At 37.3% G+C, this 461,373-nt stretch carries 427 protein-coding genes, 11 tRNA genes, 3 rRNA genes, 4 pseudogenes and 2 riboswitches (2 of these 447 cut by a window edge); of the genes and pseudogenes, 238 read left to right on the top strand and 207 right to left on the bottom strand.

Translation table 11 applies throughout. The annotated features are described in order from the left end of the window. The 9 genes from ACP3T3_RS15190 to ACP3T3_RS15150 form a co-directional block, all read right to left on the bottom strand. Positions 1 to 156 carry the 5' end (the start) of a T9SS type A sorting domain-containing protein gene (locus tag ACP3T3_RS15190; protein WP_426476664.1) on the bottom strand. It extends 807 nt beyond the left edge of the window, so the window shows 156 of its 963 coding nt (coding positions 1-156); the start codon lies at positions 154 to 156; its stop codon lies beyond the left edge, outside the window. Between the two features lie 41 nt (positions 157 to 197). Then, complete coding sequence (locus tag ACP3T3_RS15185) at positions 198 to 1,580, bottom strand: porin family protein (protein WP_426476663.1); 1,383 nt, start codon at positions 1,578 to 1,580, stop codon at positions 198 to 200. Then, on the bottom strand, positions 1,573 to 2,139 hold the full coding sequence (locus tag ACP3T3_RS15180; RefSeq protein WP_426476662.1) for an RNA polymerase sigma factor: 567 nt from the start codon (positions 2,137 to 2,139) through the stop codon (positions 1,573 to 1,575). The genes ACP3T3_RS15185 and ACP3T3_RS15180 overlap by 8 nt, the downstream gene beginning before the upstream one ends. A 99-nt stretch (positions 2,140 to 2,238) precedes the next feature. Beyond that, positions 2,239 to 2,817 (bottom strand): DUF4840 domain-containing protein, encoded by a 579-nt coding sequence (locus ACP3T3_RS15175; RefSeq protein WP_426476661.1) that lies wholly within the window; start codon positions 2,815 to 2,817, stop codon positions 2,239 to 2,241. A 243-nt stretch (positions 2,818 to 3,060) separates the two neighbouring features. After that, positions 3,061 to 4,476, bottom strand: coding sequence for an efflux transporter outer membrane subunit (locus tag ACP3T3_RS15170; protein ID WP_426476660.1), 1,416 nt, complete (start codon positions 4,474 to 4,476; stop codon positions 3,061 to 3,063). Continuing rightward, positions 4,463 to 7,621 (bottom strand): efflux RND transporter permease subunit, encoded by a 3,159-nt coding sequence (locus ACP3T3_RS15165; RefSeq protein ID WP_426476659.1) that lies wholly within the window; start codon positions 7,619 to 7,621, stop codon positions 4,463 to 4,465. Before ACP3T3_RS15165 ends, ACP3T3_RS15170 begins: the two co-directional genes overlap by 14 nt. A 29-nt stretch (positions 7,622 to 7,650) precedes the next feature. Beyond that, positions 7,651 to 8,772, bottom strand: coding sequence for an efflux RND transporter periplasmic adaptor subunit (locus tag ACP3T3_RS15160; protein WP_426476658.1), 1,122 nt, complete (start codon positions 8,770 to 8,772; stop codon positions 7,651 to 7,653). A 398-nt stretch (positions 8,773 to 9,170) separates the two neighbouring features. Then, positions 9,171 to 9,935 (bottom strand): LytR/AlgR family response regulator transcription factor, encoded by a 765-nt coding sequence (locus ACP3T3_RS15155; RefSeq protein WP_426476657.1) that lies wholly within the window; start codon positions 9,933 to 9,935, stop codon positions 9,171 to 9,173. Then, positions 9,932 to 11,176, bottom strand: a complete 1,245-nt coding sequence (locus tag ACP3T3_RS15150; protein WP_426476656.1) for a sensor histidine kinase — start codon at positions 11,174 to 11,176, stop codon at positions 9,932 to 9,934. Before ACP3T3_RS15150 ends, ACP3T3_RS15155 begins: the two co-directional genes overlap by 4 nt. A 1,094-nt stretch (positions 11,177 to 12,270) precedes the next feature. Here ACP3T3_RS15150 and ACP3T3_RS15145 point away from each other — a divergent pair. After that, entirely contained in the window at positions 12,271 to 12,462 is a 192-nt protein-coding gene (locus ACP3T3_RS15145) for a hypothetical protein (RefSeq protein ID WP_426476655.1), read from the top strand. Positions 12,463 to 12,715: 253 nt separating this feature from the next. On the opposite strand, the gene ACP3T3_RS15140 is transcribed toward ACP3T3_RS15145, so the two are convergent. The 8 genes from ACP3T3_RS15140 to ACP3T3_RS15105 all read right to left on the bottom strand — a co-directional run bounded on the left by ACP3T3_RS15140 (position 12,716) and on the right by ACP3T3_RS15105 (position 21,739). Further along, a complete protein-coding gene (locus tag ACP3T3_RS15140) occupies positions 12,716 to 12,982 on the bottom strand; it encodes a hypothetical protein (RefSeq protein ID WP_426476654.1) in 267 nt (88 codons plus the stop codon). Further along, positions 12,972 to 13,229 carry a hypothetical protein gene (locus tag ACP3T3_RS15135; protein ID WP_426476653.1) on the bottom strand — a complete coding sequence of 86 codons (258 nt, stop codon included), beginning with the start codon at positions 13,227 to 13,229 and terminating at the stop codon, positions 12,972 to 12,974. Before ACP3T3_RS15135 ends, ACP3T3_RS15140 begins: the two co-directional genes overlap by 11 nt. 10 nt (positions 13,230 to 13,239) lie before the next feature. Further along, positions 13,240 to 13,491 carry a hypothetical protein gene (locus tag ACP3T3_RS15130; protein WP_426476652.1) on the bottom strand — a complete coding sequence of 84 codons (252 nt, stop codon included), beginning with the start codon at positions 13,489 to 13,491 and terminating at the stop codon, positions 13,240 to 13,242. Between the two features lie 114 nt (positions 13,492 to 13,605). Beyond that, positions 13,606 to 13,884, bottom strand: coding sequence for a hypothetical protein (locus ACP3T3_RS15125; RefSeq protein WP_426476651.1), 279 nt, complete (start codon positions 13,882 to 13,884; stop codon positions 13,606 to 13,608). Further along, positions 13,885 to 16,014, bottom strand: a complete 2,130-nt coding sequence (locus ACP3T3_RS15120) for a hypothetical protein (protein WP_426476650.1) — start codon at positions 16,012 to 16,014, stop codon at positions 13,885 to 13,887. It abuts the gene before it with no gap. 63 nt (positions 16,015 to 16,077) lie between these two features. Next, on the bottom strand, positions 16,078 to 16,557 hold the full coding sequence (locus ACP3T3_RS15115; protein ID WP_426476649.1) for a hypothetical protein: 480 nt from the start codon (positions 16,555 to 16,557) through the stop codon (positions 16,078 to 16,080). An 11-nt stretch (positions 16,558 to 16,568) separates the two neighbouring features. Then, the gene (locus tag ACP3T3_RS15110) at positions 16,569 to 18,065 is read right to left on the bottom strand and encodes a hypothetical protein (protein WP_426476648.1); all 1,497 of its coding nucleotides are present in this window, start codon (positions 18,063 to 18,065) and stop codon (positions 16,569 to 16,571) included. A gap of 29 nt (positions 18,066 to 18,094) precedes the next feature. Next, the gene (locus tag ACP3T3_RS15105; protein WP_426476647.1) at positions 18,095 to 21,739 is read right to left on the bottom strand and encodes a hypothetical protein; all 3,645 of its coding nucleotides are present in this window, start codon (positions 21,737 to 21,739) and stop codon (positions 18,095 to 18,097) included. A 287-nt stretch (positions 21,740 to 22,026) separates the two neighbouring features. Between ACP3T3_RS15105 and ACP3T3_RS15100 the strand changes: the two are divergent. Next, positions 22,027 to 22,535, top strand: a pseudogene (locus tag ACP3T3_RS15100) (hypothetical protein). Further along, entirely contained in the window at positions 22,532 to 22,879 is a 348-nt protein-coding gene (locus tag ACP3T3_RS15095) for a tRNA-binding protein (RefSeq protein ID WP_426476646.1), read from the top strand. Before ACP3T3_RS15100 ends, ACP3T3_RS15095 begins: the two are co-directional and overlap by 4 nt. 65 nt (positions 22,880 to 22,944) lie before the next feature. Here ACP3T3_RS15095 and ACP3T3_RS15090 read toward each other — a convergent pair whose 3' ends face one another. Next, a complete protein-coding gene (locus tag ACP3T3_RS15090) occupies positions 22,945 to 23,715 on the bottom strand; it encodes a DUF4382 domain-containing protein (protein ID WP_426476645.1) in 771 nt (256 codons plus the stop codon). A 79-nt stretch (positions 23,716 to 23,794) separates the two neighbouring features. Between ACP3T3_RS15090 and ACP3T3_RS15085 the strand changes: the two genes are divergently transcribed. Both ACP3T3_RS15085 and ACP3T3_RS15080 read left to right on the top strand, forming a co-directional pair. Further along, positions 23,795 to 24,496 carry a 3'-5' exonuclease gene (locus ACP3T3_RS15085; RefSeq protein WP_426476644.1) on the top strand — a complete coding sequence of 234 codons (702 nt, stop codon included), beginning with the start codon at positions 23,795 to 23,797 and terminating at the stop codon, positions 24,494 to 24,496. A 3-nt stretch (positions 24,497 to 24,499) separates the two neighbouring features. Beyond that, a complete protein-coding gene (locus tag ACP3T3_RS15080; protein WP_034691980.1) occupies positions 24,500 to 24,826 on the top strand; it encodes an SUF system Fe-S cluster assembly protein in 327 nt (108 codons plus the stop codon). A 58-nt stretch (positions 24,827 to 24,884) separates the two neighbouring features. Here ACP3T3_RS15080 and ACP3T3_RS15075 read toward each other — a convergent pair whose 3' ends face one another. The 4 genes from ACP3T3_RS15075 to ACP3T3_RS15060 form a co-directional block, all read right to left on the bottom strand. After that, the gene (locus tag ACP3T3_RS15075; RefSeq protein WP_426476643.1) at positions 24,885 to 25,727 is read right to left on the bottom strand and encodes an IS3 family transposase; all 843 of its coding nucleotides are present in this window, start codon (positions 25,725 to 25,727) and stop codon (positions 24,885 to 24,887) included. Between the two features lie 23 nt (positions 25,728 to 25,750). Then, positions 25,751 to 26,185, bottom strand: a complete 435-nt coding sequence (locus ACP3T3_RS15070; protein WP_426476642.1) for a transposase — start codon at positions 26,183 to 26,185, stop codon at positions 25,751 to 25,753. Positions 26,186 to 26,274: 89 nt separating this feature from the next. Continuing rightward, complete coding sequence (locus tag ACP3T3_RS15065) at positions 26,275 to 27,111, bottom strand: sulfurtransferase (protein ID WP_426476641.1); 837 nt, start codon at positions 27,109 to 27,111, stop codon at positions 26,275 to 26,277. 112 nt (positions 27,112 to 27,223) lie between these two features. After that, positions 27,224 to 28,072: a hydroxymethylglutaryl-CoA lyase gene (locus tag ACP3T3_RS15060; protein ID WP_426476640.1), complete on the bottom strand. Its 849-nt coding sequence runs from the start codon at positions 28,070 to 28,072 to the stop codon at positions 27,224 to 27,226. Between the two features lie 187 nt (positions 28,073 to 28,259). Between ACP3T3_RS15060 and pepT the strand changes: the two genes are divergently transcribed. The 4 genes from pepT (at position 28,260) to ACP3T3_RS15040 (ending at position 32,372) form a co-directional block, all read left to right on the top strand. Next, positions 28,260 to 29,507, top strand: coding sequence for a peptidase T (gene pepT, locus ACP3T3_RS15055; protein WP_426476639.1), 1,248 nt, complete (start codon positions 28,260 to 28,262; stop codon positions 29,505 to 29,507). Positions 29,508 to 29,513: 6 nt separating this feature from the next. Next, positions 29,514 to 30,080 carry a hypothetical protein gene (locus tag ACP3T3_RS15050; RefSeq protein ID WP_426476638.1) on the top strand — a complete coding sequence of 189 codons (567 nt, stop codon included), beginning with the start codon at positions 29,514 to 29,516 and terminating at the stop codon, positions 30,078 to 30,080. A 311-nt stretch (positions 30,081 to 30,391) separates the two neighbouring features. After that, positions 30,392 to 31,978, top strand: a complete 1,587-nt coding sequence (locus tag ACP3T3_RS15045; protein WP_426476637.1) for a DUF3472 domain-containing protein — start codon at positions 30,392 to 30,394, stop codon at positions 31,976 to 31,978. 151 nt (positions 31,979 to 32,129) lie between these two features. Further along, positions 32,130 to 32,372 carry a hypothetical protein gene (locus ACP3T3_RS15040; protein WP_426476636.1) on the top strand — a complete coding sequence of 81 codons (243 nt, stop codon included), beginning with the start codon at positions 32,130 to 32,132 and terminating at the stop codon, positions 32,370 to 32,372. Here the strand turns inward: ACP3T3_RS15040 and ACP3T3_RS15035 are convergent. Beyond that, positions 32,347 to 32,499 (bottom strand): hypothetical protein, encoded by a 153-nt coding sequence (locus tag ACP3T3_RS15035; RefSeq protein ID WP_426476635.1) that lies wholly within the window; start codon positions 32,497 to 32,499, stop codon positions 32,347 to 32,349. The genes ACP3T3_RS15040 and ACP3T3_RS15035 overlap by 26 nt on opposite strands. Before the next feature lie 23 nt (positions 32,500 to 32,522). Between ACP3T3_RS15035 and ACP3T3_RS15030 the strand changes: the two genes are divergently transcribed. The 3 genes from ACP3T3_RS15030 to ACP3T3_RS15020 all read left to right on the top strand — a co-directional run bounded on the left by ACP3T3_RS15030 (position 32,523) and on the right by ACP3T3_RS15020 (position 34,984). Beyond that, the gene (locus ACP3T3_RS15030) at positions 32,523 to 33,119 is read left to right on the top strand and encodes a porin family protein (RefSeq protein ID WP_426476634.1); all 597 of its coding nucleotides are present in this window, start codon (positions 32,523 to 32,525) and stop codon (positions 33,117 to 33,119) included. Positions 33,120 to 33,288: 169 nt separating this feature from the next. After that, positions 33,289 to 34,260, top strand: coding sequence for a sensor histidine kinase (locus ACP3T3_RS15025; protein ID WP_426476633.1), 972 nt, complete (start codon positions 33,289 to 33,291; stop codon positions 34,258 to 34,260). Further along, entirely contained in the window at positions 34,250 to 34,984 is a 735-nt protein-coding gene (locus ACP3T3_RS15020) for a LytR/AlgR family response regulator transcription factor (RefSeq protein WP_426476632.1), read from the top strand. The genes ACP3T3_RS15025 and ACP3T3_RS15020 overlap by 11 nt, the downstream gene beginning before the upstream one ends. A 91-nt stretch (positions 34,985 to 35,075) precedes the next feature. Here ACP3T3_RS15020 and ACP3T3_RS15015 read toward each other — a convergent pair whose 3' ends face one another. From ACP3T3_RS15015 to ACP3T3_RS14995, 5 genes are all read right to left on the bottom strand, one after another. Then, on the bottom strand, positions 35,076 to 35,984 hold the full coding sequence (locus ACP3T3_RS15015) for a DUF6268 family outer membrane beta-barrel protein (RefSeq protein ID WP_426476631.1): 909 nt from the start codon (positions 35,982 to 35,984) through the stop codon (positions 35,076 to 35,078). A gap of 85 nt (positions 35,985 to 36,069) precedes the next feature. Further along, positions 36,070 to 37,305, bottom strand: a complete 1,236-nt coding sequence (locus ACP3T3_RS15010; RefSeq protein WP_426476630.1) for a multidrug effflux MFS transporter — start codon at positions 37,303 to 37,305, stop codon at positions 36,070 to 36,072. 168 nt (positions 37,306 to 37,473) lie between these two features. After that, positions 37,474 to 38,295, bottom strand: coding sequence for a helix-turn-helix domain-containing protein (locus ACP3T3_RS15005; RefSeq protein WP_426476629.1), 822 nt, complete (start codon positions 38,293 to 38,295; stop codon positions 37,474 to 37,476). A gap of 300 nt (positions 38,296 to 38,595) precedes the next feature. Next, entirely contained in the window at positions 38,596 to 39,648 is a 1,053-nt protein-coding gene (thiL, locus tag ACP3T3_RS15000; protein WP_426476628.1) for a thiamine-phosphate kinase, read from the bottom strand. Between the two features lie 79 nt (positions 39,649 to 39,727). Continuing rightward, positions 39,728 to 40,222, bottom strand: a complete 495-nt coding sequence (locus ACP3T3_RS14995; protein WP_426476627.1) for an acyl-CoA thioesterase — start codon at positions 40,220 to 40,222, stop codon at positions 39,728 to 39,730. A gap of 114 nt (positions 40,223 to 40,336) precedes the next feature. On the opposite strand from ACP3T3_RS14995, the gene ACP3T3_RS14990 reads away from it, so the two are divergent. From ACP3T3_RS14990 to ACP3T3_RS14970, 5 genes are all read left to right on the top strand, one after another. Next, positions 40,337 to 41,539, top strand: coding sequence for an NAD(P)/FAD-dependent oxidoreductase (locus ACP3T3_RS14990; protein ID WP_426476626.1), 1,203 nt, complete (start codon positions 40,337 to 40,339; stop codon positions 41,537 to 41,539). Between the two features lie 91 nt (positions 41,540 to 41,630). Beyond that, on the top strand, positions 41,631 to 42,869 hold the full coding sequence (locus ACP3T3_RS14985; RefSeq protein ID WP_426476625.1) for an alpha/beta fold hydrolase: 1,239 nt from the start codon (positions 41,631 to 41,633) through the stop codon (positions 42,867 to 42,869). 25 nt (positions 42,870 to 42,894) lie between these two features. Continuing rightward, a complete protein-coding gene (locus tag ACP3T3_RS14980) occupies positions 42,895 to 43,314 on the top strand; it encodes an energy transducer TonB (RefSeq protein ID WP_426476624.1) in 420 nt (139 codons plus the stop codon). Position 43,315: 1 nt separating this feature from the next. Continuing rightward, entirely contained in the window at positions 43,316 to 43,954 is a 639-nt protein-coding gene (locus tag ACP3T3_RS14975) for a DUF2306 domain-containing protein (protein WP_426476623.1), read from the top strand. Continuing rightward, a complete protein-coding gene (locus ACP3T3_RS14970; RefSeq protein WP_426476622.1) occupies positions 43,951 to 44,871 on the top strand; it encodes a YARHG domain-containing protein in 921 nt (306 codons plus the stop codon). Before ACP3T3_RS14975 ends, ACP3T3_RS14970 begins: the two co-directional genes overlap by 4 nt. A 24-nt stretch (positions 44,872 to 44,895) precedes the next feature. On the opposite strand, the gene ACP3T3_RS14965 is transcribed toward ACP3T3_RS14970, so the two are convergent. Beyond that, entirely contained in the window at positions 44,896 to 45,348 is a 453-nt protein-coding gene (locus ACP3T3_RS14965; protein ID WP_426476621.1) for a DUF2809 domain-containing protein, read from the bottom strand. Positions 45,349 to 45,472: 124 nt separating this feature from the next. On the opposite strand from ACP3T3_RS14965, the gene ACP3T3_RS14960 reads away from it, so the two are divergent. From ACP3T3_RS14960 to ACP3T3_RS14945, 4 genes are all read left to right on the top strand, one after another. Continuing rightward, a complete protein-coding gene (locus ACP3T3_RS14960) occupies positions 45,473 to 46,303 on the top strand; it encodes a hypothetical protein (protein ID WP_426476620.1) in 831 nt (276 codons plus the stop codon). Between the two features lie 112 nt (positions 46,304 to 46,415). Then, positions 46,416 to 46,577 (top strand): hypothetical protein, encoded by a 162-nt coding sequence (locus tag ACP3T3_RS14955; RefSeq protein ID WP_426476619.1) that lies wholly within the window; start codon positions 46,416 to 46,418, stop codon positions 46,575 to 46,577. A 45-nt stretch (positions 46,578 to 46,622) separates the two neighbouring features. Further along, positions 46,623 to 46,778, top strand: a complete 156-nt coding sequence (locus tag ACP3T3_RS14950; protein ID WP_426476618.1) for a bacteriocin — start codon at positions 46,623 to 46,625, stop codon at positions 46,776 to 46,778. A gap of 158 nt (positions 46,779 to 46,936) precedes the next feature. Then, entirely contained in the window at positions 46,937 to 47,104 is a 168-nt protein-coding gene (locus ACP3T3_RS14945; protein WP_426476617.1) for a bacteriocin, read from the top strand. A gap of 218 nt (positions 47,105 to 47,322) precedes the next feature. Here ACP3T3_RS14945 and mutS read toward each other — a convergent pair whose 3' ends face one another. After that, positions 47,323 to 49,914, bottom strand: coding sequence for a DNA mismatch repair protein MutS (mutS, locus tag ACP3T3_RS14940; protein WP_426476616.1), 2,592 nt, complete (start codon positions 49,912 to 49,914; stop codon positions 47,323 to 47,325). Positions 49,915 to 50,039: 125 nt separating this feature from the next. Between mutS and ACP3T3_RS14935 the strand changes: the two genes are divergently transcribed. Further along, positions 50,040 to 50,570: a GNAT family N-acetyltransferase gene (locus tag ACP3T3_RS14935; RefSeq protein ID WP_426476615.1), complete on the top strand. Its 531-nt coding sequence runs from the start codon at positions 50,040 to 50,042 to the stop codon at positions 50,568 to 50,570. 137 nt (positions 50,571 to 50,707) lie between these two features. Here ACP3T3_RS14935 and ACP3T3_RS14930 read toward each other — a convergent pair whose 3' ends face one another. Further along, on the bottom strand, positions 50,708 to 51,586 hold the full coding sequence (locus tag ACP3T3_RS14930) for a cupin-like domain-containing protein (protein ID WP_426476614.1): 879 nt from the start codon (positions 51,584 to 51,586) through the stop codon (positions 50,708 to 50,710). A gap of 265 nt (positions 51,587 to 51,851) precedes the next feature. Between ACP3T3_RS14930 and ACP3T3_RS14925 the strand changes: the two genes are divergently transcribed. From ACP3T3_RS14925 to ACP3T3_RS14880, 10 genes are all read left to right on the top strand, one after another. Then, on the top strand, positions 51,852 to 52,730 hold the full coding sequence (locus ACP3T3_RS14925) for a bestrophin family protein (RefSeq protein ID WP_426476613.1): 879 nt from the start codon (positions 51,852 to 51,854) through the stop codon (positions 52,728 to 52,730). A 151-nt stretch (positions 52,731 to 52,881) separates the two neighbouring features. Beyond that, a complete protein-coding gene (locus tag ACP3T3_RS14920; RefSeq protein ID WP_426476612.1) occupies positions 52,882 to 53,412 on the top strand; it encodes an RNA methyltransferase in 531 nt (176 codons plus the stop codon). Positions 53,413 to 53,599: 187 nt separating this feature from the next. Beyond that, the gene (locus ACP3T3_RS14915; RefSeq protein WP_426476611.1) at positions 53,600 to 54,253 is read left to right on the top strand and encodes a CBS domain-containing protein; all 654 of its coding nucleotides are present in this window, start codon (positions 53,600 to 53,602) and stop codon (positions 54,251 to 54,253) included. Position 54,254: 1 nt separating this feature from the next. Further along, on the top strand, positions 54,255 to 55,121 hold the full coding sequence (locus tag ACP3T3_RS14910; RefSeq protein ID WP_426476610.1) for an NAD kinase: 867 nt from the start codon (positions 54,255 to 54,257) through the stop codon (positions 55,119 to 55,121). A 70-nt stretch (positions 55,122 to 55,191) separates the two neighbouring features. Then, positions 55,192 to 56,262 (top strand): class II fructose-bisphosphate aldolase, encoded by a 1,071-nt coding sequence (fbaA, locus tag ACP3T3_RS14905; RefSeq protein ID WP_426476609.1) that lies wholly within the window; start codon positions 55,192 to 55,194, stop codon positions 56,260 to 56,262. Positions 56,263 to 56,350: 88 nt separating this feature from the next. Continuing rightward, positions 56,351 to 57,205 (top strand): acetyl-CoA carboxylase, carboxyltransferase subunit beta, encoded by an 855-nt coding sequence (gene accD, locus ACP3T3_RS14900; protein WP_121486672.1) that lies wholly within the window; start codon positions 56,351 to 56,353, stop codon positions 57,203 to 57,205. A 54-nt stretch (positions 57,206 to 57,259) separates the two neighbouring features. Continuing rightward, positions 57,260 to 57,769 carry a DUF6973 domain-containing protein gene (locus ACP3T3_RS14895; protein WP_426476608.1) on the top strand — a complete coding sequence of 170 codons (510 nt, stop codon included), beginning with the start codon at positions 57,260 to 57,262 and terminating at the stop codon, positions 57,767 to 57,769. 306 nt (positions 57,770 to 58,075) lie between these two features. Then, on the top strand, positions 58,076 to 59,479 hold the full coding sequence (locus tag ACP3T3_RS14890; RefSeq protein ID WP_426476607.1) for a nucleoside recognition domain-containing protein: 1,404 nt from the start codon (positions 58,076 to 58,078) through the stop codon (positions 59,477 to 59,479). A gap of 54 nt (positions 59,480 to 59,533) precedes the next feature. After that, complete coding sequence (locus ACP3T3_RS14885; RefSeq protein ID WP_426476606.1) at positions 59,534 to 59,698, top strand: four helix bundle protein; 165 nt, start codon at positions 59,534 to 59,536, stop codon at positions 59,696 to 59,698. Between the two features lie 197 nt (positions 59,699 to 59,895). Next, positions 59,896 to 60,288, top strand: coding sequence for a hypothetical protein (locus ACP3T3_RS14880; protein ID WP_426476605.1), 393 nt, complete (start codon positions 59,896 to 59,898; stop codon positions 60,286 to 60,288). A gap of 15 nt (positions 60,289 to 60,303) precedes the next feature. Here ACP3T3_RS14880 and ACP3T3_RS14875 read toward each other — a convergent pair whose 3' ends face one another. The 4 genes from ACP3T3_RS14875 to ACP3T3_RS14860 all read right to left on the bottom strand — a co-directional run bounded on the left by ACP3T3_RS14875 (position 60,304) and on the right by ACP3T3_RS14860 (position 62,971). Further along, a complete protein-coding gene (locus ACP3T3_RS14875; protein WP_426476604.1) occupies positions 60,304 to 61,188 on the bottom strand; it encodes a ferric siderophore ABC transporter substrate-binding protein in 885 nt (294 codons plus the stop codon). A gap of 35 nt (positions 61,189 to 61,223) precedes the next feature. Beyond that, positions 61,224 to 61,622, bottom strand: coding sequence for an ExbD/TolR family protein (locus tag ACP3T3_RS14870; protein WP_047375968.1), 399 nt, complete (start codon positions 61,620 to 61,622; stop codon positions 61,224 to 61,226). Between the two features lie 12 nt (positions 61,623 to 61,634). Further along, positions 61,635 to 62,339: a MotA/TolQ/ExbB proton channel family protein gene (locus ACP3T3_RS14865; protein ID WP_426476603.1), complete on the bottom strand. Its 705-nt coding sequence runs from the start codon at positions 62,337 to 62,339 to the stop codon at positions 61,635 to 61,637. 170 nt (positions 62,340 to 62,509) lie between these two features. After that, positions 62,510 to 62,971 carry a hypothetical protein gene (locus ACP3T3_RS14860; RefSeq protein WP_426476602.1) on the bottom strand — a complete coding sequence of 154 codons (462 nt, stop codon included), beginning with the start codon at positions 62,969 to 62,971 and terminating at the stop codon, positions 62,510 to 62,512. 170 nt (positions 62,972 to 63,141) lie between these two features. Here ACP3T3_RS14860 and ACP3T3_RS14855 point away from each other — a divergent pair, with 170 nt between their 5' ends. Both ACP3T3_RS14855 and ACP3T3_RS14850 read left to right on the top strand, forming a co-directional pair. Next, positions 63,142 to 64,938, top strand: coding sequence for a DUF885 domain-containing protein (locus ACP3T3_RS14855; RefSeq protein ID WP_426476601.1), 1,797 nt, complete (start codon positions 63,142 to 63,144; stop codon positions 64,936 to 64,938). 99 nt (positions 64,939 to 65,037) lie between these two features. Further along, positions 65,038 to 65,484 (top strand): DinB family protein, encoded by a 447-nt coding sequence (locus tag ACP3T3_RS14850; RefSeq protein ID WP_426476600.1) that lies wholly within the window; start codon positions 65,038 to 65,040, stop codon positions 65,482 to 65,484. Positions 65,485 to 65,635: 151 nt separating this feature from the next. Here ACP3T3_RS14850 and nth read toward each other — a convergent pair whose 3' ends face one another. Continuing rightward, positions 65,636 to 66,256, bottom strand: coding sequence for an endonuclease III (gene nth, locus ACP3T3_RS14845; protein ID WP_426476599.1), 621 nt, complete (start codon positions 66,254 to 66,256; stop codon positions 65,636 to 65,638). 33 nt (positions 66,257 to 66,289) lie between these two features. On the opposite strand from nth, the gene bcp reads away from it, so the two are divergent. Further along, positions 66,290 to 66,739 (top strand): thioredoxin-dependent thiol peroxidase, encoded by a 450-nt coding sequence (gene bcp, locus ACP3T3_RS14840; protein ID WP_426476598.1) that lies wholly within the window; start codon positions 66,290 to 66,292, stop codon positions 66,737 to 66,739. Positions 66,740 to 66,819: 80 nt separating this feature from the next. On the opposite strand, the gene ACP3T3_RS14835 is transcribed toward bcp, so the two are convergent. From ACP3T3_RS14835 to ACP3T3_RS14815, 5 genes are read right to left on the bottom strand one after another with little or no spacing between them, the layout of a single operon-like run. Further along, positions 66,820 to 67,353 (bottom strand): GNAT family N-acetyltransferase, encoded by a 534-nt coding sequence (locus tag ACP3T3_RS14835; protein ID WP_426476597.1) that lies wholly within the window; start codon positions 67,351 to 67,353, stop codon positions 66,820 to 66,822. After that, positions 67,322 to 67,984 carry a hypothetical protein gene (locus ACP3T3_RS14830; protein ID WP_426476596.1) on the bottom strand — a complete coding sequence of 221 codons (663 nt, stop codon included), beginning with the start codon at positions 67,982 to 67,984 and terminating at the stop codon, positions 67,322 to 67,324. The genes ACP3T3_RS14835 and ACP3T3_RS14830 overlap by 32 nt, the downstream gene beginning before the upstream one ends. Positions 67,985 to 68,015: 31 nt before the next feature. Further along, a complete protein-coding gene (locus ACP3T3_RS14825; protein WP_426476595.1) occupies positions 68,016 to 69,098 on the bottom strand; it encodes a mannose-1-phosphate guanylyltransferase in 1,083 nt (360 codons plus the stop codon). Positions 69,099 to 69,100: 2 nt separating this feature from the next. Next, entirely contained in the window at positions 69,101 to 69,691 is a 591-nt protein-coding gene (locus ACP3T3_RS14820) for a SprT-like domain-containing protein (RefSeq protein WP_426476594.1), read from the bottom strand. Position 69,692: 1 nt separating this feature from the next. Continuing rightward, entirely contained in the window at positions 69,693 to 71,015 is a 1,323-nt protein-coding gene (locus ACP3T3_RS14815; protein ID WP_426476593.1) for a TolC family protein, read from the bottom strand. A gap of 530 nt (positions 71,016 to 71,545) precedes the next feature. Between ACP3T3_RS14815 and ACP3T3_RS14810 the strand changes: the two genes are divergently transcribed. The 4 genes from ACP3T3_RS14810 (at position 71,546) to ACP3T3_RS14795 (ending at position 74,251) form a co-directional block, all read left to right on the top strand. After that, positions 71,546 to 72,790 (top strand): bifunctional folylpolyglutamate synthase/dihydrofolate synthase, encoded by a 1,245-nt coding sequence (locus ACP3T3_RS14810; protein WP_426476592.1) that lies wholly within the window; start codon positions 71,546 to 71,548, stop codon positions 72,788 to 72,790. A gap of 42 nt (positions 72,791 to 72,832) precedes the next feature. Next, positions 72,833 to 72,907 (top strand) — tRNA-Val (locus ACP3T3_RS14805). A 33-nt stretch (positions 72,908 to 72,940) separates the two neighbouring features. Beyond that, positions 72,941 to 73,015 (top strand) — tRNA-Val (locus tag ACP3T3_RS14800). A gap of 114 nt (positions 73,016 to 73,129) precedes the next feature. Further along, positions 73,130 to 74,251, top strand: coding sequence for a hypothetical protein (locus ACP3T3_RS14795; protein WP_426476591.1), 1,122 nt, complete (start codon positions 73,130 to 73,132; stop codon positions 74,249 to 74,251). Here the strand turns inward: ACP3T3_RS14795 and ACP3T3_RS14790 are convergent. Genes ACP3T3_RS14790 through ACP3T3_RS14780 form a run of 3 tightly spaced genes read right to left on the bottom strand, consistent with a single transcriptional unit; the run spans position 74,241 to position 76,777 of the window. Next, positions 74,241 to 75,164 carry a glycosyltransferase family 9 protein gene (locus tag ACP3T3_RS14790; RefSeq protein WP_426479979.1) on the bottom strand — a complete coding sequence of 308 codons (924 nt, stop codon included), beginning with the start codon at positions 75,162 to 75,164 and terminating at the stop codon, positions 74,241 to 74,243. The two genes, ACP3T3_RS14795 and ACP3T3_RS14790, sit on opposite strands and share 11 nt — an antisense overlap. Positions 75,165 to 75,214: 50 nt before the next feature. Next, positions 75,215 to 75,634 (bottom strand): SufE family protein, encoded by a 420-nt coding sequence (locus ACP3T3_RS14785; RefSeq protein ID WP_002982105.1) that lies wholly within the window; start codon positions 75,632 to 75,634, stop codon positions 75,215 to 75,217. Positions 75,635 to 75,679: 45 nt separating this feature from the next. Then, positions 75,680 to 76,777, bottom strand: coding sequence for a glycosyltransferase (locus tag ACP3T3_RS14780; protein ID WP_426476590.1), 1,098 nt, complete (start codon positions 76,775 to 76,777; stop codon positions 75,680 to 75,682). Positions 76,778 to 77,101: 324 nt separating this feature from the next. On the opposite strand from ACP3T3_RS14780, the gene ACP3T3_RS14775 reads away from it, so the two are divergent. Then, on the top strand, positions 77,102 to 79,639 hold the full coding sequence (locus ACP3T3_RS14775) for an ATP-dependent Clp protease ATP-binding subunit (protein WP_426476589.1): 2,538 nt from the start codon (positions 77,102 to 77,104) through the stop codon (positions 79,637 to 79,639). Positions 79,640 to 79,780: 141 nt separating this feature from the next. Here ACP3T3_RS14775 and ACP3T3_RS14770 read toward each other — a convergent pair whose 3' ends face one another. After that, entirely contained in the window at positions 79,781 to 80,308 is a 528-nt protein-coding gene (locus tag ACP3T3_RS14770; protein WP_426476588.1) for a hypothetical protein, read from the bottom strand. Between the two features lie 191 nt (positions 80,309 to 80,499). Between ACP3T3_RS14770 and mnmA the strand changes: the two genes are divergently transcribed. Then, complete coding sequence (gene mnmA, locus ACP3T3_RS14765; RefSeq protein WP_426476587.1) at positions 80,500 to 81,687, top strand: tRNA 2-thiouridine(34) synthase MnmA; 1,188 nt, start codon at positions 80,500 to 80,502, stop codon at positions 81,685 to 81,687. Between the two features lie 152 nt (positions 81,688 to 81,839). Here the strand turns inward: mnmA and ACP3T3_RS14760 are convergent, their stop codons facing one another. Together ACP3T3_RS14760 and ACP3T3_RS14755 are read right to left on the bottom strand one after the other, a co-directional pair. After that, positions 81,840 to 82,190: a hypothetical protein gene (locus ACP3T3_RS14760; protein ID WP_426476586.1), complete on the bottom strand. Its 351-nt coding sequence runs from the start codon at positions 82,188 to 82,190 to the stop codon at positions 81,840 to 81,842. A gap of 12 nt (positions 82,191 to 82,202) precedes the next feature. Next, complete coding sequence (locus ACP3T3_RS14755) at positions 82,203 to 82,943, bottom strand: glycine-rich domain-containing protein (RefSeq protein WP_426476585.1); 741 nt, start codon at positions 82,941 to 82,943, stop codon at positions 82,203 to 82,205. Positions 82,944 to 83,080: 137 nt separating this feature from the next. Here ACP3T3_RS14755 and ACP3T3_RS14750 point away from each other — a divergent pair, with 137 nt between their 5' ends. Beyond that, positions 83,081 to 83,977, top strand: a complete 897-nt coding sequence (locus ACP3T3_RS14750) for a hypothetical protein (RefSeq protein WP_426476584.1) — start codon at positions 83,081 to 83,083, stop codon at positions 83,975 to 83,977. Between the two features lie 298 nt (positions 83,978 to 84,275). On the opposite strand, the gene ACP3T3_RS14745 is transcribed toward ACP3T3_RS14750, so the two are convergent. The 10 genes from ACP3T3_RS14745 to ACP3T3_RS14700 form a co-directional block, all read right to left on the bottom strand. Beyond that, positions 84,276 to 85,019, bottom strand: coding sequence for a LytR/AlgR family response regulator transcription factor (locus ACP3T3_RS14745; protein WP_426476583.1), 744 nt, complete (start codon positions 85,017 to 85,019; stop codon positions 84,276 to 84,278). 105 nt (positions 85,020 to 85,124) lie between these two features. Then, positions 85,125 to 85,355, bottom strand: a complete 231-nt coding sequence (locus ACP3T3_RS14740; RefSeq protein ID WP_426476582.1) for a 2TM domain-containing protein — start codon at positions 85,353 to 85,355, stop codon at positions 85,125 to 85,127. A gap of 31 nt (positions 85,356 to 85,386) precedes the next feature. Next, positions 85,387 to 85,680 carry a 2TM domain-containing protein gene (locus ACP3T3_RS14735; protein WP_426476581.1) on the bottom strand — a complete coding sequence of 98 codons (294 nt, stop codon included), beginning with the start codon at positions 85,678 to 85,680 and terminating at the stop codon, positions 85,387 to 85,389. Positions 85,681 to 85,802: 122 nt separating this feature from the next. Then, the gene (locus ACP3T3_RS14730; protein WP_426476580.1) at positions 85,803 to 86,372 is read right to left on the bottom strand and encodes a methyltransferase family protein; all 570 of its coding nucleotides are present in this window, start codon (positions 86,370 to 86,372) and stop codon (positions 85,803 to 85,805) included. Between the two features lie 120 nt (positions 86,373 to 86,492). Next, positions 86,493 to 86,798, bottom strand: a complete 306-nt coding sequence (locus tag ACP3T3_RS14725; RefSeq protein ID WP_426476579.1) for a 2TM domain-containing protein — start codon at positions 86,796 to 86,798, stop codon at positions 86,493 to 86,495. 4 nt (positions 86,799 to 86,802) lie between these two features. Beyond that, complete coding sequence (locus ACP3T3_RS14720; protein WP_426476578.1) at positions 86,803 to 88,116, bottom strand: 2TM domain-containing protein; 1,314 nt, start codon at positions 88,114 to 88,116, stop codon at positions 86,803 to 86,805. 135 nt (positions 88,117 to 88,251) lie between these two features. Beyond that, positions 88,252 to 88,911: a hypothetical protein gene (locus ACP3T3_RS14715; RefSeq protein ID WP_426476577.1), complete on the bottom strand. Its 660-nt coding sequence runs from the start codon at positions 88,909 to 88,911 to the stop codon at positions 88,252 to 88,254. Between the two features lie 95 nt (positions 88,912 to 89,006). Next, the gene (locus ACP3T3_RS14710) at positions 89,007 to 91,046 is read right to left on the bottom strand and encodes a TonB-dependent receptor (RefSeq protein ID WP_426476576.1); all 2,040 of its coding nucleotides are present in this window, start codon (positions 91,044 to 91,046) and stop codon (positions 89,007 to 89,009) included. Between the two features lie 92 nt (positions 91,047 to 91,138). Then, a complete protein-coding gene (locus tag ACP3T3_RS14705; RefSeq protein ID WP_426476575.1) occupies positions 91,139 to 92,041 on the bottom strand; it encodes an AraC family transcriptional regulator in 903 nt (300 codons plus the stop codon). 97 nt (positions 92,042 to 92,138) lie between these two features. Further along, the gene (locus tag ACP3T3_RS14700; RefSeq protein WP_426476574.1) at positions 92,139 to 92,777 is read right to left on the bottom strand and encodes a 4'-phosphopantetheinyl transferase family protein; all 639 of its coding nucleotides are present in this window, start codon (positions 92,775 to 92,777) and stop codon (positions 92,139 to 92,141) included. Between the two features lie 237 nt (positions 92,778 to 93,014). Between ACP3T3_RS14700 and ACP3T3_RS14695 the strand changes: the two genes are divergently transcribed. Further along, positions 93,015 to 93,518, top strand: a complete 504-nt coding sequence (locus ACP3T3_RS14695) for a superoxide dismutase family protein (RefSeq protein WP_426476573.1) — start codon at positions 93,015 to 93,017, stop codon at positions 93,516 to 93,518. Positions 93,519 to 93,570: 52 nt separating this feature from the next. On the opposite strand, the gene ACP3T3_RS14690 is transcribed toward ACP3T3_RS14695, so the two are convergent. Beyond that, the gene (locus ACP3T3_RS14690; RefSeq protein ID WP_426476572.1) at positions 93,571 to 95,700 is read right to left on the bottom strand and encodes a carboxy terminal-processing peptidase; all 2,130 of its coding nucleotides are present in this window, start codon (positions 95,698 to 95,700) and stop codon (positions 93,571 to 93,573) included. A 344-nt stretch (positions 95,701 to 96,044) separates the two neighbouring features. Here ACP3T3_RS14690 and ACP3T3_RS14685 point away from each other — a divergent pair, with 344 nt between their 5' ends. Continuing rightward, complete coding sequence (locus ACP3T3_RS14685; protein WP_426476571.1) at positions 96,045 to 96,215, top strand: lmo0937 family membrane protein; 171 nt, start codon at positions 96,045 to 96,047, stop codon at positions 96,213 to 96,215. Between the two features lie 385 nt (positions 96,216 to 96,600). Then, positions 96,601 to 97,389 (top strand): 5'/3'-nucleotidase SurE, encoded by a 789-nt coding sequence (surE, locus tag ACP3T3_RS14680; RefSeq protein ID WP_426476570.1) that lies wholly within the window; start codon positions 96,601 to 96,603, stop codon positions 97,387 to 97,389. A gap of 87 nt (positions 97,390 to 97,476) precedes the next feature. On the opposite strand, the gene ACP3T3_RS14675 is transcribed toward surE, so the two are convergent. From ACP3T3_RS14675 to ACP3T3_RS14665, 3 genes are read right to left on the bottom strand one after another with little or no spacing between them, the layout of a single operon-like run. Then, on the bottom strand, positions 97,477 to 98,880 hold the full coding sequence (locus tag ACP3T3_RS14675; RefSeq protein WP_426476569.1) for a radical SAM protein: 1,404 nt from the start codon (positions 98,878 to 98,880) through the stop codon (positions 97,477 to 97,479). An 18-nt stretch (positions 98,881 to 98,898) separates the two neighbouring features. After that, positions 98,899 to 99,126 (bottom strand): hypothetical protein, encoded by a 228-nt coding sequence (locus ACP3T3_RS14670; protein ID WP_426476568.1) that lies wholly within the window; start codon positions 99,124 to 99,126, stop codon positions 98,899 to 98,901. Between the two features lie 2 nt (positions 99,127 to 99,128). Then, on the bottom strand, positions 99,129 to 99,908 hold the full coding sequence (locus ACP3T3_RS14665; protein ID WP_426476567.1) for a prolipoprotein diacylglyceryl transferase: 780 nt from the start codon (positions 99,906 to 99,908) through the stop codon (positions 99,129 to 99,131). A gap of 28 nt (positions 99,909 to 99,936) precedes the next feature. On the opposite strand from ACP3T3_RS14665, the gene ACP3T3_RS14660 reads away from it, so the two are divergent. Further along, positions 99,937 to 100,977: a GMP reductase gene (locus tag ACP3T3_RS14660; protein ID WP_426476566.1), complete on the top strand. Its 1,041-nt coding sequence runs from the start codon at positions 99,937 to 99,939 to the stop codon at positions 100,975 to 100,977. A 39-nt stretch (positions 100,978 to 101,016) separates the two neighbouring features. On the opposite strand, the gene ACP3T3_RS14655 is transcribed toward ACP3T3_RS14660, so the two are convergent. The 5 genes from ACP3T3_RS14655 to ACP3T3_RS14635 all read right to left on the bottom strand — a co-directional run bounded on the left by ACP3T3_RS14655 (position 101,017) and on the right by ACP3T3_RS14635 (position 105,787). Then, on the bottom strand, positions 101,017 to 102,336 hold the full coding sequence (locus tag ACP3T3_RS14655; RefSeq protein WP_426476565.1) for a DUF6056 family protein: 1,320 nt from the start codon (positions 102,334 to 102,336) through the stop codon (positions 101,017 to 101,019). Between the two features lie 3 nt (positions 102,337 to 102,339). Beyond that, positions 102,340 to 103,083 (bottom strand): 3-oxoacyl-[acyl-carrier-protein] reductase, encoded by a 744-nt coding sequence (gene fabG / locus ACP3T3_RS14650; RefSeq protein WP_426476564.1) that lies wholly within the window; start codon positions 103,081 to 103,083, stop codon positions 102,340 to 102,342. A gap of 322 nt (positions 103,084 to 103,405) precedes the next feature. After that, positions 103,406 to 103,558 (bottom strand): hypothetical protein, encoded by a 153-nt coding sequence (locus tag ACP3T3_RS14645; RefSeq protein ID WP_426476563.1) that lies wholly within the window; start codon positions 103,556 to 103,558, stop codon positions 103,406 to 103,408. A 64-nt stretch (positions 103,559 to 103,622) separates the two neighbouring features. Next, positions 103,623 to 104,297, bottom strand: coding sequence for a 16S rRNA (cytidine(1402)-2'-O)-methyltransferase (gene rsmI, locus ACP3T3_RS14640; RefSeq protein ID WP_076595170.1), 675 nt, complete (start codon positions 104,295 to 104,297; stop codon positions 103,623 to 103,625). Between the two features lie 2 nt (positions 104,298 to 104,299). Further along, positions 104,300 to 105,787, bottom strand: a complete 1,488-nt coding sequence (locus ACP3T3_RS14635; RefSeq protein ID WP_426476562.1) for a hypothetical protein — start codon at positions 105,785 to 105,787, stop codon at positions 104,300 to 104,302. Between the two features lie 61 nt (positions 105,788 to 105,848). Between ACP3T3_RS14635 and ACP3T3_RS14630 the strand changes: the two genes are divergently transcribed. The 6 genes from ACP3T3_RS14630 to ACP3T3_RS14605 all read left to right on the top strand — a co-directional run bounded on the left by ACP3T3_RS14630 (position 105,849) and on the right by ACP3T3_RS14605 (position 114,616). Then, on the top strand, positions 105,849 to 106,436 hold the full coding sequence (locus tag ACP3T3_RS14630; RefSeq protein WP_426476561.1) for a thymidine kinase: 588 nt from the start codon (positions 105,849 to 105,851) through the stop codon (positions 106,434 to 106,436). A gap of 205 nt (positions 106,437 to 106,641) precedes the next feature. Then, the gene (locus ACP3T3_RS14625) at positions 106,642 to 109,089 is read left to right on the top strand and encodes a bifunctional UDP-N-acetylmuramoyl-tripeptide:D-alanyl-D-alanine ligase/alanine racemase (RefSeq protein WP_426476560.1); all 2,448 of its coding nucleotides are present in this window, start codon (positions 106,642 to 106,644) and stop codon (positions 109,087 to 109,089) included. 2 nt (positions 109,090 to 109,091) lie between these two features. Next, a complete protein-coding gene (locus tag ACP3T3_RS14620) occupies positions 109,092 to 111,251 on the top strand; it encodes a patatin-like phospholipase family protein (protein WP_426476559.1) in 2,160 nt (719 codons plus the stop codon). 4 nt (positions 111,252 to 111,255) lie between these two features. Beyond that, a complete protein-coding gene (gene ybeY / locus ACP3T3_RS14615; RefSeq protein WP_034694045.1) occupies positions 111,256 to 111,675 on the top strand; it encodes an rRNA maturation RNase YbeY in 420 nt (139 codons plus the stop codon). Between the two features lie 145 nt (positions 111,676 to 111,820). Continuing rightward, positions 111,821 to 113,683 (top strand): tRNA uridine-5-carboxymethylaminomethyl(34) synthesis enzyme MnmG, encoded by a 1,863-nt coding sequence (gene mnmG, locus ACP3T3_RS14610; protein ID WP_426476558.1) that lies wholly within the window; start codon positions 111,821 to 111,823, stop codon positions 113,681 to 113,683. A 111-nt stretch (positions 113,684 to 113,794) separates the two neighbouring features. Beyond that, the gene (locus ACP3T3_RS14605) at positions 113,795 to 114,616 is read left to right on the top strand and encodes a class I SAM-dependent methyltransferase (protein WP_426476557.1); all 822 of its coding nucleotides are present in this window, start codon (positions 113,795 to 113,797) and stop codon (positions 114,614 to 114,616) included. A gap of 1,439 nt (positions 114,617 to 116,055) precedes the next feature. On the opposite strand, the gene ACP3T3_RS14600 is transcribed toward ACP3T3_RS14605, so the two are convergent. After that, the gene (locus tag ACP3T3_RS14600) at positions 116,056 to 117,246 is read right to left on the bottom strand and encodes a phosphoglycerate kinase (protein ID WP_426476556.1); all 1,191 of its coding nucleotides are present in this window, start codon (positions 117,244 to 117,246) and stop codon (positions 116,056 to 116,058) included. A gap of 640 nt (positions 117,247 to 117,886) precedes the next feature. Here ACP3T3_RS14600 and rpiB point away from each other — a divergent pair. Both rpiB and rnr read left to right on the top strand, forming a co-directional pair. Next, a complete protein-coding gene (rpiB, locus tag ACP3T3_RS14595) occupies positions 117,887 to 118,321 on the top strand; it encodes a ribose 5-phosphate isomerase B (protein ID WP_426476555.1) in 435 nt (144 codons plus the stop codon). A 335-nt stretch (positions 118,322 to 118,656) separates the two neighbouring features. Continuing rightward, positions 118,657 to 120,810 carry a ribonuclease R gene (gene rnr, locus ACP3T3_RS14590; protein WP_426476554.1) on the top strand — a complete coding sequence of 718 codons (2,154 nt, stop codon included), beginning with the start codon at positions 118,657 to 118,659 and terminating at the stop codon, positions 120,808 to 120,810. A 133-nt stretch (positions 120,811 to 120,943) separates the two neighbouring features. Here rnr and ACP3T3_RS14585 read toward each other — a convergent pair whose 3' ends face one another. Further along, positions 120,944 to 121,798: a T9SS type A sorting domain-containing protein gene (locus tag ACP3T3_RS14585; protein WP_426476553.1), complete on the bottom strand. Its 855-nt coding sequence runs from the start codon at positions 121,796 to 121,798 to the stop codon at positions 120,944 to 120,946. A 272-nt stretch (positions 121,799 to 122,070) separates the two neighbouring features. Here ACP3T3_RS14585 and ACP3T3_RS14580 point away from each other — a divergent pair, with 272 nt between their 5' ends. From ACP3T3_RS14580 to tsaB, 5 genes are read left to right on the top strand one after another with little or no spacing between them, the layout of a single operon-like run. Further along, on the top strand, positions 122,071 to 122,757 hold the full coding sequence (locus tag ACP3T3_RS14580) for a LysE family translocator (RefSeq protein WP_426476552.1): 687 nt from the start codon (positions 122,071 to 122,073) through the stop codon (positions 122,755 to 122,757). Continuing rightward, complete coding sequence (locus ACP3T3_RS14575; protein WP_426476551.1) at positions 122,754 to 123,683, top strand: S66 peptidase family protein; 930 nt, start codon at positions 122,754 to 122,756, stop codon at positions 123,681 to 123,683. Before ACP3T3_RS14580 ends, ACP3T3_RS14575 begins: the two co-directional genes overlap by 4 nt. A 42-nt stretch (positions 123,684 to 123,725) precedes the next feature. Further along, positions 123,726 to 124,097, top strand: coding sequence for a YraN family protein (locus ACP3T3_RS14570; protein ID WP_426476550.1), 372 nt, complete (start codon positions 123,726 to 123,728; stop codon positions 124,095 to 124,097). A 10-nt stretch (positions 124,098 to 124,107) separates the two neighbouring features. After that, a complete protein-coding gene (locus tag ACP3T3_RS14565; protein ID WP_426476549.1) occupies positions 124,108 to 124,857 on the top strand; it encodes an SDR family NAD(P)-dependent oxidoreductase in 750 nt (249 codons plus the stop codon). 44 nt (positions 124,858 to 124,901) lie between these two features. Beyond that, positions 124,902 to 125,576 carry a tRNA (adenosine(37)-N6)-threonylcarbamoyltransferase complex dimerization subunit type 1 TsaB gene (gene tsaB, locus ACP3T3_RS14560; RefSeq protein WP_426476548.1) on the top strand — a complete coding sequence of 225 codons (675 nt, stop codon included), beginning with the start codon at positions 124,902 to 124,904 and terminating at the stop codon, positions 125,574 to 125,576. Positions 125,577 to 125,640: 64 nt separating this feature from the next. On the opposite strand, the gene ACP3T3_RS14555 is transcribed toward tsaB, so the two are convergent. The 4 genes from ACP3T3_RS14555 to ACP3T3_RS14540 form a co-directional block, all read right to left on the bottom strand. Further along, complete coding sequence (locus ACP3T3_RS14555) at positions 125,641 to 128,205, bottom strand: tetratricopeptide repeat protein (RefSeq protein WP_426476547.1); 2,565 nt, start codon at positions 128,203 to 128,205, stop codon at positions 125,641 to 125,643. 150 nt (positions 128,206 to 128,355) lie between these two features. Continuing rightward, positions 128,356 to 128,919: a Maf family protein gene (locus ACP3T3_RS14550; RefSeq protein ID WP_426476546.1), complete on the bottom strand. Its 564-nt coding sequence runs from the start codon at positions 128,917 to 128,919 to the stop codon at positions 128,356 to 128,358. An 8-nt stretch (positions 128,920 to 128,927) separates the two neighbouring features. Next, positions 128,928 to 129,446: a KdsC family phosphatase gene (locus ACP3T3_RS14545; protein ID WP_426476545.1), complete on the bottom strand. Its 519-nt coding sequence runs from the start codon at positions 129,444 to 129,446 to the stop codon at positions 128,928 to 128,930. Further along, entirely contained in the window at positions 129,436 to 130,185 is a 750-nt protein-coding gene (locus tag ACP3T3_RS14540) for a Rossmann-like and DUF2520 domain-containing protein (RefSeq protein ID WP_426476544.1), read from the bottom strand. Before ACP3T3_RS14540 ends, ACP3T3_RS14545 begins: the two co-directional genes overlap by 11 nt. A gap of 181 nt (positions 130,186 to 130,366) precedes the next feature. On the opposite strand from ACP3T3_RS14540, the gene ACP3T3_RS14535 reads away from it, so the two are divergent. The 5 genes from ACP3T3_RS14535 (at position 130,367) to lepA (ending at position 135,080) form a co-directional block, all read left to right on the top strand. Continuing rightward, a complete protein-coding gene (locus tag ACP3T3_RS14535) occupies positions 130,367 to 130,918 on the top strand; it encodes an RNA polymerase sigma factor (RefSeq protein WP_034694015.1) in 552 nt (183 codons plus the stop codon). A 17-nt stretch (positions 130,919 to 130,935) separates the two neighbouring features. Continuing rightward, positions 130,936 to 131,478: a hypothetical protein gene (locus tag ACP3T3_RS14530; RefSeq protein ID WP_426476543.1), complete on the top strand. Its 543-nt coding sequence runs from the start codon at positions 130,936 to 130,938 to the stop codon at positions 131,476 to 131,478. A 6-nt stretch (positions 131,479 to 131,484) separates the two neighbouring features. Next, positions 131,485 to 131,994, top strand: coding sequence for a hypothetical protein (locus ACP3T3_RS14525; protein WP_426476542.1), 510 nt, complete (start codon positions 131,485 to 131,487; stop codon positions 131,992 to 131,994). Positions 131,995 to 132,090: 96 nt separating this feature from the next. Next, positions 132,091 to 133,119 carry a hypothetical protein gene (locus ACP3T3_RS14520; protein WP_426476541.1) on the top strand — a complete coding sequence of 343 codons (1,029 nt, stop codon included), beginning with the start codon at positions 132,091 to 132,093 and terminating at the stop codon, positions 133,117 to 133,119. A 164-nt stretch (positions 133,120 to 133,283) separates the two neighbouring features. Further along, positions 133,284 to 135,080, top strand: a complete 1,797-nt coding sequence (gene lepA, locus ACP3T3_RS14515; RefSeq protein ID WP_426476540.1) for a translation elongation factor 4 — start codon at positions 133,284 to 133,286, stop codon at positions 135,078 to 135,080. A 55-nt stretch (positions 135,081 to 135,135) separates the two neighbouring features. Here lepA and ACP3T3_RS14510 read toward each other — a convergent pair whose 3' ends face one another. Then, entirely contained in the window at positions 135,136 to 135,780 is a 645-nt protein-coding gene (locus ACP3T3_RS14510) for a DUF1579 domain-containing protein (protein ID WP_426476539.1), read from the bottom strand. 123 nt (positions 135,781 to 135,903) lie between these two features. On the opposite strand from ACP3T3_RS14510, the gene ACP3T3_RS14505 reads away from it, so the two are divergent. From ACP3T3_RS14505 to ACP3T3_RS14415, 19 genes and pseudogenes are all read left to right on the top strand, one after another. Further along, positions 135,904 to 136,599, top strand: coding sequence for an NrtR DNA-binding winged helix domain-containing protein (locus tag ACP3T3_RS14505; protein WP_426476538.1), 696 nt, complete (start codon positions 135,904 to 135,906; stop codon positions 136,597 to 136,599). A gap of 415 nt (positions 136,600 to 137,014) precedes the next feature. Beyond that, positions 137,015 to 137,176, top strand: a complete 162-nt coding sequence (locus ACP3T3_RS14500) for an NADAR family protein (RefSeq protein WP_426476537.1) — start codon at positions 137,015 to 137,017, stop codon at positions 137,174 to 137,176. A 41-nt stretch (positions 137,177 to 137,217) separates the two neighbouring features. Next, positions 137,218 to 137,465: pseudogene (locus ACP3T3_RS14495) on the top strand (NADAR family protein). 25 nt (positions 137,466 to 137,490) lie between these two features. Further along, a complete protein-coding gene (locus tag ACP3T3_RS14490; protein WP_426476536.1) occupies positions 137,491 to 138,039 on the top strand; it encodes a 2OG-Fe(II) oxygenase in 549 nt (182 codons plus the stop codon). Beyond that, positions 138,039 to 138,446, top strand: a complete 408-nt coding sequence (locus tag ACP3T3_RS14485; RefSeq protein ID WP_426476535.1) for a hypothetical protein — start codon at positions 138,039 to 138,041, stop codon at positions 138,444 to 138,446. The genes ACP3T3_RS14490 and ACP3T3_RS14485 overlap by 1 nt, the downstream gene beginning before the upstream one ends. 53 nt (positions 138,447 to 138,499) lie before the next feature. Continuing rightward, complete coding sequence (locus ACP3T3_RS14480; RefSeq protein WP_426476534.1) at positions 138,500 to 138,835, top strand: hypothetical protein; 336 nt, start codon at positions 138,500 to 138,502, stop codon at positions 138,833 to 138,835. Between the two features lie 2 nt (positions 138,836 to 138,837). After that, entirely contained in the window at positions 138,838 to 139,692 is an 855-nt protein-coding gene (locus tag ACP3T3_RS14475; protein ID WP_426476533.1) for a hypothetical protein, read from the top strand. 72 nt (positions 139,693 to 139,764) lie between these two features. Next, entirely contained in the window at positions 139,765 to 140,835 is a 1,071-nt protein-coding gene (locus ACP3T3_RS14470; RefSeq protein WP_426476532.1) for an adenylosuccinate synthetase, read from the top strand. Positions 140,836 to 140,927: 92 nt separating this feature from the next. Beyond that, positions 140,928 to 141,398 (top strand): macro domain-containing protein, encoded by a 471-nt coding sequence (locus ACP3T3_RS14465; RefSeq protein WP_426476531.1) that lies wholly within the window; start codon positions 140,928 to 140,930, stop codon positions 141,396 to 141,398. Positions 141,399 to 141,408: 10 nt separating this feature from the next. Further along, positions 141,409 to 142,002, top strand: a complete 594-nt coding sequence (locus ACP3T3_RS14460; RefSeq protein ID WP_426476530.1) for a DUF4291 domain-containing protein — start codon at positions 141,409 to 141,411, stop codon at positions 142,000 to 142,002. A 271-nt stretch (positions 142,003 to 142,273) separates the two neighbouring features. Beyond that, the gene (locus ACP3T3_RS14455; RefSeq protein WP_426476529.1) at positions 142,274 to 143,089 is read left to right on the top strand and encodes a TIGR02452 family protein; all 816 of its coding nucleotides are present in this window, start codon (positions 142,274 to 142,276) and stop codon (positions 143,087 to 143,089) included. Beyond that, entirely contained in the window at positions 143,086 to 143,721 is a 636-nt protein-coding gene (locus tag ACP3T3_RS14450) for a DUF4291 domain-containing protein (protein WP_426476528.1), read from the top strand. The genes ACP3T3_RS14455 and ACP3T3_RS14450 overlap by 4 nt, the downstream gene beginning before the upstream one ends. Further along, positions 143,718 to 144,224: an O-acetyl-ADP-ribose deacetylase gene (locus ACP3T3_RS14445; protein WP_426476527.1), complete on the top strand. Its 507-nt coding sequence runs from the start codon at positions 143,718 to 143,720 to the stop codon at positions 144,222 to 144,224. The genes ACP3T3_RS14450 and ACP3T3_RS14445 overlap by 4 nt, the downstream gene beginning before the upstream one ends. A 4-nt stretch (positions 144,225 to 144,228) precedes the next feature. Next, entirely contained in the window at positions 144,229 to 144,915 is a 687-nt protein-coding gene (locus tag ACP3T3_RS14440; RefSeq protein WP_426476526.1) for an SIR2 family NAD-dependent protein deacylase, read from the top strand. Continuing rightward, a complete protein-coding gene (locus tag ACP3T3_RS14435; RefSeq protein WP_426476525.1) occupies positions 144,915 to 145,856 on the top strand; it encodes an ADP-ribosylglycohydrolase family protein in 942 nt (313 codons plus the stop codon). The genes ACP3T3_RS14440 and ACP3T3_RS14435 overlap by 1 nt, the downstream gene beginning before the upstream one ends. Before the next feature lie 10 nt (positions 145,857 to 145,866). Further along, positions 145,867 to 146,409, top strand: a complete 543-nt coding sequence (locus ACP3T3_RS14430; RefSeq protein WP_426476524.1) for an RNA 2'-phosphotransferase — start codon at positions 145,867 to 145,869, stop codon at positions 146,407 to 146,409. Next, positions 146,410 to 147,136, top strand: a pseudogene (locus tag ACP3T3_RS14425) (metallophosphoesterase). Between the two features lie 178 nt (positions 147,137 to 147,314). Next, entirely contained in the window at positions 147,315 to 149,039 is a 1,725-nt protein-coding gene (locus ACP3T3_RS14420; protein WP_426476523.1) for a hypothetical protein, read from the top strand. 98 nt (positions 149,040 to 149,137) lie between these two features. Beyond that, complete coding sequence (locus tag ACP3T3_RS14415; RefSeq protein ID WP_426476522.1) at positions 149,138 to 149,926, top strand: choice-of-anchor J domain-containing protein; 789 nt, start codon at positions 149,138 to 149,140, stop codon at positions 149,924 to 149,926. Positions 149,927 to 149,976: 50 nt separating this feature from the next. Here ACP3T3_RS14415 and ACP3T3_RS14410 read toward each other — a convergent pair whose 3' ends face one another. Next, on the bottom strand, positions 149,977 to 150,858 hold the full coding sequence (locus ACP3T3_RS14410; protein ID WP_426476521.1) for a cupin-like domain-containing protein: 882 nt from the start codon (positions 150,856 to 150,858) through the stop codon (positions 149,977 to 149,979). A gap of 415 nt (positions 150,859 to 151,273) precedes the next feature. Here ACP3T3_RS14410 and ACP3T3_RS14405 point away from each other — a divergent pair, with 415 nt between their 5' ends. Next, complete coding sequence (locus ACP3T3_RS14405; RefSeq protein ID WP_426476520.1) at positions 151,274 to 153,976, top strand: hypothetical protein; 2,703 nt, start codon at positions 151,274 to 151,276, stop codon at positions 153,974 to 153,976. A 59-nt stretch (positions 153,977 to 154,035) separates the two neighbouring features. On the opposite strand, the gene ACP3T3_RS14400 is transcribed toward ACP3T3_RS14405, so the two are convergent. After that, on the bottom strand, positions 154,036 to 154,533 hold the full coding sequence (locus ACP3T3_RS14400) for a DinB family protein (RefSeq protein ID WP_426476519.1): 498 nt from the start codon (positions 154,531 to 154,533) through the stop codon (positions 154,036 to 154,038). 181 nt (positions 154,534 to 154,714) lie between these two features. Here ACP3T3_RS14400 and ACP3T3_RS14395 point away from each other — a divergent pair, with 181 nt between their 5' ends. The 6 genes from ACP3T3_RS14395 (at position 154,715) to ACP3T3_RS14370 (ending at position 162,482) form a co-directional block, all read left to right on the top strand. Further along, positions 154,715 to 155,620, top strand: a complete 906-nt coding sequence (locus ACP3T3_RS14395; RefSeq protein ID WP_426476518.1) for a GLPGLI family protein — start codon at positions 154,715 to 154,717, stop codon at positions 155,618 to 155,620. Positions 155,621 to 155,753: 133 nt separating this feature from the next. Beyond that, on the top strand, positions 155,754 to 156,008 hold the full coding sequence (locus tag ACP3T3_RS14390; RefSeq protein ID WP_426476517.1) for a FeoA family protein: 255 nt from the start codon (positions 155,754 to 155,756) through the stop codon (positions 156,006 to 156,008). Then, a complete protein-coding gene (feoB, locus tag ACP3T3_RS14385) occupies positions 156,008 to 158,041 on the top strand; it encodes a ferrous iron transport protein B (RefSeq protein WP_426476516.1) in 2,034 nt (677 codons plus the stop codon). The genes ACP3T3_RS14390 and feoB overlap by 1 nt, the downstream gene beginning before the upstream one ends. Before the next feature lie 215 nt (positions 158,042 to 158,256). After that, entirely contained in the window at positions 158,257 to 159,258 is a 1,002-nt protein-coding gene (locus tag ACP3T3_RS14380; RefSeq protein ID WP_426476515.1) for a DUF4421 family protein, read from the top strand. Between the two features lie 69 nt (positions 159,259 to 159,327). Further along, positions 159,328 to 160,710 (top strand): phosphoglucosamine mutase, encoded by a 1,383-nt coding sequence (gene glmM, locus ACP3T3_RS14375; RefSeq protein ID WP_426476514.1) that lies wholly within the window; start codon positions 159,328 to 159,330, stop codon positions 160,708 to 160,710. A 389-nt stretch (positions 160,711 to 161,099) separates the two neighbouring features. Continuing rightward, positions 161,100 to 162,482 carry a tetratricopeptide repeat protein gene (locus ACP3T3_RS14370; protein ID WP_426476513.1) on the top strand — a complete coding sequence of 461 codons (1,383 nt, stop codon included), beginning with the start codon at positions 161,100 to 161,102 and terminating at the stop codon, positions 162,480 to 162,482. A gap of 45 nt (positions 162,483 to 162,527) precedes the next feature. Here the strand turns inward: ACP3T3_RS14370 and ACP3T3_RS14365 are convergent, their stop codons facing one another. The 4 genes from ACP3T3_RS14365 to ACP3T3_RS14350 are packed head-to-tail and all read right to left on the bottom strand — an operon-like array spanning position 162,528 to position 165,395. Beyond that, the gene (locus tag ACP3T3_RS14365; protein ID WP_426476512.1) at positions 162,528 to 163,391 is read right to left on the bottom strand and encodes a hypothetical protein; all 864 of its coding nucleotides are present in this window, start codon (positions 163,389 to 163,391) and stop codon (positions 162,528 to 162,530) included. 47 nt (positions 163,392 to 163,438) lie between these two features. Next, positions 163,439 to 164,317, bottom strand: a complete 879-nt coding sequence (locus tag ACP3T3_RS14360; protein ID WP_426476511.1) for a DMT family transporter — start codon at positions 164,315 to 164,317, stop codon at positions 163,439 to 163,441. Further along, positions 164,304 to 164,957 carry a leucyl/phenylalanyl-tRNA--protein transferase gene (gene aat, locus ACP3T3_RS14355; protein ID WP_426476510.1) on the bottom strand — a complete coding sequence of 218 codons (654 nt, stop codon included), beginning with the start codon at positions 164,955 to 164,957 and terminating at the stop codon, positions 164,304 to 164,306. Before aat ends, ACP3T3_RS14360 begins: the two co-directional genes overlap by 14 nt. Positions 164,958 to 165,017: 60 nt before the next feature. Then, on the bottom strand, positions 165,018 to 165,395 hold the full coding sequence (locus tag ACP3T3_RS14350) for a DUF3127 domain-containing protein (protein ID WP_089693608.1): 378 nt from the start codon (positions 165,393 to 165,395) through the stop codon (positions 165,018 to 165,020). A gap of 179 nt (positions 165,396 to 165,574) precedes the next feature. Between ACP3T3_RS14350 and ACP3T3_RS14345 the strand changes: the two genes are divergently transcribed. From ACP3T3_RS14345 to ACP3T3_RS14325, 5 genes are all read left to right on the top strand, one after another. Further along, positions 165,575 to 165,656: transfer RNA gene (locus ACP3T3_RS14345), tRNA-Leu, on the top strand. Between the two features lie 4 nt (positions 165,657 to 165,660). Next, positions 165,661 to 165,736 (top strand) — tRNA-Gly (locus ACP3T3_RS14340). Between the two features lie 6 nt (positions 165,737 to 165,742). Then, positions 165,743 to 165,826: transfer RNA gene (locus ACP3T3_RS14335), tRNA-Leu, on the top strand. A 121-nt stretch (positions 165,827 to 165,947) separates the two neighbouring features. Further along, positions 165,948 to 166,029: transfer RNA gene (locus ACP3T3_RS14330), tRNA-Leu, on the top strand. A 75-nt stretch (positions 166,030 to 166,104) separates the two neighbouring features. Then, a tRNA-Leu gene (locus tag ACP3T3_RS14325) sits at positions 166,105 to 166,188 on the top strand. A 266-nt stretch (positions 166,189 to 166,454) separates the two neighbouring features. On the opposite strand, the gene ACP3T3_RS14320 is transcribed toward ACP3T3_RS14325, so the two are convergent. From ACP3T3_RS14320 to ACP3T3_RS14310, 3 genes are all read right to left on the bottom strand, one after another. After that, positions 166,455 to 166,904: a GNAT family N-acetyltransferase gene (locus tag ACP3T3_RS14320; protein WP_426476509.1), complete on the bottom strand. Its 450-nt coding sequence runs from the start codon at positions 166,902 to 166,904 to the stop codon at positions 166,455 to 166,457. Then, entirely contained in the window at positions 166,897 to 167,520 is a 624-nt protein-coding gene (gene yihA / locus ACP3T3_RS14315; protein WP_426476508.1) for a ribosome biogenesis GTP-binding protein YihA/YsxC, read from the bottom strand. Before yihA ends, ACP3T3_RS14320 begins: the two co-directional genes overlap by 8 nt. Positions 167,521 to 167,583: 63 nt before the next feature. Then, the gene (locus tag ACP3T3_RS14310) at positions 167,584 to 168,345 is read right to left on the bottom strand and encodes an alpha/beta fold hydrolase (protein WP_426476507.1); all 762 of its coding nucleotides are present in this window, start codon (positions 168,343 to 168,345) and stop codon (positions 167,584 to 167,586) included. Positions 168,346 to 168,617: 272 nt separating this feature from the next. Here ACP3T3_RS14310 and mraZ point away from each other — a divergent pair, with 272 nt between their 5' ends. From mraZ to ACP3T3_RS14220, 18 genes are all read left to right on the top strand, one after another. Continuing rightward, the gene (gene mraZ / locus ACP3T3_RS14305) at positions 168,618 to 169,076 is read left to right on the top strand and encodes a division/cell wall cluster transcriptional repressor MraZ (protein WP_426476506.1); all 459 of its coding nucleotides are present in this window, start codon (positions 168,618 to 168,620) and stop codon (positions 169,074 to 169,076) included. Between the two features lie 51 nt (positions 169,077 to 169,127). After that, the gene (gene rsmH, locus ACP3T3_RS14300; RefSeq protein WP_426476505.1) at positions 169,128 to 170,021 is read left to right on the top strand and encodes a 16S rRNA (cytosine(1402)-N(4))-methyltransferase RsmH; all 894 of its coding nucleotides are present in this window, start codon (positions 169,128 to 169,130) and stop codon (positions 170,019 to 170,021) included. A 65-nt stretch (positions 170,022 to 170,086) separates the two neighbouring features. Beyond that, positions 170,087 to 170,452 (top strand): FtsL-like putative cell division protein, encoded by a 366-nt coding sequence (locus tag ACP3T3_RS14295; RefSeq protein ID WP_426479978.1) that lies wholly within the window; start codon positions 170,087 to 170,089, stop codon positions 170,450 to 170,452. Beyond that, complete coding sequence (locus ACP3T3_RS14290; RefSeq protein WP_426476504.1) at positions 170,436 to 172,427, top strand: penicillin-binding transpeptidase domain-containing protein; 1,992 nt, start codon at positions 170,436 to 170,438, stop codon at positions 172,425 to 172,427. Before ACP3T3_RS14295 ends, ACP3T3_RS14290 begins: the two co-directional genes overlap by 17 nt. Before the next feature lie 59 nt (positions 172,428 to 172,486). Next, positions 172,487 to 173,947: a UDP-N-acetylmuramoyl-L-alanyl-D-glutamate--2,6-diaminopimelate ligase gene (locus ACP3T3_RS14285; protein ID WP_426476503.1), complete on the top strand. Its 1,461-nt coding sequence runs from the start codon at positions 172,487 to 172,489 to the stop codon at positions 173,945 to 173,947. 70 nt (positions 173,948 to 174,017) lie between these two features. After that, complete coding sequence (locus ACP3T3_RS14280; protein ID WP_426479977.1) at positions 174,018 to 174,365, top strand: four helix bundle protein; 348 nt, start codon at positions 174,018 to 174,020, stop codon at positions 174,363 to 174,365. A gap of 43 nt (positions 174,366 to 174,408) precedes the next feature. Continuing rightward, positions 174,409 to 175,650 (top strand): phospho-N-acetylmuramoyl-pentapeptide-transferase, encoded by a 1,242-nt coding sequence (gene mraY, locus ACP3T3_RS14275; RefSeq protein ID WP_034693896.1) that lies wholly within the window; start codon positions 174,409 to 174,411, stop codon positions 175,648 to 175,650. Positions 175,651 to 175,741: 91 nt separating this feature from the next. After that, a complete protein-coding gene (gene murD / locus ACP3T3_RS14270; RefSeq protein WP_426476502.1) occupies positions 175,742 to 177,067 on the top strand; it encodes a UDP-N-acetylmuramoyl-L-alanine--D-glutamate ligase in 1,326 nt (441 codons plus the stop codon). Positions 177,068 to 177,150: 83 nt separating this feature from the next. Beyond that, positions 177,151 to 178,389 (top strand): FtsW/RodA/SpoVE family cell cycle protein, encoded by a 1,239-nt coding sequence (locus tag ACP3T3_RS14265; protein WP_426476501.1) that lies wholly within the window; start codon positions 177,151 to 177,153, stop codon positions 178,387 to 178,389. Position 178,390: 1 nt separating this feature from the next. Continuing rightward, on the top strand, positions 178,391 to 179,482 hold the full coding sequence (murG, locus tag ACP3T3_RS14260) for an undecaprenyldiphospho-muramoylpentapeptide beta-N-acetylglucosaminyltransferase (RefSeq protein WP_426476500.1): 1,092 nt from the start codon (positions 178,391 to 178,393) through the stop codon (positions 179,480 to 179,482). Positions 179,483 to 179,563: 81 nt separating this feature from the next. Next, positions 179,564 to 180,922, top strand: a complete 1,359-nt coding sequence (gene murC, locus ACP3T3_RS14255; protein ID WP_426479976.1) for a UDP-N-acetylmuramate--L-alanine ligase — start codon at positions 179,564 to 179,566, stop codon at positions 180,920 to 180,922. A gap of 199 nt (positions 180,923 to 181,121) precedes the next feature. Beyond that, positions 181,122 to 181,499 (top strand): GxxExxY protein, encoded by a 378-nt coding sequence (locus ACP3T3_RS14250; RefSeq protein ID WP_426476499.1) that lies wholly within the window; start codon positions 181,122 to 181,124, stop codon positions 181,497 to 181,499. Between the two features lie 65 nt (positions 181,500 to 181,564). Next, the gene (locus ACP3T3_RS14245; protein ID WP_426476498.1) at positions 181,565 to 182,530 is read left to right on the top strand and encodes a cell division protein FtsQ/DivIB; all 966 of its coding nucleotides are present in this window, start codon (positions 181,565 to 181,567) and stop codon (positions 182,528 to 182,530) included. Between the two features lie 87 nt (positions 182,531 to 182,617). Beyond that, a complete protein-coding gene (gene ftsA / locus ACP3T3_RS14240) occupies positions 182,618 to 184,003 on the top strand; it encodes a cell division protein FtsA (RefSeq protein WP_426476497.1) in 1,386 nt (461 codons plus the stop codon). A 91-nt stretch (positions 184,004 to 184,094) separates the two neighbouring features. Next, the gene (ftsZ, locus tag ACP3T3_RS14235) at positions 184,095 to 186,008 is read left to right on the top strand and encodes a cell division protein FtsZ (protein ID WP_426476496.1); all 1,914 of its coding nucleotides are present in this window, start codon (positions 184,095 to 184,097) and stop codon (positions 186,006 to 186,008) included. 94 nt (positions 186,009 to 186,102) lie between these two features. Next, a complete protein-coding gene (locus ACP3T3_RS14230; protein WP_426476495.1) occupies positions 186,103 to 186,549 on the top strand; it encodes a GatB/YqeY domain-containing protein in 447 nt (148 codons plus the stop codon). 450 nt (positions 186,550 to 186,999) lie between these two features. Then, positions 187,000 to 187,410: a BrxA/BrxB family bacilliredoxin gene (locus ACP3T3_RS14225; protein ID WP_426476494.1), complete on the top strand. Its 411-nt coding sequence runs from the start codon at positions 187,000 to 187,002 to the stop codon at positions 187,408 to 187,410. A 105-nt stretch (positions 187,411 to 187,515) separates the two neighbouring features. Beyond that, on the top strand, positions 187,516 to 189,030 hold the full coding sequence (locus ACP3T3_RS14220) for a GH3 auxin-responsive promoter family protein (RefSeq protein ID WP_426476493.1): 1,515 nt from the start codon (positions 187,516 to 187,518) through the stop codon (positions 189,028 to 189,030). Between the two features lie 67 nt (positions 189,031 to 189,097). Here the strand turns inward: ACP3T3_RS14220 and ACP3T3_RS14215 are convergent, their stop codons facing one another. From ACP3T3_RS14215 to ACP3T3_RS14155, 13 genes are all read right to left on the bottom strand, one after another. Next, positions 189,098 to 189,508, bottom strand: coding sequence for a hypothetical protein (locus ACP3T3_RS14215; protein ID WP_426476492.1), 411 nt, complete (start codon positions 189,506 to 189,508; stop codon positions 189,098 to 189,100). Positions 189,509 to 189,535: 27 nt separating this feature from the next. Then, complete coding sequence (locus tag ACP3T3_RS14210; protein ID WP_426476491.1) at positions 189,536 to 189,898, bottom strand: hypothetical protein; 363 nt, start codon at positions 189,896 to 189,898, stop codon at positions 189,536 to 189,538. A 4-nt stretch (positions 189,899 to 189,902) separates the two neighbouring features. After that, positions 189,903 to 190,874: an endonuclease/exonuclease/phosphatase family protein gene (locus ACP3T3_RS14205; RefSeq protein ID WP_426476490.1), complete on the bottom strand. Its 972-nt coding sequence runs from the start codon at positions 190,872 to 190,874 to the stop codon at positions 189,903 to 189,905. A gap of 74 nt (positions 190,875 to 190,948) precedes the next feature. Then, positions 190,949 to 191,941 carry an endonuclease/exonuclease/phosphatase family protein gene (locus ACP3T3_RS14200; RefSeq protein WP_426476489.1) on the bottom strand — a complete coding sequence of 331 codons (993 nt, stop codon included), beginning with the start codon at positions 191,939 to 191,941 and terminating at the stop codon, positions 190,949 to 190,951. A gap of 9 nt (positions 191,942 to 191,950) precedes the next feature. After that, entirely contained in the window at positions 191,951 to 192,679 is a 729-nt protein-coding gene (locus tag ACP3T3_RS14195; protein ID WP_426476488.1) for a rhomboid family intramembrane serine protease, read from the bottom strand. Positions 192,680 to 192,684: 5 nt separating this feature from the next. Beyond that, positions 192,685 to 194,481 (bottom strand): DNA mismatch repair endonuclease MutL, encoded by a 1,797-nt coding sequence (gene mutL / locus ACP3T3_RS14190; RefSeq protein ID WP_426476487.1) that lies wholly within the window; start codon positions 194,479 to 194,481, stop codon positions 192,685 to 192,687. Between the two features lie 318 nt (positions 194,482 to 194,799). Beyond that, entirely contained in the window at positions 194,800 to 195,627 is an 828-nt protein-coding gene (locus ACP3T3_RS14185) for a YoaK family protein (RefSeq protein WP_426476486.1), read from the bottom strand. Positions 195,628 to 195,656: 29 nt separating this feature from the next. Next, positions 195,657 to 196,151 (bottom strand): hypothetical protein, encoded by a 495-nt coding sequence (locus ACP3T3_RS14180; protein WP_426476485.1) that lies wholly within the window; start codon positions 196,149 to 196,151, stop codon positions 195,657 to 195,659. 233 nt (positions 196,152 to 196,384) lie between these two features. Further along, entirely contained in the window at positions 196,385 to 197,797 is a 1,413-nt protein-coding gene (locus ACP3T3_RS14175) for an ATP-binding protein (RefSeq protein ID WP_426476484.1), read from the bottom strand. 3 nt (positions 197,798 to 197,800) lie between these two features. Then, the gene (locus ACP3T3_RS14170) at positions 197,801 to 198,508 is read right to left on the bottom strand and encodes a response regulator transcription factor (protein WP_426476483.1); all 708 of its coding nucleotides are present in this window, start codon (positions 198,506 to 198,508) and stop codon (positions 197,801 to 197,803) included. Positions 198,509 to 198,874: 366 nt separating this feature from the next. Further along, positions 198,875 to 199,360 (bottom strand): GNAT family N-acetyltransferase, encoded by a 486-nt coding sequence (locus tag ACP3T3_RS14165; protein ID WP_426476482.1) that lies wholly within the window; start codon positions 199,358 to 199,360, stop codon positions 198,875 to 198,877. Between the two features lie 11 nt (positions 199,361 to 199,371). Next, positions 199,372 to 200,790 carry a PLP-dependent aminotransferase family protein gene (locus ACP3T3_RS14160; RefSeq protein WP_426476481.1) on the bottom strand — a complete coding sequence of 473 codons (1,419 nt, stop codon included), beginning with the start codon at positions 200,788 to 200,790 and terminating at the stop codon, positions 199,372 to 199,374. Between the two features lie 40 nt (positions 200,791 to 200,830). Further along, positions 200,831 to 201,199: a hypothetical protein gene (locus ACP3T3_RS14155; RefSeq protein ID WP_426476480.1), complete on the bottom strand. Its 369-nt coding sequence runs from the start codon at positions 201,197 to 201,199 to the stop codon at positions 200,831 to 200,833. A gap of 212 nt (positions 201,200 to 201,411) precedes the next feature. Here ACP3T3_RS14155 and ACP3T3_RS14150 point away from each other — a divergent pair, with 212 nt between their 5' ends. Further along, complete coding sequence (locus ACP3T3_RS14150; protein WP_426476479.1) at positions 201,412 to 202,023, top strand: helix-turn-helix domain-containing protein; 612 nt, start codon at positions 201,412 to 201,414, stop codon at positions 202,021 to 202,023. 13 nt (positions 202,024 to 202,036) lie between these two features. Here ACP3T3_RS14150 and ACP3T3_RS14145 read toward each other — a convergent pair whose 3' ends face one another. From ACP3T3_RS14145 to ACP3T3_RS14085, 13 genes are all read right to left on the bottom strand, one after another. Beyond that, positions 202,037 to 202,936: a hypothetical protein gene (locus ACP3T3_RS14145; RefSeq protein WP_426476478.1), complete on the bottom strand. Its 900-nt coding sequence runs from the start codon at positions 202,934 to 202,936 to the stop codon at positions 202,037 to 202,039. Positions 202,937 to 202,945: 9 nt separating this feature from the next. Then, positions 202,946 to 204,286, bottom strand: coding sequence for a beta-carotene 15,15'-monooxygenase (locus ACP3T3_RS14140; RefSeq protein WP_426476477.1), 1,341 nt, complete (start codon positions 204,284 to 204,286; stop codon positions 202,946 to 202,948). 6 nt (positions 204,287 to 204,292) lie between these two features. Beyond that, the gene (locus ACP3T3_RS14135; protein ID WP_426476476.1) at positions 204,293 to 204,700 is read right to left on the bottom strand and encodes a hypothetical protein; all 408 of its coding nucleotides are present in this window, start codon (positions 204,698 to 204,700) and stop codon (positions 204,293 to 204,295) included. A 5-nt stretch (positions 204,701 to 204,705) separates the two neighbouring features. After that, positions 204,706 to 205,113 carry a DUF6804 family protein gene (locus ACP3T3_RS14130; RefSeq protein ID WP_426476475.1) on the bottom strand — a complete coding sequence of 136 codons (408 nt, stop codon included), beginning with the start codon at positions 205,111 to 205,113 and terminating at the stop codon, positions 204,706 to 204,708. Continuing rightward, positions 205,110 to 205,505: a hypothetical protein gene (locus ACP3T3_RS14125; RefSeq protein WP_426476474.1), complete on the bottom strand. Its 396-nt coding sequence runs from the start codon at positions 205,503 to 205,505 to the stop codon at positions 205,110 to 205,112. Before ACP3T3_RS14125 ends, ACP3T3_RS14130 begins: the two co-directional genes overlap by 4 nt. Before the next feature lie 423 nt (positions 205,506 to 205,928). Next, positions 205,929 to 206,435 carry an SH3 domain-containing protein gene (locus ACP3T3_RS14120; protein ID WP_426476473.1) on the bottom strand — a complete coding sequence of 169 codons (507 nt, stop codon included), beginning with the start codon at positions 206,433 to 206,435 and terminating at the stop codon, positions 205,929 to 205,931. A gap of 11 nt (positions 206,436 to 206,446) precedes the next feature. Then, on the bottom strand, positions 206,447 to 207,517 hold the full coding sequence (locus ACP3T3_RS14115; RefSeq protein ID WP_426476472.1) for a type I restriction endonuclease: 1,071 nt from the start codon (positions 207,515 to 207,517) through the stop codon (positions 206,447 to 206,449). A gap of 4 nt (positions 207,518 to 207,521) precedes the next feature. Next, positions 207,522 to 207,860 (bottom strand): YegP family protein, encoded by a 339-nt coding sequence (locus tag ACP3T3_RS14110; protein ID WP_426476471.1) that lies wholly within the window; start codon positions 207,858 to 207,860, stop codon positions 207,522 to 207,524. A 97-nt stretch (positions 207,861 to 207,957) separates the two neighbouring features. Then, positions 207,958 to 208,119: a membrane protein insertion efficiency factor YidD gene (gene yidD / locus ACP3T3_RS14105; RefSeq protein ID WP_426479975.1), complete on the bottom strand. Its 162-nt coding sequence runs from the start codon at positions 208,117 to 208,119 to the stop codon at positions 207,958 to 207,960. A gap of 1 nt (position 208,120) precedes the next feature. Beyond that, positions 208,121 to 208,384, bottom strand: a complete 264-nt coding sequence (locus tag ACP3T3_RS14100; protein WP_426476470.1) for a hypothetical protein — start codon at positions 208,382 to 208,384, stop codon at positions 208,121 to 208,123. Between the two features lie 134 nt (positions 208,385 to 208,518). Continuing rightward, on the bottom strand, positions 208,519 to 209,184 hold the full coding sequence (locus ACP3T3_RS14095; RefSeq protein WP_426476469.1) for a response regulator: 666 nt from the start codon (positions 209,182 to 209,184) through the stop codon (positions 208,519 to 208,521). Positions 209,185 to 209,197: 13 nt separating this feature from the next. Next, positions 209,198 to 210,856 carry a sensor histidine kinase gene (locus tag ACP3T3_RS14090; protein WP_426476468.1) on the bottom strand — a complete coding sequence of 553 codons (1,659 nt, stop codon included), beginning with the start codon at positions 210,854 to 210,856 and terminating at the stop codon, positions 209,198 to 209,200. Positions 210,857 to 210,904: 48 nt separating this feature from the next. Continuing rightward, the gene (locus ACP3T3_RS14085) at positions 210,905 to 211,084 is read right to left on the bottom strand and encodes a hypothetical protein (protein WP_426476467.1); all 180 of its coding nucleotides are present in this window, start codon (positions 211,082 to 211,084) and stop codon (positions 210,905 to 210,907) included. 382 nt (positions 211,085 to 211,466) lie between these two features. Between ACP3T3_RS14085 and ACP3T3_RS14080 the strand changes: the two genes are divergently transcribed. Then, positions 211,467 to 212,237, top strand: a complete 771-nt coding sequence (locus tag ACP3T3_RS14080) for a hypothetical protein (RefSeq protein WP_426476466.1) — start codon at positions 211,467 to 211,469, stop codon at positions 212,235 to 212,237. Between the two features lie 65 nt (positions 212,238 to 212,302). On the opposite strand, the gene msrA is transcribed toward ACP3T3_RS14080, so the two are convergent. From msrA to ACP3T3_RS14035, 9 genes are all read right to left on the bottom strand, one after another. Beyond that, a complete protein-coding gene (gene msrA, locus ACP3T3_RS14075; protein ID WP_426476465.1) occupies positions 212,303 to 212,857 on the bottom strand; it encodes a peptide-methionine (S)-S-oxide reductase MsrA in 555 nt (184 codons plus the stop codon). A 955-nt stretch (positions 212,858 to 213,812) separates the two neighbouring features. Beyond that, positions 213,813 to 214,781: an ROK family protein gene (locus ACP3T3_RS14070; protein ID WP_426476464.1), complete on the bottom strand. Its 969-nt coding sequence runs from the start codon at positions 214,779 to 214,781 to the stop codon at positions 213,813 to 213,815. 79 nt (positions 214,782 to 214,860) lie between these two features. After that, positions 214,861 to 216,072, bottom strand: a complete 1,212-nt coding sequence (locus ACP3T3_RS14065) for a PepSY-associated TM helix domain-containing protein (RefSeq protein WP_426476463.1) — start codon at positions 216,070 to 216,072, stop codon at positions 214,861 to 214,863. Positions 216,073 to 216,119: 47 nt separating this feature from the next. Further along, positions 216,120 to 218,234 (bottom strand): TonB-dependent receptor, encoded by a 2,115-nt coding sequence (locus tag ACP3T3_RS14060; protein ID WP_426476462.1) that lies wholly within the window; start codon positions 218,232 to 218,234, stop codon positions 216,120 to 216,122. Continuing rightward, positions 218,234 to 219,436 (bottom strand): PepSY-associated TM helix domain-containing protein, encoded by a 1,203-nt coding sequence (locus ACP3T3_RS14055; RefSeq protein ID WP_426476461.1) that lies wholly within the window; start codon positions 219,434 to 219,436, stop codon positions 218,234 to 218,236. The genes ACP3T3_RS14060 and ACP3T3_RS14055 overlap by 1 nt, the downstream gene beginning before the upstream one ends. 38 nt (positions 219,437 to 219,474) lie before the next feature. Next, positions 219,475 to 221,652 carry a TonB-dependent siderophore receptor gene (locus ACP3T3_RS14050; protein ID WP_426476460.1) on the bottom strand — a complete coding sequence of 726 codons (2,178 nt, stop codon included), beginning with the start codon at positions 221,650 to 221,652 and terminating at the stop codon, positions 219,475 to 219,477. A 151-nt stretch (positions 221,653 to 221,803) separates the two neighbouring features. Beyond that, positions 221,804 to 224,878 (bottom strand): preprotein translocase subunit SecA, encoded by a 3,075-nt coding sequence (gene secA, locus ACP3T3_RS14045; protein WP_426476459.1) that lies wholly within the window; start codon positions 224,876 to 224,878, stop codon positions 221,804 to 221,806. A 126-nt stretch (positions 224,879 to 225,004) separates the two neighbouring features. After that, a complete protein-coding gene (locus tag ACP3T3_RS14040) occupies positions 225,005 to 225,226 on the bottom strand; it encodes a DUF2795 domain-containing protein (RefSeq protein WP_002662059.1) in 222 nt (73 codons plus the stop codon). Between the two features lie 136 nt (positions 225,227 to 225,362). After that, the gene (locus ACP3T3_RS14035; protein WP_426476458.1) at positions 225,363 to 226,391 is read right to left on the bottom strand and encodes a GDP-mannose 4,6-dehydratase; all 1,029 of its coding nucleotides are present in this window, start codon (positions 226,389 to 226,391) and stop codon (positions 225,363 to 225,365) included. Positions 226,392 to 226,480: 89 nt separating this feature from the next. Between ACP3T3_RS14035 and ACP3T3_RS14030 the strand changes: the two genes are divergently transcribed. From ACP3T3_RS14030 to ACP3T3_RS14020, 3 genes are all read left to right on the top strand, one after another. After that, a complete protein-coding gene (locus tag ACP3T3_RS14030; protein WP_426476457.1) occupies positions 226,481 to 227,278 on the top strand; it encodes a DUF2797 domain-containing protein in 798 nt (265 codons plus the stop codon). A gap of 29 nt (positions 227,279 to 227,307) precedes the next feature. Then, the gene (locus ACP3T3_RS14025) at positions 227,308 to 229,953 is read left to right on the top strand and encodes a hypothetical protein (protein ID WP_426476456.1); all 2,646 of its coding nucleotides are present in this window, start codon (positions 227,308 to 227,310) and stop codon (positions 229,951 to 229,953) included. Positions 229,954 to 230,112: 159 nt separating this feature from the next. Further along, positions 230,113 to 230,991, top strand: coding sequence for an IS982 family transposase (locus tag ACP3T3_RS14020; RefSeq protein ID WP_426476455.1), 879 nt, complete (start codon positions 230,113 to 230,115; stop codon positions 230,989 to 230,991). Positions 230,992 to 231,029: 38 nt separating this feature from the next. Here ACP3T3_RS14020 and ACP3T3_RS14015 read toward each other — a convergent pair whose 3' ends face one another. Beyond that, a complete protein-coding gene (locus ACP3T3_RS14015; protein ID WP_426476454.1) occupies positions 231,030 to 231,380 on the bottom strand; it encodes a hypothetical protein in 351 nt (116 codons plus the stop codon). A gap of 177 nt (positions 231,381 to 231,557) precedes the next feature. Between ACP3T3_RS14015 and ACP3T3_RS14010 the strand changes: the two genes are divergently transcribed. The 7 genes from ACP3T3_RS14010 (at position 231,558) to rrf (ending at position 239,440) form a co-directional block, all read left to right on the top strand. Continuing rightward, positions 231,558 to 231,752: a hypothetical protein gene (locus ACP3T3_RS14010; RefSeq protein ID WP_426476453.1), complete on the top strand. Its 195-nt coding sequence runs from the start codon at positions 231,558 to 231,560 to the stop codon at positions 231,750 to 231,752. 122 nt (positions 231,753 to 231,874) lie between these two features. Further along, positions 231,875 to 232,921 carry a PA0069 family radical SAM protein gene (locus ACP3T3_RS14005; protein WP_426476452.1) on the top strand — a complete coding sequence of 349 codons (1,047 nt, stop codon included), beginning with the start codon at positions 231,875 to 231,877 and terminating at the stop codon, positions 232,919 to 232,921. Between the two features lie 1,370 nt (positions 232,922 to 234,291). Further along, positions 234,292 to 235,808: ribosomal RNA gene (locus ACP3T3_RS14000) — 16S ribosomal RNA — on the top strand. 218 nt (positions 235,809 to 236,026) lie between these two features. Next, positions 236,027 to 236,100 (top strand) — tRNA-Ile (locus tag ACP3T3_RS13995). A gap of 91 nt (positions 236,101 to 236,191) precedes the next feature. Beyond that, positions 236,192 to 236,265 (top strand) — tRNA-Ala (locus ACP3T3_RS13990). Between the two features lie 153 nt (positions 236,266 to 236,418). Next, a 23S ribosomal RNA gene (locus tag ACP3T3_RS13985) occupies positions 236,419 to 239,176 on the top strand. Positions 239,177 to 239,332: 156 nt separating this feature from the next. Next, positions 239,333 to 239,440 (top strand): 5S ribosomal RNA (rrf, locus tag ACP3T3_RS13980). Together the 16S, 23S and 5S rRNA genes with 2 tRNA genes alongside form the textbook arrangement of a ribosomal RNA operon. Before the next feature lie 624 nt (positions 239,441 to 240,064). On the opposite strand, the gene ACP3T3_RS13975 is transcribed toward rrf, so the two are convergent. Both ACP3T3_RS13975 and ACP3T3_RS13970 read right to left on the bottom strand, forming a co-directional pair. Then, positions 240,065 to 240,226 carry a bacteriocin-like protein gene (locus ACP3T3_RS13975; protein WP_426476451.1) on the bottom strand — a complete coding sequence of 54 codons (162 nt, stop codon included), beginning with the start codon at positions 240,224 to 240,226 and terminating at the stop codon, positions 240,065 to 240,067. Between the two features lie 423 nt (positions 240,227 to 240,649). Beyond that, positions 240,650 to 241,600: an isopenicillin N synthase family dioxygenase gene (locus ACP3T3_RS13970; RefSeq protein WP_426476450.1), complete on the bottom strand. Its 951-nt coding sequence runs from the start codon at positions 241,598 to 241,600 to the stop codon at positions 240,650 to 240,652. A gap of 84 nt (positions 241,601 to 241,684) precedes the next feature. On the opposite strand from ACP3T3_RS13970, the gene menD reads away from it, so the two are divergent. Then, complete coding sequence (menD, locus tag ACP3T3_RS13965; protein ID WP_426476449.1) at positions 241,685 to 243,355, top strand: 2-succinyl-5-enolpyruvyl-6-hydroxy-3-cyclohexene-1-carboxylic-acid synthase; 1,671 nt, start codon at positions 241,685 to 241,687, stop codon at positions 243,353 to 243,355. Between the two features lie 2 nt (positions 243,356 to 243,357). On the opposite strand, the gene ACP3T3_RS13960 is transcribed toward menD, so the two are convergent. Further along, positions 243,358 to 243,984, bottom strand: coding sequence for an aminotransferase class IV (locus ACP3T3_RS13960; protein ID WP_426476448.1), 627 nt, complete (start codon positions 243,982 to 243,984; stop codon positions 243,358 to 243,360). Beyond that, positions 243,968 to 244,945, bottom strand: a complete 978-nt coding sequence (locus ACP3T3_RS13955; protein ID WP_426476447.1) for an aminodeoxychorismate synthase component I — start codon at positions 244,943 to 244,945, stop codon at positions 243,968 to 243,970. Before ACP3T3_RS13955 ends, ACP3T3_RS13960 begins: the two co-directional genes overlap by 17 nt. A 44-nt stretch (positions 244,946 to 244,989) precedes the next feature. Between ACP3T3_RS13955 and ACP3T3_RS13950 the strand changes: the two genes are divergently transcribed. The 4 genes from ACP3T3_RS13950 (at position 244,990) to ACP3T3_RS13935 (ending at position 247,854) form a co-directional block, all read left to right on the top strand. Continuing rightward, positions 244,990 to 245,715, top strand: coding sequence for a hypothetical protein (locus ACP3T3_RS13950; RefSeq protein ID WP_426476446.1), 726 nt, complete (start codon positions 244,990 to 244,992; stop codon positions 245,713 to 245,715). 72 nt (positions 245,716 to 245,787) lie between these two features. Next, positions 245,788 to 246,522 carry a beta-carotene 15,15'-monooxygenase gene (locus ACP3T3_RS13945; RefSeq protein WP_426476445.1) on the top strand — a complete coding sequence of 245 codons (735 nt, stop codon included), beginning with the start codon at positions 245,788 to 245,790 and terminating at the stop codon, positions 246,520 to 246,522. A 5-nt stretch (positions 246,523 to 246,527) separates the two neighbouring features. Further along, positions 246,528 to 247,607 carry an AI-2E family transporter gene (locus ACP3T3_RS13940; protein WP_426476444.1) on the top strand — a complete coding sequence of 360 codons (1,080 nt, stop codon included), beginning with the start codon at positions 246,528 to 246,530 and terminating at the stop codon, positions 247,605 to 247,607. A gap of 52 nt (positions 247,608 to 247,659) precedes the next feature. Further along, on the top strand, positions 247,660 to 247,854 hold the full coding sequence (locus tag ACP3T3_RS13935; RefSeq protein WP_426479974.1) for a DUF3820 family protein: 195 nt from the start codon (positions 247,660 to 247,662) through the stop codon (positions 247,852 to 247,854). A 174-nt stretch (positions 247,855 to 248,028) separates the two neighbouring features. Here the strand turns inward: ACP3T3_RS13935 and ACP3T3_RS13930 are convergent, their stop codons facing one another. The 3 genes from ACP3T3_RS13930 to uvrB form a co-directional block, all read right to left on the bottom strand. Continuing rightward, complete coding sequence (locus tag ACP3T3_RS13930; RefSeq protein WP_426476443.1) at positions 248,029 to 248,601, bottom strand: DUF6705 family protein; 573 nt, start codon at positions 248,599 to 248,601, stop codon at positions 248,029 to 248,031. Between the two features lie 11 nt (positions 248,602 to 248,612). After that, positions 248,613 to 249,971, bottom strand: coding sequence for a hypothetical protein (locus ACP3T3_RS13925; RefSeq protein ID WP_426476442.1), 1,359 nt, complete (start codon positions 249,969 to 249,971; stop codon positions 248,613 to 248,615). A 276-nt stretch (positions 249,972 to 250,247) separates the two neighbouring features. After that, a complete protein-coding gene (gene uvrB, locus ACP3T3_RS13920; RefSeq protein WP_426476441.1) occupies positions 250,248 to 252,239 on the bottom strand; it encodes an excinuclease ABC subunit UvrB in 1,992 nt (663 codons plus the stop codon). A gap of 178 nt (positions 252,240 to 252,417) precedes the next feature. On the opposite strand from uvrB, the gene ACP3T3_RS13915 reads away from it, so the two are divergent. Beyond that, the gene (locus ACP3T3_RS13915; protein WP_426476440.1) at positions 252,418 to 253,635 is read left to right on the top strand and encodes a PQQ-dependent sugar dehydrogenase; all 1,218 of its coding nucleotides are present in this window, start codon (positions 252,418 to 252,420) and stop codon (positions 253,633 to 253,635) included. A gap of 101 nt (positions 253,636 to 253,736) precedes the next feature. On the opposite strand, the gene ACP3T3_RS13910 is transcribed toward ACP3T3_RS13915, so the two are convergent. The 8 genes from ACP3T3_RS13910 to ACP3T3_RS13875 form a co-directional block, all read right to left on the bottom strand. Beyond that, a complete protein-coding gene (locus tag ACP3T3_RS13910; protein ID WP_426476439.1) occupies positions 253,737 to 256,175 on the bottom strand; it encodes a TonB-dependent receptor plug domain-containing protein in 2,439 nt (812 codons plus the stop codon). 162 nt (positions 256,176 to 256,337) lie between these two features. Beyond that, positions 256,338 to 257,495 carry a pyridoxal phosphate-dependent aminotransferase gene (locus tag ACP3T3_RS13905; RefSeq protein WP_426476438.1) on the bottom strand — a complete coding sequence of 386 codons (1,158 nt, stop codon included), beginning with the start codon at positions 257,493 to 257,495 and terminating at the stop codon, positions 256,338 to 256,340. Positions 257,496 to 257,497: 2 nt separating this feature from the next. Then, the gene (locus ACP3T3_RS13900; RefSeq protein WP_426476437.1) at positions 257,498 to 258,574 is read right to left on the bottom strand and encodes an FAD-dependent monooxygenase; all 1,077 of its coding nucleotides are present in this window, start codon (positions 258,572 to 258,574) and stop codon (positions 257,498 to 257,500) included. 174 nt (positions 258,575 to 258,748) lie between these two features. Continuing rightward, positions 258,749 to 260,125 (bottom strand): tryptophanase, encoded by a 1,377-nt coding sequence (locus ACP3T3_RS13895; protein ID WP_426476436.1) that lies wholly within the window; start codon positions 260,123 to 260,125, stop codon positions 258,749 to 258,751. Positions 260,126 to 260,221: 96 nt separating this feature from the next. Further along, on the bottom strand, positions 260,222 to 260,839 hold the full coding sequence (locus ACP3T3_RS13890) for a DUF502 domain-containing protein (RefSeq protein WP_426476435.1): 618 nt from the start codon (positions 260,837 to 260,839) through the stop codon (positions 260,222 to 260,224). A gap of 23 nt (positions 260,840 to 260,862) precedes the next feature. Continuing rightward, a complete protein-coding gene (locus ACP3T3_RS13885; protein ID WP_426476434.1) occupies positions 260,863 to 261,441 on the bottom strand; it encodes a tRNA-(ms[2]io[6]A)-hydroxylase in 579 nt (192 codons plus the stop codon). A 74-nt stretch (positions 261,442 to 261,515) separates the two neighbouring features. Further along, complete coding sequence (locus ACP3T3_RS13880; protein WP_426476433.1) at positions 261,516 to 262,604, bottom strand: acyltransferase family protein; 1,089 nt, start codon at positions 262,602 to 262,604, stop codon at positions 261,516 to 261,518. A 141-nt stretch (positions 262,605 to 262,745) separates the two neighbouring features. Beyond that, a complete protein-coding gene (locus ACP3T3_RS13875) occupies positions 262,746 to 263,633 on the bottom strand; it encodes a metalloprotease (RefSeq protein ID WP_426476432.1) in 888 nt (295 codons plus the stop codon). Positions 263,634 to 263,816: 183 nt separating this feature from the next. Between ACP3T3_RS13875 and rplU the strand changes: the two genes are divergently transcribed. From rplU to ACP3T3_RS13855, 4 genes are all read left to right on the top strand, one after another. Next, positions 263,817 to 264,395 (top strand): 50S ribosomal protein L21, encoded by a 579-nt coding sequence (gene rplU, locus ACP3T3_RS13870; RefSeq protein WP_110011737.1) that lies wholly within the window; start codon positions 263,817 to 263,819, stop codon positions 264,393 to 264,395. 12 nt (positions 264,396 to 264,407) lie between these two features. Continuing rightward, positions 264,408 to 264,665 carry a 50S ribosomal protein L27 gene (gene rpmA, locus ACP3T3_RS13865; protein ID WP_027372929.1) on the top strand — a complete coding sequence of 86 codons (258 nt, stop codon included), beginning with the start codon at positions 264,408 to 264,410 and terminating at the stop codon, positions 264,663 to 264,665. 174 nt (positions 264,666 to 264,839) lie between these two features. After that, a complete protein-coding gene (locus tag ACP3T3_RS13860) occupies positions 264,840 to 265,007 on the top strand; it encodes a bacteriocin-like protein (RefSeq protein ID WP_426476431.1) in 168 nt (55 codons plus the stop codon). A gap of 200 nt (positions 265,008 to 265,207) precedes the next feature. Continuing rightward, positions 265,208 to 265,381 carry a bacteriocin-like protein gene (locus ACP3T3_RS13855; RefSeq protein ID WP_426476430.1) on the top strand — a complete coding sequence of 58 codons (174 nt, stop codon included), beginning with the start codon at positions 265,208 to 265,210 and terminating at the stop codon, positions 265,379 to 265,381. 78 nt (positions 265,382 to 265,459) lie between these two features. Here the strand turns inward: ACP3T3_RS13855 and ACP3T3_RS13850 are convergent, their stop codons facing one another. From ACP3T3_RS13850 to ACP3T3_RS13825, 6 genes are all read right to left on the bottom strand, one after another. Then, positions 265,460 to 267,991, bottom strand: coding sequence for a DUF5686 family protein (locus ACP3T3_RS13850; RefSeq protein WP_426476429.1), 2,532 nt, complete (start codon positions 267,989 to 267,991; stop codon positions 265,460 to 265,462). A gap of 274 nt (positions 267,992 to 268,265) precedes the next feature. Further along, positions 268,266 to 268,339 (bottom strand) — tRNA-Asn (locus ACP3T3_RS13845). Between the two features lie 251 nt (positions 268,340 to 268,590). Then, positions 268,591 to 271,767, bottom strand: coding sequence for a S41 family peptidase (locus ACP3T3_RS13840; protein ID WP_426476428.1), 3,177 nt, complete (start codon positions 271,765 to 271,767; stop codon positions 268,591 to 268,593). A 532-nt stretch (positions 271,768 to 272,299) separates the two neighbouring features. After that, positions 272,300 to 272,373 (bottom strand) — tRNA-Asn (locus tag ACP3T3_RS13835). An 80-nt stretch (positions 272,374 to 272,453) separates the two neighbouring features. Beyond that, positions 272,454 to 273,944, bottom strand: a complete 1,491-nt coding sequence (gene rseP / locus ACP3T3_RS13830) for an RIP metalloprotease RseP (protein WP_426476427.1) — start codon at positions 273,942 to 273,944, stop codon at positions 272,454 to 272,456. A 105-nt stretch (positions 273,945 to 274,049) separates the two neighbouring features. Continuing rightward, on the bottom strand, positions 274,050 to 274,490 hold the full coding sequence (locus ACP3T3_RS13825; RefSeq protein WP_426476426.1) for a DUF6646 family protein: 441 nt from the start codon (positions 274,488 to 274,490) through the stop codon (positions 274,050 to 274,052). A 222-nt stretch (positions 274,491 to 274,712) separates the two neighbouring features. Between ACP3T3_RS13825 and ACP3T3_RS13820 the strand changes: the two genes are divergently transcribed. Then, complete coding sequence (locus ACP3T3_RS13820; protein WP_426476425.1) at positions 274,713 to 275,465, top strand: nitrilase-related carbon-nitrogen hydrolase; 753 nt, start codon at positions 274,713 to 274,715, stop codon at positions 275,463 to 275,465. A gap of 43 nt (positions 275,466 to 275,508) precedes the next feature. Here ACP3T3_RS13820 and ACP3T3_RS13815 read toward each other — a convergent pair whose 3' ends face one another. Both ACP3T3_RS13815 and ACP3T3_RS13810 read right to left on the bottom strand, forming a co-directional pair. Continuing rightward, complete coding sequence (locus ACP3T3_RS13815; protein WP_426476424.1) at positions 275,509 to 275,808, bottom strand: thioredoxin family protein; 300 nt, start codon at positions 275,806 to 275,808, stop codon at positions 275,509 to 275,511. Between the two features lie 19 nt (positions 275,809 to 275,827). Then, on the bottom strand, positions 275,828 to 277,237 hold the full coding sequence (locus tag ACP3T3_RS13810) for an MBL fold metallo-hydrolase (RefSeq protein ID WP_426476423.1): 1,410 nt from the start codon (positions 277,235 to 277,237) through the stop codon (positions 275,828 to 275,830). Between the two features lie 338 nt (positions 277,238 to 277,575). On the opposite strand from ACP3T3_RS13810, the gene ACP3T3_RS13805 reads away from it, so the two are divergent. The 12 genes from ACP3T3_RS13805 (at position 277,576) to ACP3T3_RS13750 (ending at position 292,534) form a co-directional block, all read left to right on the top strand. Beyond that, positions 277,576 to 279,102 (top strand): helicase HerA-like domain-containing protein, encoded by a 1,527-nt coding sequence (locus ACP3T3_RS13805; RefSeq protein WP_426476422.1) that lies wholly within the window; start codon positions 277,576 to 277,578, stop codon positions 279,100 to 279,102. Between the two features lie 144 nt (positions 279,103 to 279,246). Continuing rightward, positions 279,247 to 280,470, top strand: coding sequence for a 3'-5' exonuclease (locus ACP3T3_RS13800; RefSeq protein ID WP_426476421.1), 1,224 nt, complete (start codon positions 279,247 to 279,249; stop codon positions 280,468 to 280,470). A gap of 260 nt (positions 280,471 to 280,730) precedes the next feature. Continuing rightward, complete coding sequence (lysA, locus tag ACP3T3_RS13795; RefSeq protein WP_426476420.1) at positions 280,731 to 281,933, top strand: diaminopimelate decarboxylase; 1,203 nt, start codon at positions 280,731 to 280,733, stop codon at positions 281,931 to 281,933. A gap of 277 nt (positions 281,934 to 282,210) precedes the next feature. Beyond that, a complete protein-coding gene (locus tag ACP3T3_RS13790) occupies positions 282,211 to 283,944 on the top strand; it encodes a thiamine pyrophosphate-dependent enzyme (protein ID WP_426476419.1) in 1,734 nt (577 codons plus the stop codon). A 134-nt stretch (positions 283,945 to 284,078) separates the two neighbouring features. After that, the gene (locus tag ACP3T3_RS13785) at positions 284,079 to 284,561 is read left to right on the top strand and encodes a hypothetical protein (protein WP_426476418.1); all 483 of its coding nucleotides are present in this window, start codon (positions 284,079 to 284,081) and stop codon (positions 284,559 to 284,561) included. Positions 284,562 to 284,578: 17 nt separating this feature from the next. After that, a complete protein-coding gene (locus ACP3T3_RS13780) occupies positions 284,579 to 285,304 on the top strand; it encodes an energy transducer TonB (protein WP_426476417.1) in 726 nt (241 codons plus the stop codon). Positions 285,305 to 285,387: 83 nt separating this feature from the next. Then, positions 285,388 to 286,824, top strand: coding sequence for a tRNA (N6-isopentenyl adenosine(37)-C2)-methylthiotransferase MiaB (gene miaB, locus ACP3T3_RS13775; RefSeq protein WP_426476416.1), 1,437 nt, complete (start codon positions 285,388 to 285,390; stop codon positions 286,822 to 286,824). Between the two features lie 307 nt (positions 286,825 to 287,131). Continuing rightward, positions 287,132 to 287,935: a hypothetical protein gene (locus tag ACP3T3_RS13770; RefSeq protein ID WP_426476415.1), complete on the top strand. Its 804-nt coding sequence runs from the start codon at positions 287,132 to 287,134 to the stop codon at positions 287,933 to 287,935. 36 nt (positions 287,936 to 287,971) lie between these two features. Beyond that, positions 287,972 to 289,261, top strand: a complete 1,290-nt coding sequence (locus tag ACP3T3_RS13765; RefSeq protein WP_426476414.1) for a sigma-54 interaction domain-containing protein — start codon at positions 287,972 to 287,974, stop codon at positions 289,259 to 289,261. Positions 289,262 to 289,274: 13 nt separating this feature from the next. Beyond that, complete coding sequence (locus tag ACP3T3_RS13760) at positions 289,275 to 289,979, top strand: hypothetical protein (protein WP_426476413.1); 705 nt, start codon at positions 289,275 to 289,277, stop codon at positions 289,977 to 289,979. Next, a complete protein-coding gene (locus ACP3T3_RS13755; protein ID WP_426476412.1) occupies positions 289,969 to 290,520 on the top strand; it encodes an LptE family protein in 552 nt (183 codons plus the stop codon). The genes ACP3T3_RS13760 and ACP3T3_RS13755 overlap by 11 nt, the downstream gene beginning before the upstream one ends. A gap of 1 nt (position 290,521) precedes the next feature. Further along, the gene (locus tag ACP3T3_RS13750; RefSeq protein WP_426476411.1) at positions 290,522 to 292,534 is read left to right on the top strand and encodes a hypothetical protein; all 2,013 of its coding nucleotides are present in this window, start codon (positions 290,522 to 290,524) and stop codon (positions 292,532 to 292,534) included. A 37-nt stretch (positions 292,535 to 292,571) separates the two neighbouring features. Here the strand turns inward: ACP3T3_RS13750 and ACP3T3_RS13745 are convergent, their stop codons facing one another. The 4 genes from ACP3T3_RS13745 to ACP3T3_RS13730 form a co-directional block, all read right to left on the bottom strand. After that, a complete protein-coding gene (locus ACP3T3_RS13745) occupies positions 292,572 to 293,180 on the bottom strand; it encodes a DUF4126 domain-containing protein (protein WP_426476410.1) in 609 nt (202 codons plus the stop codon). 82 nt (positions 293,181 to 293,262) lie between these two features. Continuing rightward, the gene (gene rnpA / locus ACP3T3_RS13740; protein ID WP_426476409.1) at positions 293,263 to 293,634 is read right to left on the bottom strand and encodes a ribonuclease P protein component; all 372 of its coding nucleotides are present in this window, start codon (positions 293,632 to 293,634) and stop codon (positions 293,263 to 293,265) included. Next, positions 293,634 to 294,365, bottom strand: coding sequence for a tRNA threonylcarbamoyladenosine dehydratase (locus tag ACP3T3_RS13735; protein ID WP_426476408.1), 732 nt, complete (start codon positions 294,363 to 294,365; stop codon positions 293,634 to 293,636). Before ACP3T3_RS13735 ends, rnpA begins: the two co-directional genes overlap by 1 nt. Continuing rightward, positions 294,358 to 294,984 carry a TatD family hydrolase gene (locus ACP3T3_RS13730; protein WP_426476407.1) on the bottom strand — a complete coding sequence of 209 codons (627 nt, stop codon included), beginning with the start codon at positions 294,982 to 294,984 and terminating at the stop codon, positions 294,358 to 294,360. The genes ACP3T3_RS13735 and ACP3T3_RS13730 overlap by 8 nt, the downstream gene beginning before the upstream one ends. 95 nt (positions 294,985 to 295,079) lie before the next feature. Between ACP3T3_RS13730 and ACP3T3_RS13725 the strand changes: the two genes are divergently transcribed. The 12 genes from ACP3T3_RS13725 (at position 295,080) to ACP3T3_RS13670 (ending at position 307,130) form a co-directional block, all read left to right on the top strand. Next, a complete protein-coding gene (locus tag ACP3T3_RS13725) occupies positions 295,080 to 295,709 on the top strand; it encodes a TetR/AcrR family transcriptional regulator (protein WP_047428771.1) in 630 nt (209 codons plus the stop codon). Between the two features lie 103 nt (positions 295,710 to 295,812). Beyond that, positions 295,813 to 296,808 (top strand): outer membrane protein assembly factor BamD, encoded by a 996-nt coding sequence (locus ACP3T3_RS13720; protein WP_426476406.1) that lies wholly within the window; start codon positions 295,813 to 295,815, stop codon positions 296,806 to 296,808. 42 nt (positions 296,809 to 296,850) lie between these two features. After that, positions 296,851 to 297,174, top strand: a complete 324-nt coding sequence (locus ACP3T3_RS13715; protein WP_002983982.1) for a DNA-directed RNA polymerase subunit omega — start codon at positions 296,851 to 296,853, stop codon at positions 297,172 to 297,174. Between the two features lie 124 nt (positions 297,175 to 297,298). Beyond that, a complete protein-coding gene (gene coaBC, locus ACP3T3_RS13710) occupies positions 297,299 to 298,504 on the top strand; it encodes a bifunctional phosphopantothenoylcysteine decarboxylase/phosphopantothenate--cysteine ligase CoaBC (RefSeq protein WP_426476405.1) in 1,206 nt (401 codons plus the stop codon). A gap of 36 nt (positions 298,505 to 298,540) precedes the next feature. Further along, positions 298,541 to 299,446: a DUF4835 family protein gene (locus ACP3T3_RS13705; protein ID WP_426476404.1), complete on the top strand. Its 906-nt coding sequence runs from the start codon at positions 298,541 to 298,543 to the stop codon at positions 299,444 to 299,446. Between the two features lie 264 nt (positions 299,447 to 299,710). Further along, positions 299,711 to 301,360, top strand: coding sequence for a DNA repair protein RecN (locus tag ACP3T3_RS13700; protein ID WP_426476403.1), 1,650 nt, complete (start codon positions 299,711 to 299,713; stop codon positions 301,358 to 301,360). 74 nt (positions 301,361 to 301,434) lie between these two features. Next, a complete protein-coding gene (locus tag ACP3T3_RS13695) occupies positions 301,435 to 302,901 on the top strand; it encodes a DUF5687 family protein (RefSeq protein WP_426476402.1) in 1,467 nt (488 codons plus the stop codon). 3 nt (positions 302,902 to 302,904) lie between these two features. Then, positions 302,905 to 303,621 (top strand): ABC transporter ATP-binding protein, encoded by a 717-nt coding sequence (locus tag ACP3T3_RS13690; RefSeq protein WP_426476401.1) that lies wholly within the window; start codon positions 302,905 to 302,907, stop codon positions 303,619 to 303,621. 17 nt (positions 303,622 to 303,638) lie between these two features. Further along, positions 303,639 to 304,577, top strand: a complete 939-nt coding sequence (locus ACP3T3_RS13685) for a Dyp-type peroxidase (protein WP_426476400.1) — start codon at positions 303,639 to 303,641, stop codon at positions 304,575 to 304,577. Between the two features lie 337 nt (positions 304,578 to 304,914). Continuing rightward, positions 304,915 to 305,475, top strand: a complete 561-nt coding sequence (locus tag ACP3T3_RS13680) for an RNA polymerase sigma factor (protein ID WP_426476399.1) — start codon at positions 304,915 to 304,917, stop codon at positions 305,473 to 305,475. After that, the gene (locus ACP3T3_RS13675; RefSeq protein WP_426476398.1) at positions 305,462 to 306,061 is read left to right on the top strand and encodes a hypothetical protein; all 600 of its coding nucleotides are present in this window, start codon (positions 305,462 to 305,464) and stop codon (positions 306,059 to 306,061) included. Before ACP3T3_RS13680 ends, ACP3T3_RS13675 begins: the two co-directional genes overlap by 14 nt. A gap of 157 nt (positions 306,062 to 306,218) precedes the next feature. Continuing rightward, complete coding sequence (locus ACP3T3_RS13670) at positions 306,219 to 307,130, top strand: outer membrane beta-barrel protein (protein ID WP_426476397.1); 912 nt, start codon at positions 306,219 to 306,221, stop codon at positions 307,128 to 307,130. 76 nt (positions 307,131 to 307,206) lie between these two features. Here ACP3T3_RS13670 and fumC read toward each other — a convergent pair whose 3' ends face one another. Then, on the bottom strand, positions 307,207 to 308,601 hold the full coding sequence (gene fumC / locus ACP3T3_RS13665; protein WP_426476396.1) for a class II fumarate hydratase: 1,395 nt from the start codon (positions 308,599 to 308,601) through the stop codon (positions 307,207 to 307,209). A gap of 223 nt (positions 308,602 to 308,824) precedes the next feature. On the opposite strand from fumC, the gene ACP3T3_RS13660 reads away from it, so the two are divergent. From ACP3T3_RS13660 to ACP3T3_RS13625, 8 genes are all read left to right on the top strand, one after another. After that, entirely contained in the window at positions 308,825 to 310,432 is a 1,608-nt protein-coding gene (locus tag ACP3T3_RS13660) for a fumarate hydratase (protein WP_426476395.1), read from the top strand. A 93-nt stretch (positions 310,433 to 310,525) separates the two neighbouring features. Further along, a complete protein-coding gene (locus tag ACP3T3_RS13655; protein ID WP_426476394.1) occupies positions 310,526 to 310,810 on the top strand; it encodes a hypothetical protein in 285 nt (94 codons plus the stop codon). A 319-nt stretch (positions 310,811 to 311,129) separates the two neighbouring features. After that, positions 311,130 to 313,967, top strand: coding sequence for an alpha-amylase family glycosyl hydrolase (locus tag ACP3T3_RS13650; protein WP_426476393.1), 2,838 nt, complete (start codon positions 311,130 to 311,132; stop codon positions 313,965 to 313,967). A gap of 92 nt (positions 313,968 to 314,059) precedes the next feature. Next, positions 314,060 to 314,165: riboswitch (SAM riboswitch) on the top strand. Between the two features lie 93 nt (positions 314,166 to 314,258). Further along, on the top strand, positions 314,259 to 316,682 hold the full coding sequence (locus ACP3T3_RS13645) for a TonB-dependent receptor plug domain-containing protein (protein ID WP_426476392.1): 2,424 nt from the start codon (positions 314,259 to 314,261) through the stop codon (positions 316,680 to 316,682). Positions 316,683 to 316,689: 7 nt separating this feature from the next. Next, positions 316,690 to 317,988, top strand: coding sequence for an APC family permease (locus ACP3T3_RS13640; protein ID WP_426476391.1), 1,299 nt, complete (start codon positions 316,690 to 316,692; stop codon positions 317,986 to 317,988). A 159-nt stretch (positions 317,989 to 318,147) separates the two neighbouring features. Beyond that, positions 318,148 to 319,233 (top strand): peptide chain release factor 1, encoded by a 1,086-nt coding sequence (prfA, locus tag ACP3T3_RS13635; protein ID WP_426476390.1) that lies wholly within the window; start codon positions 318,148 to 318,150, stop codon positions 319,231 to 319,233. 80 nt (positions 319,234 to 319,313) lie between these two features. Continuing rightward, positions 319,314 to 319,991, top strand: a complete 678-nt coding sequence (locus tag ACP3T3_RS13630) for a hypothetical protein (RefSeq protein ID WP_426476389.1) — start codon at positions 319,314 to 319,316, stop codon at positions 319,989 to 319,991. Between the two features lie 94 nt (positions 319,992 to 320,085). Beyond that, the gene (locus ACP3T3_RS13625; RefSeq protein WP_426476388.1) at positions 320,086 to 322,188 is read left to right on the top strand and encodes a prolyl oligopeptidase family serine peptidase; all 2,103 of its coding nucleotides are present in this window, start codon (positions 320,086 to 320,088) and stop codon (positions 322,186 to 322,188) included. Positions 322,189 to 322,264: 76 nt separating this feature from the next. On the opposite strand, the gene ACP3T3_RS13620 is transcribed toward ACP3T3_RS13625, so the two are convergent. After that, positions 322,265 to 323,482, bottom strand: a complete 1,218-nt coding sequence (locus tag ACP3T3_RS13620; protein ID WP_426476387.1) for an IS4 family transposase — start codon at positions 323,480 to 323,482, stop codon at positions 322,265 to 322,267. Between the two features lie 235 nt (positions 323,483 to 323,717). Between ACP3T3_RS13620 and scpA the strand changes: the two genes are divergently transcribed. The 8 genes from scpA (at position 323,718) to ACP3T3_RS13580 (ending at position 333,502) form a co-directional block, all read left to right on the top strand. After that, on the top strand, positions 323,718 to 325,838 hold the full coding sequence (scpA, locus tag ACP3T3_RS13615) for a methylmalonyl-CoA mutase (protein ID WP_426476386.1): 2,121 nt from the start codon (positions 323,718 to 323,720) through the stop codon (positions 325,836 to 325,838). A gap of 43 nt (positions 325,839 to 325,881) precedes the next feature. Further along, a complete protein-coding gene (locus ACP3T3_RS13610) occupies positions 325,882 to 326,868 on the top strand; it encodes a M28 family peptidase (RefSeq protein ID WP_426476385.1) in 987 nt (328 codons plus the stop codon). A gap of 408 nt (positions 326,869 to 327,276) precedes the next feature. Next, positions 327,277 to 327,771 carry a hypothetical protein gene (locus ACP3T3_RS13605; protein ID WP_426476384.1) on the top strand — a complete coding sequence of 165 codons (495 nt, stop codon included), beginning with the start codon at positions 327,277 to 327,279 and terminating at the stop codon, positions 327,769 to 327,771. 14 nt (positions 327,772 to 327,785) lie between these two features. Continuing rightward, the gene (locus ACP3T3_RS13600) at positions 327,786 to 328,010 is read left to right on the top strand and encodes a hypothetical protein (RefSeq protein WP_426476383.1); all 225 of its coding nucleotides are present in this window, start codon (positions 327,786 to 327,788) and stop codon (positions 328,008 to 328,010) included. A gap of 27 nt (positions 328,011 to 328,037) precedes the next feature. Beyond that, entirely contained in the window at positions 328,038 to 329,429 is a 1,392-nt protein-coding gene (locus tag ACP3T3_RS13595; protein ID WP_426476382.1) for an RtcB family protein, read from the top strand. Positions 329,430 to 329,499: 70 nt separating this feature from the next. Further along, positions 329,500 to 330,198: a peptide chain release factor H gene (gene prfH, locus ACP3T3_RS13590; protein WP_426476381.1), complete on the top strand. Its 699-nt coding sequence runs from the start codon at positions 329,500 to 329,502 to the stop codon at positions 330,196 to 330,198. Beyond that, positions 330,185 to 330,697 (top strand): tetratricopeptide repeat protein, encoded by a 513-nt coding sequence (locus ACP3T3_RS13585; RefSeq protein ID WP_426476380.1) that lies wholly within the window; start codon positions 330,185 to 330,187, stop codon positions 330,695 to 330,697. The genes prfH and ACP3T3_RS13585 overlap by 14 nt, the downstream gene beginning before the upstream one ends. Positions 330,698 to 330,916: 219 nt before the next feature. Then, the gene (locus ACP3T3_RS13580; protein ID WP_426476379.1) at positions 330,917 to 333,502 is read left to right on the top strand and encodes a T9SS-dependent M36 family metallopeptidase; all 2,586 of its coding nucleotides are present in this window, start codon (positions 330,917 to 330,919) and stop codon (positions 333,500 to 333,502) included. A 44-nt stretch (positions 333,503 to 333,546) separates the two neighbouring features. On the opposite strand, the gene ACP3T3_RS13575 is transcribed toward ACP3T3_RS13580, so the two are convergent. Together ACP3T3_RS13575 and ACP3T3_RS13570 are read right to left on the bottom strand one after the other, a co-directional pair. After that, positions 333,547 to 333,834 carry a cytochrome C gene (locus ACP3T3_RS13575; protein WP_426476378.1) on the bottom strand — a complete coding sequence of 96 codons (288 nt, stop codon included), beginning with the start codon at positions 333,832 to 333,834 and terminating at the stop codon, positions 333,547 to 333,549. Positions 333,835 to 333,854: 20 nt separating this feature from the next. Next, complete coding sequence (locus ACP3T3_RS13570; RefSeq protein ID WP_426476377.1) at positions 333,855 to 334,148, bottom strand: c-type cytochrome; 294 nt, start codon at positions 334,146 to 334,148, stop codon at positions 333,855 to 333,857. A gap of 199 nt (positions 334,149 to 334,347) precedes the next feature. Here ACP3T3_RS13570 and meaB point away from each other — a divergent pair, with 199 nt between their 5' ends. Beyond that, positions 334,348 to 335,340, top strand: coding sequence for a methylmalonyl Co-A mutase-associated GTPase MeaB (gene meaB, locus ACP3T3_RS13565; RefSeq protein WP_426476376.1), 993 nt, complete (start codon positions 334,348 to 334,350; stop codon positions 335,338 to 335,340). On the opposite strand, the gene ACP3T3_RS13560 is transcribed toward meaB, so the two are convergent. After that, complete coding sequence (locus ACP3T3_RS13560; RefSeq protein WP_426476375.1) at positions 335,337 to 335,885, bottom strand: DUF4251 domain-containing protein; 549 nt, start codon at positions 335,883 to 335,885, stop codon at positions 335,337 to 335,339. The genes meaB and ACP3T3_RS13560 overlap by 4 nt on opposite strands. Positions 335,886 to 335,990: 105 nt before the next feature. Between ACP3T3_RS13560 and ACP3T3_RS13555 the strand changes: the two genes are divergently transcribed. After that, positions 335,991 to 336,797 (top strand): M48 family metallopeptidase, encoded by an 807-nt coding sequence (locus ACP3T3_RS13555; protein ID WP_426476374.1) that lies wholly within the window; start codon positions 335,991 to 335,993, stop codon positions 336,795 to 336,797. Positions 336,798 to 336,884: 87 nt separating this feature from the next. Further along, the gene (locus ACP3T3_RS13550; protein WP_426476373.1) at positions 336,885 to 337,196 is read left to right on the top strand and encodes a hypothetical protein; all 312 of its coding nucleotides are present in this window, start codon (positions 336,885 to 336,887) and stop codon (positions 337,194 to 337,196) included. Between the two features lie 35 nt (positions 337,197 to 337,231). On the opposite strand, the gene ACP3T3_RS13545 is transcribed toward ACP3T3_RS13550, so the two are convergent. The 8 genes from ACP3T3_RS13545 to ACP3T3_RS13510 all read right to left on the bottom strand — a co-directional run bounded on the left by ACP3T3_RS13545 (position 337,232) and on the right by ACP3T3_RS13510 (position 345,236). Further along, entirely contained in the window at positions 337,232 to 337,843 is a 612-nt protein-coding gene (locus ACP3T3_RS13545) for an outer membrane beta-barrel protein (protein ID WP_105684092.1), read from the bottom strand. Then, positions 337,827 to 338,642 carry an ABC transporter ATP-binding protein gene (locus ACP3T3_RS13540; protein ID WP_426476372.1) on the bottom strand — a complete coding sequence of 272 codons (816 nt, stop codon included), beginning with the start codon at positions 338,640 to 338,642 and terminating at the stop codon, positions 337,827 to 337,829. The genes ACP3T3_RS13545 and ACP3T3_RS13540 overlap by 17 nt, the downstream gene beginning before the upstream one ends. Further along, positions 338,642 to 339,394 (bottom strand): MlaE family ABC transporter permease, encoded by a 753-nt coding sequence (locus ACP3T3_RS13535; protein ID WP_426476371.1) that lies wholly within the window; start codon positions 339,392 to 339,394, stop codon positions 338,642 to 338,644. Before ACP3T3_RS13535 ends, ACP3T3_RS13540 begins: the two co-directional genes overlap by 1 nt. Before the next feature lie 104 nt (positions 339,395 to 339,498). Further along, a complete protein-coding gene (locus tag ACP3T3_RS13530) occupies positions 339,499 to 340,869 on the bottom strand; it encodes an exopolysaccharide biosynthesis polyprenyl glycosylphosphotransferase (RefSeq protein WP_426476370.1) in 1,371 nt (456 codons plus the stop codon). A gap of 41 nt (positions 340,870 to 340,910) precedes the next feature. Continuing rightward, entirely contained in the window at positions 340,911 to 341,540 is a 630-nt protein-coding gene (locus ACP3T3_RS13525) for a 7-carboxy-7-deazaguanine synthase QueE (RefSeq protein WP_426476369.1), read from the bottom strand. A gap of 7 nt (positions 341,541 to 341,547) precedes the next feature. Beyond that, entirely contained in the window at positions 341,548 to 342,432 is an 885-nt protein-coding gene (locus ACP3T3_RS13520; RefSeq protein ID WP_426476368.1) for a bifunctional 5,10-methylenetetrahydrofolate dehydrogenase/5,10-methenyltetrahydrofolate cyclohydrolase, read from the bottom strand. A gap of 47 nt (positions 342,433 to 342,479) precedes the next feature. Further along, on the bottom strand, positions 342,480 to 344,120 hold the full coding sequence (pgi, locus tag ACP3T3_RS13515; protein ID WP_426476367.1) for a glucose-6-phosphate isomerase: 1,641 nt from the start codon (positions 344,118 to 344,120) through the stop codon (positions 342,480 to 342,482). A gap of 222 nt (positions 344,121 to 344,342) precedes the next feature. Next, a complete protein-coding gene (locus tag ACP3T3_RS13510; RefSeq protein ID WP_426476366.1) occupies positions 344,343 to 345,236 on the bottom strand; it encodes a DUF4349 domain-containing protein in 894 nt (297 codons plus the stop codon). 208 nt (positions 345,237 to 345,444) lie between these two features. On the opposite strand from ACP3T3_RS13510, the gene ACP3T3_RS13505 reads away from it, so the two are divergent. Beyond that, on the top strand, positions 345,445 to 346,803 hold the full coding sequence (locus ACP3T3_RS13505; RefSeq protein WP_426476365.1) for an acyl-CoA dehydrogenase family protein: 1,359 nt from the start codon (positions 345,445 to 345,447) through the stop codon (positions 346,801 to 346,803). Positions 346,804 to 346,909: 106 nt separating this feature from the next. Here the strand turns inward: ACP3T3_RS13505 and ACP3T3_RS13500 are convergent, their stop codons facing one another. Next, positions 346,910 to 347,287 carry a DoxX family protein gene (locus ACP3T3_RS13500; RefSeq protein WP_426476364.1) on the bottom strand — a complete coding sequence of 126 codons (378 nt, stop codon included), beginning with the start codon at positions 347,285 to 347,287 and terminating at the stop codon, positions 346,910 to 346,912. A 151-nt stretch (positions 347,288 to 347,438) separates the two neighbouring features. On the opposite strand from ACP3T3_RS13500, the gene ACP3T3_RS13495 reads away from it, so the two are divergent. Next, on the top strand, positions 347,439 to 347,684 hold the full coding sequence (locus ACP3T3_RS13495) for a bacteriocin-like protein (protein ID WP_426476363.1): 246 nt from the start codon (positions 347,439 to 347,441) through the stop codon (positions 347,682 to 347,684). 114 nt (positions 347,685 to 347,798) lie between these two features. On the opposite strand, the gene ACP3T3_RS13490 is transcribed toward ACP3T3_RS13495, so the two are convergent. Together ACP3T3_RS13490 and lon are read right to left on the bottom strand one after the other, a co-directional pair. Beyond that, complete coding sequence (locus ACP3T3_RS13490; RefSeq protein ID WP_426476362.1) at positions 347,799 to 348,911, bottom strand: AI-2E family transporter; 1,113 nt, start codon at positions 348,909 to 348,911, stop codon at positions 347,799 to 347,801. Positions 348,912 to 349,116: 205 nt separating this feature from the next. Next, positions 349,117 to 351,522, bottom strand: a complete 2,406-nt coding sequence (lon, locus tag ACP3T3_RS13485; RefSeq protein ID WP_426476361.1) for an endopeptidase La — start codon at positions 351,520 to 351,522, stop codon at positions 349,117 to 349,119. 260 nt (positions 351,523 to 351,782) lie between these two features. Between lon and ACP3T3_RS13480 the strand changes: the two genes are divergently transcribed. The 11 genes from ACP3T3_RS13480 (at position 351,783) to serS (ending at position 365,311) form a co-directional block, all read left to right on the top strand. Beyond that, entirely contained in the window at positions 351,783 to 353,936 is a 2,154-nt protein-coding gene (locus ACP3T3_RS13480; RefSeq protein ID WP_426476360.1) for a SurA N-terminal domain-containing protein, read from the top strand. A gap of 128 nt (positions 353,937 to 354,064) precedes the next feature. Next, a complete protein-coding gene (locus ACP3T3_RS13475; protein ID WP_426476359.1) occupies positions 354,065 to 355,015 on the top strand; it encodes an MlaD family protein in 951 nt (316 codons plus the stop codon). Positions 355,016 to 355,023: 8 nt separating this feature from the next. Then, positions 355,024 to 356,361, top strand: coding sequence for a 4Fe-4S dicluster domain-containing protein (locus ACP3T3_RS13470; protein WP_426476358.1), 1,338 nt, complete (start codon positions 355,024 to 355,026; stop codon positions 356,359 to 356,361). Between the two features lie 88 nt (positions 356,362 to 356,449). Further along, positions 356,450 to 357,235: a (Fe-S)-binding protein gene (locus tag ACP3T3_RS13465; protein WP_047097183.1), complete on the top strand. Its 786-nt coding sequence runs from the start codon at positions 356,450 to 356,452 to the stop codon at positions 357,233 to 357,235. Between the two features lie 20 nt (positions 357,236 to 357,255). Continuing rightward, complete coding sequence (locus ACP3T3_RS13460; protein ID WP_426476357.1) at positions 357,256 to 358,392, top strand: hypothetical protein; 1,137 nt, start codon at positions 357,256 to 357,258, stop codon at positions 358,390 to 358,392. A gap of 87 nt (positions 358,393 to 358,479) precedes the next feature. Next, positions 358,480 to 358,968 (top strand): hypothetical protein, encoded by a 489-nt coding sequence (locus ACP3T3_RS13455; protein WP_426476356.1) that lies wholly within the window; start codon positions 358,480 to 358,482, stop codon positions 358,966 to 358,968. A 96-nt stretch (positions 358,969 to 359,064) separates the two neighbouring features. Further along, on the top strand, positions 359,065 to 360,198 hold the full coding sequence (locus ACP3T3_RS13450; protein ID WP_426476355.1) for a glycosyltransferase: 1,134 nt from the start codon (positions 359,065 to 359,067) through the stop codon (positions 360,196 to 360,198). Positions 360,199 to 360,203: 5 nt separating this feature from the next. Continuing rightward, positions 360,204 to 361,457, top strand: a complete 1,254-nt coding sequence (locus ACP3T3_RS13445; protein WP_426476354.1) for a lipopolysaccharide biosynthesis protein — start codon at positions 360,204 to 360,206, stop codon at positions 361,455 to 361,457. 64 nt (positions 361,458 to 361,521) lie between these two features. Continuing rightward, positions 361,522 to 363,420, top strand: coding sequence for an asparagine synthase (glutamine-hydrolyzing) (gene asnB, locus ACP3T3_RS13440; RefSeq protein ID WP_426476353.1), 1,899 nt, complete (start codon positions 361,522 to 361,524; stop codon positions 363,418 to 363,420). A gap of 38 nt (positions 363,421 to 363,458) precedes the next feature. Next, positions 363,459 to 363,977 (top strand): hypothetical protein, encoded by a 519-nt coding sequence (locus ACP3T3_RS13435; protein WP_426476352.1) that lies wholly within the window; start codon positions 363,459 to 363,461, stop codon positions 363,975 to 363,977. A 65-nt stretch (positions 363,978 to 364,042) separates the two neighbouring features. After that, positions 364,043 to 365,311, top strand: a complete 1,269-nt coding sequence (serS, locus tag ACP3T3_RS13430; protein WP_426476351.1) for a serine--tRNA ligase — start codon at positions 364,043 to 364,045, stop codon at positions 365,309 to 365,311. Positions 365,312 to 365,366: 55 nt separating this feature from the next. Here serS and ACP3T3_RS13425 read toward each other — a convergent pair whose 3' ends face one another. The 9 genes from ACP3T3_RS13425 to ACP3T3_RS13385 form a co-directional block, all read right to left on the bottom strand. Further along, positions 365,367 to 366,104, bottom strand: coding sequence for a hypothetical protein (locus ACP3T3_RS13425; protein WP_426476350.1), 738 nt, complete (start codon positions 366,102 to 366,104; stop codon positions 365,367 to 365,369). A gap of 18 nt (positions 366,105 to 366,122) precedes the next feature. Further along, positions 366,123 to 366,848 (bottom strand): sulfite exporter TauE/SafE family protein, encoded by a 726-nt coding sequence (locus ACP3T3_RS13420; RefSeq protein ID WP_426476349.1) that lies wholly within the window; start codon positions 366,846 to 366,848, stop codon positions 366,123 to 366,125. Then, complete coding sequence (locus ACP3T3_RS13415; protein WP_426476348.1) at positions 366,839 to 367,291, bottom strand: FixH family protein; 453 nt, start codon at positions 367,289 to 367,291, stop codon at positions 366,839 to 366,841. The genes ACP3T3_RS13420 and ACP3T3_RS13415 overlap by 10 nt, the downstream gene beginning before the upstream one ends. Positions 367,292 to 367,301: 10 nt before the next feature. Beyond that, complete coding sequence (gene ccoG / locus ACP3T3_RS13410; protein WP_426476347.1) at positions 367,302 to 368,756, bottom strand: cytochrome c oxidase accessory protein CcoG; 1,455 nt, start codon at positions 368,754 to 368,756, stop codon at positions 367,302 to 367,304. Positions 368,757 to 368,850: 94 nt separating this feature from the next. Beyond that, the gene (locus ACP3T3_RS13405; protein ID WP_426476346.1) at positions 368,851 to 369,732 is read right to left on the bottom strand and encodes a cbb3-type cytochrome c oxidase N-terminal domain-containing protein; all 882 of its coding nucleotides are present in this window, start codon (positions 369,730 to 369,732) and stop codon (positions 368,851 to 368,853) included. A 10-nt stretch (positions 369,733 to 369,742) separates the two neighbouring features. Further along, on the bottom strand, positions 369,743 to 369,943 hold the full coding sequence (locus ACP3T3_RS13400) for a cbb3-type cytochrome oxidase subunit 3 (protein WP_047381685.1): 201 nt from the start codon (positions 369,941 to 369,943) through the stop codon (positions 369,743 to 369,745). 21 nt (positions 369,944 to 369,964) lie between these two features. Beyond that, positions 369,965 to 372,226 (bottom strand): cytochrome-c oxidase, cbb3-type subunit I, encoded by a 2,262-nt coding sequence (gene ccoN / locus ACP3T3_RS13395; RefSeq protein WP_426476345.1) that lies wholly within the window; start codon positions 372,224 to 372,226, stop codon positions 369,965 to 369,967. 21 nt (positions 372,227 to 372,247) lie between these two features. Next, the gene (gene ccoS, locus ACP3T3_RS13390; protein WP_426476344.1) at positions 372,248 to 372,460 is read right to left on the bottom strand and encodes a cbb3-type cytochrome oxidase assembly protein CcoS; all 213 of its coding nucleotides are present in this window, start codon (positions 372,458 to 372,460) and stop codon (positions 372,248 to 372,250) included. A gap of 109 nt (positions 372,461 to 372,569) precedes the next feature. Further along, positions 372,570 to 374,948, bottom strand: a complete 2,379-nt coding sequence (locus tag ACP3T3_RS13385; RefSeq protein WP_426476343.1) for a heavy metal translocating P-type ATPase — start codon at positions 374,946 to 374,948, stop codon at positions 372,570 to 372,572. 88 nt (positions 374,949 to 375,036) lie between these two features. On the opposite strand from ACP3T3_RS13385, the gene ACP3T3_RS13380 reads away from it, so the two are divergent. From ACP3T3_RS13380 to ACP3T3_RS13320, 13 genes are all read left to right on the top strand, one after another. Further along, complete coding sequence (locus ACP3T3_RS13380) at positions 375,037 to 375,750, top strand: Crp/Fnr family transcriptional regulator (protein ID WP_230032601.1); 714 nt, start codon at positions 375,037 to 375,039, stop codon at positions 375,748 to 375,750. A gap of 61 nt (positions 375,751 to 375,811) precedes the next feature. Beyond that, complete coding sequence (gene panB, locus ACP3T3_RS13375) at positions 375,812 to 376,627, top strand: 3-methyl-2-oxobutanoate hydroxymethyltransferase (protein ID WP_110009902.1); 816 nt, start codon at positions 375,812 to 375,814, stop codon at positions 376,625 to 376,627. 3 nt (positions 376,628 to 376,630) lie between these two features. Beyond that, a complete protein-coding gene (locus ACP3T3_RS13370) occupies positions 376,631 to 376,945 on the top strand; it encodes a hypothetical protein (RefSeq protein WP_426476342.1) in 315 nt (104 codons plus the stop codon). A gap of 11 nt (positions 376,946 to 376,956) precedes the next feature. Continuing rightward, positions 376,957 to 377,634 carry an RluA family pseudouridine synthase gene (locus ACP3T3_RS13365; protein WP_426476341.1) on the top strand — a complete coding sequence of 226 codons (678 nt, stop codon included), beginning with the start codon at positions 376,957 to 376,959 and terminating at the stop codon, positions 377,632 to 377,634. Positions 377,635 to 377,656: 22 nt separating this feature from the next. Next, the gene (locus ACP3T3_RS13360) at positions 377,657 to 378,499 is read left to right on the top strand and encodes a hypothetical protein (RefSeq protein WP_426476340.1); all 843 of its coding nucleotides are present in this window, start codon (positions 377,657 to 377,659) and stop codon (positions 378,497 to 378,499) included. A 102-nt stretch (positions 378,500 to 378,601) separates the two neighbouring features. Beyond that, positions 378,602 to 378,698, top strand: a riboswitch (TPP riboswitch). Between the two features lie 57 nt (positions 378,699 to 378,755). Then, on the top strand, positions 378,756 to 378,962 hold the full coding sequence (gene thiS / locus ACP3T3_RS13355) for a sulfur carrier protein ThiS (protein WP_426476339.1): 207 nt from the start codon (positions 378,756 to 378,758) through the stop codon (positions 378,960 to 378,962). Positions 378,963 to 378,985: 23 nt separating this feature from the next. Beyond that, the gene (thiC, locus tag ACP3T3_RS13350; protein WP_426476338.1) at positions 378,986 to 380,797 is read left to right on the top strand and encodes a phosphomethylpyrimidine synthase ThiC; all 1,812 of its coding nucleotides are present in this window, start codon (positions 378,986 to 378,988) and stop codon (positions 380,795 to 380,797) included. Continuing rightward, on the top strand, positions 380,794 to 381,381 hold the full coding sequence (locus ACP3T3_RS13345; RefSeq protein WP_426476337.1) for a thiamine phosphate synthase: 588 nt from the start codon (positions 380,794 to 380,796) through the stop codon (positions 381,379 to 381,381). Before thiC ends, ACP3T3_RS13345 begins: the two co-directional genes overlap by 4 nt. After that, on the top strand, positions 381,357 to 382,094 hold the full coding sequence (locus ACP3T3_RS13340; protein ID WP_426476336.1) for a hydroxymethylpyrimidine/phosphomethylpyrimidine kinase: 738 nt from the start codon (positions 381,357 to 381,359) through the stop codon (positions 382,092 to 382,094). The genes ACP3T3_RS13345 and ACP3T3_RS13340 overlap by 25 nt, the downstream gene beginning before the upstream one ends. A gap of 5 nt (positions 382,095 to 382,099) precedes the next feature. Then, a complete protein-coding gene (locus ACP3T3_RS13335; protein ID WP_426476335.1) occupies positions 382,100 to 382,714 on the top strand; it encodes a thiamine phosphate synthase in 615 nt (204 codons plus the stop codon). Continuing rightward, a complete protein-coding gene (locus ACP3T3_RS13330; RefSeq protein WP_426476334.1) occupies positions 382,711 to 383,487 on the top strand; it encodes a thiazole synthase in 777 nt (258 codons plus the stop codon). The genes ACP3T3_RS13335 and ACP3T3_RS13330 overlap by 4 nt, the downstream gene beginning before the upstream one ends. 9 nt (positions 383,488 to 383,496) lie before the next feature. Continuing rightward, entirely contained in the window at positions 383,497 to 384,615 is a 1,119-nt protein-coding gene (gene thiH, locus ACP3T3_RS13325; RefSeq protein ID WP_426476333.1) for a 2-iminoacetate synthase ThiH, read from the top strand. 367 nt (positions 384,616 to 384,982) lie between these two features. Next, the gene (locus ACP3T3_RS13320; RefSeq protein ID WP_426476332.1) at positions 384,983 to 385,690 is read left to right on the top strand and encodes a HesA/MoeB/ThiF family protein; all 708 of its coding nucleotides are present in this window, start codon (positions 384,983 to 384,985) and stop codon (positions 385,688 to 385,690) included. A 308-nt stretch (positions 385,691 to 385,998) separates the two neighbouring features. On the opposite strand, the pseudogene ACP3T3_RS13315 reads toward ACP3T3_RS13320, so the two are convergent. Beyond that, positions 385,999 to 388,220, bottom strand: a pseudogene (locus ACP3T3_RS13315) (outer membrane beta-barrel protein). A gap of 221 nt (positions 388,221 to 388,441) precedes the next feature. Here ACP3T3_RS13315 and ACP3T3_RS13310 point away from each other — a divergent pair. Further along, positions 388,442 to 388,606: a LytTR family transcriptional regulator DNA-binding domain-containing protein gene (locus ACP3T3_RS13310; RefSeq protein WP_426476331.1), complete on the top strand. Its 165-nt coding sequence runs from the start codon at positions 388,442 to 388,444 to the stop codon at positions 388,604 to 388,606. A gap of 141 nt (positions 388,607 to 388,747) precedes the next feature. Here the strand turns inward: ACP3T3_RS13310 and ACP3T3_RS13305 are convergent, their stop codons facing one another. Continuing rightward, positions 388,748 to 391,015, bottom strand: coding sequence for an aconitate hydratase (locus tag ACP3T3_RS13305; protein WP_426476330.1), 2,268 nt, complete (start codon positions 391,013 to 391,015; stop codon positions 388,748 to 388,750). A 318-nt stretch (positions 391,016 to 391,333) separates the two neighbouring features. Beyond that, positions 391,334 to 394,117, bottom strand: a complete 2,784-nt coding sequence (locus tag ACP3T3_RS13300; protein ID WP_426476329.1) for a bifunctional aconitate hydratase 2/2-methylisocitrate dehydratase — start codon at positions 394,115 to 394,117, stop codon at positions 391,334 to 391,336. Between the two features lie 286 nt (positions 394,118 to 394,403). On the opposite strand from ACP3T3_RS13300, the gene ACP3T3_RS13295 reads away from it, so the two are divergent. From ACP3T3_RS13295 to ACP3T3_RS13255, 9 genes are all read left to right on the top strand, one after another. Then, the gene (locus ACP3T3_RS13295) at positions 394,404 to 395,174 is read left to right on the top strand and encodes a WG repeat-containing protein (protein WP_426476328.1); all 771 of its coding nucleotides are present in this window, start codon (positions 394,404 to 394,406) and stop codon (positions 395,172 to 395,174) included. Positions 395,175 to 395,493: 319 nt separating this feature from the next. Continuing rightward, positions 395,494 to 397,611, top strand: a complete 2,118-nt coding sequence (locus tag ACP3T3_RS13290) for a TonB-dependent receptor (RefSeq protein WP_426476327.1) — start codon at positions 395,494 to 395,496, stop codon at positions 397,609 to 397,611. Positions 397,612 to 397,811: 200 nt separating this feature from the next. Then, on the top strand, positions 397,812 to 398,564 hold the full coding sequence (locus tag ACP3T3_RS13285; RefSeq protein ID WP_426476326.1) for a hypothetical protein: 753 nt from the start codon (positions 397,812 to 397,814) through the stop codon (positions 398,562 to 398,564). Next, on the top strand, positions 398,552 to 399,094 hold the full coding sequence (locus tag ACP3T3_RS13280; protein WP_426476325.1) for an acyl-CoA thioesterase: 543 nt from the start codon (positions 398,552 to 398,554) through the stop codon (positions 399,092 to 399,094). Before ACP3T3_RS13285 ends, ACP3T3_RS13280 begins: the two co-directional genes overlap by 13 nt. A 91-nt stretch (positions 399,095 to 399,185) precedes the next feature. Then, positions 399,186 to 399,563, top strand: a complete 378-nt coding sequence (locus ACP3T3_RS13275; RefSeq protein WP_426479973.1) for a GxxExxY protein — start codon at positions 399,186 to 399,188, stop codon at positions 399,561 to 399,563. A gap of 45 nt (positions 399,564 to 399,608) precedes the next feature. Beyond that, positions 399,609 to 400,538, top strand: a complete 930-nt coding sequence (locus ACP3T3_RS13270; protein WP_426476324.1) for a 2-hydroxyacid dehydrogenase — start codon at positions 399,609 to 399,611, stop codon at positions 400,536 to 400,538. Between the two features lie 212 nt (positions 400,539 to 400,750). Further along, positions 400,751 to 402,013, top strand: coding sequence for a serine hydrolase domain-containing protein (locus tag ACP3T3_RS13265; protein WP_426476323.1), 1,263 nt, complete (start codon positions 400,751 to 400,753; stop codon positions 402,011 to 402,013). A 25-nt stretch (positions 402,014 to 402,038) separates the two neighbouring features. Next, positions 402,039 to 403,859, top strand: a complete 1,821-nt coding sequence (locus tag ACP3T3_RS13260) for an Ig-like domain-containing protein (protein ID WP_426476322.1) — start codon at positions 402,039 to 402,041, stop codon at positions 403,857 to 403,859. Between the two features lie 4 nt (positions 403,860 to 403,863). Beyond that, positions 403,864 to 404,322 carry a heme-binding domain-containing protein gene (locus ACP3T3_RS13255; protein WP_426476321.1) on the top strand — a complete coding sequence of 153 codons (459 nt, stop codon included), beginning with the start codon at positions 403,864 to 403,866 and terminating at the stop codon, positions 404,320 to 404,322. Between the two features lie 103 nt (positions 404,323 to 404,425). Here ACP3T3_RS13255 and ACP3T3_RS13250 read toward each other — a convergent pair whose 3' ends face one another. The 5 genes from ACP3T3_RS13250 to ACP3T3_RS13230 form a co-directional block, all read right to left on the bottom strand. Beyond that, a complete protein-coding gene (locus ACP3T3_RS13250; protein ID WP_426476320.1) occupies positions 404,426 to 404,938 on the bottom strand; it encodes an NUDIX hydrolase in 513 nt (170 codons plus the stop codon). Continuing rightward, a complete protein-coding gene (gene xerD, locus ACP3T3_RS13245) occupies positions 404,935 to 405,849 on the bottom strand; it encodes a site-specific tyrosine recombinase XerD (RefSeq protein ID WP_426476319.1) in 915 nt (304 codons plus the stop codon). Before xerD ends, ACP3T3_RS13250 begins: the two co-directional genes overlap by 4 nt. Positions 405,850 to 405,855: 6 nt before the next feature. Then, positions 405,856 to 406,278, bottom strand: coding sequence for a deoxycytidylate deaminase (locus tag ACP3T3_RS13240; RefSeq protein ID WP_034692520.1), 423 nt, complete (start codon positions 406,276 to 406,278; stop codon positions 405,856 to 405,858). A gap of 52 nt (positions 406,279 to 406,330) precedes the next feature. Beyond that, positions 406,331 to 407,098 carry an enoyl-CoA hydratase/isomerase family protein gene (locus tag ACP3T3_RS13235; RefSeq protein ID WP_426476318.1) on the bottom strand — a complete coding sequence of 256 codons (768 nt, stop codon included), beginning with the start codon at positions 407,096 to 407,098 and terminating at the stop codon, positions 406,331 to 406,333. A gap of 105 nt (positions 407,099 to 407,203) precedes the next feature. After that, the gene (locus ACP3T3_RS13230; protein WP_426476317.1) at positions 407,204 to 408,691 is read right to left on the bottom strand and encodes a catalase; all 1,488 of its coding nucleotides are present in this window, start codon (positions 408,689 to 408,691) and stop codon (positions 407,204 to 407,206) included. Positions 408,692 to 408,825: 134 nt separating this feature from the next. On the opposite strand from ACP3T3_RS13230, the gene ACP3T3_RS13225 reads away from it, so the two are divergent. The 9 genes from ACP3T3_RS13225 (at position 408,826) to ACP3T3_RS13185 (ending at position 416,580) form a co-directional block, all read left to right on the top strand. Further along, positions 408,826 to 409,776: a LysR substrate-binding domain-containing protein gene (locus tag ACP3T3_RS13225; RefSeq protein WP_047428937.1), complete on the top strand. Its 951-nt coding sequence runs from the start codon at positions 408,826 to 408,828 to the stop codon at positions 409,774 to 409,776. A 236-nt stretch (positions 409,777 to 410,012) separates the two neighbouring features. Next, positions 410,013 to 411,293, top strand: coding sequence for a methionine adenosyltransferase (metK, locus tag ACP3T3_RS13220; RefSeq protein WP_426476316.1), 1,281 nt, complete (start codon positions 410,013 to 410,015; stop codon positions 411,291 to 411,293). Positions 411,294 to 411,378: 85 nt separating this feature from the next. Beyond that, a complete protein-coding gene (locus ACP3T3_RS13215; RefSeq protein WP_426476315.1) occupies positions 411,379 to 411,870 on the top strand; it encodes a hypothetical protein in 492 nt (163 codons plus the stop codon). Positions 411,871 to 412,063: 193 nt separating this feature from the next. After that, entirely contained in the window at positions 412,064 to 412,654 is a 591-nt protein-coding gene (locus ACP3T3_RS13210; RefSeq protein WP_426476314.1) for an RNA polymerase sigma factor, read from the top strand. A gap of 202 nt (positions 412,655 to 412,856) precedes the next feature. Further along, positions 412,857 to 413,552, top strand: coding sequence for a YjjG family noncanonical pyrimidine nucleotidase (locus ACP3T3_RS13205; protein ID WP_426476313.1), 696 nt, complete (start codon positions 412,857 to 412,859; stop codon positions 413,550 to 413,552). Between the two features lie 225 nt (positions 413,553 to 413,777). Next, positions 413,778 to 414,227: a PepSY-like domain-containing protein gene (locus tag ACP3T3_RS13200; RefSeq protein ID WP_426476312.1), complete on the top strand. Its 450-nt coding sequence runs from the start codon at positions 413,778 to 413,780 to the stop codon at positions 414,225 to 414,227. 35 nt (positions 414,228 to 414,262) lie between these two features. Beyond that, positions 414,263 to 414,469: a PepSY-like domain-containing protein gene (locus tag ACP3T3_RS13195; protein WP_426476311.1), complete on the top strand. Its 207-nt coding sequence runs from the start codon at positions 414,263 to 414,265 to the stop codon at positions 414,467 to 414,469. Positions 414,470 to 414,622: 153 nt separating this feature from the next. Then, positions 414,623 to 415,294 (top strand): response regulator transcription factor, encoded by a 672-nt coding sequence (locus ACP3T3_RS13190; RefSeq protein WP_426476310.1) that lies wholly within the window; start codon positions 414,623 to 414,625, stop codon positions 415,292 to 415,294. Beyond that, on the top strand, positions 415,294 to 416,580 hold the full coding sequence (locus ACP3T3_RS13185; protein WP_426476309.1) for a sensor histidine kinase: 1,287 nt from the start codon (positions 415,294 to 415,296) through the stop codon (positions 416,578 to 416,580). The genes ACP3T3_RS13190 and ACP3T3_RS13185 overlap by 1 nt, the downstream gene beginning before the upstream one ends. A gap of 155 nt (positions 416,581 to 416,735) precedes the next feature. On the opposite strand, the gene trpS is transcribed toward ACP3T3_RS13185, so the two are convergent. From trpS to ileS, 7 genes are all read right to left on the bottom strand, one after another. Further along, positions 416,736 to 417,704, bottom strand: coding sequence for a tryptophan--tRNA ligase (trpS, locus tag ACP3T3_RS13180; protein ID WP_426476308.1), 969 nt, complete (start codon positions 417,702 to 417,704; stop codon positions 416,736 to 416,738). 235 nt (positions 417,705 to 417,939) lie between these two features. After that, the gene (locus tag ACP3T3_RS13175; protein ID WP_426476307.1) at positions 417,940 to 418,584 is read right to left on the bottom strand and encodes a SanA/YdcF family protein; all 645 of its coding nucleotides are present in this window, start codon (positions 418,582 to 418,584) and stop codon (positions 417,940 to 417,942) included. Positions 418,585 to 418,598: 14 nt separating this feature from the next. After that, positions 418,599 to 419,237: a lipoprotein signal peptidase gene (locus ACP3T3_RS13170; protein WP_426476306.1), complete on the bottom strand. Its 639-nt coding sequence runs from the start codon at positions 419,235 to 419,237 to the stop codon at positions 418,599 to 418,601. After that, a complete protein-coding gene (locus tag ACP3T3_RS13165) occupies positions 419,237 to 419,431 on the bottom strand; it encodes a DUF2683 family protein (RefSeq protein WP_426476305.1) in 195 nt (64 codons plus the stop codon). The genes ACP3T3_RS13170 and ACP3T3_RS13165 overlap by 1 nt, the downstream gene beginning before the upstream one ends. A gap of 16 nt (positions 419,432 to 419,447) precedes the next feature. Continuing rightward, on the bottom strand, positions 419,448 to 419,693 hold the full coding sequence (locus tag ACP3T3_RS13160) for a DUF6576 domain-containing protein (RefSeq protein ID WP_426476304.1): 246 nt from the start codon (positions 419,691 to 419,693) through the stop codon (positions 419,448 to 419,450). Positions 419,694 to 419,770: 77 nt separating this feature from the next. Then, the gene (locus ACP3T3_RS13155) at positions 419,771 to 420,151 is read right to left on the bottom strand and encodes a TraR/DksA family transcriptional regulator (RefSeq protein ID WP_002983772.1); all 381 of its coding nucleotides are present in this window, start codon (positions 420,149 to 420,151) and stop codon (positions 419,771 to 419,773) included. 58 nt (positions 420,152 to 420,209) lie between these two features. After that, positions 420,210 to 423,605: an isoleucine--tRNA ligase gene (ileS, locus tag ACP3T3_RS13150; protein ID WP_426476303.1), complete on the bottom strand. Its 3,396-nt coding sequence runs from the start codon at positions 423,603 to 423,605 to the stop codon at positions 420,210 to 420,212. Positions 423,606 to 424,044: 439 nt separating this feature from the next. Between ileS and ACP3T3_RS13145 the strand changes: the two genes are divergently transcribed. The 4 genes from ACP3T3_RS13145 to ACP3T3_RS13130 all read left to right on the top strand — a co-directional run bounded on the left by ACP3T3_RS13145 (position 424,045) and on the right by ACP3T3_RS13130 (position 428,461). Beyond that, entirely contained in the window at positions 424,045 to 425,730 is a 1,686-nt protein-coding gene (locus ACP3T3_RS13145; protein ID WP_426476302.1) for a M23 family metallopeptidase, read from the top strand. 89 nt (positions 425,731 to 425,819) lie between these two features. After that, positions 425,820 to 427,112 (top strand): phenylacetate--CoA ligase family protein, encoded by a 1,293-nt coding sequence (locus ACP3T3_RS13140; protein WP_426476301.1) that lies wholly within the window; start codon positions 425,820 to 425,822, stop codon positions 427,110 to 427,112. Between the two features lie 159 nt (positions 427,113 to 427,271). Further along, positions 427,272 to 427,757 carry a hypothetical protein gene (locus tag ACP3T3_RS13135; RefSeq protein ID WP_426476300.1) on the top strand — a complete coding sequence of 162 codons (486 nt, stop codon included), beginning with the start codon at positions 427,272 to 427,274 and terminating at the stop codon, positions 427,755 to 427,757. Positions 427,758 to 427,855: 98 nt separating this feature from the next. Further along, positions 427,856 to 428,461, top strand: coding sequence for a hypothetical protein (locus ACP3T3_RS13130; RefSeq protein ID WP_426476299.1), 606 nt, complete (start codon positions 427,856 to 427,858; stop codon positions 428,459 to 428,461). A gap of 30 nt (positions 428,462 to 428,491) precedes the next feature. Here ACP3T3_RS13130 and ACP3T3_RS13125 read toward each other — a convergent pair whose 3' ends face one another. Beyond that, complete coding sequence (locus ACP3T3_RS13125; RefSeq protein WP_426476298.1) at positions 428,492 to 429,748, bottom strand: NAD(P)/FAD-dependent oxidoreductase; 1,257 nt, start codon at positions 429,746 to 429,748, stop codon at positions 428,492 to 428,494. Between the two features lie 98 nt (positions 429,749 to 429,846). On the opposite strand from ACP3T3_RS13125, the gene ACP3T3_RS13120 reads away from it, so the two are divergent. The 10 genes from ACP3T3_RS13120 (at position 429,847) to ACP3T3_RS13075 (ending at position 442,577) form a co-directional block, all read left to right on the top strand. Next, entirely contained in the window at positions 429,847 to 431,367 is a 1,521-nt protein-coding gene (locus ACP3T3_RS13120) for an HAL/PAL/TAL family ammonia-lyase (protein WP_426476297.1), read from the top strand. 81 nt (positions 431,368 to 431,448) lie between these two features. Beyond that, complete coding sequence (gene fabG, locus ACP3T3_RS13115) at positions 431,449 to 432,180, top strand: 3-oxoacyl-ACP reductase FabG (protein ID WP_426476296.1); 732 nt, start codon at positions 431,449 to 431,451, stop codon at positions 432,178 to 432,180. A gap of 105 nt (positions 432,181 to 432,285) precedes the next feature. Beyond that, the gene (locus ACP3T3_RS13110) at positions 432,286 to 433,506 is read left to right on the top strand and encodes a beta-ketoacyl-[acyl-carrier-protein] synthase family protein (RefSeq protein WP_426476295.1); all 1,221 of its coding nucleotides are present in this window, start codon (positions 432,286 to 432,288) and stop codon (positions 433,504 to 433,506) included. Between the two features lie 4 nt (positions 433,507 to 433,510). Continuing rightward, positions 433,511 to 433,765, top strand: coding sequence for an acyl carrier protein (locus tag ACP3T3_RS13105; RefSeq protein ID WP_426476294.1), 255 nt, complete (start codon positions 433,511 to 433,513; stop codon positions 433,763 to 433,765). Between the two features lie 120 nt (positions 433,766 to 433,885). Next, entirely contained in the window at positions 433,886 to 434,770 is an 885-nt protein-coding gene (locus ACP3T3_RS13100) for a lipid A biosynthesis acyltransferase (protein WP_426476293.1), read from the top strand. A gap of 173 nt (positions 434,771 to 434,943) precedes the next feature. Continuing rightward, a complete protein-coding gene (locus tag ACP3T3_RS13095; protein WP_426476292.1) occupies positions 434,944 to 436,470 on the top strand; it encodes a phytoene desaturase family protein in 1,527 nt (508 codons plus the stop codon). Between the two features lies 1 nt (position 436,471). Next, positions 436,472 to 438,160, top strand: coding sequence for a C45 family autoproteolytic acyltransferase/hydolase (locus ACP3T3_RS13090; RefSeq protein WP_426476291.1), 1,689 nt, complete (start codon positions 436,472 to 436,474; stop codon positions 438,158 to 438,160). Beyond that, entirely contained in the window at positions 438,157 to 438,522 is a 366-nt protein-coding gene (locus tag ACP3T3_RS13085) for a hypothetical protein (RefSeq protein WP_426476290.1), read from the top strand. Before ACP3T3_RS13090 ends, ACP3T3_RS13085 begins: the two co-directional genes overlap by 4 nt. Before the next feature lie 6 nt (positions 438,523 to 438,528). Then, positions 438,529 to 439,782 carry an alpha/beta hydrolase gene (locus tag ACP3T3_RS13080; RefSeq protein WP_426476289.1) on the top strand — a complete coding sequence of 418 codons (1,254 nt, stop codon included), beginning with the start codon at positions 438,529 to 438,531 and terminating at the stop codon, positions 439,780 to 439,782. A 152-nt stretch (positions 439,783 to 439,934) separates the two neighbouring features. Further along, positions 439,935 to 442,577 carry a T9SS-dependent M36 family metallopeptidase gene (locus ACP3T3_RS13075; protein WP_426476288.1) on the top strand — a complete coding sequence of 881 codons (2,643 nt, stop codon included), beginning with the start codon at positions 439,935 to 439,937 and terminating at the stop codon, positions 442,575 to 442,577. Between the two features lie 48 nt (positions 442,578 to 442,625). Here ACP3T3_RS13075 and ACP3T3_RS13070 read toward each other — a convergent pair whose 3' ends face one another. The 21 genes from ACP3T3_RS13070 to ACP3T3_RS12970 all read right to left on the bottom strand — a co-directional run. Continuing rightward, positions 442,626 to 443,798 carry a DUF2062 domain-containing protein gene (locus ACP3T3_RS13070; protein ID WP_426476287.1) on the bottom strand — a complete coding sequence of 391 codons (1,173 nt, stop codon included), beginning with the start codon at positions 443,796 to 443,798 and terminating at the stop codon, positions 442,626 to 442,628. Between the two features lie 4 nt (positions 443,799 to 443,802). After that, entirely contained in the window at positions 443,803 to 444,279 is a 477-nt protein-coding gene (locus ACP3T3_RS13065) for a hypothetical protein (RefSeq protein WP_426476286.1), read from the bottom strand. Beyond that, a complete protein-coding gene (locus ACP3T3_RS13060) occupies positions 444,276 to 444,656 on the bottom strand; it encodes a 3-hydroxyacyl-ACP dehydratase (RefSeq protein WP_426476285.1) in 381 nt (126 codons plus the stop codon). Before ACP3T3_RS13060 ends, ACP3T3_RS13065 begins: the two co-directional genes overlap by 4 nt. Before the next feature lie 71 nt (positions 444,657 to 444,727). After that, positions 444,728 to 445,363 carry a hypothetical protein gene (locus ACP3T3_RS13055; RefSeq protein ID WP_426476284.1) on the bottom strand — a complete coding sequence of 212 codons (636 nt, stop codon included), beginning with the start codon at positions 445,361 to 445,363 and terminating at the stop codon, positions 444,728 to 444,730. After that, positions 445,329 to 445,955 carry a LolA family protein gene (locus ACP3T3_RS13050; RefSeq protein ID WP_426476283.1) on the bottom strand — a complete coding sequence of 209 codons (627 nt, stop codon included), beginning with the start codon at positions 445,953 to 445,955 and terminating at the stop codon, positions 445,329 to 445,331. Before ACP3T3_RS13050 ends, ACP3T3_RS13055 begins: the two co-directional genes overlap by 35 nt. Further along, complete coding sequence (locus ACP3T3_RS13045; RefSeq protein WP_426476282.1) at positions 445,952 to 446,704, bottom strand: polysaccharide deacetylase family protein; 753 nt, start codon at positions 446,702 to 446,704, stop codon at positions 445,952 to 445,954. Before ACP3T3_RS13045 ends, ACP3T3_RS13050 begins: the two co-directional genes overlap by 4 nt. A 169-nt stretch (positions 446,705 to 446,873) precedes the next feature. After that, positions 446,874 to 447,935 carry a beta-ketoacyl synthase N-terminal-like domain-containing protein gene (locus ACP3T3_RS13040; protein ID WP_426476281.1) on the bottom strand — a complete coding sequence of 354 codons (1,062 nt, stop codon included), beginning with the start codon at positions 447,933 to 447,935 and terminating at the stop codon, positions 446,874 to 446,876. Continuing rightward, positions 447,932 to 449,131, bottom strand: coding sequence for a beta-ketoacyl-[acyl-carrier-protein] synthase family protein (locus ACP3T3_RS13035; protein ID WP_426476280.1), 1,200 nt, complete (start codon positions 449,129 to 449,131; stop codon positions 447,932 to 447,934). The genes ACP3T3_RS13040 and ACP3T3_RS13035 overlap by 4 nt, the downstream gene beginning before the upstream one ends. An 83-nt stretch (positions 449,132 to 449,214) precedes the next feature. After that, complete coding sequence (locus ACP3T3_RS13030) at positions 449,215 to 449,472, bottom strand: phosphopantetheine-binding protein (RefSeq protein ID WP_034692439.1); 258 nt, start codon at positions 449,470 to 449,472, stop codon at positions 449,215 to 449,217. A gap of 83 nt (positions 449,473 to 449,555) precedes the next feature. Then, entirely contained in the window at positions 449,556 to 450,095 is a 540-nt protein-coding gene (locus ACP3T3_RS13025) for a 3-oxoacyl-ACP synthase (protein ID WP_426476279.1), read from the bottom strand. A 10-nt stretch (positions 450,096 to 450,105) separates the two neighbouring features. Further along, positions 450,106 to 451,272: a beta-ketoacyl synthase N-terminal-like domain-containing protein gene (locus ACP3T3_RS13020; protein WP_426476278.1), complete on the bottom strand. Its 1,167-nt coding sequence runs from the start codon at positions 451,270 to 451,272 to the stop codon at positions 450,106 to 450,108. Further along, complete coding sequence (locus tag ACP3T3_RS13015; protein WP_426476277.1) at positions 451,269 to 451,697, bottom strand: acyl-CoA thioesterase; 429 nt, start codon at positions 451,695 to 451,697, stop codon at positions 451,269 to 451,271. Before ACP3T3_RS13015 ends, ACP3T3_RS13020 begins: the two co-directional genes overlap by 4 nt. Then, positions 451,687 to 452,955 carry an ABC transporter permease gene (locus tag ACP3T3_RS13010; RefSeq protein ID WP_426476276.1) on the bottom strand — a complete coding sequence of 423 codons (1,269 nt, stop codon included), beginning with the start codon at positions 452,953 to 452,955 and terminating at the stop codon, positions 451,687 to 451,689. The genes ACP3T3_RS13015 and ACP3T3_RS13010 overlap by 11 nt, the downstream gene beginning before the upstream one ends. Beyond that, positions 452,942 to 453,700: an ABC transporter ATP-binding protein gene (locus ACP3T3_RS13005; protein WP_426476275.1), complete on the bottom strand. Its 759-nt coding sequence runs from the start codon at positions 453,698 to 453,700 to the stop codon at positions 452,942 to 452,944. Before ACP3T3_RS13005 ends, ACP3T3_RS13010 begins: the two co-directional genes overlap by 14 nt. Before the next feature lies 1 nt (position 453,701). Beyond that, positions 453,702 to 454,697 (bottom strand): BtrH N-terminal domain-containing protein, encoded by a 996-nt coding sequence (locus tag ACP3T3_RS13000; RefSeq protein WP_079244002.1) that lies wholly within the window; start codon positions 454,695 to 454,697, stop codon positions 453,702 to 453,704. A gap of 59 nt (positions 454,698 to 454,756) precedes the next feature. Further along, positions 454,757 to 455,161: a hypothetical protein gene (locus ACP3T3_RS12995; protein ID WP_426476274.1), complete on the bottom strand. Its 405-nt coding sequence runs from the start codon at positions 455,159 to 455,161 to the stop codon at positions 454,757 to 454,759. 587 nt (positions 455,162 to 455,748) lie between these two features. Further along, positions 455,749 to 456,192 (bottom strand): ABC transporter permease, encoded by a 444-nt coding sequence (locus ACP3T3_RS12990; RefSeq protein ID WP_426476273.1) that lies wholly within the window; start codon positions 456,190 to 456,192, stop codon positions 455,749 to 455,751. Between the two features lie 7 nt (positions 456,193 to 456,199). Continuing rightward, positions 456,200 to 456,631: a hypothetical protein gene (locus ACP3T3_RS12985; protein WP_426476272.1), complete on the bottom strand. Its 432-nt coding sequence runs from the start codon at positions 456,629 to 456,631 to the stop codon at positions 456,200 to 456,202. Continuing rightward, the gene (locus tag ACP3T3_RS12980) at positions 456,632 to 457,771 is read right to left on the bottom strand and encodes a beta-ketoacyl-ACP synthase III (RefSeq protein ID WP_426476271.1); all 1,140 of its coding nucleotides are present in this window, start codon (positions 457,769 to 457,771) and stop codon (positions 456,632 to 456,634) included. 1 nt (position 457,772) lies between these two features. Next, positions 457,773 to 458,687 (bottom strand): dialkylrecorsinol condensing enzyme DarA, encoded by a 915-nt coding sequence (locus ACP3T3_RS12975; RefSeq protein WP_426476270.1) that lies wholly within the window; start codon positions 458,685 to 458,687, stop codon positions 457,773 to 457,775. A gap of 42 nt (positions 458,688 to 458,729) precedes the next feature. Then, positions 458,730 to 461,373: the 3' portion of an MMPL family transporter gene (locus ACP3T3_RS12970; RefSeq protein WP_426476269.1), read on the bottom strand. 1,010 nt of this gene lie beyond the right edge of the window; the window shows 2,644 of its 3,654 coding nt (coding positions 1,011-3,654); its start codon lies off the right edge, out of view — the gene reads right to left on this strand; the stop codon is at positions 458,730 to 458,732.

Genomic DNA, 461,373 nt, shown 5'->3' with positions numbered 1-461,373 from the left:
TGTAGTGGAAATTATTTCATCTTCCACATCACAGAATAAGATTGTTCCCGGATATTTCTGTCCAAGTCTCGGGCTGGTAACGGTAGGGGTACACTGTGCTTTTAGATTCAAAATGCTGAATAATAAAAACACTAAAAAAATTAGTTTTGTTTTCATATATAAATAATTAAGTTCGGTTTTATTTTAAATCCCCAGCATTAATCCAACAACACTCTTATTCCAAATTTCATATTAAAATGAAGTGGCTTTTCTTTATAAATTGTATTGGGAGCGTTTTCCTTTTTAAAATGATATCCTATTCCCGGTTCTGCATAAATTCCAACTTTATCAATAATCTTCAGCTGAAAGCCTGCAGCCGCATTGACAGAAAACTGTAAAGGCTTCGGTTCCAGTCGTTCTTTTGAAGACTGTTTTATTTCATCATTGACAACATAAGTGGTTGTAATATTTCCTGCTACAGGTTTTTCCAAAAGCGCTCCCCCTGTAATATATCCTGTAAATTTCCCTTTCTGAATAATATTATAATTGACCTGAACGGGAATTCCGATATAATGAACCGTCTGATCTCCTTTAATATAATTGCTGTCACTTCCGGAATGCAGTTCAGAAGACAGTTTGGTATAATTCAGTCCTGTTCCTATTCCCCATCTTTTTCCTAAATTATAGTAAGCCGAAAGTCCGAATGTAACCGGTACTTTATGCCTGATTCTCGCTTCTACCGGCTGGCTTTGATTCGCCAGCAATATTGCGGTCAGAGGATCATCATGGTATTCAGAAGTACTCCATACCTGCTCAACATTCATCGCTTTTCCTGTGATTGAAGCATAGCCCGGAAACTGCTGTTCTGCAGAGTTGGAAGCCATATTTCCCGTCAGCATGCCCAGCATCCATGATTTTTTATCGCTGGATTTTGTGGTAGTATGCTTTCTATTTTCGGCATATACCTCTTTTATTTTCTCCTGTTTAAAAAGCATCTCATCAGTCTCTTGTTCTTTAACCGGTTCTTTCACGGTATCATCAACAGATGGTAATTTCTGAGCCAGCTTAGCTTCCTGCTGAGAAGACTCGGATGCCAGTGGAGGTGTAATAATAGCCTGAAGCTTTCCTCTCTCACTCTTCTCTCCGTTATCAAGATGTCTTTGAGACCCATGCTTTTTCGAAGCACCTGTCTTCCAACGGTTTCCAGCTAAAAAGGCATTTGTTTCTGATGTTACTTCAATGCCTGAACTCTGTTCGTTTGTTATAGATTTTAAAGAACTTTTTTCTTTTTTCTCACCTGCCGGTTTCTGAGCCAATATTTTTTCTGCATCATTCCGGGACAGTATTTTCGTCAGTAAAAAAAGGAGCGCAACAGCAGCGGCAATACCTCCGATACGGTAGAATAAAGATCTTTGCCCAGCACCGGCTGCTCTTTCCTTATTGGCCGCTCCTCCTTCATGAATTTCAGGAATAAATCCGGGAATCTTATGCTCTTCTCCCGAAAATAATTCATCTCTGATGTCATCCCACAATCCCTCCGGAACATCCTCTTCATGGTCATCCATTCTGCTTCGCAGGTTATTTAGCCATTCATTATTCATATTGTGCTTTTTTTGACATTTTAAATTCTTTTATTTTCTGAACAAGCAGTCCTTTTGCACGGTGAAACTGAGATGCAGAAGAATTTTCAGCAATTCCCAGCATTCCGGCAATCTCTTTATGGCTTTTTCTTTCAAATACAAACAGGTTAAAAACAGTTCTGTACCCGTCAGGCAGAGATCTGATCATTGTCATAATATCATCGCGGGGAATTTCTTCAAAATCCGGATCCTCTTCATTAGGGATATCCGGCAGATCATCTACTTCCACAGCTGATTTAAAATCTCCTTTCTGTCTTATATGCTTCAAAGATTCATTGACTGTAATACGGGTCATCCAGGCCTTTAAAGAACCACATCCTCTGTACTGAAACGATTCTATTGAACGGAACATTTTGATAAAGCTGTTCTGAAGGATATCATGAACATCTTCTTTTTCATTGACGTAGCGGGAACATATATAGGTCAGATTTCCGGAATAAGCTTTAAAAAGCTCTTTCCAGGCAGCTTCCTCCTTCTTCAGAAGGTGCCTTACCAGAATCTGTTCTTTACTTTCTTCCATATAATGCTACTGCTGCCGTATCCGGCGGATGTTATAAAACGGTCCATCAAAAATAGATTGCATCTTATTAAAGTGCAATCCATTTATGTTAATATCTAATTAATTTTTTATACAGAACGGAAAATTATAATCAATAACCGTATAAGGCGTAACCAGCGTACCATCTACTGTAATTTTTTCTGCAGTGAGAGCATACCTGAGTGTTTGATCCAACCCTACATAATATCCTTTTTGCTTCGCTGCAAATTCTACAATGGTCTTTTTATTAACGCCATCTACAGGAATCTGAATTTCCATTGTTTTCGGGGTAAAGGTAAGCTCTATCACATTATTCGCGGTATTGATCACTGCTGCATATGTAAGATTATACTTTACTTTTCCCATGGTCTTCAAAGCCGTTTCTGCCTTTGCAGGGTCTTTCACCACTGTTTTTACAATTTCGGCAATTGGAAATTCGGCAAATGAGATTGTATCTTTCTTTACCTGGAATTCTTTTACGCCTTCTCTTTTACTATTTCCCTGTACAATAACCAGCTTGCCTTTATAATTTCCTTTTAAGTCTTCCATTTTTACAGGAGGTATGTCCGGGCCATCGTTATCATTACATGAGAACAGGACAAATCCTGCTAAAACCATTAAAACTGTTATAAAAAATCGGGGTACTGTCAATTTTTTCATTGCATTATTTTTTCGTTAAACATTATTTATTTTCGAGTACTCATCTATATAAACCCCACTTTTCAAAAATCTTGCATAATTTTTTTAAAAAAGAGTAAAAATTTTCCTAACTAACTGATTTAACACGTATAAAATTTAATTATTTCTAGGCAAATTCCGGATCTTCATGTAAAATTCAATTGATAAAACAGCAAAAAAGGAAGCTATGTCATAATAGCTTCCTTTCTTATTTAGCTTTACATGTTACTGTACTCCACCGCCAAGTGCTCTGTAGAGATCAACCTCGGCATTTAATTTTTCAAGGGCTACATTGATGGCTTCCAGATCATTCTGCAGTTTATTATTCTGGGCAGTAATAACTTCCAGATAGGTTGCCATACCGCTTTTATACAGTTTCAGGGCTACATTGATTCCTTTGTCCAGAATGGCCGTTCTTTGTTCCAAAAGTTGAAGTCTTTCTGAAGAACCATTGGATTTCGCCATCGCATCTGATACTTCTCCAACAGCGGTCATTACAGACTGTTTAAAATTGATGGCTGCCTTTTCCTGTTCAATCAGTGCTGTTTCATAGACTGTTTTCAATTCTTTTTTCTGAAAAACCGGGGCTGCCAGGTTAGCAGCGATTGCTTTGGTTATAGATCCCGGAATATCAAACCATGAACTGAATTTGTTGGAGTTCACTCCTATTTGCGGACTCAGGCTGATACTTGGATACATTGCCGCTTTTGCCAGTCCGGTTTTGGAATTTAAACTGATTACATTAAATTCTGCCACTTTCAGATCCGGTCTGCGGCTGAGCAGCTGTGCAGGAAGTCCTTCTGAAAGCTTATTTTCAGGTATCATTGTTTTCAGATTTCCTTCTCTTTCAATTTTAGTTGGATATGCGCCGCAAAGGATACTCAACGCATTTTCCTGGATAGAAATATTCTGTTTTGCCAAAGGAACCAACAGTTCTGCTGTTTTCTTTTGTGCTTCTGACTGCTGAACAGCTAATGAATTAATCTGCCCAGCGTTAAACTGAAGATTCATCATCTTAAGGGTATTGTTGCTCAGTTCTATATTCTGCTCTGCTATTTTAAGCTGTTCATCCAGGCTGATAAGATTGTAATAAGCCTGTGCCACCTGAACAACAATTCTGCTTTTGATCGCATTTAAGTTTTCTTTCTGTCCAAAATATTCTGCAGCAGCAGATTCTTTCTGCATTTTAGCCTTGCCCCAGATATCTACTTCCCAGGAAAGCCTTAGTGCCGCACTGAAATCATCTATATATTTTGTCCCTACAAACTGCTCATTAAGAGAACCGTTAAGGGTATTTTTGGATGCCCAGCTTCTATTGGCGCCCGCTGTAAAATCCAGTGTTGGCATGAGACCCAGCTTAGCTTGTTTATAGATCAGGTCCAGCTGTTCTATATTTTTCAGGGCTACATTTACTTCATTGTTTCTTGAAAGCGCTTTGTCGATTAAACCAATCAGTTTAGGATCTTTGAAAAAAGTTTTCCACGGAAGCACTACGGTATCTCCTGTTACCTGTACAGATTCTTTGTATGTTTCGGGAATCTGAAGATCTGTCCTTGTATATTTTTTCCCTACGGCACAAGACATCAGCAGTGATGCCATTGCGCCTGAAATAAGGAGATTTTTTATCTTAAATATTCTCATTTGTCAATTGATTTTCTATCATATTATACTTCTTTTTGGCAGAGAATTTCTCATCCAGATACTGGAAGAACATGTAGAGTACAGGAATTATAAAAACTCCTAAAATCACTCCGCTCAGCATTCCCATGGCAGCACTTGTACTGATGGATTTGTTTCCTGAAGCCATTCCTCCTGTAGAAATCATCAGCGGAATCATTCCGACAATAAAGGCTAATGAAGTCATGATAATCGGGCGCAATCTCGCTTTTGCTCCTTCCAGTGCAGAATCCAGGATCGAAAGTCCTGCTTTTCGTCTTTGTATGGCAAATTCTACAATAAGGATCGCATTTTTAGCCAAAAGACCAATAAGCATGATTAATCCTACCTGTACATAGATGTTATTATCCAGTCCGATTGCTTTTATTCCTAAGAACGCTCCTACAATTCCCGTTGGGATGGAAAGCATTACGGCTAAAGGAAGGATATAGCTTTCATATTGAGCGGCCAGCAGCAGGTATACAAAAAGTAAACACAATCCAAAGATGGCAATTGTCTGATTCCCCGCAGATTTTTCTTCTAAACTCAATCCAGTCCATTCGTAGCTGTAATCAGATGGTAATTTGCTTAATGTCTGCTCCAGCTTACCCATCAGTTCCCCGTTGCTTACTCCTGGCTTCGGAGATACGTTGATATTTAATGAATTATAAAGATTATAACGCTGAACGGATTCCGGGCCGTAGACTTTTTTCAAAGTGATCAATGTGCTTACCGGAACCATATCTCCTTTATCATTCTTTACGAAAATATCATTGAAGGCTTGTTCATCCATTCTGAAAACTCCGTCCGCTTTAATATTCACTCTGTAGAATTTCCCGAATCTTGAGAAATTCTGAGACTGATCTCCTGAGAAATAGGTCTGAACGGTTCCCAACAGGTTTGAAATGCTTACTCCCAGCTGTTTTGCTTTATCTTCATTCACTTCAAGTTCCATCTGAGGATAATCTGCCCTGAACATGGTGTAGGCAAATGCCACTTCCGGAACCTTCATCAGCTGGACGATCAGCTCATCTGCTCTGGCTTTAAGAACCTGAGGATCTCTTCCCATACGGTCCTGGAGTACAATTTCCGCATCATTCGTCATTCCATATCCTTCTACCGGAGGCATTCTGAAAGTCATTACACTTCCTTCTTTGATGACTCCCAATTTTGCAGCCGCCATATCTACCACTTTCTGAATATCCTGAATTTCACCTCTTTCTTTTTTAGGTTTCAGTTTAACAAATCCCATCGCATAAGCCGGTCCTGCACTGTTACTAAGCAGGTTGTAGCCTGTAATGGAAGTATTTTCCTGCACTGCGTTTACCCCTTTTAAAATCTCATTGATTTTGTTGGAAACTTCCGTAGTCTTAGTCAATGCGGTTCCCGGAGGCATGCTTAAGGTGTACATAAAGAATCCGTCATCTTCCATCGGCACAAAACTTTTAGGCGTGTTTGACATCAGCCATCCTGCAACACCGATAACGGCGACTATTAATCCTCCCGCAATCCATTTTCGTCCTATTAAGAATCGTACTCCTTTTGCATAACGGTTGGTCATATTATTAAATCCTGCATTGAATGCTACGGCAAATCTTTGCCCGAATCCTTTTGGCTTTTTACCTTCTCCCGAATGGTTATTTTTCAAAAATACAGCACATAAAGCGGGAGTTAAAGTCAATGCATTAACCGCTGAAATAATAATCGCTATGGCTAATGTATAGGCAAACTGCTTATAGAATAATCCTGCTGAACCGGACATAAATCCGATGGGAATAAATACCGCAGACATTACCAGCGTAATGGAAATCACCGCTCCTGTAATCTCACTCATCGCCTTGTGGGTAGCCTCTCTTCCTGAAAGGTCTGTTCCTTCCATATTACTGTGAACAGCTTCCACCACTACAATGGCATCATCCACTACAATCCCGATGGCTAGTACAAGGGCAAAAAGCGTCAAGACATTAATGGTAAATCCTAAAACCAGAAGGAAGAAGAAGGTACCGATAATGGCTACCGGAACCGCCACTGCCGGAATAATCGTAGATCTGAAATCCTGCAAGAAAATAAATACCACAATAAACACCAGAATAAATGCTTCTATCAAAGTAGATTTTACCTGTCCTGTAGCTTCATCCAATCTTTCTTTGGTACTCATTACCTTCGTATATTTAATACCCGGAGGGAATGATTTTGATAATTGGTCAATTGCTTTATTGACCCCTATTTCAATCTGATTGGCATTGGATCCTGTGGTTTGCATGATCGCAACAGTAACTGCATTTTTCCCATTGGAAAGGTTGTCTCCTGTATTTGAAATGGCTCCGAATTCCACACGGGCTACATCTTTAAGCCTGATGACCTGGCTTCCGGTATTTTTAACAATAATATTTTCATATTGTTCCGGCGTATTCTTTTTTCCTTTATATCTGATTACATATTCTAACGCAGCGTCAGATTCTTCCCCCAATTTACCCGGAGCAGACTCCAAACTGTGGTCTGCAATTGCTGCCGATACATCTGCCGGTTCAAGTCCGTAGGATGACATTTTCTGAGGGTTAAGCCATATTCTCATGGAATAATCTTTAATCCCGAAAACCATGGCCTGTCCCACTCCTTTTACCCTTTTAACCTGCGGAATAAGGTTGATATTCGCGTAGTTCTGAAGGAAAGTTTCATCATATTGTTTATTATCTTCCGTATAAATATTGAAAATCAACACCATACTGTTCTGCTGCTTGGAGGTGGTTAATCCCATTCTCACTACCTCCTGCGGAAGTATCGGGGTGGCCTGCTGAACCCTGTTCTGCACATTTACCGCCGCCTGATCAGCGTTCACTCCCTGCTTGAATATAACGGAAATAGAGAATGTACCATCATTACTTGCTGTGGATTTCATATATTCCATATCTTCCACCCCATTGATCTGTTCTTCCAGCGGAGTTACCACGGAGCGGATCACGGTTTCACTATTTCCTCCCGGATACGACCCCGAAACGGTAATCGTGGGCGGAGAAATATCCGGGAATCTGGTCACCGCCAGCTGGTTTAATCCTATAATCCCTAAAATAACGATGATAAGGGATATTACCGTCGCCAGTACCGGACGGTCTATTATCTTTTTTAACATTTTTAAATTTTCTAAGAATGGTTATACAACTATTTCAAAGGAACAGTTGTCGCAACAACCTGTGCTCCGTCTGTAAGAGCGTCAATCCTGTTGATGGCAACCCTATCTCCTGCATTCACGCCTTCTTTGATAAAATAATCCTGAGATGTACTTCCTGAAACCTTAACCTGAGTCATTTTTACTTTGTCTTTGCCATCCAGCTTATACACAAAAAACCTGTCCTGAATATCCTTCACTGAAGTTTTCGGGAGTCTGATTACACCATTCAGGGCATTGTGAATCACGACTTTAGCGGTTCCTCCGGCTCTTAATAATTTATCCGGGTTCTGAAAAACGGCTTTCATCTGAATACTTCCGGTATTTCTGTCGAAGTTTCCGCTGGCATTTTCCAGTTTCCCTTTAAGAGAATAGGTGGAGCCATCTGCAAGGATAAGCTCTACATTTTCTACAGTATTTCCCGATGCGGCCGCTTTGCTGTGGGCAATAAAATCAGCTTCATTCATTGAGAAATACACATTAACACTGCTTATGCTTGAAAGGGTTGTCAAAGGAGAAGCATCTGACGGACTGATAAGGTTTCCTACTCTGTTTGGAATCCTTCCTATGTATCCGCTCACTGGCGCTTTGATATACGTAAAATTGGCGTTAATCTTTGAGGATCCCAATGATGACTGTGCCTGTGCTACCTGTGCTGATGCTGCTTTATAACTTGCCTGAGCGGTTTTCAGCTGCATATCGGAAACTACTTTTCCTTCTACAAGAGGTTTCAGCTTTTCTACTTCAAGTCTTGCGGTTTCCTGCGCTGCCAATGCCGATTTCAAAGCGGCTTCATTGGTATTTACCTGTTCGTTGTATACCGATGGATTTATCCTGAAAAGGGTCTGTCCTTTGCTTACATACTGTCCTTCTTTGATATATACAGCTTCCAGATACCCTGTCACCTGTGCCTTAATATCTACATTATCCTGCCCTTCTATGCTTCCCGGGTATCCTGTAGATACATCAGCATCTCCGGACTTCACCTGGATAAAATCTGTAGGCAATGCCTGCTGCATCTGCTGGGTATTTTCCTGGCCATTCCCAGAGTCGCACGAATAAAGTACCGCCGCAGCCGTAAGTGAAAGTACCAGATATCCTTTTCTGTAATTCATAACATTGGTTTTAAATTTTACAGCAGCAAAATAACTTCATATAACAAGGATATTCATTCAGAAATCGGGTGAAGTGTCTTTAATTGCAAGTGAAACGTATGATACCAAAAATGAAAAGAAAGACGGGGTTTTCCTTTAGAAATATGATAAAAAAGAGATTTTCATGTGGAAATAAGAGTGAAATTATTAAGGATAAATTAATGTATTTCACAAGTAAAACGAAAAAGAGGATGTCTCAAAAGTGTCGTTCTGAACACAGGCTGAAAGTCTGCGAACGTAGTTCATCAATGTAGTGAAGAATCTCATGTATTTGGATATTGATGAGATTCTTCCTTCGTCAGAATGACATAGGCCAAATTATTTGACTTTTGAGACAGCCTCCTCTGTATTTTTTAGAATTAATAATCCATCCAGGATTTAAAAACCGAAGCTTTTTCCCGGCTTACAATCACTTCCATATCAGGCTGTTTTCTCAGTTCCAGCTTCAGTTTTCCATTAAAATGATTAAAAATCTGTTTTACAGAATCGATATGGATGATAAATTGTCTGTTGGCCCGGAAAAAGAATTTAGGATCCAGCTGTTTTTCAAGCTCTTCCAATGTTTGCGGTACATTCTCTACCACTCCGGTATTCAGCATGGCTTTGCTGATCCCCAATTCGGTATAAAAGTATAAGATATCTTCTGCCAGAACGGTTTTATATCCATCCCTGTGGGCAATCAGGAAACGTTTTCTGTAATCTTTCGGCTGGATATAATTCAACAGGCCTTCAATAGCAGATCCTACTACCGGAACGGCTTCCATAAAGGTTTCATAGCGTTTTAAGGCAGCATCAAGCTCTTCTTCATCGATGGGTTTCAGAAGGTAATCTACACTATTGTATTTAAATGCCCGTACTGCATATTCATCGTATGCGGTGGTGAATATGACGGCACTTTTAACTTCATGCTTGTTGAATATCTCAAAGCTGAGCCCATCTGCAAGGCGTACGTCCATCATAATTACATCCGGAACAACATTATTTTCCAGCCAATGTACTGTTGAGGTTATCGAGTCTTCCACAGACAGGATTTCAATATGGGGCCTTAACTTCAGCAACAGCCTTTTTAACCTATCGGCATTGGGTCTTTCGTCTTCAACGATTAAAACTTTATTAATCTTCATATCAATGGGAGTTTTACAATAAATTGATCTTCCGTTTTTTCGATCAGCGGCTTGGGATATCCTAAGATTTCGTACCGTGCAATGATATTGGTGAGCCCTACTCCTGAGGAATCCGGCTTATTAATCAAAGGCAGAAATGTATTAGAAACTACCAGTTCTCCTTGAGGATTGGTATAAACATGGATTTCCAGCGGATTCACCTTTGAAGTCTGGTTATGTTTAATGGCATTTTCAACCAGTAATTGTAAAGACAGCGGAAGGGTAAATCTGGATCTGTATTCTTCCTGAATATCTATTTTGAATATAACGCCTTCACCAATTCTTTTTTCGATCAGAAAGATGTAGGATTCTAAAAACTTCAGTTCTTCTTCTACGGCAATGATATCTTTTTTAGAATTGACCAGCAGATATCTGTACACTCTTGCAAATTTCTCGGAGTATTCATATCCAAGCTGCTGATCTTCCAGAATAAGCTCTGATAATACACTTAAATTATTGAAAATAAAATGAGGGTCGATCTGCAGCTTAAGTGCCTGAAGCTCTGCCGCCATGGCCGCCTGCTTATGCTTGGATGCCCGAAGTTTATGCTGAGCGGCTTCTACAGCTGTTTTCTTCCAGTTTTCCAGTAAATAATCCACGGTATTAAAAGCACTGATAATCAATGATATTACAATATTGGTTGCGATCCACTGTCCCAGAAGGGTATATTCTTTACGGGAATCCATCTCTGGTAATGTTACTGAGGTACAGTCTACAATGGCATTAATAATAATTACAATCATCACACTTCCCACAATCTGCAGCAAGCCCTGAATGAGCAGTCGCTTTACGGTTCTGTTCCGCCAGGGAAGCCACCTATTGAGCGTCCTGTCTATAAATATACTGACCTCTGAGATGATGATAGAAAAAAGGACAATCCATGAGGCATCTTCCAGAATCATCTGCAGCGGAGTATCCAGATATCCTTTCCAAATGGGATCAAAAGGATCTATCAGATAGGAGAAAACACAGAAAGTAACCACGGCTAAAGCCCAGATTACGAGCCTTCTTTTCATGGTGGAAAGAATCTTCTTATTCCGTACTATATTTTTCCTGATGGTAGAAATCCTATTCATATCCGGGACTTTATGAATGTAAATATAGAAATAGATTTTATAGGAAAGGTTCCTATTGTAGACGAGACCGCCAAAACCGTAACTGAAACGTAAAATAGCAGCGTTAAAATGAATATGACAGTTCATCACCTGAAAAAGACATTTCATCATCATTTTATGCAATATCACCCTATTTTTACAGTCAGTGAACTGCTGTGTACCATAGTTTTGCAGTATTATCCGGTACAATGAAAACAATAATTGTCTGCACAGGTTTTTCCCACGAAGCTGAAAATGCCACGCATTATGCAGCATCTATGGCCAAAGAAAATACCCTTACCGTCAATTCCCTAAACGTAGATTAAGATCAATAAAAATCTGTAACATTTGAATTATCTTTTTGCCTGTAAAGGCTGAATTTTACACTTAATCTTGTTTAAAAGGCCTGGAAATTATTTTTTCCGGGTCTGTTTTTAGATATTTACAATCACTTTTCCTGCAACACGGCAGGTCTCAACCTCTAAGTGGGCTATGGCTATATCTTGGCTCCTCCTCCAAAAACACTTTCCGGTACAATGCCATAAAAACACAAAACTATGAACTGAAATATCGAAACAGGGAACAGATATCAATGATGCTATCCATTATAGTAAATGGTTCTAAAATACAGAAAAACCGGAAAGGAGAATTTATTTTTTATCACAGGATATGTGTTGTTTTCCCTGATTGATATTTTCTGTTATTTTTATTTCAAGCTGACAGGTCTGCCTACGGACATCTTTATGTGATTGGTTTTTTAATGATTGTTTTCTTTTTGTACTTATTGTATTATTACAATTATTATATGTCCCGTTGCTCAAAAAGATACAGGTCATCATTCTGGTTCTTTTTGTCCTCAATATTGCTGTAATGTTTTATACAGAAGATAATCTGCTTCATCACTTTTCTTTCAATATGCTCTATGCAGATATTCTTCTGTTGTTATTTTCAATTATTGTGTTTCTGTACCAAACCTTTAATTCTGATAAAATACTGGAAATCAAAAACTATTTACCGTTCTGGATTTCAGTAGCTTTACTGATATTTTTATCGGAAGCATTCCGATACTGTTTTTCAGAGCTATTGTTTCGGAGACGATTTATTTCTTCATTTTATTTATGCTGAATCTGATCAGTAATGGTATTCTCATATTGGTTTAATTTGGAACAAACAAGAAAAAATCAGATAAATGCTTTTCAGATATGGAAGAGAATAATTTGGTTATCATCTTTACCATTACTTTATTCATCGTTGTTTTGACAATGATCTTTATTTATGCTGTTTTCATTAAGAAAAAAACAACCTTGCTGATAGAGCAAAAGGAAAAGGATTTACGGTTTGAAAAGGAACTGGCTACTTCACAGGTAGAAATGAAAGAGCAGACACTCAATTAATTTAATTTGTTTTAATTCTTTTTTTATATCCCAATGTTTAAAGTAATCAAAGTCTTTTATTAATGGTAACTCTTCTTTTATTCTCATTTTATTGATTATATTTAAATCATCCTCTACCCACCTAGACTTTGTTTTTAAAAGTTGATGCATTACATATTCTTCATGAATTCTTTTAGGAATTCTTTTATTATTGTTTTTCATCTAATAAACAAGACACCACAAAGAAGCTGTAAATCATGTTCTATACTAAGCTTTAAATATTATCATAAAAAATTAAATCTTTATAATCTTTTAATTCACTATTCTGATCAACATCTACTACAACTGGGTAGTAATCCTCGACTGCAGGGTTGATATGTCCCACTGATTTGATAATAAATGAAATTCCCTTATCTTTATTCACAAATCGTTTATTATTCAAAATGCCCTGCTCTTCGCTTAATATTTTAATATCAAAAATATTTTTTTGGTTTGGCTTAAGTTTGTTAATAATAAAGTAATTTAAAACTTTAATTTTCATATCCTAATGATTTTAATTCGCTTTTAAAAAAATCTAATATTTCCTCAATTAACTTTATTTCATCTTTTGGCAACTTCCATTTTTGCGCATTTTCAAGCAATTCTTCGGCTGCTTCTTTTTCCATTAAGTTTTCAGCAATTTTGTTTCCATACTTGCTCGCCCATTCATCATATAGACCACTTTTAAATTGCTGAGCATGAATTAACTCCTCATACACTGCTGAAGTTGTAGCTCTTGGTCCTAACATAATTAAATCGTCACCTAAAGTTATAGCCTCTATTTCGACTCCTAACTTTTTCTCTACCTGCAATATATTCAAATGATTCTTCATCGAATCTCATTTCTCCACCCAATTCGTTAAATTCCTTTTGTAGTTTTGATAAAAGCTTTTTATCTATTGGAGTTCCTTTAACCGTTGAAAATAATTCTTTTCTCTTCCTTTCCCTCTGAAAAGCTGTTTTTTCTCTCTCGATCTTCTCCTGAATCCTCTTCTGCTTATCCTTTACCATCTTCTGTTTAGGAGATAAACCACGGTCCGCAACCTCTTCGCCAAATCCAAAGACCTCATCTAAAACCTTTCCTAATTTAGAATAAAAACCGCCTTATATAAAGCGGTCTTAAATCTATTTTATCATAACTAGTTGGACAATGTCCTTTTTTAAATCTATATCATTATCAATTTTTATCTTTGTGGCTAGAGACCTATATTCATTAATATTATCGATTTTTTTAACTATTTGTTCGCCTTCAATTTCAATGGTTCCCATTTTTTTCCCATTAACAATCAATTCCCAGAATGAATTTTCTACCATAGCATCATGATTATGCATAATTCCAGTAAAAAAAGTCTTTCCAAAAGACATTTGAAAAATGCCATTTACATATAATATAATATCTTTCATTTATTTAATATTTTTATAAAATTCATAATCTCTATCTCTAAGTATTTTTAATATTTCTATATCTTCATCAATTAACCCCAAAAGTCTTTGATGTCTTATCATAAAGTCCTTTACATGATATTCTGCATAAGCTATATCTGATGTATTTTCAATTATTTTTATACTTTTTTGTGTACCGTGTAAAAACTCTTCTAAAACAGCAGCTTTACTTGGGTTATTTTTTAATAATATATGCTTAAGATCTTCTCCTCCTACATTCGCTTCTGCCCCCATCCATTCTAAATACCTAAAATCATCCGTTCCTTCTTGTGCTATTTTTACAATCCTTTTCTTTGAAATATTATTAATTAACTGTTTAGATGCTTTTTCCACACCTTCCATTCCCTCTCTAAATAGTTCTAGCTTCTTCTTTTTCCCTTTCCTCTCAATTTCCTCCTGAATCCTTCTCTGCTTATTCTTCACTGCTTTCTCAGCAGGAGACAAACCATGATCAGCAACCTCTTCTCCAAATCCAAAGACCTCATTTAAAATCTTTTCTAATTTAGAAAAAATTTCTTTTGATCCGTTTTTAAATTCCCGGAGAGTCATTCGAATAAATTCTATAATCCTGTTGAGAGCATTCTCCGCTTTTGTAATTGCCTTGGTGATCTTTTCCAGCGGATTCAGGATAAAGCTTTCTACGGATTTGGCCAGTTTCGCGACTGCTGCAGTTCCACCTGTAAGAAGCGTTTCCACAATAATATCGATGATAATCCCAATGATATACCCGTAATAATAAGCTGCTTTTTCCAGTGTGATCTGAGGAATCTTTTCTTCCACCCACTTTACCAGACGGACGATGGTTTTTAGCTGGAAGGTAATGCATTCCTTAAAGAACTCCAAATAATCAAAAGTCAGAATTCCTTCCAACAGATCTTCTATCAGTTCCAGGAACATTTCCCCATATTCCACTTTCCGGTCATTTACTTTATCCATGGCAGCGACTGCTTTGAAAATAAAGCCGATGATGGAAAAGATTCCGGCAATAATATCTACCAGACTGTTATAAATACCGCACAGAAAGGCATTGGCAATCTGATAGTTTTTATAGATAATATGCTGCATTCCGGTGAGCGGGTCTGCAATGAACTTCTCCAGCTTGTCGATCTGGTTAAAAAAGAAAGTAAGAGATTTATTGATTCTTTTATAGATAAAAGCAGGGAAGAACGTTTCAGCGTTGTTCAGCAGACTATTAAAATCTGCCTTTGCTTCATTGATGCTTTCAAACAATGATTTTACAATTTTAGCATTGATTTTTTTCTGGCCTGCAAGATTTTCATAAGGATTCTGAGATGCTTTATGCTCATAGAAATCTTTTATCTCTTTATAAAATACCTCCGGAATAAAAGTGGGATTGTACTCTCCTTCTTTCGGGCTGGGATTCCATCCGTTTTCTGAGATCCTTAGTTTGACTATGTTTTCAGCAATACCTTTTGTAAAAAAAGTTGAAGCTGCTTCTAAAGCTTCCTGTTTAAAAAAACTGAATATTTCTCCGATACTTTTATCCTTCAAACCGAGAAACCAGCTTATAAAATCTACTTTATTTCTGTAAATACCTTTTTCAATAAGGTTTTTGAGTGATTTTGGTGTAACGGTTACCTCATGTTTCCTTATAAAACTGAGGATATCTGCAAAAGGCATATCCTTTTTATTTGTAAGCCCTGCTCCCGCTACAGCACGCATTACCGTATTATGGTTATAGCGGTCATCAATTTCTAAGAAAAGGATCAGCTCATTGCTATTGGGTAAAGCTTCCATATAGCGCTGAAGGAGAAAAGCTCCGTTTTTGCTGGCAAAAAGAACAACATCAATTCCCGCTATAGTCTGGCTGAATCTGCTTTTATAGACAACCACTTCCCCGATATTTCCTCCAAATACAGGATCATCTGAATAGATCTGAAATCCATTACCATCTACAACTGGTTTCCCACCGTAATAAGTATTGGCAATCTGCCTTGAAGTTTTTTGCTTTAATTCCGGCGGAGATTCCTGAACCGGGAAGATTGTCTCAAAAGGACCAGGACTATTATTCCCAGGAGAGAAATCCGTGATATTCCTCAATAGAGGGTTATTTAAAATTTCTAAACTCATTTTGTGATTTTTTAAGGTGAATAAAGGGCAGGGCTTTAAGACCCTGCCAGTAATTAATATTTCTTAAGAAAGTGCATCTAGGTTCTCTTTGTGTTTTTCCACAAATTCATCCAGATAGGAAGCCAGAAGTTCTGTAAAACCAGCTTTATTGTTTTTCAACAGCCAAAGCATATACTGATAGCTTGGTACTTTTACCAGATCGGTATTCATATCACCTTCGGGTTCTGCAACAGGCAGCTCTATAAGATGATTGTCTCCGTCACGAAGGTAGCTCCAAGTCTCTTTATAGATGAGCCATTCCGGGGTTGGGAGAGGTATATTAACTTCTTCTCCGGTTTCCATATCTTTCAAAATCTGCTCATATCTGAAGCAGATAAACTGCAGTTTAGATTTGGCATCAATATCCAGCACTCGGATATGCCTTTCGAATTGTGGAAGTCTTGGATGAGACTGTAGTGGCAGCTCTGCAAGATGTAATGATGTATTTTCAATACTGTTAAGGATTTCCTTAATATTTTCTGGTATAATTAAATGTTTGTTCATAATTTTTGTTTTTAAGACAATAATATTTTTCCAAGTACACTCATTGTTAGTGACCCTTGGCCGCCACTTCCTCTTGAGAGATAAAATCTCCTTGGCTGTAGATTAAAGGTTGAATTAAATTGCTGATAAGTCACGCCATTGCTTTCCGCAATTACATATACAATTCCGTTATAATAAGCAATGTGAAAGGTTTCATTTCTGATTGGCAAAAGCTGTCCTTGATAAATGATCCAGCTTCCATCACCTCCATAATTTGAAAAGCCATAAAATACTCCATCATCTCCACGGATTCCGCCAGAAAAGGGACCTACGAAATTAGCACCATAATTACTTTGGTTATTATTAACTGAAAAAGAGACCATAAATCCGGCGTTAATATCTGAGATAGAAATTAAATTATCCGTTTGTGCAGATGAGCCCTGAGCAATTGATATAGAAGTATCAGTGATTATTGCGCTGCCTGTTAGTGTAGTCCAATTAGCAATTCCCGTAAACTTACTATAGGTAAGTCCTGCTTTTACAATGAGCTCTGGTGAGCTGGCATTTGTTAACCCATTGTGTGTCACGAATATCTTATAATATCCTTCTGGTTTTGTACTCCAGTTGATCCCAAAATTCAAATTATTTGGAAAGTTCTGCATCACCGTAAAATTATCTACACTATATTCTTCTGGAACTGCCAGGTTGATACCGTTGACATCTTTTACCCTTTTCACTTTGATATATGCGTTGGAAGAAACATTATCTACAAAGAGATTTAATCCCACTAATGTTGTGTACTGAATAAAGTTTTTCGAATTATCAATAAACGGGAGCAATAACACATCTATTCTTGGGGTTCCGATTGAATAATTCTCAGTAGAAAGTTTCATACGGTTTCTCCACGCCGTCTTTTCAGCATCATTCAGCAGCAGTGGATAATTGGAAATCATATTTTTTCCGTTACTCCATGAAAGCTGTCCGGACGGATTTTGAACCATCATTCTGTTAAAAGTTGTGTCTGCAGATTTATCATTCAGCCCGGTTATCGAATAATAAAATCCGGAAGCATTAAGGGTCCAGTTAGCACCAAGAGTCAATCCCGCACCAGAAACTGTGGTTAAAGAGGAGTTTGCTATATTTTTTCCCAAATCACCCGCAGGAAGTTTAGCAACATTACCATTATCATTCAATCCTATTATTTTAGGGTAGTCCTGCGCATTTCCATCTGTCAGAGGGGTTTCCAGCTTCTTAGCTAATTTCTCTTGTGTCTTGATATTATATTGAGCCTGACTTGCCATTCCTGCTGCTAAAAGATCCGCATTTGAAATACTGACATGATTATCAGCTAATTCCAGGGGAATAGTTCCGTCAACAACAGCATGGGTCTTTAAATCACCGTTTTCATCAACGGCATAATCTGTGTAAGATAGGGAGCCAGGTGCTGCTACCTGATAAATAGCATTCGTTTCCCTTTCTCCAATGGGAGGCAATTCATTGACACGTATAATTTTTCCTATAATTGGCATTTTTTTAATTTTTAAGGTTAATAATTATTTTATTTCCAGTCTCCTGAAATAACTTTCTGACCTTCCAGTGATTCTACTCCAAGAAGATTGTCATTAGGTTCAAAATTGAATCTATCCTCAGTTATTACCTCGGAAGGAACTTCAAAATCATCTGGGTTCTCAATAGTAAACGGCAGTGCATGAGCGACTTTCAAACCGATACTCTCCGCCTGAAGGATATTTAAAGTAGTAGGAAGTCTGGTGATCCATGCTTTTCCATGTTTTTTTCCTTTTGGCTGCTTCATTTCATCTACAATTGATAAATAAAGGTCATCTCCGATTACAGGAACTTCTCCACCGTTCCAGATTTTTCCTGTAGCCAGATAAAATTGTACAGCAGCTTCAAAACCAGGACGTACTGTAGCAATCACCCTGGCCATACCACTTTGTAAGAATGCTTTGAAAACAGGATCTGTATTTTCTGCTTTATATAAATCTGACCAGTTGTGTTTATTTCCCCAATAATAAGGGTACAGATAATAGGACAGATTTTCCCATTCAAATGCCTGCTCCATGAATTTTACAAAAGCGGAGTATTTGTCAAGATCCTTAGAAAGCTTCGTTTCATAATCGGTAAATGAGCTTCCCTGCGTCAAACCTGACAAGCCATAACCATGAATAGTGCCTGGATCCCTGTCTGCCATATAGGAAATACAGTTTTTTCTGAGAACAGTATTTTCAATCTGTCTGTAGAAATTCGGATTTGAGTCTTTGATGGCAACGGCTTTATTTTCTTCCACAGAAACAGCGTTATTATATTCTGCTAAAGCGACTTCGTAAGCATCAATAATAGCCTTGAACGTCTTAAGCTGCCATTGTTTTTTTGCATCTTCTGTCAGCACACATGAGATAGAAAGTGATGTTTCAAAAGAATAAAATCTGTCTGTAGAAATACTTACTGCCACGTCACCGGTATACCCAATGAAACTTCCGTTTTTGCTGAATCCTGTTGTTGTAGCACCATCAATAACACGTTTATCTGCGATATTAATATTCAATAATGAGCTTACGTATTCTTTTCCGCCTCCACTAATTGAATATTCTGTACTGATATATCCTTCCGGAATTTTCACCACATCCTGTAGCCCTATGGCACTTGTTGCTCCTGCTGTGGTACTCATGTCCGGAGCCTTATCCCTACCATATGCAAAGCCTTTGGTTACCTTAATATTGTTTTGTGGAAAACTTTCCATTTCCACATTATATTTGCTGATCCAGTATTTCAATGTGGCTTCATCGGCAAGTGCACTGAAATCTTTCATTGACATTACGTCAGATGTTCTGGGATCTTCAGGTTTTACAAATTTACTTTTCGCCATTCCCAGCAAATGTAATTTTGCAGGCTCAGGAATCATGAATTCAAATATCATACGTTTCCCATAATCGTAGATCTGATTCTTCATCAGTTTATCTACCCATCTGTAAACGCCTACTACATGTTTATCTCCTTTTTTATTATCAAAACCATGAGAGTTGTTTTCTTCAAATTCTTCAATAATTTTCTCGATTCTTTCTTCATGAACTTTTGTAACGATCCTGTCCATAGCTCTTGATGTAATATCCTGGGCCTGGGTAACAGCCTGTCTGGTACTTTCGTCTCTGGAACTATGACTGGCGTTGCCTAATCCCATACTTGTATTGATGTTTGCATTTCCCATTTTATAACTGGCATTTACTCCAAACTGAGTATTGCTGTCTGATGCTTCCTGCATCATTTTAGCGATCTCATTCTGCATTTCAAAACGGGTAGCCGTAGTAGAGTCTGTAAGCTGCTCTCTTTCAGTATCTGAAGATGTCGTCGTTGTATTTTCACTTCTTCTTAATCTTCTGGTGGATTTCTCACGATATTCTCTGGCCATAATATTCTCAATATGGGCTACTTCACCTTCAACATAGGCATGAGTAGTCTGTTCCACTTTCAAATAGTCTGCAATACCGATTTGTTTAAATCCGAACCCTGATGGAATAAAGTTATTTTCATCCTCAGTATCTACAGGTTCTTCTTCGTCCACCTCAAGTAAAAAGTTATCAGAAAGGCAAGCTCTGGCTTGCAGTTTATTGATATATATATTAGCAGGCTTTCCACTCGTAAACATGATTTTAATACTTATAGACGCATCCTGTATTGTATTAAAATCTAATCCCGGCATACAAAGATCATTAAGGAAAATAATATTTCCGGATCTGGATTTCACATAATAATCGCCATTAATGGTTGCAGAACCATTACCCGGAGTCAGGTCATAAGAGATATTGCTGACCTCCCATGATGAATCCGGAACTGTAAGAGCTATATCAAAGGTAAATCCCTGATGCACATATTTTGGACAAATCTGATAAGTAAAAGGAACCGCCACTGTTTTTGCCACAGGAATAAGGACTCCTGCTATACTGGCGTATCCTTCATTATCCGTACTGGTATTTTCAACAATAATATTATTCGATTTTTCAGCTGCTTCTTTCAATAAAGAATCAATCTCCGAAAAAGTATTTCTTCCTTCCAAAAGACCCGCAAGATCAAAAGAATTCAGTTCTGCAGACCTTTGTTTATATGATTCTGTCTGAAAATCATATCCGAGAATATCAAGCAGTGCATCTAAATTTTCGGGCTTTATTGCTCTTAATAAAAAATCGGCTTCTATTTCGGACCTGAATTGAAAATTAAACTTTGGCAATACCGGTTCAGGAATATCTGGAATTTGCTGACAGGGATCCGCCGGATCATATTTTGCCTCCGGGCTCCTTACCTGACAATATTTCTCTTTATTAGCAGCCATCTCTTTTTTATATTCTTCAAGAATTGAAGCAACTTCATTCTGATAAACTTCTTCTTTTGCCGCATATTCTTTTTGATAGTCTGCTTTATACAGTCTTTCAATGGTAGAGAGGTTTTTCTTTAGTGCTTCATATCTTTTCAGTTTAATCTTTTCAGCAGAGATAAGCTGCTGACTTTTCATTTCTTCTGTTGGAAAAGTTTCTTTGGGGCCTTCAGAAATCATTCTTGAAGCAGTTTGTGATGTAGTAAGAGAACCATTTTCCATCATCAGTTCCTTAGGCAGAATAACTTTTGCATCAAGTGCTGTTTTCATGTCCTCTTTACTGGACACTGTAAGAATATGAAGTGCCAATAGCTGCTGCATGACAACTTCCTTGACATAAAAATCTTTCTGTGTCACTACCTGATAAATCAGATTATTCCATAAACTAATCAGGGGAGGAGCTACAGGCGCACCCTGTGGATCGGTTAATACTGCTTTTTTGGCAAGAACCTCCTCATAAGTACATGTGTTTTTATTTTTTGCCAACCAGGTTCCAAATGTATAGTAAGCCTTATAAGTTCTTTTGAAACCCTCTAAACTATTTGAGCTGTTTGGGTCTGCTGAAATACGTTCCGGATTATTTACATAATTAGCTGCACATGTTTGCAATAATTTTTGTTTTGTGCCGGCTCCATTAACAACCGGAACATAAAAAGCATTATCATTTTTCAGATCCTGAGGAGCAACAATGAATCTCTTATCTTGTTTGGTATCATCAGATAACTCCGGGTTTCTTAGACTTACAAATCTGAAAAGTGTTTGTAATGGGGTATTTTCTACAGGAGCGCCTGTAGTGGTATTTTCCATTTCGTTCATTTTGTGTAATTTTGTGTAGGTTAAAATAGGTTGAGATCTGAAGCTCTTTTTAGTAGATTGTCTTCAGGTTTTAGCCTTATTTTTTTAGGTGGTTTCCGGCAAAAGATATCCACCTGGAATTTTTAAGTCTAGTTTCATATTGTGTTTTTTTCTTGAAGCAAATATCACCCCCAGAAGCGACAGAACTTGACGTATAAAAAAGAATTTCATTTTTCTATTCTAAACCTTGAAGCAAAAACCATTAGTATTCTCAATATTTTAATACATTTGTTTAAAACATATTTCAGATGAATTTCGAGCAGATCAACTTACACCTTGAAGCTTATAAAGAACATGATCAGATTCTGGATGCAGCAAAATATCTGATCCATTCTTTTGATCTTGAACATGAAAATTTTGCAGGGTTCGGATTCAGGGAAGAACTCTCTCCTACTTCAATGCTTCTTACAGCAGAAGGTGAATTGGGTGGACCGCAGACTGTAATGATCCCAAGAAATTTATTTGATTTTGACCTGAACCTTGTTTTGAATATGGTTGCCCACGAAATGCTTCATGTAAGGCAAAAAGCTGCCGGAGAGGTTATTGAAGACAAAAATGAAAGGGAATTTCAGGCGTATTATGAGATGCTTTTTCACAAAATCTTTCCTCAGATTCCTGAAGTTTCAGATTTCCATAAAAAATTCTTCGGAGAAAAAGCTTTGGAGTATTATAAAAGAATGGGCGAAGGTTCAATATTACAACAAAATATGCAGAACAGAAAAAAGAAGTAGAACATTTAATCAACGAATTACCATGACAGTAAAACCAGACATCACCTGGGCAGATTTTGAAAAAATAGACATCAGATGCGGAACAATAATCTCTGTGAATGATTTTGAAAAAGCAAAAAATCCATCGTACCAGCTGGAAATAGATTTTGGAGACTTAGGAATCAGAAAATCGTCAGCCCAAATTACTTCTCTCTACGAAAAAGAAGGGCTTATTGGAAAACAGATTTTAGCCGTAGTGAATTTTCCTAAAAAGCAGATTGCCAATTTCTTAAGTGAATGTCTTGTGTTGGGCTTGTATGGGGAAGACAAAAAAGACGTTACTCTTTTAACGCCCTCATTGCCTACAAAAAACGGAATGCAGGTAGGATAACACCCTATTAAACATATCCCCCCTGGAGAAGTCTCTAAGGGGGCTTTTATGTTAGATATTATTATTTATTGATGAAGGGTCTTTACCCCAAGATTTGTAATCTGACCAAAACTTACGGATACGTTAGGTGTATTTTCGTCAATATATCCTGTACTGTTTCCTGCATCATAAGAAACAGTATAATTTCCTTGTGGAAGCCCGGAAAACATGAAAAAGCCATCAGGATTAGGCATCGCAGTAGAAACTGTATCTGAAGCCATGATGGCATGAACAACTGCCTGAGCTGCCTGAGGCTGCACATATCCTTTTATCTGTCCGTTGGTAAGCTCAGAGAAAGCCCTTATTACCGGTTTTAAAATGTAAGATCCATTCCCTGTTGTAACAATAGATCTTCCGGCATCAAAATCTATCCATACAGTGTATGCTCCATTTGCTGATAACGTTTGGTTCCAGTTAAACTTCAGTCCGCTTTGCTGAGCCGAAGGAGTTTGGAGCGGATGAGTGACACCATTTACAACCACACTGTTATTAGGTCCGAGTACCATTCTCATCTGAGAGATATTACCCTCCGGAAGTACAGCCTGGCCTAGAAGAACATCTGTTCCGTTTTTAAAGTTGAGAAGATTATAAACCCCTGGATTGGGAAAGTTGAGTGCTGTCCAATCTCCGTTACTGTTAATTTCAATCCGCTGGATATCAATATTAACAGCATTATATGCTGCAGGGCCGTCAGTAAGCCTTACATTCACTGTAGCAGTACCATTTTCATTGGAATCATTGCATGATGCCAGAAGAAATAAGCAGATACCGCTCGCCATAATGAATAACTTCTTCATAATTAAAATTTTAGGTATAATAAAAACGTTTTGGATAATTGGTCTATTATGTCATATATTAGATTACAAATAACAAAAAATGATCCAAAATATACCCCTGGAAAGAATTTTATTCCTTGACATTGAGACCGTTCCACAGGCCGGTTCCTGGGACGAATTATCCGAAACAGAGCAATATCTGTGGGATAAAAAAACAAGATTCCAAAGAAAAGAAGATGTTACGGCAGAAGATTTTTATGACAGAGCCGGTATTATGGCCGAATTTGGAAAAATCATCTGTATCACCATAGGAATGATTGAAAAGAATGACACCTTAAAAATAAAAAGTTTTTCGGGACATGATGAAAAGAAAATGCTTCAGGAGTTTGGAGAAATCTTCAACAGCCCAAGGCTTTACAATGTCATTCTCTGTGCGCATAACGGAAAAGAATTTGATTTTCCTTGGATTGCCAGACGATACCTTATCAATGGTATGCAGCCGCCGGCACCGTTTCAGATGTTTGGAAAAAAACCATGGGAAATACCTCACATAGACACTATGGAACTGTGGAAATTCGGGGATTATAAAAGTTTTGTATCATTGGAATTACTGGCCCATGTCTTTGGTATTCCTACTCCGAAAGATGATATTGACGGCTCAATGGTTTCATCAATTTACTACATAGAAAAAGACTTGCAGCGAATTGTTGACTATTGTGAAAAAGATGTCTTAACTTTGGCAAATATTTTCCGGCGCATGCGTCAGGAAGATTTGTTGAAAAGGAATATCAATCTAGATTAAAAAATGAAATTTACAGACGATCAAATTGCTGACATTGGTGAGGAAATCATTGGTGTGTTAAAAACCGTATATGACCCTGAAATTCCGGTAGACATCTACGAATTAGGGCTTATTTACGATGTCCAGATCTCCGATGATGCTGACGTAAAAATTATAATGACCCTTACTACTCCCAACTGTCCTGTAGCAGAAACACTTCCTCAGGAAGTAAAAGATAAAGTGGCTGAAGTAGAGAACGTAAAAAGTGTAGATTTAGAGCTTACTTTCGAACCAAGCTGGAATAAGGATATGATGAGCGAAGAGGCAAAGTTTGAGCTGGGAATGCTTTAAATATTACCCTTGACTAGTCCTGAAATAATGATACAAATTAAAGGATAAAAATAAATAATTAAACCAGAGTAAATTTACTTTTGCTTTGGTTTTTTGTTTTATAAGTTTTCATTTTTAATTTGGACTGTTCATGCATTTGATTTGGTGTTAAATAATGATTTGAAAAATGTGGTCTGAACTCATTATAGATGCTAATGGATTGCTCCACAATTTTTCTTCTCATTGAAGTCTCAATATCATATTTATCAATATCGAATTCCTGTTTTAAAATACCATTTACTCTCTCTGCAATAGCATTTTCATAAGGATCAGAGTTCTGTGTCATACTGCATTTTATCTTATGCTTTATCAATATTTTCTGATACTCATTTGAGCAATATTGCAATCCCCTGTCAGAGTGATGAATCAATGATTCTTTATCAGTTTTATTGTTCTTTAATGCCTTTTTCAATGCCATCAGGCTACTTTCCGTATTGAGATTATCTGCAACATAGTGACCTACAATTTTCTTAGAATAAGCATCAGTTATCAGACTTAAGTAACTCGGTTTTTTCCTGTTTCCAATATAGGTAATATCTGCTACCCACACCTGGTTGGGTTTGTTGATACAGTACTCCAAAATCAGATTTTTATGTTTTCTGAATCTATGATGAGAATTGGTTGTGATATGATAGCTTCTCTTTGATGTGATCAATAAATGATTAGCTCTCAAAATATCAAAGAACTTATCCCTTCCTATTTTCAGAGATCTTAAAGGTTCCCTCAAAATAAAATATAGCTTTCGACCTCCTAATTTTGGCATTTTTATGCGGATATCTTCTACGAGGGTTATTACTTTTAATGCTTTGCTTTGTGAGCGTTTATATCCTCGGATACTTCTGTAATAGACTTGTCTATCCAACCCGAACAATTCGCAGGTAAAAACTATGGTTTCTTTTTCTTCACTGCGGAAGTTGGTGATTGTTCGGGTGATGAGTTTTTTCTGATATCAATATCATATTCTTTCTCAGCAAGATTTATCATCATATCAAAAAATATAGCTTTTTTATCAGCAATGTAAGCCTGTTTCTCTAAAAATGCTTTCTGTTTTTCAAGCACTTTAACTTCTGCCTCTAATTCCATGATACGCTGTTCAGGAGTCTTTTTCATGGTAAATGGTGTTTGGTATTCCCAATCAAAGGTACCATATTTTCTCAACCAACTAACAATTGTTGAGCGTGCTTGTATACCATATTTTTTCCGACTGTCTGTAATTCCTGATTTTCCCGTTTCTATTTCTCTTACAATTTGAAGTTTCAAATTCAAACTGTAATCTTTCTGGGTACGCTTGACATAGCGCGTTTCTAAGTTTTCTTCCATAACGATTGTTTTTTTGTGTATCGCTATTTCAGGACGGGACACCTTAACAATATAAAACCCCGAAAGAATTCTTTCGGGGTTTTTGTTTTTTAAATATCTTTTGCTATTTCTTTTCCTTCTCTCCTGCTCCATTCACTCCATGAGCCTACGTATAAATCAGGAATTGGAAATCCGGCATAGTCCAGCGCTAAAATGGTATGGCATGCAGTAACTCCCGATCCACAGTGAATAATCAGATGCTCAGGTTTGTTTTCTAATAACTGTTTATATTTTTCTTTTAAAATTTCCGGCTCCAGAAAGTTTCCGTTTTCATCAAGATTTTCAGAAAAAGGAACATTGATGGCTCCCGGAATATGCCCTGCTACCAAATCAATAGGCTCAGAATCACCTCTATAGCGATAAGCATCTCTTACATCAATAACCGTAGAAGAATCGTTTTTCAGCTCATTTTCAACAACTTCCAGACTCGAAACAGGAAAACGCCATTGTTCTTTTTTGATTAAAGGAGCTTTATCAAATATTTCTTCTCCGGAAGAAAATCCTAATCCTGCTTTTTCTGCTGCCTGCATCCCTCCGTCAAGAACCTGAACATCTTTAAATCCGAAAGATCTTAACATCCACCACGCTCTTGCCGCTGCATTTGAAGCATTTTTATCATCATAGACAACAATATGAGCATCTTCTGATATTCCAAGATTTGAAAGCGCTTCAGCAAATTTGTCTACAGAAGGAAGCGGATGCCTGCCTCCAAAGGCCGCATTGTCTCCTATCTCAGCCAGATCTTTATCCAGATCTATGAACCGGGCTCCTTTAATATGCTTTTCAAGGTAGTTTTGCTTTACCTCTTTTCCTGTTCTTGCATCAAGGATAACAAGATTTTCTGCTGGAATATTTTTTAGTTCAGATGGGGAAATTATTGGAGACATTCTGTTGATTTTGGGTTTAAGATTAATATATTTTGGCTAAAGCCTAAAACCTATCGTATTGTAATATAGTAAAGCGGGCTTTTAGCCCGCTCCTATTTATTCTACATGGATATTAAAAATGAAAAATATCCTTCGCTTTGTTATAAGAGCTTTCAAAATTCAGTAGATTCAGTTTATGTTCTGCCTTTTCCACACTCATAAAATTGATCACCTGCTCTGTAGGCATATTTCCTACAAGATCATCCTTGGCCATAGGACATCCTCCGATTCCTTTGATAGCACTGTCAAATCTCCGGCAGCCTTTATCGTAAGCTGCTTTTAATTTTGAATAAGAATCTTCATAGCGGTTATGAAAATGTCCTCCGAAGTTAATATCCGGATATTTCGAAGGTATTTTTTCAAATAAAAGAGCAATCGTTTCGGGAGTTGCAACGCCAGTTGTGTCAGACAACAAAATATCTTTTACTCCGATATCGGAAAACCGTTGCGCCCATTGGTCTACATCCTCCCATTTCCACATCTCCCCGTATGGGTTTCCAAAGGCCATAGAGAAATAGATATTGAGCTGCTTCCCTTCACTTTTTACCAGTTCAAGCATTTTAATAATTTCATTAAAAGCTTCTTCCTGGCTTTTATTGGTATTTCTATGCTGAAAGGTCTCGGAGATAGAAAATGGGAACCCCAGAATATCTACCGACTGGTGTTTCAATGCTTTTTCGGCACCTCTGTAATTGCCGATAATGGCTGAAACTTTAGTTCCGGAACGTGATTTGTCAATATTTTCAGCTACTTCATCAGAATCAGCCATCTGCGGAATTGCTTTCGGAGAAACAAAACTCAGACAATCCAATACATCAAAGCCAACATCCATCAAGGAGTTGATATAATCTATTTTTTTATCGGTAGGGATAAATTCTCCCCATCCCTGCATGGCATCTCTAGGACATTCGGTAAGAAACATTGTTACTTTTTGATTTTCTCAAATATAATAAAACTAAACTACTTAGTATACTGTACATGCAAAGCTAACACTATTTTGATTTTCAAAGATTTATATCCCATTTATAATTTCAATATCTGATATTAAGTCGCAAATAACGTATTCTGAGCATCAAATTTGCTAACTTTGTTAAAATTTAAGATATCTGATGAGTACAATAGAATTCAACCCATTGTGGAAAGAAAAATTACTGAACCGTTTTCTTAGTTATGTAAAAATATATTCAACCAGTGATGCAGAGAGTGAAACAACACCGTCTACTGAGCGCCAGTGGGATATTGCCAATTATATTACTGAGGAACTGAAGACTATCGGTCTGGAAAATGTTTCAATAGACAGCAACGGTTATATTATGGGCTATGTTCCTTCTAACCTGGAAAATGATGACAGACCAACCATCGGGTTTATTTCACACTATGATACTTCACCGGATTTCAGCGGTGAGAATGTAAAACCTCAGGTTTGGAAAAATTATGATGGTAATGATCTTCTTTTGAACCAGGCGACAGGATTCACATTATCTCCTTCCAAATTTGAAAGCTTAAAAAAATATATCGGTCAGACATTAATTACAACTGATGGAAATACGCTTCTTGGGGCTGATGATAAAGCGGGATGTGCAGAGATTGTAACGGCTGCGGAATATCTTATTGCCCATCCTGAGATCAAGCATGGAAGAATTGCAATAGGATTTACTCCGGATGAAGAAATCGGAAGAGGAGCTCATCAATTTGATGTCGCTAAATTTGGTGCAGAATGGGCTTATACTATGGACGGCGGAGAAGTTGGAGAGTTGGAATATGAGAACTTTAATGCGGCCGGAGCAGTTGTAAAAATCCACGGACTGAGCGTTCACCCGGGTTATGCGTACGGAAAAATGATCAATGCAGCTCTTTTAGCCGCGGAATTTGCTCAAATGCTTCCGGCTAACGAAACTCCTTCAACCACAAAAGGTTTTGATGGATTCTACCATTTAATGGATATTACAGCTGATATCTCAGAAGCAAAACTCCAGTACATCATCCGTGATCATGATGCAGATAAGTTTGAAGCCAGAAAGAAATTCATGGAGGAAAAAATAGCTGAATTCAATCAAAAACATGGTGAAGGAACTGCTGAGGTGGAAATCAAAGAGCAATACAGAAATATGAAGCAGCAGTTCGAAGGTAAAATGCACATTGTGGATCTTGCAGCAAAAGCAATGACTGAGGCGGGTATAGAACCAAAGATCAAGGCAATCAGAGGGGGTACAGACGGTGCTCAGCTTTCTTATATGGGACTTCCCTGCCCGAATATCTTCGCAGGAGGAATCAACTTCCACGGACCATACGAATATGTAGCTTTGGAAAGTATGGAAAAAGCTACTGAAGTCATTATTAATATTGTAAAAGCTTAATAAATCATGAAAAAGGTCTTAGCATCAGCATTCATTTTCACTTTTATTTTCAGCAGTGCCCAGGTTTCCGAATTTGAACGGGCAGATTCACGCTATGAAAGAAAGAAAACGGCTCTGTATAACAAATATCCTAAGCCTAATGATTTAAGAACCAAGAAAGAATGGCTTTTAACAGAGGATAAAATAACGGCATACAAGACGGCTTTGGACAAAGCTTCTCTTGAGGATCAAAAAATGATCACCGCAGACCCTCCGGTAAAAACAAAAGTGACTAAAGAAGCAGAATATGATAAAGGTAAAGCCACTTTTCAAAAGCTTTTGTATGAAGCTGTAGATCTTGACTTTCTCAACTTTTCTTCGGAAACCTATAAAGCAACCATAAGTTTTGTTGTAGATTCTAAAGGAAATGCTCTTAATCCCAATGTAAAAGGAAATAATGAAGATGTAAATGCTTTCATTGAAGCTGCTTTTTACCGGATTAAAGATAAAGGCAATTGGAAACCGGCAGAAGAAAAAGGGAAACCGGTCTCATCAAATGTTTCTGTTCCTTTAGCATTGACTTTTAAAAAATAACCCTTAATGAATAAAAATTATTCATCATTAAATCGGAAGAGCTTTCTTCCGATTTTTTTATATATCATTCCAAAAACAATCTTGCTCGGGGATTTGGTTATCTACCCTGCAAAAAACTACAAAAATGACATCCTGTCCTCCAAAAACCATATGATATCCCTTTTATTTTTTAACTCTATACCGTTAAAAACAATATATTTTCAACAAAAAAAAACATTTAATATTCAATTCCCATCATATTTAAATTTTTACTGATTTTATGAATGTTTTTTTCTTCCACATTATTACTTTCATCAAAAAAAATTTTCACAATGAAAGTAAAATCTATTTTATTATTAATCACTTTTTTCGTGGCCAACCTTGTGGCGGCATCAGTACCCGGCACTATTACGTATGATGGAAATACCTATAAAGTACCCCTGGGGGGTAATGCCTTTATAACACATCCTACAAGTAATGGTACAGAAAAAATTACAGATTACGGGCTAACGCTGTGGACAAGCTCCCAAACCGTAGTAAGTACTTATTTTAAGGTAAGCAATGGCGGAATGCTGAATATCAAAGTAAGAGCAAAAGTCTTTTTTGACAAAAGCAGTACAATCAAAGTTACGGTCAATGGGGTTTCCCATAAGGTCTTTATGAAAGGAACTTCGTTTAACACCTATTCTGCAGGGAGCTTTAATGTAAGTGCAGGATATGTAAAGGTTGATCTGCAGGGTGTCAGTAAAAACGGACTCTATTTCGGGCGTGTATCTGATCTTCTGATTGATGGGCCTGCAACGTCAGGAAATACCATTTTCTCTAACAATCCGGATTATTATTATTGGGCAAGAAGAGGTCCTTCGTGCCACCTGGCCTACAATATCCCTACGGCTGATAACGTTTCCTACTATTATAATGAAGTAACCGTGCCTTCTGGGCAGGATAAGGTCGGTTCTTATTTTATGGTAGACGGTTTTGGAGAAGGTTATTTTGGAATGCAGGTCAACTCTGCCACAGAAAGAAAGATTTTATTTTCTGTATGGAGCCCATTCGAGACAGACAACCCCAATTCAATCCCTGAAGATAAAAAGATAAAATTAAACTGTAAGGGACAGAATGTCAGCATCGGAGAATTCGGAAACGAAGGATCAGGAGGGCAAAGCTTTCTGAAATTCCCCTGGAAAGCCGGAACTACTTATAAATTTCTATTGAAAGCTAATCCGGACGGTGCAGGTAATACAGATTATACAGCATGGTTCTTTGCTCCAGAAACCGCTGCCTGGCAGTTGATTGCCAGCTGGAAAAGACCTTATACCAATACTTACCTAAAGGGATTTTATAGTTTCGTAGAAAATTTTGAGGTGGAAAACGGCTATCTGGGCAGAAGAGCTGAATTCGGAAACCAATGGGTAAGAACAGCACAGGGAAAATGGATACCGGTTTCAAAAGCAAATTTCACTGTTGATGATACTTACAGCGCTAAACAAAGAGTGGATGCATCCGGCGGAACTGTTAATAATAAATTTTTCTTAAGGAACGGTGGATTCACCAATGAGTATACTCCGGTAAATTCATTACTGAGCGTTACTGCGCCGGCTCAGGCTCCTGATATCAACCTTGCGGCCTTACCGGGCTGCAATGATAACATCGGTACTGTACAACGTTCTGTAGCAGCTCCTGAACCAGCAGACAATATAAAGTTGTTCCCCAACCCCGCTCATAGCGTTATTCAGGTAAAAGGTCTTCAGAACAAGCAGTTTTCATACAGCATTTACAACGTACAGGGCAAAGAGATTAAAAATGGCCATACAAACGGAGAGGAAATACCAATCTCCATCTTATTGGAGGGCACTTATATTCTCAATATATATGGTAATAATGCCATCATAAAAAGTCTGAAATTTATTAAAAACTAATGTACTCTGTGAAAATGGAATAAAGTGTTGTTCTTTACCGGCAGTGATATATACCTTATTTACAAACATTTAAAAGTAAAAAACAATTTGATTTTTATATATTTACAAAACAGATCATTGTAACTATTAACTTTTAACATCAAATTGAATTATGAAAACATTAAAAAAACTTTTGAGAAAAGACTTATCTGTAATCCTGGGCAGCGGAGGAGACGGCTGCCATATGGGCGGTGATTCCTATAATTGCCAGAACGACTGTCAGTGCGCATGGGGGAAAGCCTGTGAAATGTATGAAGACGGAACTCCCGGACAATGCATCGCTGTAGGAGGTGGCGGAAATCCAGGCGGTGGCGGATGTTATCCTCCTTCTATCTGTGAAGAACAGCCTTACTAATAATAAAAACCGGGAGCATTACTGCTCCCGGTTTTATTTTTTCATCAGGAAACAGGTCCTTGTCAATGCAGCCCTGCCATTCATCAAATAAAATTTCATTCCACCCTTCATAGTTGTTGTTTTGCATCAGATTTTTAACAACAATAATTTATGAAGCAGCAATTTTTAGCACTGGGTGCTCTTCTATTATGCATTTTCTGCACTATAGAAACCCAGGCACAGCAGACTCCGGCTTTTCACATTGGGGTAAAGGGAGGGGCCAACTTTACAAAAACCTCAACAGAATCTTCTTCCCTGGAAGGGAAATACGGATTCGGTTATCAGGCAGGGGTAATGACAAGAATGGACATCGGAAAGCTATATCTACAGGGAGAAGCTCTGTTCAGCAAAAAGAAAACATCCTACCAATCCCAAGACGGAAGCTCTTCAAAACTTTCCTGGAACGCTATTGAAATTCCTGTAGTGGTAGGATATAAATTGATTAAAACCGACGATTATAACGTTAGGCTATTTGCCGGAGGTGTCTACAGTTATGCTTTCAGAAATAATCTATCTACATCTCGGGCTCTTCAGGAAGGCTTTAAAAAGTTCGACAAATCCAATATCGGAATTACAGGAGGTATTGGAGTAGATTACAAGAACTTCACCGTAGATCTGAGATATGAAACGGGTCTTTCAGGCATTAGTAAAGAATTTAAGTCAAAACCCCACAGTTTTTCCCTCGGAATAGGTTATTTCCTGTTCTAAAAAACTTAAATTATCTTTACCATTAGAAACTGTTTTCCCTGCAGTTTCTAATTTTTTTTATTAATCTATTTCCATTTCCATGACAAAATCTTTTGTTTTAAAAGAACACATATTTACTTTCATTTTCTGGTTTGTTCTCGCTATCGTATTATGGTGTAATTTTCAGTCCATGACAGAAAAATACCTCGCTATGATTCAGGCTGTTATCATTGTGGGTTCTTCTTTTACATTTACTCATTTTTTAACCAATAAGCTTCTTCCAAAAGCCTTACGGGAAAAAAGAATGAAACGGTTTCTGGTGCAGGCGGTAATGGTTATCTTCATGTTAAGTGTGATCTTTTCTGTTATTTTCACCTACCTTGAAGTCTCTCCGAAATACGAACTTCCACAAGATTTTCTGCACCAGCTGCCTTTTTTGTGGCAGGGCTTTTATATGTCTTTACCCGCCTCATTCCTGATCAATGGAGCGGCATGCGGTATCAAATTCTATAAGGAGCATGGAAGAATAGAGCGCGATCATATCCTTCTTCAGCAGGCTCATCTGGAAAATCAGCTTAAGCTTTTGCAGGACCAGATCAATCCTCATGTAGTTTTCAATATTTTAAATCATATTCATATTCTGATGAAAACGGATACACAGCTGGCAGATTTTCTGCTGATGAAATTCTCAGATATTCTCCGGTATCAGCTGTATCACTGTAATCAATCCATGGTGCCTCTGGACAAAGAGATTGAATATCTACAAAACCTTGTTGAGGTAGAAAAACTGAGGTGGGGAAATGAACTGGACGTCAAAGCAAACTGGGAAATGGATAACAGAAAAAACTTTATCGCACCTCTACTTCTCGTTCCTTTTATAGAAAATGCGTTTAAATATGTCTGCAGGCTTCCGGGTCACAAGGGTTACGTGAAAATATCCTGTAAAGAAAAAGACAACCGCCTCTATTTCTATGTCGAAAATTCTTATTCAGATATAGCGACCTATAAAAAGAAAGACGGAACCGGCGGAATTGGCCTTCAGAATGTAAAAAAACGTTTAAAACTGCAATATCCTGATTCCCACAATTTGAAAATTGAAACAGATCACCACATCTTCAAAATAACTTTAACATTAACATTATCTGACCGTTATGAGCTCTAATATCCCTAAAATGAAATGCCTTATTATTGATGATGAGCCTCTCGCAAGATTCCATCTTAAGGAACTGGCCGGCCAGATTGACTTTTTATCAGTTGAGGGAACCTGTGCTACCGCACTGGAAGCCGACACGAAAGTAAAAGAGGGTGAAATAGATCTTCTTTTCCTGGATATCAATATGCCGTATCTTTCCGGCCTGGAATTCCTGGAACAGCTTGAAAATCCCCCTTTATGCATTCTTACTACAGCTTACTCTGAATATGCACTGGAAGGATTTCGTCTGCAAGTCGTGGATTATCTTTTAAAGCCCATTGCCTTCAACCGGTTTTATCAGGCTGTAAATAAGGCACAGCAACAGTTTATTATCAGCGAAAAACTGAAAAAAAACACTTCCCTGGATGACCCTTTCCTGTATGTAAGGCAGTCTGATACTTTCATTAAGGTTTCATGGGTTGACATTCTGTATATTGAAAGTATGCAGAATTATACCAAACTTCATTTTAAAGATAAATCACTGACGATTCACCAGACTATGAAAGCTATTGAAGAATCGCTTCCTTCAGATCATTTTTTCAGGATCCACAAATCATACCTCATCAATATTACCCATATTGATATGATTTCAGGCGGACGTCTTTTTATCAATAAAATTGAACTTCCCATATCCCGTACCCGGAAAGAAGAACTGCTCAATCAGGTTGTATATAAGAAATTGATAAGTAAGTAGCCGGAAGCCGGAAGTTATTAAGTTCAATAAAATCGAGTATATTCGATCAATATTTTAAAAATTTAAACTTCCGGCTTCCGGTTTTCATTTTTTATGGCAGGTTCCAGCGTAGAGATACTGCTGCATAAAAGGTACTGGCAAATTTTGGATCTGCTACTTTTTTTTCTCTGAAAATACTTTTGATCTTACGGTCATTTTCGTTAAAGCTTCTCAATATTGCGGTTCCTCCTGTGAGGCGTAAGGTAAGTCTGTCATTAATTTTTAGTTCCGGTCTGAGTCCTGCGGTGATCTGCTGATAGCCCAACAGCATAGACTTTCCGTCTATATTTCTTTCTACGGTCATGCCGCTGAGGTTGACAACAGCTTTTAAAGCAAATTTGTCTGAAAACAGATACCCGGCTTCCATTCCTTCCGGGAAATTGATATTGAATTTGATTTTTCCGTGCGTTTTCCAATCAAAATAAATCCAGGGCAGAATCATCGGGACGCCAAAGGCTGTGGTAAGTACAGGTCCTCCACCCAATGAAAGATTAGGATTAAAATGCCTGATAAATAAAATTCCTCCCTGCCCCAGCACATCATCAAAATCAATCTTTTCAAGGTCTGTATACAGTCCTACAGACGCGGTCATCATCATACTCCACTTTTTGCCCAAAGGTCTCATATGCTGTATTCCCACCTGTGCATTCAGCATTTGGTTGGGAAATAGAGAAGTTTCGTAATTTTTGTGAGTCATCTTTGCATAGGATCCGCTGAGCAGCATAGACCATGATTTTACTTTCCCATCACTATCTTTTTTTACGGATAAAGGAATGCTGAGATTCAGATCTATTCTTTTAAAATCACTTTTAGAATTCGTCTTTGTACTGTCTTCCGGACGGATATAGCTGGAAGCCGGAATATATTCGGTTTTAAGCTCTGCGGATAGCCCGGATTGGGCATTTACCCAGTATCCTAATTGCCATATACAGCATAAAGCTGTCGAAAGGGTTCTTTTCATATTTTAAATTTTATGCAAAGAGAACCCTTTGACTATTTTTTACAAAAATTACTTGATTAAGTGCCCGGATTGTATGACAACAGGATCAAATAAGAGGATTAGTTTCCGGATTGGAATGCATAGGTAAGCGTTCCCTTTTTTGAGTCTGAACGATACGATACCCAAACCACACGGCAACCAACGCCATTGCAGAACGCGTTACTACCATTGGGATTATAGAATCTGCTTCTAAAAACCCCAGCAATGCTGAGATTAAAAAAGTCACCATCAGCTGCATAAAACCCAGTAAGGCGGCCGCGGTTCCCCTTCCTTCTTTAAACGGAGATAAGGCATGAGCAGACGTAATTGGAAACAAAATACCGATAGCCAGTAAGGATAGATAAAGCATTGCAATTTCTAAAGCTACCGAAAGATTTTCAGCAGCAATAAGAATATGAAGTGTGCATACCGCCAGCAAAAAAATCGTAGCTGCAAATAAAAGCGTTGAATTGCTTATTCTTTTAATCAATTTGGGCGTAATATAAGCTGCTGTTATCAACGCCAGTGAGTTAAAAGCAAATATAAAACTAAACGTACTGCTCGAAAACCCATGGATTTCCATGAATAAAAACGGAGCATTGGAGATGTAAATAATCAAAGAGGCAAAAGCAATGCTTCCAACCATTGTACTGTCGATAAAATCCCTGTTGGAAATAATCATTTTCAGCTGGTATTTCAATCCTTTTTCATCTGATATTTCATCATCAGGAAGATTGATTCTGGTATTGGTTTCCGGTACATATCTGTATACCATGAAAAATGTAATCAATCCCATAATGCATAAAAACGCAAAAGAGCTGTTCCAACCCCAGAATTTAAGAAATACACTTCCCAGTAACGGGGCTACAATCGGAGCAATCCCACTGATCTGCGATTGCTGTGAAAAGATAGTGACTGCTTTATGCTTATCATAAAGATCAATAATAATCGCCCTTCCGATAACAATTCCGGCACTACCTCCGAATGCCTGCAGAAAACGCATAGCCCATAAAACATAAATATCTGAGGTGAAATAAATGGCGGTTGCCCCTACAATAAAAAGTAAAAGTCCGCAGTACAGCATGGGTTTACGCCCCTTCTTGTCTGATAAAGGTCCCCATAACAACTGCCCGAAAGCAAACCCTGCAAAAAATACAGAAATGGATATCTGGATATGCCCGATATCAGTATTAAAAATCTTCGCCATACTTGGGAAAGCAGGAAGATAAAGATCTATACTAAGCGACTCCAGCGTGTTGAGCAGTGCAAGAATAAGCACTACTATATTCAAATTCTTCTTCATAAATAACGATAAGCCCTCACGGGCGATTTTTTCAGCTGCAAAATTGCTGTAAAAAGCATCGCCTTTCAATAAAAGAACTGAAGGAAGTATAGGACAAACTGAAGATTTAAAATCAGGAATAATTTAAAAACAGGAATTTAACCCTGATATTATAGTAAATACTGAAGATTAACTTTTTCCATTATTCTTAAAATAATCGGGATTTTGGCCGGTAAGCTTCTTGAAAAACCTCGAAAAATATGAAGCATCGTTAAAACCAAGTTTAAAAGCAATTTCCTTTACCGTGAGCGCTCCAAAGCTAAGTTCTCTTTTGGCTTCCAGGATAAGGCGCTGGGAAATCATCTTTTTTACGGTTGTTCCTCTCAAATGGCGTACAATATCATTAAGATGATGGCTGCTTATCTTTAACTGATCTGCGTAGAAACGTGTTTCTTTGTGAGTTATATAATGTCTCTCAATAAGTCCCACCAGCTCCTGAATACGCTGACGGTCATTCAATAAAGGCTCCTGAGGGATAATCTGCTCCCCGATGATGATACAAAATGCTTTCAGATATGCTTTTAAGAGCTCTGTTCTTGATGCTCCTTTATATTCCTGCTCCATCAGGGATATAATTGTACTGCAGGTTTTTTCATTTTTTGGATTTAAAATAAAAGGAAGCTCTCCTCCTGTGAGGACTGATTCTATATCACAGGCTTCGTTGAAAATTTCCCGGCTTATTGCCAGTGCATATCCTTCCTCGCCTTCAATTTTCATGTTGAATGCCTGCCCGGGTGCGATGATACAGATTTGATTGTTCTCAAGTTTGTAGCTTTCAAAATCCAGTTCTAAACGGCTGCTTTCATAGACCTCTCTGAACCAGATAATTTCAAAAAAATTATGCCGGTGAACATCATGAAAATTCTCCGGGCCTGCCGCACTCAGTGTGCTCATCTGAAATTTTTCAGAAGTCAGATGGTGAACCGGGATTTCTTTTTCTGAGGTGGTCATTGTATTGTAAAATAATTATCGAAAACAAAAACCACAGCAAAAAAAGTGCTGCGGTTTTCTTACAATATTTAAAATTAAATAATTTTTCGGTTTGAGAAGTTATTCCTTTAAAAAATTTCTTCGTTTGTTTATTTAGCTAAAAACAAGATAATAAATTAAACTCCAGATTATTACAAAAAATAAAACGAAAACAAAAGACTCTTTCAGATTCTGATCTCTTTTCTTTATATAGTGTTTATATAGAGTAACCATTATGAATGTTATAATTACTAAACAAGTAATACTGTAAAGGTATACATCTTAATGGTTTAAAAAAGCATCCCATCCCTGCGCTGTAAGGGCTACCAGCTGGTTAGACCCTCTTGCCACCATAAAGTTTCCGTCTTCTTTTTCTACCGCATGACCTATGATGGTAAAATCCGGATGGTTTTTAATTTTATCAAAATCATTGGGTGAAATCGTGAACAGCAGTTCATAATCTTCACCACCGCTTAATGCAGTCATTACCGGATTTAAATTCATTTCATCCGCGGTAGAGATCGTAAGGCTGTCCATCGGAACTTTTTCCTCATACAATCTGAATCCTACTTTTGACTGATCTGAAAGGTGAAGGATTTCGGAAGCCAGACCGTCTGAAATATCAATCATGGAGGTTGGCCTGATATCCAGCTCTTCCAGAATCTTTTTGACGTCTGTTCTTGCTTCAGGTTTCAGTTGTCTTTCCAGGATATAATCATAACCTTCCATTTCAGGCTGCATATTCGGGTCGGCAAGGAAAACAGCATGCTCTCTTTCAAGAATTTGCAATCCCATGTATGCTCCACCCAAATCTCCTGTTACGACAAGAAGGTCATTTGGTTTTGCCCCGCTTCTTTTTATGATATTCTCCTCATTCTCTATTCCCACAGCGGTAATACTCATTACCAACCCGGAATTGGAGCTTGTAGTATCTCCTCCAACCAGATCAACCTTGTATTTTGCACAAGCCGCCTGAATTCCGGAATAGATTTCTTCTAAAGCTTCCACCGGAAAACGGTTGGACACCGCCAGGGAAACCAAAATTTGTGTAGGAGTTGCATTCATTGCTGCAATGTCGCTTAAATTTACGACTACAGCTTTATATCCTAAATGCTTTAAAGGAACATAACCCAGATTAAAGTGCACTCCTTCAGCCAGTACATCTGTTGTAAGAATTACTTTTTTGTTATCAGGATTAATAACTGCCGCATCATCTCCTACTCCAAGCTCCGAAGATTCGTTGGATAACGGAAAATGCTCTGTCAGATGTTTAATAAGACCGAATTCTCCTAATTTCGAAATGGGCGTCAGCTCCTGTGATTTATCTTCAAACATGATTTTTTTGTATTAATGTAAAATGTAAAATGTATTCATGATGTTAAAATCATTACCACATTCAACCTAAAACTTTGAATTATTTAATTAATTCTGCCGGGTCAATATTGCTTGGATGGAAAGGAAGTTTCTTGAAATCTTCTTTTGACAATACCACTGTTTCCGGGCTCTTGTATTTGTTCATTGCTTCTACTACATCGTCTGGCGGAGTAGTCATTTTTCTAAGCATCATATCAATCCATACTCCTGTAGCTTCTGATGTTGCACAGTGTACGCCATCGGGTGTATAGAATTTGTGCAGGAAACGGTAGATTGAAGAGTCTTCTGAGCATCCGTCTATTTCCACACTTACGATTACCGTCTGATCAGCATAGATCTCTTTGAAAAAGGAATACCTCTCATGCAGGATCACCGGCCCTATTCCCCATCTGCTCAGCTGGGTAACCCCCATTTTCTCTTTAGTCATAAAAGCCATTCTGGCTTGTGCACAATACTGTACATATGATGAATTGGCTAAGTGCTTGTTGGCATCAAGGTCGCTCCATCGCACTTCAAATTTATGGTAGAAAATCATTTTGAAAATCGTTTTTGGTATTATAAAATAATAATCTTCAAAAATACTCAAATAAGATGGTTTATAAAAATTGTACTTTTGAAAAAATAATCTTCCGCATAGGATTACATTTACATGAAACAGATCATTATTATCGGAGGCGGTGCTGCAGGCTTTTTCTGCGCATCCAATCTTGACGAAAAAAAATATACAATTACCATTTTAGAGCAGAACTCAGATGTCCTTCAGAAAGTTAAGATTTCCGGGGGTGGACGCTGCAATGTGACGCATGCATGCTTTGATCCCAGAGAACTGGTTCAGTTTTATCCTCGTGGAAATAAGGAGCTGCTAAGTGTTTTCAGCAAATTTCAGCCCGGGGATACGATGGAATGGTTTGACCAGCGCAATGTTCCGTTGAAAATTGAAAACGACAACAGAACTTTCCCTGAAAGTAATTCTTCTCAAACGATCATCAATACTTTTCTGAATGAAACTCAAAAGAAAAATGTAACTGTACAAACAAAATGTTCAGTAAAAGAGATTGAAAAACAGGACGAAAAATATATCGTAAGAACCAATTCCGGAGATTTTGAGGCAGATTATATCGTATACACTACCGGAAGTTCTCCAAAATCGCTGAAAATTATCGAAAATCTGGGGCATAAGATTGTAGACCTTGTTCCTTCTCTTTTCACATTCAATATTAAAGATGAATTGCTGAAAGATCTTCCGGGAACAAGCTTTGAAAATGCAGGAATTTCAATTCCAAAGCTGAAAACTGAAGAAAGCGGACCTTTGCTTATTACCCACTGGGGACTTTCCGGACCTGCCGTTCTGAAAATTTCCGCATGGGAAGCAATAAGCCTCGCAAAGCTTAAATATAACTTTGAAATTGATGTTAATTTTATTTCCATAGAAACGGATGAAGCAGAAGAAATCTTCCAGAATTTCAAAAAAAGCAATCCTAAAAAAACGATCGGACAATCCAAAATCTTTGATATTACCAACCGATTCTGGCAGAAGATTTTGGATATTTCAAGGGTTGACCTTAATAAACAGGTGGCTAATATTTCCGGAAAGGAAATGCAGAAAATCATTGAAAACCTTTGCCGAAAAAAGTTTCAGGTAACCGGAAAATCTACTTTTAAAGATGAGTTCGTAACTGCCGGAGGTGTTGATTTAAAGGAAATTAACTTTAAAAACATGTCTTCAAAATTACTTCCTAATTTCTATATTGCCGGAGAAGTTCTCAATATAGATGCCGTGACAGGAGGCTTCAATTTCCAGGCATGCTGGAGTGAAGGATGGCTGATTGCGCAGGATCTCAATAATTTATAAAAACATAATCTTTAATAAAACTACAAGCATAAAAAAAAATCTCACTTTCTTTCTTCTTTTTTGTCTGTTTTTAGCATACAGCCAGGAAAAAATGATTGTTTCTAATTGGACTGCATTTACGCAGGCTATTAATATAGAGAATAAACAAGGCTGGAATTTTCGGGTAACGGCAAAAATCAGAAAAGAAAATCAGGATACCAGCTCAAACTGTGGGTTATGGTGCAGGATAGACAATAAAGACCAATCTGTTGGTTTTTTTGAAAATCAATATTATGGAATCAAAGTTACCAATGAATGGAAAACATATGAAATAAAAGGAACCGTTGATGCAGCAGCTAGGATTATAAATGTTGGGGCTTTTGCACAAGACAACGGAGATTTCTATTTTGATGATTTTAAATTGGAAATCAATAACGGAAAATCTAAAAAATGGATTGAAATTCCGTTGGAAAATTCAGGTTTTGAGAAAGATATGACTACATCAAATGCTTGGTTTGAAGGAATCCGTTCTCAAAAGGTAACCCATGTAAAACATTTTACAATTGGAACTTCAGATTACAAACCGTTTAGCGGCAATAAATCACTGGTAATCAAGGGACATGACATTATTGGTTCCATGCCTCATGGAAAATTTATGGATGTTAATGGTGTTAAATTATATTATGAAATTTATGGAGAAGGTGAACCTTTGCTTATGCTTCATGGTAACGGACAATCTATAAGTGCCTTCATGAACCAAAAGGACGCTTTTGCTAAAAAGTACAAAGTAATCATTGTGGACTGCCGTGAGCGTGGAAAATCTACTTATGACAAAACGAAAGAGCTCACCTTTGATATTCAGACAGAGGATCTTAAGCAGTTTTTAGAAAAATTCAATCTCAAAAAGGTAAAAATTCTGGGATGGAGTGATGGAGGTATTCTTGCTTTGTCTATTGCGATGAAACACCCCCAATTAGTAGATAAAATTGCCTGTTCCGGAGCCAATATTTTTCCGGAGGGAACCAAAGATGACGAGTTGAAATCCATGAAAGAAATGCTCGTGAGCCTTACTAAAGAGAATAAAGACCACAAAAATGATATCTTTATTGATCTTCTGAATCTGGATTTGAAGTATCCCCAATGGAAGTATGAAGATCTGAATAAAATTCAGTGTCCATCTTTGATCATTGCTGGAGATAAAGACCTTATAAAAACAGAACATACAGTAAAAATAGCTGAATCTATTCCTAAAGGGCAACTGGCCATTATCCCAAATGCAAGCCATTTTGTTCCTGAAGAAAAGCCGGAATTGTTCAATGAATTAGTCATTGATTTCTTTGAAAATAAATAATCTGAATACACAATATAAACAAACCATGAAAAAAACATTAGCATTCATTTTATTCTTTGGATTTGGGCTTGCATTTTCTCAGGTAAAGGAAACTCAGGCACAACCCGTAGAAGATCATTCAACAGATCATCCTGCAGACGATAAATTTGAACCATATCCTGGAGGGATGATGAAATTTCGAAAAGATATCGCAGACAAAATAAATTTAACCCGGATAAAGGATATAAATTTGAAAACAGGGACACTCTTTTCGAAAGCAAAAATTATAGTTAAAGCCAATGGTAGAATAGAAAATATTCTAGTAACAGGAGATGATCCCGATTTCAATAAAGAAGTAGAAAGAGCAATCAAATCTCTAAAAACAAAATTGAAACCGGCAGAACGCAATGGAGTACCTGTTCGTTCATCTTATTCGGTTCCTTTTACCTTAACAATGAATAATTAAAGTGCTATCAGTCAAAAAAAGCATTTCTTCTTTCTTTAAAACCCTCATCATCATAGGGTTCGGGTATTTCTTTTGGCTGATGCTGAAGATTACATTAGAATACATTCCTTTTAATCCTGAAGTCAGTTTTCTGATGATCAAACAGACGGAAGTGGTAGAAAGGCCGGAATATCTTCCGCTTTTCTATACGCATGTTTATACGAGTATTTTTATACTTCTTTCTGGTTTTCTGGCCATTCTCAGAAAAGATTTTGGAGTAAGAAGCTTCCACCGGAATATGGGGAAAGTGTATATTTTTCTCATTTTGATTTTTGCTGCACCTTCAGGAATTTATATGGGGATATTTGCCAACGGAGGCCTTTTATCAAAGAGTTCTTTTGTTATTTTAGGCTTTTTGTGGTGGTTTTCAACGTTCAAAGCGTATCAGCTGGCCAGACAGAAAAAGTTTAAAGAACACAAGCAATGGATGTGGCGGAGTTTTGCTCTTACATTATCTGCTATTACCCTGAGAATGTGGAAAGTAATTATTGTATATTTATTTCATCCCAATCCAATGGATGTCTATCAGATCATTGCATGGCTGGGCTGGATTCCCAACATCCTTATTATTGAATATTTAATCACAAAAAAGCATATATGAAAATTTTACATTACACTCTTATTTCCTTACTGGCAGTTGTTCTGGCAGGCTGTAAAAAAGAAGGAAAAAATAATGAATCCGTGAAAGATTCCCTTACAGCCAAAAAAGACTCTGTTGGGGTGCCTGAGGTTCATCAGGAATATTACGGAATTTATACCGGGGAATTTGCCGGAATGGAAAAAATAGTTGACGAAACAGATGGTTCGGAATATGATGTCAGCAACTACAAAAGAATTTCATTAAAGATCAACAGAATCACCAAAGACAGCGTGTACGGGCAAAGTATCGTTAATGGTAATCAGCGCCCGTTCCGGGGAGTTTTCAATGAAGCATCAGCATCATTTGTCCTTGATGAACCGGGAAATGACAAAACAGACGGAAGATTTGAAGTTAAACTAAAAGGTGACAGCTTAACCGGAAAATGGAGTGCTTTTGATAAGACAACCGTTAAAGCTCCTTCAAAAACCCTTAAACTGGCTAAAAAAGAGTTTGTTTACAATCCGAACTTTATGCTGGATAAGGATTCTGATCTGGTAGACTGGTCAAATCCTAAAGAGTTTACTGAAAAATATAAGGATGAAGAAACCGGAAAAACAGAAAGCTATAAAACGTCTAAAAACCGAATCGCTTCTGAAGCCATATTTAAACTGAATGCATCCAAACAGAAGCTGACGGAAAAAGACCTTAAAAATTTAAGAAAACTGGACCTTGAGATCATTAAAAATTCTGTATTTGCCAGACACGGCTACTCCTTTAAAAAAGAAACCTACAGAAATTTCTTCGAGCAAACAGACTGGTACATCCCGGTTTCCAGCAATGTAGACAATGATCTTTCGCCTCTGGAAAAAGAGAATGTGGCTTTACTGAATCGCTTTACCAAATATGCAGAGGATAAATATGACAGTTTTGGGAGATAAGCAATAGGTGCTAGGTTGCAGGGATTAGGTATTAGGGGTTGAGGTTAAGCTATCATTGTTTGTCATCCTTACAAAAATATAGAGAATCAGGCAGCCTATGGCATAACACAGATTATCAATCCATGAGAAAGAATTTCCGATAACAATATACATCAGGCTTCCAGGGCGGAAGCCTAATTTTTCCGCAATATGGAAAAACTGTGCAAATTCTATCAGAAATGAAAAAATCAGAATTCCCAGAATCAGCTTTTCATTATTTACTTTTACAAAGCTCTTTACGAAAGTATAAAGAAGCATCACCACAATAACATCACCGAGATAAGCCCTCACAAAGAAAATATGGCTTAGCCTGGTAGCAATCAATACTTCCGTAAGAAAAATACAGATTGTCAGAAGGAAATATTTAAGGCTGAATTGGAATTTCGTTTCAAATGGATTTGACAGTTCTTTTACGCGGTTCTTCATATTAAAAAACATAAGCTTATTTTAATACTATACAAAAATAAAATTTACATATTATATCGATCATTTACAAATGAACAATTTATTTTTTAATACCAATTCATTTTTTTTAATACTTTTACAACCTTAAATTAAAACCATGAAAAAAGCTTTTTTACTTATGCCAATTTTCTTTTTGGCATCATGCTCTAGCAGTAACGATGATGATACATCAGCTGGCAACAACGGAAATAATAATAACAACGATCCGGTTTTGGTAACCAAAATGACGATGGACGGAGATGTTTTAACGTTTTCTTATAACGGTTCAAAAATTGCTCAGATCAAAAATCTTACTGAAGGAAGTGTAACTACATTTACCTATTCTGGTGATCTTATCTCACAATCTGTAGTTAATGGTTCAAATACCTCTATTACGACTAAATTTGCTTATGACGGAAGCGGTAGATTAACTAAAAAAACAATTAACGGGACTGATTTCGGTGGACTATGGAATTCCGAATCTAACTACACTTATCAGGCTAACAACAATGTAAAAATAGTATATACTGCATCTACTTCAGCATCAACAAGAAGTGAAACAAGAAATGCTGTACTGAATGCTGATGGTTCGATGAGCAGCTGGACCGGCACTCTTTCAAGAACCCAAAATAATACTACTGAAACAGCAACTTCTACTTTAAAAACAGTGGTGTATGACACAAAAAATGCTCCTTTAAAAAACATAACAGGTTATTTAAAGATCATTGATAATGAAGATGAAAGCGGATCATCACACAACACATTAAGTTACAACCATACCATCACTTACAATAACGGAACCGGAACTGAATGGACAATTTTCAAATCAAATTTCGAATATAATGCCAGCGGTTATCCTACAAAAGAAATCCGAAGCTATTATGATAAAACAGGAACTACAACTACGGGTTCCACAGACGTTAATACTTACGAATACAATCATTTATAATACAAAAGAGCCACTAAGGCTCTTTTTTTTGCAGGTATGTTAATTTTTTCACAAGCAATAGAATTATATAAATGTTTTTTATATATTTGAATTGAATCAAACTAAAATTACCATGAAAAAATTAAAAAATCAGAAAAAACTGACGAAAAAAGCATTGAAAGACATTACCGGCGGTAACGGTCCCGGAGTTTGCTGGGAAGGTCTTTGCAGGGTGAGAGGAACGGATGATGAATACACGGTGGGACCTTTGGACAATACGGGGTATTGCTGCTAATCCCATATATTTTAAACTAAAACAATAACCAAAAATCAAATTATCATGAAAAAATCAAACATTCAAAAAAGAAAACTGACAAAAAATGAGTTAAAACAAATCAACGGAGGCAGCGGACCTCTTTGCCCCGGAACTTGTTTTTGTAATATTGATGGAGAGATGACCATTGGAGCATGTACTACCAAAGGAAACTGCTGTTAATACAGCTGACTTATCAGATAAATTAAAAAAGATTGAGGGGTTTCCTCAATCTTTTTTTGAAAACAGCATTTCACAGCTAAAAAGTTAACATTTTGAATCACAATATTTTGGCCATAAAAAAATAACTTGTAAATTAGCTTTTACCAAATTAAAATATTATGAAAAATTTAAAAGATCAGAAAAGAAGGCTCAGTAAAAATGAGCTGAAAGAGATCAGCGGCGGTGCCAACAGACCGATCTGCCCAAGGGTAATAAGCTGTACAGATCCTAATACCGGAGAAGAACGCTATGGTGTTCCCGGGATGCAGGATGGATTTTGCTGTTAACCATATGTATAACACTTAAATAAAGGTATATGAAAAATCGGGACATTCAGAAAAGGAAACTCACCAAGGCTGAGCTAAAAGAAATCAACGGCGGCGCAACCTGCGCGGAAGGCTTATGTAAACTGAGAGGAGTAAACCACTTCCTCATCATCGGCCCAAGGGGTAGTGACGGGTATTGCTGCTAATTAAACTTTAACTCTATTAAAAAAATGATTGGACTACCCTCCAATCATTTTTTTTATCGCATTCAGCTTCATTAAAGCTTCAATAGGGGTTAAAGTATTGATATCTATTTTTGTAAGCTCCTCACGGATATTTTCCAGCACAGGATCATCCAGCTGGAAGAAAGAAAGCTGCATATTTTCTTCTGTCACTCTCTTAATGCTCTCTGAAGTACCTCCGCTTCCCTGGGTTCTGCTGGCTTCAAGGGTTTTAAGGATTTCATTGGCTCTGTTGACCACTTTAGAAGGCATTCCGGCCAGTTTTGCAACATGGATTCCGAAACTGTGCTCACTTCCTCCCGGAACCAGCTTTCTCAGGAAAATGATATTTCCTTTGTTTTCCTGGATAGAGACGTGGAAATTCTTCACCCTCTCAAAGTTGACGGTCATTTCATTCAGTTCGTGATAATGGGTCGCAAATAACGTCTTAGCCTGTGTAGGATGCTGATGAAGATACTCTGCAATAGCCCATGCAATAGAAACCCCGTCATAAGTGGACGTTCCACGGCCGATTTCGTCCAGTAAAATAAGGCTTCGTTCTGAAATATTATTAAGAATATTCGCCGCTTCGTTCATTTCTACCATGAAAGTAGATTCTCCCGCAGAAATATTGTCGGTAGCGCCTACCCTTGTAAAAATCTTATCCAGCAATCCTATTTCAGCATACTTCGCCGGCACAAAACTTCCGATCTGTGCCAAAAGACATACTATAGCCGTCTGACGCAGAATTGCCGATTTACCGGCCATGTTCGGTCCTGTTACCATGATAATCTGCTGAGAATCTTTATCCAGGAAGATATCATTCGGGATGTATTTTTCCCCCAAAGGAAGAGCATTTTCAATGATTGGGTGTCTGGCTTCTTTTAAATCGACCGCATAACCGTCATTTAAAACAGGCTTCGTATAGCTCTCAGAAACAGCCAGTTCAGATAATCCGGCAGCTACATCCAACTGGGCAATAATGTTAGAATTTCCTTGAATCTGATCAATATAAACCATCGTTTCCGAACATACATTTCTGTACAGCGAAGTTTCCAGGACCCCTATTTTTTCTTCGGCACCCAGAATCTGGTTTTCATATTCCTTCAATTCTTCGGTAATATATCTTTCAGCATTCACCAGGGTCTGCTTTCTCACCCAGTCATCCGGAACTTTATCTTTATGCGTATTTCGGACTTCAATATAATATCCGAAAACGTTGTTAAAATCAATTTTAAGGCTTGTAATACCGGTTCTTTCAATTTCTCTCTGGCACATTTCATCCAGGAAACCCCGTCCTTTGCTCTGAAGGTTTCTCAACCTGTCCAGCTCTTCAGAAACACCTTCTTTAATGATATTTCCTTTGGCAATACTTACCGGAAGTTCTTCATTAAGATGATTCTGCAGGAATTTAATCAGCTCTTCCAGGTCAAATAAAGGCTCCAGCCATGCCATCACATCGGCATGAGGATGCAATAACGCTTTGATTTTATGGATATTAATTAAACTTTGGCGCAGATACCCCAGTTCTTTAGGTGAGATTTTCTCTGCGGCCAATTTTCCCATTAACCGGTCAAGATCAGAAATGGATTTCAGAAGCTGGCAGATTTCGTACTTAAGAACATCATTTTCGTTTAAGAAATCAATCAGAGAAAGTCTTCTCATGATTTCATCCACGGATTTTAAAGGAAGAATAATTCTCCTTCTCAAAAGCCTTCCTCCCATTGGAGTAGATGTTTTATCAATAATATCCAGCAGTGATTTCCCCTGTGGATTGCTTGGATACACGATTTCCAGATTTCTTAAGGTAAAGTTATCCATCATCAGATAATCTTCCTGAGGAATGATCTGCAGTTTTGTAATATGGGCAAGCAGATTATGATGCGTATCTTCTACCAGATAGGCAAAAATAGCCCCTGCAGCCGTAATGGCTAATGGACAGCTCTCCACACCAAAGCCTCTTAAAGAATTGGTTTTAAAATGATTCGTTAGTTTTTCGTAGGCAAAATTATATTGGAAAGCCCAGTCTTCAAGCTTAAAGGCATTTTTATTTTTGATCTGCTCCGGAATCTGTGTACTTCTCTGGAAAATAATCTCACTCGGATCAAAAGTGTTCACAATGTGCAGCAGCTTTTCCAGATTTCCTTCGCTTACCAGAAACTCTCCCGTAGAGATATCTACCAGGGCTATTCCGTATTTCTCTTTTTCTTTGTGTAAGGAAAGCAGGAAATTATTCTTTTTGGAATTTAAAACCTGGTCATTGAAAGTCACACCCGGAGTAACAAGCTCAGTTACACCACGTTTTACAATTCCTTTCACCATTTTTGGGTCTTCCAGCTGATCACAGATGGCCACTCTCATGCCTGCTCTTACCAGCTTGGGAAGATAAGAATCTATGGAATGGTGCGGAAATCCTGCAAGCTCCACACTGCCTTCTCCATTATTTCTTTTGGTAAGGACAATTCCCAGGATCTGGGATGTTTTCACGGCGTCCTGCCCAAAAGTTTCATAAAAGTCTCCTACTCTGAAAAGTAAAAGCGCATCCGGGTATTTACCCTTGATGGTATTGTACTGAGTCATCAGCGGAGTTTCCTTCTTCGTTTTTGCCATAGTAAAAAATGAGCCCCAAATTTAGAAAAATAAATTCAGGGTAAGAGAATTGTTTGGGGGTTAATCTTTCTCTACTTTTCTTTATCAGTAATTAATCGTATTTTCACCATCAAATCACATTATTCATGGAATTTCCTGTTTTAGAGACTGAAAGGCTTATTTTACGTCAGCTTACTTTTAATGATACCCAAGATCTTTTCGAATATTTTTCTTTAGATGAAGTTATGGAATATTATGACCTGGACACCTTCAAAACGGAAGATGATTCCCGGCGTATCATCCAGCATTTTAACGGTGAATTCGAAAAAGGAAAAGGATTCAGATGGGCGCTGGAACTGAAATCTGAAAAGAAAGTTATCGGAACCTGCGGTTATCACAACTGGTACAGGGAACATTCGAGAGCCGAGATCGGCTATGAGCTCAATCCAAAATTCTGGCAGCAGTCTTATATGAAAGAAGCCATCCTTCCTATTCTGATTTATGGATTTGAAACCATGAGACTGCACCGCGTAGATGCTTTTATAGATCCGTACAATATTGCTTCGGAAAGATTGTTAACTTCTTTAAATTTCAGCAAAGAAGGAACATTGAAAGATTATTTTTTTGAAAAAGGAAAATTCGTAGATGCAACGATCTTCGGATTGATTAATAAGTAGGCGGGAAGCACGAAGACGGAAGCTGGAAGCTTCTATTGGCCGTTTAAGTAATGGTTATTCTTTAAATAAAAATGAAGTCTATGAGTACTAAGCTGTAAAGACACTTCCTTCCTCCAGCTTCCACCTTCCTTTCCCTTTTATATTTCTGATTTCATATGTTTTTCCAAAGCCTCAGCGCTTTTGTTATAGGCCCATTTCTGCTTGTAATCCACCCATCTGGCTTTAAAAAGCTTACGCATCAGTTTATCCGTGTACCTCATAATGAAAACATGATACAGCATATTGGCAAAAACATTCGGTTTATTGGGTAACGCCCTCAGTGAAAGAGAAAAGCCCGGTTCCAGATATCTGTTAAAGTGCCAGAAAGCCCCCGGAATAAAGAGTGCATCGCCATGCTCCATAAAAATTTCATAGCCTTTGGCATATTTCAGCGCCGGAAACTTTTCGTAATCCGGATTTTCATAGTCGATCTCATAAACGGTATGAACGGATAAAGGTACTTTATACAAAAACGGAGACTGCTTCTGATCAAACAGCAGAATTCTTTTCTTTCCTTCAAAATGAATATGCATAAAATCACCCAGATCCACATCGTAATGCATTAAAACATGTGCTTCACTGCCGCCGAAAAATAAAGTCGGTAGCCTTTTAAAAAATTTTATTCCAAGATCAGGATAGGTGAAGTTTTTCAGCAGTTCGGGAAGCCTGTCTGTGATGATATAGAAAAAGATACGCAGATCCGAAGGTTTGCTTTTAATCGTATCAATATACTCTTTCATTTTCATATGGGTAACGGGAGCATCAGAACTTTTTGCCGCATCAGCCGGCTTATTGTCATATAACGGAACTTCCTGATCCCCTGCCTTTTCCCGGATATAGGCCAGATTCCATTTATCAAAAGCATCCCACCGGCTGGCAAAATTCTTAATCAGAAGAGGCTTCTGCTTTTTGAAATAATTTTTCTGAAAATCTTCTTTACTGATATCATTCACAATATCTACGTTTTCGAGGATCATGTAGTTTGTATTTAATGCGAAATAAAAATAGTGTTTTTTTAAAACCTGAGAAAATTAAGTTAAAAGGGCAGGAAGCCGGAAGAGGGATGCTAGAAGTTAAGATTTGTCTTGCAAACGTCTATACATCATTCTATAAAAAGATTTTTATGGAAAACTTAGAGCTCTTCTTCAGCTTCAATAAACTTCCCGCTCCCAGCTTCAGACTTCCTTACTTTATTAGCAGAGCTCAGATGAAAAATTTATATTTGTGATAATAAGTGAATTTATGAGAGCCTACAATACGAAACATTTCCTTAAAATCCTTTTCAGTTTACATAAAAGCGATACCCTGAAAATTCTTTTCCCAAGTATGATTCTTGTAGGCCTTTACTCGTGGGGAATTCAGTATCTGGAAGTGGAATACCTTCATCTTACTTCAAAATCGGGAATCAGCAATGTAGGAATGATTCATTCTCTTCTGGGTTTTGTACTTTCCCTTTTGCTGGTATTCAGAACCAATACCGCTTATGACAGATGGTGGGAAGGCCGAAAACTTTGGGGAAAACTGGTGAATGACACCCGAAATTTTGCGATAAAAATCAATACAATTCTTGGTGGTAACCGTCAGGATGCTGAGCAGATTGCAAGATATTTAAAATTCTTTCCTCACTTTTTAGCCAAACATCTTTCCAAAGAATCTACAAGGCTGGCTTTGGATGAAGATTATTCTGAAATTGAGAACTCCTTAAAAAACCATGGCCCGAGCGAAATTGTTATCCTGCTAAGTTATAAACTGAACCAGCTAAAAAAAGAAGGGAAAGTTTCAGAAGTTGAAATGTTGTATTTAGACACCCAGCTTTCTGGATTTCTGGATGTGTGCGGAGGCTGCGAAAGAATTAAAAACACCCCTATTCCGTATTCCTACTCTTCTTTCATTAAGAAATTTATTATTCTGTATGTCTTTGCGCTGCCTATTGCATACGTTATTACAATAGGTCTTTTTATGATTCCGCTTACCGTTTTTGTATATTATGTATTGATGAGTCTGGAACTTATTGCAGAAGAAATTGAAGATCCTTTCAATAATGATGAAAATGATATTCCAATGGAAACCTTAGCCCAGAATATTGAGAAGAATGTACATCAGATTATGAACAGAAAATAAAACCCTGTCTAAATGTTTCTGTCTATATTTTGACCCCAAAAAACTATTTACTACTTTTGAATTAAGATACCGGAAAATTATCTTATACTTATCAAACAGCAAAGACAAAGGTCAGTAAAAAGAAAAAAATAATCTCACAAATAATATACAATTGGTACAGAAACTAAAACTGGAAGAACTTAACAGAATAGATGTAGAAACATTTAAGAAGGTTGAAAAAATTCCGTTGGTCATCATTTTAGATAATATCAGAAGTATGCACAATGTAGGTGCAGCTTTCAGAACGGCTGATGCTTTTTTAATTGAAAAAATAATTCTTTGCGGAATTACCCCGCAGCCGCCCCACCGTGAAATTCATAAAGCAGCATTGGGAGCAACGGAAAGCGTAGACTGGTCTCATGAAGCGGAAACCAATACGGCGATTGCTGACCTGAAAAGAAAAGGATACGAAATCATCGGAATTGAGCAGACCAGCGAAAGTCAGCTTATCACGGATTTCACGATTGACAGATCAAAAAAATATGCACTGATTCTCGGAAACGAAGTAGAAGGAATAAGCGATGAGGCTCTTCCTGATATTGATGTATTTTTAGAAATTCCCCAGCTTGGAACCAAACATTCTCTTAATGTAAGTGTATGTGCCGGAATTGTGATGTGGGAATTCGCAAAAGCATTAAAATAAAAAAACTGCATATGTCCTTAGTAGACAGTGCAGTTTGAAATAAATCTAATAAAAAGTAAAAATGAAAGGCGACAAAGGTACTTTATTTTTTTTTACAAACAAATTTTGACGGCACTTTTTTTGTTTCATCTTAAAAAAAGTCGTGTTTTCAGAAAAAGTTTCATTTAATTTTTTATAAATTAGCACAATGTTTATCAAGGACTATATCTCAAAAGACTTTCCATGTTTTAGCCTGTCTGACTCCATAGAGCTGGCCAGAAATACATTGGAAGATTTTGGATATTCCCATGTTTTCATCAAAAAATCACATCACTTCTACGGAGCCCTTGCCATGGACTTTCTGTATGAGGAAGATGGGGGAACCTTGAAAGACCTTGAGCGTCAGATCGAACGGTTTGCCATCCTGGAGGACAGCAATATTATGGACAGCATCCGTCTGTTTTATACCTTCAGCAGCAATGTGATTCCTGTGATTAATAAAAATGAAAAATATCTGGGGTATATTACCTGTGAAGATGTTTTCCAGGACCTTTCCCGTTATCCTTTATTTTCAGAAACAGGAGCCATTCTTACAGTGGAAACTCCGGCCAGAAAATACTCTATGACGGAAATTACCAATATCGTAGAAAGCAATAACTCGAAGTTTTACGGAGGGTTTATAAGCTTCATGTCTGAAGAAGTGGTCCAAATTACCATAAAGATCAGCAATGAAAACCTGGCCTCGATAGACTCTACATTTGACCGGTATGACTACAGAATTGTTGAAAAATACTATTCTGATGAGAAATCCGACCTGTTTAAAGACCGTTATGGTTTTTTACAAAAATTCATAGAAATATAACATGAAGGCAGCCATATATTCTCAGAAAAAAGATCTTGATACTTTTTTATATTTAAGCAAGTTTATCTCTGAACTTGAAGCCAGGGATGTAAAATCTGTTCTGTATGATGAAATGGCCGAAGCACTTCAGTTTTCAAAAATATTCGAAACCTTCAACTGTAAGCAGGACCTTCTGGACAAAGAAGTAGACCTGTTCTTCACTTTCGGTGGAGACGGAACAATTGTAAACTCTTTAACCTTCATTGAGGATCTTGAAATTCCTGTTGTGGGAGTCAATACAGGAAGACTTGGGTTTCTGGCCTTTTTCACTAAAGAAGAAGCATTTAAAGAACTGGATTCTATCTTAAAAGGGGAAGTAAAAACAAGCCGCCGTTCAGTAATTGAAGTCGTTTCTCCAAAGCTTGAAGGAGCTTTTCCTTATGCTTTGAACGATGTTACCGTTTCCAGAAAAGAAACCACGTCCATGATCACCGTAGATTCTTACATCAATGATGAGTTTTTGAACGTATTCTGGGGTGACGGAGTGATCATTTCCACCCCTACCGGATCTACCGCTTATTCTCTGAGCTGTGGGGGACCTATCATATCCCCGAACAACGAGAATTTTGTCATCACTCCTATCGCTCCTCATAACCTGAATGTGAGGCCTTTGGTAGTGAATGATAAGGTAGAAATAAAATTCCGGGTGGAAAGCCGGGTACCTCAATACTCTCTTTCCCTGGACTCCCGACTGATACATATAGAAACCGATAAGGAAATCATCATAAAAAAGGCAAAATTCCAGCTTCTTCTGGTGCAGCCCAACAGTTTGAGTTTCTACGAAACCATCCGGCAGAAGCTCCTTTGGGGCAGAGATAAAAGAAATTAACAATTTCTTAAAAATGATTACCTTTACACGAAATTAAATCACCTAATAAATTTATACTAAAAAGTAAAACATGAGCAGAATTTTTCCGGCAGGAGTTGCCACAGGCCAGTTAGTTACTGATATTTTTCAGTATGCTAAAGAAAACAAATTTGCATTACCTGCAGTAAACGTAATTGGATCAAGCAACATCAATGCTACAATGGAAACTGCAGCAAAGTTAAACGCTCCTGTAATCATACAGTTTTCGAATGGAGGAGCTGCTTTCAATGCAGGGAAAGGATTAAGCAATGACGGACAGAAGTCTGCCATCTTAGGAGCTATCGCCGGAGCAAAACATATCCACACTCTTGCTGAAGCTTACGGTGCAACTGTAATTCTACACACAGACCACTGTGCAAAGAAATTACTTCCATGGATCGACGGATTGATGGATGCTAACGAAGAATTCTTCAGGCAGACCGGAAAATCTCTTTACTCTTCTCACATGTTAGACCTTTCTGAAGAGCCTTTAGAAGAAAACCTTGAGATCTCAGCTCAATATTTCGAAAGAATGGCTAAGCTTCAGATGACTCTTGAAGTAGAAATCGGAGTGACTGGTGGTGAAGAAGATGGGGTTGACAACTCAGACGTTGATAACTCTAAATTATATACCCAGCCTGAAGATGTAGCATATACGTATGAAAAATTAAAAGCTATTTCTGATAACTTTACGATTGCTGCTGCCTTCGGTAACGTACACGGAGTTTACAAGCCAGGAAACGTAGTTCTTACTCCGAAAATCCTTGAAAATTCCCAGAAGTATGTTCAGGAGAAATTCGGAACAGCTGCTAAACCTATTAACTTTGTATTCCACGGAGGTTCAGGATCTACATTAGAAGAGATCAGAGAAGCTATCGACTACGGAGTTATCAAAATGAACATCGATACTGACCTTCAGTTTGCATATACAGAAGGCATTAGAGATTATATGGTGAACAATATTGACTATTTAAGAGCTCAGATCGGAAACCCTGAAGGAGAAGAAAAACCTAACAAAAAATTCTATGATCCAAGAGTTTGGGTAAGAAAAGGTGAGGATACATTCTCTGCAAGATTGGTGAAAGCATTTGAAGATTTAAATAACGTAAATACTTTAAAATAAGAACTGTACATTTGTATCAATGTAAAAATATTCATAAGAATACATTTACATTGGTACATTTTACATTTATACATTAATACAAACAAAAATGGCATTCGACTGGTTTAAAAGAAAAGCAAAAAACATTACCACTTCTACTGATGAGAAAAAGGACGTTCCCAAAGGACTTTGGCATCAGACTCCTTCCGGAAAAGTAGTGGAACATGATGAACTAAAGAGAAATAACTATGTTTCTCCTGAAGACGGATTTCATGTAAGAATAGGAAGTGCAGAATTTTTTGACATCCTTTTTGATGGTGGTAAATTTACCGAACTGGATGCCAATGTTGAAAGTATTGATATCTTAAACTTCAAAGATACAAAGCCTTACAAAGACCGTTTGAAGGAAGTAAAAGCCAAAACAAAGCTTACAGATTCTATCAGAAATGCGGTAGGAACTGTAAAAGGAACTGAAATGGTAGTTTCTTGTATGGATTTTGCTTTCATTGGGGGATCTTTGGGTTCTGTAATGGGAGAAAAGATCAGAAGAGCAGTAGACTACTGTATCGCCAACAAACTTCCGTACATGATCATCTGTCAGTCCGGAGGAGCAAGAATGCAGGAAGCCACTTACTCTTTGATGCAGCTGGCAAAAGTTCAGGCTAAATTAGCACAGCTTTCTGAAGCCGGGCTTTTATACATCGCTTATCTTTGTGACCCTACATTCGGAGGAATTACAGCGTCTTTCGCCATGACTGCCGATATCATTATGGCTGAACCGGGAGCACTGATCGGTTTCGCGGGACCAAGAGTAATCCGTGAAACGATTGGTAGAGATCTGCCGGAAGGATTCCAGACATCAGAATTCTTACAGGAAAAAGGATTTGTAGATTTCATCGTAAAAAGAACTGAAATTCAGGATACTGTTGCCAAAACAGTTAATTTATTAGCGGTAAAAGCATAGTATCTGTAACAAAACAATACAATCTCTCTCTAATTAGGGAGAGATTTTTATTTTATGAGGACTTTTAAGATATTTTTCAATACCATCAGAAGTATGAGTTTTAAAAAGATTATGCGTCTTTTATCACTTGTCCTTCCCCATCCTCTTTTCTCTTTGTTAAGCTTCTATGCTACCGTAAAAGCTTTTACCATAGCCCAGAAAAAATTCCCAAAAACGGCCTCCAATAATGGAATCGGGAATGCTTTCAGGCATGCCCTTTGGTCCTGCTTCATTATGATGTACTGCTGTAAAATTTCGTCTCCTAAAAAGGCGCTTGACTTTTGTAAAAGAATGACAGACCTTCATGAAGAACTATTCCCCAACAAGCCCCTGGAAACCAAAATGGATCTTCACAACAACAAGTTCGGAATGGATTATTTTATGGATCTTCTACCGGGAATTCACCGCCAGTTTTTTGAAAAAAGCTTTTTTGTAGACGGATTGGTAAAAAAAATGGACGATGCCAAGGTTCTGAAAAACCTGGACGACGATTTTGAAGGGTATCTTGTTTACCTGGAAGAGTAAATAAATCATTTCATCTTAAACGCTAAGGATCGCAAGGAAAATACATAAGCTTAATGTATATTTTCGGCCGCAAGGGCATTTCATTCAGCGATGTTCTCTAATTTAAATGCTCTTTGTTTAGTGCGAACGCCTTTGCGAACGAAAAAATCATACATAATTATTAGAAACCTTTGCGGGCATTGCGTTAAAATAAGCTAGAATCAGCAAACTATCATTAATTTTCTTTCACTCCGGAATAACAAAAGACTTTAGTTATTTTTGCGGTTTAAAGTATTTTTGATAAGTTTAAACAATTAAATCAATTAGATGGTTCTCAGCAGAATTTGGTCGGCTTTCATTATCATTGCCATTGCCATTGCCAGTATAAAATATGTTTCGTCCAGCAACTACAAAACCATTTTCAATGATATGGTGGTGGGGAAAGGCGGTGATACGGTGAAGATTGCATCTCAGCCTATGAATACCCTTTCTCCTCTTGTCAGAGACAGTCTGATGAAAAAAAATGATTTTGCAGACAGCAGAATTCACTATAAAACAGATTCTTTAAAACAGAATGTAAATGTCTACCGCGTTCAGGAAGCCGATGGAGTCATCGGAACTTCAGAGACTGCAGTAAAGATCTGCCTCGGGCTTATCGGAATTATGACTTTGTTTATGGGATTCATGAGTATTGCTGAAAAAGCAGGAGGTATCAACCTTTTAAGCCGTTTGATCCAGCCATTTTTCTCCAAATTATTTCCGGATATCCCCAAGAATCATCCCGCATTCGGACATATGCTGATGAATTTCAGCGCCAATCTCCTTGGGTTGGATAATGCGGCAACTCCATTTGGACTAAAAGCCATGGAAAGCCTGCAGACTTTAAATCCCAATAAAGATACCGCCAGCAATTCACAGATTATGTTTTTGTGTCTCCATGCCGGAGGTATGACTTTGATTCCCGTGTCAATCATTGCTATTAGAGCATCTATGGGATCAAAGACCCCTACAGATATTTTTTTACCATGTATGATTGCTACTTTTGCCGCAACATTGGCTGCGATGATTATTGTCTCTTTATATCAGAAAATCAATCTTCTTCGTCCGGTAGTAATAGCTTACGTTGGAGGAATTTCGGCAGTGATAGCATTATTGGTCATATATCTCGTGCAATTGAGTAAGGATGAACTGGATGATTTCAGTAAAGTAGTAAGCAATGGTTTAATTCTCTTCATTTTCCTAGCCATTGTACTCGGAGCTGTTTACAAGAAAATCAACGTTTTTGATGCCTTTATTGAAGGCGCAAAAGAAGGTTTCACAACCTGTGTCAAGATTATTCCTTACCTGGTCGGGATGCTGATTGCCATCTCGTTATTAAGAACTTCCGGCGTTTTTGATGTGATCATTGACGGAATGAAATGGGTGGCCAACGTTGTCAATATGGATCCAAGATTTGTAGACGGGCTTCCGACAGCCTTGATCAAACCTTTATCCGGTTCCGGAGCCAGAGGAATGATGGTGGATACGATGGCAACATTTGGAGCCGACAGCTTCCAGGGGAAGCTGGCAGCGGTGCTTCAGGGAAGCTCAGATACGACGTTTTACGTAATCGCGGTTTATTTTGGAGCCGTGGCTGTTAGGAATACCAGATACACGATAATTGCCATGCTTCTGGCTGATTTAGTCGGTGTTATCACTTCCATTGCGTTAGCTTATCTATTTTTTGCTTAATTTAAAGTTGCAGGTTGGATTGTTGCTGGTTTTTTTAACGTTAAAAATGCATTGATGAGTTACGAAAGACCTGATATTTATAATATGGCTTTTAAGCTGTTTATTGAAACACATAAGTATCACTTCCAACTGCCAAACTATGAATTATATGAATTGGGCAGCCAATTGAAACGATCCGCAGAATCCGTTGAAGAAACCATTACAAAGGTGACTTCATGAGGTTTCTCACCTACTCTCAGGCAAGCTGTGAGAAAACGGTATGCCATTTGTCAAAAGTCAACAGGCTTTATCCTGAATTAAGCTTAAGCTTTAAAAAAAATCGAGGAAAAATCAATAACTTTATAAAATACATTCACTTAAACTGGCGAACATAACCCAAACTAGCAACCAGCAACCAGCAACAAAATTACCTCACTATGATTACCGATAAAGAATTCACCCTTAGACTCATTCGCCAGCTGACCCAGGCATTAGAAAAGCTTATCCTGGACAAACCTGAAGAGAGCTTAATGCAGAAAGAACTGGATTTTGACACCCTGATGAGAGACATTTTCAAAATGAATTTCACAGAAGTTTCTTCTAAAACTAAAGAAGAAATAATTGCTATTGTCAATGAAAGACAGGAGAGAGACCACAAAGATTATTATGAAATGCTGGGAAATCTTTTCTACTTTACCGGCAGACAGAATCAGAATAAAGATTTTCAGGATAAAGCAAAGACTTTCTATGAGCTGTATCTTCAGACCAGCGGAATATTTGCACTTCCCATTATCAACAGAATAAATGAATTAAAAAAAGCACTTGAATAAAGTGCTTTTGTATTTTTAGAATGTGATTTTATACGTTCCGGTAGAAGAAGTACTGGCTTTCTCAGCCTTTACGTATTTCTTAACCCAGGCTACAGATGTAGAGGCTACACAAGGATCTGAAACGCCGCCTGATCTTCTTGCTGACACTACATTTCCGGCTTTATCTACGGTGTAGGCAATAGTAATAGAGCCGCTTGCCGTACAGCTGTGAGAGGGCTGTGCCCCACCTCTTCCCATTGTTCCGGGAATATAGCCCACCAGCTTTCTGTCTATTCCTACCTTGCTGTCTCCGTTTCCATCTCCGCCTAAAGGATCTCCTGCATTTCCAATGCCATCACCTGTTCCCTGGCTTCCGGCTTTTGTTCCTCTTCCTTTGATGAGGTTTCCAATAGCAGCATTTCCTTTTCCGTCGCCATTTCCTGTTTTTGAGTTGGCTGTAGCAGCGCCAGATTTCTTAGTATTTTTAGAAGCACTTGTACTCGTAGCTTCTTTTTTTTCAGATTTTTTTGATTCTTCCTTTTTAGGAACCGTTGCTTTTGAGTTATTTCCCGTGATAACTTTCTCTTTAGTTTCTGCTTTCTTTGGGTCAGGAGCAGGCTCTGGTTTTACAACAGTCTTTGTTTCCGGAACGGGTGTTTCCGCGGGCTCCGGAGTCACTACTTCTGTAGCAGCAGCAAGACTTCCAGGCTGCTCGGCGGGCTCTTCAATACCCTTTCCGTTTCTGTTGTCGCCAAAGTTCACCAGCATTGTGGTTACATTTTCCGGCTCTTTATCCAGCTCGGGTTTTAATTTATATAAAAAAACAAAAAGCAAAATAGCAGCCCAAATAAGAATAGAAAGCAGTGCGCTTTTTACCCTGTCTTTATTTTCTTCGCTTCTGTTTGCTGTATAGCTTCTCATCTTAAAACGTAATTCTTTCCGGAAATCCGGATCTGTTATTTGTCTTTAACGGTTGCAATAGCAATGTTAAATTTATGTTTTTCAGCAATTTCCATCACAAAAACAACATCTTTATGCAATGTATTTTCGTCAGCTCTGATTGTGAACGATTGATTGGTCTGACCAGCCAATTTATCTACAATCATCTTCTCCAATTCTCCTTTATTGACAGGATTATCATCTACAAAGAATGATCCGTCCGGTTTGATGCTTACTGTCACAGGATTGGGTATATTGTCGTCAACAGCTCCGGCTTTCGGCAGATTCACATCAATAGCACTCTGATTGGCTGCCGAAGAGGTGATCATAAAGAAAATCAGCATCAACAGGATAACGTCTGTCATCGCTGCTAAACTGAATTCCGGGTTCGCTTTATTTCTTCTCTGAATTTTCATCGTAAGAAAGATTTATAAAGGTTTGTTGATAAGGTCTAAAAACTCTCCTGACATATTCTGTGCTTTCAGTACAAATTTATCAATCCTTGTTAAAAGGATATTGTAACAGAAATTAGCAGGAATAGCCACCGCCAGACCTACAGCGGTCTGTCCCAAAGCGGTATAAATACCTTCTGATAGTGTTTTCGGAGAGAAAGATCCTGTGGCATGGGACAGATTAAAGAAAGCAATAATCATCCCGATTACGGTACCTAAAAGCCCCAGCATCGGTGCAATACTTGGTACTACAGCCAAGAGGTTCAGGTTTTTCTCCATATTGGCAACCTCTACCTGCGCCTGCGCTTCCATAGCACTTACAATATCAGAAACAGGGCGCCCCAATCTTGAAATTCCTTTTTCTAAAATTCTTCCTTCCGGAGAGTTCTGGGTTTTGCAGTAATCTGCTGCTGCCTCTATTTTTCCAGCTTTGATAAAGTCTTCGATATTATTCATAAAGTTGGAATCTGTTTTTGAAGTCAGCCTTTTGATAAAGAAAAATCTTTCAAAAAACAGGTATAGAGAAAATATGCCCAACAGCAATACCGTGACCATCACTATTTTAGCGAAAGCACCTCCATGGAACATGATCTTCCAGAATGAGAACTCTAAATTGTCTGTAGCAACTGCGGGTGTAGCGATTTGTGCAAATAAAATCTGAGAAAGTTCCGTTAACAGCATTAAATGTGAATTTATTAAATTTTCAACGACAAATGTAGGAGAATATTATGAATTGAACTCTTAAAAATTGCTTAAAAACAACTTAAAATTTGTTACAATTTTATAAATAGCAAATTTCTTTCCAAAAAGACTTTGAAAAGAAACTGTATTAAAGAATGACGGCAAATTGGTTAATCTTCGTCTATTTCAATAACATCCTGCTTGAATTCGCATTTTAATCTAAAAGGAATCGGTGTATCTGATCCGGTATAGAAATCATCAATGGTTCCTTTCCAGATAACCTGAAGCTCTCCTTCTTCATTTCTGTCAAAAAGAAGCTCATTATCATAGATATAGGCATCTTCGTCATCGAAAAGATCTACTTCTGTGTAGGTTTCTTCGTCAGAATCATCGATTTTGATGGTTTTTCCTTCTATTTCCGACGACTCGATAGGGAAATCGAAAACTTCGAGTGAAAGCTGCGGAAAGTTGTACTGCAGTGAATCATCGTCCACGTGATCCAAACTGTCATCCGTAATAACTTCAACCTCTAAAAGGTGTTGCTGGTTGCTGTAAACGGCCTTACAATAAGTATTTCTGATATTGTATTTTAGCGTTTCCTCCGGATGGTAAATTTTTAAAATCCCTTTCATTTTTTCTTAAAAAAGAACTGTAATAATATGATTGTTAAACGTTTTAGACAAAGATAAAAAATTGATTCAAAGTTAAAAGGATTTTGAAAATAATTTTTTTAAAATCAATGCATACAATAAGACTGAATATCCCAATAATACTTACTTTTGTTTTCATAAAGATTCTGAAAATGAAAAACATTGTATCAAAAGGTATTCTAGGATTAGGGTTGATGATTGGTCTTGCTTCCTGCAAAAAATCGGATTCTCCCCTTACAAAAGTGACGCCCAGCAACCTGGATTCTATTGCTTCCAACTATTATGAGCAGTATCTTAAGCTATATCCTTTAGAGGCTACAGCACAGGGAGACGGAAGATATAATGACCAGCTTCCTATCAATATTGATAAAGATTTTATCTCAGGAGAAGTAGCATTTTACAATTCTGTACAGAAACAGCTGGAGCATGTAGATTACAAAACTCTTTCTGATGAAGATAAAGTGGTGTATGATGTTCTGGATTATACTTTAAAAGATAAAACTGAGGCTTATGCCTATCATCCGGAATATATTCCTTTTACCCAATTCGGGGGGCTTCCGCTTACTTTTCCCCTGTATGGAAGCGGCCAGGGCAACCAGCCTTTTAAAACAGAGAAAGACTACAGCGACTGGCTGAAAAGAATGGAAAAGTTCCCGGAATGGATGGATGCCGCTGCGGACAATTTCCGTGAGGGAATCAGCAATAAAATAGTGCTTCCTAAAAAACTGGTTGTCAAGATGATTCCTCAGATGAAAGCCGAGGAAATTACAACTTCTGATATGGAAAAGAATATTTTCTACGGGCCTATTAAAAATTTTCCTAAAAATTTCTCACAGGCTCAGAAAGAAAAATTTTCAGCACTTTATAAAGACGCCATTTCAAAAAAGATTATTCCTGCCTACACTAAAATGGGTGTCTTTTTAGAAAAAGAATATCTTCCAAAGGCAAGAGATACGGACGGATACAACAGCCTGCCTAATGGGAACGAGATCTATAATTATTATGTAAAAAGCTGGACAACCACCAAAAAGTCTCCTGAGGAGATCAATAAGATCGGATTACAGCAGGTCGCTATGCTGCGTGCAGAAATGGAAAAAGTAAAACAACAGGTAGGTTTCTCCGGAACGCTGGAAGAATTTATCACTTTTGTAAAAACAGATCCTAAAGCAATGCCTTATAAGACTTCTAAGGAAGTTTTAAATGCCTTCAACGGTATTCTAACGAAGATTACTCCGAAACTGAAAACGATGTTTAATGTAACGCCCAAAACAAAGTTTGAGATCAGACAGACAGAGAAGTTCAGAGAGGCAAGCGCCAGCGCAGAGTACATCCCGGGAACTCCGGATGGAAAAAGAGCCGGTATATTTTATGTTCCGCTTCCGGATCCCGCTAAATTCAATGTTACTTCAGGAATGGAATCTCTTTTCCTTCATGAGGCTATTCCGGGACATCATTATCAGGTTTCTTTACAGCAGGAGAACAATCAACTTCCTAAATTCATGAGATTCGGATGGTTTGGAGCGTATGGTGAAGGATGGGCTCATTATTGTGAAACATTAGGTCCTGAATTCGGCTTATATACGGATCCTTATCAGAAAATGGGGTATTTAAGTGATCAGATGCTGAGGGCGGTAAGGCTTGTGGTAGATACGGGACTTCATACCGGAAAAATGTCACGTGAAGACGCCATTAAATATTTCTTAAGCAACATTTCTTATGATGAAGGATCTGCCACAGCAGAAGTAGAAAGGTATATGGCAATGCCGGGACAGGCCTTGGGCTACAAAATAGGCTCATTAAGAATTCGTGAACTGAGAGAAAAGTATCAGAAAGAGCTTGGAAATAAATTCAATCTGGCAAGCTTCCATGATGAAGTATTGAGCCAGGGCTGCCTTCCTCTGGATGTTCTGAACAGAAAAATGGAGCTTTGGGCTCAAAAGCAGAAATAAGATATATCAATAAAACTAAAGGGTACTGAATACATAGCAGTACCTTTTTCATTTCAATCCTCTATTCAGTAAATTTGAATAATTTTAAAATAAAACCCCATGATCACAGAAAGCATCAGGTCTCTTTACAACAGAGATTTAAATAAATTAAAAGCAGAGATAGAAGCCTATCAAAACGAAGAAAATCTTTGGAAAACTGATAAAAATATTGCCAATTCTGCAGGTAATCTCGTTCTCCATCTGGTGGGAAACCTCAATCATTTTATAGGAACACACCTTGGAAACTCAGGATATGTGAGGCAACGCGACCTGGAATTTTCACTAAAAGATATTCCAAGAGCTGAGCTTATTGAAAAAATAGAAGCTACTACAGCCATGATAGACTCCGTTTTTGCTCAATTGTCTGAAGAAGATCTGAAAAAAGAATATCCATTGGTTGTTTTTGAGAGAGCCATGACAACAGATTACTTCCTGATCCATCTGGTTGCTCATCTTGATTATCATTTGGGACAGATTAATTACCACAGAAGGTTATTGGACATTTAATCCATCAATTAACAACTAAAATAACGCAACGATCACAAAGTAATTGTTGCGTTTTCTTTTTCGTTCGCAAGGCCGTTTCACTCAGCTAAGAAAACATTGTCCTGGCCAAACGAAGTACCTCTTTGCAATATTTGCATTAAAATACAACGGGTTACTTCTCAAACATCATTTTTGTAATAAAATCCTTCTCTCCTTTTCCTCTTGCCGGAGAATATTCTCTCCCATAGAAAATAATCTGAAGATGAAGTTTATTCCATACTTCTTCAGGGAATAGCTTCTTTGCATCACGCTCTGTTTCCACTACATTTTTTCCGGAGGTAAGTTTCCATTGTGTCATCAGACGGTGAATATGAGTATCTACCGGAAATGCAGGAAATCCGAACCCCTGACTCATCACCACTGAAGCGGTCTTATGGCCTACTCCCGGAAGCGCCTCCAGTTCTTCATACGTCTGAGGAACAATGCCATTATGCCGCTCCAACAGAAGTTCGGCCATTCTTTTCAGGTTTTTGGCCTTAGTATTAGACAATCCTATTTCTTTGATCAGTTCTTTGATTTCAAATTCTTCCAGTTTGGCCATCCTTTGCGGGGTTCCAGCTACCGCAAAAAGATCAGGTGTTACCTGGTTTACCTTTTTATCTGTGGTCTGTGCAGAAAGCGCTACAGCAACCATTAATGTATACGGATCGGTATGGTCTAACGGAATAGGTGTGGTGGGATATAATTTATCCAGTTCTCTCTGAATGAGCTCAGCTCTTTGTTTTTTTGTCATGTAACCCTTAAATTTGAACAAAATTAAATCATTATGCTGAAAGTTGGAGATAAATTACCTGAATTTGAAGGACTCAATCAAGACGGGGAAACAGTAACCTCATCAAAATTAATCGGAAAGAAACTGGTGGTTTTCTTCTATCCGCAAGCCAATACGCCAACCTGTACAGTGGAAGCCTGCAACCTTAGTGATAATTATTCTAAGCTTAAAAAAGCGGGGTTCCAGTTATTGGGAGTAAGTGGTGATTCTGTGAAAAAACAGAAGAATTTCCATAGCAAATTTGCTTTCCCTTATGATCTTATTGCAGATGAAAGCCGTAACATCATTGAAAAATTCGGGGTGTGGCAGGAGAAAAAAACGTTTGGAAAAACCTATATGGGAATTGTAAGAACCACTTTTATTTTTGATGAAAACGGGGTTTGTACAAGAGTCATTGAAAAAGTGACTTCAAAGACTGCTGCTGAACAGATTCTGGAAGGGTAGTTTTAACGCAGATATCACAAATGCTCTCACCAATAACATAATTTAAATCTATAAGGTATTGGTGAAAGTATTTTTACTGTTTATTCTGTTTCGTAATAATTTAACTCTTCGGTCTCACCGGGAAGGGTGACATGCTTCTTAAACTTTAATCCCAGTTTTTCGATCAGCTTTTGGGAAGAAATATTATCTTTTGAAATAATGGCCGATATTTTTGTTAACCCGAATTCATCCATTCCGATAGATTTAACCTTTTGAGCCGCTTCAAAAGCATACCCTTTACCTTCATACTCTTCCAGCAGAGAATATCCGATATCCACAATATCCAGCCCTTCTCTTTCGAAGATTCCTACAGCTCCTACTTTTTCATTTCCTTCTTTGGTTACTAAAAGATAGTTTCCAAAACCTAATCTTTCAATCTGTGGAGCAAATCTGTTCAGTATATAATTTTCAGCATCTTCAATACTATTAACATTACGGTTACCGATATGCTGAATAAATTTTGGTCTGTTGTAAAGCTCAAAAATAAAATCTTTGTCTTCAGGAGACATGGGACGAAGGATTAACCGCTCGGTCTCATAGATATCATCTGCGTTTGGGTGTTTTTTTAGGCTCATCTTTCTTTGGTTCTTCTTTTTTTTCGATTTTTAAAAGTCTCGGGTTATTAGCACATTTCTTATTGTAAAGCTCAATATAGGTTCCATTGTCTTTAACGTGGGTTACAGCTCCTGTTGATTTATTTATCGTTACTGTATAATGGGTTTTCTGGTAAGGACATTCTTTTGAAGTAAGCTTTCCGAGGTCCAGATAGTAATTTGAGTTATCTTCATGGTAATTTCCTGCAAGATCCTTAAACTCCTCATCTACCATATATCCGTCTGCGGCTGATACGACTGCGGCCTCCTGAGCATTATCAATTCTATCTACAAACTTTTTCAAGCCTTCAACATCAGTAATATAGTTTACTTTTCCTCCTTCTGAATAAGCAATATAATAAAAGCTGTCTTCACTGGGGAAAAGATTAAATCCTGAGAACTGAGGGGTATAATTTACCTTACCCGAAATCTTGATTTCCTCACCTTTCCCATAGCTGTTGTATACCAACACCCATGAATCTACCCTGTTACTCGGGTTGATCTGCTGTAAAATTGCAGGAATGTTTGAAAATTTTTTCTTCTCCTGAGCATATCCTAAGATTCCCAACAGTAAAAATGTAAGAATTGTAAATTGGGTTGCAGCTTTAATCATAATTTAAAAATCAGCAGAAATATACCAAATATTACATGAACTTTTCGCCTTTCTTAAAACTTTTTAAATCAAGAACATAATCCTTGATAAGCTGATCATTCTCCCTCGGACAGATAAGAAGAGCCTTGTCTGTATCTACAACAATGTAGTTCTCAAGGCCATCAATGATCACAGCCTTGTTATTATTTTTTAAACGGATGATATTTCCTTTTGAATTATAAGAAAGTAAATGCTTTAGTTTTACAGCGTTTCCGTCTTTATCTTTCTCTGTATTTTCATATACGGACGTCCATGTACCCAGATCGCTCCATCCTAAGTCTGAAGGAATCACATATACGTTCTTTGCTTTTTCTAAAATCCCGTTGTCAATAGAGATTTTCTGAACCTTTGGATAAATGGTTTCAATACAGCTGTTTTCTTCTTCTGAATTGTATTCACAAGCCATAAAGTGCTGCATCATCTCGGGAAGATAAAGATTAAAAGCGTGGTGAATACTTTTTACATTCCATACAAAAATCCCGGCATTCCAAAGGAAATCCCCACTTTCCAGGAAGCTTTGGGCAATTTCAAGGATGGGTTTTTCCGTGAATGTTTTTACTTTAAAATATTCAGAACCCTTTTTTTCTACAAACTGAATATAGCCGTAACCCGTATCAGGCCTGGTGGGAGTAATACCTAATGTTACCAGATAATCATTTTTTGAAGCCACCTCAAATGCGAGCTCCACTTTTTCCAAAAACACATCTTCTTTTAAAATCAGGTGATCGGCCGGCAATACAATCATCGTTGCATCCGGATTGATCTCAGCAATCTTGTTCGCCATATACAGGTTACAGGCTGCCGTATTCTTCATCAGCGGCTCACCGACAATATTCTCCTCGGGAATCTCCGGAAGCTGTTGATGGGAAACAGGAACATACTCTTTATTCGTAATCACGAATATCTGCTCTTTAGGAATTACCTTACTGATTCTGTCATAGGTCTGCTGAATCATAGTGCGTCCGGTTCCTAAAATATCCTGAAACTGTTTTGGAAATTTTTGCGTACTCATCGGCCAGAACCGGCTCCCGATTCCTCCCGCCATTATCACGCAGTATCTATCTGATTTTAACATTATTAGCTACATTTTTCTACCCTTGCTAAAGGCTTGAAAGAATACTTCCTTCCAGTAGCCAGGTTCTTACAAAGATAGTTTTTTTTAACCAGACCCTCCAATAAATACTTTTCGTTGCGGTAGATAAAAAAATCTCCCTTTTGAAGTTCCTCGATAAAATGAAGGGTATCATCTTGTTTCTCAGTATGAAAATACCTTACCAGATCCGGGCTGGCCATGAAATTGGCTTTAGGTGACTTTGAAAATTTTATAATGATAGGCCTCAGCTCTTCGTCATAAATTTCAAGGCTTTCCAGCAGCATATTTCTGAACGTTTCTTTCCATTCGTTGCCGTGAGGAGAAATTTTTCTTCCATATTTTTCGAATGCAATAAGATGTGCCAGCTCATGAGTCAGCACGAAGAAAAATAACTGCGGGGTAAGCGTAGAATTTACTGTAATTTCATGAGAATGATCCGGAAGCTTCCTGTAATCTCCCAGTTTTGAATTCCTGTTTCTTGTAACTTTTATATGAATATAGTGATCTGAAAACCAGATTCTTAAATATTTAAGAGTATTTTGGGGTAAATATTTTTCTAATGATTGAATAGGCATTTTACAAACTTAATGGAATTCCCGCATAGAAATTCAATAGTTTAAGACTAAAAAGATAATTATATTTTGCCTGCGCTACTGATCCCTGTGCATTTGCATAGTTATTTCTCGCTACATTTACGTCATAGATTGTTGTTCTTCCTGCAGTATAGCTTTTATCCGCAAAGTCAAGAGCCAGTTTCGAGCTTTTTTCTGCCTCTAATGCGGCAAGATATGTTTCATAATTGGCATCAGCATCAAACTGGGCCTTCTGTATATTTTGTCTTACTGTTTGTTTCTGCTGTTCAAGAGAAATTTTGCTAACGCTTTCATTTAACTTAGACTGCTCAACCTGTAGTTTGGTTTTCCCTTTATTAAAGATGGGGATATTAAGTGACAATCCTACATTCTGTCCAAACTGATCTTTATATTGCTCAAAAAAAGTTCCCTGCACAACACCTGGTGGAACATTAAAGGATTTATTGTAAAACGTATTAAGACCAGCACTAGCCGTTAATGTAGGCCAGAATGCTGTTTTACTGATTTCAGTCTGCGCTTCGGCAGATCTTATCCTGCTTTCGGCAGCTTTTATCTGAGGCTGTATATCATAAGCTTTTGTAAGAACCTCATCAACATTTATCAGTTGTGAATCAAGTGCTTCAGGAATTTCTACATTTTCCACATCAAAATCTTTGTAATCTGAAAGCTGCAAAAGCTGGGCGATGGCAAACAAAGCTCTTCCTACGTTCACCTCCGCTGTTTTAAGATTCTGCTTTTCTCTCGCCCAGGCGGCTTCTGCTTCCGCTAAAACAGTCTGTGCAGTGGTTCCAACCTGAGTGGTTATCTTTGCTCTGTCATGCTGCTTTTTAGCATTTTCTACAGCGCTTTGAGAGATTTTAACAATCTCTTTGTTCAGCAAAGCTGTTAAATATTGCTGGGCAATTTGTACCGAGATATCATTTTTGATGGCTTCAATATCATATTGGCTGGCTTCTACATCAAACTGAAGTTTCCTTACATTTTTCTCTAATCTTCCATTATTATAGACCAAAACATCGGCACCTACACCAACACTATTGTTGAATCTATCGTTTCTATAACTTCCTGCTCCCAATGACCCTTGTCCGAAACTTACCCCACTCGTAATACTTCCCGATACAGAAGGCAGATAGTCTCTTTTTGCTGCTTTAAGGTTGTACTCCTGGTTTTGCTTGGTATATTGATTTTGGATAACCTGAAGATTATGCTCCACCGCATAGCTTACACATTCTTTTAAGGACCATTTCTTCTGAGCGCTTAAACCCAGACAGCTTAGTCCAAAAACGATAATCCAACCTTTTTTCATATTATGTAGATGTTTATTTGTTTTAATGGTCATATGGAATCGCATCACCTTCGTTCAGTATTTGAGCAGCAAATCCCAGCGATTTCATATTAAGATTTTCCCTATTAGACGAAGTAAATATAAAAAAGTTACAGCTTTAATAATTAATATTTTTTAGCTCCCCGCAGAATCTTCATATTATAGCAATGAGATTACTCATCGGTTTATGTAAGAAGCAATAACAATCTCCTCAGTCACTATATATGACGCTTCCGGGGAAGAATGCTGGCTGATAAAAGATAAATTCCACAGAGTTTATCTTATCTTCTTTAACAGCAGTGAATGCCATTATTATTGTAAATGTGGCGCTGGAAAACGAGAAACGATTGTCAGAAAAATAAAATTTTAATTAAATTTTCATATATGTAAAAGAGAGCCTTCGCTGGCTTTCTTTTTGTTGAATCTCAAATGAATTTTTGACAGTAATTTATGCGTAATGACTATTTTTGCCCCGTGTAGCAATTCACAAAAACTTTAAGAAATTTTGTATCATGACAAATGCGCAATATCAGGAAGCTATTGACTGGCTTTTCGTACAGATGCCCAACTACCAGATAGATGGACAGAAGGCTTATAAACCCGGTTTAGACAACATTACAAAGCTATGTGCTTTTTTTGGAAACCCTCAGGATAAGATCAAATGTATCCACATTGGCGGAACCAATGGAAAAGGTTCTTCAAGCAATATGCTGGCGTCCGTTCTTCAGGAAGCCGGCTATAAAACAGGATTATATAATTCTCCGCACCTTGTAGATTTTACTGAGCGTATAAAGGTCAATGGAAAAAACTGTAATAAAAAATTTGTCTTTGAGTTTATTCAAAAACTAAGAACTCTTCCGGAGGATATTCGTCCCTCTTTCTTTGAATTTACAACCATCATGGCTTTTGAATATTTTTATCAGCAGCAGGTAGATTTTGCCATTATTGAAGTTGGATTGGGAGGAAGACTGGACTCAACAAACATCATTACACCTTTGATTTCGGCTATCACAAATGTTCAGCTGGATCATCAGAATATACTGGGTGACACCATTGAAGAAATCGCAGCTGAAAAAGCTGGAATCATTAAAAACAACATTCCCGTTATTTCCGGTGACGAAAATGAAGTCGTAAAAAATATTATTTTGAAAAAAGCCGGGCAGGAAAATGCTCCTTTTACAGATGCTACTCTAATTAATACAAACCTTGAGTCTGATCTGAAAGGAAAATATCAGCAAAAGAACATCAGGGTTGTTCTGGCTGCAGTAGAGGAATTAAGAAAACTGAAGGTCCCTATTTCTGACCATGCTCTTAAAAATGGGCTTCTCCATGTTCATCAGAATACAGGCTTCATTGGCCGCTGGTTTGAATTTTCAAAAAGTCCGCTTACGATTTGTGATACGGGGCACAATCAGGCGGGTTTGGAGTATGTTTTTTCACAATTAAATTCAATTGACAGGCACAAGCATGTCATTTTGGGGTTTGTTAATGACAAAAAAATAGATGATGTGATGAAAATACTCCCTGAAAATTCTGAGTTCTATTTTGCGAAACCATCTGTCAACAGGGGCAGACAACCGGAAGATTACGAAAACCTGCTTCAGGAGGCGAAAATTTTTTATAAAATTTTCAATTCCGTACAGGAAGCGTATCTGTCTGCAAAAGAACGCTGTACAAATGAAGAAATGATTTTCATTGGTGGAAGCAATTTTGTAGTGGGAGATTTTTTAGAAAAAAATTTGGAGATTAAGGAATAAGTCGTATATTTGCACCACTCTAAACAAGAGAACAAGTCTAGAGGGTTCTTAGCTCAGTTGGTTCAGAGCATCTGGTTTACACCCAGAGGGTCGGGGGTTCGAATCCCTCAGGACCCACAGAAAAGGAAACGAAACCTTTCAAAAAAATTCGGGTTCTTAGCTCAGTTGGTTCAGAGCATCTGGTTTACACCCAGAGGGTCGGGGGTTCGAATCCCTCAGGACCCACAAAAAAATCTCTCTTTTTCAAGGGAGATTTTTTTATTTAATTTCTTATTTATAATCTTCCCTCCGCTTTTCCCTATATTTATCTACCTTTGCCTGCATTTGAATTTGCCCTACGTGAAGCAGCTCCATATCATATCATTCAACTATCCCTACCCTCCTTCTTATGGTGGTATTATTGATGTATATTATAAAATTAAGTCCTTATCTGATCTGGGAATAAAAATCCATCTTCACTGTTTTATAGATGAGGTTCCTTCAACGATTGATCCGGAAGTCAAAGAGATTACGGAAACTGTATTTTTTTATAAAAAGAAAAAGAATCCGCTTCTTTATTTTTCAGGAATACCTTTTGCGGTCGCTATCAGAAATTCTCAAGTTCTTCTTAAAAATCTGGAAAAGAATAAAGCTCCCATCTTGTTCGAAGGCTTACAAACAACCCATATTATGCGGCTTCTGAAAGATAATGGCCACAAACTTTATCTCCGTTACCATAATAACGAAACAGAGTATTATAAAGGTCTTTCTTTTTCAGAGAAAAATGTATTCAAAAAGTTAATTTATAAAATTGAATCTTTAAAATATACCGGATATCAGAAAAAAATTTTAAAAAAATTTGAAAGCGTATTCTGCCTGTCTGAAAAAGAGTATAACGAAGTACAGGCCCATTCGGAAAATGCACACCTGATTCATATCTTTCACGGTAACGAATCGGTAAAGGAATTGGAGAAAAAAGGAAAGTATTTTCTTTTTCATGGGGACCTCACTACCGCTGACAACAAAAGAGCATTGAATGATGCTATTGATTTATTTAAAACCCTTCCACAGTATAAATTAGTTGTAGCATCCGATCGTGCCACTGAAGACATTAAAAGGAAAATTTCAACAGCTGAAAATATCAGCCTCACCCCTATTCAAACCACAGAAAACCTTCACCGTCTTCTGGAAGATGCCCATGCCAATATTCTGATTTCTTACCAGAATTCGGGAACAAAAGTGAAGCTCTTTAATACGCTTTATCACAGCCGTTTTATAATTATTAACGAGAATATTACAGATGATCCTGTTTTGAAGAGTTTATGCTTGCTTGGATCTGATATGGATGAAATCCGCCAACAGATTATCGCCTCTGCTGAAAAAGAGTATCAGGATACTGAAAAGAGAAAAGAAATCTTAGAAAAAAATCACTCTGACAAAGCTAAAGCTAAGGAGATCATAAAGATTATTTTTAAAAATTAACCCTATCCACCACTTTCTGGATATTAAATTCTTCAAGACAGGCCCAATCACCTCTGTAACATTCTTTATCTCCAAAAACAGAACATGGCCTGCAGCTGAGATCTTTTACCTGAACCACATCTTCTTCACTCTGCCCAAATCCTAAAAATCCGGCATACGGATGAGTAGCGCCCCAGATAGAAACACATCTCGTCCCTACGATGCTCGCCAGGTGCATATTGGCGGAATCCATTGAAATCATGAGCTCCAGCTGAGAAATCTGATTGAGTTCTTCGGTAAGATTTAATTGCCCGGAAAGATTTTTTGTATTGGGAATCTGAGCCTCCCATTTCTCAAGGGTTTCCGTCTCTTTTTTACCACCTCCAAAAAAATAAACAGTATGCTTTTTGGCAAGAATTCTGACAAGCTCATATGATTTTTCCAGGGGAAGCATCTTCCCTGTATGTTGGGCAAAAGGTGCAAAACCAATCCCCGATTTATGCTCTGAAAGCGGTTTTAATTGATGAGAAAGCTCTACTTCGAAGCCCATTTCACGAAAAACATCAGCATATCGCTCCACCGTCTTTTTCAGCTGTACTTTTTCCAGGTTCCAGACATCCGTAAGATGTTCCTTCTCCTCTTTGCCTTTATCAATTTTGAAAACCTTAAACCCTTTCCTTCTGTATATTCTATCCAGAATCTTAGTCCGGATTACATCATGGAGATTGGCAATACAATCCGGATTAAACTCACGGATCAGCTCATTGCTGAGTTTCCTCAAACCAAAAAATCCTTTATAATCATCCAGGTCGATTCCTTTAAAAGTGATGTTGGGAATTCCCGCAAACAGGGCTTCGAAATTTTTTCTGGAAACCATAATAATCTCCACGCCGGGATTCTGCTCCAGAAACTCTCTGAAAACAGGCACAGTCATTGCAACATCTCCGAATGCGGAAAAACGATATGCTAAAATTCTGGTCACGGTTATGATTTCAGTTGATAAGCAACTGCATAAAATTTGATCTGCTTCGTCATCGCCATCAATCCGTTGGCTCTGGAAGGTGAAAGAAATTCCTGCAGTCCTATTTCTGCAATAAAATCAAAATCAGAATCCAGGATTTCCTGCGTGGAATGTCCACTATAAATACTTACTAATAGTGAAACAATACCTTTGGGTAAAATGCCATCAGAATCTGCATTAAAGAAAAGTTTCCCATCTTTAAATTCGGCATCAATCCAAACTTTGCTCTGGCAGCCTTTAATCAGATTTTCTTCTGTTTTTCTGTCTTCCGGTAAGCCTTTCAGTTCTTTTCCAAGATCAATAATGTACTCATACTTTTGCTCCCAATCTTCAAGAAAAGCGAATTCATCGATTATTTCCTGCTGTTTTTCTTTAATGGTCATTTTAAATCAAATTTCTTTCTGCAAAGATAACCAATTTTGTAAAAATTATTTACGGGCTGCTTTTTCAAAAAGTTTCAGGATTTTTGTTTCTTCATTTTCCCAGCAAAATACATCTGCAGCCTTATTCAGTTCACTCTGATAATGCAGTCTTCCTCTTTGAAGAACCAGATTAATCGCTTTCTGAATGGTTTCGGGCTTATGGTCCGGAATAATTTCCCCTACATCAAATTGTTTTTTTATCCTTTGCATCTCCGGAAAATTGATCATTACAAGCGGCACTCTGGATTGAATATAGTCACAAACCTTATTTGGAAGTGAATAATAATAGCTTACGCCGTTGTTTTCTTCGAGACTGAATCCTGCATCAGCAGTTTTGGTTATTTCCCTGAGGTTTTCCGGTTTCAGCTTTCCCAGGAAAAATACTTTATCCTGCAGTTTTTGCTGAATGACAAGCTCTTCATATTCTTTTTTCTTTGGTCCGTCACCCGCTATTTTCAAGACAGCATCTTTAATATGATGCATTGCCACAATCATTTTTTCTATCCCTCTGGATTGATTAATCGCTCCCTGATACAAAATAATTTTAGGATGATTTTCCGGAATTTCTGGTGCAGAAAGGATCTTTCTGGGAATATTTCTTACCACCACCGGATTGACATTATACTGTTCATGAAACCATTCGGCATAGCTTTCACTTTCTGTCATCATCAATTCCATGTGAGGAACCAGCTTTCTTTCGAGCACTCTCCAGAATTTCTGGGAGAACCTGTTTTGAACCGATGGCATTTCCGTGAAAATTTCATGACTGTCAAAGACTAACGGGATGTCCAGTTTTCTGGCAATGAGATAATTTGGCAGAAGAGCGTCAATGTCATTGGCATGAAGGATCGTATCTTTGTCCGCTTTTTTCTTCAGTTCTTTATATAATTTCCAGTTGAACTCAAAATAAGCCGTCTTTAAGCTTTTGGACTTCAGCGCTATTCTTGAAAAAGGATAAGGACGATCCATTTTTTCATTCCCTTCCCAGTCATTACCGATCAGATCTATGGAATAGCCGCTGTCAAAAAGGGTTTTGCATACCTTTTCGATCCGCTGGTCGGTATACAGATTACTAAAGGCGGACGTAATTATTTTTTTCCTCATCAACCTTTCTTACCTAGAATTAAATGATAGATCTGAATGAAGCAGATTAACCCGTTTGGGATGATAACCGGCCATAGCAGGTCGCTAAAGAAGCCATAAATGACAGAACAAAAACTCAATACAATAAAAACAGAAGCAGAATAGCCGATGTAAGTGGTAACTTCAGGATTCATGGGGAAAATTTATGGATAACAAACTTAATCATTTTCAATAAGATAATAAAATTTTTTCTGCCATAAAGTCATTAATTGGTTTTTGGTAAAATATTTGTAATTTAGATAATGAATAAAAGGTAATGTTGCCTTTGTTCTAATGAGATATATTATGGATTATAAGTTTTCACAAGGTTTGAGCCAGGTGTTCAAACAAAGCAAAAGCGAAGCTAAAAGGCTGAAAAGTGAATTTCTTAATACAGAACATCTACTTTTAGGTATTATAAAAACGGAAAACTCTGCAAAAGAAATCCTTCAAAACCTTAATGCGGATTTAACACAAATCAGAAGAAAAATTGAAACTCTAAATACAGCAAGTCTTAATCCTATTTCTGAAGAGGTTACCAATATTTCTTTCACTAAAATGGCAGATCATGCTATTAAACGTGCAGAGTTAGAATGCCGACAATATAAAAGCAATGAGATTAATACCGTTCACCTGCTTTTAGGTATTCTTTATAAATATGAGGATCCTACTTCAAATATTCTGGGAGCTTATGACATCGATTATGAGGGAGTTTCAAGAGAATACCAGACGATGCTTAAAAATTCAGGACAGGCACCACAGATGAGTGCTTATGATGATGATGATGAGAGAGAAGAATTTGAGCAAATGAGAAAGCCTACAGGAAATTTAGGTTCTGCAAAAAGTAAAACACCTACATTGGATAACTTTGGTAGAGATCTTACTTCTTTGGCTAGAGATGGAAAGCTGGATCCAGTGATTGGCCGTGAAAAAGAAATTGAGAGAGTTTCTCAGATCTTATCGCGTAGAAAGAAAAACAACCCTCTTCTTATCGGGGAGCCGGGAGTTGGTAAATCTGCTATCGCTGAAGGGCTGGCATTAAGAATTCAACAGAAAAAAGTGTCGAGAGTTCTTTACGGAAAACGTGTGATCACTTTAGATCTGGCCAGTTTAGTTGCCGGAACTAAATACCGTGGCCAGTTCGAGGAAAGAATGAAGGCGATTATGACAGAACTTGAGAAAAACAGGGATGTCATTTTATTCATTGATGAGCTTCATACGATTGTGGGAGCAGGAAGTTCTACAGGAAGTTTAGATGCTTCCAATATGTTCAAACCAGCTTTGGCAAGAGGTGAAATTCAATGCATCGGGGCAACGACCCTGGATGAGTACCGTCAGTATATTGAAAAAGACGGGGCTTTAGAAAGAAGATTCCAGAAAGTAATGGTGGAGCCTACTTCTATTGATGAAACGGTTCAGATTCTGAATCAGATCAAAGATAAATATGAAGAACACCATAATGTAATCTATACTCCGGAAGCTATTCTGGCGTGTGTCAACCTGACATCTAGATATATTACAGACCGTTTCTTACCGGACAAAGCGATTGATGCGATGGATGAAGCAGGATCACGTGTTTATATCAAAAACATGAAAGTTCCTACGGAAATTATTGATTTTGAAAAGAAAATCGAAGATATTAAAGAACTGAAACAGAAGGCTGTAAAAGCTCAGGACTACCTTGAAGCGAGAAAGCTGAAAGATGAAGAAGAACGTCTTCAGATGGAACTGAATTCTGCTCAGGAAAAATGGGATAAGGATGTAAAAGAGAAAAAAGAAACCGTAACGGAAGAAAATGTAGCGGAAGTAGTTTCTATGATGAGCGGCGTTCCGGTAACGAAAGTTGGTAAGAACGAGCTTGACAAACTTGCCCAGATGGATGAGAAGCTTAACGGAAAAGTAATCGGGCAGGAAGATGCTGTGAAAAAAGTAGTGAAAGCTATTCAAAGAAACAGAGCGGGTCTTAAAGATCCTAACCGTCCTATCGGTACCTTTATTTTCCTTGGAACAACCGGAGTTGGTAAAACCGAGCTGGCTAAAGTAATGGCAAGAGAGCTTTTTGAATCAGACGAGTCTCTGATCAGAATTGATATGAGTGAATACATGGAGAAATTCGCGGTGTCAAGATTGGTAGGTGCGCCTCCGGGATACGTAGGATACGAAGAAGGTGGTCAGCTGACGGAAGCCGTAAGAAGAAAACCTTATGCGGTAGTTCTTTTGGATGAAATTGAAAAAGCCCACCCTGATGTATTCAATATTCTGTTGCAGATTCTGGATGAAGGACATGTTACGGACAGCTTAGGAAGAAAGATTGACTTTAGAAATACCATCATTATTCTGACTTCAAACATCGGAACAAGAGATCTTAAAGATTTCGGAGACGGCGTAGGATTTGGAACTTCTGCGAAGAAAACCACTTCAGACTCAAGAGCAAGAAGTACCATTGAAAATGCCCTTAAAAAAGCATTTGCTCCTGAATTCTTAAACAGGATTGATGATATTGTAATCTTCAACTCTCTGGTACAGGATGATATCAAGAAAATTATTGATATTGAACTGAACAAGCTTTATGGCAGACTTGAAAAATTAGGATATAAAGTAGAGCTTACTGAAGAAGCAAAAGACTTTATTTCTGAAAAAGGATGGGATAAAGATTTCGGTGCAAGACCATTGAAACGTGCGATCCAGAAATATATTGAGGACTTATTGGCAGAAATGCTGGTAAACAAGCAATTGAGCGAAGGAGAAACCGTAATTCTTGATCTTAACGAGGCAAAAGACGGATTGATCGGGAAAACGCAGAAAACGAAAAAATCAGCGGCTGAGAAATCTTCTCAATCGTAATTGAATAAATAAATTTAATTTTAATAGAAAAGCACCGGAAAATTTTCCGGTGCTTTTTGTTTTATTAATTTTGGCTAAAGACGACTGAATTTTGGTCTCTGATTAAACGGACTAAGCCCGTTTCTATTGATATACCAGGCATTAAAGTCCTACCACAAAACCGATATTCGGGATCAGACCACTTGAAAATACACTGGAATTCTCTTTCCAAAGTACGTTATACATGAGTCCCAGCTGCATAAAGGAATTATTCCCGATTCGCTGCATATATCCTCCTCCAAGGTACAGCGCATTTTCTTCCGTATTATATTTGTAATCATAGTATTTATCCTTGTAGTCAACAAAATAGTGCTGGTAATTTGCCCCCAAATAAAATGATCTGGCAAAATAGTAATTGATAAAAGGTCCTACTCCGAACATGGTAGATTTATAATAATCTGAAGTCTGCCAGGAGACAGTTCCCACTACTCCTCCTTCAAGATCATCCGTAAGCCTGTAACCTACTCTTGGTGAAGCAGAAAGGTTAAAGGCACTGTTGCTTCCAAATCCCAGCCCAATGCTTCCTCCGAAGGTCCATTTGCTGTTTTCCTGTACTGGTGTGCTTACTGAAACCTGGGAAAATACTGATCCTGAGCTTATCACCATCATAGAAATAATAAACTTTTTCATATCTAGATATATTTTGTTTGATGATATTTTATCCATCTATCACTTATTATCAGCATATTAAGATGGTCATTATAATTACTATCGTTTTTATCAATGTTTAAAATTATGGTTTTTTTACGACTTTATTAATTGTATTTTTGCCGCATCAAACTAAGAACTCCCGTTAAGAGTTTCGTAAAATTGAAAATACAATGAAAATAGTAGTAGGCCTCTCCGGAGGTGTAGATTCTAGTGTTACAGCTTATCTGCTGCAGCAGCAGGGCCATGAAGTGGTGGCCTTATTCATGAGAAACTGGAACGATGCTTCCGTAACATTAGAAGATGAATGTCCCTGGATTGAGGACAGTAATGATGCCCTTATGGTGGCACAAAAGCTTGGAATTCCTTTCCAGGTGATAGACATGAGTGAACTTTACAAGGAACGTATCGTTGACTATATGTTTGCCGAATACGAAAAAGGCAGAACTCCCAATCCTGATGTACTGTGTAACAGAGAAGTGAAGTTCGATGTGTTTATGAAAACCGCAATGTCTTTGGGTGCCGATAAAGTAGCTACAGGACATTATGCAAGGGTAACTTCCACTTTTGATGAAAACGGTAAAGAAATTTTCCATCTTCTGGCCGGAAAAGACAATAATAAAGATCAGTCTTATTTCCTGTGTCAGCTAAGCCAGGATCAGCTTTCAAAAGCGTTGTTTCCGATCGGAGAACTTACAAAACCACAGGTAAGAGAAATTGCAAAAGAAATCGGTTTGGTAACGGCTGATAAAAAAGATTCCCAGGGATTATGTTTTATCGGGAAAGTGAGCCTTCCCCAATTTTTACAGCAGCAATTGAAACCCAATGAAGGTGAAATTGTAGAAATCTTCAAAGATTCTCCTTTATTTTCGGAAGAAAAACCTGAATTCTCATCCAAAGAAGAAGAACTTGAGTTTTTATCAAGAAAAATCAATTATAAAAAAGCTGACGGAAAAGTAATAGGGAAACATCAGGGAGCCCAGTTTTTCACGATCGGACAAAGCAAAGGTCTTGGAATAGGCGGACACAAAGAAAGCTGCTTTATCATCTCCAGAAATATGGAAAACAACATTCTTTTTGTAGGAGAAGGAAGTCATTTCCCAGGACTTCACAAAAAAGCACTGAAAATTGATAATGCTGAACTTCACTGGGTACGCGAAGATATGAGGCTTCAGCATGGAGAATCAATGGAAGTAATGGCCAGATTCAGATACAGACAGCCTTTACAGAAAGCAACGCTGTACCAGTTTGAAAATGCTTTTTATATTGAATTTGATGAGCTTCAGTCTGCTATTGCTGAAGGACAGTTTGCTTCATGGTATATTGATGAAGAGCTTATCGGCAGTGGCGTGATTTCGTAAGAACTTTGGGTTTCGGGATACAATATTCCGGGACCAATACCAGAAGAGGTTTACGTCCGTTCCGATTTGAAAGTATGGCTATCCCATTTACGATCAACAATACATCATAAAGCCCGGAACATTTTGTTTCGGGTTTGTTTTTTATAATAGGGTTACTTTATCTTTTCATTGACATGACCTGACATAAAAAACACTGTCACAATACATTCTGCTATTAAAATCATAACCAGAAATCCAATAGGTTTCCCAAGCATTGCTCCTCTGATCAGCTTTATTATTCCCAGTAAAAAAATAAAACCTGCAATATAAAGTGTTGTGTTAGAAATAGCTTTTTCAAAGGATTTTAACATAAAAACCGAAACATAGAATCCTAAAATCAGGATCAGATAGAACTTCAAAAATTCTGGTCCTTTAAGAATAACCGGATTAAATGTCTGATGGGTCGTCCCAAGCCAAATAAAGCTTATCACAACCGGAACTGAATGAATGATGGCCTTTTTCATAGTGATAATTTTTTATCCTCCACAGCCACCACATCCTCCACAACCACCGCAGCCGCCTCCACAACCTCCTCCTCCGCTGCAGCCAGAGCTGCCGCAGCTTCCTCCTCCGTCACTATTTTGCTTGTCCTTTCTGTTAGGACCGGAAACCTCGTTATTTCCCACGATTGACCCTATTGCTCCAAGGATGAAAATAATTACAAATACCACTGCTGTAACCAGTAATCCTGTAAAACCATCTCCTTCTGTACATGAAAATAGCAGCAATAAAATAAAGACCGGGGAAAAAAAAGCCATCTTTCTGATCCACAATTGCACTTTGCTTTTTTTCTTCAGCTCATTCCATATTTCTTCAGGAGCCTCCTGCTGAAATACTTTCCGGTAGCTGGCTAATGTGTCCTCAAACCAGTTCTGATGCTTTTCTTTCTCCGCAAATCCTCCTTTGGAAGGATGATGATGGAGCGGTCTTTTTAAAATGTGAGGGCAGAAATCTTCCCAATAGTTCTGAGTATAGATCAGATGCATATGCCATACTTTATCTACTATTTTGCTGGGAGAAGCGCCATTGGGAAGAATACAGCAGAGATACACAAACTTTTTATATTCTTCTATTGCTTTTCTTGCAAAATCAAGGCTCCAGCTTTCTTCTTTTGCGAGCTTTTTTGAGAAAGGAAAATCAACGCCGGGAGCATCCATAGAAAATCCCTGTATTCTGTTCCAAAGGGATTCATCTTGTACTAACATTTTTGTTTCCATTGTTTTAAATTTTGTTTTTCTATTCAAATATCAATGGATTTAAAAATATAAAAGTCTCGTAAAAATCTTTTTTGGTTTGAAATAAATCTTAAATTAGTCTTATAAAAAGCATTAAGCCTGCCACAAAAAATAAACAGATGAAAAAGGAGGATATTCTGCATCTTGAGAAACTGATGAACTTCTTAAGCCGGCAATTTTTAAAGAAAAACAATTGGGAAGATGTTACCAAAACTGAATGGTCCTACATCAGCGCTGAACTGAATGAACTGATTATCAATGATCATTCTGAAAAAGAAATTAAAAAAGAACCAGATCTTCTGGGAACGAATTATCTGTATGAACATCTGATTATTAATAAACTAAAGAAATTCAAACAGAATGAAAATGCAGTTTTAAGCAGACCCAATCTTGCTAAATTGAGCCTAATTGTCAAAGTTTTAGGGTATTCCAATTACATAGATTTTATTAACTCCAATACGGAAGCCTTTAATTTCAATGATCTGAGGATTGATATGAATAATGTTAATCTGAACACTGCTCTTTTAGACCGTTTAATAGGCTGCTGGTATTCTTATAACAGAAATCTTCCTGATAATCCTTTAATGGCAAAAGAAGACCGCATATGGCGTTCTGCTATGGAGATTTATAAGTCGGAAACCACCGGAGAATATTTTATTGAAAGAAGCGGCGGGGATCATCATAAATATTTCGGAAAGGTAACCGCTTATTCGGATTATGTGTTTATCATCATGAACAGCAATACGTTTATTCGTCAGAGGCATTTCATTTCAAGAATAAAAGATAGTAAAGAAAAGCTTAAAAACCCGGACTATAAGCTCCACGAAATCCACTTTATAAGCACCTGTATAAGCTTTAATCAGGAGCCGATTGCCCTGTTTGAAATCTTCAGGAAAGCAGACAGAAAAAATTTTATGTCAGATTCTATCAGCTTTCCTATTGATAGTGATGAAATTCCTGAATCTATTGTTAAACAGCTTGAAGACACCGAATCTAACAGAATTGATTACAGATAGTTAAATAGAAAAATACAGAAGTTTAGCATTATAAAAAAAGGCTGTCTCAATAATATCATGATCCATAGCAGTTTTCGGGTTTGTATTTATTTCTTCTATGTCCAGAAGTATTTTACCCATTCAAAACCAAATCGGATTGAGCGTATGTATTGGAGAAATACGGTGCTGCCCCTCCAATGGAAAATGTAGGCAGCGGTTTTTACTGTATTTTCCTAATTTTGAGGATAAAAAATAGAAAGGAACAGTTTAAAAAATATTAATATAAGATCCATGGTGTTTGTTTTTTAATTACTCTTTATCAACTGACTAACCAGTCTTTAAAATCTTTTACGCGGTCTCTGCTTACCGTAATTTCCTCTTCGGGCTGAAATTCCAGATCTACTTTGTAATATGGTGAAGTATGAATATTTTTTATATAATCTGAGCTGATAATAAACTGTCTGTTGACACGGAAAAATTTCTTCTCATCGAGAACGTCTTCCAGCTCATCAAGGGTAAAATCTGAGGGATAAGTGCGGCCTTCGGTCTGAAGATAAACGATTTTATTCTCACTGAAAAAGCAGCTTATTTCATGAGTCTGTATTATTTTGAGGTTGTAGCCTATTTTAACCAAAACCCTGGAAAGGGTGGATTTTTCTTTTCTGATCAACTGCTTGATGTCCTGAGAACCATTCGTATCGTTGGCAGGAATAAATGATTTAAATTTCTCCACCGCACCTTGCAGATCTTCATCCAAAATGGGTTTTAAAAGATAATCAATACTGTTCAGCTTAAAAGCTTTCAGGGTATATTGGTCAAAAGCTGTTGTATAGATAATGAAACCTTTGGTTGGTGTTTTCTCAAAGATATCAAAAGACAGTCCGTCACCTAAAACAATATCAGAAAAGATCAGCTGCGGATGCTCGTTTTCAGAAAACCAGGCAACTCCTTCTTCTACGGATTCTATTTTGGCAACTACTTCAATTTCAGGAAAATTACTCAGCATTCTTTCCAATTTCCTTGAAGCAGGTTTTTCATCTTCTATAATGACAGTTTTGATCATTGAGCTTTAATTTTGGTTTTCATATTTTAGGAAATAAAGTTAGATAAAAAGCGGACAGATTTTAATAATTTATCGGCTTTTTCTCTTCTCTGAGTTCTTTTTCAATCATATTTTTTCCCATTCGGAATCAAAGAGAAAGAGTTTTACGGCTTTAGTAAGGATGATAAATCCCCAGATCACAAGGAAGATATAGCTGTCAAACCATCTAAAATGGATCATCTTTTCACCAAAAATATCATCAGGAATGATAAGAACAGCAAACAGGGCAAATATAAAAAGGCTTCTATAGAATTTTTTGATGTTGCGGGTTCTTGTACAGGCAGTTTCGTAATCCATGATCGTGTAAATTTTTAGTTATTATTGCTCTTTAGAATGTTTTTATCTGTTTTTCTTCTTTCTCCATCAGCTCCTTTATTTTTCTTTCTTCCCAGCTTTTTCCTATTCCAAATACGTTTATTGCATGAAATGCAATTCCAATTCCCCAGCCCAGTGCAGGCCATAGAAACCACAGATATCCAGGAGCCGTTACAAGGTTCAGTATGGCCAAGAATGGAATAACTATACCATAAGAAGTAAGGTTTCCATAGAACTCTTTCAGCTCTTTTACTCTTTTTGAAGCTTTTCGGTAAGCAATTGTTTCTTTATTCGGTAAAATTTCCATAATATTTTATTTTAAAGGTTAATTTGTTTTTCTTGAGTCAAAGGTAGCTCAGATAAGGGGTTCAAATCAATTTTATATAACCGAATGGTAGAAAATGATATCCGAATGGTAAAAGTCTGTCATTAATAGATAAATGGAATCAGTTTCTTCGTGCTTTTTCTGTATTCAATATACTCTTCCCCGAACTGCTCCACCAAAGCCTGCTCTTCAATTCTGATCCTGTAGGCAAAAGCTAAAAAAGGAGGCACAAAAGCAAAAATTAATGACAGCCAGTTATTTAGATACAAACCAAGCCCAAGAGATGTGAGCAGGGAAAAAGCATAGGAAGGGTGTCTCAGATACCTATAAAACCCTTCTTTTTTAATTTTATGATCCTGCCTGATGGTAATATCTACCGTAAAATATTTTCCAAGAGATCTGATAATTATATATCTTACAATAATCCCGGTAAGAATGAAAAGCTCACCCAGATAATGAATCCAGTTTCCATCCACAATCGGAAAACGGGTATTGTAGGATATAAAAACTGAGGTCATGATGGAAAAAGGGATGGCCAGCCATAAGAGATTCAGGGTAGATTTATCTTTATCCTTTTTATCTTCTTTACCGGATTTGAGCATGTTTTTATACAGGAACTCAGTGAAAAACCAGGCAGCCATTGAAATGTAGAACAGGGTTGATAAGGTATTCATTTTCAGGAAGTTTTTAAGTTAATCATTCTGTAAAAGGTGTAAGAGAACAGCAAAAAAGGAGTATCAGCCTAAGAAATAACAATTTACATTTTTGCGATTTCGTTCTCATGTAATTTGTCTTTAATGATCTTTCTGTTTATCCATCAGTTCCTTAATCTTTCTATCTTCCCATTTTCTGATAAAATTAACACGGGGTAAAAAAACGGTAACAGCGTGTGCAGCAAGCCCTATCCCCCAAAAGATAGCCGTAAAAAAGTTTTTAAACTGAAAATAGCTTTCACCTGGCTTCAGACTTATATAATTATAGACAACAATCATTGCATTCACGGCAACATAAGCGAATAAATGACCGTAAAAACCCCTTAATCTTTCTACCTGTCTCCTGGCACGCTGATATTCAATATTATTTTCGTCAAATGATTCCATCGTTTTATTTTTTTTGCTTGTTCATAATTTCCCGGATCTTCTTTTCCTGCCATGATTCTCCTACTCCAAATACCTGAAAAGCGTGGGAAGCAACACCAATTCCCCATCCCAGCACCGGAAACCAGAACCAGTGGCTTCTGCTGTTTGTAAATAGATTGATAAAAATTAAAAATGAACATACAGTACAGTAAGAAATCAGATTTTTGTAAAATCCTTTTATTTCTTTTACTCTTTTTTGAGCACGGATGTATGCCGCAGAATCATCTTCATGTTTGACACTGGAAATATAAGGCTTAGCCAAAAGCATCGGAAGTTTTACTTTAAAATGATCTTCAGATTTTTCTATAAAGACATTTCGTTCCGTAAGAAGGGAATAACGCTGTACAATATTGGCAAGACCTATTCCTGAGCTTTCTTTGATCTGTTCCCTTACCTGAAGGTTATTTTCAATGCAGAGTGTATCTCCATCTGAAAAAATTCTGATGATCAGAGGTTTTGATGATGTGGCAAAATTGTGCTTGATACAATTCTCCAACAACAGTTGTAAGGCCAATGGAACCACATATTTCTGGTAATCTTCTTTAGCGACATCAAAGGTGAAATCTACACTGTCTTCAAACCTTGTTTTCAAAAGCTCACCATACGTTATCGCAAATTCTATTTCATCTTCTACCGTTACGAGCTCTTTATCTTTCTGTTCAAGCACATAGCGGTAAATCTTAGACATTGAAGCGGTAAACTTCTGCGCCTGCCTTGGATTTTCATCAATCAGAGCGCTTAAGACATTCAGTGAATTAAAAAGAAAATGAGGATCCAGCTGGTTCTTTAAACTTTCAAACTGGGCGTTTGCGGATTTGGCAATAAGCTTCTGCTCCACCACTTCTTTCCTGGAGGTCTTTTTGAGCTCTACCATAAAGCTCTTGGCATGAAGGAAGGCTGAAATAAGCAACGCAATATTGATGGTAAACCAATTAATAAAATTATATTTTCCCAGGAAATACTCTTCTGTAGTCGCTGCTTTTTGGATGATCACAAAATTGATATAATTACAGAAATAAACCAGTACAATATTGACAACAATAATAGAAATAATACTTATAACGGCTCTTTTGGTAGTTGCTTCCGACCATGGAACTTTTTTATTCAAAAAGCTGTTCAGCAATCCGTTTCCTCCTCCCAGCACAAAAGAATAGATAAAAGAAATCAGGAGTGTATACAGAAAGTTTTCAAGATTCTTTTCGTCAGTAAAGGCGAAAAAGAAAAACATGGAGACTGCCAGTGATACCCAAAATAGGACGATAAAGTTTTTCCGTTTCATGATCTGTTTTCTTGACTCAAAATTAGTTTTTATTAAAGGTACCAAAAATTAATTCTTACCGAACGGTAGATTTTCTTTTCTGAGTGGTATTAAAAAACCTTCACGAATGAAGGTTGATTTGTAAAATAGTAAAGGTTATTTAGCTTTTTCTTCCGGAAGGCTAAGGAAATAATCAGCTTCTCCTTTTCCCCAGTTGGGATCTAAAGGTGTTTTAGGCTTAAATGTTTTAAACATTGCCTGAGCATCTTTAAACATTTCCAGTCCTTTGGTTTTGCTCCCTCCGTACTGCTCAGGAGTAAAATAGACATCTTCTGCTTTAATCAGGGCAATTCTAGGATTCGAAGGTTCCAATTTTTCTGCAATATTAAGTTCTTCAGCAGCTCTTGCGCCATCTGTCATATAACGCTGGGCAGGGTTTACCATCATTCTCAGGGAGTAAGACATTTTTCTCAACAGGTGTATTTCTGCATTATCTGCTCCTGCAAGGTTCTGAGCCATTGAAAGATGCTTCTCAGCCTGATCTGCAATGGCATCCAATTCCTGCATTTTTCCGTCTCTCATCAACGTTCTTCCTTTTTGGATATAAGAAAATGCCGCATAGTAGGCCGGAAGCCATTTTGAGCTCTCCTTACTTCCTATTCTCTGGAAGTCATTGGCCAGGGTCTGGAAATCTTCTGCTGTTTTACAGGCTTCTATTCTGGCTATTTTTTCAGACATTATTTTGTCGTAATCTGCCTGTGCAAAAGCTGTTAAGCTCATCAAAGCTAAAGCAAAGCTTAAAAAATATTTTTTCATAATATTAAATTTAAATGTTTGTTCTAAGATATGTTTTTATAAATTATTATTGATTGCATCATCTGTTTTGTCTACTCCGAAGCTTATAAATGCTCCTATGAAGACAAAAGTATTGACTGGCGGAACGACTGCTGAACTTCATTATAATCTTTTAACCGTCCCTCATTCCGGGTATAATTAATCACTTCCCCATTTTCAGTTTTAGAAGCAATATCATAATAAGGACGCCCCTTTGCGTAGGTATAAGACAAGTTTACCCCGAGTTTCCATTCCGGAATAAATCTTTTGGCCACTGCTGAAAGCGTATGCTGAGCTGCGAAACCTGGCTGCAGGCTTACAGGGTAATTCAGAAAATCTCTTTTTGAATCCAGATAAGAATAGCTGATCCAATAGTCGATATTTTCAAATGTTTTTTTATTATCTCTCCAGAAAAACTCCAGCCCTTTTGCATATCCGTATCCATCATTGTTTAAAGCCGTCTGAATCTGTTCTTTATCCTGAGTAACATTGAAGGTTTTGATCAACTGGTCATATTTTTTATAAAACGCCTCAAAACGTAATGTTCTGCCTTCTGAAGCTCTCTGAACCTGAAAAATATAGTGCTGTGATTTTTGGAAACCTAGATTTGCAGGCCCATTGATGTATTTACTTTCCGGATTCTGATAAAAAAGTCCGTACGCTAAGGATGTGGTCCAGTCTTTGGCAAGACGGTATGCAATGGCAAAACGAGGGGCAATATTATCTTTTTCTAAAAAAGAAGAATGTTCTGCTCTTACTCCAATTTTCGCAGACAATGCATTGCTGAATCCGAGATCTGTTTCCACAAAAGCGTAAGAAATCAAATCTTTATAATGTTTCTGTACCGCTTCAAAATTCAGGTTTTCATCCGTATTATTCAATTCAATACCTCCTCTCAGCGCACTGATTCTGTTGATTTTTCTTTCAAGAACAGCTTTGAAATTCAGATAATTTCCGTCTGTCAGAAGTTCGCTTCTGTTGGATTCAATGCCGTTGGTTTCTGTAGAAAAATGAAGATCCGATCTGTTGTATGAGTAAGAGCCACCCACATTCAGAAGGTATTTGCCGAATTTCTGTTTAAAGGAAAGATTATGAAACGTATTTTTACCGTTAAGCTTTACCAGGCTGAAATCATATCCGGATTCAAGGCTTTCTGATCTTACTCCCATTTTATTGGAATTGAACATGCCAAAATATTTGAAAAAACCTCCTGATTTTGTTTTAAACCTGAAATTCAGATCTCCGTTAAGCCCCTGCGGTGCTTCAACAAAGTCTGTATTAAAATTAAAGACTTTCTGCATCAGACTTAAAAGAGAATAGCCCGCTGTAGCTCCGTAGGAATAGCTTTTATTATCTCCGAGCTTCTGAAATCCCGCATTTACGAAAATAGGTGATATTCCAATATTATAAGAACTTTCATCCGGAAGATCAACACTTTCCAGCATCAATGCTCCTGAAAGAGCCTGTCCGTATAATGCAGAATAGCCACCGCTTGAAAATATATTGCCTTTAAAAAGAGACGTATTGAACTGATCTCTTCCTGCAATTCCCGGAACAGAATTAGAAAAATAATTGTTGATAAGGCTTCCGTCCATAAAAATTTTAGACTCGGTTCCTGTTCCACCACGGATGAACAGGCCTTCTGTTCCGCCTACTTTCTGAACTCCGGGAAGATAGGTCAATGCTGAAGAAATCTGTCCGTCTGCTCCTGCTGTCGTATAAATATCAATCGGGCTAAGTAATGCTGTTGCCCTTTTCTTGTCACTGGCTTCAATAGACCCTGCAGAAACTACTACTGCGTCTATTTCGCTGATCTGTTCTTTAAGATCAATATTCAAAGAAATATCCTGATTCTCAATAGTAACCATTCTTTCAATATTTTCATATTTTGGATGGGTAAAAGTTATGATGTGAGCTCCTTTTTCAGAAGTTTCGAATGTAAAATTCCCCTGAGCATCTGTTGTAGCCCCATCATAGGTGTCTTTCAGCGTCACGTTTACTTCCGCTACGCCTTTATTTTTGAAGGAAACTTTCCCCGATATTTTCACCTGGGAATATCCCATGATGGACGTGAGAAAGAGAATCAGGAACAGTATGTTTTGTCCTTGTGTTTTCATTTTTATTGTTTTCTGGATCAAAAATAGCACAAGAAATACCCTTCTGTAAAAAATTTATTACCGAAAGGCATTCTTTTGCTCCCGAATGGTAATTAATGAACCGGGATGCAGAAATCCACGATCATCTTTCCTTCCGGATGTTCTTTAAAGTTGGAGTGATAGATTTCGTAAGGAAAAGTTCTCCTGGTAGTGTAATTGTTCTCATTCATCCATAAAAACAAAGAAACCCAGCACTGTTCAAAGTCGTTGAGGGTAATTTCGCCACTTCCAACAATGTATTTCCCTCTCTCTAATGTTTCGGGAAATACTTCTCCTTCCTGTTGTCTCAGTTTTTCACCCAAAAGCATACAGGCATGAATTCTTACTTTATCAAGAGGGGTTATCTTGCAGCTGTCATGATAAACTGAAATCATTTTAAGATTCTCCCGAGGAAAGAGGTTTTTCTTTTTTGCCCAGTCAATCAAGATGTTGAAAGAAGGTTCTACATTGGCCATTCCAAGGCTCATTACGGATGCCGGGTGCATTTCAGGCATTTCTTTTACTTCAATTTTTAAATTCATATTGGTCCAGTCTGACAGGTTTTCAATGTTGCAAATGTATTGGCTGAAAACCGTATCTACTTGTCCGTTCTTGCTGTGTACCGATAAAATCCTGTGAAATTTTTCCGGAGCCGATCTGCGGAATTCTGTGGGTGCAAGACCGTAATGTTTTTTGAATGTTTTGCAGAAAGCTGAGTGGCTTGAAAACCCAAGATTCCAATAGATCTCTTTGATTTCCATACTTTTATGCATCGCCAGATGAAGGGCACTTTTTTCTATTTTCTTCCGGATAATATAGTTCTGAAGAGTTTCTCCTGTGACCAGCTTAAATATCCTGTGGAAATGAAACGGTGAATAGGCACTTATCGTTGCAATTCTTTCCAGAGACAAATCCGCATCAATATGATTATCAATATATTGAATTGTTTTTACAATCCGTTTTTTATACTCTTCCAATTCAAGGTTGTTAGTTTACAAAGATATTTTTCGGGCCCGGGATTTTGTTGTCTTTTATTGCTATTATCAAAAATGGAGTTTATTTTTTATTAAATATTTATGCTTCAAAATGTTTAAAAATGAGAGCTGTTTCTTTAATTTTCTGATCCGAAGAGGCTATATAGCTATGGTAATCTTCATGAATAAAAATCTCTCTGGTGAAGAATCTTTCACCTTCTATCATACACTCGTCTTTTACAACTTCAAAAGTATCCAGAGGAAGCATCATTCCTACTCCATGGGCTTTTATTACGGCCTCTTTTCTTGTCCAGTAAGTGAAAAAACCTTTCATCTTATCTTCAGCATGCTGAATTTCCTCAAGTTCTCTGCCGGTCATCTGAAATATAAAATCCTGATAACTGATCTTCGGATCATTAAATTCCACATCTATTCCCAAAGGATATTCTGCAATGGTACAAACAACAAGATCTTTAGAATGCGATATATTAAAATGAAGATCATTTCCTTTCAAATAAGGTTTTTTGTTGGGAAGAATGCCTAATTCTGCTTCACAGATGCTATAATGCGTTCTCAATCCATAATGTAGAAGAACTTTTCCCAGTAAAGAAAGCTGGGTATCCTGCCATCTTTTGTATCTAAGAATATCCTGTCTGATTTCCTTAGAAAAAGCAGGCAGATACTGGTCCAGAAGAGATTGGTGTTTTGCTTCACTGATAAATGTGTACAGAATAATCATTATTTTTTTTCCTGATATAAATGCCAGATTTACAAATAGCTTTCAGCGACTAAAATAAGCTTTTTTCACCTCTTTTAAAAAGTTAACCTCCCCTGTCTGTGTTTTCAGAATTAAAAGTTTAAAATAAGCCCTATTAAGTTTATCACACAATTAACTTTTAAAAAAGACTGCGATCATAGAGCGCTTTGGAAAATCTTTTTTAAATTTATCGTAAAATCACTTTAAATCATTTAAAAAATGAAAGTACAAACATTAGCATTATTGGCGGGTTGTGCATTTTTGGCTGCTTCTTGCGGTACCACAAAAACGTACGCTGTAAATGCCAAAAGCGGAACGCAGACAGGAGGAACTGCAAAGTTTACCCAAAACGGAAACGAGGTTACGATGAAGCTGGATATTACCAATCTTACGCCCGGAATCCATGCAGTACACATTCATGAAAAAGGAGACTGCTCTGCAGCAGACGGAACTTCTACCGGAGGCCACTGGAATCCTTCCAAGAATGATCATGGCAAATGGGGAGCTGAACATTTCCATATGGGAGATATAGGAAACCTGATTGCGGATCAGAACGGAACTGCAACATTGACTTTCAAAACAGACAAATGGTGTCTGGGCTGTACCGATGAGTCCAAAAACATTATTGGAAAAGGCCTTATTGTACACGCTGCAGCAGATGATTTCCATACCCAGCCTACCGGAAATGCCGGAGGAAGAGTGGGATGTGTAGAAATTAAGTAATTCCATTATTCAATAATAAAGCCGCTAATTTTCATTAGCGGCTTTATTATGTTTAGGATTTAGCTCCCATATCTGATACAATATTCATTGCTTCCTGCAGGTAAAGATCTTTTTTCAGATTTTTGATCCACATTTCAGATTTTTTCTTGAAAGCTTCGTCTTTTTTCTCTCTTTCAATCTCGCTTGGATACATCATAAACTGAAGTCCATTTTCAAATTTCGTCAGAGCCTTGAACTTTTCAATCTGAGACTTTCTGGTTTTCATCAGCTCGTTGAACTTCGTTATATTCAAGGTAATATTTTCCTCTTTATCCAATTTTTCTCTCCATTGAGCCGACTCTAATAACAACTGATAATTGCTGTTTTTAGCCATTCTGTCTGCACTTGCTTTTTCAAGCGCCTGGATGTTGAAATAGTTCAGCTTCTGGAATTTTGTAGACGGAATTTTATCCCAGGCCAATGCATAATCATCATATCGCTCTCCTACCTCAGCATAGGTAAAGAAGTCTTTCATCTGGATATCCGAAACAATTCCTTTTCTCTGAGTAGATTCTCCAGTAATTCTATAGAATTTCTGGATTGTCAGTTTTAAAGATCCGAAATCATCTTCCGTGTTCAGGAATCTGTTCAGGTCAACAAAAGTCTGAACGGTTCCTTTTCCGAAAGACTGCGGAGATCCAATGATCATTGCTCTTCCATAATCCTGCATTACTCCTGCAAGAATTTCCGAAGCGGAAGCAGAAAGCTCGTTTTGCATGATCACCAATGGACCTGTCCAGATCGGAGCTTCATTTTTATTCTTAAGCGTCTGTATTTTCCCGTTTCCGTCTTTTACCTGTACGTAAGGTCCGGCTTCCATGAAAAGCCCCATAATATCTCCTACTTCGGTTAATGAGCCCCCTCCGTTATTTCTAAGATCAAGAATGATTCCTTCAATATTCTGTTCTTTGAGTTTAATGATTTCATTCTTGATATCATCGGAAGCGTTTCTTCCTTTGGCATTTTCAAAATCTGCATTAAAACTCGGAAGGTTGATGAAACCATATTTTTTGCCATTCGGAGCGTTCACTACAATACTTCTTGCAAAAGTATCTTCAATAGCAACCTCTTCACGGATCATGGTTACGTCTTTAATGGTGCCGTCTTTTTTCTGAACAGTCAGCGTTACCGGGGTTCCCTTCTCACCTCTGATCAGCCTTACCGCTTCATCGGAAAGCATTCCTACAACATTTACAGCATCTTCTTTCGGCTTGGATTTTACTTTCAGGATTTTATCACCTTCTGAAAGCTGCTTAGATTTCCATGCCGGAGCCCCGATCGTAAGAGCTCCCAGATAAAGATACCCTTTTTTCTCCTGGATCACAGCTCCGATACCGATTACTTTTCCGGTAAACTGAGTATCAAAGTCTTCTTTATCTTTTGGAGAATAGTAGTTGGTATGTGGATCAAATACTTCTGTGTACGCATTCATATACACGGTAAACCAATCCATTTTCTTTCTCTTTTTGAATCTTGTAAAGGTATCTTTTACAAGATCTTTTACTTCATCAGTTGCTTTTTTGATCTTCTCATCCTGAGTAAGCACTTTCAATTTGATGGTATCTTTAAGCTTGTATTTCTGAACAGAGTCTTTCTTTTCTTTCTGAGCTTCTTCCTTACTGTTCATCGACTCAACTTCCTGAAGGATATTGTATTTGATGAATTTCTTCCACTCATTATACTGTTCCTGTTTGCCGGCAGGTACTTTTTTTAGTTTCGGCTCAAGAGTAAGGGTTTCATCTTCCTGAAGATTGATCGGCTTACTGAAGATATCCTGGGTGATTTTATCAATCTCATCCACTCTCTGGTATAGCCTGTCAATCGTAAGCTTATAGAATGTAAGGTCACCCTGGCTGATATAATCATCAAGCTTTGTTTCGTGCTTGCTGAACTCATCCATATCAGATTGCAGGAAATATCTTTTTGACGGATCTACCAATTCGAAATAATGCTTATAAACGTCCTTAGAATAGGCATCATTGATAGACTTGGGGCTATAATGCAGATAAGAAAGAGTGTTTTTTACGCTCACCATTATTGTCTGCATCTTTTCATCGTCATTCTTTGGCGAGTTGAAACAAAACATTAGACTGGTTAATGGAATCAGGAGTAAAAATTTATTCAGTTTGAAATTTTTCCACATAAACTGTCTTTAATTTATTAATTTTTTTAAAATAAGTATAATAATTAGTAGCAGTAAGTCTGGTACTGTTACAAATGATCAAATTTAATACCTTATTTACAAATATCGATAGTTTTGACCATTTTTATTTAAAGAGATCTATAAATAATAAAAACAGTGTTAGTCAGTTCCTATTATCAGGGTGTTTCATTCAAAAACTAAATAATTGTTTGTCTGTTTTCAGTATATATCCGATATTTTATTTTTGTTGAAAAACTAAAAAACAGTACCACAAAAATTAACTTTTAAACATAAAGGCACAAAATATGCTGGGACATAATTATATAACATTAAAATATAAAGTCATGAGAAGTTTATTATGGTTAATTGCAGTGATCTGCATCGTCGTTTGGCTTCTAGGAATGTTAGGAATATTTCCGGGAATGAGCACGGGATATTTAATTCACATCTTATTGGTCATTGCTATTGTTGTTATCCTTTATAACATCATTACAGGCAGAAAACCACTTGATTAGTTATTATTTTGTACAACCACTTAAAATTAAACAGTTATCAGGCTTAGCAGATACTTTTCCAGCTGATTTTATAACAGATTTTGCCGGGAAAGTATTTGCAGAGCTATGAAGCATGCTGATCTAAATCTGCAGCTGACTGTATTAATTTTGATTCATCCAGGTTTCTTTTTTCTGAAGTTTATACTCTTCTCCATTTCTGCTGCTGTCTCGTTTTATGATCATAAGATGTGATTTTTAATTCTGATTTTACAGCAATCAATAATCAATCTGCTGTTTTACGGCATCTTATTTTTACCTACATTTGATGTATTGAAAAATGATTTGTTCAATGCTGAAAGTGAACAAATTTACCTTGTTTGAATAAAAAAAAAATTAAAGATAATTTATGGAAAGACCGCTTATTCTGGTTACTAATGATGATGGAATTACAGCTCCTGGTATCAGAAATCTTGTAAATTTTATGAATGAAATCGGAGAAGTAGTTGTTGTAGCACCCAACTCTCCTCAAAGTGGAAAAGGCCACGCTATTACCATTAATTCTACCCTAAGCTACGAAGAAGTGATCCTGGAAGGCCCGCAAACAGATTTTTCATGCAGCGGAACTCCTGTAGATTGTGTAAAAATGGCTCTTGACAAAATTCTCAAAAGAAGACCTGATATTGTAGTTTCAGGAATCAATCATGGAGCAAATTCTTCTATCAATGTGATCTATTCGGGAACGATGTCGGCAGCAGTAGAAGCCGGTGTAGAGGGAATTCCTGCGATTGGATTCTCATTACTTGATTTCAGCTGGGAAGCTGATTTCAGCCAGGCTAAAGAATTTATCCAGAATATTGTAAGAAGAACACTGGAGAACCCAATGCCAAAAGGAATTGTACTGAATGTGAATATTCCCAAACTTCCGGCTGAAGAAATAAAAGGGGTAAAAGTTTGTAAACAGGCTCATGCAAAATGGGAAGAAAGCTTTGATGAAAGAATCAATCCACATGGTAAAAAATATTACTGGCTAACAGGGTATTTCAACAATATGGATGATTCCGAAGATGCTGATGAAACAGCATTGGCTAACGGATATATTTCCATCGTACCGGTAAAGTTTGACCTTACCGCATACGAATACATGAAAACGCTGGAAGAAGTCATGACTTTTGACACCGTAAAGGAAGCCAAGTAAGTTTTCTATATAAATAGAAAAGCGTGAAATTGGATTTCACGCTTTTATGTTTTGTAATCATCTGTTTCAACAGGATAAAAATATTATTTAAAATAGCACTTTGTCTTCCTTCCTAAGTTCTTCCAGATAGCCTTTCTTTTCATCCCGGTAGAAAAGGTTCATGGTTTCGAAAGGGATCAGTTTTAAGTCTTTATTCACAATATGAACACAAGACTTCTTTACTGCTCTTACATCAAAATCATAAGCATCCATAAAATTCATGATAATAATTCTGAAGAGGTTATCGTAATCCAGATCCGGAGCACACACTTCCGGAAGACAGCAAAGTAATTGATTAACTTTAGGTTGTACTTTATCTACAGAGATTCCGGTACTGAAGATGTCCAGTAACTGCATATGAAGTCCTGCGTCCTGTTCGTAAACAATGGTATTTCTTGATTCATTATTCAGAAGATCAGCGGGATTAATGTATCGGGTTAAAGGTATAATTTCTCCCTGGAGCTTTAAAATATATCCCATTGCCAAAGCATCCGGATTACACGGAACGGGAATAATATCATCAGCGTTTAATATTGGAAACTGATTCAGAATTTCCTGTCTTACTTCTGTTAATGTAATTTTTTCGTGTGCTGAATCGTCTCTGTTTCTTCCCGCAATTTCTACAGGCTGAAAAGTAATTCCTCTGACGCATTTCTGTTTCAGGGCGAATTCAATGATTTTCCCGATTTCATCAATATTTTTTCCTTTCTGAAGTACAATAACCAGCGTGGTAGAAAGATTTAATTCATTCAGCTTTTCCAGGGCTTTCATTCTTACTGAAGAGAGGTCTTTCCCTCTGAAATCTTCAAGAACTTCCGGGTTGAAGGAATCAAACTGGAGATAAATTTCAAATTCCGGAGCATATGTCGCCAGTTTTTCAGCAAACCCAGGGTCATTGGCAATCCTTATGCCGTTGGTATTCAGCATCAGGTGCTTTATGGGTTTCGACTTGGCGATATCCATGATCTTAAAAAATTCCGGATGAATAGTAGGTTCTCCTCCACTGATCTGAACAACATCCGGCTCGCCTTCGTTTCTGACAATCGTGTCAAACATTGCCTCAATCTCTTCCAGACTTCTGTGGCTACCATAATGAGGTGATGACATGGCATAGCAGGTAGGACAGGTAAGATTACATCTGTCGGTAACTTCCACAATGGATAGACAGCTATGCTGCTCATGGTCTACACAAAGCCCGCAGTCATAAGGACAGCCATATTCCACACCGGTTCCAAAGTGAAGCGGCATTTCCGAAGCCTTGTTATAATTTCTTATATTTTTATAATATGATACATCTGAAGCAATTTTGGTCTTGAAAAAACCATGGTCAGGGCATCTCTTTGTCATAAAAACAGCTTCATCCTCTATAATAATTTTTGCGCCTACCCTTTTGAGGCATTCCGGACAAAGACTAATGGTATAATCGTAATAAGTATAGTTTCTTACTGGCATAGTTTATTTTTAAAATGCTTATCCACAGATATATCCACTTATAATTCCACAGACCAATAAACAAATAACAAAAGTCTGTATAAACTGTTTTCTGGTGAATTTCCTGTTATCCTTACTTTCATAAATAAGTTTTGCAATAAATGTAACAATAACAGACAAGAACATAGCGCCCAAAATCATTGCCCCAACGATTATGATTACCAGACCGGTCATATCACCAACTTCCAGAAGTGTTAATAGGTTCATCTTTAATATTTTAAAGTGGTTTGACTGTTTTTAATAGTATAAATGTAGTAAATAATTACACAAATACATACAAGTTGAATAGTTCCCAGATTTCCTGCAATTTCAACCCTTGGTTTAATGAAGTCTAACAGGAATCTAAATATGAAATAACTCAGCATAAAGATCTGAAAAAGAAAACCCGATTTATATTTCTTCTGTTTCTGAATATAGTTAAGAACTACCCAAAGACAAACAAGAAAGACTATTTCGTATAGGGCAACAGGATGTCTTGCATATTGATCACCCAAATGCATCCCAAACACAGAATCTGTTGGAATGCCATACGTTTCCTCATAAACTCCTGTAAGAAAACAGCCAATCCTCCCAATGATCATAGCCAGCATTAAAGGAAAAACCACCAGATCTCCTGTACTTTCTTTATGATTAACTATTTTTTTAGCCAGTTCAACACCTAATAATCCAAAGGCCAGGCCTCCGACGATTGTATTACTGGACCAAAGCTTCTGAAAGCTAAAATTCTCAAACATTGTATAAGGATTTTCCAGATTTCCGATCAGTTTGGAACCTAGCAATGCTCCTGCCGTTGCACCTATCAACACTGCGGCAGAAGTATTGAACGACAGCTTCTCAGCAGATTTTCTTTTAAGGTAAAAATAATACCTCATGCCCAGGAACATTCCAACAGCCTCAAAAAGGGGGTGTGCAAGAATTGTTGTACCGAAAATGTGAAAAGTTACAGGAAAATCCATGGCATCAAAAATAATCCATTTCAGATTATTCACTACCTTTATTCTGACAAATAATTACAAAATGCGTATAGAAAATGACATAAAGCTTGGGTTCAAGGATGTAATGTTCCGCCCAAAGCGTTCTACTTTAAAATCCCGTTCAGAGGTTGATTTGCAGAGAGAATTTACTTTTAAACATACGAAGAAGAAATGGACAGGGGTTCCCGTAATTGCGGCCAATATGGATACCGTAGGGACTTTTGAAATGGCGGTAGAGCTGGCAAAAGAAAAAATTATTACAGCAGTTCACAAACATTACACCCCTGAAGAATGGAGCAGGTTTTTGGAAAGTCAGCCAGAAAGTATTCATCAGTATATTGCTTTGAGCACAGGAACAGGAAAATCAGATGAAGAGAAAATAAAACAGATCCTCGAAAAGCACCCAAAAATTGAGTTTCTCTGTATAGATGTAGCGAATGGTTATTCTGAGCATTTTGTTGGATTTGTGAAGAAAGCCAGAGCCAATTTTCCAGATAAAATTATCATCGCCGGGAATGTCGTTACAGGAGAGATGGTGGAAGAACTTCTTCTTGTAGGTGCAGATATCATAAAAGTAGGTATCGGGCCTGGGTCTGTCTGTACAACCAGAGTAAAAACAGGCGTGGGATATCCTCAGCTTTCTGCTATTATTGAGTGCGCTGATGCAGCCCATGGTTTAGGCGGACATATCATCGCTGATGGCGGTTGTAAAGTTCCGGGTGATGTTGCAAAAGCCTTTGGTGGCGGTGCAGATTTCGTGATGCTGGGCGGCATGTTTGCCGGTCATGATGAAAGTGGCGGAGAAATCATTGAGGAAAATGGCAAAAAATACCGCCTTTTCTATGGAATGAGCTCTAAGACGGCAATGGACAGGCACTCCGGAGGAGTAGCAGAATACCGTGCCTCTGAAGGAAAAACAGTGAAAGTAGCTTATAAAGGTCCGGTTTCAGAAACGGTAAAGGATATTTTAGGAGGTGTGCGATCTACCTGTACATATGTAGGTGCTTCAAAGCTTAAAGAACTTTCCAAAAGAACTACTTTTATAAGGGTTAAGGAACAGGAAAACCAGATTTTTAAGGATTAAATAAATGAAATAAAAGGCTTTAGAATATTATCTGAAGCCTTATTCTTTTGTTCTGATGTATTTTTTATTAAAATATTTTTGGAGCTGGTCGTTTATAAAGGTTTCTTCTTCATTTACAGATGACATTTCGCCAAAAAATAATACTCGCGGAACGACTTTTATCCTGTCTACAACAACAGAATCCTGAGGAGAATTTCTAATGACCGCTACTCTTTTATTCATTTCTCTTTCATATTCTTTAAGATCTGTAGTCAGAAGTTCCATTACTATATTTTCACCATTGAAATCAATATTAAAATAAGTATATTTTTCCGGGAAAATTTTGAAATCCGGAAGAAAAATGATAAAGAGAGAAACCCACCATAGCTTTTTAACTTTTTCAAATTTAAAGAAGAATACCAGTGAAAAAGTAATCAGAAAATAAAAGATGATACTTTCAAACTGTCTTGCAATAGAGGTAAGAATATAGCTTGTAAATAACAGAGGAATCAATGAAACAGACCAAAATAATATAGCTTTTTTAAAGGTTACCTGAGCAGTGATTTTCTTTAGTTCTTCTTCAAAAACCTTAATAAACAATGGAATTATGAGAACAACTTTAACTCCTACATATATCGCATCAGCACCAAAAAGAGCTATTCTCTTCAGCCATTTTACAATTCCTCTTTCCACTTCTCCCATTCTGTTGAAATTTCCAGGAGCGAGAAAACATACAAACAAGAAAATGATTCCCAATAGTACCAAAAACAAATTTTCCTTAGACCGTTTCTGAATATAATAAACTAATAAAACTCCTTCAAGAATCAATGCCAGAATTTCATTGGAACCCATCAGAATGATGATAAATAAAACGGAAAGATAAAACCATATTTTTTGTCCTGTGTCCTCCCTTTTTTTGAAAAAATAGAGTAAAATGCCAAATAAAATAACAGGAACGAAATAGACATTGGATCCTGTGATCCAGAAATAATGCTCCGGCAAGCTTACCAGAAGCACTGTATAGAAAAAAAACAGAAGCAATCCTTTTTTAACGGACTCTTTCAAAGAATAATTAAAATATTCTTTGAAATTTAATGCTGAAACTCCAATAAAGGACAGCATCAAAAAGACAGGATATATCTTTGGAAGAATATTATTGCTGTCGTAAAAAACAGGATTAAACATATTGATTGAGTATCCGAAATACCTTCCGCCCCAATTTGTATAGGTATCTATAAAACTTTGCAACAATCCTACTTTTCTGGTCGTATAGGACCAGAAATAATCATCGGTCTGATATACATTAAAAAAACTGATGTATGCCAGACCGACGCCTATTAAAACCGACAAGAATAATACTATATTCTGTACTTTTTTCATTTATTAAGTTAGCATTCCACCGTCAACATTTAATGTCTGTCCGGTAATATAAGCTGACATCTCGCTGCCCAGGAATACACATGCATTTGCAATATCTGCAGGCTGCCCTCCTCTCTTCATTGGAATTTCTTCTCTCCATCCCTGAACTGTTTTCTCATCCAGAACAGCAGTCATTTCCGTTTCAATGAAACCTGGAGCGATGGCATTACATCTGATATTTCTTGATCCTAATTCCAGGGCCACAGATTTTGTAAACCCGATTACACCTGCTTTAGAAGCTGCATAGTTAACCTGTCCGGCATTTCCTTTTACTCCCACTACAGAAGTCATATTGATAATAGATCCTGATCTGGCCTTCATCATGGGTTTGATAACCGCTTTGGTAAGGTTAAAAACTGAATCCAGGTTTACTTTGATTACTTTATCCCAATCTTCTTTAGACATTCTCAATAACAGGTTATCTTTTGTAATTCCTGCATTGTTTACCAAAATATCAATCTGCCCGAACTCTGTCATTACATCTTCCACCAATTTTTGTGCTGCATCATAATCTGATGCGTCAGACTGATATCCCTTAATTTGGGTTACAGAACTTAAAGTTGCTTCTAATTCTTTTGCTTTGTCTACAGAGCCGGCGTAGGTAAATGCTACTTTTGCCCCTTGCTGAGCAAACATTTCAGCGATGCCTTTACCGATTCCTCTTGTAGCTCCGGTAATTAGTGCTACTTTTCCTTCTAATATTTTCATATCTATTGACAATTATTTTCTTTTATAACTCATTCAGCTTGTGACCGCTGACTTTTATAGTTTCTACAATTCCTTTCCGGAATTAAACGGTTTGCAAAGATATTATAAATTGTTATTCAACACATTTAAATTGTTAAAATACTGGTTTTTTTTGATGATTCCGGGGGCTTTTATTAAGTTGAATGAAACTATTTTTAAATCTGGTAAAATAAATAAGATCTGTTTTTTTGCTTTTATCGAATCTCCGTACTTCTTTGTTCAGAAATATTTATCATAAATAAAATAATATCTATCAAAGCCTCATTCCGAAAATTGGAAACACCTAATTTTCCATCTTTTTTAACCACATTTCTTTTTCAGCATTCCCGAAAGCTATACTATCTTCGTAAACAAAGGGTACAATTTCTGTTCCTTTCCCATCCGGAATGCCATAAAAATTGTCTGTATTTCTGCAAACCACAGGTTTCGAGTTCATATACTGGTTAGTCTGTACTGTACAAACTACAGAACACAGTAACAAAAACTCATTTCAAGGAAAATCAAATAGAATTATTAACAATAAGAACAATCTCTCCTTTTAAAGTTTTACTCTTAGAAAATTCAATTAATTCATTGATTGTCCCCCGTTTGGTTTCTTCAAATTTCTTAGAAATCTCCCGGCTTAAACTCACTTTCGTTTCTTCACCAAAGAATTCCTTGATCTGCTCCAGCGTGGTATTGATTTTATGGGGACTTTCGTAAAGAACAATGGTCTTTTTTTCTTCAGCAAGCTGCTTCAGCTTTGTTTGTCTTCCTTTTTTCTGCGGCAGAAATCCAGCGAATAAAAATTCGTTGTTGGGTAATCCTGAAACTACAAGGGCCGGAATCAGAGCTGTTGCTCCGGGAAGGCAGATCATATCGATATTATTATCTGCACCAGCTTTTGCCAGTAAATATCCGGGATCCGAAATACCAGGCGTTCCTGCATCGGTAATAATAGCGATATTCTGGCCGTTTTTAAGGTCTGTAATGACTTTCTCCGTTGCCTGATGCTCATTGTGTAAATGATAGGATTTTAAAGGCTTGGAGATTTCAAAATGTTTTAAAAGTACACCGGAAGTTCTGGTGTCTTCACATAAAATATAATCTACTTCTTTCAGGACATTTACTGCCCTGAATGTCATATCTTCCAGGTTCCCAACGGGTGTGGGAACAAAATATAGGATTCCGCTCAAAATTATAAGAATTTATTTTCCACCAATACCCAAAGTCTCTGAGCATATTCATCCACTTTATTCCATTTTCTTTCATAATACAGATCGCTCAGATATTCTTTGGCTTCTTCCAGTGTTCTGAATTTATTCAGCTGATATACGGTATCATTGAGATCTATCTGGCTTCCTTCAAAGAGCATCTTCGTGAAGGCAAGCTTGTCATTAAGATCCAGCTTGAATTCAGGTTTCAGCTTATCTGCTTCCATGAAATTGGTCGGAATATTAGATTTCAGAATGCTTCCTGTGTCTTCTTTTACAACCGGAGCCGTCTTTTCTTCCTTAGGAAGCTCCCTTTCCAGATGGTCGTCATCAAAAAGGGACTGAACAGCCTTCATTCCTTTGATATTGGCTAGTTTTATTTTTTTCTCCCGATGGTATTCTTCTAAATTTTCGAAGCTTTCATCGGAAGGATGTTTATCTGTTTCTTCACGAAGAGGTTTATCTATTTCCACAATTTTTCTGCGGTCATAGACTTCAGCAAGGATGCTTTCTTCTTTTGTTTCTTCCGAATGGTCATTTTTTATCTCACTCAGAATATTTTCCACATTGGAAGTTTCTGTAGCCATTTCTCCCTGTTCTATAGAAAAGTTTGAAGCTACAAACTGTTCTTCGTTTTCTTCAATCAGGATTTCATCTTCCAGGATTTCTGTATCAAAAATACTTGGAATTGTTTCTGTTACCGGTATTTTGTCTTCATCTACCGCTGCAAAGTCAGTATCTTTTTTAGATTCCGGTTGAGAAATTTCCTCTTCCTCCTCTTCTATTTCATTAAGCTGATTATTGAAAACAGCTTCTTCCTCCGTTACTTCATGATGAAAAAGATCTTCATTGAGGTCTTCATCTGAATCCGGTGTGGAATCTGCAAGAATTTTGTCTTCATCTACAAAATTAAGAACGGCTCTTTGTTCCGCTGACACTTCGGTTTCGTCAATTTCATTCAGCGCATTATTAAATACCGCTTCTTCTTCCAGAATTTCCTGATCATAAGTCTGTTCCTGACTATTTTCAGGTGTTTTCTCGATATAATTTTCCTCCACAAAATTTATCATATTTTCATGGAATTCGTTTTCAACAATTTCATTCAGCTGATTATTAAAAACGGCAGCTTCTTCTTCGGAACCGTCCAAAAAGACTTCATTTTCATCAATTTCGTTCAGCTCATTATTAAAAATGGCTTCCTCTTCTGTTACTTCATTTCCTCCATCATGATGTTCCGGGTCTCCTGAAATAAAAGATACATACCGACTGTCCGGATTCTGCACCTGATTATCTGTTGTGAAATATTCAATATTTTTTTCCAGCAGTTTCAAAAAAGAAATCCTGTTAGCAAGCTCATCTACAAGATCCTGCTTAGACAGTAATTCGTCTATGTTACTTATTTTGTCCAGATTATCAATGATATTCATGGACTCAAAAAATATCTTTTCCTTTAAATCTTGGATATTCTGCATAATAAGATTCTTATTAAAATTGCTTACTTTTGATGTTAAAAATATACGGCTAATTTAACAAATGTTTTTAGAAAATACAATTAATCATTCCAAACAAAGCGGTTGGATGGAAGTGATTTGTGGCTCTATGTTTTCCGGTAAGACCGAGGAACTTATCCGCAGATTGCGAAGAGCAGAAATGGCAGGACAGAGTGTGGAAATTTTTAAACCCAAACTGGATATACGGTATTCTGAAGAGGACGTAGTTTCTCATAATCAGAATAAAATCCGCAGTACAGCGGTGGAAAATCCTAATGAAATTCTTCTCCTGGCTTCCAATTGTGATGTTGTAGGAATTGATGAAGCTCAGTTTTTTGATGAAAGCATTGTTGACATTGCCAATCAGCTGGCTAACAGCGGCATCAGAGTGGTTATTGCAGGATTGGACATGGACTTTCTGGGCCGTCCGTTCGGACCAATGCCTAATCTGATGGCAACTGCCGAATATGTTACAAAAGTGCATGCTATTTGTAAGAGAACAGGTAATCTTGCCAACTATTCTATGAGGATTTCTCAGGGAAATAACCTGGTAGAATTGGGAGAAACTGAAAGCTATGAAGCAGTAAGCCGCCGTGTTTTTATTGATGAAGTGCTTTCAAAAAGAAAATAAACAGGGGAAGACAAACAGCAATTGCAAATCATGAAATTGCTGTTTGTATCAAACCATACATCTATTCAATTAATATAAAATGAAAAGCGGAAAAGCGCTGTCGTAAAATATTAAAAGGAAAAACCAGATAATAAACTGAATCTGTATCCCTTTCTCTATTTTACCTTTTTGCAATTTCGCATAAAATAAAGCAGAAAGGGTACCAATGAATTATACAGTACAACACATTGCAGAGATCACCAAAGCGCAAGTTATTGGAGACAGAAATTTATTGATCAAAAATATTGCTTACGATAGCAGGATTATTTATTCTACGAAGAATACAGCCTTTATCGCCATCAATACACATAAAAATTCTGGTGAAAAATTTATTGAGTCTGCAATGGATAGGGGTATTAATGTCATTATTTCTGAACATCATTATCCGGAGTTTGAAAATATAACCTGGATCATTGTTGAAAATTCCGTAGAGTTTCTTCAAAAATTAGCCAAATATCATTTCGAACATTCTCATTTACAATCTATAGGAATTACAGGAAGTAATGGTAAAACTATTTTAAAAGAATGGTTATATCAATGTTTATGGAATGAGTTTCCTACTGTAAAAAGCCCTAAAAGTTTCAATTCTCAGATCGGTCTTCCGCTGTCTCTTCTTCAGATCAACGACTCTCATCAGGTGGGAATTTTTGAGGTGGGAATTTCCAAACCGCATGAAATGGAAAAGCTTGAGCCTATTTTCCATCCACAGATCGGATTACTGACCCACATCGGAACAGCTCATGCTGCCAACTTTTCTTCCGAGGAAGAATTGATTGATGAAAAAATCAGTCTTTTTAAAAATTCTGAAGTCATCATTTATAATGGTGATAATTCTCTGGTTGATCAAAAAATTAAAACCACATATTCAGATAAAAAATTAATTTCTTACGGTTTTAAAAAAGAAAACCAGGTTTTTATCAACAACAATATTTCTAAAGATGAAAATATTATTGTTGAATATTTTGATGAAGAAATAAGTTTTCCGGTCCATCAAAGAGATGAAGCAACATTAACCAATGCTATGGCGCTTATTACAGTATTGAAGGAGCTGAATATTGAAAATAAAAAGATCGTTGAAAAAATCAACCTTTTAAAAGCCGTTGAAATGAGGCTTGAAGCGATTGAAGGAATTAAAGGCAACATTGTCATCAATGATTCTTTTAACCTTGACCTCGATTCTTTAAAGACTGCCCTGCAGTTTCTGAATGAATACAACAAATCCAAAAAGTCACTGGTCTTAACGGATATCGTGGGAGTGAGCACTAACTCCAAAGAATTATATGAAGAGGTTTCTGAACTGGTAAACGAGCAGCATTTTGATTCCGTATTCCTGATTGGTGATAAAATTTCAAACTTTAGTGAATTATTTAAAGCTAAAACATATACTTTTATTGACACTAAGGAGCTCATTGAAAGTAAGCACCTTACTGAATTGGAAAATCAGATCATTTTACTGAAAGGAGCCAGAAAATTTGAAATCGAAAGGCTTAAAGATATCCTGGAACTCAGAAAGCATGATACGGTACTGGAAGTAAACCTTAATGCAATTCTTCATAATATCAATTATCATAAATCGCTGCTGAAACCGGGAACTAAAATGATGGCTATGGTAAAAGCCAATGCCTACGGATTAGGAAGCTTTGAAGTATCAGAGTTTCTTCAGCATCACCATATCGATTATCTCGGGGTAGCTTATGCCGATGAAGGTGTCGAGCTCAGAAAAAAAGGAATTACAACTCCTATTATTGTTATGAATCCTGAGCAGCACAGTTATCAGACAATCATAGATTACAACCTTGAACCTGAAATTTACAGTTTCAGAGTATTGGAACTATTCTATGAGGCGGTTCAGAAGTCGGGCTATGATAAAAAGTATCCTATCCATATCAAACTTGAAACAGGTATGCACCGTCTTGGTTTTAAATATTTTGAACTGGATCAGCTAAGCGAAACTTTAAGTCAGAAAAATTTAAAGGTACAAAGCATGTTCAGCCATTTATCTTCTTCTGATATGCCTGAAGAAAAAGAATTTACTTTGAAACAGTTTGAGGTTTTCGAAAAAAATTCAAGCTATCTTATTGAAAAATTAGGCTATACTCCTATCCGCCATATCCTGAATTCATCCGGAATAACAAGTTATGCGGGTCATCAGTATGATATGGTAAGAATCGGTATCGGTATGCTGGGAGAATCGCCGGATCCTGAAATTCAGAAACAGCTTCGATCTGTGGTAAGCTTTAAAACCGTAATTTCACAGATATCAACGGTTGAAAACGGCGAATCTGTAGGTTACAGCAGAAAATATAAGGCTGATCATCCTACAAGAATTGCGACCATACCGGTAGGATATGCAGATGGAATTCCAAGACTGATCGGAAATCAGGTAGGCAATGTTGGCGTCAATAAAACGCTGGCACCTATTGTAGGAAATATATGCATGGATATGATGATGATTAATGTCGATCATATTCCGAATGTAAAAGAAGGTGATACAGTAACGGTCTTCAATGCTCACCCAAGTTTAAAAGAATTCGCAGGATACTGCAAAACGATAACCTATGAAGTATTAACCTCCATTTCGCCTCGGGTGAAACGGATATATATAAAAGATTAACTATGAGAAAACTCCTGCTTCTGCTTTTCATATTCCAGCTGTTATTGATCCACTCTCAGGTAAAAAAAGATTTGGTAATTCCGAAAAATCCAAAGATAGGCTTGTCGCTTGCCGGTGGTGGTGCCAAGGGGTTTTCACATGTAGGAGTTCTTAAAGTATTAGATTCTCTGGGAGTAAAAGTGGACTATATTTCCGGAACAAGTATGGGAGCCATCGTTGGCGGATTATACGCCGCCGGCTACTCCGGAAAAGAAATAGAAAAGATAGTTATGGATACGGATTTTTATTCTCTGATTATGGATCCCAAATCCCGGCAGGAAGCCAGCTTTTTCAATAAATCTGTAGACAAATACCTCTTATCCATTCCGCTTAAAAACGGAAAAATCACGCTTCCCTCCTCTATCAGTACCGGCCAGAGAAATGTTTATCTTCTAAAAGAACTTTTTAAAAACGTTTCCAATATTGACGATTTTTCCAAAATGCCTATCCCATTCTTATGTGTAGCTACCAATCTGGAAAGCGGCAATATGCAGATTTTTGAGAAAGGAGATCTTGTACAGTCGATTATGGCAAGTTCAGCATTTCCTTCCTTAATGGACCCGGTTAAAATTGGCGACAGCATTTATATTGACGGAGCCATGACCGTAAACTATCCCTCAAAGCCTTTAAAGGATAAAGGAATTGATATCGTCATCGGTGTGGACCTTAACCAGGATCTTTCAAAAAGAGAGGATTTAAACAATATTATAGCCATCCTGAACCAGGTCATTGACTTCGGAATAAAGAAAGATACAAGAAAGCAGTATAAATACACAGACATCAATATCAAACCCAACCTGAAAGGAATGTCTGCAACAAGCTATGATGATAAAAAGAAAATTCTGGACAGTGGGTATGTGGAAGGATTAAAATATTCCCAGATACTTGAGCAGCTTCCAAAGAGACCGTTTGACCGTCTCAGACAGCGTGTAAACCCAATATATTCCAACGTTTATAAGATAGACAGTATTTCTATTGAAGGAAGTAAAATATTTGGGAAAAACTATACCCTCGGAAAAATGGGATTACGTCTTCCCTCTCTGCAGACCTATGGAAGTATTAATAAAATGATAGATAAGCTGGTTGCCACCAACAATTACAAATTTATCAATTATGATATCGTTCAGGAAAATGACGCGAACTATTTAAAGCTTTATGTCACCGAGGATGACACCCGTCACTTTTTAAAATTCGGGTTACATTATGATGAAGTTTTCAAGACCGGACTTCTTTTGAATTATTCCGCCAAAAGACTTTTATTTAAAAACTCAAATCTTTCCCTGGATGTTGTTGTAGGAGACCGCTTGAGATATTATCTGAATTATTTTATAGATAACGGATATATTCCGGGATTTGGACTCTATTCATCCGGAATGAGCTTTGATATTAAAAATGTGGACAATTACGTTGTAGACCGCTGGGAATGGATCAGAAACGAAGCTTATATACAATCTGTATGGAAAGATAAGTTTGCTGTCGGCGGTGGTATCAGCCATGACTATTTTAAAGCTGAAAACAGCAATGGAGACAACAGACGGTACAGCCGTTTTCTGAACCCTTATATCTTTATTAAAACCGATACCCAGGATGATAAAGAGTTTCCTACAAAAGGGGTTTATTTTGCAGCTGAAGGAAAAGTGGTAGATCTTTTAAAGTCAGAAGTTGACAAAAGGATAATCCAGATCAAAGCCGATCTTAAAATCAATGTTCCCCTTGGTAAACAATTCACTTATCGTCTTAATATCTTTGGCGGAGTTACTATCGGGGAAAATCTTCCATCCTATTACCAATACAGACTGGGAGGAATTTTTGAGCAGAATCTGATTAATTTTAAAAGCTTCGGAGGATTTTACTTCGCCCAGCTTTATACAAATAATGTCATACTGGCATCTAATGATATCCAGTTTAAGTTTAATAAAAACTATTTTATCAGTGGAAACTTCAGCTTTGCCAATTTATCAAACGATATTAAGTTTGAAGATGCAGTTAAAGTAAATTATAGCTCACTGGGAATTACGGCAGGTTATAAATCTCCTTTCGGGCAGATTAAAGTAAACTTCAGCCACTCACTTAAAAATAACCAAAAAGGTATATTCAGTGTTATTTTAGGACACTGGTTTTAAAAAAATGATACAGTTCTTTTATGAAAACTTGCCAGAATCGGTAAGTACAGATTACAAAAAATGGCTGGAAGATCTTATTCTTTCAGAAGGAAAAAAGCTAGGAGAAATCAATTACATTTTCTGTGATGACGAATATCTTCTTAAGATCAATCAGGATTATTTGCAGCATGATTATTATACGGATATCATCACTTTTGATTATGTAAAAGGCAAAACAATAAGCGCTGAGATTTTCGTATCTTTGCAGCGCATTTCTGATAATGCCTCTACCCTTTCCCGGGATTATGAAGAAGAATTACGAAGAGTGTTAGCCCATGGAATTTTACATCTGGCAGGGTATAAAGACAAGACAGAAGAGGAAGAAAAAGAGATGCGGAGAATGGAAGATCTGTACCTGGATAAATACAGGGATTTAAAGTTTTAAATTGAACAATCACTTAAAGTCCCATATCTAAAGTGCTCAATTCTAGCCATAATATACATTTATCTAGAGTGCATTCTCCAAAAATGTTTCACGTGAAACATTAGATATAAAGATAAGGTTTAAAGCTTAAAACAAGCGATATAAAATGATTTCAGAAATATATGATGTGATAGTAGTAGGTGCCGGACACGCAGGTTGTGAGGCAGCAGCAGCAGCAGCCAACCTCGGTTCAAAAACACTATTGATTACAATGAATATGCAGACCATCGGACAGATGAGCTGCAACCCGGCAATGGGCGGAATCGCAAAAGGACAGATCGTAAGAGAGATTGATGCAATGGGAGGATATTCCGGAATTGTAGCAGACAAATCTGCTATCCAATTCAAGATGCTTAATCTTTCAAAAGGTCCTGCGATGTGGTCTCCGAGAACCCAAAATGACAGAATGCTTTTCGCCGAAGAATGGCGCCTGGCATTAGAGAATACTCCCAATCTTGATTTCTTTCAGGATATGGTGAAACAACTGGTTGTTGAAAATAATAAAGTAACCGGAGTGGTTACTTCTTTAGGAATTGAGATCAAAGGAAGATCAGTAGTTCTTACGAACGGAACTTTTCTTAACGGATTAATCCACGTTGGAGATAAACAATTAGGCGGAGGAAGAATGGGTGAACCAAGAGCTTTTGGAATTACAGAACAATTGGTCACTTTAGGTTTCGAAGCAGGAAGAATGAAAACCGGTACTCCACCAAGAGTAGACGGAAGAAGTTTGGATTATTCTAAGATGGAAGAACAAAAAGGAGATGAAAATCCTCAAAAATTCAGCTACCTTGATACTCCAAAATTAACAAAACAGATGAGCTGCCATATCGTATATACCAATGAAACGGTACACGATATTTTGAGAGAAGGTTTTGACAGAAGCCCAATGTTCAATGGTACCATCCAAAGTTTAGGTCCAAGATATTGTCCAAGTATTGAAGATAAGATCAACCGCTTTGCAGAAAGAAACAGACACCAGCTTTTCGTAGAACCGGAAGGATGGAAAACAGTTGAGATCTATGTAAACGGATTCAGCTCTTCTCTTCCGGAGGATGTACAGATCAAAGCAATGAAGCATATTCCAGGATTTGAAAACGTAAAAGTATTCCGTCCGGGTTACGCTATCGAATATGATTACTTCCCTCCTACCCAATTGAAGCATACACTGGAAACAAAACTAATAGATAATTTATATTTTGCAGGCCAGATCAATGGAACAACCGGATATGAAGAAGCTGCAGGACAAGGTTTGATTGCAGGAATCAATGCACATAATAAAGTACACGAAAAAGGAGATTTTATCCTTAACAGAGATGAAGCCTATATTGGAGTATTGATTGATGATCTGATTACAAAAGGAACTGAGGAACCATACAGAATGTTTACTTCACGTGCAGAATACCGACTTCTTTTAAGACAGGATAACGCCGATATCAGATTAACTGAAAAAGCATTCCAGCTTGGATTGGCAAAAGAAGACAGATTAAGACGAGTTGAAACTAAAATATCTGAAAGTCAGTCACTTGAAGAGTTTCTTCGAGAAACTTCTTTAAAACCCGGAGTTATCAATCCTATCCTTGAGTCTATAGAAAGCAGTCCCGTAGATCAGGCTTACAGAGCTGCACAAATTCTTACGAGACCAAATATGACATTAGAAAAACTGGACGGAATTGATTTTATTAAAGAAGTTTCCAGCCAATATAATGACGAAGTAAGAGAACAGGCAGAAATTAATATCAAATATAAAGGCTATATTGAAAAAGAAAAAGAAAATGTAGCTAAACTAAACCGTCTGGAAAACATCAAAATTCCTGAAGATTTTGACTATACCAAGCTTTCCAGTCTCTCTGCAGAGGCGAAGCAGAAAATGTCTAATGTACGTCCGAAGACCATTGCACAAGCAGGAAGAATAAGCGGGGTTTCCCCAGCAGACATTAATGTTTTATTAGTTTATCTGGGACGTTAAAAAAATGTTTCACGTGAAACATAAAAAAATAAAAGTGAAGATTAAGGTATTCATAAGTGAAAAAACATTTTGAATATCTTAATTTTTTTACCATAATACATATTAACTTCAATGAAAATAAAAGATCATTTTCTTTCACAGGAAATATTTGAAATTAAAGAAACAGAAACCAAAGGAGTCTTCAAAACCACCCCTGTTCCATCTAACATTTCCAGATACTATGAAAGCGAAGATTATATTTCTCATCATCAGGATTCAGGAAGCCTGAAAGAAAAACTATATAAATTCCTTCAGTCATTCAATCTGCAGTATAAAAAAAATATCCTTGTAGACAGAATTAAAAAAGGATCTAAAGTTCTTGACTATGGATGTGGAGCCGGAGAATTTGTAAAATATATAGAGAATGATTTTGAAACTATAGGGTTTGAACCGGATACCGATGCAAGAAAAGCTGCCATCGGAAAAATAAATAAAGCTTCCATATTAGACAATATCAATAACGTTGAAGAAAATAGTTTAGATGCAATTACATTGTGGCATGTATTTGAGCACATCGAAAACCAGGATGAAATGTTGAATATTTTCCACAGAAAGTTAAAAGAAAAAGGACTTCTTATTATTGCAGTTCCCAACCCTACTTCATATGATGCCAAACATTATAAAGAATATTGGGCTGCTTATGATGTTCCGAGACATATCTATCATTTCTCTAAAAACGGTATGGAAAATTTAATTTCCAAAAATCCTGACTGGAAAATGAGAAAAATAAAACCTTTGGTACTTGATTCGTATTATATCGCCATGTTGAGCGAAAAATATAAAAAATCACCGCTATTTTGGCTAAAAGCGGTCATCTACGGAACAATTTCGAACATAAAAGCCTTATTTTCGAACGAATTTTCAAGTTTGATATACATTATCGAAAAAAGATAGAAAATCGATTTTTGACCCGTTTATGAAGGTCAATTTTCAGCATTTTAAGCTTAAAAAATAAAAACTCAGGATTTTTCTCCTGAGTTTTCTTTTTTCTGTATCATATCCATATTATAATTATTCCTCAATTTTATTATATTAAAAAATAAGATTGAAATTTACCTTCCTTCACTATCAATAAAAAATATCTCCCCTACTCTATTTTAATAGTAGAGAAAAATGGCAATCACCTACACAGTAATTTATGTACTTAAAGTTTTTATTGAACTTTCACATTCAGTTTTCGACAAAAGCATACAAACCAGCAATAAAAAGAATAAATTTAGTTTTAACAAGACAAATCCTCACAAAAACAACTTAAATTTGACCTCAAAATAAAAAACAGATATAAATACCCTGAAAAAGATAAAAAATCGATTTTTAAGCTATTTATGCAAGTCGATTTTCATCATTTTTAACAAAAAAGAAAAATTTAGGATGAACTGGCAAATACATTCCTTGCCACCAACAAAATGAAAATCAAATTTACTCTTAAAATAATTCTTCCACTATATAAAAACAAAAACGAGCTCCCTACTCTACTTTAACATTTCCAATAGAAATAATTTTCTGTTTCAAAAAAATAAAATTCAGAAAAATTGATTGGTTCTATTTTTAAGAAAACAGAAAAATGTTAAATTTAATAATTGTGAAGAATTTTAAAAATCAACATTTAAATTATTTAAAAATTGAAAGTTCCTAAACGATTTTAAATTTCATTGAAAATTTTTTATTCTAAAAAAAAAGATTAAAACTGAATAAAATTTATCCTGAAAAGATCTTAAAAAAATCAAAAAGTCATTAACTTATTCATTTTATTGTACTTATCTACTGATTTCTAATATTATGCTAAGTAGATTACACAAAAACAATAAGTGACAAAATAGTTAATAAATTAGTTTAATCATTAATATTCAATAACATACAACACTATCACTAATATGTGAAATATATAAATCATTAAATTTAAAGATCTAGGATTTGTAAAAATTTGTGTCTACCATTTTTCTAGTAGAAATTTAAAATTAAAACAATCTAAAATACTATTTTCTAAAACAGATAATGCAAAACCTATCTCTCCTGATCAATATTCAAAAAGATAATTAGAATCACACTTCAACCGGAATAAAAAAATCATAAATATTCATTTACCAAAGTAAAATGAGAAAAAAAACCTAAATAAAATCACTTAAATTTATAAATTTTACAGGAATATTCTGATCATAAATTTACTGATAAGCATAAGTTACTGAAAGAGAATTCAACCTAGCTTCATATAACTATAAGTTATATCTAAAATAGTATTAAAACTCCGATCAATAAAGGATTTTCATTAAGATTAGAAAATAAAAAAAACCTGCTAATTATATTAGCAGGCATCAAAATATCTATTCTTTTTATTACTTATTAATTGCAGCTACCCCTGGTAACTCTAGTCCTTCAAGACTCTCAAGCATTGCTCCGCCTCCGGTAGAAACATAACTTACCTGATCAGCATATCCGAATTGCTTAACAAAAGCAACACTGTCTCCTCCCCCAACTAAAGAGAAAGCACCAAGCCTTGTTGCTTCAGCAATACTTTCACCTAATGCAACAGTTCCCCCAGCGAAATGCGACATTTCAAAAACTCCGATCGGACCATTCCAAAGAATAGTTCTTGAATTCAGCAGTACATCATTAAACTGATCTCTGGATTTATGTCCTGCGTCAAGTCCCATCCATCCTTCAGGAATTGCATAGATATCAGCTTCCTTTCTGTCTACATCATTACTGAAGCTTTCAGCGATGATCGCATCAGACGGAAGATATACTTTTACTTTATGTTCTTTTGCTTTTCCTAAAATCTCAAGTGCCAACGGAAGCTTATCTTCTTCTACAAGAGAATTACCCACTTTACCTCCAAGGGCCTTAATAAAAGTAAATGCCATTCCTCCTCCGATAATCAGATTATCTACTGCAGGAAGAATATTTTCTATAATGGTAATTTTAGTTGAAACTTTAGAACCGCCAAGGATAGCTGTAACAGGCCTTTCCCCGCTCTTTAATACTTTATCAATTGCCTGAAGCTCCTTAGCCATCAGTAAACCGAAATATTTAGTTTCTGGAAAATATTGAGCAATCACTGCTGTAGAAGCATGAGCTCTGTGCGCTGTTCCAAAAGCATCATTTACATAAGCATCTCCAAGCTTTGCAAGTTTCTCAGCAAATGCGGCATCTCCTTTTTCTTCTTCATTATGAAAACGTACATTTTCCAATAATAAGATCTCCCCAGGTTTTAAATCAGCTGCAGCCTGCTCTGCCTTTTCCCCGATACACTCATCAACAAACTTTACTTCCTGTCCTAAAACAGCAGAAACTTCGCCAAGAATATGTTTAAGGGAAAATTCATCTTTAACCTCTCCCTTTGGTCTGCCAAGATGTGTGATTAAGATGACAGAACCACCATCATTAAGGATCTTCTCCACTGTAGGTTTTACAGCAACAATTCTTGTATTGTCTGTCACTTTCAGTTGATCATCCTGCGGAACATTGAAGTCCACTCTTACCAGAGCCTTCTTATCTTTAAAATTAAGATCATTGATTGTTTTCATAAATAGATTTATTTTTTAAAACCCTATAAAACTGCCGTGCTCAAAACCCGTCTTAGCTTTTGGAAAATCTCGCAGGAACAATTTTATAAATCACATTAAATTTTTGTTTCACAAATGTAAGGTTTTAAACTTTTTCAACAGTTTGATTAAAATAAAAGTTTTCAAAAACTTTCCCCGAACCCAATCACCCATTAATCAACAATTTTATCTCTTTAAAAAAAAGAAATAATGTAGTTGTTGTTGAGTGTTGTTAGTTTCGGGGATAAGTTTTAGTGTAAAAATTGATAACATTCAACTTTTAGTCAATTCATATTTAACTCACAATATAAATCCTTGTAAACCCGCTATTTCACGCACTTATTAACAAATGTTGATAACTTTATATAAAGCTATTATTAGTAATTTCAATATGGAAAAATCTGGGGATAGCTGAAGAAAACATCTGGAAAGTTGTGGTTAAATTTTGCGGAAAGGTTTTCTATTACGAAATAAATTGATCTTTGAAAATAGAAAGTTGATAAAAGTTTTCCACAGTTATTCACATACCTTTTCACAATTAACTCAGGGTTTACTAACACGAATTGTTATTATTCTTACCTTTGTAAGGAAATAGAATCTAATAAAGCTTAATAAGAGTATTATGAAAAGAAAAATTGCCATCGCAGCAGACCATGCAGGCTATGAATATAAGGAGATTGTTAAGAACTACCTTTCAGAACGTTTTGAAGTTCAGGATTTTGGAACGTTTTCCACAAACAGTGTGGATTATCCGGACTTTGTACACCCTGCGGCAACCTCTGTGGAAAACGGAGAAAATGAGCTGGGAATTCTGATCTGCGGAAGCGGAAACGGAGTTCAGATCACTGCGAACAAACACCAGAAAATAAGATGTGCATTATGTTGGATGCCGGAGATTGCAGCACTGGCAAGACAGCATAATGATGCCAATATGATTTCAATACCGGCACGGTTTATATCTAAAGAACTGGCACTTGAAATTGCAGATAAATTTCTTTCAACAGACTTTGAAGGTGGAAGACACCAGAACAGAGTTGACAAAATTGCAGTTTGCTAAATATATTAAGGCTTGTAAATCATATTACAGGCCTTATTTATTTTTTATTCATACATTTGCAGTGTCCGATAGAAATTACACTCTATTATTCTACAAAGCCTTTCTTATATTTGAAACATATATAAAAGAAGGTTTTTCTCTTTTCTTCTCAAGAATTGTATTAAATTTATACAAAACTAAAGCTCCCGTTCTAAGTAAACTGAAAGATAATTTCTGATGATGTACGGAAAGAATCTAATGATGAAATTGAATAACCTTATATAAAGAAGGAATGCGGAAGATTTAGAAAAAGGTTTTATTTAAGCTAAACCAAAAACAATTAAAAGAAAATTAAAATGCCAAAAAAAAGAAAATATATAAGTCATAAAAATGATTTAAAAATGATGGAGATCGGAAGACTGATTCTCCGGTTTATGAATGCGAACTCATCCAAAATTTATAATTATAAGCAGATTGCTGAAGGAATAGATTACAAAAATCCAAGACAAAGAGAACTGGTGATCCAGGCACTGCATAAACTTCAGGGATCTGAAAAAATCAAAGAAGTAGAAAAAGGAAAATATATCGTGAACCTCAAAATTGCAGGAACACTTACCGGAATTATTGATTTCAACCAAAGTGGAAATGCTTATGTAAGTGTGGAAGGACTGGCGGATGACGTCTTCGTTCACGCCAAAAATGTGAAGGATGCCCTGCAGGGAGATAAGGTTCTTATTATAACTTATCATTATAAAGGAAAGAAACTGGAAGGGTCTGTTTTGGAAGTTCTGGAACGTAACAGAACGGAATTCGTAGGAACATTCCAGAAGGTTGCTCACAAGGATTTTGGGTTTGTTGTTTGTGATAAAAAATCAATCAATACAGATATCTTTATTCCGAAAGGAAAATTCAACACTGCTGAAGATGGTGATAAGGTTATTGTAAAAATGACAGAATGGAGACCGGGAGATAAGAACCCTGAAGGTGAAATCACTCAGGTACTGGGTGCTCCGGGGGAACATGAAACAGAGATCCACTCTATCCTTGCAGAATATGGATTGCCTTATGAATTTCCGCAGGAAGTAGAATCTGACGCAGATAAAATTGACAGAAGTATTACTGATGAAGAAGTAGCGAAACGTTGGGATATGCGTAATATCTGTACGTTTACCATTGACCCGAAGGATGCGAAGGATTTTGATGATGCTTTATCCATCAGAAAGCTGGAAAACGGAAACTGGGAAATCGGGGTTCATATTGCAGATGTATCTCATTATGTGGTTCCGGGGACTATTCTCGATGATGAAGCTTATCAGAGAGCAACTTCGGTATATCTTGTTGACAGGGTTGTTCCGATGCTTCCGGAAGTTTTGAGTAATGATGTGTGTTCCCTTCGTCCGAACGAAGATAAATATACGTTTTCAGCAGTTTTTGAACTGAATGATCAGGCTGAAATTCAGAAACAATGGTTTGGAAGAACAGTGATTCATTCAGACCGAAGATTTACCTATGAAGAAGCTCAGGAACGTATTGAAACCGGACAGGGAGATCTGGCTGAAGAGATTAATACCCTTGACAGGCTGGCAAAGATCATGCGTAATGAACGTATAAGAAAAGGGGCTATTACTTTCGACAGAAGTGAAGTAAGATTCAACCTGGATGAAAATAATGAACCGATTGGAGTGTACTTTAAGATCAGTAAAGATTCCAACCACCTGATCGAAGAATTTATGCTTTTAGCCAATAAAAAAGTGTCTGAATTTGTATCCTTGTCAAGAAAAGGTGAAATCACCAATAATACATTTATTTACAGGGTTCACGATGATCCGGATCCGGCAAAATTGGAGTCTTTGAGAGACTTTGTAGCTACTTTCGGATATAAAATGGATCTTGCCAATACCAAGAAGGTTGCAGAATCTCTGAATAAACTGCTTCATGATGTGAAAGGAAAAGGAGAAGAAAATATGATCGAAACACTGGCGATGAGAAGTATGAGCAAAGCGGTGTATTCTACAGAACCAATTGGCCACTATGGTTTAGGTTTTGAATACTATAGTCACTTTACCTCTCCTATCCGCCGTTATCCGGATTTGCTCGCCCACCGTCTTCTTCAGCATTATCTGGATGGAGGAAAATCTCCGAACAGAGGCGAGCTTGAAGAAAAAGCAAAGCACTGCAGCGCCATGGAAAGACTGGCGGCAGATGCGGAAAGAGACTCTATTAAGTTCATGCAGGTGAAATTCATGGAAAAACATCTGGGTGAAATTTTCAGAGGAGTGATTTCCGGAGTGGCAGAATTCGGTTTCTGGGTTGAAATTCCTGAAAATGGAGCTGAAGGATTGATCAAATTGAGAGATCTTGTAGATGATTCATATATGTATGATGCGAAAACCCATGCAGTATACGGAGTAAGACATGGCAATAAATACCAGCTTGGAGATGAAGTTCAGATTAAAGTAGTAAAAGCGAATCTGATTCAGAAGCAGCTTGATTTCCAGATTGTGAAGTAACTAGAATAACAGAAATAAAAGAAGGCGATCACAACTAATGATTTGGGTTGAGAATCGCGTATATGACAGAGTACAGTAAAATTTTATAAAAGAGACCGTTTTCACAAGTTGTGAGACGGTCTCTTTTAGTCATTTATTTTTTCACAAATTTGAATGAAGACTCCTCTGAGTCTAATTTGATAAAGTAAATTCCACTGGCAAGATCCTGAATATTGATTTTTTCAGTGTTGTTATTTATAGTACCTTCCTTAACAAGAGTTCCAGAAGCATTAAATACTTTAAATCCTGATTTTTTAGTCAGACCAAGAACTTGGAGATAGTCAGAAGTTGGGTTTGGAGCTATTTTAACGTAATTTTCTGTAAGTTTAACGTTGGATACATTCAATGTCTGATTTGTAGCTCTGATATTGTCAATATCTAATGTTGCTGTAATAGGATCTGAATCCCAGCTTGGGGCATCATTATGTAAAATACGCATTTCTTGTACATGAGAGAATGTTGTAGAATAAGGATTTAATCCCGATACTCTTACCACAGAAGCCTGATTTATCGGAAAGGCTATTTTTTTCCAGCCTGCTCCCGGAATAACTGCTATTGGATTAGTGGTACTCCAGATTTCCTGTTGAGTGTTGGAAACACTATATCTGAATGATAATCTTAAATATATGATTTCACTTCCGGAATTTCTTACATCCATTGAGATATAAGTAATACCCGCACTGGTAAAACTACCGGTCCACTGAGCATTATTAAAAGTCATCAGATTAAGATTTGAACCAGAACCATTTGAACTTACACGTAAAAAATTGTCCCCTGCACCCAATGGTCCCCCATCAAAAATATTCGCATTAGGTATGGTATTGTTTTTTGTCCAGTTTCGGGTAGTGAAATCTTGAAAATCATCAACCTGTCCTAGTGTTACTTGAGAAAAAGAAATTGCCGGAATACTTAATAAAATCGAAAGTAGAAAATGTTTCTTACGCATCATTTTTGTTTGTTTTAGTTATTAGTTAATATGAAAATTAGAGAAGTGCAAATATATAAAATATACTTATGGATGCAATAAAGATATTTGTAATACATTGCGTTGTAGTATGAATGAAAACGTTTTTAAATCTTTTATTTGGATGATTATTTTTTAATTTACAGGTTTTTGATAATGAGGCTTATTTTAAAACAGGACTTTATTGAATAATTAAATCATAAAGTCTAACTTTGTATTAAACGAAATGAATTTTTTTCATTTTAAAACACTACTTAATGCTAGAACTTGTACTATCTGCCATCATATTAGGATTTATGCTGAGCCTGGTTTTCATAGGACCTATATTTTTCCTGTTAATTGAAACCAGCTTTTCCAGAGGCCCCAAACATGCCTTATCATTAGATCTTGGCGTTATTACTGCAGATTTATTATGCATTGTAGCGGCGTACTATGCCAGTACAGATATTGTAACGTTAATAGATAAACATCCTGGGTTTTACAGGATCACTTCTATTCTTATTTTTGTCTACGGTATTGTGATGCTGGTAACCAAGACCAAAATGCATATGCCCGGAGAAGAAAAGATCATTGGCCAAAATTATATCAAGACATTTTTCAACGGTTTTTTCTTTAATCTTTTAAATGTTGGGGTCATCCTTTTCTGGCTGGTAACGGTAATTTCCGTAAGGAATCAATATCCGGACACCAGCAGTTTTATCTTCTACATAAGCATTGTACTGGCAACCTATCTTTCAATAGATCTTGCCAAGATATTTCTGGCAAAACAATTTCACGATAAACTGACACAAAAGCTTGCCAATCAAATCAGAAGAGTTGTTGGCTGTATTCTTATTATCTTCAGTTTCTTTATCTTCCTGCAGAGTTTCAAGAAATTCAATCAGTTTGACAGACGGTTGGAGGAAGCTGAAAAGAAAGAAGTAAAATATCAAAAAACAAAATGAAAAAAATGATCTTTCCAAAGTCTCTTAAAAAAGGAGACAAAATAGCTGTTATTTCCCCTGCAGGAGCAGTAGATGCCCCTCAACTTGAAAAGGGAATAGAAATGATTAGAAACAGAGGTTTTGAACCCGTTCTGGGGGAACATCTTTACACCAAGTTTTCAAATGGTTATAATTATGCCGGAACAGAAAAGGAAAGAATAAAAGATATTAACTGGGCCTTTAACGATAAAGCAATCAGAGCGGTATGGGCTTCCAGAGGAGGCTACGGATGCCAGCACCTGATTCAGCATCTTAAGCTGAAAAACTTTACAGAAAACCCGAAATGGTACATCGGATATTCCGATAATACCGTCATTCAAAGCTATCTGTTGAAAAAAGGGTATGGGTCCATCCATGGACAAACCATCAAAACATCCAGCTTTGGCGTTACAGATGAAAGCTATGACCTTATCTTTGACATTTTAAAAGGAAAAGCACCAAAATACAGTCTTGAATCTCATCAATTCAATAGAAAAGGGGATATTAAAGGCGAATTGGTTGGTGGGAATTTAGCCCTTATCTATGCCCTTCTGGGGACCAAATATTCTTTTGAATTTAAAGACAAAATTCTGTTTATCGAAGATATCGGAGAAAACTTCTATGCCCTGGACCGTATGATCATGACACTGGAGCTGGCAGGTGTCTTCAATAAAATCAAAGGGTTGATTGTGGGTGGAATGACCAATATGGGAGACGAAAAGGAAAACAATAGCTATGAAGAAAGCTTTGATGAATTTGCTTACAAGCTGATCTCAGATAGAATTTCAAAGTATAATTTCCCTGTAGCATTTGCTTTTCCTAATGGACATATTAAAGACAACAGACCCCTTTTAATCGGTGCAAATGTTAAAATGAAGGTCGGGACTAAAGTAAAAATAGATTTTTAAAATACCACTACCCTCCTATCTCCAGACTCTTAAACACAACATATGGCTAACCATAATGATTTTGGAAAAATAGCAGAAGATATGGCCGCAGATTATCTTCAGAAAAGCGGGTATAAAATCCTGGTCAGAAATTTCCGTTTTCAGAAAGCAGAGATTGATATCATTGCTGAAAAAGATAATCTTATTATTGTAGTGGAAGTGAAAGCCAGATCTACGGATTTTTTCATTCTTCCACAGGAAGCCGTTACCAAAACAAAGATAAAAACAATTGTTTCCGCAGCCAATTACTATCTGGAAGAATTTAATAAAGATAACGAAGTCAGATTTGATATCATCTCCGTTCTTCCCGATGAAAGTAAGAATTTAATTATTGACCATATCAAAGATGCTTTTCAGGCCTTTGATGCAAATTAATAAATCAATTATGAAGACAATATTAATCACCGGAGCTACTTCCGGAATAGGAAAAGCAACCGCAGAGCTTCTTGCAAAACAAGGGAACAGAATTATTATCTGCGGAAGAAGAAGTGAAGTACTGGAAGCTGTAAAAGCAGAGCTTTCTCAATTTACCGAAATATTTAGTTTAAAGTTTGATGTAAGGAATCTCAAAGAAGTGGAAACCGCTATCAATTCGCTTCCTGAAAACTGGAAAGAGATTGATGTTCTGGTCAATAATGCAGGAAATGCTCATGGATTAGATCCTCTGTCGGCAGGGAAGACAGAGGACTGGGATTCTATGATCGACGGAAATGTAAAAGGACTACTCTATGTTTCCAAAATGATTATCCCAGGTATGAAAACTAAAAATTTAGGTCATATAGTAAATATCAGTTCTGTTGCAGCAAGACAGACGTATGCGAATGGAGTAGTGTACTGTGCCACGAAGAAAGCAGTAGATGTTATTTCTGAGGGGATGAGGTTAGAGCTTACTGAATTTGGAATCAAGGTAACCAATATACAGCCGGGAGCAGTAGAGACAGATTTCTCTTTGGTAAGATTCAAAGGAGACAGCGAGAAAGCTTCTACCGTCTATGCTGGATATGATGCCCTTAAAGCGGAAGATATTGCCGATGCCATTGCTTATTGTGTGAATGCCCCGAAACATGTTACTGTTTCAGATATGACCATTTATCCAAGTGCTCAGGCAGAACCGAGAACAATTTATAGAAAATAGTCCAAAATAATGGAGTAAATTTGCAGTTTAGATAAAACAAAAAAATGAAAATTCTATATCTGGAAACATCGTCCAGGAACTGTTCGGTAGCGGTATCAGACAACGGGAAACTGTTATGTCTTTGTGAAGAAGTTTCTGAAAACTATAAACAGTCTGAAAGTCTTCATACCTATGTGGAATGGGCATTGGAAGGAGCGGGGATTTCACTTAAAGATATCGAAGCTGTTTCCCTGGGAAAAGGTCCCGGATCTTATACGGGATTAAGAATTGGTGCTGCCTCTGCAAAAGGATTTTGTTACGGACTAAAAGTACCTCTTGTAGCCGTAAATTCTCTTGAAAGCATGATAGAGCCTTTTTTAGGTGGTAACTATGATCTTGTAGTGCCTTTAGTTGATGCAAGAAGAATGGAGGTTTATACGGCCGTTTATGACGGTAAAACAGGGAGGGAGTTATCTGAGACCGAAGCTAAAATTTTAGATGAAACCTCTTTTGAAGAATTCAGCGATAAAAAAGTTCTGTTTGTAGGGGATGGGGCTAAAAAAGCAAAAGAAATCATGAATCTTCCCGATGCTGTTTTTAACGAAGATGTTTATCCTTCTACACAATATCTCATCAGGAAGACCCTGGAAAAAACAGAAAACAGGGAATTTGAAGATATGGCTTATTTTGAGCCTTTTTATCTCAAAGATTTCCATGGAGTAAAGAAAAAGAAATCGTAAGATTCTATGACTATAAAAATAAGCATACAATAAAAAGCGAAGAATAAATCTTCGCTTTTTTATTTTACTGAGGTCTTGGTGGTACCTTTGACGCAGGTTTTGTTTCGTTTGATTTTTTAGGATTTTGCTGCTGATTTAATTGTTGTGGAGCGCTGTTACTGTTTTGCATGCCATCCAGCTTCTGCACAGTTCCGTTATTCATTTGTGGAATACCCTTATTTTGCATATCAGGTTGTACGGGGGCGCCTGAAGGCTGCTGGGGAATAGTATTTCCCTTATTGTCAGTCGCCTGGAAGCTCAGATCACTTTTCAGGTAATTCAGCATCTCTTTAGCCCTGATCCCTTCAGGAGTTTTAGAATAATTCAGCGCAATCTGTTCAAGCTGAAGAATCATTACTTCTTTGCCGCTGGATTTCCCGGCATTGAATGCATTTAAAAGATATAATTTAGGAACCAGTGCATCTTTTGGGAACTTCTGGATCGTCTGATCTATTACATCCTTACTTTCAGCAAATTTTTCCGATTCAAACAGGGCATAGGCCTTTTTATATTCATTTTCAACTTCTTCTGTTGATTTTACAAATGATTTGTTTTTAGGATTTCTCGCAAATTCAGCATAAGAGGTATAGGGATAATCTGCTAAAAGAATTTGTTTTGCCCTTTCAGAGGCCTGTGGATTTTTTTCATAATTCATGGCAAAAATCTCATATAATGCCTGCAGCATTACTTTTTCTTCCGGCTTTACGTCTACAAGATCATACAGCGTTTTGGTGGCCAGGGGAGTGTTGGTAAAATAGTTCTGATACATAATCCCAAGTCCTAATGAAGCAGTGTCCCTGTCCTTTTTTAATTGGGATAGTTTACCCTGATCCGTAGGAATCTGCTCAATATAATAGGCAGGCTCAAAACGTCTTGGATTAGGTGCAGAAGTTACCCCCAATGCTTCATTCTTCATATCTTCAATAGAAGCCATTTTCTTGGAAGAACGCCAGTTATCAGCAAGAGCACGGTCTCCCCAGATTTGTTTGAAGGAAGAAGTTCCTTTGCTTACAGTTCCTGAATTGCTGAAGTAAAACCCTTTTGTAGTGACTCCAAAATCCTCAAAAGAATTGGAGCTATTGGCAAAAACAGAATTAGCACTATAATCTCCGGTATCAAATCCTTTGCTTCTTTCTGCCCGTCTTCTTTCCTGTTCCTCTTTTTCTTCCTTGACTTTTAATTTGGCAATATATTTTGTGAAATAATCGGTTTTCTGAGCATCATCCATTTTCGCCAGAGACAGAATACTGTCATTCTTTTTGATAAGATAATAATTTCTGGAAATCTTTTTGATGTATTCAGACTGATCCTTTAATAAGATTTTTGACGGCTCATAAGTCATTACAGCAAGGGCAGAATCATAGTAGCTTCCAGCGCCGATATAATCATTTTTGTCTAGGTAGCTTTTTCCTATTTCATAGTAAGCCAATCCGCGGATCTGAGGGTCAGAAACCTTTTCAAACAATGATTTTCTGAAGAATTGCTGAGCTTCATCTTTCTTGCCTGCTTTATTGGCCATCAAACCTAAGGCATAGTAAAATTCATTCTTTCTGGAGCCGTATGTCCCTTTTTTACTGATTCCTTCCAGGTAATTTTTGGCACCCGCATAGTCTCCCTTGCCATTAAAAGTTTTAGCAATGGCAATCTGAGACTTCACTTCGAATTCAAAATCATTGGCATATTTGTAAGCCGCAGTATAGCTTTCCCTCGCCTTATCATTCTGGTTCAGATTTTCCAGAACCTGGCCTCTCAGATAAGCGATCCTGCTTTTCAGTTTTCTGCTGGTATTCAGTTCAAAAGCATTATCGAGTTCTTTGGCTGCTTCTTCTTTTTTACCTGCATCAAGCAGAGATTCAGAATAATAGATACTCAGGAGTTTTGCATAGCTTTTACTGAGGTCTTCTCCTTTCAGTTTTGCAAAAGTTTCATGTGCTCTGTGGTAATCTTTGATTTGATCATAAGCAAGCCCCTGATAAATTCTTGCTAAAGCTATCCTCTTATCATCCTTCATATGGGTGAAAACATAATTAAGCGCATCGAGTGCCTCCAGGGATTTACCCCGATAAATTCTCGCCTGAGCGAGGATCATATAAGCATCAAATATCTGCTTATTTTTCTCTTCACCATTTCTGGTTACCGAATATTTATTAATTGCTTTCAGGGCCTTCGCTTCCGCAATTTCAAGAGTAGTTGCTCCCTTGCCCTGTTCACCCTCAGGTCTGGCAGGTCCGTTTCCTGAAGATCCTCCAGGCCTGTTGGGAATGCCGGAATCACCTCTTCCAGAAGGTCTGTTGGCTACTTCAGCCATCTTCATAGAATTCTCTGCAAAAGCTTCAGTCTGACCAAGATCACTTCCCAAAGGCTGTTCTTCATAGGTAAGAATAGGAATATAAGGTGCATAAAAATTATCCTTATGACCCTTGTCTCTGGTTGTAAATTCACTGTTTAATGCATCTTTCGCATTAAAAAGAGTATTATAATATGTGGAAAATCCTTTCAATAGTTTTGATCGCTGCTCCGGCTTTTTTGTTCTGGTAGAACAGGAAGCAACAAGGCATATTACTAAAAGGAACAATATATTCTTTTTCATTATTCAATATAACTCGCTAATCTGCTTTTTATTATCACCCGTTTGATGATTTTGTAAAAATAATAAAATTTTATAATGAATAATATTTATATTTTTGACGAAAAATATTTTATTTCTTCTTTAATAGATGTCCGAAATCCTTATAATCTTTTAAATCAGGGACATTTCTTTCAATATTTTGTAAACAAGATGGGTGGGTAGGCCCATAATGGTATAAAAACTTCCTGTAAGGCTCGTGATCTTCGCCATTCCCAGCCATTCCTGAATACCATAACTCCCGGCTTTATCGAAAGGCTTATAATTTTTGATATAATAGTTTATTTCTTGATCAGAGAGATTGTCAAGAGTAACATCGGCAACATCGGTTTCTGTAAAAGAATGGGTTACTGTTTTGATGGTAATTCCGGTATAAACCTGGTGGGTTCTTCCTGAAAGGCTTTGCAGCATCTTAAAGGCATCATCTTCATCTTTAGGTTTTCCAAGGATCTGATGATCAACTGCGACTATCGTATCAGCAGTCAGCAGGACTTCATCTGCTGCCAGACGTCTGAATGCTTCTGCTTTTAAATCAGAAAGATAGGCTGCAGCTTCTTCTATTTTGATATGTTCTGGGAGAATTTCTTCACAGTCTATTTTTACGACTTCAAATTCAAAACCAAGGCTGGAAAGAAGCTCTTTTCTTCTTGGTGATTGTGACGCTAAAAGTAATTTCATACCGTTAATTATACAGATTGTGTATTATCATCATGCCAGTTTCCCTGCACTTTCATCACCTGTTCAATCACATCGCGCACTGCTCCGGTTCCTCCTTTTTTCGGGGAAATATAATCGGAAATACCTTTTACTTCAGGGACTGCATTTTCAGGACATGCTGCAATAGCTGAGTTTTCCATGATATGAATATCCGGAAGATCATCACCCATGGTCAGAATTTCTTCGTTTTTAAGATTGTGTTTCTTCTTAAAGTCTTCGAAATCATCTATTTTATTGTGGGACTTCGGGTAGTAATCCTGTATGCCGAGGTAATTGATCCTGTGTTTTACCATTTCATCATTTCCTCCCGTAATAACACCGATCAGATAATTATTTTTTAAAGCCTTCACCACCGCATATCCATCCAGGACATTCATTACCCTGCACATATTTCCTCCCGGAAGCAGATAAACACTTCCGTCTGTGAAAACTCCGTCAACATCAAATACAAATGCCTTAATATCTTTTAATTTCTCTTTATAGCTCATACATTTTCTGAATAGAATGATTCATTGTTTTATAAATTTCAAGACTTTCGTCTTTTAATAACTGTTCATGCAGCTGTAAAATCCTTACATCATTTCTTACTGCAGGTCCGGTTTGCGCCATTTTAGGCTCAATCTCATGAATTTTCTGAACCGTTTCATCGATAAGCGGTAAAAAATAATCGAACGGAATTTCCTGAGAATCTGAAACTTCCTTAGCTCTTGAAAACAGATGATTCACAAAATTACAGGCAAAAACTGCAGTAAGGTGAATATATTTTCTTTTTTCGTGATTGCTTTCCATTACCCTTTCTGAAATCTTTGAAGCAAGGTCAGTCAATATTTTTTGGTCTTCTTCATTTTCAGCTTCTACAAAAAACGGAATTTTCTCATATTCCAGTTCTTTGGATTTTGAAAACGTCTGTAAAGGATAGAAACTTGCCTTTCTGTAGTCACCGGCCAAAACTTCTTTAGCAAGAGAGCCTGAGGTGTGGGCAACGAGGCTGCCTTTTCTGGTAATAATTTTCGAAACTTCTTCCACAGAATTATCACTCACACAGATGATATAAAGATCTGCCTCATCCAGATGATCTGTAGAGTAAGGAACCTTTAATTCTTCGGAAATCTTACTTAATTCTTTTTCGTTCCTGCCAAAAATCTGGGCCAGGGGAATGCTTTTCAAAGTGAAAGCTTTTGCCATATGATAGGCAACGTTTCCGGAACCGATGATTACAATTTGCATATAACAAATATAAGATTTTAAGACGAGCCGGGAAAGGAAGACGGCTTCAGAAATCCTGTTCTTCGGTATAGGCACGTTTATTGCGTAAGTGTCTCATATTATTTTTAATATTTAAATTGAAAATTGGATTTTTAATTTAACTTTCAGCTATTTTTGTAATCCAAAACAATGAAGGCATCTTATGAAGATTAAGGACGCGGAAATTATTTCGTTGATGCAGAATCCACGGACCCAGGATAAAGGGGTCCGGGCCTTGATGGATGCCTATCAAAGCAGATTGTACTGGCACATAAGAAGAATTATTGTGGACGGTGATCTTGCACAGGATACGCTGCAGGAAACTTTTATTAAAGCTTATCAGAATTTTCATCAGTTTAAAAATGATAGCCAGTTGTATACCTGGTTGTACAGAATTGCTACCAACGAAGCACTGCAGCAGGTCAACAAAATGAAAAAAATGCAGAAGACTGATGAAGACCCGGAGTATCACATGCAGAATCTCGTAGCCGATAATACTGAAGGTGATGCTGAAGAAATACAGATTTTACTGCAGAACGCTATACAGAGCCTGCCCGAAAAGCAGAAACTGGTATTTATGATGCGGTATTATGATGATTTACCCTACGAAGAAATATCAAAAATAGTAGATATGTCAGTAGGGACTCTGAAAACAAATTATCATTATGCCAAACAGAAAATAGAAGATTATATTAAAGAAAATTACGAAAAATAATTTTTTACCCAACAAAGATGAAAGAGTTCGACATAGAAAAACTAGAGCGTAAAAACATTTACAAAGTTCCTGATAATATGTTTGAAAATATTCAGGAGAACGTTATGAATGATATAAAGACAAGTAAAAAAGCACCTGTCTTTAAGCTGAACTGGATGTATGCGGCGGCGGCATCACTGGCTTTGATCTTTGGAGCAACCTATGTTTTCAATTCAGATAAAGATACTGCTGAACAGCAACTGAATGCTAAAACAGCTTATGTTGCCAATAACACAAAAGCAAAAACAGAAAGCGAGCTTGCTTATGAAACTTTGAAATCTGATTTAACTTCTGTTGAAAATAACAATCAAACAGTTGAAAATCAAAAAAATAAAAATATCTACGCTTCTAAAAGCGGGGATGAAACTGAAAAAATAACAGAGAAACCAAAACCGGTGAAAACTGTAAATAAAAAAGAAGAAACACGAATGAATGATTATCTAGACTCGTTTTCTAATTCTGAAATTGCAGAGTTAGCAAGTAATTCGACACAGGACGTTTATTTGGATATTTATAATTAAAAGAAGATGAAAAAGATATTATTGACGTTTTTGATTATTTACGGCTTTGGATTAAATGCCCAAAGAACTGATTACGACTGGAAAAAGATGGATCCTAAACAAAGGAAAGAAATTATCAATAATCTTTCTCCGGAAGAAAGAAAAGAGCTGCTGAAGAAATTCAGAAACAATATGATTATGGATAATCTCAATGTTGATCCGGATGATAAAGCAGAGTTTACCCAATTGTATAACGAATATCTGGACAGCCAGAAGCAGATAAAAAGTCAGTTTAATTCAAATTTTGATCCTGAAACTTTAACAGATGAAGAAGCAAAAGCAAAGCTGCAGCAAAGTTTTGAATTGGGACAGAAGCTATTGGATAACCGAAAAAAATATGCAGATAAAATGCAGCAGGTGATACCCTGCCAGAAAGTGCTGAAGCTATTTCAATCCGAGAAAATGATGAAGGATAAAATGGATGAAAGAAACCCTCATGGAAATATGAGTGCTTCGGGACCTAAACAAAACCCATAATAGTTTATTTTTTTAATGTTGGACGGCTCTTACAGATTTTTCTGTGAGAGCCGTTTAATTATTTATCAGAATTTTTAATTTTGTGAAAAAACAAAGATGAAACTAAAACTGTTATTTTTTCTTTTCCCCCTATTTATTTCTGCTCAAAAGAATCAACTTGTAGAACTCAGGAAAAATATAAAAGATAAAAGTCATACTGCCCAATCTCTTACTTTACTTGACAGAAGAGAAGATAAATTTATAGGAATTATATCTCATAGAAAAGACCCTTATGAAGTGAAATTTGAAAAAGATGATCTGGAAAAATTATTTTCAGACTGGTTTATAGAATATAATAAAGAACGTGGAAATAATGAATATTTCCTTATACTGGAATATTTAAAAGTTAAAGATGTACCAACAGAAAGATCAGTTATGGGACATTTGGATATGCAGGCAGCTACTTTTCTTAAAAAAAACAATCAATTTTATTTTCTTAAAAAAAACAGAATTTCAAAAGATTATCAACAGAAAGACCACGCTTATATTACTAGAGCTATAGCGGCCAGTATATCAGCAGAATTATCCAATATTATAAAGGATTCCTATGATACAGAAGAATTGAACATTCCAATTTCTGAGGTGGATATGGAAAATTATGAAAAAGTAATATCTGAACAGTTGCCAATTTATAGTTTAAGGGCTTTTACAGACGGTGTTTATAGAGATTATAAGTCATTTGCAGAACAAAAACCCGATAAAGAGCTTATGGTGAAAAAGAATAAAGAAGGGGTAATTAAAGGGGTGAAAAGATCCGATGATTATGATAACCTACACAAAGAAGTTTTTGCAGTTGTTGATAATGGAATTGCTTATAAAAAAACACCAGTAAATTTTATTGAAATTGACAAAGATAATAATGGCTTCTTTATAGTAGCATCTGAGGAAGAGCTCTTTCCGCAGAATAATACAATGACTATTGCAGGAGCGGTGTCTTTCGGGATAGTAGGTGGTATAATAGGTGCTGTAATAGATGGTGCTTCCTCAAAAGCTCGCAAACAGAATGCAACGTATTCTAGAGTAGGAATTGATAGACTTACAGGAGAGTATATTTTACCAGAAAATTTTAGGAAATCAAAGGAATAAAATAATTTCCGGGTTTTTGATTTTAGTTCTATTGCTAAAATAAATGACCAAAAATGTTTTTTAGAGTATGCTTTAAGGAAAATGATATGTTAATTTATGCTTCAAAATTATGTGTGATGAATTCACTTGCAATTTCTTATCTTTGCAAATTACAAGATTCTTAAATGAAAAACATACGAAATTTTTGCATAATCGCTCATATCGACCACGGTAAAAGTACCCTGGCAGACCGTCTATTGGAGTACACGAATACGGTTACCCAAAGAGAATTACAGTCTCAGACGCTTGATGATATGGATTTGGAGAAAGAACGTGGGATTACGATCAAGTCACACGCGATCCAGATGGATTATGAGTATAAAGGAGAAAAATATATTTTAAACCTTATCGATACACCGGGACACGTTGACTTCTCTTATGAAGTATCCCGTTCTATTGCTGCCTGTGAAGGAGCGCTTCTTATCGTAGATGCTGCGCAGAGTATTCAGGCACAAACCATCAGCAACCTGTATCTGGCATTGGAAAATGATTTGACAATCATTCCGATTTTAAATAAAATTGACCTTCCGTCTGCAAACCCTGAAGAAGTGACTGATGAGATTATGAATCTGATCGGATGCGAATATGAAGATGTATTGAGAGTTTCCGGAAAAACAGGAGAGGGTGTTCATCATCTTTTGGAGCAGATCGTAGAAAGAATTCCTGCGCCGGTAGGAAATCCGGATGGTCCACTTCAGGCTTTGATTTTTGACTCTGTTTACAACCCGTTCAGAGGAATTGAAGCCTATTTCAAAGTTGTGAACGGAAGTATCACCAAAAATGAAAAGATCAAATTCTTTGCGACAGGAAAAGAATATGGAGCTGATGAGGTGGGTACCTTGAAGCTGAAGCAGGTTCCGAAGAAAACCATCCATTGCGGAGATGTAGGATATCTGGTTTCCGGGATTAAAGATGCCCGTGAAGTAAAAGTAGGAGATACTATTACTTCTTTTGAAAAACCGGCTGAAGGTCCGATTGATGGATTTGAGGAAGTAAAGCCGATGGTATTTGCCGGTATTTACCCGATTGATTCTGAGGATTTTGAAGAATTGAGATTCTCTCTTGAAAAATTGAGACTGAATGATGCTTCTCTGGTTTTTGAGCCGGAAAGTTCTGCCGCTCTTGGATTTGGTTTCCGTTGCGGATTCCTGGGAATGCTTCACATGGAAATCGTTCAGGAACGTCTTGACAGAGAGTTTAATATGAACGTGATCACAACGGTACCCAACGTTTCTTATTTCGGATATACCAAAAAAGAACCTGAAGTTCCTATTCTGATCAACAACCCGTCTGAAATGATGGATCCTTCAACGATGGACAGAGTAGAAGAACCTTTCATCAAGGCTTCTATCATTACAAAATCTGATTTCGTTGGAGCTGTAATGACTTTATGTATCGAAAAGAGAGGAGAAATCGTTAACCAGAGTTATCTGACATCAGAAAGAGTGGAATTGATTTTCAATATGCCGCTTGCTGAGGTCGTGTTCGATTTCTATGACAGATTAAAATCCATCTCTAAAGGATATGCTTCATTCGATTATCACCCAATCGGATTCAGAGCTTCCAAGCTGGTAAAAATGGATATCCTGATCAATGGTGATATGGTAGATGCTTTATCTTCATTGATCCACGATTCTAATGCTTATTACATCGGTAAAAGAATGTGTGAAAAGCTTCGTGAACTGATCCCGAGACAACAGTTTGATATTGCTGTTCAGGCTGCATTAGGAACGAAAGTAATCGCAAGAGAAACTATTAAAGCTTTAAGAAAAGATGTTACCGCAAAATGTTACGGAGGAGATATTTCCAGAAAACGTAAACTATTGGAAAAGCAGAAAGAAGGTAAGAAAAAAATGAAGCAGATTGGTAGAGTAGAAGTACCACAATCAGCATTCATGGCCGTATTAAAGTTAAATGATTAATTATTAACCTATTGTAAAGTAAAAACCGCTTCAGACGAAGCGGTTTTTTATTGATTTATTTCTTACGGGTATATTTTATCTCCATGGTTTTGTATTCTTTGCCTGTCTTGGAATCCGGCCCGTACATTTCCAGTTTCTGTGTATTGTCATCTATAAAGGTGAAAACTTCCCTGAAATCACAATCTTTTCCAGGTCTTGAAGGATCTGTCATTTTCCCTTTAAATTCAACCGATTTTGTGGAAGCGTTCCAGTCTCCTTCTCCATGCATGATCCCGGTTCCCATATTGTCGATCCAGGTACTTACAAACTTCTTCTTTGCGTTGTCATATCCTACAATACTCATCCCCTCAAAAGGCATTCCCATAAAGTTGCCTTTGTGATTGCTGATCTGATAACGCCCGCCATACATCATTTTATTGGTGGCTTCGGATTTACTCATCATAGGTTTTCCTCCGTTTTCCATCCACATGGTGGTTTCCCCTGTCCATGTTCCATCAGATTTTGCAAGCATTTTTTGCATTTCCCCCGGAGTTGAGTATGCCATCCAGTCTTTCATAGCCGTTGCTGAATCTACAGGTTTCCACTCAGAGTTTGCCGCCGTGGAATCTGCTTTATCAGAACCAGCAGCAGCTGTCGTTTTTCCTTTTTCACAAGCTATTAATAAAAAAGCTACGGAAAGGATTGATAGTAAATTTTTCATAATTATTTAATTTTAAGGTGGTTAGAAAGGTGTATTAAAGATAAGAACTTTTATTATAACTGAAATTATTTTTTAATACAGACATAAATTGTAACTTTGTGTATTCGTAACGCAAATCAATTTATGGAGTCTCCAAAAAAATTACAGGATATAAAAGTGGCTGTAGATGCCGTTATTTTCGGATATTTTGATAAAAAAGATCTTCAGATCCTTCTGATTAAAAGAAATATTGAGCCTTTTAAAGGAGGATGGGCACTTCCTGGCGGACTTGTTCTGGATGATGAAAGTGTGGATGATGCCGTAAAAAGAGAATTGTATGAAGAAGCCGGCATAAAGCCTGATTTTTTGGAGCAACTGTATACTTTTGGCAATCTGGGCCGCGATCCAAGAAACAGAGTGGTTTCTGTGGCTTATCTGGGGCTTGTGAACCCTTCTTACCATGAACTGTTTGCGGATTCTGATGCTGAAGATGCGCAATGGTTCAGTATTAATAAGTTTCCTTCATTAGCTTTTGATCATAAAACAATCATTGAGACTGCTTTAAAAAGACTTCGTACCAAAATTCAATACCAGCCGATCGGCTTCAATCTTCTTAATGAAGAATTTCCTTTTTCAGACCTGGAAAACCTTTATACAACCATTGTAGGACAAGAAATTGACAGAAGAAATTTCCGTAAGAAAATTATGAGCTATGGTCTGCTTAATGAAACCAATAACGTTAAAAAAGAAGGCAGCGGCAGACCCGGAAAACTTTTTACTTTTAATAAAGAAAAATATAAGGAGCTTGAAGAGCAGGGCTTTTACTTTGAGATTAAATAAGATATTTAAACACAAATTTCACAAATGTTTTGCACAAATATTCACTAATAGATACGTAGTGGCAATTACAGAACAAAAAGATTAATAAAATACATTCAATAGAAACGGGCTTTAGCCCGTTTTTTTATGACCAAATTCCATCGGCTTTAGCCAAAACATATTAAAATTAGTGTTATTTGCGATAAGAATTTGTGTCTTTAGTGTTTAATAAAATTAAATTTTTATAACTGATAGTCAGTTGTTTATATATATTAGTGTAAAATTAACGCAAATAAATTTGGTTAATAAAATGATATTCTTTTAAATTTGTGTCAAAATAACGCAATCATGAAATACACGATACAAAATATTACAGAACGATTTCAGAAAAAAGAAAAGATCAAGTTTCTCTTTTTCTGGCCATACGGCAAAAGATATGGTTACCAAATCATGTTTCAGCCAATGGTTTCCGGGAAGTTTTGAAGAAAACGGGATTACTTATAAGACTGCAGAACATTATATGATGGCAGAAAAAGCCAGATTATTTAATGATCCTGAAACAGAAGAGGAAATTTTAAAGGCCAATACTCCCAATTAGGCTAAAGCCTCGGTAGAAAAGTAAAAAACTTTGATCCGAAAATCTGGGATGAACATAAATATGAGTTAGTAACCCGGGGAAATCTTTTAAAATTCTCTCAAAATCAAAAATTCAAAGACTTTCTTTTATCAACCGGAGATAAAATTCTTGTAGAAGCAAGTCCCTATGATAGAATCTGGGAATCGGGATGCTGGAAACAGACAGCAGGGCAGAAAACCCTTTGCTATGGAACGGAGAAAACCTTCTGGGATTTGCTTTGATGGAAGTAAGAGATGAGTTAAGAAGGTAAATACAACCAGACATAAATAGTAATTATGGAAAAAATAGAATTACACTCACAGATATTTCTCATTGAAGATTTTCTGAATGAAATGGAATGTGATCGTTATATCAGTCTTTCAGAGGAAAAAGTTTTTGAAGAAGCAAAAATCAATGTATTCGGACGTCAGCAGATGAATAAAGGAATCAGAAATAATGACCGGCTGATGATTTTCGATACTATACTAGCTAAAGAGCTTTTCAAAAAAGCGGTAGACTTTCTGCCTCAGGAACACGATGGATATCAGCTTCTTAACTTTAATGAAATGCTCAGAGTTTACAAATATGCGCCCGGACAGCAGTTTAAAATGCACAGAAACGGAAGCTATATCCGAAATGAAAGAGAGAAGAGTTTTTACACCTTTATGATCTATCTGAATGATGATTTTGAAGGAGGAGAAACGGAATTTGAAAATTTATTTGCCGTAGCTCCCAAAAAAGGGACAGCACTTATTTTTCACCATCCTTTAAGACATGAAGGAAAGACGCTGGTCAGTGGATTGAAATATGTTTTGAGAACAGATGTAATGTATTCAATGATTTAATGATGAGAAAGATATATGTATTTGGAAATGGAAATATTTCCTGGGATAGTTTTAACAGAATTTATATTGAAACTTTAGAAAATTTTGATATTTCAGATTGTGAATTTTTGATAGGTGACTATACAGGAACAGATACCTTAATGATGGAATTCTTAAAAGATAAGGCTTCAAAAGTTACCATTGTTCATTTAAATGCTAAGCCAAGATATTTTGCTAATACTTTTAATACCAAAGCTAAAAACTGGAAGAGGATGGGAGGATTTAAATCTGACGAAGAAAGAGATTCGTATGCTATTTCTGAGTGTACTCATTTTTTAGCTGTAGATTTTAATTCTGACAATAAAAGAAAAAGCGGAACTCAAAAGAATATAGAAAAATGTTTTTCTTTAGGGAAAATTAGAATATAAAGCTATGTATTTTTGTTTTTGCGTAATATTAACACAAACAAAAATGTTTGATCATGCAAGATGAATTAAAACCCAGATTTATCGAATCATTACAAAGAAATAATGATCAGATCAGAGAGGACCGAGCCAAGATCATCGGAGCAGATTCCGAATTGATCTACAGACGCAGAGTTGAAGATATCGAACTTAAAATCAAAAGACTCGAGCGCAAACAGGAAGGGCTTATTGATATCAGTCCTTTAGACAGAAACAGTCTGACTTTTTCGGATTTTAATCCTGAAGCATTCGTTCAGAAAGACATGGAATTATCATTAACAATCAGAAATCTGAATATTCAGCTCGAAGTGACTCAGAAGAGATTTGAATATTTATTTGGAAAAACATTGTAGTCATGGGAAGTACAAGATACGATTTAGACGCTCGTTATGACAGAGCAAGCAAAGCAGGTTACGGAACAAAATCCGCAGGGGAAATTTTCACCCAGAATGCCAAAAGAATGGCTCATGAATCTATGAATCCTCACGGAATTTCTTTCAGAGAATCCAGAGATTCAGAAGTTCATCCTCATTCAGTTCCTGTTATTTTAGGGCTGGATGTTACCGGAAGTATGGGGCATATTCCCCACGAACTGATCAGAGACGGATTGCCAAAATTAATGGGTGGAATTATACAGGGAGGAGTTCCCGATCCGGCCTTATTATTCCTTGGAATCGGAGATCATGAATGTGATGGCTATCCGCTTCAGGTCGGACAGTTCGAGTCAGGAGATGAAGAACTGGATATGTGGCTTACACGAACTTATATTGAGTCCGGAGGTGGTGGAAATGCGGGCGAAAGCTACCTATTAGCCTGGTATTTTGCAGCATTCCACACCAGAACAGATGCTTTTGAAAAAAGAGGACAAAAAGGATTATTGTTTACCGTAGGTGATGAACCTTGTTTAAAAACACTTTCTGCCTCTGCCATTAGGGAAATTATGGGCAAAGGGCAGCAAACCTATACTCATTTTGAATTGCTGGAAGAAGCAAAGAAAAAATATGAAGTATACCACATCAGTGTTCTTCATTCCGATCAGGCATTAAGGGCAGACAGAGGCTGGAAAGAATTATTAGGACAAAACTGTGTATCCATAACAGATCACAGAGAAATTCCCAATGTTATCAAAGGAATTATCTGTGATAAGTTTAAAAATCAAAGCTTTGGAACAACAGGAACTGGAGGTTTAGATCAGTTTCAAATGCTTTAAAACAGAGCAATTGCCATCCAGAAAATTAAAAACACAAATGAAGATGGCAAAGGCTTTCATAAAATAAATGAGATGAAAAAGGCGCAAATAGTAATAGGACTTGGTTTTGGTGATGAAGGAAAAGGGATTACCACGGATTTTCTGGCTTCCCAGCATCCGGAGGCTGTTGTAATCAGATTTTCAGGAGGTCAGCAGGCTGCCCATACGGTGATGATTGATGATAAAAAGCATGTGCATTCCAGTTTTGCGGGCGGTGCACTTCGCGGTCTGCCTTCTTACTTCACCGAGCATTGTACCATCCATCCTGTTTTTCTGCTCAATGAACGGGAAGAATTAAAGGCAAAAAAGGGAAACACAGAGCTGCATATTCATCCATTGGCGATAGTGACAACTCCTTTTGATGTATGGCAAAACAGAACGAATGCCCGCAATCTGGAACACGGAACCTGTGGAAAAGGAGTAGGAGCTACGATGAAAAGAAACGAAAGTCCTTATAAACTATTTGCCATAGACCTCATAGCGCCCAAAGAAATGCTAATAGAAAAGTTGAAAGGAATTGCCTATTACTATGGCTTTGTAGATGAAAACGAGATCAATGTACTTTTAAAACCTTTCTTAGATGCTATTGAAGCAATTAATTGGAAAATAAATGATTATAATTACCTGACTTCGTTCGATCACCTTATTTTTGAAGGGAGTCAGGGTATTTTGCTCGATATGGATCATGGCGTTTTTCCCAATGTGACTTATGCACATACCACTTCAAAAAACGCTTACGAAATCTGTAAGCTTTTAAAAATTGAAGACATTGAAATGTATTATGTGACAAGAAGCTACTCAACCCGCCACGGAAACGGCTGGATGCACAATGAAAAAGAAATGAATCTGAAAAATAATGAAGAGGAAACCTGTATTTTTAATGAGTATCAGAAGGAGCTAAGAACCGGAGAAATAGATTATAAACTACTGAACTATGCCTTAAAACTGGATGGTGCTTATGTATTTCCGACTAAAAAGAATCTAGTTGTTACCTGTTTAGATCAGATTGATGAACAATTGAAATTAGAAAACCTGGATGTTGAATTTAATGCTGTTTACGGATCTTATTCTCCGTATTCAAAAGATTTTAAGCAGATTGTTTAATTCTCTGAAGAAGAAATCAGAAATAGGATAAAAGCATTAATTTTATATTTAATGATAGAATAAGGAATGATAAATGATTGAAAATAATAACCATGAAAAAAATACAATATATAAAGGGAGATGCTACCCGTCCTCATGCTGAAGGAAAGAAAATAATTGCCCATATCTGTAACGATATAGGAGGTTGGGGAAAGGGGTTTGTAACTGCCATTTCAAAAAGATGGAAACAGCCGGAACAGAAATACCGTGAATGGTTTAAAAACAAAGAAAATTTTAACCTTGGGGAAATCCAGCTGGTTCAGACAGAAGAAGATATCTGGGTCTGCAATATGATTGCTCAGCATAAGATTATTACCCATTCAGATGTTTCACCCATAAGATATGATGCAGTAGAAAAATGTTTATTAAAACTAGCTCACGAAGTTTCCCAACAACAAGCCTCAGTACATATGCCGAGAATAGGATGCGGCCTGGCAGGAGGAAAATGGGAAGAAATAGAACCTATTATTGAAAAAACATTGCTTTCCCAACATGTAGAGGTCTATGTGTATGATTTTGAATAAATAAACTACAATGAAAGAATTTGAGATAAGAGCAGACTATAAAAATGATACTATAATCGTTTACCAGGCTTATAATAAGGCAATTGGAAAGTCAGCCGTAGAGCATCAGAAATTTACAGCTCCGTTTTCATTTAACAGGATGACCTGGATAAAGCCTTCTTTTCTTTGGATGATGGAACGAAGTAATTATGGACAGAAATCCAATCAGGAATGTATTTTGGCATTACATATTAAAAGAGATGCCTGGGAGAAAGCTTTAAGTAAAGCAATTCTTACTTCGCCTGAAAAAAGAGTCTATCCTGATCCGCAAAACTGGGAAAAAGATTTTGAAAATGCAGAAGTATATGTGCAATGGGATCCTGAAAGGAATATTAAAGGAACGAAACTGAATTACCGTTCCATTCAGGTAGGAATCAGCCGCGCACTGATTGAAGAATTCAATGAAAAATGGATTGTAAAAATAGAGGATTATACTCCTTTGGTTAAGAAAATACTGAACCTTACGAAATCAGGAGAATTCGACAAAGCAAAGAAGCTGTTGCCCGAGGAGAAAAAATACCCTTTATCTGATGAACTGGCTCACAGAATCGGAGCCACAGTTTAAGGAATGAGAAAACAAAAATTCATGAAAACTACAACATTATACAGACCAGTAGGAGAAAAGAAATGATCTGGAAAAAGTGGCAGATCAATATCCTGCACAGAATGTAGGAGCTGGAAACCACAACGAACTATGGGTTCCATCAGAGAACTGGAAGGCTTTAATAAAGCCATTTAGGAAACATCAAAGTAACTAAAGTATTTATTGGAGATGATTTTGAAAGAGCAGGAAATACTGAGTTAGAAGAATTAATGTCTAATATTAAAAACTAACTATGACAAATAAAGGAATGGCAAAAGATACATTGGATATCCTTGCCAAAAAATATTATATAAACGAACATAACGAAAAAATAACTATAGAAAACGAATTGGAAATCTGTAAAAAAGAAACCGTTCTTTTCACCCCGGAACAACTTTCTGAAATGAAAGAGGCCCCGATGCCAGAAGCCATTTTTGATACAAAAATTGAAACATGGAAATGCAGTTCTTTAAAAGCTATTTTACAATTGGCTGAAGAAGAAAATCAGGAGAAACTCATGTGTCTGAACTTTGCATCAGCAAAAAATCCTGGTGGAGGTTTTATCAACGGAGCAGAAGCACAAGAAGAAAGTCTGGCAAGAACTTCAGGTTTATATGAAAGCTTACTTCAGGCATGGGATTATTATACCATTCACCGTGCAATGGAATCCTGTTTTTACACAGATACAATGATTTATAGTCCCAATGTTCCGGTTTTCAGGAAAGATAATGGTGAACTGCTTCCTAAACCTGTTCTGTGTAATTTCATCACTTCTCCGGCTGTCAATGCAGGTGTGGTAAAACGTCAGGAACCGGAAAGAGCACATGAAATTATCGATGCAATGGATCTTAGAATGGATAAAATGCTTTCATTGGCTTTACAGCAAGGCAATGAGGTCCTGATCTTAGGAGCTTGGGGATGCGGTGTTTTCAAAAATGACCCGAATGAAATTGCAGGATTATTCAGAAAATACATTCAGGGAAAATATAAAAATAAATTTAAGAGAGTGGTTTTCGCAGTGCTTACGAAGAAAGAAGAAATGCTGAAACCATTTGAAGAAATACAATGAACATTAAGGTAGAAAAATATAAAGAACAACTGAGGGACTGGCCTCAGCAAGGATATCACATCATGGCTCAATATGATGAGGAGAAAATTGTAGTATATCAGTCCTATAAAAAGGAAATTGGAGAATTTGCAGTGAAGAATCAATTCTTTGGCGGAGGTTTCAGCCTAGAAAGAATGACATGGATAAAGCCTAATTTTCTTTGGATGATGTACAGAAATGGTTGGGGCAGAAAAGAAGGTCAGGAATGCATTCTGGCTATCCATTTGAATAAAGAAGCTTTTATAAAATATCTGGAAAATGCAGTATATTCATCATACAATAAAAACTTAGGGATTTCCAGAAATGAATGGCAGAATCAGATAAAAGAATCATCAGTGAGATTGCAGTGGGATCCGGATCATAATCCTTTTGGAAATAAACTGGAAAGAAGGGCAATTCAGATTGGCTTGAGGAATGAATTCACTCATTCTTTTGCTAAGAAAGATATTATTCTCATTGAAAATATTTCAGATTTTGTAACAGAACAATATCAGTTTGTATTGAACGATGATCTAGATAATCTGATAGTTCCTGAAGAAAAGCCGCTATTATTTGATGATGAGGTTTTAAATAAAAAACTCAACTTAAGATGAAAACTGAATTAATAAAAGGAGACATCACAAAAATTCAAGCTGATGCGATTGTTAACGCAGCCAACTCATCCTTATTGGGTGGAGGCGGAGTGGATGGAGCTATTCACAGAGCAGGAGGTTCACAGATACTGGAAGAATGCAAAGCCATCAGAAACAGACAGGGCAAATGCAAGACTGGCGAAGCTGTAGTAACTACTGCGGGAAACCTTCCTGTAAAGTATGTTATTCATACGGTAGGTCCGGTTTGGAATGGAAATGAGGAAAAAGAATCAAAACTTCTGGCAAACTGTTATCGCAATTCTTTACAACTAGCAGAAAGCCTTGGTGCTAAGACTATTGCTTTTCCTAATATCAGTACAGGTGTATATAAATTTCCAAAAGAGCTGGCAGGAAAAATTGCAGTAGATGAGGTAAGAAATTTTAAGTCGGATATCATTGAGAAGGTTATTTTTGTCTGTTTTGATGATGAAAATGAAATGATTTACAACAAATTATTAGAATAAGCCCATGAAAAAACTAACCATATTAAGCGGCGCCGGAATAAGTGCCGAAAGCGGAATAAAAACCTTCAGAGACGGAGACGGTCTCTGGGAAAATCATAATGTAACAGATGTGGCAAGTCCGGAAGGATGGAGAAAAGACAGGGCTTTGGTCCTTGAATTTTACAACCAGAGAAGACGTCAGCTTCATGAGGTACAGCCGAACGAAGCTCACCAATTATTGGCTGAGCTGGAAAAATATTTCGATGTTCAGATTATTACCCAGAATATCGATGATCTTCATGAAAGAGCAGGGTCTACCAACATTCTTCACATCCATGGAGAGCTGTTCAAGTCATGTTCTTGTAATAATAAAAGCCTGGTTTATGAACAAAAAGAAGATATCAATATCGGAGACAAAGCAGAAGACGGGGCACAATTAAGGCCTTTTATCATTTGGTTCGGAGAAGATGTTCCTTTATATCAGAGCGCAAGAGAAATTATAAGAGAGGCAGATATCCTGCTGGTAATCGGAACTTCTTTGCAGGTGTATCCGGCAGCCGGATTGATTCATGATATCAAAGACGATTGTCTTTTAATCGTCATCAACCCTAATGAAACAGGATTTGGCTACGGACAAAGAGCGGTAGTGATGAAAGAAACCGCCACCCAGGGAATGAAATTATTATTTGATAAACTGGTCAACCTTGCCTGATGGAAAATAAAGTGAAAGCAGGAATTATGGGCGTTTGTATTGGAGATGCTCTTGGAGTTCCGGTGGAATTTAAAAAAAGAGAAGACCTGAAAAGAAATCCGGTCACAAAAATGCTGGAATACATGTCCTGGAATCAACCCAAAGGAACGTGGAGTGATGACAGTTCTCTTACACTTTGTTTAGCCGAAGAGCTTACCAAGGGCTACGATCTGGAAAAAATTGGACAAAGCTTCGTAAAGTGGAACAAATATGGCCACTGGACTGCCCATGGAAGGCTTTTCGATATCGGAGGAACGACAAGACATTCTCTGGCGAGATTAATGAAAGGGGAAAGTGCCCGATTTTCAGGAAATATTTTTGAAGAAGACAACGGGAATGGTTCTTTAATGAGGATTCTTCCCCTTGCTTTTTATCTTGAAAAAGAAAATGATATTCAGAAACTTTATCTTACAGTAAAAGAAGTTTCAGCAATAACTCATGGTCATTTCCGTTCTGTTTTTGCCTGTTTCATCTATGTTATTTTTGCCATTCAATTGTTGAAAGGAAAGAACAAAAAAGAGGCCTATGAACATACTCAGGAAGTTGCGTTGGAATATGCAGAAAAGCAAGGGTTTAACCCAAATGAAATTGAGCTTTTTGATAGAGTTCTAAAAAATGGTATTTCCGGCTATCCTGAAGATGAAATCAGGAGTGGCGGATATGTCCTGCACAGCCTCGAAGCCTCTCTGTGGTGCTTTTTAAACTCTGAAAGCTACTCTGAAGCGGTTTTAAAAGCCGTCAATCTGGGAGAAGATACCGACACCACAGGAGCCATCACCGGAGGTATTGCCGGAATTTATTATGGATATGAAAATATTCCACAGGAATGGATTTCGGAACTGGTAAGAAAGGATGATATTGAAGCATTGTGTGAGAAACTGCACCAAAAATTAAAGAGTTAAAACACAAACCATGAACGAAATAGAAAAGAAAAAAATAAGTAAATTTTTAAGCCTGATCTTACGTCATCAACCGGAAAGTATAGAACTGAAGCTGGATGAAAACGGTTGGGCAGATATAGAAGAGCTGAGAGCGAAAGCAGTCAAAAAAAGAATATATTTTACGCCTGAAGAATTAGATGAAGTGGTAGAAACTAATAACAAGAAGCGTTTTGCTTTTAACGAAGATAAAACAATGATCAGGGCCAGTCAGGGGCATTCTATTGATATCGATCTGGCGTTGGAAACAAAACAGCCGCCTGATTTTCTTTACCACGGAACAGCAGAAACCAATATCAATTCTATTTTAGAAAAAGGAATTGAAAAAAGAACCCGCCAGCATGTACACTTAAGTGCTGATAAAGAGACCGCTGCAAAGGTAGGAATGAGACACGGGAAGCCTGTGATTCTTACCATCAGAACCGGAACAATGCATCAGGATGGATTATCTTTCTACCAGTCTGCAAATGGAGTATGGCTGACGGATTTCGTAGATGCAAAATATATTTCGAAGTAAATGAGCAGAACATTAGTAATAGGAGACATTCACGGAGGATTTAAAGCTACAACAGGTTCTTGAAAGAGCAGCTGCAACAGAAAATGATCGGCTGATCTTCCTTGGAGATTATGTAGACGGATGGAGCGAATCTTCCCAAATTATAAAGTTCTTAATCGAACTTTCCGAAAAGCAGGAATGTATTTTCATCAAAGGAAATCATGATGCCTGGTGTGAAGACTGGCTGGCATTGGGCCTAAGCCCTGATGTATGGCTTTTCAACGGAGGAAAGAGTACTGTCGGGAGTTATAAAGATTATCTCCCGGAAGATCTGGATCTTCACCTGGAATTCTTTCAAAGGATGAAAAACTATCATATTGATGATCAGAACCGGTTGTTTATTCATGCCGGATACGCTTCCATGCACGGCCCGGAAAGAGAAGTCTATTCCAGTAACTACCGGTGGGACAGAACCCTCTGGGAAACGGCTGTGGCAATGGATACAAAACTGAAAAAGAACTCGGAGTTTTATCCTAAAAGACTGCTTTTATACAATGAAATATATATTGGCCATACTCCAACCCTTAATATTGGAGCTACGGTTCCGGCCAACAAAGCCAATATCTGGAATATGGATACCGGAGCAGCCTATACCGGATCTTTATCCATCATGGATATTGATACTAAAGAATTCTGGCAAAGCGATCCGCTTCCTTCTTTATATCCAAAAGAGCAAGGCCGGAATTAAACGCATATAAATAAAATTTTCAAATTTTTCACAAAAAAACCTAACAGGTTTTCAAAACCTGTTAGGTTTCTATCTGCAAAACAATGTTACCTTTTCGACCTTTTGCAATTTTGACTGCAAACACACTCCCATTTCTCACAAAAGATAACTACTTTTAAAGTCTGAAAATATGACTTCAATGAAACTGAAATATCTTGTAATCACCCTAAGCTCTACCTTATTTTTTGCACAGAAATCATTTCAGACTCCTTTTGAAAAAGGAAATGGAAACCAGACGGCTACCTACGATGAAATGAACAGCTACTATCAGGATCTGGCTAAAAATTTCAACACGATTCAATACCTTAAAAAAGGAGAAGATGACAATGGGAAACCCATTTATGTGGTAGTTTATAACCCTTTTCCTGAAAAAGATCTGGAAAAAGTAAGAGAAGACAAAGCCGTTCTCTTTGTCAATAACGGAATTCATCCCGGAGAGCCGGACGGAATAGATGCTACGATGATGCTGATGAGAGATCTTGCTGCCAAGAAAATCAAAACTCCGCAGAATTTTATCATTGCCGCTATTTCTGCTTATAATATAAGTGGAATGCTGAACAGAGGCTCCTATTCCAGAGCCAATCAAAATGGTCCGGAACAGTATGGTTTCAGAGGAAATGCAAGGAATTATGACCTGAACAGGGATTTCATTAAAGCAGATTCTAAAAATGCCAGAAGTTTCCAGGAAATCTATCAGTGGCTGAAACCTGATGTTTTTATTGATAACCATGTCAGCAACGGAGCGGATTATCAATATACATTTACTTATATTTCTACCTTTAAAGAACGTTTGGGAAATACGCTCGGAGCCTATTTCTATAATGATTATCAGGCTAAAAATCTTGAGGACATGAAGAAACTGGGGTATGAAAGTACTCCCTATGTGAATATTCACGGAGATGTTCCCGAAGTAGGATTTACCTCATTTGAAGACTCACCGAGATATTCTACAGGATATACTTCTTTGTTCAATTCTTTAGGAACAGTTCCCGAAACCCATATGCTGAAACCTTATGATAAAAGAGTGGATGCCACTTACAAATATATGCTGGTCAACCTGCAGAATTTAGATAAGGACTATCAGAAAATAAAGCAGCTTCGCATTGAAAATTTAAAACAATATCAGGCAGGAAAACAATATGGTATCCGCTGGAAAATAGATTCTACAAAATTCTCCACCAGGGATTTTAAAGGCTATGAAGGAAAATACAAACCCAGTGAAGTTTCGGGAAAGCCAAGACTGTATTATGACCGGAACAAGCCTTTTACAAAAAATATAAAACTTTTTACTACTGCAGTACCCACAGGATATATTACCATTCCGAAGTATTATGTGATCCCGCGATCTCAATATCGCGTGATTGAAGAATTTAAAAGGAATAACATTCAGATGAAACCGATTCAGAAAGACAGCGCTTTGGCAGTCGAATCTTATAAAATTAAAGATTTTAAAACCGTTAAAAATCCTTACGAAGGACATTATCTGCATTTTGAAACAACAGTTGATACATCAAAAAAGGATATGCTATTTTCAGAAGGAGATTATCTGGTTTCCACCAGTCAGCCTGGTGTAAAATATATTATAGAAACCCTTGAGCCTGAGGCATTAGACTCGTTTTTCAACTGGAATTTCTTTGATGGGATTTTAGCGCAGAAAGAATACTATTCCGCTTATATTTTCGAAGATACCGCTGCTGAACTGCTGAAAAAAGATAAAAAGCTGAAAGAGGCCTTTGAAGCAGCCAAAACATCCGATAAAAAGCTGTCCGAAGACGGAGAGGCACAATTGGATTGGATCTACAGGCATTCGCCTTACTTTGAAGAAAAGACTTTCAGACAATATCCTGTTTATAGGGTGTTGTAGAGATTTTTCATAAAAAGTCTGATTATTTTTGTTTTTTAATGTCGATTTGCTAATCAATATCTTTGTTTTTTATTAAATTAGTGTCAAAATAAAACACTATGAAACAAATTTATCGATTCGTAACATTACTATGCTTTGTGCCGATAGGCATGCTGGCACAATATTCTCAAAGTTTTGATTCGGCAACAATGCCCGCCGATTGGACGATAATTAATGGAGGAGATCCCGGGACCTGGGAAACCTTTAGTTCCTATGACTCTTCATTCAATGCTCCTCATTCAGGAACCCATTTCCTGGGATTGGAATATGGCAGTACTGCCCATGATGATTATGTGATCAGCCCTGCTATAGTAGTCACTGCAGGGGTATCAGATAAGCTTACTTTCTGGGCAAGAAACAGAGGGTCCGGGCTTGCTGAAACGGTGGATATAAAAGTATCAACAACAACTCCTACTATTGCAGGTCTTACCAATACGCTTGCTGCTGCAGTAAAACCTCCTACTTCATGGAATCAGTATACTTATGATCTAACTCCGTATGTAGGGCAGACAATTTATATTGCCTTTTATTCCACTACAGAAGATATCTGGTTTATTGGGATAGACGATTTCCAGATTTCAGCAAACAGTCTATCGGTTTCTGATGTAAAGGCGGATAACAGCCGTGCATCCATCTATCCAAATCCGGCAAAAGATATCTTATACATCAAAAATAAAACGAAGATATCTGAAATCAACATTTATGATCTTAACGGAAAACTAGTGAAAAAAGAAATCATGAATGCAGAAAACGGAAGTGTAAATGTAAGTGATCTGGCATCAGGAAATTATATAATAAAAGTCAAAGATAAAGAGACTGAAAAAGGCTATAAAATGATTAAGAAATAGCATTTTTTATAATAGAATTAAAAAGACGTTTCCGACGAAACGTCTTTTTATTATTTTGGTAAGCCTCTCTTCAAGGCCATCTCTGCTCTTTTAACCGCCATTTTCTCCTTCCAGTCCATGTATTTCTTTTTGAAATTAGACTTCATGATGTCGTCAAATTTACGCTGTACCGTAAGATTCCATAATGAGTGTGCTTTTACGGCCCATGATTTGTCCCATGCTCTTAAAGAAATAGAGAAACTTCCGTCAAGGTATTTCATCCAGTGCCACCAGCCTGTAGGCATAAACAACGTATCTCCATGCTCCAGGTAGCATTCAATTCCTTCTACACCATCCAGTGCCGGGAATTTTGTGAAATCAGGGTTTTCGATATCATAATCTTCCAGGGCATAGGTTGCATACGGAATCTGATAAAGTCTTTCTTTCCATTTATAATCAAAAAGAAGGATATGTTTTCTTCCGTTGAAATGCGTATGGAAAATATGAGCCATATCAATATCAAAATGAAGAAATGTTACCGATCCTTTTCCGCCAAAGAACATATTCGGGTACTTGTCAAGGAAGCCTCCCATTAATTCTTTGGGAGAAATATAATCTTCCAGCAGTTTCGGAGCGAATTTTATAGGATCGAAAAGAAAAATTCTAAGGTCAGTAGGCTCCCGCTGTATAAGATCTATATAATCTCCAAACTTCATTTTTGCTGCCGCTGCATTAATGGGAGCAGAAGGATCTGCTTTTGAGCTGTCATAGAGCGGGACTTCCACATCTCCTACAACCTCCTTCATATACTCCATCGTCCATTTTTGATAAGCGGGCCATTTTTTTGCCATATTCTTGATGACAACGGGCCTTCTTGGCTTCAGATATTTTTCGTAGAAATCTTCTTTCGAAATGTCATCTACAACATCTATAGGCTTTAAAATAATTCCCATTTTGTAAATTTTATGTTACAAAATTATTAAATATATATTTATGTAAACAGCGTTTAATTTTTTTTTAATCTATGATTCAAATCAGATTTTACTATCTGGTTTCAATGAACAGATCGAACATACTCCTTATGCTGAAAAAATGTTCTTTACATGCTCAATAAATCAAAATATTTTTCAGATTTATTCCGGAATTTCCAAAAATAATAATACTTGTATTTTTAATCATTCATAAACCAAAATATAAAAATAATAAGTAGTAGAATTAACCAAGAATAAACATACTTTTATCCGGAAGTCAAAATGTTAATATAACTACATTTGTAGTGATAGTGATTTAACTTTCATTTATAAAATTCATCTTTATAGAAAGTGTAACAAAAAACTATAATGATTAACTAATTAAGCAAATAATTGTATGAAAAAAAATATTTCTTTATTTCTGATGCTTTTTTTTACGGTACTTACTTTTGCACAGAAAACGGTTTCAGGAAAGATCACTGATGATGACGGGGTAGCGATACCAAGTGCCAGTGTTACCATAGAAGAACCCGGTAAAGATGCTATTCTGGCTTATGGTATTACCAATTCCAAAGGAGAATATAAAGTAACCTTCACTTCTGCTGAATCCAATGTGGATCTTAAAGTGAAAGCATTTAATCAGAAACCTCTTACAAAGCAGATCAGCAACAGCGATCAGAACCTGAATTTCAAAATGCAGTCTGAAGCAACAGAAATCAAAGAAGTACAGCTGAAAACAAAAATGATTACCGCAAGAGGTGATACCATCTCTTACGACCTTAAAGCTTTCAACAGCAAAAATGACAGAACCCTGGCGGATGTTATGAAAAAGATTCCCGGAATCGAAGTGAATACCGACGGAACAATCCTTTATCAGGGAAATGCCATCAATAAATTTTATGTCAACGGAAAAGATCTGATGGAAGGCGGTTATGGAACTATCAATAACTCTCTTCCGAAAGATGCTGTACAGAAAGTAGAAGTATTGGAAAACCACCAGCCGGTAAAAATCCTTCAGGACAAAGTACCTTCAGATCAGGCAGCCATCAATATCAAGCTTAAGAACTCCGTAACTATGACGGGTAGAGGAGAAGTAGGAACAGGCTTCGGCGATCCATGGCTTTGGAATGTAAAACTGACTCCCATGTTTTTCGGACAGAAAAGCCAATGGGTAGTCAACTATAAAACCAATAACATGGGTGAACAGGTAGAAAATGAGGGAAATATTCTGGCTTTCGGAAGTTCATGGGAAGGAAGAAGAAGTAATATTTCTCAAAATAACTGGCTGAGTGTAGAGAATGCATCCGTGCCTGATCTTCCGGTAAAAAGATATTTGATGAACAGTGTTCATTATCTGTCAGCAAATTATCTTACCAATATTGATAAGAAAAAAGAATGGGAGCTTAAAGCTAACGCAAATTATACCAACAATGCTGTAGACAGAGAATCTTATAGCCAAACCGATTATTTTGCAACATCTAACCAGCTTGCTTCAAGAGTTACTCAGAATATTTTCAATAATTTCTATACAGATAAAGCAAAAGGAGAATTGATATTTACTAAAAACGCGAAGAAAGGGTTTTTTAAAAATACAACAAGCTTTTCGCAGTATTGGAATGCAGACAGAGCCGTTGCAGACCGGACAGATGGAAGCAGCAGCAGGCATGGCGAGGAGGCAATAGAATCTCCAACCACTTCATTTCAAAACTCTTTGAGTACCATTATTCCATGGAAAGAGAAAATGGTTAATGTTCAGTCTTATATTAATTATCAGACCGATAAACAGACGTTGGAGGTTTCACCTGCATCTTACTTACAGATTCCGGGATTTGCTGCTGCAGACCTTACAGATATTGTAAGACAAAATATGAGACTTAAAACTTTCGAAGCCAATCATTCTGCCAACTTAGGATTTTCAGCTAAAGGATGGACCTTTACTCCGGAAGTTGGATTTAATTTTAAAATGACAAATCTTACGACAGATCTTACAAACTTAGAGAATGATAACTTTGAAAGACCCAATGAAGCATATAATAATGATTTGAAATATACTACAGCAACACCATATGGGAGTTTAGGTGTAAATTATAAAAATGAATCATGGATGGTATATGCCAATTTTCCCGTAAATTCAAACAATATTAAAGCTGAAGATCCATTAAGATTTGTTTCAAAATCGGTAAATAAAGTAACCTTTGAACCTAATATCTTTGCACAGTATTCCTTTGCTTCGTTCTGGAAAGCTTCACTAACAGGAAATATCAGTAATAATTTTGGTGAAGTAAACACAGCCTATTCAGGATTTTTAATGACGTCACCCAATGGTATAAATGCAATGGATGCTGCTAACCCAATTCCTCAAAACAATACAAAATCCGGAGGAACAAGAATAGAATACAGAAATCCTTTGAACAATTTGTTCTTTAATCTTAATTACAGATTATCCGATGTTAAAAGAAACCTTATTTCTTCTCCGGTAAGAAATGAAGCAGGATATACAACTGTGAAATATCTGGAGCAGGATAATCACACAAAAAATAATGGATTTAGTGGAGAAGCAGGAAAGTATTTCCCGAAATTTAAAACAAATGCTTCATTAAGCTATAGTAACAATACTTCAATATCAGATGCCTACCAGAATGATAAATCATACGAAAGCAAAAACAATTCTCAGTCTGTAGGGTTTAAATTCAATAATACCTATTTCAGTTGGATGAGTGTTGATTATAATTTTACTATTTCCAGAACAAAACAAACCAATACAAGTGCAACGCCAGAATTGAATAATGAAAACTCAAGAAATGGATTTAATCATAACTTAGGAGTATTCTTCTATCCAATGGAAAATCATACCATCGGATTTAATTGGGATCAGGTAAATAGTAGTGCCGGAACTCAGAAGTATAATAATGGATTCTATGATTTATCTTATCAGTTCAGCTGGGCAAAGAAGAAGATAGATTTTGAATTGAAATGGATGAATATCGCAAACAAAAAAGTTTTTGAAACGTATGATATTAATGCACAGAGTATTTCTTACACAAGAATTCAGCTCCGTCCCAGCCAGGTCATGTTTACTGTAAAATTCAACTTTAAATAAAACAAAAAACCAATCCGGCCGGATTGGTTTTTTGTTGTGGATATATGGATGTATTACAATTAAAAACTTTGCTGGTCTGCTGAAGGCCCATAGCTTCCCGGCAAAGGAATATTGTTGAGTCTGTAATATACGCCCAGCTGAGCCCTGTGATGAGTGATCTGGTTTAAGGCATGCCGGATTGCTCCGTATTTGCTCCAGTTTGCCAGTTCATGGCCGTCATTTTTAATCGTCCAGCTGGGGTTCAGGTCATCTTCTGTACTGTTTTCCAAGGCGGCTTTTGCCGACTGATAATCTTCCTCCAGTTTTTTCATGAGATCATCTCTTGTAGAAAGAGTGGTTGGTTTGTAGTCTCCTTTGGCAAAATCCAGTTCAGAAGTTTTCAAAATCGTGTTAGGCCATTCAAAAACTTCGACAAGGTGAGTCGCAAGAGGCATCATTTTCATACTTTTTTCATGGGGAGCAAAATCATTTTTCCCTTCAGGAAAAAGTTCAATAAATTTTTTTGTGGTTTGAAATTCCCCTTCCAGTTCGGATTTTAATTGAGATAAGGTGTCCATAATATTTTGTTTTTTAGAAACTTAAAGGTAAGCTTTTTAAAAAAGAAACTGTTTTAAGAGAATCATAATTTTTTAATCATCAGCTATTTGGAATACAAGAATATTTTTATCAGAAAATAAAATTTCAAAAAAATTGTAACAAAGGAAGTGATATGATTACTAATTATATAAACTTACTACAATGAAAAAGTTATTCTCCGTATTTCTTATTGCTCTTTTTGCTTTTGCCGGAGCTCAGGAGTCAAAAGAAACTGCTAACCGTTTCTTTTATGAACTGACTTTTAAACCGAAGAAAGATTCAGTAAAACTGGATAAAGTAGTGACTATTTTAGATATCACAGATAAGAACAGATCGATATACCAGGATTATACAGTGATTGCTCAAGATTCTATCATGAAAATTGAAATGGAAGCAATTAAGAAATCAGGAATGATGAGAGACTTTTCAAAATCTCTGAAAACACCAAAAATTTCATCCAGGATATATAAGTCATACCCAAGTATGAAGGTACAATATGTGGATAAGATAGCTAACGGATTTACTCCAACTAATATTGGTTACAGTGAAGAATTAAAATTCAACTGGAATATCTTAGCTGATAAACAAAAAATAGGAGAATATAACGCGCAAAAGGCAACAACTGATTTTGGAGGAAGAACTTGGACTGCTTGGTTTAGTACAGATATTCCATTTCAGGACGGACCTTATAAGTTTTATGGGCTTCCTGGTTTAATTGTAAAAATTGAAGATGCTGATAAAAACTACTCATGGGTATTGCAGGGAAATAAAAAAGTGAAAGAGTATACGGAATTCTCTTACATTGAAAATTTAATGCACGCTTCAGGAGGAAAAGTAAACGAATTATCGAGAGAAAAATTTGAAAAAACATTTAATGATTTTAAAAAAGATCCGTTTTCTTCTGGGAGACCCATGATGACACAAGAAATGATGTCTAAAACCATCCCTGGAATGGATGGGACGGTAGGAGATATGATGAGAAAACAGGAAAAGCAGTATAAGGATTTTTACAATGCTAACGACAATCCCATCGAAAAAGAACAGCCTTCTGACAAGAAGAAAAAATAAGCATTCATATCAACTAAATTATATTTTGAATCAACCCGGATACAGCAATGTGTTTGGGTTGATTTCTTTTATCCCAAAACGTTATTTAGATTAAATTTAAATAGCGTATATTTGCAGGACTAAAAATTAGGCTTTGAAAGAGAAAGGATTACATAAATTAAGTGGATTCCCTAAAAATAAAACAGGGAAGATATTGGGGTATGATAATGACCATCTTAAAATGCCCAATAAAATTATTGAAATGGGACTTCTTCCGGAGACCGTTTTCAGAATTTTGTATCAGGCTCCATTCAAGGGACCTATGTATGTGGAGTTTGGAGCAGAAAAAAGCCGCATTGCTCTTCGTGAGGAAGAAGGAGATTACATCATTGTTGAAGAATTGAATTAATGCAGGAAAACAAGAAAAAACAGATCCTTTTAGTCGGGAATCCTAATGTAGGAAAGTCAACGGTTTTCAATACACTTTGTAACAAAAAGCAAAAGACCGGAAACTATGCCGGCGTTACCGTTGCAAGCCATTCGGGGAACTATGTTTATAAAAACGAAGAAGTGGAGGTTATCGACCTTCCGGGTTCTTACAGCGTATATCCCAGTTCAGAAGATGAAGCTATTTTTTCCAAATATCTTATTGACGAGCAGAAAAACTACGCAGGAGTTGTTTACATTCTTGAAGCATTAAGCTTAAAAAGAGGACTGCTGCTGTTTCAGCAGATCCAGGACCTTGGAATCCCTATGATTTTGATTGTCAATCAGATTGATCAGGCAGAAAGAAGAGGAATTACCATAGATATTCAAAAGTTTTCCGAAGCATTAGGCATTCGAATTATTCAGACCAATGCCAAAGAGCAGATCGGAATTGATGCAGTAAGAGACGCTGTTTATAACAATGAATTTGTAAAAACAGATAAAGTTTCATTTGAAACACCGCACGAACACAGAGATTTTATTCAGAAGCTGGCAGCACATAAAGGTTTCGATAACGAATATAAAGCCTGGATGAGCCTTTCATTAGGAACAGATCTGGGAAGAATAGGATCCGTAATGGAACAGCTCAATGAACCTGATAATAAAAGCCTGGTTCCGAAAAGATTACAGGTTCAGGAAACCGTTAGAAGATATCAGAACGTAGACAAAATACTGGCCGATGTTATTTCTAAAAAAGCCCAGTTCAAAGAATTGCTTACCGAAAAACTCGATAAAGTTTTAGTTCATAAATTCTGGGGATATGTAGTCTTTTTAGCCATTTTGTTGATTATTTTCCAAAGTGTTTTCTTCCTTGCAGAATATCCGATGAGCTGGATTGAGGAAACATTCTCATGGCTGGCTGCATTTACAAGCGAGCACCTCCCTGCAGGCCCTGTTAATTCGCTGATTTCAAACGGGATTGTTCCCGGAATTGGGGGAATCGTGGTTTTTGCACCACAAATCGGGATTCTTTTATATTTCCTTTACCTGTTGGAAGATTCAGGGTATATGGCAAGAGTGGTATTTCTGATGGACAGACTGCTCCGCCCGTTCGGACTGAACGGTAAAAGTATCGTTCCGCTGGTGTCTGGAACTGCCTGTGCCATTCCGGCGGTGATCTCTACAAGAAACATTGAAAACGTAAAAGAAAGACTGCTGACCATATTGGTAACCCCATTTATGACATGTTCTGCGAGACTTCCTGTTTACAGTATTATCATCGGACTGATTATTTCGGAAGGAACATTTTTAGGAATAAAATATAAAGCACTGGTATTGATGGGAATGTACCTTCTGGGCTTCTTAGTTGCCTTATTCTCCGCTGCCATCCTTAAAAGATTTATTAAAAGTAAAGGAAAAACGTACCTTGTAATGGACCTTCCTGCCTATAAAAAACCACTTTTTGGATATGACTTTAAAATGGTTCTTGGAAAAGTGTGGGAGTTTATTACCGGAGCCGGAAAAATCATTTTTATTGTAAGCATCATCATCTGGTTCCTGAGCTATTTTGGACCAAGCCGGAAAAACAATGAATGGGTAGCTGCAGATGTTCACCTTGATCATTCTTATCTTGCAAAAATGGGTAAAGGAATAGAACCTGTAATAGCGCCCCTTGGCTACGACTGGAAAATGGGCGTAGGAATCCTTACCAGCTTCGTTGCAAGAGAAGTTTTTGTAGGAACCATGTCTACACTTTACAGTCTGGAAGACGATGCTCCTGAAGTAAAAGTAATTGATAAAATGAGAAGAGATGTAAAACCCAACGGAGAAAAAGTCTTCAGTTTTGCAACAGGAATTTCAGTTCTTCTTTTCTATGCATTTGCAATGCAGTGTGTTTCTACACTTGCAGTAGTCTACAGAGAAACCAAAAGCTGGAAATGGACCGGCTTTCAGGTAGTCATGATGACAGGTTTGGCATATTTTGTGTCGATGATAGTATATCAGATTTTAAAGTAATGGATTCATCATTAATTATTCAATACGTACTTATTGCATTAATAGTAGCATTCGCCTGCTACTCTTTATTTAAAGTGCTTAAAAAGAATTTCGCACCCAAGAAATTCAGCTCCAAAAGAACAAACTGCGATAAAGACTGCGGATGTTCTTAAACAGGGCTTAACCGGAATATCAAAAAAATAAATGTATTTTCATTGTTTGAAAATATATTTATTTTGACTCTAAAAAACACAATTACGGTTCTCACACTGTTATCGGGCATTTTCTATGCTAAATGCCAGACAGATACAGCGCTTGTTACATCTTACAGGGATAAGGTGATGATACGCCTTAATCTTGATACTAACCTTGAAAAGTATATCATTTCCGAGAAAGGTACAGACGATAGTAAAATGGAGCTTTCCATCAATAACAAGACAAAAACATCCGTATCTATTGACTACCGCGTCATCAGTGCCACGCTTTCCTTCTCACCCAAATTTATCCCCGGAAACAATGAGGATGATCTGAAAGGAAAAAGCTCTTATACGGATCTGAGCTTCAGGTTTTTCCCTAAAAGATTTATCCAGACTCTCTATTATAAAAAGGTAAAAGGGTTTTACTTGGAAAACATGAAAGATTTTATTCCGGACTGGAAGGAGACCGATGCTTATTTGCAGTTTCCGGACTTAAAAGTGCTGAGCTTTGGAGGAACAACGTCATATGTGCTCAATAAAAACTTCTCGGCCAAAAGTATATATACCCACAGCGAATGGCAGAAAAAAAGCAGCGGTAGCTGGGTTCCCTATCTGGATTATGATATCAGCTTTTTTACCAATACAATCAATGAAGTAAAAAACAAAGAGATTCAGTATAAAATAGGCGGTAATATGGGATACTTTTACAATTGGATTATAAGAGATAAGGTGAATGTTGCTCCTTACCTTTCTCTGGGAATTGGAGGACAGTTTTCAAGTTCCCGGCAGGAAAATGAAAAGAAAGAAAACGAACAGTTCGTAACCCTGAAGATGGAGGGAGGACTGCATGTCGGATATAACTCGGACCGCTTTCTTTTTGGAGGGAGGATAAGCTTTAATACCTATACCTATCAGAAAAGCGGAGAGACGGTAGAAAATAATAACCTGTACGGACTGATTTATATAGGATATCGTTTTGCACCACCGAAAGTTGTAAAAAATACTTACGATAAAATCCAAAAAAAGATTCCGGTTCTATAAGTTGAATGGTCTTTTAAGTATCTTTGCGTCGGAAAATTTGGAAAAGAAAACAATAAAAGTAAAAACATCATGTCATTAATAAAATCTATTTCCGGAATTCGCGGAACCATTGGGGGAAAAGTAAATGATAACTTAACACCGCTGGATGTGGTAAAATTTGCTTCCGCATTCGGAACCTGGCTTCAGAATAACAAAAATAAAAAAGACCTTACCCTGATCATCGGCAGAGATGCCAGAATTTCCGGGCAGATGGTTTCTTCTCTTGTAACCGCTACATTACAGGGATTAGGTATCAATGTAGTAGACTTAGGACTTTCTACAACCCCTACGGTAGAAGTAATGGTTCCTGAGCTGAATGCAGACGGAGGAATTATCCTTACCGCTTCCCACAATCCAAAGCAGTGGAATGCCCTGAAGCTGTTAAACGAAAAAGGAGAATTCATCAGTGGTGAAAACGGTGCAGAAGTACTGGCGTTGGCTGAAAGTGAAGATTTCAATTATGCAGAAGTAGATGATCTTGGAAAATACGAAACAAGAGACGACGCTTTTGATATCCATATTCAGCAGATCCTGGATTTGCCAATGGTAGACGTGGAAGCAATTAAAGCGAAGAATTTTAAGGTAGTGCTGGATGCCGTCAACTCTACAGGAGGCATTGCTATTCCTATGCTTTTGGACAAATTAGGCTGTGAAACCATCAAATTATACTGTGAACCTACAGGACACTTCCCTCATAACCCTGAACCTTTGAAAGAACATTTAGGGGATATCTGCGAATTGGTAAAAAAAGAAAATGCAGATTTAGGCGTTGTGGTAGATCCCGACGTAGACAGATTGGCCCTTATTGATGAAAAAGGGGAAATGTTTGGTGAAGAATATACATTGGTAGCAGTGGCAGATTATTTACTGAAGCATAAAAACGGAGCAGCTGTTTCCAACCTTTCTTCAAGCCGCGCTTTGAGAGATGTTGCCCGGGCCCACAACTCAGAATACTTTGCAAGTGCTGTAGGAGAAGTAAATGTAGTTACGCTGATGAAAGAAAAAAATGCTGTAATTGGAGGAGAAGGAAACGGAGGAATTATCTATCCTGAATTGCATTACGGAAGAGATTCTTTAGTAGGAGTTGCATTGTTTTTGACTCATTTAGCCAAAGAAAATAAAACCGTTTCTGAGCTAAGAGCAGGATACCCAAGCTATTTTATGGGTAAAAAGAAAATAGAACTGACTCCGGAGATTGATGTAGATGCTATCTTAAGCAAAATGGAGCAGGAGTATCAGAATGAAGAGGTTTCTACAGTAGACGGTGTTAAAATAGACTTTGAAAATAACTGGGTTCACCTTAGAAAATCCAATACAGAGCCGATCATCAGAATTTATACGGAAGCTAAATCTCAGGAAGAAGCCGATAAGCTTGGTGATGATATTATTGCTAAAATCAAGAGTTTAATCTAAAAATATACGAAGAACGGACAATTGCTCCGTTCTTTTTTTATTTGAGCATATTAAAATCAGATTTTTATTTCTTAAAAATAATCAAGAAAAGTTCCGGGCGGACTAACGCTGATATTAAAAGTATCAACATCGTATGGAAGACCGAGATACAAGCCGGAAAATAGCTTGCTATAAGTATTTAACCCCAATTTCTGTTTTTTTATCCACAATCCTTTTATTGGTTTTCTTTTTTTACTATTTTTATAATAGAAATTAATGAAATGGAAAATTCAAAAAAAAGTTGCAACTTTGCATAAATATTTGAATATCAGTTTCAGATGTATTATTAACTAAACGTTTGCCGAGGTTTGTAAGCAAATTCAGACATCAGGCCGACAAAGAGGACACTATTGGAAGAGTATTTTGGAAATGAACTTGTAAAAAAGTTCGAGGAAATGATGGAAAACAATGACGAATTCTACTTCGATACTGAAGAGTTGGAAGATATCATTGTTTATTATTTGGAGCTTGGTGATTTTAATTACGCCGACATGGCTGTTAATTATGGACTAAAGCTTCACCCTAATTCGTTGGATATTAAGATCAAAAGACTTGAGATCCTTCTGGAGTGGGAAGAGTATAATACGGCGAAAGAACTTATTGACGAGCTGAAAGGGGCTTCTATGGAGAACACAGACTTTTTGGTTTGTTACGCCAAGTATTATTCGAACTTAGGAAATCCCAGAAAATCCATTGAAATCTGCAAAAAAGCTTTGACATTAGAGGAAGAAGAAAACTTTCTCCACAACTTTATTGCGGATGAATATGTGAATCTCGGAGATCCTTTTAACGCTCTTAAACATTACAGAAAAGCACTGAAGGAAGACCCGTCGGATGAATATTCGCTGGAAAACTGTATGGTGTGCTTCAGTGATCTCAATAAGAGCGAGGAGGCTATTGCCTTTCTTAATGAATATTTAGATGAATTCCCTTATTCTGAAACCGCCTGGTTTGAATACGGACAATTCTATTTCAACAGAAAAAATTATGATGAAGCAATAAGGGGCTACGACTACTTACTGGCAATCAACTCAAACTCTGTGGGAGTATACGCCAATAAAGCAGCCTGTTATGAAGCTTTGGGACAGTATCAAAAGGCGATCGAAACATATGAGGAGATGCTGGAGCTGGAATATACAAAAGCATTTACTTTTTATAAGATCGGATTATGCAACAAGGCCTTAAAACAGCCTATCTTAGCTTTAAATGCATTCCAGAAATCATTGAGAGAAGATCCTCAGTTTTATCTTGCCATGATGGAGCAGTCTTATCTTTATGAAGAAATGGGCGGGATGTCTGAAGCACTGCATTATGCCAAAGAAGCCACACAGCTGAATGAAAACAATCTTGATTATCAGAAGAGATTGGCATTTTTGTTTATTGATTCCGGAAAGTTTGAAGAAAGTCTTTCCTGTCTTAAAAAGCTGGTAGATGCAGAGCCTTCAAGGTTCTACAACTGGTATGCCTATTCAGAAGTTTTGATGTTGGTAGGAGAATATGAAGATGCGGTAACCGTTTTGAACAGTGCCATTAAAAAACATTACAGGGCTGAACTGTTTTATCAGTTGAGCAATTGTTTTTTCAATCTGAAAGACCAGGATAAAGGAATGGATTCACTTCAGAAAGCTTTAGATCTTGATCCGTCTCTGGTTAAGGATATGCAGAAAAAATATCCTTTCATTAAAGACGAAGTGAAAAAGGTTAAAGCCGGTAAAGTGAAGAAAAAGAACTAGATTTAAGTAACAAATAACAAAAAACCTGCAGAAATGCAGGTTTTTTTATTGAAAGTTGTATTCGTAAAAAAACTTATCCGGAGCGCTGCTGTTGGGGTTTCCGTTTATATCCAGGGACTGTCTGTTTTCTTCAGACGGATATCCTGCGGTATTAAAAGTCGTCGTATACTTATGAGTGGTGGTTCCGGTTGCGGTTCCTCCTCCGGCTGTAGTATAGGTAAATTCTCCTTTATAAGTACTTAAGCTGTTTTTTATATTCGAAAATAGCATGCTTACCCCGTCACTGCTCTCATTTCCGTTGAATATAATCTTGTCAAAACCTTTTACATTCTTAAAAGGATAGTTCTTATCAGTGTAAGTGTAAGTCTCTTTTTCTGTGTAATTAACCGTGTTTCCATTTACTGTTCCGGTTCCTGAGCCGGTGCTGCTTATCATATTTCCATTGCTGTAGGTAAACACGCTGTTAATGGTTGAAGAGCCGGTACCTGAATTTGTCTGCCTTTTTACACTGATCTCTGTATTGCTTGTGTAGGTATAGGTAAATGCAACCGTATTTTGTATGGCTCCGGCAGTAGAATACTCTTTAATAACCGCTGAGGCCATGCGTCCGTTAGAATATCCATATTCAACCGCACTTTCGAGACTATTATTCTCGTAATTTTTAATGCCGGTAACGTAATCATCAGTATAAGAGAACTCAACTCTCTGCCCTTGATTAATATTGTTAATCATGCTGATAATTTTAGTTCCATTGTAATTGATTTTCATTACAATACCATCTATCGTCATTTTCGTAGGAAGAACCACACTTTGAACAGATGGGTCACTGTTGTCAAAAGAAGCGTCATCAGCATCGGAGCAGGAAAGCGCAGTTAGGGCTATAGACCCCAAAAGTAGAAATTTTTTCATAGTTATAAGTTAAATCATTCAAATATAATTCAATTTATAATATGATTTTACTTTTTTGGGTTTGTTCTTAAAAATATGAGCCCGCCGATAATGACACCTGCCCCTATAAATTGTAAATAAGTCAGTTTTTCACCATCTATAATTCCCCAGATAATAGCTACAATGGGCATTACCAAAGTAACGGTTGAAGCAAAAAGCGGACTGGAAACTTTTAGTAAACGGTAATTCATCGTCATGGCAAGGCCCGTTCCGAAAATAGATAAAAGGCTCACAAACATAAGTCCCAGCAGATTATCTTTCGAAAAACTGAACTCCGAAAAGAACCCCGTGCTTGTCAATGCTATCACTGAAGGAAATAATAAGACAAATGAGAAAACAAAAGCAGATAGCACAGTAGACGAAACTTCCATAAGCTTCGATTTTACTGTTGTTGTACTCAGGGCGTAGCATAAAGTAGCCAGTAGCAGCAATAAAATCGGAATCATTTTCAATTCCCCGCCGTCACCTCCTCCAAAGGCCAGTATACAGACCCCCGTAAAGCTTATTAACGTTCCTATAATCTGTTTTTTCGTTGTTTCGAATTTCCATACCAAAGCACCTACAATAATTACGAAAATAGGCATCATTGAGTTGATAATCCCTGCAATGCTGCTGCTTATTTCAGTTTCAGCAATCGGGAACAGAAACATAGGAATGAAGTTTCCGGTAAATGCAGCCAGGATTAGCCACTTGAGATGTTTTTTAGGGAAAAGTCTGTAATTGGAAATGGCAACAGGAAGTAAAATAATTCCGGCAATAAGAACCCTTAAAGCCCCTACCTGAAAAGGATTAAAATGCTCCAGAGATTTTTTGATTAAAATAAAGGATGATCCCCAGATAATACTCAGGACCGCCAGAAGAACCCATTTTTCTTTATCTGCGTTCATTATTTTCGTGTAAGATTTTTAGAAACTCTTTTTTGGGAATCATTTTTGCCCCTAAGCTTTCAAGATGTTCTGTATGTGATTGACAGTCAATTAACTCTAGGCTATTTTTATTGCTTTCTACAAAGTGGATAAACCCGGCTTTGGAGGCATTGCTTACCTTAGCAAACATGCTTTCACCACAGAAAACGTTACCGATCTGTAATCCATAAAAGCCCCCGACAAGTTCTCCATCCTGCCATACTTCAATGCTTTTGGCCAGTCCATATTCATGAAGCTGGATGAAAGAGTTCATCAATTCATCAGAAAGCCACGTCCCCGACTGTCCTTTTCGGGTTGCCTGCTGACAATTCCTGATGACTTCTCTGAAATTCCTGTTCTCTGAGAAAGTAAAGATATTTCTGTTTAATATCTTCCTCATTGATTTCGAAACCTTTAATTCTTCAGGAATAAGAACAAATCTTGGATCCGGGCACCACCAAAGTATTTCCTCTTCAGGGTTATACCAGGGAAAAATACCCAGTTGATAAGCAAACCAGATACGTTCTACAGACAGGTCGCCGCCAAAAGCAATCACTCCCTCATGCCCGTCATACAGCTCAGGGTCTGGAAATGAAATTTCGTTTTCGTCTAATCGGATCATTTTTAGAAAAAAAATCCCACTTCAAAAAGCAGGATTTATATTTGTTCTTTATTTTTCTAATTAAAAAGGTAAATCGTCATCGTCGTCTCCGGCAAACGGATTCTCATTAGAAACAGGAGATGCCGACTGCTGAGGCATTGCCTGAGTAGGCTCAGATGCATTCTCTGAAACTTTCTCTACTCTCCACCCCGTAATAGAGTTGAAATATTTGGTTTCACCCTGGGGAGAAACCCATTCTCTACCTCTGATATTGATTCCTACCTTTACGTTTTCCCCTTCTTTAAGGTTATCTAATAAACTGATTTTATCAGATAAAAATTCTATGTTTATCGGCTGTGGATACTGTTCCTGGGTTAAAATAACCATTTCTCTTTTTTGAAACCCGCTCGCAAATGTTTGAGCATCAAAAAGTTTCTTTACCGTTCCTTGTAATTCCATATCGTAAATATTAACGATGTAAAAGTAAGAAAATGAAATGTAATAAAAGGTGCCATGAAAAAAAAATGTACAAATTTTAATTTTTTTCCCTGAAAAGTTTGGTAGTAAAGGAAATTGTCCTATATTTGCACTCACAAAAACGAAGCAAGCTCTTTAAAACTTACAATATAAAAAAACCAGCGGATGTGGTGTAATTGGTAGCCACGCCAGACTTAGGATCTGGTGCCGTGAGGCGTGGGGGTTCGAGTCCCTTCATCCGCACTATGCGAAAATAGCTCAGCTGGTAGAGCACAACCTTGCCAAGGTTGGGGTCGCGGGTTCGAATCCCGTTTTTCGCTCCACACCATGCCCTGGTGGTGGAACTGGTAGACACGCAGGACTTAAAATCCTGTGTCCGCAAGGACGTACGGGTTCAAGTCCCGTCTGGGGTACAAGACCCTCTGTAATATCTTACGGAGGGTTTTTTGTTTTAATAGAGAACGTTCTTTAAATAAAAAATTTATATTTGTAATAAATACAGCCTGAATCTGTAAATACAGATGGGCAATACCAGCGGATGTGGTGTAATTGGTAGCCACGCCAGACTTAGGATCTGGTGCCGTGAGGCGTGGGGGTTCGAGTCCCTTCATCCGCACTAAATAAGCTCTTTTCAGAGTCATTAAGAAGATTGGAACATTTGTTCGAATCTTTTTTTTCGCCCACACATCATGCCCTGGTGGTGGAACTGGTAGACACGCAGGACTTAAAATCCTGTGTCCGCAAGGACGTACGGGTTCAAGTCCCGTCTGGGGTACATAGTCCTCCGTATAATCTTACGGAGGATTTTTTATGTCGTAAATCATATGAAAACGATCGGGCGAGAAAGTAGAGCGAAAATGAAGATTATGGGTTTAAGTCACCGTATAATAGTAGACTGAAATATCGTATTGCAACTCAATCTTTTATCATGTAATAGGTGCTGCAGTATTGGCAGCAATGGAAATCCTTTGTTTTTATTGATGGCCTGAAGCCGGAATTCTATAAAAAGGCCGTCTTCACAAGTTTGTGGGACGGCCTCTTTTATTTTCTTATCATTTCCGTATGGGGAATATCATCTTCCAGGTATTTCCTGCCCGTATCTGCAAATCCGAACCCGCTGTAAAATCTCAAAAGATAATCCTGCGCTGAGATTCTGATTTCAGCAGTGTGAAAACGATTTTCTATGGTTTCTACGGCATACTGTATCAGCTGTTTACCCAAATTTTTTCCTCTGGCCTGTTCGGTTGTAAGAACCCTTCCAATGGATGTTTCGTCATACTTTATGCCTTTATCAAAAACACGGCAGTACGCAAGCACCTGCCCGTTTTCTTCTGCCCAGATATGAACTGCTTTCTGATCATAATTATCCAGATCAGGATAGGGACAGTTTTGTTCAATTACGAAAACATCTATACGGGCTTTCAATACAGCATACAATTCAGGAACAGTGAATTCATCAAAAGTTTTGATTTTCCAGACCATGCTACTCATCGAAACTTATATTATTAAGCGTTAGAAAATCATTGGTCTTTTCGATAAAATCCAGAATATGATCTCCTCCCTCTTTCTTTTCTGCCGAGGTAATATACAGCTCTGGTAGATCTTCCCATGTTTTATGAAGTTCGGCTTTATAGTCTTCAACATTTTTGACAACAGCATTCGGTTTCAGTTTGTCAGCCTTTGTAAAGACAATTGAGAATGGAATTCCGCTCTCACCACACCACTGGATAAATTCCAGATCAATTTTCTGCGGAGTATGTCTTACATCTACCAGAACAAAAAGATTTACCAGGTTTCTCCTGTTCAGAATATAATTGGTGATCAGTTTTTCAAAATCCTTTCGCTGAACTTTGGAAACCTTTGCATAGCCATATCCCGGTAAATCGGTGAGATACCAGTTTTCATTCACCAGAAAATGATTGATCAGCTGGGTCTTTCCCGGGGTCTGTGATGTTTTGGCAAGGTCTTTATGATTCATCATGGCGTTGATCAGTGATGATTTTCCCACATTTGACCTTCCGATAAAAGCATATTCGGGAATATTTGGTTCAGGACATTCCTGCCACTTTCCGCTACTCTTTACAAACTCTGCTGTCTTGATAATCATTTTTGAATGTATTTTAGAAAAATAAACCACTAAGAAAAGCTCTTAATGGTCATTGTTATGTATTTAAACTTTATCTTTTATCCAGTTGTACAGGATTTCATTGAATTCATCTGGCTTTTCCATCATGGCTGCATGGCCACATTTGTCAATCCAGAATAAATCTGAGTTAGGAATAAACTTGTGCATATCCTCTGCCACTTCCGGAGGAGTAACATTATCCTGTTTACCCCAGATCAGACAGGTAGGCGTCACAATCTTCGGAAGATCGTTCAGCATATTGTGTTTAATGGCGCTTCTTGCCAGCATTACCGTTTTTATTCCTTTCATTCTGTCATTTACCACTCCGAAAACTTCATCTACAAGATCCTCTGTTGCAATCTTTGGGTCATAGAAAACTTCTTCCGTTTTCTTTCTGATATAAGAACGGTCATTTTTTCTTGGAAAGCTGTCCCCGAAAGTTCTTTCATACAATCCGGAGCTTCCTGTAAGAACAAGATTCTTTACCAGATCAGGTCTTGCCAACGTCAGAATAAGTCCTACGTGACCTCCCATTGAGTTTCCTACAATAGATACAGGCCCTGAAATATGACTTTCTATAAATTTGATAATATATTTTGCGATAGTGGTAAGATTCGTATTGAGTACCGGCAGATCATAGATGGGTAACTGAGGTACATATACCTTAAACCCTCTTTCCGAAAAAAAATCTACCATTTTATCGAAATTACTCAAACCACCCATTAACCCGTGCAACAGCACTAATGGATGTCCTTCTCCCGCTTCTACATAGGAATATTTCTTTTCTTTTTTTGTACTAAATATCATAAAACGCCTTAATAAAGCCCTGCAAAAATACAAATTAAACCTCAAAAAAATTTTGATTATCCTAATTTAAGATAAAAATAATATAATATTCTGCTTTTTAACTTTTTTTTTCGAAACTGCTTTATTATGGCTTAAATAACACTTTTAACAAGTCTCTTTATATCAGTATTTTACATTATTGAAATTCAATCTTTAATAAAACTTATTAACATTGAGTCAAAAAGTGGGAAAAAGTGGGAAATTTTGGAAATTATTATATAAATTTGTCCCAAATGAAAAATTTCATTGGGACATATGAGTGCAAAATTGACGACAAAGGCCGCCTGAAAGTTCCTTCATCTTTAATCAAACAGATGGAAAACTTCGATGACAAGGCTTTTGTGGTCAAAAGATCTGTGTTCCAACCCTGTCTGGAGGTTTATCCTATGAATGCATGGGACAAGCTGATGGGCAAAATTAATAAACTGAACAGGTTCATAAAAAAGAATGCTGATTTCATACGAATGTTTACGGCAGGAGTAAAAACAGTAGAGCTGGACAACGCCGGGCGGTTACAGATCTCAAAAGATCTGACGGTTTTTGCAAATCTTCAGAAAGATATTGTGATCACCAGTGCAGGAGAGCTCTTTGAGATTTGGGATAAAGGCGCCTATGAAAAGGTGATTGCAACCAATGAAGCTGATTTTGCAAGCCTTGCCGAAGAAGTGATGGGCTCTTTCGATGAAGAATAACTGTAGTCGGTAATTAATTTGATTATTATTAAATAAAAAACACAATTAAGCATGTATCATAACCCCGTTTTGTTGAAGCAGAGTGTTGATGATTTGGTGACGAATCCTGACGGAATATATGTGGACTGCACCTTTGGAGGCGGAGGCCATTCAAGAGAAATCCTGAGCAGGCTTTCCGATAAAGGGAGATTGTTCAGCTTTGATCAGGATCTGGATGCACTTAAAAATACAATTGATGATCCACGTTTTACCCTGGTCAATCAGAATTTCAGATTTCTGGAAAACTCATTGCTGATGTATGGCGTTTCACAGGTTGACGGTGTTTTGGCAGACTTAGGAGTGTCTTCCCATCAGTTTGATGAAGCGGACAGAGGATTCTCAACAAGAAGCAATGCTCCTTTGGATATGAGAATGAATGTGATGCAGAATCTTGATGCCAAAAGAGTGATCAATGAATATGAAGAAGGAGAACTTGCGGATCTTTTCTATCATTATGGAGAACTAAGAGAAGCAAGAAAGCTGGCGAGGGAAATTGTTCATCACAGAAAAACAAAAAGTATAGAAACTACGGAAGACCTGAAAAAACTGTTCAGCTATATTCCGCCCCACAAGGTTAATAAATTCTATGCTCAGCTTTTTCAGGCCATAAGAATTGAAGTGAATCAGGAGCTTGAAGTATTGAAAGAAATGCTGATTCAGGCTTTCAATGTTTTGAAACCGGAAGGAAGATTGGTAGTTATTTCTTACCACTCCCTGGAAGACCGGCTGGTAAAGAGATTCCTGAAAAACGGAATGTTCGAGGGAGAGCCGGAAAGAGATATCTACGGAAATTATAAAAAGGCATTTGAATTGATAAAGAGTAAAGCGATCATTCCTGATGACAAGGAAATCGAAGAGAACTCAAGAGCAAGAAGTGCCAAGATGAGAACAGGAATAAAGGTATAAATGATAAATCATAAGTGATAAACGATATCAATTATCTTTTATCATTAATCAATTATAAAAAAGCTTTGGCAAAAAGAACAACAAATCGCCCCCAGAAAAGACTCACTTTTATAGATATTATAAAAGGAAACTTTCTGAACCGTGATGAGATCAAAATACATTACAGGTATTTTCTCCTGTTGTTCATATTGATGATGGCCATGATTTATACCAACCATCTCGTCGATAAAAAAATTAAAGTTGTAAACGTCCTAAAGGAAGAAACGGAAGAATATAAATCACGAAATGCTTACGCCCAGAGTAAGCTGATCAAAGTAAAAATGGAATCACAGCTGGGGAAAGAGGTTGCCCGGGATTCATTGATGACCCTGGAAAACCACCCTCACAAATTGCTAATAAAACTGGACAGTACAGATGCAAAAGCAAAATGAATACGACAATAAACGTAAGAAAACGTTACGATGGGGCTACCTCTTTGCAGTGGTAGCTTTGTGCGTGTTTGTCATGTTTCTGGCAAGGATTGTCATTCTTCAGAATACCAATGTCCAGGAGATAAAAGATGATTACATTAATAAAAACTATCGTGAGGCTACGTTAAAGGCGGCACGAGGTAATCTTTTTGCTTCCGACGGTTCTATTCTCGCTACAACGGTTATGCGATACGATATCTATCTTGACTTCAAAACGATGAAAGATACGGTGTACTCCAACAACATCGGAGCATTAACTGATTCCCTGAGCAAAATGTTCGGAAAACCTAGAAGTGAATTCCGACAGAAGTTTGACGAACAGAAGAAAAAGAAAAACCAATACTACACGTTGGTAAAAGGGCTTGATTTTGACCAGTACGACAGAATCCGAAAGTTCCCGATCTTCAAAAGAGGTAAAAATAAAGGGGGATTTATTGTTGACAGAAACTATAAAAGAGAACTCGCTACCTCAGAAATCGGAGCCGGAACCATTGGTATGGATAACGGAGAGCTTAGATCAGGACTGGAGGGAGCTTTCTCAAAATATCTGACAGGAACCGACGGAAAAAGACTTGAGCAGAGAATCAATTCTTCGCAATGGAAACCCATCGACTTCTGGAAAGTTCAGGAACCTGTAGACGGAGAAGATGTTTACACGACCTTAGATCTTAGGATTCAGGATATTGCACACTCCGCTCTGGAGAAGCAGATGATCCATTTTGAAGCAAAACATGGTACCGTAATTGTAATGGAGGTTGAAACCGGAAAAGTGCGTGCCCTTGTGAACTTAAGAAGAACAGAATCAGGAGATTACGAAGATTCCTACAACTATGCACTGAAAGATAATATAGAGCCGGGATCCACTTTTAAAACCATTTCGCTCTTAGCAGCAATGGATGACGGTTTCATTGATGAAAATACAACCGTAAACGTAGGAAACGGAGTGTGGACATATGCCAAACAAAGAATTTCAGACGGACACGGCGGCGGAACTTATGATATCAGTGATGTTTTAGCGAAATCCAGTAATGTAGGAACGGCGAAACTGATCACAAAATATTATGCAGAAAAGCCACAGATTTTCCTTGATCACCTGAAACGCTGGAAATTATTCGATAAAATGGATATCGAACTTCCTGGAATTACAAAACCGAAAATTGTAACGCCACAAAATAAAAGATGGAACGCAGCAACACTGGCTTCCATTTCTTACGGATATTCTTCCAACATCAACCTTCTTCAATTGACAACCTTCTACAATGGGGTTGCTAATGGAGGGAAAATGCTTAAGCCTTTATTCATAGATAAAATACTGAAAGACGGTAAAGTGATGTATCAGGCAAAACCGGAAGTAATGGTCAATAAAATGGCCTCAGAAAAAGCGGTTAAAATGATGACCAGCGCCTTAACAAAAGCAGTAGAAAAAGGAACGGGACGAAGCATTTTTACACCTAACCTTAAAATGGCAGGGAAAACCGGAACCGCAAGATTTGAATACTGGCTGCCAGGTCCAATGAAATACAGAGCATCATTTGCAGGGTTTTATCCGGCAGACGCACCGAAATACACCTGTTATGTGATGATCAGTGAGCCCAACACATCAATAGGATTTTATGGGGGGTCCGTTTCAGCGCCGGTGTTTAAAGAAATTGCAGGAAAAACATTCCTGAAAACACCACAGAATATTGAAAAAGAAATGCTTGTAGACAAAAAGGTAAACCTGAGCAAAATGGTTGAACCTAACGTTAAAGTAGCAGTAAATGATAAACAGATGCCTAATGTAGTAGGATTAATTGGTAAAAATGTAATCCCGCAACTGGAAAACTTAGGCTACCGTGTCGACTATAAAGGAGTAGGAAGAATTAAAGAACAATTTCCGCTGGAAGGCACAACAATCAGTAAGAACCAGAGAATTTATTTGTCTCTGCAGAATTAAGAAACAAGATCCCGAAAGGATAATTTAAACCAAAATAGGGCAAAGCCTTATTGATAAAGATGATTATAACAGAATTAGTAAACAGAATCCCAGTACTGGAAATTCAAGGTGATAACAGCCGAGAAATTACTGAATTGGTGATTGACAGCAGAAAGGTTACAGAAGGCTCTCTTTACATTGCAATGAGAGGAACTGTGGTAGATGGCCATTCATTCATTGCATCTGCTGTTGAAAAAGGAGCCGCAGCAATCGTTTGCGAAGAATTCCCTGAAACATTGACAGAAAATGTAACGTATGTTCAGGTAAAAGATTCATCCAAAGCTTTAGGACATCTTGCTTCCAATTACTATGGAAACCCTTCTCAGAAGCTGAAACTGATAGGAGTTACAGGGACTAACGGGAAGACATCCGTTTCCACCCTTCTTTTTGACGTGTTCAAGAACCTGGGGTATCCTGCTGCTTTACTTTCTACTGTTAAGATCAGAATCGGTGAAGAAATTATTCCAGCTACCCACACCACTCCTGATGTGATTACGATCAACAGGATTTTGGCTGAAGCGGTAGAAAAAGGATGTGAATTTGCTTTCATGGAAGTAAGCTCGCACGGAATTGCCCAGAACAGAATTGAAGGATTACACTTCAAAGTGGCAGGCTTTACCAACCTTACCCATGATCATTTAGATTATCATAAAACGTTCGGAGAATATTTAAAAACTAAGAAAAGATTTTTTGACGAATTAGAAGATACAGCCGTTGCTATCACCAATGTAGATGATAAGAACGGTAACGTCATGCTTCAGAACACCAAAGCTAAAAAGAAGTCCTATGCTTTGAAAACTATGGCAGATTATCACGGAAAATTATTGGAAGTGGATTTCAACGGAATGCTGCTGAACTTCAACGGAAAAGAATTTTGGACGACACTTACCGGGAAATTCAATGTATATAACTTGCTTCTTGTCTTTGGTATTGCTGAAGAGCTTGGTTTTGAGCAGGATGAAATTCTTCAGGCCATCAGCAAGCTAAAAAGAGTTTCAGGAAGATTTGAAACCTTCAAATCAGATGGCGGAATATTCTTTATTGTAGATTATGCGCACACTCCGGACGCTTTGGAAAATATTCTGGACAGTATCAACGATATCAGAACCAAAAACGAAAGATTAATCACCGTATTCGGCTGCGGAGGAGACAGAGATCACTCCAAAAGACCTGAAATGGGAAATATTGCCACTAAAAAATCAACACTGGCAATCATCACTTCAGATAATCCGAGAACAGAAGATCCCGCGCAGATCATCAAAGAAATTGAAGCAGGCGTTGAACCGCAAAATTTCAGCAAATACACTTCAATTCCGGACAGACGAGAAGCCATAAAAATGGCGATAAAATTTGCAGAACCTAAAGATATTGTTTTGGTTGCCGGAAAAGGCCACGAAACGTATCAGGAGATTAATGGTGTAAAACATCATTTTGATGACAAAGAAGTAATTAATGAGCTTTGGAAATTAATGTCTAAATAGATTGAAAGATTAAACTCATTTAACGATTTAAAGATTTGATGATGGCGAAGAATTTTGAAAATTTCCCTGTATATATCAAAGTTTAGATCTTATTCAAAAAGTTTATGAGTTTCTTCAAAATCCAAGCTTTGCAAAAGAATTTGAATTTAATAACCAAATAAAAAGAGCGAGTTTTTCAATAAGCAACAATATTGCGGAAGGCTCAGAGTATAATAATAACAGACAATTTATAAGATATTTAAAAATTGCAGAAGGCAGCTGTGCAGAAGTGAAAAGCATGCTGATTGTGAGTAAAAGATTAAAATTAGGTGACGAAAATAAAGCCGAAGAAATTATCATCCTTTCAAGAGAGGTTTCTTCAAACATATCAAACTTTATTAAGTATTTAAGTGAAAATATTGAGAAACCCAATCTTTAAATCTTTAAATAAATTAAATTTTTAAATAATAAAAAACAGAAACATGCTATACTATCTATACGAATATCTAACCAACCATGGAATTCACGTTCCGGGATTAGGATTGTTGAAATACATTTCCTTCCGTGCCGGAATGGCTGTATTATTCTCGCTGATTATTGCTCTTGTCTATGGAAAAAGAGTCATCAATTACCTGAGAACAAAACAGATGGGGGAATTGGTACGTGATCTTGGATTGGATGGGCAGAAACAAAAAGAAGGAACTCCTACCATGGGAGGGTTGATCATTATCCTGGCAACCATTATCCCGGTATTGCTGTTTACAAGGATTACCAATGTGTATATTGTCCTGCTGCTGGTTTCAATGTTCTGGATGGGAGCCATCGGTTTCCTTGATGATTACTTAAAGAAAATCAAAAAAAATAAAGACGGGTTAAGCGGTAAATTCAAAATTGTAGGGCAGGTCGGATTAGGGCTGATTGTCGGAATTACAATGTATTTCCACCCTGACATCACCGTAAAAAGAAAATATGCAGACGCCAAAGTAGTGAACAGAAACAATGTAGAGCAAAATTTTATGCCTACAGAGAAAATTACTGTTTCTACCGTTCCTTTTGCAAAAAATAATGAGTTCGACTATAGTGGAATTTTATTCTGGATGAATGATAAAGATGCCCACGAGTGGGCATGGATTGTCTTTATTCCCATCGTGATCTTCATTGTAACAGCAGTTTCAAACGGGGCCAATATCACAGATGGAATTGACGGTCTCGCAGCGGGAACAAGTGCCATTATACTGCTCACGCTGGCTCTTTTCGCCTATCTTTCCGGAAACATCATCTTTGCAGATTACCTTAATATCATGTTCCTTCCCAATATGGGGGAAACCACCATTTTTGCCGTGGCAATGGTAGGTGCCGTGATCGGATTCTTCTGGTACAATACCTATCCTGCACAGGTTTTCATGGGAGATACCGGAAGTCTGATGCTTGGAGGAGTAATTGCCGTTTTGGCCATTATTTTAAGAAAAGAGCTGTTGATTCCTGTATTATGCGGAATCTTCCTGATTGAAAACCTGTCTGTAATGCTTCAGGTAGTAGTTTTCAAATACAGAAAAAGAAAATATGGGCTGGAATATGCCCAAAATAACAGACTGTTCAAAATGTCACCATTACACCATCATTATCAGAAAGAAGGATTCCACGAAAGTAAAATCGTGAACAGAATGATTATCATCGGGGTAATACTGGCTATTGTATGTCTGATCACATTAAAAATGAGATAAATTGTAAAAAGTAAGAATGTATTAACGTATTAATGATTACCACCAGGATACATGAATACAATATACATCAATACATCAATACAAAAATAATATGAAAATAGTTGTTTTAGGAGGTGGAGAAAGCGGATGCGGAGCTGCTTATTTGGCTAAAAAGAAAGGGCTGGAAGTATTTCTTTCAGATAAAGGAGCCATTAAGGATAACTATAAGCAGTTTCTTACCGATAATGAGATTGAATTTGAAGACGGAAACCACGATGAAGAAAGAATTTTAAATGCTGACTGGATTGTAAAAAGCCCTGGAATTCCGAAAAAGGCGGATATCATCAGTAAAATTCATGAAAAAGGAATCAGGCTTTCCTCTGAAATTGAATTTGCTTCTGAATTTACAGATGCAAAGATTATCGCCATTACCGGAAGTAACGGGAAAACAACAACAACTTCCCTGATCTATTATATCCTGAAAAATGACGGATTAAATGTAGGATTAGGAGGAAATATAGGATACAGCTTTGCTAAGCAGGTTGCCGATGAAAACCATGAATATTATGTATTGGAAGTAAGTTCGTTTCAATTGGATGATATTCAGAATTTCAGACCCTATATCTCTTTGTTGCTGAATCTGTCTCAGGATCACCTGGATCAGTACAACTACAATTATGAAGAATATGCTTTGGCAAAATTCAGAATTACTGAAAATCAGGAGAATGACAACTTTTTCATCTATAACAAAGATGATGAAATGAGTAAAAATCTTCTTGAAAAGCTTGAAATAAAGGCTAAAATGATTCCTTTCTCAATAAAAGAGAAGCTGCAGGAAGGAGGTTATATAAATGAAGATGAAATTGTGGTAAAAATGAAAGACCAATTCTCAATGAAAGTTGACGAATTGTCTCTGCTGGGAAATCACAATGTAGCCAACAGCTTAGCGGCATCCATTGCCGGTAAGATATTGCAGATCAACAATGAAAGCATACGACATTCATTAATGACTTTTCAGGCGGTGGAGCACAGATTGGAGTTTGTTACCGAAATTGAAGATGTAAAATATATCAATGACAGCAAGGCAACCAATGTAAATGCTACTTACTATGCCTTAGAAAGTATGAAAACACCAACCGTTTGGATTGTTGGTGGATTGGATAAAGGAAATGACTACACCGAAATTGAAGATTTAGTCAAAAGAAAAGTGAAGGCAATTGTTTGCCTTGGAGTAGATAACAAGAAGATCATAGATTTCTTTAAAGACAAGAAAGAGTTTATTTATGATACTTCAAGCATGGAAGAAGCTGTAAGGATTTCAAAATCATTGGCTAAAAAAGGCGATACGGTCTTATTATCTCCATGCTGCGCAAGCTTTGACCTGTTCAAAAGCTACGAAGACAGAGGGCGCCAGTTTAAAGAGCAGGTATTAAAATAAAGGTAAAAAAGTATAGTGTATTAACGTATTAATGATCGTCAATTTCATCAATACATTTTACATCAGTACATGAATACAATACTATGGACGAACAGAACACAGAAAGCAGATTTGAATTTCTAAAGGGCGATAAAGTACTTTGGATGGTCATCCTTGTGATCTCCATTTTCTCTATCTTCCCCGTATACTCTGCAAGTTCAAATCTCGAATATATTGTTAATAACGGAACCACAACAGGTCACGTTATCAAACATATGTTCTTTGTAGTCTTGGGATTAGGTATTATGAGACTGGTAGGAACCGTAAAATATGAATACATTGGAAAGCTCAGCAGTATTCTGCTCGGCCTAATGATTATTCTGTTGGTAGTTACCATGTTTACAGGACAGACCATTGATGGGGCCAGTGCTTCCAGATGGCTGAAAATCCCGGGAACGCCCATCTCTTTCCAGCCCTCATCATTTGCCTTTTTAATGTTGATTATCTATCTGTGCAGATATTTAACCAAAAAGATCACAAGAGAAAGACTTCCGATAGAGAATATCATGTATATTTTCGGACCTATCCTCCTGGTTTTCGTATTGGTAGCCAAAGATAACGGGTCCACAGCATTGATGATTTTAATGGTTTCCGTAGTGGTTCTTGTCATAGGACAGCTTCACTGGAAATACATTGCAGGGTTTATCTCCGCATCATTTGTAGCCATTGTATTATTTTTATTAATAGCCCTGAATACGAACATGATTGGCGGAAACCGTGTTCATACATGGATGAGCCGTGTAGAAACATTTACCTCAAGCAAAGCCAAATCAGCAGATGTAGATGATGAAAGCGTAAAAGCGAAAAATTATCAGGTGATGCAGGCCAAAGCAGCCATTGTACATGGCGGAATTACCGGAATGGGTCCGGGGAAAAGTGCCTTGAAACAAATGCTTCCGCAATCTGCCTCCGACTTTATTTTCGCGGTTATCGTAGAAGAATATGGGGTAATAGGAGCCGCTTTTCTGATCAGTTTATATCTGATCATGATGATAAGGATCGTGATGATCGCCAGTAAAATGCCGGCATTTTTTGGATCGTTGCTCGTGCTCAGTCTTGGAGTAATGATCTTTATCCAGCTTTCAGTCAATATAGCTGTTGCGGTGAATCTGATCCCGGTAACAGGGCAGCCGCTGCCTTTGATCAGTTACGGAGGAACCTCAATGCTGGTAACCTATTTGCAGTTAGGCATTATTTTAAATATAAGCTCAAGAATCCAGATTTATGATGAAGAAGGAATGGGCAAAAAACAAAGTATAGCAGAAATAAACGATATCGCTTAAGATGGACAAAAAGTTAAAAATAGTATTATCAGGCGGAGGAACAGGAGGACATATCTTCCCGGCCATCGCCATTGCTGATGAGATCAGAAGAAGATTTCCTGATGCAGAGTTTTTGTTCATCGGAGCCAACGGGAAAATGGAAATGGAAAAAGTTCCGCAGGCGGGATATAAAATTGAGGGAATTGATATCGCAGGAATCGACAGGGGAAATTTATTATCCAATTTAGGACTGCCTTTTAAGATTCTGAAGAGTTTATCAAAATCTAAAAAAGTAATCCAAAACTTCGCTCCGGATTTTGCCGTAGGAACCGGCGGATTTGCCAGCGGCCCTGCGCTTTATGAAGCAAGTAAAATGGGTGTCCCGATTTTCATCCAGGAACAGAATGCTCATGCAGGGGTAACCAACAAGATTTTAAGCAAGAAAGCTAAAGCCGTTTTTACCGCTTATCCAAAAGTAGAAGGGTTTCCCGCAGAAAAAATAAAGTTCCTTGGAAATCCGATCCGCTCAACTATTGTTTCGGGAATGCAGGAAACAGCGGTAGCAAAGGAAAAAATGGGATTAGATAAAGACAAGCTTACCATTTTATCGGTAGGCGGCTCATTAGGATCCAGAACGTTAAATAATGCCTGGAAAGAAAACCTTGAAAATCTTAAAGAAAAAGGGTATCAATTGATCTGGCAAACCGGAAAACTGGATTACGGCGAATTGTCTTCCAGCCTCCAGCTTCCCACTTCTGTTCATTTGAAAGAATTTATCAAAGACATGGAACTGGCTTATTCGGCAGCTGATGTCATTGTTTCCAGAGCCGGAGCTATTGCCATCTCAGAGCTGGCTGTAGCACAAAAACCGGTACTTTTGGTTCCTTTTCCTTTTGCAGCGGAAGACCATCAAACCAAGAATGCCATAAACCTGGTTGAAAAAAACGCAGCCAGAATGGTGAAAGATTCTGAAATGCATGAAAAATTCTGGAATACATTATCAGAAATCTGCGAAAATGAAAATGTAAGAAAAGAAATGTCCGACAATCTGAAGTATTTTGCCAAGCCAAATGCGGCAAAAGAGATTGTAGACGAAATATTTAATAAACTGTAAAAAGTATCATTGTAAAATGTATTAATGACAACAATACTCATGAATACATTGGACTTTAATACAGCAATACAAAACAAAGAAATGAACATTTTACAAACATATCAAAACTTTTACTTCGTCGGAATCGGAGGCATAGGAATGAGTGCATTAGCACGCTATTTCAAGGCATCCGGAAAAAATGTATTGGGTTACGATAAAACCAATACAAAGCTTACTCAGAACCTGATGAATGAAGGGATCGATATTGTTTTTGAAGACCTTATTGATGAAAGAATAACTTCCCTTCAGAAAGAAGATACATTGGTAATCTATACTCCCGCTATTAAAACACTTGGAATTCTAGATTATTTCAACCAAAATCAGTTTGAAGTTCTGAAGAGAGCGAAGGTTTTAGGATTAATTACAGAAAATACAGATTGTATTGCCATTGCAGGAACTCACGGTAAAACAACAACTTCCACGTTGGTGGCCCACTTATGCAAAGAGGCAGATCTTCCATTCTCATGCTTTTTGGGAGGAATTTCTGAAAACTTTAAATCCAACTTCCTGTTTAACGGGTCCCAATATTCTGTGGTAGAGGCAGATGAATATGACAGAAGCTTCCTGAACCTGTCCCCGGACTGGGCGGTAGTAACTTCTACAGATGCAGATCACTTGGATATTTATGGAGATAAAAGTCATATTGAAGAAGGATTCAGACAGTTTGCGGCCTTGGTTCCTAAGGATCGGCAGCTTTTTGTAAGAAAAGGACTGGAAATTGGCAGAGGCCATCAAACCTATGCAGTCAATGAGCCTGCAGATTATTATTCAGACAACCTGCGTATGGACCATGATAAAATTTATTTTGACTTCCATACCCCAACGGAAACGATTAAAGATTTTGTCTGGGAAATCCCGGGAATCCATAATGTCGAAAATGCTACTGCAGCACTGGCTATTCTGCATAATTTAGGCGCAGATTTTGATACGCTGAAAAAAGCAATTTCGAATTTTAAAGGAATTAAAAGAAGATATACCAAACATATTTATCAAAACGGTAAAATTTATATTGATGATTACGCCCATCATCCTACAGAAATCAATGCTGTAATGGGTTCAATCAGAACGTTTTATCCTGATAAAAAACTATTGGTAGCCTTCCAGCCCCACCTTTTCAGCAGAACAAGAGATTTCGCAGATGGATTTGCAGAAAGCCTAAGCAAAGCAGATGAACTGATCCTTCTTGATATTTATCCTGCGAGAGAACTCCAGGAGAATTTTGAGGGAATTACTTCAAGCTGGCTGCTGGACAAAATAATATCAGATAAAAAAGAAGTATCGACATTATCTGATGCTTTTAAAAAAATAAAAGAAAAAGATTTTGATATCCTCCTTACGGTAGGCGCAGGAAATATTGATACCCTGTATGATCCTATCTGTGAGTGGATTGAGAAAATTTGAGTATAAACGCAATGCTCGCGAAGAAAAATATATAATCGTTCGCAAAGGCGTTTCACTCAGCAAATGAGAATAACAACAGATTTTTATAAAAAAACGAAATATAAAAATTATAGCCGTAGCTGAGTGAAACGCCCTCGCGAACGGAAAAAATAAGAAGATTGCTTTGCGATCATAGCGTTAAAATAAAAACACAAAATGTATGATAGAAAATGAAATTTCAGAGATTGTTTTCGATGCTGGAATGAAAATACATCGTACCCTTGGAATTGGACTTTATGAGAATGTATATGAAGAATGCTTAGTTTATGAACTAAAAAATAGAGGATTAAATGTAGAACGTCAAAAAAATATTGACATAGACTATGAGGAGTTAAAGATTTTTAAGGCGTTCAGAGTAGATTTATTAATTGAAAACAAAGTAATAATTGAAATAAAAGCAGTTCAGGAGATTAATGATTATCATTTTTTCCAGCTTTTAAATTATTTAAGAATAACAAATATAAAACTTGGAATGATTTTGAATTTCCATTCAATGTTATTCAAAAATGGAATAAAACGAGTTGTAAATAAATTGTAAAAAATAATAAATGTATTACGTATTCATGAATACATTTTACATAAATACATGAATACAAAAAATGTATGAAAAATAAATACAGAATATTAAAAATTGTTGTCACTGTAATTATCTTAGGATTACTACTGAGCTTCTCATTGAGGAGATTCAGCCGTGAGCAGATTACGGACAATAAGATTTCTGTAAAGATGAGCGAGAAAACGCCGGTTTATTTTGTCGATGAAAAAGACATCAGGGAAATTGTAAAAAAAGAAAATCCATCAGGAAAAGTAGGTGATCTTAATATTCCTGCTTTAGAAAAAAAGATCAATTCACTGCCGGCAGTGGACAGTGCCAATGTTTATCTGAATCTGAACGGAAAACTGAATCTGGATATCAAGCAAAGAGTACCAGTGTTCAGGCTGAATAAAGATGGAAGAGACTTTTATGTGGACGAAAAAGGAACCGAATTTCCCATCTCAAGAACCTATTCGCATCCATGTATGCTGGTAACCGGAAATGTACAGCCGGATGAATATCAGAAGCTGGCAGAACTGGTAGAAAAGATTGACAAAGATGATTTCAGCAAGAAATATTTTATTGGAATCTCAAAAAATAAAGACAGCTATAGCCTGCTTACCAGCGAAGGAAACTATAGAGTAGAAATTGGAGACCTTGATAATATTGATTTTAAAGTAAAAGGATTTAAAACTTTTGTTGAAAAATACCTGGTATATCAGGACCCTCAGAAATACAGTATGGTTTCTGTAAAATATCAGAATCAGATTGTCACTACTTTAAACCCTTATTTTAAAGAAAATGACAGTATTTTAAAGGCAGGAAAAATGGAACTGGCAAAAGCACCTGTAGCAGCAGCTAAAAGGACGGAAGCTAAGCCAAAAACAGCGGAAGTAAAAAAAGCAAGTTCCACTCCGGTAAAACCGAAAGAGGCTGCAAAGCCGAAAACCCATACAAAAGAAACAAAAAAAATAGAGAAAAAGCCTCCCGTCAAGGCCCAGTCCAAGCCTAAGGCAAAAGTAAAAATAGAATAAGTCTTCAGGCATTTATTACACAAACAGGAGATCATCCTTATAGATTTAAAAAAGTAAAAAAGTAGAAAAAAATCAAATCGATATAAAATGGAAAATCAAGAGTATTCAGTAGGTCTGGACATCGGGACGACGAAAATAGTCGCGATTGTCGGGAGAAGGAATGCACACGGGAAAATAGAAGTTCTCGGTGTAGGAAAAGCTAAAAGTCTTGGTGTTCATAAAGGGATTGTGAATAATATTTCACAAACTATTAATTCAATCAAGGCTGCAGTATCCGAAGCACAATCCAGTGCCGGAGTTCCTATCCGCAAGGTTACGGTAGGTATTGCAGGAAAACACATCCGTTCTCTGCAGCACTCCGATTATATTATGCGTGAACATCCGGATAAATTTATTACAGACGATGACATTGAAGCATTAAAAGATCAGGTAAAAAAGCTGGTTATGCTTCCCGGAGAAGAAATTATCCACGTACTTCCTCAAGAATATAAAGTGGATTCCGAGGGTGAAATTCAGGAACCGGTAGGAATGCATGGAAAGCGTTTAGAAGCAAACTTCCACGTTGTCGTAGGGCAAATGGGCAGCATCAGAAACATTGCAAGATGCGTTCGTGAAGCCGGACTGGAAATGGAAGCCCTTACGTTAGAGCCATTGGCGTCTTCAGAAGCTGTTCTTACAAAAGAAGAAAAAGAAGCCGGTGTGGCAATTGTTGATATTGGTGGTGGTACAACCGATATTGCGATCTTTAAAGATAATATCATCCGTCACACCTGTGTGATCCCTTACGGAGGCGGAATTATCACCGAAGATATCAAAGAAGGCTGCTCCATAATAGAGAAACATGCAGAGCAGCTGAAGGTAAAGTTCGGTTCGGCTGTTCCCGAATTGGAAAAAGACAGTACTTTTGTAACCATTCCCGGGCTTCACGGAAGACCGGATAAGGAAATCTCTTTAAAAACTCTGGCACAGATTATCAATGCAAGAGTAGAAGAAGTGTTGGAAATGGTTAATACAGAGCTGAAAGCCTATGGTGCTTTTGAACAAAAGAAAAAATTGATTGCCGGAATTGTTCTTACCGGCGGTGGTTCAAACTTAAAGCATCTTCGTCAGCTGGCCAATTATACCACAGGTTTTGACAGCAGAATCGGTTTTGCAAATGAATATATCGCCAACGATAAAAATCAGTATCTTAAAGGCCCTGAATTTGCTACATCTATCGGATTGCTGATGGAAAGTTTGAAGATCAGAGACAAGAGGCAGAATATTGATGAAGCTGTAGAAGCTGTTACTGAGCAGCCAAAACCAGAAGTGGCTGCAGTACAGACAGAAGCCGCTCAACCTGCTCAGCAGGCAGCCCCTGTCCAGGATCAGCAGGCTGTTGAGAATGAAAGACAGGAGAACAGAAAAGCGAAATTGACCTTCGGGCAGTCGCTTATGGAAAAAGTAAAAAAATTCTTTGAAGAAGTAGAGTAAATTATAAACGATGAATGATAATCGATAAACGATCAATTTCTTATCTGTTATCATTAATCAATGATCAATTATAATTGTAAAAAGTATAGTTATGGAAAATATAGGTACACAAGGATTTTCGTTTGATTTGCCAAAAGGAAATTCATCCATTATAAAAGTAATCGGTGTAGGGGGCGGTGGAAACAATGCCCTGAAGCACATGTACGAGAAAGGAATTCACGGAGTTGATTTCGTGATCTGCAATACAGATGCTCAAACTTTAGATAATAACCCGGTAGCCAATAAAGTTCAGTTGGGAACCTCTATCACAGAAGGTCTTGGAGCTGGTGCTGACCCTGAAGTAGGAGAGAAATCTGCCATCGAGAGTATTGAAGATATCAAAGCTGCTATGGGACAAAACACCAAAATGGTGTTTATCACTGCCGGAATGGGTGGTGGTACAGGTACCGGAGCTGCTCCTGTCATTGCTAAAGTGGCAAAAGATATGGGAATTCTAACCGTAGGTATTGTTACTGTTCCTTTCAGCTTTGAAGGAAAAAGAAGGTTGGAACAGGCAGAAAACGGTCTTGATAAATTAAGAAATAATGTTGACTCACTGATTGTCATCAACAATGATAAACTAAGACAACAATTCGGGAACCTTGGATTCAAGCAGGGATTCTCAAAAGCCGATGAGGTCTTAACCAATGCAGCGAAAGGCATGGCAGAAGTTATTACCGGTTACTTTGATGTAAACATTGACTTTAGAGATGCTAAATCAGTGCTTCAGAATTCCGGTACGGCATTGATGTCTACAGGAACGGCTTCAGGGGAAAATAAAGCCGAGGAAGCAGTAAGAAAAGCTCTTGATTCCCCATTATTGAATGATAATAAAATCACAGGCGCTAAAAACGTGCTGTTATTGATCAGAAGTGGTGCTGAAGAAGTTACCATGGATGAGATCGGTATCATCATGGATCATATCCAGAAAGAAGCAGGAAACACTGCAGATATCATTTTTGGGGTAGGTGCTGATGAAGAATTAGGAGATGCAGTAAGCGTTCTTGTTATCGCTACGGGATTCTCTAATGACAATAAGAAATTTGCCGGACCTACAGAAAAAATCAGAATCAGTCTTAACGACAGCTTTGAGGCTCCAAAAAACTCCCCTTTCAAAACCAGAGAGGAAAGAGAGGCTGCCCCTGAGACAACTCATGATTTTGGAGGGAAAAACCTTTTCAGACTGGATGACGAAGACCATGACGCTCCGTTCAATGTGACGTCTGCTGAAAAAAAAATGATTATTGAAGAAGAGCAGCCCAGAACTGAGATAAAATTCTTTGATAAAGAGGAAGATACGGTAAATGCTCCTGAACAAAGCTGGAGGAATGACGAAGAAGGAGAAGAAGAATACAGCTTATTCTCTATTGATGAAGAGCATGACGATCCTAATGATCTTGAGATCCAGTCTTTCTCATTTGATTTTGAAAATAAAAAAGATGAGCCACAATCCGGAACTCCTATCAACAACTCTTTTTCAGAGGAAAAACCTGTTGAATTCAGTTTCTTTGTAAACGAGCCTGTAAGAAACGAACCTAACAAGGATTTCGGACAGCCAAAAGCAGAATTTAATACTCCTGCCAATGCTGTGGTAGCTGAGCCGGCTCAAAAAATAGAAACATTCTACCAGAAACAGGAAGGGCCAAAGGCTGAAACAAAATCAGCTTTTGAAGGCAAAACAGAAATTGAAGCGCCAAAAACTGAAGAATCAGAATTCACTTTCGTGAATAAAACGATCGATCAGGAAAGAGTGATTGAAAGAAGAAATAAATTAAAAGAATTCAACTCCCGCTATCAAAGCTTTGACAGCACAAGCGAATTCGAGTCTATTCCGGCTTTTAAAAGAAAAAATATTTCGATTGACGGAAACAATGCATCAGACCAGAACATCAATACTTACCTGTCTGATAACAATGGATCTATGCAGATCAGAGAAAACAGATTTTTAAATAAAGACGTAGACTAAATAATATAACAATGTACCAATCTAATAATGTAACAATTCTGTGCATTTTATAATTGGTACATTGCTATACTGTTACATTGGTAAATTAAGTAAGATGAGTTTAGAAAATACAATAAACGAAGCTATAAAAACAGCAATGAGAGCTAAAGACAAAATTGCTCTGGACTCTCTCCGCGCTGTGAAATCTCAGATATTACTGCTTAAAACGGAGGCTATTGGAGCCGAAGTAACTGCAGAACAGGAAATTGCTATTCTTCAGAGAATGGTAAAACAACGTAAGGATTCTTACGATCAGTTTACAGCACAGGGAAGAAATGACCTTGCTGAAGTGGAAGATGCTCAAATGAAAGTTATCGAGCAGTTTTTACCCAAACAGCTTTCTGCTGAAGAATTAGAAACAGAAATCAAAAACATTATTTCTGAAACCGGCGCTGAATCTATAAAAGATTTAGGGAAGGTAATGGGAGTTGCATCAAAAGCATTAGCCGGAAAATCTGATGGAAAAAGTATTTCCGAAATGGCTAAAAAGCTCCTTTCTTAAAGTGTTCCGTGTTTGAACTTAGATTAATTTCCATACCCATAACACGGCTCGCTCCATAACTATAGGATATACAACCTTTGCATATCGATTTGATTAAAGAATCCCGGGACTGTTCAGTTCCGGGATTCATTTCTTTGGATATTAAAGTTTGCTAATCAGTTTGATTCTAAACTGAAAAAAGAGTTAATCTACTGCCATATTTAAGAAGTATTTAAGTGATTGATTGCTTGAGGGAAAGCCTTAAATGTTTTTTTCATGGTCTTTGTTTTTCAGAATCATTTCAAATTTAACAATAATATTTTATTATTCCTAGAATTAATTCATCTTTTTTATGATATTATTACAATATTAATATTTGATTAATTTTTTATGACTAAACGATTGATAGTTTTTATATATTGAACAAACGCCAGGAATTGCTTAACTTTGTACAGATAAAAAACAAAATATATGTATCCAACAGATTTGGTAATGCCTATGAAGGCAGAGCTTACAGATAAAGGTTTCCAGGATTTAACAACTCCGGCTCAGGTAGAAGATGCCCTGAAGCAATCCGGAACTACATTATTGGTCATCAACTCCGTGTGCGGTTGTGCGGCAGGAGCTGCAAGACCGGGAGTAGTGTACTCTTTGACGGGAGATAAGAAACCTGATCATTTAACAACAGTATTTGCAGGATTTGATACTGATGCTGTAGCAGAAGCAAGAAAGCATCTTGCTCCATTCCCTCCAAGTTCTCCATGTGTAGCACTTTTCAAAGATGGTGAGTTGGTTCACATGCTGGAAAGACACCACATTGAAGGAAACCCTGCAGGCGCTATCGCAGCAAACCTTCAGGCTGCATACGATGAGTATTGTTAATAAACAAACATTTATATATCAAACCGTTGCAAATTTTGTAACGGTTTTTTTATTTAATCACGTAAAAAATTTTCTGAAAATTCAAATATCATTATATTTGTTGGAATGGCAACCAAAGCACTTTTCAATACCGTAGTCAACTGGTTCATCCGCCAAAGGATTGACCAGATACAGAATTTCATGGACCATCCCATTGAAACACAGAAAGGTATTCTCTTTTCGCAGCTGTTTCACGCGGAGGACACAGAATATGGTAAACTATACGGATTCAATTCTATATCAAGTTATCAGGATTTTAAAAACAAGGTTCCGATTGTTACTTATGAAGAAATGGAGCCCTATATTGAAAAAGCAAGACAGGGATATAAGGATGTAAGCTGGCCCGGTCTCATTAAACATTTTGCCAAATCATCCGGTACTACCAATGCTAAAAGCAAGTTTATTCCTATCTCTGCCGAAAGCCTAGAGTACTGCCACATGAAAGCAGGGAAGGACATGGTTTCCATTTATGCCAACAACCATCCCGAGAATCAGCTTTTTAATTATAAAAATTTACGTTTAGGCGGAAGTTCTGAGCTGTATGCAGATTTTAACACAAAATTTGGCGATTTATCCGCTATTTTAATTGATAACCTCCCGTTTTGGGTAGAAATTACCACTACGCCGAGCAAAAAGGTTTCTTTGATGGGGGAATGGGAAAGTAAGCTGAAAGCCATCACTTCCGAAGTTAAAAATGAAGATGTGGGAAGTATCCTCGGGGTGCCAAGCTGGATGATGGTTCTTCTGCAAAGAGTATTAAAAGAGACCAATGTAGAAAGTATTTCTGAGCTTTGGCCAAATTTAGAGGTGTTTTTTCACGGCGGAATCAGTTTTAAGCCCTACAGGGAGCAATTCAGACAGATCATCGGAAAAAACATCAATTACTACGAAATTTACAACGCTTCCGAAGGCTTCTTTGGTATTCAGGACAGGCCGGATAGTGATGAGATGCTTCTGATGCTGGATTATGGTATATTTTATGAATTTATCCCCATGGACCAGTTCCACTTTTCAAATCCGAAGGTCGTAAGCCTTGAAGATGTAGAAGTTGGAAAGAATTATGCCATGGTAATCACTACGAACGGTGGTCTCTGGAGATACCTTATTGGTGATACTGTAATTTTTACTTCAACCAATCCTTTCCGAATAAAAATAACGGGAAGAACGAAACATTATATCAATGCTTTTGGAGAAGAACTGATGATTACCAATGTGGAATCTGCCCTTTCAAAGGCTTGTGAAGCAACGGGTGCATTAATCACTGATTTCACCGGAGCGCCTGTCTTTATGAAAGGAAATGAAGGAGGTGCCCACGAATGGATTTTTGAATTCAGCCAGCATCCGGATTGCCTGGACAACTTTGTTGATGTTTTTGACAAGCATTTAAAAACCATAAACTCAGATTATGAAGCAAAAAGATACAACAATATCACCTTAAAAAGGCCTATAGTACATATTGCCAGGGAAAATCTGTTTTATCACTGGCTGGAGGCCAAAGGAAAGCTTGGCGGGCAAAATAAAGTGCCAAGACTAAGCAACGACAGGGAATATATTGATCCGTTGCTGGAAATGAATAAATAAAGAAAGGTCTCCTTTCTCAATTGCATATTAAAAAAGCCGTAATTCAATTAAATTACGGCTTTCTATTTTATTTGCTTAAATCTTCTTTCACTTTCTTCGCGGCTTCCTCTACTTTCGAAGCCCCTTTTCTTGCTGCTTCTTTTGCATCTTTTCCTACTTTATCCGCTTCAGTTTTAATGTCCTTACCTGCTTGGTTAAGATCCTGTTTTGTCTTATCTGCTGTGGCATCAATTTTATCTTTCGCTTTCTGGGCAGCGTCGTCAATCTTATTTCCCGCTGCGTCTACTTTTGTTGCAACGTCTTCTTTTGTTTTGTTGATTTTTGCAGTGTCTACACCTTGTGGAGTTTCTGTAACTGTAGTTGTGGTAGTGGTAACTGATCCGTCAGGGTTCTCTACCTGTTCTGTTTTTGTTGTTGATTTTGTACACGCTACAGTGAATACCGAGATCACTATTGCGGCTAGAATTTGCTTTTTCATATTTTTATTTTTTTAATGGAATTTAAGTTATTCTGTTTTGGTTTCCGGAGCCGAAGGTTTTTCTGATGACTTCTGTTTCTTTTCTGCCTCTGCTTTTTTCTTTTCTTCTTCCGGTTTCCCTTTCTTTTCCTTTTCAAGTTCTGCTTTAAGCTTGTTTTCTTCTTCCAGAAGCTTTTTAGCCTGCTTTACAGAATCAATATACTGAGGAGAAGACATTCTTATCTTACGTGCAATATCTACTGAAACTGCGCCTGTAGAAAAGGAATCCACAGCAGCAGTATCATAACGTACTTTAACTTCCTGCTCAGCCCCGAATCCGGGAGATTCTTTTTTGGAGCAAGCCGTAAAGAGGATGGTAAAAATAAAAATTGCAGCCAGTAAATTTTTCATGGAACTAATTTAGCAGAAATTCTGCAATTACAGGATAGTGATCCGATAATTTCACAGTCTGGTCTACTTTATAGCTTAATGGAATAATTGATTTTGAACTGAATATATAATCAATTCTCAAAGGAATTTTATAGTCGTGAAAACTGCTTGCACTTCCTTTTCCTGCTACCAGAAACGCGTCCTGAAGGTCTTTTCCAAGATTATAATATTCATATGAATTGGGAACAGAATTAAAATCGCCGGCCAGAATAACAGGGTAAGGTGATAAATCTACCATTTTTCTGATTCTTTTTACCTGATCTTCGTGCGCCTGAAACGTTGGAGTCATATGAGAAAGCAGTGTTGAAATGTTTCCCAAACCTAATCCATCAAGTTTCGTAAACATAGACTTATGCAGCCTGAATGGTTCAAGATAAACATTAATAATTCTAATGACTTTTCCATTGATATCTATATCAGCGTAGAATGAATTTCCACGTGCCTTCTCATCGATAAGTTCAGCCTGTCTTACAATTTTATGTTTAGTTTTAAGAATAACTGAGGGGTATTTTATAAGATCTCGTTTGATAACCCGGTTAGTATCTTTTTCCTGTACAAGAATAATATCGGCATCCTGGGCTTTGATATAATCCTGTACTTTATCCCAGCCATACTCTCCATACTTTACATTAAAAGTAAGGACCTTGATATCCCGTATTGTTTTTAGATTTTCTGTTTTAGGAGAAAAGTTGATCCATCGTCTGATCGGATTATAGAAAATAAGTGTGCCCAATGCAAAAGCGATCGCTATTTTTTCTTTTTTAAAGATCCAAAACAGGGTAAGAATTACATGTGCCAGCATCAGATATGGAAAACCAAGAGACAGAAGATTCAGGTTGCCCAAAATATTGGGTGGAATCCACGCATTCCCCAATGTGCATAGCAGCAAAACGGCAACAACGATATGTATAAATAGTACTATCTGGTTCGACTTCATGAAAAAACGGTCTTGGTATGGTTTTCTTTCAACAAAAATCCTACCAAGCAGATAACTTTAACTATTTTTTATGATTATTGGCTCTCCGTAGCAAACTTTACTGTGACAGGATAATGATCTGAAATACTTACAGAACGGTCAACTTCATAAGATATTGCCTTTAATGATTTTGAAGAAAAAATATAGTCGATTCTAATGGGGAATTTATAATCGTGAAAGCTGGTGGCACTTCCTTTTCCTGCGGTTAGAAATGCATCGTCCAGCCCATCTGATAAATGGTAATATTCGTAAGAGTTGGGTACAGAATTAAAATCCCCGGCAAGGATGACAGGATAGGGTGAATTATCAATGGCTTCACGAATCAAGCTAACCTGTTCCTGATGTTTCTTAAAGGTGGGAATCAGTTTTTTAACTACATCTTTTACCTTTTGTTCATTGGTGTCAGTATTTCCGTTGAGCTTCACCATATCTTTTTCAAAGTGGAACGAGTGCAGATGGACATCAATAAACCGATATATCCTGCCCTTAATTTCTATATCAACCTGCAAACCGGGTACCCTTACACTTTTATCCTGTGATTCTATAACCTTTTCACTAATAATTTTATGTCTGGTTAAAACAGTTAATCCAAAAGGTGGGTTAGCCTTTTGATACCCTTCAAATTGATATACTATGCCAGCGTCCTCCTGTAAGAGAAGGACATCTGCTTCTTGTGATCTTAGGTAAGGTCCAATCTTCTCACTTCCTCTACCTCCAGCATTAGTATTGAAAGAAACTACTTTTATATTGGAAGCTTCATTTTTAGGTGATGAATAGTTAACCCAGCGTTTGACAGGGTTTATAAAGGCTAGGCCGGCAAACATAAATGCTAAAGCTCTTTTTTTCCAGCTGAACACCCAGAATATGGTCAGGATAATATATAGAATCATAAGAACCGGGAATCCTAATGACAGCAGGTTAAACCATGGAAAAATCTTTGGCGGTACGTAAGCGTTCAGTAAAGTACCCAGCAGCAGAAACAAAATTCCCAGGTGGATAATCAATACTATGAGTCGGAAAATCTTCACAATCTTACTTTAGTTGAATCTGTATAAATGCTTTTTCCAAATTCTGGCCAGCAGCCAGCCAACCAAAGCTCCTCCTACGTGAGCCAGATGAGCAATACCCCCGCCATTACCGGAAATACCAAGGTATACAGAGATAACCACAATGATTGGCAACAGGTATTTTACTTTAATCGGTACCGGAATAAACATGATTCCGATTTTAGAGTCCGGATATAGTGTTGCAAATGCCGCTACCACTCCAAAAATTGCTCCGGAAGCTCCAACCATTGGTGTTGCAACAATAGCTTTAAAGCTTTCCAGTAATTCCTTTTGTTTAAGAATAGAACTTGTATTTCCGGTAAATTCAACACTTGCACCAGATAAATAGGCATTTACATTGAACCCTAGCTGCTCTAATTCATGGGAAAGCTGCTGAACTTCAACAAAATTCCATGCATTAAAAAGGAAAAATGCTCCTAAACCACTTGCAAAGTATAAAATCAAATATTTTTTATCTCCTAATGTTTGCTCCAGAATTGGCCCAAAACTAAAGAGCGTCATCATATTAAATAAAATATGCATGATACTTCCATGCATGAACATATGAGTAATCACCTGCCATGAATGGAAAAATGGAGAGAACGGATAAAAGCCCGCAAGGTAGCCAATCATCTGGTTTCCCATGAAGTATGTCACAATAAATACTATAACATTGATGATAATGATATTCCTTGTGATGGGTGGTATATTGTTAAACATATTTTTTAAAATTTGTTTTTAAAGTCGTTAAACGGAACCTCATAATAACATCTTTTTCCGTCCGGTAAAAATTCCGGGAAGCCTAATGCTGTAAAGTCTTTAATAACCTGTTCCGCATCTTTTTTATAAATAAAGTCAAATCTTGACTTCGACTGCATTTTGTTCCATTGATTATGGTAATACTGCATAAATTCTTCTTCTGTCTTGTATTCCAGGATCTCAAAAAGGTTTTCCAGGAACTTCATGGCCTGTGTTTCTTTCAGTCCTTCAGGAAGTGAATCTATCCGAAGTACACTTTCATGAGCAATTTTCATGTCAAACCCTAATTCCGGAAGATATTTTTTGATCGAATTGTATTTTGTCTTTTCGATCTCATTCATATGATACTCCAGAGAGAAAAGAAGGGCATGGCTGTTTGTGCTTGATTTTCTGACAGGTTTATTATGTTCAGATGTCAGCAGCCTGTGCATTCTTCCGAGATCCAGCATGAGTGTTACATCCCCTTTATTGAAAAGCCAGTACCCGTTTGGAAGCCTCATCAGATCTTCGTCAAAATCTTCATCTTCAAATAAATTGATCTTTGAAGGTTCTGCTGTTATATTCTGATGGTACATTTCCGTAAGGTTCTGAATTTCTTCCGGATGCACTACATTTCTCTCTTCCAGGAACGGATTATAATCTTTATCTACAATAATTTCAGGCATTTTGATAATCCCTCCGCTGTTTCCCCCGCCATTGCTTTTACTTGGAATAGGTTTATTCATCATCTCATCCAGCTCCGGATCTCTGTCAAAATCAAGACTTGGAGAAACATTGTAAATTCCTAATGATCTTTTAATGGTTGACCGAAGCAAAGCAAAAATAAGGTGCTCATCTTCAAATTTCACCTCTGTTTTCTGCGGATGGATATTCACATCTATTTTCTCAGGATCAAGCTCCAGGAAAAGGAAAAACGAAGGTACATATCCCGGCTGAAGAAGTCCTTCAAAAGCTTCCTGCACTGCTTTATTGAAGTATGGGCTTCTGAAATATCTTCCATTTACAAAAAGAAACTGCTCTCCTCTTGCTTTTTTGGCCCCTTCAGGCTTGGCAACAAACCCGTGAAGCTTACACCAGATGATATCTTCTTTAATAGGAATCAAAAGCGGCTGAAGTTTCCTTCCGAAAACATCTACAATACGCTGCATCTGACTTCCTTTTCTCAGTCTGAAAACGGCTTCATCATCATGGAACAGAGAAAACTCCAGGTTCTCATGAGCTAATGCAACACGCTGAAATTCATCTATTACGTGTCTGAATTCAATATTGTTATTTTTCAAAAACTTCCTTCTTGCAGGAACGTTGTAGAAAAGATTTTTTACTAAGAAGTTTGATCCGTCTGCTGTCTGAACAGGATCCTGAAACTGGAAAACTCCACCTTCGATATAGATATTGGTTCCGATGGAAGTGTCTTTCTGTTTCGTTCTCAGCTCTACCTGGGAAACGGCTGCAATAGAAGCAAGCGCTTCACCACGGAATCCTTTTGTGACAATTTTAAAGATATCTTCTGTCCCTTTGATTTTGGAAGTAGCATGTCTTTCAAACGCCATACGGGCATCTGTCTCAGACATCCCTTTTCCGTCATCTACCACCTGAATGAGGTTTTTCCCGGCATCCCTGATGATCAGTTCAATTTTCGTTGCATCTGCATCAATAGCATTTTCCAAAAGTTCTTTCACGATGGATGCAGGCCTCTGCACCACCTCTCCTGCTGCAATCTGGTTGGCTACATGATCCGGTAAAAGCTGAATAATATCTGACATAAAAACGTAAATCAACTTACAAAAATAGTCAATGAAAACGGGAATTAAAATACTAAAACCGTGATTTAATATTTAATTATCAACATTTTTGCCTATTTATCCCCAACTGATTTTTTTAATGTTTGTAATGAAGGGCGTTAGCAGGTTTATTGATTCAATCTGGAAATTTTCATTTCAATGACCATTAAAACATAGCAAATGAACAATAAAAACACAGGTCCGGAAGTTGTTTTTTCAGAAAAATGCCCCTATTTTATGATAAAATAAGGGCACCTACAGCTAGTTTATACAAAAAATTAATAGTGTGTTTTTTACATTTTAATCCTCAAAGACAAGCTTTCTTTTCTTTTCTCTTTTAGGAATTCCGTGGATTTTCTCATACAGGTAAGCAAAAATATTGGGTTTTTTATAAATCCTGTTGTACCTGTATTTCGTATTAAAGTGGCGGATATGAATTTTATAAGCATCATACCCGATTACAATCAGCAGACATATACTGATTACATAAAACACCCTGAATTCCAGATAGTAATAAGTCAGTCCTGAGAATACAGCTCCCATGACATACGCAAGCATAATACTCATCAACAGTTTTGCCCTGCCAATCAGTTCGCCGTTTTTTCTGTATTTTTTCTGGGTAAACATTGATACCAGGATTCCCAGGTCGGTGGTTGTTCCGGTAAGGTGGGTCGTTTTCACAGAGAAGTTGGAGATACTTGCTGTTAATCCGTTTTGCAGTCCGGTAGCAAAAAGCATCAGTGCTACCAGATATTCTGTTTCTTCCAATGTTTTCTGGTAATAAAACTGCCCGTAAACTCCTACAAAGAGAAGGCATATGATTTCCAGCACAATAGGCATAGAATGGGCAAAATATTTACTTTCCTTATTAAAATTGATGACAATAAAGTTGGACAGGAAGCTTCCGAAGAAGAACAAAAAGATCCATCCACCTACTACGCCTACCTGCGTCCAGTTTCCTTTACTGATCTCTGCCGCTAAAATGGCATAATGTCCCGTTACATTCGATGTGAAAGAGAGAAATATCAATAGGGAAGCTATATTTATAGTACCCGCCGTGAAGGCAGTCAGCGTCCCCAATCTGATATTATCTCCCAGTGTCCTGCTGTTACTATAATTTCTTAACATCTTTTATCTTTTTTAAATTGTGTTTATTTTCAGACCTCTACAAAGATTTCTGCCAGTCTTCCCCTTTCCGGAAGTCTTTCTCTTACTTCAACAGCAATTTCATGAGACTGCAGTTCTTTACATTTTTTGATGTAAGGAATCAGATCAAACTTTCCGTTTCCTTTACTTTTGATGGATGGAGAATAATAAGCCTCCTCAATATTTTCTGCCTTTACATACTGATTGAACGTTCTCTGGAAGCTTCCTGTAAAGACATCACAAATGATTTTATTAATCAGGTGGGGATATTTGTTACTGATGATTCCATAGGCATCACAGAATTCTGCCGGTCTGATTTTATTGAAAACAGAGGTTTTGGTACTGAATAAAAGATCCCTGATAGAATCTCCGGAATCATAGCCGGCAGCCAGCAGGATATTATACTGGTTCTGATCTCCTGATGCGTCTTTCTCTTTAAGTACTTTTTTCAATATGTTCAATGACTCAAGAGAATAATCTGTTGCAATTAAAATTGTTTTAGCCATGTTCTTTATTATTTTGTATTGTGTTTATCTTTTTTGATGATACAAAACTAGAACGACTGTATTAGAAGACCTTTGGAACGGAATTAAAATGTGATTAAAGAGATTAAAATGAGATTAGAAAATGGTTAAGGGAAGTTAATATAGAGAAAGACAAAAATCAAAAAAGGATATAAAAGCTTGTTTTTCAGAATAACATAAACTAAAAACGAGTAAAAAAGCCAGAATAGAGATTCTTATTTGTTTATCTCTTGACCTTTCTGCGTGCTATAGAAATTAGGGAAGCGCATTTGTACGGTTGTTCCCTGATTTTCGTGAGAGCTTACGATTAGCTCACCGTGGTGCATTCTTACGATATTCCTTGCCAATGGAAGTCCGATTCCGTAGCCTTCATAGTTGTTTGTATTGGAGGCCCTGAAAAAAGGATCGTAGATTTTGTTCATTTCTACTTCAGGAATTCCGATACCATTGTCTTTTACAATAATATAGACATCGGTATTGGTGGCACCCAGAGAAACTTTAACCTGCTGGAAGTTAGAATATTTACAGCCATTACTGATGATGTTGGCCACAGCAAGATGCAATAGCTGCTCATTACCCTGAACGTTCAGTTTTTTCGGATTATCAGGAAGCATACTGATATCCAGGTAAATATTATTCCGGGAATCAATTTTTCTGAGGGTTTCAATGACGTCCCAAAGCAGCTGGTCAATTCTCACCTTGTCCATTTTCTGGATCTTTCCATCGAATCCGGTTTGGGCGATCATTAGTAACGCTTTAATCTTTTTATCCAGCTTTTCGGCTTCATCAAGGATGATTCCGAGAGTTTCTTTGTATTCATCAGCCGTTCTGCTGATGGAAAGCGCTACATCGGCCTCGCCCATAATGGACGTCAGGGGAGTTCTCAATTCGTGGGAAACATTTCCGATCAGGTGATTCTGGGTTTCAAAAGAAGTTTCAATACGGTTGAGCATATCATTGAAAGTGTTTACCAGCTCATTCAGTTCTTTATTGTCTGGCTGTGATTCCAGTCTCAAATGAAGGTTTTCAGAACTTATTTCCTTTACTTTTCCAGTGATTTTTAAAATCGGTCTGAATAATGTTTTAGACAGATAAAAAGAAAAGATCATACTGAAGAACAGAGAAAGTACAATACAGGTTATCAATGTTCTTTTTAAAAACCCAAGATAATAGACCACATAATGGTTTTTGGCAGAAGCTATCGCAATATAGTCTTTATCATCATATCTGAAACTCTGCCCGATATAATAGAATTCTTTGTCATTATAATTGGATTCACCTTCTTTGATGATATTTTTAAAAAAATAATCGGGAATATGAACTTCCTGAGATATTTTTTTGAAATTGGAATCGGCAGGAATTGCAAAAACGTAGTCTTTTTCCATCGGAAGTTCCTCATCATTCAGGCTGTTGAGAATATAATTTTCCGGAAGATCAAGATGATCTTTGCTTTTTTCGATCTGAACAATTGTCGCCGTTCTGATCTTCAGCAGCTCATAAAACCGCTGGTGTGAAAAATTAACGATAGAAAAGTACACCAAACCACTGAACAACAAAATGATGGCGGTAAAAACCAACATCAAAAGCACCATCGTTTTGGTCTGATTTGTAATGACTTTATTAAACATTTGTTATGTCTTTTTCAGCACATATCCCATTCCTATTACAGTGTGAATCAATTTATTATCATCCTGGCTGTCCAGCTTTTTTCTTAAATAATTCACATACACATCTACCACATTGGTTCCCAGCTCGTAGTTTACGCCCCAGACTGCATCCAGAATTTCTGCTCTGGAAATTACCTTTTCCGGATTATTCAGGAAATACAGCAGCAGTTTATATTCTGTGGAAGTAAGTGAAATATCTTCTCCGGCCCGGGTTACTTTCTTGGTATAATCATTCACCACCAGATCCGAAAACTGAAACACATGTTCATTATCAGGCTCCGGTTCAGTGATTTCCTGCGGACCATTGTTGTTGCTTCTCCTTAGCAGAGACTTTACACGTGCCACCAGCTCAATAAATTTAAAAGGCTTTACCAGATAGTCGTCGCCCCCGCATTCTAATCCGAGAACGATATTTTCAGAGGTTCCCAAAGCTGTCAGAAATAAAATCGGAACGCTCTGATTGGTTTTTCTTATTTCTTTACACACATCGAGACCATTCATTTCGGGAAGCATAATGTCTAGAATTACCAGATCGAAATCATTGGCCTGCACCAGCTGCACTCCTGTACGGCCGTCAAAAGCCACAGAAATTTCATACCCGTTTTCCTGAAGTCCCTTTTTAATAAAAGATACCACACTGGTTTCGTCTTCGATAAGAATAATTTTTTTCATAAATGAAATAAGGAGTTTTACAAAAATAGGGAAATTTTATTGGGAGAAAAAGCAAAGAATCTCAGAAGCCAGGCAGGTAATTAATAAACTTTAATGAATTGATTCTATTATATTTCAAACTCTTTTCAGTATTTATTAGAGTTCATTATATGTTTGATAATGAGATAATTAAGGTGAAAACAGTTATCAATAAGGGATCGGTTGTTTCAATATCATATTACTTTTTAAAGAGAATATTACGATGAAAAGGCAATAGGAAAAAGCCGGCTACTCAGATATTTATAAGAATAAAAAAAAGTAAGCCAGCGGATTTAAATTTGATAAGTAGAACAAGGATATTACTATCCAGGTTCTAATGTTTTTTGTTTATTTGTTGAAAACCAGCTCCATCTGAACGTCTGCGCGGTCATACTCTGCATGGTTGACAGGAGTATGGACAAATCCAAGTTTTTCGTACAGCTTTATGGCCGGAACCAAAATAGAATTGGTAACTAAAAAGACTTTTTCTGCCTTTAATTCTTTTGCTTTTTCCACTAAAGTATTTCCCAGCAGATAACCTAATTTTTTTCCCTGGGCTTTAGGGCTTACCGCCATCTTTGACAGCTCAAAAGTAAGGGGGGTATCTTCTGTTTTTACCAGTGCACAGGTTCCTACAGCTTCTCCGTTCAACAAAGCAAATACAATGTGGCCGCCTTTATTTATAATTTCCTCTTCAGGATGATCCAGCAGCTTATAATCGCCTGGCTCCATTACAAAAAACGTTTTGATCCACTCTTCATTCAAAGTCCTGAAAGCTTCTTTATACTGTGGTTCATAAGCTATAATTTTTACTTCATTATTATTATCATTCATTGCTATAAGGTTTAGTAAATTCTGTTTTTTATCATTTTTCCCAGCTTCTCCAGATCATTTTCCACTCTATCTGTCCATTCCAGCGCATAGTTTAAACGCATACAGTTCTGATACTGATTATATTGTGAAAACATTCTTCCGGGAGCAAAGTTTACTTTCTGGCTGACCGCTGCATCATAAAGGTCTTCGGTACAAATTCTTTTATCCAGTTCCAGCCAGAGCATAAAACCGCCTTTGGGCTCTGAAATTTTCGTATTATCCGGAAAATATTCAATCACCGACTTCTGAATCTGAAGATAGTTGGCATACAGCTTTTTCCTGAACATTCTCAGATGGTGGTCATAACGTCCGTGGGCCAGGAAATCAGCAATCACATCTGAAAACAAAGAAGGTCCGCTTACCGTCTGAACAAGCTTCTGACGGATAATTTTCTCTTTAAATTTTCCCGGAGCCACCCAGCCTACTCTAAAACCCGGAGCCAGTGTTTTGGAAACCGAGCCTACCCACATCACAATTCCCGCTTCATCATAAAACTTACATGGTTTCGGTCTTCCTGCTCCGAAATAAATATTTCCGTAGACGTCATCTTCCACTAGGGGAACATTGTGCTCGGTAAGCATTTTGACCAGTTCTTTTTTATGCTCATCAGGCATTTGGAATCCTAACGGGTTATTATAATTCACTACGAAACAGCATGCAGAAAGCCTGGGAAGCACTTTTTTTAAAGCATCCAGATCCACACCTGTGATGGGGTGGGTAGGAATTTCTACCGCCTTCAGTCCTAATAACTGAATTGCCTGAAGAATTCCGAAATAGACAGGGCTTTCCACGGCCACCGAATCCCCCGGCTGCGTCACGGCCATTAAGCAATTATAAACAGCATTCATCGCTCCGGAAGTGATGACCAGATCATCTTCTGTAATTTTTCCTTCCATCACCATAGACCATTTGGCGATTTCCCGGCGCAGCACTTCACTTCCCTGAACGGGTTCATAATTAGTTCCGCTGTCACTTTTCCTTTTCATCACATCAATCATACATTTCTTCATCTTGGCCACCGGAAGAAGGCTTTTCCCCGGAATCCCAAGGGCAAACTGTGTCACATCCGTACCGCCAATGCTCCCAAATACTTTGTCAATAAGATCCTGGGGGGTATTCTTTCCTTCCGAAACTTTCATCTGAGCCACAGATGGCAGTGCGAGTTTTCGCTGGGAAGTCTGGCTGACGTAGTATCCATACTTGGGACGTGATTCTACCAGGGATCTGCTTTCCAGCTCCATATAAGCCTGTTTTATGGTATTTAAGCTTACATTATAGAGTTTCTGGGCGCTTCTCAGTGAAGGGAGCCTGTCTCCAAACTGTAGGGTTTCACTTTTGATCTGCTCTGTGACAGAGTTGGCTATTTTAAGGTACAGAACATCTTTCGGCATGGTGTTACGGTTTTAAGTAAATGTACAATTTTTCGCGTCTTTATTCAGGATTCAGCCAGCTGATCATTCGTCTGATACTGCTTTTTAACTGCTCCGGATTCCTGAAATTAGAAGTATTATTACTTTTAAAATATTGTTCAGCACGGGAAAAAAAGTTTCTCTTTTCAGTGGCTGACATTTTGTTTTTATCATATATTTTAAAAAAGATTTCATCCTTCTCATTCACGATAAGGCTGGCAAAGGCCAAAACTTCCCGGTCATTTTTGGTCAAAAGAAAAGGCAGTCCGAAATTCTGATCCACATTTTCAAGATGCTGTGTTTTCAGATAAATATTTTTCAGTACCGGCATGTCTGATATATAAGCCTCAGCATATTGAAACTGTTTCTGATGTTGAACGGTTGTTTCCATATTTTCTTCTTTAGCTAAACAAAATTAGGGTGTATTTGGTTTCGGATACAGATACAGAACTATACAATATTGTGGGTACAGATTTTTTTATTTAAACAATTGAAATTCTTTTTCTTTATAAATATAAAAGACTGCTTCTATCCGAAGCAGCCGTTTGCAAATATTTTTAACATTATTTCATATTCTCTATCTTTGCAAAAAAGATTAACAAGATGAGTTTCTTCGGAACCAATATTAAGAAAATAAGACAGGTTAAAGGTCTGAGCCAAACAGCTTTTGCAGACCTTTTTGACCTAAACAGAGGGGTAATAAGCTCATATGAAGAGGGACGTGCAGAACCGAAAATCGAAACTATACTTAAAGTTGCGAGTCATTTTAACCTTAATCTTGATCAATTGCTTACTGAAACGTTACAGGCAGGGGAATTAGTAAATGTTTCCGATACTGACCAGCTTATGCTTTTCCCGTTTCAGAGCAGCAAGGAAATACATACAAAAGGAGAGGAGAACAGTGCCAATGAGACAATATTGCAAAAAATATTAGCATCTGTACATGTGGTGTATGAGTTTTCTCCTGAAAAGCCACTACTTCCGCAATATCAATATGGCGATATTTTATTTTTAAATAAGGCGGACCTGAAAACGGATTCTTTATCTAATCTGGTAGTATATAAAGACAACAGCCTGCAATATGCATCCGAAGCTAAAAATAAAAACATTGAGACTCGGGAATATTATAAGATTATAGGATATGTTTCAACGGCAGATAAGAATATTTTCGCGGGCATTTTTGAGAGGCTCGAAAGGCTGGAAAGTAATGGATGATAAGTCCCAGGCTCTACTTCCCGGAAATCGCTTTTAAAATAATAGGTTCCAGATTGGAAGGAAGGTCTGCAGATTTGATCTGATATTTTTTAATTTTCATTTCCTTACACCAGTTTTCCCAGTATTGTTTGATAACAGCTTCTTCGAAAGGGTTTCCTTTTTCGGGATTGATCCCTAAAACGATGACCTCGAGATTACTTAGATTTTCATTTGCTTTTACAAAACCATAGCCATTTTTTTCAATGCTATTTTTAAAATCAGAGTTGGTCAGTTTATTGGCTTTTATGAGCTTGGCTGTTAAATAGGAAGTTCTGTAAGAGTTTTCCTTTTTCTCGTCAAATTTCGTGTTTTCATGGTACATGTATCCATCCGTCAAAATGAAAAGAATATTTCTGCGATCGTCTTTTATACAGTAGTCATTGACTTTGTTTTTAAAGAATTCCCAAATATCTGAACCTACATATTGGCTGTCTTTAATAGCTGATTGGTAAATGTTTAAAGGCAGTTCAGCATATTTTTTATCTACGGAATCAAAATAATTTCTGGGGGTATCTTTATTGAAGGAAACTTTCAGCTCTTTAGTAAGCTCATTCATTTTCGGGTCTGAAGGCTCCGGATTGAAGAAAACCTGCATTTGATCATCATAGGTAATGATCTTCTTTGATTTAATATGATTTAAAAATCCTTTTTCAATAGCTTTGATATATTCCGTGTCCCGTTGGTAATATTCCATTGTAGGATTCGGATTTGTTTTAGGATCAATTCTGTCTGAAAGATCGATTAAAATGCTGATATTCATATTGTTTGAATCAATAACAATTGAATCTTTAGCTTTATCTTTTTCCGTTTCTGTTCCCTTTTTGCAGCAAGAAAGTAAAGAAATCATTACCAAGACATAAAGTATTTTTTTCATAATATATGGCTATAAAGATGATAAATAAACTAAGTTCTGATTGTCGGAATTAGCACCCACGGTTTCCAGATTGGTATTGTAAGTAGCAATGCAGTCATCAATCATTGTTTGTTTTTCCGTTCTTGATACGGCTATTTTTTCACCGATAAAAGTGATCCATCCCTGAACGTATTCCGAAGCATACAGCTTGTAATCTTTGGTCGGAATAATAACTCCGTCAATAATATTCTGAAGTTCTTCGATTCTTCCCCGCGTTTTGATAACGGTTTCTTTTATTGTGCCGATACCGGCAAGGATTTCTTCGATTTCTTTCTTCAAAACATTGATCTTATCCTGTAAAAACTCAACTTTTTTCTGCCTGATTTCCTGTTCATTTTTGATCTTATCTTTTTCACGAAGTTCTTTCATGACAAAATCGAAAACGACTCCCCAAATAATGTAGACAATGAATCCGGCAAAAATAATTCCCCAAAACTGAATCTTGGTAAAAGCTATTTTGAGATCAAAAGCCGGAGAATCGAAAGTTTTATTGAGTTCGTATAATTTTGATTCAATTTCATAGGCTAATATGGAGTCGAAAACAAAAGTCACAATGAATAATAAACCTAATTTGATATAATTGGCTCCTGTTTTATTTTCATTAAACATGTGAATTAAAAAACCAAGACCAAGGAATACGAAGGGAATTAATGTGACAAATGCTCCTTCAATAACACCTTCATTCCACGCTTTGCTGAAAGCCTGAGCGTCCAGAACACTTTGAATAACAGTGCTTTTTGCGTCAAAACTTTTAAAAAAAGCCGAATATGACGTTGAAATATAGAATGTTAATAGATACAAGCTTATAGGAATCAAAAGGATGAAGCCTATCCAGAATTTTGCAGAAGCTCCTTTCGAAGCTTTTACATTATATTTTTCAGGATTTCTGGGGAGATCAAGAATTTCAGCTTTTAAATTTTCAATCGTATGTTGATGGTTTTCAATTTCTAAGCTTTTATTTTTTGACTGTTCTTCTTTAGTTTCCTGTGAGACAAACAAAGCTTTGATCTCAGTTTCCCGATTTTTCTGTTCGTTGACGTAGGACTCTTTCAGTTTTTGCTGCTTTTCTACCATTTCCTTTTCTTCATTCTGAAATTTGGAATAAACAGCATCCAGGCAGATAGACAGGGTAGAGTGGTTTCCATTGGTTCGTGAGCTGTCCCTGTAGCCGGATTCATGATAGGTCCTTTTTCGGGTTTCTTCGAAAGATTCGTTGTCCGGGTCTGTTTCATTTTTGAAAACCGGTTCCTGTCCGGTTTCTATTGGAACAGATTTTAGTTTAAATAAATTTTTTATACTGGTAGTATCCATGATGGGTTAGTTTTTTAATTCATATAAAATTTCGTTTTTGTTCTTTCCGATTTTTACGGCTTCAATGAGATAGTCTGCAATGGCAGGTACATTTTCTTCCAAAAAGCCAAACATCAGAACGTACTTCTGCATGGCAGAATATTCATTTGGAGAAACAATTCCATCTGCCCAGATCATGACGGTGAGATCATACAGATACTCTACTTTTTCTTCAATAGTTTGGGGAACCAATGATTTTAAATGAATCGGATGTAAAAGAATTTCGTCTAAATTTTTGGATGGAATTCCTCTTTCTTCCGCGCATCTGTAGAGCATTTTTAGCTCTAATGCACTGAAATCGTCATCACAGATTGCCATTTGATACAGCCTTAAGAAATGGGCTTTGAGGGTTTCAGTTATTTGATTGTTTTCCATGATCGTTATTGTTCTTTTTCTTTTTGTTTTCTGGGATTAATGATCCTGTCTCTTGAAACAGTTCTTTGATGTATAGGCATTGAATGCTCTGGAGTTTCTTCGGCAGCTTCTTCATCCTTTTTTTGTTCCTTTCTTTCTATGAAGTTGATCAATAGGAATAAAACTCCCGTTATGGTATCAATCGGGATCCAAATACTTTTCCGATATAGATAAATAGGGAAAACGGGATTGAAAAGAATAAGAATTACAAGAAAAATTATACTAAAATAATATTGCCTAAAGCTTAACGTATTGTATAAAACCAGTAAAGCTCCGATGGATACAAGAATCCTGAGGAAAGTATAATATTCTATAGGGAGTCTGAAAATACCGATGAAACAGCATATCGCACAAAAGGTGAGAAATGGTTTCATTGTAATCTCTCTTTAGCTTCGACCTGTTCTTCATACCAAAACTTTTGAGTGCTGAAATCTAATGGCCAGTCTTTCTCCGCTTGTCTTTTAATAGAATTATCTTGAATTGTCTTCATGTATTCATAAGCTTCGACTTGCTCATTTATCCAGAATTCTTGAGTTGTATAGTCATTGGGCCAGTCTCTTCGGGCTTTTTCTTTTAGTTTTTCTATGATGACCTCTTTTTGAGGATCTGATTGTATTTCTAACTCTTGAGGATGAACTTCAGATGCCTCTAGTGTTTCTATTCTTTTTGATGAGCGAGAGTTTTTTTTATCATCCATGCTGCCGAATGCTATGAAAATAAAGAATATAAAAAATACGGCTGAAATGAAATGGTTAAATTTTTTCATGGTTTTTATTGCTAAAGATTAATACGTTAGGTTGATAGAAAGGAAGTATGGTGCCAAGACTATAAAAGATAAGATCAATGAAATCAAATGTTCCCGGTATTACTTTGAAAAGCTGTAAAAATTCTGAAAATAAGGCAATAAATGGGAGGATGAAAATCCAAAACAAACTCTCTTTGTTTATTCGTTGTTTCCATATTTCAAGCATTAAGACAGTATATGAAAATAACCATAAACCATCTGGAAGACTGTATTTAAACCAGTGGAAAACATGAAAAGTATTTCCAAAATCATTTAATATACGCACCGCATTTACAGAATTTAACCAGCTGAACATAAGGAGTTGATCAGAGCGAAATACAATGTATATCATCCCTCCGAAAATTACAGGGAGTAAAAGAATGAATATTTTCAGCTTCAGTTGCATTATTTTACATCTTTGTAATAGACATATCCGACTTTTCCGCTTTTTTTCACCTGCACTTTATACCAGAAATCCTGTTTGGATAACTGTTTTAATTCAGTGTTTTTTGGAACGGTCTCTATTGCTTTAGACTTTAGAAAAGGCTTTTCATAGATCTTCGTTACTGCAATCCCTGCAAAATACCGGTTGTTGGTATTGATGTTGATTTCATCAATTCGGATTTTCGGAGAATTATAAGATTTACTTTTTTTAGCGTAATGTAAATCTGGTGATGCTTTAGATTTTTTTTTACTGGAAGATGATTTCCTTCCATAAGAACCACCACTGCATACGCCGCAGCTTCCTCCGGAAGAGCAATGAGCGCAACCTGTACAATTGGAGCAGGCACTGCATGATGCAGAACCGGTACATCTTCTGCCGTGGTATGAGGCTTCGGAGCCGGAAAAACTGAAAGAATCAGCAGTCAATATACCAATGCTTAGGATGAGTATAGAGATGAATGTTTTCATGGATATTAATTTTAGGTATAGTTTTCCAGTGTCTGATGAAGCTGGTTTCTGTAGTTGTAGATTTCATCGAGCGTATTCAATAAAATCTTTTCTCCAGCTTCCTTTCCGTTATGAAAAGTCTCCAGATATTTATTTGTTGTATTAAAGTGCAGCCTGCAAAGAGGTTTTCTGTTGTTGTCATCCAGCAAGATTCCGAAATAGGATAGAGTATCCCGGTATGCAATCCTCGAGGAAGGAATTTTCTCTCTGAGAATAGCTTTTACAATTTGAAATCCTTCCAGCTCTTCTTCTGTGGTTACGATTTTAGAATCGTTATTTTGATCTATGGGTTGTGATGTTTTTACACCGTCTTCTTTTTTTTCTATCTGTTCATTAATGCTTAATGCGGATTTTAACCGGAAGCTGATGGATTCATTAATAGAAGTCGTCAAAGCCTTTTTAGCATATTCTTTGAAAGAAAGCATTCTGTTGGCTGTTAAGGGCTTTTCAAAGAAGCGGTTCACTAATAATTTTACCAATTCATCAGATGGATTTTCAATCTCTTTTTCGAATTCTTTTCTGATGGCCTTGATATATTTTAGCGCTTCAGCAGAATCGAGAATGCTTTCCAGGTTATAATCTTTCTTCGTGAAGCTTTCCAGAATTTTAATGGAACTGTCTTTTAAATCTTCAATATTGATGGTGAAAAAAGGTTTTTCATCCATGATATTGGGTTTTTCCAGATCTGTATAAAAGTTATAAACTATACCGTTGGTTAAAACTCCAAATCTCGTTTTCGAAACATGATAATATCTATGAAGCTGCGAGTTGTGGGCATCTGCACTTTCTTTCCAATGCTTGCATTCAATAATGAAGATAGGCTCATCGTTATTTTTGATCACATAATCTACTTTTTCTCCTTTTTTCGTCCCGATATCGCAGACGTGTTCAGGGACAACTTCTGTGGGATTGAAAATATCATAGCCCAGGATTTGTATGAAGGGCATTACAAAAGCATTTTTTGTAGCTTCTTCTGTCCCGATCTGGTCTTTCAGTCCAATGACTTTCTGGTGTAACTGGTCCAGCTTAATTTTAAGATCCATAGTTTTAGTTTTTTATAGTTTCGTCAACGATTTCTGCCGTTGGAGCATTTGATTTTACGGAGGCAATACCGTTTTCCATGCCGGATTTTGAACTGTACATTTGGCTGTTTCCAATAATTTCACCGTTTCTTGCTTTTAAAACAAAATAGTCTTTTCCGTTTTTCGCAACTCTTCTGTCGTATCTTGAAAGATCCTGAGAATTGACCTTTACGGACTCAATTCCTTTTTGACAAGATGCTTTCTGAACATACCCTTCACTGGTTAAAATAATTTCACCGTTTCCGGCTTTCAAATTAAACTGATACTCTTTGTTGACTCTTTGTGTGATTACAAATTTCCCCATGATTATTGTTTATTTTTAATGAATCTTTCTGAAACTTCTGTTTCATTAAGAATTTGTTGATTTGGTAAAATGATTTGAATTTCTCCGGAAGGATTTTCTAAGATATAAGCGCTGGATCTGCAGTTTTGAAACGATAGTTGAAAGCTTTTAATCCTGAAATAAACCCATTGTGTATTGTTTTTTCATAGACGTATTGAGAACAACTGGTTCTGAAAATACATTTTCTTCTTTTTGCAGGAGGAATTGCCTTCCAGTACATTTTAATAAGAAGAATTAATAAGTTTTTCATTTTCTTTTTTACTAAAAACTACCATTTGATAAGAAGTCATATAACCCGGTTTGACGGTATTTCCAAAACAGCCCTCTACGGGTTGTATATACGTGGATACACTCTCCAGTCTTATATATTCCCCGCCATCAATGGTGTGAACTTTTATTAAATTGTCTAATTGTTCTGCAATATTCTTTGCACTCATATTTTGTTGATTCGCAGTGGCAACAAATGGTATTACTTTGTATTCCATAATTGGTTATTATTTAATATCCCAAAAATATGAGCATTAAATCTGGGTCCGTTACGGGTTTCCGTAAAAACGGGCAAAAAATAAAAAACCTTTCAAAAAATTGAAAGGCTTGTATAGGAAACTGTAAAACAAGATTAAATGATGCCCAGGTCTTTGCAGAAAGCAACAAGCTGTTCATTGCTTGCTACATTGAGGTTTTCTTTTAAGCTGTTGAGTCTTTTTTCCACACTGCTCAGGCTGTTGGGCTTGATATTATTAGCCTGCAGATAGGTTGGAATATTTTTTTGCTGTACTCCCTGGGAAAGAAGAGAAACGAGTGTAATATCATAGGATGTAAACTCATAACTATTGAGTTTTTTTACTTCCTGTTTAAGATCAAGGGACAGATAGCTTTCATTGACGTAAACCGCTGCAATCGCTTTTTTTAATTCTTTGGAATCATTTCTGGCTTTACGGACAAAGCCGTTGATCTTACAGTTATTAAAAAGAGAATCGATAATTCCTGATTTACGTTCTCCGGAAAAGACAATAATTTTTAATAAAGGCTGTAATTTTCTGGCCTCTTCAATCAGCTGTTTTCCATCTTTAATATTCTGTAGGTGATGGTCTTCTTCATATGAAAGATCAGTGATCAATAAGTCGTAAGGGTCGTTTTCCCGGATAGATTTTTTTACTTTTGCTAAAGCATCATCACAATAATATACATAATCAACATTCGGAATGTTGAGCTCTTCTAATGTTTTTTGGACAGATAAACTACCCATCTCTTGGTCTTCGGCTATTAAAATTTTTTTGAACATTCTTTAGATCGTTTTAAGAAACAGGAAATGAAATATTAATCTTCAATCCTTTTTCGGATTTATTGTCAAAAATAATTTCTCCTTGAATAGCAGCAATACGGGTTCCCGTATTTGTCAGTCCATTTTTGTAGATCATATCACCTGGAATACCGATTCCATCGTCTGTATATTGGATTTTGACTACATTATTTATTCTTTCAAATTTAAAAATAACGCGTGAAGCCTGGCTGTGTTTTTTCATATTAACAAGTAGCTCACGGATAACCTGATAGATATCTTCAAAGGAGAATTGAGAAATTCCGGTCCATATTTCTTTTTCGTTCCCTACGATATAAGTATCTACCGTTTCATTTTTAAAAGATGCGATAAGGTTGGATATTCTATCTTTATGGTCCTTTCTATCATGTCCCGGATCAGGCTTTTCGTAGGAAATATCCCTGGACTTTTCGTAAACAAATTCCAGTTCATCAAGAGCATCTTCCTTATCAAAATTTTCCTGGTTTTCTATTTTGGTCATGACTTGGTAGATGCCGTTGGCTACGACATCATGGACTCTTTTTGAGATTCTTAGCTGGTCATTTCTCAGTTTAAGTTCATTCTCCTGTTTAAGCCTGGCCTGTCTTCTTCGGTATAAAATGATGATGATTACAATGGCAATTATTGCAACTGCCAGAGCAGCTTGCTGACGTATCAACTGATTGTCCTTTTGAGCCTGATCAATCTTTAGCCGTTGGTTTTCTGTTGCCTTCTTCTCGCTGTCGTATTTAATATAGGCAAAACGATTTCTATTGGCATTTTTGTAATTCTGAATACTGTCTGAAAGTGTTTTATATTGTATGAAATTGGAGATAGCGTTAGAAGGTTTATCAACAAAAGAAATTCTTTCAATGGCTTCCAGACGATCTTCGGGACTTTTTATTTTTTCTGCCGTGCTAAGCATTTGTTTTGCATAAAACAATGAAATATCTGGGTTGGTTTGCTGATATAACTCTGCTAAATGAGAATAACTTGAATTTGCGCCCCAGTTATCATTTTGCTGTAACTTTTGTACTAATAATTTTTTAAATTCTATATGAGCGGGATAATCTTTATCCTGAAGCCATCGAGTATAAACAATATTTTCTTTAATTCTGTTTTGAAGATTAATATCTTTTATTTTTAATAGATCGATACTTTGTAAGGCTTTTAATGCTGAAGAGTATTGGCCTTGTCGGTACTCTGAAGCTGCTTTATTATTAAGAATAGTATATTTCTTTTCAATAGATTCATTTTTTTCCGCAAGAGCTTTACTATACCATTCTGTTGCTGAAGGGTATTCTTTTTGATCATATTTTATGTCTCCGAGGGTATTATATACAGAGTAGAGGCTTTCGTCTCCTTCTCTCATAAAATTTAGGGCATCGACTAATGTTGTTTCGGCACCGAATATATCGCCGGTATATTTTTGTGCAATTGCCTGGCAGATTAGGCTCTTAGAAATATTGGAAGAATCTTTTGCTTTATAATAGTAATTGAGTGCCTGCTGAAATTTTGAATAAGCCTCAAGATTATTTTTAAGGAGCAAGTTTGTTCCTTCATTATATAATTGATCTGCCTTTGCAAGATCATCGGTTTCCGTTTTTTCTTTACAAGAAACAAGGATTATTAGTAAAAATAATAGATGTCGTATCATATTACTAATATAAAAAAACCGTTCTAAAAAAGAACGGTCTTATTTTTCCTATTTTTTGGGTGGAAGAACAGGTCCTGTATCACCTCCGGTATCTCCCGGATCTACTCCTTCTCCCGGATCTGTCAACTGAACTGTTATCTGTCCCTGATTATTACTATTATCTGATGTCGTGTTTGCGTGGTTATTTGAAAATGCTAATCCCAGTAGCATCAATATTAATTCTAACATTGGTTTAAAAATTTAAAATTTGGCACTGGTGTTCTTCCTCACGAAACAGATCGTAAGCAGTGTTACACGGATAAAAATTTCGAAGCGCTTCTAAATTTTTGGGAAGTGAACCTTCAAAAACGGAGGAGAAACATCTGCTTCCCAACCCGGAGTTTTCCTCCGTTTTATCTGGTGATTTTTGAAATCAGGTTTTTGAATTTGTTTTTTTATTGTTTGTTCTTGCTGATCTCTGAGGACAAAGTAAAGACAGAAACGAATGTCATTCCTAGACAGTGGAAAGACAGTCGATAGAATGTAAATGTCTGGTTTTTACGGAAATCCGTAATGCAGTTGTCTAAGTTTTGTCTAACTTAGACAGCACTAATCCATTTAAACTAATTCCATGTTTGATAAGAAGAAATTATTGCTTAAAAAAGCATACGAAAAAGCAAAAAAAGAGTTAAACAGAGTTTACTCTAGTAATGCTTCTGTTTTAACTTATCTAGCTCTAGAGCTAGAGGGGAAGTTTGGTTCTGCTAAGGATGTAAGAACCTTTGTGAGATATCATAAAAGACTTATTAAAGAAAATAAGGATTATGAAATAGATGAAATTACATTAGATCAATTAAGCTGGTATGTGGGATATGATAATTTTGAGGAATTTTGTGAAAATGCAGTGATTGAAAAAGATGCAGGGGAAACGAAGATAGAACTTAAAATAGATCAGGATGAAGATTCCCTTTCTGAAAAATTATCTAAAATCATTATAAATATCACCAATCAACCCATTTTTAATGTACCTCAATTGGCGAAAAATGGATTGGGAGTTGGGGCTATGGTATTGACTTTAGCTTTTGGGTTGGCTTATCAAGGACGGGGATTGGGTGAAGATAAATATATGTATTGGAATGGAGAAGAATATGTAGGGACGAACGATGCAAATGCTAATCCTAACTCCGAGGTGGTGGCAATGAATAAAAATATGTTTACCCATTTTAAGAAAATTACAAGACCAGATACTTTAACGGTAGAAAATGCTGTAGGTAAGGCATGGTATTCGAAACATAATAATAAGGTGGAGTTCTTCACAATGGATGGAAAAAATCCGGAAAATGGAAAAGAACTCAAAAGTGTTAGTGAGCATATGGTGGATTTTTATGCTGGAATAAAATAAAATATACTCTGTTTCAATACATCACAAAAAAAGCGAACATCAAATAGATATTCGCTTTATATTTTTTAAGCCTCATTCAGCATTCCCAGTTCTCCAAAATGTTTTTTAAACTTCTGGATCTTCGGACCTACTACGGCGCTGCAGTATGGCTGTGTTGGGTTTTCGTTATAATAACCCTGGTGATACTGCTCTGCGGGCCAGAACTTTTCGAACTGCGTTACTTCTGTCACATATTTTCCGGGCCATCTTCCTGATTCTTCAGATTTTTTAAGGGCCTCTTCCGCCTTAGCCTTTTCAGCAGCATCCTTATAATAAATTACAGAGCGGTATTGGGTTCCGATGTCGTTACCCTGTCTGTTCAATTGAGTGGGATCATGAAGGAAGAAAAATACATCCATTAGCTGTTCATAAGAAATAATGGCAGGATCATAAGTGATCTGTACCACTTCTGCATGCCCTGTTTCACCAGTGCATACTTCCTGATAAGTAGGATTATCCTTATGCCCGCCCGAATATCCTGAGATGGCAGACTGTACGCCTTTCAGCATGTTGAAACAGCTTTCCACACACCAGAAGCATCCGCCACCGAAAGTGATCTGTTCTAAATTATTGTTATCCATTTTTGGTAATTATATTGTTTTATGGCCTTTCCAAGTAGGCAAAAAGCAGATCAAAAGTAAGAAAAACTTTTTCATTTGAACATGATTTTTACTTCTTAAACTCAAATTACAATGATAGATATAGCAAATGATTTTAAACTCGATTAGGAAGCATAATTATGAATTAATATAAGGTATAATTTTTTAAAGCAGCCAGTATAGCAATGTTATAAAAATTCCTCCATTTTAATTTAAACACAAGTAACACAAATGTTTTCACAAATAAACACGAAAAAATATAACCTAATCATCTGCGAAAATCCGTGAAATCTGTGGTCAAAAAAAGAAGCATCTAAAAAGGAAAAATATTATTTAAAAAAGCTTTCAAAGCTATTTTGTAAACATAAATAACACAAATGTTTTCACAAATAAGCACGAAAAAATATAACCCAATCATCTGCGAAAATCTGTGTAATCCGTGGGCAAAAAAAGAAGCGTCTAAAAAGGAAAAATATTATTTTAAACAAGCTTTCAAAGCTATTTTGTAAAACACAAGTAACACAAATGTTTTCACAATAAACACGAGAAAATATAACCCAATCATCTGCGAAAATCTGTGTAATCCGTGGGCAAAAAAAGAAGCGTCTAAAAAGGAAAAATATTATTTTAAACAAGCTTTCAAGCTATTTTATAAACACAAGTAACACAATGCTTTCACAAATAAGCACGAAAAATATAACCCAATCATCTGCGAAAATCTGTGTAATCCGTGGGCAAAAAAAGAAGCGTCTAAAAAGGAAAAATATTATTTTAAACAAGCTTTCAAAGCTATTTTGTAAAACACAAGTAACACAAATGTTTTCACAATAAACACGAGAAAATATAACCCAATTATCTGCGAAAATCCGTGTAATCTGTGGTCAAAAAACAAAAGCACCCTAAAAAGGATGCTCTATTATTATGTAAAAGTCTTCAGTTATTTTTCCCAAACCAAAGCACTCGCTCCAAGAATCGCAGCGTCTGCTTCGTCAAGTTCACTGAATACCAGTTTTACTTTATTTCTGAAGATCGGAAGAAGATTTCTTTCCATATGAAGTTTAGCCGGTTTTAAAATAAAATCTCCAGCTTTGATTACCCCTCCGAATAAAAGAATAGCCTGTGGTGAGGAGAACATTACAAAATTAGCTAATGCCTCGCCCAGTTTCTGGCCTGTATATCTGAAAACCTCAATAGCAATAGGGTCTTCTTTCATAGCACACTCGTATACTGTTTTAGAATTGATTTCGTCTTCAGGATATAGGTTCAGCATAGATTCCGGGAATTCTGCTCTCATTTTCTTTGCTGTAATGGTAATTCCTGTAGCGGATGCATAAGCTTCCAGGCTGCCTTCAGATCCCGTGCTCCAGTGTTTTCTACCGCCGGGCTTTACAATTGTATGTCCCAGTTCTCCGGCAAAACCGTCATGTCCATAGATTAAGTTTCCGTTGGCAATAATACCACTGCCTACTCCTGTTCCCAGTGTAATCATGATAAAATCTTTCATTCCTCTGGCGGCTCCAAAAAGCATTTCTCCCAGGGCTGCAGCATTGGCATCATTGGTAACCGTACACGGCAGATTGAATTTTGCAGTCATCAGCTCGGCAAAAGGAATGACACCTTTCCAGGGAAGGTTGGGGGCAAGCTCTATAGTTCCTTTGTAGTAATTTGCATTGGGAGCTCCTACTCCGATTCCGTCAAAGTGTGCTTCAGTACCATATTTTTCCATCATAGGATGAACATGCTCATATAAAGCATCGATGAAATCCTCAACTTTGTCATAAGCATCGGTTCTCAGGTTTCCTTTATCCAGGACTTCTCCACGATGGTTTACGATTCCGAATTTAGTATTGGTTCCGCCGATGTCAACTCCAAGGGCAACTTGTTTTGATAAATCTATTAATGACATTTCTATTATTAAATTCTAGGGGCTAAAATTATAAAAAAGATTGTATTAAAGGATTATTAACTATGTTTTATTTACTATTTTAAGCTGTTTTTACCTTTTTTTTCTTTTTTCGCCCCCACCAGATCATAAATCCGGTAACCGGAAGTGAAGCACAGATAATACTTACAACGAAAGCAATAATCTTGGTGGGAAGCCCCAAAATAGCGCCTACGTGAATATCGTAATTGGCGTTTACCACCTTTTCGCCGAAGTTTTTATCCTTCGGATCATGAGTATGAAGAAGCGCTCCGGAGTTTTCATCAAAGATTAAGCTGCTGCTTTTATGATAAGAATAGGAAAGGTGTTTTACATATACTTCAAAGTTGGGGTGTTCATGGTCATCCATGTGCGGATGGCCTAAATCTATAGCAAAACCATAAGACTCGGGATACTTTGTCTGTACTGTATGGATGATTTTATCCAGTGTTCCCTCTGTTCTCAGCTCAACAGGAGCTTTTGTTTTAATGTGTGAGAAGTCAGGATACTTGGTTTCTCCCCCGGAAAATATTACATAGATCATCGCCTGCACCACAAAAAACGCATAGAAAAGTCCTGTAATTGAGAAAATTAAAGCAAATATTGATGCATAAAACCCCAAGACATTATGAAGGTCATAATTTTTCCGTTTCCAGCTTTTAATATTTTTCCATTTGAAAGCAAAACGCTGTTTTCTTGCCGCTTTGTTCTTTGGCCACCACAGAATAATCCCGGAAATAAGCATTAAGATAAAGATGATAACCGGAATTCCCACGACATAAGTTCCCCAATCCTGTTTCAGAAGATAACTCCAGTGGATCATTTTTACAATATTGAAAAATCCGTTTTTTTCATCATATACCCTCAGTACTTTCCCGGTGTAGGGATTGACATAAGCTTGTTTGTAGATCGGAAATTCATCAAAATAATTCCAGGCATCCGTATTATGCTCATACCAGAAGAACATATAGGACATCTTTTTGTCAATAGGAACGTTTACCCAGTGGATCGGATATTTTTCTTTTACCTGTTCCGCAACAGTTTTTTCCATCATTCTGATAGGAAGAACCTGCTTCTGTTCAATATTTTGCTCATGGTGGTAGATGACGTCTTTTCGGGTGATATTTTCCACTTCATCCTTAAAAACGTACAATGCTCCGGTAATAGAGATAATAAAGATCAGAAAGCCTATTCCCAGTCCGAACCACAGGTGCAGTTTTGCAGACCATTTTTTAAAGAATCCCGGTTTCTTTTTATGATGATGATTTTTCTTCATATTGCAGTAAAAAGTAAAGCAAAGATATTTTACTTTATCTCGTTTAATTAAAATTTATATTCAATCATGAATGTCCCCCTCATTCCAAGAGCATTCGTGAAATCACTGTCTCTTGCTGTCCACCATGAAATAGCAGGCTGATATACTTTGTTGAACAGGTTTTCAATACCCAATGACAGTCTCCAGTTGTTGCTGACCTCATAGCTTGATTTAAAATTAAAGACGGTATATTCAGGAACATATCCTTCACCATAAGCATACAATCCGGTCTTCGCATTGGGCTCAAATCTGTTTTGTTGGAACGAGTGAAGCATATCAAGACCAATGGATAAAGCAGGGACAGGTCTCGCCTGAACATAAGCCAATACTTTAGGCGCAGAAATTCTGCTGTTATTGATCTTTGCAGAATAATCACCATCATCTTTTACGGAAGTAATTCCTTCCATCCAGCTGTAGCTTCCGCCAAACTGGATCCATTTTACAGGAGTAAAGTGTAAAAATCCTTCCACACCGTATACAATTTCAGGAGATCGCTGAATCATTAATGCCCTGTCCGGGCTCTGTACGAATGAAGCTCCCAGTTTGGAAGTGCTTACATAAGAGGTTAATTCATAATTCAGCCAGCTGGAAAGCTGTCCTGTTGCCCCCAATTCGTAATTGTTAACGATGATTGGTTTGGTTTCTAAACTTTTAATAGTCTCAGAGGTTGAGGTTCTTAAAATTCTTCCTAACTCATTGATAGAGTAGGCCTGAGAGAAGCTTCCGAAAAGGTTGATGTAAGGCTCAATATTATAACGGATACCAATATTCCCTACCAATGCATTGTAGTTCAGTTTTCCACCTGCTACAGGAATACTTTTCGTGAAAGTTCCGTCACTTTTAAGGGTTGAAAGGGTATTGAAGTCATCTACATTCACTTTGATGTTTTCATAGCGAAGACCTCCTTTGATTGTGAATTTTTTAAAAAGATCAATTTTTGCCAATACAAAAGGAGCAATATTGGTCATGGTCATGTTGGGAGTCCAGAAACGGCCATCTTCCAGCTTTTGTACGGTTTCATCATTCAGGATATCCGCTCCGTAGATGATTTCTCCCTGAGAGTTGGCTGAATTCCAAAGCTGGGTATCAAAATTGAATCTTGCCCCTGCTTTTTTTGAGATCACATTAGACTGTCCGCCGTTGAAAAAGGTGTCACTGTATCCGTAAACGGTTTTAAAATCCTGATAATAAAGGTTGATATTCAAAGACGTTCCTGCGAACAGGTTTTTATTGTCATAGCTCACTCTGATATTATGGTTTTTCGGAGTTCCCTGCGGCGTTGTCTCCAGACCTTTTCCGATTCCTTCCCCAATGGTAGGCGTGATGCCGTATTTTCCTGTCTTTAATCCTACATTAAGGTCTGATCTTGAAGAATATCCGATGTAAGATGCTTCAATTCTTTGATTTTCGTTGATATTATAACCTATTTTCAGCAAGCCGTTGTAATTGTCCATTTTGGCAATGCTGTAGGTAGGGCTTATTAAAATACCATCCCCATCTTTTGTATAGCCCGTTCTTTCGTAAGCTAATGAAAGGGTATAATCAAATTTATTGATCTTTCCGGATAAAAGCTGGCTGGCTCTTACTCCTAAAGTACCACCATATGGCTGTCCAGTAAAGCCAATCTGTGAAATTCCTGAGATCTTTTGATCTGTTTTGTTTCTTTTCGTAATATAGTTGATGATCCCTCCGTCTGCTCCGTTACCATAGATGGACGAAGCTCCTTTGATTACTTCGATTCTTTCGATCGCTGAAGGATCTATAGTTCTTAAATCTCTGGCTCCGTTACGAAGTGGAGTAGATTGTGGAATTCCATCAATCAAAACCAAAACCTGGCGCCCTCGTAACGTCTGTCCGGTATTGGAAGTCTGCCCTGAATTGGTTCCCAAACTGGGAACAGTGTACTGCAGAATACTTGTAATATCTGAATTAACCGTTAGCTGTGACTGGATTTGTTTCTCTCCTACAACGGTAATGGAGCTGGGAACCTCTTTTATGCTTTCCTTTTTCCTGGAGGCAGTCATCACAACCTCATCCACATTTTTGGTTTGTAAACTATCTTTTACCTGGGCAAAAACAGTAGCAGTTCCTAAGCAGGCAGCTGATAAAAGCACTTTTTTCATTATATTTTCTTTCCTTTTTTCTTTCTTTTCCCCCACCAAACCAGAAATCCGGTTACAGGGAGCGATGTACACGTAAGGCCGGCCATAAACCAGATAATTTTTCCAATGATTCCAAAGTAGGAACCGGTATGGATATCATAATTGGCATTGGAATATTTCTCAGCAGTATTGAGATTGTGATGAGGTTTGTTGTTCAGTAGTTTTCCGGAGTATTTGTCGAATGTCAGGATGTTTCTTTCGCTATATCTGCCATCCAGTCCGTACACTGTTACCGGAAGGCTTTTCAGTTCTTTCCCTTTTTTGTTCTTTCCGTTTAAATTGATTCTGAAACTGGATGAACCTGCATACAATTTTTTGGTCTGCGCTGCGGCTAGATCAAAAACAGCTTCATTTTTTACCATCAGTGAATCCGGAGACTTGATTTCTTTTTCTTTTGGAGCTTCCCAATAACCGGATATCGCAAGGTTAAAGGTATTTTTTACATACAGATATGCAAAATAGATTCCCGTAACACTCATTATTAAGGCAATGAATGAAGCATAGAACCCTAATACATTGTGAAGATCATAGTTTTTGCGTTTCCAGTTTTTTACATTTTCCCAATTGAACCAAAAACGTCCTTTTCTGGCATTTTTATTTTTAGGCCACCATAAGATGATTCCTGTAACCAACATTATGATAAAGAGAACGGTCGGGATTCCTACAGTATAGGGTCCCCATTCGGAATTGAGCAGAAGTCCCCAATGGATATATTTCAGAATATTGAATACATCATATTTTTCATCATAAACGGCCAGGATTTGACCGGTATACTGATTTACATAAACCTGTTTGTTGATGCGTACCTGCTGGAAATAATTCCAGCCCTTTTTACTTTTTTCATAATAAAGAAATCGGTAGGATTTGCTTTTGTCTAAAGGGATTTCTACTGAGCTTAACGGATGTTTTTCGTTGAGTTCCAGTGCTACTTTTTCACGAAGCAGATAAATAGACAGCGGCTTTGTTCCAATATCCTCTTTTTTCAGATAAATGGCTTCTTTGCGTAAGCTATTCTGTACTTCATCCTTAAAAATATATAAAGTCCCTGATAGAGAGACTATAAATATAATGAAGCCGACGGATAAACCCAACCACAGATGCAGTTTTGCGGACCATTTTTTTGTTGAAGAAACTTTCTTTTTATGATGATGTTTTTTTCTCATAGCAAAAGGTTAACCCCATGAGGGGCTAACCTTAATTTTTAAAATTTATATCCTATTGATAATCTCCAGTTACGGGGAGCATTGTAGATCCATGCATATTCGCCGGCATCTCCTCTGTATCCGCTGTAAAGCTTTTTGTTAAGGACATTATTCAGCATCAGGTTGACATCAAATTTTTTAGCAACATAGGAAACTCCAAAGTTGGTATCAAAATAATCCGGAAGGCTTTGATCTTTCGTGGCATTTACTCCATACCATGATTGTCTTCCTCCCTGATACTGATATCCTGCTGAGATTCCGAAACCCTTCATAAGACCATTTTCAAACCTGTAGTTTACCCATGTATTCTGTACATTTTTTGCATTTCCGGGAGACTGTATTCCAATTCTTGTAGGATCTGTGTCTTTGACAGTTTTTGCATCTGTATAAGCATAATTGATGATAATATTCAGGCCTTTGATGATTTCTCCTTTGATATCGGTTTCAAAACCTCTTGCTCTTTGCTCACCAGTAGCGACCTGGAAAGGAGTCCCTCCATTTTGTTCTTTAGGACCAGCAACAAGGATATTTTGTCTTCTGATTTCGTAAACGGCAAAAGTAGAGTTCCACTTTCCTCCAAACCAGTCTTTTTTCAAACCGAATTCAATGTTCTGACCTCTGAAAGGATCTGTAATCTTAGTTTCGTTAACCCCGTTTCCGGATTGCGGAACAAAAGTCTTATCATAAATACCGTAAGCGGAGAAGTTTTGATTAATAGAATAGCTTATCCCTACTCTTGGGGTAAATTCGCCGGCCTTATCAGGCACAATAGGAGTTCCCGGGCTAAGGTTCGGATAGGCAGAATACGTTTTACCGCTCGTATATCTTCCTGCCAGTGTTACTCTCAATTTATTATCGAACATCTCAATCTGATCCTGAGCATAATAAGAGGTATATTTTACTCCCTGATCGTTATAAAAAGGAGCAGAAGTGTTTAAAGTATAAAAGTCAGATGACGGTAATTTTGAAGGATCTACACCATACTGAACATTATAAATATCTATTGGAAATAGCAGGGTTTCTTTACCATCTACAATTTTTGAATAGGAAGAAAAGTCTGCATTATATTTTCTGTCTCCGTAGTCGAATCCTGCAATTATTTTGTGTACAATATTTCCTGTATTCAGTTTTCCTCTTACATACGTCTGGAAAATGTGGTTTTTTCCTTTTGCCTGCCAGTTGCTTAAGGTTCTGTTCAATACATTCTTATTGGCCGGGTCAAAAGTTCCCCACCATGAACCTCCGTCATAATTCAGATCCATGTAAGCATACTGTGTGCTCCAAACCCAATCTTTGGAAAGTTTTTGATCTAAGCTTAAAAATAAACTCTGATCTTTTACTTCGGTCTTTTTAAAGTTCGGATCATTAAAGTTAGTGTGTACATTCAGTGAAGCATACCCGTCATTAGACATCAGATAAGCTCCCGGCTGATTGAATTTTAAGTATTGATAATTATATTGTGCCGTAAATGTAGTCGTCTTTGTAGGTCTGAAAGTAAGGGAAGGCGCAACAATGATTTTACTCGTTTTATCATTTTCAACCCAGGAATTGTTAGAGCTTCCCATTAAATTGATACGGTAATCTAACACGCCGTCTTTCACAAAAACCCCGTCAAGATCAGCTTCTCCTCTGAAAAGATTATAGCTTCCCGTTGTGAAACGTACACTGTTGGCAAATTTTCCCGTAGGCTTTTTGGTTACTACATTATAAAATCCGGCAGGATCTCCCATAGAACCCATAAATCCGGCAGGACCCTTTACAAACTCAATTCTGTCAATAATAGAGGCGTCCGGATTGATAGGACCCCACGTAGAAGAAACATTCATCCCGTTCATGAAAGTGGCAATACCGGCACCTCTCATGAAAACATTGGAATACACATTGTCCCAGTGTTCTACTTTTCTTGCCCCGCTTACATTACGAACAATTCCTTCAGACATATTCAGGGTAAGCTGGTCAGCAAGAACCTGTGAGCTTACAGACTGTACATTCTGAGGAAGCTCAAGAATAGGAGTCTGGATTCTTAATGAACCTGAAACCTCATTGAGCTTGTACTTCTGATAATATCTTCCGTTAACAACTACTTCTTCAATATCATTGGATTTGATGGTATCTTTTTTTTGCGCAGAAACCAGCATTGTTCCCAGTGCGGAAGCACAGATCAGTACATTTTTCATGAAAGTCAAATTTTCTGCAAATATATTATTTTTAACTGTTCTAAATAAATAATAAAGTTGATATTTATCATAAAATTATTATATAGTGAATAACAAAAAACCGCTATGACCAATGCCATAGCGGTTTTTAGATGATATTATTGTATTTTTCTTAAGCCGGAATTTCTCCTTTGTATAAGAAAGAAATAATTTCTTTGTTTAATTTGTCGATCATTTCACTGAATAAGTGGAAAGACTCCTGCTTATAGATGACAAGCGGATCTTTTTGCTCGTAAACAGCTCCCTGTGATGATCTTCTCAAGTCGTCCATCTCACGAAGGTGAAGTTTCCAGTTTTCATCAATGATTGATAAAGTGATATTCTTTTCGAAATCGTTCACTAAGCTTTCACAATGGGTATCATAAGCTTCTTTAAGGTCAGCTACAATAGTCATCGTTTTATGCCCGTCTGTGAAAGGAACCTGGATCATTTTGAACATCGATCCTTGATTTTGATATACATTCTCAATAATTGGGAATGATTTTTCTTTCAATAGGTTCAGCTTCATTCTATAGTCTTCCTGAGCTGCCTGGAATAAGATATTCGTCAGATCCTGAACATTTTTATTATTAAAGTCACTTTGCGAAATCGGAGATTCCATAGTAAAGGTTTTAATAATTTCATATTCAAAATCTTTATAACTTCCTGAAGCTTTTCCTTTCGCAACGATAGAATTGGCAACATCGAAAATCATATTCGTGATATCATATTTCAGGTGGTCTCCGAATAAAGCATTCTTTCTTCTCTTGTAGATTACATCACGCTGTTTGTTCATTACGTCATCGTACTCAAGGAGTCTCTTTCTGGTACCAAAGTTATTTTCTTCTACTTTCTTCTGAGCTCTTTCAATAGACTTGCTGATCATAGAGTGCTGAATTACTTCACCTTCCTTATGACCCATTCTGTCCATCATTTTAGCAATTCTCTCAGAACCGAACAAACGCATTAAGTTATCTTCAAGAGATACATAGAACTGAGAGCTTCCCGGATCTCCCTGACGTCCCGCTCTACCTCTCAACTGTCTGTCAACACGTCGTGAATCATGTCTTTCGGTACCGATGATGGCTAAACCTCCGGCTTCTTTTACTTCTTTAGAAAGCTTGATATCCGTACCACGACCTGCCATGTTTGTTGCAATCGTTACAACGCCCGGCTGTCCTGCTCCAGCTACAATCTCCGCTTCTTTTTTGTGAAGCTTCGCATTCAATACCTGATGTGGAATCTTTCTTAACTGAAGTGCTTTTGAAAGTAACTGAGAAATTTCAACAGAAGTAGTTCCTACAAGTACAGGTCTTTTTTCTGCTGTTAATCTTTCAATTTCTTCAATTACAGCATTATATTTTTCTCTATTGGTCTTGAAAACCAAATCTTGTTTGTCATGTCTCAAAATAGGACGGTTTGTTGGAATAACCACAACGTCCAATTTGTAGATTTCCCAAAGCTCTCCCGCCTCAGTTTCAGCAGTACCTGTCATCCCCGCAAGTTTGTTGTACATACGGAAATAGTTCTGAAGCGTAATAGTGGCAAAAGTTTGAGTAGCGGCCTCAATTTTTACATTCTCTTTGGCTTCAATCGCCTGGTGAAGACCATCTGAATAACGGCGTCCTTCCATGATACGGCCTGTCTGCTCATCAACGATTTTTACTTCACCGTCAATAACTACATACTCATCATCTTTTTCAAATAATGTATACGCTTTCAATAGCTGGCTCATGGTGTGAACACGCTCAGATTTTTCAGCAAAATCAGAGAAAAGTCTTTCTTTTGCTTCAAATTCTTCTTCTTTAGATAAATTTTTAGCCTCTAATTCAGCAATCTCAGTTCCGATATCCGGAAGTACAAAGAAATTGGCATCAGAGTTACCTTGAGACATGTATTCAACACCTTTGTCTGTAAGGTCTACCTGGTTGTTTTTCTCCTCAATTACGAAGTAAAGATCTTTATCTACAATCGGCATATCACGGTTGTTGTCCTGCATATACTGGGCTTCAACTTTCTGAAGCAATGCTCTGTTCCCGCTTTCCGATAAGAATTTGATTAATTGTCTGTTTTTTGGAAGACCTCTGTATGCCTGAAGTAATTTGAATCCACCTTCTTTGGTATTTCCGGCAGCGATTAATTTTTTCGCTTCGTTGAAAATAGCAGAAACCGTTTTCTTCTGAACTTCTACAATTCTGTCAATAGAAGGCTTAAGAACATCAAACTCCTGTCTGTCCCCCTGAGGTACAGGACCGGAAATGATCAATGGTGTTCTTGCATCATCTACCAATACAGAGTCAACTTCATCCACGATCGCAAAGTTCAGTTCTCTTTGTACCAGTTCTGAAGGTGATGTCACCATGTTGTCTCTCAGATAATCGAAACCGAATTCGTTATTCGTTCCGTAAGTAATATCTGAGTTGTATGCTTTTCTTCTTCCGTCTGAATTCGGCTGGTGGTTATCGATACAGTCTATAGACATTCCGTGGAACTGATAAAGAGGACCCATCCATGCGGAGTCTCTTTTCGCAAGGTAGTCGTTCACGGTTACCACGTGTACTCCTCTTTCAGGAAGTGAATTTAAATAAATAGGTAATGTTCCTACCAGAGTTTTACCTTCACCGGTTGCCATCTCGGCAATTTTACCGCTGTGAAGAATAACCCCTCCGATAAACTGAACATCATAGTGGACCATATCCCAAACTACAGGAGTTCCGGCAGCGTCCCATGAGTTTTTCCAAACAGCTGTGTCTCCCTGAATGCTGACAAAATCTTTTCCTGCAGCTACCAGTTCTCTGTCCCAGTCATTTGCAGTAACACGGATTTCTCCATTCTGAGCCCATCTTCTTGCAGTCTCTTTTACCAATGCAAAAGCTTCAGGAAGGATCTGAATCAGAATTTTTTCTTCAATTTCGTATGATTCTTTTTTTAGAGACTCAATTTTTGAGAAAAGAGCTTCTTTCTCATCAACGTTTGTTGAATTTTTTATCTGCTCTTTTATCTGTTCTATTTGAGCTGTGATCTTGCTGGTTGCAGATTTTATATTCTCTTTAAACTCAGCCGTCTTTTGTCTGAGCCCATCATCCGTCAATTGCTGGATGTTAGGTTCTACAGCTCTGATTTTTGTTACAACTTTTTTTACTTCTTTTAGGTCCTGCGCTTTTTTGTCTCCCAAAAACCCTTTAAGAACTTTGTTTAAAAAACTCATAAATTTTTTGCTTTATGCTTAATGCAAGATGCTTTAAGCGTTTTAAATGACACGCTTATCGTGTAAATTAATATATAAAAAAAGGCAAAAAAGCTCTAAGCACATAGCCTAAAGCTTATCGCTTTATTAATATTCGTCTTCGTTCCAAAGGAAATCTTCATCAGTAGGATAGTCACTCCATACTTCTTCGATAGATTCATAAATTTCCCCTTCGTCTTCGATTGCCTGAAGGTTTTCAACTACTTCCATAGGAGCACCAGTTCTGATTGCGTAGTCAATAAGCTCTGCTTTTGTCATTGGCCAAGGTGCGTCACTTAGATATGAAGCTAATTCTAATGTCCAGTACATAATTTTCTAATTTTTTGCAAAAGTATAAAAATAGGTTGTATAATAAACTTTTTTATACTTGATTTTCAATTCTTTTTATAATTTTTTATTATAAATGGCTGTCACAAACTGACTGGCAGCTATGTCAGCAATTTACTTAATGTCGTTTTCTCAAAAACCATTCCACAAATTTTTTTATGCCATTTTGGAAGTCTGTGGCTGGTTTATATCCTATTAAACCCTTTGCTTTGGTAATATCTGCATTGGTTTTTGTGACATCTCCGGGCTGCATTGGCAGAATTTTTTTAATGGCAGATTTTCCTAATGCCATTTCTATAGTGGCTACCATCTCTGATAAAGTGATTACCTGGTTTTCTCCAAGGTTCAGAATCTCATATACTCCTGAATTGTGCTCCAGGTAAAGGATAGACTTTGTAATTCCGTCAATAATATCATCTATATACGTATAATCTCTGGCCGTATTTCCGTCTCCATAGAAAGGTATTTCCTGATTTTCTGAAATAAGCTTTGTAAATTTGTGTATCGCAAGATCCGGTCTTTGCCTTGGCCCATATACCGTAAAAAACCTAAGCTGGATCATATCTATATGGTATAGGTTATGATAAACGTGGCCGATAATTTCTCCACTTTTCTTGGTGGCAGCATACGGTGAGATTGGATTATCTACATTATCTGTTTCTGCAAACGGGATTTTTTCATTATTTCCGTAAACACTTGAAGAGGATGCACAAATAAACTTTTTAATATTAAAATCCTTACACAGTTCCCAAAGATTCATAGTACCTCTTACATTCACTTCTTCATATTCCAGAGGACGTTCAATAGAAGGGCGTACCCCGGCAAGTGCCGCAAGATGAATCACCATATCAATATGATGATTTTTAAAAATGTCTTCAAGACCTTTCTGATCCCGGATATCCTGCCAATAGAGGGTATATTGGTCAGAAGAGCTGAGGGAAACCAAGTGCCGGATGTCAGCCTCTTTATCCGAGAACTCAAAATCCGGAATTTTGCCAATTGACTCTAAAGTATTTTTAATTTTTACCTGATAGTTGTAAAAATCATCAAAATTGTCAACGTTTATGACAGAATGTCCATTTCTTAATAATCGCTCAATTAAATGAGAACCAATGAATCCACTACCGCCTGTTATGAGATAAACCATTTGTATTTTTTATGGGTACAAAAATATAAATTTTACTTTTTGAAAAATATAATCATTAAATTTACTTAAAAAAGTAATATAAATATAATATGCAGTTTCAAGGGCAAATTTTAAAGATGACAAGCTACGATGATAAACCCATTCAATACTACCTCAGTCTTTCAGGAGATCTGATTCATATGAATGAGCTGTTTGGAAAGGAGTTAAGCATAAAACATGTTGGATTCCAATGTGTAAATTGTGGCGAAAATAAACCGGTTTACAGAATGGGATTCTGCAAAAACTGCTTTTTTGAAAGCCCTTATGCAAGTGATACTATTATCCGTCCGGAACTTTCTACAGCACATTTAGGGGTGGCAGAACGGGATCTGGAGATTGAAAAACAAATTCAGCTTCAGCCGCACACTGTGTATCTGGCTTATACAGGAGATGTAAAAGTAGGGGTAACCAGAAATACGCAGATTCCTACAAGATGGATTGATCAGGGAGCAACTTTTGCATTACCCATAGCAAGAACAGAGAACCGTTATGAAGCAGGAATGATAGAAGTAGCTTTAAAAGAACATTTAGCAGATAAAACCAATTGGAGAAAAATGCTGCAGGATGATTTTGAAGGAGAAATAGACCTTGCAGACTTCAGACAAAAGATCAAAGAATATTTTCCCGAAGATTTTCAGAAATTCTATAGGGATGGGGAAGAATTATGGATGTTTGATTATCCTTTTGAAAAACCTGAGAAAGTCTCTTCATTTACGTTAGACAAAAAACCAGAATTCACAGGAAGGCTTACCGGTATTAAAGGACAATATCTGGGATTTGAAGGAGTAAACTTCATCAATGTAAGAGGGCATGAAGGATATGTGATTGAGCTGGAAATCAGGAATTGATCGATATAAATAAAACCAAATCACACAATATGAGGAAATGGGTTAAAAGGATATTAATAAGCTTCGGAATCCTGGCAGTAATTCTTCTTGCCGCGAATTTCGGACTCAATATGTGGCTTAAAACCCAGCTTCCCAACTACATAAAAAAGAATACGGATTATAAAGTTTCCTATAAAACCCTGGATGTAGATTTAGGAACAGGAAATATCTTGGCTACCGCAATTTCTGTAAACAGTAAAGATCCGCAAAATACAGATGTAATTGGATTGCAGGGAACTGTTGATACCTTGAAAATAAGCCGTTTCGGGCTCTATGATGCTCTTTTTAATAAAAGAATAAGCTCTTCAGATTTGCTGCTGGCTAAACCCAATTTAAATGTCATTCTCGCAAAGCCGGCCGATCATAAAACCGGCAAAAAGAAAAGTCCCTTTTTGTTTGAAAATATCAGGATCAACACCGGGAAAATTGCGATTTTCAGGCATACCAGACAAAAATTTTTATCTGTACAGCAGCTGGATCTTTTTGTAGAAAATTTACAGATGACAGAAGAATCTGTAGAGAATAAACTACCGGTTGTTTTCGACAGCTACAGCATTAAAGGAGAAAAATTCTTTTTCCGTCCTGATCAAACATACGCTGTAACCATCGGGACAATTAATACGGCAGATGGACAAATGTCAGTGGAGAATTTCAGACTGACTCCGCTTCTTTCTTTTGCTCAGTTTAAAAGATTTTATCCTAAAAAAACAAGGCTATTTGAATTCAATGTTCCAAAAATGGAATTCAAAGACATCATATTGAATAAAAATAAGGTGTCTCTTGCCAATGCAGATATTCAGAATCCTGCTTTTACAGTATACAATACAGGAGTAAAAGAGAAAAAGAATGAGAAAAAATCAAATTTTGAAGTTGATTTAAAAAATATTAAGCTGAATAATGGCGTAGTTCAGATCAATAAACCAGATGGAAATAAGCTTTTATCTGCTGGGAATCTTAATTTAAATATCAATCAGCTGATATTTAATAAAGAAACTTCTGAACAGGTCATTCCTATAGGATACAAAGATTTTACCATTGCAGGAAGGAATATTGAATATTCCAATGCTCAGAATGTTACAATAAGAAGCTTAGCGTTGAAACCCTCAAATGGTGAAATATGGGATGTTATATTGACGCCGGCCTATTCTGCAACAGGAAAAGCAGTGACAGCATTAAAGACAAATCATATTGCCTTTAATATCAATAAACTGGAATTTGTTGACAAAAAAATGAATATTGACCTTAAAGATCTTCTTGTAGAAAACATCAACGGAACTTTTAAAGCAGGTGAAAAAACAACCCATAAGTCTGCGGAGCCCGGCATTATTAATTCCATTATTATAAGAAAAACATCCTTAAAAAATTCAAACATTACTTATGATAAAGGAAAACAGCCTTTAACTTTCCATGATCTTAATGCAACGGTAAATAATATTGAGTTATCACCTAAACCCAATCAACCGGGGCTTTCCTTCAAAGTGAAAGATTATTATATTACCACGAGAAACCTCGCTTATAAAACAGCGTTTTATAACATGAGTCTTGGGCTTCTTAAGCTGAATAAAAATAAAGTACAGATTAACAATTTTGCTATGAAGCCCCTTGTTTCAAGAGCACAGTTTATCAAGATGATACCTGTGGAAAGGGATCTGTATGATTTAAAAGCCGGACAAATAACGGCAGAAGGAGACTGGGACCTGTTTTCTCACAATAAAATGATCAATGCCTCCCAGGTAGAGATTAGGTCTGCAAATGCCAATATTTTCAGAAGCAAGATCCCGAAAGACGATCCAAAAATAAAAGCCTTGTACTCAAAAATGCTGCGGTCTATCAAAATTCCGCTGACAATTAATAATCTTGATCTGAAAAACTCCATCTTAGTTTACGAAGAAGATACTCCGGAAAGTTTGGGACCTGGAAAACTGACTTTCAGCAACTTTAATATGAATGTTAAAAACCTGAATTCTGCTAAAATAAAAGGAAAACCCACCAAAGTGGATATTAAAATCAATTGTTCTTTCATGAATCTCTCACCACTTTCCGTAAACTGGAACTTTGATGTCGCTGATCAGAAAGATAACTTTACAATTTCTGGTAAAACGTCCAATCTTCCCGCCAGTGGAATCAATCCGTTTATCAGACCTTATCTTCACGTGACGGCTACTGCGGGAACTATTCAGGAAATGCTCTTTAATTTTAAAGGAAATCCTGCCGGATTACACGGAACTTTTAACCTAAAGCATAAAGATCTTAAAATTGCCGTTTTAAATAAGAATAATCATGAGAAAAAAGGCTTTCTGACGGCTGTAGCCAATGTTTTCATAAAATCAGATTCAGGAAGTTTCCCAGAGTCTGTTGCTGTAGAAAACGTAGAACGTGATCCCACAAAGTCTTTCTTCAATCTCTTCTGGAAAGGAATTGAACAGGGATTAAAGAAAACACTGATAGGTGTAAATGTAGAAAACACTGAAAAGAAAGTGAAAAATGCAGTTTCATCGGTAAAAGAAATGAAACAGTCCGTAAAAGAAATAAAACAGGAGATCAAAAATAAAACCTCCAAAGCGGAAGATGAGAAAAAAGAGAAGAAAGGTTTTCTGAACAATATCTTCAAGAAAAAAGAAAAAACGGAAGAATAATTCCTTAAACCATTAAGGTAGACGATTGATTGAAATCTTCCGTTAAACGACCTTAATGGTTTAAAAAATTAATACCCGTTGTGCATTATGAATTAAAAGAGAAAAAGTTGTTCATTTGATTGAAAATCAGTAAAATGTATTAGCAATAAAACATTTACAATGAACAACTTGAATGCAAATTACGAAAGAATTTTGGAAGTTTTACGAAAAATATCAAATGAGAATCTACTGTCTTATCAAAGACGAGTTCCCAAGTTAAAGGATTTGGAATTGATTAGTCTTGCCTTAACCGCTGAATTTATGGGTATTGATAGTGAAAATCATCTTTTTCGACATATTCCCGATACAATTGGGCAAAAAATAGATCGAAGTGTCTACAATCGGCGCAAACGTAGATTGGCTACTAAGATTAATGAAATACGAATGAAACTAGCCATAAGTTTTAATGAATATGAGAAGTTCTTCATCATTGATAGTATGCCTGTAGAAGTTTGCAAACTTTCCAGAAGCCACACCTCGAAAATTTGTAAAGATGCTGAATATTGTTATCCAAACAGAGGTTTTTGTGCCTCTGAGCAAATGCATTTTTATGGTTACAAACTTCATGCGGTTTGTTCCATAAGTGGTATTTTTCAAAGTATAGATTTAAGTCCAGCCTCTGTTCACGACATTCACTATTTAAAAGATATTAAAGAGCAATTATCAGATTGTACATTACTCGGAGACAAAGGATATTTGTCATCTGAAATTCAAATTGATTTGTTCAATTATGCAAATATAGAATTAGAAACGCCTAGAAGACTGAATCAGAAAGATTACAGACCTCAATTTTATTTGTTCAAAAAACAGAGAAAGAGGATCGAGACCCTGTTTTCGCAATTATGTGACCAATTTATGATTAGACGTAATTATGCAAAGAGTTTTGATGGATTTAAAACCAGGATATTAGCTAAAATAACGGCTTTAACCGTTGTACAATTCATCAATAAAGCCTATTTCAATCGAAATATCAATAACTTAAAAGTCAGTATTATTTAAAATGCACAACGGGTAAAATTAATATAAAATAGAATCAGTTAAAAGTTGAATTCATCACTTTCTAAAATGGGAATGTCTCTTAAAAACCTGTCAAATTCCTCACCGGGATAATTGCTGTCTGCTCCGTAAGAATCTATAATCATTCCCCTGTTTCCACTATTGTCTTTTACGACATACAGAACAGCGCTGTCATCAGGATTACTGTCTCCTTCAAAACGATAAGTTTTCAAAATAACCAGCTCCGAAGGCTGATAAATTTTGTCTGAGTTCTCAAACTTCATTTCACATTTTTCATTCATTCTGAACTCCCTGTGTATTCCTCTTTCAGAAAGCGTTTTCATGACTTGGCTCAAGGTCGTCATTCTGTCAATGTTTTCTGGATTTTCCATAATAATATTTTTGTTGGTTAAAGTACAATAATTAAACCATTACAAGTTCTAAATGTAAGAAAAATAGCAGATTGTAGTTTCCTTAAAAATAAAGTTTAATGTTAACAAAATTTATAATTTGAAAAAACAAAATAGGTATACTTTTTGCAATGGTATCAACAATAAATCCGAGAAAATATGAAAAAAGAAGTTGGAGTTTTACTGGCAGGGGGAGTTGGTCTTTTGGCAGTATTAAGTTTAATAAGTATAAAAAAAATCTTGACTAAAAAAGATAAAAAATATAGTGATTCCTATTCGGATTATCACAGACACTTTGATGAAAAGAACCATGAGGATGAATACCATGGTGTAGAATTTTACGCAGTGAAGTAGTAAAAAAATATATTTAATTATGTTTAAATCCAACGCTTTTGAAAGTGTTGGATTTTTTTGTGGAAAACTTTAATGTTAAAACTCATTATTTTATAAAAAATCCATTATAATTTTACACCGGAATGCCAAACGAAAATTTCATAAAAGGTCAGGGAGCTCAGCGAAACGTTATCAACCGTTTCGACAGGTATACCTATGAGCCTGAAGACGAAGATTTCGAGACAGTAAAAACCTCTTTTACCGAAGTTTTCCCAAAAACCATTGTCAATCAGGTAAAAAGCGAAGATCTTCCCATGGAATATTCTATGAACCCTTACCAGGGATGTGAACACGGCTGCTCCTACTGCTTTGCCAGACCCACCCACGAATATTGGGGCTACAGTGCAGGAATTGATTTCGAAAGAAAAATCATGGTAAAGAAAAATGCACCCGAATTACTGGAGAAGTTTTTTCAGAAAAGAGGCTACAAAGCAGCTCCGATTCTTTTATCAGGAAACACAGATTGCTATCAGCCGGCAGAAAGGCAGTTTGAAATTACCAGAAAATTACTGCAGGTTTGCCTTGACTACAGACATCCTGTCAATATTCTCACAAAAAATGCATTGGTATTAAGAGATCTCGATATTTTAAAGCCAATGGCGGAGCAGAATCTGGTTTCCGTTTCTTTGAGCATTCCGACAATCAATGAAGAACTGAGGCGAAAGATGGAGCCAAGAACCAGTTCTGCAAAAAATAAATTAAAAGCCATAGAAATTCTTTCCGGAAACAATATTCCCGTGCATATAATGGTAGCTCCCATCATTCCCGGGCTTAACAGCGATGAACCGCTGAATATATTGAAAGCCATTTCTGATGCTGGAGCTTCCGGATTTGGATATACGCTGGTAAGATTAAATGATACCGTTGAACCTGTTTTCGTGAATTGGATTGAAGCTCATTTTCCTGACAGAGCGCAGAAAGTATTAAATCTCATCCGTTCTATGCGGGGCGGGAAGCTCGGAGATAAAAGATATTTTGAAAGACAGAGAGGAGAAGGAAATATTGCTGAAATGATTCACACAACTTTTAAGATCGGCAGAAAGAAATTTTTTGAAGGTAAAGAATTTCCTAAACTTTCAACAGCTAACTTTACCGGAACCCGTGACCAGCAATTGAGACTATTTGATTGATCATACCTCAAGAAGCTTATTCATATATAATATATAGTATTAAATATAATATATAGTATAAACAATCTTCATAATCACGGCTCCAGCCCTCCAACCCTCCAGCCCTCCGACTCTCAGCCCCTCCAACTCCCCACCGCAATCTGCGGGGTACCATTCCTATCAGGGCTAGGGAAGAAGCTGTTGATGAATGATAAATGATAATTGATAAATGATAATTGATGAACGATAATTGATGAATGATGAAGTTCCCGGGTTCGGGTTCCGGGTTCCGGAATATCCCATTCTGTATCATCATCAGTTTTTTATATTTTATAAGGAGGCTTTATCCTTTTACATTAAAAAGCTTGTATGTATATATATATACATACATCATCTGTGAACATCTGTGTAATCTGTGGTTCATTAAAAACAAGTAGGAGCAAGCTTCATCAGGTTCTCCTCAAAAAGGCTTTCTCTTTTTATATACCTCTATTATATACATTATATCTGTGAAAATCTGTGTGATCTGCGGGAAAACCCATATCATCCTATATCCATCACAACAAAAACATCCAATAAGAGCGGGCTACCCTTCTTGGCATACCCAGCCAGGCCGCAAACGCCAGTTTACGAAGCAAGCCCGGTCTTCCCCAGAAACACCCGCCCTCTGGGCTTTACCCCAACCCTATATTGTTAAAAGCATGTATTCGTTATAATATAATTTAATTACCATTACCCATTATCGTTACCTATAACCTATAACCTATAACCTATAACCTGTCAGCTATAACCTATACCACCCAACCCCTCTCCAACGCTCCCACTCTCATACCCTCTGACCCACCATCCCCCATTCCAAACAAATGTTTAAAATTTTTCTCACTTTATTTCAGTTGGTTAAGGTTCCATATGAAGGGAATATGAAATTTAAGTTAAATAAATTTGTTTTGCGTTGTAAGAAGTTGCTATCTTTGCCCCACTGAAAAACGAGAGAGATTCGGTAGCGCAGAAGAGCCTTTAGATAGGCAGAGACGATATTACTTCCAAAAAGAAACAGACGAAAAAAACATCAAAAACTTTTCACAAAAAAAGTTGCGGGTTAAAAAAGAGTTTGTATCTTTGCAGTCCCAAACAGGGAGCGCAGGAGTAGAGAGCGATTGAGGGTTATGGAAGGGGTTAAGGTTACTTAAAAAACTTTAAAATTTTCTTTCAGGACATTTGGTCAAATCAAAATAAAGTTTTACTTTTGCACTCGCAAATGCGGAGCGCCACTGACAGAGAAGAGTGCTTCGTTGAAAAGCGAAAGATAAAAAGATCATTGACATACAATATAACAACCAAGTAAGGAAAAACTAAAGCGTTAAAAAACTTTGAGTGAGTCAGACAAACATACAATGGAGAGTTTGATCCTGGCTCAGGATGAACGCTAGCGGGAGGCCTAACACATGCAAGCCGAGCGGTAGAGTCTCTTCGGAGACTTGAGAGCGGCGTACGGGTGCGGAACACGTGTGCAACCTGCCTTTATCAGGGGGATAGCCTTTCGAAAGGAAGATTAATACCCCATAATATATTAAGTGGCATCACTTGATATTGAAAACTCCGGTGGATAGAGATGGGCACGCGCAAGATTAGATAGTTGGTGAGGTAACGGCTCACCAAGTCTGCGATCTTTAGGGGGCCTGAGAGGGTGATCCCCCACACTGGTACTGAGACACGGACCAGACTCCTACGGGAGGCAGCAGTGAGGAATATTGGACAATGGGTGCGAGCCTGATCCAGCCATCCCGCGTGAAGGACGACGGCCCTATGGGTTGTAAACTTCTTTTGTATAGGGATAAACCCAGATACGTGTATCTGGCTGAAGGTACTATACGAATAAGCACCGGCTAACTCCGTGCCAGCAGCCGCGGTAATACGGAGGGTGCAAGCGTTATCCGGATTTATTGGGTTTAAAGGGTCCGTAGGCGGACTCGTAAGTCAGTGGTGAAATCTCACAGCTTAACTGTGAAACTGCCATTGATACTGCGGGTCTTGAGTGTTGTTGAAGTAGCTGGAATAAGTAGTGTAGCGGTGAAATGCATAGATATTACTTAGAACACCAATTGCGAAGGCAGGTTACTAAGCAACAACTGACGCTGATGGACGAAAGCGTGGGGAGCGAACAGGATTAGATACCCTGGTAGTCCACGCCGTAAACGATGCTAACTCGTTTTTGGGCTTTATGGTTCAGAGACTAAGCGAAAGTGATAAGTTAGCCACCTGGGGAGTACGTTCGCAAGAATGAAACTCAAAGGAATTGACGGGGGCCCGCACAAGCGGTGGATTATGTGGTTTAATTCGATGATACGCGAGGAACCTTACCAAGGCTTAAATGGGAAATGACAGGTTTAGAAATAGACTTTTCTTCGGACATTTTTCAAGGTGCTGCATGGTTGTCGTCAGCTCGTGCCGTGAGGTGTTAGGTTAAGTCCTGCAACGAGCGCAACCCCTGTCACTAGTTGCCATCATTAAGTTGGGGACTCTAGTGAGACTGCCTACGCAAGTAGAGAGGAAGGTGGGGATGACGTCAAATCATCACGGCCCTTACGCCTTGGGCCACACACGTAATACAATGGCCGGTACAGAGGGCAGCTACACAGCGATGTGATGCAAATCTCGAAAGCCGGTCTCAGTTCGGATTGGAGTCTGCAACTCGACTCTATGAAGCTGGAATCGCTAGTAATCGCGCATCAGCCATGGCGCGGTGAATACGTTCCCGGGCCTTGTACACACCGCCCGTCAAGCCATGGAAGTCTGGGGTACCTGAAGTCGGTGACCGTAACAGGAGCTGCCTAGGGTAAAACAGGTAACTAGGGCTAAGTCGTAACAAGGTAGCCGTACCGGAAGGTGCGGCTGGAACATCTCATTTTAGAGCGTCTTTTAGGACGATAAACAAAATTAGTATCGCAAGATACAAGTACTTACTTAAAGTAAAGCTTTAGTTTTTTGTTTGGTTGGTTATATTAAAAAATACAAAACCCACTAGAAATTAGTAAAGGGATAGAGAGATTTTAGATTATAAATTATAGATTTTAGATTTAAATAATCATTTAAAATTTTCAATTTAAAATTTAAAATTAATAATGAAGTCTCGTAGCTCAGCTGGTTAGAGCGCTACACTGATAATGTAGAGGTCGGCAGTTCGAGCCTGCCCGAGACTACTAATTTTGAGTACAGGAGTTTGATAGTATTAGAGTATAAGGGTTTAAGGCTCAAACGCTCTAAGACCTTCACTCACCCACTCAACTAGAGGGGGAATTAGCTCAGCTGGCTAGAGCGCCTGCCTTGCACGCAGGAGGTCAAGGGTTCGACTCCCTTATTCTCCACAGTTTTGGAGGTTTAGTTTGAAAGTGACGATTGGAGCCAAAAACAACAATTGTTTACTAAACCAAAAGAAAGACATTAAGATCATTGACATTAACGGTAAAGACATCACAAAGAGAAAACCGAGCGCATAAAGCGCTTGAGTAACCAATAGGAAAGAAATCGTTAAGGGCGTATGGCGGATGCCTAGGCTTTCAGAGGCGAAGAAGGACGTGGTAAGCTGCGAAAAGCTGCGGGGATTGGCACACACGAATAGATCCGCAGATGTCCGAATGGGGCAACCCGGCATATTGAAGATATGTCACCTCTTAGGAGGAGCAAACCCGGAGAACTGAAACATCTAAGTACCCGGAGGAAAAGAAATCGAAGAGATTCCGTAAGTAGTGGCGAGCGAAAGCGGATTAGCCCAAAAGTCGTTATATGTTTAATAGAATGTTCTGGAAAGAACAGCCGTAGAAGGTGATAGCCCTGTATATGAAAGGCATATTTTGATGATAAATGAGTAGGGCGGGACACGTGAAATCCTGTCTGAATATGGGGGGACCATCCTCCAAGGCTAAATACTCCTGAAAGACCGATAGTGAACAAGTACTGTGAAGGAAAGGTGAAAAGCACTTCGAATAGAAGGGTGAAATAGAACCTGAAACCGTACGCCTACAAGCGGTCGGAGCAGCGTAAAGCTGTGACGGCGTGCCTTTTGCATAATGAGCCTACGAGTTAATTTTACTAGCGAGGTTAAGGTATTAAGTACCGGAGCCGGAGCGAAAGCGAGTCTGAATAGGGCGCATAGTTAGTAGGATTAGACGCGAAACCTTGTGATCTACCCATGGGCAGGTTGAAGCTCTGGTAACACAGAGTGGAGGACCGAACCGGTTGACGTTGAAAAGTCTTCGGATGACCTGTGGGTAGGGGTGAAAGGCCAATCAAACTGGGAGATAGCTCGTACTCTCCGAAATGCATTTAGGTGCAGCGTCGCAACAAAGTTTATTAGAGGTAGAGCTACTGATTGGATGCGGGGGTTTCATCGCCTACCAATTCCTGACAAACTCCGAATGCTAATAAATGTTCTGCGGCAGTGAGGGCATGGGTGCTAAGGTCCATGTCCGAGAGGGAAAGAACCCAGACCAACAGCTAAGGTCCCAAAATATATGTTAAGTTGAAACAACGCGGTTGGACTGCATTGACAGCTAGGATGTTGGCTTGGAAGCAGCCATTCATTTAAAGAGTGCGTAACAGCTCACTAGTCGAGCGGTCCGGCATGGATAATAATCGGGCATAAACATATTACCGAAGCTATGGATTTATATTTAAAATATATCTGGTAGGAGAGCATTCTATTTGCGCCGAAGCAGTATCGTGAGGTATTGTGGAGCGGATAGAAAAGAAAATGTAGGCATAAGTAACGATAAAGCAGGCGAGAAACCTGCTCACCGAAAGACCAAGGCTTCCTCAGCCATGCTAATCAGCTGAGGGTTAGTCGGGACCTAACGCGAACCCGAGAGGGGTAGTGGATGGACAATGGGTTAATATTCCCATACTTGCTCACACTAAAAAGGGGACGGTTGGATGTAGCTGCTAAAGACTGACGGAATAGTCAAGGCCTAGCCTTCGGGCGAAGCTGCTGTAGTGTAATCTGATCCAAGAAAAGCCGAAGTGAAGCAACCCGTACCAAAACCGACACAGGTGGTCGAGGAGAGAATCCTAAGGTGCTCGAGTGAGTCGTGGCTAAGGAACTAGGCAAAATAGTCTCGTAACTTCGGAAGAAGAGACGCCATCAGCAATGGTGGCCGCAGTGAAGAGGCCCAGGCGACTGTTTATCAAAAACACAGGACTCTGCTAAATCGAAAGATGCTGTATAGGGTCTGACACCTGCCCGGTGCTGGAAGGTTAAGGAAGGTGCTTAGAGTTAAATCGAAGGCATTGACTGAAGCCCCAGTAAACGGCGGCCGTAACTATAACGGTCCTAAGGTAGCGAAATTCCTTGTCGGGTAAGTTCCGACCTGCACGAATGGTGTAACGATCTGGGCACTGTCTCAGCCACGAGCTCGGTGAAATTGTAGTATCGGTGAAGATGCCGATTACCCGCAATGGGACGAAAAGACCCTGTGAACCTTTACTATAACTTCGTATTGACTTTGAGTAAGTAATGTGTAGGATAGGTGGGAGGCTTTGAAGCAGGCACGCTAGTGTTTGTGGAGCCAACGTTGAAATACCACCCTTTACTTACTTGGAGCCTAACTTCTTTCAGAAGGACATTGCGTGGTGGGTAGTTTGACTGGGGTGGTCGCCTCCAAAAGAGTAACGGAGGCTTTCAAAGGTACCCTCAGCACGCTTGGTAACCGTGCGTAGAGTGTAATGGCATAAGGGTGCTTGACTGTGAGACCTACAAGTCGATCAGGTGCGAAAGCAGGACATAGTGATCCGGTGGTTCCGTATGGAAGGGCCATCGCTCATAGGATAAAAGGTACTCCGGGGATAACAGGCTAGTCTCCCCCAAGAGCTCACATCGACGGGGAGGTTCGGCACCTCGATGTCGGCTCGTCACATCCTGGGGCTGGAGAAGGTCCCAAGGGTTGGGCTGTTCGCCCATTAAAGTGGCACGCGAGCTGGGTTCAGAACGTCGTGAGACAGTTCGGTCTCTATCTATTGCGGGCGTTAGATGTTTGAGAGGGCTTGATTCTAGTACGAGAGGACCGAATTGAACAAACCTCTGGTGTATCAGTTGTACCGCCAGGTGCACCGCTGAGTAGCTACGTTTGGAAGAGATAAGCACTGAAAGCATATAAGTGCGAAACTCGCCTCAAGATGAGACATCTTTTAAGGGTCGTTGTAGATGACGACGTTGATAGGCTATAGGTGTAAAGACAGTAATGTCATAGCCAAGTAGTACTAATTACCCGTAGATTTATAGTCTATGGTTACTATTAAACCAGGTGCTTTATGTGCATTGAAGGTTTTGTCTTTGTGAAAGTTTTTATCGATAAACCAGATGTCAGGTATAAGACCTCAGATAGCAGACTTAAAGTCTGAAATCTGAAATCCAGCCTCTGATATCTTATATACCTTCTTTAGGGTGGTTTTAGCGGTGGGGCTCACCTGTTCCCATTCCGAACACAGAAGTTAAGCCCACCAGCGCCGATGGTACTGCTAACGCGGGAGAGTAGGCCGCCGCCAGTTTTTATTTTATTTTTAAAATCCTTTATCTTAAATGATAAAGGATTTTTTTTGGCTTATACCCAACCCAAACCGCTCAACTTAATGGGCAATGGGTAATGAGTAATGAGTAATCCAGGCTCATACATCCATCTTCTTCCAGCTTCCCGCTTCCCGCTTCCCGCCTCCAGCTTCCATTCTTTACTGGCATTATTGTACTTATTATTTTTCTTCAGTTAATAGGATTAACTCAATTATAAGTTTTGGCTACAGCCCGTTCCTGTTGAATTGTTTTTATTTTTAACCACAGATGGCACAGATTGACACAGATGATTATGCATATAATGAATATGTGGTTTGATAAAACAGGATGGTTTCGGCTAAAAGATAGGAGTATGGTTTGTTCTCATTCCATATAAATAATGTGCTGAAGATATAGAATGTGAATATTCATATCCGAAACGAAACCCAGGTTACTTTCAGGTGCTATTTAAGCCCTTAAATCCTTTATTATTGATGGAGTAGTTGTTCTTACATGAAAGACTTAACAATGCTTCAGAATCCATCTATTTAAAGCTAAAGAAAAACAAAAACCGCTTCTGCAAAGAAACGGTTCATTAATTTTATGACATTTTGATTTTTTCAATCTTACATATCACTGTTTGTGTCCGGACATTTGAAATCATCACTGCAGGTTGCACAAACAATTACTCCGTTGCAATAATACATACAGAAATCTGTTTCAGGAAGATTAGCACCTCCGGAAATGTTTTTTAATTGGCCTTTTTGTAGTTTTTTTAAATTTTTCATATTGTTTTAATTAAAAATTTATTGGTAAAGTAAAATTAAACAAAATATTTTTAATTAAACTACATGTGATAGATTAAAAAATAAAATTATATAGATTGTACATCAATTTGTTTATTTTAAATAGTTAATGATATGAATACTATTTTAAGCCGGTTTTATATGAAAGCTTATAAGCTAGGAAAATTAAAAAGCACTAAATATGAAATTTAAAGAAATGGAAACAAGAGAATTGATAACTTTTACAGGAGGAAATAACAAATGCTATGACCTTAGAGATTCACCCGTATATTCTTGTGAAGAATTTAATAATCAAGGAACGGTTCTTACAGAATGAATAGCTATACAATAGGTGTCTTATGTTTTTAATCAAAGTATATTGTAAAAGAAAAATGGCTGCCTTTATCTGAGGCAGCCATTTTCTTTTTATTTTTTTATCAATCCTAATTCGATCAATCTTTCATGCAGGAATTCTCCGGCAGTAGTATCTTCGTATAATTTTGGATTGTTTTCATCTACACAGTTCTCAAGTGCATTTAAAGACATGGCACTGATGGGATGCATAAAGAAAGGAATTGAATATCGTGAAGTGCTCCACAATTCTCTTGGCGGATTTACCACCCGGTGAATAGTAGATTTCAATTTGTTGTTGGTATGCCTTGAAAGCATATCCCCAACATTGATCATCAGCTCATCCGGTTCTGCAATCGCATCAATCCATTCTCCATTGTGATTCTGAACCTGAAGTCCTTTACCCTGCGCTCCCATTAATAGAGTAATAAGGTTGATATCCCCATGTGCAGCTGCTCTTACTGCATCATCCGGCTCTTCGGAAATTGGCGGATAGTGAATAGGTCTTAAAATAGAATTTCCCTCCGCGATTTTGTCATCGAAATAAAATTCATCTAAACCAAGATGCAATGCTAGGGCTCTCAGCACATACTGTCCTGTTTTCTCAAGCATCTGGAATGCCTCTTTACCTACTTCGTTGAATTTTGGAAGTTCATCAACGATAACGTTGTCCGGATACTCAGTTTTGTATTTTGAATCATCAGACAGATACTGTCCGAAGTGCCAAAATTCTTTTAAGTCTCCTTTTTTGAAACCTTTTGCAGTTTCTTTACCGAATCCTACATAACCTCTCTGGCCGCCAATTCCTGGAATTTCATACTTCTGTTTCGTTTCCACTGGCAGTTCAAAAAAGTTTTTTACCTCACCATACAAATCATCCACTAGGTTGTCATCAAGAAAGTGGCCTTTTAAGGCTACAAAACCAATTTCTTCATAAGCTTTTCCGATTTCATTTACAAATTTCTGTTTGCGTTCCGGGTTGTCCGAAAGGAAATCACGCAGGTCTACACTAGGTATTTTATCCATTTTTAGAAATTTACGAACAGCAAAATTACATTTTTTTTAAATTAAATGATTTTAAAATCATTATTTATAAGTTAAATTTGCTGTATGAAAAAATATTCTTCTAAGAGAAGTATCCAAATACTTGCACATCTTCTTCAGCAGTACGGAATTGCAGATATCGTAATTTCTCCGGGGTCAAGAAATGCTCCTTTGGCCATCCATTTTTCAGAGGTAGATAGTTTTAACTGCTACAGTATTGTAGACGAAAGAAGTGCTGCTTTCGTGGCAATGGGAATGGCGAAAAGTGAGAAGAAGCCGGTAGCCATTACCTGTACCAGCGGATCAGCAGTAGTTAATTATTATCCTGCCGTTACAGAAGCTTTTTATCAGAATATTCCACTCCTGGTCCTTACGGCAGACCGACCTACTGATTTTGTTGATATATTCGATGGGCAGACGATAAGACAGAAGGATGTTTTTCACCAGCATTCCTATGGTGATTTCCAGTTACTGGAAGACAGCAGGGAAAATGCAGAAGATATTAATTTTGATATCATTAAAAAAGCCATCGAGCTTTGCTTTGAAAAGCAGGGCCCGGTACATATTAATATTCCTTTGGAAGAACCTTTGTATGAATTGGTTTCAGAGCTTCCAACTTTTCCTGATGTGGAAAAAACAATTAAGCATAAAGAGTATGAAATTCCGTCCAATCTGATTGCGGAGTGGCATACTTCACAAAGAATTATGCTGTTGGTGGGAACGAGAGACTACAGTCCGGAACTGGAAAACCAATTGACACAATTGGTAAAAAACCATTCTGTTGTGGTATTAAGTGAAGCCAATTCAAATTTGCATCATGAGAAGTTTTTCAAGCATATAGACCGTTATATTTTTAATTTTACGGAAGAAGATTATAAAACATATGCCCCTGATCTGTTGATTACAGTAGGACAGAATGTGGTTTCGAAAAAAGTAAAACAATTCCTGAGAAGCGCCCGTCCGAAGCAGCACTGGCATCTGGATGAAGTATGGCAGCCGGATACTTATTTCTCTCTGACCGAAAAAATAGAAGTTAAACCTGAGGTTTTCTTCTCAAAACTGTTGAAATTTATCAATCTGGAACCCAGGCCTTATTTTAATCTCTGGGATGTTTTAAGGGATAAAAAAGATGCCAAACACGAGCAGTTTTTAAATGCCATTGAGTTCTCGGATTTTTATTTCTTCAATAAAGCATCACAAACGATTCCTGAAAATTATAATATCCATGTCAGCAATTCCTCCGGGATTAGATATGCGCAATTATTTGATTTTGGAAAGAGAAAAGTATACTGCAACAGAGGAACCAGCGGTATTGACGGTTCTACTTCTACCGCTATGGGGTTTGCCATTAAAAATGAAAATCCAACCTTACTGATAACGGGGGATTTAAGTTTCTTCTATGATATCAATGGGCTTTGGAATCAATATATTCCGCCATTTGTAAGAATTATGATCTTCAATAACGGAGAAGGAAACATCTTTAAAATTATTCCGGGGCCTGGAAATGCCAATCCTAATACACTGGATGAATTTATTGCGACAAAACACCGCAAGAACGCAGAATCTCTGGCCAAACATTTCGGGTTCTCCTATATCAGAGTAGAGGATGAGCTTACATTGGACAGGGTGATGGAGAATTTTTTCAAACCTGATGCACAGCCTAAAATCCTGGAAGTAAATACTTACGGGAAAAATAGCGCAGATGTGCTGAAATCTTATTTTGAATTTATGAAATAATCTTAAAGGTCAAGATACTCTTCATTCCCCGGCAGGTTGACAATTCTGTCGATAGGATAGATAAACATATCATCGAAATCATTCAATGCATTAATGATCTGGAAATGGGTAAATTGCTTTATATTCTGTAAAGTGATTTCCGTTTCTTTGATCTTTTTATGTTTTAAAAGATATTGTCTCTGCACTCCGTTTAAAAGATAGGTAGAAGGAGTAAACCAGTCTTTTCCTTTTAAAAATAAAAGATTGGAGAAAGAGGTATCAGTGATATGATTATTCTTCACGATAATAATTTCTTCTGCTTTGGCCTTCATTTTCATTTTATCCAGCTCCTTACGATCTTCAAACTTAAAAGAATAATCAAAGCTGTTGTTTTCTATCAGCTGAAAATCATGAATCTCGGGAATAGCATAAGGTATCATCTGTGTTCTGACCTTCTTATCAAGGTCATAGGAAATTCTTAATTTGAAAAGGCCATCTTCATCATGCTGCAGATTTTTATAAATCTTTGCCAGATCGATGGGGTCATCCTTACCAAAATGGGAGAATGTTTGATTGACACGTTTCTGATGTAAATCCAATAGAAAAACCTCCTGATCTTCTACTTTAATGCTTTCAATGAATTGGGACATAGATTTTATTTTTCATTTCCTGATATTCGTCTTCTAATTTACTCATGTGCGTTATACCGCCTCCGCTTTTGAAATAAAGCTGATCTCCTTCTTTTTCAATAAAGCGTATCATTACACAGCTGTCAACATTCCGGCCATCAAACCAGCCGCATACGCCTGTGTAATATCCTCTGTTATACCCTTCAGCATCCAGAATTATTTCCAGTGTTTTAGGTTTTGGTGCTCCTAAAATAGAGCCTGCAGGAAGCAGTTTCTGCATTATACTTCCTATTTTTCCTGTAAATTCGGGCTTTACTATTCCTGAAATTTCGGAACTCATGGCAAACAAATCTTTCTGCCGGGTTTTGATAAAATCAATCTGCTGGAAATGATCTACTTTAACTTCATCAGCCACCATACTCAGATCATTGCGGAGCAGATCTACAACAGTATAATGCTCTGCTTTTTCTTTCTTATCATTTTTCAGGATTTCTGCTGCATTTTCAACAGAAGCATCAATCGTTCCTTTCATGGGATAAGTAAGAATTTTATCATCAATGATCTTTACAAAAGTTTCAGGAGAAAAAAATACAAAAAAATCTTTATAAAAAACTTTGTACTTTGCATTTGAGTGATAAAAAATTTCTTCTAAGGTTAAATTAGTCTCTATTTTTGTTTTTCTAGTATAATTTACTAAATAAGAATTTCCTAAGCGAATATTTTCCTGAACTTTATCAAAGCCGATTTTAAAGCTTTCCAATGTTTCTGGAAATGATTTCCATACTACTTTTTTATCCGGTGTGTGTGTTGTTTTTGTGTTTGAAAACTCTTGAAAATCAATAATTAAGCCTTCTTTTTCAATTTCATGTTTCTGGTATATTTCAACATTCTCCGTAAGAAAGTCGATGACAAAAAAATAGGGAACCTTCTGAAGAGAAAGTTCGTCCATTTCCATAAATTTTTGATGATTCACTGAAAACATTCTGCAAAAATACTTATTGATGTTTACTTTTGCATAAATTTTTTATGATGCAGAACAAATATCCTCAGAAACCGGGAATAGATTTTATATTGAAGCAGGCTTTTTTTTACTGGAATAAAACCCTGGTTTTTCAGCTGATGTTTTCAATCATCTTTTTTGGAATATTGCTTACCGCGGTTATGCTTTTTGGTACGAAGTATGACATTTTCTCTTACAATAAAGAACTTGAAGAAGCCTTTCTTCAAGGTACGAAAGTTTATCTGAAAAAAATGGAAGAAATTACGGCTACTGAAAACTATCAGATGTTCACCCTGGCAATCTGGGGAACCACAGCGTTTCTGTATCCGTTGAATCTTGGGATGTTCCAAATATTCCGTAAACTTGATCTTAAAGAAAATATTGTAATAGGAGATTTATTTGCCGGTTACAATGGGCTTAACTTTTTTAAGTATGTAGGGTATTTTCTTTTCTGGTTTTTCATTTACAGATTTACTGTTCCAACCATTATTTTGGCATTGATCTGGGTTGCCGTGACATTATTTGTCGCTCCGCTCATGTTCTTTACCAATAAAAGAATTTTCGAAGCTATCTCCCTTAATTTTAAAGTGCTTAAAATGTATTTTGTGGAAATTATGGTCTGCGTAATTGTTGCTTTTTTATTCAAGTACTTAGGTTTTGTGCTGTTTTTGATAGGAGGCCTTTTCACTTTTCCTTTTTGGAATGCCATGATTTACTCACTGTATAAAACGGTCTTTTCAGAGAAAAGTTAAAATTCATTCGTGTTTAATATGATTTTTTACTAAAAAAAACTAAATTTGGTAAAATCATTAAATATTTAAACTATGTCTGAATTTAACGAATTTGATCAGCAAGGCTCTGTGCCTAACAGAGATACGGGGGCAATTATTTCTCATGCCTTTGAAATGTATAAAGGTGTTTTTGGTTACGGAATCGTAGCGATGGTCATTTATCTAATCGGAGGGTCTGTTATTCAGATGCTTACAGGATTTGATTCTGCTTCTATGGTTGAAGAGATGAAATCTTCAGGAGGCGAATTTAATTATTGGAGCGCTCCGGGCCTTCCTTTGTATATGGGGGTTTCCAGCCTTTTTGGTCTTTTATTATCTCCTTTATATGTAGGATTAATCTACATGGTGAATAAATATAATACGAAAAACCCGATTGAGTTCTCTGATCTTTTTATCGGATACCGTCAGAATTTTGTAAATATATTGATCTACAGTCTTCTTGCCGGAATTATTTCATCAGTTGCCCTGGCATTGTGTGTACTTCCAATTATTTTTGTATATCCTTTTCTTTTAATAGGATACCCGATTTTGTTATTTGAAAATGCCTCAGCTACAGATGCTCTGTCGAAATCTTTCAACATTGCTAAAGAAAACTATGGAACTTTCTTATTAACCGGATTTTTAGGATTCCTGATCTCTATAGCAGGGGTTATCCTTTGTGGAATAGGAGTTATCTTAACGGCTCCGTTTATTATGATTGTAATGTACTCTACATATTGTGCATTCTTAGGGAAGCCAAGACAGATTACGTACAGCAATAAAATTTAAAATACATGACGAATAAGGACAAACAAATAAGCAGTGTTGCGATAAAACAGATGTCGTTGCTGGCTATTATTCTTATCCTGGCGGGACTGATCTGTTTTAATCTGGCATTGTTTATTCCCTCGGTTCTGGGGGCGATTACCATTTATGTAGTCTGCAGGAAATATAATTTTTATCTGCAGGAAGAAAAAAAATGGAAACCATCTCTTGCGGCTTTTGCATTAATGTTTGCGAGTCTTATTGTTCTTATTCTTCCGGTCTATTTTATTGCTGATCTGATTATTGATAAAATGGGAAATGCCCAGGCTTATATGGCTAAGTTCAATATTTTCCTGGATAAAATTCATTCTTATATTTTCTCTAAAACAGGATTTGATATTCTGAGTAAAGAGAATATGGCGAAACTGAAAGATTCTGTAGGAAGAATTTCTACATCGGCAGTTAGTGGTACATTCAATACCCTTACTGTGGTAATGTCCATGTATTTTATGCTCTATTTTATGCTGGAAAAGCCAAGACTCTTTGAAAAAATTCTGACTTCTTCTGCACCATTGAAGCGATCCAACATTTCTTTGATTGGCGATAAAATGAGAAAACTGATTATGGCCAATGCTATCGGGATTCCGGTTGTCGCAGTAGGGCAGGGAATCGTAGCGCTTATCGGTTACCTCATTTTCGGGGCTCCCGGGGCGGTATTGCTTTTTGCATTAACGGCTGCAGCTTCAGTGATTCCTGTGGTAGGAACCGCCATTGTATATGTTCCGGTGTGTATCTTTATGATTGCTGAAGGAAATACAGGACAGGGGATAGGTTTAGCAATCTACTGTCTTGTAGTAGTAGGTCTTACCGATAATCTCCTGCGTTTTACTCTTTTAAAGAAACTGGAAAATATCCATCCACTGAATACGGTATTCGGAATCATTATGGGAATGAATCTGTTTGGCTTTATGGGGCTTATTTTTGGTCCTATTCTGATCTCATTGACTCTTCTTCTGGTTCAGGTGTACAGGAATGAATTTTCAGACGAAGATACCCCGCCGGATCTCGAATTGCCCGGGCAGGATGATATCACAGAAGTATTAATTTAATTAGATAAAAGTGGAAGGACTCAATCCCGAAATATTAAAAGAAATCTGTGTAATGAAAATGCCTTTCGGTAAATACGAAGGAACAGTTCTGGCTGATCTTCCAATCAGCTACCTGGAATGGTTCAACAGAAGCGGAATGCCAAAAGGAAAACTGGGAATGCAGCTTTCAACAGTTTACGAGATCAAATTAAACGGGCTGATGGATATTCTAGCGCCCATCAGGGCGGCTGTAAGAAACGGATTGTAAAAATTAAAATATACAAATTCAAGTATAAAGTTTCGGCGACATCGAAGATTGGACGACATATGTCTAATTAAATTTGGAATAACTTTCCGGAATTAGCTATAAAATGAAAATGATTGGCTTTACCTGTCTGGGGGTAGAACCAATCATTTTTTTATTTAAAGATCTTAAGCGTGATTACTGTTTCGTAAAAATTAAACCTTTTGTTTCAGGCAAATATATAGTTTTATCAGTTCCTTGTGGACAATCTCCTGTTGTAAAGACCATATCATCAGGCCTGTATTCCCAAGATATTTGGGTGGAATTTATTTTCTTTAAATAAATATCTCCCCAACCTACATGGCAATTTGTACCACTATAATAAAAAATTATTGTATTTAGTGTTGGGCGTGTTTTTGTACTATATAGTTCAATATTAGGAATATTATTATTTTTAGTATCCTGTAAAACCACTCCAGAAGAGTTTTTAACTATGTATTTAATTACCAAAGCATCCATATAGTAGTTTTTATTAGTTCTTTCTTCTAATTTATTTTCAATTTTCGTAATAAATAAAGTGATTTCATTTCCTTGATAATTAGCTTTATAAGTCCCAATGTATGGAGTTAACTCATTATTCAAATCTTTGACATACGCATTTTGAGGTATATTTTCCATTAGAGTATTCAAAGGAAGCTGTTGTGCTTTACATGCTACTGTACTTGCAATTAATCCTACTATTATTGCTGTTTTAAAATATATTGTTTTCATAATGTTGCTTTTTAAGGACATGGTGTAGCTGTTGTACTGCTTCCACTGCTGTCTAATGTTATATTTTGAACGGTTCCGTTATCTTCTATCTTTTGTAGATTTACTTTTCCTTCTAATCCCATTTTTTTCAATGTATCAAAAAATAATTTTTCTAATCCTTTTCTGTTTAAATCAGCTCCAAGGTAATCCACATAAGATAAGTTTTCGGATAATTCTTTTTCTCTATCCCTATAATCTTTAATTAATTTAACAAAATCATATTTAGTGTTATACAGAAACCCTGCCAGCTCCTGTGTTGTTCCACTAAAGGTGGCCATATAATTATAATACCTATAACCATCTGGACAGGTTGAACATTTTTCAGAACCAAACATTCCCATAAAACCATCTCCAATATTTCCATTAGGTTGTGCCATTGAAAAATCCAGCATCTTTACAATGTCAGGGGGAGAAAGCATTTTAATACCTGATGGAGTATGGTTGTGGTAACCTCCTTGGTATCCAGCAGTATCACCCAATTCAACTTCATGTCCTCCACCGGGGATTGTTCCTGATGTAGTTCCATCAGCTTTTATTTTAACTCCTATTTCGCTACCTATTTTAGATTGGTTTTTAAGTTCTGTAATTTTTGCCTGCACATCAGCTTTACTCAGTATATTTTTTGATTTTTCACACGGGTTCTTAGGATCCTGAGGGTTTTGTGTTTGACTTCCGCCAGCTCCTCCGTAAGTCTCGGATCCGCCACTCATTCCACCACCATTGCTTCCATAATCTACATAAGGTTGGTAATAATGATTAACAGGTCCAGTAATATCTCCATAAACATTAATTATGACGGGTAGTATATCTTCTGTTTGCTCAGGCTGTCCACCTCTTGATGCTATTGAAGGTGAATTATAAACGTTTTGAAAATTTGAAATTATACTCTGTACTTCGGGTGAATTATTTTTCAATACTATAAAATTAACCCAATCTCTTTTGGGATTCACCAATCCTACCAATACTGCATTAACTGAGCCGTCTTTTATGATTGGATAGGCAATTCCTTTTGTTGTTTCTCCGTACGTGACACTTCTAATATTAAAATAAATGTCTCCTACTTCGTTTTGGAATTTCTGTGTAAAAACTGGATTATTGTTCATGAACGTCTGAATAATTTCCTTAAAAGGTTTGTGATAACTGATGTATTCAGAGTTCTTTTGTGTGTTTTTTTGAGAGTCTAGATTGCTCTCAAACCTGCTAAATGCTTCGATTTTTTCTCTTTCAGTTCTTTTTTCTTCTTGTGTAGCTTCATCGGTCCTACACGAATTGAAAAAAAACAGCGATACTGTTACTAATAGCAGTAACCGCAAGATAAATTTTTTGTTCATCAATTTGTTATAATTTTTAAGTCGGCTAATATAATATTTTTAATTTGGTAGCATATGGTTTTCCCTATATTTTGAAATATTTTTCCACAAATTTATATATGTGGAGCGACAAAACGTGACGTATTATTTTTAGGATTAGCTTTTCTTTGTTAAAATATTTTTTAGATTTTGGATTGTCAGTTTTAGCTCTCAACCTTGCAGAAACTATAATAACGTACATGTATAGGATTTCGGCGGCATCGAAGATGCCGCCGAAATTATTTTATATCAGTTTTGTTAAGCTTTTAAAGCTGCAATTTCATCTCTCAGCTTGGCAGCTTTGATAAAGTCAAGATTTTTTGCCGCAGCTTCCATTTCTTTCTGTTTCTGCATAATCATTTTCTCAATATCCTCACTGGCATAGCTGGCTTTTGTTTCAGCAACTTTCTGAAGAATTTCTTTTTGGGTATATTTCTCGTCCGGAAAGTCTTTGCTTCTTCCGACAAGATTTTCGGAAATCTTTTTATTTAAAGCTGTTGGTTTAAGGCCGTTGTCTTCATTATATTTCATTTGCTTGGCACGGCGGTATTCCGTTTCATCCAGAGTAGCCTGCATTGATTTGGTGATCTTATCGGCGTACATAATTGCTTTCCCGTTCACATTTCTTGCGGCACGTCCTACCGTTTGTATCATTGATCTTCTGCTTCTCAGCATTCCTTCTTTATCAGCATCCAGAATGGCAACCAGTGAAACTTCAGGTAAGTCCAATCCTTCTCTCAATAAATTAACTCCAATCAATACATCAAAAAGTCCTAAACGAAGATCCTGCATGATCTGAATACGTTCCAGCGTTTCAACATCGGAATGGATATATCTCGTTCTGATTCCGAATTTGGTGAAGTATTTGGTAAGTTCTTCCGCCATTTTCTTTGTTAAAGTCGTCACCAAAACCCTTTCATCAGCATCAGATCTTTTGTGAATTTCTTCCATCAGATCGTCGATCTGGTTTAAAGTGGGTCTTACCTCAATAATCGGGTCAAGAAGTCCTGTCGGACGGATGATCTGCTCTATATAAGCTCCTCCCGTTTTTTCCAGTTCATAATCGGCAGGCGTTGCAGAAACATAAATAACCTGATTCTGCATGGCTTCGAATTCTTCAAACTTTAATGGCCTGTTATCCATGGCAGCAGGAAGCCTGAATCCGTATTCTACCAATGATTCCTTACGGCTTCGGTCACCACCATACATTGCATGGACCTGTGGAACCGTTACGTGGCTTTCATCAATCACCATCAGGAAATCTTTTGGGAAATAATCAATCAGACAGAAAGGTCTGCTTCCAGGCAGACGTCCATCCAGATATCTCGAATAGTTTTCAATTCCGGAACAATAACCCAGTTCTTTGATCATTTCAAGGTCCAGTTCTGTTCTTTCCTGAAGTCTTTTTGCCTCCAAGGGTTTTTCGATAGAATTGAAAAAGTCTACCTGTTTTACCATATCATCCTGAATCTCTCTGATAGCGCCATTCAATGTTTCTTTGGAGGTCACAAAAAGGTTGGCGGGATAAATCTGAATCTGATCAAAACCAGACTCTACATTTCCTGTAACAGGATCAAAGCTTTGGATTTTTTCAATTTCATCACCGAAGAACTGAATTCTGATCGCATTGTCAGCATAAGCAGGAAAAACATCTATTACATCTCCTTTTACACGGAATGTTCCTCTTTGGAATTCATTTAATGTTCTGGCATATAAAGCATTAACTAATGAATGGAGAAGTGCCGTTCTCGTTACTTTTTCACCGATCGCTATGGAAATTAAGGATTTATGAAATTCCGTGGGGTTTCCGATACCATAGATACATGAGACAGAGGCTACGATCAAAACGTCCCTTCTTCCTGAAAGAAGGCTGGCTGTTGCGGAAAGACGTAATTTTTCAACTTCTTCATTAATGCTCAGGTCTTTTTCAATATAAGTTCCTGTTGTGGCAATATAAGCCTCAGGCTGGTAGTAATCATAATAACTGACAAAATATTCCACGGCATTTTCCGGGAAGAATTCTTTAAACTCCATGAAGAGCTGTGCTGCCAGCGTTTTATTGTGTGCGAGAACTAAAGTCGGGCGCTGAACATTTTGTACAACATTTGCAACAGTAAAGGTTTTTCCGGAACCTGTTACCCCAAGAAGTGTTTGATATTTCTCACCGATTTCTATTCCCTCGGTAAGTTTTTCAATAGCTTGAGGCTGATCTCCGGTAGGTTTATATTCTGATTGAAGCTTAAAATCCATATAACAAAAATACAAAAGAAATTATTAGACCGTATAATGTTTTGAAGATGAATATTTTGATAATAAAATTTTAATTTGTTAAATGTTGTTGCAAAGTTTTATAAACTATGCTTCCTTGTAAAGTACATTTAATTGGCATTATTTTTCCATTCATTGTATAACACCTAATCATAATACTATGAAAATCAATCAATTTTATATCCCGGCACTGAGCCTTTTTCTTATTCTATCATCTTGCAAAGAAAATCATGCGAATGCTCAGAAGACCGGCAATGACGGAAGCGTAGAGAAAGAAAGGCCCAATTCTGACTACAAGCCGGCATTTAAAGGGCAGACAAGAATCAAGGCAGTAAAGACAGTTGCGGCTTATAATGTAGAGATATTGAATAAAGATTTGGGAAGACCTTGGGGAATTATCAATCTGCCTGACGGGAGATTTCTCATTACCGATAAGAACGGGCACATGAATGTTGTTTCAACAGATGGAAAGCAGGTTTCAAAAATAGAAGGTTTTCCAAAAGTGGATTCCAAAGGGCAGGGAGGAATGCTGGATGTTGCCCTTGATCCTGATTTCAAAACAAACAATATAATTTACTTCACTTTTTCCGAGCCGTTTGGAAAAGGAAATTTAACTTCTGTTGCGAAAGGTAAGCTCTCTGCCGATCTCAAAAATATTTCAGCAGTACAAGTGATTTTCCGGGCAGAACCTTCTTATGATGGTGATAAACATTACGGAAGCCGCCTGGCTTTTGATAAAGAGGGAAATTTATTTGTAAGTACCGGAGAAAGATCAGATAAAGTAACCCGTGTGTATGCTCAGAAAACGGATAACTATCTTGGGAAAATCCTGAAGATCACAAAAGACGGTAAGCCTGCTCCGGGAAATCCTTTTATAGGGAAACAAGGGTATAAACCGGAAATTTATGCTTACGGAGTCCGAAACCCGCAAGGAATGGCCATCGATCCCAATGGAAACCTATGGGATGTGGAAATGGGTCCACGAGGAGGAGATGAAATTAACCTGATCCAGCCGGGAAAAAATTACGGATGGGGAGATGTAACCTATGGAATTGAATATTCCGGAGATAAAGTAGGTCAGGGAATTACTCAAAAAGAAGGAACTGAACAACCGGTTTATTACTGGGATCCTGTGATCTCACCAAGCGGAATTGCTTTCTATACAGGGAATATTGATGAATGGAAAGGAAACCTGTTTATTGGATGTTTAAGTGGCGAGCATATTGACAGAATTGTAATGAAAGATAATAAAGTGGTTGGTGAAGAACGTCTTCTTGCAGATCAGAAAGAACGCTTCCGTGATGTATTAAACGGAATAGATGGCAATCTGTATGCTGTAACAGACAGTGGTAAACTTTATAAAATTTCAAAAAAATAGAAAAAGCCTACTGGTTATCAGTAGGCTTTTGTAAGGAAGCTGGAGGCTGGATGTTATTGGAGTTAGAAATAAGTTTTTCTCTCTTGAAACTTCCATCTTCCTTAAAATTTAAAGTTTAATCTGGCAAAAACCTGTCTTCCGGAAAATCCCATCTGCACAGGATCAAAAATACCGCCGGATTCTGTATTTCCATCACTTACCTGAGTGGTTTGCAGAGTAGGATATCTGTTGAACAGATTCTTACTGCCCAGGGTTAGGTTCAGATTCTTGCTAAATTCGTAACCAAAAGAAAGGTCGGCTGTTACTTTTGGATTGTAGAGCTGTTCTGTACCATCATAACCAATCAGGGTAACCTTATCAAATCTTACCAGTTGAAGATTTGCATTGAATTTACTGATCTTATAATTGAGGTTTAAATTCACTTTTGTTTTCGGAGCAGAAGCAAGGATAAAAGCCTTTTCTCTTTCGCTTAGGTAAATATTTTCTTTCCCTGCCAACAGTTCCGAAGTATTCACTTTAGTGATTTCCATATCATTATAGTTTCCGGCTAAAGTAGCGGTTAGTTTTCCGGAACCGATATTTTCTGTATAGCTTAAGATCACATCAACTCCTTTTGTTTTCGTATCAATCGCATTGGAAAAGAACTGTACCTGGTCAATATAAGGGTTCTCTTCCTGAACGTTTGCGGGTAAGTCTGCCTGTGCGAAATATCCGGTAAGAACAATTCTGTTTTTTACCTGAATGTAATATCCATCCACTGTCGCTGTGAACTTTCCTGTGTTGAACGTGAATCCTGCACTTCCGTTCACGGAGGTTTCCTGTTTCAATTGAGGAATTCCAAGGCTGCTTGCGATGTTGCTATCATTAGATGCGAGCTGGATAGTGACTAATTGCCCTCCCTGGAAATTGGTAAACTGCTGGCTGTAATATTTCTGAGCCAGAGAAGGCGCCCTGAATCCCGTTGAAACAGAACCGCGGAATGCAAACTGAGGAGTGATAGCATACCTTGTTGCAAACTTACCATTCAAAGTACTTCCGAAATCATTATAATTTTCAAACCTTCCGGCAATGCTTATCATCCAGTTTTTAGTCACATCCAATTCAGTATCTATGTATGCCGCAAAATTATTCCTGCTTTTGCCGATATCGCTGGAATATCCAGGGAATCCCTGAGATCCGCCCGGTCTTACATTATTGTCATTTAAAGGATTGGTGACCAGTAAACTTTCAGGGGTGTCTGGTGTCACTGGATTTCCGTTCTTATCATACATGGTATAGGAAGCTTCTTCCCCTTTGATAATGTCAAATTTTTCATACCTGAACTCGGATCCGAAAGCAATATTAAGCCCTTCCAGTACTTTGAACTGTTTCACAGCGTTAAAGCCGGTTGTATTCTGCAGCAGTGAATGTCCTCCGGCATTAAAGCTTGTAGGAGATTTGATTCCTAAAGTTGCATTAATGGTATTGTCAATTTGGTAGGTAAATCTGTTGTTGCCAAATGCATTATAAAAGTCTACATCCCAGCCCGCAACTTTAAATTTTAAACCGTTATCAAAGGTGAAGTCTGTAATGCTTGTGTTTTCAATCGGATTAAATCCTGCCGGGTAAACTTCAGGAATATTTCCATCTGCATCTGCTGTTCTTGTCCATGCGTAGGCTTTAGTATTTCTGTGCGAAAAGCCTTGTCGGGAATAAAACTTCAGTCCATCTGATAAAGGAAGCTCAATATTTCCGAAAAAGTAAATGTTCTGAGCTTTTGCATCTCCGAAACGCTGTCTTGGGGCTGGTGGATCATTGTAAACATCCGGATTGGCATTTCGTATGGCGTAATCTTTATTCACAAACTCTACGGTAAAATTCCCAAAACCCCCTTTTGAACCTATTTTCGTTCCTAAATTCCCACTGAAATCAAAGGTGGTTCCATCTGCTTTGTGATCTGAAACCACATCATTATTTCCGGGACTTTTAAAAAGATTCATTCCATAAAATGAATTTCCTTCAAAACCCTTGTCTCTGTCGTTGAGAATAACATTAATTACTCCTGCGATAGCATCAGAGCCATATTGGGCTGCAGCGCCGTCACGAAGCACTTCTACTCTTTTTATGGCACCAATAGGAATGGTGTTCATATCATATCCGGTGTTTCCTCTCCCTTTGGTTCCGAAAAGATTGATCAGTGATGACTGATGGTATCTTTTTCCATTGAGAAGAAGTAAAGTCTGATCCGGTCCAAGACCTCTTAAAGTAGCCGGATCTACTGCATCAGCACCGTCAGATCCTGATTGTTTGTTGGAGTTGAAAGATGGTGCAGAAAACTGTAAAAGCTGGTTGATTTCTACTTGTCCTGTTGACTGGCTTACCTGTTTAATGTCGATGATATCAATAGGAACGGGAGTATTAACCACTGTTCGTTTTTTATTTCGGCTTCCGGTGATTGCTACTTCGTCTATTTTTGATTCTTTAACGGTATCCTTTACCTGCTGTGCATAAGAGAAGGCGGAAACTCCAAGGAAGATAATACTGATGTATTTTACTTTCATATTAATGATTTTGAGTGATGATTCAATCAAAATTATCAATATTTATTTTTAAATCAATGATAAAATTAAATATTTAGTATGAATATATTAATTTGTTGTTGATTAGTGCTAAATTAGGAAAAATAATAACTTAATATTAAAATTTAATGAAAAATTTTAATATTAAAAGCTGGTAATGATTCTGTTAATTCCTTCTTCCAGGATTTCTTTTGATGTAGAAAAGCAGATTCTGATGTGTCCTTCCGCTCCCTTTCCAAACCATCTTTCTGAACCGGGTACAATGGCAACTTTTCCCTGTTTTAAAACATGCTGGGCAAATTCATCACTGCTCATTCCGTTTTTAATTTTTGGAAACAATACAAACGTGGCTTCAGGAAGATTAGGCACTACAATTTCTGAGTGGTTTAATAATGTGAAAGCAAGATCCCTGTTGTTCTGCAAATGAGCTAAGAATTCCTTGTACCAGGGCTTTGCTTTCTCCAGGGCAACACTTCCGGCAATCTGGGATAATGTAGAAACACCTTCAATTGTTGAGTTGAAATTTGATTTTTCAGTGAAATCTTCAAGAATATCCTGATCACTGCACAGCACAGCCCCGATTCTCAGTCCGGCAATTCCGAATGATTTTGAAAACCCATACACCGTAAAGCTTTTTCTCTTTGCTTTTTCAGAAACGGAAGAATAGGTATAAAAGTCTTTATTGTCATAAATAATATCACTCCAGATCTCATCACTCATTACCCAAAGATCATGTGCCGCTGCAATTTTTGCTACTTTTATTAATACTTCTTTAGGATAAACCTTTCCGAGCGGATTGTGCGGATTGCATATGCTGATAAGCTTGGTTTTAGGACTGATTAAAGAAACCAGTTTTTCAAAATCAATTTCTCCTGTTGTTGTATCTACAGGGCAAAGCATTACTTTACCTCCTGCTGTTTCCACCGATTTTTTGAAAAGAAAATCTACAGGATCCAGAATAATGGCTTCATCTCCGGGAGTAAGAACATAGGATGCGATCAAAAACATTCCCTGGGCAGCACTGTTGACGGCCAGAATATTTTCAGGGGCAAATTTTCCGTGTTTTTCTGTATTAAAATGATCTGCAACACTTTTCCTGAATTCCGGAAGGCCGGAAAAAGGTCCATAGCTCAGGTAGCCGTCTTTAAGATATTCAATAATTCCCTGTTCTATTTCAGGAGCCGTCCGGAAGTCCGGATCAGCAGCGGTAAGAGGAATAATTCCGCCTTCCAGGGTTGCCCATCTTCCGTTGTAGGCCTTTCTTTTCAGAGCTTCAAAGTTGATATCGTTATTGGTAAACATATTTATTTATAGGATATGGGTAACATATTTTCTGTTTGTTGGCTCAGCGGGAGCAGGAACTGATCTAATAAAGTTCTTCCATTGTTGATGTGAATCTCAATTTCAGGCTTTCTTTCTGTTTCATATCTGCTGAAGGTTTGTTCTATATTGTCTTCTTCAACTAAATATTTAGTTAGAATGAAAGAGTCTTTCAATGCAGAAGTAACTCCCTGGCTGGTAAATGGGATCAATGGATGTGCTGCATCGCCGATAAATACAATGTTATCCTGGTAAAATGAATTCAGTTTTTCTAATTCATACACACACCATAAGTGCACATTTTTATAGTCTGATTTCTGTATAATTGAGGGAACTACCGGATGCCAGTCTTTAAAAATCTCAAGCATATATTTCTTTAGGTTCCCAACAGAACACTCGTTGATCATATATTTTTCATTATCAAACTGTGAATACCAGAGAACAGTATTATCAGAAAGCTTGAGAATCCCGAAGGTAAGACCGCCTTCCTCATGATGAAATTTTATGAAATCATTTTCAATAGCATCTGCAATCTCTTTATCGTGAATGATATTGACGACTTCACTTTCCCTTACCATTTTCATGGTTTCATCTTTAAAAAGACTTCTTCTGATACGGCTTCTGGAGCCATCGGAAATGATTGCTATCGCTGCATCGATTTCAGTGCCGTTGGAAAGCATCAGTCTTCCTTTCTGCCTGTCATTTGGAGTAACGGTTTCTTCATAAGTAATCTTTTCAGGAGAAATATTTTGAGCCAATAAATTAATTAATGAATTTCTTGATATAGCGAAAACATTGCCCAGTTTTTTCTCTCCCAGAATTTTCCCGGTGTGGGAATATTGTATGTATTTCTTTAGAAATCTTCCATGCTGAAAAAGGAGGTCGGGCTCAATAATCTCATAAAGATAGTTCATCCCTTCCTGCGGAATGAGAAAGCCATGACCCGCCAGATCCTTCTTTTTTCTCCTTTCATAAATGTGGTAGTCGATGCTATGCTTTTCTAAATAATTCGCCATGCTTAAACCGGAAATACCGGCGCCCACGACAGCTATTTTGTTCATTTTTCGGAATAACGGATTTTTCAGGTTTTTTTAAGTAGTTTGAATCTGTTTTATAAGATCGGCACAAAATTATAATTAAAAACCTTCACTATTTCAAAAATGAATCAATTTGATTGGGTTTTATGAAAAATAAATGAAAAGCATAAAAAAACCGGAAAAATTCCGGTTTTATGATTACGCTTTTTCAAGCTGTACGGTAAAGTGTCTTAAGATTTCCGGTTCCCAGGTGATCTTATATCCTTTTGCTATTTCTTCACGTCTTTCATATACGTTTTTGATAGCAGCAGCAATATAATCCATATGGTTATTGGTATAGGTTCTTCTGGGGATTGCCAGACGTACCAATTCTAATTTAGGATAGCGGTTTTCTCTTGTAGCAGGATCTCTGTCTGCCAGTAACGTCCCGATTTCTACGGTTCTGATTCCTGCTTCTTTATAAATTTCAAGTCCTAATGTCTGTGCCGGATATTCTTCACGGGAAACATTCGGAAGGAAGTTTAATGAATCAATGAATACGGCGTGCCCCCCGATTGGTTTCTGAACAGGGATTCCGTATTCTATCAGTTTGTTACCCAGGTATTCAACCTGTGAGATTCTGCTTTCTAGGTAAGCAAATTCAGTGGCTTCATCAAGACCCACTGCTAGCGCTGCCATGTCTCTTCCGGCCATTCCTCCATAGGTAATAAATCCTTCGTAGATAATCGTAAAGTTGGAGGCTTTTCTGAATATTTCTTCACTATTCAAAGCAATGAATCCTCCGATATTTACCAATCCGTCTTTTTTGGAGCTCATTGTCATTCCGTCCCCGTAAGAGAAAATTTCCTTACAGATCTCTTTAATGCTTCTGTTTTCCTGCCCGACTTCTCTTTTTTTGATGAAATAAGCATTCTCAGCAAATCTCGCCGAATCGAAGAATACAGGGATTCCGTATTGGTCAGATAGCGCTTTCACAGCTTTCATGTTTTCCAAAGAAACAGGCTGGCCGCCGGAAGAGTTGCAGGTAATTGTAATTAAACAGAAAGGAATGTTTTCTTTAGGGTGGCTTTTGTAAACTTCTTCCAGTTTTTCAAGGTTGATATTTCCTTTGAAAGGGTGAAGATCATTAATGTCAAAAGCTTCATCAATTGTACAGTCGATAGCGTGTGCCTTTCTGATTTCGATGTGTCCTTTTGTGGTGTCAAAATGCGAGTTTCCGGGAACTATGTCACCTTCTTTTACCAATACTGAGAAAAGAACGTTTTCAGCAGCTCTTCCCTGATGGGTTGGTAATAAATATTTGAATCCGGTAATTTTTTCAACAGTCTTCTGTAGTTGCTCAAAAGAACGGGATCCGGCATAGCTTTCATCTCCGGTCATCAAAGCAGACCATTGTTTATCAGACATTGCCCCGGTTCCGGAATCGGTAAGCAGGTCAATATAAACCTGTGAAGATCTTAAGTTGAAAAGATTATAATTAGCATCTTTAAGCCATTGCTCTCTTTCTTCTCTGGTAGATTGGTAGATTTCCTCCACCATTTTAATGCGGAAAGGTTCCGCGTACGGTAAATTCATGAGTTAAATTATGTTTTAAATTGTTTTGTAAAGAAAATGTGCTTGAAAATAATTTTTCAAAATTCATCAATGGTATAGATAAGATGGGAAAAGTGATTATTCCGGCGCCTTAAATATATTTTCATCAGAATGGAATCCGGCTACACCGCCGCTCACTGCAAACTTCATAGCAGAAGCTGCTGTCATTCCCACTACAGGTTTGATGTTTTTTTCTTCAGTAACAATTACCCAGCCCGAGATGGCGTACGAGTGGGGAAGATATACCGCAACGTAATTATGCTTTTCAACGTCTGACATTTCTTTTTGAGTTAAAAAACCGATTCTCCAGATCTCCGGATTTTCATTGGTTTTTACCCATACAGGATCGTTGAATTTTTTCTTGTCGCCTACGAACGAAGACATCACGTCTTTCGTAGGTGTGTAAATGTGTTTTATTCCCGGAGTTTTCTCCAGTAAGCTGTCCATTGTGTCGAAAAAGAATCTTCCGACCACGAATTTATTACCCAAATATCCTAAGATCGCAGTAAACAGTATGATTGATACAAAAACAAGCCCCGGTACCTGCTTGGCCAAAGAGGGAATAAGATTGTCAATTGCACTTACAATATACCAGATTACAAAAATGGTAAGCCCGATAGGACCAATAATAACTAAGCCCTGAAAAAAATTCTTCAGGAAAAGGTTGGCAATATTTTCAAAGCTTGGCTTTTTCAATGGGTGCTCTTTACTGTTTGTTTTTAACCGTGAATGGTTTCTTTATTTCCGTAGGATTTAATAATATTGGCTTCATATTCCAGCCACTCTTCCCAGCGCTGGTTTACTTTTTCAGGGTTTCCAAGCTGTCTTGCAAATCCGATGAATGTTGTATAATGATTGGCTTCAGAAATCATGAGTTCTCTGTAGAAAACTTTAAGCTCTTCGTCTTTTATGTTTTCCGTAAGCACTTTAAATCTTTCACAGCTTCTGGCTTCAATCATGGCCGCAAACAGCATTTTGTCTACGATGAGGTCTTCTCTGCTTCCCTGAATGATAAATTTTGCCAGCTGGTTCACATAATCATCTTTCCTTGCTCTCCCAAAAGTATAGCCTCTTTTTTTGATGAGCTCATGAACCTGATTGAAATGATCCAACTCTTCCTGGGCAATGGCAAGAAGTTCAGTCACAATTTCAGGATATTCAGGAAGCATCGTGATCAGTCCAATGGCATTGGTAGCTGCTTTTTGCTCACACCATGCATGATCTGTTAAAATTTCTCCAATGTTTCCTTCTGCAATATTTGCCCACCTTGGATCGGTAGGAAGTTTCAACTTAAACATGTTGTAAAATTTTTGTAAATTTAAGCAAATTGACGTAAGAAATATGACTTTATTTCAATTTGATCATTAAAGTCTTAAGAAGCGGTCTTTCTTCTTAAGAATTCCAGAATCTTCCAGCCTGATGTGTCTGCTTTTTTCAGTCCTGCTGAAATAAGGAATGCCAAAATGATATTAACAATATAAATAATAACCATCAAAATCCACCACGGCATATATTCTTTTAACGGAACTACTAGGAAATAGACCAGTGAAGAACTGATTCCCTGTGCAAAGTAGAAGAAAATAGCATTCTTTCCAATATAGGTAATGAGGTTTTCCTTTGTGATTTTTAAACGGTTATAAAGTACAAACAGTGTTACCAGAGAGAATAATGCCCAGATAATATAAGGGATTTTTGGAGGGAATTTATTTTTGTTGATTTTATAGAAGATATCTCCTCCATAGTACCAGAACATCCATACGAGAGCTGCCCCTACAAGTCCATATACTATAGGAATTGCTTTTGAAGGAATCTTTTTTCCACGCATTTTATTCCCTATTAAGAATACCGCAAGATAAAAAGTGACATATCCCACCTGTCCTGTTGGGTAATATTCCGGGAAGATGTTGAATAATAAGGTTAAAGCAATACAAAGCCCGATGAACCAATTGAGATGTTTTGGAAAAAACCTTAGGATCAGCACTCCGAAAACAGTGAGTATATAATAGACTTTAAGATACCAGAAACTTCCCATTACTACCGGGAACGTATCTGCATTAGTATATTGGTGCAGGTACCAGTTTCCGAGATTTTCCCATTGCGGATATATTGAGATGCTTGTTGTGGAATATTTAGATCCAAATGTGGAATAAAAGCTTTGGAGCCATTCCATGGAAAAGAAACTGAGTCCAAACACTTTAAATAAGTAATCTAAAAAGAACAGGAGCGTTACAAAAATCATATATGTAATCTGCAGTTTCAGCAGACGGTAGAATGTTTTTTCGATATTGGCTGCGGATGTAATACCACTAAGCGCATAAAAAAGGGCTACGTCAAAAACAAGCGAGAATACTCTTACTTCTGCAGGAATATAAAACTGTCCGGACCAGAATGCTGTATGGATAAATATGATGGAAAGCGTAGCCAGCCCCTTGGCAAAATCAATATAGAGATCTCTGTTCATTATAGAGTGCTTGGATTGTTTGTTTTTTTCAAAAATACAAACAAATTGATTGTATAAACATAAAAAAAGGTTAAAAACAAAAAGGGACGGAACATAATGCCCGCCTCCTTTCTTAAATATGCTAAAAATGAATGTTCTCGTTTATTGAAGATGTTTAAATTCTTCTGCAGAAATTTCTCCTGACTGAATTTTTCTCAGCTCATCTATATATTGACTCATGTAGGCGTCAATTTCAGGACTCACGGTGTTTTTACCCATCTTATAGGTACCGTTCAAAACTCCCTGATAATAATAGAAGAAGTTGTAATCAAAATCGGAAGCATTAAGGTCATATTGACCTAAAAGGAATCCTAAACGAACTGCTGATCTTCTTTGTGCAGGAGTTCCATGATGTCCGGGATTGGTGGTCTGATAATCTCCGATGCTTTGTGCAAACTCGTAGGCTGCTGCAATTTCGGAGAAATTGGTTTTGTTGTAGCCATTTGGTCTTCTCAGATAATATCCTGCAAAACCATCTGCTTCAAGTTCGTTTGGTCTGGCAGTATTTTCACTTACAGAAGGAAGCCCGAAGATATACTGCAGCTGATGTCCATATTCATGAGCAAGAATCATTGCGTTGACAATATCACCGCCTTTTGCTTTTGCATCATAATAGATAGCATAACCATAATAAATTCTTCCATTACCATAAGATATGGCATTGTAGGTAGAATTAAAATTGGTAGGGTCATTCACAAATCGCAGAATAGGATTACTTCTTCCCCACAGGCTTGCAATTTTAGTCATTTGGGCATTCATAAAATTGGTGTCTGTGGAGTTTTGAAGTCCGGTCACTAAAACAGAATTATTGCTCCAGTTGTTGTCTACATAGGAGCAGATTTTTTCCAGATCTCCGGGTTGATCAATTTTAGCACTAAGTGCTTCTTGCTGAGGTTGAACATTGTTGTCCATTCGGTCATCACTACATGCTGTCAATGAACTTACAGCGATGGCGCCTGCCAGTAAGCAGAGATTAAAGTTTTTTTTCATATACAAATCAATTTGGTAAATCGAAGATATGAAATTATCTCTTAAGTGTGAGTACTTTATTGTTAAAAATTATTCAAAACATAGTGAATAGGATTTAAATTAAAAAAACATTGCTTTGATTGTAAGCTATTTAGAAATTTATATGTATATTTGCACCTCGAAATAACTAAAAATTTATAAACAATGTTTGCAATTGTAGAAATAGCAGGGCTTCAATACAAAGTTGAGCAAGACCAGAAGTTGTTTGTAAACCGTTTAAAAGGAGATAAAGGAGGAAAAGTTTCTTTCGATAAAGTTCTTCTTACTGTAAACGGTGCAATCACTGTAGGCGCCCCAGCTGTAAACGGAATCACTGTGGAAGCAGAGATCCTTGACCACGTAAAAGCTGATAAAGTAATCGTTTTCAAAAAGAAAAGAAGAAAAGGTTACAAAGTGAAAAACGGTCACAGACAATCTTTAACTCAAATCGTAATCACTGGTATTACAGGTTTTGAAGGTGGAGCTAAAAAAGCTGCTGCTAAAAAAGAAACTGTGAAAGGTGAAGTTCTTTCAGACAACGCAACTGTTAACTTTGGTGAAGATCACGAGCTGAACTATCACTTAAAGAAAAACAACTTGTCTCAGTCTAAAGAGAACAGAGAAACTTTAATTACTTTAGGTAAAGCAGTTAAAGTTGAATTAGAAAAGAATGTTCTTACTCATGAAGAAGTAGATGCTGCTATCATTAAGAACATCGATCAATTTAAAGCACTTAATAAATAATCCAGTAATAAAATGGCACACAAGAAAGGAGTCGGTAGTTCCAAGAACGGTAGAGAGTCTCACTCTAAAAGATTAGGTGTGAAGATTTTCGGAGGACAAGCAGCTATTGCCGGAAATATTATTGTTAGACAAAGAGGTACTCAGCACCACCCAGGTGATAACGTGGGAATTGGTAAAGATCACACTTTGTTTGCATTAGTAGATGGTAAAGTAGTTTTCAGAAAGAAAGCAAACAACAGATCTTTCGTATCTGTAGAGCCAAACGCATAATTGTAAGCGTTTTATAAAAATTAAAACCTCAGTTTTTACTGAGGTTTTTTTATTGGCTGATTTTCATATATTCATTTGTTCGTGAAATATTTTATATTTGTTAACTGTTTAGTTTGGGATCAGTTGCGATAGCCGAAAAGCAAAAAGAGTAGGCAAACAATAAAACAAAATATCATGAAAAATGTAAGAAAATTAACCAGAAAGAATTTAAAGGAAGTAACCGGAGGTGTAGCAGCAGAATGTCCTTCTATGTTTCAGTCTTGTGATCAATGGTGCAGGTGGTCCGCATGGCAGAAATCACACTGCATGCTTTCCCAGCCGTGTACAGAATGTTTTGAATAGTATCAGAAAGTATAAACAGAATCTTCGTTAAGATAAAAAGTAGCGCTGAGCCTTTAATAGTATTCAACATTTTTTAAGTATTAAAAAAAAGTTAAATAATGTCTCATGGTTGTGAAATATTGATATATTTGTCCGTAATAAAAAATCATTGCGGAAGCCGAAAAGCAAAGAGAGCAGGCAACAAATAAAACTAAACAACCATGAAAAATTTGAAAAAACTAACGAAAAAAAGTCTTAAAGAAATCAATGGAGGAGAGGGTACAGTATGGTGTCCACCAAAACCAATTACTTCATGTGGTACATGGTGTGGACTGACAAAGGAGCAGAAAATGTGTTGCCTCCTTGATGTAGAAGAACCTTGCGAATGTTTTTAAATATCTGATTTTATAAAGCTGAAAATAAGTTCGGCGGCTTCTTTGAAGCCGCCGAAACTGTTTTATATTCTATGCTGTTTAGAAACCTAGCTGAAATCCCGCTTTAACACCGAATTTTGATATATCTGGTCTGTCAAGATAATTTCCTCTCCAGTTAAAATCAACTCTGAAAATTCTAAGGTTTCCGATCCCTATATTTTCAATCCCGAATCCGTATTCATAATATATATGTTCGCTTGGTGCGGAATATCTGAAACCTTCCACGTTGATTGCCTTGGAAGCATCACTTAATGTTCCGTATGCCCCTCTGATAAATGCAACTTCTCTAAGCTTCAGTTTCTTAATTAAGGGAATATAAGAAAGGATCTTTCCGTTAAAATGGTGTTCCAGCTGAAGTGTGGTATAGGCATCTGCAACAAACTCATAATAGTTAAGCTGAGAGAATGTATTCGGTACCAAACCATAGGAAAGATTGGCCGGAATGATGTTTTGTAATGCTAGAGGAACGGTGTTGAAGTTCTTTCCTGCTTCGAAATTAACCACTAGCTTACCCATACTTCCAATCAAAAACGGCTTGTTAAACATAAACTGCAGTTTGTCATAATTAAAGTCAGCATTAAACAAACCTTCAATGCCTCGGGTGTATCTCAACACAATCGTTGGAGCCAGGTTTCTGGCCTGGTAGCGGTCAATCCCGGTTTGTGGAAACTTAGCTCCGGGTTTTGCGATTAAGCTTATGGTAACGTGAGAGTCATTCACTGTTTTTCTTAGCTGGCCATCTTTGTAATACATCAGGTTGAACTTCTCCGGAATAGCAGATTTGATACTCTGCATGACTCCATCTACTCTTATCTGGAAGTTTTTCCAGGGTTCAATAGCTGCAAAAACACTAGTTTTATTTACAGAACTTAAAGAAATGTTTTCTCCTCTTGCGAAAAAAGTACTGGAAGATGAAGATAGCGGGGTAACCCCATCACCGGATGTAAGCTGTCCTCCAAGCTGAACGATATCTCTGCTGGTTCCTGCCCCAATCATAAAGCGGTTAAGCTTATTGAACATATATCTTGCCTCTACGCCGTATTTAAACTGTTGATCTTTGAAACCATAAGCTGTGTAAAACTGGGCTCTCCAGGTATCATTCAATCCGAAATAGGTTCTGGCTCCTAATCTTATTCTGTCACCCTCTACTTCATTTCTTCCGTAAATAGAAAAAATAGGACCGATATCTATCCCTTTAAAAGCGTTGTAATATCGCGAACTAAGTGTTTCAACCAGTTTTACAATACGGTTGAATTTCGGCGTCTGCTGAAGCTGGTCAAGCATATTGTAAACTCCCTGCTCTGCTTTGGATAACGTGTCTGGTCTCGCTTTGGTCCAGTATGCTTCATCTTTATTGGTGAACTTATCTTCGTATTCTTCTTCCGTCCTTTTAAATACTTTCGGATCAATAGGTTTATTGAACTGATAATCAGAATAATCTACTGATCTTCTGGCTATGATACTTTTTGCTCCTTTCTTTTTTGAGAAGGGGCTCATTTCAAATTCCGTGACCAGTTTTTTAGGAAGAAAAGTAGTTTCGTCAGGATTATCATATTCCAGCTGAGTGTAAACACTGTTGACAAAATTGACATTGATTTTCTGCGTCGATTTCAATGTAGCGCCTAATACAGCATAGGTATCCGTATCTATGTAAAGATTTCCCTGAAATGCAAGGATATCTTTTCGTTTAGGCTGGTACCTGATCTGAAAGGCTTTTTCCCCACGAATAGTAATGGTGTCCATAAGACTGTAATCGTAGGTGCTGAAGCCATCTGTTCCCACGGGGCTCTGAAATCCGATATCGAAATAATTCAGGGTATTGTCGTAAATATTAATATCACGGTACAAGTTTTTAGCTGACACCGTAACCACCTGGTTGTCCTGAAAGCCTGAGGTTTTTTGAGCGACTAATGTTCTTTTGCTATCCTTATCCGGTTTGTTTTTACCATAGTTTTCATAAACAGCTTCATTTAAGAAAATAGGAAGCCCAAGTCTTCCACTGGCCGTAGAATCAGCATAGTCGAAAATGAAATCCAGTTTGTTGAAAATCTTTTTCTTCATAAAAGTACTGTCCAGATTGTTCAGGTCAAACTGTGTTTTTTCATACTCTTTATAGGAATAGGTATCGAACTTTTCCAGTCCGTTATTTCTTTTTTGTGACCAAACTTTCTGCATAATGGCATAAGCCGGGTTTTCTTTTTTATTCTTATATTTAGTCTTTCCGCTTTGAAGAACAATTTCCTGGATATCACTTACCTTGGCCTGTGAAAGCTGCACAAAAATATTTTCTGCATTTTCCGGAGTGATATCAAGAGTTTGTGTCGTATAATTTTTTCTGGAAAATTTTAACTGATGAATAATGCTATCCGACTGAATGATAAAACTCCCTGAAGTTGTTGTCAGGGTAGGAGTTTTGTTGTCGTTGATGAAAATATCAACTTTATTCAGTTCTTTATTGTTCTTTTCGTCAACCACTTTACCGGTGGCTTTATTTTGCGCACATACGGAACCGGCGAGAATCAGGAAAAAAAATAAGAGATAGTGTTTTTTGGAGTTATTGTTTAACATCATTCGTTTCTTCAGGCAATTAGCATAAACAAAAAGCATGCAGTTTATTAAAAAAAGAGGCAAAAAAATAAAATATTTTTATTCTATACTATAAAACGACAAAAGTAACAAAATAATATAAGCATTACCTAAAAATTAATAAGTAAATTTTAATGCTTAAAGGATAAGAATCAGAGGATTAATTAAAGGAATAAAAATGCCTAATTGCTGTTTGTTCTACAGCTTTTTACAGAATTTATAAAAATAAAAAAGACTTACAGAAATGTAAGTCTTTTTGCTCCTCCTGCTGGGCTCGAACCAGCGACCCTCTGATTAACAGTCAGATGCTCTAACCAACTGAGCTAAGGAGGAATGTCCTTTGTTTTAAGTGGTGCAAATATAATATGAATATCCGTACTAAGCAAGTTTTATCCTTTATTCTTAGTGTTTTTTAACTAAAGGTATTGAAATTCAATAAGAAATATTTTTACTTTTTTTAATTCATTTCTGAAATATTCTGACCAATAGTGGAATAACTTCAGTCCGTTCCTGAAACAGCGATTCCTTATCGTTGTTTCAGTATCAGATATTTTTATCTGCGATCAGATAACGTGGTATATTATTTACTTCTTTAAATCTTTAAGAATTTCCTGAACAGCTCGGTCCAGTTGGGGATCATTGTTCTGAAGGCGGTCCATAAAGGTATTTTTTACGTAAATATCAGGTTTTACACCTGTTTTTTCAAGGTTCTGCCCATCCAGAGTATAAGTTCCCCATGAAGGCAGCCTATAAGAAGATCCGTCTACCAGGCCTTTGGCAGAAGTGAAAATAATCCAGCGGTAAGTATCCTGTCCTATAATTTTGCCCAATTTCAGGGCTTTGAAACCGGCGGCGGTCATTTCGGCATCACTTAATGAAGCTTCGTTGATCAAAAGCACAATAGGCTTTCCGGAAGGAGCAAAGTTCGGCTGTGTGGTAATTTTTCCTTCACGGTATTTCCATTGGAGATAAGGTTTTTGAGAGAGGAAGTTGAGGACTTTATCGTGAACATTTCCACCTGTATTGTAGCGTAAATCGAGAATAACAGCGTCTTTTCTGTTCTCCTGTTCCACCATATCCAGAAGAAAGCGGTCCAGTTCATCAGTAGACATATTTTTCATGCACGAATAAGCAATGCGGTTATTGCTAAGCTTGTCAACGCGCTGATGGTTGTTGTAGATCCATTCGTCATAAAGCAATCCTTTTAATTCCATATTGGAGATAGGGTGTACTTTGGTGGTTACATTTTTACCATTACGGTTGAACGTAAGTATAAGCTCATCCTGTTTTTTAGGAGTTGTAAAATAGGTTTCGCGGTTTTCATTAGGATCCACCTTTCTTCCGTTGACTGCAATGAGCTGGTCGCCGGGTTTAATATCAACACCAGAGCGGAAAGCAGGAGATTTTCTCAGGATACTTTCCACAACATAAGGCTGGTCTTTTTTGAAAATAACCCCTGTTTCGTTGGTGAAATAGTTCAGGAACATTGTTTCCTCTTTTCCGGTTGAAGAAAATCCGGTGTGGGAGGAATTAAGCTCGCCTAAAAGATCATTAAGTAAAATTCGCAGATCATTTCTGTTGTGTACATATGGCAGATACTTTTCGTATTGCTCTTTTTTCGCTTTCCAGTCGATACCATGGAATTTTTCATCATAGAAATTTTCCTCAACACCAGTCCATGCCTCAGCGTACATCTGGGTAAATTCCGATGCGAGATCTTTATCAAAACTATACTGAATATTTATTTTCTCAGGCTTTAAAGCGGCTACAGTTGTTTTATAAATATTACCTTCGATCAGGGCAAACAGGTTTTTCTCGTTTTTAGTAAGGTAATAAGCTGCTTTATCAAATACTTTTTCGGATTTCGCAGGCTCAAAATCAGTGAACACCTTTTTGTACAGCTGTCTTTTTCCATTATCCTGATTGGAATTGAATAACAGGATTTCCTTTTTATCATCTGCAAAAACGGCTGGATCATCCTGATAGCCGTATCGGTCAGTAACCAGCTCGATTCTGTCCAGAGTATCTTCAGAATTTACTTTCAGTTCTTTTATGACAGGCTCTTTTTCTTTCTCTGCCTTTTTCTCTTTGTCTTCTTCTTTTTTATCTTTACTGTCTTTGGTTGTATCAGAAGGTTTTGTTTCCTTTTTTTCTTCAGTAAAAAGGTTGTCGAATTTTTCAGATTTAAAAGGTTCGTCAAACCAGTCGAGAGCCATACGGTAAATATTAGACTTCTGCATTCCTAAAGGATAGGACGGATTGGTTCTGTCGCTGGCAAAATAAATATACCTGCCGTTTGGTGACCAGACAGGATCCTCTTCCGAAACACCGGTATTGGTAAGGTTAAGCGTTTGTCCTTTTTTGATGTTGTAGATGAAAATATCAAGCTCAAAGTTTCTTTTAGCAGAGAACAGTACATATTCATTATTAGGCGAAAAAGAAGGTCTTGAATTTTGGAATGCCCAGATTTCGTCTTTTACAATAGTTGTAGAATTAAAGCTTTTTAAATCCAATAGCCTTACTTCATCACGGCCGCTTAAATAAACTGCTTTTGAAAGGTCATTATTCAGCGTAATATTACGGTTATTGCGTAAATCCTGAGTTAATTGTTTGGGCTGGCCTTTGCCGTCTGCGGGAATCGTAAACCAGTTCTGGTATCCATTATAGGTCTGACTGTAAAGCAGGGTTCGGTTATCTTTCAGCCATTTTACTTCCATTGCGCGCTCTTTTCCATCGGAAACCTGCTGTGCGAATTTTCCTTCAACATCAGAAACAAACAATACGCCACGGCTTATAAAGGCCATTTTTTTACCGTCTGGAGACACATCATAATAGGAGATGTTATTTTCTACATTGAAATTCTGTTCCTTTTCCAATGTTTTATTTGTATTTAGATTGATGTTCAGAGGCTTTGCGCTTTTTGCTGCTGCATCATATATGTAAAGCTGATAGTCCTTTTCAAAAATGACTTTAGACCCATCGGCTGCTGCGAAGGGCTTTTTAATAGAAGTATCAAATTGTGTTAAAGCAGTTTTTTTACCATTTTCAATTTTATAAAGATTGTATTCGCCATTATTTTCATCAGAAATAAAATAAACAATACCATTTTTATCTACACTGGGATTGAAATCCTTTCCTTCGTAGTGGGTGTACTGTTTGAAAGAATTGCTTTTTGGGCTGTATCCGAGAATATCAGGATTGTTTTCTCCTTTATAACGCTTACGCTGTACCTGGTGGGCGCTTTCGGATGAGCTTGTGAAAAGGTATTCACCGGCAGGAGTTTCTGCGAGGCCATTGGTGTTGTTAAAATAATTACTGAAAAGCTTTTGCGGAGTTTTTCCTTCAATGGTAGTTTTAAAACTGCCGAAATTATTATTTCTGCTGGAAGTAAAATAAATCGTTTTGCTGTCCCATGACCAGTTTTCCATTTCATCTCTTCCTGTATGGAAAGTCAGCTGCTTGATTGTTCCGCCTTCTGAAGGCATTACATATACATCATAATTTCCATATTGATTAGAACTGAATGCAAGCCATTTTCCATCAGGGGAAAGACGTGGACTGATTTCTTCTCCGTCCAGTGCGGTAATTCTTGAGGCGTTTCCACCCTTGGAATCTACTTTCCAGATATCGCCGTCATAAGAGAAATAAGCTGTCTGCCCATCCGGGCTTAATGAGGGACTTGATAAGAAATAAGACTTTTCCTGTGCCGAAATCCCGATAATAGAAAATGCTGTGAATAACGAAATAAGAGTTTTCTTCATGGTATAATTGGGTATTTATACAATACTATATGTTGGTTTTATTCTTCTTTGTCATTGTAGAGAAGTATTCATTTGCTGAAAATTTCTCAATCTGTATTACTCTAAAAAGAATAGTCGGATTATTAACAAAATAGTTACAGGAAAAATGCTTTAAAAACTGATAAAATTCAATGAAACAGATGAATATTTCATAAAAACTGAATACAATTTGAAAATATTTTTTAAAGTGTAGGCCGTAATAGTGGTAAAACGCAAAGATTATATTCATTCATCTCATTGTTAAGGAGGCTAAGATGGCGACAATGTCTGATGAAGCTGAGTGAACATTCGCATGCTTAGAAAGAATCAACAAAGTTGATTTTCATCTTTGCTCCCTTAAGAATTAACATCGGATAAGCCTTTGCGTTAAATTTAAATTATAGAGGCGAATATATTCTAATCTTCACACTAATCTGTGTGTTATAGGTCATTAATGCAAAATTGTTCATAGTAAGGCACAAAAAAAGACCTACATTTCTGTAAGTCTTTTTTGCTCCTCCTGCTGGGCTCGAACCAGCGACCCTCTGATTAACAGTCAGATGCTCTAACCAACTGAGCTAAGGAGGAATGTCCTTTGTTTTAAGTGGTGCAAATATAGGACGAATATTTATACCTTACAAATATTTTTTAGAAAAATTTTCAAAAAATTATAACTTCCCTGTAAATACCTTGAAAATGTCGCTTCCAAAGATCAGTAACATCAATCCTAACAGGAAGATAACGCCGATCATCTGGGCATTTTCCAACACTTTCTGCGGTACCGGTTTCCCTACAATAATTTCATATAACGTAAATAAAACGTGCCCGCCATCAAGTCCCGGAATAGGAATAAGATTCAGGAATGCCAGCCATACAGAGAACATTGCTGTAAAGCTCCAGAACGCTACCCAATTGATTGTAAAGCTTCCGTCAGCGGCCTTGTCTACAGGCATATTCTTTACAATTGCAATAGGTCCTCCTACATTCTTATATCCCTGAACTTTAGAGTTGAACATGATTTTGAACTGCTTCACCTGAGTGGTTAATGCTTCAATAGTTCTTGTAAACCCTCTTGGAATAGCCTCTCCGAAAGAATATTTCTTATTGGTTACGATAGATTTTGCAATGCTTTTTGTGTCAATTGCAATACCCAGCTTCCCGTTTTTATCCACAGAAACTGCTGGTAATGTCTGCAAAGCCCCGTTTCTTTCAACGTCTACAGAAACTGTTTTTCCTTTATTTTCACTTAAAAGAGCGCTTACTTGATCGAAGAACACCGCTTTTTTACCGTTGATTCCTACAATTTTGTCTCCTTTTGCCAGTCCTGAAGCCTGAGAAGAAGGAGTTGCCAATGAATCTATGACCATAGAAACTCTTGGAGTGATATACAATTTTGCTTCTCTCTGCTTAAGAACATCAGCTACACCATCTGCATTTACCGGGAACGTAACTTCCTGACCGTTTCTTAGCACGGTAACATGATCACCTAAAAGGATATTAATTGATGTGTTTTCAAGTCTTTCTGCCGGTTTTCCGTCTACGCTGATAAGTTTATCACCGTTCTGGAATCCCATTTTCTTTCCTGCTGCAGTAGCTTCAATACCATTATTGAATTTTGAGATATCTGTATATGTTTCACCGTTAAAGAACGATAGAGAACTGTAAATTAACCACGCAAGGAAAAAGTTAACTGTAACTCCTCCCAACATAATGATCAATCTCTGCCAGGCTGGTTTTGATCTGAATTCCCATGGCTCTGCCGGCTTTTTCATTTGAGCAGTATCCATGCTTTCATCCACCATACCGGCAATTTTAACGTATCCTCCGAAAGGAAGCCATCCGATTCCGTATTTGGTTTGTTCAGGATGTTTTCTCCAGTCATTGTCCGGAAGTTTTGATATATCGATAGGAACTTCTTCCTTCTTTCCGTTGACCTCTATTACTTCAGAATCCGGCAGGTTCTTTGATAAAAACTTATACTGCCATTTTCCGTTGATTTTCTTCATGGAGAATATGGAGAAGTAAGGATCAAAAAACAGGAAAAACTTCTCTGCTCTGGTCTTGAACCATATTGCCGGTAAAAAATGCCCAAGCTCATGAAGAAGCACAAGTATAGAGATGCTCAGAATGAACTGAAAAAGTTTGATTGCTATTTCCATTAATAAATTTTAGATTTTAATTTGCAAAGGTAACAATTATCAAAACTATGCCAAATAAAAAAGCTTCCCTAAACGAGAAGCTTTGTCATATTTAAAGACATTTGTTTATAAATTGAAAGAAACGCCAAGGCTGCCATTGTTACCCACCTCTGCAAAGACTCCTATTTTCTCTGTAAAGAAATAGCGGGCTCCGATGTGAGCGCCAACGCCGAAGTCTTTTCCAAGGACTCCAAGATCCACACCGGGGTAAATGTCCCATTTTGAAGGCAGGTTCAGAGCTTCCTGTAAATGAAAATTCAGTCTTCCAAAAACAAAAACACGATTATCCTTATCGTTGTTTTTATAATTGTCAAAGTAGCCATTAATTCCGGCACCTATTGAAATAAGGTTATTGAGGCCATAGTCATAAGTTCCCGTCACTCCGGTTCCATATCCCCAGGCACTCAGCCCCAGTTGTATTTTCTGATCTCCCTTCCCTGTCCAGGCCTGAGCATTAGCCATGGCCCCAAAGAATAAGATCGTCACCATAAAAAACAATTTCTTCATAAATTTTTAATTTTTAAGGATATTAATAAAAATATCTCTATCAAAAATGAAACCGAAAGAATGCAATGATTACAAAAAGGATTGACTTTAATAAATTATTAAGAAATATAACCTTATTTGCACAGACAAAACTCTTTTTTCTGCCGTTTAATTTCATCTTTTGTAATAATAAAAACCGTATTTTTATACATCAGATTTGAAATAATTTAAAAAGAATAAAAGATGAAAGTTGCAGGGCTTAATTTAGATATCATCTGGAAAAATAAAACTGAAAATTTTAAACTTATAGAAAACGAGTTTCAGAATGTAGAAGCAGAGCTGTTTCTTCTTCCCGAAATGTTTTCAACGGGTTTCTGTATGGATGCTTCTGAAGTTTCGGACAGAAATAATGAATCGCTGGAGTTTTTGAAAAAAATCTCAAAAGAAAAAAATGCAGCATTCTGTGGAAGTGCTCCGGTAGAACAAAACGGAAACTTTTACAACAGGATGTTCTTTATAAAGCCAGATGGCGAAATATCTTTTTATGATAAAAGGCATTTGTTTTCCTTTTCAGGAGAAGATAAAGTGTACACACCGGGAAAAGACAGAGTAATAGTTGAATATAAAGGAATACGCTTCCTGCTTCAGGTTTGTTATGATCTCCGTTTTCCTGTTTTTGCAAGAAATAATGACGATTATGATGCTGTTTTATATGTGGCCAACTGGCCTGAGAAAAGAGTAGGAGCATGGGAACATTTGTTGAAAGCCAGAGCGATTGAAAATCTGTCTTTTGTATTTGGTTTAAACAGAATTGGAACCGATGGAAATGACTTGTTTTATCAGGAAAGTTCTCACTGTTTCTTTGCGGACGGAAAAGAAATCTCCCAAAAGCAGGGTAATCTTGTAACCACAACATTGAATGTGGATGAATTGAGAGATTTCAGAACCCATTTCCAGTTTTTGAATGACCGGGATAGTTTCTCCATTCAATTGTAACAAAAAGGCTGGAATTCAATGAATCTCAGCCTTTTTCTTTTATCTAAACATATTGCTGCAAAAGGTTCGTTAACGTATTCACATCATGAACACCACTTTCCTTCCATAGCATTTCTCCTTTTTTAAAAATAGCCAGCGTAGGTACTCCACGAACTCCGTATTGAGCTGCCAGTGCGGGATATTGGTCTACATCAACCTTTATGATTCTGGCTGCTTCACCCATATTTTCTTTTACCGTATTTAATACCGAAGACTGTACTTTACAAGGCTGACACCAGGTCGCGAAAAAATCTATAAGTACAGGTCTTTCGGAATCAATGATTTCCTGAAATTTTTGTGACATAGTTTAGTTTTTTATGATCTTATGATATTTTGGATTGGCATACAAAATCAGTGATCGGGAATTTTTCCGTCTTTTTGATTCCGTTAAAGCCACCTTCGATTTCAGTAAAATTCCTGATCCCGTGCGAGTTAAGAATGCTTGCTGCAATCATACTTCTGTATCCGCCTGCACAATGAAGAAAGAAGTGTTCAGAATCATCAATCGTACGTGCCCAGTCACTGATGGTATCCAGGGGGTTGTTATAAGCATTGTCGATATGCTCTGCAGCATACTCACTTAGCTTTCTTACATCAATTACTCTTGCATCTGCCGTGAACTGCTCCGCAAATTCAGACGGAGTGATTCTTTTGATTTCATCAGTTTCCTTACCTGCATTTTTCCAGCCTTCAAAGCTGCCTTTAAGATAACCTACTACATTATCAAATCCTACTCTGCTCAGTCTTGTAATGACTTCCTCTTCAGTTCCTTCATCTGTTACCAGTAACAAAGGGTGCTTTACGTCAACGATCAGGGTTCCTACCCAGGGAGCAAAATCTCCTTTCAGCCCTATATTGATAGAGTTGGGAACAAATCCTTTATGGAAATCTGCAGCTCCTCTTGTGTCTAAAATCAATGCCCCGGTTTCCTCTGCCATAGCTTCGAAATCTTCTGGTGCAACAGGATGCAGCCCTTTGTTCATTACGACATCAAGGCTTTCATAGCCTCCTTTGTTTAATGCGACATTCATCCCGAAATATTTCGGTGGTGCTGTTAAGCCATCAAGAACTTCTCTGATGAAAGATTCTTTATCCGGCTGATTAAGAGCGTAATTTGTCTTCTTTTGATTTCCTAAAATATCAACAGTCTCCTTCTGCATGTTTTTTCCACAGGCAGAACCGGCTCCATGAGCTGGGTAAACCGTGATGCTGTCATCCAAAGGCATGATTTTGTTCTGAAGGCTGTCATACAGAATACCGGCAAGGTCCTCCTGAGTAAGGTTCGTGGCTTTCTGTGCAAGATCCGGTCTTCCGACATCTCCTAAAAACAGGGTGTCACCTGTGAAAATTGCAGTTTCAACACCATTTTCATCTATCAAAAGGTAAGTGCTGCTTTCCATGGTATGTCCCGGAGTATGCATGACCTTTATTTTTATTTTTCCGATCTCAAAAATCTGATTGTCTTCAGCAATAATTGCTTCAAATGCCGGAGCAGCAGTAGGTCCGTATACAATCGGAGCTCCTGTTTTTTTACTTAAATCCAAATGGCCTGACACAAAATCAGCATGAAAGTGAGTTTCAAAAATATATTTTAAAGTGACATTATCTTTTTCCAAACGATCCAGATAAGGTTTTACCTCTCTTAGCGGATCAATAATGACTGCTTCATTCTCTGATACAATATAATAGGCACCCTGAGCCAGACAGCCCGTATATATTTGTTCAATTTTCATTGGGTCTTTTTTTTAATGAGTTAAAGATACGAAGTATTAGATAAATTCTAAATGAAATGTTAAATCCCATTGATAGTTTCTTTCAATACTAATTAAACGCACGTTTAATGTGTGTATTTTTTTAGCAAAAAGGATGCCTTACATAATGTTAAGACGGGAATTCTGTTTTTTATCATGTTCTTTTATGGGAGGCATTTTTTTAATAATTAATCGCTATGGTTTAAAATTTGTTTAATGCAGGAACAAAATTTTATTTATGAGGTACTGAAAGTTCATCAGAAAATATCCGAAGTATCTTCCAAAAAATTTTATATTTATAAGTTTAAAAAAACAATCAGATGGCAGACAAAGCACAATTTATTGAAGAATTAAATGCTAGATATACTCCGAAAGGAGAACATATTATATTAGGAAAAGGAATGCTGGATGGAGAAGTCGTTCCAGACGTAAACGTAACGATTCCTTTAAAAACCATTAACCGCCATGGCCTTATCGCCGGAGCTACCGGAACCGGTAAGACGAAAACATTGCAGGTGTTTGCAGAACAGCTTTCCCATGCAGGAATACCCTCTCTGGTTCTTGATATTAAAGGAGATTTCTCGGGAATTGCTGAAGCGGGGCAGATGAACCCTATTATTGAAGAAAGATATGCCAAAACACAGCTTCCATACAATCCACAAGGTTTTCCGGTAGAATTGATGAGTATTTCCGGTGGAAAAGGGGTCAAGTTAAGAGCTACTGTTACAGAATTCGGGCCTGTTTTATTAAGCAAGATTCTTGAGCTTAATGATACGCAGCAAAGCATCATGTCTATTGTTTTCAAATACTGTGATGATAAAGGACTTCCGTTAATTGATCTTAATGATCTGAAGAAAGTGCTGCAATACGTGACGGATAATGCACAGGGAAAAGCGGAGCTTGCCGCCAATTACGGATCTATTGCGCCTGCGTCTCTCGGAGCAATTTTAAGATCTATTGTAGCGCTGGAACAGCAGGGGGCGGCAGGATTCTTTGGAGAATTAAGCTTCGATGTTCAGGATTTGCTGGAAACAAGAGACGGAAAAGGAGTTGTGAACATTTTAAGAGTAGCAGATATTCAGAATAAGCCACAGCTGTTCTCCACGTTTATGCTTTCGCTTTTTGCCGAAATTTATATGACATTCCCGGAAGAAGGGGATAGTGGTAAGCCAAAATTGGTGCTTTTCATTGATGAGGCCCACCTGATTTTTGATGAAGCATCCAAAGCGCTTCTTTCACAGATTGAAACCATGGTAAAACTGATCCGTTCCAAAGGAGTAGGGATCTATTTTATTACCCAGATTCCTGGTGATGTCCCTGAAAATGTACTTTCTCAATTAGGATTGAAAATACAGCATGCACTAAGAGGCTTTACTGCAAAAGATAAAAAAGAAATTACGAAAGCTGTTGAAAACTATCCCACCACAGAATATTACAATGCTTCCGGCCTGATCCAGAATTTGGGAATCGGGGAAGCTTTTGTCACTGCTTTGGATGAAAAAGGAATACCTACACCATTAGTACATACTTATCTGATCTCTCCGGAATCAAGAATGGATGTTTTGAGTGATGGCGAAATTTCCGATCTGACTTCCAGATCGGCACTGGTTGCAAAATATGAGCAGCCTGTTGACAGGGAATCTGCTTACGAAATGCTGACCACCAGAATGGAGCAGGCCGCACAAAATCCAGCACCAGCCCAAAAGACAAAACCGGTAAAAGAAGAGCCGGGAATGTTTGAACAGGTATTACAGAGTAAAGCCGGGCGTACTTTTACCTCTACATTAATGAGAGAAGGGGCAAAAGCTATTCTCGGAATGTTTGGCCTGGGAGGCAGAAGAAGATAATTTTGGAAGATAACCTGCTATATTTTGATATATTTTTTGTTATTTTAGCAGGTTATCTTTACTTAACAGTAATAGAATCGGATTTTATTGGGGAATAAGATGCCGGGTTAAATAAATGACAAAACAGCAGTTAACACACAGTAAATGTATTCAATTATAGATATAGAAAGTAATGGTGCAGGTTATAGAAATGAATGCATTATAGATATCGCCATCTACAGATATGATGGTCAGAAAATTACTGACCAGTTTATCTCTCTTGTAAACCCCGAAGGTGATATTACCCCTTTTGTACAAAAACTGACCAGTATTACCCCTAAAATGGTCAAAACAGCCCCGAAATTTCATGAAATTGCCAAAAGAGTCATCGAAATAACTCAAAATACAACATTGGTAGGTCATAATATTGATTTTGATTACAGAATGCTCCGTCAGTCATTTAAAAGGCTTGGTTATGATTTTAAAATCAATACTTTAGATACAATTCCCTTAGCGAAAAAACTGATTCCTGATGAGGTAAGCTACTCCTTGGGAAAACTGGTAAAATCATTAGGGATTCCTTTGACCAATCATCATAGGGCTGAAGGCGATGCTAGGGCTACATTAGAACTTTTCAAACTCCTGATTTCAAAAGATATAGAAAATGAAATTATCCAGAAACAGCATGATGAGTCTAATGCAAAAACATACATCAACAAGATAAAAGAACTTACCCAGGATCTTCCTAATGACAAAGGTTTTGTGTATTTTCAGGATGAAGCAGGACGTATTATGTTCTCGGATTATGTTCAGGATATCAACAAATTTTCCAAAAAAGTTTTCAATTCCAAATCAAAAAAATGGGAACGGATCCAGAAAGATGTTGAGCAAATCAATTTTGAGCTTACCGGAACTGATATTATTGCCAAGCTGATTCTGAATTCCAAAAATATTAAAAAGAAAGAGGTCTTACCTTTCGGGCTGTATTTCAGGAATAGCAAATATGTAGTTGAGAAAAATACACTCAATAAAACTGAAAAACCGGTTTTAAAATTCAGGTCATTTACCCAGGGGACAAAAGCCGTTCAGTTTATTGGTTCTCAGGAAGAGCTTCATGATTTTTCTGCATTGAAACAGAGGATAGAATTCAGAAAAAGAAATGAATTGTGGCTGGGCCAGGGAAGAAAGCTGGGTGAAAAGCTGTTTTTAATCATAGAAAACGGAAAAGTGATTTCCTTTGGCTTTTATGAATTATTCACCCAAATCCAGACGCTGAGTAAGCTGGCGAAGCTGAAAATTGATCTTATGTTATCTTCCGCAGATCTGAATAATGAATTGCAGCTGGCACTGCTCCGCGGTGATTTTGAGATATTGCCGCTCCCCAAGTAATAGAGAGTGTATACGTTACAGATTCTGTACTGGAGGAAGTATAATTCAAATCAGTTTTTCCGAAGTAAAAAATAAATAGTATTTTTGTAAAAAATAAATAGAAGCAATGCAAAATTTTAAACAACATAAAACTGGAAAAAAGGGAGCTGTAAAGTTCTCTAAGGTTTGGAATATTTAAAAGACTTGTCTTGCATAAAAAATAATCAATGTGGCAGGCTCTTTTTCGAAGAATCTGCCTTTTTTTATGTTAAAATGAAATTATGAATTCAAAAGAATTATTAAAGATTGCCAGTGAATTTGGCACACCCGTGTATGTTTATGATGCTGAGTCCATCAAAGTTCAATATGAGAAACTTACATCTTCTTTTTTAAAACATACTAAGTTCTTCTATGCGGCGAAGGCCTTGACCAATATCAACATCCTCAAATATGTCAAGAACCTGGGTGCTTCTTTGGATTGTGTATCTATTAACGAAGTCAAGCTTGGATTAAAGGCAGGGTTTTTGAAAGAAAAAATATTGTTTACTCCTAATTGTGTTGACTTGGCTGAAATAGAGGAAGCAATGACCTTCGGAGTTCATATCAACATTGATAACATTTCTATTCTTGAGCAGTTCGGGAATAAATACGGAAATTCATATCCGATTTTAGTAAGAATCAATCCGCATATTTTTGCCGGGGGTAACTATAAAATTTCAACAGGGCATATCGACAGTAAATTCGGTATTTCCATTCATCAGGTTCGCCACATCGAAAGAGTGATGAAAAGTACAAACCTGAATGTGGAAGGACTTCACATGCATACAGGAAGCGAGATTAAAGATCCGGACGTATTTCTGCAGGCGCTGGAGATTATGCTGGAGCTTTCTGAGCATTTCCCGAACCTGAAATATCTGGATATGGGAAGTGGTTTCAAAATTCCATATCAGGACAGTGAAGAAGAAACTGATGTAAGAACACTGGGAAAAAAAGTAGAAAAAGTAATTTCTGAATTTTCAAAATCTACCGGAAAGAAATTCGAATTATGGTTTGAACCCGGAAAATTTTTGGTAGGAAAGAGCGGCTACCTACTGGTGAAAGCTAATGTAATTAAGCAGACTACAGCTACGGTATTCGTAGGCGTAAACTCCGGATTCAACCACCTGATCCGTCCTATGTTTTACGATTCTTACCATATGATTGAGAATTTATCCAATCCAAAAGGAGCAGAAAGAATTTATACGGTTGTAGGAAACATCTGCGAAACCGATACGTTTGCTTGGGACAGAAAACTGAATGAAGTAAGAGAAGGCGATATTCTTGCTTTCCACAATGCAGGGGCGTATGGTTTTGAAATGAGTTCAAACTTCAATTCAAGATTAAAACCTGCGGAAGTACTATTCTTAGATGGGAAGGCTCACCTGATCCGTAAAAGAGACGAGTTTGAAGACCTGTTGAGAAATCAGATCGAAATAGTAATGTAAACCTGAAACATATTATATAAACAGCCACCCGGAAAGGTGGCTGTATTTGTTTTTTGAATTGGCATACTTTACCTTTTATTAATGGACTAAACCTCACAGGTTTTCAAAACCCGTGAGGTTTAAATAGAAAAAGAATTTAAAATTAAATTACAATTTTTTAACATTGAAACCTGACAGGGATTCCAACTTTATTGGCTAAATTTGATAGAGATAGGAAATTATTATTCCCGTCAAATACTATTTTTCATCAAAAAACAACCACCAAAACAGAGAAATTATGGCCAAAAATATAGCAGAGCAGATTGTTGAAATGCTCGAAAATGCCAATGTGAAAAGAATTTATGCGGTAACCGGCGACAGCCTCAATCATCTGAATATTGCTGTCAAGAAAAGCAGCATCCAATGGATTCATGTACGCCATGAAGAGGTAGGAGCTTATGCTGCCGCTGCTGAGGCTGAACTGGATGGTCTGGCAGTATGCGCAGGAAGCTGCGGCCCGGGACACGTTCATCTTATTAATGGAGTGTATGAGGCACATCGTTCTCATGTTCCCATGCTGGTGATTGCTTCCACAATTCCGAGTGACGAAATGGGAATGGATTACTTTCAGGAAACCAATACGATAAAACTCTTTGATGACTGTAGCTATTATAATCAGATGATTACAAGACCGGAGCAGGTGCAGAGAACCGTTCAGACGGCTATTCAGCATGCCATTTCCAAAAAAGGCGTTGCGGTGATAGGTCTGCCGGGAGATGTTTCTGAGCTGGAGGCAGAAGAAGGATCTACTTCCACTCAACTATTTAAAACCAATCCTGTTATAAGGCCTTCGGATGATGAGCTAAAAAATTTATCGGCACTGATAAACGACAGTAAAAAAGTAACGTTATATTGTGGAGTCGGAGCTGCTGAAGCAAGTGAGGAAGTTATTGCATTATCCCATCTGTTAAAAGCACCTGTAGGATATTCATTCCGTGGCAAAATGGCCATTCAGCCGAATAACCCAAATGAAGTGGGACTTACAGGATTGTTAGGGTTCCCTTCTGCGTATCATGCCATGCACGAGGCGGATCTGGTGATTCTTTTAGGTACAGATTTTCCATATCAGAAATTCATGCCGGTAAAAAATAAAATAGTACAGATCGATGAGAGTCCTGAAAGATTGGGAAGAAGAGCAAAGCTTGAGCTGGGGCTTGCAGGAGATGTGAAAGAAACCATTAAAGCACTGCTTCCCTTACTGGAAGAAAAGACAGATGTGCACTTCCTGAATGAGCAGCTGGCATTTTATGATAAAGTAAAAGAAGGGCAGCTGGAATATGTAAAAGATTTTGGAAAAGAAAATGCGATCCAGCCGGAATATGTTGCCCATACTTTAGACCAATTGGCTAAAAATGATGCTATTTTTACCGTAGACACCGGAATGTGCTGTGTGTGGGGAGCGAGATTTATTACGGGAACCGGTGAAAGGAAAATGCTTGGTTCGTTTAATCATGGTTCAATGGCGAATGCAATGCCAATGGCCATAGGAGCGGCTTTAGCTCACCCTGAAAAGCAGGTGATTGCGATGTGCGGTGATGGAGGACTATCCATGTTATTGGGAGATATGGCCACTATTTTTCAGTATAAATTACCCATAAAGCTGATTGTGTTCAACAACAGAACCCTGGGAATGGTAAAGCTGGAAATGGAAGTGGGAGGAATGCCGGATAATGAAACCGATATGATCAATCCTGACTTTGCCATGGTAGCACATGCAATGGGTTATCCCGGCAAAAATGTACATTTGCCGCAAGATGTGGAGGGTGCTATCAAAGAATGTCTGGAGTACAACGGACCTTATCTTCTGAATATTTTTACCAATCCTAATGCGCTGGCTCTTCCTCCTAAGGTTGAATTTGACCAGATTATGGGAATGACCAAATCTATGGCACAGCTGATGCTGGGAGGTAAAATGGATGAGGTTTTTGAAACCGTAAAAAGCAATTATAAACATATCAAAGGCTTGCTATAAACCAAAAAGTAAATGAGTTTCAGGTAGATCTGAAATTCAGAATCAATATTTAAAACTTCATACCTGGTGTGAAGTTTTTCTTTTTAATCAATGGGGTAAATATTTACCTTTGTTTATTATTAGTAAACAAAATTATGAGGACGATACTTTTATTTTTGGCCTTATGTGCAGTGAATTTTTCATTTGCACAGGATCAGGAAGAACGTGATGATTCATTTATAAGAGACAGCAATAAAAATCTTTTAAAAATAGATATTAAAGAACCTTTTATGCAGGTCGCTGTAAAATGCAATGATTTTAAACCAGCGGCTTATGATGGAGGTGTAGCAGCATACAAAGATATCCTGAACAAATACATGTATGCGTATCTGAATGCTGATTTTTATGCTTTGACGGGAGATTTTATATTTACCTTAGTGCTTGATGAAAAAGGAAAAGTTCTAGATGTGAAAGGAATGCCTAAAGTTGCCAACAGCGAGGTTTTTTTTGATGATATGCAGTATGTGGTGAGAAGAATTAAAAAGAACTGGACTCCGGCGTCTTGTAACGGACAGCCAGTAGCTTCACAGATTAAAGTTAAAATGAACTTTTCTTCCATTTCAGCAGATATTGATTAAATAATTTAAACACAATAATGAAAAAAAAATTGATTGTCTTCTTTCTGGCTTTTGTATCTGTATATAAAGCACAGATACTTGATGAATACCCGGAAAAACAAAGCTTTTATGAAGGTGGAACCGTTAACTTCTATAAAGATGCCCATGAATATCTTGTCAATAATAACTTTAAAGAGTGCAGTGAGAAGGAGATTTATCAACCCCGAATCATTGTAACAGAAAAGGCTGAGGTGAAGTTCATCAAGGATTCAGATACAGCTAATATTGCAAGAAACAAATGTGCATATGATCTTTCCAGGATACTTCTTAAAAATCTTAAAAAATGGAAACCTGCTGAAGCAAAAGGGTGGAAAATTGGGGCAATCACGGAATTTATTTTATATCCAAAGGACTTGATGAGCAATTATAAACCGGGTTATGATGCCGGCAAATTTGTTGCACATGCTAAGTATCCGGAAGGAGCGAAAGCTTTTCATACCTTGTTTCACGATAATTTTATGACGATTTTTTCAGATTACCAACTTAATGGTAAAGTAAATCTGGAATTTTATATTAGTAAAGACGGGCATATTATTAATCCCAGAATTTATCCCGAGGTTGATAATAAAAATTTCAATACTGATTTTATGCGGACTCTTTCCAGGATGAAAAAAGTTTGGGTACCAGCATTTTATAAAAATATTCCTATCGTTGAGAGGATTTCATTTCCGGTACAGTTTTCAATCACATTTACTGAAAGATAATCCTGACATTCTGTCACAATATTTTGTATCTTTGCAGACTTATTCGTTCGTAATTTATTATTACGGGCCTTAAATTGATTATCGTGCAGGAAAAATATATAGACGAAACAAAGCAGGGCGAAGCTTTTGCTATTGCCGAAAGACCGGAAAATTCTAAAAAACTGTTTTTAGAGAGCTATGGTTGTCAGATGAACTTTTCTGACTCTGAAATTGTTGCATCCATTCTTAATGAACAGGGGTATAATACAACGATGAAAGTTGAAGAGGCTGACCTGATTCTTTTAAATACATGTTCCATCCGTGAAAAAGCGGAACAGACCGTGAGAATGCGTCTTTCCCAATTTAAAAACCTGAAAAAAGAAAAGCCGAATATGACGGTAGGGGTGTTGGGATGTATGGCGGAAAGGTTGAAAACCAAATTCTTAGAAGAAGAACAACTGGTGGATCTTGTTGTAGGTCCGGATGCCTATAGAGATCTGCCGAATCTTTTAAAAGAAACGGATGACGGAAGAGATGCCATCAATGTTATTCTTTCCAAAGAAGAAACCTACGCAGATATCAATCCTGTCCGTTTAGGAGGAAACGGAGTTACCGCTTTTGTTACCATTACCAGGGGTTGTGATAACATGTGTACATTCTGTGTAGTTCCTTTTACCAGAGGAAGAGAAAGAAGCCGTGATCCACACTCTATTATTGAAGAATGTAAAGACCTTGCTAATAACGGATATAAAGAAATTACCCTTTTAGGACAAAACGTAGACTCTTACCTTTGGTATGGAGGTGGTCCTAAAAAAGATTTTGCCAAAGCTTCTGAAATGCAGAAAGCAACAGCGGTTAATTTTGCTCAGCTGCTTGATTTGGTGGCTAAAGCTGTCCCTGAATTAAGAATCAGATTCTCTACTTCAAATCCGCAGGATATGAGTCTGGATGTATTCAGAATGATGGCAAAACATGACAATATCTGTAAATATGTACACCTTCCTGTACAAAGCGGAAGCAATAATATGCTTGAAGCGATGAACAGACAGCATACCCGTGAAGAATACCTTGACCTGATCAGAAAAGCGAAGGAAATTGTTCCTGAAGTAGCCTTTTCTCAGGATATGATCGTAGGATTCTGTAACGAAACAGAAGAAGACCACCAGGATACGCTAAGCCTGATGGGAGAAGTGGAATATGACTACGGTTATATGTTTGCATACTCAGAAAGACCGGGAACCCCGGCTCATAAGAAAATGGAAGACAATATTCCTGCTGATGTAAAGCAGAGACGTCTTGCAGAAGTTATCGCACTTCAGGGAGAGCTTTCAAGACAAAGAATGAAATCTTATGTTGGAAAAGTTCACCAGATTTTAATTGAGGGAATTTCCAAGAAGAACAAAAACCAGTGGAAAGGAAGAAATTCTCAGAATGCCGTATGTGTTTTTGATAAATTAGAGGGACAGAAAATAGGTGACATTGTGAACGTTTTTGTGTATGACAATACCCAAGGCACACTTTTAGGGAGAACAGCGGTATAAAATTAAGTTTCAGGGGCTCAAAGGAATTTAGCTCCAAAGGAGAAAAAAATTGTGACCACTGAAACTTAAAAAAGAAAATATATATTCTGAAAAAAGATCAACGGTTATATTACCGTAAGATTTTTAGTAAATTGTGGAAGAAAGACAGGGCTGCTCAGAATACAGCATTTGAATCAGTCTGAAAGATTCTTTACTGGATGAAGAATTGGCAAATAAACTGCTGGAGTTTACAAAATCACTCGATGGCTGATGCCGAAAGAGATAAAAGGTTTACAAGTAGATTATTATCAGTATTTAACCTATAAAAATGAAAATAGAAAAGTTTCAGAGGTATTACCTTAGCTTTTTGCTACTTATCGTTTACACCAATACTATTGCACAGGTCAACTGTAATGCAGTAGAGGGTGAGGACTGCAAAAAAGCATGTGAGTTATACAACTGGGCTTCAGATTTACAAGGTTTCGCAGAATCCCAGGAAGGCTTGGATAAAGCCATTGAACTGTGCCCCGATTTCTCCCATGCTTATATGGAAAAAGCCGTTCCATATCTTAAAAACGGAGACTTCATAACCTGGAAGATTTTAATTGATAAAACGGTTGCTTTAGATCCCAAAATACACCTTGGCTATAGAGGCTGGACCAAGTTTCAGTTCTTAAGAGATTATAAAGGAGCTATCCAGGATGTAGAGAAATTAAAAAAATATGAGCCCGGAGATTTAGGAAGATCTCAAAACGGAGACTATAATCTGGATGTCGTAAGAGCGATGTCCTACAGTGCTTTAGGACAGAACAAAAAAGCGGCTGGGATTATAGAAAGGCTTCTGGCTGCCAGAGGCTATGTCAAGGGAATGTTCGATCATTATCAGCTCGGGGTTACCTATTTTGGGCTGGGAAGATATGACAAGGTCCTGCAGAATTTTGAAAAACAAAGCAAAGAATATGACTTTGCGGAGAATATATACTTTAAGAGTAAAGTTTCTAAGATCAGAAACAAAGATTATTTGGATTTAAAAAAGTTAGCCTTACAAACGTATGATGAAGGAAAGACTATGAACGATGTCTACACCCATCATTTTAACAAAGTCTACAGAAAAGAGATTGAAATGCTGTAGAAGATTAACATTAAATCAATAATCAAAAATTTACTTATGAGCAACGAGCTACAAAACATAAAAAACCGTTTCGGAATTATCGGGAACTTTCCTGCACTCAACCGTGCCCTGGAAAAATCTATCCAGGTTGCACCTACAGATATTTCTGTACTGGTAATTGGAGAAAGTGGGGTAGGAAAAGAATTTATTCCGAAAATCATTCATTCAGAATCCAGAAGAAAACATCAGCCTTATATTGTGGTAAACTGTGGTGCAATTCCGGAAGGAACCATAGATTCTGAATTGTTCGGACACGAAAAAGGAGCTTTTACAGGGGCTACAGCTACCAGAAAAGGATATTTTGAAGTCGCTGACGGCGGAACCATCTTTCTGGATGAGGTGGGAGAACTTCCGCTGCAAACCCAGGTCCGTCTTTTAAGAGTGCTGGAAAGCGGTGAATTCATGAAAGTAGGTTCTTCACAGGTTCAGAAAACCAATGTTAGAATTGTGGCCGCTACCAACGTGAATATGATGAAAGCCATTCATGACGGAAGATTCCGTGAGGATTTATTTTACCGATTGAATACCGTTCAGATAGATATGCCGCCTTTGAGAGAAAGAAAAGGAGATGTTCATTTGCTGTTCAGAAAATTTGCAATAGACTTTGCGGAAAAGTACAGAATGCCGGAGCTGGAGCTGGAGCAGAGCGCTGTTCATTATATAGAAAACTATTCTTTCCCGGGTAACGTCCGCCAACTAAGAAACTTAGTGGAGCAGATGACCGTTGTGGAGAGAAACAGAAATGTAACCGCTGAGAAACTTGCCGAGTACATTCCTATGGAAACACACCTTCCAATGGTGGTGAATACCCAGAATGCTCCTAAACAAAACGATTTCGGAAGCGAAAGAGAAATCATGTATAAAATTCTGTTCGATATGAGGAATGATATTAATGATTTAAAATCCTTAACTTCGGAACTGATCAAAAACAGAGGAACAGCAGATCTGAGCAATCACGAGAAAAACCTGATCAACAGGATTTACACTCCTGAAAGCCAGCCGCAGCCAAATAACGGATCATTATTATATTTTGAAAATAATAACGATACACCGGCAGTTCAGACTCCTACGATCATTTCGACTCCTGATGATAGTTATGAAGATATTGAAGATATCGAAATTGAAGAAAACAGGCCGGAATCACTTTCTCTGCAGAATAACGAAAAGGATTTGATTATCAAAGCATTGGAGAAGCATAAAGGACGTAGGAACAGAGCGGCAGACGAATTGGGAATCTCACAGAGAACTCTATACAGAAAAATAAAACAATATAACCTGGAAGATTAGCACAACATAAATAATGAAAGTCAATTTAACACCTAAGCCGGTAAATTTTAAACTCGGTGAATATATTAATAAAGGATTCGAGCTTCTAAAGAAAGATTTCGGGAACATTTTTATAGCATTTTTAGTATGCTTTATTATGTCGATTATTCCTTTCTGCGGATTGTTAGCCATGGGGAATCTATACAAGTACCTTCAAAAACTTAGCCGTAATCAGGCGGCAAGCCCGGGAGATATCTTTGATTTTAAAGATTTTATGCCTTATTTTATGCTGCAGTTAATTGTTATCGGTGGTTTTCTATTACTTTACATTCCTTTAATGGTTATTATGGCAGTATCGGGTGCGCTATCTGAAGGTCATCAGCCTAACCCGATGATCATGTTTTTAATGTTCCCTTACATTTTTCTGATGTTTGCTGCTATTTATTACTTCGTATTGAAAGGGTTTTATATCATTCCATTAATCAGCCTTAAAGGAATTACAGAAATAAAAGAAGCCTGGAACATTTCAAAAATAATGAGCAAAGGAAATTTATTGTCAATCTTTCTTTTCTCATTTGTAGTGGGAATCTTGGCTCAGATTGGTATTTTGGCCTGCGGGATAGGACTTTTCCTTACGATACCGTTTTTATACACCGCAAAATATTTTGCTTATGAAGATGCTATGCAGCAAATTGAGTATGATGAAATTACTGAAATTGGATCTAAAAATGAATTTTAAAATTAAAAATACCAGCCTGAAACAGTCATTATTAACAGTGATGCTTTTTGTATTGCTGGGAGTTTTAAACTCATGCTACAGCTTTACGGGATCGTCTCTTACAGATGAGAAAACAGTTCAGATCAATGAATTTCCCAATAATGCACCTCTCGTGAACCCTGCATTATCACAACAGTTTTCTACCGCAATTCAAAACAGATTCCTTCAGAGAACCACTTTAAAAGGAACAAAAGAAAATCCTGATATTCTGATAGAAGGAGAAATAACAGACTATTCCATTACCCCTACCACAATCAGCTCCAATACCCAGACCAATCCTTCTGGCGGAGTGATTCAGCAGGCACAGAATAAACTTACGATTACAGTAAAGGTACATTATGAAAATAAAATTCATCCGGATGCCAGTTTTGACAGAACGTATTCTGATGAAGCCGCTTTCAACAGTGATGTATCACTAAGTCAAATCGAAGACCAGCAGGTAAAGCTGGTAACTGATAGAATTATTAATAAGATATTTAACGACATTGTAGCGAACTGGTAAGATGAATCCGAGAGTTTTAGAATTAATAAAAAATCCGAAAAATATTCAGTTAGAAGACCTTGGTCTTTTGAAAGAAGAGATTCACGCATTTCCTTATATTCAAAATATCAGGGCACTTCACCTGTATGGAGTGCATCTGTACGAAAAAGAAAACTATCAGAAAGAGCTTTCTACAACGGCAGCATATACTACTGATAAAAAGATTTTGTATCAGCTGATTAACGGAAAAATCAGACAGGAGACTAAGCCCGAGATTATTGAAGAGAAAAAACATTCTGAAACAATTGAAAAGCCTGCTCAGTTTGTTCCGAAAGCCAAATCTTTCCCTATTAAAAGAGAAGAGGAAACTCCTTTGGAAAAGCCATCTGAAGAACGGGATGATAGTTGTATGTTGCCTGTTTTACAGGCAGTTAAACCTATTTATGTAAATGGCGAACGAAACAGAATTTTATTTGAAGGAGAAGAAAACTTCCTCGAAGAAAAAAATTCCGAAACGATAGATCTTGAATCCACTCTGGAGTCAGGAACCTTAGTAACCCAAAAGACTGAGCCGGCAGCCGAACAACCTGTTCAGGAATCCAAAGAAGAGCCGCAGGCTGAAGCTGAGGATCGTATTGAAGAAACCTTTACACCGGAAGTCATCATTCACGAAGATCAGATTTCTTCAGAAAAAGAAGCAGAAAAAATTGAAGATAAGGAAGACGTTAGCTTCCATGAAGTAGCACCTTTATTACCCGAGGAACATGTTGAAGCAGAAACAGCGGAAGAACCTCTGGATACAGGTGTAACGGATACTGAAACAATCGCTGCTTCCCAAGAAGAGCCACCCGTAGAAGAAATGGCTCATGCTGAAGTAAGCTTCCATGGAACAGATTCATTTATGCCTGACGTTATAATCCAGCCAAACAATGAGGAAATTGTTGGGGCAGCTGAGGTTTCCCAACCTAATGTCAATAAACATGAGGAGGAAATGAGACGTCTGATTGAAGAGGTTGAGAAAAAAATGAAGGAGACTAAACTTGTTCCGCAAGAGGAAGAAATAGTGCCTGAAGCAGTTGAAGATCATGAAATTAGCTTTGCTGAAACTCAAAGTTTTCATTTCTGGTCAACCAGTGAAGACAAGCCTGAGGAAATCAAAGAAGTGCCGGTACAGGAAAAAATTGTTGAGAGCCAATTGCCCGTAGAAGAAGAGATTAACGCTGAAATTCAAGAAGAAAAAGAAGAAGAAACCCAGGAAGTTCATTCTGCATGGAAACCAATGAGTGTGGAATCCAATTTGCCGGATTCTTTACTCAGCAATTCAGAACAGATATCAGCTCCTGAAATAAAAACGGCGACAGTAGAAGCAACACCCGCTGCAGAACCTGAAGTAATAACAGAACCATTTATAACTCCTGAAGCTCCTGAAATAATTACAGAAGAAGTTCAGGATGATATTGTGTCTGTGGCAGAAAAAACTCCCGAAACAGCACAGGGTTCTGAATCATCTGAAGAAGAAAAAAGTACTGCAAAAGCAAAAGAAGATGTTCCGGTAATGAATGTTTCATTTTTCGGAACCGATATTTCTACCCTTAAGGTTGAAGAAAAACCAACGCAAAGGAATGAAGAACCTGTAGAAAAAACGCAGGAGGCAACTATGAAGAATACGACTCAATCATCAATAGACAGTAATGTCCCCGGGTTTATTAATACGTGGCAAAGCTGGCTTAAGATGGGCAGGACAGAAGAAATCGTAAAGGAAAAATCCGAAATCAAAGAAAAGGCCATTGAAACCTTTATTGAAAAGAATCCCAGAATCAGTCAGTTAAAAGAAGAAAGTACGTATGTTGTAAAAGAAAAGAATGATGATATCTCCCATTTAATGACTGAGACATTGGCCAATCTTTATTTTGAACAGAAATTATATACAAAAGCAATAAAAGCGTTTGAAATATTAATCAAAAAAAATCCAGAGAAAAAAGAATATTTTGAATCCAAAATTCTGGATATTAAGGACTTCAGAACTAAAAACTAAAAAGAAAAGGTACTGATGATAACAGTACCTTTCTCTTTTATAAATTCTGTGAATTATTTTTACTGCCCCTTAACTTTTTCCAGGCCTTTCGTCCGAATACAATCACCAGAACCAATGTGATTATGGCAAAGATGGCTGCAATAACAGGAGCTGCCATAGCGAGAACAGACATAACCCCCGCTCCTGCCGTCTCCGTTGTCCCTACCACAGAATTTCCCAATCCTCCGGTAGTCGCTGTAGAAGCGGCCCGTATTCCTGCAAAACCGGAGCTGATAGTAGCTGCCGTACCGCCGCCGGCAATTAGTGCCAGAGCCCATTGTGGGAAAGTTCCCAGCTCTGCAAACTGGCTCGCAAACAATATAGAGCCGGCAACCGTGGCCATAGGAATAGATACCGTATCCAGTAAATGGTCAATAAAAGGGATATAATAAGCCAGAATCTCAATAATTGTGGCTATTCCTGTTGTAATAAGCGTAGGCAGGCCTGCAAGCCATTCAAAATGCTCATTCATAGGAATCCAGTTGAAATAAGAGGCAAGACTTACAATAAACATAGGGAGAAATACCCGGAAGCCTGTAGCTGCCGCCAGTCCGATGCCAATAAATGCACTGATTATATAAGAAAAATAGGGAACGTTATCTAACATATTAATTTTCAGATTTATTGTTTTCCCTAAAATACAAAAACTATCCGAAGATCGATATGAAATTTCAGTTCATATGGAAATATTACTTTTTCTGGGCTTCGCAGAGCTTTATAAACTGAGCCTCCACATCCTGAAATTTCGGAGGCATCTCCGGAGAAACCCAAAACAGCATAGCCATAGTTCTTTCTCCAAATGACTGCTTGAAAAGATCTTTGTTCAGACGATAGCACTCTCTCAGTAATCTTTTAATACGATTCCTGTGCACAGCCCTTTTAAAGTATCTTTTAGAGACGGAAACTCCAAACCTTGGAGCTTCTATCGGAAGACTGGTTTTATCCTTCAGGATAATAATTCTCAGATTTCCGCTGGTTCTCCATTTGCCTTTTTCAAAAAGCAAAGCGATCTCCGTATTTTTTTTGAGCTTTTCTGCTCTTGGATATTTGTAGTTCTGCATTAATCTTTCGTCTTTTTCACTAAATGATTAATCACTTCAGCGGCAGCATACAATCCGAAAATTGCAGGAATAAAGCTGATGGTGCCATAGAATGATCTCTTATAATTGCTTCCGTCCGTCATTTTCAAACTTTCCTCCTTTTGAATCTCATTAGAAAATACACATCGTATGCCTTTATTGATCTTTTCTTTTTTTAATCTTTTTCTCACCTGTCTGGCAAGGAAACAGTTGTGGGTTTTACTGATATCCCTTACCATCACCATGCTTGGGTCTACTTTTCCTCCGGCTCCCATTGAACTCACAATCTTGATTTTTCGTCTTCTGGCAGCTTTCATTAAACAGATTTTCGGCGTCACACTGTCGATACAGTCAAGGATATAGTTAAACTTTTCAGAATCAAGTACTTCGTCCATTCTCTCAGGGTTCAGAAACTCGTTCATTTTGGTTAAATGAAGCTGTGGATTGATATCAAGAAGCCTTTCAGCAACAACGTCTACTTTATGCCTTCCAACAGTAGAATGCAATGCAGGAAGCTGTCTGTTGATATTTGTAATATCTACTGTGTCACCATCCACAATGGTCATATTTCCCACTCCGGCCCTTGCAAGAAATTCTGCGGCAAAAGAACCTACTCCGCCTAAACCTACCACAAGCACATTGGCTTTGGCCAGCTTATGCAATCCATCTTCCTTGATCAAAAGTTCAGTTCTCTCCAGCCAGTATTTATCCATTTTGTATTGAGTATAAATTTTCTAAAATTTGTTCATTAAGTTGCTCCAAAGAAATTCCTTTTATTTCTGAAACTTTAAGGTACGATTCCCCGATGTTAAAATCTTCATTGTCAGTTTCTAAAAAGAGTTTGTCTAATGGAGTGTTTTTCAAAATATCCTGCAAAGATAAATTATACAAAACAGCTTTCCCAAAACTCAGGTAAAAATTATTGGCCAGAAGATCTTCCGCAATTTGGCGTTTTTTATTAAAGCCATGGATAATCATGGGCTGTTCCGCCTTCTTTTTAAAAGAAATGATTTCATAAAACTTTCTTACACAATGAATAATCAGCGGTTTTTTTACTTCATTGGCTATTTTGATCTGCCTTAAAAAAACTTCCTCCTGAATATTCTGCTCCACAGAAACCAAAGAATCCAAGCCGCATTCACCAATAGCAAAACAGTTCTGGGACATCATGCTTTTTATCCGGGAAAACTGCTGTTCCATATGGGTCACATCAATATCTTGCGGATGAATTCCAATAGAATAAGGGAAATCAGGCGGAGTTTGGTTAATACCCAGATTGTAAATTCCGTTCCGGATATAGTTCTTATGGTGATGAAAATCAAAAAATTCCATATTCAAAAGTAAGTATTTTCAGATTTAATTTAAAATTATTAAACAAACGTTTATAAATCTGTTAAAAATTTCTTAACTTTACTCAAAGTACACTCATGAAAAAAAAATTTACGGAAAAACAGATTCATATATTGGATATTGCGGAAGAGCTGATTGCAAAAAAAGGCTACGAAGGAACTTCCGTAAGAGATATCTGCTCTAAAGCGAATATCAATGTCGCTATGATCTCTTATTACTTCGGTTCTAAAGAGAAGATGATGTCTTATCTCTATCAGTACAGGGTGCTGAAGACCAGAGAAAATTTTTCAGAATTCGCAGATACCATTAAAGACGGTAAGCCTGAAATGCAGCTGCGGGAAATGATTAAGTATATTGTTTCCCAGCTTTTCAAGTATAACTATTTCCATGGTTTTGTAACCCAGGAACTCCGCCATACGGAAAACCTGAAAGATGAACTGCTTGATTTCTATCAGCTATTCGTAAAAAAACTGGATGAAGTCATTAAAAAAGGGGTTGCATCCGGAGTTTTTACTTTTACTCCCAAGCCTGAAGATATTCTTACCATGATCATCGGGTCCACTTTATTTGTAATCAGGAATAAAAACTTCTATGAGCTGTATGTTCCGAGTAAAAATGAAGAAACCTATGCCAAAGAAGCGGAGAAAAAGGTGAGAATGAATCTTTTATTAAGTGTTTTTGCGATTTTGGGATACGCTGCAGACTAAAATTACGTTAAATATTCATAAAAAAAAATCTATTGGCAAAAAAGTTATATTTTTGCAAATTAGTAAATCGGCTGTGTAATCCGAAAACTGTTGAATTTTTTATATGAAAAAATATATTTTAGGCCTTTTTGCTGTAGCGGTGGTTACATCTTGTGTAAGCCAGCAGGAAAGGGCGATGAGGAGTGCTGATAAAGAGTTTATCCTGAAGGCCGCTAATGAAAACTTTGCTAAGAAAAAGTGGAAAAATGCATTGGCTCTTTACGATAGACTTGCCAATCTTGTGGCGGGAACAGATGACTTTCCTAACGTAGGTTTCAATACAGCTTATGCCAACTATTATGATAAAAGCTATAAGCTGGCAGGTCACCAGTTTAAAAATTTCGCAGTAAGTTTTCCAAAGGATCCAAGAGCAGAAGAAGCAGCATATATGTCTGCATTATGTTACTATGAAGGATCTATGGATTATAACCTGGACCAGTCAAGTACAGAATTGGCAATCAATGAGCTTCAGGAATTCCTGAACAATTATCCTAATTCTGAAAGATCTAAAAATATCAGCCAGCTTATTGATGAATTGTCTTACAAGCTTGAATTTAAAGCGTATGAAAACGGAAGACAATACTACAAAATGGGAGAGTATAAGGCTGCGAATGTAGCATTTGAAAATGTTTTGGAAGATTTCCCAAGTACAAAACTCCGTTCAAAAATTTATGATTATATCATGAAGTCACGCTATGAGTTGGCGATGAAATCAGTTTATAATCTTAAAGATGAGCGTATTGAAAGTGCTCTGACGTATACAAGATTGGTAGAAAAAGAACTTCCAGATACAGAATATTCTAAAACAGCAGCCGACCTTAGAGGAAAACTGGAAAAGGAAAAACAGAACTTTGCAGTTGTTAAAAAACAAACGGAAGCAAGAATGGCAACTTTAACAGCAAGACAGAAAAAAGAAGCTGAAAAATTAGCCGATAAAGATAAAAACGAGCAGCAGATTAAAGATCAGATCAGCAATGAAAAGAAAGCAATGCAGTTACAGAGGGACAGTGCAGCACTTAAGACACCTCCTCCGGCAGCCACTTTCAAAATTCAAAGATAATTCGTAAATTTGCCATCTTAAAATAAAAATAATTTTCTCAAAATGAGTGTAAAAGATACAAAAGCAGAAGTAAATACTATTACTTACGATAAAGATAAGATTGAAGATAAAGTAGGTTCAATCTATGAAGCTATTGTTATCATGGGAAAGAGAGCAGAGCAGATCAATGCGGAGATCCGTACGGAGCTTCACAACAAATTGGATGAATTTGCTGTTCACAATTCTACATTGGAAGAGGTTTTCGAAAACAGAGAACAGATTGAGATCTCTAAACATTACGAAAAGCTTCCAAAGCCTACTTCAATTGCTATTGAAGAATGGTTGAACGATGATGTCTATTTCAGAAAAACAGAAGAGAGAAAATAATCATCTGTGCTTTAATAAAATCAAGGTCATAAAGGAATTCACTTCTTTTATGACCTTTGTTATTTTTAAAGCCTCATGGTGTGGGAAAAAATAAGTACTTTAGTATTTCAAAAATTAGAACTAAATGAGTGTTTCCGGTAAAAAAATACTTATCGCTGTCTCCGGAGGAATTGCGGCTTACAAAATTCATTTTCTGATCAGGGATTTTGTGAAGAAAGGAGCCGAAGTACAAGTGATGATGACTCCTGACGCAGAAAACTTTGTAACAAAACTGAGCCTGTCTACATTATCCAAAAAACCAGTATATTCAGATTTCTACGGCGATAACGGAACATGGAACAGCCATGTGGAAATGGCGCTGTGGGCAGATGTTATGATTGTAGCTCCCTGCACAGCCAATACATTGTCTAAAATGGTTCACGGAATGTGTGATAATCTCGTTATTGCAACCTATATGTCTGCAAAATGTCCGGTGTTTATTGCTCCTGCTATGGATCTTGATATGTATGCACATCCTTCTGCAAAAAAGAACCTGGAGCTGGCAGAAAGCTTCGGACACACTATCATTCCTGCGGAAAACGGAGAGCTGGCAAGCGGACTGATTGGGCAGGGTAGAATGGCAGAGCCGGCAACTGTTTTCAATACCGTTGAACATCATTTTACTGCACATAACCATTCCAGAAGTCTTGAAGGAAAAACCGTTTTAATTACGGCCGGACCTACATATGAAGCTATTGATCCGGTAAGGTTCATAGGAAATCATTCATCAGGGAAGATGGGATTCTCCCTCGCAGAAGAAGCTTCAAAAAGAGGAGCAAGGGTGATCCTTGTTTCCGGACCAAGTTTCCAAACCATTAACGATCCGAATGTAGAACTTCATCAAGTGACCTCGGCAAAAGAAATGCTGGCCAAAGTATTTGAATTTTACGACAGAATAGATATCGGTATTGCCAGTGCAGCGGTGGCAGACTATGCTCCCAAAGAAGTAGCGAAGGAAAAAATCAAAAAGAATGATGAAAACCTGACGATAGAACTGGTGAAAAATCCGGATATCCTTAAAACAATGGGAGAAAAGAAAACCCATCAGTTTCTGGTAGGATTTGCACTGGAAACCCAAAATGAAGAGGAAAATGCAAAAGGAAAACTGGAAAAGAAAAATCTGGATATGATTGTTCTGAATTCCCTGCGTGATGAAGGTGCCGGTTTTAAAAATGATACCAACAAAATCAAGATATTAACCAAAACGGAGAAAAAGGAATTCAACCTGAAATCCAAAGACGATGTGGCGAAAGATATTCTCAATTTTGTTGAGGCTCAACTTTTAAAATAATTTTAATAAATTTCCGTTCTCAATTTTTAATAGACAATGAAAAAAATTATAAGTTTATTTTTTCTGTTTTTTATATACACCCAAAGTTTTTCTCAGGAACTGCTGTCCACGGTACAGGTAAACTCCAAACAGTTGGGAGGAAGTAACCAGCAGGCCTATAAAGCGTTGGAAAAAAGCCTCCGGGACTTTATCAATAATACAAGCTGGACAGGCAAAAGGCTTCAGAATTTTGAAAAAATAAAATGTGCTTTTTCTATTGTTATTTCTGAAAGAGACGTTAATAAATTCAAGGGAACTATTGTCATCCAGGCTGTAAGACCGGTTTATAACACAACATATGAATCTCCATTACTGAATCTCCAGGACCAGAGGTTTGCTTTTGAATATATTGAAAATGAGAGTCTTATTTTCAATGAAAGACAATTCTCCGGGAAGAATCTTACGGATGTGATCAGTTTCTATATTTATGTGATTCTGGGGATGGATGCCGACAGCTTCCAGTCTATGGGTGGATCTCAATGGTATGCAAAAGCACAGCAGATCGCCCAGAATTCCCAAAACAGAAATTATGAAGGCTGGAATACCATCAACGAGCCGAGAAGCCGTTCTATTCTGATTAATGAAATCATGAACCCTAACTGGAGCCAGCTGCGTTCTACCATTTATACGTATCATAGAGCAGGACTGGATAACCTTTTCAACCAGGATCAGACTGCCGGGAAAAAAGTGATTTTTGATGCTCTGATGCAGCTGAAAATGTATGAAAACAGTTTCCAGCAGGCATTTTTCTTTAATCTGTTCATGGATACCAAAAGTGACGAAATATTCAATATTTTCAATTCCGGAAATAACGGAGGTTTAATTCTCAATGATCTTAAGCAGAATATGATTATCCTCTCGCCAAAGAATATAGACAATAAGTGGAATAAATGGAGAGTTTAGGAACTCTTGAATAAGTTTTAAAGATCGTATTATTGATGAGCGCGCAATAATTTTAAACAAATACGTCCTATTAGCAGTTAGCTTCCATAGGAACTGGACTTGATCCCATCGGGACCTACTGTTAATAGAAAAAAGTGAAGTCTCTGTAAAAAAAATAACTCCGGAGGGGCGACCTATTAATTATGCTTTAATTAATCGGACAAGAATGAAAAAAAACTTATTTTTACAGTTCAAACTCAAATTGGATTATAACCCGGACTATCAATGCTTTCGAGAATTTATATTAAAAACTTTGCCCTGATTGATACCCTTGAAGTATCATTGAAAAATGGTTTACAGGTGATTACCGGAGAAACCGGAGCCGGGAAATCTATTATTTTGGGAGCTCTGCGACTTATTTTAGGAGAAAGGGCCGATGTAAAATCTATCGCCAAAGCCGAAGAGAAAAGTGTAGTGGAAACCGAATTTTCTCTCAACAATCAGTTTAAGAAATTCTTTATTGAAAATGACCTGGATTACGAGCTTCAGACCATAATCAGGAGAGAAATCCTTCCTTCAGGGAAATCGCGTGCATTTATCAACGATGTACCGGTAACACTGGATATTCTTAAAGAACTTTCTTCACAGCTGATCGATATCCATTCCCAGTTTGAAACATCCAATCTTTTTACCTCAGAATATCAGTTTAAAATTATTGACGGGTTTTCTGAAAATAAAAAGATCATTGAAGAGTATCAACAGGAGTTTTCTGAATTTCAAACACTGAAATTGTTGTTGAAAAAATTGAAAACCCAGCTTTCAGAATTCAATAAAGAAAGCGATTATAAAGAATTTTTACTCAACGAATTAGAAGAGCTGAAGCTTGATGATGTTGATTATGAAGATATTCAGAATCAGCTTTCCATTCAGGAAAATGCAGGAATGATCTCCGAAAATATTGGTCAGATTCTATCGAGGTTCCATCAGGAAGAAATAGGAATTCTGTCATTCTTTAACGAGGCCACCAATAAGCTGTCTAAAATTTCTGAAGTTTCTACCAGTTTTGCAGAACTTGACGAAAGGCTGGAAACTTCTTTTGTAGAACTTAAAGATATCATTTCCGAACTTGAACATGAAGCGGAAAGAGTTGAAATCAATCCGGAAAATCTGGTATACCTTACCGATCTTAATAATAAAATCAACGCTTTATTCCTGAAACATAATGTTTCAGACCTTAATGAACTGATCGAGATCAGAAATCAGCTGGCAGGAGATCAGAAAGGAGCCTCAGACCTAGAATTACAGATTGAAGAAACAGAAGAAAATATTTCTCAAAAAGAAAAAACGCTTCAGAGTCTTGTTGCAAAGCTTTCCAAGAACAGACATAAAAATATTCCGGTTTTCATCAAAAAAGCTGAAAGCCTTCTCAAGAAATTAGGACTGGAAAAAGCAAAGGTGGATATAGAGTTACAGGATGCTGATGAATTCAATCCGTTTGGAAAAGAAAATATCCAGCTGTTGTTCCAGGCCAATTCAGGGTTCCCTTTAAGGCCAATTCAGACGGCTATTTCCGGAGGAGAAAGATCAAGAGTAATGCTTGCTGTAAAGAAGATCATTGCAGAAAGTGATGAGCTTCCAACCCTTATTCTGGACGAAATAGACACCGGAGTTTCAGGAAAAGTAGCTGAAGAGATTGGAAATCTTATGAGAGAAATGTCCGAAGATATGCAGCTGATTGTTATTTCCCACCTCGCACAGGTAGCTGCCAAAGGAAATGATAACTATAAAGTGGTAAAACAGGATATTTCTGGCAGAACACAATCTACCATTATTCCTTTGACCAGCGAAGAAAAGCTGAACGAAATTGCCCAATTGCTTTCCGGAAGTAAAATTACGGAAGCTGCCTTAGCACAGGCAAAAGAACTTATCGGATAATTGTAAAATACTATTTTTTCCTAAAAATTTGTAACATATTTTGCATTATATTTACTAATATAAAAAACTAAAATATGTTTCTAAAGTTCCTTGGGCTTGAAATCAAAAGCTTTTTTCGTGGTACTTCTTTAGGGATCAATCTGACCATGAAAATCCTCCGTTTCATAGGAATACTTTACTTCATAGGTTGTCTTGTAGGGGGTGCCTTTGCTGCCTTTTTCTATATTCAGGAGGAAATGCATCAGAATCCTTTACAGGTAGTTTCAAAATTCATGATTGTAGCTTGGATTATTGATCTTGTTCTTAAATATCTCTGGCAGGAAATCCCTACACAGAATATTAAACCCTTCCTTACCATGAATATCAGGAAGAATACACTGGTCAATTATATGCTGTCCAAAACTTTCCTTTCCGCTTTCAGCTGGCTGAGTTCTTTATTCTTTATTACATTTTCACTGATTGCTTTATATAACGGATATAGTATTTCAGGAGTAGTGGTGTGGCTTGTAGGAGTGATTTCATTACTGTACCTGAATAATTTCATCAATATTTTCTTCAACGGTAAAGAAACCCTGGCTGTGGCCATAGGAGTGTGCTTCCTGGTGATAGGAGCGCTGGCATATTACAATATGATCCCAGTTCTGTCTTATTCTGAGGCGGTTTTCTTCAGCTTTTATGAAAAACCTTATTTTACACTCATTCCTGTTGCTTTATTTGTGATATTGTGGTGGTTATGTTTCCGTTACCTTCGTCAGGAATTTTATCTTGATCAGGGGCTTGAGGCCAAGAAAACAGTAGGGAAAACAGAGAATATCGCTTTCCTGAATAAATACGGAGTGACCGGCACCTTTATCAATAATGATATCAAAATGCTGAGAAGAAATAAAGTAACCAAAGGCATTCTGCTGGGCAGCTTTATGTTTCTGTTCTATGGGTTGCTGATGTTTAGTTCTTCACTCTACAAAACTCCGGCTATGATGATGTTTATGGGACTTTTTGTAACAGGAGGTTTCCAGTTTCTGTTCGGACAAAGGGTGCCTGCTTTTGACAGTTCATATTATCCTTTGATGATGACCCTGAATGTACCTTACAAAGAATATTTAAAAGCAAAATGGTGGCTGATGAATATTGTAACGGGTATTTCTATCATTGTAGCGCTTTGCTATGCTTATTTTGGCTGGGAAGTTTATATTACATTCTTTGCCGCAGGATTATACAATATTGGAGTGAATTCCCAGTTTACCCTATGGTCGGGAGCATTCAACAAAACTCAGATCGACTTGAATTCAAAAGAGAAAAGACTGGGGCAGAAAGGGAGCTTTAATATGGTGGCTATACTTTTACTGATTCCTAAAATGCTTCTTCCTATGGGAGTATTTGCGCTGGCAAAATATTTCACAGGAATTACGGGAGGAGTAATAAGCATTGCTATTATTGGGATCATCGGATTCTTTATGAGAGAAAAGATTTTCGGGATCATTGTCAAACACTATAAAAAAGAAAAATACAGCACACTTGATGCATTTAAAAATAAAGGTTAAGCCATGATCAACATACAAAATTTATCCAAAACATACGGAAAAGCAACGGTTCTTAATATTGAACATCTTGAAATACCAAACGGGGAAACATTTGGTCTTGTAGGAAATAACGGAGCAGGAAAAACAACCCTTTTCAGCCTGATGCTGGATTTGATCCAGGCTAGTACAGGATTTGTAAGCATTGACGGAATTAAGGTCAATGAATCTGAAGCCTGGAAAAATAAAGTATCAGCTTTCGTAGACGATACCTTTCTCATCGGTTATCTTACTCCGGAGGAATATTTTTACTTCATTGGAGAGCTGAGGGGCCAGAACAAAGCCTCTGTAGACGAATTTCTGAAGCCTTTTCATGATTTTTTCAATGGCGAAATCCTGAAGTCCGGAAAATATATCCGCGACCTTTCAAAAGGAAATCAGAAGAAAGTAGGAATCGTAGGCGCCATCATCGGAAACCCTGAGATTATTATCCTTGATGAGCCTTTTGCCAACCTGGATCCTTCTACGCAGATCAAACTTAAAAACCTGATTAAAGAATTATCAAAACAGGATGGTGTTACCTTTCTGATATCCAGTCATGATCTTTCCCATACCACAGAAGTCTGCAACAGAATTGTCGTGGTGAACAAAGGTCTTTTGGTAAAAGATATTCAGACCAACCCTGAAACTTTAAAAGATCTGGAACAATATTTTGCAGATCAGGTTTCAATTTCGGATATTTAGTACCACAAAAAAGTGATATGAATTCGATAGAGTCACAGAACGTAACGGACTATCCAAATAGCAATACTATTTTCATGGTCTGGAAACTTCATGACAGTCCACAGCTGAAAGATGTTTTTCAGCAGCTGTGTGCTTTGGTACTAAATCTTAATAATTCCGTTTTCAACAGGTTTCCGGACAGCAGAGCAAGCTGCGTAATGGGAATCGGTGCTGAAGCATGGAGAAAACTGGAGCTTCCAACACCTATGCCTAAGGAATTAGTCAGTTTTGAAGAAATAAAAGGAATAAAACATACTGCTGTTTCTACTCCCGGAGACCTTCATTTTCACTTAAGAGCAGATAATAAAAGTCTGATCTTTGATATGGGAATTGAAATATCAAATTTACTGAGCTCTGTGGCAGAAAGCATTTTGGAGATTCACGGATTTAAATATTGGGACGCACGTTCTATTCTTGGTTTTGTAGACGGAACAGAAAATCCCCATGGTGATGACCGTGATTATTTTGCTAAAATTGGCGATGAAGACCTTCAGTATAAAGGCGGAAGTTATCTTTTCGTTCAGAAATATCTTAACAATATGGCTGCCTGGAAAGGGTTGTCCACGGAAGATCAGGAAAAGGTAATCGGAAGATCTAAGGAAAATGATATTGAAATGTCTGATGATGTAAAACCTTCAAACTCTCATATTGCCTTAGCCAACATTGAAGGTGAGAATGGAGAAGAATTGAAAATTGTCAGAGATAATATGCCCTTTGGAAGCCCTTCCTCGAATGAGTTTGGAACCTATTTTATTGCCTATTCAAGCACATTTACGACAACCAAAAAAATGTTGACCAATATGTTTATAGGTGATCCGCCGGGAAATTATGACAGGATTTTAGATTTCAGCATGGCAGTTACCGGAACGCTTTTCTTTGTTCCTACCAGAAATATGCTTGATGAATTCTCAGGATAAAGTGCAAAGCTGTCTTATTCAGGCAGCTTTTTTAATATAGAAACTGTTTAAACTTTTTTGTACAATCCATAATAGTTAAAACACGCAAAGAAAATGCATATTATTTCTATTTAAGGAAGCAAAGAAATACGGATAATTAAGCCCATGCTTCAGACCAGATTTCATCTGCTAAATTTTGGCTGCCTTAAATTCTGCACCTTGAAAATGAAGCCTTTGCGTTTTTTATTATTCGGATTTAAATTATTCTGAAAAATTAAAATAAACGATAAATAAAATTTTTTCAAAAAATTGTAACCTTTTTTTGTTTTCATTGTCTTTAGTATAGAAACAGATAAGCATGAAACTTTTGTTCGGAAATAAAAAGAATGATTTATTGAGCCTCCTGAAGAAACAGGATCCGGCTGCACAGAAGGTTTTCTATGAACAGAATGTAAAGAAATTTCTGAGTGTAAGCAAAAGCTATGTGAGCGATTTGTATCAGGCAGAAGATTGTCTCATCAAAGCATTCTGTAAAATTTTCAGACACATAGAAAGCTTCAGGGAAGAATCGAATCTGGAAAGCTGGGCGAGAAGAATTGTAGTGAATGAATGCCTGAATTTTATCAAAAGCCATAAAACGGTTTTCTATCTGGACGAAATCAATCCATCTTTTCACGAAGACATTCACGAACCGGAGATTGACTGTGATTTTAATGCGCAGGACCTTTTGGATCAGCTGCCTGATGCCTACAGGATGGTTTTTAACCTCTATGTGCTGGAAAATTATTCTCATCAGGAAATTGCTGATACATTGCAGATCTCAGTTGCAGTCAGTAAGACACAGCTGTTCAGAGCTAAAGAGAAATTAAGAAAGATCTACTTTCAACAACAAAAAAAAGTGAAAAATGAAAACGTTTAAAGATAATATTGAACATCAGATCAAACATCAGATTGAGGAAAGAGAGATTGCTCCAAGCCGCGATCTGTGGTCTGAAATAGAGGTTCATAACAGAAATAATACTCGTCCCAAATCAAAAGTAAACTGGTTTTTAGTGGCTGCATGTTTGATGTTGACATTCAGTTTGGGAAGTGTTCTGTTTTTTCTTAATCAGCCTTCAGAGATTCAACCGAAAATGGTAAAGAAAACAGAAAAGAGCACTCCAGAAGAAATCGTAAAAGATCCGGTTCAGAATACTCCTCAGGTGGCAGTTGAGAATAATGATAAAAAGGAAGTAAAGAAAACACTTTCCCCGGATAAAGAAGAAGTGATTTCTGCTGTGGCAATAGTTCAGAATAAACTTATTCCTAAAGAAACTAAACTGGAGCTTCCTCAGCTTTCGAATCCTAAACTGATGGCAAAAGCCGATTCTTTAAAAACTCCGGCTAAAAAGAAAAAATATGTAGATCCTTCTACACTTCTTTTCTCAGTAGAGCACAAAGATGTCATCGAAAAAACAAAGGATGGAAGTAATGTGGCTACTACTATTGATTTAAATGCAAGATAATTTGTCCGAAAAAAAATAAAAATTAATAATATGATCAAGAAATTAATCGTAATGGGATTGCTATGCTTTTTTCAGCGTCAATCTATGCACAGAAAACTTTAAATATTAACCTTTCTTCTAAAAAGATACGGAGGTAAGCCCGATTGTAAAAGAGAAAGTGGAAGAATATGCTACAAAAATTAATACCATTATTCAGGAAGAAAAAAAGCTTATGGAAGAAGAATTGGTGGTTTTGCAGGCCAGAAACCTTGATAAAGCAGATTTTGACAGGGAAAAAGCTCAGATTGCAGACCGTTATTCCGAGAAAATGAATAAAAGAATTGAAGAACTTGGGTTTGATCTGGATGATGTCATTCAGAAGCAGGTAAGGTATTCACTTTTGAATACAGATGTTACTTCGAAAGAAGAGCTCAAAGAGAAACTGTTGAAAAAATTCCGTCCCAGCAGAAGCTTTACAGGATATTTTTCTTACGGAATTATGACTTTGACAAACAGCTCTCAGGATAACGAACTGGATAAAAATATCGGATTTGCCAATAATCTGGAATTTGGTCTGAAACTGAATTACCAGCTTAGCAGAACAAGTCCGTGGGCCATTACTTCAGGATTAGGATTCTCATGGAGAACGGTAAGAGCGGATAACAACATGATGTTTATAAGAAATGCTAATCAGGGAGTTGCTTTGGTTCAGGCTAATGAAAATCTGGATAAAAGCAAGCTGAGAACAGGATATATTATGGTTCCTCTCGGGGTACAGTATAATTTCTCCAAGCTTAAAAATGCCGGGATGGATATCAAATACCGCAGCTATTACAACGGATTTAAAATTGGAGCCAATGTATATGGAGGTGTAAAAATGTCAACCAACAATATTGTAAAAGGAATAGACGGCGAAACCCGGGACCGCGGAAATTATCAGGTGAATCCTTTTGTATACGGAGCACAGATTACGGTCTCATACAACAGCTTCAGTCTCTTTGTTAAAAAAGATTTCAGCAACTTCTTTAAAGACAGTTATTTCAAAAATGATAAAGCGCTGATATTCGGCCTGGCCATCGGATTAGATTAAATATATTGTTGATAACAAAACGAAAAACTCCGGGAAAGGCTCCCGGAGTTTTTGCATTGTATCAGTTATAGAATCATTATTTTAAACTTCCTACCATATCTTCAGGTTTTACCCATTCGTCAAACTGTTCAGCAGTTAAGAGACCGAGATTGATGGCCTCTTCTTTCAACGTAGTTCCGTTTTTATGGGCCGTTTTTGCAATTTTAGCCGCATTTTCATATCCGATATGAGTATTTAAAGCCGTAACAAGCATTAATGATTTGTCTACAAGCTCTTTAATTCTCTCATGATTCGGTTCAATACCTACCGCACAGTGGTCATTGAAAGAAATACATGCATCAGCAATCAATTGGGCAGATTGCAGGAAATTGTAAGCCATTACCGGTTTGAAAACATTCAGCTCATAATTTCCCTGGGTTCCGGCAAAAGAAATGGTTGTATCATTTCCTAAAACCTGTGCACAAACCATCGTCATGGCTTCATTCTGGGTAGGATTTACTTTCCCTGGCATAATAGACGATCCCGGTTCATTTTCAGGAATATGAATTTCTCCGATTCCGGAACGTGGGCCCGATGCCAGCAATCTGATATCCTGTGCAATTTTATATAAAGAAACGGCAAGCTGTTTTAAAGCTCCGTGAGATTCAACAATCGCATCATGAGCAGCAAGAGCTTCAAATTTATTTTCTGCAGTGATAAAAGGATGATTGGTAAATTGGGCAATATATTCAGCTACTTTTACATCATACCCGTTAGGTGTATTCAATCCTGTACCTACAGCCGTTCCTCCCAAAGCCAGTTCAGAAAGGTGAGGTAATGTATTTTTTAAAGCTCTCAACCCGAATTCCAATTGAGCCACATACCCGGAAAATTCCTGTCCCAAAGTAAGTGGAGTAGCATCCATCAAATGGGTTCTACCGATTTTTACCACATCTTTGAATGCTTTTGACTTTTCAGCCAGCGTATTTTTTAGTTTTTCTACAGCCGGGATTGTTACTTCCACCACCTTTGTATAAGCAGCAATGTGCATGGCAGTTGGATAAGTATCATTGGATGACTGGGATTTATTCACATCGTCATTCGGGTGAATTTCAGATTTTTCACCTAAAGTTCCTCCGTTATTGACGTGAGCTCTGTTTGAAACTACTTCATTCACATTCATATTCGACTGCGTTCCGGAACCCGTTTGCCAGATCACCAATGGAAACTGGTCATTAAGTTTTCCTTCCAGAATTTCATCACATACTTTAGCAATCATATCTCTTTTTTCCGCAGAAAGTACGCCCAGATCAGTGTTGGTATAAGCGGCAGCCTTCTTCAGATAAGCAAAAGCTTCAATGATTTCGTGCGGCATTGAGCCTTCAGGTCCTATTTTGAAATTGTTTCTGGAACGTTCCGTCTGTGCACCCCAAAGCTTATCTGCAGGTACCTGCACTTCTCCCATGGTGTCTTTTTCTATTCTGTAATTCATAGTGGTTGAAATTTGTATGATCTTATTTTTAGCCATAAAAAATTGTTGACATTATTCATGTTTAATGAAAGAAATAATATTTTGGTTTGATTTATTTAGCTTTTATAAAGGTACTTATAAACTCAGAAACCTCCAATTTATAATCATTATAAATATCGATTTAAGTGACTGATTTTACTCATATTTTTAGAGGAGGACGTATTTTTGTACAAACAAAAATTGAATGGATTTTAGATATCAGGATCCGTATCCTATTCAGAAAGATGATACGGTGTACAAGAAGCTTACATCAGATTATGTAAAGGTTGAAAAACTGGGTGACAGAGAAATTTTAACAGTAGATCCGAAAGGACTGGAGTTATTAGCTGAAGAAGCGATGGCAGATGTTTCTTTCATGCTTCGTTCTTCACACCTTGAAAGCCTTAGAAGAATTATTGATGATCCTGAAGCTACAGATAATGACAGATTCGTTGCTTATAATCTTTTGCAAAACGCTGCAGTAGCTGTGGAAGGAGCTCTTCCTTCCTGCCAGGATACAGGTACAGCTATCGTAATGGGGAAAAAGGGAGAAAATGTATATACGGGAGTAGATGATGGCGAATACCTGAGCAAAGGAATTTTCAATACCTATCAGAAAAGAAACTTAAGATATTCTCAAGTGGTTCCTTTAACCATGTTTGATGAAAAGAATTCAGGTTCTAACCTTCCTGCACAGATTGATATCTATGCTAAAAAAGGAGATTACTATGAATTTTTATTCTTAACAAAAGGAGGAGGTTCAGCCAATAAAACATTTTTATACCAAAAGACGAAATCTTTATTGAACGAGAAATCCCTTGAAGAATTCGTTAAAGAAAGAATCTCAGACCTTGGAACGGCTGCCTGCCCGCCCTACCACTTAGCGTTGGTAATCGGAGGAACTTCAGCAGAAGCCAATCTTGCTGCAGTGAAAAAAGCTTCAGCAAAATATTACGACCATCTTCCAACAGAAGGGAATGAGGCCGGACAGGCTTTCAGAGACCTTGAGTGGGAAGCTAAAGTTCAGAAAATCTGTCAGGAAAGTGCAATTGGGGCTCAGTTTGGAGGTAAATACCTTACTCACGACGTACGAGTGATCAGACTTCCAAGACACGCGGCATCTTGTCCGGTAGGAATGGGAGTTTCCTGTTCTGCAGACAGAAATATCAAAGGAAAGATCACAAAAGAAGGAATCTTCCTTGAGCAATTGGAGCAGGATCCGAAAAGATTCTTACCCGATACCCCTCCACATCTGGAAGAAGCTGTTGAGATCAACCTGAACAAACCAATGCCGGAAATTCTTGCAGAGCTTTCCAAATATCCGATCAAAACAAGATTAAAACTGAACGGAACCCTGATTGTTGCAAGAGATATCGCTCACGCAAAAATCAAAGAAATTATCGACAGCGGGAAACCAATGCCGGACTATTTCAAAAACCACCCGATCTATTATGCAGGACCTGCAAAAACTCCGGAAGGAATGGCTTCAGGAAGTTTCGGGCCTACTACTGCCGGAAGAATGGACGTTTATGTAGACGAATTCCAAAGCCACGGCGGAAGTATGATCATGCTGGCAAAAGGAAACAGAAGCAAAGATGTGACCAATGCATGTAACAAATACGGAGGTTTCTATCTCGGATCTATCGGAGGACCGGCTGCTATTCTTGCCAAAGACAATATTGTGTCTGTAGATGTAGTGGACTTCCCTGAATTAGGAATGGAAGCCGTAAGAAAAATTGAGGTAAAAGACTTCCCTGCATTCATCATTACCGATGATAAAGGCAACGATTTCTTTGCAGATCTTGCCCACTAATTAGTTTAAAATTAAAATAAATAACAAAATAGAACACTGATCTTTTGTGTAAAAAGGAAAAAAGTTCTATTTTTGCCTAAAATCTTTAAGAGAATGATAACGATTTTATCAGCATTTTGGCCGTTCTACCAGTTCCTATGGACTATATTCTTCATTACTATGTTCTTAGTAGGATTCTGGTGTATTTTCATGTTCTTCGGATTGGTAATTCCAATGTGGCTAACTGAAGGTTTAAAAGAATATTTCGGAAAAGTAAAGCCTTTCGACCCTGAAGATGTCAGAAGAAAGCTTGTTTCTGAACAGGAAGGCGTAGAGGTTATCTATAGCGAGCCTAAAGGAAACGGACCTTTCCTACACGATCACGGACATCATCATTAATTGATTGTCATTGCTTTTTCACCTGAATTCTGAAAAAGTAATATCAAAGCAAAACAATATATATAAACCGCTTAATGTATTTTAAGCGGTTTTTCTATTTATTATTTCTCAGTCTTTCAGGAGATACTCATATTTCTTTACAGCCACAACTATTGCACATTCTTTGATCATAATTTCTTCATCAGTGCCAAATGATTCCTGATCATTATTCATGCGTCTTTTTTTATTTTTTTCCGGGAAATTGAAATATTTGATAAAGGCAGATCGAAAATAGTGGCTATGAAAGAAAAATAATATTATATTCGATAAAAAATAAACAATGAAAAAAATATATTCTGTTGTTTTTCTGTTGATTACATTATTTGTTTTTGGACAGATCAATTATACCATTACACCCAATCCGTTCAATGAAACCGATGCCGTTACGCTTACGGTTCCCGGAAGTCAGATTGATGAATCTGCATGGGGTGTTTCCAATAATGCGATTTATATCTGGACCTGGTCTTTTGACACCAATTATCAGAACAGCCAGGATTGCCCTACCAATGGGAGCTGGAATAATTCCAACGATCTGAATAAACTGAATTATAATGCTGCAACAGACAGTTACTCACTTACTTTTACTCCAACCACTTTCTTTGGAAGAACAGGAATCGGCAGGTTTGGGTTTTTATTAAAAGATAAAACAGGAGCCCATCAGACTTCACCCGATATTTTTGTAAACGTAGGAATTTTAAGCTTAAACCTTACAAATCCTCTGGCAAATAGCCTGACCTCTGTCCCGGTGGGAAATTCCATCAATATTACCGCTGCAACCAATGTTAATGCAACATTTCAGTTAAAAGCCAACGGAACTGTCGTAAATTCTACCACAACTCCATCACAATCCTATTCTTATAACTATACCGTTACTCAGGATGCCAGTATGGAACTTGTTGCCACACAGGGAACCAATTCTAAAACGGCAGCATTCATTTTACAGGTACCGAGAAATGTAGTTTCTGAAGCAATACCCAACTGGATCAGACAGGGAATTAACTATCACCCGACAGATCAGACCAAAGTAGGGCTTGCCTTATATGCTCCGGGGAAAAGTTTTGTACATGTTATCGGAAGTTTCAATAACTGGGCGGTGAATGATACCTATTTGATGAAAAGAGATACTACAAATCCGGATTTGTACTGGATTGAATTAATCGGGTTAACTCCTCAGCAGCTCTATACCTTCCAATACAGAACGAACGATCTGAGAAAAGTGGCAGATCCATATTCTCCTCAAATCTTGTCTTCTTATGATGATCAATGGATTTCGGCTTCTACCTATCCGAATTTACCGGCATTTCCTGCCGGACAGGGTTTTGAAGTTTCAACATTTAAAACAGGGCAGGCGGCTTACAACTGGCAGGTGACCAGTTTTCAACGGCCGGCAAAAGAAAATCTGGTCGTCTATGAATTATTATTGAGAGACTTTACACAGGAAAAAAACTGGCAGTCATTGATTGATAAAATTACTTATTTAAAGAATTTAAAAATCAATGCTATAGAATTAATGCCGATCATGGAATTCGACGGAAACCTTTCCTGGGGATACAATACTTCTTTCCATTATGCATTGGACAAAGCTTATGGAACTCCGGAAAAATTCAAAGAATTTGTTGATCTCTGCCACCAGAACGGAATTGCCGTGATTCTGGATGTAGCATTTAATCATGCAACCGGCCGCTCTCCTTTAGTAAGACTTTGGAATATAGATCCCGATGGTGACGGCTATGGTGATGTTGCGGCAAACAATCCTTATTTCAATCAGGTCCCGAAACACTCCTACAATGTATTTAATGATTTTAACCATACCAGTCCTTCAACGCAATATTACGTTGAAAGATGTCTTCAGCAATGGCTGACTGAATATCACATAGACGGATTCCGCTGGGATTTAACCAAAGGATTTACTCAAAGTTGCTCTGAAAACGATGAAGTCTGCACTAATGCCTATCAGCAGGACAGAGTAGATATCATGAAACACTATGCAGACAGACAATGGGCTCTCGATCCGAACTCTTACATGATATTCGAACACCTGGGAACAGATGCGGAAGAACAGCAGTGGGCGAACTACAGAATAGCAGAAGGAAAAGGTGTTATGCTTTGGAATAAGCAGACAGATCCTTACAATCAGAATACAATGGGATATCAGGAAAACAGCAATTACGACCGTATGAACCATAGTCTTCACGGTTTTACCAATATGAGTGCTGTAGGCTATGGAGAAAGCCATGATGAAGAAAGGCTGATGTTTAAAAACCTTGCATACGGGGCAGTCAACGGAAGTTATAATGTGAAAAACCTGAATACTGCTCTTGAAAGAATGAAAACTTTCGGCGCAACCTTCTTTACCATTCCCGGCCCGAAAATGATCTGGCAGTTTGGAGAATTAGGATATGAATTCAGTATCAACAGGTGTGCAAACGGTACCATAGACAGCGGATGCAGAACAGATGAAAAACCTGTTGCTTTTACGTTAGGATACGATACCAATACAAACAGAAAGGCTGTTTACGATACATGGGCTAAAATCATCAATATCAGAAACACCTACCCGGTTTTTAAATCTAAAACATACAGCATAGAATCCAATAACCTTACGAATGACCCCAATGGTCTGATCACAAGAATCTATGTGTATGACGCTGCTATTATAACAGGAATAAAGAATGTCGTGGTATTAGCCAATTACACTACTTCCGTACAGAATGTGGTACCTTACTTCCCTTATGCGGGCCAGTGGCAGAACCTGATGGATAACAGCATTTCAAATATAATCTCCACAACGGCTCCGATTACTTTACAACCGGGAGAATTCAGAATCTTTGGAAATTATGCAGGCGCTTTGTCAACAGCAGATACCAATGCTGCCAACAAATTATCCCTTCAGATTGCAGATAACCCGGTTCGAAACGGAATAGCTAAGCTGGTTTTCAGCAAAGCGAAAAATGGAGAAATTTCAATTTTTGATATGACGGGTAAAAGACTGGATTCTTTCAAACTGAACAAAGAAAACGGTACGTTTGAAGCGAAAATCAGTTATCCTGCAGGAATGTATCTGGTACAGCTGAAATCGGATACAGGAATAGCCATTCAAAAGATGATTGCTCAATAAAATAAAATCATAAAAATTATAAAAAGGCAAATTTGCAGTATAGCAGATTTGCCTTTTTTGTACATTTAAAAAAATAGTCTACTTTTGCAGTAGATTTATCAAGAAAGGTGGAGGGATTTGGCCCAAAGAAACCTTAGCAACCTGCACGGTTCCAGCAGTGTAAAGGTGCTAATTCCAACCCTTAGGGGGAGATAAGTGAAGTCAATACTCTATATGAATTCCATTTCTTGAAATCTTATGTATCTGCGGAAACATCCGTCAGATCCACATTATTAATTGGCAAGAATAAAAATGAAAAAATTAAGTACAGCTGTATTATTGCTTGGAGCAATTCTGATCGCCGCTCAGGAAAGTGAGGAAAAAGGAAAACAGATTGAAGATATCATCATCGTCGGAAACCGGAATGTCAAAAGAACAAAGCTGGAAACACCGGTCCCTGTAGATGTAATTAATATTGATAAAATCCAGAGAAGTTCTCCACAAATGACGGCTCAGGATCTCCTGAACTATGTCATTCCTTCGTTTAACGCCGTGAGGCAGTCTGCTTCAGATGGTACAGAACATATTGATCCTGTAACTCTGAGAGGAATGGGGCCTGATCAGGTTTTGGTGCTGCTTAACGGAAAAAGAAGGCATTCTACGTCTCTGGTAAATTACCAGAATACAGTAGGAAACGGCTCTGTAGGGACAGATCTGAGTACCATCCCGGTGATTGCAATTGATAGGATTGAAGTCTTAAGAGATGGAGCTGCCGCACAATACGGTTCTGATGCCATTGCAGGAGTGATCAACATAATTCTTAAGAAAAATACCGGAGCTTCAGCAAGCCTTACCTATGGATTAACCGGAAGAAATGACGGCGACACTTACCAGGCCGGAGCCAACTACGGAACTTCATTAGGAAAAAAAGACAGTTATATTAATCTTTCATTACAATTAAGCCACAGAGGGAAAACCACAAGAACACAAAATCACGATCTTGATATTTTCGGGAATAATTTTGCGTATGCATTTGCTGATGATCCCGCAGCAGCAAGAGCGGCAGATGATGCAGAAATTGAAAAAAGGGGATTAACCCGTGACGATTTTAATTTTCAGATCGGAGACGCCCAGATCAGACAGGGACAGCTGTTTTTCAACGCAGAATACCCTTTTAACGATCATTTTATAATCTATTCTTTCGGAGGATTCAGTGTTAAAGAAGGAAAAGGGTTTGGTTTCAGAAGGCTTCCGGGCGAAACGTCTAATGTGGTTTCATCCATTTACCCGAACGGGTTTCAGGCAACGCTGGCATCTCAGGTGTATGATGTTTCTTATGCTGCAGGAGCAAAATATAATGTCAATGACTGGCTTTTTGACCTTAGCAATACCTTTGGAAGCAATACTTTCAATTATAATGTCAATAACACCAACAATGCATCTCTCGGCGCAAAATCACCCACCCGTTTTTATGCAGGTGCCCATAGTTTCCTTCAGAATACCATTAATCTTGATGTTTCTAAAAATATAAACCGTTTCAATATCGCATTCGGAGGCGAATTCAGATTTGAACAATACCAGATTAAAGCCGGCGATGAAGCATCTTATACCCAATATGACATCAATGGAAATGTTGCCACAGAAGGATCCACAGTGCTTGGCGCGGGCGGATCTCAATCCTTTATCGGATTTTCTCCAAATAATGCCTTGAAGAAAGACAGACATTCCACTGCGGTATATGCGGATGTTTCCTATGATTTAGATAAAAAACTGAACATTGATGCGGCTGCAAGATTTGAAAATTATTCAGATTTTGGAAATACGCTGAATGGAAAATTGGCGGTGCGGTATGAGTTTGTAAAAAACTATGCGGTAAGAGCAGCGGTAGGAACAGGATTCAGAGCACCTTCTCTTCAGCAGCAGTATTTTAATAACTCTTATGCCGATATTTCCACTTCCGGTTCCGGAATTGTAACCAAAGGGATTTTCAGAAATGATAGCGATGCAGCGAGAATTCTTGGATTTGATAAACTCAAACAGGAAACTTCTGTCAATGCAAGTGCAGGATTTACTCTGAAGCCATTTAATAAGTTGACTATTTCCATAGATGGATACTGGATAAAGGTAAAAAACAGGATTGTGATTACCAGCAATATTACCGATCCAAGACTGGATCAGTTTAAAGTTGAAAGCGGAAGATTTTTCGCCAATGCCATTGATACGGAAACAAAAGGAGTAGATGTAGTGCTTTCTTATGACTGGATTCTAGGTAATGGAAAATTAAATATGAATCTTGCCGGAAACTATACAGAAACAAAAATCACAGATTTCCATTTTCCGGAAAACTTAGGAACTCCGCAAAATGAATTCTTTGGACCGGATCAGATCAATATCATTGAAACTTTGTCACCCAAAACAAAAGCTTCATTAGGATTGAATTATGGAATGGGGAGGTTCAATTTTCTCGTAAGAAATACCTATTTTGGCAAAGTAATAAGAGATGGTTATCCTTTTGGAGGCGTCCAGGAATTCTCCCCAAAGGTAGTTACAGACATCAGTATTGGATATGATATTACAAAAAGTATCAACTTTACGGTAGGAGCTAACAATGTTTTTGATGTTTTCCCGGATCGTCAGATTTATGAAAATTCATATTATGGAGTATTCAAATATGCGCCGGTTCAGATGGGAACACTGGGAAATTATTTCTTTGGAAGGCTTAATTTTAATTTTTAATCATTAAATGAGTACTACCTCACATCAGATTGGCTGGAAAACAGCCGCAGCTATCGTGGTTTCCAATATGATCGGAACAGGAATTTTTACAACCCTGGGATTTCAGTTATCCGATATTACCAATACCTACAGTATTTTTTTGTTATGGAGTATCGGAGGAATTCTGGCTTTGTTCGGGGCTTTTTGCTACGCTGAATTAGGCTCGCATTTCAAAGGAAACGGAGGTGATTTTATCTATCTCAAAGAAACCTATCATCCGCTGTTTGGATACCTCATAAGCTGGGTTTCTCTGATTATTGGATTTTCCTCTCCTGTGGCGCTGGCAGCATTGGCGATGTCAAAATACCTCTCTGTATTTGATTATTCTTTTGGCAACGGTTTTGCGATTGCCGCCATCTTCCTGGTTGCGGTTGCGTTATCATTCAGTTTAAAGACATCCAGCAGGTTTCATAATTTTTTCACCTTCATCAAAATAGCCTTTATTATTGTATTGGTTATTTTGGGAGTTGGGCTTTCAGATTCACCACAGATTGGCAATAGTTTAAACTTCAGTGACAGCTGGAAAAATGAGATCATGCTTCCTGCATTTGCTACGTCTCTGGTATTTGTCACTTACTCTTACACAGGCTGGAATTCGGCTTCTTATATTGCCGGAGAAATAAAAGATGTTCAGAAAAACCTTCCAAAATCTTTGATTATAGGAACTGTTTTTGTGACGGTAAGCTATATTCTGGTGAATTATATTATGCTGAAGCATGCCCCAGTAAGTCAGCTGGCAGGAAAAGAAGACGTGATGGGTGAAGCCGCGATCAATATGCTGGGACCGGCATTTGGAAAAATTGTTAATATTTTTATCGCTCTGCAGCTGGTGGCAACCATTAGCGGATACCTGTGGGTAGGATCAAGATTAACGCAGGCTTTTGCAAAACATACCTATATCTGGAAACCATTATCGGCAGGTAACGAAAAAGGGATTCCGGTAAGAGCTATTTTTACCCATGCAGTGATCGCTGCTGTTATTATTCTGACGGGAAGTTTCAAAGAAATCTTCGTGTATACGGCTTTTATTTTACAGCTTTTCGCAAGTCTCGCAATTTCTACCGTATTTTTCCTGAAGAAAAAAGACAGAAAAATTTTTAAATCCAACGCGTTCCATATTTTTCCGGCTGTTTTTCTGCTGTTCAGTATATATATCCTTTATTTTACATTTATTCATAATCCTAAAGAAAGCCTGATAGGATTGGGAATTATTGCAGTAGGAATTGTTTTATATCTGATAGACAGAAGACTTTCCAGAAGATATTAAACATAAGTTTAATCTTATACAAAGTCTGATAAACCAATTTGCAAAACTGCCTTTTTGTGGTTTTGCTCCCTTTATCCCTAATGCTCAAAAATTTATGCTGATTTGGAATTTTAATTTTGAATTAATAATTCTTATCTTTGCACCCACAAAATTTCTACAATGTCTAAATCATTAATTCCAAAATTAGAAGCTATAAAACAAAGATATAATGAGGTTGCAGACCTTATTATACAGCCTGATGTTATTTCAGACCAAAAAAGATATTCTTCTTTGAACAAAGAATACAGTGATTTGGGAAAAATTGTAAGAGTTTACGATCAGTACAAAGGTGCACTGGATAGCATTGCAGAATCTGAGGAAATCATCGCAGATGGTTCAGACAGAGATCTGGTAGATCTCGCTAAAGAAGAAAAGCTGGAAGCGCAGGCTAAAATTCCGGGATTGGAAGAAGAGCTGAAAGTATTATTGATTCCTAAAGATCCCGCTGATGACAAAAACGTTATCGTAGAGTTACGTGCCGGAACAGGTGGTGATGAAGCAGCTATTTTCGTAGAAGATATCTACAGAATGTATACTATGTATTTCAAAACAAAAGGATGGAAACATGAAGTGACAGACTCTAACGAAGCTGCAAAAGGATACAAGGAATTGATCATGAAAGTGGAAGGAGAAGGCGTTTACGGAATTATGAAATTCGAATCAGGAGTTCACCGTGTACAGCGTGTTCCTGAAACAGAATCTCAGGGAAGAGTACACACTTCCGCCATTACAATTGCCGTTCTGCCGGAAGCTGAAGAAGTGGATGTAGAGATCAACCCTGCTGATATTGAAATGCAGACATCCCGTTCAGGAGGTGCCGGAGGTCAGAACGTAAACAAGGTTGAAACCAAGGTTCAGCTTACCCACAAGCCTTCAGGACTTGTAGTGGTATGCCAGCAGGCCCGTTCTCAGCTGGCTAACCGTGAATTGGCAATGGAAATGCTTCGTGCCAAGCTATACGATATTAAATTGCAGGAAGTTCAGGGAGATATTGCGGCGCAAAGAAAAACAATGGTATCTACAGGAGACCGTTCTGCAAAAATTAAAACGTACAATTATCCTCAGGGAAGAGTCACAGACCATAGAATTAACAAATCTATGTATAATCTGGATGCTTATATGAACGGCGATATCTCTGAAATGATCGATGCCGTAATTATGGCGGAAAATGCAGAGAAAATGAAGGGGGAAGAAGAAAATTATTAAAAATTACAATACATAAAACAAAGCCTCTGATCCTTCAGGGGTTTTGTTTTTTCCAAATGACTGAACATACAATATAGACTATGAAAAACTACAAAATTATTTTGATGCTGCTGCTTAGCATGATGGGGCAGCACCTTATGGCTCAGACTGAAGTAAAGAAACCTAAAGAAGCATTTGAATTGTTCTTCGGGACTTTCGTCAATAACGATGAAGCTGCCTTAAATAAGCTTAACGATTATTTAAGACCTACAGTAGAAGGACAAAATGCATACCAGGTAGATTTTAAAGAAACTTCAAAAGAAATGATGAACGGCAGTGTAGAAAACTTCCTGTCAGCTTTCCCGAAAGCTACGGCTGCAGCCTGTAAAAAAGAAGCAGAAGAGTATTTTACCGCGATGTTTGGGAACTTTAAAAAAGGAAAACTCACTGTTAAAAATGTAAAAGTTGTCCCTAATGAATATGTTAAAGATGAGAAAATTGCAGAAATTACGTATTCTGTAAATTTCCTGGTTCCGTCAAAATTAACCTCCGGGCCAAAAGGAGATCTTCATAAAATAAAAGCAGAAGACCTGAAGAAATATTTGATTCAGGCCGTTCAGGATTTTAAAAATGCTGATAAAACAGTAACCACAGATCAGAATTTTAATCTCTACGAACTGAAAGAAGGGGATAAAATATACTATTGGAATGGGAGCCCGGATGAGATTGTTACCAATCTTACCGATTTTTACTTCGAAAGTTTCGGAGCCAATGAATAACTGAAAATACTTTTATTAAAGAATAGAAAGTCCCAATTTGAAGGACTTTTTTTATTTCACATACTTTACGTATTTTTGAGAAAAACCGATCAGTATGAATTTTAAACCTATATTGTTAACTGCTGGAGTGTTGTTTTCAGCATCTTTTTATTCTCAGAAAATGAATTACCCTAAAGCATTAAAAGGAAACCAGACAGATACCTATTTCGGAAGCGCTGTTTCTGATCCTTTCAGAGATCTGGAAAATGATTCTGAACCTACAAAAAAATGGGTAGATGAAGAAGTTGCTTACAGCCAGAATTACCTTTCTAAAATTCCGTTCAGGGATAAAATAAAAAGCCAGCTGAAAGATATCTGGAACTATGAGAAAATTTCAGCACCTTTCAAAGAAGGAGATTATACCTATTATTATAAAAACGATGGTTTGCAGGCGCAGTCTGTTTTGTACAGAACAAACAACAAGACCAATGCAACAGAAGTATTTTTAGATCCTAATAAATTTTCGGAAAAAGGAACAACTTCTCTTTCCAACCTGTCATTCAACAAAAAAGGAAATCTTGCTGCTTATTCTATTTCTGAAGGAGGAAGTGACTGGAACAAGATTATAATCATCGATGCCGTTACCAAAAAACAGATTGATGAAACCTTACTGGATGTAAAATTCAGCGGAATTTCATGGCAGGGAGATGAAGGATTCTATTATTCAAGCTACGACAAACCAAAAGAAGGGACGGTACTTTCCGGAATGACGGATAAGCATAAAGTATACTTTCATAAGTTGGGAACAAAGCAGTCTGAGGATAAGTTGATTTTCGGAGGTGATAAAACGCCAAGAAGATATCTGAGTGCCGGCGTTTCTGAAGACCAGAGATATCTTATCATTTCTGCGGCAAATGCTACCAATGGTAATGAACTGTATATTAAAGACCTTAAAAAAGGAGGCGACTTTGTACAAATGGTAAACGGATTTGATATCAATGCCAGCATTGTAGATACACGGGGTGATGATCTTTTCATTTTTACAGATAAAGATGCTCCAAATATGCGTCTTGTAAAAACAACCATCAGCAATCCTGCTCCATCAACATGGAAAGATGTGATCCCACAGACCGGGAATGTATTGGGAATCTCTTCCGGTGGAGGATATTTCTTCGCAACCTACATGATTGATGCCATAGACCAGGTAAAGCAATTCGATAAAACAGGAAAGCTGGTTAGGGAAATTACCCTTCCCGGTAAAGGAAATGTTTCAGGATTTGGAGGAAAAGAAAAAGAGAAAGATGTTTATTTTTCTTTCAGCAATTATATTACACCGGGAACCACTTATAAATTTAATGTAGACTCAGGGAAATCTGAAGTATATCAAAAGCCGAAAGTGAAATTTAATCCGGATGATTATGTTTCAGAACAGGTATTTTATACTTCCAAAGATGGTACAAAAGTTCCTATGATGATTAATTATAAGAAAGGGACTAAGCTGGATGGCAAAAATCCAACCATTCTTTACTCTTATGGAGGGTTCAATATCAGCCTTCAGCCATCATTCTCTGTAGTAAACGCTATCTGGATGGAAAATGGCGGTATTTACGCTGTTCCAAACATCCGTGGAGGAGGTGAGTATGGTAAAAAATGGCACGATGCCGGAACAAAACAACAAAAGAAAAATGTTTTTGAAGACTTTATCGCTGCTGGGGAATATCTTCAAAGCAAAGGATATACTTCAAAAGAATATATGGCCCTGTCTGGAAGATCAAACGGAGGATTATTGGTAGGAGCAACAATGACTATGCGTCCGGATCTGGCAAGAGTAGCATTTCCGGGAGTTGGAGTTCTGGATATGCTGAGGTATAATAAATTTACAGCCGGAGCAGGATGGTCTTACGATTATGGTACTGCAGAAGACGGTAAAGAAATGTTTGAATACCTTAAATCATATTCTCCGGTACACAATGTAAAAGCAGGAACCTGCTATCCATCCACAATGATTATCACCAGTGATCATGATGACAGGGTAGTTCCGGCACACTCATTCAAATTCGGAGCAGAACTTCAGGAAAAGCAGGCTTGTAAAAATCCTATTCTTTTAAGAATTGAAAAGAATGCAGGACACGGTGCCGGAAGATCAACAGATCAGGTGATCAGTGAAAATGCAGATCTTATATCATTTGCTTTGTTTGAGATGGGAATAAAAAAATAATTTAAATTTATACCAATACAAAAGGTCAGGCATTTGCCTAGTTATGGTCGGAAGAAAATTCCGACCATTTTTGTTTTTAAGTTTTAAACACTTTGGTTGGATCGCCTCCTGCAAAAATGATTAAAATTGCAGTTATCATATCCCTAAGTTCCATTGCTATACGTCTTTTTGCTGTTTTGTAGCCTAAATTATTTGCTTTTTTGTAAATCAAAAGCAGCATTGAAGCAATCATGGTCATATAGACCATTACTTCAATTCCATTTTTGTTGAGTGAAACAAGATGGCTTAAATTCAGCTCTTGCTTCATAAATCTGAAAAATACCTCAATATCCCAACGCTTTTTGTAATAATCTGAAATATCTTGGGCAGAAAGTTCAAATTCATTCGTTAAAAACCAAAATTCTTTGTTTGTTTTTTCATTTTTGATGACCATCAATCGGAAGAATGTTTCCACCTTTTCTTCTCGATAATGCAGGTTTCCTCGCTTATTTTGTATAGGTTTTCCTGTGTAGAGTTTTACTTTACTGTCTTTAATAACTTTCCAATCATCCCATTTTATTGGATTTTCTGCTTTAAGAAAAGATCCAATCTCTTCAAATTTTCTGTTTTCTTTGGAACGAACAATAAATTTTATACACTTTTCTTCAAATTCTTTCATTGTTCTTGTGGATTGTAAACCTCTGTCTATGATATAAATATTATCGTGATATTCTTCTTTTTTTACCTGCTTCAAAATAGATTCAGCAAGGGCATTGTCTTCTGTCGAATATTTTTGTCCTGTAAAAATCTCTACTGCCGATGGTAGAATTCCATCAAATGAAAAACTGAATTTTACCAGCTTCTTACCGCTTTTCTGATCAATTCCTTCCTTAAGCTTGTTACAGGTATCGGCAACAGTGGTACTGTCAACCCTGATTAAATTATATTTTTCGATTTCGCTCCTCGAATAAAGTTCCGAAAACTTTCCGTACATCTGTTCATAGATTTCTTTGAAATAAGTAGAATCTATTTTTGAAAGACGCTCTGAAATCGAACTCCTTCGGACTTTTTCCTCTTCTCCTAAGCCGAATAATGCTTTGAATCCGCTGCTATTAAAGGTATCTTCCAGAGTTCTCTGACTTAATTTTTCGTTATCGAAAATGCAAAATAAAAGCAAGTAGAACATTTTTTTGCCATGCAAAACCTTACTGTAGTAATCTACTTTGGTGGTAGCAGAAAGATGGCTTAAAAGGGCTTCGGGAATAAACTCTAAAACATCTTTAAGTGATATTTTGTGATCCCTAAAAACTGACATAAATAATTGATTATCAATAATAAAGATACAAAATAAAAATCAAATAAACAAGTTAATTAATTGAATAACAATATGTTATGTTGTTTTTTAAAAAATCGGAAGATTTTATCTTCCGACCATGACTAGGCATTTGCCTGACTTTTTTCTTTTGCTAAAATTAAGAATAACAGACCGTTAACAGAAGTTTCATGTTTCGCTCAAAAAAATTAACTTTACGGAGACAAAAATAATTGGAATGCGAAAGACAGTTTCTGTGAAAAAACCGGATTTTATTGTATCACCTCTGGAAAAAGAGATTTACAATTTTGAAAAAGACGGGCTTGAACTCAAATCATCCTATGAGAAAAAAGATGTAAAAGATGAATCCTTAACACAGACTTCTCCGGGAATTGCACCCTATCTGAGAGGGCCATATTCCACGATGTATGTTCAAAAGCCATGGACGATCCGCCAGTACGCAGGGTTTTCCACAGCCGAAGAGTCCAATGCTTTCTACAGAAGGAATCTTGCTGCCGGTCAGAAAGGACTTTCAGTAGCATTTGACCTTGCAACACACAGAGGTTATGACTCTGACCATTCAAGAGTGGTGGGCGACGTAGGAAAAGCAGGTGTTGCCATCGATTCTGTGGAAGACATGAAAATTCTTTTCAATGAAATTCCATTAGATCAGATCTCAGTATCAATGACCATGAACGGGGCTGTACTTCCCATTTTGTCTTTCTATATCGTAGCGGCAGAAGAGCAGGGTGTAAAACAGGAATTACTTTCAGGAACCATTCAGAATGATATTTTGAAAGAGTTCATGGTAAGAAATACCTATATCTATCCGCCGGCGCCTTCTATGAAGATCATCGCAGATATTTTTGAATACACTTCGCAAAATATTCCAAAATTCAACTCTATTTCCATTTCAGGATACCATATGCAGGAAGCAGGTGCCACACCGGTTCTTGAAATGGCCTACACACTGGCAGATGGCCTTGAATATGTAAGAACAGGGATCAAGGCAGGAATGAATGTAGACGATTTTGCCCCAAGACTATCTTTCTTCTGGGCAATCGGGATGAATCATTTCATGGAAATTGCTAAAATGCGTGCTGCAAGATATATCTGGGCAACCCTTTTAAAACAGTTTAATCCTCAGAATCCAAAATCTCTGGCATTAAGAACCCATTCCCAGACTTCCGGGTGGTCTTTAACAGAGCAGGAACCTTTCAATAATATTACAAGAACAGCCATAGAGGCATTGTCTTCAGCATTAGGAGGAACACAGTCTCTCCACACCAATGCATTGGATGAAGCCATTGCCCTTCCTACGGATTATTCAGCAAAAATTGCAAGAAATACTCAGATCATTCTTCAGCAGGAAAGCGGCATATGTGATGTGGTAGATCCAATGGGTGGAAGTAACCTGGTAGAAAGCCTTACCCAGCAAATGATCGAAGAAGCGATGAGGTATATTGATGAGGTAGAACAGGAAGGAGGAATGACCAAGGCAATTGAAGCAGGAATTCCAAAAATGAGAATCGAAGAAGCAGCCGCTAAAAAACAGGCTAAGATCGATAGCGGTGAAGAATTTATTATCGGAGTGAATTCATTCAAATCCTCATTAAAGCAGGATCAGATAGAAATCTTAGATATTGATAATACAGAAGTTCGCAGAAAGCAGATCGAAAGGCTGAACACCATTAAAGCTGAAAGAAATACTGAAGCTGTAGAACAAATCCTCAATGAAATCCGTGAAAGCGCCCAAACAGGAAAAGGAAACCTTCTGGCATTATGTATTGAAGCAGCAAGAAGAAGAGTTACCCTTGGCGAAATGAGTGATGCCATGGAAGAAACCTTCGGAAGATATAAAGCAAATATTAAAACAATCTCTGGTGTATACGCAATGAATGCCGGTAAAAATGAATACTTTGAAAAAGCCCTTCATCTGACTCAGAAATTTGAAGAAGAAGAAGGACGCCGCCCAAGACTAATGGTAGCCAAAATGGGACAGGACGGACACGACAGAGGAGCAAAAGTGGTAGCAACAGCATTTGCCGATATGGGATTTGATGTGGATGTTGCTCCATTGTTCCAGACACCGGAAGAAGTAGCTAAACAGGCCGTAGAAAATGATATTCACATTTTAGGAGTATCATCATTGGCCGCCGGACACAAAACATTAGTTCCGCAAGTCGTAGAAGAATTATCCAAATTGGGTGCAGATGATATTACCATTGTGGTAGGAGGAGTAATTCCACAACAGGATTATGAATTCCTTTATGCCAACGGTGCTGACTTTATTTTCGGACCTGGAACCAACCTTCCGAAATGTGCAGTGGAAATTTTAGAAAGATTTTTAGAAAAATAAACAGAAAAGTTTTAATTTCAGCACAGAAATTAAAAGCATACCTATGAATCTGAAAAATATGATAAAGCCTACAAGGAAAAAACTGTTTCTTCTTGTAGGCTTATTTATTATTACCGGGGTTTTCCTGTTAGGTTTAGGTAAGGAAAATATACTGATACAAAGTTCGCGGGTTGTAGCAGACACCGCTATGGTTAAAAAGCATTTGACGGCACTTACCCAAACTCCACAATTCCGTAATCATAAAAATATTGACCAGCTGAATGCAGTTGCAGACTATATCCATCAGACTTTCAATATCTATGGCGACAGCACCGCTTACCAGGAATATAAAGTGGATGGGAAAATATATAAGAACATAATTACCTCTTTTGGAACAGAAAACAAAAAACGGATCATCATAGGAGCTCATTACGATGTTTGCGGAGATCAGCAGGGTGCAGATGATAATGCAACCGGAGTTACGGCCCTCCTGGAACTGGCAAGAATGCTTAAAGGACAAAAGCTGAACTATAGAATAGATCTTGTGGCTTATACCTTGGAAGAACCTCCTTATTTCAGAACCGAAAACATGGGAAGTTATGTCCATGCGAAATACTTAAAAGACAATAATATTGATGTGTATGGAATGGCCAGCGTGGAAATGATTGGATATTTCAGAGATGAAAAGGGATCACAGAGCTTTCCTTTAGGGATCCTTTCATGGTTTTACGGTGATAAAGGAGACTTTATTACTTTAGCTAAAAAGTTCAGTGGGGCAGGTCCGTTTGTAAAAAACTTTATTAGCAATTTTAAAGGTTCAAAGCAGATCAAAGCAGAAACTTTTCCAGCACCTAAATTTGTAGCAGGAATAGATTTTTCCGATCATCTCAACTATTGGAATTTTGATTTTCCGGCACTCATGATCACGGATTCATCTTTTTTCAGAAATAAAAATTATCACGAACCTACAGACACTCTGGAAACCCTCGATACAAAGAGAATGACAAAAGTTATTGATGCTATTTTTCTCAGTATTATTCACCTTAAGTGAAAAAAATAATTTTGATTCTCAGAAAAATGTATATATTTGCACCTGAAAATCAAGTTTAACCAATAAAAAAACAACGAAGCAATGTTCAGAACAAAACAGAATTCTACAGTTGGATTGCCACTTATGGTGGTAAGGCTTCGCGGTTTGGTACATTCTTAGAATAACAGTACAATGAAATATCAAAACCCGAAGTCGTAGAGATTTCGGGTTTTTTATTGCGCAATATTTCAAACTCCAAGTTTACCCCGAAATCTTTTTAGTGTCATTAAAGACAAAATAGGATGAGGTTCATTCCTCAGAACTATTAATGTCTATTATTAATCCATCCAACTAATATTTTAGTTGATTAAAAGTTATGTGAGATAAAATGAAAAACTTTTACAGTCTCGCATCATACTTCTATGAACAATGGAAAATGATAACCTTCTGCATTTCCGCCTGAGAAGCGTTAGGAGCAGAAAAAGAACAATTAGAAAAGATGTAGAAAAGCAGATAAGAACAAAATACAAACGTAGTAGAGAACTCTGGAAAATAAGAAGAAATCTTCCGTTGATACCATTAGATAAACCTTATCAAAAAGGATTTGTAAGATTCTTTGTCGTAAGGGATGATGTAAAACAATCCAGGGACGGAGATTTTTTCGAAGGAATTTTAAAGAAGATAAATACCTATATGTATTCTGATAACCGAAAATTTCTAAAAAAGAAAAGAAAGTTCGGAAGAAAGATATATGTAGAAAGAGAACAGAAGCTCAGGTATATTACTTCATTTTCCTGGAATTACCCAAAATGGAACTTACCGACAGAGAAAGACAATACTTTGAAAAGAAGGATGACTACTGTCCTGTCCGTAAAATATTCGGAACCTACTATATATTTACCGAACCATGGAGATTTACTCTGAGAGTAAAGCCCAATATGATTACCCATTACAGACCCTTGGATTTGGAGCTGGAAAAAGAATATGCAGCGCTGGATTCCTATTTGGGACAGCATAAGGTAATAGGGATTATGCACAAGACTATTTTATGTAAGTCGAATCCATGGAAAGAAAAGTATCAAAGAAAACTTATCAAAAGCAGGAAATATGTTACCTGCACAATGTCTGCAACAGAGGTTGCAGAAAGCTTACAGGACGTATAAGTCCAAATGTTATTTAAAACAAAAACAATGGGAAATTTAAAACTAAAAGGAAAAGATATATTAAAACTGGGCTATCCGAATAACCAAAGCGTAAACGTGGCATTGGAAGTCATGAAAAGAAATTTTGCAACCAAAAATATTCACCATGTAAAATCTCTGTTAAAGGAAATCCTGCTGAATCCGGAGAATTTTGAAAAAGATCTCACCTTCGGACAGATTGCAGAAACCTTACTTTCATCTAAAAAGACAGAAAAGAGAATGCTGAATTCACAGCGTGCTTCATTTCAGATTTTTGGAAACAATATCTCGGAAGAGGCAAAAAATCAGCTGTACACTGCTTTGAAACTGCCTGTTTCTACTCAGGGAGCATTAATGCCTGATGCCCACAGCGGGTATGGACTTCCAATAGGAGGTGTTCTGGCAGTGGAAAATGCGGTAATTCCCTACGGAGTAGGTATGGATATTGGCTGCAGGATGAGCCTCAGTATTCTGGATACACCCGTTTCATATCTTGACGGAGCAAGAGATAAATATGAAAAAGCACTTGCCGAACATACCAAATTCGGAATGTATGAAACACACAAATCTCACATAGATCATGAGATTTTTGACAGAGATACGTTCGATATGATCCCGGTCTTAAGAAGATTGAAGGGAAAGGCCATCAAACAGATGGGATCCTCAGGCGGAGGAAACCACTTTGTTGAATTCGGAGAAGTGGAAATCACCGAAGAAGACGAACAAATTGGCCTGCCAAAAGGAAAATATCTGGGAATACTTTCTCACAGCGGTTCGAGAGGCCTCGGAGCAGAGATCGCACAGTATTACTCAAGAGTGGCAGCAGAACAGTGTCCGTTACCCAAAGAAGCTCAAAACTTCGCATGGCTGGACCTTAGTGCCCATCTTGGACTGGAATACTGGACGGCAATGAATCTTGCAGGAGATTATGCCTCAGCCTGTCATGATGATATTCACAGAAGGCTGGTAAAAGCAGTCGGTGGAAGAGTAAAAGCAAGAATTGAAAATCATCACAACTTTGCTTGGAAGGAAATTCATAACGGTAAAGAAGTGATCGTTCACAGAAAAGGTGCTACTCCTGCCAATGTAAACGAATTGGGAATGATCCCCGGATCCATGACTGCAAAAGGATTTATCGTTCGCGGTAAGGGAAATCCGGAATCCCTGAATTCGGCTTCACATGGAGCAGGAAGAGCCCATTCAAGAGGTGAATGCAGAAGCCTTTTCACTCAACATGATATCAAAAAAGAATTGAAATTGAAAAATGTCACGCTTATGGGCGGAAATGCAGAAGAAGCACCTATGGCCTACAAAGACATTAACGAAGTGATGAAGGCACAGAGCGAATTGGTAGATATCCTGGGAACATTCCAGCCAAGAATTGTGAGAATGGACAAATAATTAGTCTAATACTTTACAACCTTATAGGTTTCCAAAACCTATAAGGTTTAATAATATACCAACATAAAAAGTGGAAAAATTAATACAGATCACTTCAGGAAGAGGTCCTTTAGAATGCCAGTGGGTTGCAGCTAAGGTTCTGAAGACCTTCCTTGAAGAGGCAAAACAAAATACAATAGAATACGAAATCATTCATCGTGAAAACGGTGATGAAAACCTGACATTAAGATCAGTGACTGTCCTTTTAAGAGGAAAAGACTTAAGTCCGTTTTTAAAAAGCTGGCTGGGGAGTGTTTGCTGGATTGGAAAAAGCACATTCAGAAAGCTGCATAAAAGAAGCAATTGGTTTATCGGGATTTTTGAACTGGAGAATGTAAAAATGATCGAATTCAATGAAAAAGATATCCGGTTTCAGACAGCGAGAAGCCAGGGAAGCGGCGGGCAAAACGTAAACAAGGTGAATACTGCCGTGCGTGCCACCCATATTCCTACTAATGAGACTGTTTTTGTACAGGATTCCCGTTCACAGCTGGAGAATAAAAAACTTTCCGTGAGCAGGCTCAAACAGAAGGTAATGGCTGTTTATATTCAACAACTGGAAACAAAACTGAAAGAAACCTGGTCTCTCCAGATGCAGGTAGAACGCGGAAATCCGGTTCGCACATTCTCAGGAACAGATTTTAAAAAAAATTACGAAGAAAAGACATTCAAAAAACAAAGGAATGCCTTGAAAAATGAACTCAAAAACTACAAAAATGACCTTAACTAAAAGCAAATATTATTTTGAAGCGCTAGACTATTTTCCATTCAATATTTCTGAATGCATGGATGCGCTGAACTATGCACTGTCCTATGAACCCGAAGATGCAGACAGCCTTTGCCTGATGGGAAGAGTCTATTCTGAAATTCTAAAAGATTATGAAACAGCCAAAAAATATTTTGATGAAGCGATGCAGAGTAATATCGGAAATATCAATACTCCCAAATATTACATCGAATGTCTTTTGAATAATGAAGACTATAAGGAAGCAGAAAAATTAATTGAATTTGCGTTAAAGCTAAAAGGGATTGATAAGGCCGAAATGCTCAACTGTAAATCTTCTTTACTTGAAAGAAAGAATGAGTATAAACAAGCCCTGGAAATACTTAAGGATGCTAAAAAGTTTTGCTATTGCAGCTCTATGCTTGAAATTTTGGAAGACAGAGAAAAAATGATTAAAAGTAAAATGCCTGAAACACAGACTATAGAGAAAGAGGAGATCAAATAAATCTCCTTTTTTGATAAAATAGCGGGTTCTGTAAGCCATTTATCAAAAAATGATCTTATTCAAAAGTTAAAATTATAAAACAAAAACTTTAAAAGAATAAATAATATGATAAAAAAAAATCAAAAATGAAGGGATATTGAGGTATTTTTAATTTTCATGTTTTTTTGTAAGTTATTAATATTTAATGTTTTATATATTTATCTTCCTAAAAAACAACAGATGAATAAAAATTTCTTTTTATTAACGTTTTCGGTAGCCGCATTTTTTGCTTTCGAAAATGTTTGTGCCCAAAATTCTGCAGAGCTCATTCAGGACTATTATCACAAGAATGGGCAGTTAGCACAAAAGAGTAATAATGATGCATCAGGAATCATTATCCTGAATGAAGATCCTTCAGAAAGTCTTAAAGCCCGTATTGTAGATGTGCAGCAAACGTATAATGGCCTTAGGATCTACAATGCTTTAGGAAAAGTAGTGATCAGAGAAAATAAGATTATATCAGAGAAAAATGAATTTAAAAGAAATGTAGTTGTTGCTGATCAGAAAAGCACTGTTCTAAAATTTTCAGACGATCTTATCAAGAGCAAGCTGGGGCTGAAGGATGTTTCTGAAATAAATTACTCTTCAGAGGTGTATTTTGAAAAGAATGGTATATATGTACTTTCAAAAGAATTGTTTGTTTCTGATAAAAACTCTGCTGATGTATGGCATGTAATAGCAGATGCAGGTACTGGTGAAATCCTCACCAAAGATAATATGACAGTCAGCTGTAGCTTTGAAAATAATGCAGATGATCATAGCCGTACCGAAACACCGGAAGTATCTCACACTGCTTATACCGCGCTTGCCGGCACAGAAGAAAAAGAAAGAATCAAAACGGCTTCCAGGCTGCTGCCTAATAATGCATCTTACAAAGTGTATCCATTACCAACAGAAGCTCCTACATTTGGTCCCCGTTCTCTGATCAGCAACCCCTGGGATCTTACCGCATCCCCGGAAGGCTGGCATTCTGACGGGACCAACAGCTATACGATAACAAGAGGAAATAATGTTTATGCCTATTCTGATCAGAATAACACCAATACACCGGGCTATTCTCCGGATGGCGGAAGTTCCCGTATTTTTGATTTTCCTTTTGCGGATGGAAGATATGATAACCCTTTTACCTACAAAGATGCTGCTATCACAAATTTATTTTATATGAACAATAAGATGCATGATCTTTTCTATAAATTCGGATTTACAGAATCTGCCCGAAACCTTCAGACCAATAATTTTGGAAATGGCGGTATAGGTGGAGATGCTGTCAGAGCAGAAGCTTTTGACGGCAGCGGTCTTAATAATGCCAATTTTAGCCCTGGCTATGAAAAGATGGTCAACGGACAGCCGCAGGTACAGACTCCCAGAATGCAAATGTTTCTGTATGATAGAATACAAACAGCTGACGATCCGATAGTCAGATATCAGTATAATTCTCCTGCTTCCATTGTGAACAGACCAAAAGTAATGACTGCAGGAGCGTCGTTTGGCCCCTTGTATGGTCCTCCCGTAACAGGAGACCTGGCAGTTTCGGTACCTGCTGATGCGTGTACCGCACCTGCCGCCGGAAGCCTGGCTAATAAAATTGCAATCATAACATCTGCTAATTGTGAATTCGGTCTTAAAGCCCTCAACGCACAGAATGCAGGAGCTGTGGGGGTAATTATGTATAGACCTTCTTCCGATATACCATCTGCAATGGGTGCAGGAAATTATGGAACGCAGGTAACCATTCCTGCTATCAATATAGGGAAAACAGAAGGTTTATTCCTGATCGGTGAACTCAATAACGGAAGTACAATCAATACAACGCTCAATTTTGATTATAGTGGTTTTAAGAATGCATGTTATGATAATGGTACTATGGCTCATGAGTACGGACATGGAATATCCAACCGGCTGACCGCACAGGGCTATAGTTGTCTCTCATCTACCAACAGCACGGAACAGATGGGTGAAGGCTGGTCAGATTTCTTTGGAATTATGGTGACCGCCAGACCCGGAGACACTTCGTCTATTGCCAGAGGACATTCAACTTATACGAAAAACGAGCCTACAACCGGGAATGGCAACAGGCTGGCCAAATATTCCCCTGATTTTAGCATCAATGATTATACCTACGGGAAAACAAATACAAATACAGAAGTTCATCAGATAGGCTTTATATGGGCAACCATGCTTTGGGATCTGGCCTGGAAGTATATCGAAAAATATGGATATAATAATGATGTGCTGGCAAGCAGCGCTTCAGGAAACGCAAAGGTTCTTCAGATTGTCATTAACGGGCTTAAGCTGCAGCCATGCAGCCCCACTTTTATTGATGGAAGAGATGCCATCCTTCAAGCAGATGTTATCGGGAATGGAGGAGCTGATAAATGTATGATCTGGAATACATTTGCAAGAAGAGGGTTAGGTGTTAATGCTTCTGCTGGCAGTAAAACAGTAGCCAATGACCAGGTTGAAGATTTTACCGTACCTGCAGAATGCAATACAGCCCTGGCCGCCCAGGAAATTAAAACATTAGACTCCAGGTTTATTGTTTTTCCTAATCCTACTTATGATGAATTTTTTATTGGAAATATTGATAAATCTTCTAAAGAAGTTAAAATTACAATGTTTGATATGTCCGGTAAATTAGTATTGGCAGATTCCAGAGAATCAGGATCGAAAAAGGCTGTTTCTACAAAAGGACTTCAGAAAGGAGTATATATGGTTCACATCAGTCAGGGAGATCAGTCCCAGGTTGAAAAACTTATTGTAAGATAGTCATTGATAATTGTGTGTTAATAAATAAGCTTTCAAACGAAAGCTTATTTTTTATTCACAGAAATCAGATAATCATACACCATTTGATGTTGATCATCCGTCAGTTTAGCCCTTGGAGCCATTCTGCTTAAAGTGTTGATCCATCCCTGGTCGTCATGCTTGGTAGGTTCCGGCAGTTTATGACATTTTGTACAGGAATTTTCAAAAATGGTCTTTCCTTGCGCCAATTGCTCGGATGAGGTATACTTTGGCCCTGTTACAGCCACGCTTTTAGGTCCGCATGATACCAGAAATGCTGATGCTGCGATACCGGTTAAGAGGAATTTTTTCATATTCTATTTTTGTTTGATGATTACTTCTTCACAGAAACAATATAATCATAAACCCATTGGTGCTGTTCATCCGTTAATTTTGCCTTTGGGGCCATAGAATTCATGATTCCTACCCATTGTACGGGATTGTGTGATGCAGGATCCGGTAATTTATGACATCTTCCACACGAGTTTTCAAAAATAGTTTTCCCTTGGGCAATCTGTTCTGCTGTAGATGTTGAAGTTCCTGCAGCAGCAGTGGATGGAGCAGCTTTCGGCGTACAGGATACCAGCAAAATAGCTGTAAACGAAGCCGCAGCGATGAGTTTTTTCATGTTTCTTCTTTTTGATACATAACAAATGTAATGAATTCCTTAAGCCCTTGATACAAGGCGTTGTAGTTTTAATTTAGAAGAAATAAAAATTAAATTGATAAGAATCCGTTATTATCAAATCACGGCAATTCCCGTCTTTTGTCACATCATTATGAGCCGGCTATTGACCATTCGCATTTTAATTATTAATTTTGAATCAATGAAATTTTCTACAGAAGAGCTAATAGAAGGAATACAGTCAGGACACAAACGCCTGATTGCAAAAGCTATTACATTGGTTGAAAGTAAGAAAGCAGAACACAGAATACAGGCAGAAGACCTTTTGAAGAAGATTATGCCCCATACCGGAAACTCTGTGAGGGTAGGTGTAACCGGAGTTCCCGGTGCTGGAAAATCCACTTTTATAGAAAATTTCGGACGATTGGTTATTGCCCAGGGTAAAAGAGTAGCAGTATTAGCAATTGACCCTAGTTCTGCCATCAATAAAGGAAGCATTTTAGGAGATAAAACCAGGATGGAGGAACTTGCCAAAGAAGAAAATGCATTTATACGTCCTTCCCCAAGTTCCGGGTTTCTGGGTGGAGTAGCCAATACTACCTTTGAAACCATGATGATCTGCGAAGCTGCAGGATATGATTATATTTTGATAGAAACAGTGGGAGTAGGACAGTCAGAAGTTCTGGTGGCTGATATTACCGATGTTTTCTTATTCCTTAAAATTATTGGAGGCGGAGACGAACTTCAGGGTATAAAGCGCGGAATCATGGAAATGGTAGACCTTATTTTTATCAATAAAGTAGATCAGGACAATCTCCAGAAAGCAAAAAATACAAGACTGGAATTAAAAAGAGCGCTGGATTTTATTCCGCCTAAAGAAAAAGGCTGGAAAATTCCTGTTTTATTAGGTTCTGCTCTACACAACGAGGGGTTACAAGACGTTTATGATAAAATCTTCGAGTTTATTGATCTGAAAAAGAAAAGCGGCCGTTTTGAAGAAATCAGGATTCAGCAGGCCGAGAAACGCTTTGAATACTGGGTTCAGGAATATATTTTATCCCTGATGAAAAAGAGTAATGCAGTAGAAGAAGCTTATCGCATGCACAAAAAAAATGCTTCAGCCATGGTTTCCAACCCAAGTACTGAAGCAAAATTATTTGTTGAAAAGTTTTTATCTAACGAAAACAGAGATTAAGGTTTTTCCTTTTCCTGTTTGGCCTCAGTTTTTGAAATATATCCGTCATAACTAATCGGCTGTCTGTCATTACTTCTCATAGAAACAAAAGCTTTACCGTTTTTAAAAATTTCAATATTAACTTCGTCTACATTTCTCACATCTTTAGGTTTGAACTTAAAAGTCCAGGTACCCTTTTTGTTCTGTGTTTTACTGACTGTAAAATCTTTTGAAGTAAATCGGTAGCTGTTCTCACTTGTATTTCCGTAGGTTGGATTGAACAGCCTTCCAAAGTAAGGTAGAACTACATCCAGTGTATTTTTACTTACATCAATGGTATAATCTCCATTCAGATTAAGCATTCTTGTTGCAGTAGAGTTAGGGATGGAATTCATGACATTGATAACATCATAATTCGTAGGATTGGCCCTTTGTGCATAGAAGGTAAACTCCTGAGAATCTACCAGCGTATTCACTGTTTTCGGATCTAATGAACCTTGTGAAGCACAGCTCTGAAATAAGAACAGGAATCCAAAAATCATCAGTAAAGAAATATACTTTTTCATAATGATATAATTATTAAATTTAAACAGCAAAATGTATGCAAATATATTCTTAATTGAATATTTTGGAATAAAAATTGTTAAGGTTGAATTATTAACACTCAAACTATGAAAGTTACACATCTATTAGGAATAGGAGCTATTGCTCTGTCGGCTGTTGCCTGTACTACAAACCCGATTACGGGAAGGTCTTCTTTACAGCTGGCCAACAATTCGGAAATTTTAACAATGTCTTCGCAGGAATACAGAACGACATTGTCTAAAGGTAAAGTAATTACCGGTACGGCAGATGCAAAGAGAGTGGTAAATGTAGGAAACAGAATTAAAAGTGCAGCAGAAAGATATTATCAGAGCATAGGGAGATCAGCAGATCTTGCCAACTACAGCTGGGAATTCAATCTTCTGCAGAGCAGCGAGCTGAATGCCTGGTGTATGCCTGGTGGTAAGGTAGCCGTCTATACGGGAATTTTACCGGTAACAAAAGACGATAACGGACTTGCGGTAGTACTGGGACATGAAGTTTCCCACGCATTGGCAGGTCATGGAAATGAAAGAATTTCCCAGGCAATGGTAGCCCAATATGGAGGTGCTATTCTGGGAGGAACAATCTCCAATTCACAATGGGCCAGTGTTTTCCAGAAGGTATATCCTATCGGTTCACAGGTGGCTTTATTGAAATATGGAAGAGGCCAGGAATCTGAGGCAGATGAAATGGGACTTTACCTGATGTCTATGGCAGGATATGATCCGAGAGCAGCAATTCCTTTCTGGAACAGAATGGAAGCCGCTTCTACAGGAGCAAGACAACCTGAATTCTTATCTACCCACCCGAATCCGGAGACAAGGATTTCAGATATCAACAAGGATCTTCCGAAAGCTTTAGAGTATTATAAGGCTGCGGGAGGAAAAATATAATTAGAATTTTAATCTTGAGTAAGGCCTTATTAAATTTTTAGTAAATTTGGTAAGGCTTTTTTTATGTAAACACCTAAACACAATATTATGAAGAGTTTATCAATTACCGGACTTATACTTTTAGCAGTTTCTGCATTGCTTTTCTATCTGACAACTGATTTTGCTGTTGAACAAATAAAAATTTCGCACATTATGGGAATAATGGCAGGAATTGGAATAGGACTTATCATTGGCGGAATGGTAGGGTATGTAAGTAAGGGAAGTGCTATAAAGGCAGAACAGAAGAAAAAAGAATTCAAACAGCTGCAGAAAGACAAAGAAGAGCTTGAAAAACAGGCAGCAGAAATTGCAAAACGCCAGGCTGAACTTGAAGATCAAAATAAAACCCCTCAAATTTAATCTGAGGGGTTAAAGTTGTTATTTTCGATGTTAAATTAGAATTTATATCCTAAACCTACCATAAACAGGTTAGGTCTGTTATCATATCTGATTTCTGAACCGGAAACTTTATTAATGAAATTTCTTTCATCTTTACTGAAAGCACCTTCATATCTTGCATTGACAATAAGCTTTTTGATTTCGAGCTGTGCACCAAACTGGTAGCCTACTGTAAAGTCATTTTTAGCATTCTCTTTGAAGTCATTGTAAGTATTGTCTTTGTTTAAGTTAAAACTTCCAACGGGTCCTACAAAAACGCCCAGCATATTTCCTAAAAGGTTGTATCCCAAAAGAACAGGAACATCAATACGGTTGCTTTTTACATCAAAAGTAGTATTTTCTGTAGTAAACTCATTTTTGAAGTGAGTATAATAGATTTCCGGCATCACAAATAATGAAGTAGGAAGCCCTACTTTCAGTGAAAGCCCAACATTGAAACCTACATTATTTTTACCTGTTCCATCAATGGCATCATTTACTGTCCCTTTAATATTGGACCATGAAGGTGAGCCTGTTGGAAAAATTAAGTTCGCTTTACCTGCCAGTGAAATCTGTGCAGAAGCCCACATTGAAAACCCTAATAACGCTATACTAAGTACCTTTTTCATTATCTTCTATTTTTGTATTTGTAGTTTCAATCGTTTTATCATTCTCAAGTAAATATTCTCTCAGCTCTTTAAACAGTTCTGAAGAATAAACGAAATCGATCAGATTTTTATTGCCTGCAGTAATCAGAATGTCTTTATTGCCTTCCCATTCTTTGATTCCCAATCGTAGGTATACAATTTTCTCGCCAATAGTCATTACAGAATTCATGTCGTGGGTATTAACGATGGTTGTAGTATTGTATTCTTTTGTGATTTCGTAAAGAAGGTCGTCAATCACCTTTGAAGTATACGGATCGAGTCCTGAATTGGGCTCGTCACAAAACAGGTATTTGGGATTATTTACGATGGCTCTTGCAATAGCAACCCTTTTCTGCATACCCCCGGAAATCTCGGAGGGATATTTTTTGTCGGCCTTATCAAGGTGTACTCTTCCTATTACTTCAAAAACCCTTTTCTTTTTTTCTCTGTACGTAAGATTGGTAAACATATCAAGCGGGAACATGATATTCTCTTCCACTGTCAAGGAGTCAAATAAGGCACTTCCCTGAAATACAGTTCCGATTTCTGAACGGAGATGCTGTTTCTCATCCCGGGTCATGGTATTTATATCCTTACCATCAAACAGGATTTCTCCGGAAGACGGCATATAAACATTCAATAAACTTTTTAAAAAAACGGTTTTACCGGAACCACTCTGCCCAATGATTAAGTTTACTTTTCCTTTATCAAATGAAGTTGAAATTCCCTTAAGCACTTCAACATCACCAAAACTTTTCTTAAGATCTTTTACCTCAATCATCAGCTTAATATTAATTGGGTTAAAATTAATTCGGAAATGATAATGAACACCATTGTCCATACTACTGCCTGCGTACTGGCTCTACCTACTTCCAGCGATCCGCCTTTTACAAAATATCCGAAGTAAGAAGGAACTGTGGCAATAATAAAAGCGAAAACGGTTGTTTTGGCAAATGCATAATAAATAAACAAATTAGGCATATACATTTGAATACCAACAATATAATCGTTTTCTGTCCAGTTTCCTGTTAAAATCCCGGCAATATAGCCTCCGCCAATACCAAATACAATACTGATGGCAATAAGAAGAGGATTAAAAAGCATACAGGCGATGATTTTAGGAAGTATCAGAAAATTGGGTGAGTTTACTCCCATAATGTCCAATGCATCAATCTGTTCGGAAACCCTCATTGTTCCAATACTGGAAGCAATATATGAACCTACTTTACCTGCCAGAATCAAGCTGATAATTGTAGGCGCGAATTCCAACACCAGAACCGCTTTCGTAGCATATCCTACAAATGAAGTTGGTATGGGAAATGAAGAAGCATCAAAGTTATTGAACATCTGAATAGCAACTACAGCCCCCACGAAGATCGATGTGAAGACTACAAGCCCGAAAGAATTTACTCCCAAATCATTAATTTCTCTCATGAACAGCTTCCAGAAAACCCTCATTTTCTGAGGTTTCTGCAGGGATTTTCCCAAAAGGATAATGTATTCCCCTATGGCTGTGAAAAACTTTTTTAACATACTGCTAAATTAGACTTTTTTATTTAATTGGACTAGAGTCCCGGATAAGACTAAAGCCTGGTTTTGTGTTAAAATTATTTTCGTTATTTACCTTGTTTCTTTCTTTATTTTGCATTTTTATCTCCTCCTATGACCAATAAAACGGTTTTTAAAATAATAACCAGATCAAGGACAAAACTCCAGTTTCTTACGTAAAAAGCATCGGCCAGAACTCTTTTTTGCATCTCTACTTCCACATCCCCGAAGTCACCACGCAGTCCGTTTACCTGTGCTAAGCCCGTAATGCCAGGGTTAACCATGCTTCTCAAGCTGTACCTTCCGATTTTTGGTTTGTAATAATTGTCTACAGACAGCATATGAGGACGCGGACCTACTACAGACATTTCTCCTTTCAATACATTAATGAATTGCGGAAGTTCATCAAGGCTGGTTTTTCTTAAAAATCTACCCACTCTGGTAATTCTGGAATCATTGACGGAAGTGGTCTTGGTGGTGGATTCATCATTAACAACCATTGTTCTGAATTTGATACAATTAAAAACCCCTTCATGGAAACCATATCTTTTCTGAAGGAAAAAAACAGGGCCTTTGGAAGTGGCTTTGATTAAAATCGCAATGATTGGAAATACCCATGAGCAGATGAAAAGCAGTATAATGATAGAAAAGAAAATATCAAATGTTCTTTTCATCAGGAAATTAGAATAATAATCCAGCGGGTATCTGGCCTGGTTCAGTACCGGCTGAGTCTGTATATATCCAAGGTCATAAAGGAAAAAATCGCTTTGTGTGATACTTGGAATGAGTGAGATATGAATCTTATTATCTTCTGCCAGTCTGAAAATTTCATTTTCCAAATTTTCATCATAAGAGTTTTCCATTGATAAAAACAAGGTATGGATTCCATTCTTTTTCCAGAAAATGACCAGTTCGTTGATATTGATCTCAGCATTCCCGTATTCAAATATCCTGTATCCATAATCTTTACGGTCGGTAAAGATATTCTTAAGAATCTCTGTAGAATGGCTGTCACCCAAAAACATCACGTTCCTGTAATTAGCTCCAAGGGATCGCAGGTACTTGATTGCAAAATAGACTAATGATTTTGCCAGGAAGATGGATATAAAAAGATAAAGTGAAAGCCAGTAAATATCCGAATTGAAAAATACGTTGTTACTTACTTTTCCTATAAGCAGAACGCCAAGTATAAAAAAAAGGAAATGGATTAAGAGGCGTTCAAGAAACAGGGTATAGGTAAGGTTTCTCGGAATATTGTATATTTTTGTCCTGCCGCTCAGAAGCACCCAGAACAAAAACAACAGAATCAGAGAAAAAATGTTCTGATACCAGGTTTCTTTATTGTATTTTAAACTTTCGTTTCTGCTTATAAAAAAGAATATGAAGACAGATGCAATAACCATGAGGTCAAGCAACATAATAATCGATTTCAGGTATCTGGAGTATCGAATTCTCTGCATCTATCGTATTTACCGTATAAGCCCAGCTAATTTACACTTTTTTACGGGATATTCAGATATTTGTGAGTCTGAACAGAAGCCTGCCATTCCGGGTTTTCCAGGATGAAATCAGTGATCTTAGGGTACATGTCATTTCTTTTGCTCCATTCACTCTGCAGATAAAGCTTACAGTTTTCAGAAACTTTTGCTGCCTGTTCCTGAGCAAATGTGAAATCATGTTGATTGAAGATGATCACCTTAAGCTCATGCGCCTTTTGGTAAATCTCGTCTTTAGGCAGTCCGGTTTTCTTTGGTGAAAGCGTAATCCAGTCCAGATGGCCGCTCATAGGGTAGGCCCCTGAAGTTTCGATATGAATGGTACAGCCCAGCTCCTTCAGCTTGGATGTCAACACATCCAGGTTCCACATTAAAGGCTCGCCGCCGGTCAGTACAATTGTTTTACAGTGTTTTGCAGCGGTTTCTGCAATTTCTTCCGCATTCATAAGGGGATGGAGTTTCGGGTCCCAGCTTTCTTTTACGTCACACCAGTGACATCCTACATCGCAACCTCCCAGCCTGATAAAATAGGCGGCTTTTCCGGTATGTGCTCCTTCTCCCTGTAAAGTGTAAAAATGCTCCATCACCGGGAGCATTTTACCTTCTTTTAATAAAATATCTTCTTCTTTGTTCATTTTAAAATTAGTCGTTATAGACCGAAGTTTTGTAAGCAATGATGGTATTTTTCATCAACATTGCTCTTGTCATTGGGCCTACTCCTCCAGGTACCGGAGTGATCCAGCTGGCTTTTGCAGCACAGCTTTCAAAATCTACATCACCTGCAAGGTAGTAGCCTTTCGGAGAGTCGTTGTCTACTCTTGTAATACCTACATCAACGATTACTGCTCCTTCTTTAATCATATCTCCTTTTAAGAAATGAGGATCTCCCAAAGCGGTAATTACGATGTCTGCTTTTCTTGTATATTCTTCAATATCTTTCGTGTATGAGTGTGTAAGGGTAACGGTAGAGTTTCCAGGGAAATCTTTTCTTCCCATCAAAATACTCATTGGTCTTCCTACAATTTTACTTCTTCCGATAATTACACAGTCTTTCCCTTTCGTTTCAATATTATATCTTTCCAGTAATGTTAAAATACCGAAAGGAGTTGCCGGTAAAAAAGTGTCCATTTCAAGAGCCATTTTTCCGAAATTTTCAGGGTGGAAACCATCCACATCTTTTCTGGGATCAATAGCATTGATGATTTTTTCCTGATCAATCTGATCCGGTAAAGGCAGCTGAACGATAAACCCGTCTACTGCTTTAGATTTATTAAGCTCGTCAATTTTTTCCAATAGCTCAGATTCAGAAACTGTGCTTGGAAATTTGATTAAGCTGGATTGAAATCCTACTTCCTCACAGTCTTTCACTTTAGAGTTTACATAGGCCTTGCTTGCTCCATTATTTCCTACAAGAATAGCCACCAAATGGGGAGCTCTTCTTTTGCTTGCGAGAATCTTTTCTACCTCAACCTTGATCTCCGCTTTAATTTCCTTGGATACTTTAAGTCCGTCAAGAATTTCTGCCATTTTTACTTTTTTACTTTATAGATTTACTTTTACTTTCTTTTTACTTACTATTTATTTTCCTTATAGTAATTGATCAATCCATTGGTAGAGCTGTCATGAGAGTTTATTGCCTCATTGTTTTCAAGCTCAGGAAGGATTTTATTGGCTAATACTTTTCCTAGTTCCACTCCAAACTGGTCAAAGCTGAAAATATTCCAGATCACTCCCTGAACAAAAATTTTATGTTCATATAAAGCAATCAGCTGGCCCAATGAAAAAGGAGTTAATTCCTTGAATAAGATAGAGTTGGTAGGGGTGTTTCCGTGGAAGACCTTGAAATTGATCAGCCGGTCTATTTCTTCATCAGATTTCCCTGCATTTCTAAGTTCTTCCTCCACTTCTTCTTCCAGTTTTCCGAAGGCAAGTGCTTCAGTCTGAGCAAAAAAGTTGGCTAATAATTTATCCTGATGATCAGAAACCTGGTTCGGGCTTTTTGCATAGGCGATAAAGTCTGCCGGAATCAGCTCAGTTCCCTGGTGGATCAATTGATAAAATGCGTGCTGACCGTTTGTCCCTGGCTCTCCCCAGATGATTGGTCCTGTTTCATATTCTACGAATTCTCCATTTCTGTCTACGCATTTTCCGTTACTTTCCATATCTCCCTGCTGAAGATAAGCTGCAAATCTGTCCAGATACTGAGAATAAGGTAAGATGGCATAAGTAGTGGCTGCATAGAAGTTACGGTACCAGATTCCCAAAAGTCCCATTAATACAGGAACGTTTTCAGAGAAATCTGCAGTCTGGAAGTGCTGGTCCGTATCAAAGGCTCCTCTTAAAAGCTGTTCGAAGTTTTCATATCCTACAGAAAGTACGATACTTAATCCGATTGCACTCCAAAGAGAATATCTTCCGCCTACCCAATCCCAGAACTCAAAAATATTTTCTTCTGCGATTCCGAACTTCTTAACTTCTTCAATATTAGTAGATAAAGCAACAAAATGCTTCGCTACATCTTCCTGTTTTCCTGCTTTCAGGAACCAGTCTTTAGCTGAATTGGCATTCGTCATTGTTTCCTGAGTCGTAAATGTCTTGGAAGCAATGATGAATAAAGTAGTTTCAGGATTTAAATCTTTCACCACTTCTGCAATATGATTTCCGTCCACATTGGAAACAAAATGAACGTTTAATCTTGTTTTAAAATGCTTTAAAGCCGAACAAACCATCACAGGGCCTAAATCTGATCCTCCAATCCCGATGTTTACTACATCTGTGATCTCTTTTCCACTGAAACCTTTATGCGCTCCTGAAATAATTTTTTCGGAAAAAGACTTCATATGCTCAAGAACGCTCTTGATTTGTGGCTTGATGTTTTCGCCATCCACAATAATTTCACGGTCAGAAAAATCTCTTAAAGCGGTGTGCAATACAGCTCTTCCTTCTGTTTCATTGATTTTATCTCCTGAGAACATTCTGGAAATAGCATCTTTTAACTGGCTTTCTTCAGCCAACTGCAATAAAAGATCTTTTGTTTTTGAATCAATTAAGTTTTTAGAATAATCAAAAAGGTAGTTGTCCTTTTGGAGGGAAAATTCGTTAAAACGGTTCGGGTTATATTGGAAAAGGGTTCTAAGATCAAAATCATTTCCACCGAAGTGTTCGTCAAGTGCTTTCCAGCTGTTGGTTTGTGTTGGATTTATTTTTGATAGCATATACAGAATTTTTATCATTCAGAAAATCATATATCGGATGAAAGTAGCTCATAATTCATAATGATTTATTTCTGATTTGCAAATTTACGGAAAAATAAAACCTCAGATAAATTTGAAGATGAGAAATAATGATTTTTTAAAGAACAACACCTCAGAGTAAGTTTCAGGTGTTATAAAAAGTGTTTCGTGACAAGAGTTTTGCATGTTATTCTTCCATTTCTTTCAGGATTTTTTCCAAACTTTTCTTTTTCTTAAAAAATAAATTATAGCTGCTGCAATTAATAAAATTGGCCAGATATTGATAAGAGCTACTATAATTCTCTGAATCAGATAGAAGCCGTACACGAAACCATCTTTAGCATCATAGATGAAATTATATTTATACTTATTGTCAATGCTTGTTGTGTTGGTCACTGCAATTTCGGCAATGCGCAATTTCGGCTCTTTGATATAGATGTCTATGGTGCTGTATTTAAGATCGTCTGTCATATTCATGCTTTGCAGCTTTTGAAGATTCCCTTCAGATATATTCTCATTGTCCAGCGTTACTTTATCTTTATTTGTTTTAAGCTTACTGATATTCTCAGAAGTCTTTTGATTTCTTTTTCCTTCCAGTTCGGAATATTTGATATTGGCCGTTACATCTTCCGCATTGATGGATCTTGAATTAAGAAATAATTTATTGGTATTGATGGCTGTTAAAAGTTCACCAAGCTTTTCAGTAGGAATGCGTACCTGCATTCTGTTCTCAGTCTGATATTTTTTTACCAGCATAGCCTCTTCATTGGATGTATTGTAGGTATTTTCAGACACCACATTACTTTGGAGATTACTAGTGGTAACAAACCCGCCAAGCTCCTGTACTGATTTTTCAATAGCGATGGTTGCATTATACACATCTTTTACTTCCATACTCACATCTGCAGTCTTGATGAACTGTTTATCTTTTACCTTCATATCTGCAACAGATGAGATGCTGTCTGATACAACAGCTGCTGCAGAGTCTGAAGTGGCATAAGCATTAAGATCTGTTTCGGCAACTTCGCTCTTTTTGCATGAATAAATGCCTAATAAAAGAACAGCAGATAGAGATAATTTAAGGTAAGTGGTTTTCATAGCGTTGATTTTTATTGTTTTCCTGAAGTCAAAGTTCAGTCAGGATCTTTTGTAACGCTTGAAAATCAAAAGTAAATAGCTTGTAAACAGAATATGATATTTTAATTGACTGAAATCAAGTATTTTGTAAAATAGTATTGAGCTCTGGCCACTACTTTCGGAGCAATTTTTGCTTATCTTTTACAAACCAAAACTACAATCTATCATTATGTCAAATACCTTTTCCAAAATCAGAAACGCAATAAACTTATTTACATCCATAGATTTTGATCAGCTGAGTGCCATTTCCCAAAAAGTGGATCTGCCAAAACTGATGCATAATTTTTCAAAATTGGATGATAAACAGCTTTCCGGACTTATGAAAATGCTTGATCCGGAAAAGAAAAAGAAAGAACTTCCGCCCATTGACGGAGATTTTTATGACATCTACCACACGCTTACTCCGGAACAGCGCGAAATTCAGCTGAAAGTAAGAGCATTCATGGAAAAAGAAGTCAAACCTCTGGTGAATCATTACTGGCTCAGAGACGAATTTCCTTTTGAACTGATCCCGAAATTCCAGAAACTGGATATCTGCGGAGTTACCTATGAAGGATATGGCTGTCCGGGAATGCCTTTCCTGATGGAAGGGGTTATTGCGATGGAAATGGCAAGAGTGGATGCTTCTATTGCTACATTCTTTGGAGTACAATCTGGATTGGCAATGGGCTCTATTTATATCTGCGGGTCTGAAGAGCAGAAACAAAAGTGGCTTCCACAGATGCAGAAATTTGAAAAAATAGGCGCTTTCGGGCTTACAGAGCCGGAAGTAGGTTCCGGAGCGGCAGGCGGACTTACCGTAAACTGCAAAAAAACACCGGAAGGCTGGGTTCTTAACGGCCAGAAAAAATGGATCGGTAATGCTACTTTTGCTGATCTGATCATTATCTGGGCAAGAGACCTGGACAGCGGAGAAGTGAAAGGGTTTATTGTAGAAAAAGATAATCCGGGATTTTCTGTAGAGAAGATCAAAGGAAAAATGGCTTTAAGAATTGTCCAGAACGGATTAATCACCTTAAAAGACTGCCTTGTAACCGAAGAAAACCGTTTGCAGAATGCCAATTCCTTTAAAGATACCGGAAAAGTACTGAGAATGACCCGGGCAGGAGTAGCCTGGATGGCCACAGGCTGCGCACGAGGTGCCTACGAAAGTGCTCTGGATTATACCAGAAAAAGAGAACAGTTTGGAAAACCTATCGCCTCGTTCCAGATGATTCAGGGGCACCTGGTAGAAATGTTGTCTAATCTTACGGCAATGCAGACCATGGTTTTCAGGTTATCTGAAATGCAGGATGAAGGAATTTTAAAAGATGAACACGCCTCTTTAGCGAAAGTTTTCTGTACACTCAGAACAAGAGATATTGTTTCCAGGGCAAGGGAAGTAATGGGAGGCAACGGAATTCTGCTGGAATACGATGTCGCCAGATTTGTTGCCGATGCAGAAGCAATCTATTCTTATGAAGGAACAAAAGAAATCAATTCGCTCATCGTAGGACGATCGATTACAGGCTTCAGTGCTTTCGTATAGGTAACAGGTAGCAGGTAGCAGATAATAGGTTACAGGTAGTGAAAAGCAACAATAGACTCATCTGAAGTTTACTGGTACTGCCATCTGTAACCTATTACCTGCAATCTTAAGAAACTAAATGTTTATATTTTTCTTTGTTGTCAATAAGTATCCAAAGGTTGATCAGGAACATTACTCCGGCAATACCCATTCCCATTGGAGATTTGTCCATAGTGAAAACGTGGGTAACGATTCCTACCATCACAGGTAATATAACAATAGCCCCCAACGCTCTTGTTTTTGGAAAAATGAATAACAATCCGCCAATGATCTCTACGATACCCACCAAAGGCATCAGCCAGCTGATTTCTCCAAAAGCTGCGAAAAGTTTCATCTGCTCCGGAGTGGGTTTTTCCATGGGCATATAATTAAAAAATTTGTTTAATCCGGCATTAATAAACATGAGTCCGAAAAGTAAGCATAAGATAAATTTTATTATTTTCATGATTGATGATTTACTATCAAATGTAAAATAAAAATTAGATATTGTGGTTTTTATTTAGCATAAAATATAAAATCATTGTTAATGTACGTTAATTAGTGATTTTGTATAATTTTTATTGTATATCTTCGGAAGGCAATTAAACTAATACATCATGCTAAAAAATCTTAAAAAATTAAACCGTACGGATTTAAGAGAAATCCAAGGCGGAGGAGGTATTGAAAAATGTGATATCGGACCTATAGGATGTCCTTGTAAAATTCCGCCTGGTGACCCTTGCTTAGGCGGTGGGGGAACGCCACCAACACCGGATTATGGGTACTGCCCGGACACTCAAGGCTATATTCTTTGTACGGAAATCTGTCCAAACGGGATGAGTCCTTATTGTGCTCTTCCATAATAAAATAGAAAGACTGTCTTGAAAGGCAGTCTTTTTTATTAAAGTTTAAGATTTAAATATTTTAAGTTAGGAGTAGGTCAATTATTACTCATTGCCATTACACATTACTATATTCTAGTCCATTTCCTTCAACGTAATATTCTTGGAAATCTTGTAACTCTTTTTCTTCTTATAAGGTTTGGGTTCTTCCCCAAGCAATCTTCCCCAGGGTTTAAGATCATCCACTCTTTCACAGATAATTTTTATAATAGCAATCGCTGGTATGCACAGGAACATTCCTGCAATTCCCCAGAGATGTTCTCCCAAAAGAATACCGATAAAAGAAAATAAGGCATTGATCTTTACTTTGGAGCCTACCACAAATGGCAGTATAATATTACCATCTACAGCATGAATGCCAATATATCCTAAAGCGACATAAATACATGTGGAAGGAGTAGAAGTGGCAAAAGCTATAAAACAGGAAATTAACAGAGAAATGAAGATTCCCAGATACGGAATAACGTTTAATAATCCCGTCAAAACCCCTAAAAGAATCGCATATTTCACGCCCAGAACTGTAAGAAGGATGGATGTAAGAACAGACACGATAATCACCTGAAGAAAAAGTCCGAAGATATATTTCTTGGTCATGATCCTAATCTCGTTCACAGCCTCCTGCACGCTTGCTTTATGTCTTTCGTTGAAAACCGTAACGATGAAATTATTTAAAAGCCTTCTGTAATTTAAAATAAAGATAAAAAACAGGGTAAAAAAGATAATAAATCCAAATCCTGTTGAGAAAATTCCGAAGGTAAAACCTAAAATAGCCGCTGAAGAAGACAGAAGTTTATTTAATCCCTGATTGATATAATCTACCTGCTCATCCACCTTCACATTGAATGTTTTGGAAATCCAGTGCTGTAAACCACTAAAAACGGTGGTAAACTGCTCCCTGAGATGGGGAAGATCCTTGCTGAAATCAGATAACTGATTGGTAAAGAAGTAAATAATACCGCTTAAAATCATCAACATAATGAACACTGAAGTCATTGTGGACATTGATCTCGGAAATCTTAGCCTTCTTTCCATAAATGTTGCCGCCGGCAAAAACAGCATCGCCATAAGGAATGCCAGGAAAAACGGAGCCAAAATACTCTGCCCTAATGCCAGAAGATAGCCAAGACCAATAATGGAAACCACTACAAGCGTAAGCTTGACAAGGAAAGGAAGTCTAAGAAAATTCATAATTTAAAAATCTGGAGTATGGATAAAAATAAGAAAACGCTTCTGAATTGAAAAATTTTTTATTCAATCCTTCAGGATTTTCTTTATTGCAGCAAATTTTATTCCACCCAATCAGTTGAATTATGCTTTTTATCCCTAAAAACAGAAACACGCCCTGAATCTCAGAACGTGTTCCTTATTGAGAAGTTAATATGTTAAGTTGTTTTTACTCTTCAATGGCGATGTCAATGACTTCCTCCATTCTGTTGACGTAATGTACCCTCAGATTCTTCAGGTAATCTTTTTTGATCTCTTCCACATCTTTTTTGTTGGCTTCACAAAGAATAACGTCTTTAATGCCTGCTCTTGTTGCTGCAAGTAGCTTTTCTTTGATTCCTCCTACAGGAAGTACTTTTCCTCTTAATGTAATTTCTCCCGTCATGGCAAGGTGAGGTTTTACCTTCTTGTTTTTAAAAGATGAAACCATTGAAGTCAGCATGGCGATACCTGCAGAGGGCCCGTCCTTAGGAGTTGCTCCTTCAGGAACGTGTACGTGAATATTTTTCTTATCCAGATCTTCCTGGGGAATTCCCAGTTCGTCATGCTTGGCTTTAATATATTCAAGGGCAATAGTGGCGGATTCTTTCATTACCGTTCCCAGGTTTCCGGTCATCGTTAATGTTCCTTTACCATTGCTGAGGATACTTTCAATATAAAGGATATCACCTCCTACGCTTGTCCAGGCAAGACCTGTTACAACACCCGGAACTCCGGTTATTTCAGATAAGCTTTTGGGTCTTGGAACTCCAAGGATTTCATCTACTTTTTCAACTGAAATTTTCGGATCGTATTCTTTTACCAGAGCAGTCTGTAGCGCTACCCATCTTGCAACGGCAGCAATTCTTTTCTCCAGTGTTCTTACACCGCTTTCAGAAGTATGCGCTTCTACGATATGCTTAAGTTCTGCGTTCCCAAGTTTGAATGATTTTGCATCCAGGCCATTTTCCTCCTGTTGTTTCTTGATTAAATGTCTTTTGGCAATTTCAATCTTTTCCTCCAAAGTATAACCGGCAATCTGTATGATCTCCGTTCTGTCTAAAAGAGGAGTCTGAATTGTTGAAAGTGAGTTGGCCGTAGCAATGAACATCACTTTTGACAGGTCGTAGCCCATCTCCAGGAAATTATCATAAAATGATTTATTTTGTTCAGGATCAAGAACTTCCAGTAGTGCTGAGCTTGGATCTCCATGAAGACCCTGTCCGATTTTATCAATCTCATCAAGAACAATTACCGGGTTAGAAGTGCCGGATTTTTTGATAGACTGTAAAATCCTTCCCGCCATGGCGCCGATATACGTTTTCCTGTGTCCGCGGATTTCACTTTCGTCATGAAGCCCCCCTAATGATAATCTTACATATTTCCTTCCTAACGCATCAGCAATAGACTTTCCTAAAGAAGTTTTTCCAACCCCCGGAGGCCCTACCAATAATAGGATAGGAGACTTCATGTTGTTTTTTAATTTCAAAACAGCCATGTGCTCGAGTATTCTTTTTTTGATATCTTCCAGTCCAAAGTGTGCTTTATCAAGTACTTTTTCAGCTTTTTCAATATCAAAAATGTCTTTTGTATAGGTGTCCCAGGGAAGATCGGTGAAAAAATCCAGATAGTTTCGCTGTACGTTATAATCCGGAGAGTTAGGATTCTGACGCTGAAGCCTGCTGATTTCCTTCTGGAAATGTTCCTCTACTTCCCTGCTCCATTTTTTGGTCTTAGCCTTGGCAAGAAGATCTTCAACATCACTTTCAGGTCCTCCGCCCAGTTCTTCCTGGATGGTTCTGATCTGTTGGTTCAGAAAATACTCTCTCTGCTGTTTGTCAAGATCTTTTGAGGTCTTCTGATGAATCTGATTTCTCAGTTCCAGCTTTCTGAAGTCCTCGTGCATCATTTCGTAGCATTGATTCGCTCTTGTCATCAGGTTTTTCTCTTCAAGAAGCTTTTGCTTTGCAATGGAAGAAAAATTAGCATTGGTACAGATGAAATTCAGAAGATCATCATTATTATTAATATTTTTGATCGCAAAGTTGGCGGCATTGGGAATATTCGGATCCAGCTCTATAATCTTTAAAGCAAGATCTTTAATATTTTCCAGTAATGCCTCGTATTCATCCTGATTTTTAGGTCGGGTATCTTTTAATTTTGATATTTCTGCCCTGAAATAAGGCTGTTTTTCAATGATTTTTTTAATCTTAAATCGGTGAAAGCCCTTAGTTATAGCAGTAATATTGCCTTCCGGAAGCTTAATGATCTTAATGATCTTGGCCAAGGTTCCGGTTGTATAAATATCTTTTTCGGAAGGCTGCTCCATATCCGAATTTTTCTGGCTTACAATTCCAATGAAATCTCCGTTCTTCTGTGCTTCCTCAAGAAGCTGTATAGAGGTTTTTCTTCCGGCAGTAATGGGAATTACCACATTAGGGAACATTACCATATTTCTTACGGGAAGTATCGGGAATATTTTCTGTTCGGAATTTTTATCAGTCTCTGCGAAGTCGGAAAGATTGATTTCTTCAGTTACGATATCAAATCCGTCGCTGATCATTTCTTCTAAACTAATATCTTCAAATTCTGTCATAGTCAATCGAATGACAAATTGTCATTTTCGTTTTTTGTCGTTAAAGGGATTTTTTACAATATGCTCTGAAAACGTGTGGCATATTATAATATTCTAAAAATGCACAATACTTATGCCATTTGTTTTTTAGTTAAAAATACGGTCAAAATTTCCTTTTTTGGATAATCTTTGCATTTAAAATCAAAATAAAGCAGTTCTGTTTCTGTAATTTCTTAAAAATGTGTATTTTCGCAAACTGATAAAAAACTATAATTTATAAAATGGCAATTTTAGGACAGATTAGGAGTAAGCCTTGGCTTTTAATGGGAGTAATAGCCTTAGCGCTTTTGGCGTTCCTGGTGAACCCCGATAGTATCGACAAGGTTTTTGGTAAGAATCCTGACGTTTTAGGAAAAGTAAACGGTGAGAAAATCACCCGCGAAGAGTTCAATGATCAGCTTTTCGTGCTGCAGCAGCAGGCTGAACAGCAAGGTCGTCCGAAAAACGGTCTTGAAGAGCAGGCTTGGCAGTTACTTGTACAATCCAAACTTATCAAACAGCAGTTTGAGAAACTAGGCTTTGAAATGACTGATGATTATTTCTGGAATCAGATCCAGTACGATCAGATGTTTGCTCAGAATCAACAGTTCTTTGATGAGAAAGGTAATTTTAAAACTCAAGAGCTTAAAAAAGAAATTGAAACATTACAAAACACCAATCCTCAGGGATATACTCAATGGTTGAAAACAAGAAAGACAATTGAGTACAGACTAATGGCAAGACAGGTGTTTACTAATCTTTCAGCAGGTATCACTACAGGTAAGAAAGAAGCTGAAGAACTGATGAAACAGAGAGATCAGCTTGCAGATATCGACTTTGTAAAAGTAGATTATGCAGCATATCTTCAGAAAACAAAGATCAATGTTACAACACAAGATCTTGCTGATTACATCAAGCAGCACCCTGTAATGTTCAAAGCTGAGCCAAGCAGAAATATCGGTATCGTATTTTTCCCATCTAAACCTAGTGCAGCAGATGATGCCGCAGCCTTGAAAGAAATTACAAAATTATATTCAGGCGGTACAGATGCAAGCGGAGGTACAGAAAACTTCCAGAATACTAAAAACGATTCTATGTTTGTAACGGCAAACTCTGATGCGCCATTCAACCCTCAGTATGTGAATCCTACTCAATTGCCTCCTACTATCAAAGATCAGATCACTTCAGCAGCAGTAGGTCAGACTTTTGGTCCTTATAAAGAGCAGGATGTTTATGTAGTATCTAAGCTTGTAGGTAAAAGACCTTCAGATTCTACTTTATCAAGACACATCCTTATTGCATTCAAAGGAAGTCCTGCAGGTGAAGGAGTAACAAGAACCAAAGAGCAGGCTAAGAAATTGGCAGATTCTATCGGTGCTATTGTAAAAGCTGCTCCTGCTAAATTTACAGAGTTCCTTAAGCTTTCCAATGATCCGAATTCTGCCGCTCAGGGTGGTAGCCTTGGATGGACAACTCCGGAAACGCCTTTCGTTCCTGAATTCCTTACTTACCTTGCGAACAATCCTAAAGGAGCTACAGGGGTAGTAGAAACTCAGTTTGGTTATCATATCATCAATATTGAAGATAAAAAAACGGGATCAATGGGTTATAAGGTTGCAAACCTTGTGAAAGCAGTTAAGCCTTCAGATGCTACTGAGGCTGAAACAGATAAAAAATCTAGAAAATTCATCCAGCAGGTTCAGGGGAAATCTTTCAACGATTTCGTGAATATTGCTAAAAAAGCTAATTACCAGTTTTCTAATCCAAAAGCGGCCAAAAGATTTGAAGGCCAGCTTCAGGGCTTAGGTACTGAAAAAGATGCAGAAATCCTTACCTGGGCTTTTGATAAGAAAAGAACAAAAGGAGACACTGAATTATTTACAGTAGACGGAACAGGTGATAAAATTGTAGTTTATCTGAACGGAAAACAAGATGCAGGTCTTGCTGATCCTGAATCGGTAAGAGACCAGATTGAAGTTATCGTTAAAAATAAATTGGCGGCAAAACAAATTTCTGATAAAATTGCAGCAGCAAAAGCTTCCAGCTTAGATCAGATTGCTAAATTGTTTGCAGCTCCAAAACAATCAGCTCAGGTGAACCTGTTGAATCCTTCAGTAGCTGGTGCTATGGAACCTAAAGTTGCCGGTGCCGCATTTGGTGTTGCAAAAGGTAAACTTTCCAATCCGGTTGAAGGTGGAACAGGGGTATATGTTTTGATCAAAAAATCAGAAACAGTAAACAAACAGCCAGGAGATCTTAAACAATTTACAGAATCTCTTACTCAGAGAAGTGCAGGAATGTTCGGACAGGCCTGGATGAAGAGCCTTCAGGACAATGCAGATATCGAAGATTACAGAATCGAGATCTGGAACAAGCTGGGGAATCAGCAGCAATAAGAAATTCATTTCTATAATATAAAAAGCGACAAAAAAATTGTCGCTTTTTTTTGTATTTATCGCAGAACAATAAAGGAAAAGATTTATTTAAAATGTATTATATTTGCTTATTAGAAAAAAATTAGCAAGTGAAGTTCAGTAAAGAATTAAAAGCTGGTGTGATTGCACTTCTAGCTATCGTAGGCTTTGTGGTGTTGTTTCAGTTTATGAAAGGGAAAAGCCTTTTTACTACCGACAATATATTTTACGCAAAATATGACAATGTGGAAGGTCTAGCACAGTCTTCGGCAGTCTCTATTAATGGTCTGAAAGTGGGCCAGGTAGATAAGATTATTCCTTTAACCTCAAAAGACGGGAAAATTAATTTCGTTGTAAAAGTGACCATTGATAACAAATTTGAATTTTCAAAAAATTCATCACTGGAAATCTTTGAGCCAGGCTTAATGTCCGGAAAAGAAATGAGAGTAAACCTTATGTATGGAGGCCCGACTGCAAAGGACGGTGATACCCTGAAAGGAGCTTTTAAACTGGGGACGTTGGGAAGCCTTTCTTCTCAGGTAGGTCCTGTAAAAGACCAGCTACAGGTAGTTCTGCATAGAGTAGACTCCTTAATGGCTAATGCCAACCAGATTTTTGATACTCAAAACAGAGCAGAAATAAAAGCGCTATTGGCTAACCTTAATAAAACAGTAGGCGCATTACAGACCACTGCCGGAAGTGTAAACAACCTGGTTGGGCACAATGATCCAAAACTGCAAAAGGTGCTGGATGAAGCAAGTCTTACCATGCAGAGTGGGAAAGTGACTTTGGATAAATATGGTAATCTGGCGCAGAGCATTGATACTAAGCAGTTGAATTCAACAATTGCCAACTTAGATGCTACCGTAGGAAAATTGAATCAGGTGATTGGGGGTATAGACAAAGGAGAAGGAAGTTTAGGTAAACTGATGAAGGATGATCAGCTTTATAACAATCTGAATTCCGCTTCTACTAACTTAAATTCATTAATCGAAGATATGAAAGCGAACCCGAAAAGATATATCAACTTCTCGGTTTTCGGTAAAAATAATAAAGACTAATACGCCTTATGCAGTACATCGATAACATTATTTTCCTGATTTTATTAGTGGCGGGATTTGGGCTGTTTGCCAAAAGCCTCCAGAAAATCTATAGAAACATCAGGTTAGGTCACGAAATCAATAGAAACGACAGAAAAGGAGAACGCTGGGAAACGATGGCTCGTGTGGCCATGGGACAGAGTAAAATGACAGCACGTCCTGTTGCAGGTGTTTTGCACGTTTTTGTCTATGTTGGTTTTGTTATCATTAATATTGAATTAATAGAAATTGTTGTTGATGGAATATTTGGTACACACCGTTTTTTATCAAGCATTTTTGGGCATACATTTTATAATTTCTTTACAGCAACATTAGAAGTTTTAGCACTTTTAGTAGTGGTTGGGGTTGTCATTTTCTTTATTCGTAGAAATTTTTACGGAGTGAAGAGATTGACGATGAAAGAACTTTTCGGTTGGCCAAAACAAGATGCCAACTGGATTCTTATCATTGAATTTGCCTTGATGATGGCTTTCTTTAAAATGAACGCTTCAGATTTTATTTTACAGTCGAGAGGTGTGTTTCCGGAACATGGAAGCTTCCCGATCAGTGAGATGACATTCGTTCCGTTTTTGGAAATCTTTAATTTTGATAACGGATTTTTGATGTTCACAGAGAAAGCGGCATGGTGGTTTCACTTTGTAGGGATTCTTTTCTTCATGAATTATCTTTATTACTCAAAACACCTGCATATTATTCTTGCGTTTCCAAGTACATGGTATGCGAATCTTGATAAAAAAGGAAAATTCAATAATCTTGATTCCGTAACAAAAGAGATCAAATTGATGATGGATCCTAATGCAGATCCCTATGCTGCTCCGGCTGAAGGTGCTGAAGCAGATGCACCTTCTAAATTTGGTGCAGAAGATATCTTCGATCTGAATCAGGTACAATTGCTGAATGCTTATTCATGTACAGAATGCGGTCGCTGTACTTCCGTTTGTCCGGCCAATATCACGGGCAAAAAGCTATCTCCAAGGTTAATCCTGATGAAAACCAGAGACAGGCTGGAAGAAGTAGGAAGAAATATCGATAAAAACGGGAAATTCGTTGACGACGGTAAAAAACTGCTGAACGACTATATTACAAAAGAAGAACTTTGGGCCTGTACCACATGTAACGCATGTACAGAAGCTTGTCCGGTATTGCTTGATCCGCTTTCCATTATTTTTGAAATGAGAAGATTCCTGGTGATGGAACAGTCTGCTGCTCCACAGGAACTGAACCTGATGATGACCAATGTGGAAAACAACGCGGCTCCTTGGCAGTACAATCAGGCTGACCGTCTGAACTGGGCATCGGAAAACTAGATAATTAATCAATTTGAAAATTTGAAATTGATACAGATCTATATCATTTCAAATTTCCAAATTCTCACATTTTCAAATTGAAAAAGAAATGGATTTCAATATAAAAACAATGGCAGAATATGCTGCCGAAGGAAAAGCCCCGGAAGTTTTATTCTGGGTTGGATGTGCGGGAAGTTTTGATGACCGTGCCAAAAAAATTACAAAAGCATTCTGCAAGATATTAAATAAAATAGGCGTTGAATTTGCTGTTCTGGGACAGGAAGAAAGCTGTACCGGAGATCCTGCAAAAAGAGCCGGAAACGAATTCGTATTCCAGATGATGGCTCTTACGAATATTGAAGTACTGAATGCGTACGAAGTTAAAAAAATCGTAACAGCCTGTCCACACTGTTTTAATACTCTGAAAAATGAATATCCAAGCTTAGGCGGACACTTCGAAGTTGTGCACCATACTCAGTTCCTTAAAACTCTGATGGAAGAAGGAAGACTGAAAATTGAAGGTGGAGCATTCAAAGGGAAAAAAATTACTTTTCATGATCCATGCTACTTGGGACGTGCCAACGACGAATATGAAGCTCCAAGAATGCTTCTTGAAAAGCTTGATGCTGAGCTTGTAGAAATGAAACGCTGCAAAACCAACGGACTTTGCTGTGGGGCAGGAGGTGCACAGATGTTTAAAGAACCTGAAAAAGGAAATAAAGACATCAATATTGAAAGAACGGAAGAAGCTTTATCCTTTGAACCTAAGGTAATTGCTACAGGATGCCCTTTCTGTAATACCATGATGACGGATGGTGTAAAACACTTTAACAAAAACACTGAAGTAGCTGTAAAAGATATCGTAGAACTTCTTGCTGAAGCAGAAGATTTATAATTGAAATCCTATACAGACTTATGAAGCTGGAATGGAGACTCTCCTTTTTATTTATCATTTCAATACTTGCCCTTCTTACATTTTGGAATTATCAAAACAGGGTATATGATTGGGATATGCCGGGTTATATGGGATGTATGTATATTTCCGAGTTCCCGGATTCACCGGATAAAGTCCGAATCCTAACATATGAGGAAATAAAAAAAGAGGCTCCTGCAGAACATTATACAGACATCATCGGAATAAAGCAGTGGGACATTCCAAGGCAGTATTTCGTAAAAAATACACAATCTTTTACAGAACAATTGCCCTATTTTCAGATCAAAGTAGGATATATTCTTGTCATTACTCTTTTTTATAAACTTGGGTTTACAGCACCAATGGCCGTTTTGTTTACCAGTCTTATATCTTACTTTTTTTCGGGGTTATTATTGTTTTATATTCTAAAACTCCTGTTTCCAAAGAAATATTGGCTTGCCATAGCTCTCACAATTGGTGCTATGATATTGCCGCCAATGACTTATATGTCCAGGGTTTCTACGCCGGATATGTTTATTTTCCAGTTTATGCTGATCTTTATTATCGGTTTAATAAAAAATTGGGATAAATGGCCCATGTTTGTGCTTCTGTTCGCTATTACTTTTATACGGCCGGATTATATTACATTTACGCTTACCTATATTGTTGCTGTTTTCTTTTTCCGTTATTTTCAGGAAAAGAAAATTGATTTTTCCTATATCGCACAGGGATCAGTACTTTTGATCATGTACCTGGCTATCATTAAATATTATCATTATCCCGGTTGGGAAGATGTCTTTTATGATACCTTCATTGATAGGAGACCTTTTATTTCCAATCATCCTGTAGACGTTAGTTTAAAGCAGTATCTGAGTATTATTTACATCAAAATTATTTACTTTAAAAAGGTAACTTTATCTTTAGCCATTATGATTGGGGTTATTTTCTGGCGTTCTAAAGATGCATGGATGAGGATGATCTCAGTCCTTTTTGTGGTGAATGTCTATATTAAGTTCTTTTTCTTTCCACAGTCGGCTGCATTAAGATTTTTCTTCCCGTTTATTTTTCCGGTTTTCATTATGATGCTTTATGTACTGAGCAAAAAATACAATGATCTTCAACTCGGGAAAATTGCGTAATTTTGTATTTACAATGATATAAGCATTCAATGATCATTAATGGTAAGAGTTGATTGTTTAATATATTGAAAAATAAATAGTTGTGTTATGAAAATTGAAGAATCTAATATTGTAGAAACCAACGACTACAGAGTCATTATATATCCGGCTTCAAGACCTCTTGAAACAAAAGAAGCGAAAGCCATTACTGAAAAACTGTTTGATTTCCTTGCCACATGGGCTGCTCATGGGAAACCACTTTCTTCTTCATTTAAAATTGAAAAAAATCAGTTTATCATCGTATGTGTTGATGAAGAAAAAGAAATGGCCTCAGGATGCAGTATTGATGCTTTAGGAAAGATCATGAGAGAAATTGATGAAGAATATCAATTGGGGCTTTTTGACAGAATGAAAGCAAGCTTTGTTGAAAATGGCGAAGTAAAAACTTTAAAATTAATGGATTTTAAAACCAAGCTGAGAAATGGAGAGCTTTCAAACGATATCCAGGTTTTTGATTTCTCAAAAAATACCTATCTGGATTTTTTAAGCCACTTTCTTCTTCCTTTGGAGAAGAGCTGGGCGGCTTCTATAAAATAATCGCTGGTAAGCTGATACAACAGAATAATCATTAAGTGGAAAATATATTTCCACTTTTTTGTTTTAATGTATATTTGTACAGATTCGAGTAGACTAATGCCTAAAGTACTTTTTTTAACGACATCCCACAGCTATAATGATGACCGGATTTTTTATCATCAGGCAAAAGCTCTTAGAGATAATGGGTATGAAGTGAAAATATGCAGTTTATATGCTGATTATAAAGGTACTATTGATGAGATTGAAATAGAATCATATGCCATTCTGGAAGAAAGTGTTGAAAAAAAAATGAAGACTTTCCGGAAAGTTTGTGATGATTTTCAACCCCAGATCATTATCTGTTCCGAACCTTTGGCTGCTGTGGCTTCAAAGGAATATGTAAAAAAAAACAAGGTAAGCTGTATTTATGATGTTACAGAATGGTATCCTTCCATGTCGATGCTTCAAAAGTACCGGTTTCCGATTAAAATTTTTCAGGCCGTAAAATTTTCTCTTATTCAGTTGTATGCCGGGCTTTTAAGCACCCATTTTATTTTTGGTGAAACAACCAAAAAGTTTCCGTTAGCCTATTTTTTCGGATTTAAGAAGAAGATCATTGTTCCTTATTACCCGGATGCTCTTTACATCAAAGAAAGTATAAAGAAACTCAATCCGGAGGTTATCACACTGTGTTATACGGGGCAGATTTCTAAGGATAAAGGAATTGAAAACTTTTTCAATGCAATAGATCAGCTTCGGCAAAAACTTCCTGAATTACATATTAGAATTCTCATTATCGGATCCACTGCTGAGGAAAGTGATGAATTCTACTTTTCATCATTATTGAAGAAATATTCTTTTGATGATATTGAGATCAGAAAACCTACCAATTTTGAAATATTTACAGCAGCATTTGCAGATGCAGATATATGTTTTGACCTTCGGGAAATTAATTTTGAAAATAATCATTCTCTGCCGATAAAGCTGTTTTACTTTATGGGAGCAGGAAAACCGGTAATATATTCAGATTTAAAAGGTATCCGGAAGCATATGGGAAAGCTTTCATTTGGTAACCTGGTAGATCCTCATCATGCAGATGCTATCTCGGATATGATCATCAATTATATCAGGAATCCGGAACTGTATCAGTTACATGCCCTGAATGCACAGAAAGAATTTAAAGAAAAATATAATTGGGAACTCATAAAAGATTTCTTTGTTGATTTTGTGAAAGAATCTATTGATAAATAATCATCATGCAGCTTACTATTATTAAAACTTTTGTCTCACGTTTTCTTATTCTGATCCTGAGTTTTGGGCTGGTGATCTATTCTACGAATATGTGGGGCAGTGAAGGAAAGGGAACCATTTCTATTGTAGTGGCCAATGCAGCTGCAGTGAGTTTTTTCAGCAATATTTTTTCAGGAAGCAGCGCTTCTTACTTTGCTTCAAGATTTAAAATAGAAAAGATATTATTATATGCTTATCTCTGGTCTCTTCTAACAGGTCTTTTAATCCCGTTTTTATTCAATCTGGCTTCTATCCAGGGTGAATATCTCTTATATCTTATCGGAATATCTGTTTTTTCTTCATTACTATCCACCAATATCAGCTTATTTATTGGAACACAGAATATTAAAAGGTTCAATCTCTATACAGTTTTACAACAGCTCGTTCATATTGTATTTATTGGAATACTGGTTTATCTGTTTGATAAAAAAGACGTGTCCGCCTATTTCCTTGCCCAGATAGGATGTCTTGCACTCCTGTTTCTCACGAGCTTTTTTCAGATTATTAAAAAATGTACTATTTCCGAGATATTCTTCTGTAAAGAGGTGGGCAGAAATATGTTTGAATATGGCTGGAAAACGCAGCTGAGCGCTTTTGTACAGTTCCTTAACTACAGACTTTCGTTCTATTTTTTAGAGTATTTTGAAGGTCTCGCCAGCGTAGGAATCTTTTCGATTGGGGTTACTTTTTCTGAAGCAATCTGGACGATTACGCGCAGTATTGCGGTCATTTTATACTCAGATGTGGTCAACAGTAAAAGCAGGGAAGAATCTATAGAGAAAACCAAAGAATCTTTAAAACTGACTTTTTTTCTGATGATAGGTTTCGTTTTGGGAATCATTATCATACCATCTCAGGTTTATGAAATAATTTTTGGGAAAGAATTCAGAAATACCAAGGAAATCATGCTCCTTTTATCACCCGGAATTTTCGCTATTGCAGTAAGTGATATGGTAGGACATTACTTTTCAGGAATGAGAGATCTCAAGATTCTTAATGTGAAGTCCATTGTCGGATTGATTGTCACGGTGATATTTTCTTTTATTGCAATACCCAAATGGGGAATTTTGGGGGCTTGTATGGCAACCACGTCATCTTATCTGGTCTCGGCAATGCTGTTGTTCACCAAGTTTTACAGTTCCACCCCATTTAGTTTGAAAGACTATTGGGTTTCAAAAGAAGAAATACAGCTTTTAAAAGAAAAATTCCTAAAGAAATAATTGTTCTGGTCAGTAGGCAAAACAAAGTCATTTCGCTATTTTTACAAATCTATTAAGTCATACTATGTGCGGAATCAGCGGTTATTATTCATTTCATAAAAGTATTTCCTCTACAAATATTCTGGAAATGAATCAGGCGCTCAGGCACCGCGGACCGGATGATGAAGGATTCTGGATGTATGATCATGGCGAGGGAGTTTCCTTTTCAGGAAATGATTCTACCCTAAAAATTAAAGAACAGTTTCCGGTTTTACAGGAAGGAGTTTCAAATATTGCCTTGGGTTTCCGTAGACTATCCATTATTGATCTTTCGGAAAAAGGGCATCAGCCCATGCTCTCTGAAAATGAACAGATCATCATCACCTTTAACGGAGAGATTTATAATTTTAAAAAATTAAGGAATGAGCTTGAGACTTCAGGACATGCTTTCCGGAGTATTTCTGATACTGAAGTTATTCTTAAAGCTTATGAAGAATGGGGGACAGCAGCCTTTGAAAAGCTGGATGGGATGTTTGCCATTTGTATTGTAGATCTGATCTCACAAAAGCTTATACTGGCAAGAGACAGGGTAGGAATGAAACCTTTGTTTTATTATCAGCGTGAAGAAGGATTGGTTTGGGCATCAGAAATAAAAGCATTGCTAAAAAATGAATGGGTAAAGCCTGAAATCAACTGGGATGGAGTGTATACCAACTTTCTTTTTCAGACAACACTGGCCCCGCAAACCTGTTTTCAGCATATTTTTTCCCTTGAACCCGCATCTTTTATGACCATAGATTTAAAAAATCAACAAATCACTAAAGAAAAATTCTGGAAGCTGCCACCGCCGTCTGCGAAAAAAATTTCTGAGGAAGAAGCTGTAAGAACAATAGACGAACTTCTTTCTGAAAGCATTTCAGAGCAATTGTATGCAGATGTTCCGGTAGCAGTGATGATGAGCGGAGGGATAGATTCTACCTTAATTGCTTCTAAGTCAAAGTCTTTTAGTGCCAATGTTAATACATACACCATATCGTATCCGTTTTCTGAAGAAGAAGTGAGAAACGCCTCGCTGGCTGCCAGACATTTTGGTGTTTCCCATGAGATAAAAAAAGTAAGTGATGAAGAAGCACTGGAGCAGCTTAAGGAAAACATCCAGCACTTTGAAGAGCCTTACAGCAGCTTTGAAGTGTTGATTAATGCTGCCAAATATGCACATGATAAAGATTTTAAAGTGGTATTAAGCGGAAACGGAGCCGATGAACTTTTTGCAGGCTATTCTCATACTTTGAAGCTGAACAGATGGCTTCTGATGAGGAATTTTAATTTTATAAGCCCTTTTATCTTCACGAAAGATAAGTTTTCGCAACGGGTAAAAAATTATTTCTCTCAGGATTATATGTTTGATTTTTTCAGACAAAGCCAGATCAGTATGATGCCTTTGGAAGCTAAAAACGTTATACAGCCGGATATTTACAGTAAAATTAATCCGGACCTTTCAGAATATCATCTTTCAGAAACAAAAAACTATTCAGCGTATTTTGAATATGATATGAAATATTCACTCTCTTCACATCACGTTTTCCGGGATGACCTCAGTGCAATGAAATATAGTGTCGAATTCCGTTATCCCTATCTGAGTAACCGTTTGATAGACTACGTATCGGCACTGCCGGAGAACATTCGGTTTAATGGAATCCAGAATAAACCTTTATTGCGTAAAACAGCTGAAAAATATCTTCCTGAATCCGTTTTGAATATGCCTAAAAAAGGATTTTCATTTCCGGTCAATTATTTCATTAAAAACGAAAGAAAAGTAAGTGACTTTATTACTGGAAATCTGGAAAGTTTAAAAAAGAGAAATTTCTTTAACGCTGCAGTGATTGATAAGTGGTGGAATCATCAGGAACATGAATATGACTGGGTAAAAATATGGCAGCTGGTGACTTTTGAACTATGGTATCAGAAATATTTTGAAAAATAAAGAAGCAGCCTAAAGATTAATATTTTACCTTTGTATTTATGATGAAATATTTTTGGTGCACTTTTGTAGCGGTTTTTGCACTCATCAGTTGTAAAAATGATGATGATTCTTTGCAGAGAATAGATCAGGTACTTAATATCTATATGAAAAACAGTGCCGGTCAGGATTTGCTGAACAGTAAAAAAACCGGATCTTATACCGGATTTTCTGTTAATGACGTTTTTGGAACGAAAGATATTTCTCCGGTAAGTATTCCATTAAAAATGACTACAGATTCATTGTTTTATATGGAATACCTGGCAGGTGCCAAAAGAAGACGCATGGATTCTATAAGCCCCGACAATCCGGGAACAGGAACCTCTTACTATTCCAGGATGCAGATTACATTTACAAAAAGTACCAACGTGAATGAGAATGTTACAGGGACCCTGGAAGTGCAGTATCGCAATACGCCAACATTATTTCAGGTTTCAAAGGTATTATATGACGGAAACGAAGTATTTTCAAAAGGTGCTGATGCCCCCACTTCAATAAATACCGTCACGATCACAAAATAATTTTTAAATTTGTACAATTGTTAGCTGACTATAGCTAAACATCTAATATTTAACATCTAAATAAAATGTTACAAGTCAATTTTCTGCGCGACAACAAAGAACGCGTTTTAGAAGGTCTTAAGAAAAGACAATTCAAAAATCTTGAGTTGGTAGACGAGGCTATCGCTGCCGACGACGAAAGAAAAAGAATCCAGTTTGAACTAGATTCCCAGCTTTCCGAAATCAACAAAATTTCGAAAGAGATCGGACTTTTGATGAAAGAAGGAAAAAAAGAAGAGGCGGAATCAGCAAAATCTAAAACAGCACAATACAAAGAGTCGAGCTCAGAATTGAAATCCCAGCTGGAAATTAAGGAAAATGACTTAGTGAATATCCTTTACCAGCTTCCAAATATTCCTAATGAATTGGTAAAAAGTGGTGCTTCTGCTGATGACAACGAAATTATTTTCCAGTCTCATCCTGTAGAAGGTCTTGGTGAAGGAGCAATTCCTCACTGGGAGCTGGCAAAGAAATATAATCTTATCGATTTTGAACTGGGAGTAAAAATTGCCGGTGCTGGTTTTCCTGTTTATTTAGGGAAAGGAGCAAGATTACAGAGAGCTCTTGTTCAGTATTTCTTAGACAAAAACGTAGAAAAAGGGTATACAGAAGTGAACCCTCCCCACGTTGTGAATGAAGCCTCAGGTTTTGGAACCGGACAGCTGCCGGATAAAGAAGGACAGATGTATTATATCAACGAAGATAAACTATATCTTATTCCTACGGCTGAAGTTCCTGTGACGAACCTTTACCGTGACGTATTGCTTGACGAAAAAGATCTTCCGATTAAAAATACGGCATTCTCACAGTGCTACAGAAGAGAAGCGGGAAGCTACGGGGCTCATGTAAGAGGATTGAACCGTCTTCACCAGTTTGAAAAAGTAGAAATCGTAAGAATTGAAAAACCAGAAAATTCTTATGCTGTTCTGGAAGAAATGGTAGAGCATATCAAAGAAATACTTACAGATCTTGAACTTCCTTTCAGGGTATTAAGACTTTGCGGGGGTGATACAGGTTTTGCATCAGCAATGACATATGACTTTGAAGTATGGAGTGCCGCTCAGGAAATGTGGCTGGAAGTAAGCTCTGTATCAAATTTTGAAACGTTCCAGGCTAACAGATTGAAGTGCCGTTATAAAGGTGATGGTAAATCTCAGCTGGTTCACACTTTGAACGGTTCAGCAATGGCATTACCAAGAATTATGGCAGCATTGCTTGAAAATAACCAGACTGCAGAAGGAATCAAACTTCCTAAGAAGGTTGCAGAATATGCGAGATTTGATGTGATCAACTAAATAAATCTTTTGATTTAGTATATAAAAAAAACCACCGGATTGCGGTGGTTTTGCTTTATTCTGTAACAATGATAATTTTTTTATCGGCGTTTTTGAGTTTTGTATCATTATCGTAGATAGCTTTCAGGTCGTATTCTATTCTTACTGAATGATCATCAATCTGTTTCAGCCAGTCGTGTTTCCCTGAAATGGATTGTATTTTATTTTCAAATTGTAATGTAGTACCTATCTTTTTGAAAAACATGATCATCATGCCTGCTGTTTTTTCAGTTTCTTCCTTTGAGCTTTTGGAGCGGATAGCTTCTTCAATACTTTTAAGATTAAAATTATCCGTATTAATCGTCAGGGTTTTTCCATCCCAGTTGTTATAAATATTCTGATCCAGTGGCAATTTCTCAGTTTTTGTAAAACTTTTCAGAGCCTGATAATCTTCCGGAAGAAAATGTTCCATTTTAAAAGAAAGTGCGGCCAGTTTATGATCTTCTTTTGTTGATTTCATGAAAATCTTTTTCATGATTCTGATTGAATCCGGATTTTCGGTTTTAAGTTTTCCTTCCTTTTTTGCAAGATCATACATACTTGTCCAGCTTGCAGGAAGTTTATCCATATCTCCAAATTCTTTCTGCTTTAACGAGTCCGGCGTCATGGCCATCATTTCTGCCATGAATTCTCTTGTATCGATATCGGTGACAGAAGTGGAAGCGGCATCTTTATGATAGACAATTTCAGAATTAATACTGCAGGATTGCAGCATAAAAAGACTTATCAGCAATAAGACAATGGTTTTCTTCATGGTGTATGTAAATGCAGTTTAATGGCAGTTAACGGCTTCGTTTGAATTTTTAATAATGGTCATCGCTTCTGCTTTTGGAGAAACATACGGAATTCCCAGCCCAAGACCTCTCAGAATAAATAATCCTCCCAAAATAATCATGATCACAGGAACAGCTTTTAAAACTTTTACCCTAAAGGCCTGACTCATCAGATTTCCGGCCAGAACTATGGCGAACATGAACGGAAGCGTTCCCAGGCCAAATAAAGTCATATATAAAGCTCCCTGCCATATTCCTCCTCCTGCAAGGCTGGCGGTAAGAGCCATATAAACCATTCCACACGGTAAAAAGCCATTTAACAGGCCTGTTGTAAATCTTGAACGGTAATCTGCTTTCTGAAGTAATTTTCCCAGATTCATTTTTACGCTGTACAGAAATTTAGAGAGAAAAGGAATTTTTGAAGCAAAATCTTTTCCGCCAAATGAAAATACAGCCATAATGATCAGAAGAACGCCGGCAGTAATGGTAAGATATTTTTGAAATCCTGCCATTTCAAATCCCTGTCCGATAACACCGAGAAGTGCACCCAATAATGAATAGGTAAAAATTCTTCCGAATTGATAGGTAAGGTTCTGAAGGTAAAAATTGGCAGCCTGTTTTTTGGTTAATCCCATCGACAACGCAATAGGTCCGCACATCCCGATACAATGGAAACCGGAAGCAAAGCCCAAAGCAATAGCCGATACAATAAGTCCTATTTCCATATCACATCATAATCCATTCGGTAGTCTGCTTTATCTTTTGTCCAACTTAATCTTAATGTGTAGTTTCCTACTTTCAATACCTGTGCTGGTATTGTGAAAGACTGGCTGGCATCAAGCTGTACAGATTTTTTGATATCTAAATTCTGGTCGTCGGTTCTGTTTAAAACAAATTTTACCGTAGTATTTGAGTTATTATAATCTTTTGGAAAAGTAATTTTAATTCCTTTGGAATCCTGGCTGTATACAGGTTTTTCCTGTAATTCATCTGCTTTTTTCTTCGCATCAATCACATCCTGGTACTTCAACTCCTCTTCGTAATAATTATCTGTTACCATTTCAGAGTTCTTCTGCCCGTTCGGAAAAAGAAACATCATGGATAATATAAAAACTATGAATGCAAGTAATGCAATTACAACACCGTGTCCCCAACTAAAGTTCTTCATTTTTTTCTAATTAAAATTGCAGTTTGAATGGTCCTTCAAAATAAGTCTGATATGAATCAATCAGTTTGCCTTTCATATCATAAACACCAATCGTGATATTTTGTTTAGAGAGTTTCATTTCATTTTCCGGGAAGCTGATATTGATGGTTCCTTTAGAAATTTTATCTCTGTCTACCTGAATTTTGCTTGATGCACTATAAGTAATTTCACCGTGTGCCGGGTCGATTACTTTGATGGTAACCATTTTCTTCTCATTCGTTTTATTCAGGAATGTATAATTATAGGTATTGGTAATTTTACCATCTCTCACAAAGAATGTGCTTCCTGCCGGCTTGATGAATTTAGCTTCCATCTCGCCACGGCTGTACAGAAGATATCCTAAGAATCCTACAAGAAGGAATAAGAATATAGAGAATCCTTTCATTCTTCCTGTAAACTTGAACTGGGTTTCTTTTTCAATTTCGTTTTCAGAAGCATATCTGATCAGTCCTTTTGGCAGGCCTACTTTTTCCATTACTTCATCACAGGCATCAATACAGGCTGTACAGTTGATACATTCCAGCTGCTGTCCGTCTCTGATGTCAATTCCGGTAGGGCACACTACAACGCACTGATGGCAGTCTATACAATCTCCTTTGCCGGCCGCTTTACGGTCTTCTCCTTTTCTCCATTTTGATCTGTTTTCCCCTCTTTTGAAGTCGTAGAAGACATTGATGGTATCCTTATCAATCAATACTCCCTGAAGCCTGCCGTATGGACAAACCAATGTACAAACCTGCTCTCTGAACCACGCAAATACAAAGTAAAATGCAGCGGTAAGAAGAATCATCACAATAAAATTGGTAGGATGGGCAAATGGTCCTTCACCAACAATTTTAAACACTTCTTCATATCCTACGATATACATAAACATAAAGTGAGTGATGATCAGTGAAATGATGATATAAACAGTCCATTTTAAGCTTCTCTTCCAGATTTTCTCACTGTTCCACTCCTGTCTGTCCAGCTTCATCTGCTTATTTCTGTCACCTTCAATCAGATATTCGATTTTACGGAAGATAGATTCCATAAAAATTGTCTGAGGGCAAATCCACCCGCAGAAAATTCTTCCGAATGCAATCGTAAAAACAATAATGAAAATTAAAGAGGCAATAGCACCTAAAGTAAGGATAAAGAAGTCCTGTGGATAGAAAGGCTGCCCAAAGATAAAAAACTCCCTGTCTATAACATTGAACATCAATAATGGGTTACCATTGATCTTGATGAACGGTAATGTAAAATAAATAACTAATAATAGATAGCTTACAATATTTCTATAGTTGGTATATTTCCCTTTTGGTTTTCTAGGAAATACCCATCTTCTTTTTCCGGATTGCTCCATTGTCCCTATAGAATCTCTGTAAGTTTCAGGGTCCAGAACCTGTCCCTGTCCGCCGCGTACTTCTATTTCTTCTATGTCTGACATATGTAATAGGTTTTAAAAAAGAAAAAACATAATTCGTTACTATTTTTATCTAATAACAAATTATGTTTTTTTCATATGTTTCTAATTTTTTAAATTATTCTTTTTCCCAATGTGCTTCAGTTCCTTGAGGAGCTGCTCCTCCCTGAGCCGGAGTCACTGGTGGTTGTTCCTGATTGATGTGGTATACATATGCTGCAATCTTTTCAATCTCTGCTCCTGAAACTTCTCCGTTTTTACCGAATGCTCTCATCGCAGGGTTCGTAGGAGAACCATTCCAGTCCATATGGAATACGTTTTTGAATAAAGTCTTCTCAGGCTGGTTGATCCAGTAGTTATCAGTAAGGTTTGGTCCGATACCTCCACTACCGTCTTCCTTGTGACAAGATGCACAGTTTGTTTTGAACAATTCTTTACCTTCTGCGATATTATCAGCTGAGTATTTAGCTGTTTCAATCGTTACAGGAGGCTGAGATTTCTGATATTCTTCAATACTGGCTAACTGTTCTTTATATTCTTTTTCATATTCGCTTAACGGGTGAGCGAAGTCTGTGAAAGAGTACGCTGCAATATATACAATACAAAAAGCGGTCCCAAAATAGAATAAACCTACCCACCATTTTGGCAGTTGGTTATCCAACTCCATGATTCCATCGAAACCGTGGTCGATAAGGATATCCTTTTCTTCAGTAGCAGATTGCTTTTTGAAAGCACTTTGGTATAACCTTTTGAAATAAGGCACTTTTTTCTCAGCTAAATAAGCTGCCTTTTCTTCAGGAGATAATTTTTTGAATTTGTTGTTTTCAATAAGGTCTCCAATTGCTCCATGAATATAAGCAAGGATACCGGCGATCACAACAGTTCCCCAGAAGTAAGGTGAAGAAAGGAACGCGTAGCTCTGTACAAATAAATAATAAAAAACTATTAAAAGTCCGATTATTATTAAGATGTTTATAACAACAGGTGTTCTTTGTTTCATAAAAAATAGTTTAATTTTTTAAATTAAAATCGTCATCTTCTTCATCCCCTAGAGGTGCCTCTTCTTCTTCTTTGTAATATTTTTTAGGTCTGCTAAAAACATAGATTACTAAAGCGATGAAGAACAGCATAAAGAAAATCAGAGCCAGTGTCTGGTAGAAGCCAGCATTTTCAGTATTGGATAATATATCTTTAAAGTTCTGAGGAATCATAGTATGAACTTTTTAACGTTTTTAGTTATTACTTGCTGTTTTGATTTCAGTTGTTTTGATATCTGTACCTAATCTCTGAAGATAAGAAATAAGAGCTACAATTTCTTTTTTCTCTAATTCTCCCTGAGGTCTCTTCGCATAAGCCTGCTTAAGGTCATTTGCTTCAGAGAAGATATCTTTTACAATTTTTGCTGATTGGTTATTTGCCCATTGATCTGCAGAATCGATTTCAGCCTTAGTATAAGGTACATCGAATACATTCTTCATCAGCTTCATTTTGTCTATCATCTTGGTTCTGTCTAGGTCAGTAGCAATTAACCAAGGATAACGAGGCATGATAGAACCTGCAGAGGTAGATCTTGGGTTATACATGTGTTTGTAGTGCCAAGAACTTGGGTTTTTACCACCTTCTCTATGTAAATCCGGTCCTGTTCTCTTAGAACCCCATAAGAATGGTCTGTCGTATACGAATTCTCCAGCCTTGGAGTATTGTCCGTTTTTCCCGTTGAATCTTGTAATCTCATCTCTGAACGGTCTGATCATCTGAGAGTGACAAGCGTTACATCCTTCACGAATATAGATATCTCTACCCTCAAGTTCAAGTGGTGAATAAGGTTTTACTGCTGAAATCGTAGGTACACTTTTCTTAAGAGATAGTGTAGGGATAATTTCAATGGAACTACCGATAGATATCGTAATGAAAGATAAGATACCTAATAATACCGGAGTTCTTTCTAACCAAAGGTGAGTACCTTCTCCTTCTTTTCTATTTTTGCTGATGTTTGCTAATGCTGGAGCTTCAGCAGGAACTTCTTTCTGGAATGATCCTTTTCTTACCGTAGCAATTACGTTTACGATCATTAGGATAGATCCTGAGATATAGAATAAACCTCCTACGAATCTCATTTTAAAGTAGGGAATAATAGCCGTTACTGTATCCAACCAGTTTTTCCATAATAAGGTTCCGTCCGGGTTGAACTGCTTCCACATTAATCCTTGTGTAAATCCTGAAATATACATTGGAACTGCATAGAAAATGATTCCTAAAGTACCTAACCAGAAATGCCAGTTAGCTAATTTTACAGACCAAAGTTTTGTTCTCCACATAATGGGTACCAAATAATAGATAACCCCGAATGCCATGAAGCCATTCCATCCAAGAGCTCCTAAGTGTACGTGACCGATAACCCAGTCTGTAAAGTGACCAATTTTGTTGATGTTTTTAGTTGCCAAAAGCGGTCCTTCAAACGTTGCCATACCATAACAGGTAACAGCTACTACGAAGAACTTAAGGATAGGATTTTCTCTTACTTTATCCCAAGCTCCTCTTAGCGTAAGAAGACCATTTAACATACCTCCCCAGGATGGTGCAATAAGCATGATAGAGAACCCTGTTCCTACCGCCTGAGCCCAAGCCGGAAGAGCTGTATACTGAAGGTGGTGAGGACCAGCCCAGATATATACGAAAATTAATGACCAGAAGTGAATAATGGATAATTTATAAGAGAATACCGGTCTGTCTGCAGCCTTCGGAAGGAAGTAATACATTAAGCCTAGAACCGGAGTCGTCAATACGAATGCAACCGCATTGTGTCCATACCACCACTGTACAATAGCATCTTTTACCCCTGCATATGCTGAATAAGATTTCCAGCCTGTGAAAGATAAAGGTACTTCAAGGTTGTTGAAGATGTGAAGCATTGCTACTGCAATCCAGGTACCAATGTAGAACCAGATGGCTACATAAAGGTGTCTCACTCTTCTCTTAGAAATAGTCAGGAACATATTGATACCAAAAATGATCCATGAGAATGCGATCAAAATATCGATCGGCCACTCGTGCTCAGCATATTCCTTAGAGGTATTGATTCCCATAAAGAACGTAACGAACGTAGCAACGATCATAAACTGCCAGGTCCAGAAATGTAGCCAAGACAATGTGTCACTGTACATTCTTGTTTTTAATAATCTTTGTAATGAGTAATAAATACCCGTGTAAACAATGTTACAAACGAATGCAAAGATTACGGTATTGGTGTGCAACATTCTGATTCTACCAAAACCAAATGCACCATGAGTGTTTATTAACCCTTCAATATTGCCCGATGCCAAACTTTTAATCGTTGTGTCATCCGTCCCGAAAAAGAATTCAGGTAATTCGGGGTAGAAAAGCATTAATGCCGCCGTAAGCCCGAACGTAAACCCTATAAGACCAAAGACAATGGTCGCATAAAGGAACGCACGGACAATACTATTGTCATAACTAAACTTCTGTGTTTCCATATCAACTATTCACTATTTTTCTCAATTTTTATTATTTTCTCCTATTTCTTCCTCGTCTTTATTTTTGTTGCCGGGTTCATCATTTTCTTTGACTTTTTCATCATCAAAAAGGATTCTGACAGCCGGAGATTCATCATCCTCAAACTGTCCTTTTCGGGCATACACTATAAATACGACCAAGAAAATCGCAGCTAAAGAAACACTGCAGAGGATCATTAAATATAGAATATCCATTGGACAACAAAATTAACCTATTTTCGGGGTTCAAATTTAGTGAAAAATAATGACATTCATCACGAAATGCCGATTTCATCTAATTTAAAATCAGTCTAAATAAGGGCGTTTACGCCTGTTTTTTGAAATATTTCCGGCCCAGAATCCAGGTTGAAAGTGTTGTAAAGGTAACTACTGTGATCGAGCTGATTGGCATAATGATGGCCGCAAAAAGCGGATGCATATGTCCTGTAACAGCGTAACTTAAACCAACAATATTGTATAGAAAACTGATTATAAATGTCATTTTCACAATGGTGATAGAGCCCTTGCAGACGTTCAGATAATGATCAAGTGTAACCACTTTGTCACCATTCATGATTACATCGGAAGACGGTGTAAAGCTGTTTGTGTCATCGGCAATGGCTATTCCCACGTTACTTTGTTTTAAAGCTCCCGCATCATTAAGTCCGTCTCCAAGCATGGCAACTTTCATGTGCTGGTCCTGAAGGTTTTTAATGTAGTTCAGCTTATCTTCCGGGCTTTGGTTAAAGGCCATTCCTTTGTAATTGGGAATAAGCTCCTTAAGCTGGCTCTCTTCTGAGGAATTATCTCCACTCAGGATAAATACTTTATAACCGGCTAATTTTGTGAACAGTTCCCTCAATTTCGGACGGTATTCATTTTTAAAGATGAATTTACCCAGATATTCGCCGTTTTTGCTGATGTAAACTGCTGTTTCAAGATTTTTAGGTTCCTGATTGTTGTAACGTGCTGAACCAATTTTATAAAGATTTCCTCTGATACTGGCTTCATATCCCTTTCCTGAAATTTCAACAAATTTCTCTACCGGAAAATACTCATCATTTACCTCGATAAATTCATAAAGAGACTTTGAAAGCGGATGGTTGGAGTTCTTTAATAACGTTTTAATATTCAAAGAATCAAATTCGCTGATTTCAGATCCTTCATATTTGATATTAGATCTTTTTCTGTGGGTAATGGTTCCGGTTTTGTCAAAAACAATGGTGTCAAGCTTTGCGATTTTTTCAATCGTTAAAGTATCTTTTACATAGAACTTATTTCGGCCTAAAATCCTCATAATGTGTCCAAAAGTGAACGGTGCAGACAAGGCAAGTGCACAAGGACATGCAATAATCAGAATCGCAGAAATAACCTGGAACATTTTCTCCAAATCAATAAATGACCAGTAAATTCCAGATACTACAGCGATACCTAAAATGATGAATGTGAAATATTTACTGATGCTGTTTGTCAGTGTGTCAAGTCCGGTTTCATGTTTTTTAAATGCTTCTTTGTTCCAAAGCTGGGTAAGATAACTTTGATCTACGTCTTTAATAACTTCAAGTTCTAGTGATGACCCGATCTGCTTACCTCCGGCAAAAATTTTGTCACCCGGCTGCTTGCTGATACTTTCACTTTCTCCTGTGATGAAGCTGTTGTCGATATTTCCTTCTCCGTTGATCAGAATAGCATCTACCGGAATGATTTCCTGATTTCTAACTAAAATCCTGTCACCTACTTTTACAGCAGAAAGAAGAATGTTTTCCTGCTTCCCCTCAAAATCCACTTTGGTTACGGCGATAGGATAGAAGGATTTGTAATCCCTGTCATAAGAAAGGGCACTGTAAGTTCTTTTCTGGAAAATTTTTCCCATCAGCATGAAGAAAAGAAGTCCGCAAAGGGTGTCAAAGTATCCGGGACCATAATCTGTTACTACTTCATAGATACTTCTTCCGAAGAGGACAAATATTCCCAGTACAATAGGGACATCGATATTGACAATTTTATTTTTTAATCCGTACCATGCGGATTTGTAATAATCAGAAGCAGAATAAAATACGACAGGACAGGCCAATAAGAACATCAGGGTTCTGAACAGCCCTTTATAATGTTCCATCCAGTAATCTTCTCCTCCTACATATTCAGGAAATGCCAGGAACATTCCGTTTCCGAAAGCAAAACCTGCAATGGCAAATTTTATCAGAAGAGATTTGTCGAGATGGTCAACATTTTTTTCAGCCGTTTCAAGACTGATCATAGGTTTGTACCCCAGATTTGTTAAAAAATTAGCCAGTTCGCTTAATTTCATATCGTTATGATTGAATGAAATCTGTAAGGTCTTTCTTGTAAAATTAACCTGCGAATATTTAATATGCTTATTTAATGTGTGAAGGCTTTCCAATAGCCAGATACAGGAAGAACAGTGGATTACAGGAATTTTGAATGTGACAAGACTGGTGTTTCCTTCAGAGAAATCGGTGACCTTTTCAAAGATTTCCGGAGTATCCAAATAGTCAAACTGAGAAGAATTTTCATCACCCGGACGAATTCCCGCTCCTTTATTGAGCTCATAGAAGTTGCTTAAATGATTTAAATTTAGAATTTCGTAAACAGACTTACATCCGTTACAACAGAAAGTCTTTTCATCAAATAAAATTCTCTCTTTTTCTATCCCTTGACCACAATGAAAACAGTTCTCGCTCACCCCATAAAATATTGAACTACAAAATTATAACAATTTTTTTTGTTTATCGTGTTAAAAAGTTCTATTTTTGTGATAAATATCATATAAAATGCCGCAGGAACAACAGATAGCAATTGAAGAGAGGTTCGCCAAAGTTTTTAATGATAAATCATTTAAGGAAAGACTTTCTAGCGCAGATTTTGAAAAATATATTAATGGCAAAAAGAAACTGAGTTTTCAGAAACATGACACCATTTTTGAGGATGGTGAAACTCCAAAAGGAGTATATGTCCTGGAAAAAGGTGCTGCCAAACTTTCGAAATCAGGAGCGTTCGGGAAAGACCAGATTTTAAGATTTATCAAAGAAGGAGATATCATCGGCTATCGTTCTTTGCTTTGCGGGGAAAATTTTCAGGCCAAAGCAGAAGCAATGACGGACATTGAATGTGTTTTCTTACCTGCTGATATCTTTATGTATCTTTTGGAAGTAGACCCACAGCTGTCATTTGTAATGCTTCAGAAAATCTCATACGAATTAGGAGAATCATCCAACACCATTACTTTCCTTGCACAGAAAACGGTAAGAGAAAGACTGGCAGAAATTCTGTTGCTTCTGGAACAGAAACTGGGAGTAGATCCTGAAGGTTTTATCAAGATCTCTTTGACAAGGGAAGAAATTGCCAATATTATTGGTACGGCTACAGAAAGCGCCATCCGTCTGATTTCGGAATTCAAGCAGGATAGCCTGATTGAAGTCGACGGAAGAAATATCAAAATCTTAAATCACGACAAACTCATGAAACTCGGTCACGTAGTTTTATAAATCATACAAAAACTTAAGTCGGCTCAGGGCCGACTTTTTAACTTTTAAAAATAGATAAATTATGTCTGTTCACTCTGAAATTAAAAAAGTTACGACTGAAACCTTGCGTAAAATGAAATTCGACAAGGAAAAAATAACAATGCTTACAGCCTATGATTTTACCACCGCAAAGATGGTAGATGCAGGTGGAGTAGACGCTATTTTGATTGGAGACTCTGCAGCGAATGTAATGGCCGGTTTTGAAACTACATTACCTATTACGCTGGATCAAATGATCTATCATGCTCAAAGTGTGGTAAGAGGAACCGACAGAGCTTTGGTAGTAGCAGATTTACCTTTCGGAACTTATCAGAGTAATCCAGAAAAAGCATTGGAGTCTGCGGTAAGAATGATGAAGGAAGGTGGAGCGCATGCCGTGAAAATTGAAGGCGGAAAAGAAATTTCCAAGTCTATCAAAAAAATCATCAATGCCGGAATTCCGGTCATGGGCCATTTGGGATTAACACCACAGTCGATTTATAAATTCGGAACGTATAAAGTAAGAGCTAAAGAAGAGGCAGAAGCTGAAAAACTGATCGCTGATGCACAACTTTTGGAAGAATTAGGATGTTTTTCAATCGTATTGGAGAAAATTCCTGCAGATTTAGCGAAAAAAGTGACTGAGAGCATTTCTATTCCTACCATCGGAATCGGGGCTGGAGCAGATTGTGACGGACAGGTTTTGGTATATCACGATATGGTAGGAATGAACAAAGGTTTCAGCCCGAAATTCTTAAGAAGATACCTTGACCTTTACACAGAAATTACAGGAGCAGTTTCTCAATATGTGAAAGATGTGAAGAATGTAGAGTTTCCAAACGAAAACGAAAGCTATTAATCTATGCAGAATCAACAATCTATCCAGGGAATATTATCTATTGCAGCACTGATTTGTCTTGCTGTGGGATGGTTTAATCTATTCTCTCCGGAAATTAATCATTTACTTTCAAGAAAAGTTTTTTATGTGCTGATAGGCGCAAGCTTCTTTATTCAGGCTCCGCTGCTTACCAACAAAAACTTTGTTTATGCAATGTATGCGGCCGCTGCAATCTGTGTACTGGGAGCATTCATTCCGGAAGATTCAAAGCTTTCAGCCTTAAAAACAGTGGGGCTTCTGGCGGGAATCATCCTGTCATTATCCAATAGAAGAAGATAGACTGAAGAAATATGAAGGAGCAGATTATCTATGAAGACAACCATCTTCTGGTGATTAATAAAAAGGTTGGCCAGCTCGTTCAGGGTGATAAGACCGGTGATGAATCACTATTAGAATCCATCAAGAATTTTATAAAAATAAGAGATGCTAAGCCGGGAAATGTTTTTCTCGGCTTGGTTCATCGTATAGACCGGCCTACATCTGGCTTAGTGATCTACGCAAAAACGTCCAAAGCACTTTCCCGCCTTACACAGATGGTGAAAAACCGTGAAGTGAAAAAAACGTATTGGGCGGTTGTGGGTAAAGAAATGATTCCCCAAAGTCAGAAATTGGTACATTATTTAAAGAAAAATGAAAAAAATAATAAAGCCATCGTCTTTCCAAAAGCTACAGAAGGAGCAAAAGAAGCCATTCTTACCTATCATGTGATCAAAACACTGGATAATTACCTCCTCTTGGAAATTGATCTTGAAACCGGAAGACATCATCAGATCAGAGCACAGCTATCCAAAACCGGAGTTCCGATTAAAGGAGACCTGAAATATGGCGCACCACGTTCCAATCCGGATGGAGGAATCAATCTTCATGCAAGGAAACTGGAGTTTATTCATCCGGTTACCAAAGAAAACATTGAAATCATAGCTCCCGTTCCGCAGAATGATGCAATCTGGAGAGCTTGTGAAGACTAAATATATAATCTCAAACTATAACATGAAATTCAAATCACTTTTATTAGCCATATTGCTGGTTATGGCATCTTGTTCAGACAATGATGAAATGCCTATTGATAATTCACAACAGACGATTACTGAAAATACTAGTAAAATATCGTGGAATTATCCTGTTTTGTCACCTGTCTTTAATGGATTGGAACAAAATTATATGTTCGAATATGATGCTCAGGGAAGAATTAGTAAAAAAATAGGAGGAATTTTGAAGTCATCAGGAGCTTCGGGAGCTCCGGACCGATTTACAAATCTGATTTATACTAAAATATCGTATACAGGAAATACGGCTGTTGTAGGAAGTTATAGCTCAGATCCATCATTTAATGTTCAATTGAATGAAAGGAAATTTGAATTTGATAATCAGGATAGAGTTATTAAAGTAGTTATTCCACAGGTTAATAATTCATATATGGATAAGTATCTGACCTATACTTATGACACTTCAGGAAAGTTAATTGAGATTTTAACTCAATATCCTAATGTTCCATACGATCCAACTGACCCGCAAGATTATATTTTGACCTACGTAGAAAAGTTTATTTATAACACCTCAGGAAATTTAGAAAAGACAATTAAAACTGAAAAACATAATAATATTGATGCTTATGTTACGAATGAAATTACATTGGATAACTTTGACTCTGCACAAAATCCATTTAAGAATTTGGGTGTTTTTGAAGAGTATTTCTATTTCTCATTATCAAAAAATAATCCTCAAAGAATGATTTCAAAAGAATATAAGCCTTATAGCTCCGAGTTTTTTCTGAGCCAATCAAATTGGACTAATCAATATAATTCTGATGGAAGCTTGAAGCTGTTTTACTAAAGAACTATTTAAATAAAATGAAGACTGTCTCAAAATCGAGATAGTCTTTTTTCATTATAAGCAAAAATCAATTTTGCTTATTTCAAAATAATGTCTAACTTCGTCAAACTTTAGGGGTGTCTGTTACCAACAGACTGAGACTTTACCCTTTGAACCTGATCTGGATCATACCAGCGTAGGGAAAAGTAGATGACTTTTGCGGTACATTCTATTGTACAATAATAGCCATTCCTAAAGTGTATTTAAATTATTAGGAATGGAACTTATTATCAACCACACCCGAAAAATATTTGATGTACTTCCCGAAAATCTGGAAGCACTACTGGCTATAGAGCTGCCCGGAAAGAAAAAAGGCATCGCTGTAGCGCTCAACAATCGCATTATTCCCCTGTCAGTCTGGGCGGAAACCATCCTTAACAACAACGATTCAGTTTTAATCATTACTGCCACTCAGGGCGGTTAATCACATATTTAATACCAAAATTTATGGCTCACTCCATTACATGTTCGCCATTTCCGAACTCAAAGAAAATCTATATTGAAGGAACAATACATCCTATCAATGTAGCAATGCGTGAAATACAGCTTAGCCCCACCAAATTGACCAATGGCGGCTTTGAACATAATGCTCCGGTAACCATTTACGACACTTCAGGTCCTTATACGGATGAAAATGTAGTTATTGACATTCAGAAAGGACTTCCAAGGATCAGAGAACAATGGATTCTGGACAGAAATGATGTGAATATTCTGGACGGAATTACCTCTGAATACGGAAAAGCCCGGTTAGCAGATCCACGTCTGGATGAATTAAGGTTTTCCTATGATCATAAACCCAAAGTAGCACAGAAAGGAAAAGAAGTTACACAGCTTTACTATGCCAAACAGGGAATCATCACTCCGGAAATGGAATATGTGGCGATCAGAGAAAATCAAAGAATAGAACAGCTTGACTCTGTATCTAAAGAGATGGCTTTTCAGCATCCCGGACATAGCTTTGGCGCCAATACTCCGAAAAGTAAGATCACACCGGAATTTGTAAGAGACGAAATTGCTGCCGGAAGAGCTATTATTCCCAATAACATCAACCATCCGGAAAGTGAACCGATGATCATCGGAAGAAATTTCCTGGTGAAAATCAATGCCAACATCGGAAACAGTGCCGTTTCATCCACTATTGAAGAGGAAGTAGAGAAAGCAGTATGGGCCTGTCGATGGGGAGCAGATACGATCATGGATCTTTCCACAGGGAAGAATATTCACGAAACAAGAGAATGGATCATCAGAAACAGTCCGGTTCCGATTGGTACTGTTCCGATCTATCAGGCATTGGAAAAAGTAAAAGGAGTTCCGGAAGACCTGACATGGGAAATTTTCAGAGATACCCTGATTGAGCAGGCAGAACAGGGAGTTTCCTACTTTACAATCCACGCAGGAGTTTTATTGAGATATATTCATTTAACAGCAAAAAGAGTTACCGGAATTGTTTCCAGAGGTGGATCAATCATGGCGAAATGGTGCTTATTCCATCATAAAGAAAGCTTCCTGTACACTCATTTTGAGGAGATCTGTGAGATCATGAAGAAGTATGATGTGGCTTTCTCTCTGGGAGACGGTCTTCGTCCGGGATCTATTGCAGATGCCAATGATGCCGCTCAGTTTGCAGAACTGGAAACTTTAGGTGAACTGACAAAAATTGCATGGAAACATAATGTGCAGGTAATGATTGAGGGTCCGGGGCACGTTCCGATGCATATGATCAAAGAAAATATGGAAAAGCAGCTGGAAGAATGCCATGAAGCTCCATTTTATACCTTAGGTCCTTTAACTACAGACATAGCACCAGGTTATGATCACATTACTTCAGGAATCGGGGCAGCCATGATTGGATGGTTTGGCTGTGCAATGCTTTGCTATGTGACACCAAAGGAACATTTAGGACTTCCGAATAAAGATGATGTAAAAGTTGGAGTAATTACTTATAAGCTGGCAGCGCATGCAGCAGATTTAGCAAAAGGTCATCCGGGAGCACAATACAGAGATAATGCATTAAGTAAAGCCAGATTTGAATTCAGATGGGAAGATCAGTTCAACCTTTCACTGGATCCAGAGACAGCAAGAGCTTATCATGATGAAACACTTCCTGCAGAAGGAGCGAAAATTGCCCATTTCTGTTCCATGTGCGGACCGAAATTCTGTTCCATGAAAATTACGCAGGAAATTCGTGAATCTGCAGAACAAGGGATGCTGGATAAATCACAGGAATTCATCGAAAAAGGGAAAGAAATTTATATATGATCCTTGTAATCACCCCTGAATTGATTGTTCCGAAAGAAACTGATACTATTAATCAGATGTTTCAGGAAGGACTTGATCTGCTTCATATCCGCAAACCATGGCTCAGCCGTAATGAAATGTTTGAATTTATTACTCAGATTGATGAATGTTTTCATTCACAGTTGGTACTGCATACACATTACGATCTTGGAAAGGAATTTACTATTTCAAGATTTCATTTCAGGGAAATTGATCGGAGAGAGAAAATATATAAACCTTTTGTGGAAGAAAATACGATTTCAACTTCAGTACATGATATCACAACATACAATACGTTGGATAAAGAATGGGAATATGCATTCATAAGCCCGTTCTTTCCAAGTATATCAAAGAAAGGTTATGGATTAAATTCAACCATTCAGGAAGAAATAAAACACCGGAACAATCCGTATGTAAAATTGATAGCCCTTGGAGGAATTAATCAGGATAATATTCATGAAGTTTTCGAAGCAGAAGCAGATGGAGCCGCTTTATTAGGTGCCATCTGGGGAAGCGAAAAACCCTTAAAAGTATTCAGAAAATGCAGGAACGTCCTTATGTCATAAGTATTGCAGGCTTCGATCCCAGTGGTGGAGCAGGCTTGTTATCAGATAGTAAAACCTTTGAACAATCGAAAGTCATGGGACTGGGAGTGTGTACAGCCTTGACATTGCAAACAGCTTCCAAATGTCTGAGCTTAGAATGGCGACAATTGGATGAAGTGACAAAAGCAATTCAGGTGTTGATGGAAAATTACCCGGTTACAGCAGTGAAAATCGGAATTGTAAAAGATGCAGCATTTCTGGATGAAATTATAAAAATGGTAAAGAGTAACGATCCTGAAGTAAAAATAGTTTGGGATCCCGTTCTGAAAAGCACTTCAGAATTCAATTTTTTTGATCTTGAAACACTTCCTCAATTGAAAAATACAATTAATAAGTTGAGTTTAATTACACCTAATTATAATGAGTACAGTGTTTTAAAGGAAAATAATCTTTTACCGGATTCCAATAAATGCTCATTGCTGATCAAAGGAGGACATAGAAAAGATCATTTAGGAACGGATGTTTTAGTTGAAAAAGAAAAAGCAATTGTTTTACAACCCAACAGCCATAATGAAGAATACTTTCCTAAACATGGTTCGGGCTGTGTCTTATCATCAGCCATTACAGCAGAACTCGCCAAAGGTGAAGTTATGGAGTCTGCCTGCCGGAATGGTAAATTATACATCGAAAAATTTTTAAAAAGCAATCCCTCTTTACTGGGAATGCATTCATAGAAAATATGGAAAAATTACAATACATATCACAGGGAAACACAATTCAGGAACAGGAATTTCATATCCGAAAAGCCCTTGACAACGGAATCAAATGGGTGCAGGTAAGATGGAAAAATGCTCCTGAAAACGAATTAATCAACCTCTGTGAAGTTTCAAAACAACTTTGTTCAGAATATCAGTCGGTTTGTATCATCAATGATTATGTACAAATAGCCAAAGAAATAGATGCAGATGGTGTTCATTTAGGATTAAACGACAGCGCTATCGAAGAAGCAAGATTAATCTTAGGTGAAAATAAAATCATTGGTGGAACAGCGAATACTCTTTCAGATGTCATACAGAGAATCAATGAATCTTGTGATTATATCGGTTTGGGGCCATTGAGATTTACCACAACCAAAGAAAAATTAAGTCCTGTTCTTGGGTTTGAAGGATATCAGAAAATCATAGATGGGTTAAGCGAGCAATCAATTGACATTCCTAAAATATTTGCAATCGGAAGTGTTGGCCTTGAAGATATTTTGCCGTTACAGGAGATCGGAATTTATGGTGTTGCCATATCAGGATTGATTACAAAGCAGCCGTCCATTATTAACGAACTAAAAAAAGTAATGATATGAACAATCAGAAATTAGAAATCGCAGGAACAACTTTTGAATCAAGACTGTTTTTAGGAACAGGAAAATTCGGGAGTATGAGAGATATGGTACAATCTGTCATCGCATCAGAAACCAATATGGTAACGATGGCTCTTAAAAGAATTGATGCCCAATCTAATGAAGATGATTTACTTGATTCATTAAAAGAAACCAACGTTCATCTTCTGCCCAATACTTCCGGAGCCAGAACCGCCAAAGAAGCAGTATTGGCCGCACAATTAGCCAGAGAAGCATTGGAAACAAACTGGGTAAAACTGGAAATTCATCCGGATCCGAAATATTTGTTACCAGATCCTATTGAAACTTTATATGCAACTGAAGAACTTGCCAAACTGGGATTTGTGGTGATGCCTTACATTCATGCCGATCCTGTTTTATGTAAACGTCTTGAAGATGCCGGAACAGCTGTGGTAATGCCTTTGGGAGCACCTATTGGAACCAATAAAGGATTAAGAACACAGGACTTTCTGGCAATAATCATCAGCCAGAGTAATGTTCCTGTCGTGGTAGATGCCGGAATCGGAGCGCCGTCAGATGCTGCAAAAGCAATGGAAATGGGAGCAGATGCGGTGTTGGTGAATACAGCCATTGCCGTTGCCGGAAATCCACTGAATATGGCTTTAGCTTTTAAAGAAGGGGTGATTGCCGGAAGAAGAGCCTTTGAGTCAGGATTGGGAGCAATAGCCAACCATGCCGAAGCTTCAAGTCCGCTCACTTCGTTTTTATTTGAATAACCCAAAATCATGAAAAGCTTTAAAGATGTTTTTGAACGTTATCAATGGGATGAAGTAAAGAATAAGCTTGAAAAAGTAAGTCTGTCTGATGTAAGATACAGCCTTCAGAAAAAGGATAAAACCCTTGATGACTTTCTGAATCTGCTTTCACCAGCCGCTTCCTATGAACTGGAACTGATGGCAAGAATGACGCAGATGCTTACCCAAAAACGATTTGGAAAAACCATTCAGTTGTATGCTCCGCTGTATCTCAGTAATGAGTGTCAGAATATCTGTACCTATTGCGGCTTCAGTCTCGATAATAACCTGAAAAGAAAAACGCTTTCCGATACGGAACTGATGATTGAAACCTCAGTGCTAAAATCTATGGGAGTGAATCATGTATTACTGGTAAGTGGAGAAGCCAATAAAATAGTAGGTGTGCCTTATTTTCAGAATGCGGTGCGTAAGCTAAAACCTCATTTTTCCAATATTTCCATTGAAGTTCAGCCATTATTGGAAGAAGAATACAAACTGCTTCATGAAGAAGGCGTGCATTCCGTTTTGGTGTATCAGGAAACCTATCATCAGGATGTTTACAGAGAATACCATCCAAAAGGTAAAAAATCAAACTTCCATTTTCGCCTGGAGACTCCGGACAGAATAGGACGAGCAGGAATTCATAAAATTGGGCTCGGAGTTCTCCTTGGGCTTGAAGATTGGAGGGTTGATAGTTTTTTCAATGCCTTACACATAGATTATCTTCAGAAACACTACTGGAAAAGTAAGTTTTCTGTTTCCTTTCCGAGACTCAGACCGGCAGAAGGAATCATTGAACCGAATTTCATTATGGAAGACAAAGACCTTCTTCAGTTGATCTGTGCCTACAGAATCTGGAATGAGGACCTTGAAATCTCCATTTCTACCAGAGAAAATGAAGTCTTCAGAAATAATATAGTATCTCTGGGAGCAACAGCCATGAGTGCGGGATCAAAAACCAACCCCGGAGGTTATGCCGTAGATAAAGAATCTCTGGAGCAATTTGAAACCAGTGATGAACGAAGTATGGATGAAATCAGACTCATGATCAAAAATGCAGGCTATGATCCTGTAATGAAAGACTGGGATTCCGTGTACAGTGGATTTTAAAATTTTTAAACCAAATCCGTCTAAACTTTTTACAATGATTATTTTTAACCAAAAGTCATAATAGTTTAAACACTTAAGTTTTGTAGAGTCAAGCGTTATGCATATAAGTACACCTAAGTATTGAGAAAATCTTTGATTTTCATCGTATGTGAACTTTTCTCTGGAATCATTTTAAACTTACTTAAGTGGGCTAAAGTGTTTTAAAATGAAAATTTTTGTGACTTTTGTGGTTTTATAAAGTTTAAACAACTTTACCGTTAAGAACTTTGAAGAGGTGAAGTTTAATCAAGGATAATATATTTTTAAAACAAGCCTCAATTTGGCTTTCCTTAAAAACTTAAAGAATCTTAATGGTTCAATTATAATTATGAAAGAAGATGATTTTTCAAGATACAGCCGTCAGATATTTATTGAAGAAATAGGATTAGAAGGACAAAAGAAAATAAGGTCTTCCAAAGTTCTTGTCATAGGAGCAGGAGGTTTGGGAAGTCCGGTTATACAATATCTGGCTGCTGCAGGAGTAGGAACTTTAGGCGTTGCAGATTGTGATGAGGTTGAGCTTCATAATCTGAACAGGCAGATCATTCATACTGAAAATAGAGTAGGATTATCCAAAGTAAATAGCGCAGAAACATTTGTAAAAGAACTTAATCATCAGGTTAAATTGATAGGAATTGAAGAAAAAATCAATGGAAATAATGCCGATAACATCATATCTCAATACGATGTTATTGTGGATGGCTCAGATAATTTTTCTACAAGATATCTGGTGAATGATACCTGTGTGACACTGAAAAAGACTCTGGTTTATGGAAGTATTTTAGGGTTTTCGGGACAGGTTTCTGTTTTTAATCATAACGGAAGTAAAAATTTGAGGGATATTTTCCCGGAACCTCCTTTTGATGAAGATGTGGCGGATTGTGACAGCCTTGGTGTATTGGGAGCTCTTCCCGGAATGATAGGAAGCATGATGGCGCTTCAGGCGTTAAAAATTATCACGGGCCTTCCGGTAAGTGTCAATCAGCTGACATTGGTAGACACGCTGAACTGGAGATTTCAGACGATAGATTTTTGATGTAAATATAAACACTAATATCACTAATGTTCTCACAAATAACACTAATTCAATATCAATAGAAACGGGTTTTCATTCAGAGTATAAATGAATAAAGCCGGTTATTTTTTATACACAGTATACACTTTGACCTTCTCGCTGATCTGGCAGATTGTACAGATTTTATGTTAGTATAGATCAATAGAAACGGGCTTTAGCCCGTTTTAAATTTTAGAAAACCATCCATCTGGCTTTAGCCAAACCTATTCTACAAAAAAACAGGCGTAAATCATTTTACACCTGTTTTCATTCTATTATATAAAGAAGAATTACTGTGCCTGCTGCATTACACCTCCGTTATCCTCTTTTTTAGTCTGGTTAAGAATATTTGGATCTTCTTTTGCCAGCTTATTTCTTGTTGGAATTTTATAATTGATAGAAAATCCGAAATTTCTCGTGTCATATTTACTGCTGATCATTACCGGATTTCCTGATGGCGGATTAGAACGTACCTGCATCATCTGTCCGTTGAAAATATCATTCGCAAAAACAGAAAGTGTCAGACGGTTGTTCATAAACTTCTTCGTTAGCGTAATATCCAGAGAGTTGTTGAACGGTTTTTCTGCCGTGAAGTAGAAATATCCTGCCTTTGGAGTCAGATAGCTGTAATTGGCTGTCATTTTGATATCTTTAGGCAAAAGAATCTGAGTCATAATATTGAAAATCCAGAATCCTTTATTATTCAGATTGTCGATTTCATGTTTCTGATAACCGGCATATAAATACATGAAGTTGATTTTATCAGGATTGAAATCAAACTTCATAATTTCGCTCAAAGGCTTGCTGAAAATCATAAAAGGAACCGGTAGCCCCACATTGAAGTTGTGAATTTTCATATTCGAAATATTCACCTGCTCGTTGTAAAGTTTTCTTCCGTCTTTTCGGATGATCTGTGCCACCTGATTGCTTGCCGAACTTACGCTGTATCCGATAAATGCATAATCAAAAGCTGAAATTTTCAATTCATAATTATCAAAAATAGTGGGCTGCAGGTTCGGGTTACCATTCACTTCCGTGCTGGGTCCGGAAAACGTTACGTTATTCGGGTTCAGGGCAGAAATACTCGGTAAGCTGATTTTCCTGTTGTAATTCGCGGCAATATAAACCTGGTTCATCATGTTATACTGTACACTCGCGTTCGGGAAAAGCTTAAATTTATTGAAAGGAATCAAATCAGCTTCAACCACCTTTTTATCTTTAATATATCTTGTTACCCCGGAAATATCATAGTTTTCAGCACGGGAGCCTAACGTGAAATCAAATTTTTTCAGTTTAGCCTGAAACTCCAAATAGGTAGATGCCGTTTGTCTCTGGTATTCAAGATTGGTTAAACCAAAACTTTCTGTATCATAATCCTGTCTTTCATATAATCCTCCAAGGCTAACTTTTCCACCGTCAAGAAGCTTGATAGGCTGGGCATAATCTACTTTAAAGTTGGCAATATTCATTACAGATTTATTGTTCAGAATATCTTTTAATCCGTTGGTAGGGCTATCGAGAGGTTCAGTGGGGTAGCTTACAAATGTGCCATCCTGAAAATAATTATCCTGAGAAAATTTACTGTCTGATCTTGTATAACCAAACTGGAAGTCCAGTTTCTGAGATTTATCAGCAAAACGCTTCTGATACGTTACCACAGCTTCCTGTCTCAGGTTGTTGGTATGCGCAACATCTGATGAGGTATAGAAAGCTTCTTTTAAATCCTCCGGATTTCTTTTGAAAGGCAAATCTCCATGACCATTACTTAAAGTGTAGTTGTCATTATTATTGTGATAAATATCGTAGTTTAATAATAATCTGTCCTGCCCCAAATCAAAAGTCAATCCTGATTTTGCAAAATATCCACGTCCATATCTATCGGTATGACTTGTTAAAAGCTCGTCCTGCTGGCCATTCAGCATACTTTCACGGTAGTTCTGACCTACGTTCAGCTGCCATCCGAAATATTTATTTCTTGCATTTAAGTTAACAGAATTGGTGGTTCTGCTTCTGTATTTATCATAATTCGTGAAAGAATAATTCCCCGAATACGTAGCGGTTAAATACTTATTGGCGTTTTTGTTTGTGATGATATTCATGATGGCTCCTCCGGAAGTAGCCGGAAATTCAGCGCCTGGTTGGGTGATTACCTCAATTCTTTCTACCGAATTGGCAGGCATTCCTTCAAGGAAAGAGTTGAGTTCATTCGATGTGATGTTCAAAGGTCTTCCATTCAGATACACTTCCAGCATTTTCCCTGGTACATCATTCCTGCGATATCGGTAGATACCAATCCTGGAAGTTTTTTAATTCCTTCCAGAACATTCCCGTTGTTCAGCTGAGGCTGTTCGGAAAAGTCAAAAATAGTACGGTCTGCTTTTTGTTCAACGGCTTTTTTAGTTTTGGTAATGACTACCCCTTCAATTTGTTTTTCCTGAGGCTTATTACTTTTCTCCTGAGATAAAACCAGAATAGAACTTACCAGTGATAAAGCGAATATAGTTTTTTTCATATGTTTTTACTGATATTCGGTTAGACGATTAAAAATATACTTTGTTACAGCTGCTACAATAATTTTATTTATTTCAATGATGAAAATTCAATAAAATCGTATGCTGATGAAGAAGAGAAAAGCTGTTGTAATACCGCTGCATGGTCATTTCCTGCAATCACAATAATTATTATGAGATGTTCTGAGTTTTACGGAACATTATGAGATTTCTGCTTAAATGAATGGTAAATCAGCTTTCTGAAAACTTTGTGAGAATCCATAAATCTTTCATTGTCAATCTGGATAAAGTCCAAAATAGTAGGATGAAAAAAGTAATTCTTCCAATAAAATTCCTATTGAGTCTTCTGGATAAATTGAGGCGAGTTTTTTCGGAAGATTTATATTAAAAATTAAACCTTATAGGTTTTTAAAACCTATAAGGTTTAGTGTGCTTATTAAATTTTATTAAGCCTTTTCAATTTGGTTGAAATAAAAAAAGACAGCTTCAATTGAAGCCGCCTTTATATTAATTAATCTAACAATTAATCTTATTTTTCCTGTTGTTTGATCAGGTTCAGAGCGGAACCGGCCTTGAACCAATCAATTTGCTGGTCATTATAAGTATGGTTGGCCATGATGATGTCTTTAGTTCCATCGGTATGAATGAATTCTAAAGTCAGTTGTTTTCCTGGTGCGAACTGGTCAAGATCTAAGAAGTTAACGATGTCATCTTCCTGGATTTTGTCGTAATCTGCTTCATTAGCGAAAGTAATTCCAAGCATCCCTTGTTTCTTAAGGTTGGTTTCATGGATTCTTGCAAATGATTTTACCAATACAGCTTTCACCCCAAGATGTCTGGGCTCCATTGCAGCGTGCTCTCTTGAAGAACCTTCACCATAGTTTTGGTCACCTACAACGATTGTCGGAATGCCTGCAGCTTTATAGGCTCTTTGTACAGCCGGAACTTCACCGTATTCACCGGTTAATTCATTTTTAACCTTATTCGTTTCCATGTTGTAAGCATTCACAGCTCCGATCAACATGTTGTTTGAAATATTGTCTAGGTGGCCTCTGTATTTAAGCCATGGCCCCGCCATTGAAATATGGTCGGTAGTACATTTTCCGAAAGCTTTTATTAATACTCTTGCTCCTACAATGTTTTTGCCGTCCCATGCCGGGAATTCTTCCAATAGCTGAAGTCTGTCTGAAGTAGGGCTTACATTAACCACAACGCTTGAACCATCTTCTGACGGAGCCTGATAGCCGTTGTCATCTACCGCAAATCCTTTTGATGGAAGTTCGAACCCTTTAGGCTCGTTAAGTTTTACCTGCTCACCAGCTTCGTTAGTTAAAGTGTCCGTAATTGGGTTAAAGTCCAGTCTACCTGAAATTGCTACAGCCGCTACCATTTCCGGAGAGGCTACGAATGCGTGGGTATTCGGGTTACCGTCAGCTCTTTTCGCAAAGTTCCTGTTGAAAGAGTGGATAATAGAGTTTTTCTCTCCTTTTTCGGCACCTTCTCTGTCCCATTGTCCGATACATGGTCCACAAGCATTGGTAAAGATTCTTGCGTTTTCAAATTTTCTGAAAGAATCTAAGAAACCGTCTCTTTCCGCTGTGAATTTCACCTGTTCAGAACCTGGATTGATTCCTAAGATGGCTTTAGGTTTTACACCTTTTGATACCGCATCCTCAACAATGGAAGCCGCTCTTGATAGATCTTCATAAGAAGAGTTGGTACAAGATCCGATAAGAGCCCACTCAACTTCCAGCGGCCATCCGTTAGCCTCAGCCTTAGCTCTGAATTCAGCAACCGGAGTCGCTAAGTCCGGAGTGAAAGGTCCGTTTAAGTGAGGAGTCAGTTCAGAAAGGTTGATTTCTATTAACTGGTCAAAATATTGTTCAGGATTGGCATATACTTCAGCATCACCCGTTAAGTGTTCAGCAATTTTATCAGCAGCATCTACTACATCCTGTCTTCCGGTAGCAGCAAGATATCTTCTCATAGAATCATCATATCCGAAAGTAGAAGTTGTAGCCCCGATTTCAGCACCCATGTTACAGATAGTCCCTTTACCGGTAGCGGAAAGAGATTCTGCTCCTTCACCGAAATATTCTACAATACATCCTGTACCTCCTTTTACGGTAAGAATTCCGGCTACTTTTAGGATGACGTCTTTTGCAGAAGTCCATCCGTTCATTTTACCGGTTAATTTTACCCCGATAAGTTTTGGCATTTTAAGCTCCCAGGCCATTCCTGCCATTACATCTACTGCATCAGCACCTCCTACTCCGATGGCTACCATTCCTAGCCCTCCCGCATTTACCGTGTGAGAGTCAGTACCGATCATCATTCCTCCAGGGAAGGCATAATTTTCCAGTACAACCTGGTGAATGATACCTGCTCCCGGCTTCCAGAAGCCTATTCCGTATTTATCACATACAGAGCTTAAGAAGTTGAATACCTCAGAGTTTTTGTTGATCCCTTCCTGTAAGTCTTTGTCAGCACCTACTTTCGCCTGGATCAGGTGATCGGCATGAGCCGTGGAAGGAACAGCCACTTTGGGTTTTCCTGCCTGCATGAACTGTAAAAGCGCCATCTGTGCTGTTGCATCCTGCATGGCAACTCGGTCTGGTGCGAAATCTACATAAGAATTCCCTCTTTCATATGCTTGTGTAGCATTTCCTTCCCAAAGGTGGGTGTAAAGGATTTTTTCTGAAAGGGTAAGAGGTTTTCCCACAATTTGTCTTGCTGCTGCAATTCTTTCCGGGTAGCGCTCATACACCTTTTTGATCATATCAATATCAAAAGTCATATCGTATTTTAGTTTTATTCTTTTTCCGTTAAAGCTTCTTTTCCTGTTGTTGAAAACAGGAAAATTACTTTTCTATATATCAAAAAACGTTCCTATATTCCATAAACAGGGGGTGTTTTTGATCTTAAATCAATAGATTTTATAACTTTCAATTTAAGAAAAAAATAGAATTTATTTTCTTGATTTTAATGAAAAAAAACGTATTTGTCTTAAAATAGAAACATTCTAAACAAAAAATTGAAAGATCTTAAATCCTAACGGACTAAAATCTTTCAATGATATAATTTTCAACAGTCTTACGACTTATTTATTTTTCTATTAGTGAACGCTTGTACTTGTCAGTTCTTTGATGGATGGTACAAACGTGGTAAGGTCAATACCTTCCACTGCAGCTTTATACTCATCAATGCTAGGAATTCTTCCGATGATCGCAGAAAGAACAACAACCGGAGTTGAAGCAAGCAGGGATTCTCCTTTTTTACGTTCAGAATCTTCCACTACTCTTCCTTGGAAAAGACGGGTAGAAGTTGCCAAAACAGTGTCTCCTTTAGCGGCCTTTTCCTGATTCCCCATACATAGGTTACATCCTGGACGCTCAAGGTACATTACATTCTTATATTCAACACGGGCTTCTCCTTTTGGAGCGTTGTCATCAAATTCAAAACCGGAATATTTTTCTAATAATTCCCAGTCTCCTTCTGCTTTTAACTCGTCAATGATGTTATAAGTAGGAGCTGCTACTACAAGAGGAGCGTTGAATTCTACTTTTCCCTTTTGTTTTTCAAGGTTTCTAAGCATTTGAGAAACAATCTTAAGGTCACCTTTGTGAACCATACAAGATCCTACGAAACCAAGATCTACTTTTTTCTCACCTCCATAGTAAGAAAGATCTCTGATGGTATCGTGAGTATATCTCTTAGATACATCATCGTTGTTTACATCCGGGTCAGCAATCATTGGCTCAACGATAGCATCAAGATCTACAACAACTTCAGCATAATATTTAGCATTTGCATCAGGAGTCAAAGCAGGTTTTTCCCCTGATCTGATCTCTGCAATTCTTTTATTCGCTTTGTCAATTAGTCCCTGAAGAACTTTATTATGGTTATCCATACCCTTGTCAATCATGATCTGGATTCTGCCTTTTGCAATTTCCAGTGATTCAATCAAGGTATTATCTTCGGAAATGTTGATAGAAGCTTTTGCCTTCATTTCAGCAGTCCAGTCTGTAAATGTAAATGCCTGGTCAGCAGGAAGTGTTCCGATGTGAACCTCAATGATTCTACCCTGGAATACATTTTCTCCTCCAAACTGCTTCAACATCTGAGCCTGGGTTGCATGAACCACATCACGGAAATCCATGTGTTCTTTCATGTTTCCTTTGAAAGTTACTTTTACAGATTCAGGGATTGGCATAGATGCTTCACCCGTAGCTAATGCAAGCGCAACGGTTCCTGAGTCAGCTCCGAAAGCTACCCCTTTAGACATTCTTGTGTGAGAGTCACCTCCAATGATGATGGCCCATTCGTCTACTGTGATATCGTTAAGAACTTTATGGATAACGTCAGTCATTGCATGGTATTCACCTTTCGGGTCACGGGCTGTAATAAGACCGAACTCGTTCATGAATTTCATCAGTTTCGGAATATTAGCCTGTGCTTTTTTGTCCCATACTGAAGCTGTGTGGCATCCTGACTGGTAAGCACCGTCAACAACCGGAGAAATCACGGTTGCTGCCATTGATTCCAATTCCTGAGCAGTCATAAGGCCTGTTGTATCCTGAGATCCAACGATATTTACCTGTACACGAACGTCCGAACCAGCGTGTAAAACTTTTCCTGGAGTTGTTCCTACAGCATTTCTGTTGAAAATCTTTTCTACCGCAGTAAGGCCCTGCCCATCATGAGAAATTTCTTTAGACGGAGCAAAAACAGGCGGTGTTTCAATGCTTAAAAGCTGAGCTGCGAATGTCTGTAGTTTTTTACCAAATACAATAGCGTATGATCCACCCGCTTTGATGAACTCCATCTTTTGTGGAGTGAAAGATTTGGTAAGGTCGATCAATTCTTTATCGCCGTTATATAATTTCTTTTCTTTTGTATTGATTGTTAAAACAGTTCCTGTTGCTACTGAATAAGCTTCTTCAAGCACTACATCGCCATTTTCGTTACGAACAGGGTTTCCGTTTTCATCTACTTTCTTTACCCAGTTTTTAAGATCGATTCCAATACCTCCGGTAACATCTACTGTTGTAAGGAAAATGGGAGAAATGCCGTTTGTCCCTCCTACAATTGGAGCGATATTTACGAATGGTACATACGGGCTGGCCTGTTTTCCTGTCCAAAGAGCAACGTTATTTACTCCGGACATTCTTGATGAACCTACACCCATTGTTCCTTTTTCAGCGATAAGCATAACGCTTGCGTCAGGATGTTTTGCTTGTAAAGCTTTAATTTCCTGCTGTGCCTCAGGAGTGATCATACATTTACCATGAAGCTCACGGTCAGATCTTGAGTGAGCCTGGTTACCCGGAGAAAGTAAATCTGTAGAGATGTCTCCTTCACCGGCGATATAAGTTACCACTTTGATTTCTTCAGGAACTTCAGGAAGTTTAGTAAAGAACTCAGCTTTTGCATAGCTTTCAATGATTTCTTTTGCAATTTCGTTACCACTGTTAAATGCTTCCTTCAAACGGTTGGTATCTGCATCATAAAGGAAAACCTGTGTTTTAAGAACGTTCGCCGCTTCTTTAGCAGTAGCCGGGTTGTTACCTAAAGCAAGGTCCAGAAGCACTTCGATAGAAGGGCCACCTTTCATATGAGATAATAATTCAAAGGCAAACGCCGGGGAAATTTCTTCTACTATGGATTCACCCAGAATAATTTCTTTTAAAAATTTTGCTTTTACTCCCGCTGCGCTTGTTGTTCCGGGTAATGTGTTATAAATGAAAAATTGAAGAGAATCCGATCGGTCAGCATTACCTGAATCTTTAATTTGTGTAATGATTTCACTTAGTAATTCAGCACTATCAATTGGCTTTGGATGCAGCCCCTGGATTTTTCTTTCTTCAATCTCTTTGATGTAATCCTTATAAATACTCATAATAGAAGGTCTTTCAAAATTAAAGGTAGGCCTGCTTTTTCTTTACCGGTCTGTATAAATACAGGTAATGACATTTTGAGTTCTCGCATTTTGATGCAACATTACCGAATAGAGTCAGCATAATCTACACTTTTTTAAAAGTTTTTTAAAATTATCAAACAATTCAAAATGTTCCCAAAATTACGAAATTTTACTATTTTATAAGAGTGAAATTATTTAGATTCTTTATAAATATGAATTTTATAATATCTATTTTTGGTCATATTTTTGTAAGTAAATGGTGAATATGAAAAATATCCTGAATGTTTTGTGTGTTTTTATTTCGATTTTCGTTTTCTCACAGGCCCAATCTGTGAAGAAAATTGGTGTAAAGAAAGGTACAAAAACCACAGTCAAAAAAGCAGCTGCAGCCCGTCAGCCCAATCCAGATCTTGTGGTGATCAATAAAGATCTTCCGGTCCTGATTCCTAAAAAGAAAGGCGGTCAGTACGGGTATATAAACCAGAACGGTAAATTCATTATTCAGCCGGAATACCATATTGCTGTATTTTTTTATGAAGACTGCAACCTTTTGAATTCTCCCAATGCAAAAGTCAGAAAATTTGGAACCAAAGAGTATGCTACTGTAGAAAAAGATATGATTTCTTACCGTATAGACCAGTCGGGAAAAAGGGTTTATCAGTTCAAAGAAGCAGATTTTGGAAAGTGTAAATTTGAGGAGTATAAGCAGCAGTTGTTCCAGGCCTACATTCTCAACGGCTTTTACGGAATTATAGAAAAATCAAAGTTTGTAAACGCTGCGGATTACCGGCAGTATCAGATTTATCCTCAATATCAGTACCTGTTCATTCTGGAGGGAGACGATGTAGCTAATCCTATGATTGTTGCTTCCAATAATGATAAATTTGGAGTTATTGATGTTAATAATAGAATTATCATCCCGTTTGAGTATTCCAATATTAAAAGAAATTTCAGCTGGAAGCTGGGCAAAATGTTTGAAGTGACAAAAGACGGTTCAAATTATTATTACATCGACGCCAACAATAAAACTTATTAGTAAGAAATGATGAATGATACATTTGATAATTCCTGTTTTTCGAAGTATTTTTTTATCCCCGTAACTCGATATCCCGTACCGTGTAGCCCCAATTTTAATTCATATATTTTTTGTAATTTCGCAGCTGAAATAAAGGGGTGCTTTAACAGGCTGAGATTATACCCAATGAACCTGGAACAGATAATGCTGTTTAGGGAACCATTTAAATAATTGATAGATGATTAGTGATACATGATCAATAAACATCAGTTATCATTTGCTGCTTATCAATTATCTCATAATCACCCCTTTTATTCATTAAATTTCAAAGATTTATAGAATGAAAGGATTATTTTTTTTAGGGCTTAGCGTAGGTTCTGTAGCTTTTATCCAGGCTCAGAGTAAAGATTCTCTGAAGATCAGGGAAATTGAGGCTGTCAACTTTACCAAAAGACTGCCGGTAGCAAAGGAAATCATTAATGTACAGAAAGATCTGGACGGTAAAAATTTGGGGCAGGATCTTCCTATTCTTTTAAAAAACCAAACCTCCGTTATTTCTACCTCCGATGCAGGAAACGGAGTAGGATATACCGGATTCAGAATACGCGGAGTTTCGGGATCAGCCATTAATGTAATGATGAATGGTGTTCCATATAACGATTCTGAAAGTCAGGGTACTTTTTTTGTAAACGTTCCGGACTTGACAAGTTCTGCGTCACAGATCGTTATTCAGAGAGGGGTGGGAACTTCCAATAACGGTGTTTCTGCTTTCGGAGCAAGTATTAATGTACTTTCTAAAGATCCGGAAGAGAAATTTTATTTTAAAACAGATGACAGCTACGGATCTTTTAATACTTATAAATATTCAGCTGAGATAGGGTCCGGTAAGTTCTGGAAAAACCGTCTTTCTGTAATGGGAAGATATACCCATATTCACTCTGACGGATATATCGACAGGGCATCATCAAACTTGCGTTCATACAATTTTACCGCTTTATTTGAAGAAGGAAATACGAAGCTCCGTTTAATGGCTTTTGGAGGAAAAGAGAAAACATATCAGGCCTGGAACGGAATTGACCGTAAAACGTGGGAAACTGATCCTAAATTTAATATTTCAGGAGCCATCTATGATGCGAGCTGGGAAAATATTGTAAGCTTCTATGACAATGAAACGGATAACTACAGACAGAATCATTATCAGCTGCTTTGGGAACAGAAATTCAGCGACCGCTGGAATCTGGAAACCACTTTCCATTATACAAAAGGGAAAGGATATTACGAAAATTACAAACAGGGAGATCCCTTTTCAAGATACAATCTGCCTGATATCATTGAAGGCGGGCAAACTATAAAATATTCAGATTTTATCAGAAAAAAATGGCTGAACAATGATTTCTACGGAATGGTTTCTACATTGTACGGGAAATTTGAAAATCTCGATCTGAACTTTGGTGCCGTTGTCAATCAATATTACGGAAGACACTACGGAAATGTTACAGGAGTATTTTTTCCTCAGATTGAAGAAAACGAGTATTACAGAAGCCGCTCCGTAAAGAATGAAGTATCCGGTTTTGCAAAAGCTTTGTTAAGAGTAAATAACTTTGAGTTTTTCGGTGATTTGCAGCTTAGAAAAATCAATTACAACACAAAGATCCTGATGGCAGGAGATGGTGAAGGCGCTGATTTAAGTAAAAACTGGCTGTTTTTTAATCCAAAAGCCGGAGTGAATTACAGAATTGAAGGCGGAAAAGTATTCTTGTCATACGCGCATGCACACCGTGAGCCGAACAGGGATGATCTGATGGCCAATAACGATGTGAAAGCAGAAAAGCTTCACGATTTTGAAGCTGGTTTTGAAAAACAATTCGGAATTGTATCATTTACTGCTAATGTTTACTATATGTATTATGTGAACCAACTGGTTTTAAATGGTGAACTTAATAATGTAGGAGCATTCATCAGAACAAATTCAGGGAAGAGCTACAGAAGAGGAATTGAGGTGGGTGCTTTGGCCAAATTATCCAGACAATGGGAGGTTTCCGGAAATGTTACCTTAAGCCAGAACAGAAATCAGGATTTCAATATTCAAAATGGTGATATTCCTAAAAGCCTTGGGAATACCCAGATTTCATTCTCTCCCAATGTTGTAGCCAATTTAAGCCTGAAATTCAATCCTACAAAGAACTTCCAGTTGGTTTTGATGAATCAGTATGTCGGAAAACAATATCTTGATAATACAGAAGATGTCAACCTTCAGCTTAAAGATTATTTCCTGACAGATTTCAATGCTCAGTATCAGTTTAAAATTGCCAATAATGAAGTAGCATTAAAACTGCTGGTGAATAACCTGTTCAACAAAAAATATGTGAACAACGGATCGGTGTATGAAGGACAACCTTATTATTTTTCTCAGGCAGGAACGAATTTCATGTTTGGAATAAGCTGGAAGATCCAATAATGACAAGGTTAGGAAAGTAATAAGTGAATTGAAAAATGCTGTTTTACTCATTTCATTATAATTGTTAATCTTAAAAAAAGAAGTTTAAATAACCGTATTCCTGTTTTCATACAGAATAATCAAAGGACTGTTTCGGCAGCCTTTTTTTATAAAGTTAAATATCTTAAAAAGTCATGAAAAAGTTATAAATTTGCTGCCAAATGAATATTTCAGCATACATTTTAGAATACTTAAAACAATTTGGAACTGCCACGGTTCCAGGCTTTGGGGTGTTTTCACTGAAAAATTCTAAGGCTATTATCAATTCCGAAAACGGAAGTATCTTACCTCCGGCCAGTCAGATTGAATTCACAATAGACTATGAAGTGCAGGCTGAAGATCTTACTGCTTTTATCGCAGAACAGAAACAGATGTCTCTGGAAGCTTCAAGAAGTGATCTTAAAATTCAGACTGATTTTTGGAAGAAAAAACTTCAGGCCGAACAGGTTCTTGAAATTCAAAACCTTGGAACTGTTTTCATTGAAGAAGGACACACCCACTTCAAAGGAAAAAGAATAGAATCCGGGCGTCCGGACTTTTATGGATTGGAAGAGATCCGCTTTTCAGATATCAATAACGGGGAGAAGGTGGCTGCTTCAGTCAACCGCGAAAAGGATTTTAAATTCAAAAAAACAATTCTTTGGATTTTCCTTCTGGTTATACCGGTTCTGGGAATTTTATACCTGGCATTCACCCAGCAGGAACTTCTTTTCGGTAAAAAATCTTTCAATAATGTTTCCGTACAGACTTCTACCCATAGAATCGTAAAAGATACAGTGAAGGTAATGGTACATACCCCTGAAGCACCCGTTGCAGATTCTTTGAAAAAAGATTCATTAGTAAAACCTGCCGGAAAAGGAGTGAAATCTGCTCCGGCTGTTCCAAACAACACTAAGACTAGATGGCAAAAATAAAAAAAGCGTCAGAATCTCTGACCATTATGACCAATATCGTTCTTCCGAACGAAACCAATTCTTTAAGAAACCTTTTCGGTGGTGAGCTGTTGGCAAAAATGGACCGTTGTGCGTCTATTTCTGCAGCAAGGCACTGCGAACGAAGAGTAGTAACAGCTTCTGTAAACCACGTATCTTTCAATCATCCGATTCCGGAAGGTGGAGTAGTGGTGTTGGAATCTAAAGTTTCCAGAGCATTTTCTACTTCTATGGAAGTGTATGTGGATGTATGGCTGGATGACCCGATCAATCAGAAGAAAGTTCATACCAATGCAGGAATTTATACCTTCGTGGCTGTAGATGAATTCAACCGTCCGATTCCTATTCCCGAAATGATTCCGGAAACAGATGAAGAAAAAGAAAGATTTGCTGCAGCATTCCGTAGAAAGGAACTTTCATTGATCCTCTCCGGAAGGATGAAACCTTTGGAATCTGTAGAGCTTAAAAAACTATTCCAGGAACCACAGGAGCCTAAGAAAGATAAAAAGTAATACTTTTTTAAAAACACAAGAAACACGAATGTCTGGCACAAATTTTCACAAATGACTTGTGCCGGATCAAATGAAAAAATAAAAAATGGATATTTCAGAAAATGATATATCAAAAATAGTCTACGAAGCTGGATATATAGTTCATAAGGCATTAGGACCAGGACTTTTGGAAAGTGCTTATGAAGAATGTCTGTTTTATGAATTAAATAAACATAATATTCTTGTAGAAAGACAAAAACCGATGCCCTTAATCTATGATGAGGTTAAAATGGATGTTGGCTATAGGCTTGACTTGATTGAGAAAAAATTTGTGCTTGAAATAAAATCTATAGAATCATTACAAGATATCCATTTAGCACAAATACTTACTTACCTTCGCTTAAGCAATTGTAAACTTGGAATGTTGATTAACTTTAATGCACTTCAGTTTAAAAATGGAGTTAAGAGAGTAATTAACGGTACTTTATAATTTGTGCTATTTGTGAAATAAATTAGTGTCATTTGTGTTTAAACTATGAAAATACTTCTTTTAGATAAAAATCATCCTCTTATCACTGAACAGCTTTTGGCTCAGAATTTTATATTGGAAGAGGATTTTACATCGTCTTATGATGAGGTTTGTGATAAAATTGAAAATTATGACGGGATTATTATCAGAAGCCGTATTCCGTTAGACAAAAACTTCCTGGAAAAAGGCAGGAATCTGAAATTTATTGCAAGAGTAGGAGCCGGAATGGAAAATATAGATATTCCTGTTGCCGAAAAGCTGGGAATCCAGCTGATCAATTCTCCGGAAGGGAACAGAGATTCTGTAGCAGAGCATGTAGTAGGAATGCTGCTTGTCATCATGAACAGACTTTTTATTGCTTCTCAGGAGGTGAAAAACGGGATCTGGAAACGTGAAGAAAACAGAGGCGATGAGTTGTTGGGAAAAACAGTAGGATTGATTGGCTATGGAAATATGGGAAAAGCTACTGCGAAAAGACTTTCAGGATTCGGATGTAAAGTGATCTTCCATGATATTCTTCCAGGTCTTTCGGATGATTATGCAACACAGGTTTCATTAAATGAATTGAAAGAAAAGGCAGAGGTTGTAAGCTTACATATTCCTTTGACTTCAGAAACCCATTATCTTATTGACGAAACCTTCATTGCAGAAATGAAAAACGACTTTTATTTTGTCAATACGGCAAGAGGAAAGAATGTGGAAACTAAAAGCTTAGTAGAAGGATTAAGGTCAGGGAAAGTAACAGGGGCTTGTCTGGATGTATTGGAATATGAAAAGTCTTCTTTCGAGAACATTGAATCAGAAAATGAAGATTTAAAATACCTTCTTGAATCAGAAAAAGTGATTGTCACACCACACATTGCGGGTTGGACGCATCAGAGTAAAGAAAAACTGGCCCAGTTTATTGTAGATAAAATTATAGCTTCGCATTGTTAAACAAATAATATTGCGAAACAATAAAAAAGGTGAAAGGCGAATTTGCAAAAGTGAATTCGTCTTTTATCTTTTATAACAATATTAAATTGGCATGCATAGCAATCTTAGTTCTTCTCTGCTTCAATTCATTTATGTTAAATAATTCATAATATCCTCTCTTATTTATTATTTATTTTTGAGTTTTATTAAATTGCCGCTCATTTTTGAATCTCATGACGACGCGTAATTTAGTACTTATCTTAACTGTTTTTTTATCACTGTTTTCTTGCAAAAAAAAGTCTGAAGCCAAAGAAGCTTCGGCAGAAAATACAACCAATCTTCCTAACTACGGAAACGTAGATCTGGGAAGCGTTTTCACGAAAGGTGACGGACAGCTTCTGAACAGACAGACAACAGTAAGCTATATAGATCAGTATTATAAAAAGATATGGGAAGGAGGAGATCTTAGTGGCGGAATTCTTGTTGCCAAAGGAGATGAAATTCTTTATGAAAATTATAGAGGTTTCGGAAGAGAAGGACATCAGATGCCAATTGATAAAAATACACCTTTGCATGTAGCTTCCGTTTCAAAGACCTTAACGGCAATGGCCATGATGAAACTGATAGAGGCAGGGAAAATAAAATTTACAGATCACCTTACCCAGTTTTTTCCGGGATTTCCGTATCCGAATGTTACCGTTCAGACTTTACTGGACCAAAGAAGCGGTCTTCCGAAATATGAATACTTTATTACCAAGATACAACCTGCTCCGGCAGAGCTTTCCAAGACGTTCATTACCAACCAGGATGTATTGAATATGATTATCAAGTATAAACCTGATCTGGCAAGAGATACAGATACAGGATTTATGTATTGTAATACCAACTTTGCTTTATTGGCCCTATTGATTGAGAAAGTAACCAAAACTCCTTTTCCTCAGGCGATGAAAGAAATGGTTTTCACACCATTGAAAATGAATAACACTTACATCTTCCAGGAAAAAGATATTCCTACAGCTTCACAGTCTTTCTATTACGGGGGAAACAAGCTTTATCCTTTAGACAGGCTTGATCTTATTTACGGAGACAAAAATGTATATACTACACCAAGAGACTTATACAATTTCTCAAAAGCAATGTTTTCAAAAAACTTCCTGAAGCCGGAACTGATGCAGATGATATTCACTCCTTACAGCAATGAAAAAGCAGGCATGAATAATTATGGATTAGGATTCAGAATGAAAATATTTGATAACGGTGAAAAACTGACTTATCATAACGGATGGTGGCATGGTACAAACTCTGTATTTGCCCATCTTTTAAAATCTAAAGTGACCATTGTAGCGATTGGAAATAAATATTCAGGCAAAGTATACACAGCCCTGGCATTATCCGGGTTATTTGAGGATTTCCCGCTGCAGAAGGATAAGCTTCATACGGTGATGAATGACAATAAAGATACTTTGAATTCCGGACAGGAAGTTTTTGGAGAATAATGTTTACTTTTGTCTAAACATTTTCATGAAAAGGTTTCTTTTATTATTCGTTATCTGTTTTCTTGTACATTCATGTGCAAGGGTAGGATCTCCTGTAGGAGGGCCTAAAGATACTCTGGCACCAAAGTTTTTAAGCTCAAATATTGATACCACAAGGATTAATGTCAAAAGAGATATTCGCGAACTCCGTCTGGATTTTGATGAATATGTGACATTGAAGGATATTAATAAAAACCTGATTATTTCGCCTCCTATCAAAGGGATAACAAGGATTCTTCCTTCGAATATCGCCAACAAATTTGTGCTGATTCAGTGGACGGATACGCTTCAGGCCAATACCACTTATAATTTCAATTTCGGGAACTCAATTGTAGACAATAACGAATCGAATATATTGAGGTATTTTAACTTTGCCTTTTCTACAGGAGACAAGCTGGATGATCTTTATATCAGTGGTGTAGTACAGGATGCGCTGGATACCAAAAAGAAAGCCGCAACAACAACTGAAAATAAACTGGTGGTTGGATTGTATCAGGTGAAAGATACGATGGATTATAAGAAAAAACCTTACTATATTACCAAGGTAGATGAAGATGGATATTACGAATTAAACTATCTGACTCCCGGAAAATATAAAATTATAGCTTTTGAAGACGAGAACGGGAATTCTATGTATGATCCCGGTAAAGAAAAAGTAGGATTCCAGAAAGATCCTGTCAATGTTGAGAAATCTGTTTCAGGATTGAATTTAAAAGTATATCCTTCCAAAAAGCCTGTGAAGTATGCAGAAATGAAAGAGATCGCAGGAGGAATTTTAATGACGTTCGAAGGGAATCCTGATGAAGTGAAGGTTCAGTCAATGAACGAGAAATTAAAGGATGTAAAAATAACACACAATCCGAAATCTGACTCTGTGAGAATCTGGTTTGATGCAGTAAAGGATAATGTAGGTCAGGAAGCGAATGAAAAACTTATTTTCACCCATAATAAAGGCCCGAAAAAAGATAGTGCCTACAGTGTTTCTTTATTTTACAGATATAATAAAAAGAATGCGATGGATGTCTTCAGTGATAATGACGGGACTTCAATCGCTCCAAAGGCAGATCTAAAAATTGCTTCAAACTATATTATTGATAAAATTGAACCTTCAAAATGGACTTTGAGAGCTAAAGGAGACAGTTTAACCACTATACCATTTACTGCTAAAATTTCAGAAACAAATCCTTACCAGATCCTGGTTCAATCGGATTTTGTAATGGGAAAAAGCTATGAGCTTACTGTTCCTAAAGAAACCGTATCTTCATTCTTTGCAAAAAATACCCAGTCTAAGCGTTTCGACTTTGATGTTGCTAAAGTTGACCAGTTTGGAAGCGTTGAGTTCTCTATTTCCAATGCTCCTGCAGCAAATTATTGGATTCAGCTGGTAGATTCTTCAGACAAGATAGCCTATCAGAAATACACAAAAGGAGATAACGTAAAGTTTGATATACTCAGACCTGGTGAATATATCGTAAGAATTCTGGTAGATAATAACGGTAATAAATATTGGGATGAGGCTGATTTTGCCAATGATATCTTTGCCGAAGATGCCTATATTTTCTATAAAAAAGTTATTGTAAGAGGTTTGTGGGAAACAAGAGAAGATTGGGATCTAAAGGATACCAGAACACTTGATAGTCCGAAATCATCAACATCAACGTCTGCAACATCAACACCTGCTTCAACTTCAGCGCCTGCCTCCGCTTCTATACCAGAAACAACGGTTTCAGCTGAATCTACGACAACAAAGCCAGTGTTGAAAAAAGAATTTAAATCCGGTAATGCCGTTTTAACTCCCGCAAAATAAGCAGATGAAAACAGCTAAGAAAATACTATTCTGGACACTGGTGGCATTTGCACTCATTCAGTTTTTCCCTGTTGACAGGACCAATAAGCCTGTGGATGCTGCTGTCAACTTTGTTGAGACAAGGAAATCACCGGAAAAGATCAGAACCCTGCTTAAAAACGCCTGTTATGACTGTCACTCTAACGAAACAGTTTATCCGAAATATGCTTTTATTGCTCCCGTCTCGTGGTCTGTAAAAAGCCATGTGAATGAAGGCCGGGAACATCTTAATTTTTCTGCCTGGGGAACATATAATAAGGAATTGAAGGAGAATATGCTTACTCAATCCATTCAGACGATCCAGAACAGAACAATGCCAATGCCCGGCTATATGGTCTATCATAAAGTAGCGAATCTTTCAGAAGCAGAAAGAGCATTGCTGATTCAGTATTTTCAAGAGATGCTGAAGACTAAATCTTATTAATTTCTACCATAAAAAACTCCCGTAGATTTTACAAACTAAGCAGATTGTTTTATAACAATTATCTGTCTGATCTGTAAAATCTACGGGAGAATATTTACAAAAATTATTTCTTTAAATAGCGCTCAAAAAACCGTTTCTGGGAATCAAAAGCAATATCTTCAGGATCCAGATCCTGTAAAGGAATCCAGACTGCTTCTGAGATCTCAGAAAGTTCAAGATGTACCTCAAATTTTTCCGAAACATTGTATTCATAAAACAGATCGATTGTATTGTAATCAATTTCCTTGTATTGATAAATGTTAGGAAGGCTCGTAAGGTATTTCAGGTTAGAAATATCAATGTCAAGCTGAAGTTCTTCAAAAAGCTCTCTTTTACAGGTTTCTTCTGCACTTTCTTTAGGGTCGACAAATCCTCCCGCAAGATCGAGTTTTCCTTTTTTAGGATCCCTGTTTCTTCTGGTAAGATAAATTTCATCACCACATCTGATGACAACAGCTACAGCGCCTGCCACATTATTATACAGGGTAAAACCACATTCCGGGCAGCTCCATTTCTTTTCGCCGTCCCAATGTAAAGACTCTTTGCCACAGCTTGGACAATATTTCAATATTTTCATTGAGCAATATTAATATTTCTCGGGTGATAACTCAAAATAACATCCCTTAATTCTTCAGTTTTCAGGTGCGTATAAACCTCTGTGGTGGTAATACTGGAATGTCCCAGCATTTCCTGGATATAACGCAAATCTGCCCCATTCTGTAATAAATGAGTCGCAAATGAATGCCTGAATGTGTGTGGAGATATTTTTTTGTTAACCCCTGCTTTATCTGTAAGTTCTTTGATAATAAGAAATACAATTACTCTGGACATCGATGTTCCACGGCTGTTCAAAAACAGAGTATCTTCATATTTCTTATTGATCTTGCCTTTAGAGCGTACCTCTTTGATATAACTTTCAAGCATATCTGCAGTAAAGTCGGCCAAAGGAACAAAACGGGTTTTGTTTCCTTTTCCGTTTACCTTGATGTATTGCTCTTTAAAGTTGATATTGGAGATCTTCAGATCAATCAGTTCAGAAACGCGAAGTCCGCAGCCATAGAGTACCTCTATGATGCAGTGGTTTCTTTTTCCGAGATCTGTATTGACCTCAATGGCAGCAATAATTTTGTTGATATCAGAAAGGCTTAAGGTATCAGGTAAGTATAATCCCAGTTTAGGGCCTTCAAGTAATGCTGCAGGATTGTCTTCACGATATTCATCTTCAAGCAGAAATTTAAAGAAAGCTTTGATGGAGGATATCCATCTTGCCTGTGATCTCTCACTGAATTTCTGTTTGGAAAGATTGAAAATGTATTCCTGCAGGTTTTCGTAACCTATAGAGTCTGGACCGACGTTTTCCAGATCTTCTTCTGCATAATCTTTTAATTTCTTAATGTCCCGAACATAGGCGTCGAGTGTGTTTTCTGAAAAATTTCTTTCAAAACGAAGAAATATTTCAAAATCTTTGATCTTTTCATCCCAAGTCATTTGTGCTTATTTTTTTAGTTCACAGTCCGATATTTGTTCTATTTCAATGTTATGGTTTCTGAGGAACGATATTCCATCGTCGTCCGAATACTCATTAATGTACACCAGTCTTGTAATTCCTGCCTGCAAAATCAGCTTACTGCATTCTTTACAGGGAGACAGCGTCAGATATAACGTTGCCCCTTTTGCAGATTGGGTAGAAGCAGCCAGCTTTAATATAGCGTTGGCTTCAGCATGCAATACGTACCAGTGTGTTTTCCCTTCTCCATCTTCACAGCAGTTTTCAAATCCCGAAGGAGTTCCGTTGTAACCATCTGAAATAATCATCCTATCTTTTACGATAAGAGCTCCCACCTGTTTTCTCTTACAGTAGGAGAGTTTTGCCCATTCCTGAGCCATTTTTAGATAAGCCTTATCAAACTTATTCATACCACAGCATTGTTTTTTTTCGAAATAATTTGGATTAAAGTCTTTAGAAAGATTAGAAGTTCGGCTTTCTCTTCTCTAGAAACGCAGTAACTCCTTCTTTCTTATCTTCCATTTCAAAAAGTTCTCCGAAATATTTAATTTCAGCTTCAAAACCTTTCTCCGTATCAGATAAATTCACGGCATTTATTGCCTTTGATATTGCCATTGGTGAATTGTAGGCAATAGTGTTTGCTAATTCTTTTGTTTTGGTTAATAATTCTTCGATAGGATATACTTCATTTACCAGCCCGATCTCTTTTGCTTTTTGAGCAGGGATCATTTTGGCTGAGAAGATCATTTCATTGGCAATACCTTTTCCCACTAGCTTTGGAAGCCTTTGGGTTCCTCCGTATCCTGGGATTAATCCAAGAGTTACTTCAGGAAGTCCCAATCTGGCGTTTTCCGATGCATATCTGATGTGGCATGCCATGGCCAGCTCCAAACCTCCTCCTAATGCAAAACCGTTTACGGCTGCAATGACAGGTTTAGACATATTTTCAATTTTGTTGAACAATGTATTTTGTCCGTTTCTTGCAAGTTCTTCCGCTCTTTCCTGTCCGAATTCGCTGAATTCCTTGATATCAGCTCCTGCTACAAAAGATTTCTCTCCACTTCCGGTAAGGATGATTACTCTGCAGGAAGTGTCGGCATTAAGCTCATCCAGCGCAGTACTGATTTCCTGAATTGTTTTTGCATTTAAAGCATTTAAACTTTCAGGTCTGTTTATAGTAATGATAGATAATTTATCTTCTTTTTTTAATAATATGTTCTCGTAACTCATTTTTCCACTTTAAAATACTATCTTTTGCAAATTATGAATTTTTTACAAAAAAAAGGAAAAAATATTATTTTTTTTTCCTTTTTTTTAATTTATCATTCAATATGATTATTTGGAATGATTCATCATATTTGCATCAATATTGACATTTAGCTGAGAAGCCACTTTCATGCCAAGCTCAATGTTGGCACGGAAAAAATGACATAACTGCCGGTTGATAATCTCGTCTTTTTTGGGGCCGGTGATACCATTCATACTGCCTACAATATTTTTGATCAGATGATCCCTGTCATCTGCATTCATTGCTTTTGAATACAGCAGTCCGGGTTGGGTATAATGATCACTGTCATTGTCATTTCTGTTATAGCTGGCAACATGAGCGCTGTCCAGCTCATATTCATAGCTTTTATAAGATGGATCCGGCATAATATCATCGAAGCTGTTCGGATGATAATTCGGTTTATCCTGATATTGGCTTGAGTCTGCCATATAGCCATCTCTTTGGTAATTGTTGACGGCAAAAGGGCATCTGTTCACTTCCAGCTGATGGGCATTTACTCCCACTCTGTAACGGTGTGCGTCAGGATAGGAAAATAGTCTTCCCTGAAGCATTTTATCCGGTGAAAAGCTGATTCCGTTGATCAGGCTGCTTGGTGAAAAAGCTGACTGCTCAACGTGGGCGAAATAATTGACAGGAACTTCATTAAGCTCCATTTCTCCTACTTCGATCAAAGGAAAATCATCATGGAACCATACTTTTGTTACGTCAAATGGATTCCATCTGAAATCTTTTGCCTGTTCCTCAGTCATTACCTGAATATACATTGTCCATTTCGGGAAATCTCCGTTTTCGATAGCGTTGCAAAGATCCTCCTGTGCAAAATCAGGGTTTTCTCCGGCCATTTTTACCGCTTCTTCATCAGTGAAATTTTTGACGCCCTGCTTGGTTTTGAAGTGGAATTTCACCCAGACTCTTTCATTTTTATCATTGATCATAGAGAAAGTGTGAGATCCGAAACCATGCATATGTCTGTAACCATACGGTGTTCCCCTGTCTGACATTAATATGAGTACCTGATGAAGCGATTCCGGATTTAAGCTCCAGAAATCCCACATCATTGTGGCACTTTTTAAATTGGTTTTCGGCACTCTTTTCTGAGTATGGATAAAATCCGGAAATTTTTTAGCATCCTTAATAAAGAATACCGGAGTATTATTTCCTACAAGATCCCAGTTTCCGTCTTCAGTATAAAATTTTAAGGCAAAGCCTCTTGGATCTCTGGCGGTATCTGCACTCCCTTTTTCTCCTCCTACAGTGGAAAATCTGGCAAACATTCTGCATGAATTTCCTACTTTTGAAAACAATTTTGCTTTCGTATACTGGCTGATGTCATGTGTTACAGTAAAAGTTCCGTAAGCTCCGCTTCCTTTGGCATGCACGATTCTTTCAGGAATTCTTTCTCTAACGAAATGTGCAAGATTTTCCTGAAGAATAAAGTCCTGCAGCAATACCGGGCCTCTTGGTCCTACCGTCTGTGAATCCTGATGCTCATAATAAGGTGCGCCGTTACTTAACGTTAATTTTTTAGAATCCATATCATTAATGATTTGTATAAAATGTTTTTCTTTTTCTAAATCCAAGTGTAAAGGTAGTGAATATCAAATTTACTTGAATTTTTAATTGGTAATAGCAAAAACGTTATATCTTTGTAATAGATAATATTAATCAAATGAACATTCAGCAACTGGAATATCTTATCGCTGTTGATAAGTATAAGCATTTTGGTAAAGCAGCTCAGGCGTGTTTTATTACCCAACCTACGTTAAGTGCCATGATACAGAAATTTGAGGATGAACTGGATGTAAAGGTGTTCGACAGGACTACCCATCCGATTCGTACCACGGATGTAGGTCTTCAGATTATTGATCAGGCGAAGGTAATTATAGAGTCTGTGAATGAGCTGAAAAATAAAGCTAATCTTTTGAATAATATTTTAGGAGGAACCATTAATCTGGGAATCATTCCTACAGTTTCTTCTTTCATTCTGCCAACGGAAATTTTCAAATTCCTGGAGGATAATCCAAAGATCCAGATGAATGTAAAAGAAATGACCACTGATAATATTATCAAGGCTTTAAAAGCAGGAGAACTGGATGCGGGAATTATCTCTACTCCTTATGATACTGCTGACGAGTTTTATCAGGATTTCTTATTTAATGAAGAGCTGATGATTTACAGTTCCAATACAGAAGCCAATAAAAAGAACTCTTACATCATTCCTGAAGATCTGAATGTAGAAAAGGTTTGGCTGCTTGAAGAAGGAAACTGTCTGAGAAATCAGTTTGAAAATATCTGCCACCTGAAAGAAAACACCTTAAAGCCTAAAAATTTAGACTTCCTGGCCTCCAATATTCAGACTTTGGTACACATGGTAGATAAAGTAGGAGGAATCAGTATTCTGCCGGAGCTTGCCCTGAGCCAGCTTTCAGAAGAGCAGAAAAAAAATGTGTTCCGGTTCAAAAAGCCTTTCCCTTATAGAGAAATCAGTATTATTTATTATAAGCCCACCTTTAAGCAAAAGATCATTGATGAATTGTCACATTCTATCAAAACTTCTTTAGAACTTAAGCTGAATTATCACGAAAGTCCCAAAGAATTTGTAAGCATTAAGCCTCAGTAACGGAAATGTCTTAAAGTGATAGAAATCATCAATTTAAATAAATTTATAATTAATAAACAAAATTTTTGAGTATTACGAAAATAGTACTTAAATTTGCTGACGTTTATTACGAGGAAAAATTTGACCTGATTGCAACCTCTATAAAAAAATGCTAAAACAGTATTCTTTTTTCGGGCAATTTCATTCATATTTTTCGCAAACATTATTTTTTAAATCTTTAAAAACAAAAGAATTATATGTCTTATTTATTTACATCTGAATCAGTTTCAGAAGGACATCCGGATAAAATTGCCGACCAAATTTCCGATGCATTAATCGACCATTTCTTAGCATATGATAAAGATTCAAAAGTAGCATGTGAAACTCTTGTGACAACCGGACAGGTGGTATTGGCAGGAGAAGTAAAATCAGATGCTTACCTTGATGTGCAGACGATTGCAAGAGAAGTAATCAACGGGATCGGATATACCAAAGGAGAATATATGTTCAATGGAGATTCTTGTGGCGTGATCTCTGCAATCCATGAGCAGTCACCTGATATCAACCAGGGAGTTGACAGAGCTGTAAATGATGGATCTTTCGAAGCCAAAGCAAACGCACAGGGAGCAGGAGACCAAGGAATGATGTTCGGGTATGCTACTAATGAAACGGCTAATTATATGCCGCTTGCATTGGATCTTGCTCACACCATTCTGAAGGAGCTTTCTGCAATCAGAAGAGAAAATAAAGAGATCACTTACCTTCGTCCGGATGCAAAAAGCCAGGTAACGATTGAGTATTCTGATGATCATAAGCCAATCAGAATTGATTCTATCGTTGTTTCTACCCAGCATGATGACTTTGGAACAGAAGAGGAAATGCTGAACAAGATCCGTGAGGATATTAAAAATATTCTGGTTCCCAGAGTTGTTGCACAGCAAACAGAGGAAATCAAAGCTTTATTTAACGATCAGATCAAATATCACATCAATCCTACCGGAAAATTTGTAATCGGAGGTCCTCATGGAGATACGGGGCTTACAGGTAGAAAAATCATCGTAGATACTTACGGTGGTAAAGGAGCCCACGGTGGTGGTGCTTTCTCTGGAAAAGACCCTTCTAAAGTAGACAGGAGTGCTGCGTATGCAACAAGACATATTGCTAAAAACTTAGTAGCGGCAGGAGTAGCTGATGAAGTTCTGGTACAGGTTTCTTATGCCATTGGTGTAGCTGAGCCCTGCGGTTTATATATCAATACTTACGGAACGGCAAAAGTAGATCTTCATGACGGGGAGATTGCGAAAAAGGTTTCTGCGATTTTTGATTTAAGACCTTATGCTATTGAGCAGAACTTGAAATTAAGAAATCCTATTTATCAGGAAACAGCTTCTTACGGACATATGGGTAAAGAGCACTACATTGCTGATAAAACATTCAATAAGGGACAGAAAAACGAGATTACATTAAAGGATCTTGAGTTCTTTACCTGGGAAAAGCTTGACAAAGTAGAAGAAATTAAAACCGCTTTTGGAATTTAATTTTTGCTTTAAAGAATAATAAATGAGCTGCTTTATCTCTGGATAAGGCAGTTTTTTTTAATTTTACACCTAATAATATAGAAAGATGATGAATTTTCGAACTGTAGTTGCTGTCCTGGCCCTGTTTTTACTCAGTACAATGGTAAAAGCTCAATATACGATGCACAAAATGATCAGTGTGGGATATACCTACCAGAATCAGAGTTTTGGCGAAGTAGGCGGTAAATTGCTTTTTCTTAAAAATGATGATGTAATTTACAGACTGGGAGGATCTGCAATGATGGGGTCGATGGGTTCCAAATTCGCTATTATGCCGAAACTGCAGGCAGATGTACTCCTTAATTTTGAAAAAAATGTAGATTTCTACCATTCTTTTTACTTTTTAGCCGGAGTTGAAGGAACGAATAAATACGTTGCCCCTAAGATAGGAGTCACCTTATTTGGAATGCTGGATCTTACAGGAGGCTATGCTTTTCCTGTTGGAGATACCCGATTGAACGGGAAAGAGATGAAAGGTATTAATGTTAATTTTACATTAAATATCCCTACAGTCTTCATTCATGACATGTTTAAATGACTTTTTTTAGATTTTTCTCTATAAAATTTAATAATAGGTTAACAGTTATTAAAAAATTATTATATTTACATCATAATAATTTGTACCGCCTATAGATTAGACTCTACTCTAGAACTGTTTTGTTAATACAGCAAAGGCCAGAAGAAATATCTGGAGGAATGCCTGTCTGCAAATATTTATATTGAGAAGAGTTATGAAATCAAAATCGGATAGTTTACTAATTTCCCTTTATCAGAAAGGAGACGAGGCTGCATTGTCAACCCTTATTCACCGACATCAGAGAGAACTGTTTACATTCATTTTTTACAAAATTAATGATGAAGACTTAGCTAACGATATCTTTCAGGATACATTCATGAAGATTATCGTAATGCTGAAGGAAGGACGTTATAATGAAGAAGGTAAATTTATTCTTTGGGCGAAAAGAATTTCTCACAATTTAATCATCGATCATTTCAGGGCAAAGGCCAAGAATATCAAAGTTTCAGAAACTACTTTTGAAACCGATGAATATTCTATTTTTGATTTGCTCAGAGAGCCCTCAGAAAATATTGAAGATCAGCTTGTGACGAATCAGATTCAGGAAGACCTTCTGAGAATGCTGCAGTTTTTACCACAAAACCAACAGGAAGTTATCAAACTGAGGTTTTTTGATGGTTTAAGTTTCAAAGAAATTGCAGATCATACAGAAATGAGCATTAATACAACCTTAGGCAGAGTACGGTATGCGCTGATAAACCTGAGAAAAATCATGGATGAAAATAATATAATATTAACAAGATAGATAATATTTCGAAAAATTTCACGTTTTAAAGAAAACATACTTCGCCTATGAAAAAAAATGATTCTTTAAAAGTGAAAACTTTGAAACCTAAGAAACAAACCATCGATTTTCTGCTCAATTTTTCTAAAAATCTTGAAATTGTGAAAAGCAAGAGCAAACATTATCCTATCTCGAAAAATTAAAATTATTAACTTTGTGCTGTATGAAAATGCAGCACATTTTTTTTGACCTGGATAATACACTCTGGGATCACCGCAGAAATGCCTATCTTACCATCAAAGACCTTTTTGAAAAACAGGAAATTACTTCGAAGTATCATATTGACTTTGAGGAATTTCATTCTGTTTACCATGATATTAACGAAGAGTTATGGGAAAAGATAAGAGACGGGATTATTGGCAAAGAGTACTTGAGAGAACACCGTTTTTATGATTCATTTAAATATTTTGGAATAGAAAATAAAGAGCTGGCTCTTTATTTTGAAGAAAATTTCCTGGATCATATTGTGAGCCATAATGAACTGGTGGAAGGAGCAGAAGATGTTTTAGAATATCTGAAAGCTAAGAATTATACATTACACATTATTTCCAACGGATTTCAGGAAGTGACCGAAAGAAAATGCACCCTGTCCGGGATTGCACCTTATTTTAAGACGATTACCAGTGCAGATGCCGTAGGAGTCCGAAAACCTAATCCGAGGATTTTTGAATATTCTTTAAGCCTTTCTGAAGCCAGCAAAGAGGAAAGTATCCTGATCGGAGACGACTGGATTGCAGATGCTATGGGAGCAACGGATTTCGGAATGGATGCAATCTTCTTCAATGTTTATAAAGAAGATAAGCAGAAGGAAGGTTTAAAAGCCATTACCCATCTTCAGCAGATTAAAGAATATTTATAAAATATTAGATCATAAGGCCTGATAAAGAGCCGCTAAGTTCAACTTAGCGGCTTTTATATTTTCAGGAATAATTATGTATTTTGAAAATCGGCACAAACATCTGTGTCAATCTGTGGTTAAATTAAATTCCTTCCTGCTTATTTTCCAACAAAATCATTTTTCCCAATTCTTTCCCAAATTGATTGGCAACTTTGCTTCATCATAATAACAGAAAAATGTAATAGTATGAAAAATGTAAAGAAAATCACCGGAGTATTGATGATCATGTTCTTATTGATGGGAGGGTTTATTTCCGCACAGGACAGAGCAATCAGTGCCAATCAGTTGCCCAAAACAGCCAAAAACTTTCTTGCCGGCCATTTTAAAGGAATACCGGTAAGTTCAGCAATTGAAGACCGAGAAATTTATGGAGTAGATGAATATAAAGTATATCTCACTAACGGGATGAAAATGGAGTTCGACAGCAATGGAAACTGGAAAGAAGTAGATGGTAAGCATCAGAAAATCCCCTATGGCTTCATCCCCGTATCGATCAGAAATTACAGCACCAAAAATTTCCCCAATACTTATATCGTCAAGATCGAAAAGAAAAGATGGTCTTACAAAGCAGAACTTTCCAACGGATTAGAACTTGAATTCGACAGAAACGGAAATTTTAAAAAAATTGATGATTAGCACTTCACTGAATATAAACACTAAATAGTAATAATATGGTTAACTGGAATTTAATAAACAGCAGCGGAAGAAAGATTTCTTCTGCTCAGATTAGAAAAAATATAGTTTCATTTATGACAAGGAACCATCCTTGCAGCGTAATTCAGTCTATTGAAAGGAAATATAATGCTTATAAAATTCTATTGATGAGCGGTTTATGTCTTGTTTTTGATGCAGACGGCCGGTTCGTCAAATTAAATTGATTTTAAAGCTGGAGAGTGGAAGAGGGAAGTAATAAAAGCTTCATAGATTGATGGGGTATAAATAACTTCCAGCTTCTCTCTTCAATTCTTCCCGCTTATAATTCATATATTTGATATAAGTTAATTGTGCAGCAGAGCATAGAGATCCAGGATATGAAGATTTTAATAGTAGAAGATGAACCCGAACTGAAAAATACCGTGCAGAAGTTTCTGGAGGCAGAGCATTTTATTGTAGAATATGCGGAGAATTACAGTGGAGGGCTGGAGAAAATTATTTCCTACGAATACGACTGTATTTTACTGGATATTATGCTGCCTGACGGAAACGGAATAGATCTTCTGAAGGAGATCAAAAAAATGCACAAGAAAGATCCGGTAATTATCCTTTCTGCCAAAGATTCTGTGGATGATAAGGTGACCGGGCTGGAAATAGGAGCAGATGATTATCTGGCGAAACCTTTTCACCTTGCAGAACTGATGGCAAGAATCAAATCTGTGATCAGAAGAAAGAACCAGGATGGCGAAAATATTATCCGATATAAAAATATAAGCATCGATCCGGAGAGCAGGGCTGTGAAAGTGGGAAATGAGGAGCTTATCCTTAACCGCAAAGAATATGATCTTTTGTATTATTTTGTGATCCATCCGGAAAAAACTTTACAGAAAACAACACTGGCTGAAGCCATTTGGGGTGATTATATCGATCAGGCTGACAGCCTGGATTTTATTTATTCCCAGATTAAAAACCTTCGTAAAAAACTGAAAACCCTGAACGCAGAAGCTGATTTCCAGGCTGTATACGGAATAGGATACAAATTCATCTGATGAAAGTCTCTTTAAAATATTATACCATAAAATACCTGATCACGGTTCTGTTGCTGATTATAGCAGTATGGGCGGGTCTTTTTTATGCCTATATTCTGGATGAAGTGCATGATAATGTGGATGATGGTTTAAGGGACAGAAAAATACAGATTATTAAAGCGGTCTATCTTAATCCCCAGCTTTTAAAGAATAATGAATTTGGATTCAATGAATTTAAAATCAATCCGATTAAAGCTGAAGAATATCAAAATAAAAGCAGGCTTTACAACAAGATGTATTATATGGAATATGATGATAAAGACCAGCCTTACCGGGTTCTGGAGGCAGATTTTATCGATCAGTTTAAAAATCAGCAGAGGCTTGTTATAAGAACTTCTACCGTTGAAGAGGACGAATTGATCTACGATCTTACGACCGCTTTGATTGTGCTTTATATCCTTTTGGTGATAAGTATCGTAGCTGTTAACGGATATCTTCTTAATAAGGCGATGCGGCCGTTCTATCTGATTTTGGATAAACTTAAAAAATACCAGTTCGGAATTCCTTTTTCCCAGGAAAAACAGAACTATAAGATCTCCGAGTTTGAAGAATTAAATGTGGAGATCAATGAAATGATTGAACGTAATGAACTTGTTTTCTACCAGCAGAAGCAATTCATTGAAAACGCATCCCACGAGCTTCAGACTCCGCTTGCCATAGTTATTAATAAGATTGATCTTCTTATTCAGAATGATAACCTCGATAAAAAGAGCCTTACTTTTCTTACGGAAGTTAAGAATGATCTGAGAAGAATGGTCGGCTTAAACAAATCCTTACTGATGCTTTCCAAAATTGAAAACAGCCAGTTTAATAAAACTTCAGATGTTGACTTTAATGGAATGATTGCTCAGTTAGTTCAGAATTATGAAGATTTCATTACATTTAAAAAAGTAGAGGTCAATGTCATTGAAAAGGGGAAATTTATTGCAGATTTTAATCAGGATCTTGCAGATATTCTGCTGTCCAATCTTCTTAAAAATGCTGTTAAGTACAACAATGAAGAAGGAACGTTAAATATTATTGTTGAAAATAACCGGATAGCATTCCAAAACAGCGGAACATCTGTACCTTTGGATAAATCAAGAATTTTTAACCGTTTCTATAAACAGGGATCAGATCATACATCCACCGGACTGGGATTGTCTATCATTAAGACCATTATCAAACAATATCCGGGCTGGGATATTAATTATGAATTTGGAGATCAGATGCATTACTTTATCCTTACGAAGAATAATGCTCTTTAAATGCTTTACATCAATAGAAAAAGAGGCTGCCTCAATGTGTCATTCTGAACAAAATGAAATGTAGTGAAGAATCTTAGATTCTTCCTTCGTCAGAATGATAAAGCCAAATTATTTAACTTTTGAGACAGCCTCTTTCTTATGTTTACAACTCAGAATTAAAATCCTAAGCTAGTTCTTACTCTTTTCAGCGTTTCCTGTGCAATAGGTCTTGTTTTCTCAGCACCTTGCTGAAGTTTTGCTTCAAGCTCATCAAGATTGTTCATATAGTAATTGAAAGTCTCTCTTTCCTTTTCAAAACGTACCAGAATAAGATCCAGCAATTCTTTTTTAGCATGTCCGTAACCGAAATTTCCGGCAAGATATTTTGCTCTTAATTCTTCAGTCTGTTCAGGCGTAGCAACAAGTTGATAAATCTGGAATGTTTTATCCGTTTCAGGATCCTTAGGTTCTTCCAAAGATTTCGAATCCGATTCAATACTCATTACCTGCTTTTTAAGTTCCTTTTCAGGCAGGAAAATATTGATGATATTTCCTCTTGATTTAGACATTTTCTGCCCGTCTGTTCCGGGAACATACTTGGTATCTTCCTGAAGCTCAGATTGTGGAAGAACAAGAATTTCACCCATCTGGTTGTTGAATCTTGAGGCTACATCTCTGGCAAATTCCAGGTGCTGAAGCTGATCTTTGCCTACAGGAACAATTTCAGCATCATACAGTAAAATATCTGCAGCCATCAGAATAGGATAGGTAAAGAGACCTGCATTTACATCCTGAAGCCTGTCAGCTTTATCCTTGAATGAATGGGCCAATGTTAATCGTTGATAAGGAAAAAAACATGATAAATGCCAAGAAAGTTCACAGGTTTCAGCGATATCACTTTGTCTGTAGAAATATGTTTTTTCAGTATCTAATCCACAAGCAAGCCAAGCCGCAGCAATCTCGTAGGTATTTTGTCTTAATGTCTGCGCATCTTTAATCTGTGTAAGGGTGTGAAGATTCGCAATAAATAAAAATGATTCATTTCCTTCCTGCCTGGATAGTTCGATAGCAGGAATAATGGCCCCTAATAAATTTCCAAGATGGGGTGTTCCGGTGGCTTGAATGCCGGTAAGAATTCTTGACATTTGTTTAAAATTTATATTTAAAAATTAATGAATAGCAAATTTACGAGGTTTGACGGGAATAATAAAAGATAAAAGATAAAAGATGTTGACCTTTAAAATTCAACAGAGGTGGACAGCCCAGCTGCTTTAAATTGAGAACTGATCTATTGCTTTAGCCAAAGCCTATCAATCTAGAATAATCAATCTATCATTCACAATCATCCTGTGACAATCTGCGCAAACCGTGGTTAAAAAACTAAGGAATCACAATTTTCTTTCCTCCAAATTTCGGTTCCACTCCAAAAAGAAGATCCCAGTATGCTTTGGCTTTAGCGAAATACTCTCTCATATTGGTTTTTAAACCTGCGTATTTGTTCACATCAGCAGCATTATACCCAAAGGCTTCTATTCCAGTTTTCCTGGCCAGGAAAACTGCTCTTTCGTTATGAAACCTCTGAGAAATAATGATCAGCCTGGTCTGGCCGAAAATATCCTTTGCTCTTACCACAGAATCCAGCGTCCTGAAACCGGCATGATCCAAAATGATTTTATCGTGCGCAATTCCCTGCTGCATCAATGCCAGCTGCATATCTACAGGTTCATTATAATCTTTGGTGCTGTTATCACCACTGACAATAACGTATTGTATTTTTCCGCTTTTTAATAAATCTGCCGCGGCTTGAATTCTGTTATAGAAATACGCATTCGGGGTTCCGTTGCTCAGCAGTTTTCCGGTGCCCAGTAACAGGCCTGTTTTGGCTTCCGGTACATCAGCAATATTATAGAAAACAAAAGGTTCACTATTCTTTTTGATGCTGTAATTTGCCCATGCCATAAAAATAATTCCTGCAACGAGAAGAAGCAGGAAAATTTTAAGAATATTTTTGATTATTTTCTTCATCCGAAATATATCATTTAAAACTCAAGTCCGTTCGGAAAAGCTTTTTTTCTGAATATCAATAAAAATGCTGCTCCTACCGTAATCGCAGAGTCGGCAACATTGAAAATATATTTGAAGAATTCAAGATGTTTTCCTCCTATTAAAGGCCAGCTTTCAGGAACATGCCAGTCTACCAGTGGGAAGTGTAGCATATCTACCACACATCCTTTCATAAATGTAGAATATCCTTGCCCGAAAGGAGCAAACTTGGAAATCCCTCCATAGCCTATCCATCGGTCTATACTTGGATCGTATACCGTTCCGCTGTCGAAGATCATTCCATAGAACATACCGTCAATAAGGTTTCCGATAGCTCCTGCAAAGATGACAGCCATTGGAATCAAGAGATAGTTGGAAGCTCCTTCTTTCAGCCATTTCTTAAACATATACACCATTCCTCCGATCAGGAAGATTCTTAAAATAACCAGAAAATACTTTCCGATAATTCCCCCGAAATGAAAACCGTAGGCCATTCCCGGATTTTCCACAAAAGTCAGTTTAAAACCTGGTAATACCGTTACACTATCGTCCAGATTGAAATGGGTTTTGATATAAATTTTTGAAGCCTGGTCAATTAACAACACTAAAAATGTTATTGCTAAGATCTTTTTCATTACTGTTCTTTAGGTTTTGAAGGCTTTGATGCCGGCTTTACATTTTTATTGTCGCTTGCTTTCTTGACCACTTTCTGTCCATTGAACGAGCTCTTAACATGAGCTTTTTCAAATTTAATATTCATTTCCTTCAGAACGCTTTTCAGTGCACTCAGCTCCATAGAATTTTTAGGATGTACTATGATAGATTCCATTTCTTATATTTAATTTTTACATTTTAGACAATTCATTAAGTCTTTTTCTGTCTTTCTCAGACAGATCATTGACTCCGTTTTTGCCCATCTTACTCAACAGTCTGTCGATTTCTTTCTCCCGTTCGCGTTTATCAGAATTGAATTGATCATCAATAGTATAGTTTTTCTGTGGATCAGGAAAAAATCTGTTTTTGATCCATGCCCTGTGGAAAAACAACAATACTGCTGCGATGATAATGCCCAAAATTAATAATTCGCTCATGGGTATACATTAAAAATTAGGTTTATAAAGTATCCATGAATACAATATAAACCCAAAATTATTTTCAAACCTTACGGTTATTTTTGCATGTTTTTCGCTTCGATGCTCAGCGTAGCGTGAGGAACGGCTAAAAGTCTTTCCTTAGGAATCAGTTTTCCTGTTACTCTGCAAACACCATACGTTTTATTTTCGATTCTGATCAAAGCATTTTTAAGGTCGCGCACGAATTTTTCCTGTCTTCCTGCCAAAATAGAATTCTGCTCCTTGCTCAGCGTTTCTGCTCCTTCTTCAAAAGCCTTAAAAGTAGGAGATGTATCATCAGTTCCGTTATTCTGGTCATTGATGAAACTCTCTCTGATAAGCTGAAGATCCTTTTCTGCTTTTTCTATTTTTTCTTTAATAATTGCCTTAAATTCCTGTAAATCAGCATCGCTGTATCTAACTCTTTCGTCTGACATATTCGTTCTCTTTTTTAATAAAATTATGAAATGGAATTTGAAATATAATAACTACATGTTAATTTTTTTCAACATTTATCTTAAAATTAACCTCATCTATTTCGATTTCGTTAAAATTTGAAAGTGAAGATACAATTTCTATTTTATTTGACAAGACTTCAGAAGAAATATATTCCTCATTTTTCTTAATATCAGCAAGGAAAGGTGAGTTTTCTTCAATGGAGATATTAATTTTATCTGTCAATTCAAAGTCTTTATCTTTTCGCAGGTTCTGAATTCTGTTAATAAATTCTCTTGCGATCCCTTCAGATTTTAATTCATCGGTTAACGTCAAATCTAATGCCACAGTTGTTTTACCGTCTGAAGTAACAGTCCATCCCGGGATATCTTTGGTAGAGATTTCCACATCATCAGGAGTGATCTCATATCCCTGAACATCTATTTTTCCTTCTTTTTCAAGAGCAGAAATCTGTTCTGTGGTAAGATTGGCAATTTCGGCACCTACCATCTTCATGTCTTTTCCTAATTTAGGACCCAGCGCTTTGAAGTTGGGTTTTATCTGTTTTACAATTAAATGGGATGCTTCTTCAGCATTGATTAACTGTAATTCTTTCACATTGACTTCCTGTTTGATCAGATCAGCTACAGCAAGAATCTGCTCTTCTGTTTTAGCATCCAGTACAGGAACCAATACTTTTTGTAACGGTTGGCGGACTTTTACATTTTCTTTCTTTCTCAAAGAGAAGACCATACTGGTAATATTCTGAGCCAAATGCGTCTTTTCAACCAGATCCTGATCAATTAAGCTTTCATCAGCTACCGGGAAGTCTGTAAGGTGTACAGATTCACAGTTTTCTTTACCTGTTACTTTATTTAAATCCTGATACAATTGATCCATAAAGAACGGAGCAATTGGAGCGGAAAGCTTAGCTACTGTTTCAAGACAAGTGTATAAAGTCTGGTAAGCAGAGATTTTATCATCAGAATAATCTCCTTTCCAGAAACGTCTTCTGCATAACCTTACGTACCAGTTGCTCAGATTATCATTCACAAAAGTGCTTATTGCTCTGGCTACTCTTGTCGGCTCATAGTCTTCATAGAAAGCTTTCACTTCCTTGATCAGAAGATTAAGCTCAGAAAGGATCCATCTGTCGATTTCCGGACGGTTTTCCACTTCTTTTTCCGAATAATTGAATCCGTCTACATTCGCATACAAAGCAAAGAATGAATAGGTATTGTAAAGCGTTCCGAAGAACTTTCTTCTTACTTCGTCGATTCCTTCAATGTCAAACTTCAGGTTTTCCCACGGGTTGGCATTGGAAATCATGTACCAACGGGTAGCATCCGGTCCGTACACAGCAAGTGTTTCAAACGGATCTACTGCATTTCCTAAACGTTTTGACATCTTTTGTCCGTTCTTATCCAGAACAAGACCATTACTCATTACGTTTTTATAAGCAACAGAATCAAACACAGCCGTTCCTATTGCATGAAGCGTATAGAACCATCCGCGGGTCTGGTCAACACCTTCTGCGATAAAATCAGCAGGGAATGCTTTATGATTGTCTATTAATTCTTTATTTTCAAAAGGATAATGCAACTGTGCATAAGGCATAGAACCTGAATCGAACCAAACGTCGATCAGGTCGCTTTCACGCTTCATTGCTTTTCCTGAATCAGAAACCAATACCACTTTATCTACTACGTTTTTGTGAAGATCCACAAGCTCATAGTTAGACTCAGCCATATTTCCGATGATGAAACCTTTGAACGGGTTTTCAGTCATCAATCCTGCTGCAATTGATTTTTCGATTTCGTTGTATAATTCTTCTACAGAACCGATGATCTTTTCTTCTTTCAAATCATCTGTTCTCCAGATCGGCAACGGAATACCCCAATATCTTGAACGGGAAAGATTCCAGTCATTTACATTTTCCAACCAGTTGGCAAAACGTCCTTCTCCGGTAGCTTTTGGCTTCCAGTTGATTTCTTTGTTTAAATTAACCAGCCTGTCTTTTACAGCCGTCATTTTCACAAACCATGAATCCAGCGGATAGTACAATACCGGCTTATCTGTTCTCCAGCAGTGTGGATAAGAGTGGACATATTTTTCTACTTTGAAGGCCTTGTTTTCTGTTTTCAACAGGATGGCAAGTTCTACATCCCATGACTTCTCAGGAGCTGTTCCTTCATCGTAATATTCGTTTTTGATATAAGTTCCGGAGAATACCGCAGGAACATTTTCTCCTTTGATGAATTTCCCCTGTAAATCTACCAATGGTACAAGATTATCATTTTCATCTTTTACCAACATTGGCGGAATTTCAGGCTGAGCCATTTTAGCCACTCTCGCATCATCAGCACCAAAAGTAGGTGCCGTGTGAACGATACCTGTACCGTCTTCAGTCGTTACAAAATCCCCTAAGATTACTCTGAACGCATTCTCAGGATTATCATTTGGCGTAAACCAGGGAACTAATTGCTCATATCTTGTATCAACAAGTTTTTCCCCTGTGAATTCTTTTACTATTCTGAAAGGAATTACTTTCGTTTCCGGAGTATAGTTGGCAAAATCCTCATCTGTACCTTCTGTATATTTTTTACCGAAAACTTTAGGTAGAAGAACTCTTGATAAAACAACTGTTACGGGTTCAAATGTATATTGATTGAAAGTTTTAACTACAACATATTCAATATCTCTACCAACAGTAAGAGCCGTATTGGATGGAAGCGTCCATGGAGTCGTCGTCCATGCAAGGATATGAACATCTCCGTCAACATCATTGAACAATGCTGAAGAGTCTTTTTTTACTTTAAACTGAGCTACAACCGTTGTGTCTGAAACATCACGATAGGTTCCGGGCTGATTCAGCTCGTGAGAAGAAAGTCCTGTTCCTGCTTTCGGTGAGTAAGGCTGGATAGTATACCCTTTGTACAACAAGTCTTTGCTGTACAACTGCTTCAATAACCACCAAACGGTTTCCATATATTTTGACTTGTACGTGATGTACGGATCATCAAGGTCTACCCAATATCCGATTTTCTCTGTGAGGTTATTCCAAACATCGGTATAACGCATTACTGCTTCACGGCAAGCTTTGTTGTAGTCTTCAATAGAGATTTTTTTGCCAATATCTTCTTTCGTAATTCCTAATTCTTTTTCTACACCCAGTTCCACAGGAAGACCATGCGTATCCCAGCCCGCTTTACGGAAAACCTGCTTTCCGTTTTGAGTCTGGTAACGGCAGAAAATATCTTTCAATGCTCTTGCCATTACGTGGTGAATTCCAGGCATACCGTTTGCTGAAGGCGGACCTTCATAAAAAACAAACTCAGGATTTCCCTGACGAATCTCAACACTCTTATTGAAAGTTTTATTTTGTTTCCAAAATTCCGCTACATTCTCTGCTACGTCAATAAGGTTGAGGTTTTTGTATTCTTTAAATTGGCTCATTGTAAATATCTCAATATCGTTGATTAATTAAGTTTGCAAATTTACTAAAATTTGTCGGTTTATAATATATGTTTTATTTAGGTAATTTCTATTAAAAAGTTCAATTTCAGAAATATAAATGAAGAAAGTGAGAAAAAGTGAATATTGAATAGTCAAAAAGTGAATTTTTGCTGACAACTTTATGTGAAAAATCAACACGATTATTCAATAGGAGTGGGCTTTAGCCCACTTAAATAATAAAAATATATCCAATGGCTTTAGCCAAAACCTAATGATTACGCAAAGTTCACAAAGATCTTATGAATGGGTTAAAATTGTTCGCAAGGGCGTTTCACTCAGCAAAGGAAATAAAATAAAGGTGATTCTAAAAATGAATATCCCAACAACAGCTTATTGGCCTAAAATTCGTACATTTAAATAGACCTAAACCAAATGCTGTATGAAAATATTTCCCAAGCTGATATTTATTATTTGTTTAATCAATAGTATCATTACACAGGCTCAGACCTATCCACAGAATTATTTCAGGAATCCACTCAATATTCCCATGCAGCTGGCGGCTAATTTTGGAGCTGTCCGGACGAATCACTTTCATATGGGGCTGGATCTGAGAACTAACAGCCAGGAAAATTTGCCGGTTCTTGCCGCTGCAGAAGGCTATGTAAGCAGAATAAAAGTGGAGCGGTACGGATTTGGAAATGCACTATACATCACTCATCCCAACGGTTATACCACAGTATATGCCCACTTGAACAAATACTTCAGTAAACTGGATGAATATGTAAAAGAAAGACAATATCAAGACGAAAAATGGGAACAGGACATTACTTTTCAACCCGGGCAGTTTCCGGTGGAGAAAGGACAGCAAATTGCATTGAGCGGAAATACCGGGGGATCTGCAGGCCCACATTTACATTTTGAAATAAGAAATACCAAAACAGAAGAATGTCTTAATCCGTTACTTTTTGGTTTTGCTATTCCTGATAATATAGCGCCGATTATCAGTGGACTGTATTGGTATGACAGACGTTTTAGCACCTATGAACCCGGTGCGAATGGAATTGCAGTAAAAAAAGCGGGAAATGCTTATACTGCTAACCTTGTTCAGGTCAATTCTCCGGAAATAAGTTTTGCCATTAAAGCAGTGGATAAGGCTAATCAAGGATTTAATCTGGGAATTTATGATGCAGAACTATTGATGGACGGTAAGCTGATGTACAGTTTTAAAATTGATAAAATACACTACGACGAAACCCGTTATATCAACGGCTGTATCGATTATACCAAATTCATCAGGGATAAAACAGCAATCCAACACCTTTCGGCTTTACCGGGAATGAAACTGCAGAATTACAGTCTTTCAAATTTAACAGGGATTATCAGCCTTCAGGATGAAAATGTTCACAATATTGAAATTATTCTGAAAGATGTCAAAGGCAATACAAGCCGTTTAACAACAAAAGTTCAGTTCAATAAAACTTCAGACAAAATATCTTCTACAGGAAAAACTGTAATGCCTAACGAAGGGAAAACTATTTCTACCGAAAATGCAGAAATTAACTTCAGCAAACATGCGGCTTATGATGCTGTAAACTTTAACGCCTATGAAAAGCCGGATGCTGATCCGGGTACTGTTTCAAACAGCATTATTTTACATAGCCCTTACATTCCGGTTCAGGACGGATATACGTTGAAAATAAAACCCAATAGAAAATTAACCAATGCAGAAAAAGACAAAGCGGTTATTCTTTTTGATTATGGCAGTGACAAGGATGTTGTCAAGGTAAAATGGAATGGTGACTGGGCAGAAGGACTGTTCAATAGATTAGGTACCGCAAAATTATTGATTGACAAAAATCTGCCGTCTGTTTCGGCAGGCTGGACGGAAGGAACCCTGGTTAATAACAGCTCTTTACTCTTAAAAGGAACCACGAAAGTAGGAGATATTGTTTCATTTCGGGCGGAACTGGATGGAAAATGGCTTCGCTTTGCCAGGGTAAAAGATAATTTTGTTTATACTTTTGATGAAAAATGCCCGAAAGGAAGCGGCTCCCATACACTAAAAGTAACCACAGTCAATACAGCCGGAAACACCAATACACAAACTTTTACGTTTCAAAGATAAATCTGTAGCCGATCATGAATACATTTTACATGAATACCTTCTACAATCTTGTAATTTTAAATAAATTTGCCTTTTAAAAATTAAAATCATTGGAATTTTATCCGTCAATCGAGAAAGCAGATGCTCAGGAAATCAAACTATTTCAGGAAGAAAAACTTCGTGAGCTTTTGAGTTACCTTGAAAATCATTCACCTTTTTACCAGAAGCTGTTCAAAGAAAACAATATCCGTATTGCTGACATTCGTACGTTGGAAGATCTTCAAAAGATCCCTACCACCACAAAGAATGATCTCCAGCAGTATAATCATGACTTTTTCTGCATAACACCGGATAAAATTGTGGATTACAGTACCACTTCCGGAACATTGGGAGATCCGGTTACATTTGGCTTGTCCGATGGTGATCTTGAGAGGCTGGCTTACAATGAAGCGATATCTTTCGCCTGTGCCGGGATTCAGAAAGGAGATGTTGTTCAGATGATTACCACCATAGACAAAAGGTTTATGGCTGGGCTTGCTTATTTTCTGGGCTTAAGAAAAATGGGAGCGAGTGTAGTGAGAATGGGACCTGGAATTCCTGAATTGCAGTGGGATTCTATTTTCCGGTACCAACCGAAATACCTGATCACCGTGCCTTCTTTTCTGCTGAAAATGATTGATTATGCAGAGAAACACGGGTTGGATTATAAAAACTCAAGTGTTTACGGGGCTGTATGTATCGGGGAAAGTATTAAAAATCAGGATTTTACAGATAATATTCTTTCCCAGAAAATTAAGGAAAAATGGGATATAAGGCTCTTTTCAACCTATGCTTCTACCGAGATGAGTACTGCTTTTACAGAATGTGAATTCCAGATCGGAGGCCATCATCACCCGGAACTGATCATTACAGAAATTCTTGATGACAACGGAAACCCGGTAAAAGAAGGGGAAAATGGAGAGCTTACGATCACCACTTTAGGAGTAGAAGCCATTCCTTTGTTAAGATTTAAAACCGGAGATATTGTAAAAGCTCACTATGAGCCATGCCGGTGTGGAAGAAATACGATGAGGTTAGGTCCTGTAGTAGGAAGGAAGCAGCAGATGATCAAATACAAAGGGACAACACTGTATCCTCCTGCAATGAATGATATCCTGAATGATTTCAATTCTATTCTATGCTACCAGATCGTAATTCAGTCTAATGAAATAGGATTGGATGAAATTCTCATAAAGGTGAGTACAAAACAGGAACATGAAGCCTTCGTGAATGAAGTTCGGGATCACTTCCGCGCAAAATTAAGGGTAAGTCCTAAAATTGAAATCGTAGATTTTGATATTCTGTCCAAAACCGTTTTTAACCCAAACAGCAGAAAGCCGATTACGTTTATTGATTTGCGTTAATCAGTTTTCTCTAAATGAGATTTTTCTTTTGTTTTTACACTTATCTTAAGGTAAATTGTTGTTATTTTTCTTCACTACATAAATAAAATAGTATTTTTTTATAAAACGCTGATTATGTGTATTTTGTTTTGTAGTTTTGTTGGATTAAAACATAAAAAAATGAATAAAAATTTAATTTTGCTTGCTGGCATTGCTATAAGCCTGACGCTGGCATCTTGTAAAAAACAAGGTGTTGAACTTGAAAAAGAACTTTCGGCGGCACATACTAAATTGCAGTCTGATCATAACGAATTAGAAACCGCTCATCTGGCGATGGAAAAAGAACATACTGATTTTACCAAGTTACATAACCTGCAGAATGAACCTGCTACCAGTGAGCATAACAAAATTGAAACTTTACATACGGATATTTTGCAGCAGCATGCGGATTTGATTGCCAGGCACTCTGAAATCATTAAAAAGCATGATGAGTTAGAGAAAAGGCACGCAACTGAGAATTTTGATGTAAACCAGTTAAAAACTGATCATGATCAAATGATGAAAGAGGATGAACAACTGATACAGGAGCATAAAAAGATGACGGAAGATCATACAAAAATGATGGCAGAAGACGATAAGATAAAAAAAGAAGATAAATTGAAATAATTTTATAAAAAAACGGTCTGAACTTTCAGACCGTTTTTTTACTGTTATCAATAAAAGTAAATAACTTTAGGCGCTTAAATAAAAACTAATTTAAAAATATGAGAAAATTATTATCATTGCTGTTCATGGCAATTGGAGTGGTAGCCTTTGCCCAAAATCAAATTAATATTCAATCCGGAAATTTTGACTTTTTAAAAGATCAAAACGAAGTAAATGTTCAGTTGGTATTTGATAATGCAGTCTATCAGGAGAAGAACCTGACGGAAGCTCAATATCTGGAAAACAGAAAAACTGATATTACAGCCAAAAAAAGCGAAGCTGTGTGGAAAAATTGGATTTACCAGTGGGAACAGTTTAAAAATTCTGAATATTTGGACTATTTTCTCAAAGGTATTAATGGGAAATCCAAAAAAGTAGTTTTCAAAAAGGATGCACAAACAAAATATACTCTGATTATTGATGCAAAATGGATTTACGCGGGCTGGTATGGCGGAATGATAGGTTCTCAGGAAGCAAAATTAACAGCAGATATGAAATTTGTAGAAACTGATAATCCTTCAAAAGTAATGATGAGATTACAGGCAGATAAAATAGGTGGTAAGCAAATGAATCAGCAATTTGCATGGGAGTACGGAAGAATAGCTGCAGCTTATGAAGTTACCGGTAAAAAATTAGGAAAAGAAATTAAAGCAGTTATAAAATAAACAAAACGGTCTGTAAATTCAGACCGTTTTTTATTGTTGATTTTGCTGTTCCTGTTTTTCTGACTTGATCAGGTTCGCAAGGTTTTTAATAGCTGTATCATGCTTTTTCACAAAAGGATTGTCTTTATTCCATACATAGCCTGCTAAAACAGCACAGATCTTTTTCTTGACATCCAGATTTTCCGGCTGGTGGAAGAAAAGCTCCTGAAGATTTCCGGTGTACCATTCTTTTACATAGGTAGTGAAAACATCCACTCCATATAAAATATAGTCTGTGTATTCCTTCTGCCAGTCTACTTTTTCTCCGTTTAACTGTCTTAAGGCAAGTTTTGCCGCCAGCATTCCGGATTCTGTGGCAAAAGCCATTCCTGAAGAAAATACAGGATCAAGGAATTCAGAAGCATTTCCTGTTAAAGCAAATCCGTCTCCGAATAAACTTTTAACCGAACATGAATAATCTTTAAGATGTTTAGGTTCAAAAAGAAAATCTACATTCCCAAAACGTTTTACATAATAATCAGAAAGAGAAATCGCCTTTCGTAAAGCTTCAGTGGTATCTCCGTTTTCAGATAATTTATCAATATATTCAGTAGGACCTACAATTCCTAAACTTGTGTTTCCGTTGGAAAAAGGAATTACCCAAAGCCATACTTCAGTCTCAATGATGTCAAAAGAAATTAAAGTTCCTTCTTCTCCCGGTTCTCTGTTGATATCGTTTACATGGGAAAAAATAGCAGAGTGAGGAGATAATTTGGAAGGCTTTTCAAGGTTCAGCAGGCGAGGCAGTACTCTCCCATAGCCGCTGGAATCGATAACAAATTTGGCATGGATTTCTTTTGTTTCTCCATCCTTGTTTTTTACCGTAGTCACAGAATCTGTTCCTTCAAATTTAATGTCAATAACTTCGGTTTCAAATTCAAGGTCAATTCCTTTATTAATCACTTCCTGAGCAAGAGTGTTGTCAAAATCAGCTCTCGGAACCTGCCAGGTCCAGTCCCAGCCTTCTCCGAATTTGTTGCTGAAATCAAAAATGCAGACTTCGTCACCGCGAAGGAAACGGGCCCCAAGCTTTTTTTCAAAGCCCATTTTGTCTAAAGCAGGGAAAAGTCCGGCCTCTTCAAAATGGTCCATTACCCTTGGAATTAAGCTTTCACCCACTACCAGTCTTGGAAATTTTGTCTTTTCAACTACTTTTACGTTGACATTATTCTTCTTTAAGTACGAAGAAGACACGCATCCGGAAGGCCCAGCCCCGATTACAAGAACGTCAACAAATTCTTTGCTCATCTTTGATTTTTTATTTTAATAATAACTTTTATCTTTGCCGCAAAATTAGTGACAAATAATTAATATTTTACAAAATTATCAACTATTACTTTTAATTGATGAAAATAAATAACTTTTTAGAACTGAAAGACTTTCAAAAAATTATCATTGAGAATGAAAAAATAGAACTGGATGAATCACTTTTGTCAAGGGTGGATAAAAGTTTTCAGTTTTTAAAAGAGTTTTCAAAAAATAAAGTAATATATGGTGTGAACACCGGTTTTGGGCCCATGGCTCAGTTTAAAATCAGTGATGAAGACACCCACCAGCTTCAGTATAACCTGATCAGAAGCCACTCTTCAGGAATTGGAAACCCTTTGCCTGCAGAAGAAGTAAAAGCATGTATGCTGGCAAGATTGAATACCTTATCATTAGGAAATTCAGGAGTGCACCAGTCTGTTATTTATCTTCTTCAGGAGCTGATCAACAGGAATATTACTCCACTGATCTTTGAACATGGAGGAGTAGGAGCAAGCGGCGATCTTGTTCAGCTGGCTCACCTGGCATTGGTACTGATCGGAGAGGGAGAAGTATTTTACAAGGGAGAAAGAAGATCTACCAAAGAAGTTTTTGAAACTGAAGGCTTAGAACCGATAAAAGTAGAGATCCGCGAAGGTCTTGCTTTGATGAACGGGACTTCCGTAATGTCAGGAATCGGTATTGTGAATGCTTATAAAGCCAATCAGCTTACTGATATTTCTCTTAGACTCTCGTGTGCGATCAATGAAATTGTACAGGCCTATGATGACCATTTGTCAGAAGCCTTGAACGGAACTAAGAAACATTACGGGCAGCAGAAAGTAGCAGAAAGAATGCGTGCTCACCTGGCAGACAGTAAGCTGATCAGAAAAAGAGAAGAACATCTTTATACTCATTTTGAAGAGCAGGAAAAAGTATTCAAGGAAAAAGTTCAGGAATATTATTCTTTACGATGTGTTCCTCAGATTCTAGGTCCGGTATTGGATACATTGGAATATACGGAGAAAGTTCTTGAGAATGAGATTAATTCAGCGAATGACAATCCAATTATCAACGTTGAAGACCAGCATGTTTATCACGGAGGAAACTTCCATGGCGATTATATTTCTCTGGAAATGGACAAGTTAAAAATTGTTGTAACTAAGCTGACGATGCTTGCAGAAAGGCAGTTAAATTACCTTTTGAACTCGAAAATCAATGAAATTTTGCCTCCTTTTGTAAATTTAGGTAAATTAGGTTTCAATTTCGGGATGCAGGGGGTACAGTTTACGGCAACTTCTACTACGGCAGAAAGCCAGATGCTGTCGAATTCTATGTATGTTCACAGTATTCCGAACAATAATGACAACCAGGATATCGTTAGCATGGGAACCAATGCTGCGGTGATCTGCAGAAAAGTAATTGAAAATGCTTTTGAAGTATTGGCAATAGAAGCCATTACCATTATTCAGGCTGTTGAATATCTTGGGTTCCAGGATAAGGTTTCATCATCTACAAAAAAACTGTATGATGAAATCCGAAAAATTATTCCTGCCTTCTCAGACGATATGGTCATGTATCCGTATCTGGAGGAAGTGAAGAAATATATGAAAGGAATGTAACTATTGGCTGTCATGGATTGTCTGTTCAATAAAGATATCCTCTCAACTTAAAAAAACTAAAAACGATATAAACACTAACGCATGAAATGTGCAATTGTAACAGGTGGCTCCAGAGGAATCGGGAGAGCAATCTGTATAAAACTGGCCGAAGAGAAAAACTATCACATCCTTATCAACTACGCTTCAAATGAAACGGCAGCAAACGAAACGTTGGCTAAAGTGAAAGAATTGGGTGCTACCGGAGAAATCCTTAAATTTGATGTAGGAAATACCGAAGAAACACAAGCTGTCTTAACAGAATGGCAGGAGAGAAATCCTGATGCCGTGGTAGAAGTGATCGTCAATAACGCCGGAATCACAAGAGACGGTCTTTTTATGTGGATGCCGAAAGAAGACTGGAACAGTGTAATCAATACAAGTCTGGACGGATTTTTCAATGTAACCAATTTCTTTATTCAAAAACTGCTTCGTAACAAATACGGAAGAATCATCAATATGGTGTCTGTTTCCGGAGTAAAAGGAACAGCCGGCCAAACAAATTACTCTGCAGCAAAAGGTGCTTTGGTAGGTGCTACAAAAGCTCTTGCTCAGGAAGTTGCCAAAAGAAATGTTACCGTGAATGCCGTAGCTCCTGGTTTCATCAAAACAGATATGACTCAGGACTTTAATGAAGAAGAACTGAAAGCCATGATTCCTGCCAACCGGTTCGGAGAAGCTGAAGAAGTGGCAGATCTTGTTGCCTTTTTAGCATCTAAAAAATCTTCCTACATTACAGGAGAAGTAATTAATATTAACGGAGGAATTTACTCATAATAATCTAACAATATATCGATGTACCAGTGTACCAATGTTGGATGAATCTCAATAAAATATTGTTACATTACTAGACTGCTACATTGTTAAATTAAATATAAACAAATGGAAAATAGGGTTGTAATTACCGGAATGGGAATTTATTCCTGCATCGGGACGTCTTTAGAAGAGGTCAGGGAATCCCTATATCAAGGAAAATCAGGTATTGTTTTAGATCAGCAGAGAAAAGAGTTTGGGTTCAGGTCAGGTCTTACCGGAGTGGTTCCGAAACCAGATCTGAAGAATCTCTTAAACAGACGCCAGCGTGTCAGCATGGGAGAAGAAAGCGAATATGCTTACCTGGCTACCATGGATGCATTAAAACAGGCGAATCTGAACGAAGAATTCTTAGATGCTCATGAAGTAGGGATCTTATACGGAAATGACAGTGTTTCCCAGGCAGTAGTAGAATCTATTGATATTGCAAGGGAAAAGAAAGATACTACATTGATGGGATCGGGAGCGATCTTCAAATCAATGAACTCAACAGTGACAATGAACCTTTCTACCATTTTTAAGCTGAAAGGAATCAATCTTACGATCAGTGCGGCATGTGCAAGCGGTTCACACTCACTGGGGCTGGCTTATATGATGATCAAGAATGGCTTTCAGGATATGATTATCTGTGGAGGAGCCCAGGAAACCAACAAATATTCCATGGCGAGCTTTGACGGATTGGGAGTATTCTCAGCCAGAGAAGATGAGCCAACAAAAGCTTCCAGACCTTTCGATGCAGAAAGAGACGGATTGATTCCAAGCGGTGGAGCAGCCACTTTGATTGTGGAAAGTTTAGAATCTGCCCAAAGGAGAGGGGTTCCGATCATTGCAGAAATTATCGGTTACGGTTTTTCTTCAAACGGCGGTCATATTTCAACGCCAAACGTGGACGGACCGGCCCTGGCTATGGACCGGGCTTTAAAACAGTCAGGTCTGAAAGCTTCAGACATCGATTATATTAATGCTCATGCAACTTCTACTCCAATTGGGGATGCCAATGAGGCAAAAGCAATCTATGAAATTTTCGGGGGTGAAGTTCCGGTAAGCTCTACCAAATCCATGACCGGACATGAGTGCTGGATGGCAGGTGCAAGTGAAGTTATCTACTCCATTCTGATGATGCAGAACGATTTTGTGGCTCCGAATATCAATCTGGAAAACCCTGATAATGAAGCACAAAAGATAAATTTAGTCGCAAAAACAAAAAATCAAAAAATTGATGTATTTTTGTCAAATTCTTTTGGGTTTGGGGGAACCAATTCTGCACTAATAGTTAAAAAATTTGATTAAAAACATGGAAAGGGAAAAAATTGTTGCTATCGTTAATGATTTTCTGGTCAACGAATTCGAGGTAGACGGAGACGAAATCACTAATGATGCCAACCTTAAAAGTACACTGGGCTTAGACAGTCTGGATTATATCGACATGGTAGTCGTGATTGAATCCAATTTCGGAGTGAAATTAGGAGAAGCAGATTTCAAGAAAATGGTGACATTTGATGATTTCTATACTACGATTGAACATAAGATTGCTGAAAAAAACGCTTAATTATTGAGGAAATCTTTATTCTATAAATTGTGCCAATGTAATACTATCATAGTGCCCCGGTAACGGAAACTTGGGAAAAAGATAGTATTACATTGGTTCTCTGTTATATTAAATACATATATGAACAAGTGGAAAGGTAAATCTAAAGGAACAGTACTCGGATACAGAATCTTCGTCTGGTGTATTAGAAATATCGGAATCAGAAGTTCATATGGGGTGTTGTACTTTGTGGCAGCCTACTACTCACTGTTTCAGAAGCAAAGCAATCAGTATATCCTTTATTACTTTCAGAAAAGACTGAATTACGGATACTGGAAATCCAAAATTTCTATATTCAAAAGCTATTTTACCTTCGGAAAAGTTCTGATTGATAAAACAGCTATTTCTGCCGGGCTCAGAGATAAATTTACCTATGAGTTTGACGGTGTTGAAAATCTCAGAAATCTTTTAGCCGCTAAAAAAGGAGGAGTGCTGATCAGTGCTCATATCGGTAATTTTGAAATTGCAGAGTATTTCTTTGCTGATATCGACTTCGACTGTCAGATCAATCTGGTAACAACAGATCAGGAAGTCACCGTGATTAAAGAATACCTGGAAAGTGTGGCTGTAAAAAAGAGTAATATCAAGTTCATTTATGTCAAAGAAGATATGTCGCATATCTTTGAGATCAATCAGGCTTTATCCAATAATGAGCTTATCTGTTTCACCGGAGACCGCTATTTTGAAGGGTCTAAATATCTGGAAGCAGAACTCCTGGGGAAAACTGCAAAATTTCCGGCCGGTCCGTTCCTGATTGCCTCAAGGTTAGGCGTTCCCGTAGTATATGTGTATGTGATGAAAGAGAATAATCTTCATTACCATCTGTATGCAAGAGTGGCACAGAATATCAAAAACCGCGATTCACAGGGTCTTTTACAGTCTTATGTTCAGAATCTTGAAGCTATGGTGAAAAAATATCCGCTTCAATGGTTTAATTATTTTGATTTTTGGGATGATGTTGATTAATTTTTCTATTTTTATCCCGTAAAAACTAACAAAAGCTAACAACCATTAAGATGTACCGAGATTTAAGATTGTCAAATAGTATGACCAGAATAGAATTTCTCTGCTTACTATACCAAAGTAATCTTTAAATATCTTAAATTCCCTGTTTCTTAATCATTAAAGCACATTCTCTTTTGAAGAAAGAATACGACATACTTGTAATCGGCAGCGGATTGGGAGGTCTTGTTTCAGCTCTTATATTGGCGAAAGAAGGTATGAAAGTATGCGTTCTGGAAAAGAATAACCAATATGGAGGAAATCTGCAGACTTTTTCAAGGGAAAAACTGATCTTTGATACAGGAGTCCATTATCTTGGAGGCTTGTCCAAAGGGCAGAATCTGAACCAGTTCTTTTCCTACCTGGAAATCATGGATGATCTCGAGCTTCAATTGATGGATGAAGACGGCTATGACAGAATCAGCTTTGGAGAGGATGAAACAGAATATCCACATGCACAGGGATATCAGAATTTTGTGGAGCAGCTTTCCAAATACTTTCCCGAAGAAAAAGAAAATCTTGAAAACTATTGTGAAGAGATTCAGTATATCTGCAGCCAGTTTCCCAGATATCATGTGGTGGGAAAAGACAATTACAACGAAGAAATCCTGCATCTTAATACCAAAAGATTCATCGAATCCGTTACCCAGAACAAAAAACTGCAGTCGGTTTTACTGGGTTCGAATTTCTTATATGCCGGAGATTCTGAGAACGTACCTTTTTATGTACATGCTTTAACGGTAAATTCTTATATCCAGAGTGCCCACAAATGCATAAAAGGGGGAAGCCGGATCTCTAAACTGCTGATCAGGAAACTTAGGGAATATGGTGCCGAAGTACATAAGCATTCAGAAGTTTCTGAATTTATTTTTAACGAAAATAATGGACTTGCATCTGTAAAAACAAAAACAGGAAAAGAATACGCTGCCAAACGATTTATTTCAAATATTGAAATCCGCTCCACTATTAAGCTTATTGGAGAGGAAAGACTTAAAAAATCCTTTCTGAACAGGGTTTTAAGCTGGAAACCGGTTTCATCATGTTTTAGTATTTACCTGGTCTTAAAACCTCACTGCCTTCCGAATTTTAATTATAACAGATATCATTACTCATCAGAAGAGCAGGTCTGGAATGCATTTCGTTACCAAAAAGAAACGTGGCCGGAAACCTATATGCTTTCCTCCACTCCTTCGAAGCACCATCCCGAATTCGCAGAAAGCCTTACCGCTATTTCTTATATGGATTTTGATGAGGTTAAAGAATGGGAAGATACCTTCAATACTGTAGCGGATGAGCATGAAAGAGGAAGAGCTTATGAAATATTTAAGCTTGAAAAAACAGAAAAAATGCTGGATGCTTTGGAAAAGAAAATTCCGAATCTAAGGCGGGCTATTAAAACAATATACACTTCTTCTCCTTTGTCTTACAGAGACTATATCGGGAATTTTGAAGGAAATATGTACGGATATATGAAAAGCTCAGAAAATCCGCTGAAAACAATGGTTTCTCCCCGTACCAAAATAGATAATCTCTTTCTGACCGGACAATCCGTGAATATGCATGGGATCTTAGGGGTTACTATCGGAGCTTTTAATACCTGTGCTGAAATTATTGGAAAAGAAACGATAGACAGCAGGCTGACACAAATGATTAATAAAAACTAAAGTGAAAAAAACTAATACCATATTCAGATCTTATAAAAAAGTTCTTTTTTATCCTGCTTTTGTTTTTTTCCTCACTTCCTGCGGAATCTCAAAATCTATACATCACGTTCCGGATGTACAACAGTATTCTTTGGAGGTCCCGGAAGTAACCCGCGTCAACGACAGTACCTTCAGTTACAATCAGAATTATCTTACCAAAAATAAACAACAGCTCTGGGAACTTTATATTAAAGGAAATCCTTTGCAGCTGGGATATAATAACGGAGCCCTTACACAAAGCTTAATGCAGCAGCAGGAAAATATCTTTTTCTCAAAAGTGGAAGGATTTGTACCTTCGAAATTCAGGCAACGACTGCTGAGAGGTTTTTTAAAATGGTACAACAGAAAGATGTATCTCAATGTAAGAGAAGATTATCAGGCAGAATTATATGGCTTATCACAATATTCATCCGGCCAGTATGACTTTATTGCTCCTAAATATTTAAGAAATCTTTACCTGCACGGAGCCCATGATATCGGGCATGCCATGCAGGATCTTGCCATGGTAGGCTGTACTTCTCTTGCGGTATGGAACGAAAATACAGAAGACGGAGACCTGTTGATCGGAAGAAATTTCGATTTTTATGTAGGGGATGATTTTGCAAAAAATAAACTGGTAGAATTTGTTCAGCCGGAAGAAGGAATTCCTTATATGTCAGTAAGCTGGCCGGGAATGATCGGTGTGGTTTCCGGAATGAACAAAGAAGGAATCACGGTAACCATTAACGCGGGAAAATCAAAAATTCCTTTGACGGCCAAAACACCTATCTCCCTTGTTACAAGAGAAATTCTGCAGTATGCTAAAAATATTGAAGAAGCGATTGCGATTGCTAAAAAAAGAAAAGTTTTCGTTTCAGAATCCATACTTGTAGGAAGTGCGGCAGATAAAAATGCAGTCATCATAGAAGTTTCACCTAAAAACTTCGGAGTGTACAGCGTACAAAATACCAGCAGGGTTCTTTGCACCAATCATTTCCAGTCGGAAGCCTATAAAGATGACAAAAGAAATCAGAAACACATTCAAGAAAGTCATTCTGAATACCGATATGAAAGGCTTCAGGAGCTTTTGCAGGAAGAAAAAAAGCTCACTCCGGAAAAGATGGCTTCTATTTTAAGAAACAGATCCGGATTGAAAGATAAACAAATAGGATATGGCAATGAAAAAGCACTCAATCAGCTTTTGGCTCATCATGCCGTTATATTTTCGCCTCAGAAAAGACTGGTTTGGGTTTCTTCCAATCCTTATCAGCTGGGAGAATTTGTATGTTATGATCTGAATGAGATTTTTTCCGGTAAACAGTTGTCACAAAGTCTCTTGGCGAAAATGGGATTGAATATTGCCCGTGATCCCTTCGCGGACTCTGAAGAATTCGAAAAATATGAGCAGTCTAAAATGTGGGGTAAAGAAATCAATGAGGCTGCTGAAGATAAAAACACACTGTTAACAGATGATGTTATCCCTTCCTATCAGGCTATGAACCCTGATTTTTGGCTGGTATACTACCAATCGGGGAAATATTATTTTAATAAAAAAGAATATTCAAAGGCAAAATCTGAATTTGAAAAAGCTTTGGCGAAGGAAATTACAACCGTTCCGGACAGAAAAAATGTAGAAAAATACCTGAAGAAAACCTTAAAGAAACTGAAATGATCCCCAAATATATAAAACTGCTGTTCTGCATTCCTTTTGTCATTATCATCTGCCATTCAGTATACTTGTGTACAGTGTACGGCTCAATACCAGACAGTATCTCTATTCACGGTTATGGGACTATGAAAGATAATTATGGAAGCAAAATATTTGTGGTGTTCCCCATTCTTATGAACCTGGCTGTACTTTTGTTTATCTGGTTGATTATCAGGAGACCGGATAAAATAAAATTTACGTTTGAAATCAATGAAGATGAAAGGGAGAAAATATACCATATCACACAGCTGGCTTTGGTAATTATTGCGATATTTGTTACCATAATGATGACTCCATTATCATTTTCAGATGTTGTTTATAAATAATTGATTATGAAAAAACTTTTAACCTTATTCTTTACCGTATACGCTATGTTCTCATTTTCCCAAGACAGAAAAGAGATTGGGGATACTTTTATCAGAACGCTGCTGGCCGACAAAAATATAGAGAAGGCACATGCTTATTTTGACCCTTCTGTAGCAGGCCAGATTCCTGTGGAACAGCTTAAATCTATTACAGAACAGCTTCAGACTCAGCTTGGAGAATTTAAAAATATCCTTGAAGTGAACAATCAGGGAAATATCTATTACTACTATACCGAGTTTGAAAAAACAAAACTGGATATTCAACTTACTTTTGCTGAGAATAATAAAATGCTGGGTTTCTTTTTAGTTCCTCATAAAACATTTGAGAAGCCGGATGAGAAGACTACACTGAAAATAAAAAGTGATGATATTGAACTGAACGGAACTCTATTGGTTCCTCCTTCCAATGACAAAAAAAGACTGGTTATTTTTGTTCATGGTTCAGGAGCACATGACAGGGACGAAACCATTGGGGAAAACAAACCGTTTAAAGATATTGCAGAATACCTCTTACATAATGGAATTGCTTCCTACCGGTATGATAAAAGAAACTATTCCTATCCTGAAACATTCAATGAAAAGTCTACAGTAGAAGAGGAAACCATCAATGATGCGGTAAATGCAGCCAGTTATTTCAAAAATAATCCGGACTATAAAGGATATGAAATTATTATCCTGGGACACAGCCAGGGAGCTTATATGATGCCTGAAATAGCGAAAAGGGCACAGGCTTCAAAATATATTTTTATGGCTGGGAATGCAAGACCGCTTCAGAATCTTCTGGTTGAGCAGTATGAATATCTTCACACGATAGATCCTGCTAAAGTTCCTGCTGAAGCTGTTCAGGAAATTAAAAAGCAGGTTACATTTTTAAATTCATCTGAATTTAATGTAAACTCACCGGCATCCGAGCTTCCTTTGGGCCAATCAGCGGCATATTGGAAATACGTAAAGGATTATAATCAGCTTAATGAGGTGAAGAAAATCAAAGTTCCGATGTTTTTTGCGCAGGGAGGAAGAGATTATCAGGTAACAGAGAAAGATTTCAACCTTTGGAAACAGGCACTGAAAAATAATAAAGCAGCAGTATTCATGTTTTATCCATCTTTAAGCCATTTATTCATTGCCGGTTCCGGAAAACCTTCTCCAAAAGATTACGACACAAAAGGAAAGGTGGATGAACAGTTTTTAAGAGATCTGATACAGTTTATTCTGAAGTAATTTTTAAGTCTTTTTGATACATTGACATAACTGATAGTCTAGTTCGCTGAGATTATTTTTTATGTAAATATTCTAAAAAATGTGTAACATTTTGGATTGCTTGCCTACTTATTATTAAATATAATCTACTAATATTTGTTAAAAGTAATCTAATGAAAAAAATTCGACTCAGTGTTAAGCTTTTGTTGTTTTGTTCTCTTTTCAGCGTAAGTGCATTATCTGCGCAAAAATATGAACAGACTATTAAGGACTATGTTAATTCCGCTCAGGGATCATTTCAAAGAATAAATCCTGAACTGAAAGGATTTAAAATTATCAATGTAGATCCTTCAAAGAGCTTAAATGGAGATGTTGTAGGTATACAGCAGACAATTAATGGTATCCCGGTTTTTGGAAGCTCTGCCAATGTTTTGATCAGAGGCGGAAAAGTCTTAAGCTTTACAGATACCTTTATTAAGAACTATCCTTCTGTAATTAAGGGTAAGGAAAGTGCTAGAAAGGAGGATTTAATAGCAAGTACGATTCAAAAACTGAACGGGTTGTTGTCCGTAAAGAATATTGATGGAAAAGAACAGCCAATAGCGGCTCATTCTGTTTATTTTGCAAAAGGAGGAGAATTGATCTTAGGGTATCAGTTCTATGTTGAAGAAAAAGGAACAGGTAATGTATGGAATACTATTGTTAGTACAGATAATGGTACTGTTTTGTACCAGGAAAATACAACTTTGTCTTGTAGTTTTCATGATGAAGCTTATGATCATCATTCTGAATCTTCCGTACAAAATTTTCCGATCTCTTTACCTGCAAATATCACTGCAGCAAGCCTGCAGAAGCCTTCCAATTTTGTATTAGTGCCTGATAATGCTTCTTATAATGTATTTGCATTCCCTACAGAAGCACCTACATTTGGTTCCAGAACATTGCTTACAAATCCATGGGATCTGACAGCTTCACCGGAAGGATGGCATTCTGATGGTACTAATCATTATACAATAACAAGAGGTAATAATGCTTTTGCATACACTGACGAAAATAATCTCAATACACCACAATTCTCTCCTGATGGGGGGGCAAGCAGGACGTTTGATTTTCCTTTAGATATAACAGCCAGCCACACAACATATACTTCGGCGGCAGTAACCAATTTATTCTATAATGCGAATAAAATGCATGACGTATTCTATAAATTCGGATTTACAGAATCTGCAAGGAACTATCAGGTCAATAACTTTGGAAATGGAGGAACGGGTAATGATCCTGTTCTTGCGGAATCCAGAGATGGCAGTGGTCTTAATAATGCCAACTTTAACCCGGGTGTCGATGGAACAAGCGGAAGAATGCAGATGTTCCTTTTTTCACCGAGTGGCAATGTAAGATATCTTTATTATAATTCACCATCTACCTATACTGCCAGGGCTCCAATAGCTACTACTGCTAATTTTGGACCTCAGATTATGGGGAATCCGCCTGTAACAGGAGATCTTGCTCTTTCAACGCCTGCAGACGCCTGTACTGCAGTTACAGCCGGAAGCCTTGTAGGAAAGATTGCAGTGGTAAATGCAGCAGGATGTGCTTTTGCCGTTAAAACAAAGAATTTACAGAATGCAGGGGCTGTAGGAGTTATACAATATCATCCGTCAAGTAATACACCTATAGGAATGGGAGGAACTGACGCTACCATCACAATTCCTACCATCATGGTTGGCATTTCCGAAGGACAGTTTCTTGTGAATGACTTAACTAATGGTATTGTTGGGAATGCAACAATAAAAACAACAGCCGTTTACAAAGATGCAAGTTTAGATAACGGTGTAATCAGTCACGAGTACGGGCATGGTATTTCTAACCGTCTTACAGGAACAGGAAGCTCTTGCTTATCTTATGTTTCATCTAATGAGCAAATGGGAGAAGGATGGTCTGATTTCTTCGCTTTGATGATGACAACAAGACCAGGGGATACTTCTTCTATAGCCAGAGGTGTGGGTACTTTTGTTTCCGGGCAGGGAACTACAGGATTAGGAATAAGACCGGCAAAATATTCACCTGATTTTACCATTAATGATTATACTTATGGACGTACTAATGGAATGAAAGTGAACGCAAATAATCCAATTCTTGGGGCTCTTACAGTTCCGGATGTTCACAGTATTGGGTTTATCTGGGCCTCAATGCTTTGGGATCTTAACTGGAAGTATGTAGATAAGTACGGGTACAACAGTAATGTTCTGGCAGATCCTAACAGCGGAAGTGCAAGAGTTTTACAATTGGTAATGGATGCTCTTAAATTGCAGCCATGTAATCCTACGTTTGTACAGGGAAGAGATGCAATTCTTGCTGCTGATCAGGCATCAACAGGAGGACAAAACAAATGTATGATCTGGACAACATTTGCTAAAAGAGGATTAGGAGTGAATGCATCTGCAGGTGCTCTGAATGGAGTAGCAATTGGGGCTAACCAGCCTTTGCCGGAAATGAGTGATCAGGTAGAAGACTTCACTGTTCCTGCAGAATGTGCGGCTTTGGCTGTAAAAGAAATCAATAACTCTAAAGGAATATCAATCTATCCAAATCCTGTAAGAAATGAATTTACGATAAAAACTCCATCTGATATCAATTTATCAGGAATTACTACCGTTTCTATCTTTGACTTTACAGGAAAACTGATTTCCAAAGAAAGCATTAATCTTAACAAGCAGAACACCATCAGTGCAGAAAAACTGATCAATGGTGCTTATATTGTGAAAGTTAGTAACGACTCAATTGATTATTCTCAAAAGATTATCGTTTCTAAATAGCAAATTATAATAATTAATTATAGGCCTGGAACACTGTTCCGGGCTTTTTTAATTATTTTCCGGATTTACTTTATTCAAAAATAAAAACGCAGTCATTCCTGAAAGAGCAGAAAGGATAGTGCTTAAGATAAAACTGCCGATGATATATTGCAGCAGGTTATTTTTAATCAGTTCAAAATTTAAATCCTGGCTTAAAATATCGCTGTCTCCACTTACAAATGGTGCTCCAAGAAAAAGGGAAGCTGCAATAATAAAAGGAATAAAAGGAGGAAGGCTCACATTGGAAGCTACAAATGCAAGGACTTTATTGAGCTTAAAAAGTACAGATAAGCTGATCACCAGAAGCGTCTGAAATCCCCAGAAAGGCGAAAGCCCTATGAAGACTCCCAATGCGATTGAAAATGCTTTTGTACGGTTGCTTCCATCACTCTCTAAGACATCTTCCTGTATGAATTTTTTAAAGCTTTTTTTTTTGAAATTATTCACGAAGTTTCTCGGAATAATGTAAAGTAAAGTAATCGTTACCAGAATCGTATTCAGGATACTGATTCTCGTAAAATCTTTGAAAGGCCTGAAATGTGAAACCCGCTCTGCCGGATCATATGAAACCTTAACCGGAACATTTTTAACCGGAACATGCCTCCATGCAGTTCTTACAATAATTTCGATCTCAAATTCAAACTTAGGGGTAAAATATTTCTTTGGAATTTTATGCAGAGGATAAAGTCTGTAGCCGGACTGCGTATCTTCCAGCCTGATTCCGGTTTCAAACCAAAACCAGAAATTGGAAAACCGGTTTCCGAAGCTGCTTTTCTTAGGAATGCCGTCCTGAGACATATTTCTGTTTCCAATCAGAAGAACATCCTCTTTTTCCTGAAGAAGAGCCTCTACAAATACAGGGATATCATCCGGATAATGCTGCCCGTCCGAATCAATGGTGATGGCATAATCATACCCAGACTTTTTGGCTTCTCTAAAACCTGTTTTAAGGCCGTTTCCTTTTCCTTTATTCTCTGGCAGGGAGATTACGGTAATCTGAGGATATTGGGCCAGAATCTGAGAGGTAATATCTGTGGAACCATCATTGACCACAATAATACTTCCGGTATAGTTGAGAACACCGTCAATAACCCTTTTCAGGGTTTTCGCATTGTTGTAGGTCGGTATTAAAACGCATATCTTCTTTTCAGAAATTGCATTTTGTACTTCAGCAAGGGACATTGTTTTATTTTAAAGTGGCTCTTTCCGCCTCTGTCATGGTTTTAGATTGCATTGCAAACCTTTTGATATAGCCTTTTAATGCTGTATTCTGTTTGCTGTAATTATTCAACAGGAAAGTTTTATCATCTTTCAGACTTCCGCGGTATCCTACAATTTTTGGGATATTTTCCTGAACGCTCAGCCTGATCAGGCGGAGTTCCGCATTATTGGGATTGCTTTTGATAACGTTTTCAAGACTTGTAGCTCCTGTTTTTACCAATGATTTCCTGTTGCTTTTGGTAATTTTTGCCTCCATGATTTTCGCAGCAGCCTTATATCCTACAGTAACGGCGTCAGAACCGGATTGCTTTTCTGCAGTTTCGATGAAACTTTTTGTATTGCTGTTAGATTCATTGGCTTTTGCATAGCTGTTTCTCAGTGTTTCAAGGTCAGACTGAAAGAAGAAAACAAATGCGGCTATGAATGATAAGATTAATTTCATGATGGTATTCTTTTATAGCTTACAGACAATTTCAATGCAATAGTCTCGCCAAAGGAAGTTATATTTTTTACTTTCACATCCTCTTCACTTTCGTTAATGTCCAGCTGAAGTTGTAAATCAGGAGTCTCAAAAGGATTGATGATCGCCATAAACTTTACATTGGAAGCTGTTTTTAAGAATAATTTTGAACCTGTAAACTCCTCAGTCAGTTCTTTAATGATCTGCATCATGCAAACCCCGGGAGTTACCGGATTTCCAGGGAAATGGCCTTTGAAAATATCGTGGTCTTTATTGAGATGAATATGAGCAGTAAATATTCCGTCTTCTGTCTTATCGTGTGATGTTAAAGTATAAAAGTCTGTAAGAATGGTTTGCATGATCTTATTTTTTTAAGATTAAATGTACAATACAATTCGGTTTGAAAACGATATTTGTAGGCGTACAGTTCTTATTCCGTTTCGGTTATTTGAAATAGTTTTATATTGATCTTAAAATCTTTGTGCTGTAGATGTAAGCTGTCCGCGAAGATAGGTTTTTTTGCATCAAAAGTAAAATCGATTTTTTCATTATTATTTTTCGTGTGAATGATCTGTTTCAGTAAACCGTTTTCCTTGCTGAAGAATAAATAATAGCTTTTATTCTCAATTTTTGAGAGATAAATTTTAGCATGATCATTTTCAAAGCTTTCGCTGACCTGATATTTTCTTTTCAGAAGCTGCTGGAAGTCGTTTTTCAGGAAATTGATCACTATTTTTTTATCAAGGTCAGGAAGTACATAATTCAGCTTAAAACTATCGTCAGAAATCTCAAAATCAATCAGTTTATTTCCAAAATCTGAAGTTAAGGCAACACGGTGCGTCGTTTCATTCAGTTTTTTGATGATCAGAATTCCACTCACATGGTTTTTATAAATATCCATCTGGCATTTATAGACATAATCTTCACCGGAAGAAAAGTATAAATTTTCCACGATCTTTTCAGAAGAGGAAACAGGTCTTGCTTCTGTTAACGTATACGTTTTACAGGAAACAGCCAGTATCAGAATCAGGCTATAAAGAAAACTCTGACGCAGGAATGGAAGCATTGATCTTTGTATTTTTGAAAACAATATTGGTAGTATCTCCGGAATCTTCGGTCATATTCACCTGGGAAACCGTCGACTGGTTCTTAGGGAAATACAGCTCAATCTGTTTGATGTATTTCAGGAGCTGTGATGTCTTGGGAATAAACTTCGCCACATTATGATTTCCGTTCTTAAAATACGTTACGGTGAACTCAGGATCATTAAACATCGTTCCGTTTGAGCTTCCTACAATCAGTTTATTGATTTTTTCAAAAGTTTTGCTCTTGGCATCTACGGAAGACTTTTTCCCCTGATCATTGATGAAGATCTTGTTGCTTTTAAAAACAATACTGTACTGATAAGGCTTGGTATATCTCCAGCTCAGCATATTGGGAGTCTGTAAAGACATTTTTCCATAGGTAATGATGCTTTTATCCAGGAAATCCATTTTTTTGGTCTGGGTAAAATCACTCTGTAAAGTTTTAATCTCTTTTGTATCTGAAGAAACCTTCGATACAAATGCTTTAGCTTCAGCTCCTGACATGGGTGTGTTTTGGGCAAAAAAGAAACCGGAAACCAGTAAGAATACCCCTAAAACAATATTTTTAATCATTTTCTATTTGAATTTATCACTGTATCAACAGTAAAGGTTGAATATTTTTTGTCCTTCAAAAATACTAATAAATTGGCCAGCACACGAAAGGTCTTTTCCGAGGTATCATGAAGGAGGATAATGCTTCCTTTTTTCAAGCCTTTCGTTACTCTGCTGTAGATTTTCTTTTCATCATCAGTGATGGTGTCTAAAGACCTTACGTTCCATCCGATGCTTATTTTATGAGTTCTTTTGATTGCTTTTGCAATATTGGGATTCGTTACGCCGAAAGGCGGTCTGTAGAGATTGGTCTTGATATTTCCTGCACTTTTCATGATTTCATCACATCTTTCAATCTCTTCAATCATTTTTGAAGTCGATAAAAACCCGGTGGAATTGGAATGGGATAAGGTATGATTACCAATCGTATGGCCTTCTGCAATAATTCTCTGAAATGTCTGAGGATATTTTTCAATCTGTTTTCCGATACAGAAAAAGGTTGCTTTTACCTCATGTTCTTTAAGCAGATCTAAAAACTTTGGCGTAAATTCAGTAGGGCCGTCATCAAACGTAAGAGCCACTTCTTTGATTCTGGTGCGTTTATGGGTAATACTGTTGACAAAATATCCCAGTTCAATATCAAATGAACCCCAAACCACTACTGCAGAAAAAGCAAAAAAACAAAACAGATACACCCAAAAGCTTCCGTGGAACGCATACATAAAAACGTTACAGAAAAGATAGAACAGGATGAAGGGATAGTGTTTCATTGCTGGGCGCTTTATATTGTTAAACTTTATGAATTTATATCCATTTTGTCATTCTGAATATAGCGAAGCGAAATGAAGAATCCATCATATAAAAGCAGAGATTCTTCCTTCGTCAGAATGACAGCAGTACTGTTTTTATTATATCATAAACTTTTTTACCCTCTGTCAATTAAGCTTTTTCCAATAATACCAGACTGTGATCATCACCCGCCAGATGATTGTAAAGAAGTACATTCTTCACATTTCCTTTTTTCTCTTCATTGATCATCATAATTTCAGGGATTTGCTGTTCCTTAAGAATATGACAAGCCATAAATATTGAAAAACCACTCGCTGTATTGAATTCTCCGCTCAAATGCTTGTAATAAAGCAAAGATGAGTCCGGAAACAGATCCATTACTTTTGTATAATACATATCTGACTTTGCATCTCCACTGAATCCTAAAATAACAGCATCAATATCATGATTGGAAAGATTGTTTTGAGTTAAGAAATTTTGGATAAAATCCTGCACTTCATTCAATTCAATTGTATTGCTGATCTGAATATTCTTAAGCTTGGCGTACGAGCTTTCGGTCTTGTTTTTTCCTACAACAAAAAAGCTGGCACCTTCTCCCCAGATTACTCCATTGGTATTAGAATTCAAATAATCGGCAGGAAGATCTGCTTCTTTTTTGATCGTATTGTTTAAGCAGTAAAGTTCCATGGTTCTGGCTGTCTGTTCATCTGTAGAACCTACCAGAACATTTTCTGCTTCTCCGTCATGGATCTGAAGCTGTGCATCCAGTAATGAAAACTCCAGGGAAGAAGAAGTGTTTACATACGTGAAGTTATACGCATGGCACTGTAATCCCAGAGCAATTTGTCCGGCTACTGTGTTGTGGGTAGACTGGATGAAAAAGGTAGGAGTAAGGAACTCTTCATGATTATCAATCACGTTTTTCAGGAACTTTTCAGAATCCTGGGAGCAGCCCATTCCGGTTCCTACAATGATGGCATCCGGCTTTTCAATTCCAGCTTCCTTTAATGCATAGTGGGAAGCTACAGAACTCATTTTTACTGTTTTAGACATTCTTCTGATCATTGCAGGCGGAATGAACTCTTTGTAATTAGGTTCTATCGCTTTAATGATGTTTGATGAATTCTCAGCAGTAAGGTTCTGAAGAATATTTTCATTTAAAGTGTCCTGAACTGAGATACAGGATGTACTGTTGATGTATACTGCACTCATGATTTTGAGAAAATTAAAGTGGAACAGTTTCCTCCAAACCCAAATGAGTTGGAAAGCACGTGATTGATGCTTTTCTCTTTCAGTTCGGTCACGGGAGTGAGATCAAACTCTTCCATTTTTGTTTTAAAATTCAGATTTGGGAAGATCATGCTGTTTTGCATGGCTAAAATTGAAAATACAGCTTCAATTCCTGCGGCAGCGGCCAAAGTATGTCCAGTGAATGCTTTTGTAGAGCTGAATTCAGGAACCTGGTTTTCTCCGAAAATTCGGATCATGGCAATTCCCTCAGATAAATCATTGTTGGGAGTAGCTGTCCCGTGAACATTGATATAATCTATATTTTCTTTTTCCAATCCGGAGATTTTCAGGGCCTGCTGCATCGCTAAAAATGCACCCTGTCCGTTTTCTGAAGAAGCGGTCTGATGGTGTGCATCATTGGCATTTCCGTATCCAGAAAGATAAGCCAGAACTTTTTTATTTTCTTTTTTGACAACTTCTTCAGATTCAAGAACTAAGAAAGCCGCGGCTTCCCCAAGATTCAGTCCTTTTCTGTTGTTGTCAAAAGGAGTGTTGTAGGAATCCGTAAGAATCATCAGGGTATTGAAGCCATTCAAAGTAAATTTTGAAAGAGAATCTGTTCCCCCGACAATCACACGGTCTAGAACTCCGTTTTTGATCAGTTTTGCCCCCATCATAATAGCATTAGCTGCCGATGAGCAGGCTGTGCTGATGGTGGAAACCATGCCTTTTAATCCCAGATAATCAGCAATTGCCAATGAGGAGCTTCCGGCATCGTGAGCGTCAATATATTTTTGCTTTTCAGGAAAGTCTTCGTAAGAGTAGAAATATTTTTCTGTAATATCCATTCCGCCTACACTGGTAGAAGAGATAAGCCCCGTTCTGCAGCTATTGATATCTGAAATTCCGGCACTTTCTACAGCTTCTTTGGCAGCAATCATTCCCAGTAAAGAGGTTCTTGTTACGTTGTTGTCTTCATCAAGCCGAAGTTTCTGTACAAGCTCTTTATTGGATAATTTTATTTCACCCGTTTTAATAAGTCCGGCATGGCGGGTTTCAAACATTTCGATATCTGAAATTCCGTGTTTTCCGGATTGTAATGAAATAAAATTTTCCTCCACATTGTTTCCGATGGAGGAAATGATGCCCATTCCTGTTATGGCAATTTTTTGACTCATGGTATTCAATAATGTAACAATGTATCAACCTAACAATTTACCAATAATTGCTACATTGCTACACTGTTAAATTGTTATATTGATTATTTTGTTCTGTTGTCCTCGATAAATTTAGCCATCGTATCGATAGACTGGAAAATTTCCTTTCCTTTCTTAGGATCGGCTAATTTTATTCCATAGTCTTTATCAAGAAGAACGATCAGTTCCAAAGCATCGATAGAATCTAATCCTAATCCTCCTCCGAATAGCGGATCAGTATCTTTGATTTCCTCTACAGATACATCTTCAAGGTTAAGGACTTCAATAATTTTGTGCTTCAATTCTGTTTTTAAGTTTTCCATAAATATTATTTTAATGTAACAATATATCAATATACCAGTTTACCAATGGTTGTTATTGCCTTTAGCATGGGTACATTGTTAAATTATAATGTGAGCAAATATACAAAAGCTTTGTAATTTTCCTGATACAATTCCACCCAGCCGCACAATACTTTGTCAGCTTTTCCGGACAGCAGAATTTGTTCAGAATAATCATTTAAAAATTTTTCATCAAAATCATCCAAAACGAAAAAAGCATTTTCTGTCTGCATTTTGTGTTTAATACTGATTTCTCCCACGCAGATGTTGGGTAGAGTATAGACAAAAACTGCCGGACTCGGATAGAAATTATCCTGATCATTGATACTTTCCTGGTATTTGAAATCCGTATCCAGACTGGAAGATCTGTTGGCAAAAACGATAGCTGTTCTGCTGTGGTCTTCGTTTTTCAAAATGATTTCGGCGGAAAGAAAAGCCAGTTTGCTCAGGTTATCCATTTTATGAAATTTAGGATAGCTGAGATCTAAGCTTTTATAAGCTTCTTTGGCAAATTCGTGAAAGGTTTCGCTTTGGCTTTCAAAAATAAGATTTCCGTCAACGGTTATTTTTGAATGTTCTATGGTACAGCTGTTTGTTTTCTTCATCACTTTCAGTTTAACATTTTTCCAGCACAACAGCTGCGTTACATCCGCCAAACCCAGAAGCGGTCTTTAGAATATATTTTATTTCTGAAGTTTGGTTTTCTCTGATGATATTCAAAGGCTGGGTTACTCCCATTTCTTCAAAATTCTTTGAGGGAATCAAAGTATTGTGAAGAGCTCCTTCCATAGAAATAATACTTTCCAAAAGTCCAGATGCACCAAGGCAATGCCCGTAATATCCTTTCATACTGTTGAGGGGAATATTCTGAAGATCCATTCTGTTGAAGGCAATGGCTTCCATTTCGTCATTATATAAAGTGGCTGTTCCATGGGCAGAAATAAAATCGATTTGTTCCGGAGAAACATTCGCTTCAGTCATGGCATTTCTGATGCTGGCATACAAACCGTCACCCGTTCTTGAAGGTCCGGAAATGTGATTGGCATCATTGACGGCAGAGTCTCCCAGTACTTTAAACCTGAACTTTTCGTTTTCTGGGATTCTTCCTTCGTCAGAATGACAGCTGGTTATATAGACAGCAGCTGCGGCCTCACCGATATTGATTCCGTCTCTGTTTTTATCATAAGGCTTGCAGGGGCCTGATCCTATAGCCTGAAATGAATTGAATCCTGAAATAACAAATTCAGAAAGTTCATCACCTGCTACCACAAAGGCATCTTTATATCTTCCTGCCTGGATCATATTCTTGGCAACAGAAATGGCCATTACTCCTGAAACACAGGCGTTAGAAACGATGATTGGTTTTGTTTTAAATCCAAAAAAATCGGCAATTTTTTCGGCTAATTTTGATAAATAAACGCCTTCCGGTAATTCAGACTGGTTTTTTAACAGACTGATATTTCCTTTTGTGGTGGAAAGGATAAAGGCTGTATCTTCTGATAGAGTATGTCTTTCAACAAGTGGCTGTAAGCTTAAAAGAAGCATTTTTTCCAGTCTTGTGAAATTATGAATGTCATTCTGAGCGTAGTCGAAGAATCTGTTGAATTCTTCATTCAGTTTATCAGAATCAATCATAGAAGCATAAAAAGCATCCTGACTGTCTATAATTTTATGTAAAGCAACTCCTGATTTTCCTTCCAAAAGAGCGTTCCAGTTGGAATCAACATTGAAGCCCAACGGAGTTACACAATTGTAGTCTGTGATGTAAATTTCCTTATTCATGATAATCCCATTTTATCTTTCCAGTTTTGAAAAAATTCCGGATTGTAAAGGCATAAGCTTCCATTGCTATCAAGAAAAACCTGAATCGTTTCGCCGCTGCATACCAATTGATCTTCCTTATTGAAAAGCTCATATCTGTAGATAAGCTTGGCAGAAATAGAGTTGATAAAAGTAGTTACAATCCTGAAGGTTTCTCCGTATTTTAAAGGAAGAAAATGTTCACAGGTACTTTTTACAATCGGGGTTACATATCCTGCATTCTGAATATCAAGATAAGTAAGGCCGTGCTGGCGGCCGAAAGCTTCCCTTCCGTCTTCAAAATAAACGATGTAATGCCCGTGCCAGACAATTCCCAGTGGATCTGTCTCGTTGAATCGTACCCTTACTTCTTCGGTACAGGTTAATATATTTTCTTTAGACTGCATTTTGTTTCTTTTCGTAAAAAATGGAAATGGCTACGGTGGCAAGATAAAATAAGAACAGTAAGATCAGCTCTTGGGCAACTCCACCAATGCCGCTGTTTCTTAAAATAATATCGTAATAGGCATTCAGTCCCCAGTTCATAGGAGAGAACTTGGCTACGGTCTGCATGAATTCCGGCATTAGAAATACAGGAACCCAGATTCCTCCAATGGCTGCCAGTACAACTACAGACGTTGCTCCAAATGGGGCAGACTGCTCCTGTGTATCAGCAATAGTTCCCAATAAAACCCCAAATCCTATGGCTGCCAATCCTGCAAACAGCGTTACGATAATAAGCTGGGACATCTTTCCGGACACATCAAAAGCCGGAAGATCCATATAAGGGAAAAGATAGATTCCTACGGCAACCATCAGTAAAAACTGAATCATACAGATGATCAGATAGGTAAATGTTTTTCCTAAAATATGTACAAAATACGGAGTAGGACTTATTCTGGCCCTTACACTTGTTCCCTGGCTTTTTTCTTTTACCAGATTGATGGATAAAGGAACTACAATAAAGAAGATGGCAAAAAGAGTCCATGCAGGAACGTTATGCTGAACAGAATTCGGCATGACGTCCATTTTTCCTTTTTTCGGGGTGATCTCTTTAAAGCTGATCAGGTTTTTATTTTCGTCAAGTTTTTCTGTAGTTCCCAGCTGATCCTGGAATGCTTTGTAGATTTTTTTATTCTCAATCTCAAAAACCATTTTATTGACAGAATTCATCACCGAATTTTTAAATCCGGCATTGGTAGCAGGATCGAAGTATAAGTGAATTTCTTTAGCTTTAGGAGCTGCCGTTTTTACTTTTGCAGAATCTCCTTCCAATCCAAAAGAGCTTACAATGGTTTGAACTTTAGAATCAATATTGGAATTTAAATCTTTCGTTAAATTTTCCGGAATGACAATCGCCATCTGATAATCTCCGGAGAATACGGCATCCTGGGCAGATTTTTCATTGAAATTGGTCAGCAGCTGGAATGTTTTGCTGTTTTCCAGTTCCGCTTTTATGTTTTTTGAAACTTCAGATTTGTCCTGATCAATAAAAATGATTGGAATCTTTGATCCTTCAAGGTTTTTAAAGGTAGAATCCTGAATAAGGGTAATGGTTACAATCAGAAGCAGTGGCATCACAAAGATGATGACAATTCCCCCGATATCTCTTTTCAGAAGAAGAATTTCCTTAATAAAGCTTCTCCACAGTTTATACAACAACATCTCTTAGTTCTTTTCCGGTTAATGAAATGAAAACATCTTCAAGGTTTTCTGCACTTGCCACTCTGTTTACCAGTTCTTCAGGTGTTCCTACGGCATGGATTTTTCCATGATCTATAATGGCAATTTTGGTACAGAATTCTTCTGCTTCCGAAAGGTGATGGGAAGTATAAATGATGCAGGTTCCCTGTTTATTTAAATCTAAAAGATAGTCAATGATTGCTTTTTTGGATTGAACATCGACTCCCACAGTGGGTTCATCCAGGAACAAGACCTTAGGATTATGAAGGGTTCCGGCGATGAGGTTGCAGCGGCGTTTCATTCCTCCTGAAAACTGTCCTACCTGCTTGTTTGCAAATTTTGAAAGTCCCATAATTTCCAGGGATTCATCAATTGCTTTTTTAAGCTGGTTATGTTTCAAACCATACAGGCTTCCGAAAAACATCAGGTTTTCTTCCGCCGTAAGCGTTGGGTATAAAGCATATTCCTGAGGGACAATTCCGATAATCTGCCTGATTTTAAATCCATTTGAGTGTGGGGATAAGCCATTGATCGTAAATTGCCCCGAAGTAGGTTTTATCAGACCTGAAAGCATAGAAATTAAAGTAGTTTTCCCTGCTCCGTTAGGCCCGAGAATTCCATAGATTTCGTTCTTTTCGATATTCAAAGAGATATCGTTTACAGAGAAATCTTCAGAATTCTTGTACTTCTTGTATAAGTTTTTGATCTCAATCATGTTTTCCGCCATATCAGATCGCTTTTCTCAGTTTTTTATAGAAAGCTTCTTCCAGATCTGCAATATGCAGCATCGTTTTTGAAAGTTCGTTATAGATATTACTTTTGGAGTTTCTGTTTTTATACACCCTGGCAATATCTACGGCAAAATCCCTCCAAAGGTCACCAATAGAAGTAATTTCTTTTGATAATTCCTTAAGTTCATCATTTTTAAGAATAACAGCCGCTTCCTGAAGAAATGCACCATAAATAAATCTGAACCCTCCACCTCCGGTTCCGATTTCTTCCTGCATTCTGATTAGCTGTCCCAAATAATGGTTAGTTACTTTTGTTCCCTTTTTTTCTGCCCATTTCGGGATACTTTTGGCTACCCATCTCATGGCTTTTACCCCGATAAGCGGTACCGGTGCCAGCATATTTTTGCAGGTATCTTTAATTCCTTTTTTGATGGCTTCTTCAAGATTTACATTTTCAGGAACATAAACAGGGTAATACATATGTCCTTTTGGAGGCAGTGCTCCTTTTGCATATCTTACCTTTTCCAGTTCCGCTTCGGAAAGGGATGTGGTATAATCCATCACCGGATCACTGATCAGGAATTTTCCGTCTTCTTTTCCGTAGACCACAAGATTGTGGGCATTGAAGTGGAATTTATATTCTTCAGGGAAATAGGTAAGGTTGAAAACGCCTACCTGAAGCCCTGTAGGGATATTTTGTTCCAGATTTCTTTCAAGAGCTTTCTGGGCATCTTGAGGATTTGAGAACTTTTCTCTTTTGATTTTAATTCCTAATCTTTTGGCTGCTTTACTGAAAATAGCACCCGGCATCGGACGATAGCTGAAGCCCGGAGCAAAATTCACCTTTAAAAAAGGAAGATAGACAAAAAACAACCCGGAACCGATCCCGAAGATCATAGGCTCACTTAGTTTCAGTCCTTTATTAAGCAGTAGATTAGAAGCAACACCGTTTTCGCAATGCGCAGTCTGATGGTGTTCAAAGTTTAATTTCATTTGCTGATTGTATCTTTTCATTGGTTAAATGAAACGGGCTTTATATTGCCTCATTTCATTTATTTTCCGTTGAAGTTTTTTAATTCATCCACTGAAATTCCGAAAGCTTCGGCATATTTTTTCAGTGCATTTTCGCTTAGTGTATTAAATATTTTGGGTTTGAAATGTCTTTTTACCCTCCATTGCCACATTCCTACGTAGGAAGCAAGAACGCCAATATCCATTTTATTCAGTTCCATAAAGTAAACGATGGGACTTACAGTATGATTGGCAACATTTTGTTTTGCTTCCTCAATTCTCTCATAAATAAGTTCCATAGATTCATCCAACGCAGCTTTCTTGGCATCCCAGCCTGTACTGTTTGCTGTCGTGTAGTTGTCATTCTCATCCGTCACATACAAAACTTCCGTCATGTTGGCGGATTTAAGGTTACTTTCGTCTTGAGGCAGATCTTGTTTTTTCATCTAAATAATGTTGTTTTTTTAGATTCCAGATGAAATAGGGTTCACCTGTTTCTGATTCTTTTAATCAGGTGGCTAAAATAATGAAAATACATCACATGGTGATCGTAATTACGAAAATCCATTACTATTACATTCCAATATGCTGTCAACCTCGGTTGTACTTAAAAATATTAACTGCTGTTAAATTATAAATATTATTTTTTAGTTGCCCTAGTCATCAAAGTTTCACAGATTTGATAATGTTTCACGTGAAATAATTCATCTTATAATGAGTTTTTTGACTTGTATTGCATTGGTTGCCAATTGTTTAATATAGGGTGATAAGTACGTGAACAATTAAAAAAGTAAGCGGTTTTGTTCTAAGGTGGTTATAATCAATTCAATAGGAGCGGGCTGTAATTCTGAGCGGAGACGGAGAGAGCCTGCTTGCAAAAAATAAAAATCAGCCTGCTTTAGTCAAACCTTTATTTTAAACACAAATAGCACAAATGATTACACAAATTTTTCACAAATCCACTTAAGATTACTATTTAGGATAAAAAAAGCTGTACGTTTTGTACAGCTTTCTATTCTATGTTGAATTGATCTTACGACTTTACCTCCTGAATAAACAGGTTGATTTCCGCTCTGATCAATAATTCATCATTGTTAAATGTTTCACAGAAGATGTGGCAGATGTTCTCAAACTGTGAAATAAGTGAAGCTTTGGAAATGATTTTATCATTCACTTTGGGAAGGGCAAAAACTTCAATCTTCTTGATATTGGTGATAAACCCGATTACTTTCGTATCCGCTTCAGGATTTTCAAAGAAGCTTTGCCCGAGGATAGATGAGCAGGTTTGTGCCAGGTTTTCGATAAGGCCGGCTTCTGCAAACTCATGGTTGTGAACAAATATATTATCTTCTTTTATTTCAAAGGAAGTCACTACTTTTTCTTTGGTCAGCTCAAGGATATAGTCTGCCATAAGCATCGGTTCACGATGCGGTAAAAAGTTGTGTATATTGATGATATTCTCTTCCTTTATTTCCATTTTCAGTTTATTTTACAGCGGTTTTCATTTGAGATTTTGCAATCACTTCACCGTTCAGTTTCGTAACGATATCTACCAGAGTTACTCCCATTACTTCATTCAGGATGGTTACCTCGGATTCCAGCTGATCTCCTACTTTAGGCAGCATTTCAGCTTCAAATGATTTGATGGCTCCGATATATCCGGTTGGGGCATCTTTTCCCAGCAGATAATATTTATATCCTGTGTGCAGGGCAACGCTCTGTGCCTGATGCTCGATAAGTCCCGAAGCCTGAAATACTCCGTCCTGGATAAAAAGGTTGTCTTCTTTTATTTCAAAACCTGACAGCAGGTGATTTTCAGAATATTCAGATAATCCATGAACCATCACAAAAGGAAACCGTTGCGGAATAAGGCTTTCCACAAAATCTTTATCGGATGTAGGCAGTCTGTTTTCCATTTAGCAAACGGTTAATAAAGCGCAAGAATAAGCGAATCTTCCACTTTCAGGGACACAAAGAAGTACGTTTTCCCCTTTTTTCAAGGTTCCGGAATTCATCAGTTCTTCAAGGGCGATAAATATAGATCCTGCTCCGATATTTCCTACTTCAGAAAGGTTATAAAACCATTTTTCCGTAGGGAAGTCCATTCCTTTTTTAGCAAATTCTTCTCTCAGTCCGTCTTTAAAATAGCCTGAAGAAATATGAGCCAATACGTGATCAATTTTTTCCGGGTCTAAATTATGCTTGTCAAAAGAAGACCTTAAACTTTCTGCTCCTTTCACAAGGATATATTTATCAAGGATTTTAGTATCCTGCTTGATGGCAAAAATAGATTGCTTCAGCCATTCATCAGAAGGGTAGTCTGCCCATGATTTCAGGCTTCCGTCTTCCAGTTTGTCGCATCCGGCATACATACATGCCTCAATTTCGTGGGCATACGAATAGAAATCAATGAATTCTACTTTTAAAGAAGTGCTGTTTTCTCTCGGTTTATTTTCCAGCAGAAAAGCGCCTGCCCCGTCAGAAAGCATCCATCTCAGGAATTCTCTTTTGAAAGCGACAATAGGTCTCTCTTCGAGCAATTTTAAGTTTTCAGCTTCATGGTTGAATTTATCAGCAGTCATCCAAGCAGACATTCTTTCGGAACCTGCACATACTGCATTTTCCTGTACACCGGCTTTTACGGAAAGGAATCCATAGTTCAGGGCATTCATTCCTGAATTACAAAGACCTGTTGAAGTATTAATCTCAATAGATTTTCCGATGTTCAGCTCACCGTGAACCATAGAAGCGTGAGAAGGCTGGATCTGGTCTGGTGAAGTAGTTCCTACAGATAACAATTTCATATCTTCCTTTTTGAAGTTTTCGTCAAAAAGGCCTTCAATTGCTTTAGCGGTAAGCTGCGCATTAGAGTGGGTAGGGTTTCCTTCCTTATCTAAAGCGTAGTATCTTGTCGTAATTTTATTATTTCTTAGGATAAGTGATTTTGCTTTGGATGGCGCATCATTGATAAGCCCAAGATAAGTCTCCATTTCATCATTCGCTACCGGCTCATTGGGTAAGTATTTTGATGCTTTTGTTATAAATACGTCGTACATTCTATTTTAAATTAATTCCTTGTAAATATCTTTTTTGTTTTTGTCTTTTAAACCAAAATATAGGGGTTGTAAGCAGGTGTAATACCAAAACGACAGGTGAGATAATCCATATCGCTGCCATCAAATATACCTTAAAGAATTTTATCAGCAATGGACGTTTCTCTTTTTTCTTGATAATCAGATTAGACCATACTGTAAAAATTTTGTTTCCCACCTTTTCTACACGTACTAAAAACGGACGGATTTCAATGGCTCCGTTTTTCACAAGATCCGGCTGCAGAGTATTCAGGTCGTTATTACTGAAATGTCTTTCAATAATCTCGCCATATTTTACAGAACCTGTAATTTCTTCATCAGAAATGCCCGCAGCGGGAAGCATTCCAGATTTTTCTTTCCGGCCCGTGGTAAGCCATCTGAGAATGGTCAACACACTGGTGTAATTGTCGTGCCGGTCTACCAATGCGATGTTCCCGACCAGTTTTGCCTGTAAATCTCTTAAATATACCTTTAATTTTTCCTGGGAAAGCATCCACATATTTCTGGTTCCGGAAATAGTAACCACAGGAGTGTCTTTAAGAATGCGCCCGGCGTAATCACTTTTTAGAAATGAAATAATAGGAATGGACGGTGTGAGATACCATACCTGATACCCAAACAGAATAAGGTCATATTTTTTGTTCAGAACTTCTTCGGATGGAGGAAGAAGTTCTTTAGGAATCTGTAGATAAGATTCAGGAAAAGTGTTGAAAAAAACATCACCCGGCCAGGGAAACGGAAAATCTTCTTTCAGCTTAATATTATAATAGGTAACATCGTATTTCTCCTTTTGAGCTTCAAAAGGCCTGGCTATGTTCCTCACAATGTCTTCGAGCTGACCAGTCTGTGAATAATATATGACAAGTATATTTTTCTTCATTAGTTTTCTTTAGGGTTTACAAAAATATGTTTTTCATATTTATTATTCAGTTTTAAATACTTTTATTGATTCAGAACTCCATTTTAGTGTATAATTTTTATTTTCAAACAACGTGTTTTTAGTATTTACAAAAATGACAGTTTCGGGAAGCTCCTGTATATCATTCATTGTAAAGTGATCGTCTGAAATCAGAAGAACATCCATCTTTTTATTCACTTCAGAAAGGTCTTTTATATACTGTATCTTTCTTCTTTTTACCAGATAGCTGTGGGAAGCTATAGCTCTTTTTTCATTATTCCTGATCAGAGAAAAAATTCTTCGGTCGGCTTGGTATAAAGTTAATAAAGCATCTTTCTGTCCGAAATCATCAGCTATATGAAGAATGTTGGCTTCGTTGGCAATATGCTTGTTCAGCTCGAAATATACTGATTTGTTGGTATTAAAATCATTTTTTACTTCTTTTACCATTTCACTGTCTTTATACAGATAGCTCAGGAATAATTTATTTCTAAAATAGTTTTCATCTTCAATTTGTTCTCTCAGTTTCGCAAATTCTTCTCTGAAATAAGCATTGATTTTCTTGGTTCTCTCGGAATAATTTTTCCCAAAACTTATATCATCTTTACTGATCCTGCTGCCTACTTTTACGGTAATGCTTCCGTCGTATATAATGAAATCTCCTTTCGGTAATACTTCAGAATTCCCGTGAATATACAGTGGAAGAATATCCAATCCAAACTGTTCCGCAAGATAAAATGCTCCCTTATGAAATCTTTTTACATCATTAGTATATGAACGTTCTGCTTCAGGGAACACAACAAGGGAATAGCCCTGTTCAATTTTTTCCTTTAATTTTTCCATGCCGTTCTCAATTCCCTGCGAAACAGGATAAAAGCCCAGCGCTCTTACCAGTTTTCCAAAAACAGGAGACTGATATACCCAGTCATTCACCAGATAAATGATTTTGTGGGTGGCCATTGCGATAGCCAGGGTATCAAGGAAAGAAGTGTGGTTAGCAATGATGACAGCGGGTTTGCTGAAGTCCTCGAATGTATTTTTAATGACCTTCTTCTTTACAAATGGATTAGAATAAAGGACAGAAGTTAAAAATCTGGCTAAAATAAGTTTGATAATATCCAGGGTTTTCCCTTTTGAATTTTTCACAAAGAAGCTTCCGAAGGCCGAAAACAGCAGTCCGCCCAACCCATAATATAGGAATGATATTACAGACCATATGAACAATCTGAAGGTAATCGGAGAAAGTCCCTTTTTGGCTCTGTTCGTAATCAGCAGCCTGAACCAGAACGGATACAGGGTAGAGGTAATAATAATCACAGAGAACATTCCTATCAGGGCCACTAATGCTAAAGAATGCAGTGCGGGATGCTTGGCAAAGATCAGAGATCCAATAGAGAGAATAGTGGTGAAAACCGCAAGAATAATAGATGTTCTGTAAGTTGGCAATTCATTTTTGCCTGTGGTATGCTCTTTTTGCATCGCTTGTGTAAGGAAAATGCTGAAATCATCTCCCACTCCAAACACCAGGGTACAGACAACGGTGCTGAAAATATTGAGTTCCAATCCTAAGAAATAAAGAATTCCGGCTGTCACAACACCCGTCAGGACAATAGGGAACATGGTGAGAACCGTTAATTCAAAGTTTCTGAAGAACACAATAATCGTTAAAATGATTGCCAGAAGAGAATAATTGATCAATGTATTGAAGTCTCTTTTCAGCAGTCCAAGAAAATTCTCGTTCATCTGCTGACGGTCAATGGCAAGAGCATCATGTTTCTTTTCTATATCTTTAATGAAGGTGTCCCGTTTATTTTCGTCCACTTTTACAACATTGGAAACGGTGTAAAAACCATTTTCGCTGCTCATGAATTCTGAAATCTGAAGAGCCTTTACTTTTTCATAATCTTTAAGCGATAATGAAGAATAATTTTTATGCAGGGCTTCATTGAAACTGTCAAAAGCCGAGCTGTTGAATCCGAATTTATTTCCGTTGCTAACCAGCTCAGAAATGGCCTGATCCTTCTTTTGGGTATTCCAGAAACGGTTCCATTCCTCAATTTTTTTCTGCTGGTCCTTTTCTGAAAGGACGACACTTCCGATAGAATTATAGCTTAAAATCTTACCCTCTTTCTTCTCATTTTCAAGAAAGCTGCTTAATTCAGAATTTCTGGTTAATGCTTCTTCTTCAGAATTTCCATAAGAAATAGTATAAATAGATTTTGAAGTGATGTCGGAAAGCTTCTGCAATTTTGCTTCACTGATTTTCAGTTCTTTCGGGATATAATTCAGCTCCCCGATATCTTCATTAAAACCTACATGCCTGAATCCAAACAGGCAGGCCAGAATGATAATGGAGCACCCAATAATAAGGGGTTTGTTTTTCTCGTACGGATAAGATCCGATCTTGTCAATAAAGTTGGTGTTGAGATGTTCTCCCTTTTCTTTTGGTTTATAAAGCTGAGGAACTATGATTAATGCTGTGATCGAAGAAAGAATAACAGTAATGGCAGCAAAAAGACCCAGGTCCTTCAATGCTTCAGAACGTACAAAAACCAAGCACAGAAATGAAACGGCTGTTGTTGCACTACTCAATATAATCGGTTGGGTAATCTCTTTGTAAAGCTCTTCAATATTATTATTATGCTTGTAATGTGTAAGGATATGCAGG

The organism is Chryseobacterium sp. CBSDS_008, assembly GCF_049959325.1.
GTDB lineage: Bacteria > Bacteroidota > Bacteroidia > Flavobacteriales > Weeksellaceae > Chryseobacterium.
Note: the sequence above shows the minus strand (reverse complement) of the source record. Positions and strands in the feature narration are given on the sequence as shown.

Coding starts and splice junctions, on each gene's coding strand:
- ACP3T3_RS13860 (WP_426476431.1), top strand. CDS start 264,840: ATGAAAAATGTAAGAAAATTAACCAGAAAGAATTTAAAGGAAGTAACC.
- ACP3T3_RS15130 (WP_426476652.1), bottom strand. CDS start 13,491: ATGGTAAAGGATAAGCAGAAGAGGATTCAGGAGAAGATCGAGAGAGAA.
- ACP3T3_RS13455 (WP_426476356.1), top strand. CDS start 358,480: ATGAAAATTGAAGAATCTAATATTGTAGAAACCAACGACTACAGAGTC.
- ACP3T3_RS13490 (WP_426476362.1), bottom strand. CDS start 348,911: ATGAATTTTCTTAGACTTCCTTTCCTTGTCAAGCTTACGCTTGTAGTG.
- ACP3T3_RS13380 (WP_230032601.1), top strand. CDS start 375,037: ATGCCGCAGGAACAACAGATAGCAATTGAAGAGAGGTTCGCCAAAGTT.
- ACP3T3_RS13100 (WP_426476293.1), top strand. CDS start 433,886: ATGAACAAGTGGAAAGGTAAATCTAAAGGAACAGTACTCGGATACAGA.
- ACP3T3_RS14695 (WP_426476573.1), top strand. CDS start 93,015: ATGAAAGTACAAACATTAGCATTATTGGCGGGTTGTGCATTTTTGGCT.
- ACP3T3_RS14750 (WP_426476584.1), top strand. CDS start 83,081: ATGAAAAAGGAGGATATTCTGCATCTTGAGAAACTGATGAACTTCTTA.
- ACP3T3_RS13790 (WP_426476419.1), top strand. CDS start 282,211: ATGGCCAAAAATATAGCAGAGCAGATTGTTGAAATGCTCGAAAATGCC.
- ACP3T3_RS14580 (WP_426476552.1), top strand. CDS start 122,071: ATGCTAGAACTTGTACTATCTGCCATCATATTAGGATTTATGCTGAGC.
- ACP3T3_RS13810 (WP_426476423.1), bottom strand. CDS start 277,237: ATGAAAATTGAACAAATATATACGGGCTGTCTGGCTCAGGGTGCCTAT.
- ACP3T3_RS13110 (WP_426476295.1), top strand. CDS start 432,286: ATGGAAAATAGGGTTGTAATTACCGGAATGGGAATTTATTCCTGCATC.
- ACP3T3_RS14135 (WP_426476476.1), bottom strand. CDS start 204,700: ATGGAAAACAATCAAATAACTGAAACCCTCAAAGCCCATTTCTTAAGG.
- ACP3T3_RS13460 (WP_426476357.1), top strand. CDS start 357,256: ATGAAGCTGGAATGGAGACTCTCCTTTTTATTTATCATTTCAATACTT.
- ACP3T3_RS13900 (WP_426476437.1), bottom strand. CDS start 258,574: ATGAACAAAATAGCTGTCGTGGGCGCCGGTATTTCCGGTTTAAGCATG.
- ACP3T3_RS13925 (WP_426476442.1), bottom strand. CDS start 249,971: ATGAACAAAAAATTTATCTTGCGGTTACTGCTATTAGTAACAGTATCG.
- ACP3T3_RS14490 (WP_426476536.1), top strand. CDS start 137,491: ATGGAAAAAATAGAATTACACTCACAGATATTTCTCATTGAAGATTTT.
- ACP3T3_RS14395 (WP_426476518.1), top strand. CDS start 154,715: ATGAAAAAGTTATTCTCCGTATTTCTTATTGCTCTTTTTGCTTTTGCC.
- ACP3T3_RS13700 (WP_426476403.1), top strand. CDS start 299,711: ATGCTTTCGAGAATTTATATTAAAAACTTTGCCCTGATTGATACCCTT.
- ACP3T3_RS13970 (WP_426476450.1), bottom strand. CDS start 241,600: ATGGATAAAATACCTAGTGTAGACCTGCGTGATTTCCTTTCGGACAAC.
- xerD (WP_426476319.1), bottom strand. CDS start 405,849: ATGACTTGGGATGAAAAGATCAAAGATTTTGAAATATTTCTTCGTTTT.
- ACP3T3_RS13060 (WP_426476285.1), bottom strand. CDS start 444,656: ATGCAAACCATTCTTACAGACTTTTATACTTTAACATCACACGATAAG.
- ACP3T3_RS14895 (WP_426476608.1), top strand. CDS start 57,260: ATGAGGACTTTTAAGATATTTTTCAATACCATCAGAAGTATGAGTTTT.
- ACP3T3_RS15080 (WP_034691980.1), top strand. CDS start 24,500: ATGAAATTTACAGACGATCAAATTGCTGACATTGGTGAGGAAATCATT.
- ftsZ (WP_426476496.1), top strand. CDS start 184,095: ATGGAAAATATAGGTACACAAGGATTTTCGTTTGATTTGCCAAAAGGA.
- msrA (WP_426476465.1), bottom strand. CDS start 212,857: ATGGATAACAATAATTTAGAACAGATCACTTTCGGTGGCGGATGCTTC.
- nth (WP_426476599.1), bottom strand. CDS start 66,256: ATGACAAAAAAACAAAGAGCTGAGCTCATTCAGAGAGAACTGGATAAA.
- mutL (WP_426476487.1), bottom strand. CDS start 194,481: ATGTCAGATATTATTCAGCTTTTACCGGATCATGTAGCCAACCAGATT.
- ACP3T3_RS13320 (WP_426476332.1), top strand. CDS start 384,983: ATGAAAGAAGATGATTTTTCAAGATACAGCCGTCAGATATTTATTGAA.
- ACP3T3_RS13595 (WP_426476382.1), top strand. CDS start 328,038: ATGGGAAATTTAAAACTAAAAGGAAAAGATATATTAAAACTGGGCTAT.
- ACP3T3_RS14080 (WP_426476466.1), top strand. CDS start 211,467: ATGTTTGATAAGAAGAAATTATTGCTTAAAAAAGCATACGAAAAAGCA.
- ybeY (WP_034694045.1), top strand. CDS start 111,256: ATGATACAGTTCTTTTATGAAAACTTGCCAGAATCGGTAAGTACAGAT.
- ACP3T3_RS13580 (WP_426476379.1), top strand. CDS start 330,917: ATGAATAAAAATTTCTTTTTATTAACGTTTTCGGTAGCCGCATTTTTT.
- rnpA (WP_426476409.1), bottom strand. CDS start 293,634: ATGCAGAACTACAAATATCCAAGAGCAGAAAAGCTCAAAAAAAATACG.
- ACP3T3_RS14810 (WP_426476592.1), top strand. CDS start 71,546: ATGACAAATGCGCAATATCAGGAAGCTATTGACTGGCTTTTCGTACAG.
- ACP3T3_RS14500 (WP_426476537.1), top strand. CDS start 137,015: ATGGTTACCAAATCATGTTTCAGCCAATGGTTTCCGGGAAGTTTTGAA.
- lon (WP_426476361.1), bottom strand. CDS start 351,522: ATGACAGAATTTGAAGATATTAGTTTAGAAGAAATGATCAGCGACGGA.
- ACP3T3_RS14450 (WP_426476528.1), top strand. CDS start 143,086: ATGAACATTAAGGTAGAAAAATATAAAGAACAACTGAGGGACTGGCCT.
- ACP3T3_RS14510 (WP_426476539.1), bottom strand. CDS start 135,780: ATGAAAAATTTACTATCAATCCTTTCCGTAGCTTTTTTATTAATAGCT.
- ACP3T3_RS13745 (WP_426476410.1), bottom strand. CDS start 293,180: ATGTTAGATAACGTTCCCTATTTTTCTTATATAATCAGTGCATTTATT.
- ACP3T3_RS14350 (WP_089693608.1), bottom strand. CDS start 165,395: ATGGAATTACAAGGAACGGTAAAGAAACTTTTTGATGCTCAAACATTT.
- ACP3T3_RS14285 (WP_426476503.1), top strand. CDS start 172,487: ATGATTATAACAGAATTAGTAAACAGAATCCCAGTACTGGAAATTCAA.
- ACP3T3_RS13750 (WP_426476411.1), top strand. CDS start 290,522: ATGAATCCGAGAGTTTTAGAATTAATAAAAAATCCGAAAAATATTCAG.
- ACP3T3_RS13025 (WP_426476279.1), bottom strand. CDS start 450,095: ATGAAGAAAACAAACAGCTGTACCATAGAACATTCAAAAATAACCGTT.
- ACP3T3_RS14145 (WP_426476478.1), bottom strand. CDS start 202,936: ATGAAAAAAATACTTTATGTCTTGGTAATGATTTCTTTACTTTCTTGC.
- ACP3T3_RS14860 (WP_426476602.1), bottom strand. CDS start 62,971: ATGAAAGGGATTTTAAAAATTTACCATCCGGAGGAAACGCTAAAATAC.
- ACP3T3_RS13290 (WP_426476327.1), top strand. CDS start 395,494: ATGAAAGGATTATTTTTTTTAGGGCTTAGCGTAGGTTCTGTAGCTTTT.
- ACP3T3_RS14855 (WP_426476601.1), top strand. CDS start 63,142: ATGAAAAACATTGTATCAAAAGGTATTCTAGGATTAGGGTTGATGATT.
- ACP3T3_RS13185 (WP_426476309.1), top strand. CDS start 415,294: ATGAAAGTCTCTTTAAAATATTATACCATAAAATACCTGATCACGGTT.
- ACP3T3_RS14035 (WP_426476458.1), bottom strand. CDS start 226,391: ATGGTTTATCTCATAACAGGCGGTAGTGGATTCATTGGTTCTCATTTA.
- ACP3T3_RS13760 (WP_426476413.1), top strand. CDS start 289,275: ATGAAAGTCAATTTAACACCTAAGCCGGTAAATTTTAAACTCGGTGAA.
- ACP3T3_RS13875 (WP_426476432.1), bottom strand. CDS start 263,633: ATGAAAAAAAACTTTAATCTCTGCTTACTGGCAGGCGCCATCGCTGTA.
- ACP3T3_RS13805 (WP_426476422.1), top strand. CDS start 277,576: ATGGCAGACAAAGCACAATTTATTGAAGAATTAAATGCTAGATATACT.
- ACP3T3_RS13650 (WP_426476393.1), top strand. CDS start 311,130: ATGAAAAAAATATATTCTGTTGTTTTTCTGTTGATTACATTATTTGTT.
- ACP3T3_RS14960 (WP_426476620.1), top strand. CDS start 45,473: ATGAAAAAAGCTTTTTTACTTATGCCAATTTTCTTTTTGGCATCATGC.
- ACP3T3_RS14915 (WP_426476611.1), top strand. CDS start 53,600: ATGTTTATCAAGGACTATATCTCAAAAGACTTTCCATGTTTTAGCCTG.
- ACP3T3_RS14635 (WP_426476562.1), bottom strand. CDS start 105,787: ATGCAGAATATCCAAGATTTAAAGGAAAAGATATTTTTTGAGTCCATG.
- serS (WP_426476351.1), top strand. CDS start 364,043: ATGTTACAAGTCAATTTTCTGCGCGACAACAAAGAACGCGTTTTAGAA.
- ACP3T3_RS13930 (WP_426476443.1), bottom strand. CDS start 248,601: ATGAAAACAATATATTTTAAAACAGCAATAATAGTAGGATTAATTGCA.
- ACP3T3_RS14250 (WP_426476499.1), top strand. CDS start 181,122: ATGATAGAAAATGAAATTTCAGAGATTGTTTTCGATGCTGGAATGAAA.
- ACP3T3_RS13230 (WP_426476317.1), bottom strand. CDS start 408,691: ATGGATTCTAAAAAATTAACGTTAAGTAACGGCGCACCTTATTATGAG.
- ACP3T3_RS14815 (WP_426476593.1), bottom strand. CDS start 71,015: ATGAAAAAAGGTTGGATTATCGTTTTTGGACTAAGCTGTCTGGGTTTA.
- ACP3T3_RS13715 (WP_002983982.1), top strand. CDS start 296,851: ATGAGTGTAAAAGATACAAAAGCAGAAGTAAATACTATTACTTACGAT.
- ACP3T3_RS14625 (WP_426476560.1), top strand. CDS start 106,642: ATGAATTATACAGTACAACACATTGCAGAGATCACCAAAGCGCAAGTT.
- ACP3T3_RS13695 (WP_426476402.1), top strand. CDS start 301,435: ATGTTTCTAAAGTTCCTTGGGCTTGAAATCAAAAGCTTTTTTCGTGGT.
- ACP3T3_RS13435 (WP_426476352.1), top strand. CDS start 363,459: ATGATGAAATATTTTTGGTGCACTTTTGTAGCGGTTTTTGCACTCATC.
- ACP3T3_RS14030 (WP_426476457.1), top strand. CDS start 226,481: ATGCAGTTTCAAGGGCAAATTTTAAAGATGACAAGCTACGATGATAAA.
- ACP3T3_RS13575 (WP_426476378.1), bottom strand. CDS start 333,834: ATGAAAAAATTCCTCTTAACCGGTATCGCAGCATCAGCATTTCTGGTA.
- ACP3T3_RS13420 (WP_426476349.1), bottom strand. CDS start 366,848: ATGGAAATAGGACTTATTGTATCGGCTATTGCTTTGGGCTTTGCTTCC.
- ACP3T3_RS14470 (WP_426476532.1), top strand. CDS start 139,765: ATGAAAAAGGCGCAAATAGTAATAGGACTTGGTTTTGGTGATGAAGGA.
- ACP3T3_RS15070 (WP_426476642.1), bottom strand. CDS start 26,185: ATGGAAGAAAACTTAGAAACGCGCTATGTCAAGCGTACCCAGAAAGAT.
- ACP3T3_RS14825 (WP_426476595.1), bottom strand. CDS start 69,098: ATGTTAAAATCAGATAGATACTGCGTGATAATGGCGGGAGGAATCGGG.
- rseP (WP_426476427.1), bottom strand. CDS start 273,944: ATGGAAATAGCAATCAAACTTTTTCAGTTCATTCTGAGCATCTCTATA.
- ACP3T3_RS13270 (WP_426476324.1), top strand. CDS start 399,609: ATGAAAATACTTCTTTTAGATAAAAATCATCCTCTTATCACTGAACAG.
- ACP3T3_RS14485 (WP_426476535.1), top strand. CDS start 138,039: ATGATGAGAAAGATATATGTATTTGGAAATGGAAATATTTCCTGGGAT.
- ACP3T3_RS13055 (WP_426476284.1), bottom strand. CDS start 445,363: ATGCTTCCATTCCTGCGTCAGAGTTTTCTTTATAGCCTGATTCTGATA.
- secA (WP_426476459.1), bottom strand. CDS start 224,878: ATGAGTTTTTTAAACAAAGTTCTTAAAGGGTTTTTGGGAGACAAAAAA.
- ACP3T3_RS12990 (WP_426476273.1), bottom strand. CDS start 456,192: ATGGAAATAAAGGAAGAGAATATCATCAATATACACAACTTTTTACCG.
- ACP3T3_RS14690 (WP_426476572.1), bottom strand. CDS start 95,700: ATGTGGAAAAATTTCAAACTGAATAAATTTTTACTCCTGATTCCATTA.
- rpiB (WP_426476555.1), top strand. CDS start 117,887: ATGAAAAGAAAAATTGCCATCGCAGCAGACCATGCAGGCTATGAATAT.
- lysA (WP_426476420.1), top strand. CDS start 280,731: ATGAATTCAAAAGAATTATTAAAGATTGCCAGTGAATTTGGCACACCC.
- ACP3T3_RS13620 (WP_426476387.1), bottom strand. CDS start 323,482: ATGTCAGTTTTTAGGGATCACAAAATATCACTTAAAGATGTTTTAGAG.
- ACP3T3_RS12985 (WP_426476272.1), bottom strand. CDS start 456,631: ATGGAAAACAGACTGCCTACATCCGATAAAGATTTTGTGGAAAGCCTT.
- ACP3T3_RS13680 (WP_426476399.1), top strand. CDS start 304,915: ATGAAACTTTTGTTCGGAAATAAAAAGAATGATTTATTGAGCCTCCTG.
- ACP3T3_RS14020 (WP_426476455.1), top strand. CDS start 230,113: ATGAACAACTTGAATGCAAATTACGAAAGAATTTTGGAAGTTTTACGA.
- ACP3T3_RS13165 (WP_426476305.1), bottom strand. CDS start 419,431: ATGGAATCTATCATAGTACATCCTAAAAATTCTATGGAGCTGAGTGCA.
- ACP3T3_RS14755 (WP_426476585.1), bottom strand. CDS start 82,943: ATGGAAACAAAAATGTTAGTACAAGATGAATCCCTTTGGAACAGAATA.
- ACP3T3_RS13065 (WP_426476286.1), bottom strand. CDS start 444,279: ATGAAATTAATCTTATCATTCATAGCCGCATTTGTTTTCTTCTTTCAG.
- ACP3T3_RS14480 (WP_426476534.1), top strand. CDS start 138,500: ATGCAAGATGAATTAAAACCCAGATTTATCGAATCATTACAAAGAAAT.
- ACP3T3_RS13960 (WP_426476448.1), bottom strand. CDS start 243,984: ATGTCCCAATTCATTGAAAGCATTAAAGTAGAAGATCAGGAGGTTTTT.
- ACP3T3_RS13730 (WP_426476407.1), bottom strand. CDS start 294,984: ATGGAATTTTTTGATTTTCATCACCATAAGAACTATATCCGGAACGGA.
- ACP3T3_RS13295 (WP_426476328.1), top strand. CDS start 394,404: ATGAAAAATATCCTGAATGTTTTGTGTGTTTTTATTTCGATTTTCGTT.
- ACP3T3_RS14865 (WP_426476603.1), bottom strand. CDS start 62,339: ATGCTGTTAACGGAACTTTCTCAGATTTTATTTGCACAAATCGCTACA.
- ACP3T3_RS13885 (WP_426476434.1), bottom strand. CDS start 261,441: ATGTTTAAGTTGAAACTTCCTACCGATCCAAGGTGGGCAAATATTGCA.
- ACP3T3_RS14065 (WP_426476463.1), bottom strand. CDS start 216,072: ATGAAGAAAAATCATCATCATAAAAAGAAACCGGGATTCTTTAAAAAA.
- ACP3T3_RS14620 (WP_426476559.1), top strand. CDS start 109,092: ATGAGAAAACTCCTGCTTCTGCTTTTCATATTCCAGCTGTTATTGATC.
- ACP3T3_RS14700 (WP_426476574.1), bottom strand. CDS start 92,777: ATGATTATTCTGTACACATTTATCAGTGAAGCAAAACACCAATCTCTT.
- ACP3T3_RS13005 (WP_426476275.1), bottom strand. CDS start 453,700: ATGGCGGAAAACATGATTGAGATCAAAAACTTATACAAGAAGTACAAG.
- ACP3T3_RS15010 (WP_426476630.1), bottom strand. CDS start 37,305: ATGAAGAAGAATTTGAATATAGTAGTGCTTATTCTTGCACTGCTCAAC.
- ACP3T3_RS13135 (WP_426476300.1), top strand. CDS start 427,272: ATGAATAAAAATTTAATTTTGCTTGCTGGCATTGCTATAAGCCTGACG.
- ACP3T3_RS13660 (WP_426476395.1), top strand. CDS start 308,825: ATGGATTTTAGATATCAGGATCCGTATCCTATTCAGAAAGATGATACG.
- ACP3T3_RS14890 (WP_426476607.1), top strand. CDS start 58,076: ATGGTTCTCAGCAGAATTTGGTCGGCTTTCATTATCATTGCCATTGCC.
- ACP3T3_RS15105 (WP_426476647.1), bottom strand. CDS start 21,739: ATGAACGAAATGGAAAATACCACTACAGGCGCTCCTGTAGAAAATACC.
- ACP3T3_RS14005 (WP_426476452.1), top strand. CDS start 231,875: ATGCCAAACGAAAATTTCATAAAAGGTCAGGGAGCTCAGCGAAACGTT.
- rnr (WP_426476554.1), top strand. CDS start 118,657: ATGCCAAAAAAAAGAAAATATATAAGTCATAAAAATGATTTAAAAATG.
- ACP3T3_RS14945 (WP_426476617.1), top strand. CDS start 46,937: ATGAAAAATTTAAAAGATCAGAAAAGAAGGCTCAGTAAAAATGAGCTG.
- ACP3T3_RS14740 (WP_426476582.1), bottom strand. CDS start 85,355: ATGGATTACGAAACTGCCTGTACAAGAACCCGCAACATCAAAAAATTC.
- pepT (WP_426476639.1), top strand. CDS start 28,260: ATGAGTACAATAGAATTCAACCCATTGTGGAAAGAAAAATTACTGAAC.
- ACP3T3_RS15005 (WP_426476629.1), bottom strand. CDS start 38,295: ATGACCACCTCAGAAAAAGAAATCCCGGTTCACCATCTGACTTCTGAA.
- ACP3T3_RS13910 (WP_426476439.1), bottom strand. CDS start 256,175: ATGAAAGTAAAATACATCAGTATTATCTTCCTTGGAGTTTCCGCCTTC.
- ACP3T3_RS13310 (WP_426476331.1), top strand. CDS start 388,442: ATGGTAAATCAGCTTTCTGAAAACTTTGTGAGAATCCATAAATCTTTC.
- ACP3T3_RS13570 (WP_426476377.1), bottom strand. CDS start 334,148: ATGAAAAAACTCATCGCTGCGGCTTCGTTTACAGCTATTTTGCTGGTA.
- ACP3T3_RS13975 (WP_426476451.1), bottom strand. CDS start 240,226: ATGAAAAATTTAAAAAAACTACAAAAAGGCCAATTAAAAAACATTTCC.
- prfA (WP_426476390.1), top strand. CDS start 318,148: ATGTCTAAATCATTAATTCCAAAATTAGAAGCTATAAAACAAAGATAT.
- ACP3T3_RS15155 (WP_426476657.1), bottom strand. CDS start 9,935: ATGAAGATTAATAAAGTTTTAATCGTTGAAGACGAAAGACCCAATGCC.
- ACP3T3_RS13940 (WP_426476444.1), top strand. CDS start 246,528: ATGACGAATAAGGACAAACAAATAAGCAGTGTTGCGATAAAACAGATG.
- ACP3T3_RS14015 (WP_426476454.1), bottom strand. CDS start 231,380: ATGGAAAATCCAGAAAACATTGACAGAATGACGACCTTGAGCCAAGTC.
- ACP3T3_RS14645 (WP_426476563.1), bottom strand. CDS start 103,558: ATGAACTCGAAACCTGTGGTTTGCAGAAATACAGACAATTTTTATGGC.
- ACP3T3_RS15020 (WP_426476632.1), top strand. CDS start 34,250: ATGAGCTCTAATATCCCTAAAATGAAATGCCTTATTATTGATGATGAG.
- ACP3T3_RS14115 (WP_426476472.1), bottom strand. CDS start 207,517: ATGGATCTTAAAATTAAGCTGGACCAGTTACACCAGAAAGTCATTGGA.
- ACP3T3_RS14320 (WP_426476509.1), bottom strand. CDS start 166,904: ATGAGTAGCATGGTCTGGAAAATCAAAACTTTTGATGAATTCACTGTT.
- ACP3T3_RS14605 (WP_426476557.1), top strand. CDS start 113,795: ATGAAAATAAAAGATCATTTTCTTTCACAGGAAATATTTGAAATTAAA.
- ACP3T3_RS15165 (WP_426476659.1), bottom strand. CDS start 7,621: ATGTTAAAAAAGATAATAGACCGTCCGGTACTGGCGACGGTAATATCC.
- ACP3T3_RS13945 (WP_426476445.1), top strand. CDS start 245,788: ATGTCTGAATTTAACGAATTTGATCAGCAAGGCTCTGTGCCTAACAGA.
- ACP3T3_RS14130 (WP_426476475.1), bottom strand. CDS start 205,113: ATGAAACCATTTCTCACCTTTTGTGCGATATGCTGTTTCATCGGTATT.
- ACP3T3_RS13250 (WP_426476320.1), bottom strand. CDS start 404,938: ATGAAAATATTGAAATATTGTCCAAGCTGTGGCAAAGAGTCTTTACAT.
- ACP3T3_RS15085 (WP_426476644.1), top strand. CDS start 23,795: ATGATCCAAAATATACCCCTGGAAAGAATTTTATTCCTTGACATTGAG.
- ACP3T3_RS14730 (WP_426476580.1), bottom strand. CDS start 86,372: ATGAATACCTTATCAACCCTGTTCTACATTTCAATGGCTGCCTGGTTT.
- ACP3T3_RS14100 (WP_426476470.1), bottom strand. CDS start 208,384: ATGGAATACAAAGTAATACCATTTGTTGCCACTGCGAATCAACAAAAT.
- ACP3T3_RS13825 (WP_426476426.1), bottom strand. CDS start 274,490: ATGAAGAAATTGTTTTTTATGGTGACGATCTTATTCTTTGGGGCCATG.
- ACP3T3_RS14150 (WP_426476479.1), top strand. CDS start 201,412: ATGAGTTTCTTCGGAACCAATATTAAGAAAATAAGACAGGTTAAAGGT.
- ACP3T3_RS13305 (WP_426476330.1), bottom strand. CDS start 391,015: ATGACTTTTGATATTGATATGATCAAAAAGGTGTATGAGCGCTACCCG.
- ACP3T3_RS13465 (WP_047097183.1), top strand. CDS start 356,450: ATGGATTTCAATATAAAAACAATGGCAGAATATGCTGCCGAAGGAAAA.
- ACP3T3_RS15170 (WP_426476660.1), bottom strand. CDS start 4,476: ATGAGAATATTTAAGATAAAAAATCTCCTTATTTCAGGCGCAATGGCA.
- ACP3T3_RS15150 (WP_426476656.1), bottom strand. CDS start 11,176: ATGAACTGTCATATTCATTTTAACGCTGCTATTTTACGTTTCAGTTAC.
- ACP3T3_RS13880 (WP_426476433.1), bottom strand. CDS start 262,604: ATGAACAGAGATCTCTATATTGATTTTGCCAAGGGGCTGGCTACGCTT.
- ACP3T3_RS13155 (WP_002983772.1), bottom strand. CDS start 420,151: ATGTCAGACGAAAGAGTTAGATACAGCGATGCTGATTTACAGGAATTT.
- ACP3T3_RS15050 (WP_426476638.1), top strand. CDS start 29,514: ATGAAAAAGGTCTTAGCATCAGCATTCATTTTCACTTTTATTTTCAGC.
- rpmA (WP_027372929.1), top strand. CDS start 264,408: ATGGCACACAAGAAAGGAGTCGGTAGTTCCAAGAACGGTAGAGAGTCT.
- ACP3T3_RS13255 (WP_426476321.1), top strand. CDS start 403,864: ATGAAAACAGCTAAGAAAATACTATTCTGGACACTGGTGGCATTTGCA.
- ACP3T3_RS14185 (WP_426476486.1), bottom strand. CDS start 195,627: ATGTTAAGAAATTATAGTAACAGCAGGACACTGGGAGATAATATCAGA.
- ACP3T3_RS13770 (WP_426476415.1), top strand. CDS start 287,132: ATGAAAATAGAAAAGTTTCAGAGGTATTACCTTAGCTTTTTGCTACTT.
- ACP3T3_RS14875 (WP_426476604.1), bottom strand. CDS start 61,188: ATGAGAAGCTATACAGCAAACAGAAGCGAAGAAAATAAAGACAGGGTA.
- ACP3T3_RS14505 (WP_426476538.1), top strand. CDS start 135,904: ATGGAGTCTCCAAAAAAATTACAGGATATAAAAGTGGCTGTAGATGCC.
- thiL (WP_426476628.1), bottom strand. CDS start 39,648: ATGTTTGAAGATAAATCACAGGAGCTGACGCCCATTTCGAAATTAGGA.
- ACP3T3_RS13130 (WP_426476299.1), top strand. CDS start 427,856: ATGAGAAAATTATTATCATTGCTGTTCATGGCAATTGGAGTGGTAGCC.
- ACP3T3_RS15145 (WP_426476655.1), top strand. CDS start 12,271: ATGGAAGAGAATAATTTGGTTATCATCTTTACCATTACTTTATTCATC.
- ACP3T3_RS14265 (WP_426476501.1), top strand. CDS start 177,151: ATGGACGAACAGAACACAGAAAGCAGATTTGAATTTCTAAAGGGCGAT.
- ACP3T3_RS14525 (WP_426476542.1), top strand. CDS start 131,485: ATGAAAAAGATATTATTGACGTTTTTGATTATTTACGGCTTTGGATTA.
- ACP3T3_RS15115 (WP_426476649.1), bottom strand. CDS start 16,557: ATGAACAAACATTTAATTATACCAGAAAATATTAAGGAAATCCTTAAC.
- ACP3T3_RS14160 (WP_426476481.1), bottom strand. CDS start 200,790: ATGCCGAAAGATGTTCTGTACCTTAAAATAGCCAACTCTGTCACAGAG.
- ACP3T3_RS14110 (WP_426476471.1), bottom strand. CDS start 207,860: ATGGGGAAATTTGTAATCACACAAAGAGTCAACAAAGAGTATCAGTTT.
- ACP3T3_RS13625 (WP_426476388.1), top strand. CDS start 320,086: ATGAATTTTAAACCTATATTGTTAACTGCTGGAGTGTTGTTTTCAGCA.
- ACP3T3_RS14770 (WP_426476588.1), bottom strand. CDS start 80,308: ATGAAAAAGTTTATTATTTCTATGATGGTGATAAGCTCAGGATCAGTA.
- ACP3T3_RS13260 (WP_426476322.1), top strand. CDS start 402,039: ATGAAAAGGTTTCTTTTATTATTCGTTATCTGTTTTCTTGTACATTCA.
- ACP3T3_RS13125 (WP_426476298.1), bottom strand. CDS start 429,748: ATGAGCAAAGAATTTGTTGACGTTCTTGTAATCGGGGCTGGGCCTTCC.
- lepA (WP_426476540.1), top strand. CDS start 133,284: ATGAAAAACATACGAAATTTTTGCATAATCGCTCATATCGACCACGGT.
- ACP3T3_RS15025 (WP_426476633.1), top strand. CDS start 33,289: ATGACAGAAAAATACCTCGCTATGATTCAGGCTGTTATCATTGTGGGT.
- ACP3T3_RS14725 (WP_426476579.1), bottom strand. CDS start 86,798: ATGGAATCATTTGACGAAAATAATATTGAATATCAGCGTGCCAGGAGA.
- ACP3T3_RS13800 (WP_426476421.1), top strand. CDS start 279,247: ATGTATTCAATTATAGATATAGAAAGTAATGGTGCAGGTTATAGAAAT.
- ACP3T3_RS14520 (WP_426476541.1), top strand. CDS start 132,091: ATGAAACTAAAACTGTTATTTTTTCTTTTCCCCCTATTTATTTCTGCT.
- ACP3T3_RS14120 (WP_426476473.1), bottom strand. CDS start 206,435: ATGAAAACATTCATCTCTATACTCATCCTAAGCATTGGTATATTGACT.
- ACP3T3_RS13705 (WP_426476404.1), top strand. CDS start 298,541: ATGAAAAAAATTATAAGTTTATTTTTTCTGTTTTTTATATACACCCAA.
- ACP3T3_RS14205 (WP_426476490.1), bottom strand. CDS start 190,874: ATGAAGTCGAACCAGATAGTACTATTTATACATATCGTTGTTGCCGTT.
- trpS (WP_426476308.1), bottom strand. CDS start 417,704: ATGTCAAGAATTCTTACCGGCATTCAAGCCACCGGAACACCCCATCTT.
- ACP3T3_RS13300 (WP_426476329.1), bottom strand. CDS start 394,117: ATGAGTATTTATAAGGATTACATCAAAGAGATTGAAGAAAGAAAAATC.
- ACP3T3_RS15125 (WP_426476651.1), bottom strand. CDS start 13,884: ATGAAAGATATTATATTATATGTAAATGGCATTTTTCAAATGTCTTTT.
- rplU (WP_110011737.1), top strand. CDS start 263,817: ATGTTTGCAATTGTAGAAATAGCAGGGCTTCAATACAAAGTTGAGCAA.
- ACP3T3_RS14175 (WP_426476484.1), bottom strand. CDS start 197,797: ATGTTTAATAAAGTCATTACAAATCAGACCAAAACGATGGTGCTTTTG.
- ACP3T3_RS14675 (WP_426476569.1), bottom strand. CDS start 98,880: ATGCCAGTAAGAAACTATACTTATTACGATTATACCATTAGTCTTTGT.
- ACP3T3_RS13010 (WP_426476276.1), bottom strand. CDS start 452,955: ATGTTGTTGTATAAACTGTGGAGAAGCTTTATTAAGGAAATTCTTCTT.
- ACP3T3_RS13195 (WP_426476311.1), top strand. CDS start 414,263: ATGGTTAACTGGAATTTAATAAACAGCAGCGGAAGAAAGATTTCTTCT.
- ACP3T3_RS15135 (WP_426476653.1), bottom strand. CDS start 13,229: ATGTTAGGACCAAGAGCTACAACTTCAGCAGTGTATGAGGAGTTAATT.
- ACP3T3_RS14400 (WP_426476519.1), bottom strand. CDS start 154,533: ATGGACACCTTATCTCAATTAAAATCCGAACTGGAAGGGGAATTTCAA.
- ACP3T3_RS14660 (WP_426476566.1), top strand. CDS start 99,937: ATGCGTATAGAAAATGACATAAAGCTTGGGTTCAAGGATGTAATGTTC.
- thiH (WP_426476333.1), top strand. CDS start 383,497: ATGAAAAGCTTTAAAGATGTTTTTGAACGTTATCAATGGGATGAAGTA.
- ACP3T3_RS15040 (WP_426476636.1), top strand. CDS start 32,130: ATGAAAACATTAAAAAAACTTTTGAGAAAAGACTTATCTGTAATCCTG.
- ACP3T3_RS13555 (WP_426476374.1), top strand. CDS start 335,991: ATGAAAGTTACACATCTATTAGGAATAGGAGCTATTGCTCTGTCGGCT.
- ACP3T3_RS14090 (WP_426476468.1), bottom strand. CDS start 210,856: ATGATACGACATCTATTATTTTTACTAATAATCCTTGTTTCTTGTAAA.
- ACP3T3_RS15035 (WP_426476635.1), bottom strand. CDS start 32,499: ATGCAAAACAACAACTATGAAGGGTGGAATGAAATTTTATTTGATGAA.
- ACP3T3_RS15175 (WP_426476661.1), bottom strand. CDS start 2,817: ATGAAAAAATTGACAGTACCCCGATTTTTTATAACAGTTTTAATGGTT.
- ACP3T3_RS13855 (WP_426476430.1), top strand. CDS start 265,208: ATGAAAAATTTGAAAAAACTAACGAAAAAAAGTCTTAAAGAAATCAAT.
- ACP3T3_RS14565 (WP_426476549.1), top strand. CDS start 124,108: ATGAAGACAATATTAATCACCGGAGCTACTTCCGGAATAGGAAAAGCA.
- ACP3T3_RS13935 (WP_426479974.1), top strand. CDS start 247,660: ATGAAAATGCCTTTCGGTAAATACGAAGGAACAGTTCTGGCTGATCTT.
- thiC (WP_426476338.1), top strand. CDS start 378,986: ATGGCTCACTCCATTACATGTTCGCCATTTCCGAACTCAAAGAAAATC.
- ACP3T3_RS14535 (WP_034694015.1), top strand. CDS start 130,367: ATGAAGATTAAGGACGCGGAAATTATTTCGTTGATGCAGAATCCACGG.
- pgi (WP_426476367.1), bottom strand. CDS start 344,120: ATGCTATCAAAAATAAATCCAACACAAACCAACAGCTGGAAAGCACTT.
- ACP3T3_RS14720 (WP_426476578.1), bottom strand. CDS start 88,116: ATGAAACGGAAAAACTTTATCGTCCTATTTTGGGTATCACTGGCAGTC.
- ACP3T3_RS13370 (WP_426476342.1), top strand. CDS start 376,631: ATGCAGAATCAACAATCTATCCAGGGAATATTATCTATTGCAGCACTG.
- ACP3T3_RS14430 (WP_426476524.1), top strand. CDS start 145,867: ATGAACGAAATAGAAAAGAAAAAAATAAGTAAATTTTTAAGCCTGATC.
- ACP3T3_RS13070 (WP_426476287.1), bottom strand. CDS start 443,798: ATGTCCCTTGCTGAAGTACAAAATGCAATTTCTGAAAAGAAGATATGC.
- ACP3T3_RS14360 (WP_426476511.1), bottom strand. CDS start 164,317: ATGAACGCAGATAAAGAAAAATGGGTTCTTCTGGCGGTCCTGAGTATT.
- ACP3T3_RS13225 (WP_047428937.1), top strand. CDS start 408,826: ATGAACATTCAGCAACTGGAATATCTTATCGCTGTTGATAAGTATAAG.
- mnmA (WP_426476587.1), top strand. CDS start 80,500: ATGAAAATAGTAGTAGGCCTCTCCGGAGGTGTAGATTCTAGTGTTACA.
- ACP3T3_RS13020 (WP_426476278.1), bottom strand. CDS start 451,272: ATGAATAAGGAAATTTACATCACAGACTACAATTGTGTAACTCCGTTG.
- ACP3T3_RS13050 (WP_426476283.1), bottom strand. CDS start 445,955: ATGATTAAAAATATTGTTTTAGGGGTATTCTTACTGGTTTCCGGTTTC.
- ACP3T3_RS13560 (WP_426476375.1), bottom strand. CDS start 335,885: ATGAAAAAGTATATTTCTTTACTGATGATTTTTGGATTCCTGTTCTTA.
- ACP3T3_RS14630 (WP_426476561.1), top strand. CDS start 105,849: ATGTTTTTAGAAAATACAATTAATCATTCCAAACAAAGCGGTTGGATG.
- yidD (WP_426479975.1), bottom strand. CDS start 208,119: ATGTACTGGAAGGCAATTCCTCCTGCAAAAAGAAGAAAATGTATTTTC.
- ACP3T3_RS13160 (WP_426476304.1), bottom strand. CDS start 419,693: ATGAGCGAATTATTAATTTTGGGCATTATCATCGCAGCAGTATTGTTG.
- ACP3T3_RS14830 (WP_426476596.1), bottom strand. CDS start 67,984: ATGATTAAAGCTGCAACCCAATTTACAATTCTTACATTTTTACTGTTG.
- ACP3T3_RS14820 (WP_426476594.1), bottom strand. CDS start 69,691: ATGCCTATTCAATCATTAGAAAAATATTTACCCCAAAATACTCTTAAA.
- meaB (WP_426476376.1), top strand. CDS start 334,348: ATGAAATTTTCTACAGAAGAGCTAATAGAAGGAATACAGTCAGGACAC.
- ACP3T3_RS13175 (WP_426476307.1), bottom strand. CDS start 418,584: ATGAAGAAAATAATCAAAAATATTCTTAAAATTTTCCTGCTTCTTCTC.
- ACP3T3_RS14195 (WP_426476488.1), bottom strand. CDS start 192,679: ATGTTTAACAATATACCACCCATCACAAGGAATATCATTATCATCAAT.
- ACP3T3_RS15015 (WP_426476631.1), bottom strand. CDS start 35,984: ATGAAAAGAACCCTTTCGACAGCTTTATGCTGTATATGGCAATTAGGA.
- ACP3T3_RS13235 (WP_426476318.1), bottom strand. CDS start 407,098: ATGAGTTACGAGAACATATTATTAAAAAAAGAAGATAAATTATCTATC.
- thiS (WP_426476339.1), top strand. CDS start 378,756: ATGGAACTTATTATCAACCACACCCGAAAAATATTTGATGTACTTCCC.
- ACP3T3_RS14715 (WP_426476577.1), bottom strand. CDS start 88,911: ATGAAAAAATATTTTTTAAGCTTTGCTTTAGCTTTGATGAGCTTAACA.
- ACP3T3_RS14965 (WP_426476621.1), bottom strand. CDS start 45,348: ATGTTTTTTAATATGAAGAACCGCGTAAAAGAACTGTCAAATCCATTT.
- ACP3T3_RS15140 (WP_426476654.1), bottom strand. CDS start 12,982: ATGAAAATTAAAGTTTTAAATTACTTTATTATTAACAAACTTAAGCCA.
- ACP3T3_RS13605 (WP_426476384.1), top strand. CDS start 327,277: ATGGAAAATGATAACCTTCTGCATTTCCGCCTGAGAAGCGTTAGGAGC.
- ACP3T3_RS13785 (WP_426476418.1), top strand. CDS start 284,079: ATGAGGACGATACTTTTATTTTTGGCCTTATGTGCAGTGAATTTTTCA.
- mnmG (WP_426476558.1), top strand. CDS start 111,821: ATGATTTCAGAAATATATGATGTGATAGTAGTAGGTGCCGGACACGCA.
- ACP3T3_RS14155 (WP_426476480.1), bottom strand. CDS start 201,199: ATGGAAACAACCGTTCAACATCAGAAACAGTTTCAATATGCTGAGGCT.
- ACP3T3_RS14365 (WP_426476512.1), bottom strand. CDS start 163,391: ATGAAAAAATTTCTACTTTTGGGGTCTATAGCCCTAACTGCGCTTTCC.
- ACP3T3_RS14710 (WP_426476576.1), bottom strand. CDS start 91,046: ATGAAAACACAAGGACAAAACATACTGTTCCTGATTCTCTTTCTCACG.
- ACP3T3_RS13510 (WP_426476366.1), bottom strand. CDS start 345,236: ATGAAAACCACTTACCTTAAATTATCTCTATCTGCTGTTCTTTTATTA.
- uvrB (WP_426476441.1), bottom strand. CDS start 252,239: ATGGATTTTAAGCTTCAATCAGAATATAAACCTACCGGAGATCAGCCT.
- ACP3T3_RS12995 (WP_426476274.1), bottom strand. CDS start 455,161: ATGAAAAAACAAGATCTGCCTCAAGACGAAAGTAACCTTAAATCCGCC.
- murD (WP_426476502.1), top strand. CDS start 175,742: ATGAAAATAGTTGTTTTAGGAGGTGGAGAAAGCGGATGCGGAGCTGCT.
- ftsA (WP_426476497.1), top strand. CDS start 182,618: ATGGAAAATCAAGAGTATTCAGTAGGTCTGGACATCGGGACGACGAAA.
- ACP3T3_RS13690 (WP_426476401.1), top strand. CDS start 302,905: ATGATCAACATACAAAATTTATCCAAAACATACGGAAAAGCAACGGTT.
- ACP3T3_RS14670 (WP_426476568.1), bottom strand. CDS start 99,126: ATGAACCTATTAACACTTCTGGAAGTTGGTGATATGACCGGTCTGGTA.
- ACP3T3_RS14410 (WP_426476521.1), bottom strand. CDS start 150,858: ATGGGAATTATTTTAAAGCCTATAGATGTTGTAGATGACATTTCGAAA.
- ACP3T3_RS13470 (WP_426476358.1), top strand. CDS start 355,024: ATGCAGTACATCGATAACATTATTTTCCTGATTTTATTAGTGGCGGGA.
- ACP3T3_RS14230 (WP_426476495.1), top strand. CDS start 186,103: ATGAGTTTAGAAAATACAATAAACGAAGCTATAAAAACAGCAATGAGA.
- ACP3T3_RS13765 (WP_426476414.1), top strand. CDS start 287,972: ATGAGCAACGAGCTACAAAACATAAAAAACCGTTTCGGAATTATCGGG.
- ACP3T3_RS13265 (WP_426476323.1), top strand. CDS start 400,751: ATGACGACGCGTAATTTAGTACTTATCTTAACTGTTTTTTTATCACTG.
- ACP3T3_RS13200 (WP_426476312.1), top strand. CDS start 413,778: ATGAAAAATGTAAAGAAAATCACCGGAGTATTGATGATCATGTTCTTA.
- ACP3T3_RS15180 (WP_426476662.1), bottom strand. CDS start 2,139: ATGGAAGAAAGTAAAGAACAGATTCTGGTAAGGCACCTTCTGAAGAAG.
- ACP3T3_RS14225 (WP_426476494.1), top strand. CDS start 187,000: ATGTATCCAACAGATTTGGTAATGCCTATGAAGGCAGAGCTTACAGAT.
- ACP3T3_RS13075 (WP_426476288.1), top strand. CDS start 439,935: ATGAAAAAAATTCGACTCAGTGTTAAGCTTTTGTTGTTTTGTTCTCTT.
- menD (WP_426476449.1), top strand. CDS start 241,685: ATGAAAAAATATTCTTCTAAGAGAAGTATCCAAATACTTGCACATCTT.
- surE (WP_426476570.1), top strand. CDS start 96,601: ATGGAAAGACCGCTTATTCTGGTTACTAATGATGATGGAATTACAGCT.
- ACP3T3_RS14600 (WP_426476556.1), bottom strand. CDS start 117,246: ATGAAAACAATCAATGATCTTAATTTTAAAGATAAGAAGGCTCTGGTA.
- ACP3T3_RS14910 (WP_426476610.1), top strand. CDS start 54,255: ATGAAGGCAGCCATATATTCTCAGAAAAAAGATCTTGATACTTTTTTA.
- ACP3T3_RS14850 (WP_426476600.1), top strand. CDS start 65,038: ATGATCACAGAAAGCATCAGGTCTCTTTACAACAGAGATTTAAATAAA.
- ACP3T3_RS14055 (WP_426476461.1), bottom strand. CDS start 219,436: ATGAGAAAAAAACATCATCATAAAAAGAAAGTTTCTTCAACAAAAAAA.
- glmM (WP_426476514.1), top strand. CDS start 159,328: ATGTCATTAATAAAATCTATTTCCGGAATTCGCGGAACCATTGGGGGA.
- ACP3T3_RS14585 (WP_426476553.1), bottom strand. CDS start 121,798: ATGATGCGTAAGAAACATTTTCTACTTTCGATTTTATTAAGTATTCCG.
- ACP3T3_RS13240 (WP_034692520.1), bottom strand. CDS start 406,278: ATGAATAAGTTTGATAAGGCTTATCTAAAAATGGCTCAGGAATGGGCA.
- ccoS (WP_426476344.1), bottom strand. CDS start 372,460: ATGGATATTCTATATTTAATGATCCTCTGCAGTGTTTCTTTAGCTGCG.
- ACP3T3_RS12980 (WP_426476271.1), bottom strand. CDS start 457,771: ATGTACGACGTATTTATAACAAAAGCATCAAAATACTTACCCAATGAG.
- ACP3T3_RS13610 (WP_426476385.1), top strand. CDS start 325,882: ATGAATCTGAAAAATATGATAAAGCCTACAAGGAAAAAACTGTTTCTT.
- fabG (WP_426476564.1), bottom strand. CDS start 103,083: ATGAAAATATTAGAAGGAAAAGTAGCACTAATTACCGGAGCTACAAGA.
- ACP3T3_RS15090 (WP_426476645.1), bottom strand. CDS start 23,715: ATGAAGAAGTTATTCATTATGGCGAGCGGTATCTGCTTATTTCTTCTG.
- ACP3T3_RS13400 (WP_047381685.1), bottom strand. CDS start 369,943: ATGATTCCTCAGAACTTTAAAGATATATTATCCAATACTGAAAATGCT.
- ACP3T3_RS13545 (WP_105684092.1), bottom strand. CDS start 337,843: ATGAAAAAGGTACTTAGTATAGCGTTATTAGGGTTTTCAATGTGGGCT.
- ACP3T3_RS15160 (WP_426476658.1), bottom strand. CDS start 8,772: ATGAATTACAGAAAAGGATATCTGGTACTTTCACTTACGGCTGCGGCG.
- ACP3T3_RS14995 (WP_426476627.1), bottom strand. CDS start 40,222: ATGATTTTCTACCATAAATTTGAAGTGCGATGGAGCGACCTTGATGCC.
- ACP3T3_RS13190 (WP_426476310.1), top strand. CDS start 414,623: ATGAAGATTTTAATAGTAGAAGATGAACCCGAACTGAAAAATACCGTG.
- ACP3T3_RS14180 (WP_426476485.1), bottom strand. CDS start 196,151: ATGGCTAAAACAATTTTAATTGCAACAGATTATTCTCTTGAGTCATTG.
- ACP3T3_RS13755 (WP_426476412.1), top strand. CDS start 289,969: ATGAATTTTAAAATTAAAAATACCAGCCTGAAACAGTCATTATTAACA.
- ACP3T3_RS13450 (WP_426476355.1), top strand. CDS start 359,065: ATGCCTAAAGTACTTTTTTTAACGACATCCCACAGCTATAATGATGAC.
- panB (WP_110009902.1), top strand. CDS start 375,812: ATGTCTGTTCACTCTGAAATTAAAAAAGTTACGACTGAAACCTTGCGT.
- ACP3T3_RS14935 (WP_426476615.1), top strand. CDS start 50,040: ATGGAATTTCCTGTTTTAGAGACTGAAAGGCTTATTTTACGTCAGCTT.
- ACP3T3_RS13425 (WP_426476350.1), bottom strand. CDS start 366,104: ATGAAGAAAACCATTGTCTTATTGCTGATAAGTCTTTTTATGCTGCAA.
- feoB (WP_426476516.1), top strand. CDS start 156,008: ATGCAGGAAAACAAGAAAAAACAGATCCTTTTAGTCGGGAATCCTAAT.
- ACP3T3_RS13145 (WP_426476302.1), top strand. CDS start 424,045: ATGAAAATATTTCCCAAGCTGATATTTATTATTTGTTTAATCAATAGT.
- ACP3T3_RS13415 (WP_426476348.1), bottom strand. CDS start 367,291: ATGAAGAACTTTAGTTGGGGACACGGTGTTGTAATTGCATTACTTGCA.
- ileS (WP_426476303.1), bottom strand. CDS start 423,605: ATGAGCCAATTTAAAGAATACAAAAACCTCAACCTTATTGACGTAGCA.
- ACP3T3_RS13815 (WP_426476424.1), bottom strand. CDS start 275,808: ATGTCACAAAAATTTCAGGAAATCATTGATTCCGAAAGACCTGTACTT.
- ACP3T3_RS13120 (WP_426476297.1), top strand. CDS start 429,847: ATGAAAATAAATAACTTTTTAGAACTGAAAGACTTTCAAAAAATTATC.
- ACP3T3_RS13480 (WP_426476360.1), top strand. CDS start 351,783: ATGGCAATTTTAGGACAGATTAGGAGTAAGCCTTGGCTTTTAATGGGA.
- ACP3T3_RS14540 (WP_426476544.1), bottom strand. CDS start 130,185: ATGCAAATTGTAATCATCGGTTCCGGAAACGTTGCCTATCATATGGCA.
- ACP3T3_RS13915 (WP_426476440.1), top strand. CDS start 252,418: ATGAAAATCAATCAATTTTATATCCCGGCACTGAGCCTTTTTCTTATT.
- ACP3T3_RS13015 (WP_426476277.1), bottom strand. CDS start 451,697: ATGCAGTCTAAAGAAAATATATTAACCTGTACCGAAGAAGTAAGGGTA.
- ACP3T3_RS13600 (WP_426476383.1), top strand. CDS start 327,786: ATGATTACCCATTACAGACCCTTGGATTTGGAGCTGGAAAAAGAATAT.
- ACP3T3_RS13645 (WP_426476392.1), top strand. CDS start 314,259: ATGAAAAAATTAAGTACAGCTGTATTATTGCTTGGAGCAATTCTGATC.
- yihA (WP_426476508.1), bottom strand. CDS start 167,520: ATGATTATCAAGACAGCAGAGTTTGTAAAGAGTAGCGGAAAGTGGCAG.
- ACP3T3_RS13215 (WP_426476315.1), top strand. CDS start 411,379: ATGATGAATTTTCGAACTGTAGTTGCTGTCCTGGCCCTGTTTTTACTC.
- metK (WP_426476316.1), top strand. CDS start 410,013: ATGTCTTATTTATTTACATCTGAATCAGTTTCAGAAGGACATCCGGAT.
- ACP3T3_RS13525 (WP_426476369.1), bottom strand. CDS start 341,540: ATGAACAAAGAAGAAGATATTTTATTAAAAGAAGGTAAAATGCTCCCG.
- ACP3T3_RS14170 (WP_426476483.1), bottom strand. CDS start 198,508: ATGAAAAAAATTATTCTTATCGAAGACGAAACCAGTGTGGTATCTTTT.
- ACP3T3_RS14415 (WP_426476522.1), top strand. CDS start 149,138: ATGAAACAAATTTATCGATTCGTAACATTACTATGCTTTGTGCCGATA.
- ACP3T3_RS14780 (WP_426476590.1), bottom strand. CDS start 76,777: ATGAGGAAAAAAATAATTACGTCCGCCTTTAGTAATCTGTATACCGAC.
- ACP3T3_RS13030 (WP_034692439.1), bottom strand. CDS start 449,472: ATGGAAAACTTAAAAACAGAATTGAAGCACAAAATTATTGAAGTCCTT.
- ACP3T3_RS13035 (WP_426476280.1), bottom strand. CDS start 449,131: ATGAGTCAAAAAATTGCCATAACAGGAATGGGCATCATTTCCTCCATC.
- ACP3T3_RS14220 (WP_426476493.1), top strand. CDS start 187,516: ATGGCAACCAAAGCACTTTTCAATACCGTAGTCAACTGGTTCATCCGC.
- ACP3T3_RS14530 (WP_426476543.1), top strand. CDS start 130,936: ATGAAAGAGTTCGACATAGAAAAACTAGAGCGTAAAAACATTTACAAA.
- ACP3T3_RS13520 (WP_426476368.1), bottom strand. CDS start 342,432: ATGGCAGAAATTCTTGACGGACTTAAAGTATCCAAGGAAATTAAAGCG.
- ACP3T3_RS13550 (WP_426476373.1), top strand. CDS start 336,885: ATGAAGAGTTTATCAATTACCGGACTTATACTTTTAGCAGTTTCTGCA.
- ACP3T3_RS14785 (WP_002982105.1), bottom strand. CDS start 75,634: ATGACCATTAAAGAAAAACAGCAGGAAATAATCGATGAATTCGCTTTT.
- ACP3T3_RS13540 (WP_426476372.1), bottom strand. CDS start 338,642: ATGATTGAGGTAAAAGATCTTAAGAAAAGTTTTGGTGATGTTGAAGTG.
- accD (WP_121486672.1), top strand. CDS start 56,351: ATGGCATTCGACTGGTTTAAAAGAAAAGCAAAAAACATTACCACTTCT.
- ACP3T3_RS14880 (WP_426476605.1), top strand. CDS start 59,896: ATGATTACCGATAAAGAATTCACCCTTAGACTCATTCGCCAGCTGACC.
- ACP3T3_RS14655 (WP_426476565.1), bottom strand. CDS start 102,336: ATGAAAAAAGTACAGAATATAGTATTATTCTTGTCGGTTTTAATAGGC.
- ACP3T3_RS14460 (WP_426476530.1), top strand. CDS start 141,409: ATGAAAGAATTTGAGATAAGAGCAGACTATAAAAATGATACTATAATC.
- ACP3T3_RS13840 (WP_426476428.1), bottom strand. CDS start 271,767: ATGAAGAAAACTCTTATTTCGTTATTCACAGCATTTTCTATTATCGGG.
- mraY (WP_034693896.1), top strand. CDS start 174,409: ATGCTATACTATCTATACGAATATCTAACCAACCATGGAATTCACGTT.
- ACP3T3_RS14745 (WP_426476583.1), bottom strand. CDS start 85,019: ATGATCAAAACTGTCATTATAGAAGATGAAAAACCTGCTTCAAGGAAA.
- ACP3T3_RS15060 (WP_426476640.1), bottom strand. CDS start 28,072: ATGTTTCTTACCGAATGTCCTAGAGATGCCATGCAGGGATGGGGAGAA.
- ACP3T3_RS14070 (WP_426476464.1), bottom strand. CDS start 214,781: ATGTCATTAATAGATTTATCAAAACAAGTTGCCCTTGGAGTTGACATC.
- fbaA (WP_426476609.1), top strand. CDS start 55,192: ATGAGCAGAATTTTTCCGGCAGGAGTTGCCACAGGCCAGTTAGTTACT.
- ACP3T3_RS14405 (WP_426476520.1), top strand. CDS start 151,274: ATGAAAAAAAATATTTCTTTATTTCTGATGCTTTTTTTTACGGTACTT.
- ACP3T3_RS13780 (WP_426476417.1), top strand. CDS start 284,579: ATGAAAAAAAAATTGATTGTCTTCTTTCTGGCTTTTGTATCTGTATAT.
- ACP3T3_RS13630 (WP_426476389.1), top strand. CDS start 319,314: ATGAAAAACTACAAAATTATTTTGATGCTGCTGCTTAGCATGATGGGG.
- ccoN (WP_426476345.1), bottom strand. CDS start 372,226: ATGGAAACACAGAAGTTTAGTTATGACAATAGTATTGTCCGTGCGTTC.
- murG (WP_426476500.1), top strand. CDS start 178,391: ATGGACAAAAAGTTAAAAATAGTATTATCAGGCGGAGGAACAGGAGGA.
- mutS (WP_426476616.1), bottom strand. CDS start 49,914: ATGGCAAAAACGAAGAAGGAAACTCCGCTGATGACTCAGTACAATACC.
- ccoG (WP_426476347.1), bottom strand. CDS start 368,756: ATGTCAGACATAGAAGAAATAGAAGTACGCGGCGGACAGGGACAGGTT.
- ACP3T3_RS13330 (WP_426476334.1), top strand. CDS start 382,711: ATGAACAATCAGAAATTAGAAATCGCAGGAACAACTTTTGAATCAAGA.
- ACP3T3_RS15030 (WP_426476634.1), top strand. CDS start 32,523: ATGAAGCAGCAATTTTTAGCACTGGGTGCTCTTCTATTATGCATTTTC.
- ACP3T3_RS14545 (WP_426476545.1), bottom strand. CDS start 129,446: ATGAGCTATAAAGAGAAATTAAAAGATATTAAGGCATTTGTATTTGAT.
- ACP3T3_RS15185 (WP_426476663.1), bottom strand. CDS start 1,580: ATGAATAATGAATGGCTAAATAACCTGCGAAGCAGAATGGATGACCAT.
- ACP3T3_RS15095 (WP_426476646.1), top strand. CDS start 22,532: ATGACAGTAAAACCAGACATCACCTGGGCAGATTTTGAAAAAATAGAC.
- ACP3T3_RS13080 (WP_426476289.1), top strand. CDS start 438,529: ATGAAAAAACTTTTAACCTTATTCTTTACCGTATACGCTATGTTCTCA.
- bcp (WP_426476598.1), top strand. CDS start 66,290: ATGCTGAAAGTTGGAGATAAATTACCTGAATTTGAAGGACTCAATCAA.
- ACP3T3_RS14050 (WP_426476460.1), bottom strand. CDS start 221,652: ATGAAAAATGTACTGATCTGTGCTTCCGCACTGGGAACAATGCTGGTT.
- ACP3T3_RS14555 (WP_426476547.1), bottom strand. CDS start 128,205: ATGAAAAAGAATATATTGTTCCTTTTAGTAATATGCCTTGTTGCTTCC.
- ACP3T3_RS14760 (WP_426476586.1), bottom strand. CDS start 82,190: ATGAAAAAGGCCATCATTCATTCAGTTCCGGTTGTGATAAGCTTTATT.
- ACP3T3_RS13685 (WP_426476400.1), top strand. CDS start 303,639: ATGAATTCGATAGAGTCACAGAACGTAACGGACTATCCAAATAGCAAT.
- ACP3T3_RS14290 (WP_426476504.1), top strand. CDS start 170,436: ATGCAAAAGCAAAATGAATACGACAATAAACGTAAGAAAACGTTACGA.
- ACP3T3_RS14950 (WP_426476618.1), top strand. CDS start 46,623: ATGAAAAAATCAAACATTCAAAAAAGAAAACTGACAAAAAATGAGTTA.
- ACP3T3_RS13405 (WP_426476346.1), bottom strand. CDS start 369,732: ATGAAACAAAGAACACCTGTTGTTATAAACATCTTAATAATAATCGGA.
- ACP3T3_RS14095 (WP_426476469.1), bottom strand. CDS start 209,184: ATGTTCAAAAAAATTTTAATAGCCGAAGACCAAGAGATGGGTAGTTTA.
- ACP3T3_RS13335 (WP_426476335.1), top strand. CDS start 382,100: ATGGAAAAATTACAATACATATCACAGGGAAACACAATTCAGGAACAG.
- ACP3T3_RS14870 (WP_047375968.1), bottom strand. CDS start 61,622: ATGAAAATTCAGAGAAGAAATAAAGCGAACCCGGAATTCAGTTTAGCA.
- ACP3T3_RS14310 (WP_426476507.1), bottom strand. CDS start 168,345: ATGATATTTAGTACAAAAAAAGAAAAGAAATATTCCTATGTAGAAGCG.
- ACP3T3_RS14210 (WP_426476491.1), bottom strand. CDS start 189,898: ATGAAAAATTTACTGGCTGCAATTTTTATTTTTACCATCCTCTTTACG.
- ACP3T3_RS13495 (WP_426476363.1), top strand. CDS start 347,439: ATGCTAAAAAATCTTAAAAAATTAAACCGTACGGATTTAAGAGAAATC.
- ACP3T3_RS13045 (WP_426476282.1), bottom strand. CDS start 446,704: ATGAAACACTATCCCTTCATCCTGTTCTATCTTTTCTGTAACGTTTTT.
- ACP3T3_RS14435 (WP_426476525.1), top strand. CDS start 144,915: ATGGAAAATAAAGTGAAAGCAGGAATTATGGGCGTTTGTATTGGAGAT.
- fumC (WP_426476396.1), bottom strand. CDS start 308,601: ATGAATTACAGAATAGAAAAAGACACCATGGGAGAAGTGCAGGTACCT.
- ACP3T3_RS13585 (WP_426476380.1), top strand. CDS start 330,185: ATGACCTTAACTAAAAGCAAATATTATTTTGAAGCGCTAGACTATTTT.
- ACP3T3_RS13655 (WP_426476394.1), top strand. CDS start 310,526: ATGATAACGATTTTATCAGCATTTTGGCCGTTCTACCAGTTCCTATGG.
- aat (WP_426476510.1), bottom strand. CDS start 164,957: ATGATCCGATTAGACGAAAACGAAATTTCATTTCCAGACCCTGAGCTG.
- fabG (WP_426476296.1), top strand. CDS start 431,449: ATGAAATGTGCAATTGTAACAGGTGGCTCCAGAGGAATCGGGAGAGCA.
- ACP3T3_RS15110 (WP_426476648.1), bottom strand. CDS start 18,065: ATGCCAATTATAGGAAAAATTATACGTGTCAATGAATTGCCTCCCATT.
- ACP3T3_RS13445 (WP_426476354.1), top strand. CDS start 360,204: ATGCAGCTTACTATTATTAAAACTTTTGTCTCACGTTTTCTTATTCTG.
- ACP3T3_RS13895 (WP_426476436.1), bottom strand. CDS start 260,125: ATGAATTTACCGTACGCGGAACCTTTCCGCATTAAAATGGTGGAGGAA.
- ACP3T3_RS13905 (WP_426476438.1), bottom strand. CDS start 257,495: ATGTTTACCAATAACGATATCAACTTTGAAGCTCTGAAAAGAAAGGCC.
- ACP3T3_RS14445 (WP_426476527.1), top strand. CDS start 143,718: ATGAAAACTGAATTAATAAAAGGAGACATCACAAAAATTCAAGCTGAT.
- coaBC (WP_426476405.1), top strand. CDS start 297,299: ATGAGTGTTTCCGGTAAAAAAATACTTATCGCTGTCTCCGGAGGAATT.
- tsaB (WP_426476548.1), top strand. CDS start 124,902: ATGAAAATTCTATATCTGGAAACATCGTCCAGGAACTGTTCGGTAGCG.
- ACP3T3_RS13205 (WP_426476313.1), top strand. CDS start 412,857: ATGAAAATGCAGCACATTTTTTTTGACCTGGATAATACACTCTGGGAT.
- ACP3T3_RS14420 (WP_426476523.1), top strand. CDS start 147,315: ATGAAACTGAAATATCTTGTAATCACCCTAAGCTCTACCTTATTTTTT.
- ACP3T3_RS13040 (WP_426476281.1), bottom strand. CDS start 447,935: ATGAGTGCAGTATACATCAACAGTACATCCTGTATCTCAGTTCAGGAC.
- asnB (WP_426476353.1), top strand. CDS start 361,522: ATGTGCGGAATCAGCGGTTATTATTCATTTCATAAAAGTATTTCCTCT.
- ACP3T3_RS14165 (WP_426476482.1), bottom strand. CDS start 199,360: ATGAATGATAATAATAATGAAGTAAAAATTATAGCTTATGAACCACAG.
- ACP3T3_RS14970 (WP_426476622.1), top strand. CDS start 43,951: ATGAAAATTTTACATTACACTCTTATTTCCTTACTGGCAGTTGTTCTG.
- ACP3T3_RS14990 (WP_426476626.1), top strand. CDS start 40,337: ATGAAACAGATCATTATTATCGGAGGCGGTGCTGCAGGCTTTTTCTGC.
- ACP3T3_RS12975 (WP_426476270.1), bottom strand. CDS start 458,687: ATGAAGAAAAATATACTTGTCATATATTATTCACAGACTGGTCAGCTC.
- ACP3T3_RS14060 (WP_426476462.1), bottom strand. CDS start 218,234: ATGAAAAAAGTGCTTTTATCAGCTGCCTGCTTAGGAACTGCTACTGTT.
- ACP3T3_RS13955 (WP_426476447.1), bottom strand. CDS start 244,945: ATGTTTTCAGTGAATCATCAAAAATTTATGGAAATGGACGAACTTTCT.
- ACP3T3_RS15045 (WP_426476637.1), top strand. CDS start 30,392: ATGAAAGTAAAATCTATTTTATTATTAATCACTTTTTTCGTGGCCAAC.
- ACP3T3_RS13950 (WP_426476446.1), top strand. CDS start 244,990: ATGATGCAGAACAAATATCCTCAGAAACCGGGAATAGATTTTATATTG.
- ACP3T3_RS14790 (WP_426479979.1), bottom strand. CDS start 75,164: ATGACTGTGCCTGTTTTCAGAGAGTTTCTGGAGCAGAATCCCGGCGTG.
- ACP3T3_RS14010 (WP_426476453.1), top strand. CDS start 231,558: ATGAAAAAAGAAGTTGGAGTTTTACTGGCAGGGGGAGTTGGTCTTTTG.
- ACP3T3_RS14985 (WP_426476625.1), top strand. CDS start 41,631: ATGATTGTTTCTAATTGGACTGCATTTACGCAGGCTATTAATATAGAG.
- ACP3T3_RS14575 (WP_426476551.1), top strand. CDS start 122,754: ATGAAAAAAATGATCTTTCCAAAGTCTCTTAAAAAAGGAGACAAAATA.
- ACP3T3_RS13210 (WP_426476314.1), top strand. CDS start 412,064: ATGAAATCAAAATCGGATAGTTTACTAATTTCCCTTTATCAGAAAGGA.
- ACP3T3_RS14980 (WP_426476624.1), top strand. CDS start 42,895: ATGAAAAAAACATTAGCATTCATTTTATTCTTTGGATTTGGGCTTGCA.
- ACP3T3_RS14550 (WP_426476546.1), bottom strand. CDS start 128,919: ATGAAATTACTTTTAGCGTCACAATCACCAAGAAGAAAAGAGCTTCTT.
- ACP3T3_RS14440 (WP_426476526.1), top strand. CDS start 144,229: ATGAAAAAACTAACCATATTAAGCGGCGCCGGAATAAGTGCCGAAAGC.
- ACP3T3_RS14040 (WP_002662059.1), bottom strand. CDS start 225,226: ATGTACTGGACATTAGAATTAGCTTCATATCTAAGTGACGCACCTTGG.
- ACP3T3_RS13500 (WP_426476364.1), bottom strand. CDS start 347,287: ATGAAAATAATAAAATTTATCTTATGCTTACTTTTCGGACTCATGTTT.
- ACP3T3_RS13000 (WP_079244002.1), bottom strand. CDS start 454,697: ATGAAATTAAACTTTGAACACCATCAGACTGCGCATTGCGAAAACGGT.
- ACP3T3_RS13285 (WP_426476326.1), top strand. CDS start 397,812: ATGAATATTTCAGCATACATTTTAGAATACTTAAAACAATTTGGAACT.
- scpA (WP_426476386.1), top strand. CDS start 323,718: ATGCGAAAGACAGTTTCTGTGAAAAAACCGGATTTTATTGTATCACCT.
- ACP3T3_RS14735 (WP_426476581.1), bottom strand. CDS start 85,680: ATGGAAATTTTACCGAATAAAGAAACAATTGCTTACCGAAAAGCTTCA.
- ACP3T3_RS13535 (WP_426476371.1), bottom strand. CDS start 339,394: ATGTTAAAAAAGTTTTTCACAGCCATAGGGGAATACATTATCCTTTTG.
- ACP3T3_RS13365 (WP_426476341.1), top strand. CDS start 376,957: ATGAAGGAGCAGATTATCTATGAAGACAACCATCTTCTGGTGATTAAT.
- ACP3T3_RS13170 (WP_426476306.1), bottom strand. CDS start 419,237: ATGAAAAAGATCTTAGCAATAACATTTTTAGTGTTGTTAATTGACCAG.
- ACP3T3_RS13530 (WP_426476370.1), bottom strand. CDS start 340,869: ATGCAGAGAATTCGATACTCCAGATACCTGAAATCGATTATTATGTTG.
- ACP3T3_RS13340 (WP_426476336.1), top strand. CDS start 381,357: ATGCAGGAACGTCCTTATGTCATAAGTATTGCAGGCTTCGATCCCAGT.
- ACP3T3_RS13725 (WP_047428771.1), top strand. CDS start 295,080: ATGAAAAAAAAATTTACGGAAAAACAGATTCATATATTGGATATTGCG.
- ACP3T3_RS13675 (WP_426476398.1), top strand. CDS start 305,462: ATGAAAACGTTTAAAGATAATATTGAACATCAGATCAAACATCAGATT.
- ACP3T3_RS15120 (WP_426476650.1), bottom strand. CDS start 16,014: ATGAGTTTAGAAATTTTAAATAACCCTCTATTGAGGAATATCACGGAT.
- ACP3T3_RS14885 (WP_426476606.1), top strand. CDS start 59,534: ATGAGTTACGAAAGACCTGATATTTATAATATGGCTTTTAAGCTGTTT.
- ACP3T3_RS14140 (WP_426476477.1), bottom strand. CDS start 204,286: ATGGATACTACCAGTATAAAAAATTTATTTAAACTAAAATCTGTTCCA.
- rsmH (WP_426476505.1), top strand. CDS start 169,128: ATGTATCATAACCCCGTTTTGTTGAAGCAGAGTGTTGATGATTTGGTG.
- ACP3T3_RS13720 (WP_426476406.1), top strand. CDS start 295,813: ATGAAAAAATATATTTTAGGCCTTTTTGCTGTAGCGGTGGTTACATCT.
- ACP3T3_RS13640 (WP_426476391.1), top strand. CDS start 316,690: ATGAGTACTACCTCACATCAGATTGGCTGGAAAACAGCCGCAGCTATC.
- ACP3T3_RS15065 (WP_426476641.1), bottom strand. CDS start 27,111: ATGTCTCCAATAATTTCCCCATCTGAACTAAAAAATATTCCAGCAGAA.
- ACP3T3_RS13280 (WP_426476325.1), top strand. CDS start 398,552: ATGGCAAAAATAAAAAAAGCGTCAGAATCTCTGACCATTATGACCAAT.
- ACP3T3_RS14570 (WP_426476550.1), top strand. CDS start 123,726: ATGGCTAACCATAATGATTTTGGAAAAATAGCAGAAGATATGGCCGCA.
- ACP3T3_RS14955 (WP_426476619.1), top strand. CDS start 46,416: ATGAAAAAATTAAAAAATCAGAAAAAACTGACGAAAAAAGCATTGAAA.
- ACP3T3_RS13360 (WP_426476340.1), top strand. CDS start 377,657: ATGAAATTCAAATCACTTTTATTAGCCATATTGCTGGTTATGGCATCT.
- ACP3T3_RS13735 (WP_426476408.1), bottom strand. CDS start 294,365: ATGGATAAATACTGGCTGGAGAGAACTGAACTTTTGATCAAGGAAGAT.
- ACP3T3_RS13850 (WP_426476429.1), bottom strand. CDS start 267,991: ATGATGTTAAACAATAACTCCAAAAAACACTATCTCTTATTTTTTTTC.
- ACP3T3_RS14925 (WP_426476613.1), top strand. CDS start 51,852: ATGAGAGCCTACAATACGAAACATTTCCTTAAAATCCTTTTCAGTTTA.
- ACP3T3_RS14475 (WP_426476533.1), top strand. CDS start 138,838: ATGGGAAGTACAAGATACGATTTAGACGCTCGTTATGACAGAGCAAGC.
- ACP3T3_RS14245 (WP_426476498.1), top strand. CDS start 181,565: ATGAAAAATAAATACAGAATATTAAAAATTGTTGTCACTGTAATTATC.
- ACP3T3_RS14775 (WP_426476589.1), top strand. CDS start 77,102: ATGGATTATAAGTTTTCACAAGGTTTGAGCCAGGTGTTCAAACAAAGC.
- ACP3T3_RS13820 (WP_426476425.1), top strand. CDS start 274,713: ATGAAAGTTGCAGGGCTTAATTTAGATATCATCTGGAAAAATAAAACT.
- ACP3T3_RS14215 (WP_426476492.1), bottom strand. CDS start 189,508: ATGAAAAAGCAAATTCTAGCCGCAATAGTGATCTCGGTATTCACTGTA.
- ACP3T3_RS14085 (WP_426476467.1), bottom strand. CDS start 211,084: ATGTTAGAATTAATATTGATGCTACTGGGATTAGCATTTTCAAATAAC.
- ACP3T3_RS14025 (WP_426476456.1), top strand. CDS start 227,308: ATGAGGAAATGGGTTAAAAGGATATTAATAAGCTTCGGAATCCTGGCA.
- murC (WP_426479976.1), top strand. CDS start 179,564: ATGAACATTTTACAAACATATCAAAACTTTTACTTCGTCGGAATCGGA.
- ACP3T3_RS13505 (WP_426476365.1), top strand. CDS start 345,445: ATGTCAAATACCTTTTCCAAAATCAGAAACGCAATAAACTTATTTACA.
- ACP3T3_RS14930 (WP_426476614.1), bottom strand. CDS start 51,586: ATGATCCTCGAAAACGTAGATATTGTGAATGATATCAGTAAAGAAGAT.
- ACP3T3_RS13105 (WP_426476294.1), top strand. CDS start 433,511: ATGGAAAGGGAAAAAATTGTTGCTATCGTTAATGATTTTCTGGTCAAC.
- ACP3T3_RS14455 (WP_426476529.1), top strand. CDS start 142,274: ATGACAAATAAAGGAATGGCAAAAGATACATTGGATATCCTTGCCAAA.
- ACP3T3_RS13085 (WP_426476290.1), top strand. CDS start 438,157: ATGATCCCCAAATATATAAAACTGCTGTTCTGCATTCCTTTTGTCATT.
- ACP3T3_RS13345 (WP_426476337.1), top strand. CDS start 380,794: ATGATCCTTGTAATCACCCCTGAATTGATTGTTCCGAAAGAAACTGAT.
- ACP3T3_RS14125 (WP_426476474.1), bottom strand. CDS start 205,505: ATGAAAAAATTTAACCATTTCATTTCAGCCGTATTTTTTATATTCTTT.
- ACP3T3_RS14835 (WP_426476597.1), bottom strand. CDS start 67,353: ATGAGCCTAAAAAAACACCCAAACGCAGATGATATCTATGAGACCGAG.
- ACP3T3_RS14465 (WP_426476531.1), top strand. CDS start 140,928: ATGAAAAAAATACAATATATAAAGGGAGATGCTACCCGTCCTCATGCT.
- mraZ (WP_426476506.1), top strand. CDS start 168,618: ATGAAAAATTTCATTGGGACATATGAGTGCAAAATTGACGACAAAGGC.
- ACP3T3_RS14685 (WP_426476571.1), top strand. CDS start 96,045: ATGAGAAGTTTATTATGGTTAATTGCAGTGATCTGCATCGTCGTTTGG.